The organism is Micromonospora yangpuensis (genome assembly GCF_900091615.1).
In the GTDB taxonomy this organism is placed as follows: domain Bacteria; phylum Actinomycetota; class Actinomycetes; order Mycobacteriales; family Micromonosporaceae; genus Micromonospora; species Micromonospora yangpuensis.
Genome location: NZ_FMIA01000002.1, coordinates 3,882,783 through 4,344,155 on the forward strand (window position 1 = coordinate 3,882,783; position 461,373 = coordinate 4,344,155).

At 71.8% G+C, this 461,373-nt stretch carries 398 protein-coding genes, 1 tRNA gene and 10 pseudogenes (2 of these 409 running past the window's edge); 196 read left to right on the forward strand and 213 right to left on the reverse strand.

Annotated features, from left to right (window positions below):
* Window positions 1–1,298: the 5' portion of an AfsR/SARP family transcriptional regulator gene (locus GA0070617_RS17580; protein WP_175440571.1), read on the reverse strand. Its footprint begins 199 nt before the window's first position; only the first 1,298 of its 1,497 coding nucleotides appear in the window; it begins with the start codon at window positions 1,296–1,298; its stop codon lies beyond the left edge, outside the window.
* Window positions 1,299–1,544: 246 nt separating this feature from the next.
* Here GA0070617_RS17580 and GA0070617_RS17585 point away from each other — a divergent pair, with 246 nt between their 5' ends.
* Genes GA0070617_RS17585 through GA0070617_RS17605 form a run of 5 tightly spaced genes read left to right on the forward strand, consistent with a single transcriptional unit; the run spans window position 1,545 to window position 11,644 of the window.
* Window positions 1,545–2,534 carry a DUF1702 family protein gene (locus GA0070617_RS17585; protein ID WP_091439290.1) on the forward strand — a complete coding sequence of 330 codons (990 nt, stop codon included), beginning with the start codon at window positions 1,545–1,547 and terminating at the stop codon, window positions 2,532–2,534.
* A 19-nt stretch (window positions 2,535–2,553) separates the two neighbouring features.
* Window positions 2,554–4,443, forward strand: coding sequence for a CRTAC1 family protein (locus tag GA0070617_RS17590; protein ID WP_091439293.1), 1,890 nt, complete (start codon window positions 2,554–2,556; stop codon window positions 4,441–4,443).
* A gap of 26 nt (window positions 4,444–4,469) precedes the next feature.
* Window positions 4,470–5,477, forward strand: a complete 1,008-nt coding sequence (locus GA0070617_RS17595) for an enediyne biosynthesis protein UnbU (RefSeq protein ID WP_229688577.1) — start codon at window positions 4,470–4,472, stop codon at window positions 5,475–5,477.
* Between the two features lie 27 nt (window positions 5,478–5,504).
* Window positions 5,505–11,207 carry a type I polyketide synthase gene (locus GA0070617_RS17600; RefSeq protein WP_091439297.1) on the forward strand — a complete coding sequence of 1,901 codons (5,703 nt, stop codon included), beginning with the start codon at window positions 5,505–5,507 and terminating at the stop codon, window positions 11,205–11,207.
* 2 nt (window positions 11,208–11,209) lie between these two features.
* Window positions 11,210–11,644: an acyl-CoA thioesterase gene (locus GA0070617_RS17605; RefSeq protein WP_091439301.1), complete on the forward strand. Its 435-nt coding sequence runs from the start codon at window positions 11,210–11,212 to the stop codon at window positions 11,642–11,644.
* 32 nt (window positions 11,645–11,676) lie between these two features.
* Here GA0070617_RS17605 and GA0070617_RS17610 read toward each other — a convergent pair whose 3' ends face one another.
* Both GA0070617_RS17610 and GA0070617_RS17615 read right to left on the reverse strand, forming a co-directional pair.
* A complete protein-coding gene (locus tag GA0070617_RS17610; protein ID WP_091439304.1) occupies window positions 11,677–12,369 on the reverse strand; it encodes a winged helix-turn-helix transcriptional regulator in 693 nt (230 codons plus the stop codon).
* A gap of 105 nt (window positions 12,370–12,474) precedes the next feature.
* Window positions 12,475–14,367, reverse strand: coding sequence for an AfsR/SARP family transcriptional regulator (locus GA0070617_RS17615; RefSeq protein ID WP_091439309.1), 1,893 nt, complete (start codon window positions 14,365–14,367; stop codon window positions 12,475–12,477).
* 199 nt (window positions 14,368–14,566) lie between these two features.
* Here GA0070617_RS17615 and GA0070617_RS17620 point away from each other — a divergent pair, with 199 nt between their 5' ends.
* The 3 genes from GA0070617_RS17620 to GA0070617_RS17630 are packed head-to-tail and all read left to right on the forward strand — an operon-like array spanning window position 14,567 to window position 17,020.
* Complete coding sequence (locus GA0070617_RS17620; protein WP_091439312.1) at window positions 14,567–15,859, forward strand: ABC1 kinase family protein; 1,293 nt, start codon at window positions 14,567–14,569, stop codon at window positions 15,857–15,859.
* Between the two features lie 46 nt (window positions 15,860–15,905).
* Window positions 15,906–16,490, forward strand: a complete 585-nt coding sequence (locus tag GA0070617_RS17625; RefSeq protein ID WP_308472689.1) for a hypothetical protein — start codon at window positions 15,906–15,908, stop codon at window positions 16,488–16,490.
* On the forward strand, window positions 16,487–17,020 hold the full coding sequence (locus GA0070617_RS17630; protein WP_139135696.1) for a copper resistance CopC family protein: 534 nt from the start codon (window positions 16,487–16,489) through the stop codon (window positions 17,018–17,020). Before GA0070617_RS17625 ends, GA0070617_RS17630 begins: the two co-directional genes overlap by 4 nt.
* Before the next feature lie 59 nt (window positions 17,021–17,079).
* Here GA0070617_RS17630 and GA0070617_RS17635 read toward each other — a convergent pair whose 3' ends face one another.
* From GA0070617_RS17635 to GA0070617_RS17645, 3 genes are all read right to left on the reverse strand, one after another.
* Window positions 17,080–18,189: an SRPBCC family protein gene (locus GA0070617_RS17635; protein ID WP_091439322.1), complete on the reverse strand. Its 1,110-nt coding sequence runs from the start codon at window positions 18,187–18,189 to the stop codon at window positions 17,080–17,082.
* 120 nt (window positions 18,190–18,309) lie between these two features.
* Complete coding sequence (locus GA0070617_RS17640) at window positions 18,310–18,942, reverse strand: DUF6073 family protein (RefSeq protein ID WP_091439328.1); 633 nt, start codon at window positions 18,940–18,942, stop codon at window positions 18,310–18,312.
* An 18-nt stretch (window positions 18,943–18,960) separates the two neighbouring features.
* The gene (locus GA0070617_RS17645; protein WP_091439331.1) at window positions 18,961–20,286 is read right to left on the reverse strand and encodes a HEAT repeat domain-containing protein; all 1,326 of its coding nucleotides are present in this window, start codon (window positions 20,284–20,286) and stop codon (window positions 18,961–18,963) included.
* 146 nt (window positions 20,287–20,432) lie between these two features.
* Here GA0070617_RS17645 and GA0070617_RS17650 point away from each other — a divergent pair, with 146 nt between their 5' ends.
* The 3 genes from GA0070617_RS17650 to GA0070617_RS17660 are packed head-to-tail and all read left to right on the forward strand — an operon-like array spanning window position 20,433 to window position 23,667.
* Window positions 20,433–21,962 carry a KR domain-containing protein gene (locus GA0070617_RS17650; protein WP_139135697.1) on the forward strand — a complete coding sequence of 510 codons (1,530 nt, stop codon included), beginning with the start codon at window positions 20,433–20,435 and terminating at the stop codon, window positions 21,960–21,962.
* Window positions 21,962–22,813, forward strand: a complete 852-nt coding sequence (locus GA0070617_RS17655) for an SRPBCC family protein (protein WP_091439334.1) — start codon at window positions 21,962–21,964, stop codon at window positions 22,811–22,813. Before GA0070617_RS17650 ends, GA0070617_RS17655 begins: the two co-directional genes overlap by 1 nt.
* The gene (locus GA0070617_RS17660) at window positions 22,810–23,667 is read left to right on the forward strand and encodes a helix-turn-helix transcriptional regulator (RefSeq protein ID WP_139135698.1); all 858 of its coding nucleotides are present in this window, start codon (window positions 22,810–22,812) and stop codon (window positions 23,665–23,667) included. The genes GA0070617_RS17655 and GA0070617_RS17660 overlap by 4 nt, the downstream gene beginning before the upstream one ends.
* Before the next feature lie 85 nt (window positions 23,668–23,752).
* Here the strand turns inward: GA0070617_RS17660 and GA0070617_RS17665 are convergent, their stop codons facing one another.
* Both GA0070617_RS17665 and GA0070617_RS17670 read right to left on the reverse strand, forming a co-directional pair.
* On the reverse strand, window positions 23,753–24,961 hold the full coding sequence (locus GA0070617_RS17665) for an FAD-dependent monooxygenase (protein ID WP_175440572.1): 1,209 nt from the start codon (window positions 24,959–24,961) through the stop codon (window positions 23,753–23,755).
* Window positions 24,958–26,268 carry an ABC1 kinase family protein gene (locus GA0070617_RS17670; RefSeq protein ID WP_139135699.1) on the reverse strand — a complete coding sequence of 437 codons (1,311 nt, stop codon included), beginning with the start codon at window positions 26,266–26,268 and terminating at the stop codon, window positions 24,958–24,960. Before GA0070617_RS17670 ends, GA0070617_RS17665 begins: the two co-directional genes overlap by 4 nt.
* Before the next feature lie 227 nt (window positions 26,269–26,495).
* Between GA0070617_RS17670 and GA0070617_RS17675 the strand changes: the two genes are divergently transcribed.
* Genes GA0070617_RS17675 through GA0070617_RS17700 form a run of 6 tightly spaced genes read left to right on the forward strand, consistent with a single transcriptional unit; the run spans window position 26,496 to window position 32,254 of the window.
* Window positions 26,496–27,632 carry a class I SAM-dependent methyltransferase gene (locus GA0070617_RS17675; RefSeq protein WP_139135700.1) on the forward strand — a complete coding sequence of 379 codons (1,137 nt, stop codon included), beginning with the start codon at window positions 26,496–26,498 and terminating at the stop codon, window positions 27,630–27,632.
* A 14-nt stretch (window positions 27,633–27,646) separates the two neighbouring features.
* Window positions 27,647–28,081: an ester cyclase gene (locus GA0070617_RS17680; protein WP_091439346.1), complete on the forward strand. Its 435-nt coding sequence runs from the start codon at window positions 27,647–27,649 to the stop codon at window positions 28,079–28,081.
* Window positions 28,082–28,091: 10 nt separating this feature from the next.
* The gene (locus GA0070617_RS17685) at window positions 28,092–29,549 is read left to right on the forward strand and encodes an alpha/beta fold hydrolase (protein WP_139135701.1); all 1,458 of its coding nucleotides are present in this window, start codon (window positions 28,092–28,094) and stop codon (window positions 29,547–29,549) included.
* Window positions 29,546–30,979, forward strand: a complete 1,434-nt coding sequence (locus GA0070617_RS17690) for an alpha/beta fold hydrolase (protein ID WP_091439352.1) — start codon at window positions 29,546–29,548, stop codon at window positions 30,977–30,979. Before GA0070617_RS17685 ends, GA0070617_RS17690 begins: the two co-directional genes overlap by 4 nt.
* Window positions 30,976–31,749, forward strand: a complete 774-nt coding sequence (locus GA0070617_RS17695) for an SDR family oxidoreductase (protein ID WP_217628827.1) — start codon at window positions 30,976–30,978, stop codon at window positions 31,747–31,749. Before GA0070617_RS17690 ends, GA0070617_RS17695 begins: the two co-directional genes overlap by 4 nt.
* Before the next feature lie 13 nt (window positions 31,750–31,762).
* Window positions 31,763–32,254 carry an ester cyclase gene (locus GA0070617_RS17700; RefSeq protein ID WP_091439356.1) on the forward strand — a complete coding sequence of 164 codons (492 nt, stop codon included), beginning with the start codon at window positions 31,763–31,765 and terminating at the stop codon, window positions 32,252–32,254.
* Between the two features lie 53 nt (window positions 32,255–32,307).
* Here GA0070617_RS17700 and GA0070617_RS17705 read toward each other — a convergent pair whose 3' ends face one another.
* Window positions 32,308–33,405 (reverse strand): cytochrome P450, encoded by a 1,098-nt coding sequence (locus GA0070617_RS17705; protein ID WP_229688576.1) that lies wholly within the window; start codon window positions 33,403–33,405, stop codon window positions 32,308–32,310.
* A 324-nt stretch (window positions 33,406–33,729) separates the two neighbouring features.
* On the opposite strand from GA0070617_RS17705, the gene GA0070617_RS17710 reads away from it, so the two are divergent.
* The 3 genes from GA0070617_RS17710 (at window position 33,730) to GA0070617_RS17720 (ending at window position 36,458) form a co-directional block, all read left to right on the forward strand.
* On the forward strand, window positions 33,730–34,734 hold the full coding sequence (locus tag GA0070617_RS17710; RefSeq protein WP_175440573.1) for a Rieske 2Fe-2S domain-containing protein: 1,005 nt from the start codon (window positions 33,730–33,732) through the stop codon (window positions 34,732–34,734).
* Between the two features lie 85 nt (window positions 34,735–34,819).
* Window positions 34,820–35,293: an SRPBCC family protein gene (locus GA0070617_RS17715; RefSeq protein ID WP_091439372.1), complete on the forward strand. Its 474-nt coding sequence runs from the start codon at window positions 34,820–34,822 to the stop codon at window positions 35,291–35,293.
* 61 nt (window positions 35,294–35,354) lie between these two features.
* On the forward strand, window positions 35,355–36,458 hold the full coding sequence (locus tag GA0070617_RS17720) for a class I SAM-dependent methyltransferase (RefSeq protein WP_091439375.1): 1,104 nt from the start codon (window positions 35,355–35,357) through the stop codon (window positions 36,456–36,458).
* A gap of 14 nt (window positions 36,459–36,472) precedes the next feature.
* On the opposite strand, the gene GA0070617_RS17725 is transcribed toward GA0070617_RS17720, so the two are convergent.
* The 4 genes from GA0070617_RS17725 to GA0070617_RS17740 are packed head-to-tail and all read right to left on the reverse strand — an operon-like array spanning window position 36,473 to window position 38,969.
* Window positions 36,473–37,282: an ABC transporter permease gene (locus tag GA0070617_RS17725; RefSeq protein ID WP_091439379.1), complete on the reverse strand. Its 810-nt coding sequence runs from the start codon at window positions 37,280–37,282 to the stop codon at window positions 36,473–36,475.
* The gene (locus GA0070617_RS17730; RefSeq protein ID WP_091439382.1) at window positions 37,279–38,262 is read right to left on the reverse strand and encodes an ATP-binding cassette domain-containing protein; all 984 of its coding nucleotides are present in this window, start codon (window positions 38,260–38,262) and stop codon (window positions 37,279–37,281) included. The genes GA0070617_RS17725 and GA0070617_RS17730 overlap by 4 nt, the downstream gene beginning before the upstream one ends.
* Window positions 38,246–38,614 carry an ArsR/SmtB family transcription factor gene (locus GA0070617_RS17735; protein WP_091439384.1) on the reverse strand — a complete coding sequence of 123 codons (369 nt, stop codon included), beginning with the start codon at window positions 38,612–38,614 and terminating at the stop codon, window positions 38,246–38,248. Before GA0070617_RS17735 ends, GA0070617_RS17730 begins: the two co-directional genes overlap by 17 nt.
* 4 nt (window positions 38,615–38,618) lie before the next feature.
* Entirely contained in the window at window positions 38,619–38,969 is a 351-nt protein-coding gene (locus GA0070617_RS17740) for a VOC family protein (protein WP_217628828.1), read from the reverse strand.
* A gap of 153 nt (window positions 38,970–39,122) precedes the next feature.
* Between GA0070617_RS17740 and GA0070617_RS17745 the strand changes: the two genes are divergently transcribed.
* Complete coding sequence (locus tag GA0070617_RS17745; RefSeq protein WP_091439392.1) at window positions 39,123–39,545, forward strand: VOC family protein; 423 nt, start codon at window positions 39,123–39,125, stop codon at window positions 39,543–39,545.
* A gap of 108 nt (window positions 39,546–39,653) precedes the next feature.
* Here the strand turns inward: GA0070617_RS17745 and htpG are convergent, their stop codons facing one another.
* Window positions 39,654–41,570, reverse strand: coding sequence for a molecular chaperone HtpG (gene htpG, locus GA0070617_RS17750; RefSeq protein ID WP_091439396.1), 1,917 nt, complete (start codon window positions 41,568–41,570; stop codon window positions 39,654–39,656).
* Window positions 41,571–41,783: 213 nt separating this feature from the next.
* On the opposite strand from htpG, the gene GA0070617_RS17755 reads away from it, so the two are divergent.
* Both GA0070617_RS17755 and GA0070617_RS17760 read left to right on the forward strand, forming a co-directional pair.
* Window positions 41,784–42,461, forward strand: a complete 678-nt coding sequence (locus GA0070617_RS17755; protein ID WP_091439399.1) for a response regulator transcription factor — start codon at window positions 41,784–41,786, stop codon at window positions 42,459–42,461.
* A complete protein-coding gene (locus GA0070617_RS17760; protein ID WP_091439402.1) occupies window positions 42,458–43,903 on the forward strand; it encodes a sensor histidine kinase in 1,446 nt (481 codons plus the stop codon). The genes GA0070617_RS17755 and GA0070617_RS17760 overlap by 4 nt, the downstream gene beginning before the upstream one ends.
* A 55-nt stretch (window positions 43,904–43,958) precedes the next feature.
* Here the strand turns inward: GA0070617_RS17760 and GA0070617_RS17765 are convergent, their stop codons facing one another.
* Window positions 43,959–44,984: an NYN domain-containing protein gene (locus GA0070617_RS17765; protein ID WP_091439405.1), complete on the reverse strand. Its 1,026-nt coding sequence runs from the start codon at window positions 44,982–44,984 to the stop codon at window positions 43,959–43,961.
* Between the two features lie 208 nt (window positions 44,985–45,192).
* Between GA0070617_RS17765 and GA0070617_RS31580 the strand changes: the two genes are divergently transcribed.
* Window positions 45,193–46,221, forward strand: a complete 1,029-nt coding sequence (locus GA0070617_RS31580; RefSeq protein ID WP_091439409.1) for an endonuclease/exonuclease/phosphatase family protein — start codon at window positions 45,193–45,195, stop codon at window positions 46,219–46,221.
* Between the two features lie 92 nt (window positions 46,222–46,313).
* Window positions 46,314–46,826 carry an SRPBCC family protein gene (locus GA0070617_RS17775; RefSeq protein ID WP_217628830.1) on the forward strand — a complete coding sequence of 171 codons (513 nt, stop codon included), beginning with the start codon at window positions 46,314–46,316 and terminating at the stop codon, window positions 46,824–46,826.
* Here GA0070617_RS17775 and GA0070617_RS17780 read toward each other — a convergent pair.
* From GA0070617_RS17780 to GA0070617_RS17815, 8 genes are all read right to left on the reverse strand, one after another.
* Complete coding sequence (locus tag GA0070617_RS17780; protein ID WP_217628831.1) at window positions 46,790–47,794, reverse strand: carbon-nitrogen hydrolase family protein; 1,005 nt, start codon at window positions 47,792–47,794, stop codon at window positions 46,790–46,792. The genes GA0070617_RS17775 and GA0070617_RS17780 overlap by 37 nt on opposite strands.
* Complete coding sequence (locus tag GA0070617_RS17785) at window positions 47,791–48,612, reverse strand: flavin reductase family protein (RefSeq protein ID WP_091439416.1); 822 nt, start codon at window positions 48,610–48,612, stop codon at window positions 47,791–47,793. Before GA0070617_RS17785 ends, GA0070617_RS17780 begins: the two co-directional genes overlap by 4 nt.
* Window positions 48,609–49,583 (reverse strand): formylglycine-generating enzyme family protein, encoded by a 975-nt coding sequence (locus tag GA0070617_RS17790; RefSeq protein WP_091439419.1) that lies wholly within the window; start codon window positions 49,581–49,583, stop codon window positions 48,609–48,611. The genes GA0070617_RS17785 and GA0070617_RS17790 overlap by 4 nt, the downstream gene beginning before the upstream one ends.
* Complete coding sequence (locus GA0070617_RS17795) at window positions 49,580–51,541, reverse strand: WD40 repeat domain-containing protein (protein WP_091439423.1); 1,962 nt, start codon at window positions 51,539–51,541, stop codon at window positions 49,580–49,582. The genes GA0070617_RS17790 and GA0070617_RS17795 overlap by 4 nt, the downstream gene beginning before the upstream one ends.
* Window positions 51,532–53,439: an outer membrane protein assembly factor BamB family protein gene (locus GA0070617_RS17800; protein ID WP_091439426.1), complete on the reverse strand. Its 1,908-nt coding sequence runs from the start codon at window positions 53,437–53,439 to the stop codon at window positions 51,532–51,534. The genes GA0070617_RS17795 and GA0070617_RS17800 overlap by 10 nt, the downstream gene beginning before the upstream one ends.
* The gene (locus GA0070617_RS30650; protein ID WP_091439430.1) at window positions 53,436–53,900 is read right to left on the reverse strand and encodes a PepSY domain-containing protein; all 465 of its coding nucleotides are present in this window, start codon (window positions 53,898–53,900) and stop codon (window positions 53,436–53,438) included. Before GA0070617_RS30650 ends, GA0070617_RS17800 begins: the two co-directional genes overlap by 4 nt.
* Window positions 53,901–54,125: 225 nt before the next feature.
* The gene (locus tag GA0070617_RS32415) at window positions 54,126–55,424 is read right to left on the reverse strand and encodes a snapalysin family zinc-dependent metalloprotease (protein ID WP_425312204.1); all 1,299 of its coding nucleotides are present in this window, start codon (window positions 55,422–55,424) and stop codon (window positions 54,126–54,128) included.
* A gap of 41 nt (window positions 55,425–55,465) precedes the next feature.
* Window positions 55,466–56,665 carry an RtcB family protein gene (locus GA0070617_RS17815; protein WP_091439436.1) on the reverse strand — a complete coding sequence of 400 codons (1,200 nt, stop codon included), beginning with the start codon at window positions 56,663–56,665 and terminating at the stop codon, window positions 55,466–55,468.
* A 609-nt stretch (window positions 56,666–57,274) separates the two neighbouring features.
* Between GA0070617_RS17815 and GA0070617_RS31595 the strand changes: the two genes are divergently transcribed.
* Window positions 57,275–58,213 (forward strand): alpha/beta hydrolase, encoded by a 939-nt coding sequence (locus GA0070617_RS31595; protein WP_229688575.1) that lies wholly within the window; start codon window positions 57,275–57,277, stop codon window positions 58,211–58,213.
* 127 nt (window positions 58,214–58,340) lie between these two features.
* Here the strand turns inward: GA0070617_RS31595 and GA0070617_RS17830 are convergent, their stop codons facing one another.
* From GA0070617_RS17830 to GA0070617_RS17840, 3 genes are all read right to left on the reverse strand, one after another.
* Window positions 58,341–59,165, reverse strand: coding sequence for a M15 family metallopeptidase (locus GA0070617_RS17830; RefSeq protein ID WP_091446601.1), 825 nt, complete (start codon window positions 59,163–59,165; stop codon window positions 58,341–58,343).
* Between the two features lie 32 nt (window positions 59,166–59,197).
* The gene (locus GA0070617_RS17835) at window positions 59,198–60,442 is read right to left on the reverse strand and encodes a D-alanyl-D-alanine carboxypeptidase family protein (protein ID WP_373868409.1); all 1,245 of its coding nucleotides are present in this window, start codon (window positions 60,440–60,442) and stop codon (window positions 59,198–59,200) included.
* 239 nt (window positions 60,443–60,681) lie between these two features.
* Window positions 60,682–62,061, reverse strand: a complete 1,380-nt coding sequence (locus GA0070617_RS17840; protein ID WP_373868408.1) for a D-alanyl-D-alanine carboxypeptidase family protein — start codon at window positions 62,059–62,061, stop codon at window positions 60,682–60,684.
* Between the two features lie 371 nt (window positions 62,062–62,432).
* Between GA0070617_RS17840 and GA0070617_RS30655 the strand changes: the two genes are divergently transcribed.
* A complete protein-coding gene (locus GA0070617_RS30655; protein ID WP_175440574.1) occupies window positions 62,433–63,689 on the forward strand; it encodes a hypothetical protein in 1,257 nt (418 codons plus the stop codon).
* Between the two features lie 74 nt (window positions 63,690–63,763).
* On the opposite strand, the gene GA0070617_RS17850 is transcribed toward GA0070617_RS30655, so the two are convergent.
* Entirely contained in the window at window positions 63,764–64,495 is a 732-nt protein-coding gene (locus GA0070617_RS17850) for a MerR family transcriptional regulator (protein WP_091439445.1), read from the reverse strand.
* 178 nt (window positions 64,496–64,673) lie between these two features.
* On the opposite strand from GA0070617_RS17850, the gene GA0070617_RS17855 reads away from it, so the two are divergent.
* Entirely contained in the window at window positions 64,674–66,956 is a 2,283-nt protein-coding gene (locus GA0070617_RS17855) for an ATP-binding cassette domain-containing protein (protein WP_091439447.1), read from the forward strand.
* Between the two features lie 125 nt (window positions 66,957–67,081).
* Here the strand turns inward: GA0070617_RS17855 and GA0070617_RS17860 are convergent, their stop codons facing one another.
* The 7 genes and pseudogenes from GA0070617_RS17860 to GA0070617_RS17890 form a co-directional block, all read right to left on the reverse strand.
* Window positions 67,082–67,672 carry a hypothetical protein gene (locus GA0070617_RS17860; protein WP_091439449.1) on the reverse strand — a complete coding sequence of 197 codons (591 nt, stop codon included), beginning with the start codon at window positions 67,670–67,672 and terminating at the stop codon, window positions 67,082–67,084.
* Between the two features lie 363 nt (window positions 67,673–68,035).
* Window positions 68,036–68,170 (reverse strand): annotated as a pseudogene (locus GA0070617_RS17865) (TilS substrate-binding domain-containing protein); the annotation flags it as partial.
* Window positions 68,171–68,853: 683 nt separating this feature from the next.
* Window positions 68,854–70,203: a glycoside hydrolase family 10 protein gene (locus tag GA0070617_RS17870; RefSeq protein ID WP_091439453.1), complete on the reverse strand. Its 1,350-nt coding sequence runs from the start codon at window positions 70,201–70,203 to the stop codon at window positions 68,854–68,856.
* A 408-nt stretch (window positions 70,204–70,611) separates the two neighbouring features.
* A complete protein-coding gene (locus tag GA0070617_RS17875; RefSeq protein ID WP_229688574.1) occupies window positions 70,612–71,472 on the reverse strand; it encodes a DedA family protein in 861 nt (286 codons plus the stop codon).
* A 109-nt stretch (window positions 71,473–71,581) separates the two neighbouring features.
* A complete protein-coding gene (locus GA0070617_RS17880) occupies window positions 71,582–73,042 on the reverse strand; it encodes a serine/threonine-protein kinase (RefSeq protein ID WP_091439456.1) in 1,461 nt (486 codons plus the stop codon).
* A 50-nt stretch (window positions 73,043–73,092) separates the two neighbouring features.
* Complete coding sequence (locus GA0070617_RS17885) at window positions 73,093–73,971, reverse strand: helix-turn-helix domain-containing protein (RefSeq protein ID WP_373868413.1); 879 nt, start codon at window positions 73,969–73,971, stop codon at window positions 73,093–73,095.
* Window positions 73,972–74,103: 132 nt separating this feature from the next.
* On the reverse strand, window positions 74,104–74,343 hold the full coding sequence (locus GA0070617_RS17890) for a DUF397 domain-containing protein (protein WP_091439461.1): 240 nt from the start codon (window positions 74,341–74,343) through the stop codon (window positions 74,104–74,106).
* A gap of 263 nt (window positions 74,344–74,606) precedes the next feature.
* Here GA0070617_RS17890 and GA0070617_RS17895 point away from each other — a divergent pair, with 263 nt between their 5' ends.
* Window positions 74,607–75,239 carry a GGDEF domain-containing protein gene (locus GA0070617_RS17895; RefSeq protein WP_091439462.1) on the forward strand — a complete coding sequence of 211 codons (633 nt, stop codon included), beginning with the start codon at window positions 74,607–74,609 and terminating at the stop codon, window positions 75,237–75,239.
* 25 nt (window positions 75,240–75,264) lie between these two features.
* Here GA0070617_RS17895 and GA0070617_RS17900 read toward each other — a convergent pair whose 3' ends face one another.
* From GA0070617_RS17900 to GA0070617_RS17915, 4 genes are read right to left on the reverse strand one after another with little or no spacing between them, the layout of a single operon-like run.
* Complete coding sequence (locus GA0070617_RS17900) at window positions 75,265–75,756, reverse strand: type II toxin-antitoxin system PemK/MazF family toxin (RefSeq protein ID WP_091439465.1); 492 nt, start codon at window positions 75,754–75,756, stop codon at window positions 75,265–75,267.
* 11 nt (window positions 75,757–75,767) lie between these two features.
* Entirely contained in the window at window positions 75,768–77,105 is a 1,338-nt protein-coding gene (locus GA0070617_RS17905; RefSeq protein ID WP_091446603.1) for an MGH1-like glycoside hydrolase domain-containing protein, read from the reverse strand.
* Window positions 77,106–77,119: 14 nt separating this feature from the next.
* Window positions 77,120–77,938, reverse strand: a complete 819-nt coding sequence (locus GA0070617_RS17910; RefSeq protein ID WP_091439468.1) for a sugar phosphate isomerase/epimerase family protein — start codon at window positions 77,936–77,938, stop codon at window positions 77,120–77,122.
* Window positions 77,935–78,978 (reverse strand): zinc-dependent alcohol dehydrogenase, encoded by a 1,044-nt coding sequence (locus GA0070617_RS17915; RefSeq protein ID WP_091439478.1) that lies wholly within the window; start codon window positions 78,976–78,978, stop codon window positions 77,935–77,937. The genes GA0070617_RS17910 and GA0070617_RS17915 overlap by 4 nt, the downstream gene beginning before the upstream one ends.
* A 117-nt stretch (window positions 78,979–79,095) precedes the next feature.
* Here GA0070617_RS17915 and GA0070617_RS17920 point away from each other — a divergent pair, with 117 nt between their 5' ends.
* Genes GA0070617_RS17920 through GA0070617_RS17930 form a run of 3 tightly spaced genes read left to right on the forward strand, consistent with a single transcriptional unit; the run spans window position 79,096 to window position 82,297 of the window.
* Window positions 79,096–80,490 (forward strand): ABC transporter substrate-binding protein, encoded by a 1,395-nt coding sequence (locus GA0070617_RS17920; protein ID WP_091439481.1) that lies wholly within the window; start codon window positions 79,096–79,098, stop codon window positions 80,488–80,490.
* A complete protein-coding gene (locus GA0070617_RS17925) occupies window positions 80,487–81,431 on the forward strand; it encodes a carbohydrate ABC transporter permease (protein ID WP_091439484.1) in 945 nt (314 codons plus the stop codon). Before GA0070617_RS17920 ends, GA0070617_RS17925 begins: the two co-directional genes overlap by 4 nt.
* Window positions 81,431–82,297: a carbohydrate ABC transporter permease gene (locus GA0070617_RS17930; protein WP_091439488.1), complete on the forward strand. Its 867-nt coding sequence runs from the start codon at window positions 81,431–81,433 to the stop codon at window positions 82,295–82,297. The genes GA0070617_RS17925 and GA0070617_RS17930 overlap by 1 nt, the downstream gene beginning before the upstream one ends.
* 52 nt (window positions 82,298–82,349) lie before the next feature.
* Here GA0070617_RS17930 and rfbB read toward each other — a convergent pair whose 3' ends face one another.
* Window positions 82,350–83,306 (reverse strand): dTDP-glucose 4,6-dehydratase, encoded by a 957-nt coding sequence (rfbB, locus tag GA0070617_RS17935; RefSeq protein WP_091439491.1) that lies wholly within the window; start codon window positions 83,304–83,306, stop codon window positions 82,350–82,352.
* A 689-nt stretch (window positions 83,307–83,995) separates the two neighbouring features.
* On the opposite strand from rfbB, the gene GA0070617_RS17940 reads away from it, so the two are divergent.
* The gene (locus GA0070617_RS17940; protein ID WP_091439494.1) at window positions 83,996–84,601 is read left to right on the forward strand and encodes a class I SAM-dependent methyltransferase; all 606 of its coding nucleotides are present in this window, start codon (window positions 83,996–83,998) and stop codon (window positions 84,599–84,601) included.
* Window positions 84,602–84,805: 204 nt separating this feature from the next.
* On the opposite strand, the gene eccB is transcribed toward GA0070617_RS17940, so the two are convergent.
* Window positions 84,806–86,197 carry a type VII secretion protein EccB gene (gene eccB / locus GA0070617_RS17945; protein WP_091439496.1) on the reverse strand — a complete coding sequence of 464 codons (1,392 nt, stop codon included), beginning with the start codon at window positions 86,195–86,197 and terminating at the stop codon, window positions 84,806–84,808.
* A gap of 125 nt (window positions 86,198–86,322) precedes the next feature.
* Between eccB and GA0070617_RS17950 the strand changes: the two genes are divergently transcribed.
* Together GA0070617_RS17950 and GA0070617_RS29960 are read left to right on the forward strand one after the other, a co-directional pair.
* Window positions 86,323–87,036, forward strand: coding sequence for a polyamine aminopropyltransferase (locus tag GA0070617_RS17950; protein WP_091439498.1), 714 nt, complete (start codon window positions 86,323–86,325; stop codon window positions 87,034–87,036).
* Window positions 87,037–87,190: 154 nt separating this feature from the next.
* Window positions 87,191–87,343: a hypothetical protein gene (locus tag GA0070617_RS29960; RefSeq protein ID WP_175440381.1), complete on the forward strand. Its 153-nt coding sequence runs from the start codon at window positions 87,191–87,193 to the stop codon at window positions 87,341–87,343.
* A gap of 129 nt (window positions 87,344–87,472) precedes the next feature.
* Here the strand turns inward: GA0070617_RS29960 and GA0070617_RS17955 are convergent.
* Window positions 87,473–87,847 (reverse strand): annotated as a pseudogene (locus GA0070617_RS17955) (fatty acid desaturase family protein); the annotation flags it as partial.
* Window positions 87,848–87,892: 45 nt separating this feature from the next.
* Between GA0070617_RS17955 and GA0070617_RS17960 the strand changes: the two are divergent.
* The 5 genes from GA0070617_RS17960 (at window position 87,893) to GA0070617_RS30660 (ending at window position 92,206) form a co-directional block, all read left to right on the forward strand.
* A complete protein-coding gene (locus GA0070617_RS17960; protein ID WP_091446604.1) occupies window positions 87,893–88,189 on the forward strand; it encodes a transposase in 297 nt (98 codons plus the stop codon).
* Between the two features lie 163 nt (window positions 88,190–88,352).
* The gene (locus GA0070617_RS17965; protein ID WP_091439500.1) at window positions 88,353–89,564 is read left to right on the forward strand and encodes a hypothetical protein; all 1,212 of its coding nucleotides are present in this window, start codon (window positions 88,353–88,355) and stop codon (window positions 89,562–89,564) included.
* A gap of 55 nt (window positions 89,565–89,619) precedes the next feature.
* Complete coding sequence (locus GA0070617_RS17970; RefSeq protein ID WP_091439501.1) at window positions 89,620–90,831, forward strand: hypothetical protein; 1,212 nt, start codon at window positions 89,620–89,622, stop codon at window positions 90,829–90,831.
* A 55-nt stretch (window positions 90,832–90,886) separates the two neighbouring features.
* The gene (locus GA0070617_RS17975; RefSeq protein ID WP_091439502.1) at window positions 90,887–91,828 is read left to right on the forward strand and encodes a hypothetical protein; all 942 of its coding nucleotides are present in this window, start codon (window positions 90,887–90,889) and stop codon (window positions 91,826–91,828) included.
* A gap of 204 nt (window positions 91,829–92,032) precedes the next feature.
* Window positions 92,033–92,206, forward strand: a complete 174-nt coding sequence (locus GA0070617_RS30660; protein ID WP_175440575.1) for a hypothetical protein — start codon at window positions 92,033–92,035, stop codon at window positions 92,204–92,206.
* Between the two features lie 169 nt (window positions 92,207–92,375).
* Here GA0070617_RS30660 and GA0070617_RS17980 read toward each other — a convergent pair whose 3' ends face one another.
* Window positions 92,376–93,542 carry a fatty acid desaturase family protein gene (locus tag GA0070617_RS17980; protein ID WP_229688573.1) on the reverse strand — a complete coding sequence of 389 codons (1,167 nt, stop codon included), beginning with the start codon at window positions 93,540–93,542 and terminating at the stop codon, window positions 92,376–92,378.
* Window positions 93,543–93,557: 15 nt separating this feature from the next.
* Window positions 93,558–94,649: a ferredoxin reductase gene (locus GA0070617_RS17985; RefSeq protein ID WP_091439503.1), complete on the reverse strand. Its 1,092-nt coding sequence runs from the start codon at window positions 94,647–94,649 to the stop codon at window positions 93,558–93,560.
* Between the two features lie 99 nt (window positions 94,650–94,748).
* On the opposite strand from GA0070617_RS17985, the gene GA0070617_RS17990 reads away from it, so the two are divergent.
* A complete protein-coding gene (locus tag GA0070617_RS17990; RefSeq protein WP_091439505.1) occupies window positions 94,749–95,999 on the forward strand; it encodes a PucR family transcriptional regulator in 1,251 nt (416 codons plus the stop codon).
* Window positions 96,000–96,002: 3 nt separating this feature from the next.
* Here GA0070617_RS17990 and GA0070617_RS17995 read toward each other — a convergent pair whose 3' ends face one another.
* The 13 genes from GA0070617_RS17995 to GA0070617_RS18055 all read right to left on the reverse strand — a co-directional run bounded on the left by GA0070617_RS17995 (window position 96,003) and on the right by GA0070617_RS18055 (window position 108,724).
* On the reverse strand, window positions 96,003–96,851 hold the full coding sequence (locus GA0070617_RS17995; RefSeq protein WP_091439506.1) for a DMT family transporter: 849 nt from the start codon (window positions 96,849–96,851) through the stop codon (window positions 96,003–96,005).
* Window positions 96,852–96,860: 9 nt separating this feature from the next.
* Window positions 96,861–97,991, reverse strand: coding sequence for an MGDG synthase family glycosyltransferase (locus GA0070617_RS18000; RefSeq protein ID WP_091439508.1), 1,131 nt, complete (start codon window positions 97,989–97,991; stop codon window positions 96,861–96,863).
* Window positions 97,992–98,023: 32 nt separating this feature from the next.
* Window positions 98,024–98,794 carry a polysaccharide deacetylase family protein gene (locus tag GA0070617_RS18005; protein WP_229688572.1) on the reverse strand — a complete coding sequence of 257 codons (771 nt, stop codon included), beginning with the start codon at window positions 98,792–98,794 and terminating at the stop codon, window positions 98,024–98,026.
* 134 nt (window positions 98,795–98,928) lie between these two features.
* Window positions 98,929–99,882 (reverse strand): amidohydrolase family protein, encoded by a 954-nt coding sequence (locus tag GA0070617_RS18010; protein WP_217628832.1) that lies wholly within the window; start codon window positions 99,880–99,882, stop codon window positions 98,929–98,931.
* 68 nt (window positions 99,883–99,950) lie between these two features.
* Window positions 99,951–100,829 (reverse strand): fumarylacetoacetate hydrolase family protein, encoded by an 879-nt coding sequence (locus GA0070617_RS18015; RefSeq protein WP_217628833.1) that lies wholly within the window; start codon window positions 100,827–100,829, stop codon window positions 99,951–99,953.
* Window positions 100,826–101,233 carry a RidA family protein gene (locus GA0070617_RS18020; protein WP_091439521.1) on the reverse strand — a complete coding sequence of 136 codons (408 nt, stop codon included), beginning with the start codon at window positions 101,231–101,233 and terminating at the stop codon, window positions 100,826–100,828. The genes GA0070617_RS18015 and GA0070617_RS18020 overlap by 4 nt, the downstream gene beginning before the upstream one ends.
* 10 nt (window positions 101,234–101,243) lie before the next feature.
* Window positions 101,244–101,726, reverse strand: a complete 483-nt coding sequence (locus tag GA0070617_RS18025) for a cupin domain-containing protein (protein ID WP_217628834.1) — start codon at window positions 101,724–101,726, stop codon at window positions 101,244–101,246.
* Entirely contained in the window at window positions 101,726–102,838 is a 1,113-nt protein-coding gene (locus GA0070617_RS18030; protein ID WP_217628835.1) for an Ldh family oxidoreductase, read from the reverse strand. The genes GA0070617_RS18025 and GA0070617_RS18030 overlap by 1 nt, the downstream gene beginning before the upstream one ends.
* 308 nt (window positions 102,839–103,146) lie before the next feature.
* Window positions 103,147–103,743, reverse strand: a complete 597-nt coding sequence (locus GA0070617_RS18035) for a DM13 domain-containing protein (protein ID WP_091439583.1) — start codon at window positions 103,741–103,743, stop codon at window positions 103,147–103,149.
* 84 nt (window positions 103,744–103,827) lie between these two features.
* The gene (locus tag GA0070617_RS18040; RefSeq protein WP_091439586.1) at window positions 103,828–104,727 is read right to left on the reverse strand and encodes a siderophore-interacting protein; all 900 of its coding nucleotides are present in this window, start codon (window positions 104,725–104,727) and stop codon (window positions 103,828–103,830) included.
* 39 nt (window positions 104,728–104,766) lie between these two features.
* Window positions 104,767–106,866 (reverse strand): iron ABC transporter permease, encoded by a 2,100-nt coding sequence (locus tag GA0070617_RS18045; protein WP_091446607.1) that lies wholly within the window; start codon window positions 106,864–106,866, stop codon window positions 104,767–104,769.
* 5 nt (window positions 106,867–106,871) lie between these two features.
* Window positions 106,872–107,855: an ABC transporter substrate-binding protein gene (locus GA0070617_RS18050; RefSeq protein WP_091439589.1), complete on the reverse strand. Its 984-nt coding sequence runs from the start codon at window positions 107,853–107,855 to the stop codon at window positions 106,872–106,874.
* 35 nt (window positions 107,856–107,890) lie between these two features.
* On the reverse strand, window positions 107,891–108,724 hold the full coding sequence (locus GA0070617_RS18055) for an ABC transporter ATP-binding protein (protein ID WP_091439593.1): 834 nt from the start codon (window positions 108,722–108,724) through the stop codon (window positions 107,891–107,893).
* Window positions 108,725–108,871: 147 nt separating this feature from the next.
* Here GA0070617_RS18055 and sepF point away from each other — a divergent pair, with 147 nt between their 5' ends.
* The 5 genes from sepF (at window position 108,872) to GA0070617_RS18080 (ending at window position 112,722) form a co-directional block, all read left to right on the forward strand.
* Window positions 108,872–109,129 carry a cell division protein SepF gene (gene sepF, locus GA0070617_RS18060; protein WP_091439596.1) on the forward strand — a complete coding sequence of 86 codons (258 nt, stop codon included), beginning with the start codon at window positions 108,872–108,874 and terminating at the stop codon, window positions 109,127–109,129.
* 418 nt (window positions 109,130–109,547) lie between these two features.
* The gene (locus GA0070617_RS18065; protein ID WP_091439599.1) at window positions 109,548–110,054 is read left to right on the forward strand and encodes a hypothetical protein; all 507 of its coding nucleotides are present in this window, start codon (window positions 109,548–109,550) and stop codon (window positions 110,052–110,054) included.
* 12 nt (window positions 110,055–110,066) lie between these two features.
* The gene (locus GA0070617_RS31600; RefSeq protein ID WP_229688570.1) at window positions 110,067–110,639 is read left to right on the forward strand and encodes a hypothetical protein; all 573 of its coding nucleotides are present in this window, start codon (window positions 110,067–110,069) and stop codon (window positions 110,637–110,639) included.
* A 5-nt stretch (window positions 110,640–110,644) separates the two neighbouring features.
* On the forward strand, window positions 110,645–111,868 hold the full coding sequence (locus tag GA0070617_RS18075; RefSeq protein WP_091446611.1) for an MAB_1171c family putative transporter: 1,224 nt from the start codon (window positions 110,645–110,647) through the stop codon (window positions 111,866–111,868).
* Window positions 111,865–112,722 carry an oxygenase MpaB family protein gene (locus GA0070617_RS18080; protein WP_091439602.1) on the forward strand — a complete coding sequence of 286 codons (858 nt, stop codon included), beginning with the start codon at window positions 111,865–111,867 and terminating at the stop codon, window positions 112,720–112,722. Before GA0070617_RS18075 ends, GA0070617_RS18080 begins: the two co-directional genes overlap by 4 nt.
* A gap of 21 nt (window positions 112,723–112,743) precedes the next feature.
* Here the strand turns inward: GA0070617_RS18080 and abc-f are convergent, their stop codons facing one another.
* Window positions 112,744–114,381, reverse strand: coding sequence for a ribosomal protection-like ABC-F family protein (abc-f, locus tag GA0070617_RS18085; protein ID WP_091439604.1), 1,638 nt, complete (start codon window positions 114,379–114,381; stop codon window positions 112,744–112,746).
* A gap of 360 nt (window positions 114,382–114,741) precedes the next feature.
* Here abc-f and GA0070617_RS18090 point away from each other — a divergent pair, with 360 nt between their 5' ends.
* The gene (locus tag GA0070617_RS18090) at window positions 114,742–115,071 is read left to right on the forward strand and encodes a hypothetical protein (RefSeq protein ID WP_139135703.1); all 330 of its coding nucleotides are present in this window, start codon (window positions 114,742–114,744) and stop codon (window positions 115,069–115,071) included.
* 47 nt (window positions 115,072–115,118) lie between these two features.
* On the opposite strand, the gene GA0070617_RS18095 is transcribed toward GA0070617_RS18090, so the two are convergent.
* From GA0070617_RS18095 to GA0070617_RS18110, 4 genes are all read right to left on the reverse strand, one after another.
* Window positions 115,119–116,105, reverse strand: a complete 987-nt coding sequence (locus GA0070617_RS18095) for a LacI family DNA-binding transcriptional regulator (RefSeq protein WP_373868412.1) — start codon at window positions 116,103–116,105, stop codon at window positions 115,119–115,121.
* Window positions 116,106–116,203: 98 nt separating this feature from the next.
* Window positions 116,204–117,043 carry a carbohydrate ABC transporter permease gene (locus tag GA0070617_RS18100; protein WP_091439613.1) on the reverse strand — a complete coding sequence of 280 codons (840 nt, stop codon included), beginning with the start codon at window positions 117,041–117,043 and terminating at the stop codon, window positions 116,204–116,206.
* A complete protein-coding gene (locus GA0070617_RS18105) occupies window positions 117,040–118,029 on the reverse strand; it encodes a carbohydrate ABC transporter permease (protein WP_091439617.1) in 990 nt (329 codons plus the stop codon). The genes GA0070617_RS18100 and GA0070617_RS18105 overlap by 4 nt, the downstream gene beginning before the upstream one ends.
* 55 nt (window positions 118,030–118,084) lie before the next feature.
* On the reverse strand, window positions 118,085–119,380 hold the full coding sequence (locus GA0070617_RS18110; protein WP_091446613.1) for an extracellular solute-binding protein: 1,296 nt from the start codon (window positions 119,378–119,380) through the stop codon (window positions 118,085–118,087).
* A 256-nt stretch (window positions 119,381–119,636) separates the two neighbouring features.
* On the opposite strand from GA0070617_RS18110, the gene GA0070617_RS18115 reads away from it, so the two are divergent.
* A complete protein-coding gene (locus GA0070617_RS18115; protein ID WP_217628836.1) occupies window positions 119,637–121,262 on the forward strand; it encodes a glycoside hydrolase family 43 protein in 1,626 nt (541 codons plus the stop codon).
* A 200-nt stretch (window positions 121,263–121,462) separates the two neighbouring features.
* Window positions 121,463–122,116 carry a hypothetical protein gene (locus tag GA0070617_RS18120; protein WP_091439624.1) on the forward strand — a complete coding sequence of 218 codons (654 nt, stop codon included), beginning with the start codon at window positions 121,463–121,465 and terminating at the stop codon, window positions 122,114–122,116.
* A gap of 25 nt (window positions 122,117–122,141) precedes the next feature.
* On the opposite strand, the gene GA0070617_RS18125 is transcribed toward GA0070617_RS18120, so the two are convergent.
* The 7 genes from GA0070617_RS18125 to GA0070617_RS18150 form a co-directional block, all read right to left on the reverse strand.
* Window positions 122,142–122,381, reverse strand: coding sequence for a hypothetical protein (locus GA0070617_RS18125; RefSeq protein ID WP_091439627.1), 240 nt, complete (start codon window positions 122,379–122,381; stop codon window positions 122,142–122,144).
* Window positions 122,381–123,568, reverse strand: a complete 1,188-nt coding sequence (locus GA0070617_RS18130) for a helix-turn-helix domain-containing protein (RefSeq protein ID WP_229688569.1) — start codon at window positions 123,566–123,568, stop codon at window positions 122,381–122,383. The genes GA0070617_RS18125 and GA0070617_RS18130 overlap by 1 nt, the downstream gene beginning before the upstream one ends.
* Complete coding sequence (locus GA0070617_RS30665) at window positions 123,561–123,737, reverse strand: hypothetical protein (protein WP_175440382.1); 177 nt, start codon at window positions 123,735–123,737, stop codon at window positions 123,561–123,563. The genes GA0070617_RS18130 and GA0070617_RS30665 overlap by 8 nt, the downstream gene beginning before the upstream one ends.
* A 115-nt stretch (window positions 123,738–123,852) precedes the next feature.
* Complete coding sequence (locus GA0070617_RS18135) at window positions 123,853–125,043, reverse strand: helix-turn-helix domain-containing protein (protein ID WP_091439630.1); 1,191 nt, start codon at window positions 125,041–125,043, stop codon at window positions 123,853–123,855.
* Between the two features lie 239 nt (window positions 125,044–125,282).
* Window positions 125,283–126,053 (reverse strand): rRNA methyltransferase, encoded by a 771-nt coding sequence (locus GA0070617_RS18140; protein ID WP_091446617.1) that lies wholly within the window; start codon window positions 126,051–126,053, stop codon window positions 125,283–125,285.
* Window positions 126,054–126,199: 146 nt separating this feature from the next.
* Window positions 126,200–126,844: an alpha/beta fold hydrolase gene (locus tag GA0070617_RS18145; protein ID WP_091439634.1), complete on the reverse strand. Its 645-nt coding sequence runs from the start codon at window positions 126,842–126,844 to the stop codon at window positions 126,200–126,202.
* A 51-nt stretch (window positions 126,845–126,895) separates the two neighbouring features.
* Window positions 126,896–127,213, reverse strand: a complete 318-nt coding sequence (locus tag GA0070617_RS18150; RefSeq protein ID WP_091439638.1) for a MazG nucleotide pyrophosphohydrolase domain-containing protein — start codon at window positions 127,211–127,213, stop codon at window positions 126,896–126,898.
* 156 nt (window positions 127,214–127,369) lie between these two features.
* On the opposite strand from GA0070617_RS18150, the gene GA0070617_RS18155 reads away from it, so the two are divergent.
* The 9 genes from GA0070617_RS18155 (at window position 127,370) to mmsB (ending at window position 140,792) form a co-directional block, all read left to right on the forward strand.
* On the forward strand, window positions 127,370–128,185 hold the full coding sequence (locus GA0070617_RS18155) for a DUF72 domain-containing protein (RefSeq protein ID WP_217628837.1): 816 nt from the start codon (window positions 127,370–127,372) through the stop codon (window positions 128,183–128,185).
* Between the two features lie 48 nt (window positions 128,186–128,233).
* The gene (locus GA0070617_RS18160; protein WP_091439645.1) at window positions 128,234–129,829 is read left to right on the forward strand and encodes an LLM class flavin-dependent oxidoreductase; all 1,596 of its coding nucleotides are present in this window, start codon (window positions 128,234–128,236) and stop codon (window positions 129,827–129,829) included.
* Between the two features lie 184 nt (window positions 129,830–130,013).
* Window positions 130,014–131,237 carry a S8 family peptidase gene (locus GA0070617_RS18165; RefSeq protein WP_091439649.1) on the forward strand — a complete coding sequence of 408 codons (1,224 nt, stop codon included), beginning with the start codon at window positions 130,014–130,016 and terminating at the stop codon, window positions 131,235–131,237.
* Window positions 131,238–131,289: 52 nt separating this feature from the next.
* Window positions 131,290–132,612: a LacI family DNA-binding transcriptional regulator gene (locus GA0070617_RS18170; protein ID WP_229688568.1), complete on the forward strand. Its 1,323-nt coding sequence runs from the start codon at window positions 131,290–131,292 to the stop codon at window positions 132,610–132,612.
* 312 nt (window positions 132,613–132,924) lie between these two features.
* Window positions 132,925–134,910 carry a family 43 glycosylhydrolase gene (locus GA0070617_RS18175; RefSeq protein WP_091439653.1) on the forward strand — a complete coding sequence of 662 codons (1,986 nt, stop codon included), beginning with the start codon at window positions 132,925–132,927 and terminating at the stop codon, window positions 134,908–134,910.
* Window positions 134,911–135,571: 661 nt separating this feature from the next.
* Window positions 135,572–136,579 (forward strand): LacI family DNA-binding transcriptional regulator, encoded by a 1,008-nt coding sequence (locus GA0070617_RS18180; RefSeq protein ID WP_091439658.1) that lies wholly within the window; start codon window positions 135,572–135,574, stop codon window positions 136,577–136,579.
* A 187-nt stretch (window positions 136,580–136,766) separates the two neighbouring features.
* Entirely contained in the window at window positions 136,767–137,909 is a 1,143-nt protein-coding gene (gene chvE, locus GA0070617_RS18185; protein ID WP_091439661.1) for a multiple monosaccharide ABC transporter substrate-binding protein, read from the forward strand.
* A gap of 115 nt (window positions 137,910–138,024) precedes the next feature.
* Window positions 138,025–139,560, forward strand: coding sequence for a multiple monosaccharide ABC transporter ATP-binding protein (gene mmsA, locus GA0070617_RS18190; RefSeq protein WP_091439664.1), 1,536 nt, complete (start codon window positions 138,025–138,027; stop codon window positions 139,558–139,560).
* Entirely contained in the window at window positions 139,560–140,792 is a 1,233-nt protein-coding gene (gene mmsB / locus GA0070617_RS18195) for a multiple monosaccharide ABC transporter permease (RefSeq protein WP_091439668.1), read from the forward strand. The genes mmsA and mmsB overlap by 1 nt, the downstream gene beginning before the upstream one ends.
* A 66-nt stretch (window positions 140,793–140,858) precedes the next feature.
* On the opposite strand, the gene GA0070617_RS18200 is transcribed toward mmsB, so the two are convergent.
* The 5 genes from GA0070617_RS18200 to GA0070617_RS18220 all read right to left on the reverse strand — a co-directional run bounded on the left by GA0070617_RS18200 (window position 140,859) and on the right by GA0070617_RS18220 (window position 146,576).
* On the reverse strand, window positions 140,859–142,163 hold the full coding sequence (locus GA0070617_RS18200) for a hypothetical protein (protein ID WP_091439672.1): 1,305 nt from the start codon (window positions 142,161–142,163) through the stop codon (window positions 140,859–140,861).
* A gap of 119 nt (window positions 142,164–142,282) precedes the next feature.
* Window positions 142,283–143,437: a serine hydrolase domain-containing protein gene (locus GA0070617_RS18205; protein WP_091439676.1), complete on the reverse strand. Its 1,155-nt coding sequence runs from the start codon at window positions 143,435–143,437 to the stop codon at window positions 142,283–142,285.
* Window positions 143,438–143,440: 3 nt separating this feature from the next.
* Window positions 143,441–144,268, reverse strand: coding sequence for a carbohydrate ABC transporter permease (locus GA0070617_RS18210; RefSeq protein ID WP_091439680.1), 828 nt, complete (start codon window positions 144,266–144,268; stop codon window positions 143,441–143,443).
* Window positions 144,265–145,224 (reverse strand): carbohydrate ABC transporter permease, encoded by a 960-nt coding sequence (locus tag GA0070617_RS18215; RefSeq protein WP_229688605.1) that lies wholly within the window; start codon window positions 145,222–145,224, stop codon window positions 144,265–144,267. Before GA0070617_RS18215 ends, GA0070617_RS18210 begins: the two co-directional genes overlap by 4 nt.
* Entirely contained in the window at window positions 145,221–146,576 is a 1,356-nt protein-coding gene (locus GA0070617_RS18220; RefSeq protein WP_091439684.1) for an ABC transporter substrate-binding protein, read from the reverse strand. The genes GA0070617_RS18215 and GA0070617_RS18220 overlap by 4 nt, the downstream gene beginning before the upstream one ends.
* Window positions 146,577–146,843: 267 nt before the next feature.
* Here GA0070617_RS18220 and GA0070617_RS18225 point away from each other — a divergent pair, with 267 nt between their 5' ends.
* Window positions 146,844–147,998 carry a LacI family DNA-binding transcriptional regulator gene (locus tag GA0070617_RS18225; RefSeq protein ID WP_091439689.1) on the forward strand — a complete coding sequence of 385 codons (1,155 nt, stop codon included), beginning with the start codon at window positions 146,844–146,846 and terminating at the stop codon, window positions 147,996–147,998.
* 411 nt (window positions 147,999–148,409) lie between these two features.
* A complete protein-coding gene (locus GA0070617_RS18230; protein ID WP_091439692.1) occupies window positions 148,410–150,743 on the forward strand; it encodes a beta-L-arabinofuranosidase domain-containing protein in 2,334 nt (777 codons plus the stop codon).
* A gap of 126 nt (window positions 150,744–150,869) precedes the next feature.
* Here the strand turns inward: GA0070617_RS18230 and GA0070617_RS18235 are convergent, their stop codons facing one another.
* Complete coding sequence (locus GA0070617_RS18235; protein ID WP_091439697.1) at window positions 150,870–152,174, reverse strand: extracellular catalytic domain type 1 short-chain-length polyhydroxyalkanoate depolymerase; 1,305 nt, start codon at window positions 152,172–152,174, stop codon at window positions 150,870–150,872.
* Between the two features lie 83 nt (window positions 152,175–152,257).
* Complete coding sequence (locus tag GA0070617_RS18240) at window positions 152,258–153,646, reverse strand: endo-1,4-beta-xylanase (protein ID WP_091446624.1); 1,389 nt, start codon at window positions 153,644–153,646, stop codon at window positions 152,258–152,260.
* A 286-nt stretch (window positions 153,647–153,932) separates the two neighbouring features.
* Here GA0070617_RS18240 and GA0070617_RS18245 point away from each other — a divergent pair, with 286 nt between their 5' ends.
* From GA0070617_RS18245 to GA0070617_RS18260, 4 genes are all read left to right on the forward strand, one after another.
* Entirely contained in the window at window positions 153,933–154,547 is a 615-nt protein-coding gene (locus tag GA0070617_RS18245) for a phosphatase PAP2 family protein (RefSeq protein ID WP_091439701.1), read from the forward strand.
* Window positions 154,548–154,781: 234 nt separating this feature from the next.
* Window positions 154,782–155,678 carry a CDP-alcohol phosphatidyltransferase family protein gene (locus tag GA0070617_RS18250; RefSeq protein WP_373868419.1) on the forward strand — a complete coding sequence of 299 codons (897 nt, stop codon included), beginning with the start codon at window positions 154,782–154,784 and terminating at the stop codon, window positions 155,676–155,678.
* Between the two features lie 38 nt (window positions 155,679–155,716).
* Entirely contained in the window at window positions 155,717–157,453 is a 1,737-nt protein-coding gene (locus GA0070617_RS18255; protein WP_091439708.1) for an alkaline phosphatase family protein, read from the forward strand.
* Window positions 157,454–157,496: 43 nt separating this feature from the next.
* Window positions 157,497–158,291: an FkbM family methyltransferase gene (locus GA0070617_RS18260; protein WP_229688604.1), complete on the forward strand. Its 795-nt coding sequence runs from the start codon at window positions 157,497–157,499 to the stop codon at window positions 158,289–158,291.
* 50 nt (window positions 158,292–158,341) lie between these two features.
* Here GA0070617_RS18260 and GA0070617_RS18265 read toward each other — a convergent pair whose 3' ends face one another.
* Genes GA0070617_RS18265 through modA form a run of 3 tightly spaced genes read right to left on the reverse strand, consistent with a single transcriptional unit; the run spans window position 158,342 to window position 161,127 of the window.
* Window positions 158,342–159,463, reverse strand: a complete 1,122-nt coding sequence (locus GA0070617_RS18265) for an ABC transporter ATP-binding protein (protein WP_091439711.1) — start codon at window positions 159,461–159,463, stop codon at window positions 158,342–158,344.
* Window positions 159,460–160,305, reverse strand: a complete 846-nt coding sequence (locus GA0070617_RS18270; RefSeq protein WP_373868418.1) for an ABC transporter permease — start codon at window positions 160,303–160,305, stop codon at window positions 159,460–159,462. Before GA0070617_RS18270 ends, GA0070617_RS18265 begins: the two co-directional genes overlap by 4 nt.
* 18 nt (window positions 160,306–160,323) lie before the next feature.
* Window positions 160,324–161,127 (reverse strand): molybdate ABC transporter substrate-binding protein, encoded by an 804-nt coding sequence (modA, locus tag GA0070617_RS18275; protein WP_091439718.1) that lies wholly within the window; start codon window positions 161,125–161,127, stop codon window positions 160,324–160,326.
* 243 nt (window positions 161,128–161,370) lie between these two features.
* Here modA and GA0070617_RS18280 point away from each other — a divergent pair, with 243 nt between their 5' ends.
* Window positions 161,371–162,960, forward strand: coding sequence for a cellulase family glycosylhydrolase (locus GA0070617_RS18280; protein WP_229688603.1), 1,590 nt, complete (start codon window positions 161,371–161,373; stop codon window positions 162,958–162,960).
* A 96-nt stretch (window positions 162,961–163,056) separates the two neighbouring features.
* Here GA0070617_RS18280 and GA0070617_RS18285 read toward each other — a convergent pair whose 3' ends face one another.
* Window positions 163,057–164,646, reverse strand: a complete 1,590-nt coding sequence (locus GA0070617_RS18285; RefSeq protein WP_091439722.1) for a DUF1996 domain-containing protein — start codon at window positions 164,644–164,646, stop codon at window positions 163,057–163,059.
* A 373-nt stretch (window positions 164,647–165,019) separates the two neighbouring features.
* Here GA0070617_RS18285 and GA0070617_RS18290 point away from each other — a divergent pair, with 373 nt between their 5' ends.
* The 4 genes from GA0070617_RS18290 to GA0070617_RS18305 all read left to right on the forward strand — a co-directional run bounded on the left by GA0070617_RS18290 (window position 165,020) and on the right by GA0070617_RS18305 (window position 168,271).
* Window positions 165,020–165,778, forward strand: a complete 759-nt coding sequence (locus GA0070617_RS18290) for a carbohydrate-binding protein (protein WP_139135705.1) — start codon at window positions 165,020–165,022, stop codon at window positions 165,776–165,778.
* Window positions 165,779–165,788: 10 nt separating this feature from the next.
* Window positions 165,789–167,000: a sensor histidine kinase gene (locus tag GA0070617_RS18295; RefSeq protein WP_091439729.1), complete on the forward strand. Its 1,212-nt coding sequence runs from the start codon at window positions 165,789–165,791 to the stop codon at window positions 166,998–167,000.
* On the forward strand, window positions 166,997–167,656 hold the full coding sequence (locus GA0070617_RS18300; RefSeq protein WP_217628838.1) for a response regulator: 660 nt from the start codon (window positions 166,997–166,999) through the stop codon (window positions 167,654–167,656). The genes GA0070617_RS18295 and GA0070617_RS18300 overlap by 4 nt, the downstream gene beginning before the upstream one ends.
* Before the next feature lie 111 nt (window positions 167,657–167,767).
* On the forward strand, window positions 167,768–168,271 hold the full coding sequence (locus GA0070617_RS18305; protein ID WP_139135706.1) for a response regulator: 504 nt from the start codon (window positions 167,768–167,770) through the stop codon (window positions 168,269–168,271).
* 32 nt (window positions 168,272–168,303) lie between these two features.
* On the opposite strand, the gene GA0070617_RS18310 is transcribed toward GA0070617_RS18305, so the two are convergent.
* Entirely contained in the window at window positions 168,304–168,864 is a 561-nt protein-coding gene (locus GA0070617_RS18310) for a sigma-70 family RNA polymerase sigma factor (protein ID WP_139135707.1), read from the reverse strand.
* Window positions 168,865–169,025: 161 nt separating this feature from the next.
* On the opposite strand from GA0070617_RS18310, the gene GA0070617_RS18315 reads away from it, so the two are divergent.
* Entirely contained in the window at window positions 169,026–170,126 is a 1,101-nt protein-coding gene (locus GA0070617_RS18315) for a glycoside hydrolase family protein (protein WP_175440576.1), read from the forward strand.
* Window positions 170,127–170,204: 78 nt separating this feature from the next.
* Here the strand turns inward: GA0070617_RS18315 and GA0070617_RS18320 are convergent, their stop codons facing one another.
* From GA0070617_RS18320 to GA0070617_RS18330, 3 genes are all read right to left on the reverse strand, one after another.
* Window positions 170,205–172,982: a discoidin domain-containing protein gene (locus GA0070617_RS18320; protein WP_091439738.1), complete on the reverse strand. Its 2,778-nt coding sequence runs from the start codon at window positions 172,980–172,982 to the stop codon at window positions 170,205–170,207.
* Window positions 172,983–173,113: 131 nt separating this feature from the next.
* Window positions 173,114–180,415, reverse strand: a complete 7,302-nt coding sequence (locus GA0070617_RS18325) for a type I polyketide synthase (RefSeq protein WP_091439741.1) — start codon at window positions 180,413–180,415, stop codon at window positions 173,114–173,116.
* Between the two features lie 134 nt (window positions 180,416–180,549).
* A complete protein-coding gene (locus GA0070617_RS18330; RefSeq protein WP_091439746.1) occupies window positions 180,550–181,452 on the reverse strand; it encodes a hypothetical protein in 903 nt (300 codons plus the stop codon).
* Window positions 181,453–181,599: 147 nt separating this feature from the next.
* Here GA0070617_RS18330 and GA0070617_RS18335 point away from each other — a divergent pair, with 147 nt between their 5' ends.
* The 5 genes from GA0070617_RS18335 (at window position 181,600) to GA0070617_RS18355 (ending at window position 186,474) form a co-directional block, all read left to right on the forward strand.
* On the forward strand, window positions 181,600–182,454 hold the full coding sequence (locus GA0070617_RS18335; RefSeq protein WP_091439749.1) for a siderophore-interacting protein: 855 nt from the start codon (window positions 181,600–181,602) through the stop codon (window positions 182,452–182,454).
* 120 nt (window positions 182,455–182,574) lie between these two features.
* Window positions 182,575–183,453, forward strand: coding sequence for an ABC transporter substrate-binding protein (locus GA0070617_RS18340; protein WP_217628839.1), 879 nt, complete (start codon window positions 182,575–182,577; stop codon window positions 183,451–183,453).
* Window positions 183,450–184,499 (forward strand): FecCD family ABC transporter permease, encoded by a 1,050-nt coding sequence (locus GA0070617_RS18345; RefSeq protein WP_091439756.1) that lies wholly within the window; start codon window positions 183,450–183,452, stop codon window positions 184,497–184,499. Before GA0070617_RS18340 ends, GA0070617_RS18345 begins: the two co-directional genes overlap by 4 nt.
* Window positions 184,496–185,644: a FecCD family ABC transporter permease gene (locus GA0070617_RS18350; protein WP_217628840.1), complete on the forward strand. Its 1,149-nt coding sequence runs from the start codon at window positions 184,496–184,498 to the stop codon at window positions 185,642–185,644. The genes GA0070617_RS18345 and GA0070617_RS18350 overlap by 4 nt, the downstream gene beginning before the upstream one ends.
* Window positions 185,641–186,474 (forward strand): ABC transporter ATP-binding protein, encoded by an 834-nt coding sequence (locus GA0070617_RS18355; RefSeq protein WP_091439759.1) that lies wholly within the window; start codon window positions 185,641–185,643, stop codon window positions 186,472–186,474. The genes GA0070617_RS18350 and GA0070617_RS18355 overlap by 4 nt, the downstream gene beginning before the upstream one ends.
* Window positions 186,475–186,507: 33 nt before the next feature.
* Here GA0070617_RS18355 and GA0070617_RS18360 read toward each other — a convergent pair whose 3' ends face one another.
* A complete protein-coding gene (locus tag GA0070617_RS18360; protein ID WP_229688601.1) occupies window positions 186,508–187,461 on the reverse strand; it encodes a ketopantoate reductase family protein in 954 nt (317 codons plus the stop codon).
* Window positions 187,462–187,539: 78 nt separating this feature from the next.
* On the opposite strand from GA0070617_RS18360, the gene GA0070617_RS18365 reads away from it, so the two are divergent.
* Together GA0070617_RS18365 and GA0070617_RS18370 are read left to right on the forward strand one after the other, a co-directional pair.
* Window positions 187,540–188,214, forward strand: coding sequence for a TetR/AcrR family transcriptional regulator (locus tag GA0070617_RS18365; protein ID WP_091439766.1), 675 nt, complete (start codon window positions 187,540–187,542; stop codon window positions 188,212–188,214).
* Entirely contained in the window at window positions 188,211–189,443 is a 1,233-nt protein-coding gene (locus tag GA0070617_RS18370; protein WP_091446637.1) for a DUF2786 domain-containing protein, read from the forward strand. Before GA0070617_RS18365 ends, GA0070617_RS18370 begins: the two co-directional genes overlap by 4 nt.
* A gap of 26 nt (window positions 189,444–189,469) precedes the next feature.
* Here the strand turns inward: GA0070617_RS18370 and GA0070617_RS18375 are convergent, their stop codons facing one another.
* Together GA0070617_RS18375 and GA0070617_RS18380 are read right to left on the reverse strand one after the other, a co-directional pair.
* Window positions 189,470–190,303, reverse strand: coding sequence for an SAM-dependent methyltransferase (locus tag GA0070617_RS18375; protein WP_244891688.1), 834 nt, complete (start codon window positions 190,301–190,303; stop codon window positions 189,470–189,472).
* Window positions 190,304–190,535: 232 nt separating this feature from the next.
* Window positions 190,536–190,940: a YunG family protein gene (locus tag GA0070617_RS18380; protein WP_091439771.1), complete on the reverse strand. Its 405-nt coding sequence runs from the start codon at window positions 190,938–190,940 to the stop codon at window positions 190,536–190,538.
* Between the two features lie 248 nt (window positions 190,941–191,188).
* Between GA0070617_RS18380 and GA0070617_RS18385 the strand changes: the two genes are divergently transcribed.
* The 4 genes and pseudogenes from GA0070617_RS18385 (at window position 191,189) to GA0070617_RS18400 (ending at window position 194,897) form a co-directional block, all read left to right on the forward strand.
* Window positions 191,189–192,421 carry an RCC1 domain-containing protein gene (locus GA0070617_RS18385; RefSeq protein WP_091439774.1) on the forward strand — a complete coding sequence of 411 codons (1,233 nt, stop codon included), beginning with the start codon at window positions 191,189–191,191 and terminating at the stop codon, window positions 192,419–192,421.
* 165 nt (window positions 192,422–192,586) lie between these two features.
* Window positions 192,587–192,718 (forward strand): annotated as a pseudogene (locus tag GA0070617_RS32195) (formylglycine-generating enzyme family protein); the annotation flags it as partial.
* Between the two features lie 237 nt (window positions 192,719–192,955).
* Window positions 192,956–193,609: a DUF6357 family protein gene (locus GA0070617_RS18395; RefSeq protein WP_091439778.1), complete on the forward strand. Its 654-nt coding sequence runs from the start codon at window positions 192,956–192,958 to the stop codon at window positions 193,607–193,609.
* Between the two features lie 28 nt (window positions 193,610–193,637).
* Entirely contained in the window at window positions 193,638–194,897 is a 1,260-nt protein-coding gene (locus GA0070617_RS18400) for a DUF6357 family protein (protein ID WP_091439783.1), read from the forward strand.
* Between the two features lie 63 nt (window positions 194,898–194,960).
* Here the strand turns inward: GA0070617_RS18400 and GA0070617_RS18405 are convergent, their stop codons facing one another.
* The 7 genes from GA0070617_RS18405 to GA0070617_RS18435 form a co-directional block, all read right to left on the reverse strand.
* Complete coding sequence (locus GA0070617_RS18405) at window positions 194,961–197,714, reverse strand: ATP-binding protein (RefSeq protein ID WP_091439787.1); 2,754 nt, start codon at window positions 197,712–197,714, stop codon at window positions 194,961–194,963.
* Between the two features lie 223 nt (window positions 197,715–197,937).
* Entirely contained in the window at window positions 197,938–198,780 is an 843-nt protein-coding gene (locus GA0070617_RS18410; protein WP_091439791.1) for an alpha/beta fold hydrolase, read from the reverse strand.
* A gap of 14 nt (window positions 198,781–198,794) precedes the next feature.
* Window positions 198,795–199,184, reverse strand: coding sequence for a nuclear transport factor 2 family protein (locus GA0070617_RS18415; protein WP_217628841.1), 390 nt, complete (start codon window positions 199,182–199,184; stop codon window positions 198,795–198,797).
* Window positions 199,185–199,230: 46 nt separating this feature from the next.
* Entirely contained in the window at window positions 199,231–199,878 is a 648-nt protein-coding gene (locus GA0070617_RS18420) for a hydrolase (RefSeq protein WP_091439797.1), read from the reverse strand.
* Window positions 199,875–200,855: a DUF5996 family protein gene (locus GA0070617_RS18425; RefSeq protein WP_091439802.1), complete on the reverse strand. Its 981-nt coding sequence runs from the start codon at window positions 200,853–200,855 to the stop codon at window positions 199,875–199,877. Before GA0070617_RS18425 ends, GA0070617_RS18420 begins: the two co-directional genes overlap by 4 nt.
* Before the next feature lie 58 nt (window positions 200,856–200,913).
* Window positions 200,914–201,315: a RidA family protein gene (locus GA0070617_RS18430; protein ID WP_091439805.1), complete on the reverse strand. Its 402-nt coding sequence runs from the start codon at window positions 201,313–201,315 to the stop codon at window positions 200,914–200,916.
* Between the two features lie 57 nt (window positions 201,316–201,372).
* A complete protein-coding gene (locus tag GA0070617_RS18435; RefSeq protein WP_091439811.1) occupies window positions 201,373–202,098 on the reverse strand; it encodes a flavodoxin family protein in 726 nt (241 codons plus the stop codon).
* Between the two features lie 201 nt (window positions 202,099–202,299).
* Between GA0070617_RS18435 and GA0070617_RS18440 the strand changes: the two genes are divergently transcribed.
* Window positions 202,300–202,911 carry a DinB family protein gene (locus GA0070617_RS18440; RefSeq protein WP_091439815.1) on the forward strand — a complete coding sequence of 204 codons (612 nt, stop codon included), beginning with the start codon at window positions 202,300–202,302 and terminating at the stop codon, window positions 202,909–202,911.
* Here GA0070617_RS18440 and GA0070617_RS18445 read toward each other — a convergent pair.
* Window positions 202,891–203,316 (reverse strand): class I SAM-dependent methyltransferase, encoded by a 426-nt coding sequence (locus GA0070617_RS18445; RefSeq protein ID WP_091446642.1) that lies wholly within the window; start codon window positions 203,314–203,316, stop codon window positions 202,891–202,893. The two genes, GA0070617_RS18440 and GA0070617_RS18445, sit on opposite strands and share 21 nt — an antisense overlap.
* On the opposite strand from GA0070617_RS18445, the pseudogene GA0070617_RS32420 reads away from it, so the two are divergent.
* Window positions 203,278–203,460: pseudogene (locus GA0070617_RS32420) on the forward strand (MerR family transcriptional regulator); the annotation flags it as partial. The gene GA0070617_RS18445 and the pseudogene GA0070617_RS32420 overlap by 39 nt on opposite strands.
* A gap of 52 nt (window positions 203,461–203,512) precedes the next feature.
* On the opposite strand, the gene GA0070617_RS18450 reads toward GA0070617_RS32420, so the two are convergent.
* From GA0070617_RS18450 to GA0070617_RS18495, 10 genes are all read right to left on the reverse strand, one after another.
* Window positions 203,513–204,892, reverse strand: coding sequence for an NAD-dependent succinate-semialdehyde dehydrogenase (locus GA0070617_RS18450; RefSeq protein WP_091439818.1), 1,380 nt, complete (start codon window positions 204,890–204,892; stop codon window positions 203,513–203,515).
* 44 nt (window positions 204,893–204,936) lie between these two features.
* On the reverse strand, window positions 204,937–205,950 hold the full coding sequence (locus GA0070617_RS18455; protein ID WP_091439822.1) for a zinc-dependent alcohol dehydrogenase: 1,014 nt from the start codon (window positions 205,948–205,950) through the stop codon (window positions 204,937–204,939).
* Window positions 205,947–207,434, reverse strand: coding sequence for an aldehyde dehydrogenase family protein (locus tag GA0070617_RS18460; RefSeq protein WP_091439824.1), 1,488 nt, complete (start codon window positions 207,432–207,434; stop codon window positions 205,947–205,949). Before GA0070617_RS18460 ends, GA0070617_RS18455 begins: the two co-directional genes overlap by 4 nt.
* A 29-nt stretch (window positions 207,435–207,463) precedes the next feature.
* A complete protein-coding gene (locus tag GA0070617_RS18465) occupies window positions 207,464–208,252 on the reverse strand; it encodes an IclR family transcriptional regulator (RefSeq protein ID WP_091439828.1) in 789 nt (262 codons plus the stop codon).
* A gap of 71 nt (window positions 208,253–208,323) precedes the next feature.
* Complete coding sequence (locus GA0070617_RS18470; RefSeq protein WP_091439833.1) at window positions 208,324–209,067, reverse strand: maleate cis-trans isomerase family protein; 744 nt, start codon at window positions 209,065–209,067, stop codon at window positions 208,324–208,326.
* Window positions 209,064–210,752: an alpha/beta hydrolase gene (locus tag GA0070617_RS18475; RefSeq protein ID WP_091439836.1), complete on the reverse strand. Its 1,689-nt coding sequence runs from the start codon at window positions 210,750–210,752 to the stop codon at window positions 209,064–209,066. The genes GA0070617_RS18470 and GA0070617_RS18475 overlap by 4 nt, the downstream gene beginning before the upstream one ends.
* Window positions 210,749–212,230: an aldehyde dehydrogenase family protein gene (locus tag GA0070617_RS18480; RefSeq protein ID WP_091439840.1), complete on the reverse strand. Its 1,482-nt coding sequence runs from the start codon at window positions 212,228–212,230 to the stop codon at window positions 210,749–210,751. Before GA0070617_RS18480 ends, GA0070617_RS18475 begins: the two co-directional genes overlap by 4 nt.
* Before the next feature lie 35 nt (window positions 212,231–212,265).
* Complete coding sequence (locus tag GA0070617_RS18485; RefSeq protein WP_091439843.1) at window positions 212,266–213,777, reverse strand: sugar ABC transporter ATP-binding protein; 1,512 nt, start codon at window positions 213,775–213,777, stop codon at window positions 212,266–212,268.
* Window positions 213,774–214,817, reverse strand: a complete 1,044-nt coding sequence (locus GA0070617_RS18490) for an ABC transporter permease (protein ID WP_175440577.1) — start codon at window positions 214,815–214,817, stop codon at window positions 213,774–213,776. The genes GA0070617_RS18485 and GA0070617_RS18490 overlap by 4 nt, the downstream gene beginning before the upstream one ends.
* A gap of 59 nt (window positions 214,818–214,876) precedes the next feature.
* The gene (locus GA0070617_RS18495) at window positions 214,877–215,938 is read right to left on the reverse strand and encodes a sugar ABC transporter substrate-binding protein (RefSeq protein ID WP_091439849.1); all 1,062 of its coding nucleotides are present in this window, start codon (window positions 215,936–215,938) and stop codon (window positions 214,877–214,879) included.
* A 356-nt stretch (window positions 215,939–216,294) separates the two neighbouring features.
* Between GA0070617_RS18495 and GA0070617_RS18500 the strand changes: the two genes are divergently transcribed.
* The 6 genes from GA0070617_RS18500 to GA0070617_RS18525 are packed head-to-tail and all read left to right on the forward strand — an operon-like array spanning window position 216,295 to window position 222,024.
* The gene (locus tag GA0070617_RS18500; RefSeq protein WP_091439852.1) at window positions 216,295–217,551 is read left to right on the forward strand and encodes an FAD-dependent oxidoreductase; all 1,257 of its coding nucleotides are present in this window, start codon (window positions 216,295–216,297) and stop codon (window positions 217,549–217,551) included.
* A complete protein-coding gene (locus tag GA0070617_RS18505) occupies window positions 217,548–218,192 on the forward strand; it encodes an isochorismatase family protein (protein WP_091439855.1) in 645 nt (214 codons plus the stop codon). The genes GA0070617_RS18500 and GA0070617_RS18505 overlap by 4 nt, the downstream gene beginning before the upstream one ends.
* Before the next feature lie 16 nt (window positions 218,193–218,208).
* Window positions 218,209–219,369 (forward strand): zinc-binding dehydrogenase, encoded by a 1,161-nt coding sequence (locus GA0070617_RS18510; protein WP_091439858.1) that lies wholly within the window; start codon window positions 218,209–218,211, stop codon window positions 219,367–219,369.
* Window positions 219,366–220,247: an isocitrate lyase/PEP mutase family protein gene (locus GA0070617_RS18515; protein WP_091439861.1), complete on the forward strand. Its 882-nt coding sequence runs from the start codon at window positions 219,366–219,368 to the stop codon at window positions 220,245–220,247. The genes GA0070617_RS18510 and GA0070617_RS18515 overlap by 4 nt, the downstream gene beginning before the upstream one ends.
* Entirely contained in the window at window positions 220,244–221,533 is a 1,290-nt protein-coding gene (locus GA0070617_RS18520; protein ID WP_091439864.1) for a 3-isopropylmalate dehydratase large subunit, read from the forward strand. The genes GA0070617_RS18515 and GA0070617_RS18520 overlap by 4 nt, the downstream gene beginning before the upstream one ends.
* Window positions 221,530–222,024: a LeuD/DmdB family oxidoreductase small subunit gene (locus tag GA0070617_RS18525; protein WP_091439868.1), complete on the forward strand. Its 495-nt coding sequence runs from the start codon at window positions 221,530–221,532 to the stop codon at window positions 222,022–222,024. Before GA0070617_RS18520 ends, GA0070617_RS18525 begins: the two co-directional genes overlap by 4 nt.
* 57 nt (window positions 222,025–222,081) lie before the next feature.
* Here GA0070617_RS18525 and GA0070617_RS18530 read toward each other — a convergent pair whose 3' ends face one another.
* The 4 genes from GA0070617_RS18530 to GA0070617_RS18545 are packed head-to-tail and all read right to left on the reverse strand — an operon-like array spanning window position 222,082 to window position 225,999.
* The gene (locus tag GA0070617_RS18530) at window positions 222,082–222,894 is read right to left on the reverse strand and encodes an ABC transporter ATP-binding protein (protein WP_091439873.1); all 813 of its coding nucleotides are present in this window, start codon (window positions 222,892–222,894) and stop codon (window positions 222,082–222,084) included.
* On the reverse strand, window positions 222,891–223,925 hold the full coding sequence (locus GA0070617_RS18535; RefSeq protein ID WP_091439877.1) for a FecCD family ABC transporter permease: 1,035 nt from the start codon (window positions 223,923–223,925) through the stop codon (window positions 222,891–222,893). Before GA0070617_RS18535 ends, GA0070617_RS18530 begins: the two co-directional genes overlap by 4 nt.
* A complete protein-coding gene (locus GA0070617_RS18540) occupies window positions 223,922–224,962 on the reverse strand; it encodes a FecCD family ABC transporter permease (protein WP_091439879.1) in 1,041 nt (346 codons plus the stop codon). The genes GA0070617_RS18535 and GA0070617_RS18540 overlap by 4 nt, the downstream gene beginning before the upstream one ends.
* The gene (locus tag GA0070617_RS18545; protein WP_091439882.1) at window positions 224,962–225,999 is read right to left on the reverse strand and encodes an iron-siderophore ABC transporter substrate-binding protein; all 1,038 of its coding nucleotides are present in this window, start codon (window positions 225,997–225,999) and stop codon (window positions 224,962–224,964) included. The genes GA0070617_RS18540 and GA0070617_RS18545 overlap by 1 nt, the downstream gene beginning before the upstream one ends.
* A gap of 100 nt (window positions 226,000–226,099) precedes the next feature.
* On the opposite strand from GA0070617_RS18545, the gene GA0070617_RS18550 reads away from it, so the two are divergent.
* A complete protein-coding gene (locus GA0070617_RS18550) occupies window positions 226,100–227,794 on the forward strand; it encodes an ABC transporter ATP-binding protein (RefSeq protein ID WP_229688600.1) in 1,695 nt (564 codons plus the stop codon).
* The gene (locus GA0070617_RS18555) at window positions 227,791–229,650 is read left to right on the forward strand and encodes an ABC transporter ATP-binding protein (protein ID WP_091439886.1); all 1,860 of its coding nucleotides are present in this window, start codon (window positions 227,791–227,793) and stop codon (window positions 229,648–229,650) included. The genes GA0070617_RS18550 and GA0070617_RS18555 overlap by 4 nt, the downstream gene beginning before the upstream one ends.
* Here GA0070617_RS18555 and rpsD read toward each other — a convergent pair.
* The gene (rpsD, locus tag GA0070617_RS18560; protein ID WP_091439890.1) at window positions 229,638–230,246 is read right to left on the reverse strand and encodes a 30S ribosomal protein S4; all 609 of its coding nucleotides are present in this window, start codon (window positions 230,244–230,246) and stop codon (window positions 229,638–229,640) included. The genes GA0070617_RS18555 and rpsD overlap by 13 nt on opposite strands.
* 72 nt (window positions 230,247–230,318) lie before the next feature.
* On the opposite strand from rpsD, the gene GA0070617_RS18565 reads away from it, so the two are divergent.
* On the forward strand, window positions 230,319–231,077 hold the full coding sequence (locus tag GA0070617_RS18565) for a DUF2470 domain-containing protein (RefSeq protein WP_091439893.1): 759 nt from the start codon (window positions 230,319–230,321) through the stop codon (window positions 231,075–231,077).
* Window positions 231,078–231,153: 76 nt separating this feature from the next.
* On the opposite strand, the gene GA0070617_RS18570 is transcribed toward GA0070617_RS18565, so the two are convergent.
* The 3 genes from GA0070617_RS18570 to GA0070617_RS18580 all read right to left on the reverse strand — a co-directional run bounded on the left by GA0070617_RS18570 (window position 231,154) and on the right by GA0070617_RS18580 (window position 233,235).
* Entirely contained in the window at window positions 231,154–231,801 is a 648-nt protein-coding gene (locus GA0070617_RS18570; RefSeq protein ID WP_091439896.1) for a response regulator transcription factor, read from the reverse strand.
* Window positions 231,802–232,023: 222 nt separating this feature from the next.
* On the reverse strand, window positions 232,024–232,866 hold the full coding sequence (locus GA0070617_RS18575) for a class I SAM-dependent methyltransferase (RefSeq protein ID WP_091439899.1): 843 nt from the start codon (window positions 232,864–232,866) through the stop codon (window positions 232,024–232,026).
* A 30-nt stretch (window positions 232,867–232,896) separates the two neighbouring features.
* Window positions 232,897–233,235 carry an L-rhamnose mutarotase gene (locus GA0070617_RS18580; protein WP_091446644.1) on the reverse strand — a complete coding sequence of 113 codons (339 nt, stop codon included), beginning with the start codon at window positions 233,233–233,235 and terminating at the stop codon, window positions 232,897–232,899.
* 471 nt (window positions 233,236–233,706) lie between these two features.
* Between GA0070617_RS18580 and GA0070617_RS18585 the strand changes: the two genes are divergently transcribed.
* The 6 genes from GA0070617_RS18585 (at window position 233,707) to GA0070617_RS18610 (ending at window position 239,533) form a co-directional block, all read left to right on the forward strand.
* A complete protein-coding gene (locus tag GA0070617_RS18585) occupies window positions 233,707–234,930 on the forward strand; it encodes a PQQ-dependent sugar dehydrogenase (protein ID WP_175440578.1) in 1,224 nt (407 codons plus the stop codon).
* A 340-nt stretch (window positions 234,931–235,270) separates the two neighbouring features.
* Window positions 235,271–236,479: a pectate lyase gene (locus tag GA0070617_RS18590; RefSeq protein ID WP_091439906.1), complete on the forward strand. Its 1,209-nt coding sequence runs from the start codon at window positions 235,271–235,273 to the stop codon at window positions 236,477–236,479.
* Between the two features lie 54 nt (window positions 236,480–236,533).
* Window positions 236,534–236,749 (forward strand): hypothetical protein, encoded by a 216-nt coding sequence (locus GA0070617_RS18595; protein ID WP_217628842.1) that lies wholly within the window; start codon window positions 236,534–236,536, stop codon window positions 236,747–236,749.
* Between the two features lie 2 nt (window positions 236,750–236,751).
* A complete protein-coding gene (locus GA0070617_RS18600; RefSeq protein ID WP_091439909.1) occupies window positions 236,752–237,507 on the forward strand; it encodes a (Fe-S)-binding protein in 756 nt (251 codons plus the stop codon).
* Entirely contained in the window at window positions 237,504–238,934 is a 1,431-nt protein-coding gene (locus GA0070617_RS18605; protein WP_091439911.1) for a lactate utilization protein B, read from the forward strand. Before GA0070617_RS18600 ends, GA0070617_RS18605 begins: the two co-directional genes overlap by 4 nt.
* Window positions 238,931–239,533 (forward strand): LutC/YkgG family protein, encoded by a 603-nt coding sequence (locus GA0070617_RS18610; RefSeq protein WP_091446646.1) that lies wholly within the window; start codon window positions 238,931–238,933, stop codon window positions 239,531–239,533. Before GA0070617_RS18605 ends, GA0070617_RS18610 begins: the two co-directional genes overlap by 4 nt.
* A gap of 214 nt (window positions 239,534–239,747) precedes the next feature.
* Here the strand turns inward: GA0070617_RS18610 and GA0070617_RS18615 are convergent, their stop codons facing one another.
* From GA0070617_RS18615 to GA0070617_RS18625, 3 genes are all read right to left on the reverse strand, one after another.
* Window positions 239,748–240,545, reverse strand: a complete 798-nt coding sequence (locus tag GA0070617_RS18615) for an SDR family NAD(P)-dependent oxidoreductase (protein WP_091439914.1) — start codon at window positions 240,543–240,545, stop codon at window positions 239,748–239,750.
* A gap of 52 nt (window positions 240,546–240,597) precedes the next feature.
* Complete coding sequence (locus tag GA0070617_RS18620) at window positions 240,598–241,452, reverse strand: fumarylacetoacetate hydrolase family protein (protein WP_091439918.1); 855 nt, start codon at window positions 241,450–241,452, stop codon at window positions 240,598–240,600.
* Window positions 241,453–241,644: 192 nt separating this feature from the next.
* Window positions 241,645–242,328, reverse strand: a complete 684-nt coding sequence (locus tag GA0070617_RS18625) for a FadR/GntR family transcriptional regulator (protein ID WP_091439923.1) — start codon at window positions 242,326–242,328, stop codon at window positions 241,645–241,647.
* Between the two features lie 291 nt (window positions 242,329–242,619).
* Here GA0070617_RS18625 and GA0070617_RS18630 point away from each other — a divergent pair, with 291 nt between their 5' ends.
* Window positions 242,620–245,553, forward strand: coding sequence for a glycosyl hydrolase family 95 catalytic domain-containing protein (locus tag GA0070617_RS18630; RefSeq protein WP_229688599.1), 2,934 nt, complete (start codon window positions 242,620–242,622; stop codon window positions 245,551–245,553).
* Window positions 245,554–245,556: 3 nt separating this feature from the next.
* Here the strand turns inward: GA0070617_RS18630 and GA0070617_RS18635 are convergent, their stop codons facing one another.
* On the reverse strand, window positions 245,557–245,832 hold the full coding sequence (locus tag GA0070617_RS18635; RefSeq protein ID WP_091439931.1) for a hypothetical protein: 276 nt from the start codon (window positions 245,830–245,832) through the stop codon (window positions 245,557–245,559).
* A gap of 79 nt (window positions 245,833–245,911) precedes the next feature.
* On the opposite strand from GA0070617_RS18635, the gene GA0070617_RS18640 reads away from it, so the two are divergent.
* On the forward strand, window positions 245,912–246,361 hold the full coding sequence (locus GA0070617_RS18640; RefSeq protein WP_091439935.1) for a CGNR zinc finger domain-containing protein: 450 nt from the start codon (window positions 245,912–245,914) through the stop codon (window positions 246,359–246,361).
* A gap of 33 nt (window positions 246,362–246,394) precedes the next feature.
* On the opposite strand, the gene GA0070617_RS18645 is transcribed toward GA0070617_RS18640, so the two are convergent.
* The 5 genes from GA0070617_RS18645 to rpmB all read right to left on the reverse strand — a co-directional run bounded on the left by GA0070617_RS18645 (window position 246,395) and on the right by rpmB (window position 248,319).
* The gene (locus GA0070617_RS18645; RefSeq protein ID WP_229688598.1) at window positions 246,395–247,261 is read right to left on the reverse strand and encodes an alpha/beta fold hydrolase; all 867 of its coding nucleotides are present in this window, start codon (window positions 247,259–247,261) and stop codon (window positions 246,395–246,397) included.
* 122 nt (window positions 247,262–247,383) lie between these two features.
* Complete coding sequence (locus GA0070617_RS30675; RefSeq protein ID WP_175440383.1) at window positions 247,384–247,521, reverse strand: hypothetical protein; 138 nt, start codon at window positions 247,519–247,521, stop codon at window positions 247,384–247,386.
* An 89-nt stretch (window positions 247,522–247,610) separates the two neighbouring features.
* Window positions 247,611–247,916 (reverse strand): 30S ribosomal protein S14, encoded by a 306-nt coding sequence (gene rpsN, locus GA0070617_RS18650; RefSeq protein WP_091439943.1) that lies wholly within the window; start codon window positions 247,914–247,916, stop codon window positions 247,611–247,613.
* Window positions 247,916–248,083: a 50S ribosomal protein L33 gene (gene rpmG, locus GA0070617_RS18655; RefSeq protein ID WP_091439946.1), complete on the reverse strand. Its 168-nt coding sequence runs from the start codon at window positions 248,081–248,083 to the stop codon at window positions 247,916–247,918. The genes rpsN and rpmG overlap by 1 nt, the downstream gene beginning before the upstream one ends.
* On the reverse strand, window positions 248,083–248,319 hold the full coding sequence (gene rpmB / locus GA0070617_RS18660; protein WP_091439948.1) for a 50S ribosomal protein L28: 237 nt from the start codon (window positions 248,317–248,319) through the stop codon (window positions 248,083–248,085). Before rpmB ends, rpmG begins: the two co-directional genes overlap by 1 nt.
* 248 nt (window positions 248,320–248,567) lie before the next feature.
* Here rpmB and GA0070617_RS18665 point away from each other — a divergent pair, with 248 nt between their 5' ends.
* The 4 genes from GA0070617_RS18665 to GA0070617_RS18680 all read left to right on the forward strand — a co-directional run bounded on the left by GA0070617_RS18665 (window position 248,568) and on the right by GA0070617_RS18680 (window position 251,739).
* On the forward strand, window positions 248,568–249,872 hold the full coding sequence (locus GA0070617_RS18665; RefSeq protein ID WP_091439953.1) for a CobW family GTP-binding protein: 1,305 nt from the start codon (window positions 248,568–248,570) through the stop codon (window positions 249,870–249,872).
* The gene (locus GA0070617_RS18670; RefSeq protein WP_091439956.1) at window positions 249,869–250,162 is read left to right on the forward strand and encodes a type B 50S ribosomal protein L31; all 294 of its coding nucleotides are present in this window, start codon (window positions 249,869–249,871) and stop codon (window positions 250,160–250,162) included. The genes GA0070617_RS18665 and GA0070617_RS18670 overlap by 4 nt, the downstream gene beginning before the upstream one ends.
* A 318-nt stretch (window positions 250,163–250,480) precedes the next feature.
* The gene (locus GA0070617_RS18675; RefSeq protein ID WP_091439959.1) at window positions 250,481–250,777 is read left to right on the forward strand and encodes a DUF1540 domain-containing protein; all 297 of its coding nucleotides are present in this window, start codon (window positions 250,481–250,483) and stop codon (window positions 250,775–250,777) included.
* A gap of 104 nt (window positions 250,778–250,881) precedes the next feature.
* The gene (locus GA0070617_RS18680) at window positions 250,882–251,739 is read left to right on the forward strand and encodes a DUF2470 domain-containing protein (protein WP_229688597.1); all 858 of its coding nucleotides are present in this window, start codon (window positions 250,882–250,884) and stop codon (window positions 251,737–251,739) included.
* Between the two features lie 76 nt (window positions 251,740–251,815).
* Here the strand turns inward: GA0070617_RS18680 and GA0070617_RS18685 are convergent, their stop codons facing one another.
* The 5 genes from GA0070617_RS18685 to GA0070617_RS18705 form a co-directional block, all read right to left on the reverse strand.
* Window positions 251,816–252,820, reverse strand: a complete 1,005-nt coding sequence (locus GA0070617_RS18685; protein WP_091439962.1) for a hypothetical protein — start codon at window positions 252,818–252,820, stop codon at window positions 251,816–251,818.
* Between the two features lie 256 nt (window positions 252,821–253,076).
* Window positions 253,077–254,675 (reverse strand): alpha/beta hydrolase, encoded by a 1,599-nt coding sequence (locus tag GA0070617_RS18690; RefSeq protein ID WP_217628844.1) that lies wholly within the window; start codon window positions 254,673–254,675, stop codon window positions 253,077–253,079.
* 227 nt (window positions 254,676–254,902) lie between these two features.
* Window positions 254,903–255,661, reverse strand: a complete 759-nt coding sequence (locus GA0070617_RS18695) for a YqjF family protein (protein ID WP_091439968.1) — start codon at window positions 255,659–255,661, stop codon at window positions 254,903–254,905.
* Window positions 255,662–255,710: 49 nt separating this feature from the next.
* A complete protein-coding gene (locus tag GA0070617_RS18700; protein WP_217628845.1) occupies window positions 255,711–257,369 on the reverse strand; it encodes a CocE/NonD family hydrolase in 1,659 nt (552 codons plus the stop codon).
* 55 nt (window positions 257,370–257,424) lie between these two features.
* Entirely contained in the window at window positions 257,425–258,405 is a 981-nt protein-coding gene (locus GA0070617_RS18705) for a quinone oxidoreductase family protein (RefSeq protein WP_091439970.1), read from the reverse strand.
* Between the two features lie 98 nt (window positions 258,406–258,503).
* Between GA0070617_RS18705 and GA0070617_RS18710 the strand changes: the two genes are divergently transcribed.
* Both GA0070617_RS18710 and GA0070617_RS18715 read left to right on the forward strand, forming a co-directional pair.
* Complete coding sequence (locus tag GA0070617_RS18710; protein ID WP_175440579.1) at window positions 258,504–259,160, forward strand: TetR/AcrR family transcriptional regulator; 657 nt, start codon at window positions 258,504–258,506, stop codon at window positions 259,158–259,160.
* Window positions 259,161–259,191: 31 nt separating this feature from the next.
* Window positions 259,192–259,620: a MerR family transcriptional regulator gene (locus GA0070617_RS18715; RefSeq protein WP_229688596.1), complete on the forward strand. Its 429-nt coding sequence runs from the start codon at window positions 259,192–259,194 to the stop codon at window positions 259,618–259,620.
* Window position 259,621: 1 nt separating this feature from the next.
* Here GA0070617_RS18715 and GA0070617_RS18720 read toward each other — a convergent pair whose 3' ends face one another.
* The 8 genes from GA0070617_RS18720 to GA0070617_RS18755 all read right to left on the reverse strand — a co-directional run bounded on the left by GA0070617_RS18720 (window position 259,622) and on the right by GA0070617_RS18755 (window position 275,357).
* Window positions 259,622–260,626 (reverse strand): NAD-dependent epimerase/dehydratase family protein, encoded by a 1,005-nt coding sequence (locus tag GA0070617_RS18720; protein ID WP_091439979.1) that lies wholly within the window; start codon window positions 260,624–260,626, stop codon window positions 259,622–259,624.
* Between the two features lie 141 nt (window positions 260,627–260,767).
* On the reverse strand, window positions 260,768–262,606 hold the full coding sequence (locus GA0070617_RS18725; RefSeq protein ID WP_139135709.1) for a hypothetical protein: 1,839 nt from the start codon (window positions 262,604–262,606) through the stop codon (window positions 260,768–260,770).
* A complete protein-coding gene (locus GA0070617_RS18730) occupies window positions 262,599–267,089 on the reverse strand; it encodes a DUF6603 domain-containing protein (protein ID WP_091439987.1) in 4,491 nt (1,496 codons plus the stop codon). Before GA0070617_RS18730 ends, GA0070617_RS18725 begins: the two co-directional genes overlap by 8 nt.
* Window positions 267,086–268,294, reverse strand: coding sequence for a ComEC/Rec2 family competence protein (locus tag GA0070617_RS18735; protein WP_091439991.1), 1,209 nt, complete (start codon window positions 268,292–268,294; stop codon window positions 267,086–267,088). The genes GA0070617_RS18730 and GA0070617_RS18735 overlap by 4 nt, the downstream gene beginning before the upstream one ends.
* A gap of 22 nt (window positions 268,295–268,316) precedes the next feature.
* Window positions 268,317–270,896, reverse strand: coding sequence for a LamG domain-containing protein (locus GA0070617_RS18740; RefSeq protein ID WP_091439994.1), 2,580 nt, complete (start codon window positions 270,894–270,896; stop codon window positions 268,317–268,319).
* Window positions 270,897–270,963: 67 nt separating this feature from the next.
* Window positions 270,964–271,173: a hypothetical protein gene (locus GA0070617_RS18745; protein ID WP_091439997.1), complete on the reverse strand. Its 210-nt coding sequence runs from the start codon at window positions 271,171–271,173 to the stop codon at window positions 270,964–270,966.
* Between the two features lie 41 nt (window positions 271,174–271,214).
* Window positions 271,215–274,748: a hypothetical protein gene (locus GA0070617_RS18750; RefSeq protein ID WP_091440000.1), complete on the reverse strand. Its 3,534-nt coding sequence runs from the start codon at window positions 274,746–274,748 to the stop codon at window positions 271,215–271,217.
* A gap of 324 nt (window positions 274,749–275,072) precedes the next feature.
* A complete protein-coding gene (locus GA0070617_RS18755; protein WP_175440580.1) occupies window positions 275,073–275,357 on the reverse strand; it encodes a hypothetical protein in 285 nt (94 codons plus the stop codon).
* Window positions 275,358–275,595: 238 nt separating this feature from the next.
* Here GA0070617_RS18755 and GA0070617_RS18760 point away from each other — a divergent pair, with 238 nt between their 5' ends.
* The gene (locus tag GA0070617_RS18760) at window positions 275,596–276,237 is read left to right on the forward strand and encodes a phytanoyl-CoA dioxygenase family protein (protein ID WP_175440581.1); all 642 of its coding nucleotides are present in this window, start codon (window positions 275,596–275,598) and stop codon (window positions 276,235–276,237) included.
* Window positions 276,238–276,255: 18 nt separating this feature from the next.
* On the opposite strand, the gene GA0070617_RS18765 is transcribed toward GA0070617_RS18760, so the two are convergent.
* Window positions 276,256–277,164: a glycosyltransferase gene (locus tag GA0070617_RS18765; RefSeq protein ID WP_091440006.1), complete on the reverse strand. Its 909-nt coding sequence runs from the start codon at window positions 277,162–277,164 to the stop codon at window positions 276,256–276,258.
* 354 nt (window positions 277,165–277,518) lie between these two features.
* Here GA0070617_RS18765 and GA0070617_RS18770 point away from each other — a divergent pair, with 354 nt between their 5' ends.
* Window positions 277,519–278,835: an MFS transporter gene (locus GA0070617_RS18770; RefSeq protein WP_091440008.1), complete on the forward strand. Its 1,317-nt coding sequence runs from the start codon at window positions 277,519–277,521 to the stop codon at window positions 278,833–278,835.
* Here GA0070617_RS18770 and GA0070617_RS18775 read toward each other — a convergent pair.
* Window positions 278,807–280,159, reverse strand: coding sequence for a protein kinase family protein (locus tag GA0070617_RS18775; protein ID WP_091440010.1), 1,353 nt, complete (start codon window positions 280,157–280,159; stop codon window positions 278,807–278,809). The genes GA0070617_RS18770 and GA0070617_RS18775 overlap by 29 nt on opposite strands.
* Window positions 280,160–280,423: 264 nt before the next feature.
* Between GA0070617_RS18775 and GA0070617_RS18780 the strand changes: the two genes are divergently transcribed.
* The 3 genes from GA0070617_RS18780 to GA0070617_RS18790 are packed head-to-tail and all read left to right on the forward strand — an operon-like array spanning window position 280,424 to window position 282,267.
* Window positions 280,424–281,062 (forward strand): AAA family ATPase, encoded by a 639-nt coding sequence (locus tag GA0070617_RS18780; protein WP_091440014.1) that lies wholly within the window; start codon window positions 280,424–280,426, stop codon window positions 281,060–281,062.
* Window positions 281,063–281,065: 3 nt separating this feature from the next.
* A complete protein-coding gene (locus GA0070617_RS18785) occupies window positions 281,066–281,848 on the forward strand; it encodes a DddA-like double-stranded DNA deaminase toxin (protein WP_091440017.1) in 783 nt (260 codons plus the stop codon).
* Entirely contained in the window at window positions 281,845–282,267 is a 423-nt protein-coding gene (locus GA0070617_RS18790; RefSeq protein WP_091440019.1) for an Imm1 family immunity protein, read from the forward strand. The genes GA0070617_RS18785 and GA0070617_RS18790 overlap by 4 nt, the downstream gene beginning before the upstream one ends.
* A 20-nt stretch (window positions 282,268–282,287) precedes the next feature.
* Here the strand turns inward: GA0070617_RS18790 and GA0070617_RS18795 are convergent, their stop codons facing one another.
* Both GA0070617_RS18795 and GA0070617_RS18800 read right to left on the reverse strand, forming a co-directional pair.
* The gene (locus tag GA0070617_RS18795) at window positions 282,288–282,653 is read right to left on the reverse strand and encodes a hypothetical protein (RefSeq protein WP_229688595.1); all 366 of its coding nucleotides are present in this window, start codon (window positions 282,651–282,653) and stop codon (window positions 282,288–282,290) included.
* Between the two features lie 121 nt (window positions 282,654–282,774).
* Window positions 282,775–283,317, reverse strand: coding sequence for a DUF6545 domain-containing protein (locus GA0070617_RS18800; protein WP_091440022.1), 543 nt, complete (start codon window positions 283,315–283,317; stop codon window positions 282,775–282,777).
* 262 nt (window positions 283,318–283,579) lie between these two features.
* Between GA0070617_RS18800 and GA0070617_RS32425 the strand changes: the two are divergent.
* Window positions 283,580–283,942: pseudogene (locus tag GA0070617_RS32425) on the forward strand (P-loop NTPase family protein); the annotation flags it as partial.
* On the opposite strand, the gene GA0070617_RS31605 reads toward GA0070617_RS32425, so the two are convergent.
* Window positions 283,856–284,092, reverse strand: coding sequence for a hypothetical protein (locus GA0070617_RS31605; RefSeq protein WP_139135710.1), 237 nt, complete (start codon window positions 284,090–284,092; stop codon window positions 283,856–283,858). The pseudogene GA0070617_RS32425 and the gene GA0070617_RS31605 sit on opposite strands and share 87 nt — an antisense overlap.
* A 91-nt stretch (window positions 284,093–284,183) precedes the next feature.
* Here GA0070617_RS31605 and GA0070617_RS31095 point away from each other — a divergent pair.
* The 7 genes and pseudogenes from GA0070617_RS31095 to GA0070617_RS18840 all read left to right on the forward strand — a co-directional run.
* Window positions 284,184–284,876 (forward strand): annotated as a pseudogene (locus tag GA0070617_RS31095) (chorismate-binding protein); the annotation flags it as partial.
* Window positions 284,877–285,057: 181 nt separating this feature from the next.
* Complete coding sequence (gene kdpF, locus GA0070617_RS29980) at window positions 285,058–285,147, forward strand: K(+)-transporting ATPase subunit F (protein WP_139135711.1); 90 nt, start codon at window positions 285,058–285,060, stop codon at window positions 285,145–285,147.
* On the forward strand, window positions 285,147–286,802 hold the full coding sequence (kdpA, locus tag GA0070617_RS18820; RefSeq protein WP_091440034.1) for a potassium-transporting ATPase subunit KdpA: 1,656 nt from the start codon (window positions 285,147–285,149) through the stop codon (window positions 286,800–286,802). The genes kdpF and kdpA overlap by 1 nt, the downstream gene beginning before the upstream one ends.
* Before the next feature lie 14 nt (window positions 286,803–286,816).
* Window positions 286,817–289,012: a potassium-transporting ATPase subunit KdpB gene (gene kdpB, locus GA0070617_RS18825; RefSeq protein WP_373868416.1), complete on the forward strand. Its 2,196-nt coding sequence runs from the start codon at window positions 286,817–286,819 to the stop codon at window positions 289,010–289,012.
* Between the two features lies 1 nt (window position 289,013).
* Window positions 289,014–289,895, forward strand: a complete 882-nt coding sequence (locus tag GA0070617_RS18830; protein ID WP_091440037.1) for a potassium-transporting ATPase subunit C — start codon at window positions 289,014–289,016, stop codon at window positions 289,893–289,895.
* 120 nt (window positions 289,896–290,015) lie between these two features.
* Window positions 290,016–292,568, forward strand: a complete 2,553-nt coding sequence (locus tag GA0070617_RS18835; protein ID WP_091440040.1) for a sensor histidine kinase — start codon at window positions 290,016–290,018, stop codon at window positions 292,566–292,568.
* Window positions 292,565–293,263, forward strand: a complete 699-nt coding sequence (locus tag GA0070617_RS18840) for a response regulator (RefSeq protein WP_091440045.1) — start codon at window positions 292,565–292,567, stop codon at window positions 293,261–293,263. Before GA0070617_RS18835 ends, GA0070617_RS18840 begins: the two co-directional genes overlap by 4 nt.
* 264 nt (window positions 293,264–293,527) lie before the next feature.
* Here the strand turns inward: GA0070617_RS18840 and GA0070617_RS18845 are convergent, their stop codons facing one another.
* Complete coding sequence (locus tag GA0070617_RS18845; protein WP_091446657.1) at window positions 293,528–294,160, reverse strand: class I SAM-dependent methyltransferase; 633 nt, start codon at window positions 294,158–294,160, stop codon at window positions 293,528–293,530.
* Between the two features lie 601 nt (window positions 294,161–294,761).
* Here GA0070617_RS18845 and GA0070617_RS18850 point away from each other — a divergent pair.
* On the forward strand, window positions 294,762–295,142 hold the full coding sequence (locus tag GA0070617_RS18850) for a hypothetical protein (protein ID WP_139135712.1): 381 nt from the start codon (window positions 294,762–294,764) through the stop codon (window positions 295,140–295,142).
* On the opposite strand, the gene GA0070617_RS32430 is transcribed toward GA0070617_RS18850, so the two are convergent.
* Window positions 295,114–295,482, reverse strand: coding sequence for a zf-HC2 domain-containing protein (locus tag GA0070617_RS32430; RefSeq protein WP_091440053.1), 369 nt, complete (start codon window positions 295,480–295,482; stop codon window positions 295,114–295,116). The two genes, GA0070617_RS18850 and GA0070617_RS32430, sit on opposite strands and share 29 nt — an antisense overlap.
* Before the next feature lie 232 nt (window positions 295,483–295,714).
* Here GA0070617_RS32430 and GA0070617_RS18860 point away from each other — a divergent pair, with 232 nt between their 5' ends.
* The 3 genes from GA0070617_RS18860 (at window position 295,715) to GA0070617_RS18875 (ending at window position 297,985) form a co-directional block, all read left to right on the forward strand.
* On the forward strand, window positions 295,715–296,512 hold the full coding sequence (locus tag GA0070617_RS18860; protein WP_091440056.1) for a hypothetical protein: 798 nt from the start codon (window positions 295,715–295,717) through the stop codon (window positions 296,510–296,512).
* Window positions 296,513–296,696: 184 nt separating this feature from the next.
* Entirely contained in the window at window positions 296,697–297,347 is a 651-nt protein-coding gene (locus tag GA0070617_RS18870) for a DsbA family protein (protein WP_091440063.1), read from the forward strand.
* 29 nt (window positions 297,348–297,376) lie between these two features.
* A complete protein-coding gene (locus GA0070617_RS18875) occupies window positions 297,377–297,985 on the forward strand; it encodes a vitamin K epoxide reductase family protein (RefSeq protein ID WP_091440067.1) in 609 nt (202 codons plus the stop codon).
* Between the two features lie 84 nt (window positions 297,986–298,069).
* On the opposite strand, the gene GA0070617_RS18880 is transcribed toward GA0070617_RS18875, so the two are convergent.
* The 4 genes from GA0070617_RS18880 to GA0070617_RS18895 are packed head-to-tail and all read right to left on the reverse strand — an operon-like array spanning window position 298,070 to window position 300,724.
* A complete protein-coding gene (locus GA0070617_RS18880; protein WP_091440071.1) occupies window positions 298,070–298,585 on the reverse strand; it encodes an FcoT family thioesterase in 516 nt (171 codons plus the stop codon).
* On the reverse strand, window positions 298,582–299,442 hold the full coding sequence (gene scoE, locus GA0070617_RS18885; protein WP_091440074.1) for a (3R)-3-[(carboxymethyl)amino]fatty acid oxygenase/decarboxylase: 861 nt from the start codon (window positions 299,440–299,442) through the stop codon (window positions 298,582–298,584). Before scoE ends, GA0070617_RS18880 begins: the two co-directional genes overlap by 4 nt.
* A gap of 17 nt (window positions 299,443–299,459) precedes the next feature.
* Complete coding sequence (locus GA0070617_RS18890) at window positions 299,460–299,696, reverse strand: acyl carrier protein (protein WP_175440582.1); 237 nt, start codon at window positions 299,694–299,696, stop codon at window positions 299,460–299,462.
* Complete coding sequence (locus GA0070617_RS18895) at window positions 299,693–300,724, reverse strand: beta-ketoacyl-ACP synthase III (RefSeq protein WP_091440081.1); 1,032 nt, start codon at window positions 300,722–300,724, stop codon at window positions 299,693–299,695. Before GA0070617_RS18895 ends, GA0070617_RS18890 begins: the two co-directional genes overlap by 4 nt.
* A gap of 258 nt (window positions 300,725–300,982) precedes the next feature.
* On the opposite strand from GA0070617_RS18895, the gene GA0070617_RS18900 reads away from it, so the two are divergent.
* The 9 genes from GA0070617_RS18900 (at window position 300,983) to GA0070617_RS30680 (ending at window position 311,058) form a co-directional block, all read left to right on the forward strand.
* On the forward strand, window positions 300,983–301,990 hold the full coding sequence (locus tag GA0070617_RS18900; RefSeq protein WP_091440084.1) for an iron chelate uptake ABC transporter family permease subunit: 1,008 nt from the start codon (window positions 300,983–300,985) through the stop codon (window positions 301,988–301,990).
* Window positions 301,991–302,007: 17 nt separating this feature from the next.
* Complete coding sequence (locus GA0070617_RS18905; RefSeq protein WP_217628847.1) at window positions 302,008–302,751, forward strand: ABC transporter ATP-binding protein; 744 nt, start codon at window positions 302,008–302,010, stop codon at window positions 302,749–302,751.
* A 274-nt stretch (window positions 302,752–303,025) separates the two neighbouring features.
* On the forward strand, window positions 303,026–303,814 hold the full coding sequence (locus GA0070617_RS18910; protein WP_091440090.1) for a glycosyltransferase family 2 protein: 789 nt from the start codon (window positions 303,026–303,028) through the stop codon (window positions 303,812–303,814).
* On the forward strand, window positions 303,811–305,793 hold the full coding sequence (locus GA0070617_RS18915; RefSeq protein WP_091440093.1) for a glycosyltransferase: 1,983 nt from the start codon (window positions 303,811–303,813) through the stop codon (window positions 305,791–305,793). The genes GA0070617_RS18910 and GA0070617_RS18915 overlap by 4 nt, the downstream gene beginning before the upstream one ends.
* Window positions 305,790–307,937 (forward strand): hypothetical protein, encoded by a 2,148-nt coding sequence (locus GA0070617_RS18920; RefSeq protein ID WP_091440096.1) that lies wholly within the window; start codon window positions 305,790–305,792, stop codon window positions 307,935–307,937. Before GA0070617_RS18915 ends, GA0070617_RS18920 begins: the two co-directional genes overlap by 4 nt.
* The gene (locus tag GA0070617_RS18925) at window positions 307,934–308,152 is read left to right on the forward strand and encodes a hypothetical protein (RefSeq protein ID WP_139135713.1); all 219 of its coding nucleotides are present in this window, start codon (window positions 307,934–307,936) and stop codon (window positions 308,150–308,152) included. The genes GA0070617_RS18920 and GA0070617_RS18925 overlap by 4 nt, the downstream gene beginning before the upstream one ends.
* Complete coding sequence (locus GA0070617_RS18930) at window positions 308,149–309,213, forward strand: serine hydrolase domain-containing protein (RefSeq protein ID WP_091440102.1); 1,065 nt, start codon at window positions 308,149–308,151, stop codon at window positions 309,211–309,213. Before GA0070617_RS18925 ends, GA0070617_RS18930 begins: the two co-directional genes overlap by 4 nt.
* Window positions 309,203–310,189, forward strand: coding sequence for a glycosyltransferase family 2 protein (locus tag GA0070617_RS18935; RefSeq protein ID WP_091440105.1), 987 nt, complete (start codon window positions 309,203–309,205; stop codon window positions 310,187–310,189). The genes GA0070617_RS18930 and GA0070617_RS18935 overlap by 11 nt, the downstream gene beginning before the upstream one ends.
* Window positions 310,186–311,058, forward strand: coding sequence for a glycoside hydrolase family 16 protein (locus tag GA0070617_RS30680; protein ID WP_175440583.1), 873 nt, complete (start codon window positions 310,186–310,188; stop codon window positions 311,056–311,058). The genes GA0070617_RS18935 and GA0070617_RS30680 overlap by 4 nt, the downstream gene beginning before the upstream one ends.
* On the opposite strand, the gene GA0070617_RS18945 is transcribed toward GA0070617_RS30680, so the two are convergent.
* Window positions 311,016–312,149 carry a glycosyltransferase gene (locus GA0070617_RS18945; RefSeq protein WP_229688594.1) on the reverse strand — a complete coding sequence of 378 codons (1,134 nt, stop codon included), beginning with the start codon at window positions 312,147–312,149 and terminating at the stop codon, window positions 311,016–311,018. The two genes, GA0070617_RS30680 and GA0070617_RS18945, sit on opposite strands and share 43 nt — an antisense overlap.
* Window positions 312,146–313,417, reverse strand: a complete 1,272-nt coding sequence (locus GA0070617_RS18950) for a lipopolysaccharide biosynthesis protein (protein ID WP_139135715.1) — start codon at window positions 313,415–313,417, stop codon at window positions 312,146–312,148. Before GA0070617_RS18950 ends, GA0070617_RS18945 begins: the two co-directional genes overlap by 4 nt.
* A 154-nt stretch (window positions 313,418–313,571) precedes the next feature.
* Between GA0070617_RS18950 and GA0070617_RS18955 the strand changes: the two genes are divergently transcribed.
* The 8 genes from GA0070617_RS18955 to GA0070617_RS18990 all read left to right on the forward strand — a co-directional run bounded on the left by GA0070617_RS18955 (window position 313,572) and on the right by GA0070617_RS18990 (window position 320,911).
* Window positions 313,572–314,591 carry an alpha/beta fold hydrolase gene (locus GA0070617_RS18955; RefSeq protein ID WP_091440113.1) on the forward strand — a complete coding sequence of 340 codons (1,020 nt, stop codon included), beginning with the start codon at window positions 313,572–313,574 and terminating at the stop codon, window positions 314,589–314,591.
* The gene (locus GA0070617_RS18960; protein WP_244891689.1) at window positions 314,588–316,120 is read left to right on the forward strand and encodes a long-chain-fatty-acid--CoA ligase; all 1,533 of its coding nucleotides are present in this window, start codon (window positions 314,588–314,590) and stop codon (window positions 316,118–316,120) included. The genes GA0070617_RS18955 and GA0070617_RS18960 overlap by 4 nt, the downstream gene beginning before the upstream one ends.
* Window positions 316,117–317,127, forward strand: coding sequence for a COG1470 family protein (locus GA0070617_RS18965; protein WP_091440119.1), 1,011 nt, complete (start codon window positions 316,117–316,119; stop codon window positions 317,125–317,127). Before GA0070617_RS18960 ends, GA0070617_RS18965 begins: the two co-directional genes overlap by 4 nt.
* Window positions 317,124–317,771 (forward strand): copper resistance CopC family protein, encoded by a 648-nt coding sequence (locus GA0070617_RS18970; RefSeq protein WP_091440122.1) that lies wholly within the window; start codon window positions 317,124–317,126, stop codon window positions 317,769–317,771. Before GA0070617_RS18965 ends, GA0070617_RS18970 begins: the two co-directional genes overlap by 4 nt.
* 5 nt (window positions 317,772–317,776) lie before the next feature.
* Window positions 317,777–318,298, forward strand: coding sequence for a copper chaperone PCu(A)C (locus GA0070617_RS18975; RefSeq protein ID WP_217628848.1), 522 nt, complete (start codon window positions 317,777–317,779; stop codon window positions 318,296–318,298).
* Window positions 318,291–319,571, forward strand: a complete 1,281-nt coding sequence (locus GA0070617_RS18980; protein WP_091440129.1) for a Dyp-type peroxidase — start codon at window positions 318,291–318,293, stop codon at window positions 319,569–319,571. Before GA0070617_RS18975 ends, GA0070617_RS18980 begins: the two co-directional genes overlap by 8 nt.
* 164 nt (window positions 319,572–319,735) lie before the next feature.
* Window positions 319,736–320,113, forward strand: a complete 378-nt coding sequence (locus tag GA0070617_RS18985) for a BlaI/MecI/CopY family transcriptional regulator (RefSeq protein ID WP_091440133.1) — start codon at window positions 319,736–319,738, stop codon at window positions 320,111–320,113.
* Between the two features lie 3 nt (window positions 320,114–320,116).
* Entirely contained in the window at window positions 320,117–320,911 is a 795-nt protein-coding gene (locus tag GA0070617_RS18990; RefSeq protein ID WP_091440137.1) for a M56 family metallopeptidase, read from the forward strand.
* Between the two features lie 108 nt (window positions 320,912–321,019).
* Here the strand turns inward: GA0070617_RS18990 and GA0070617_RS18995 are convergent, their stop codons facing one another.
* The 4 genes from GA0070617_RS18995 to GA0070617_RS19010 all read right to left on the reverse strand — a co-directional run bounded on the left by GA0070617_RS18995 (window position 321,020) and on the right by GA0070617_RS19010 (window position 325,493).
* Window positions 321,020–321,691: a cupin domain-containing protein gene (locus GA0070617_RS18995; RefSeq protein ID WP_175440584.1), complete on the reverse strand. Its 672-nt coding sequence runs from the start codon at window positions 321,689–321,691 to the stop codon at window positions 321,020–321,022.
* A gap of 108 nt (window positions 321,692–321,799) precedes the next feature.
* The gene (alaS, locus tag GA0070617_RS19000) at window positions 321,800–324,445 is read right to left on the reverse strand and encodes an alanine--tRNA ligase (protein WP_091440140.1); all 2,646 of its coding nucleotides are present in this window, start codon (window positions 324,443–324,445) and stop codon (window positions 321,800–321,802) included.
* Between the two features lie 176 nt (window positions 324,446–324,621).
* The gene (locus GA0070617_RS19005) at window positions 324,622–324,873 is read right to left on the reverse strand and encodes a hypothetical protein (protein WP_091440143.1); all 252 of its coding nucleotides are present in this window, start codon (window positions 324,871–324,873) and stop codon (window positions 324,622–324,624) included.
* 5 nt (window positions 324,874–324,878) lie between these two features.
* The gene (locus tag GA0070617_RS19010; RefSeq protein ID WP_091440145.1) at window positions 324,879–325,493 is read right to left on the reverse strand and encodes a superoxide dismutase; all 615 of its coding nucleotides are present in this window, start codon (window positions 325,491–325,493) and stop codon (window positions 324,879–324,881) included.
* A gap of 84 nt (window positions 325,494–325,577) precedes the next feature.
* On the opposite strand from GA0070617_RS19010, the gene GA0070617_RS19015 reads away from it, so the two are divergent.
* The 5 genes from GA0070617_RS19015 (at window position 325,578) to GA0070617_RS30685 (ending at window position 329,495) form a co-directional block, all read left to right on the forward strand.
* Window positions 325,578–326,036 carry a Fur family transcriptional regulator gene (locus GA0070617_RS19015; RefSeq protein ID WP_139135717.1) on the forward strand — a complete coding sequence of 153 codons (459 nt, stop codon included), beginning with the start codon at window positions 325,578–325,580 and terminating at the stop codon, window positions 326,034–326,036.
* 148 nt (window positions 326,037–326,184) lie between these two features.
* A complete protein-coding gene (gene tsaD / locus GA0070617_RS19020) occupies window positions 326,185–327,222 on the forward strand; it encodes a tRNA (adenosine(37)-N6)-threonylcarbamoyltransferase complex transferase subunit TsaD (RefSeq protein ID WP_091440153.1) in 1,038 nt (345 codons plus the stop codon).
* 366 nt (window positions 327,223–327,588) lie between these two features.
* A complete protein-coding gene (locus GA0070617_RS19025; RefSeq protein WP_268239748.1) occupies window positions 327,589–328,467 on the forward strand; it encodes a cytochrome c oxidase assembly protein in 879 nt (292 codons plus the stop codon).
* A gap of 301 nt (window positions 328,468–328,768) precedes the next feature.
* Window positions 328,769–329,317: a peptide deformylase gene (gene def, locus GA0070617_RS19030; RefSeq protein ID WP_091440156.1), complete on the forward strand. Its 549-nt coding sequence runs from the start codon at window positions 328,769–328,771 to the stop codon at window positions 329,315–329,317.
* Window positions 329,318–329,321: 4 nt separating this feature from the next.
* Window positions 329,322–329,495, forward strand: a complete 174-nt coding sequence (locus tag GA0070617_RS30685) for a hypothetical protein (RefSeq protein ID WP_175440585.1) — start codon at window positions 329,322–329,324, stop codon at window positions 329,493–329,495.
* Between the two features lie 9 nt (window positions 329,496–329,504).
* Here GA0070617_RS30685 and GA0070617_RS19035 read toward each other — a convergent pair whose 3' ends face one another.
* The 7 genes from GA0070617_RS19035 to GA0070617_RS19065 form a co-directional block, all read right to left on the reverse strand.
* Window positions 329,505–330,767: an IS256 family transposase gene (locus GA0070617_RS19035; protein WP_091435527.1), complete on the reverse strand. Its 1,263-nt coding sequence runs from the start codon at window positions 330,765–330,767 to the stop codon at window positions 329,505–329,507.
* A gap of 170 nt (window positions 330,768–330,937) precedes the next feature.
* On the reverse strand, window positions 330,938–331,072 hold the full coding sequence (locus GA0070617_RS19040) for an NAD(P)-binding domain-containing protein (protein ID WP_217628849.1): 135 nt from the start codon (window positions 331,070–331,072) through the stop codon (window positions 330,938–330,940).
* Window positions 331,069–332,115, reverse strand: a complete 1,047-nt coding sequence (locus GA0070617_RS19045) for an enoyl-CoA hydratase/isomerase family protein (protein ID WP_091440159.1) — start codon at window positions 332,113–332,115, stop codon at window positions 331,069–331,071. The genes GA0070617_RS19040 and GA0070617_RS19045 overlap by 4 nt, the downstream gene beginning before the upstream one ends.
* Complete coding sequence (locus GA0070617_RS19050) at window positions 332,112–332,297, reverse strand: hypothetical protein (RefSeq protein ID WP_091440162.1); 186 nt, start codon at window positions 332,295–332,297, stop codon at window positions 332,112–332,114. Before GA0070617_RS19050 ends, GA0070617_RS19045 begins: the two co-directional genes overlap by 4 nt.
* Before the next feature lie 81 nt (window positions 332,298–332,378).
* The gene (locus tag GA0070617_RS19055; protein WP_091440165.1) at window positions 332,379–333,500 is read right to left on the reverse strand and encodes a bifunctional 2-methylcitrate synthase/citrate synthase; all 1,122 of its coding nucleotides are present in this window, start codon (window positions 333,498–333,500) and stop codon (window positions 332,379–332,381) included.
* 48 nt (window positions 333,501–333,548) lie between these two features.
* Window positions 333,549–334,460, reverse strand: a complete 912-nt coding sequence (gene prpB / locus GA0070617_RS19060; RefSeq protein ID WP_091440168.1) for a methylisocitrate lyase — start codon at window positions 334,458–334,460, stop codon at window positions 333,549–333,551.
* The gene (locus GA0070617_RS19065; protein ID WP_229688187.1) at window positions 334,457–336,016 is read right to left on the reverse strand and encodes an MmgE/PrpD family protein; all 1,560 of its coding nucleotides are present in this window, start codon (window positions 336,014–336,016) and stop codon (window positions 334,457–334,459) included. Before GA0070617_RS19065 ends, prpB begins: the two co-directional genes overlap by 4 nt.
* A gap of 143 nt (window positions 336,017–336,159) precedes the next feature.
* Between GA0070617_RS19065 and GA0070617_RS19070 the strand changes: the two genes are divergently transcribed.
* Window positions 336,160–337,563: a short-chain fatty acyl-CoA regulator family protein gene (locus GA0070617_RS19070; RefSeq protein ID WP_091440171.1), complete on the forward strand. Its 1,404-nt coding sequence runs from the start codon at window positions 336,160–336,162 to the stop codon at window positions 337,561–337,563.
* 34 nt (window positions 337,564–337,597) lie between these two features.
* Here the strand turns inward: GA0070617_RS19070 and GA0070617_RS30690 are convergent, their stop codons facing one another.
* The gene (locus GA0070617_RS30690) at window positions 337,598–337,852 is read right to left on the reverse strand and encodes a TetR-type transcription factor C-terminal domain-containing protein (RefSeq protein ID WP_091440174.1); all 255 of its coding nucleotides are present in this window, start codon (window positions 337,850–337,852) and stop codon (window positions 337,598–337,600) included.
* Here GA0070617_RS30690 and GA0070617_RS19080 point away from each other — a divergent pair.
* Complete coding sequence (locus tag GA0070617_RS19080; protein WP_091440179.1) at window positions 337,851–338,120, forward strand: AMP-binding enzyme; 270 nt, start codon at window positions 337,851–337,853, stop codon at window positions 338,118–338,120. The genes GA0070617_RS30690 and GA0070617_RS19080 overlap by 2 nt on opposite strands.
* Before the next feature lie 224 nt (window positions 338,121–338,344).
* Here GA0070617_RS19080 and GA0070617_RS19085 read toward each other — a convergent pair whose 3' ends face one another.
* A complete protein-coding gene (locus tag GA0070617_RS19085; protein WP_229688188.1) occupies window positions 338,345–338,971 on the reverse strand; it encodes a DUF4304 domain-containing protein in 627 nt (208 codons plus the stop codon).
* A 494-nt stretch (window positions 338,972–339,465) separates the two neighbouring features.
* Between GA0070617_RS19085 and GA0070617_RS31615 the strand changes: the two are divergent.
* Together GA0070617_RS31615 and GA0070617_RS31620 are read left to right on the forward strand one after the other, a co-directional pair.
* A pseudogene (locus GA0070617_RS31615) lies at window positions 339,466–339,864 on the forward strand (recombinase family protein); the annotation flags it as partial.
* Window positions 339,865–340,103: 239 nt separating this feature from the next.
* Window positions 340,104–341,141: a recombinase family protein gene (locus GA0070617_RS31620; RefSeq protein ID WP_229688234.1), complete on the forward strand. Its 1,038-nt coding sequence runs from the start codon at window positions 340,104–340,106 to the stop codon at window positions 341,139–341,141.
* Here the strand turns inward: GA0070617_RS31620 and GA0070617_RS19095 are convergent.
* Window positions 341,097–341,180, reverse strand: a tRNA-Leu gene (locus GA0070617_RS19095). The two genes, GA0070617_RS31620 and GA0070617_RS19095, sit on opposite strands and share 45 nt — an antisense overlap.
* 409 nt (window positions 341,181–341,589) lie before the next feature.
* Here GA0070617_RS19095 and GA0070617_RS19100 point away from each other — a divergent pair.
* The gene (locus GA0070617_RS19100; protein ID WP_091440186.1) at window positions 341,590–342,444 is read left to right on the forward strand and encodes an SDR family oxidoreductase; all 855 of its coding nucleotides are present in this window, start codon (window positions 341,590–341,592) and stop codon (window positions 342,442–342,444) included.
* 27 nt (window positions 342,445–342,471) lie between these two features.
* On the forward strand, window positions 342,472–343,095 hold the full coding sequence (locus tag GA0070617_RS19105) for a TetR/AcrR family transcriptional regulator (protein WP_091440189.1): 624 nt from the start codon (window positions 342,472–342,474) through the stop codon (window positions 343,093–343,095).
* A gap of 45 nt (window positions 343,096–343,140) precedes the next feature.
* On the opposite strand, the pseudogene GA0070617_RS19110 reads toward GA0070617_RS19105, so the two are convergent.
* Window positions 343,141–343,380 (reverse strand): annotated as a pseudogene (locus GA0070617_RS19110) (hypothetical protein); the annotation flags it as partial.
* A 309-nt stretch (window positions 343,381–343,689) separates the two neighbouring features.
* Here GA0070617_RS19110 and GA0070617_RS32060 point away from each other — a divergent pair.
* From GA0070617_RS32060 to GA0070617_RS19140, 6 genes are all read left to right on the forward strand, one after another.
* Window positions 343,690–345,696, forward strand: a complete 2,007-nt coding sequence (locus tag GA0070617_RS32060; protein ID WP_268239639.1) for a tetratricopeptide repeat protein — start codon at window positions 343,690–343,692, stop codon at window positions 345,694–345,696.
* 163 nt (window positions 345,697–345,859) lie between these two features.
* Entirely contained in the window at window positions 345,860–348,484 is a 2,625-nt protein-coding gene (locus tag GA0070617_RS19120; protein WP_229688189.1) for a fibronectin type III domain-containing protein, read from the forward strand.
* A gap of 25 nt (window positions 348,485–348,509) precedes the next feature.
* Window positions 348,510–349,505 (forward strand): AAA family ATPase, encoded by a 996-nt coding sequence (locus GA0070617_RS19125; RefSeq protein ID WP_091440194.1) that lies wholly within the window; start codon window positions 348,510–348,512, stop codon window positions 349,503–349,505.
* A gap of 8 nt (window positions 349,506–349,513) precedes the next feature.
* A complete protein-coding gene (locus GA0070617_RS19130; RefSeq protein WP_091440196.1) occupies window positions 349,514–350,695 on the forward strand; it encodes a DUF58 domain-containing protein in 1,182 nt (393 codons plus the stop codon).
* Complete coding sequence (locus GA0070617_RS19135; RefSeq protein WP_091446666.1) at window positions 350,689–352,932, forward strand: transglutaminase domain-containing protein; 2,244 nt, start codon at window positions 350,689–350,691, stop codon at window positions 352,930–352,932. Before GA0070617_RS19130 ends, GA0070617_RS19135 begins: the two co-directional genes overlap by 7 nt.
* Window positions 352,933–353,039: 107 nt before the next feature.
* Entirely contained in the window at window positions 353,040–354,251 is a 1,212-nt protein-coding gene (locus tag GA0070617_RS19140; RefSeq protein ID WP_091446669.1) for a low temperature requirement protein A, read from the forward strand.
* 23 nt (window positions 354,252–354,274) lie between these two features.
* Here GA0070617_RS19140 and GA0070617_RS19145 read toward each other — a convergent pair whose 3' ends face one another.
* Window positions 354,275–355,162 (reverse strand): phosphatase PAP2 family protein, encoded by an 888-nt coding sequence (locus tag GA0070617_RS19145; protein WP_175440587.1) that lies wholly within the window; start codon window positions 355,160–355,162, stop codon window positions 354,275–354,277.
* 87 nt (window positions 355,163–355,249) lie between these two features.
* Between GA0070617_RS19145 and GA0070617_RS19150 the strand changes: the two genes are divergently transcribed.
* Entirely contained in the window at window positions 355,250–356,011 is a 762-nt protein-coding gene (locus tag GA0070617_RS19150) for a DUF3159 domain-containing protein (RefSeq protein WP_091446670.1), read from the forward strand.
* A gap of 264 nt (window positions 356,012–356,275) precedes the next feature.
* Here the strand turns inward: GA0070617_RS19150 and GA0070617_RS19155 are convergent, their stop codons facing one another.
* Window positions 356,276–359,179 (reverse strand): glycoside hydrolase family 48 protein, encoded by a 2,904-nt coding sequence (locus GA0070617_RS19155; protein ID WP_091440199.1) that lies wholly within the window; start codon window positions 359,177–359,179, stop codon window positions 356,276–356,278.
* 908 nt (window positions 359,180–360,087) lie between these two features.
* Here GA0070617_RS19155 and GA0070617_RS19160 point away from each other — a divergent pair.
* Window positions 360,088–361,578: a GH1 family beta-glucosidase gene (locus GA0070617_RS19160; RefSeq protein WP_091440203.1), complete on the forward strand. Its 1,491-nt coding sequence runs from the start codon at window positions 360,088–360,090 to the stop codon at window positions 361,576–361,578.
* 57 nt (window positions 361,579–361,635) lie between these two features.
* On the opposite strand, the gene GA0070617_RS19165 is transcribed toward GA0070617_RS19160, so the two are convergent.
* The 3 genes from GA0070617_RS19165 to GA0070617_RS19175 form a co-directional block, all read right to left on the reverse strand.
* Complete coding sequence (locus GA0070617_RS19165; protein WP_091440206.1) at window positions 361,636–362,061, reverse strand: roadblock/LC7 domain-containing protein; 426 nt, start codon at window positions 362,059–362,061, stop codon at window positions 361,636–361,638.
* On the reverse strand, window positions 362,058–364,562 hold the full coding sequence (locus GA0070617_RS19170) for a sensor histidine kinase (RefSeq protein ID WP_091440208.1): 2,505 nt from the start codon (window positions 364,560–364,562) through the stop codon (window positions 362,058–362,060). Before GA0070617_RS19170 ends, GA0070617_RS19165 begins: the two co-directional genes overlap by 4 nt.
* Window positions 364,563–364,776: 214 nt before the next feature.
* Entirely contained in the window at window positions 364,777–366,189 is a 1,413-nt protein-coding gene (locus GA0070617_RS19175; protein ID WP_091440212.1) for an FGGY family carbohydrate kinase, read from the reverse strand.
* A gap of 251 nt (window positions 366,190–366,440) precedes the next feature.
* Here GA0070617_RS19175 and GA0070617_RS19180 point away from each other — a divergent pair, with 251 nt between their 5' ends.
* Complete coding sequence (locus tag GA0070617_RS19180; protein ID WP_091440216.1) at window positions 366,441–368,363, forward strand: anthranilate synthase family protein; 1,923 nt, start codon at window positions 366,441–366,443, stop codon at window positions 368,361–368,363.
* A 60-nt stretch (window positions 368,364–368,423) separates the two neighbouring features.
* Here GA0070617_RS19180 and wrbA read toward each other — a convergent pair whose 3' ends face one another.
* Window positions 368,424–369,044: an NAD(P)H:quinone oxidoreductase gene (wrbA, locus tag GA0070617_RS19185; protein WP_091440220.1), complete on the reverse strand. Its 621-nt coding sequence runs from the start codon at window positions 369,042–369,044 to the stop codon at window positions 368,424–368,426.
* Between the two features lie 117 nt (window positions 369,045–369,161).
* Here wrbA and GA0070617_RS19190 point away from each other — a divergent pair, with 117 nt between their 5' ends.
* The 3 genes from GA0070617_RS19190 to GA0070617_RS19200 all read left to right on the forward strand — a co-directional run bounded on the left by GA0070617_RS19190 (window position 369,162) and on the right by GA0070617_RS19200 (window position 371,720).
* On the forward strand, window positions 369,162–369,650 hold the full coding sequence (locus tag GA0070617_RS19190; protein ID WP_091440221.1) for a GNAT family N-acetyltransferase: 489 nt from the start codon (window positions 369,162–369,164) through the stop codon (window positions 369,648–369,650).
* 74 nt (window positions 369,651–369,724) lie between these two features.
* A complete protein-coding gene (locus GA0070617_RS19195) occupies window positions 369,725–370,312 on the forward strand; it encodes an HAD family hydrolase (protein WP_308472670.1) in 588 nt (195 codons plus the stop codon).
* Window positions 370,313–370,559: 247 nt separating this feature from the next.
* Window positions 370,560–371,720: a winged helix DNA-binding domain-containing protein gene (locus tag GA0070617_RS19200; protein ID WP_373868309.1), complete on the forward strand. Its 1,161-nt coding sequence runs from the start codon at window positions 370,560–370,562 to the stop codon at window positions 371,718–371,720.
* A gap of 401 nt (window positions 371,721–372,121) precedes the next feature.
* Here GA0070617_RS19200 and GA0070617_RS19205 read toward each other — a convergent pair whose 3' ends face one another.
* Genes GA0070617_RS19205 through GA0070617_RS19220 form a run of 4 tightly spaced genes read right to left on the reverse strand, consistent with a single transcriptional unit; the run spans window position 372,122 to window position 376,468 of the window.
* Complete coding sequence (locus GA0070617_RS19205) at window positions 372,122–373,324, reverse strand: ABC transporter ATP-binding protein (protein WP_091446672.1); 1,203 nt, start codon at window positions 373,322–373,324, stop codon at window positions 372,122–372,124.
* A gap of 9 nt (window positions 373,325–373,333) precedes the next feature.
* Window positions 373,334–374,167, reverse strand: a complete 834-nt coding sequence (locus GA0070617_RS19210) for a carbohydrate ABC transporter permease (RefSeq protein WP_091440227.1) — start codon at window positions 374,165–374,167, stop codon at window positions 373,334–373,336.
* A gap of 1 nt (window position 374,168) precedes the next feature.
* A complete protein-coding gene (locus GA0070617_RS19215; protein WP_091440229.1) occupies window positions 374,169–375,182 on the reverse strand; it encodes a carbohydrate ABC transporter permease in 1,014 nt (337 codons plus the stop codon).
* Window positions 375,179–376,468: an ABC transporter substrate-binding protein gene (locus GA0070617_RS19220; protein WP_091440232.1), complete on the reverse strand. Its 1,290-nt coding sequence runs from the start codon at window positions 376,466–376,468 to the stop codon at window positions 375,179–375,181. The genes GA0070617_RS19215 and GA0070617_RS19220 overlap by 4 nt, the downstream gene beginning before the upstream one ends.
* Before the next feature lie 241 nt (window positions 376,469–376,709).
* Between GA0070617_RS19220 and GA0070617_RS19225 the strand changes: the two genes are divergently transcribed.
* The 3 genes from GA0070617_RS19225 to GA0070617_RS19235 all read left to right on the forward strand — a co-directional run bounded on the left by GA0070617_RS19225 (window position 376,710) and on the right by GA0070617_RS19235 (window position 378,123).
* Window positions 376,710–377,288: a DsbA family protein gene (locus tag GA0070617_RS19225; RefSeq protein WP_091440236.1), complete on the forward strand. Its 579-nt coding sequence runs from the start codon at window positions 376,710–376,712 to the stop codon at window positions 377,286–377,288.
* A gap of 218 nt (window positions 377,289–377,506) precedes the next feature.
* Window positions 377,507–377,680: a hypothetical protein gene (locus tag GA0070617_RS30695; protein ID WP_175440588.1), complete on the forward strand. Its 174-nt coding sequence runs from the start codon at window positions 377,507–377,509 to the stop codon at window positions 377,678–377,680.
* Window positions 377,677–378,123 (forward strand): type II toxin-antitoxin system VapC family toxin, encoded by a 447-nt coding sequence (locus GA0070617_RS19235; RefSeq protein WP_091440245.1) that lies wholly within the window; start codon window positions 377,677–377,679, stop codon window positions 378,121–378,123. Before GA0070617_RS30695 ends, GA0070617_RS19235 begins: the two co-directional genes overlap by 4 nt.
* 16 nt (window positions 378,124–378,139) lie before the next feature.
* Here the strand turns inward: GA0070617_RS19235 and GA0070617_RS19240 are convergent, their stop codons facing one another.
* Window positions 378,140–378,958, reverse strand: coding sequence for a DUF5753 domain-containing protein (locus GA0070617_RS19240; RefSeq protein ID WP_139135718.1), 819 nt, complete (start codon window positions 378,956–378,958; stop codon window positions 378,140–378,142).
* Window positions 378,959–379,041: 83 nt separating this feature from the next.
* Here GA0070617_RS19240 and GA0070617_RS19245 point away from each other — a divergent pair, with 83 nt between their 5' ends.
* The 4 genes from GA0070617_RS19245 to GA0070617_RS19260 all read left to right on the forward strand — a co-directional run bounded on the left by GA0070617_RS19245 (window position 379,042) and on the right by GA0070617_RS19260 (window position 381,090).
* Window positions 379,042–379,278 (forward strand): GntR family transcriptional regulator, encoded by a 237-nt coding sequence (locus GA0070617_RS19245; protein ID WP_091440251.1) that lies wholly within the window; start codon window positions 379,042–379,044, stop codon window positions 379,276–379,278.
* A 98-nt stretch (window positions 379,279–379,376) separates the two neighbouring features.
* A complete protein-coding gene (locus GA0070617_RS19250) occupies window positions 379,377–380,081 on the forward strand; it encodes a VOC family protein (RefSeq protein WP_091440254.1) in 705 nt (234 codons plus the stop codon).
* 189 nt (window positions 380,082–380,270) lie between these two features.
* Window positions 380,271–380,702, forward strand: a complete 432-nt coding sequence (locus GA0070617_RS19255; protein WP_091440258.1) for a RusA family crossover junction endodeoxyribonuclease — start codon at window positions 380,271–380,273, stop codon at window positions 380,700–380,702.
* Window positions 380,703–380,808: 106 nt separating this feature from the next.
* Window positions 380,809–381,090 (forward strand): hypothetical protein, encoded by a 282-nt coding sequence (locus GA0070617_RS19260; protein ID WP_091440263.1) that lies wholly within the window; start codon window positions 380,809–380,811, stop codon window positions 381,088–381,090.
* A gap of 19 nt (window positions 381,091–381,109) precedes the next feature.
* Here GA0070617_RS19260 and GA0070617_RS19265 read toward each other — a convergent pair whose 3' ends face one another.
* The 4 genes and pseudogenes from GA0070617_RS19265 to GA0070617_RS19275 all read right to left on the reverse strand — a co-directional run bounded on the left by GA0070617_RS19265 (window position 381,110) and on the right by GA0070617_RS19275 (window position 386,276).
* Window positions 381,110–381,835, reverse strand: coding sequence for an HAD family hydrolase (locus GA0070617_RS19265; RefSeq protein WP_091440266.1), 726 nt, complete (start codon window positions 381,833–381,835; stop codon window positions 381,110–381,112).
* A complete protein-coding gene (locus tag GA0070617_RS19270) occupies window positions 381,832–382,410 on the reverse strand; it encodes a TetR-like C-terminal domain-containing protein (RefSeq protein ID WP_229688190.1) in 579 nt (192 codons plus the stop codon). Before GA0070617_RS19270 ends, GA0070617_RS19265 begins: the two co-directional genes overlap by 4 nt.
* Window positions 382,411–382,458: 48 nt before the next feature.
* Window positions 382,459–382,536: pseudogene (locus GA0070617_RS32200) on the reverse strand (TetR family transcriptional regulator); the annotation flags it as partial.
* Window positions 382,537–383,555: 1,019 nt separating this feature from the next.
* Window positions 383,556–386,276, reverse strand: a complete 2,721-nt coding sequence (locus GA0070617_RS19275; protein ID WP_229688191.1) for an MGH1-like glycoside hydrolase domain-containing protein — start codon at window positions 386,274–386,276, stop codon at window positions 383,556–383,558.
* Between the two features lie 87 nt (window positions 386,277–386,363).
* Here GA0070617_RS19275 and GA0070617_RS19280 point away from each other — a divergent pair, with 87 nt between their 5' ends.
* The 11 genes from GA0070617_RS19280 (at window position 386,364) to GA0070617_RS19330 (ending at window position 401,950) form a co-directional block, all read left to right on the forward strand.
* Window positions 386,364–388,310, forward strand: coding sequence for an amylo-alpha-1,6-glucosidase (locus tag GA0070617_RS19280; RefSeq protein ID WP_091446673.1), 1,947 nt, complete (start codon window positions 386,364–386,366; stop codon window positions 388,308–388,310).
* Between the two features lie 144 nt (window positions 388,311–388,454).
* Complete coding sequence (locus tag GA0070617_RS19285; RefSeq protein ID WP_091440277.1) at window positions 388,455–389,783, forward strand: glycosyltransferase family 4 protein; 1,329 nt, start codon at window positions 388,455–388,457, stop codon at window positions 389,781–389,783.
* 85 nt (window positions 389,784–389,868) lie between these two features.
* Window positions 389,869–390,447 carry a DUF1707 SHOCT-like domain-containing protein gene (locus GA0070617_RS19290; RefSeq protein WP_175440589.1) on the forward strand — a complete coding sequence of 193 codons (579 nt, stop codon included), beginning with the start codon at window positions 389,869–389,871 and terminating at the stop codon, window positions 390,445–390,447.
* 101 nt (window positions 390,448–390,548) lie between these two features.
* Entirely contained in the window at window positions 390,549–392,381 is a 1,833-nt protein-coding gene (locus tag GA0070617_RS31640) for a serine/threonine-protein kinase (RefSeq protein WP_425312212.1), read from the forward strand.
* A 504-nt stretch (window positions 392,382–392,885) separates the two neighbouring features.
* Window positions 392,886–393,695: a metal-dependent hydrolase gene (locus tag GA0070617_RS19300; protein WP_091440283.1), complete on the forward strand. Its 810-nt coding sequence runs from the start codon at window positions 392,886–392,888 to the stop codon at window positions 393,693–393,695.
* 233 nt (window positions 393,696–393,928) lie between these two features.
* A complete protein-coding gene (locus GA0070617_RS19305) occupies window positions 393,929–395,020 on the forward strand; it encodes a LacI family DNA-binding transcriptional regulator (protein WP_091440288.1) in 1,092 nt (363 codons plus the stop codon).
* Between the two features lie 82 nt (window positions 395,021–395,102).
* A complete protein-coding gene (locus tag GA0070617_RS19310) occupies window positions 395,103–396,401 on the forward strand; it encodes an ABC transporter substrate-binding protein (protein ID WP_091446674.1) in 1,299 nt (432 codons plus the stop codon).
* 55 nt (window positions 396,402–396,456) lie between these two features.
* The gene (locus GA0070617_RS19315; RefSeq protein ID WP_091440291.1) at window positions 396,457–397,413 is read left to right on the forward strand and encodes a carbohydrate ABC transporter permease; all 957 of its coding nucleotides are present in this window, start codon (window positions 396,457–396,459) and stop codon (window positions 397,411–397,413) included.
* A complete protein-coding gene (locus tag GA0070617_RS19320) occupies window positions 397,413–398,306 on the forward strand; it encodes a carbohydrate ABC transporter permease (protein WP_091440295.1) in 894 nt (297 codons plus the stop codon). Before GA0070617_RS19315 ends, GA0070617_RS19320 begins: the two co-directional genes overlap by 1 nt.
* The gene (yicI, locus tag GA0070617_RS19325; RefSeq protein ID WP_091440298.1) at window positions 398,303–400,537 is read left to right on the forward strand and encodes an alpha-xylosidase; all 2,235 of its coding nucleotides are present in this window, start codon (window positions 398,303–398,305) and stop codon (window positions 400,535–400,537) included. The genes GA0070617_RS19320 and yicI overlap by 4 nt, the downstream gene beginning before the upstream one ends.
* Window positions 400,538–401,950, forward strand: a complete 1,413-nt coding sequence (locus tag GA0070617_RS19330) for a GH1 family beta-glucosidase (protein ID WP_091440301.1) — start codon at window positions 400,538–400,540, stop codon at window positions 401,948–401,950.
* Window positions 401,951–402,066: 116 nt separating this feature from the next.
* Here the strand turns inward: GA0070617_RS19330 and GA0070617_RS19335 are convergent, their stop codons facing one another.
* The 6 genes from GA0070617_RS19335 to GA0070617_RS19360 all read right to left on the reverse strand — a co-directional run bounded on the left by GA0070617_RS19335 (window position 402,067) and on the right by GA0070617_RS19360 (window position 408,922).
* Window positions 402,067–402,660: a nucleotidyltransferase family protein gene (locus GA0070617_RS19335; RefSeq protein ID WP_091440304.1), complete on the reverse strand. Its 594-nt coding sequence runs from the start codon at window positions 402,658–402,660 to the stop codon at window positions 402,067–402,069.
* Between the two features lie 78 nt (window positions 402,661–402,738).
* On the reverse strand, window positions 402,739–404,448 hold the full coding sequence (locus GA0070617_RS19340; protein WP_175440590.1) for a bifunctional 3'-5' exonuclease/DNA polymerase: 1,710 nt from the start codon (window positions 404,446–404,448) through the stop codon (window positions 402,739–402,741).
* A gap of 125 nt (window positions 404,449–404,573) precedes the next feature.
* A complete protein-coding gene (locus GA0070617_RS19345) occupies window positions 404,574–405,524 on the reverse strand; it encodes a carbohydrate ABC transporter permease (protein ID WP_091440308.1) in 951 nt (316 codons plus the stop codon).
* 15 nt (window positions 405,525–405,539) lie between these two features.
* Complete coding sequence (locus tag GA0070617_RS19350) at window positions 405,540–406,481, reverse strand: carbohydrate ABC transporter permease (RefSeq protein WP_091440313.1); 942 nt, start codon at window positions 406,479–406,481, stop codon at window positions 405,540–405,542.
* A 40-nt stretch (window positions 406,482–406,521) separates the two neighbouring features.
* Window positions 406,522–407,934 carry an N-acetylglucosamine/diacetylchitobiose ABC transporter substrate-binding protein gene (gene ngcE / locus GA0070617_RS19355; RefSeq protein WP_091440317.1) on the reverse strand — a complete coding sequence of 471 codons (1,413 nt, stop codon included), beginning with the start codon at window positions 407,932–407,934 and terminating at the stop codon, window positions 406,522–406,524.
* A 25-nt stretch (window positions 407,935–407,959) separates the two neighbouring features.
* On the reverse strand, window positions 407,960–408,922 hold the full coding sequence (locus GA0070617_RS19360) for a MurR/RpiR family transcriptional regulator (RefSeq protein ID WP_091440319.1): 963 nt from the start codon (window positions 408,920–408,922) through the stop codon (window positions 407,960–407,962).
* A 229-nt stretch (window positions 408,923–409,151) separates the two neighbouring features.
* On the opposite strand from GA0070617_RS19360, the gene GA0070617_RS19365 reads away from it, so the two are divergent.
* Together GA0070617_RS19365 and GA0070617_RS29995 are read left to right on the forward strand one after the other, a co-directional pair.
* Window positions 409,152–410,543: an acyltransferase family protein gene (locus GA0070617_RS19365; protein ID WP_091440322.1), complete on the forward strand. Its 1,392-nt coding sequence runs from the start codon at window positions 409,152–409,154 to the stop codon at window positions 410,541–410,543.
* Window positions 410,544–411,920: 1,377 nt separating this feature from the next.
* Entirely contained in the window at window positions 411,921–412,181 is a 261-nt protein-coding gene (locus tag GA0070617_RS29995; protein ID WP_139135719.1) for a hypothetical protein, read from the forward strand.
* Between the two features lie 368 nt (window positions 412,182–412,549).
* Here GA0070617_RS29995 and murD read toward each other — a convergent pair whose 3' ends face one another.
* Complete coding sequence (gene murD / locus GA0070617_RS19370) at window positions 412,550–413,899, reverse strand: UDP-N-acetylmuramoyl-L-alanine--D-glutamate ligase (protein ID WP_091440326.1); 1,350 nt, start codon at window positions 413,897–413,899, stop codon at window positions 412,550–412,552.
* A gap of 77 nt (window positions 413,900–413,976) precedes the next feature.
* Here murD and GA0070617_RS19375 point away from each other — a divergent pair, with 77 nt between their 5' ends.
* From GA0070617_RS19375 to GA0070617_RS19385, 3 genes are all read left to right on the forward strand, one after another.
* The gene (locus GA0070617_RS19375; RefSeq protein WP_091440329.1) at window positions 413,977–415,320 is read left to right on the forward strand and encodes a MurL-like N-terminal domain-containing; all 1,344 of its coding nucleotides are present in this window, start codon (window positions 413,977–413,979) and stop codon (window positions 415,318–415,320) included.
* Between the two features lie 186 nt (window positions 415,321–415,506).
* Window positions 415,507–417,000 (forward strand): SulP family inorganic anion transporter, encoded by a 1,494-nt coding sequence (locus tag GA0070617_RS19380; RefSeq protein ID WP_091440333.1) that lies wholly within the window; start codon window positions 415,507–415,509, stop codon window positions 416,998–417,000.
* Between the two features lie 34 nt (window positions 417,001–417,034).
* The gene (locus tag GA0070617_RS19385; RefSeq protein WP_229688193.1) at window positions 417,035–417,433 is read left to right on the forward strand and encodes a MerR family transcriptional regulator; all 399 of its coding nucleotides are present in this window, start codon (window positions 417,035–417,037) and stop codon (window positions 417,431–417,433) included.
* Window positions 417,434–417,548: 115 nt separating this feature from the next.
* Here GA0070617_RS19385 and GA0070617_RS19390 read toward each other — a convergent pair whose 3' ends face one another.
* The 11 genes from GA0070617_RS19390 to GA0070617_RS32435 all read right to left on the reverse strand — a co-directional run bounded on the left by GA0070617_RS19390 (window position 417,549) and on the right by GA0070617_RS32435 (window position 430,616).
* On the reverse strand, window positions 417,549–418,277 hold the full coding sequence (locus tag GA0070617_RS19390; RefSeq protein WP_091440335.1) for a GntR family transcriptional regulator: 729 nt from the start codon (window positions 418,275–418,277) through the stop codon (window positions 417,549–417,551).
* Window positions 418,278–418,364: 87 nt separating this feature from the next.
* Entirely contained in the window at window positions 418,365–419,567 is a 1,203-nt protein-coding gene (locus GA0070617_RS19395; protein WP_217628850.1) for a dipeptidase, read from the reverse strand.
* A gap of 33 nt (window positions 419,568–419,600) precedes the next feature.
* On the reverse strand, window positions 419,601–420,590 hold the full coding sequence (locus GA0070617_RS19400) for an ABC transporter ATP-binding protein (protein ID WP_091440338.1): 990 nt from the start codon (window positions 420,588–420,590) through the stop codon (window positions 419,601–419,603).
* On the reverse strand, window positions 420,574–421,560 hold the full coding sequence (locus GA0070617_RS19405; RefSeq protein WP_091440340.1) for an ABC transporter ATP-binding protein: 987 nt from the start codon (window positions 421,558–421,560) through the stop codon (window positions 420,574–420,576). Before GA0070617_RS19405 ends, GA0070617_RS19400 begins: the two co-directional genes overlap by 17 nt.
* Window positions 421,560–422,393: an alpha/beta fold hydrolase gene (locus GA0070617_RS19410; RefSeq protein ID WP_091440343.1), complete on the reverse strand. Its 834-nt coding sequence runs from the start codon at window positions 422,391–422,393 to the stop codon at window positions 421,560–421,562. Before GA0070617_RS19410 ends, GA0070617_RS19405 begins: the two co-directional genes overlap by 1 nt.
* Complete coding sequence (locus tag GA0070617_RS19415; RefSeq protein WP_091440346.1) at window positions 422,390–423,565, reverse strand: M24 family metallopeptidase; 1,176 nt, start codon at window positions 423,563–423,565, stop codon at window positions 422,390–422,392. The genes GA0070617_RS19410 and GA0070617_RS19415 overlap by 4 nt, the downstream gene beginning before the upstream one ends.
* Before the next feature lie 3 nt (window positions 423,566–423,568).
* On the reverse strand, window positions 423,569–424,456 hold the full coding sequence (locus GA0070617_RS19420; protein WP_229688194.1) for an ABC transporter permease: 888 nt from the start codon (window positions 424,454–424,456) through the stop codon (window positions 423,569–423,571).
* 115 nt (window positions 424,457–424,571) lie between these two features.
* Entirely contained in the window at window positions 424,572–425,525 is a 954-nt protein-coding gene (locus GA0070617_RS19425; protein ID WP_091440350.1) for an ABC transporter permease, read from the reverse strand.
* A 33-nt stretch (window positions 425,526–425,558) separates the two neighbouring features.
* A complete protein-coding gene (locus tag GA0070617_RS19430) occupies window positions 425,559–427,190 on the reverse strand; it encodes an ABC transporter substrate-binding protein (protein WP_091440353.1) in 1,632 nt (543 codons plus the stop codon).
* A 2-nt stretch (window positions 427,191–427,192) separates the two neighbouring features.
* On the reverse strand, window positions 427,193–428,395 hold the full coding sequence (locus GA0070617_RS19435; protein WP_091446681.1) for a dipeptidase: 1,203 nt from the start codon (window positions 428,393–428,395) through the stop codon (window positions 427,193–427,195).
* Between the two features lie 160 nt (window positions 428,396–428,555).
* Window positions 428,556–430,616, reverse strand: coding sequence for a PucR family transcriptional regulator ligand-binding domain-containing protein (locus GA0070617_RS32435; RefSeq protein ID WP_229688195.1), 2,061 nt, complete (start codon window positions 430,614–430,616; stop codon window positions 428,556–428,558).
* 183 nt (window positions 430,617–430,799) lie between these two features.
* Between GA0070617_RS32435 and GA0070617_RS19450 the strand changes: the two genes are divergently transcribed.
* Window positions 430,800–431,693, forward strand: a complete 894-nt coding sequence (locus GA0070617_RS19450; RefSeq protein WP_229688236.1) for a M23 family metallopeptidase — start codon at window positions 430,800–430,802, stop codon at window positions 431,691–431,693.
* 177 nt (window positions 431,694–431,870) lie between these two features.
* On the opposite strand, the gene GA0070617_RS19455 is transcribed toward GA0070617_RS19450, so the two are convergent.
* Window positions 431,871–432,680, reverse strand: a complete 810-nt coding sequence (locus GA0070617_RS19455; protein WP_091440358.1) for a TrmH family RNA methyltransferase — start codon at window positions 432,678–432,680, stop codon at window positions 431,871–431,873.
* A gap of 191 nt (window positions 432,681–432,871) precedes the next feature.
* On the opposite strand from GA0070617_RS19455, the gene GA0070617_RS19460 reads away from it, so the two are divergent.
* Complete coding sequence (locus tag GA0070617_RS19460; protein WP_091440360.1) at window positions 432,872–434,743, forward strand: thiamine pyrophosphate-requiring protein; 1,872 nt, start codon at window positions 432,872–432,874, stop codon at window positions 434,741–434,743.
* 45 nt (window positions 434,744–434,788) lie between these two features.
* On the opposite strand, the gene GA0070617_RS19465 is transcribed toward GA0070617_RS19460, so the two are convergent.
* From GA0070617_RS19465 to GA0070617_RS19495, 7 genes and pseudogenes are all read right to left on the reverse strand, one after another.
* On the reverse strand, window positions 434,789–435,496 hold the full coding sequence (locus tag GA0070617_RS19465; protein ID WP_091440363.1) for a hypothetical protein: 708 nt from the start codon (window positions 435,494–435,496) through the stop codon (window positions 434,789–434,791).
* A 226-nt stretch (window positions 435,497–435,722) separates the two neighbouring features.
* On the reverse strand, window positions 435,723–436,637 hold the full coding sequence (locus GA0070617_RS19470; RefSeq protein ID WP_091440366.1) for a hypothetical protein: 915 nt from the start codon (window positions 436,635–436,637) through the stop codon (window positions 435,723–435,725).
* A gap of 78 nt (window positions 436,638–436,715) precedes the next feature.
* Window positions 436,716–438,917 (reverse strand): transglycosylase domain-containing protein, encoded by a 2,202-nt coding sequence (locus GA0070617_RS19475; RefSeq protein ID WP_091440369.1) that lies wholly within the window; start codon window positions 438,915–438,917, stop codon window positions 436,716–436,718.
* A 110-nt stretch (window positions 438,918–439,027) separates the two neighbouring features.
* Complete coding sequence (locus tag GA0070617_RS19480; protein WP_091440371.1) at window positions 439,028–439,801, reverse strand: hypothetical protein; 774 nt, start codon at window positions 439,799–439,801, stop codon at window positions 439,028–439,030.
* 172 nt (window positions 439,802–439,973) lie between these two features.
* On the reverse strand, window positions 439,974–441,083 hold the full coding sequence (locus GA0070617_RS19485; protein ID WP_091440374.1) for an SPFH domain-containing protein: 1,110 nt from the start codon (window positions 441,081–441,083) through the stop codon (window positions 439,974–439,976).
* 78 nt (window positions 441,084–441,161) lie between these two features.
* Window positions 441,162–441,623: pseudogene (locus GA0070617_RS19490) on the reverse strand (NfeD family protein); the annotation flags it as partial.
* Window positions 441,624–441,920: 297 nt separating this feature from the next.
* On the reverse strand, window positions 441,921–442,742 hold the full coding sequence (locus GA0070617_RS19495; RefSeq protein WP_091446682.1) for a DUF3097 domain-containing protein: 822 nt from the start codon (window positions 442,740–442,742) through the stop codon (window positions 441,921–441,923).
* A gap of 240 nt (window positions 442,743–442,982) precedes the next feature.
* Here GA0070617_RS19495 and GA0070617_RS19500 point away from each other — a divergent pair, with 240 nt between their 5' ends.
* The gene (locus GA0070617_RS19500) at window positions 442,983–443,777 is read left to right on the forward strand and encodes a hypothetical protein (protein ID WP_091440380.1); all 795 of its coding nucleotides are present in this window, start codon (window positions 442,983–442,985) and stop codon (window positions 443,775–443,777) included.
* Window positions 443,778–443,802: 25 nt separating this feature from the next.
* Here GA0070617_RS19500 and GA0070617_RS19505 read toward each other — a convergent pair whose 3' ends face one another.
* From GA0070617_RS19505 to GA0070617_RS19535, 7 genes are all read right to left on the reverse strand, one after another.
* Window positions 443,803–444,582: an HAD-IIA family hydrolase gene (locus GA0070617_RS19505; RefSeq protein WP_091440383.1), complete on the reverse strand. Its 780-nt coding sequence runs from the start codon at window positions 444,580–444,582 to the stop codon at window positions 443,803–443,805.
* Between the two features lie 28 nt (window positions 444,583–444,610).
* Complete coding sequence (locus GA0070617_RS19510) at window positions 444,611–445,639, reverse strand: ferrochelatase (RefSeq protein WP_091446684.1); 1,029 nt, start codon at window positions 445,637–445,639, stop codon at window positions 444,611–444,613.
* 191 nt (window positions 445,640–445,830) lie between these two features.
* Entirely contained in the window at window positions 445,831–446,601 is a 771-nt protein-coding gene (fabI, locus tag GA0070617_RS19515; protein ID WP_091440385.1) for an enoyl-ACP reductase FabI, read from the reverse strand.
* Window positions 446,602–446,622: 21 nt separating this feature from the next.
* The gene (gene fabG / locus GA0070617_RS19520) at window positions 446,623–447,327 is read right to left on the reverse strand and encodes a beta-ketoacyl-ACP reductase (RefSeq protein WP_091440600.1); all 705 of its coding nucleotides are present in this window, start codon (window positions 447,325–447,327) and stop codon (window positions 446,623–446,625) included.
* A gap of 96 nt (window positions 447,328–447,423) precedes the next feature.
* The gene (locus GA0070617_RS19525; protein WP_091440604.1) at window positions 447,424–448,374 is read right to left on the reverse strand and encodes a VWA domain-containing protein; all 951 of its coding nucleotides are present in this window, start codon (window positions 448,372–448,374) and stop codon (window positions 447,424–447,426) included.
* A complete protein-coding gene (locus GA0070617_RS19530) occupies window positions 448,371–449,444 on the reverse strand; it encodes a DUF58 domain-containing protein (protein ID WP_175440592.1) in 1,074 nt (357 codons plus the stop codon). Before GA0070617_RS19530 ends, GA0070617_RS19525 begins: the two co-directional genes overlap by 4 nt.
* Window positions 449,423–450,607 (reverse strand): AAA family ATPase, encoded by a 1,185-nt coding sequence (locus tag GA0070617_RS19535; RefSeq protein ID WP_091440612.1) that lies wholly within the window; start codon window positions 450,605–450,607, stop codon window positions 449,423–449,425. The genes GA0070617_RS19530 and GA0070617_RS19535 overlap by 22 nt, the downstream gene beginning before the upstream one ends.
* Window positions 450,608–451,139: 532 nt before the next feature.
* Between GA0070617_RS19535 and GA0070617_RS19545 the strand changes: the two genes are divergently transcribed.
* The 3 genes from GA0070617_RS19545 (at window position 451,140) to GA0070617_RS19555 (ending at window position 453,600) form a co-directional block, all read left to right on the forward strand.
* Window positions 451,140–451,364, forward strand: coding sequence for a hypothetical protein (locus GA0070617_RS19545; protein WP_091446686.1), 225 nt, complete (start codon window positions 451,140–451,142; stop codon window positions 451,362–451,364).
* Window positions 451,365–451,387: 23 nt separating this feature from the next.
* Window positions 451,388–451,939: a PH domain-containing protein gene (locus GA0070617_RS19550; protein ID WP_373868320.1), complete on the forward strand. Its 552-nt coding sequence runs from the start codon at window positions 451,388–451,390 to the stop codon at window positions 451,937–451,939.
* Window positions 451,940–452,286: 347 nt separating this feature from the next.
* Complete coding sequence (locus tag GA0070617_RS19555) at window positions 452,287–453,600, forward strand: PH domain-containing protein (protein WP_091440619.1); 1,314 nt, start codon at window positions 452,287–452,289, stop codon at window positions 453,598–453,600.
* Between the two features lie 101 nt (window positions 453,601–453,701).
* Here GA0070617_RS19555 and GA0070617_RS19560 read toward each other — a convergent pair whose 3' ends face one another.
* Window positions 453,702–454,865 carry a phosphatase PAP2 family protein gene (locus GA0070617_RS19560; RefSeq protein WP_229688196.1) on the reverse strand — a complete coding sequence of 388 codons (1,164 nt, stop codon included), beginning with the start codon at window positions 454,863–454,865 and terminating at the stop codon, window positions 453,702–453,704.
* Between the two features lie 115 nt (window positions 454,866–454,980).
* Here GA0070617_RS19560 and GA0070617_RS19565 point away from each other — a divergent pair, with 115 nt between their 5' ends.
* From GA0070617_RS19565 to GA0070617_RS19575, 3 genes are read left to right on the forward strand one after another with little or no spacing between them, the layout of a single operon-like run.
* Window positions 454,981–455,376 carry a thioesterase family protein gene (locus tag GA0070617_RS19565; protein ID WP_091446693.1) on the forward strand — a complete coding sequence of 132 codons (396 nt, stop codon included), beginning with the start codon at window positions 454,981–454,983 and terminating at the stop codon, window positions 455,374–455,376.
* Window positions 455,373–456,203 carry an MBL fold metallo-hydrolase gene (locus GA0070617_RS19570; RefSeq protein ID WP_091440622.1) on the forward strand — a complete coding sequence of 277 codons (831 nt, stop codon included), beginning with the start codon at window positions 455,373–455,375 and terminating at the stop codon, window positions 456,201–456,203. Before GA0070617_RS19565 ends, GA0070617_RS19570 begins: the two co-directional genes overlap by 4 nt.
* A gap of 3 nt (window positions 456,204–456,206) precedes the next feature.
* Window positions 456,207–457,535 (forward strand): threonine/serine exporter family protein, encoded by a 1,329-nt coding sequence (locus GA0070617_RS19575; protein WP_091440626.1) that lies wholly within the window; start codon window positions 456,207–456,209, stop codon window positions 457,533–457,535.
* A 109-nt stretch (window positions 457,536–457,644) separates the two neighbouring features.
* Here the strand turns inward: GA0070617_RS19575 and GA0070617_RS19580 are convergent, their stop codons facing one another.
* Window positions 457,645–458,577, reverse strand: a complete 933-nt coding sequence (locus GA0070617_RS19580) for a carbohydrate kinase family protein (RefSeq protein ID WP_091440628.1) — start codon at window positions 458,575–458,577, stop codon at window positions 457,645–457,647.
* Window positions 458,578–458,966: 389 nt separating this feature from the next.
* Between GA0070617_RS19580 and GA0070617_RS19585 the strand changes: the two genes are divergently transcribed.
* Complete coding sequence (locus GA0070617_RS19585; RefSeq protein ID WP_229688197.1) at window positions 458,967–460,085, forward strand: lytic polysaccharide monooxygenase; 1,119 nt, start codon at window positions 458,967–458,969, stop codon at window positions 460,083–460,085.
* 144 nt (window positions 460,086–460,229) lie between these two features.
* Here GA0070617_RS19585 and asnB read toward each other — a convergent pair whose 3' ends face one another.
* On the reverse strand, window positions 460,230–461,373 hold the 3' portion of the coding sequence (gene asnB, locus GA0070617_RS19590) for an asparagine synthase (glutamine-hydrolyzing) (protein WP_091446696.1). The gene runs 818 nt beyond the window's last position; only the last 1,144 of its 1,962 coding nucleotides appear in the window; its start codon lies beyond the right edge, outside the window — the gene reads right to left on this strand; the stop codon is at window positions 460,230–460,232.

Sequence of the window (461,373 nt, forward strand, 5' to 3'; positions counted from 1 at the left end):
GGGCACCGGAGTCGGCGGACCGCCTCGTACGACAGGCCGAGCGGCTGCCGTGCGGTGACGACGACCGAGACACCTCGGCAGTTGCGCACGATCAGGTCGACCAGGTCCGCGCAGTCGTCGGCCAGGTGGTCGACGTCGTCGAGGACCACGAGCAGCCGCCGGTGGGCCAGCACCCGCAGTAGGCACTGGTCGGTGGACGGCTCGGTGGTGCCGGGCGGGTCGAGCTGACGCAGGAGGAACCCGACCAGGTCGGCGCGGGTGGCGGTGGTGGTGACGTCGACGGTGGCCACCCGGTGGGCGGCGAGGATGGCGGATGCCCGGCGTGCGATCGAGCGGGCCGTCGCCGTCCGGCCGGAGTCGGCCGGGCCGACCAGGGTCACCAGTCGCTGGGTGGCCAGCGAGCGGACGACGGTGTCCAGGTCGACGGTCTCCCGGTCGCGCGTGTCCAGGTCGGTGGTGTCCGGGTCGGTGGCTTCGGGCGGTCGCGCGGTGCCGGGGGCCGACGGGGGGAAGCAGGGGTGGCCGGCCGGATGGCTCGCCGGTACGTCGTCGACCCCGGACCAGGCCCGCCAGAGGTGCCGGTAGGTGTCCACCAGTTCGGGCCCGGGGGCGATGCCGGGATCGGCGGCGAGGCGGGCGCGTAGTTCGGCGTACCGGTCGAGGGCGGCCGGCAACTGGCGGGTACCGGCCAGCACCGACAGGTACCGGGCCTGCACCGCCTCGTGCAGGGGTGCCACGGCGGCCAGCCGCTCGGCGGTGGCCAGTACGGCCTCGGCCCGGTCCAACCGCAGGCCCAGGGTCACGTACTCCAGGGCCGCGTCGACCCACTCCCGCTGCAGCGTGTCGATTATCGGATGGCCGGGAAGCAGGCTGCGCAGCTCGACCAGTTCCGGGTCCTCCCAGAGCAGGACCGCCAGGTGGAACAGGTGGAAGGCCCAGCGGGGGTGTCCCAGTGGGAGCAGCCGGCGGGCGGTCCGGACGAGTTGCCGGAAGCGGACCAGGTCGGCGTTGTCGTGGTGGGTGCTCAGCTGGTAGCCGCCGGGGCCGGAGCAGATCACGGCGGTGCGGGACCGGCGGGGTGCCTCCGGCTCGACCGATCGACGCAGTCGGGCGATGTAGGTGTGCAGCAGGTGGCCGGCGTTGGCCGGTTGGATGTCTCCCCACAGGAGCTGTGACAGGGTGGCGACCGGCAGGAACTCCCCCGGCTGCAGGGCCAGCGCGGCGAAGAGCGCACGTTGCTTGGCCGGACCGAGGTCGTAGGTCGTCGACCCGTTGCCGGCGCATACCACGCCGAGCACTTTCACCCACACTGAACCGCTCGCTTTTTTCATAGGCTCCCGCCTGACTCCAGAGCCAGGGTAGGACGGCCTGCGGTCACAATCCAGTGTTGCGCAAGGCACTCTGCGTGAGATAGGTGCGTGATTCGCCCCGCTCGCTGCGGACGGGAACTATATAGCTTTCAAGAAGTCTTCAACTCGATCGTGCCAGGATCCGTACCCGTCAGACCCCGCCGACGCGGGCCGCTGCGAGGAACCGGGGAGCGCATGACCGAGGCAGCCGCGATCCCGACCGTGTACCGACCGACGGGCTGGCGTCGGCCGCTGGCCCTCCACCCGCACCTGGTGGACTTCGACATCCGGGGCTTCCACCCCGGCCCGGTCGCCACCCGACAGGCACTCGTGACGGCCGCGGGGTCGTTCCTGGACGGTTTCAACCGGGAACTGGACGTCGGCCCCTCCCACGCCCCGGACCTGGCGGCTGTCCCGCAGGCCTACCGTGGCTTCGCCGTCGAGGGGGCGGCGATGGCCGCCACCCTGCTCGACCGGCTCAGCCCGCTGCCCGGCCGGCGCTTCCGCACCCTCCTGAAAGTCCATCGTGGACGCTACGGCTACCTCGCGTATGTCGGCGCCGGCTGGGCCCTGGCCCGGTTGGACGGCCTCTCGGCCGGGCTGCTCGGCCGACTCGGCCGACTCGGTGCCACCGATCCGCTGGTGCGCTGGCTGGTCTACGACGGTTACGGGTTCCACCAGGCGTTCTTCGACCCGGACCGGACACTGTCGTGGTGGCGGCGGCACCCCGACCGGTGCGACGAGCGGTGCGCCATCCGGTACCAGGGACTGGGGCGCAGCCTCTGGTTCCGCGACTGTGCGGACCCGACGGCACTGGCCGGGCGGATCTCCGGACTGCCCGCCGGGCACCGGGGCGATGTGTGGAGCGGGGTGGGACTGGCCGCCACCTACGCCGGTGGGGTCGGCGACGACACCTACCTCGAACTGCGTCGACTCAACCGTCACCACCCCGCTGAGCTGGCCCAGGGCGCGGCGTTCGGCGCCGAGGCGCGGCAGTCCGCCGGGGCGTCGCCGCCGCACGTGCCCCGGGCCACCGAGCTGTTGACCGGCGCGTCGCCCGACGTCGCGGCCGGGTGGACGTGGCAGGCCCGACGCGGGCTCGACCGCCCGGGTGCCGGCCCGGCCGACTTCCAGCGCTGGCGCGAACGGATCCAGCAGCTGGCCCTTCCGTTCCTTCGCCGTTGACCCGAGGGAGTTTCAGACGATGCAGGTACGCCGAACCCTCCGTACGTTGCTCACGCCGGTTGTCGCAGTGGTCGCCTGCCTGGCCACCGGTCTGGCCACCCAGCTACCGGCCGTCGGTGCCGACGAACGTCGGGCGCTGGCCGCCCGGTTCAGCTTCGCCGTCGCCGACCTCAACCAGGACCCGCCGCAGACCCGCGCCGTACGCGCCGTCCAGCCCGCCCTGCACCACCTGCGGTCCTGGATCTCCTCGGTCGGTGCCGGTGTCGCCGTGGCCGACCTGGACGGCGACGGACTGCCCAACGAGGCGTGCCTGGTCGACCCCCGCGACGACTCGGTGACCGTCCTGGCCACCCCGGACCGGCCGAACCGGTTCCCCGCCTTCGCACTGCCCCCACCCGGGACCGACCCGACGGTGGCCCCGACGGGCTGCCTGACCGCCGACCTCAACGAGGACGGCCGTCTCGACGTACTGGTCTACTACTGGGGCCGGCCGCCCCTGGCCTACCTGCGCCAGCCGGCAGCCCCCTTCGGACCGGCCGGTTACCGGCCCGTGGAGGTGGTGGCCCAGCCCGACGAGATCTGGAACAGCACCACCGCCAACGCCCTCGACATCGACGGGGACGGCCACCTGGACCTGGTGGTCGGCAACTACTTCCCCGACGGCGCGCGGGTGCTCGACCCGACGGCGCGTGACGACCCCCGGATGCAGATGCAGGACTCCATGTCCTGGGCCCGCAACGGCGGCCGGAACCGGATCCTCAGATTCACCGGGTCGACCTCGGTCGACGGGCTGGAGCACCCCGGTTACCAGGACGTCTCCGACGCGCTCACCGCCGATCAGAGCGGTTCCTGGACGCTCGCCATCGGTGGCCAGGACCTCGACGGGGACAACCTCCCCGAGCTGTACGTGGCCAACGACTTCGGCCGGGACTACCTGCTGCACAACCGCTCCCGCCCCGGTCAGGTGCGCTTCACCGAGCTGACCGGCACCCGGGGGGCGGACATGCCGAAGTCGAAGGTGGTCGGGCGGGACTCCTTCAAGGGGATGGGGGTGACGTTCAGCGACCTCAACCACGACGGGCGGCCGGACATCCTGGTCAGCAACATCACCACCCCGTACGCCCTGCAGGAGAGCAACTTCGCCTTCGTGAGCACCGGCACCGGCCCGATCCGGGACGGCCTGGCACCGTACCGCGACGACAGCCAGCCGCTCGGGCTGGCCCGGACCGGCTGGGCCTGGGACATCAAGGCCGCCGACTTCGACGGTGACGGTGAGGACGAGATCGTCCAGGCGCTCGGATTCATCAAGGGCACCGCCAACCGCTGGGCCGAACTCCAGGAACTCGCCATGGGCAACGACGAGTTGCTCAGGTTCCCGGCGGCCTGGCCGGCGTTCCGGCCCGGCGACGACCTCGCCGGCCACCAGCGCAACCCCTTCTTCGTACGGCGCTCCGACGGGCGCTACGTGAACGTGGCGGAGCAGATCGGGTTCGTCCAGCACGGGCCGACGCGCGGGCTCGCGGTCAGCGACGTCGACCACGACGGTCGGCCGGACCTGCTCGTCGCCAACCAGTGGTACCGGTCGCAGTTCCTGCACAACACCGGGGCCGCGCGCCCGTACCTCGGTCTGCAGCTGATGCTGCCGGCCGCCACGCCCGGCGGGCTGCCCCGACCGGCGGTCGGTGCCGTGGTGCAGCTGCGGCAGGCCGACGGATCGGTCCGCACCGGTCAACTCTATCCCTCCAACGGACACACCGGCGGCAACTCTCCCGAGCTGCTGTTCGGGCTGGACGACCCGAGCGCCACCGTCAGCGCCACCGTCACCTGGCGCGACGCGGCCGGGCAGCACACGGTGACCCGGACCCTGACGCCGGGATGGCACACCGTCGTCCTCACCCCCAACCCGTGACCCGCTCCGTCCCGAGGAGGTCGATCATGCCCGAGCAGAGCAACGCCACTGCCACCGCCGCAGGCCGGGGTGATCCCCGGGTGAAGGCGCTGCGCCGCTTCGCCCTGTCGATCACCGTGTTCAACGTTCTCGGTCACCTGCTGCTCGGCTTCGAGCAGGCGTACCTGACGCCGGTGGTCGGGGTGCTCACCGGGTACACGGTGGAGCTTGTGCTGGAGACCCTGGAGGCACGCGCCCAGGGCCGGCCGGCCCGGTATCTCGGCTCCCCGGTCGCGCTCGTCAACTTCCTCCTGCCGGCGCACATCGCCGGCCTGGCCTGCGCGATGCTGCTCTACGGCAACCAGAGCCTGTGGCCCACCATCTTCGCGGTGACGGTCGCCGTCAGCAGCAAGTACGTGGTGCGGCTGCGGGTGAACGGCACCCTGCGGCACGTGCTGAACCCCAGCAACTTCGGCATCAGCACGACCCTGGTGCTGTTCAGCTGGGTGGCCATCGCACCGCCGTACCACTTCACCGAGCACGTCTCCGGCGTACTGGACGTGGTGATCCCGGTCGCCATCCTCCTCGCCGGCGCCATGCTCAACGGCAAGCTGACCCGCCGGATGCCGCTGATCCTGGGCTGGTTGGGCGGGTTCGTCCTGCAGGCCGTGCTGCGTGCGGTGATCTTCGACGCGCAGCTCGCCGCCGCGCTGCTGCCGATGACCGGCGTCGCCTTCATCCTGTTCACCAACTACATGATCACCGACCCCGGCACCACCCCCACCGCACCCCGGCGGCAGGTGGTGTTCGGCATGACCGTCGCCTTCGTCTACGGCCTGCTGGTCGTCGCCCACATCACCTTCGGGCTCTTCTTCGCCCTGGTCATCGTCTGCGCCATGCGCGGCGGGCTGATTCTCGCCGCCAACCTGCGCCGCCGTCGTCGACCGTCCGGACCGCACGGGGCCGACCCGACCGGGCAGGTCGCGTCGTCCACGCCGCCGGCCACCGCGTCGGCACCGATGCCCGTCGCCGCCGTTCGCCGCTCGATGTCCTGATCACGTCGATCCGAGGGGGAGAAACCGATGGTCGACCACGTGGTGGTCCTCGGCATGGCCTGCCGGTACCCGGGCGCCGACACGCCCGGCGAGTTGTGGGAGAACGTACTCAGCCGCCGCCAGGCGTTCCGGCCCATCCCCGCCGAACGGCTGCCACTTGCCGAGTACGGCGGTGACGGCCCCGACCAGACGTACGTGCCCCGCGCGGCCGTCCTGGAGGGATGGACGTTCGACCGGCACCGGTTCCGCATCCCCGGGCAGACCTTCCGCTCCGTGGACCTGAGCCACTGGCTGGCCCTGGAGACAGCTGCCGCGGCACTGGCCGACGCCGGTCTGCCCGACGCCACCGGGATCGACCGGTCCCGGGTGGGGGTCGTCGTGGGCAACTCGCTCACCGGCGAGTTCTCCCGGGCCGCCGCGCTGCGGGTCAGGTGGCCCTACGTACGCCGGGTCGTCGACGCCGCGTTGGGCGACACCGACGTGGCAGGCGTGGACCGGGCCGCGCTGCTGGACCGGATCGAGCAGCTCTACAAGGCGCCCTTTCCCGCCCCGAACGACGAGACGTTGGCCGGCGCCCTCGCGAACACCATCGCCGGGCGGATCTGCAACCAGTTCGACCTGCACGGCACCGGGTACACCGTCGACGGCGCCTGTGCGTCCTCGCTGCTGGCCGTCATCACCGCCGCCGAGGCGCTCACCGCAGGTCAGCTCGACGTGGCGGTGACCGGTGGGGTGGACCTCAGCCTCGACCCGCTGGAGCTGGTCGGCTTCGCCCGGGTCAACGCGCTCGCCCGCGACGAGATGCGGGTGTACGACGCCGCACCGACCGGGTTCCTGCCCGGCGAGGGCTGCGGGATGGTGGTGCTCGCCCGCGAGTCGTACGCCCGGGAGCACGGGCTGCGTCCGTACGCCCGGCTCCTGGGGTGGGCCTCCTCCTCCGACGGCGGCGGAGGACTGACCCGGCCGGAGGCCGGTGGCCAGCGGCTGGCGTTGCTGCGGGCGTACCAGCGGGCCGGGATCTCGGCCGACCAGGTATCCCTGGTGGAGGGGCACGGTACCGGCACGGCGGTGGGTGACGAGGCGGAACTGCGGGCGTTGCTCGACGTGCGCGGTGCCGGCGCGCCACCGGCGGTGATCGGCAGCGTGAAGGCCAACATCGGCCACACCAAGGCGGCGGCCGGAGTGGCCGGGCTGATCAAGGCCACCCTGGCGGTCCAGCGGGAGGTGCTTCCGCCGACCACCGGCTGTGTCGACCCGCATCCCCTGCTCTCCGACGGAAGCAGCCTGCGGCCGGCGCGGCAGGCCGGCCCCTGGCCGACCGCCCAGCGGTACGCCGGAGTCAGCGCCATGGGGTTCGGTGGCATCAACACCCACGTGGTGGTGGGGGGCTGCACCCCGTCGGGGTCGTCGCGGCTCGGCGTCCACGTGCGGCGGCTCACCGCCGTGGCGCCCGACCACGAGGTGGTGGTCTGTGCGGCGGACAGCCCCGAGGAGCTCGCCGCCGAGCTGGTCCGGCTCCGGGAGACCGCGTACGCGATCAGTCGACCCGAGCTGACCGACCTGGCCGCCGCGCTCGCCGGCCGGCACCGGCCCACCGCGACCGCCCGGTTCGCGTGTGCCGTCGCCACGGCGACGGAACTGGTGGAGGCCCTCGACCGTGCGCTGGACCGGATCGCCGACGGCGACCTCCTCGACCCGGACCGACGGGTCTTCCTGCACAGCGGCACCCCGCTGCGGGTGGGGCTGCTCCTACCCGGCCAGGCCGCACCGGTGTACGCCGGCGGTGGGGCGCTCGGGCGGCTCCTCGACCCGGACGACGGGCGAAACGCCGACGTCGACGGCCCCCGGTCGGGCCGGGACGACGCGGAACCGGTCGACACCGCCGAGGCGCAACCGGCCATCGTGCGGTCCAGCCTGGCGGGTCTGCGCTGGCTGGACCGGCTCGGCACGCACGCGGTCGCCGCCGTCGGGCACAGTCTGGGTGAGCTGAGCGCACTGGTCTGGGCCGGCGCGCTCGGCCCCGCCGACGCGGAGTCGCTCGCGGCGGCCCGGGGCGCGGCCATGTCCGACGCCACCGCGGTGCCGTCGACCATGGTCGGGCTCGGGGCCGACCTGGTGACCGCACGCCGGCTGGTCGCCGACACCGGGGCGGTCGTCGCCGCCGACAACGCCGACCGGCAGGTGGTCGTCTCGGGGCCGCGCGACGCGGTCGAGGCGGTGGCGGCCACCGCTGCCCGGGAGGGCGTCGCGGTGACCCGACTCGCGGTGTCCCACGGTTTCCACTCCCCGCTGATGTCGGCGGCCGAGGCCGGGGTGCGCTCCGCCGCACGGCGGGTGTCCTGGCGTCCGCCGCGGCGTCCGGTGGCCTCCACCGTCACCGGGACGTGGTGGGCCGCCGAGGACCCGGTCGCGGTCCTGACCCGCCAGCTCACCGCGCCGGTCCGGTTCCGCGAGGCGCTGGCCCTGGTCGAGGCGGACCTTCTCGTCGAGGTCGGCCCGGGGCGGATGCTGAGTACCCTGGCCGAGACGGCGGGACGCCCGGCGGTCGCCCTGGACGCCGGTGCCGACAGCGCCCGGGCGGTGGCGACGGTGACCGCCGCGCTCTTCGCCGTCGGGGCGTCGCAGCGGGTCACGCCGTACTTCGACGGCCGCTTCACCCGGCCGTTCGACCTCGACCGGAAGCGGCAGTTCCTGACCAACCCCTGCGAGCGGGACCGGACCGTGGCGCCGGTCCGGCACGCCGACCGGCCCGAGCCGCCGCCGGCGGCAGGACCGCCCTGGCAGCCGGCGACGACACCCGCCGTGACGGCCCCGCACGACGGTGGCGCGCCCCTGGATCCCCTGTCCACGGTGGTCGCCCGGGTCGCCGCCGCAGCCGAACTGCCCGCCGACCAGATCGTTCCCGCCGCGCGGCTCCTGGCCGACCTGCACCTGAACTCGATCCGGGTGGGGCAGCTCGCCGCCGAGTTGGCCCGCGATCTGGGGCGGGCGCTGCCGGCCGCGCCGCTGACCCTGGCCACCGCGACGGTCGGGGAGCTGGCCGCCACCGTCGAGGCACTGCCGCCCGCCGACCGAACACCCGACCGGGTCGACGGCGTCGGGTCGTGGGTCCGGGTCTTCGACCACCACCTGGTGCCACGGCCCGCCGCCCAGACCGCCGGCACCGGCCGGTGGGAGCTCGTCGGGAACCTGGCCGGGCATCCGCTGGCCGACCGGATCCGCCAGGTCTTCGCCACCGACAGGCCCGAGCCGCTCGGCCGGTTGCTGGCGCTGCCGCCGGGGCTGACCGGCATCCCGGCCGAGGAGATCGTCGCCGCGTTGCGCGACAGTCACACCGATCGGCGACCGCTGGTGGTGCTGCACCACGGCGGGGTCGGCGCGGCGGTGGGCCGCAGCCTCGCCGTCGAGGCCCCGCAGGCGGCGGTGCTCGTCGTGGAGACCCCGGCCGACCTCGACGGGCTACGGCTGGCCGCGCTCGAGGCGGGTCAGGGCTTCACCGGATACCAGGAGGTGGTCTTCGGCGCCGACGGCGTCCGCACCACGCCGGTGACCCGGCTGTTGGACAGCATGCCGCACGACCACCGGGACATCCCGCTGGGCTCCGGCGACGTCTGCCTGGTCACCGGCGGGGCGAAGGGAATCGGCGCGTACTGTGCCGCGGAGCTCGCCGCGGCGGTGGGCGCGACCATGGTGCTGCTCGGCCGCAGCCCGCAGGACGATCCGGAGGTGCGGGCGACGGTGCGGCGCACCGGTGCGGCGTACCGGCAGGTCGACCTGACCGACCGCGCCGCCGTCGCCCGGACCGTGGCGGCGGTCCGCGCCGAGTTCGGCCCGGTACGCGGACTCCTGCACGCCGCCGGCCGCAACGAGCCCACCACGATCCCGGAGCTGACCCCCGCCGAGGTACGCGCGACACTGGCTCCGAAGGCGGACGGTTTCGAACACGTCGTCGACGCGCTGCCAGCGGAGGAACTCCGGTTCGCGGTCGCCTTCAGCTCGGTCATCGGACGGACCGGGCTGCCCGGGGAGACCGCGTACGCGGTGGCCAACGAGTATCTCAGTCGGCGGTGCACCGAACTGGCCGCCGCCGTACCCGAGGTGCGCTGGCTCAGCGTGGAGTGGTCGGTGTGGTCGGGCACCGGGATGGGGGTACGCCTCGACGCGCTCGACGGGCTCATCCGCCGAGGGGTCGCGCCCATCCCTCCGGACGAGGGCACCCGGCTGCTGCTGCGGTTGCTGGCCGCCCCCGCCCTGCCCCCGGTCGTCCTGGTCGCCGGGCGGCTCCCGGTCGGACCGACGCTGGCCTGGTCCGGCGACGAGGAACTCCCCGCCCGGTTCCTGGAGAACCGGCTGCTCCGTACCCCCGCTGTGGAGTTGGTGGCCGAGGCGAGCCTCTCCCTCGGCGCCGATCCCTACCTGGCCGACCACCGGGTCGACACCGTGCCGGTGTTGCCGGCGGTGCTGGGCCTGGAGGCGATGGCCCAGGCAACGGCCGCCCTGGGCAACAAGACCGTGCCGGGGGTGCTCTCCGAGGTCACCCTCGCCCGGCCGGTGACCGTCGGGGAACGGGATCCCCGACTGATCCGGACCGCCGCGCTCACCGACGAGGACGGGTCGGTACGCGTGGTGATCCGCAGCGACGAAACCGGTTTCGCCGTCGACCACCTGACGGGCCGCTACGGTGGGCTGCCGGGGGCCGGGCGGCCGGTGGGGACGCCGACGACCGAGGTGTCGATCGCCGGTGCGCCGCTCTACGGGCCGTTGTTCTTCCACGGGCCACGGTTCCAACGGGTGGACGGGTACCACGGTCTCAGTGCCGACCGCTGCACGGCCCGGTTGCGGGCGCTGCCGGCGCAGCAGTGGTTCGGCGGGTTCCACGGCCAGCACCTGGAACTCGGTGACCCGGGGGTACGCGACGCGGCCCTGCACGCCGTCCAGGGCTGCGTACCGGACCGTCGGGTCCTGCCGGTGGCGGTGGCCCGGGTGGAGATCCACGCCCGCGCAGAGGGGCAGCTCACCCTCGACGCCCGGCAACGCGCACAGGACGGCGACGAGTACGTCTTCGACCTGACCGTGACCGATTCCAGCGGGTTCCCCGTCGAACAGTGGTACGGGCTGGTGCTGCGGGCGGTCGGTCCACTGGCCATGCCGGCCTGGCCGCTGCCGCTGCTCGGGCCGCTGCTGGTGCGCGAGTTGCGCCGCCGCCACGACGTGACCGTGGACCTGCTGACCGCACCGGGCGACCGCACCGACCGGCGTCGTAGCCGCGACCTGGCCGCCTGGCTGGCCGACGCCCCGGTCCGGCACGACCCGCAGGGGCGGCTACGGGTCGACGGCCGGCCGGAGAGACGCCGGCTGAGCGCCAGCCACCTGGACGGCCACGTCGTGGTCGCCGCAGCGCGGCACCCGGTCGGTGTCGACTGGGCGCTGCTCGACGACGCCGCGCAGCTGCCGACGGCGGCCGAACCGGTGACGGCGGCGGTCGCCGAGGCCGCCGCCGAGCAGCCGCAGGAGGCGGCGGCGCGCATCTGGACCTGCCGGGAGGCGCTGGCGAAGGTGGGGGAACCCGCCACCGCACCCCTGACGGTACGCGGCCCGGTCGGCGACGGCTGGGTGCTGCTCGGCAGCGGCAGCCACGCCCTGTACAGCCGGATCGTCGACACGGAGGCCGGTCGGGTGGCGTTCGCCCTGTCCCTCGACAGCCGGCCGGCACCCGCGGAGGTGAGCTGACCATGGCGGTCGCGTACGTCCACAGTCACCGGGTCACCTTCGACGAGACGAACCTGGTGGGCAACGTCTACTTCGCCCACTACCTGCACTGGCAGGGGCACTGCCGGGAACACTTCCTGGCCGAACACGCCCCCGGCGTGCTGGCCGCCCTGGACGACGGGTTGGCCCTGGTGACCCTGGAGTGCTCGGCCCGGTTCTACGCCGAGGGCCGGGCGATGGACCAGGTGGAGATTCGGATGGAGTTGGACCACCTGAACGGTCACCGGGTGGCGATGTGCTTCGACTACGTCCGGGTCGCGCCCGGCCCGGCGCAGCTGATCGCCCAGGGCAACCAGTCCATCGCCTGCATGCGCCGGGGCCCGGCGGGGTTGGAGCCGGTGCGGGTGCCGCAGGAGTTGCAGGCGGCGTTGACCCGGTACCAGGCGGTGCCGCGATGACGGTGGACGCCGCCGGGTGGGGGCCGGCCGCATCACCTCGGCGCAGGCAGCGCCCCCGTCAGGCGGCCGGTCAGGTTGATCAACCGCAGGCAGCGCGGCACCGCCGCAGCCGGCCCGACGACCCGTACCGCCTGGCTGACCACCGCCTCCAGCGGGTCGAGCCGCCCCAGGCCGAGGGCGAAGAAGGTGGTGGAGTCGGTGCTCACCCGCAGCGCCGGGTCGACCGCCGCGGTGGGCACCACGCTGACCGACCCGCCGACCACCGCCACATGGAAGAGCTCACCGTCGACATCGAACTCGTAGGTCTCGTCGGGAACGTCGGCGGGCACCTCGTCGATCATCGCCTCGACGGCGAGCACGGCCCAGCTGGGCCGGGTCACCCCACCGGCCGGTGCGGGCCGGTGGGCGCTGTAGGACAGGCCGAAGCGGGCCAGGCTCAGGATCGGCTCCCGCAGCCGTTGCCCCAGCTCGGTGAGCTCGTAGCCGGAGGTACGCCGGTCCGGGTCCAGGGAACGCACCAGCCCCGCGTCGATGAGGAATCCGAGCCGGTCGGCCAGCAGATTCGTGCCGATCCCCGGCAACGCCTCCAACAGTTCTCCGTAACGCCGCTGACGCAGCAGCAGCTCCCGCACGATCAGCAGGGTCCATCGTTCACCGACCACGTCCAGCGCGTAGGCCAGACCGCACTGCTGATCGTAGGTCCGGCGCTCTCTGGTCTGCTTCATCTGCCCGCCCCCGACCGACGCTGCTCTCGTTCTTTACTATCGCATAGCAGTGGTAGCGGGAGCGACGGGTCCGCACCGCGACCGGACGGACACCGTCGGGTCCAGTCAGAGCTGGTGTCCGGTCCCGCCGGACAGGGGCCGCGCGCGCCGGTCTCCGGCGGCGTGCCGCTCGGCGGCCTGCGTCGCCGCCATCCGGTGCACCAGCCGCAGCATCTGGTACCGCACGCCGCGCGGGCCGGTACGCCGGGCCAGCAGCGACTGGCTGGTCAACCGGTCCAGCAGGCCGGGTACGGCGTCGGTGGAGTCGGTGGCGGTGGCAGCCCAGCGGCGGCGGACCTCGTCGAGCGTGAACTCCCGTGGTCCCGTGCCCAGCAGGAGCAGCAGCCGGCGCTCCCTCGGACCGAGACAGTCGACGCTGCGTCGCAGCGCGAGGTACAGGGACCGGTGGTGCACCGGGTAGCCACGCCGGTGCGGGTGCAGTCGGTGCAGCGGGTCGGCGACCCGCCGCAGCAGCTCGGTGAGGCTGTCGGTGTAGAGGCAGGCGGCGGCGAGTTCGAGGGCCAGGGGCAGTCCGTCGAGCTGGTGACAGATCCACGCCACGGCGGCGGCGTTGGTGGCCCGCAGCTGGAAACCCGGACAGACCTGGGCGGCCCGCTGGACGAAGAACCGTACCCCGGCGTTGTCCTCGACGACCGACAGACCGTCGGCGGCGGGCAGTGGCAACGGGCCGATGCGCCGCACCGCCTCGCCCGGCAGGGCGAGCGGTTGTCTGGAGGTCACCAGCACGGAGACGGCCCGGCAGCCTCTCACCACGTCGTGCACCACGGCCGCGACGGTGTCGGCGAGATGCTCGACGTTGTCGAGCACCAGCAACCGGGGCCCGTCGCCGAGCACCTGCACCGGATCGGCCGACGCCGGTCCGCCGACGGTCTCCGCCAGGCAGGCCGAGAGGGCCGCCCGATTTGTCGTCTCGGCGAGTTCCAACACCACCACCCCGGCGGGGAAGGCGCCCTGTACGCGTTCGGCCACCGCGAGCCCGACGGCGGACTTGCCACACCCGGGGGGACCGACGACGGTGAGCAACCGGTTGGTGGCGAGCGAGTCGGCGATGGTGCCCACCTCAAGGCGCCGGCCGACCAGCGGACCCACCGTCGGGCCCGGCCCGAACCAGGGGGATCGGGCCAGGCCCGCGGCACCGGGCACCGGCGGTGCGCTCGTCGCGGGCTGCTCGTGCAGGAACGAGTCGTAGACGGTAGCCAGCTCGGGGCCGGGTTCGACCCCGAGTTCGGTACGCAGCCGGGCGCGCACCTGGTCGTAGTGGTGCAGGGCAGCGGCCCGCTGGCCGGTGTGGACGAGTGCCGAGAAGTACGCGGCCTGGACCGCCTCCTCCAACGGCTCGGCCGCCGCCATCCGTTCGGCGTGCGGCAGGACCACCGCCGCCTGCCCCAGTCGCAGCCCGATGGTGGTGTAGGCCAGGCCGGCGACCAACCAGTCCCGGCGCAGCGACTCGACCTCCCGACTGTCCGGCCACAGGCCGACGCCCAACTCGGTGAGCAGCGGATCTCGCCACAATTGCATGGCCTGGCCGTAGCACTCGAAGGCCCGGGACTCGTCCTCGGCCTCGGCGAGGACCCGGGCCGTCGCGGTGAGCCGGCCGAAGCGGACGGCGTCCACCCGGTCCGCGTCGGCCTTGAGCCGGTAACCGCCGGAGACGGAGGCGATCACGTTCGTCCGGAACCGGGGCGGGGTGTCCGGCTCCAACGCACACCGCAGTCGGGCGATGTACGTACGGATCAGCTCCTCGACCCGGCGCGGTGGCCGACCGCCCCAGATCGCCGAGGACAACGCCTCCGAGCCGACCGGTTCCCCGGCGTGCAGGGCGAGGTAGGCGAAGACCGCACGTTGCCGGGGTGGGCCGAGGGCGATCTCCTGGTCGCCGTGGTAGGCGCGGACCGAACCGAGAACGGTGATGCGCAGCTTCCGGCTTGCATCTTCCATGCAACACCCCCAGTCCCGAGGCTAGACATCCGAAGAGTGAGCGTCCAGACACGCCCAGCCCACAGGACGGGCCACCGGCCCCGATCCCGCGCGGTACGCCACCGCTCTCCCGACGTCAGGAGGTCAAGCCGTGCGTCCACCACCCCGTGACCAGCCCGCTCCACCCCCCGTGACCAGCCTGGAAGGCACACCGGGGGCAGTGGCCCTGACCGTGCGCGCCGTCACCGTCGGGATCAGTTGCGCGGCGCGACTGCTGCCCGCGGTCGCCGCTGCCGGTGTCCTTCGGGTGGTACGCGGCCGAGCCGCCGCGCGACGGCACTTCTACCGCCGGCTCGTCGGTCAGGCACAGCGGCTGGGCCCGGCCACCGTGAAGGTCGGTCAGCTGATGGGGACCCGACGGGACATCCTCCCGGCCGTGCTCTGTGACGAACTCGGCCGGCTGCACGACCGGGTCCGGCCGATGACCGACCGACAGTTCCGGACCGCGTTGACCCAGGCGTACGGCGCGCAGACCGACCAGGTCTTCGCCCGGCTGGACTCGACCGCGGTGGCCAGCGGCAGCATCGCCGGGGTGTACCGGGCGACGTTGCCGGACGGGCGGGACGTCGCCGTCAAGCTGCGTCGCCCGGACATCCGCCGACGGATGCTGCTCGACCTGACCCTGTTGCACCGGTTCGCCGTGCTCGCCGGCCGGTTGCCCCGGCTGCGCGGAGTGCCGTTGGCCGAGCTGGTCGGGTTCGTCTGCTCGGCGATCCAGGGTCAGCTCGACCTCGCCGCCGAGCAGGAGAACCTGCTCCGGCTGCGAGCCAACTTCGCGGACAACGAGTACGTCCACGTCCCGGAACCGGTGCCCGAGGCGTCCCGCCCCGGCGCGCTGGTGATGGAGTTCATCCCGGAGCTGGTCACCGGTCAGCTCGCCTCGATCGTCCCGCAGCGGCGCTCGCAGTTGGCCGAACGCACCCTCGGGGCCGTCTACCAGATGCTGTTCCTCGACGGTCTGGTCCACTGCGACCTGCACCCGGGGAACGTCTACTTCCGCGGTCCCAGGGTGGTCGTGCTCGACGCCGGCTTCACCGTCCGCCTTCCCCCGACCGTACGCCGGCAGTTCGGTGAGTTCTTCCTGGGCCTGGCCCTCGGGCGCGGCCGGCGCTGCGGGGAGGTGGTGGTGGAGAGCGCGGTCGAGGTGGCACCCGACGCCGACGTGGACGGATTCGTCGACCGCATCGCCGACCTGGTCGCCCGCAACGCCGGCATGCCGGCACGGGAGTTCGACCTGGCCGCCTTCGGCACCGAACTGTTCACCCTGCAACGGGACTTCGGGCTCTACGCCGCCTCGGAGTTCGTCTTTCCGCTGCTGTCCCTGCTGGTCATCGAAGGGACCATCCGCGAGCTCGACCCGGACGTCGACTTCCAGGCCGTGGCCCGCCCGATGCTGCTGCGCGCCGCCGCGGCGAACGTCCACCCACCCGCAGCTGACCGCCGATCAGCCTGACCGCGACCACCCGTGCACCATCCCCCACACCCCGATGGAGGAGACCGTGACGATCTCGCACCGGAAGCCGACCGGGACCACCCTCACCGACCGGCTCAACGCGCAGTGGCACCGCCCCGCACTCTGGGGATTCACCGCCGTGGTCATCGCCCACTGGGCCGAACACCTGGTGCAGGCGGCTCAGATCTGGCTGCTGGGGTGGCCGGTACCGCAGGCCCGGGGCCTGCTCGGCCAGGCCTATCCCTGGCTCGTCCAACAGGAGTGGCTGCACTACGGGTACGCCCTGGTGATGCTGGTCGGCCTCTGGATGCTGCGGCGGGGGTTCACCGGCCGCGCCCGCACCTGGTGGCTCGTCGCGCTGGGCATCCAGTTCTTCCACCACATCGAACACCTGCTGCTGCTGGTGCAGTACCTCAGCGGTGCGCACCTGCTCGGCCGACCGGTGCAGACCAGCCTGCTCCAGCTGGTGATACCCCGGGTCGAGCTGCACCTTTTCTACAACGCGATCGTCTTCCTCCCGATGGTGGTGGCGATGTACCTGCACGTCCGTCCGACGGCCGCGGAGCAGGCCGCGAGCCGGTGCTACTGCGCGCCCCGGCACCGCGGCGAACCCGCCGGGGTCGCGGGGTGACGGCCCGCCGCGCCATCGCGCTGACCATGCTGGCGCTCTGCCTCGCCCTGCTGGTCCGACCGCTGTTCCGGGTGCCGCCGGGGGAACTCGCCGCGGCCAGCCCGGCCGACGGTGCGACGCTCACCGCACCGCCCGACGCCGTGGTCCTGACCTTCCGGTCGTCTCCCCGGGCCGGGACCACGCACGTCGCGGTGGTCGACGGGGACGGCCGGCCGGTGTCCGCCGGGCCGCCCCGCACGCAGACGACGCAGGTTCAGCTGCCGGTGTCGATCGATGCCCCGGGTTGGTACCGGGTCGCCTACCACACGGATCTCTCCGACGGTTCCCGTGCCACCGGGTCGGTGACCTTCGCCGTGGGTGCCCCGGAGGGCGATCTGCCGCCCCAGGCCGCGACGCCGGCTGAGGACGGTGGCCACGCTGGACACGGTGGCCCACCCGATCCGCTGACCATGGCGGCGCTGGCGGCGAACGTGGTGGTGCTGCTGGTCATCGCGGTCAAGCTGGTCCGCACCCGGCGGTCGGGGTGGTGAGCGGGCGGAGCCCCCGGGCCCGTTCGGCGGGCCCGGGGGACCCTCGCCTGAAAAGTTCGTCACCGGCTCCAGCCGTGCGGACCGGCATCGACCCGCTGGGCCCCGTTCGGGGCGCCGGCGGGTGCCGGGGCGTCGAGTGGGGGCTGCCCACCGGAGGGACGCGAGCCGAACGCCTCCCCACAGAGTTGGTGGGCGCGGCCCATCGCCCCCACCCAGAAACCGGTCAGGATCCGCCGTTCCGCCAACGGGGGCGTGCCGCTGCCGAAGATCTCCCAACCGGAGTGGAAGACCTGCAACAGGCTGCGTCCCAGACCGGCCGGCTCTATCCAGAGGTGCCCGGCGAGCTCGCCCGGCCAGCCCGCGCGACGCAGGTTGAACTCCAGCCGGGGCAGATACGACGGAAACTGCTGGTACGCCTCAAGATGCCGGTGCACCGCGAGGGTGGCGACCCCGCTGGCGTCACCGAGGATGATGCCCACCGTCTCCCCCTCGGCCAGCGAGCCGCTCGTCCGGCTGAGCCAGTACTGGCTGGCGGAGACGGCGGTCAGCATGCTCCACACCTCGAAAGTGCTGCCCGGCAGCTCGACCTGCACGTAGGGGCCCATCCGCCGCCAGGGCCACCGCCACGCGGTGCCGGTACGCAGGTAGTCGGCGAGCTGGTCGAGGATTCCGGGCCAGCCCATCCCGTTCCAGGACCGCCAGTCCGACGGCGGGTTGAAGGACTCCTCGATCACGGTCACCTCGGTCCCCCGGCCGTCGCCGACCGACGCGATCTCCCAGGTGACCTGGGTCGCCGGGCCGACACCCACCCAGCGCCAGAGGTAGGTGAGTCGGCCGGTGCCGCCGTCGGGCTCCCGTCGGCCGGTGGTGCGGCAGAGAAAGAACTCGCCGTCGCCGAAGTCGAGGATCGCCTCGCCGTCGGAGGTCGCCCAGGATCCGCGGCACACCGCCAACCAGCGGGCCACCTGCTCCGGGTCGGTCAGGGCGCTCCAGACCCGCTCGACCGGCGCCGGAATCCGGACCTGGCTGACCAGTCGCTCCCACCGGTCCTGTTGGACGGGAAAGGCACCGTTGCGGTGCAACACGGGGAAGTCGTCGGGCCCGACACCGGCGAACCGGGGTCGGTTCTCCTGCCAGCTGGCGGATCCGTTGCTCTCGGGTACGGACATGGCAACCTCCGGGAGTCCATCGAGGACCGGGCCCAGCACCCACGCCGCGGGCCCGGATGGCGGTCGGGACGGAACGAGGTGCCGGACCACCCGGGCCCGGCACCTCGGCTGGATCCGTGCTCAGAGCTCGTCGGGGGCCAGGTAGCCGCCCATGTTGAAGCGCAGGCTGGTCAGGTACGCCACCGGCTGACCGTCCGGGTCGTTGATGTCCAGCAGCGGCATCATCCGGTAGATCTGGCCCTTGCCGGGGGCCCCGGCCGGCGGGATGGAACGGACGTCGTCGATGGTGAGGATGATCGGCTCGCGGTTGATCAGCTTCAGCCCGAGCTTCGGCATGTCGAAGATCGCCCCGACGGCCATCCGGCAGGCCTTGGCGGCCGGCCCCTCACCGGCGTACGGGTCGAACGGGGTGCGGATCTGACCGGCCGAGAGGCAGTCCGGGTTCAGCGTGACGGTGATCTGGCCGAGCTCCTCGCACTCGCCGACCATCTTCATCTCGATCAGGTTGGTGTAGACCTCGGCGTTCGCCCACTCCTGGGAGGTGGAGGGCGAGCGCACCACTCGGACCCAGCCCTTGAAGGCCACCGTGTACTCGCCCACGCCGGGCACGGCGAAGGTGTCGATCGAGTCGATGCCGAGGTTGTCGATGCCCGGCTCCGGCGGGGTCCACGGTACGACCGGGGCACCGGCGTAGACGTTGGGGACGCCGTCGGTGGCGACCGGACGGCCGAAACGGATCGCTTTGGTGGTCATGATTGTTCGTCTCCTCGGCTACGGCAGCAGGGTGGTGTGGTCGCAGCAGGTCATACCGGGCCGGTCAGCCACGCCGTCCTGGTTCATGTCGATCTCACCGTCGACGGTGGAGTAGACGTTGCGGGAGTTCAGGTCGATGACACCGTCACCGTCCCAGTCGTTCAGCTTTCCCTTGAAGGTGCCAAGGATGAAGGCGTTGGTCATGTGCCCGATCTCCGGGTCGTGCAGGGTGGAGAGCACTCCGTTGCCCGGCGCGAGGATCTGCTCCATCGACTGGCCGGCGATGCGCGCCAGGTCGACGTAGCCCCAGCCCTGGAACCGGCCCCGGACGTACCGGATCGCCGCCTCCTCGCGGACCTGGAACTTCGGCTCCAGGTGCCAGGTGCCGTACCGGGCGAAGCCGATGTTGGCCTGCCGGGTCCCCTGGCTCGGGTCGTCGGCCCGGCCGGACTTGAAGAACGTCCGGGGCACCAGCGACTCGAAGAAGAAGTTGCCCCGGTCCCGACGCGTACGGTCGGTGAAGCCCCGGAACAGGTAGTTGTCGCAGTGCGGGGAGCCGTCGGCGTGCAGCCCGTCGATGGTCTTGGCGATCACCAGCTGACGCTCACGGGTGGACACGTTGGGGCAGGCGTGCGCCTGGCCGTAGATGCGGGCCAGCCCCTGCGGGGCGAGCGAGATCTTGCCCCAGTGCTGGTTGGAGTTGTCCAACCGCACGTAGAGATCGCAGTGGATGAGCAGGTAGATCGTCTCGTCGAAGGTCCGGCCCGGGGTGTAGAGACCGGGGCGGCCGTCGAACGCCGGGTCACCGGTCTGCAGTTCGCTCTTGAACAGCAGCGCCCACTCGGCGATCTCCGGGTCGGCGTCGGTGGTGAACCGGTGCAGGGTGGCCAGGGCCTGCGGACCGCCGAGCTTCTCGATCGCCCACAGGGCGTCCCAGCGGACCTCCCGGTTGCTGTCGTGCAGAACGGCCTGCTCAAGCAGTTCGATCGCGTCCGGCAGGTCGCGGTCGGCGTACTCGAACAGGGCCTGCTCGCGCAGCGCCGGGTCGGGGTGGTTCAGGGCCTGGTCGCGCAACTCCTGGTTGGAGCGGTTGTCCAGCCGGACGGCCACCCGGTTCAGCGCGTAGCCGAAGTCGCTGGCCCACGCCGCCGGGTCACCCGCGACGAAGCGCGGGTCCACGCTGGACAGGGTGGTGCGGTAGGAGAAGTTGAGCGCGTCTCGTTGGTCGACACTGAGGTCGTCGACCAGGATCGGGGCAGCCTCCGCTCCGACCGCGTCCGCCCACTTGCCGGGGTCGCGATCGGCGAACGATGCCGGGGACTTGTTGCACAGGTCGATTGCCATCTGGTGCCTCCTTCGGCGGGGTCTCGCCTGTATCCCGACGGTATGAGCCCACATGCTTTCTATGCTTCTCTCAAGTTGCGCAGCACAGAACCCGACCAAGACCCCTGTGTGGTATATCTTTTTCAAGTAACTGTTTCGGAGGCGGCATGTCAGTGCCCGTACCGCTCCCGCCCATCCGGCCCCGGATCCGACTCCGCGCGCTGGCCGCCGTCCGGGTTCCGCGCCACCCGCCACCGCGCGCCGCCCGATGGCGGCTGGTCGGCACCCGGACGAACCCGCTGGCCGAACGGCTGCTCACCACCGCCTACCCGGCCGCCGGCCCCACCGTCGACCTCCTGCTGCTCGGCACCGCCTGGACCTCGGACGCGTCGGCCCAGGTACGCGCCACGGCCCGGGCCCGGCACGCCACGCTGGTCCACACCGGAGCCGGCGGGGGCAGCCTGCTCCGAGGACTCACCGCCGAACGACCCGGCACGTCGGCCACCACCATCGAACTGGCGGGGCAGAGTCCGGCCGCACTGCGCAGCGCCGCCGGACTGCTCGCCGCACCCACCTGCGGCGAGGAACTCACCGTGCACCAGGACGGTTCGGTGAGCACCGTCGGATGGCAGGAGTTCGCCCTGCCGTCCGCACCTACGACCACCCTCACCGGCCGGGAGGTGCTGGTCACCGGCGGACTCGGCGGGCTGGGCGTACGCGTCGCCCTCGCCCTCGCCCGGATCGGGGCCCACCCGGTGCTGGTCGACGTCCGCCGACCCGACGACGCCCCGCCCGACGTCGTACGTTGCCTGGACACGCTGCGCCGGGCACAACCCGCCACCCGGACCGTCCACGTCGACCTGACCGACCCGGTGGCCACCACCGGGCAGCTGGCCCGATACCGCCCCCGGGCCGTGGTGCACTGCGCCGGCCGGATCGCCGGCGGCACCGGCCGGGAACTGACCGACCCCGTGATCGACGCACTGGTGGCAGCCAAGGTGACCACGCTGCACACCGCGCTGGCGGCGATCGACCCCACCGGACTGCGGGCCGTCCTCACCTTCGGTTCGGTCACCGCACACGGAAGCCATCCCGGCCTTGCCGGGTACGCCCTCGCCAACGAACTGCTCCGCCGGGAGACCCGCCGACTTTCCGAGACCCACCGCCAGGCCCGCTGGTGCACCGCCGAATGGTCCCTGTGGTCCGGAGCAGGCATGGCCAGGAACGTCGTACGCGCCGCCGCCCGGCAGTTGGGCATGGTGCCGGTGCCGGTCTCCACGGGAAGCGCCACGGCCGTGCGGATCCTGACCGCACTGGCCGCGACCGACCGACCACCGCCGCCGCAGTCGTTGGTGATCGCCGGAACCTGCCCGGGGGCCGAGGGCGACTGGGCGGGACGCCCCGAGGGACTACCAGGGATCGACGCCGAACTGCTGGCCCCGTCCGGCGCCGACCTGGACCACCTGATGGGCACCGTGGCCCGGGCCGCCGCCGCCCGCGACGCCGCCCCGGAACCAGGGGCGGATCCCGCGCCGGCCGCCACCGCGACCGGCCCGTTGTTCGTGCGCGCCACCGTCCGCGGTGACCTGGTGGAGTGCACCGCCGTGCCGGCGGCCGAGCGGGACGCGCCCCCGCAGGCCCGCCGCCGTTACCGAATCGATCCATCAGTCCGGACGACCGAGGAGGGTGAGCACTGATGCCGGAGGACTGTTCGAGACTTCCCGAGGACTGGGTACGGGTGAGCACGACCGTGCACCAACCGCCGGCGACCGTCTGGCGGGCACTGACCGAACCTCAGGGACTCGCAATGTGGCTGGGCCGCGTCGACCCGCCGATGGCCCCCGGGGTCGCCACCCGCATCGACTTCGGCGACGGCGACTTCTTCGACGTGGAGGTCGACCTGGTACGCGCGTACGACCGGCTCTCGTTCCGCTGGCGGTTCCTCGGCGTCGGGCCGGAGGCCCAGATCACCTGGACGGTGACCGGCGACGACCGGAGCAGCACGTTCACCGTCGACGACCGGTGTCCCGGTCGCCCCCCGTCCGAGGTGGCGCAGTTGAAGGAGGGCTGGCGCGACTTCACCGAGCGACTCACGGCGTACCTGACCACCGGCGCACAGTCGCGGTACCGCTGGCGTCAGGTGATCGACGGCGGCGCGCACCTACCCCCCACCCGGTGGCGACCGCTGCGCGAGGACGGGGTGTTCGAGTGGTTGCCGATCGGCACCGACGGTGACCGGCAGGGCTGGTTCTTCGTGGTCGACAACGACGGGCCCCGCCGCTTCGCCATCACCGACTGGTCGATGGTGCCCGACCGGACCCTGACCTTCTCCGTCGCCATACCCCAGGCTCGCGCCCTGACCACCTGTGAGGTGCGGCTCACCCCGCACGAGGGCGGCACCCACCTCCGGGTCCAACACGAGGGTTGGGGTCGGCTCGGGCTGACCGACCTGCACTCCCGGGGACTGCGGCACCGGTTCGCCGCGACCTGGGCGGCGGCGCTGTCCCTGGCCGAGCAGACCGCGCACACCCGGCAGGGGTCCCGGTGAGCGCGGCGGGCACGGACCAGCGTCGTCCCGGTACGCCGGCGGGCAGCCCACAGCAACGCGCGGCCGTCCAACGAGTGGTCACCGCACTGCGCGAGCACGTCGAGGAGCCGTGGACCCTGAACGGGATGTCGCGGATCGCCTATCTGAGTCCGTTCCACTTCAATCGGGTCTTCCGCCGGGTGACCGGCACCCCGCCCGGTCGGTTCCTCTCCGCGCTGAGGATGGCGCGGGCCCGCCATCTCCTGCTCTCCACCGGCATGACGATCACCGACATCTGCACCGCCGTGGGCTACAGCAGCCTCGGCACCTTCACCACCCAGTTCACCGAACAGGTGGGGATGACGCCCGGCCGGCTGCGGCTCGTGCACGCGGCCTACGGACAGCAGCAGATCGGCGATCTCCTGGCCGGGTCCGACCGGGCTCCGGTTCCCGCGGTCCCCGTTCCCGGGCCGGCAGGCCGACCTCGGCCGGCCGGCGGCACGGTGACCGGGACGGTGGAGGCCGGCCCCGGGCCGGACCGGCTGATCCTGGTGGGACTCTTCCCCGGTCCGGTCGCCCAGGGGGCACCGGTCGCCTGCACCAGCAGGACCGGGTCGGGGCGGTTCGTCCTGCCCGACGTGCCGGCGGGCACCTTCCACCTCCTGGCCACCGCCCTGCCGGCCCAGGCCACCGTGGGGCAGGTGATGACCGACTCCAGCCCCGCCGACTGCTGGGTAGGTGCCGGCCCACGGCCGGTGGACGTCCGCCCGGGCGAGCGTCCCGAGCAGGAACGGCTCGCACTGGCCCCGGCAGCCTCCATCGACCCGCCGATCCTGTCCGGACTCCCCCTGCTCCACCTCACCCGGGCGGCCTGACCGGGCCGACTCCGGCCCGGCCGGGCCGGGCCGGGGTCGGCCGGGCCGGGCGTGGACCGTTGCCGGTGCGGACCCGCCAGCCGGTTCAGTCCTGGCGGAAGGAGAACATCCGGGCCAACTGGCGCAGCCTCGGCCCCCGAGGCGACCGGCGGATCATCTGTTCCCGGGCCCAGCAGGCGGCCGGATGCCGCCACTGGCCCACCTGCCCGAGCATCCGGGCCTGCCGGGTCAACGCGTTGGCCCGGGTCCGCCGGGCCGCCTCGTAGTCGCGCAACGCCTCCGGCACCGACCGGCCCTGCCGCAGCCGGAGGCCGAGCACGGCCGCGTCCTCGAACGCCTGACAGGTGCCCTGCCCGAGGTGGGGTGTGCTGGGGTGGGCGGCGTCGCCGACCAGGGTGACCCGCCCCTGCCCCCACCGCCGTACCGGCCGACGCTCGTAGATGTCGGTGACCATGATCTGCCAGTCGGCGGTGGCCGCCAGGACCTGCGGAACCGGCCGGTGCCAGTCGGCGAACCGGTCGGACAGGAACTCCCGGGCCGGCAGGTGCGCGCCGCGACCCGCCGGCAGCGGAAGACTCGCGAACCAGTACGCCCGGCCGTGCGTCATCGGAAAGAGCCCGAACTGCGCCCCCCGCCCCATGCTCAGCAGACCGGGCGCGGACCCGAGGTCGAAGTCGGTGACCCCGCGCCACACCGGATAACCCGCGTAGCTGAGCTCGTCACGGCCGCCGCACAGCTGCGCCCGGACCACGGAACGCAACCCGTCCGCGCCGACCAGCAGGTCGCCCGACTCCTCGGTACCGTCGGCGAGCCGTACGGTCACCCGATCGGCGGTGGCCCGCCAGCCGACACAGCGGGCCCCCGTGCGGACGACATCCGCGCCGAGCCGCTCCTGCAACGCGCCGACCAGGTCGGCCCGCAGCAGTGCGATCCCGGTGCCGCCGAAGCGGGAGCGCATCGTCGGGGCGGGGACGTCGTCGAGCAGCCGACCGTCGGCCGCCCGGATCTGGTTGCCCTCCGCGGGTTGCCCCAACGCATGGACCACGGCGGCGATCCCACCGCCCGGGTCACCTCCGGCAGGATCCGATTCGATGGCCGCCAACGCCGCCAGGGCGTTCGGCCACAGGGTCAACGCCGTACCCACCGAGCCGGTGCCGGCCGCCTGCTCCAGGACCACCGGATCGAAGCCGGCCGCGCGCAGACCGATAGCGGTGGCCAGGCCGGCCGGACCCGCCCCGACCACCAGGGCACGAGGCCTGCCGGTGGCCGCGCCCCCGGGACCTGGCCCGCTCACGACGGTGCCACCTCGGCGTCGGCCGACTCCGGGCTGCCCTGTCCCACCCGCTGGAAGTCCATCTCCGGCCACATCCCACGCACGGTGCCCTCCAGTACGAGCAGCGACATCAGCGGGAAGGCGAAGTCCGAGGCGGCGAAGATGCCGTGCCGCTGTTGCAGGGCGAAGACCTCGTTACCGAAGGTCGACATGACGAAGTCCTTGCCCGGGCCGGCCGAGCGGACCACCAGCGCCGCCAGGTCCGCCACGAACGCCTCCCGGTCGGTGTGCGGTGCGACGACCACCGCGCTCTCCAGGACGATCTCGCCGCAGCGGCGGCCGTCACCGACGGCCAACCGGGCGAAGAACTCCCCCATCAGGTCCCGCACCCGGTCCGGCAACCGGACGCAGTACCCGGCGTCGAGAATCACCACCCGTTCGTCGCGGGTCAGGTAGATGTTGCCCGGGTGCAGGTCGCAGTGGACGACGCCGCGTACGAACATCATCCGGTGCGCCGCGGCGAGCACCGCGGCACCGAGCCGGGCCCTCGCCGCGGCGGACAGACCCGCCGGTGTCGCCGGATCCAGACCCTCGACGAACTCGAAGACCAGGCAGTCCGGACCGGACAGGTCGGGGTACAACACCGGAACCCGGATCTCCGGCAGCTCGGCGACGCTACTGCGCAGCAGCTCCAGATTGGTGGCCTCGCGGGCGAAGTCGAGCTGTCCCAGCACGGCCCGGCTGACGTAGCCCACCAGGTCCGCCATGGGCATGCCGCGCATCGAGGGCAACCGCTCACCGAGGCGTACGAAGCCGCGGATCAGGGACAGGTCGGTGCGGATCCGCCGGTCGACGTCCGGACGCTTGAGCTTGAGCGCGACGATGCGGCCGTCGGCGAGTCGGGCCCGATGGACACAGGCGATACTGCCGCTGCCCACCGGGGTCTCGTCGATCTCGGCGACGGCCAACTCGGGCCGGGCCGCGACCGCGCGGTCGAGCGCGGCCCGGGCCTGCGGCCACGTCATCGGCGTGACCCGATCGTGCAACTGAGCCATCCGGTCGCAGAGCTCCGGCGGCATCGTGTCCCGTCGGGTGCTCGCGATCTGACCCACCTTCACGAACGTCGGACCGAGGTGCTGCAGCAGTCGGACCACCGCACGGTAGAGCCGGGCACGCGCCGCCGGACGCCCCCGCGTCAGCCGCAGCACCCCCACCGACGGCCCGGTACGCACGACCTCCCACCCCACCGTGGCGACGATCACCACCAGCCGGAGCATCCTGCTCGGACCGGACACCTCAGCGTCCACGACGTGCGTCTCAGCCGGCACGACAACCTCCTCGATCAGCCGGTGGACGGATCCACCCGCGTACCTGGTCTGCACGGATGGTTTCCCACGTCCCGGACCGCACCCTTCTCCTGGCTTGCCGTCCCCGGTGCCGGCGGATCAAGACCGCAACCGGGAGGAATTTCCGGCCGATCCCGCCACCTAGCGTGGTACGGGCAGTGGCCGGACCCGCTGTCAGCTGTCCCGGCACCAGAGGAAGGCAGGCCGACATGACCGCACAGGAACCGGCGAGCCGTTCGGAGTCGACCGCCACCCTGGGCCGTCCGTCGGCGCCCGGGACGCCCCCGACAGCCGACTTCGCGGCCCTGCGCCGGTACGCGGACCGCATCACCGGTGACCTCGCCGCGGCGATGGTGAGTGTGGCGTGTGCGCTCGGTGACCGGCTCGGGCTGTTCGGCGCCCTCGTCCGGCACGGCCCGTGCGACAGCGCCGAACTGGCGGCCGCGACCGGTGTGGACGAACGCTACCTACGCGAGTGGCTGCTCTGTCTGGCCGGCGCCGACTACCTGGAGGTCGACCGGGAGACCGGTCGGTACGCCCTACCCGCGCCGATGGCGCCGCTGCTGACCGGCGGTTCCCCGATGGACCTCAGTGGCGGCCACGCGCTGCTGCTGGCGCTCGCGGCGGCGGTGGACCCGGTCGCCACGGCGTTCACCACCGGCTCCGGGGTTGCCGCGCAGGACTACCCGAAGGCCCTCTACGACGCCATGGAGCGGATGAGTGCGGGCTGGCTCGACGCCGCGCTCGTCGACCAGTGGATACCGGCCGTAGCCGGACTGCCCGAACGACTGCGACGCGGTGGCACAGTGGTCGACCTGGGTTCCGGGGGCGGGCACGCACTGATCAGGATCGCCACGGCCTTCCCCGCCAGCCGCCTGGTCGGGTTGGACCTGCACCCGGCCAACGTCGACCGGGCCACGGAGTCCGCCCGGCGAGCCGGGGTGGCCGACCGGGTACGGTTCGCCGCCCAGGACGCAGCCGACGGTCTGCCGGCCGACGGCGTCGACCTGGTCACCGCGTTCGACGTACTCCACGACACCGTCGACCCTCTGGCGGTGCTGACCGCGGCCCGGCGGGCACTGGCCGCCGACGGTGCCGTCCTGGTGCTGGAGAGCCGAAGCGCACCGGTCCCACTGGACAACCGGGGGCCGGTGGCCACCATCCTCTACGCGACCAGCGCGCTGTACTGCCTACCCGCCTCCCGGTCCGCACGTGGGGACGGCGCCGGCACCCTCGGGCTGCCGGCCGGCCGGATCCGGGAACTGGCCGAGGCGGCCGGTCTCCACCGGCTGCGCGAGATACCGGTGGCGAGCCCGTTCAACGCCCTGTACGAGCTACGGCCCTGACCGAAGGGAGACGCATGTCCACCACGGAGGAGAAGAACAAGGCCGTCGTCGCCAGACTCATCGACGCGTGGAACCGGGACGACCTGGCCGCGCTGATGACCCACTGGGCACCGGAGATGGTGCACCACGCCCGGGACGGGGTCCTCGACGCCGCGACCGTCGGCGCGGAGATGGGCCGTTTCATGCGGGCGTTCCGGAAGATCCGGATGGAGGTGCACAGCGTCGTCGCCGAGGGTGACCTGGTCGCGACGCGGTTCACCGTGCACGCCCGGCACGACGGCGACTACCTCGGCGTCCCCGCGACACACCGGCAGATCCGCTGCGCCCTGATGGGTCAGCTGCGCATCGTCGACGGCCTGGTGGTCGAGCACTGGGGCGTCGCCGACGGCCTGCACCTGTTGGAGCAGCTCGGGCTGCTGCCGGAGCAGTACCTGAGCGCCACCGCCTGAGGGGAGCACCGTGATCAGCGCAGCGAGCAGCAGCCGGGTGTCGGATCGGGACCGTCGGGACCAGGAGGTCCGATGGCACCCGTCGGAGGATCCCCGGCTGCCCGACCTGGAGGTGGCGACCGTCGCGGTGCCCCTCGACCACGACGACGTCGACGGCCGACAGATCGACATCGGCCTGGCCCGGCACCGGGCGACCGACCCCGCTGCCCGCCTCGGCGTGCTGCTGGTCTGCCCGGACGACCCCGGCAACCGGGGGACGGTACTGCTCCCCCGGCTGCGTCAGTCCCTTCCGGACGACGTTCTCACGCACTTCGACCTCGTCGGATTCGACCACCGGTTCAGCGGATCGAGCACCCCGTTGACCGCCGGGCTGAGCCAGGAGGACTGCTACTGGGCGTTCCACCATCCGGTCTCCTTCGAGCAGGAGGTGGAGTTCCAGCGGGACCTGGTCGCCAGGTGCTTCCGTGCGGTCGGCCCGATGCTGCCGTACATCACCACCCGCAACATCGCCCGCGACATCGACGTGCTCCGGTCGGCCCTCGGGGAGGAGCGGATCTCCCTGCTCGGTCACTCGTACGGCAGCTACATCGCCGCGGTCTACAGCCAGCTGTTCGGCCGGCACGCCGACCGGCTCGTACTGGACAGCGTGATCGATCCGGCCTGGGTGTGGCAGGGCCTGTTCACCAACGTCGCCGAGGGTGCTCAGCACGGGCTGGGCCGCTGGGCACGGTGGGTGGCCACCGAGGGCGCGGCCCTCGGCCTGGGCGGCACGAGCGCCGAGGTGATCGGCTACGTCGAACGGCTCCTGACCGAGGCTCGGGCCCGTCCCCCGCGCCTCGGGCCGATCACCCTCGACGAGGGCATGCTGCGGATGACCATCGTGATCATGCTCAGTGACGACGCGACGTACGGCCCGCTCGCCGTCCTGCTGCGGGCCGCTGCCGGTGACGCCCCGCTGGACGACGGCACCCAGGCGATGTTCGGGGCGATGTTCGGCCAGCCCAGGGAGGAGAGCGGCGCGATCGCCCAGTTGGCCATCCTCGGTGGTGAGGCGCGGTGGTCACGTGACCTGAACTCCTACCGGGCCGCGGTGAAGGCCGACGCCGAACGGTTGCCGCTGGTGGGAGCGACGATGGCGATGCCGAAGGCCGGCACCTTCTGGCCGGTCGACCCGACGGAGCCACCCACGGAGATCGGGCCGGGCAACGTCGCACCGGGACTGCTGCTGGTGCAGTCCGAACACGATCCGTTCACCCCCGCCTCGGGGGCCCGGCACCTGCGCGAACTGCTGCCGGACAACAGCCGGCTGGTGGTCGCCGCCGGGGTGGCAGCGCACCGGCTGTTCCCGTTCCACGGGCACCCCGCTGTCGACGGGGTGGTGCGCGACTACCTGCTCACCGGTGACCTGCCCCCCGCCGACAGCACCGTGGGCGCAGACCACACCGCACCGACCGAGGAGGACTCGTGACCCGATCCCCGGCCGAACTCGCCGGCTACCACGGGCAGCAGCTGCGCTGGCAGCCGTTCACCGAGCCACCGCTGACCGGGCTGGAGGGGGCGGAGCTGTCCGTACCGCTCGACCACGCCGAACCCGACGGCAGAACCATCACGCTGACCGTCGGCCGCCGCCGGGCGAACCGGCCGGACGCACGGCGCGGGGTGTTGCTCATCGGCCCCGGCGACGACCTCGGCAACCGTGGTCTCGTGCTGCTCGGCCAGCTTGCCACGATGCTGCCCGAACCGGTCCTCGACCACTTCGACCTGGTCGGCTTCGACCACCGGTTCATGGGGTTGAGCAGTCCCCGGCAGGCCGACCTGGAGGCCGAGGAACGGCTGTGGGTCTTCCACCACCCCCGCGACTTCGACCACGAGGTCCGCTTCCAGGCCAGGGTGGCGGCCAAGGTGGCGGAACACGCGCTGGACATCCTGCCCCACGCCACCTCACGCAACATCGCCCGGGACATGGACATCATCCGGGGTGCGCTCGGCGAGGAACGAATCTCCTACCTGGGCTACTCCTACGGGACGTACCTGGGCGCGGTCTACACCCAGATGTTCGGCGAGCATGCCGACCGGGTGGTGCTCGACTCGATGTGCAGCCCGGACTGGGTGTGGCGCGGCCTGTTCACCGACTTCAGCCCCAACGGCGAGCGGGCCCTGAACCGCTGGGCGTCCTGGGCGGCCGATCAGCACGATCGGTACGGACTGGGTGCCACCGGACCGCAGGTCCGCGCCACCTACGACGTGCTGCTCGACCGGGCCCAGGTGGAGCCGGTCGGGTTGGGCGGCTTCCCGCTGGACCGCACGTTGATCCGGCTGATCGCGGTCGGGATGCTCAACAGCGAGCTGGCGTACGAGCATCTGGGGGACATCGTGCGGGCCGCCGCGCACGGCGGGCCGCTGAGCCCGGAGACGATGGCCTACCTGGCACCGATGTTCGGCCAGCCCAAGGAGGAGACCGGCACCATCGCCCAGCTGGCGATCCTGGCCGGTGACTGGGCCTGGCCCCGGGACCCGGAGTACTACGAGCGGGACATGCGACTGCACGCGGAGAAGTGGCCGTTCGCCGGTGCCGCGATGGCCGGCGTCAAGGCACCCGCGTTCTGGCCGGTCCTGCCCCGGGAACCGGTCACGGCACTGGGTGCGGGCAACCGGGCGGAGAGCATGCTGCTGGTCGCCGCCGACCAGGACATGTCCACTCCCCTCGCGGCCGGCCGGCGGATGCGGGAGGTCTTCGCGCACAACTCCCGGCTGGTGACGGTCGCCGACACCGCGCACCACCGGGTCTTTCCCTTCTACGGCAACACGGAGCTGAACGAACTCGTCACCGCCTACCTGGTGGACGGCCACTACCCGGACACCGACCCGACAGTTGCGAACCCGAGGAGGCGGCTGTGACCGCGTCAGGACCGTTGACCGGACGGATCGCCCTGGTGACCGGGGCGTCCAGCGGAATCGGCGCCGCCACCGCGCGGGCGCTTGCCGCCCAGGGTGCCGTCGTGGTGGTGACCGCCCGGCGCGCCGACCGGCTGGAGGCACTGGCCAAGGAGATCGGCGCCACCGGTGGCGAGGCGTGGGCGTACGAGGCCGACGTGACCGACCAACACCGTTGCGAGACGATGGTGGCCGAGGTCGTCGACCGGTACGGCCACCTGGACGTGCTGGTCAACAACGCCGGGTTGCTGCTGCTCGGCCCGATCGAGCACGCCCCGATCTACGAGTGGCGGCAGATGGTGGAGGTGAACCTGTTCGCCGGCTGGCGGCTCACGCACCTGGCCCTGCCCCATCTGCTCGCCGCAGCCGAGCACGGGTCGCGTCAGGTGGCGGACGTGGTGTTCGTCGGCTCCGTCGGCCGCTACCTGGCCGGCCCCGTCTCCGGTGTCTACGACGCCACGAAGTCGGCGGTGGCGTCGTTCGCCGAGTCCCTGCGTAAGCAGGTCGCCCGCCGGCACGTGCGGGTCGCGGTGGTGGAACCGGGATTCGTCGCCCCGACGGAACTACCCACGCAGAGTCGGCCGGAGATCCTCTCGGCGCTGAGCGGGAACTTCGACCCGGGCACTCCGATCACCCCCGAGGACGCCGCGTCGGCGGTCGTGTTCGCCGTGGGGCAGCCCCGGCACGCCGCGGTCAGCAACCTCGTCCTACGCCCCACCGAGCAGCTGGACTGAAGCGGAGCCTGCCGTGACCACTGAACCGGACCTCCCCCGGGCCGCACCCAAGGCCCGCTACGAGGAGATCGTGCGCCGATTCCGCGGGGCGGTGATGTTCCACCGCGACTTCCACGTGATCCGGGAGACCCTCACCGAGGGCTTCGTCGACCACTTCGCGCCCCCCTGGGACCCGCCGGGAAGGGCCGGCGTCGAACACCGTTTCGGCCAGGCCGCCGACGCCCTGACTACCGAACGGGTCGAGGTTCTCACCTCGGTGTGTGAGGGCACCATCCTGGCCCAGGCCATCGCCCTGCACCTGAGGCACACGGGCTCGTTCATGGGCCTACCGCCGACCGGACGGCAGCTCGTGATCGGAGGGTCGAACACCTTCCGCTTCGAGGGCTGGCGCATCGCCGAGCACTGGGGTGTCTTCGACGTCGCCAAGATTCCCGATCTGCTCGCCGGCGAGCCCGGCAGTACGGGCGGCTGGTCGTCGATGTGGGATCGCAGCCCGGCCGAGTGAGCGTGCCGCCGGCGGCTTCCGGGTTCACCCGGTGCCGCCGGCGGTGCCCCCGGTCACCAGGTGACGGGCAGCCGAACCGGTCCCCGGACGAAGCCGTCGGTGCGCCACTGGACCTCGGCCGGGTCGACCGCCAGTCGCAACCGCGGCAGCCGGTCGAGCAGCCGGTCGAGGCTCACCTGAAGCTCGGTCCGGCCCAGGTACGAGCCGAGGCAGAGGTGGATGCCGTGGCCGAAGGCCAGATGGGGATTCCTGGCCCGGGTCAGGTCCAGTCGGTCGGGTTCGGCGAAGGTCCGGGGGTCCCGGTTGGCCACGGACAACCTGACGAACACGACGTCGCCGGCCTCGAGCCGAACCCCACCCAGCTCCAGCTCCTCGGTGACCACCCGGGAGAACGCACCGCCGGCTGTCTCCAGGGGCAGGTACCGCAGCAGCTCCTCGACGGCGGTGGGAAGCAGCCCAGGATCGGCGCGCAGGCGCTCGACCTGCTGCGGTCGCTGGAGCAGGACGAACATCGCGTCGGCGATCGCCTTCTCCGACGTCTCGTGTCCGGCGACCAGCAGCGTCACCCCGAGGAAGACCAGTTCCTCCTCGCTGAGCTGCTCGCCGTCGTCCCGGGCCGCCACGAGCTGGCCGAGCACGTCACCGGTGGGGTGCCGGCGGCGCGCGGCCACCAGCTCGGTGAGGTAGCCACTCAGGTTCGCCAACGCGGCCTCGAGCTCCGCCGGGGCGACCGTCTGCGCCGTCACGGCGGTGGTCGACCAGCCGCGGAAGCGCTCCTGGTCCCCCGGCGGTACGCCGAGCACGTCGCAGATCACCGCCATCGCGAGTGGCTTGCCGAACCCGGCGACAAGGTCCGCCGGAGGGCCGGCGGCGAGCATCCGATCGATGAGATCGTCGGCGTGCGCCTCGATCATCGGCCGCAGTGCCGCCACCTGCCGGGCACTGAATGCTCCGGCGACCAGCCGACGGATCCGGGTGTGGGCCGGGGGGTCCATGGTGAGGATCGCCGGGGCGTAGTCGGGGTCGGGCAACATCCGGGGAATGTCGGCACCGAGCGTGGCCGCCCTACTGAACCGCGGGTCGGCGAGCACGATCCGGGCGTCCGAATACCGGGTGACCAGCCAGGCGTCACCACCGTACGGCAGCCGCACCCGACTGACTGGTTCGTGTTCCCGCAGTTCACTGTATATCGGCTCGATGTCGAGCCCGTGGTCCGGGCTGAATGGATATCTCCGCGATTCACCCATGGTCAACCCACCGACCTTTCTCTGTTCAGATCCGGGGGACGGCCGGACGCAAGCTGGACGATAATGGAGCGACCACCGTCGGATCTTCTCACCGGTTGCTCCGAACTTTCTCATCCATTGCCCTCTTGAGCAGGGCGGACAGTTTTCATTGACCGACCCCGGTGAATGCTGCACGATTTCGGGGACGATCCCGTATTACCCGCGCCCACCAGTCGAAATGGAGACTCGATGAGCCGCACTGAGAATCCAACCGAGCCGCGCCGCAGTCTGCTCCCGCCACCGCCGGCTGAGGGCGCCGACGGGCTCTACAGCCAGACCTGGTTTCCGGTCTGCCTCTCCGCCGATCTCGCCGCCGGCCGGCCGCTCGGGTCTGATCTGCTCGGCGGCCGGGTGGTGGCGTTCCGCGGCGCGGGAGGCACGGCACGGGTGGTCAGCGCGTACTGCGTGCACGTCGGGGCCGACCTGTCGGTGGGTAGCGTCGTCGACGGCCAACTCCGCTGTCGGTTCCACCAGTGGACCTACGACGAGCAGGGTGTCTGCACCGCCACCGGGATCGGTGACCCGGTGCCCGCCGGCGCCCGGCTGTTCTCCTTCCCCACCGTCGAACGGTACGGCGTCGTGTGGGCCTTCAACGGAGTCGAGCCGCTCTTCGAACTCCCGGAGTTGCGCTGCGCCCAGGAGGATCTGGTGCTGCGCACGATGGCCTTCCCGCACGCGCTGGACTCGGACCCGTGGGTGATCACCGCGCAGACGATGGACCTGCAGCACTTCTCGCAGCAGCACGACTTCGAGTTGTTGCAGGAACCCGGGTCGACGTTGTCCGCGACGCCGTACTCGATCGGCTGGCAGTTGAAGGGCCGGACCCGCGACGGAGAGATCTACGACGCGCGGACCGAGATCGTGGGGAACAACATCTACTGGCAGAACGGCGAGATCGACGGCCGCTGGTTCTTCTGGGTGACCGGCATCAGCGTGGTACGACCGCAGCGGTGCACCTCGGTCTTCGCCTACGGCACCGATCGGCAGCCGGGGGAGGACGACCAGGCGGCTCAGCAGTTCCTGGACCGCGCGGCGGGAATGATGATGGCCCTGCTGGAGGACGACGCCCCGGTCCTGCAGAGCATCCATTTCCGCCCGGGCCTGCTCACCGAGAGCGACGGCGCCCTCGACCAGTTCATCGACTATCTGCGGAAGTTCCCACGCGCGAACCCTTCGGCGGACTTCATCGTCTGACGGGTGTCGGCAGGGGTACCCGGGCCCGACGCGGCTATACTGCGGTGGCGAATCTTGTCACGCACATGGCGCCGGGCGGAGAGGGATGCAGGACGAGCAGCTGACGACCATTCTCCTCGACCAGTTCATCGCCCACCCGCCCCGGCGGGTGTGGCAGGTGCTGACGGATTCGGAGAAGCTCGCCCGGTGGCTCATGCCCAACGACTTCGAGCTCGCGGTCGGCAGGAAGTTCACCTTTCGGGGGCTCTCCGTGCCGGTCGTACACTTCGGCGGGGTCGTGCACTGCGAGGTCCTCGACTTCCAGACCGAGCGCATGCTCAGGATCAGCTGGGACGACCACGGCCAGAACGGGCTCCGTTCCACCGTCACCTGGCGGCTGGAGCCCGAGGGCACCGGCACCCGGGTCTTTCTCGAACACGAGGGATTCGACGACGACGACGCCGTTCAGCAACTGTCCCGGAAGCTGCTGGGCGGCGGCTGGTTGGGGGTCCTGCGTCGACTCGGGGAAGTGGTCGCGACCACTGCTCCGCTGAAGGAACATCGGAGCAATATCCGATAAGCATTTCCCCGCCCGGTCGATAAAGAATGTTCCTGGCTATCGTCGACACCAGGGGGTTCCCGTGGCCAGGACCGAAACCACAATCGCCGCCCCGATCGATCCCGCACAGGCCGGTGCGTTCCTGCAGAGGTTCATGGGTGACATCAGCGGTTCGGCGGTCACCACGATGTGCGCGGTAGGCGACCGGCTGGGCCTCTTCGGCGCGCTCGCCGCGGCTGGACGGAGCAGTAGCGAGGAACTCGCCGCCCGACTCGGTCTCACCGAACGGTACGTCCGCGAGTGGCTGCTCACCCTGCACAGTGCCGGCTACCTGGACTCGGAGGTGGACCCGTCGACCGGCGCCACCACCTACACCCTGCCACCCGCACACGCGGCGGTGCTGGTCGACGGCTCTCCGCTCTACATGGGCGGCGTGGCGCGGCTGCTTCCCACCCTCGGCGTGCTGTTGGGCGAGGTCGTCGAAGGCTTCCGCTCCGGCAGCGGCATCGACGTCGACCGCTACCCACCGGAGTTCTTCCACACCATGTGGCGGATGAGCGAGCTCTGGCTGGACGCGATGCTGGTGGACCAGTGGATCCCGGCGGTGGACGGTCTTGCCGAACAGCTCCGTACGGGTGTCGACGTGGCGCACCTCAGCTCCGGCAGCGGTCGGGCTCTCATCCTCCTGGCGGAGGCGTTCCCGGAGTCGAGGTTCGTGGGTTTCGACCGAGTCCCGGCCAACGTGGCCCACGCCCGGGAGATGGCCCACCGGGCCGGGGTCGCCGACCGGGTCCGCTTCGAGGTCGGCGACGGCGTCGACGCTCTCACCACGGGGCGGTTCCCGTTGGTGCTGGCGCTGGATGTGCTGCACGACGCGCTGGACATCACCGCCACCCTGACCGCGGTCGCCGGGACGCTCGGCCCGGACGGGGTGTTCCTGCTCCTCGAGACCGACTGCGCCGAGCGTCCGGAGGAGAACCGGGGTGCCGCGGCCTCGCTCTTCTACAGCACGAGCACGCTCTACTCGGTGCCTATCGCGCTGGCCGCCGGCGGGGAGGCCCTCGGGATGATGGGCCTCCCGCCGGGTCGGCTCCGGTCGCTGTGCGCGGACGCCGGCCTGTCGACCATGCGTACGCTCATGCATCCGATTCCGACTTTCAACACGCTCTATGCGATCGGCGCGTGACCGGGCTACCGGCGTCAGCGACGGCTGATCCGAACCAACGCCATGGTGCCGAACACGAGGATGATCGCGGCGCTCCAGAGCAGCGCCGACCACACGTAGAAGGCGGCGCTTTCGTCGAGCAGAGCCTCGGCCGGCTGCCCCTGGGTCAGCACCCGCGCGGCATTGACCACCATGGTCACCGGTTGGTACTCGGCGACGGCCTGCAACCAGCCCGGCATGGTCTGCACCGGCACGAACGCGCTCGACGCGAAACTCAGCGGCAGAACGAGGAAGCCGAGCGCCTGAGCCGCCTGGGGATTGCCCACCGCGAACATCCCCAGGCCGGTGAAGACGCAGACGAAGGCTGCCCCGAACAGGACCACCAGGCCGAAGGCGAGGACACCGGACCACACATCGGTGTGCACTCGGAAGCCGACCGCGAAGGCGACCGCCACCATTGCCGTGGTCGCCCAGGCGACCAGGGCGGTGTCGGCGAGCACCCGACCGATCAGGATGCTGCTGTGCGGCATCGGCATCGACCGGAAGCGGTCGAAGAAGCCGCCACCGGCGTCCTCGGCCACGCCCACGGCAGAGAGCCCACCGCTGAACAGCACCCCGGCGGTGACCACCCCGGGCACCAGGTAGTCGATGTACTTGAGGCCACCGCTGTCGATCGCACCACCGAAGGCGTAGCGGAAGATCAGCATGAAGGCCACCCCCTGCACGGCACTCACGAAGAGCGTCTGCGGGTTGCGGAGGTAACGCAGCATGCTGCGTCGGGCGATGACCCGGGTGGCGGGGAGGAATCGCGACCCGGTCGCGGCGGTCAGGGCTGGCGCGGTCATACGGCCCCCTTCGGTGCGGATGCGGCGTCGACCCGCTCGTCGTCGGCGGAACTTCCGGTCAGGGCCAGAAAGACCTCGTCCAGGGTGGCGGGACGCAGTCCGATGTCCTCCACCGCGACACCGTGCCGGTTGAGGAGACCGACCGCGTCCACGAGCCCTTCCGAGCCGTTCTCCACAGGTACGGTGACCAGCCGGGTGGCCGGCTCCACGTACGGGTTGCCGGAGCCGACCCGGCGGAGCAGTTCGGTCGCGGTGGAGAGAGCGTCGTCGTCGGCGGTGTGCACCGCGACGATGTCCTGGCCGAACTTCCGCTTGAGCTCCCGCGGGCTGCCCTGGGCCGCCACCCGGCCCCGGTCGATCACGACGATCTGGTCGGCCAACTCGTCGGCCTCGTTGAGGTACTGGGTGGTGAGCAGGATGTCGGTACCCTGGCGCACCAGCTCTCGGATCGCCGTCCACAGCTCGATGCGGCTGCGGGGGTCCAGACCCGTCGTCGGCTCGTCCAGCAGCAGCAGTCGGGGCGACGCGACCAGGCTCGCGCCGAGGTCAAGCCGACGCCGCATGCCGCCCGAGTAGCCGCCGACCCGGCGGTCGGCGTGCTCGGTGAGCCCCAGTCGGTCGAGCACGGCGGCGCTGTTGGACTTCGCCACCCCGCGGCGCTGACCGAACAGCTGAGCCACCATCTCCAGGTTCTCCCGCCCGGTCATCACCTCCTCGACCGCGGCGTACTGACCGGCCAGGCCGATCACCTGGCGGACCTTGCGGGGTTGCCGGGCCACGTCGAACCCGGCGACCCGCAGCGTCCCCTCCTCCATCCGCAGGAGGGTCGCCACCAGCTTGACGAAGGTGGTCTTTCCTGCGCCGTTGGGCCCGAGCAGGGCCGTCACCTTTCCGGGCTCGGAGATCAGGTCCAGGCCATCCAACGCGGCGGCGTCGCCGTACCGCTTCCGTACGCCGGTGGCTTCAATCGTTGGTGTCATCGTCGTCCTCACACGACTCGGGACCGTCCTCGGTCTCGGCGTCCAGCAGCTCGGACATGCTCCGGAGCCGGTCCCGCCAGAACCGCTCGTAGGGTCTGAGCCACTCCTGTACGGGATAGAGAGCGTCGTGGTCGAGGCGGTAGAACCGCTGTCGGCCGACCTGCTCACAGGTGACCAGCCCTGCGTGTCGGAGCACCCGCAGGTGCTCCGACACGCTGGGACGGGTCATGCTGAAATGCGCCGCCAGCTGCTGCACCGGCTGGCCGTTCGTGGTCAGGAGCCGGCCGAGTAGTTCGCGACGGGTGGGATTCGCCAGGGCGGCGAAGACCACGTCAACCTGGTCCGGCGCCACGTCGTCAGCCCTGGCCGTCAGCCCGCTGAGCGAGGACGAAGCCGTTGCCGTCGGGGTCGCTGAACGTCGCCTGCCGGCCGAACGGCAGGTCGACAGGGCCCTCGACGGCGACCCCGGCGGCGCGGAGCGCCTCGACGTCGGTGTCGATGTCGGTGGACTCCAACATGAGGCCGACGACGCTGCCGGGCGTCATCTCCAGCCAGTTGGCGAGGATCAGGGTGGTGTCGGCGCCCTCGGGAGCGACCTCGATCCAGCGGGAGTTCTCCCCCATGGGCACCGGCATCTCGAGGAGCGTCCGGAACCCGAGGGCCTCGGTGTAGAAGGCCTTGGCCTTGTCCTGGTCGGTGACAGGCACTGAGACACGCTTCACGTGGGTGATGTTCATGCCACGATGATACGTAGGAAATTCCCTACGCGACAGCATCGACAGCGACACCGGCAGGCGTGTCGCCGAAAGACCAGCCGCTGACGCGTTGTCAGGCAGGCGCATCACCCGAGGTGACAACCCATGATCACGAGTGTCGGCAGTGTCATCATCTTCGTCACCGACCAGCAGAAGGCGCTCGACTTCTACACCGACACGCTGGGCTTCGAGGTTCGGCTCGACGTGACCGTACCGGCCGACCAGGCACCGGAGGTGGACTCCGCGGTCCGCTGGATCGAGGTCGCAGCGCCGAGCACACCGACCACCCTGTCGCTGATCTCCAGACAGTTCGCACAGCTGCGGCCGGGGAAGGGCTGCGGAGAGTTCACCGACGTGAACCTCCTGGTCGACGACATGAAGGCGACCTACGAAGAGCTCAACCGAAAGGGGGTACGGTTTCGGGTCGAGCCCCAGCACGACCCGTTCGGCTGGCGAGCGGAGTTCGTCGACCCCGACGGCAACGGCTTCAACCTGATCGAGACCGCCGCCGGCTATCGGGCGATGTGAGGCCGGGCCCACCGTCGGGTGCCTGCGGTCCGCGAGGTGGCGTCCTCACCCCCGCCCCGACCGGCGGGCGGGGGGTGAGGACTCACTGCCACCTCGTGGACGGTCGGATCAGAGGGTGCGGGCCAGCCGGTCGGCCAGTAGCCGGGTGAAGCGGGCCGGGTCGGTCAGCTCGCCGCCCTCGGCCAGCAGCGCCATGCCGTAGAGCAGCTCGGCGGTCTCGGTGAGCGCGGGCTCGTCGCCGCCCTGCTCGTGGGCCTTACGCAGCCCGGTGACCAGCGGGTGCGTCGGGTTGAGCTCCAGGATCCGCTTGACCGTCGGCACCTCCTGCCCCATCGCCCGGTACATCTTCTCCAGGGTGGGGGTCATGTCGAAGGCGTCGCCGACCACGCACGCCGGCGAGGTGGTCAGCCGCGACGACAGCCGGACCTCCTTGACCTGCTCCTTGAGGTGCTCGGTCAGCCAGGTCAGCAGGGCGGCGTACTCCTTGCCCCGCTGCTCCCGCTCGGCCTCGGCCTCCTTCTTCTCCTCCTCGGAGTCCAGGTCGACCTGGCCCTTGGCGATCGAACGCAGCGCCTTGCCGTCGACCTGGCCGACCTGCTCGACCCAGACCTCGTCGACCGGGTCGGTGAGGATCAGCACCTCGTAGCCCTTGGCCCGGAAGGCCTCCATGTGCGGCGAGTTCTCGATCATCGTGCGGGACTCGCCGGTGGCGTAGTAGATGTCGCTCTGGCCGTCCTTCATCCGCTCGACGTACCCGGCCAGGGTGGTCAGCTCGGCCGGGTCGTGGGTGGAGGCGAGCGAGACCACCTCCAGCAGGGTCTCCCGGTTGTCGGTGTCGGAGATCAGGCCCTCCTTGAGGGCCCGGCCGAACTCGGTCCAGAAGGTGCGGTACTTCTCGGCGTTGTTGGCCTGCAGGTCCTTGATCGTGGCGAGCACCTTGCGGACCAGCCGGCGGCGGACCACCTGGATCTGGCGGTCCTGCTGCAGGATCTCCCGGGAGATGTTCAGCGACAGGTCGTGGGCGTCGACCACACCCTTGACGAAGCGCAGGTACTCCGGCATCAGCGCCTCGCAGTCCTCCATGATGAAGACGCGCTTGACGTAGAGCTGGACGCCGCGCCGGCCCTCCCGCTGGAACAGGTCGAAGGGGGCGTGCGAGGGAATGAAGAGCAGGGCCTCGTACTCGAAGGTCCCCTCCCCGCGCATGTGGATGGTCTCCAGCGGGTCGGACCAGTCGTGGCTGACGTGCCGGTAGAAGTCCCGGTACTCCTCCTCCGCGACCTCGTCGCGGGGCCGGGCCCAGAGCGCCTTCATCGAGTTGATGGTCTGCACCTCGGTGGTGCTGGAGCCCTCCTCCTCACCCGGGCGCTGCACGGCCATCCGGATCGGCCAGGAGATGAAGTCGGAGTACCGCTTGACGATCTCCCGGATCTTGGCCTCGGCGGTGTAGTCGAAGAGGTTGTCCTCGCTGTCCTCCGGCTTGAGGTGCACGGTGACCGAGGTGCCCTGCGGCGCGTCGTCGACGGTGCCGATCTCGTACGTGCCGGCGCCGGTGGACTCCCACCGGGTGCCCTCGGTCTGCCCGGCCCGCCGGGTCAGCAGGGTGACCTTCTCGGCGACCATGAAGGTGGCGTAGAAACCCACCCCGAACTGGCCGATCAGCTCCTGGGAGGCCGCCGCGTCGCGGGACTCCCGCATCTTCTGCAACAGCTCGGCGGTGCCGGAGCGGGCGATGGTGCCGATCAGGGCGACCACGTCGTCCCGGGACATCCCGATGCCGTTGTCACGCACCGTCAACGTCCGGGCCTCGGGATCGGCCACCAACTCGATGTGCAGGTCGCCGGTGTCGACCTGCAGATCCTTGTCGATCATCGACTCCAGACGCAGCTTGTCCAGCGCGTCGGAGGCGTTCGAGATGAGTTCCCGCAGGAAGACGTCCTTGTTCGAATAGATCGAATGGACCATCAGCTGCAGCAACTGGCGGGTCTCGGCCTGGAACTCCAACGTCTCGGTCTGGTTGCTCACGTCATCCCTCCCACGACACACACTGTTCCGCAGAAAGGATACGAGGCGTCCCCGACCGGTCGCGCTCCGGTCAGCCGCCCGGTTCGCCTGGTTGCCTGGTTGCCTGGTTGCCGCAGCGAACTCTTCGCGCGTCGTACCCGTACTACTGTGCGCAGCCCAACCGCGGGCCGGTGCCGAGCGCCCGGCCCGACGGTGGTGAAACGGAGGCGTCAGGTGAAGGTGTTACTGGTCGAGGACGACGACTCGATCGCCGAGCCACTGGTCGACGGCCTGGCCCGGTACGGGATGACGGTCCGACGGGTGGCCACCGGTGCCGCCGCGCTCGCCGCCGGGCCGACCGAGATGATCCTGCTCGACCTGGGGCTACCCGACATGGACGGGATCGAGGTGTGCCGGGCGGTACGCCGTACCTCCGCCGTACCGCTGATCATGTTGACCGCGCGCGGCGACGAGGCGGACCGGGTGCTGGGGCTGGGCCTCGGCGCGGACGACTACATGGCCAAGCCGTTCAGCGTCCGCGAGCTGGTGGCCCGGATGCACGCGGTGGGCCGCCGGACCCGGCCGCCGGCCGACGGGCCACCGCCGGCGCGCGACGACCGGGTGCGCACCCTCGGCCCGCTCCAGCTCGACCTGCGGGCCCGTGAGGTCCGGGTACGCGGCGAACTGGTCGCCCTCGCCCCCAAGGAGTACGACCTGCTGGTGCACCTGGCCGCCGACCCGGGAGCCATCGTGGCCCGGCGGGACATCCTGGAGACGGTGTGGGAGCCGAACTTCTTCGGCCGCGGTAAGACGCTGGACTTCCACGTGGCCAGCCTGCGGCGCAAGCTGGGCGACCCGGCCTGGATCGAGACCCGGCGCGGCGTCGGGTTCCGGCTGGTGGTGCCGGCGTGACCCGCCGGCTGCTGCTGACGTACCTGACCCTGGCGTTGTTGATCCTGGTGGCCCTGGAGGTCCCGCTCGGCTACGTCTACCACCGCAGCGAGCAGCAGCACGCGTTCGGGCAGCTGGAACACGACGCCGAGGTCCTGGCGGCGTTCATCGACACCGCGTTGCGCGACGGTGACCTGCCCCGGGCCGACCTGCTCGCCCGGGAGTCGGCCCAGCGCCTGGGCGGTCACGTCGACATCGTCGACGCCCGGGGCGAGCTGCTCACCAGCACCCACTCCTGGAAGCATCCGCCGGGCAGCCTGGCGGCGGCACCGGATCTGCGTACCGTGCTCGACGGCAGTGGCCTGATCAGCACCCGCACCGCCGAGTACGGCGGTGAGCGGATCATGTCGGTGGCCGTACCGGTGCACCCGGGGGACGCCGGACAGGGCGCGATCCGGGTGAGCGTGCCGATCGCCCCGATGGAGAACCGGATCCACCAGTTCTGGATCATCCTGGCCGCGGCCGGGGTCGCGGTGCTCGCCATGGTCGCCCTGGTGGCGTTCGCGCTGGCCCGGTGGATCAGCCGCCCGGTACGGGAGCTGGAACGGGCGACCCGGCGGCTGGCCGACGGGACGCTGCCGCTGGTCTCCACCGACACCGGTCCACCGGAGCTGCGCCGGCTGGCCGCGACGTTCCACACCACCGCGAGCCGGCTGCAGAACCTCATCGCCACCCAACGCTCGTTCGTCGGCGACGCCTCGCACCAGCTCAAGACGCCGCTGGCCGCATTAAGGCTGCGGCTGGAGAACCTGGAACCCGACGTCGCGCCCTCGGGCACCCGCAACCTGCGGGCCGCGCTTGCCGAGACCGACCGGTTGGCCCGGTTGGTGGGCACGCTGCTGGCCATCGCCCGCTCCGAACAGACCTGCCCGGTACGGGAGACCGTCGACCTGCCCACCGCGGTCGCCGACCGGATCTTCCTCTGGACGCCGCTCGCCGCCGAACAGGACGTGCAACTGGTGGCCACCGGCCCCGACCGGACACCGGTACGGGCGGTCGCCGGCGCGGTGGACCAGATCCTCGACAACCTGCTCTCCAACGCCCTGCGGGTGGCCCCGCCGGGCAGCGCGGTACGGATCAGCTGGCTGGTGCCCCCGGCCGACCGACCGGGACCGGGGCTGGTCGAACTGCACGTGGTCGACGCCGGTCCGGGGCTGACCGCTGAACAACGCAGCCGGGCGCTGGACCCGTTCTGGCGCGCGCCGGACGCCGCCAAGGGCGGCACCGGACTGGGACTGTCGCTGGTACGCCGGCTGGCCGAGGCCAGCGACGGTACCGCCCGGCTGGCGCAGGCCCCGGGGCGGGGCATCGACGCCGTGATCACCCTCCCGGTCGCGCGGCCGGCCCCCGCCGACGACCCGGCCCCCGCCCGGGGCCTGCCGGTGGCCTCCGGCACCCGCTGACAGCAGCCGGCGGGTCAGGGGCGACCGGCGGGTCAGGGGCGGCCGGCGCCGCCGGTCAGGGGTGGGCGGTGAGCAGGTAGTCGTCGGCGTCGGCGCTCCACTCAAGGTCGACCGCGCCACTGGTGGCGGCGGCCTTGCAGAACTGGAGGAAACTGCGGTAGCCGAGCTTCTTCTCGCTGAAGTCCGGTCGGGCCCGGCGCAGCTGGTTCTTCAACCCCGACAGGGCCACCGCACCGTCGCCGCCGGCCACCTCGACCACCACCGTACGCAGCAGCCCGAAGGCGACCTCCCGGTCACCGGTCTCCGGCAGCGACACCGACGGGTCACCCTTGGCCGGGCCCTCCCCCAGCTCCACGACCCGCTGCCCGGCGAGGTGGCTCAGCAGCTCGCCGAAGGTACGGAAACCGTGGTCGGACTCGCTGAACGTGGGGTCCTTGCGCAGCAGGGTGCGCTTGAGCCGGGAGGCGGTCACCTCGTCGCTCAGGCTGCCCTGCAACCCCGCCACCGTCTGGGCGACCAGCACCGCCAGGCTGTCCGCGTCGCGTACCGGCCCGGCGTCCTGCAACTGCTCGGCGTCGTTCAGCTGCTCGGTCTCGGTCAGCTGCTCGGCGGTGGACCCCGGCCCGGTCCGGGGCGGCTGCTCCGGCTCGGCGGGCCGCTCGGCCGGGGGAAGCTGCTCGGCCCCGGCGGCCGGTCGGGCCGCCGGTCGACCCGCCCGGCTCCGGCCCCGCGCCGACGCCGGCACCTCGACACCCTCCAGCCGGTCGTAGTAGATGTAGTCCCGCTCGAAGGCCAACTCCACGGCGTCGACCGCCATCTTGATGTCGGCGGCGTTCTTGCGGGAGGCCCCCATCCGCTGCGGAATCTCGATCAGCTCGACGTGGTTGCGGGTGAGCATCCGGCGGTCCTCGTCGAAGTACGACCAGTCCGCGTACGCCCGGCGCACCACGACCCGTCCCCGCTCGGCCAGCGCCTCGGCGACCGGACGGAAGTCGAAACTCATCCCACCATGGTGGTCGCGCGCACCGAGGGCAAGGTTCTCGTAGTCGAGCAGCAACGCGATCCGCTCTTCGTGATCCACACCCGCCACCCTACGCCCCGAAGGAAGGGCCCCCTGTTAACGCTTACGGTAGAGCGGGGTACCCCTCTCACCTGCTCGGACACGCCGGGACGCGCCGGACGGCAGCACGCGCCGAGAATCGGCGGACGGCGGGACGCGGCGGGACACACCGGGACGCGGCGGGACGCGCCGATACACTGCCCATCCCAGCAGAGCCGGAGGGCGCCGCATGGCCGATCGCGCGTACCGGACCCCGCGGTGGAGGCTGGCCGGCTACCTGCTCTCGGTCACCGCGCTGCTGGCCGCCTGCTCGGCGAACGACCCCACCGGCCAGGCAGCCCCGACCGGCCAGCCCGGCCCGACCAGCCAGGCAGCCCCGACCGGCCAGCCCGGCCCGACCGACCAGCCAGCGCCGACCGGCCAGGCAGCCCCGACCGGGCCGGCAGCCCCGGACCGGCCGGCCGGCGTCACCCAGCTGCGGGTCCTGCAGGCGAACCTGTGCAACAGCGGCCAGGCCGGCTGCTACACCGGCCGGTCCGTGGCCCGTACCGCCGAGGTGATCCGGGCCGAGACCCCCGACGTGGTCACCCTCAACGAGGCCTGCCGGGATGACCTGGACGCGCTGCGGCCGGCGATGGAGCAGGCACCCGGCACCGTCATCCCGGCCTTCCGGGCCGCCCGCAACGCCCGCACCGGCGACGCCTACCGCTGCGTCAACGGCCAGCAGTACGGCGTCGGACTGCTGGTACGCCTGCCAACCGCGAACCCAGAACACACCGCGAACCCAGGAGACACCGCGGACCCAGAACACACCGCGAACCCAGGAGACACCGCGGACCCAGGACACACCGTGCACAGCGGCATCTACCCGGCGCAGGACCCCGCCGACCCGGAGCAGCGCGCCTGGCTCTGCCTCGACGCCCCCACCGTCGTGTACGCCTGCACGACGCACCTGGCGTACACCAGTTTCAGCCTGGCGCTCGCGCAGTGCGGCCACCTGCTCGGCGTGGAGATCCCGCAGCGTCGGGCGGACGCCCGCGAGCAACCCACCGTGGTCAGCGGCGACCTGAACCTCCGACACGGTGGCACCCCCGACGTCCGGTCCTGCGTGCCCACGGACTACCTGCACGTACACGACGGTGCCGTGCAGCAGCTGATGGCGAGCGGTCGGGTGACCATCGACTCCAGCCGGTCGGTCGACATGGCCGGTACCACCGATCACGCGGGCTTCCTGGTCACCCTCACGGTCACCCGGTGACGGTGGCGATTACCATGGCCGTCGATGCAGTTGACCCGGATGTCCGGGTCGGACAGAGGGCGGCGACGTTGCGTTATGCCGACGGACCTTCGGTGACCTGCGAGATTCACGTCGAGACGGATCCGTCGAAGGTCTGGGAGCTGGTGACCGACATCCACCTGCAGCCCCGGCTCAGTGCCGAGCTGCAACACGTGGAGTGGCTCGACGGGGCGGACCGGCCGGTGGTGGGGGCGGCCTTCCTCGGCCACAACACCCACCCGCTGCTCGGCCGGTGGCGGACCGCCTCCCACGTCACCGAGTGTCAGCCGCCCCGCGTCTTCGGCTGGGTGGTGACCGACGTGGACGGCAGGTTCGCCGGTTCCGACGACGCGGCGGACCGGTCGTCCCCGGCGGCCACCTGGCGGTTCGAGCTGGCGCCCGAGGCGGCCGGCACCCGGGTACGACAGTCGGTGCGGATCGGTCCCGGCCGCTCCGGGCTCAGCCTCGTCATCGATCGGAGCCCGGAGCGTGAGGAGGAGATCGTGGCGGCCCGCCTCGACCAGCTCCGCGCCGGCATGGAACGCACCCTTCAGGGCATCAGGGCCCTCGCCAAGTATCCCGCCTGACCGTCCCGCACGCCCCACCGCCCACCGGGGCCTGGCTCTGGCGGTAGTTCGGCGAGCATGCGCAGGAAGGCGCGGACCCGGACCAGGTCGGCGGGGTCCAGGTCGCAGCGCAGCAGCGCCGCACCGGTGCCGGGGACGGCGGCGACCCGGCGGCCGTCCGGTGCCCAGAGGGCGGTGCCGCCCCGGCAGGGCCGGTCGGGTGGTCCGCCGACCGGGTTGACGAACGCGGTGTAGCAGGTGTTCTCCAGGGCCCGGGCGGCCAGGTAGATGGCGGCCCGGTGCTCGGCACCGGCGGCGAAGGCACTGGCACAGAGGTACGCGTGGGCACCCGCGAGCGCGGCGGCGCGGGCGTGCTCCGGGAAGGACATGTCGTAGCAGATCGCCGGGGCGACCTGCCAGCCGTCGACAGCCACCAGCGCGCCGCCGGCCCGCCCGGGGGCAGGCCCACCGGCCCGCCCCGGAACGGGACCACCCGTCCGCCCGGGGGTGAACAGGGCCCGCTCGTCGTGCCAGAGGTGCTGCTTGTCGTAGCCGACCCGCACCCCGGTGGCGGCCACGACCAGCAGTGAGTTGGTGAGCCGCCCGTCGGGGTGCCGTACCGCCGCGCCGACCAGCACGGTCACGTCCCGGTCGACGGCGACCTCGACCACGGGGGCCAGCCGGTCGTCGACGACCCACCCGCTCTCGTCGGCCGCGACGGCGGCGGCGGTCACCCCGGGCAGGTCGTACCCGCACAGGTGCAGCTCGGGCAGGACGACCAGCCGGGCGTCCCGCCGGGCGGCGCGGAGGGCACCGGCCGCCGCCCGGCGGGAGTTCTCGGCGACCTGCCCCGGCACCGCCCGGGCCTGCACGACCGCCAGCCGCAACGGCTCCACCGGCAACCGCGACAGCTCCACCGGCAACCGCGACGGCCCTGCCGGCAGGGGCACGGGCGAGGGCACCGGCGGGGACGAGGGCAGGTCGGTCACGGCCCGACCGTCGCTTCCCCGGCCTGCGCGCCGTCGCGTTCCACCCGGACCCGCAGGCCGACCGGGCCGGTTGCGGGCAGCGCCGTGTCCGGCAGGGCGACCTCGACGAGCAGGTCACCGTGGCGGTCCGCCGGATACCGGCCGAGTCGGGTCAGCGCGCCGTCCGGGGCGAGCAACGAGATCCGCCACTGCGGCGTCGACCCGGCCGGGACGGCGGGACCGGTGGCGGCGACGCGCAGGGTGCCGTCGGGCAGCAGTCGGGTCGCGGTGAGGATCCGGGTACGCCGTACCGGGTCGCCGAGGGCGTACATGGCACCGTGTTTGACCAACGGACGTACCGGCTGCTCCGGCAGGTGGGCGGCGACCACCTCGCCGACGTACATGGTGTGCACCGGCATGGGCACCACCTGGCGCAGTTCGCACTCCACGGCGAGGACTCCGCCGCGTACCCAGGGGGTGTGGGTCCCGGGGGCGAGATCGACCGCGACGCTGGTGGTCTTGTCGACGTCGGTGACCGAGCAGCTGCCCGCGAAGTCGGCCAGGGCGGCCTGGTCCTCGGCGCAGAAGGTCACCGCCCACCGGCCGGCCGCGTCGATCAGGTCCCGGCTGGCGGTTCGCGGCCCGAGCACCACGGCGACGTAGAGCGGGTCCTTGTTGACGAAGTACGACCACTCGGCGCTCATCACGTTGGTGCCCCGGGGTCCGGGCACCGCGACCAGCCCGACCGTGCTGGTCAGCTTCTTCCACAACGTCGGCGGCAGCAACGTCGGCGGCAGCGGTGCCGGAGACACCGGCGTGGGCTGCGGGTCGGGGCTCATCGGGGCGGCTCGCCGGTGGCGAGGCGGAACCCGACCGGGTACAGCGGGCCGGGGTGGGCGCCGTGGCGGCGGCGGGTACGGGCCAGGTCGCCGTAGCGGGCGAAGCTGCCGCCCCGGGCCACCCGGTACCGCCCGACCCGGGTGACCAGGTCGTCGTGGACCGCCCGGCCGCCCGGGTACGGACGGTAGTCGTCGGCGACGTACTCCTCGACGTTGCCGGCCAGGTCCAGCGCGCCGCACCAGCTCCGGCCGGCCGGGAACGCCCCGACCGGGCTGGTGGTGTGCAGGCCGGTCTCCCGGGTGTTGGCCGCCGTCGGGTCGAACCCGTCGCCCCAGGGAAAGTCGGTCCGCCGTGGTCCGGCCGCGGCGTGCTCCCACTCGGCCTCGGTGGGCAGCCGCCACGGATGCCCGGTGCGCCGGGACAACCAGGCGGCGTACCGGTCGGCGTCGTCGGCGTCCACGCCGGCCACCGGGTGGTTGGCCCGCTCCCACGGGTACGCCCCGAGGTACCAGGTACGGGGTCGGCCGGCGGTGGGCGTGTCGGCGAGGTAGCGGCGGTACTCGGCGTTGGTGACCGGGTACCGGGCGATCCAGTAGTCGGCCAGCTCCACCCGGTGCACCGGGGTCTCCTTGTCGATCCACTCGGCGGTCACCCCGACGTGGGCCCAGGCGGCGGCGACCGGGGCGACCCGCCGCGGGTCGAGTCCGATCTCGACCTCGCCGCCGGGCACCGGGCAGAGCGCCGGCCGGTCGCCGATCCGGGGGTCGCCGAGCAGGGCCAGCAGCCCACCGGCGGTGAGCCGGTCGGCCAGCGGCGCGGTCACCTCCTCGACCAGGGCCGCCAGGCCGGCCGGCCCGTGCGTCGACAGCCGGGTGACCACCGCCGCCGACGCGACGGGCCCCTCGGCCAGGTCGGCCTCCTCGGTGAAGTGGGCGGCCCCGGCCGGTTGCGGGGCCCGCAGGTCGGTCATGGTCTCTCCTCCGGATGCTCGACCGACGGGTACGCCGGGGTGGTGCGCGACGGATCGTCGCGCCGGTGGGCGGAGGACTGTCGCAGCAGGCCCGCCACGGTGAACGCCCGCTGGACGTACGGTTCACCGCTGCCGTCGAGGGCCACCACGAGGATCGTCCCGTCCCAGCCGGCGACGGCCACCCGGTGGGAGTCCAGCGCCGCGATGCAGGACAGCCCCTGCCGGAACTCGGCCAACAGCCGACCGGACCGCAGGCTCGCCGAGGTGTCGGCCCAGTCGACCGTCCAGGCGTACAGGCCGAAGTCGTAGGAACCGGCGAGGACGGTGGGCCGGTCGGGGTCGCCGAGCAGGCCGACGCACTTGACCGACTCGTCCGGCCCGAGCAGGGTCTGCCGCTCGACCACCCGCCAGCCGGACCCGTCGCGTACCAGCCGGCCGACCTTCACCGTGTGGTCCCGCGAGGCGCTGGCCACCACCGTCGGGCCGAGGGCGGCCACGGCGTTCACCAGGTTGCCGTGTTCCCACAGCACCCGTCGGTCGGTGCGGGTGCCCACCGCCACCGTCCGGTCGGTCGAGGCGGAGAGGAACCCGCCGGGCAGGGCCACCAGGGACTTCACCGATCCGCCGTGCGGCAAGCCCACGCCCGCACCGACCGGGTCGCCCCCACCGCCGACACGCCTCCCGTCGCCGTCACCGGCGACCGAACCGTCATCGCCGTCGGTGACGGCGACCAGGTCCCCCTGGTAGGTGCCGGCGACCACGCCGTCGGCCGTGGCGCAGAGCGCGGGCACCGGGGCCCGCAGGTCGACCCGGCCGACCGGTCCGCCGTCCGGGGTGTCGCGCCAGCTCAGCACCGTACCGGCGTACGTGCCGGCGTAGGTGACGCCCCGGTGGGTGGCCAGGGACAGGATCGGGCCGTCGGTGACCTGCCGGCCACGGGTCGCCGAGGTCTGCGGGTCGACCGCCAGGACCAGCCCCGAGTCGCAACCGACCAGCAACTCGCTGCCGGTCCAGGCCAACGCGTTGGGCCCGTGGGTCACCCCGACCGGGCCGGCCAGTTCGGCCCCGGTGCTCAGGTCGAACAGGTGCGGTCCGGTGGCGAAGCTGCCCGCCGCGATCAGGCCCCGGCCGACCGCGACCGACCGTGGCCACACCCGGGCGTCGTCGATGCGCCGCAGCCGTTGCCCGCAGACGTCGAAGACGTGCACCGACCCGTCGTAGGCGCCGACGACGAGACACGAGTCGTCGTCGGACCAGTCGACAGTCCGGGCCGCCGAGGTGGAGACCGCCATACTGAGCAACAGGTCCAGCTGGGTGGTCAGCAGGTCGACCCGCCCGTCGTCGCGGGCCACCGCGAGGATCTTGCCGGACCGCGACCAGGCGCAGCCCTCCACCGAGACGTCGTACGTGCGTCGCGCCGGCGCATCGGAGCCGACCAGGTCGTACACGCTCACCAGGCCGTCCTCACCGACGGTGGCGACCAGGCCGTGCCGGCTGGCCGCCACCGCCATGCAGTGTGCGGCGTGCGCGCCGACCTCACCGAGGAACGTTCCGTCGACGGCGTGCCACAGGGTGGCCCGGCCGTCCTCGGAGACGCAGACCAGCCGCTCGCCGTCGGGCAGCCAGGCCACCGAGTTGACGTCGTCGGTGTGCCGGGCCAGCGTGTTGAGCAGCGACGGCGGCTCGTCGTCGGCAAGCCGCCACACCGCGACCGTCTTGTCCGCCGAGGCGGTGGCGAGCACACCGGCGTCGGTGGGGTGCCAGGCGGCGGCGTTGACCAGCCGGCGGTGCCGCAGTCGGTGCCGGGCCACCGGAGCCGTCGGGTCGGCGGTGTCCCAGACCAGCACGGTCCCGTCGTACGAGCAGGTGGCGAGCCGGTCCCCGGCGGGCCGCAACGCCACGTGGGTGACGGGCGCGGCGTGTCCGCCGGGGTGTTCGTCGAGGTCGATCACGCGCACGCGGTCACCTCCGGCCGGTCGTGGGCGGTCAGCGTGTAGCGGGCCGGGTGGCGGGGCAGCCACCGGTCGCGCAGTTTGGCCAGCGGCGCGCCGCTTGCGGTCTTGTCCAGCTGGTACGTGGAGAGCAGCCCGCCCCGCGCCCCCACCACCAGGTACGGGGTGCCGGTGGCGTCCCGGGCCACGGCGAGCGCCTTCGGGTAGTCCGGCAGGTCCTCCAACAGCCCGACGAAGGTCGCCGTGGCGTGCTCGTAGGCGGCCACCTGCATGCCGTACGAGCTGGCGTAGACCATGCCGTCGGCGATGACCGCGTTCTCCACCGTGTTCGAGAGCAGCTTGGACCAACGGCAGGTCACCCCCAGCCCGACCACGATCTCCTTGAGCCCGCCGTCGCCGACGACGTACACCCGGCCGTCCTGCACCCACATCCGCTTGGGGTACTCCCCCTGGTCGAAACGCCAGGTGACGCTCCGGTCGTCAGCGGAGAGCACGACGATCACCCCGTTGCGGGTGACCAGCATCAGCTCCCCGTCGGGCAGGTGGACCCCGGCCCAGACCGGCAACCCGTCGACGCCGTGCCAGGCCAGCGTGGCCCCGTCGGCGGCGTTCAGCTCGACCGCGCCGGCGTTGGTGGTGACCAGCACCCGCTCGCCGCGTTCGTCGACGGCGACGGTGTGCGGCAGCGCCGGCAGCGGCGTACTCCATCGTCGGTGGCCCTCGCGGTCGAGCCGGAACGCCCGGTGGTCCCGGGTGATGCCGACGACGCCACCGGGCAACGCGGCGACCCGGCGGGTGAAGCCGAAGCCGGTGACGTGCTCGGCGGTCACGGTCAGGGTCGGTCCGGCCCGGTCCTCGCCGACGGCGACCAGGGCGACCCCGGTGTCGGTGGCACACCACACCACCGCCGGGTCCTCCACGGCGGGCTGCAGGTCCCAGACCGCCTGCCGGCGGAAACCCATCCCGGCGACCAGGTCACCGGCGGCGTCGAGGTGGACCACCTCGCCGTCCTGACAGAGCAGGTACACGTCCCCAGCCGGGGCCACGGTGCAGTCGACGAGCTGGTGGGGGAAACCCGTGACGGTACGTTCGACGCGCAGCTGCCGCTCGGTGTTGTCGAAGATGTGCAGCTCGCCGTCGAACCCGCCGCTGTAGGCGCGGCGGTGGTCCGGGGAGAAGACCACGAACTCCACGTCGTCGCGGGCGAAAAGCAGCTCGGCCTCCTGCTGGCCGGTCGGCGAGACCACCACCACGCCGTTGGCCACGTCGGCGGTGACCCCGGCGCCGAAGTCCTGGGTGGCCCAGAACCGGTCGTGCCGCCGGTCGTAGCGGACCCGGTGGATGTTGCCGTCGTCGAGCTTCACCACCTCGTCGAAGGTCAGCGTGTCGAAGGACCCGAACCGCAGGTTGCCCTTCTTGTCGCTGATCGCGTGCCGGGTGGGATGCTCGGTGCAGGCCCACTCCATCGGGCTGGGTCCACACAGGTTGGGCCGGATGTCGAGCACCTCGAAGGTGGCCAGGTCGATCACCAGCAGCTGATGGTGGTAGCCGCTGGTGACGTGGACCCGACCGGCCCAGATGCCGATGCCCCGCGAGCTGACCGGGGAGGGCTCCTCCCCGGTCAGCAGCGCCGAACGGTCACAGACCGTCGCCGGGTCCAGCCGGTCGACCAGCTCCAACGTGGCCAACCGCCAGCGCAACACCGCGCCCATCCGGTCCTTGCCGACGACCCAGCCGTCGGCCACGGCCAGCCCGTAGACGGGCCGGCCGTGGCGGACGAACGGCGACGAGCGCACCAGCCGCAGGTCGTCGTCGAACAGGTGGATCCGGCCGTGGATGTCGGAGGCGAGCAGGCCGTGCCCCTCGACGTACAGGATCCGGATGAGCCGGTCGGTGACCGTCACTTGTTGGCCTCGACGCCCTGCCGGACCGGGCCGTCGTCGTCATCGTCGTCATCGTCGTCGTCATCGTCGTCATCGTCGTCGTCGTCATCGTCGCGGTCGCGCTCGCTGCCGTTGGCGCTACCCGTCGAGCCGCCGCCGGTGGAGCCGCCGTTGCTGACCGAGATGACCTGCCCGGTGAAGGCGTCGATCACGGCCGTCCGCAGTTGGTTGCCCCGGACGAACTGCACCCGGTAGAGGGCCTGCCCCTCCTGCTCGGCCAACTGGACCCCGGCCAGCCGGCCGCCGCCCACCCCACGCAGGGCCGCGTCGCCGGCCTGGGCCGAGGTGAGCATCCGGGGTGCGGCGGGGGTGGCGCAGGACGCGGCCTCCCCGGTGGCGGAACCCTGCTCGGTGGCGACCGCGATTCCCGTGCCGCCGATCAACAGACCCGCCGTTACCGTCGCCAGTACTGCCTTGCGCATCGAAGCCTCCAGTTCGTTTGGGCCTTACGAACCGGACTTACGAAGGCTGCGGCGCGGCGGTCGAACGGTTGGCCGAAGCTTGCCCGAGTCCTCGCCATCTCCTGGTTTTCCTGGCTATCTCCTGGTTTTCCTGGCCGTCCCCTGGCATTGGCCGTCACCCGGCACGACGGAGCCGACGGGGAGGCCGGTGGTGGCGTCCCCGTCGGCTCGGCGGCGGTCGGTGGCTCAGGCGGCGGGCAGGCCACCCACCTGGGTGTTGATCCAGGTGCGGATCGACGGCAGGTCACCGTAGATGGACGGGGCGGTGGCGCAGGTCGAGTCGTTGTTGCCGGACCGGCTGGTGGCACCGATCAGGTTCCACACCCCGTTGACCCGGCGCACCTGCGGCCCACCCGAGTCGCCGTAGCAGGCACCGGAGTTGCCGTTGGTGTTGTTGGTACAGATCTCGTACGTCGCGTTGATGCCGCCGCACCGGTTGTCGGCCACGATCGAGGTGTCCAGCTCGTTGGCGACGCTCGGTGCCGAGCCACAACCACGCGGGGCGCAGGTCTGCCCCCAACCGATGATCCGGGTGGCCGTGCCGACCGCACCCGAGGTGGTCGGGATCGGCGCCGGTGCGTAGCTGACCGAGCTGGCCAGCTGCAGCAGCTTGACGTCGATGCTCGGGTGGTTGACCGCCCGGGTCACCCTGACCACGGTGCCGCCGCTGGTGCGGTTGACGCTGCCCACCCGAACCGAGGCCGGGGTGCCGCAGTGCTTGGCGGTGACCGCCCAGTTGGCCTTGATCAGCGTGCCGGTGCAGCCGGAGACGTACACCATGAAGGGGTAGTTCTCGGTGGCCGGCCGGCCACCGACCACCAGCGGGGTGACCTCGCCGTCGGCGGTACCCGCGCCGGTCCAGGTGAAGCTGCCCGTGGCGGCGACGGCGCTGCCGGCGAAGTTCCGCTGCACCTGGGCCGCCTCGGCGGCGCTGGGGTTGGCGTTGCGGCAGGACACCGGGGCACTGCTGCCGGACATCAGGTCGGAACAGAGCCCGGTACGCCGGTCGGGCAGCCCGAGGATGTGCCCGATCTCGTGGGTGGCGATCCGGGTCCGGTCGTACCCCTGGTTGACAGCCTCCCAGCCCATCCAGACCCGGCCGTTGCCGAGCGAGGTGGTCTGGGCCCGGGGCCAGCCGTTGTCCACGTAGATGGTGATGTTGCCCGGGGTACGGGGAGCGAGCTGGACGTTGCTCACCGAGCTGTTCCAGATCCGGGCCGCCGCGTCGAAGTTGGTCCGGAACTCGCCGGTACGGCTGGCGTCGTAGTAGACGGTCCGTACCGCGGCAGCGGCCGGCGCCGCGGCCACGGCCGTCAGCCCGGTCGCCGCCAGCGCGGCCGCGACCAGGGCTGTCGCCGCCCGCAGCAGGTGTCGTCGCACCATCGCACACTCCCTCGGTCCCGCGACGGCACAGCACCGCCGCGTATCGATGCGTGCTGATGCTAGGTGTGTCAGTGTCCGGCTGTCGTATACCGTTTGCGTCATACCTGGACGCCCCGACGCGGCGCGTGGGGGTCGGCGTACGGTCAGCCCTTCACACAGACCACCTGCTTGAGGTGCGCCACCACCTCGACCAGGTCCTGCTGCTGCGCCATCACCTCGGTGATGTCCTTGTACGCGCCGGGGATCTCGTCGACCACCCCGGCATCCTTGCGGCACTCCACCCCGGCGGTCTGCGCGGCCAGGTCGGCGGTGCTGAACGTCCGCTTGGCCTGCCCCCGCGACATCCGCCGACCCGCGCCGTGCGACGCCGAGCAGTACGCGTCCGGGTTGCCCTTACCCCGCACGACGTACGACCCGGTGCCCATCGAGCCGGGGATGATGCCCAGGTCCCCCTTGCCGGCCCGGATCGCACCCTTCCGCGTCACCAGCACCTGCTCGCCACCGTAGGTCTCCTCGGCCACGTAGTTGTGGTGGGCCGAGATCGGCTCGTCGAAGCCGACCGTCGGGAAGCGCTCCCGCACCACGCCACAGAGCAGCGCCACCATCATCGCCCGGTTACGCCGCGCGTACTCCTGCGCCCACCACAGGTCCCGCCGGTAGGCGTCCATCTCCGGCGTACCGGTCAGGAACACCGCCAGGTCCCGGTCGGGCAGGTCGGCGTTGTGCGGCAGCCGCCGGGCGACCGCCATGTGCCGCTCGGCCAGCTCCTTGCCGATGTTGCGGGAGCCGGAGTGCAGCATCAGCCAGACCCGGCCGTCGTCGGCACCCCCGGACTCCAGGCAGACCTCGATGAAGTGGTTGCCGCCGCCGAGGGTCCCCAGCTGCTGCCGAGCCCGGGTCTCCAGCTTCGCCACCCGGGAGTCCAGGGTGGCGAACCGCTGCCAGAAGTCGCCCCAGCCGCCCTGCTCCAGCCCACGTACCCGCCGGGGATCGACGGCGTCGGCGTGCTTGGCGAACCCGACCGGGATCGCCGCCTCGATCGCGCCACGCAGCGCGGCCAGGTCGTCCGGCAGGTCGGCGGCGGTCAGCGAGGTACGCACCGCCGACATGCCACAGCCGATGTCCACGCCAACCGCGGCCGGCGAGACCGCCTGCCGCATGGCAATCACCGAACCGACCGTGGCCCCCTTGCCGAAGTGCACGTCGGGCATCACCGCGACACCCTGCACCCACGGCAGTGCACCGATGTTACGCAGCTGCCGGGCCGCCTGCGCCTCGATCGTGTACGGGTCGGTCCAGACCCGGACCGGCGCCCGGGTACCCGGCAGCGGGGTGAAACTCACGATTGCTCCTCACGTCGTGCCGTCGACGTCGACGGCGGTGGACCAGCCGGTGCCGGCGGAATCGGCAAAGGCTGGACGGATCAGCCGACGACCGGCCCGATCAGGACCGGTCGTACGGGTCGGACGATGGCGAATGGGCGACCCGACCCGCGTACCGGAGTCGTTCCGGCTACCCAGGACGGACCGGATCGGGTCAGGCTGACCTCGCCCGGTCACCGGGCGGCCCGGCCGCTAACCGCGTCGGGGCGCGGCTGGCCGCTAACCGCGTCACGGTGCGGCCCGGCCGTTATCCGCGTCAGGGTGCGGCCCGGCCGTTATCCGCGTCGTGGTGCCGAACCGGCGGGCCCGGGGCGCGGATGTTGCCGCTCCGGGCCGCGCCCAGGTCGCAGCGGGGCACCGGGGCACGGCGTGACACGCCTGATGCGGGTGCTGAGCAGCTGCGGCACGGTGGGACTCCCCGGTCGGCTCGATCGGACGGTACCCGTCGACGGTAGGCAGATCCGGGGCACCCCGCAACGGGATTCCCGGCAGGATGGGTCTGCTGAGCCCGCCGACCATGCCGGCTCGGCGGCCGGTGCCCCGTCCACCCATTCGTTAGCCTCGACGGTCATGGCGCGGATCCGTTGTGACTTCTTCTCCGAGACGCTCGGCCTCAGCACGTCGATGACGGTGCTGCTACCGGAGCGGGCCGCGACGCAGATCGGCATGTCCGGCAGCACCCGTACCGGTGATCCGCCGGTGCTCTACCTGCTGCACGGCCTCAGCGACGACGACACGACCTGGCTGCGCCGTACCTCGGTCGAGCGGTACGTCGCGCCCCTGGGTCTGGCGGTGGTGATGCCGCAGGTCGCGCGGAGCCTCTACGCCGACCAGGAGTACGGCAGCCAGTACTGGACGTTCCTCAGCCAGGAGCTACCGAAGGTCTGCCACTCGTTCTTCCGGCTCTCCCGCCGCCGCGCCGACACCTTCGTGGCCGGGCTCTCCATGGGCGGGTACGGCGCCCTCAAGTGGGCGTTGCAGCAACCGGGACGGTTCGCCGCGGCGGCCAGCCTCTCCGGCGCCCTGGACCTGGCCTCCCGTCACCGGCACCCGCAACGCCCTCTCGATCCGGCCACCTGGCACGCCGCCTTCGGCGACCGGACCGTCCGGGGCACCGACGACGACCTGCTGACCCTGCTCGACCGGGCCACCTCCGTGCCCACCCGTAGCCGTCCCGACACCGGCAACACTGACGGAGCCGGCCACGGTGCCGGTGCCGCCAGTGGTGCCGGAGCCGAAGCCGGCCGCGGTGCCGGTGCCGGTAGTGTTGCCGGTGCCGGCAGCGATGGTGACCGCGCTGATGGAGACGGCGGGCTGCCGGCGCTCTGGATCGGCTGCGGTACCGGCGACTTCCTCTACGACGACAACGTCCGCTTCGCCGACGCGCTCCAGCGGGCCGGCGTACCGGCCACGGTGGACTTCTCCTCCGGCGGGCACGACTGGGAGTACTGGGACCGCGCGATCCGCGACGTGCTCGCCTGGCTGCCGCTGGCCCCCACCACCGACTGACCCGACCGACGCCTGTCCCCACCACCGACGGCCGTCCCCACCGCGCCGAAGCCCATCGCGTCACGCCCGAATCCAACTGTGAGAGGGGTACCCCGCTCTACCGAATGCGTTAACAGGGGGCCCTTCCTTACCTGCGGAGGGAGGTGCGGGTGATCGGGAAGTCGAAGTACGTCCCGGGGTACGGCTCGTCGGTGAAGCGGTAGTGCCACCACTCACGGGGGTAGTTGACGAATCCGCCCTCGGTCATCAGCCGCCGCAGCAGCAGCCGGTTCTCCCGGGCGGCACGCGGGACACCGGTCGCGGCGGTGGCCGCGAGCGGGTCGAAGCAGTCGAAACCGGTGCCCATGTCCACACTGTCGTCGGGGTACCGCAGTGCCTGCGCGGCGGTGCAGGCCACCGGGGGCGTACCCGGCGCGGCTGGTGGTGAGGTGACGGCTGGCAGGGCGACCAGGGTCAGGTCCACCGTGCTGCCCCGGCTGTGCGCGGTCGGCGCACCCAGGTACCCGGCGTCGAACAGTTCGGACTTCGCCACCCGGGGATGGAACTCCGGACCGGTGTCCGGCCCACCCGGTTGGCGGGCCCAGGCCACGATGTCGTCCACGGCGCGTTGCGGGCGGTAGCAGTCGTACACCTTGAGGGTGTGACCCTGCTCGACGGCGGTGGCCTGCACCCGGCGGAGCGCGTCGGCGGCCGCCCTGGTGAGCAGGCAGAGCGGCTCGCGGTAGCCGTCCAGCGGCCGGCCGACGAAGTTGTGCGCGGTGGCGTACCGCAGGTCGGTGCGGATGGTCGGGTCGACGTCGGCGAGGGCCACCACGTCCGCCGGCGCGCGCGGCTCGGCGGAGGCGGTGGGTGTCGGCGGTGGCTGTGGCGGGTGCCGCTGGCAGGCGGCCAGCAGCACCGCGGCGACCAGGCCCAGGACAACGACCAGGCCCAGGACAACGCCCCGGCGCATGGCCGGACCACCCACGCACGCTGTCGCCAAGGTCAGCCGGGGTCGGCGTCGCCACCGGTGGCGCGCAGGGGTCGACGGCGGCGGCTGAACAGGGAGGTCAGCAGGCCGGTGCCGACCAGGCCGACCGCGACCACCAGCAGGGTCCACCAGCGGCCGACGCGGGCCAGCCCGTCACTGTGGGTGGCCGCCCGGCCGGTGTCGACCACCGGCAGGGTCGCCCCGGTGGTGGGGCTCGGAGTGAGCGTCTCGCCGGGAGCGACCAGCCGCCCCACCGAGGCGTCGCGGGGCAGCGCGAACCCCCAGTCGAGCAGGGTCGCACCCTGCTGCCAGCCGCGTTGCCGGTCGACCTCCGCGCCGAGCAGGGTGACCACCAGCCGACGGCCGCCCCGCTCGGCCGCGCCGACGTAGGTGTGCCGGGCCAGGTCGGTGAAGCCGGTCTTGCCACCCAACGCTCCCGGGTACCGCTGGATGAGCTGGTTGTCGTTCTGGATCTCGTAGCCCTTGCGGCGCAGCGCCGGCTGGGCCGGCACCCGGGCCCGCTCGGTCAGCTCGTACCGGCGGAACCGCGCGTCGGCGAAGCAGGCCCGGGCGATCAGCGCCAGGTCGTAGGCGCTGGTGAACTGCCCCGGGCCGTCCAGCCCGGACGGGGTGACCGCGTGGGTCTGCAACGCGCCCAACCGTCGGGCCTGCTCGTTCATCGCCCGTACCCCGCCGGGCAGCCCGTCGGGGCCACCGCCGAGGCGGGCCAGCAGGTTGGCCGCGTCGTTGCCGGAGGTGAGCAGCAGCCCGAGCCAGACGCTCTCCAGCGGGTAGTGGCCGCCCTCGACCAGCCCCATCGCGGAACTGCCCGGCTCGATGTCCACGTCACCGTGGGTCGCCGTCACCAGTTGGCCCGGGTCCAGTCGCGGCAGCATCGTGGCGGCCAGCAGGAGCTTCTGCACGCTCGCCGGGGTGGCGTACTCGTGCGGGCCGCAGCCACCCAGCACCGCACCGGTGTCCAGGTCGGCGACCAGCCACGAGGTCGCGCTGACCGCCGGTGGCCGGGTCGCCCCCGCCGGGGCCACCAACCCGGGCGTGGCCAGGCCGGTCCCACCGACGGTGCGCGACACCGGGTCGACCCGGGGCGGGGTCGGTCGCGGTGGTCGCGTGGCGGGCACGCTCGGACAGGGTACGGTCGCCGACCCCGGGTCCGGGGCCGCGACGCCGGTGGCGGGTACGCCGAACGACGCCAGGAGCAGCGCGACGGTCAGCACGGCGGCCCGACGGCAACCTCTCACGCCCTCACGCTAACCGCGCGGCGGTGCTCCGGTGGCCGGTCGGCGGATTCGGCCGTTGCCGCTGGTTCCGACGAATCGGTGGACCACCCCCAGAAGGATCTTGGAAGAAGACGGCCCCTCCAGGAGGCACTTCCTTTCCAAGATCTTTCCCGCCGCCGCACAACGACGGGAAGTCACCGCTCCGGCAACACCGCGCCACCGGCCACCACGGGTCATCGTGCGCCACCGGCCACCACGGGTCACCGTGTCCGGGGCCGGTCGGTGCGGCGTCGGCGGCGTACCAGCACCAGCCCCAGCACCAGTGCGGCCAGGGTGGCCGTGCCGGCGGCGTACCCGATGGTCAGCGGGCGTCGGTCGGCGGCGCTGTCGTCACGGGCCGGACGGGCGGCGGCCGGGCGGACGGTGCCCGCCGGCAGCGGCTCCGGCTCGGCCGTTACCCCGGTCGGGGCCGGGGTCGCACCGTCCAGCTCCCCCGGCTCGACGAGGCGCCCGACGGTGGCCTCCCGGGGCAGCGAGAAACCCCAGTCGAGCAGGGCGGCACCCTGCTCCCAGCCGCGCATCGGCCGGGGTTCCGCGCCGAGCAGGGTGGCCACCAGCCGGCGGCCGTCGCGTTCGGCCGCGCCGACGTAGGTGTGCCGGGCGTAGTCGGTGAAGCCGGTCTTGCCGCCCAACGCACCCGGGTACCGGTAGATGAGCGGGTTCTCGTTCTGGATCTGGAAGCCCTTCTGCTTCAACGCGGGCTGGGCGGGGATCCGGGTGCGCTCGGCTCGGGCGTACCGGCGGAAGGTGGGATCGGCGAAGCAGGCCCGGGCGATCAGCGCCAGGTCGTAGGCGCTGGTGAACTGACCGGGACCGTCCAGCCCGGACGGGGTGACCGCGTGGGTCTGCAACGCACCGAGCCGCCGGGCCTGCTCGTTCATCGCCCGCACCCCGCCAGCGGCACCGTCGGCCCCACCGCCGAGGCGGGCCAGCAGGTTGGCTGCCTCGTTGCCGGAGTTGAACAGCAGTCCCAGCCAGACCGTCTCCACGCTGTAGCGGCCTCCCGCCACCAGGCCGACGGCCGAGGAGTTCGGGGCGATGTCCAGGTCGGCGGGGGTCGCGGTGACGATCTGTTTCGGGTCCAGCCTCGGCATCATGGTGGCGGCCAGCAGGAGCTTCTGCACACTCGCCGGGGTGGCGTACTCGTGCGGGCCGCAGCCACCCAGCACCGCACCGGTGTCCAGGTCGGCGACCAGCCACGAGGTGGCGGTGATGGCCGGTGGCGCCGGCGTGCCGGGCGGGACCACCAGCCCGGCGGTGTCGAGTGCGGCCCCACCGACGACCCGGGCCGGCGGTACCGCCGGCGGCGGGGTCGGTCGGGGCGACCGGGTGACCTTGGGTGCGGCCACCCGTGGGCAGGGCACCGCCCCTCCGGCGGCGGCCGCCGTATCGTCCGGGGTGACCGCCCCGGACGGCGGCGACACCGGAGCCGGCGTCCCGGGACCCGGCGCGGCAGCGAACGGCACGGCAGCGAACGGCCCAGCAGCGACTGGAGTCGCGGCTGTCGGCGCGGCAACGGCCGGAACGGGAGCCGTCAGCAGGACGGCGGCCAGCATGGCGGCCGGGAGCCGAACTCTCATGGGGTGACCCTAACGCCCGGTGATGTCGTGGCTGACTCAGCTCGACAGGCGCTGCCGAAGGTCACCTGGGGCTCCTCTGTGCACAGCCGAGGGCGGCCGACAAAAACAATCCGCGCGTCGTTGAACTCCTCCCGCGCCGGTTCCGTATCCATCGCCGGAAGGACGGAACAGCGGGGTCCGCCATTGCCGGAGCGGACCCGGGGCAATTCCGGGCAACGGATCGCAGGCGTCGTACGCCTCGATCCACTGCCATGGTGGTCACCATAGCCAGTGGTGCCCGAATACCGTTCCCGCGCCACATCGCATCGCCGTTTCCGCAGGCAGTCACGCCCATGTTGACTGCATCGGCGGGTCAGTCAGAGGAGAGGTACATGGCCAGGCGTACGCAGAAGAACGCCGTCCTGAAAATCGCCGGTGTCGGTGCCTTCGCGGCGCTGCTGCTCGGCGCGGGACTGCAACTGGCATCTGCCGACGACAATTCGGCGACCGCCGTGTCGGTGACCTGCCCGACCGTCGCCGACAAGCTCGGAGCGGTGCCGGCGGCCGCGCAGGCCGGTGTGGACCAGGAGCTGCGGAACCTGGAGAACCAGATCGCCAACGTCAACGCCCGCCTCGCCCGGGAGCCCGGGGCCGCCCAGCAGCAGCTCGGTGACATCGCCGGCAAGCGCAACGCGGTGCTCGAACGGATCACCCTGAACATCACCCGGGTCGGCGGCACCGCTCCGGCCGGCCTGCAGGGCCTGGCCGCCTGTGCGCTGTCCAACGGTGCCGCCAGCGGCAACCCGAACGCGGGCAGCAACAACGCGGGCAACGGGAACAACAACGCGGGCAACAACAACGCTGCGGCACCGGCCGGCGCACAGACGGTGAACTGCCCCGACGTGTCCGGTCGCATCGGCGCGGTGCCGGCGGCGGCGCAGGCCAACATCGACCGGGAGCTGGCCGCCCTGCAGCAGCAGATCAACGAGGCCAATGCCCGGCTGGCCCAGCTCGCCGTCCGCCCCGAAGGCGGCCCCAACTTCGTGCAGCTGGCCATCCTCGGCCCGCTGGAGGACAAGCGGATCGCCGTACTGGACCGGATCCGGCAGAGCTTCACCCGGCTCGGTGCCGCCGCCCCGGCCGGCCTGGACGCCCTCGCGACCTGTGGGGTGAACGCACCGGCCAACGCCGGCAACGCGGGCAACGCGGGCAACAACGCCGGCAACGGCAACGCCGGAAACAACAACGCCGGCAACGCGGGCAACAACGCCGGTAACGGCAACGCGGGTAACGGCAACGCGGGCAACGGGAACGGCAACGCGGGTAACGGCAACGCCGCACCGGCCGGCGCCCAGACGGTGAACTGCCCCGACGTGACCGGCCGCATCGGCGCGGTCCCCGCCGCCGCGCAGGCCGGCGTCAACCAGGAGCTGGCCAACCTGCAGCAGCAGATCAACGAGGCCAACACCCGGCTGGCCCAGCTCGCCGTCCGCCCCGAAGGCGGCCCCAACTTCGTCCAGCTGGCCATCCTCGGCCCGCTGGAGGACAAGCGGATCGCGGTGATCAACCGGATCGCCACCAACATCGGCCGGGTCACCGGCGAGCGCCCCGTCCCGCCGCTGGAGCTTGCCACCTGCGGCCTGAACTGATCACAGACGTCCCGGGCGGGGACGGTGACGGGCGGTACCCGATCCGGGTGCCGCCCGTCGCGCCGTCCCGGCCCTCAGTCGGTCAGGCCGAGTTCCACCAGGTAGTCGTGCAGAGCGGACGACCCGCGCAGTCGCCGTAGGCTGCGCCGGTTCAGCTCCTGCTCCCGCCGGGCGAGTTCGGCCCGGACCCGCTGCGGGCTGCCGGTGGAGCGGATCTCGTCCAGCACCGCGTGCACGATGTCGAACGGGTAGTCACCCCGGCGCAGTAGCGTGACTACCTGCGCGGCCCGCAGCTCGGCCTCGTCGTACACCCGGTAGCCGGTGCCCGGTTGGCGGGTCGGGCGCAGCAGGCCACGGGCCTCCCAGACCCGCAGCTGGGAGGTGCGCACGCCGACCAGCGCGGCCACCTCGCCGATGCGGCTCCCCCGACGGCGTACCGGTGCGGGAGCCGGGCCGGCCACCACGGTCTCGAAGGCGGCCAGCACCCGACGGATGTCGGCCCGTTCCCGGTCCAGCTCCGCGTGGCCGCCGTCGAGCGACGCCAGCGCCGCCGCCGGGTCACCCCGGTGGACCGCCGCCATGATCTCCCGGGTACGCGTCCAGCCGTGCCCCTCGGCCACCTGCCGGGCCACGGTCAGCGCCCGGGCGTGCGCGGTGGTGAAGACGCGGTAACCACTCGGGGTACGCGACACCGGTGGCAGCACCCCGAGGTCGACGTAGTTGCGCACCTGCTGCACGGAGATCCCGACCGTCGCCGCGAGGTCCACGCCCCGGATCCGACCCCGCTCGTCCGCCCGACCCGTCACCGGCCAAGCCTAGCGACTCCACGTGCGGTTGAGACTTTCACCGTCATATCGGCGGCGGACGAGCGTTGACGATCTTCCAAACCCTCTACGTGAAGTTGAGTGAGACAATTGAATGCGGCCAGGCCGGTACCGGGTACCGGCGGGATCCTCCCTGCCCAGAATCTCGCGAAGGGTTCGCATGCAGCAGCCAGCACGGTCCGCCGCCGACAGTCACGACGTGATCGAGGTACGCGGCGCGCGCGGGAACAACCTCGCCGACGTCTCGGTCGACATCCCCAAGCGTCGCCTCACCGTTTTCACCGGGGTCTCCGGCTCCGGCAAGTCGTCCCTGGTCTTCGGCACCATCGCCGCCGAGTCCCAGCGCCTGATCAACGAGACGTACAGTGCGTTCCTCCAGTCGTTCATGCCCAACCTGAGCCGACCCGACGTGGATTCGTTGCGTAACCTCAGCGCAGCGATCGTCGTCGACCAGGAGCGGATGGGTGCCAACTCCCGGTCCACCGTGGGCACCGCCACCGACGCGTACGCGATGCTGCGGATCGTCTTCAGCCGGCTGGGCGAGCCGTACGCCGGATCGGCCGGCGCCTTCAGCTTCAACCTGGCCGAGGGGATGTGCCTGACCTGTGAGGGCCTCGGCCGGGTGTCTGACCTCGACGTGGACGAGCTGGTCGACCGGGAACGCTCCCTCAACGACGGGGCGATCATGGTGCCGAACTTCGCCGTCGACTCCTGGTACTGGCAGCAGTTCGCCCACTCCGGGCTCTTCGACCCGGACGTCAAGCTGCAGGACTACACCCCGCAGCAGTGGCAGGACCTGCTGCACAAGCCGGCCACGAAGCTCAAGGTCGGCAGCAGCACCATCACGTACGAGGGCCTGGTGGTCAAGGTCCGCCGGTTGTACCTGGTCAAGGACCGGGACTCGATGCAGGCCCACATCCGCGCCTTCGTCGACCGGGCGGTCACCTTCGCCACCTGCGCCGACTGCGGCGGCACCCGCCTCAACCAGGCTGCGCTGGCCAGCCGGATCGCCGGACGCAACATCGCCGAGTGCGCGGCGATGCAGATCAGCGACCTGGCCGAGTTCCTGCGGGAGGTGGCCGATCCCGAGGTGGCACCGCTGGTCGGCACCCTGCGGGAGACCCTGGACTCGCTTGTGGAGATCGGCCTGGGTTACCTCAGCCTGGACCGCGAGTCGGCCACCCTCTCCGGCGGTGAGGCGCAGCGGGTCAAGATGGTCCGCCACCTCGGGTCCAGCCTCAGCGACGTCACGTACGTCTTCGACGAACCCACCGTCGGGCTGCACCCGCACGACATCGCCCGGATGAACGACCTGCTGCTGCGGTTGCGGGACAAGGGCAACACCGTGCTGGTCGTGGAGCACAAACCGGAGACGATCGCGATCGCCGACCACGTGGTCGACCTCGGGCCGGGCGCCGGGCCGGACGGCGGGCGGATCTGCTACACCGGTGACGTCGCCGGGTTGCGGCGCTCCGGCACCCGTACCGGCCGACACCTGGACCATCGGGTCACCCTGCGGGAGACGGTTCGCCGGCCCACCGGTCAGCTGCCGATCCGCGGCGCGGACCTGCACAACCTGCGGGGCGTGGACGTCGACATTCCGCTCGGGGTGCTGACCGTGGTCACCGGCGTGGCCGGGTCCGGCAAGAGTTCCCTGATCCACGGCTCGTTGCCGCGCCGCCGCGGGGTGGTGGTGGTAGACCAGTCCGCGATCCGCGGCTCCCGGCGCAGCAACCCGGCCACCTACACCGGTCTGCTGGACCCGATCCGGACCGCCTTCGCCCGGGCCAACGGCGTCAAGGCGGCGTTGTTCAGCGCCAACTCCGAAGGGGCCTGCCCGACGTGCAAGGGCATCGGGCTGGTCTACACCGACCTGGCCATGATGGCGGCGGTGGCCTCGGTCTGTGAGCAGTGTGAGGGGCGACGGTTCACCGCCAAGGTGCTCACCTACCGGCTGCGGGGCAAAAACATCAGCGAGGTGCTCGCCATGTCGGTGGTCGAGGCCCGCGACTTCTTCCCCAGCGGTCCGGCCCGGGTCATCCTCGACCGGCTCACCGACGTCGGTCTGGGCTACCTCAGCCTGGGCCAGCCGCTCACCACCCTCTCCGGTGGCGAACGGCAGCGGCTGAAGCTCGCCATCCACATGGCCGAGCGGGGCAGCACGTACGTGTTGGACGAGCCGACCACCGGGCTGCACCTGGCCGACGTGGACCAGCTCCTCGCCCTGCTGGACCGGCTGGTCGACGCCGGCAACACCGTCGTGGTCATCGAGCACCACCAGGCGGTGATGGCGCACGCCGACTGGATGATCGACCTCGGGCCGGGCGCCGGGCACGACGGGGGCCGGGTGGTCTTCACCGGTACGCCGGCCGGACTGGTCGCCGACAGCGACACCCTGACCGCCCGTCACCTGCGCGAGTACGTCGGCCACAGCCGGCAGTGAGGCGGAGCGCCACGGCTGGTCCGGCCCGCCGGTCCCGGGCCGCTGCCGGGTGTGGGGACGCCGTTGGCCGGTACCCCCCGGGTGGGGGGTACCGGCCAGTCGGCCTTGAGCCTGTATCGCGGGGGTCAGCTGTTCCAGTGCTCGGCGACCAGGTCAGCGGCCTGCTTCTCCCACTGCGCGTAGTGGTCCGGGAACGCCGACACCTGCACCGTCTGCGCGGCCCTGGTCAACGACATGTCCTCCCAGCCATCGACCTGCTTCAGACCCTTCAGGAACGCCGTGGTCGCATACTGCGGATCGGTGATCTGCTCCACCGTCCCCCAACCACTGGACGGACGCTGCTGGAACAAGCCCTGCGAGTCATGGTCGTTACGGTCACCCAGATGACCCAGGTTCTCCAACTTCGACTCCTGCAAACTGGTAGCGATCGCCACCACCGCGGCCCGCTCGTCCATCCCGGCCTTCTTCGTCGCCGCGATGATCTCCTTCGTGTTGGCCACCTGCTCGTCGTTCAACTCGATACGCGACTGACCCGACGGCTCACCATGCGGCAGCAGAGCCGCCGTGTCCGGCTTCGACTCCTGCACCGCAGCCACCGGAGCCAGACCCGACGTCACCGGGGTGGCGTCCTGATGATTCAGCGGACCCGCCGCCAGACCACCGGCAACCGCCAGACCCGCAATACCCAACACACTCCTACGAATGATCGTCGTCATGAGAAAGCTCCAACCTGGGGGTCGACACCCACACCACAAGGGGAAAAACACCGGTGCGGATGCGAGCACCACGAGGCGCCCACCAACAAGACAAGGGGGAAAGATCCCGCCGACCGGGAGCAGAGAAGAACACCGCTCACCGCGCCGGGTCCAGATGCAACGACCGACCACCCACCGTCATTCCCCGGCGGGCCCACCCGGCCCGGCCCGCAGGCCGAACCGCCGAGCTACTCGGTCGTACGCAGGGTGTAACGACCCCCGGCCCGCACCCATTCCGGCCCCACGAACCCGACATTCGGCCCTGAATCACCCGAAGACTCCCCGGAAAACCGGACGTCGAGGTCGCCGACCGACGACCCGGAATCACCGGTCTTCGACGACGAGCCGCCCGTCACGTCGGACCACCCGCAGACCACCCGGCAGATGGACCGCCCCCTGGCCCCGCCAGGCGGTCACCAACGCGTCGAGCGCGGCGACATGCCGGTGCGACAGAGCGGCGGCGAAGTCAGCCTGGCGCTCGGCCGCCTACGGGTGCGCCACGCCGTCCGACCCCGCGCCCGACCGGCAGACGGCGACGTCCTTGTCGTAGTGGTCTCGGACGGGTTCGCGGACGACATCCGACACTTGCCGACATGCGTGACGACCGTTTTGTCCTTGATTTGGCCGGGTGTCACGACCACCGAAAGAGAGCGGGGCCCCGGACAGGTGCCGACGCGGAGCTCGTCCAGCCGCCGCCGACGTCCCGGTGGCAACGCGCCCCCACCACGCGGTCGCAACCCGCCCCGCCCGTACCGAAGCGGTAGATCTTGGACACTTACCGTCCTATTTGAACGGTAAGTGTCCAAGATCTACGAACTGCCCACCCGCTGCGAAGCGCGGCTCCGGGGGCGAGGTCGCCTGGATCACCGTTGCGCCGACGGTCCGGATCGGCCCACCGACCGGCAGGACGGACGACAGCTCAGCAACCGGCGGAATCGGGACATCGGCCCGCCGGCCGGCGGGGCAGACGACGGCCCACCGACCGGCGGGACTGAGGTCGGCCCGCCAGCCTGCGGCACGGGCGCCGCCCACCGACCGGCGAAACGGACTCGGTTGCCACGCACGGGAACGTGCCGGGCAGCCGGGGCTGCTCGGCACGGTCCGACGGTGCGGTGTCTCAGGGCGGATCGTGGGCGACCCGGTCAGCCGGCGGTGCAGGACCTGATCGTCGGGCGGGCGCTGGAGTTGCCGTTCATCATCGTGGTGAACCCGAACGTGTCGCCGCTGCCGTTGGAGCGCATCGTCATCACGTTGCCGCTGCCGTCCCAGCTGGGGCTGCCGCTCCAGGTGGAGGAGATCCTCTGCGGTGAGGTGATGGCCACGACCACCGACCAGCTACTGGCGCCGCTGACCGTCACCGACGTGTTGTACCGGTCGCCCCAGACCTGGCCGGGGGTGATCGAGGCGGTGCAGCCACCTCCGCCCGGCGGGTTGGTCGGCGGGGTGGTCGGGTTGCCGGTGCCACTGTTCAGCGCGGTGAGCACCGCGTTGTAGGCGGCCTTCTTGTTGCCGGAACCGTCGAAGAGCAGCGGGCTCTCGTTGGAGCGCCACGAGTCGGAGTCACGGATGCCCCAGACGGTGATGCCCTTGCAGCGGGCGACCGCGAGGCAGTCGTTCACCACGTTGCGGTACGCCTCGGACGGGGCGTTGCGGATGTCCAGCTCGGTGATGTGCACGTCGACGCCGAGGGCGGCGAAGCTGGACAGCGTGGTGCGGTAGTTGCTCGGGTAGTTCGAGCCGCCGGTGAAGTGCGACTGCAGGCCGACGCAGTCGATCGGCACGCCCCGGCTCTTGAAGTCCTGAACCATCCGGTAGACGGCCTGCGTCTTGGCGTCGTTCCAGTTGTCGATGTTGTAGTCGTTGTAACAGAGCGAGGCGTTCGGGTCGGCCTGGCGGGCGGCCCGGAAGGCGGCCTCGATCCAGTCGTTGCCGGTGCGCTGCAGGTTGGAGTCGCGCCGGGCGCCGCTACCACCGTCGGCGAACGCCTCGTTGACCACGTCCCACCAGGCGATCTGGCCGCGGAAGCGGGTGGCGACCGTGGTCACGTGGTTGAGCATCGCGTTGCGCAGGGTGCTGCCGGACATGTTCTGCATCCAGCCGGGCTGCTGCGAGTGCCAGGCCAGGGTGTGTCCCCGTACCTGCATGCCCCGGCTGCGGGCGTGCTGGACGATCCGGTCGGCGTTGCCATACGAGAACTGGCCCTGCTGCGGTTGCAGCGCGTCGATCTTCATTTCGTTCTCGGCGGTGACCTGGTTGAACTCGCGATTCAGGATGGTCGTGTACGTCGAGTCGTTCAGCCGGCTCGCGGCGACGGCGGTGCCGAAGTACCGGCCGCCCTGCTCGGCGGCGGACGCGCCGAGGGTGCTCGCGGCGCTGGCGGTGCCACCGGGCAGGACCACGGCACCCACCGCGGTCAGCAGGCCGACGGCCGAGACGACGAGCGCGTTACGCAGCCGGTGGGGCTGGCGGGATTCGGCAGACTTCTTGCTCATCTGATGCCCCTTCTGCCAGGTCCGGAGGACGCCCCGAGCGGATCGACGAAGCCGGTCTGGCGGGTGGTGGTGGGCAGGATCGCGTCATGTCCGACAAGGCGGATAACATCGACCTGAATGATTGGAAGTATTACAGCGGTGTTTCCACAGCGTCAACGACTTCCGGAAACTATCGACCGCTGCCCGGCAGCGTCCCAGCCCTGCCGTGCACGTGCGGCGTCACCGTCGCCGATGAACCCACCGCCGTCGGCGACACCGCCGACGGCCGGCCGGCAACAGCTACCGGAACTCTCCGGAAGTCCCACCGGCCCACGCAGCGACCGACCCGCGCATCCACCGGCCCACGCATCCACCGGCCCACGCACCCACCGACCCGCGCACCGACCGGCGGACCGAACTGCGGACGGGTCAGTGGCCGGGCCAGCCGCCGGGTGCGTCATCGCCGGAGGCCGCCCACTGGCTGCGGTACACCGTGCCGGCGGGTGGCTGACCAGAACCGCCCCGGCGGTCCTCGGCACCGGTGCCGAACACCGGTTCGACATCCGATCCGAGGTCCGGGCCGAGGTCGTACCCGGTGGCGGGTTGGACCCCGGCGTCGACGGCGGCGTCGTCGCCCCGGCGGGCACGGCGGATCCGGGAGACCACGAACCACCCGGCGGCACCCACGCAGGTGACGATGACAATCTTCTGGAAGACACCGGCGTACGTCTCCACAAGGTGCCAGTTCTCACCGAGGAAGTAGCCGGCGAGCACGAAGAGGGTGTTCCAGATCAGGCTGCCGGCCGTGGTGTAGAGCAGGAAGGTGCCCACCGGCATCCGTTCCACCCCGGCCGGGATGGAGATGAGGCTACGGAAGATGGGGATCATCCGGCCGAAGAAGACGGCCTTCTTTCCGTGCTTGATGAACCACGCCTCGGTTCGGTCCACATCGGATAGTTTGATCAGGGGCAGCTTCTCGGCGATGGCCCGCATCCGGTCCCGGCCGAGCAGCGCGCCGATGTAGTACAGCGCGAGCGCGCCCACCACCGCGCCCAGCGTCGTCCAGGCGATCGCCCCGAAGAGGCTCATCCTGCCCTGGCTTGCGGTGAACCCGGCCAGCGGCAGGATGATCTCGCTCGGGATCGGCGGGAAGAGGTTCTCCAGCGCCACGGCCAGGCCGGCGCCCGGCCCGCCCAGGGTCTCCATCAGACCGACGACGTACCCGGTGATCCCACCCGACGGCGGTGCACTGCCACCGTCGGCCGCCCACGACTGCCACCCACTGATCATGAGACAACCGTATGGCTTCGAGACCCAGCACAGAAATCCACCCGGCTACCGTACGGCCCCGCGCCGCCGCGTGCCGAGGGCGGAGCGGGCCGTCGTCGGCGGCGGGGCGCTAGTCGTCGTCCTCGTCGTCGCGCAGGTCACCGTAGGCGTCCGCCAGGTCACGCAACCGTTCGGCCGTGGCCGCACCGATCTGCTGACGCTCGGCGGCCCGATCGATGCGTTCGGTGAGGTCCTCGACGCGCTTCTCCACGTCCTTGGGCCGGCTGCCGATCAGCCGGCCGGCGCGGTCCCGCAACTCGTCGGCGGTGCGGCGGTCGATGTCGCCACTGAGCTGCGCGCGCAGCAGCACCGCGACGAACTCGGCGGCCACCCCGGCGGCGGTGCGCGGAATGCCGAACGCGTCGGCGGAGGGTGCCGACCTGGACGGTGCCGGAGCCGAGGTCGCCGGGCCTGCCGGGGTCGACGGACGGGACGCCGGAGCCGGCGCCGACGGGGCGGTGCTGGGGGTCCCGGCGACCGAACGGTCCCGCTCCCCGCCCAGCCCGAACGCCCCCACGAAACCGGCCAGCACCAGCAGGGCCACCGCCGCGAGCACACCTACCAGCCGTAGCCCCGACCGGGGACGACCCGGGACACCGGCCGGGGCGGGCCGGGCGGACGGACGGGCGACCCGCTCGACCAGGGTCGGCGGTTGGCTGGCCGCCGTCGCCGGAACGACCGCGGTGGGCGCGTCGGTCGGGCCGGCGGCACCGAGCCGGGCGGCCACCCGCGCGGCACTCGGCCGGCGGGCCGGCTCCTCGGCCAGGCAGGCCATCACCAGCGCCGCCAGCTCGGTGGGCAGACCGGGGACCGCCGGCGGTGGCACCGGCGTACGCCGGGCGTGCGCCTCGATCGCGTCGGTGAAGCTGCGCACCGGCAGCGGGGTGCGGCCGGTGAGGGTGCGGTAGAGCAGCGCGCCGAGGGCGTACACGTCGCTGGCCGGGTCGGCCGGCCCCGGGGTCAGCCGCTCCGGCGCGGTGTACGCGGGGGTGCCCATGAACAGCTCACCGGAGGCGCTGGCGAGCGGGTGCGGCCCGGCGAGGGCGGCGATGCCGAAGTCGAGGACCTTCGCCCCGGTCTCGGTGAGCATCACGTTGCCGGGTTTGATGTCGCGGTGCACCACCCCGACCCGGTGCGCGACGGCCAGGGCGGCGGCCACCTGACCGGCCAGCCGGGCCGCCTGCGGCCAGGGCAGTGGCCCGGTGGCGAGCCGGTCGGCGAGGTTGACCCCCTCGACGAGCTCCATCACCAGGTACGGCACGACGACGCCGCCGGCCAGCGTCGCCTCGCCGTAGTCGTACACCTGGGTGATGTGGGGGTGGGTGAGCCGGGCGGCGGTGCGGGCCTCGCGCCCGATGGTGGCCCGCAGCTGGGGGTCGACGGCGAACTGCGCCACCAGGGCCTTGACCGCGACGGGCCGGTGCAGCACCTCGTCGTCGGCCCGCCACACCTCGGACATCCCGCCCAGGCCGATACGTTCGGCCAGGACGTACCGGCCGTGCAGGCGCAGCGCGGGGGTGAACGGCGACATGATGTTCCAGTCTGCCTGGTCCGGCCCATCGCCCACCAGTGACCGACAGGTCAGCGGTAGAGCTCGTCCCGGATCCGGGTGAGGATCTCCGGCGTACGCTCCGGCGGCTCGGCCTCGACGCAGAGCCGTTCCATGGCCACCGCGTAGTAGTCCAGGTCCTCGCGCTTGTCCAGGTAGAGCGCGCTGGTCAACTGCTCGATGTAGACGATGTCCGGCAGGTCCTGGTCGCCGAAGCGCAGGATGGTGAACGCCCCGCCGGCGGCGGCGTGTCCACCGGCGTCGAAGGGGATGACCTGCAGTCGGATGTGCGCCGCCCGGGTGGCCTCGATCAGCGCGGTCAGCTGACCCCGCATCACCTCCGGCCCGCCGATGGGCCGGCGCAGCACCGCCTCGTCCACCACCGCCCACAGCTGCGGCGGCCGGGGGCGGCGGAGCAGCTGCTGGCGTTCCATCCGCAGGTCGACCCGGCGGTCCAGCTCGTCGGTGGCGGCCCGGCGGTGGCCGAGCAGCACCACCGCGCGGGCGTACTCCCGGGTCTGCAGCAGGCCGGGGACGAACTGCACCTCGTAGCTGCGAATCAGCGCGGCGGCTGCCTCCAGCCCGAGGTAGGACTGGAACCAGGTGGGCAGCACGTCGCCGTAGCGGTGCCACCAGCCAGGGTTGTTGGCGTCGCGGGCGAGCTTCAGCAGCGCCTCACGCTCCTGCTGGTCGGTGACGCCGTAGAGGGTGAGCAGGTCGGCCACGTCGCGTTCCTTGAAGCCGACCCGCCCCAGCTCCATCCGACTGATTTTGGACTCCGACGCGCGGATCTCCCAGCCGGCACCCTCCCGGGTGACCCCCCGTCCCTCGCGCAGCCGACGCAACTGGGCGCCGAGCAGCATGCGTAGCACGGTGGGGCCGGTCGCCGGACCGCCCTCGACTGGAACCATCGTCACGTGCCGCCCCTCCGCCTGCCACCGCCGGTCGGGCCTGGGCCCGACCGACGTGTAAGCATGCCATGGACCGACGGTGAGGAGAACTCCCTGGGTGCCCGTGTTCTGCACGCCGGGTGAGCCGGGCGCTCAGCCGATCAGGTGGTCGAAATCCCCGTCTCGGGCGCCCAACACGAACGCGGTGATCTCGTCCACGGTGTAGATCAACGCGGGTCCCTCGGGGTGTCGGGAGTTACGCAGCGCGATGCCGGTACCGCCGGGCAGCTCGGCGAGTTCGACACAGTTGCCGCTCGGGTTGCTGCGCCGGCTCTTCTGCCAGCTCAACGGTGGGAGCTGACTGGTGGGAACGCCGTTCGGTGGTGGCTGCATGAGGCGTCTTTCTTTCCAGAGCCTGCCGGTGCCGTGGGGAGGAGCGGAGTCGGCGAGGAAGCGTTTGAACCCGGACTCAAATGCACGTGCATCTGCTATTGCATCTGCATTGGACAGGGAGCATGATAGCCGAACGTGGGTGTAGGTGTCCGTTCACTCAGAGTGACCCCTGGACCGGTATTGACCAGGGAAAACAAGGCCCGGCCCGGTGCGTCGACCGCCGCCCGCCGAGGCCTGAGGGAGCTGCGGCGAAGGGAGGTCCCGTGCCGGATCCGTTGACCGTCGCGTCCGGCGTTTCCGCCGCCGGGGCCCTGCTCTCGGCCTGGCAACTGCGTCGCCGTGCGGTCCGCGCCGAGTCGGAGATCGCCCTCCTGCAGGCCGAACTTGCCGCCGAACGCCACGCGGCCAGCCACGACCCGCTCACCGGGCTGCCCAACCGGCGGGCGTTCTACCGGCTGGCCGCGACGCTGCTCACCGACGCCGCCGGCACACCGCTGATCGCGGTGGTCCTCGACCTCGACGACTTCAAGCAGGTGAACGACCGGTACGGACACGCCGCCGGTGACCACGTGCTGATCAACGTCGCGCAACGGCTGGCCGCCTTCGCCGGGGAGAACCTGGTGGCCCGGCTCGGTGGTGACGAGTTCGCCGGGCTGCTGGTCGGCCCCACGGTGGACCGGCGGTGGCTCGACCACGCCAGCCGACGGCTCTGCGAGGCGATGGCCGCGCCGATCCAGCTCGGCACGCTGAGCCTACGGGTCACCGCGTCGGTCGGCCTGGCCCCGGTGACCGGGGCGGCGCAGCTCTCCGAGGCGCTCTGTCGCGCCGACGCCGAGATGTACCGGGCCAAGAGCCTCAGCGGCACCCGGTCGGCCCGGCAGCTCGCCGACTACTGACCGGTCCCGGCCACCACGGCGGTGGTCACTGCCAGCCGTACCCGGCGCGCAGCGCCTGACCCACCCGGTCGAACCGGGCCCGGTCGAGCACCGCGCCCTCCCGCCGGATGCCGTCCTCGCGCATGGTCAGGACCCGGTCGAGGCGTACCCAGCTCGGGCGGTTGTCGCGGTCCCACTCCCCCGGGCCCAGCGCGAGCCAGTGCCGCTGGCCGTCGCGGTCCTGGCTGGAGAGCATCAACCCGAAGAGGGTACGGCTCTGCCGGCCCACCACCAGCACCGGACGGTCCTTGCCCTGCCGGGGGTCGTCCTCGTACGCCACCCAGGTCCACACCACCTCGCCGGGGTCGGCGTGCCCGTCCAACTCCGGTGCGTAGGTGAGCTGCCGGCGTTGCAGGGCCGACACCTGCCGGGGCCGGGCCACCCGGGCCGGAGTCGGCACACCCCGCTGCGCCGGCACGGCCCCACCTCGGGCCACCCGGCTGATCGTCGCCGCCACGTTCCTCAACAGACCTGCCACGACCCGGCAGCCTAGCCGGTGGCCAGGACGTCCAGCAGGAGGGCCGCGGTCCAGCCGAACCGCGGCGAGCCGAGACCGGCCCCGGTGTCCGGGTGGAAGTACTCGTGGCAGCCGGCGGTGGCCACCAGAGCGGTCATCGACGCGGCCAGCCCGGCGGCCAGCTCGGGCCGGCCGTGGGTGCGCAGCCCCTGCCAGAGCAGCCACCCGAGGTTGAGCCAGCTCGGCCCGCGCCAGTACCGCAGCGGTTCGAAGTCCGGCGCGGTCCGGTCGTGGCTGGGCAACGGCCGGTCCATCCGGGCGGCCAGCCCGAAGCGTGGTGAGCGGGCCTCGGTCAGGACCGCCTCGACCTGACCGGCGGGCAGGTCCGGCAGGAGCAGCGGGACCAGGCCGAGCGCGGTGCGCGCCGGGACCAGCCGGCCGGTGCGCAGGTCACGCGGGTGGAAGGTGCCGGTGACCGGGTCGTAGAGCCGCTCGACCAGGGCGGCGGTGATCCGCCCGGCCCGCTCGCGGTGCCCACCCGGGTCGACGCCGACCACGGTGGCGATCTCGGCCAGCGCGTGCTCGGCGGCCCCCAGCGCCGTGTTGACCAGGGGACACTCGACCAGGAAGGGATGCCGTCCGACGAGGCCCTCGTCGCGGTAACGCCCGGCACGGTAGGACTCCACCAGGGCCACGTACCGCGCGTAGTCGAGGTCCGTCGGGCGGTGCGCGGCGTCGGCGTGCGTGGTGTCGTGCCGCCGGTACGCCCGCAGCACTGCGGCGTCGGCCGGTACCGCCGCCAGCGGCTCGTCCCAGGCCGGGCTGTTGTCCAGCCCGGACTCCCACGGGTGCACGATGGCGGCCAGCCCGGCACCGCCGACGTCCCGTGCCCCGGTCAGGTAGCGCTGCTGGGCCACCAGACGCGGGTAGAGCCACCGCAACGCCGACCGGGCGGTTGCCGACGGCGCCCGCCGGTAGGCCAGCCACGCGGCCAGCGCGTGCACCGGCGGCTGGACCAGGCCGGAGGTGGCCACCGCCGGAGCCCCGTCGGCCACCGCCGAGTCCCAGAAGTCCGGCCCGGGAAAGTACGACCCGACCCGGGCGGCGGGGTTGAACACGATGTGCGGCACCCGCCCGTCGGCCCACTGCGCGGCGAAGAGGGTACGCAGCTCCCGCCAGGCGCGGTCGGGACGCAGGTGGGCCCAGCCCAGGGCGATGAACGCCGAGTCCCAGCTCCACTGGTGCGGGTAGAGGGTGCGCGAGGGCACGGTGTGGTCGTGTTCCCAGTTGCCCTCCAGGGTGGCCACGGCCAGCGCCCGCAGCTCGGCGGCACCCGTCGGCGGCGTACCGCCCGGATCGATCCCCGCCATGGTGGACGGCCCGGTCACGCGGCGGCCCGCCGGGGCTCGGCGTTGTGCAGCACGGTGGCCGCCTGGTGCAGGGCCCGGACCGGGTCGCCGCGCAGCCGGCACTCCAGCGCCAGCCAACCCGGGTAGCCGAGCTCGTCGAGGGTACGCAGCAGCGCCCGCCAGTCCAGGTGACCGGCGCCGGGCTGGTACCGGTTGGAGTCGCTCACCTGCACGTGGCCCAGGTACGGCGCGGCGGCCCGCAGCGCCGCCGGGACGTCGTCCTCCTCGATGTTCATGTGGAAGGTGTCCGCCACGACCCGTACCGAGGGCAACCCGACGGCCGCGCAGAGCGCCACCGCGTCCGCCAACCGGTTGACCATGTGGTCCTCGTACCGGTTGAGGGGTTCGAGGAAGAGGGTGACCCCCTCGGCGCGGGCGTGCTCGCCGAGCGCGCCCAGGGCGTCGACGAGCACCTGCCGGTCGCCGGCGGGTGAGCGGGGCGGCTCGAACGGCGGCAGCCGGCGGGAGAACATCCCCCAGGCCGCCGGGGTGCACACCCCGGCCCCGCCCAGCTCGGCGAGCACCGACAGCTGGGACCGGAGGTTGACCAGCGCGTCGTGGGAGCGCGCGGGGTCGAAGTCACCGATGAAGTGGTCCATCTCGACGCAGACGGTCGGCATGACCACCCCGTTGGCGGCGGCCCGGCGTAGCTCGGGTCGGCGGCGGGCGAAGTGCAGGTCACCCCGCCCGCGTAGCTCGATGCCCTGGTAGCCCAGGGCGGTGGCGAGGGCGAACTTGTGCTCCAGGGTGTCGCCGGGCAGCAGCTGCTCCTGGCAGGCGAGAGAGAGTGTCATCGGAACTCCAGCACGACTTGGCGGACGTCACCGGCACCGTGGTCGAGCAACGCCAGCGCGTCGGCCACGGCGCGGGCGTCGACGACGTGGCTCACCAGGGGCAGCGGGTCGACGCTGCCGGCGGCCACCAGGTCCATGAAGGTGTGTGCGATGCGGGCGCCGGTCCAGCGGCCGGCCAGCGCGGGCACCGGGGTCGGCCCGGAGACCTGGGCGGCCACCAGGTGGATCCGGTTGTGGTGGAACTCCTCACCGAGGCCGAGGCCGACGGCCTGACCCTGGTAGAAACCGGCCGCCACCACCCGGCCCCCTTGGGTGGTGGACCGGATCGCCTCGTGCAACGCCGGGTACGCCCCGGACAGCTCCAGGCAGACGTCGGCGCCCCGGCCGTCGGTCACCCGGTGCAGCACGGTGGCGGCGGACTCGCTGTCGGCGGCCACGACCAGACCGGCGCCGTAGCCGGTGGCGACGTCGAGCCGACTGGCGAACCGGTCGACGGCCACCACCCGGGCCCCGGAGAGCACCGCGAGCCGGGTGGCCAACAGCCCGATGACGCCCTGGCCGAACACCCCCACCCAGTCCCCCAGGTGCAGGTCACCGGAGAGCACCGCGGTCAGCGCGATGGCGCCGGGGCGGGCGAAGACCCCGGCCAGCGGGTCGAGCCCGGCGGCCAGCGGGGTGACCGCCTCGGCCGGCAGCACCGCCTCGGCGCGGTGCCCCCAGATGCCCCAGACGATCTGCCCCGGATGCCGGTCGGTGACCTCCGGAGCCACCTCGACCAGCTCGCCGACCTCCTCGTAGCCGAACCCGACCAGCGGGTACGGCACGACGTCACGGGGCCGGGGCACGAACATCCGGCTGACGTCGTCCCAGTCCTTGCTCAGCCGGGGGTTGCTGCCCCGGTAGAGGGTGAGTTCGGTGCCGGCGGAGATCCCGGAGTAGCGGGTGCGGACCCGGACCTGCCCGGGGCCGAGCGGTTCCGTCGGACAGGGCTCGAGGCTGACGCGTCGGGGCCCGGCCAGTGAAACGACGTAATTGCCCATGAGTCACATCCCGGAAGTACCGGACTCCATCGTAGAACAAAAAATCGCCATATGTCTTGTCATTGATCAATGCGGAGCGTTGAATCCGACATGTGCCCCTTGAGAGGAGTGCCGCCGATGTCATCCCCTCCGAAGCGGACGCTCACCGCCGCCCTGATCATGGCAGTGACCGCCGGCACTCTGCTGGCCTGCGGTGACGATGCGCCGAAAAGCGACAGTCACCAGATCACCGTCTGGAGCCTGGAGGACGTGGCCGACCGGGTCACCGCCACCAGGGCGATCATCGCCGACTTCACCGCCCGCACCGGGATCAAGGTCAACCTGGTGACCGTCAACGAGGACCGGTTCCCCGCCCTGATCGCCACCAGCGCCGCCGCCGGTGACCTGCCCGACGTGGTCGGCTCGGTCTCCCTCGCCGGGGTACGCACCCTGGCCAGCAACGAGCTGCTGCACCCCGAGGCCAACGGTCGGATAGTCGACACCCTGGGCCGGGCCACCTTCTCCCCCCGCGCGTTGGAGCTGACCAGCGACGACGGCCGGCAGCTCGCGGTGCCCAGCGACGGCTGGGGGCAGCTGCTGGTCTACCGCAAGGACCTCTTCGACGCCGCCGGACTGCCGGCCCCCGACACGTACGAGCGGATCGCCGCCGCCGCGGCCCGGCTGAACACCGGCGGCGTCGCCGGCATCACCGCGGCCACCGCACCCGGCGACACGTTCACCCAGCAGACCTTCGAGCACCTGGCACTTGCCAACAACTGCCAGCTCACCGACGACTCCGGGGCGGTCCGGCTGGACTCCCCCGAGTGCGTCGAGGCGTTCGGCTTCTACGGCCAGCTGATGCGCACCGCGTCGGTGCCCGGCGCCCAGGACGTCGACACCACCCGGGCCACCTACTTCGCCGGCCGGGCAGCCATGCTGCTCTGGTCACCGTTCGTCCTGGACGAGCTGGCCGGGTTGCGCGCCGACGCCCGGCCGACCTGCCCGCAGTGCCAGGCCGACCCGACCTGGCTGGCCCGCAACAGCGGCTTCGTCACCGCGATCAAGGGCCCCGCCGGCACCGCGCCGGCCCAGTACGGCGAGATCAGCTCCTGGGCGGTGCTCGACGGCGCGGTCACCGAACCGGCCCGGTCCTTCGTGGAGCACCTGCTCGGCGAGGCGTACCCGCGCTGGATCGGGATGTCGCCGGAGGGACGGGTGCCGGTGCGCACCGGCACCGCACAGGAACCACAGAAGTTCCTCGACGCCTGGAACACCAGCCCCGCCGGGGTGGACACCCGCCGGCCGCTGGTCGACGTCTACGGCGAGCAGGTGCTGGCCGAGCTGCGCCGCAGCCCGGACACGTTCAGCCGGTGGGGACTGACCCAGGGCCAGGGCGACCTGGTCGGGGCGATCCTCGGTGAGCTGCCGGTGCCGAAGGCGCTCGCCGAGGTGATCGGCGGACGCACCGATCCGGCGGCGGCGGCCCGCCGGGCCACCCGGGACGTCGAGGCGATCACGGCGGGCGTCAAGTGACCACCACCGCGCCGCCGGAGCCACGACAGCGGCCCCACGCCGGCCGCCGACCGCTGACCCTGCGTCGCCGGGAGTCGCGGGCCGGGCTGGCGCTGGTCGCGCCCACCCTGCTCGTCGTGGTCGCGGTGGTCGGCATCCCGATCGGCTGGACCGTGGTCCTGGCCTTCCAACGGGTACGCCTGGCCACGCTGCGCAGGACCGGGCTCTTCGGCGAGTTCACCCTGGACAACTTCACCCGGGTGCTGAACACTCCGGGCTTCGCCGACACCCTCTGGACCACCCTGCTCTACAGCCTCGGCGCCACCGGCGGTTCGATCCTGATCGGGCTGGTGGCGGCGCTGGTGGTCCGTCGGCCGTTCCGGGGCCGTACCCTGGTCCGGGCCTCGATGCTGCTGCCGTACGTGGCCCCGGTGGTGGCGGTGGCCTTCGTCTGGCAGGTGCTGCTGGACCCGCAGCTCGGCCTGGTCAACGACTGGGGGCAGCGGTTCCTCGGCTGGGACGCCGCGATCCCGTTCCTCACCCAGGACTCCACCGCGCTGGCCACCGTGATCGCCTTCGAGGCCTGGCGCTACTTCCCGTTCGCGTTCCTGTTCCTGCTGGCCCGGCTCCAGGCGGTCCCCGGTGAGTTGGAGGAGGCGGCCCGGGTCGACGGGGCCACCCCCACCCAGCGCTTCCGGCACATCCTGCTGCCCCAACTGCTGCCGGTGATCGCCCTGCTCGGCGTCCTGCGGTTCATCATGACCTTCAACAAGTTCGACGACGTCTACCTGCTCACCGGCGGGGCCGCCGGCACCGAGGTGGTCAGCATCCGGGTCTACGAATTCCTCACCGCGCGTACCGACGTCGGCGCGGCGGCGGCCCAGGCGGTCGTCCTGGCCGTGGTGCTCTTCGTCTTCGTCGGGATCCACCTGCGGTTCTTCGCCGGACGGAGGGAGTCGTGATGGACCGCGACCGGATCGAGACGGTCAGCCTGCGGTGGCTGCGCCGGCTGGTGATCGCCGGGTTCCTGCTGATCACCGTGCTGCCGTTCTGGTACATGCTGGTGCTCTCGGTACGCCCCATCGAGCGGCTGCTGCTGGCGCCGGGCACCCTGCTGGTGCCGCTGCGGGAGCTGACCTTCGACACGTACACCGAGGTGTTGCGGTCGGTGGCCGACGGCGGCCAGGGCTTCCTGACCTTCATGGGCAACAGCGCGGTGGTCGCGCTGGCCGCCACCGCGCTGACCCTGCTGGTGGCCATCCCCGGCGCGTACGCGGTCTCCCGGCTGCGGTTCTTCGGCCGGCGGCAGATCGACGTGCTGTTCCTGGCGGTCTACCTGTTCCCGTCGATCGTCATCGCCATCCCGCTCTTCGTGGTCTTCACCCGGGCCGGGCTGCGCGGCTCCCTGCTCGGCCTGGTGCTTGTCTACATCTCGCAGACCCTGCCGGTGTCGGTGTACATGCTGAAGAACTACTTCGAGACGATCCCGGTCAGCCTGGAGGAGTCGGCGGCGATCGACGGCGCGAGCCGGCTGGGCATCATCCGCCGGGTCAGCCTCCCACTGGCCGCCCCCTCGATCATGGCGGTCGCCCTCTACGACTTCATGATCGCCTGGAACGAGTACCTCTTCGCCCTGCTCTTCCTGGTGGACCGCCCGGACCGGTGGACGGTCTCGCTCGGGCTGTCGCTGCTCTCCGACGGCGTGGAGGTGCCCAAGACGGTGCTGATGGCCGGCTCGGTGGTGCTCACCCTGCCCATCGTGATCCTCTTCTTCGCCAGTGAACGGCTGCTCACCGAGGGCCTGACCAGCGGCGCGGAGAAGGGCTGACGGCCGGCACCGGCGCGTGGGCGGCCCCGACCAGCTTCCGGCACCGCGCCGGTCACCGCAGCGGCTCCCACCAGGTGCGGTTGTCCCGGTACCAGCGCACCGTCTCGGCCAGCCCGGCGGTGAAGTCGACCCGGGGCCGCCAACCCAACTCGGTGCCGATCTTCGTGCTGTCCAGCGCGTACCGGCGGTCGTGGCCCTTGCGGTCGGGCACCGCCTCGACCCGGTCCCACCCGGCGTCGCAGGCGGCCAGCAGCAGCCCGGTCAGCTCCCGGTTGGTCAGCTCGGTACCGCCGCCGACGTGGTAGACCTCGCCGGGCCGACCGCCGGCCAGCACCGCCGCGACACCGGCACAGTGGTCGTCGACGTGCAACCACTCCCGGACGTTACCGCCGTCGCCGTAGAGCGGCACCGGTAGACCGTCGAGCAGGTTCGTCACGAACCGTGGGATCAACTTCTCCGGATGCTGGTACGGCCCGTAGTTGTTCGAACAGCGGGTCACCAGCACCGGCAGGTCGTGGGTACGGTGGTAGGCCAACGCCAGCAGGTCCGAGCCGGCCTTCGACGCCGAGTACGGCGACCGGGGATCGACCGGGGACCGCTCGTCCCAGGACCCGACGGCGATCGAGCCGTACACCTCGTCGGTGGAGACGTGCAGGAACCGGGTCACCTGGTGCCGGTACGCCGCGTCGAGCAGCACCTGGGTGCCGAGCACGTTGGTCCGGGTCACCACCGCGCTCTCCCGGATCGACCGGTCGACGTGGCTCTCCGCCGCGAAGTGCACCACCGCGTCGTGGCCCGCCAGCACCTGCTCCACCCGTGCCACGTCGGCGACGTCGCCGGTGACGAAGCGGACGTCCAGCCCGGCGAGGTTGGCCCGGTTGCCGGCGTAGGTGAGCTTGTCCAGCACCGTGACGTCGGAGACGGTCAGGCCCGGGTAGCCCCGGGTCAGCAGGGTACGCACGAAGTGCGACCCGATGAACCCGGCTCCCCCGGTGACCAGAACCCGCACCTTGCGGACTCTAGACGAGTCGCCCCGCCCCCGCGTCCACGCCAGCCGGACCGCGCTGGACCGGTCAGGCCGGGCCGGTCAGGCCGGGCCGGTCAGGCCGGGCCGGTCAGGCCGGGCCGGAGGGGCCCCTTCTTCCACATCACCCGAGTCTGGTGCAGACGCCTCACAGGCACGGAACCAGAACAAGTCACCTCAATCCTCTTATTTCCCCCACCCAGCCCACCACCTCACGCCCCCATCGCCGCCCAAAGCGGGCTCCGTAGTGAATCTTGGACACTTACCGTCCAAATAGGACGGTAAGTGTCCAAGATTCACCCGCCGATCGGATACGGAGAGAGCGAGGCGAGCCGCGGAGGAGAGCGGGAGCGTGGTGAACGGGAAACCGAACCGCCCTGCACCCACCTGTCCCGTCGGGCCTGCCGGGCGCCACCAACAGGCCGGCTGGACGGCGGCCCGGTCCAGCCGGTCCAGGTCCTCGTGTCTGCGGGGCGTCACCAGCAGGCCGGTTGGTGGGAGAACAGACCCTGGCATTTGATGCAAGATCTCTCTGTCGACTACACATGCCGCTCAGGCCTGGAAAGAGGGCAAGTCGGGTGCGAGGTGGTTCGGTTCTCCGGCCAGTTCATTCCTGCCCCGCCAGGTCGGCGGGGGCTGGCAGCGATCGGCGGGGGTCGGGCTAACGTGGCGGCATGGGTAACCCGACGCGTTGGAGCACCGACACCGGTCCGGAACACTCCCGGTGGTACGTCGACCGGTTCCGGCAGCTGGCCGCCGAGGGTGCCGACCTGGCTGGCGAGGCACGCCTGGTGGACGCGCTGGTCGCGCCGGGCGCGCGGATCCTCGACGCCGGCTGTGGCACCGGCCGGGTGGGTGCCGCGCTGGCCGCCCGGGGCCACACCGTCGTCGGCGTGGACGCCGACCCGGTGCTGGTCGACGCCGCCCGCGCCGACCATCCCGGGCCCCGTTGGCTGGTCGCCGACCTGGCCGAGTTGGACCTTGCCGCAGCCGGCGAGCCGGAGCCGTTCGACGCCGCCGTGGTCGCCGGCAACGTGCTGACCTTCGTCGCCCCCGGCACCGAAGCCGCCGTGCTGACTCGGATCGCCGCCCACCTGCGCCCCGACGCGCCGGTGGTGGTCGGCTTCGGCACCGACCGGGGGTACCCGCTGACGGCCTTCGACGTCGACATGGTCACCGCCGGCCTGCGCCGGGAACATCGCTTCGCCACCTGGGACCTGCGTCCCTGGCACGACGACGCCGACTTCGCCGTCACCGTCCTGCGCCGCCCGACCCCCTGACCCTCCGGCCGACCACCTGACCGACCGCCGGGCCGACCGCCTGACCGACCGCCTGACCGACCGACGGGCCGAACGACGGGCCGACCGCCTGACCGACCGACGGGCCGAACGACGGACCGACCGCCTGACCGACCGGCGGGACGAACGACGGACCGACCGGCCGACTGCCCGACGGACCGGCGGACCGACCGACCGGCGGTGTTCCTACCGGTCGGTCGAGGGTGCGGCGACCGCGCGGGCCGCCGCCGGTTCGAGCGGGCTGCCGGCGGGGACCAGGCTGACCAGGCCGGCGGGCAACCGGAGCGGGCGTACGCCGCGGTAACCGAGCATGCCGAGCACCTCGCCGTCGGCGAGCACGTACCGTCGGCCCAGGTCGGTGATGACGGAGACCGCGCCGCCGGTGGCACCCGGGGCGGCCGAGGACTCCACGACGGCACCACGCCCCGGCTCGACCACCACGTGGTCGGCGCGTACGCCGCGACGGTCGTCGGTCCGCGGTGCGGTGCCGAGATCCGGCACGGTGACCCCGTGCCGCAGGTCGCGTACGCCGCTGTCGTCGGCCACCCGGGCACAGAGCCCGCCGCCGTCGGGGGTGACCAGCCGAGGTGGTGCCGGCGGCGGGGCGGACGGACCGGTCGGGGTCAGGTCGGGCAGCTTCGGCAGGTCGGCGAAGCGCCCGAGGGTCATCGACTCCGGCTCGCCCTGACCGGTGCGGGCCAGCAGGAGGCTGGCCTGCAGTTCGGTGATCCCGGCCAGGCCGTCGGTGTCGACGACCGCGTACTGCCGGCCGCCGCCGGAGTTGCGGACCAGGTAGACGTCGCCGACCGTCGCCCCGGAGACCCGGGCGGAGGCCCGGCCCAGCTCGGGTAACGCGGGCGGGACGAGGTCGGCACCGGCCGGGATGCTGTTGAGCAGGGCCGGTGCGACCGGCACCGCGCGGGCCCGGGTGGCGGCCAGCGCGGCCAGGACACGGTCGGGATCCCGGACCAGGTACCGCCGGTGCCGCCAGAGCAGGTGCAGGCTGCCGTCGGGATGGCGCAACAGCAGCCCGTCGTCGCCGAGCTGCCGCCCGTCCGGAGGGTCCACCCCGATCAGCAGCGCCGAGCGCGGCCCGGACCGGTCGTCGCCGGCCGGGTCGACCGAACAGACCGTCCAGGCGGCGGTGGAGAGCCGGTCGGGAGCGGGCAGCGAGTCCGGCGCGTCGGCGATGCCCAGCGGCAGCCCGCGGGGCACCCCGTCGATCGACCGGCGGGCGACCAGGATCGTCCTGGGCTGCTCCGCGCCGATGATCAGCAGTGCGGAGGCGTAGTTGAGCACCGGGTGGAGCTTCTGCTCGCGGTAGACGAACCGCGCCCCGGACTCCTTCTCCACGATCACCGCGCCCTCGTCCCGCCACTTCGTGCTGCCACCGGCGAAGAGCCCGTACAGCGCGAAGCCGCCCAGCCCGATCGCCGCGACCAGGACGCTGGCCAGGGCCGCGCCGGCCAGCCGCCGAAACGGCGACTGGGCTGGGTCGGTGTCCCGCATGACCAGGGCCGCGACCGCCCGCTGGATGGTGAACTGGTACGAGTGGAGCTGGTCCTGCCGCGACGGCATCGGATCCCTTCCGGCGAGTCGGTCGGGGCACAGGATAAGCGCTGCGTCGATATCCCACCGACCCTGCGTGCACCCGCTCCGGCGGGTCGGTACAGTCCCGGGCACGGTCTAGAGCGGGGGACGACGTGGGCGTACGGTTTCAGGAACTGGCCTGGCGGCAGACCCCGATCGGCGAGATCAGCCTGCGCCGCCGTCGGGACCCGGCGCTGGACACCGAGGTGTACGAGGTCAAGCTCGACGACGAGTACCTGATGTCCAGCCTCTTCCCGGTCGCCGAGATCGAGCTGGCCCGACTGGGGCTGGCCGAGCTGACCGGCGACGACCTCAACGTGGTGGTGGGCGGGTTGGGCCTCGGCTACACCGCCCGCACCGCGTTGGCCGATCCCCGGGTCGGCTCGCTGGTGGTGGTGGAGGCGATCGAGGACGTCATCGACTGGCACCGGCAGGGGTTGCTCCCCTTCGCCGCCGGGCTGGCCGACGACCGGCGTACCCGGTTCGTGCGGGCGGACTTCTTCGCCGCCGCGGAGGCCGAGGCCGGTTTCGATCCGGACGAGCCGGGCCGGCGCTTCGACGCGGTGCTGCTGGACGTCGATCACTCCCCCCGCAACGTGCTGCACCCGGACCACGCCCGCTGCTACACCCCGGCGGGGCTGCGGCGGCTCGCCGCCCACCTGCGCGACGAGGGGGTCTTCGCCCTCTGGTCCGACGACCCGCCGGACGAGGAGTTCGGCGCGGCCCTGGCCGAGGTGTTCGCGACCTGGCAGGCACACGTCGTCAGCTTTCCCAACCCGCTCACCGGCGGCGAGTCGGCCAACACGGTCTACGTGGCCCGGCGCTGAGCCAGGGCCGCAGGCCCCGCCCGGCGCTGAAACCCCCCACCCCGGATTTTTCCGCAGCTACCAGGCATGACGGGCCGCGAGGCGGGAACCATGATCGGAAGCCGCCGGTCGGTACGCGGCGCGACTACGACCCCGGGAGGGGACCATGCGGGCCATGCTGTTGATCATCGGTGTCGTCGCCGTGGCGTTCATCGTGCTCGGGGTGCTCCTCGAAGCCGCCCGCTGGCTGGTCATCATCGGCGCGATCGCGTTCCTGGTGATGATCGTGCTGGCCTTCGTCAAGGGCCGCCAGGCAACCCGCCGCTGACCGGCGGGCCGCCCGCCGCGCCGTTGCGCCGCTGACCAGCGGGCCGATGCGGGCCGCCGGCCGGGGGCGCCCGCCGGGGCCGCCCGCCGCGCCGCTGACCACCTGGCCGGCCGGCCCGCCGCCGGGTGGTCAGGCGGGCAGTGCCGTCGCCGGGCGGCTCAGGCCGCTGACCCGGGGCCGGCGGTTGGGCAGGGAGAGCCGGATGACCTTCCACCAGGCGGAGGCGACCTGCTTGGGCAGTGGCCCGGTGGTGTAGGTCAGGCCGTACCTGTCGAACAGGGCGCGCACCTCGGGGGCGATCTCCTGGTAGCGCTTGCTCGGCAGGTCGGGGAAGAGGTGGTGCTCGATCTGGAACGACAGGTTCCCGGTCATCAGGTGCATCAGCCGGCTGCCGCTGATGTTGGCCGAGCCGAGCATCTGCCGCAGGTACCACTCGCCCCGGGTCTCGCCCTCGATCGAGGTCTTCTCGAAGGTCTGCACCCCGCTCGGGAAGTGGCCACTGAGGTTCCCCCGATAGCGTGGAGGCCGGACCTAAGGGGATAGATGGTCATGGCTGAGACGAGGAGACGGTTCGACCGGGAGTTCCGTGAGGGCGCGGTGCGGATCGTGCGGGAGACGGGTAAGCCGATCGCGCAGGTCGCTCGGGATTTGGGGATCAACAGCGGCACTCTGGCGAACTGGGTGGCGCAGGATCGGCGGGATCGGGGTGAGGCCGCCGCCGGCGGGCTCGGTGAGGACGAACGTGCCGAGTTGGCCAGGCTGCGTAAGGAGAACGCCGAGCTGGCGATGGAGCGTGATGTCCTCAAGCGATCCGTGGTCCTGTGGGTCAAGGAGGCGACGAAGTGACCGTGGCCGGGTTCGTCGCCGCCCAGAGGACCGAGCACGCCGTGCCGCACCGGCCTTGACAAGTTCCGCCAGGCGCACGCGGTCGGTTGATTCCGTGAACCGACGGCGGTGCGACACGTCAACGTGATGGCGATAGAACCCCACTGTCAAGGAAGGGCACGACGTGGACACCGAACGGCGACGTACCAACTGGACCGACGAGCACTACGCCCAGGCCCTCAACACCCGCGAACCTGGCGACCTCCCCAAGCAAAGGGACACCGACCGGATCACCATCAACGGCCACGACGCCGACGTCCCCACCGGCAGACTCCTGAACGCCCTCCGGGCCGTTGGCCGGAGTGACAGGGGCACCGAGCAGGTGCTCCTCGACGCCCTCGCCCGACACGGACTCACCCCCATCCCACACCCCACCAAACCCGACCACTGGCGGCTGCCCCCCACCGGCGACCTGGTCATGTGGACCGACCGCATCTACGCCCAAGCCCTCGACACCCGCGAACCCGGCAACCTACCCAAGCGAGAGGAGACCGACCGCGTCACGATCAACGGCCACGACGCCGACGTCCCCACCGGCAGACTCCTGAACAAACTCCGGGCCGTTGGCCGGAGTGACAGGGGCACCGAGCAGGTGCTCCTCGACGCCCTCGCCCGACACGGACTCACCCCCATCCCACACCCCACCAAACCCGACCACTGGCGGCTGCCCCCCACCGGCGACCTGGTCATGTGGACCGACCGCATCTACGCCCAAGCCCTCGACACCCGCGAACCCGGCAACCTACCCAAGTCCAGAGACACCGACCGGATCACCATCAACGGCCACGACGCCGACATCCCCACCGGCGCCCTCCTGAACAACCTCCGAAGCAAAGGCCGGAGTACCGCGGGCACCGAGCAGGTGCTCCTCGATGCCCTCGCCCGACACGGACTCACCCCCATTTCGCACCCCACGAAACCCGGCCACTGGCGACTGCCCCCCACCGGCGACAAGGTCATGTGGACCGACCGCATCTACGCCCAAGCCCTCAACTCCCGCGAACCCGGCAACCTCCCCAAGTACAGAGACACCGACCGGATCACCATCAACGGCCACGAGACCGACGTCCCCACCGGCAGACTCCTGAACACCCTCCAGAACGGTGGCCGGAGTGACGGGGGCACCGAACAGGTACTCCTCGATGCCCTGGCCCGCCACGGCCTCACCCCCACCCCACACCCCGACAAGCCCGGCCACTGGCGGCTGCCACCCCCGGTCAGCAGCATCGCCGCCCTCACCAGCCCACACACCACCAACCCCAACCGGCCTGCCACCGAGACGACCCGACCCACCACCGACCCCACCACACCACCAACCAAACGCCCCAAACGCTGACGACACAATCACCACCCCAACCCGTCCGACCAGCTCCAACAGAAAAGAACACAACATGGACACCCAACCCCGACGCACCACCTGGACCGACAAGCACTACGCCCAAGCCCTCGACACCCGCGAACCCGGCAACCTCCCCAAGCAAAAAGACACCGACCGCGTCACCATCAACGGCCACGACACCGACATCCCCACCGGCAAACTCCTGGACAACCTCCGGGCCCAAGGCCGGCGTGACGGGGGCACCGAACAGGTACTCCTCGACGCCCTGACCCGCCACGGACTCACCCCCATCCCCCACCCCGCAAAGCCTGACCACTGGCGACTGCCCCCCAGCGGCGACCTGGTCATGTGGACCGACCGCATCTACGCCCAAGCCCTCAACTCCCGCGAACCCGGCAACCTCCCCAAGTCCAGAGACACCGACCGGATCACCATCAACGGCCACGACGCCGACATCCCCACCGGCGCCCTCCTGAACAAACTCCGGGCCGCTGGCCGGATCACCGGGGGCACCGAGCAGGTGCTCCTCGACGCCCTGGCCCGCCACGGACTCACCCCCATCCCCCACCCCACCAAACCCGACCACTGGCGACTACCACCCACCGGCAACCGGATCACGTGGACCGACCGCATCTACGCCCAAGCCCTCAACACCCGCACACCCGGCAACCTCCCCAAGCGAGAGGACACCGACCGCGTCACGATCAACGGCCACGACGCCGACGTCCCCACCGGCAAACTCCTGGACAACCTCCGGGCCCAAGGCCGGCGTGACGGGGGCACCGAACAGGTACTCCTCGACGCCCTCGCCCGACACGGACTCACCCCCATCCCACACCCCACCAAACCCGACCACTGGCGACTACCACCCACCGGCGACAAGGTCATGCGGACCGACCGCATCTACGCCCAAGCCCTCAACACCCGCGAACCCGGCAACCTCCCCAAGTCCAGAGACACCGACCGGATCACCATCAACGGCCACGACACCGACATCCCCACCGGCAAACTCCTGAACACCCTCCGAACCGCTGGCCGGCGTGACGGGGGCACCGAACAGGTACTCCTCGACGCCCTCGCCCGACACGGACTCACCCCCATCCCCCACCCCACCAAACCCGACCACTGGCGGCTACCACCTGCCGTCAGCAGCATCGCCGCCCTCACCAGCCCACACACCACCAACCCCAACCGGCCTGCCACCGAGACGACCCGACCCACCACCGACCCCACCACACCACCAACCAAACGCCCCAAACGCTGACGACACAATCACCACCCCAACCCGTCCGACCAGCTCCAACAGAAAAGAACACAACATGGACACCCAACCCCGACGCACCACCTGGACCGACAAGCACTACGCCCAAGCCCTCAACACCCGCCCACCCGGCAACCTCCCCAAGTCCAGAGACACCGACCGCGTCACCATCAACGGCCACGACGCCGACATCCCCACCGGCAGACTCCTGCACCACCTCCGAACCGCTGGCCGGATCACCGGGGGCACCGAGCAGGTACTCCTCGACGCCCTGACCCGCCACGGACTCACCCCCATCCCCCACCCCGAGAAACCCGACCACTGGCGACTACCACCCACCGGCAACCGGATCACGTGGACCGACCGCATCTACGCCCAAGCCCTCAACACCCGCCCACCCGGCAACCTCCCCAAGTCCAGAGACACCGACCGCGTCACCATCAACGGCCACGACGCCGACATCCCCACCGGCAAACTCCTGAACACCCTCCGAACCGCTGGCCGGCGTGACGGGGGCACCGAACAGGTACTCCTCGACGCCCTGACCCGCCACGGACTCACCCCCATCCCCCACCCCACCAAACCCGACCACTGGCGACTACCACCCACCGGCAACCGGATCACGTGGACCGACCGCATCTACGCCCAAGCCCTCAACACCCGCCCACCCGGCAACCTCCCCAAGTCCAGAGACACCGACCGCGTCACCATCAACGGCCACGACGCCGACGTCCCCACCGGCAGACTCCTGAGCAACCTCCGGACCCATGGTCGGAGTACCAGGGGCACCGAACAGGTACTCCTCGACGCCCTGACCCGCCACGGACTCACCCCCATCCCCCACCCCACCAAACCCGACCACTGGCGGCTACCACCTGCCGTCAGCAGCATCGCCGCCCTCACCAGCCCACACACCACCAACCCCAACCGGCCTGCCACCGAGACGACCCGACCCACCACCGACCCCACCACACCACCAACCAAACGCCCCAAACGCTGACGACACAATCACCATGGTGTACGAGGTCAAGCTCGGCGACGAGTACCTGGCGGCCCACGTGGTGACCTTCGCCAACCCCCTGACCGGCGGGGAGTCCGCCAACACCGTCTACCTGGCCCGCCCCTGAGCCTCCCTGAGCTGCCCTCGGCCCGGGCACGCCGGACCCACCGCTGACCGTCTCGGCGGGCATGACCGGGCGGGTACATGCGGGCCATGCTGCTGGTCATCGGCGTCGTCGCGGTGGCGCTCGTGCTGCTCGGACTGCTTCTGGAGGCGGCCCGGTGGCTCATCGTCATCGGGGCGATCGCCTTCGTGGTCCTCTTCGTGCTGGCCTTCGTGCGGGGCCGCCAGAGCACCCGACCGTCACACCGTCGCTGAGCGGACCGGTTGTCCGGGGTCGGCCCGCCGTCGAGTCGTACCCGGGAAAAGACCGGGCCCCGGCGGGTGACGCCGGGGCCGGGCGGGGTCGGCCGTGGGGCGGTGGCCCCCGGCCGGGGTTACCGGCCCAGGTCGGGCCGGGGTCTCGTACCGGTGCGGAAGCGACCGGTCAGGCGGCCGTGAGGGCCGGGGTGGGTGCCTCCGCGCCGACCTCGGTGGTGGCCCTCGGGGGCGCGGTGGGGGTGGCCGGGCGACGGTTGGGCAGGGAGAGCCGGATGACCTTCCACCAGGCGGAGGCGACCTGCTTGGGCAGTGGCCCGGTGGTGTAGGTCAGGCCGTACCTGTCGAACAGGGCGCGCACCTCGGGGGCGATCTCCTGGTAGCGCTTGCTCGGCAGGTCGGGGAAGAGGTGGTGCTCGATCTGGAACGACAGGTTCCCGGTCATCAGGTGCATCAGCCGGCTGCCGCTGATGTTGGCCGAGCCGAGCATCTGCCGCAGGTACCACTCGCCCCGGGTCTCGCCCTCGATCGAGGTCTTCTCGAAGGTCTGCACCCCGCTCGGGAAGTGGCCACACATGATCACCGAGTGGCTCCACAGGTTGCGGATCAGGTTGGCGGTGAAGGTGGCGGCGAGGGTGGTCAGGAAGGACGGGCCGGACAGCAGCGGGTGGATGACGTAGTCCTTGAGCACCTGCCGGCGGATCTTGCGGCCGACGGCGCGTACCCGGGCCCGGAACTCGGGGGCCTTGTGCCGGCCCTTGCGCAGGTTGCGCCCCAGCTCCAGGTCGTACGCGGCGATGCCGTACTCGAAGAAGCAGGCGTTGAGGAAGTTCCACAGCGGCTGGCCGAGGTGCAGCGGGTACCACTTCTGGTCCTCGTCGACGCGCATGATGCCGTACCCGAGGTCGTTGTCCTTGCCGAGCACGTTGGTGTAGGTGTGGTGCAGCTCGTTGTGCGAGTGCTTCCACTGGTCGGCCGGGGAGACGTGGTCCCACTCCCAGGTGGTCGAGTGGATCTTCGGGTCGCGCATGAAGTCGTACTGGCCGTGCAGGATGTTGTGGCCGATCTCCATGTTCTCCAGGATCTTCGCCACCGCCAGGCCGGCGGTGCCGACCAGCCAGGCCGGCGGGAAGAGCGAGAAGAGCAGGACCGCCCGGCTGCCCAGCTCCAGCTTGCGCTGGGTGGCGATGACCTTGCGGATGTACGCCGCGTCGGCCTCGCCCCGCTCGGCGATGACGCGGTCGCGGATGGCGTCGAGTTCCTTACCGAGGACCTCGATGTCCGCCGCGCTGAGGTGGGCGATCGGGTTCTGGGACTTGTTCTGGATCGCGGTCACGTCCGCCAACTCCTGTCACAGGTCGATGTCGCAGGCGCCGGCCGCAGCCGACACACAGGTCTGGATGAGTACGCCGTCGCCGGGCACCGCCGTGGTGACGGTGCCGTTGCGCAGGTCCCGGACCGCGCCCTGCCGCAGCGGCAGCACGCAGCCGTAGCAGATGCCCATCCGGCAGCCGGAGGGCATCAGCACGCCGGCGGACTCCCCGGCGTCGAGGATCGGGGTGGCGCCGTCGGCCCGCAGGGTCACCGCCGCCCGGGTGAAGGTGACCTCGCCGCCGGCACCGGGGGTGACGACGGTGGGTCGGAAGCGTTCGGTGTGCAGCCGCTCGGCGCGCTGCCGGGCCGTCCAGTGCGCCTCGACGGCGTCCAGCAGGCCGACCGGGCCACACGCCCAGGTCTGCCGGTCCAGGTGGTCTCCGACCAGCTCGTCGAGCTGGTCGACGGTCAGCGGACCGGCGGTGTCGGTGTGCCGTTCGTGCAGCCGGATGGCTCCCCGCGCCGCGAGGTCCCGCAGCTCGGCGGCGAAGATCACGTCGTCGGGGGTGGGTGCGGAGTGGATCAGCACCACGTCGGCGGCCCGGTGGACCCCGGCACGCAGCATCGCCATCACCGGGGTGATGCCGCTGCCCGCGGTGACGAAGAGGACCCGCTCCGGGACGGGCCGGGGCAGCACGAAGTCACCCTGGGCCTGGTCGAGCTGGACGATCGTGCCCGGCTGGATCCGGCGTACCAGGTGGTTGCTGACCACGCCGTCGGGAATGGCCTTGACGGTGACCGAGATGGGCGCGCCCGGCCGTCCGGGCACCGAGGTGACCGAGTACGCCCGCCACTGGCGCACCCCGTCGACGTCGACACCGAGGCGGACGTACTGGCCGGGGGTGTGGCCCCGCCAGCCCCGGCCGGGCTGGATGGTCAGGGTGGCGGCGTCGCGGGTCTGGGGTTGCACGGCGAGGATCCGGCCGCGCAGCGCCGCGCCGGAGCGCAGCGGGTCGATCAGGTCGAGGTAGTCCTCCGGCAGCAGCGGCGTCGTCACCGTCTCGGCGAGCCGCATCAGCCGGTCCCGCAGCGAGGCCTTCCGGGGCGGGCGCGTCGCGATCGAGGTCATATCCCCAGAGTGACTACCCCGGCGGATAAAATCTTGACCTGACGGTGTGAATGACTCCTGCGTTATTGTTCACTGGGAACAAAGCAGGGAGGCTCCCCCATGTCAGACGACTTCCCGGCCGGCCCGCTGCCCGCCCGGTTCGGCCTCGACGAACAGGCCAGCCGGGCCCTGCGTGACCAACTGCCCGCGCTCGCCGAACGCACGGTCACCCGGATCACCGCCGAGGTGCCGAGCTACTCGGGCACCCTCACCGGGCAGATGCGGGAGAAGATCGAGAACGCGGTGCAGATCGCCCTCGGCACCTTCCTCAACCTGATGGAACGGTCCCAGGGTATCGACCCGAGCACCCCGCTGACCCACGCCCTGGCAGCGGCGTACGCGCTGGGCAGTGGGGAGGCCCGCGCCGGTCGGAGCATGGACGCGCTGCTGGCGGCGTACCGGGTGGGCGCCCGGGTGGCCTGGCGGGAGATGTCCACCACCACCGTGCGGGGCGGGCTGCCCGCCGCCACCGTCGCCGAGTTCGCCGAGCTGATGTTCGCCTACATCGACGAGCTCTCCGCCGCCAGCGTGGCCGGGCACGCCGACGAGCTGGCCAGTGCCGGCCAGGCCCGCCGGCGCAACCTGGAACGCCTGACCCACCTGCTGCTGGCCGGCGAGGCCGAGGAGGCCCTGCGCGGCCGGGCCGACCGGGCCGACTGGCCGGTGCCACAGACCCTGACCGCGGTGCTGCTGCCCCGCAGCACCGTCCGGGGCGCCCTGGCCCGGCTGGACCCGCACACCCTGGACAGCGCCGAGGACCTGCCGGGCGTGGAGGCCACCGAGGAGCTGTCCGTGCTGCTCGTGCCGGACATGCACGCCGCCCGCCGGGCGCACCTGCTGCGGACCCTGCACGGCCTGCGGGCGGTGGTCGGCCCGGCCCGGCCCTGGCACCGGGCCGCCTTCTCCTACCGGCGGGCGCTGCGGGCGCGCCAGGTCGGCCTCGGCGAGGGAGGCGACGATCCGGTCGACACCGAACGGCACCTCGCCGAGCTGCTCCTCGGCGCGGACCCGGAGAGCCTGGCCGACCTGCGCGCCCAGGCGTTGGCTCCGCTGTCGGACCTGCCGCCGGCCACCGCGCACCGGCTCGCCGAGACGTTACGTTCCTGGCTGCTGCACCAGGGCCGCCGCGACCAGGTGGCCGCCGACCTGTTCGTGCACCCGCAGACCGTGCGGTACCGGATGGGCCGGCTGCGGGAGCGCTACGCCGACCGCCTCGACGACCCGGCCGCCGTCCTGGACCTGACCGTGGCGTTGGCCTTCCTCCCGCCGCCGCCCGGCCCGGACCGGCCCGACCCCGCCCCGCAGGACTGACCGTCACCGCCGGTCCTGCCGGCTGCCCGTACCGGCCAGCCAGATGCCGGCCAGGATCGCCACCGCGGACACCCCGAGCCCGACGAGCCGGATCCCACCCAGCGACACGGTCTCCTGGAAGGCGGTCACCCCGACCACGACGCTGACCACCGGATCGGTGAGGGTCAGCGCGGTCAGCGGCGCGGCGAGCCGGCCGCTCTGGAAGGCGTTCTGGTTGAGCAGCAGACCGAGCAGGGCCACCAGCGCCAGGGCCGCGAACCGCCAGTCCAGCAGCACCGGCACCAGATCGCCCTGGTACCGGCCGACGACCGCCTTGGCCAGGGCGGCCGCCACGCTGTAGGCGATCCCGCAGGCCACCCCGAGCACCGCGCCCCGCACCGCCCCCCGCAGCCGGACCGAGAGCAGCACACAACCCGCCACGGCCACGCCGGCACCCACCCCGACCCAGACCCAACTCGACAGGGACGGGTCGGTGACGCCGGCCCGCGCGTCGGAGACCACCAGGAAGGCGGCCAGTCCGGTCGCGCCGACCCCGATGGCCATCGCGTCCCGGCGCAGCACCCGCCGCCGGTCGAGCACCGCCTCGATCAGGATCGCCATGAACAGCCCGCTGGCCAGCACGGGTTGGACCAGCACCAGGGGGCCGAAGCGCAGCGCGGTGGCGTGCAGGGCCGCCCCGGCGGTGTCCGGCAGCCAACCGGAGAGCCACAACCGGTTGCGGAACAGCCGTACCAGCAGTCGGGGGTCCAACGCGGCATGCGGGCGTTCCCGCTTCGCCGCCCGCTGGTGCACGGCGGCGGAGAGCCCGTAGCAGAAGGCGGTGGCGAAGGAGAGCAGGACGGCGAGCAGCATGGGCGGCCGTCAGGCCCACCGCGGCAGCGGCCGGGGGGCGGCCACCGGCGTCGTCGGTGCCAGCCCCTCGACCACGGCGGCCACGTCCACCCCGGCCGGCGGGACGGCGGCGGGTTCACCCGCCCCGGTGAGCAGGTCGGTCAGGGCCGGCCCCAACCGCGCGGTGGAGTCGACGTACGTGGTCAACCCGCAGCGGGTGAGGATCTCGGCGTTGGCCCGGCCGTGCCCCGGCAGCGGCCGGTAGGTGACCGTGGGCAGGCCGGAGGCGAGGGACTCCTGGCAGGTCAGCCCGCCGGCGTTCTCCACGATCACGTCGACCGCGCGCATCAGGGCGGGCATGTCCGCCACCCAACCGAGGACGTGCCCGGGAAAGTCCCGCAGCCGGCGGCGCAGCCGCTCGTTGTGACCGCAGACCACCACCGGCTGGACCCCGTCGGTGGCGAGCACCTCGCGGGCGGTCCGGACCACGTCCCCGGCGCCCCAGGCGCCCGCCACGATCAGGGCCAGCCGGGCCCGCTGCGGCAACCCGAACCGGTCCCGGGCGGCGGCCCGACTCAACCCGGCCGCGTCGGTGAACCGCCGGGAGATCAGCGGCCCCACCACCCGGACCGCCCGCGCCCCGTTGGCGTCCGCGGTGTCCCGGGCCGCGTCGTGGACCACGCAGTACAGGTCGACCCCCGGGCTGATCCAGGAGGGATGGACCGCGAAGTCCGTCACGTACGCGACGACCGGGACGGTGATCCGCCGGTCCTCGCGCAACGGTCCGAGCAGCTGGTTGGCGAACGGGAAGGTGGTGACCACGGCCCGGGTGTCCGGGGGCAGGTGCGCAAGCATCCGCCGGTACGCCGGACGCAGCGCGGCCCGGATCAGCGCCAGCGCCACGGGTGACCGGCTGGTGACCGTGAACAACGCCTGGTAGCTCCAGGGCAGCCAGCGCAGCATGCCCCAGTAGGTCTGGCGGACCAGCCGGTCCAGCGGGCCGGGCAGGGTGGCCAGGAAGTTCACCCGGTCGACGGTGAACCCCCGCGCCCGCAGCCGGCGCGCCAACTCCCCGGCGGCGGCGTCATGGCCGGCACCGATGTCGGCCGACACCACCACGATCCGGTGGTCGACGTGCTCGTTCCCACCGCGCCCCCTCACCCGGCGCGCTTACCCCGCCGGATGGAGAACAGTCACCGGTTGTTCCGGGTTGGCCCGCGCCAGCCGTCCGGATCGTCCCCGCGGGGGGTGCCGAGTCCGTGTTCGGCCAACGGCCCGAGGGTGATCCCCCGTCGCCCGGCCCAGCGCACCAGCAGGGGCAGCGTGCCCAACGCGCCCTGCCAGGCCCGGGGCGACGAGGCGCAGTCGGAGTCGTGCAGCAGGACGGTGCCGCCGTCGGCCAGGGTCCGGGTGAGATTGCGCTGGATCCACTCCGGCTCGGCCCCGGACACCCAGTCCCGGCCCCACGCCGTCCACAGCACCGGGGTCAGCTCCAGCCGTCGGCAGGCCAGCACGGCGGCGGTGGTCAGCACCCCGTACGGCGGCCGGTACCAGCGGGGTGTCGTCCCGGTCGCCGCCGCGATCCGGTCCCGGGCCCGGCCGATGTCGGCGTACGTCACCCGGGGCGGGCACCGCAGCAGGTTGCGGTGCCGCCAGCCGTGCACGGCGACCTCGTGCCCGGCGGCCACGATCTCCCGCCCCAGCCCGGGGTCCCGGTCCACCATCACGCCGAGCAGGAAGAAGGTGGCCCGGACCCGGGTGTCGGCCAGGGTCCGCAGGAACCAGGGGGTGGAGTCGCGGTCCGGCCCGTCGTCGAGGGTCAACGCCACGTGCCCGGGTCGGCCGACCCCCGCGAGACCCGGCAGGAAGCGGCGACGCAGCGGCAGGATGGCGCTGAGCGCCGGCCCGGCGTGCACCGCGAGCGCCCCGGCCAGCGCGGCGGCGCCGAGCCCGGCCCGGTTCACCACGCTCCCGCCCGACTCCGCCGTCCGTCCCGCACGGACCCGCCGATACCCGGCCCGACCGGGCACAAACCCGGCCGGCGGGCCACCGCGACGCCGGCGCCGGCTGGGACCGGCGGTCGGTCACCGGTCTTCGGTCACCGGTCGCCGGGCAGGCCGGGTCTGCTGCCGAAGGCGGCGGCGGCGTTGGCGGTGGCGGCCTGCCGGGCCAGTGGGTCGTCCCGGCCGCCGAGGAACGCCGCCGGGTCGTCGGTGCCCATCGGGAACGGCCAGTCGCTGCCGAGCAGCAACCGGTCCGTACCGAACACCTCGGCGACCACGGCGGTCATCGACGGCTGGTGGGTCAGGCAGTCGGTCCAGATCCGGCGCAGCGCCCGCGCCGGGGGAAGCGACAGCGGGCCGACGCCGGGACGGTCGGTGGCCACCCCCCGGTCCCAGCGGCCCACCAGCGCCGGCACGGCACCGCCGCCGTGCACCAGCACCAGCCGCATCCCCGGGTACCGGCCGACGACGTCACCGAAGACCAACTGCCCCACCGCGACGGCCGTCTCCACCGGATTGCCGAGCAGGTTGCCGAGATAGAACTCGTCCAGCCGACGATCCGGTGACGCCGACGGGTGCAGCAGCAGCCCCCGCCGGTCTGCGTCCAGCGCCGCGAAGAGCGGCCCGAACGCGGCACCGGCCAGCGACGGAATCCGCCCACCCGCCCCGGCGGTCACCCCCCACCAGCGGTCGTCGGCGCGGATCCGCTGGTACTCGGCCAGCGCCACGGCGGGCTCGTGCAGCGGCAGGAACGCCAGCGGGCGCAGCCGGGGCTGCCCGGCGGTCCGGGCCAGCAGTCCGTCGTTGACCGCCGCCGCCCACCGCGCACTGTCCGCCGGCCCGAGATGCTGACCGTGGTACGGCGGCGGAACGGTCACCACCGCGGCGTCCAGCCCGGCCGCGTCCAGGTACGCCAGCAGCGCCTGCGGCCGGTGCAGGGCGGCCGGCCCGACCGGGTGTCCGGCCACCACGTGCCGCCCGTCGTCGGCGGTGGTGACCAGGTCGTCGATGCCCGCGTCGACAAGCGACGGCGCGAGATGGGTGTGCACGTCCACCCCACGCTGAGCAGGCTCGTTCGCGACTGCGGTACTCGCAACACCGGCGAGTTCCTCGCGCTTCACAGCTGGACCACGCGGTTGTGGAGGGTGCCGAGCCTGTCCACCTCGGTGGTGACCACGTCGCCGGGGGCCAGGAAGACCTGCGGGTCGCGGGCGTTGCCGATGCCGGCGGGGGTGCCGGTCAGCAGCACGTCGCCGGGGCGCAGTGTCATACCCCAGCTCAGCTCGGCGATGAGCTGCGCGACCGAGAAGGCCATCTGCCCGGTTACCGCGTCCTGGCGTACCTCGTCGTTGACCAGGCAGCGGATCCGCAGCGCCGCCGGGTCGCCGATCTCGTCGGCGGTGGTGACCCACGGGCCCAGCGGCATGGTGTCGTCGATGCTCTTGCCCTTGAGCCACTGGCCGCCGTGGGCGCGTTGCAGGTCCCGCTGGGAGACGTCGTTGGCCACCAGGTAGCCGAAGACGTGCTCCAGCGCCCGCTCCGCCGGGATCGACCGGCCCGCCCGGCCGATCACCAGGGCCACCTCGGCCTCGTAGTCCCAGCGGTCAGAGACCCGCGCGTCGTAGCGGATGTCGTCGTACGGGCCGACGACGGTGTCCGGGCCCTTGGTGAAGAAGGTGGGGTGGCGGGGCCGCTCGGCCGGGTCCTGCCCCTCCCGACGTCCGGCGGACTCCTCGTAGTGGGCCCAGTAGTTCCAGCCGGTACAGAGGATGTCCCGGTTGAACCGGGTAAGCGGCGCGCCCAGCAGTGCCGGATCGAGCCGCCGCACGGGTGCCGTGGACTGGGCCGCCTGCGCCGCGGCGAGCGCCTGCGGGCCGCCCCGGACCAGGTCGTCGACGCTGCCCAGGTCGCCCGGGAGGACCACGACCTCCTGCTCGTCGGGGCGGACCGAGACGGTACGCCACTGACCGTCGAGGAGCATCCGCCCCAGCCTCACGCCGACTCCCCCGCGTCGAGCACCGCGATCGCGTTGATCTCGATCAGGTAGTCCGGGTGGACGAAGCGGGACACCTCCACCATGGTGGACGCCGGTGGCGGGCCGGTGAAGTACTGCCGGCGTACCCGGTGGATGGTGTCGAAGTGGCCGATGTCGCGGACGTAGACGTCGACCCGCGCGACGTCGTCGAGGGTGCCGCCGGCGGCCCGCACGGCGGCGTCCAGGTTCCGGCAGACCTGGTGGGTCTGCTCCTCGACGTCGCCGATGCCGGCGATGCCGCCGTCGGCGGTGCGGGCGGTCATCCCCGAGACGAAGACCAGCCGGCCGGGGCCGGCGACGGTGGCCTGGGCGAAGTGCCCGTTCGGCGGGGCCAGGTCGGGCGAGACAAGCAGTTCCTTCGGCATGGCGGTGTCCTCAGCGGGCGTCGTCGGTGCTGGTGTACCAGTCGGGTTGGGTCGGATAGTGCGGGCCGTCGTAGACCTCCAGCAGCACCGACTCCTGCTCGGCCACCGTCGGGCCGTGCACGCTGCCCTTGGGGTTCCAGTAGAACGAGCCGGGCACCAGGGTGATCCCGGTCGGCTGGTAGGTGTAGCGGCCGGCCAGGCAGTACATGAACTGGTTCGAGGCGTGCGCGTGCGCCGACGGGATGCCGGACCCGGCCTGGAACCGGACCAGGGCGATCGACGCGCCGGTCTCGTCGTCGCGCCAGAGCATCTTGTGCGACAGCCCGGCCAGCGTCTTGTCCACCCACGCCAGGTCGCCGACGTTGACCATGATCTCCCGGAACCGGCGCAGCGCCGGATCGCCGTCCACCGGCACGGCCGACCGGTCGGGCAACTCCCCCGAGTACGCCGCCGCGGCGGAGAGGTTGTCGACGGGCGGGATCTCAGCGGACATCAGTGAACTCCTTCGGGTGCCGGTGCCACGGTGCTCGGGGGTTGGTCGGGCAGGCCCAACTCCCCCGCCAGTTGGTGCAGTCGGTCCAGCAGCGCCCGGTCCAGGGGCGTCCCCCGGTACGCCGACTCGCGCAGCCGCCGCGCGGACCGCTCGCCGGGCAGGGTGACCCGGTCCACCCCGGGCGCGTACGGCGGCGCGGTCACCTGCCGGCCCAGGGCGGCCAGCCGGGCGGTGAACTCCGCCGGATCGCCGAAGGCCGCCGGATCCAACGCCAGGAAGAAGTGCGCACAGTCGTTGGGTACGGCGGTGTCGGCGTACAGGCCGCGCACCTGCTGGCCGAAGCCGCCCCCGGAGAGCACCCCGGTCAGCGCGTCGACCATCAGGGCCAGCCCGAAGCCCTTGTGCCCGGCGGCGGGCAGCAGCATGCCGGCGAGCGCCGCGGCGGGGTCGGTGGTGTCCCGGCCGAGGCTGTCGGTGGCCCAGCCGGTGGGGATCTGCCCGCCGGCGGACTCGGCCAGCCGGATCCGGCCCAACGCCACCTCGGACAGGGCGATGTCCAGCACCACCGGCTCACCGTCGACCCCGGCCGGCAGGCCGAGCGCGACCGGGTTGTTGCCGACCACCGGGTGCCCGCCACCGGGTGCCGGCATCAGCGGTCGGGTGTTCGACATGGCCACCCCGATCAGGCCGGCCTGGGCGGCCGCGCGGGCGTACCGGCCGGCGGCGCCGAAGTGGAAGGCCCGCCGTACGCTCACCGCCCCGATTCCGAACTCGCGTGCCTTGCCGACCGCCAGGGCCATGGCCTGGTCGGCGGTGAGCACGCCGAGGGCGTGGCCGGCGTCGAGGACGGCGATCGCGCCGAGGTCGACCACCGGCTCGGCCCGGGTGGCGGTGCTGACCGAGCCGCTGCGCAGCCGGTCGAGGTACATCGGGACCAGCATCACGCCGTGCGACGGCACCCCACGACGGTCGGCGTCGACAAGCGACTCGGCGACCGTGGCGGCGGCGGGACGGGGTAGGCCGGTGGCCGCGAGCAGCCCACCGACCAGGGTGGTCAGCCAGTCGCTGTCGACCCGTACCCGGCCGGTCGGCGCGGCCGGGTCGGCGCGCACCGCTGTCGGACTCCCGGACCCTCGTTGCATGGCGGCCGTTCCCCTGCCCCTGGTGCGGATCCCACCGGCCGCAGTGGATGGTCGGCGGCGCGGGTGGACCACGTCCGGTTCGGACGTTGGCCGAAGGGTAACCGCCCGACCGGTGTCCCCAGCAGGAAGGATGCAGATCCGTTCGCCCTGGCGGGCCGCCGTCAGCGCACCGTGACCGGGCTCTCGCGCAGCGGGGTCGGTCGGGCCCGACCACGGTCGGCCCCAGGCCGGGCGGTGACGGGTCCCCGGCGGCGGGCCGGACGGCGGCGGGTGCCCGCTCAGGCGGCGAGTCCGGCGGCGCCGAAGGAGACCGAGAAGCGCTTGCACCAGATGGAGACGCTGGTCAGCGCGGTCAGGTCGACGCTCGCGGGAATGTCGTAGGCCTGGGTGCCCCGGTTGCCCTTGAGTCGGCCCAGCTCCACCCACTCGCCGTCGTCGAAGACCCGCCAGCCGGCGACGCCGGGCAGCACCGGCTGGTCGGTCAGCCAGACCCGCAGATCCGGACCGTTGCTGGTGGCGAGGTCACGCAGGACGAGCTGACGGCGACCGTCGGGCAGCTCGACCACCTGGGCGACGCCACTGGTGTCGTGCTCGTGGGTGACGAACTCCCCGGCGGCCAGCAACCGGTTGCCCGTCCGGGTCGGCGAGGGCTCGACGGGGGTGGGCACGGCGGTCGGGGACGCGGCGGTCGCCGGTTCGGCGGGACCGGACGGCAGGGACGCGGGCGGGCCGTCGACCACCGGGACCGCCTCGTCGACCACCGTCTCGGTGACCAGTTTCCACGGTTGGAACCAGTAGAGCCCGAAGACCGCGCCGAGCACGACGGCGAGGGTGACGGTCCAGATCAACGGCTTGCTGCGCGGCGATTTCGACACGCCGGTCAGCGTACGGCCCCTTGGTGCCGTCCCTTGCGGACGTTCACCGTCGGTGCCCCCTGCGGGTACGGTCCGGCACCGGAGTCAGGCGGCCCGGCCGTGCCGCCAGTAGCCCATGAAGGCCACCGCGCTGCGGTCCATCCCGCAGTCGACCACCAGGTGCCGACGCAGGGTACGGATCACGCCGGCCTCCCCGGCCAGCCACGCGTACAGCGGCACCGCCGTCGGCGGGGTCGGGCACTCCCAGAGGATCTCGGTGTCCACGTCCACCTCGGCGATCAGCGACGCACCGACGGGCTGCCGGTCGGCCAGCAACCGGCCGGCGGCCTCCCGGACCGCCGGGACCAGGCGGCTGCCGTGCTCGGCGTCGCCCCGGGTCAGCCAGGTGACCTCGACCCCCGGTGGCGTCAGCAGCGGCAGGGCGTCGGTCGACTCGGGCACCTCCAGCAGCACCCGGCCCCGGGCGTCCAGCGGCAGCCGTTCCAGGATGGCGCTGATCGCCGGCACCGCCGTCTCGTCCCCGGCCAGCAGCAGCTCTCCGCTGGTCGGGGGCCGGAACTCGATGCCGCCGTGGTCGCCGTCGTAGCCGGCGTCCGGGCCGACGATGGCGACCTCGTCGCCGGGGCGTACCCGACGGGCCCAGCGGGTGGCCGGGCCGCCGTCGCCGTGCAGGACCAGGTCGACGTCGAGCTCACCGAGTTGCGCCCGGACCGCGCGCGCGGTGTACGTGCGGATCGGGTTGCGGCGGTGCTCGGGCAGGGCCCGCCACTGCGCGTACCAGTCGGGGCCCTGCGGCAGGTACACCCCACGCTGTCCGGGCAGCGGCAGGGCCAGCTTGATCCGCTGGTCGTAGCCGTTGTCGGCGAAGCGGTCCAGGTCGGCACCGGTGAAGGTGACCCGGACGAAGGAGGGGCTGAGCCGACGCACCGCGCGAACTTCCACGGTGAACAGGCGCCACGGCGTGATGGGCAGGGTCTGGGTCATGGGTTCTTCCTGTGCGGGATCCGGCGCACGGGCGCGCGCCTATCGGGGACCGGTCGCCACGGCGCGTGAACGCCACAGCAACCAGACGAAGTAGGGGGTGCCGATCATGGCGGTGACCAGGCCGGCGGGGATCTGGGCGGGGGCGATGACGGTCCGGCCGACGGTGTCGGCGAGGCTGACCAGGACGGCACCGAGCAGGGCGGCGACCGGCAGTACCCGGGTGTGCCGGGCACCGACCAGGGCGCGGGCGGCGTGCGGCGCGACCAGGCCGACGAAACCGATCACCCCGACGGCGGAGACCGCGGTGGAGGTCAGCAGGGCCGCGGCGGCCAACGCGACCAGCCGGGTGCGTTCCAGCCGGACGCCCAGCACCCGTGGGGTGTCGTCGTCGAGGGCGAGCAGGTCCAGCTCCCGGCGGGCCGCCAGCACCGCCGGGGTGAGCACCACCAGGGCGATCGCCACCGGCAGCACCTGGCCGGCGGTACGGCCGTAGGTGGAGCCGGAGAGCCAGGTCAACGCCTTGCCGGTGTTGTACGGGTCGAACGCGACGATCAGGAAGGTGATCACCGCCATGCCGCCCTGCCAGGCGCCGAAGCCGATCAGCACGAGCCGGTCGGAGCTGAGGCCGCCCCGCCAGGCGGTGGCGTAGACCAGGGTGAACGCCAGCATCGCGCCGATGCCGGCGACCCCGGAGACGGCCCACACCCCGGCGGCCGGCAGGAAGGTCAGCAACGCCACCGCGCCCACTCCGGCGCCGGCGGTGATGCCGAGGATGCCGGGTTCGGCCAGCGGGTTGCGGCAGACCGCCTGAACGGTGGTGCCGGCGACCGCCAGGGCCACCCCGGCCAGGGCCGCCGCCGCGACGCGTGGCCAGCGCTGGTCCAGTACGAAGGTGTAGCCGGTCCCGGTGCGGCCCTGCACCCAGTTGACGATGTCACCGAGCAGTACCCAGGTGTCGCCGAGCAGCATCCCGACGGCCAGCGCCGTGACGACGAGCGCGACGCCGCAGCCCACCACCAGGCGGTGGAACCGGGCGGACCGCACGGCGGCGTGGCCACCGGGGGGACGGCGGGTCGGGCCGGCGTCGCGGTGCCGGCGGGCCAGCCAGATCAGGATGGCCGCGCCGAGCAGCGTGGTGACCACGCCGGTGGGGATGTCCACCCCGGCCTGCCCGCCCATCACCGCGCGCAGCAGCACGTCCGAGCCGAGCACGATGATGACGCCGGCGATGCCGGAGAGCGGCAGCAGGATGCGGTGCCGGTGCACCCCGGGGAAGACGGGGGCGAGCAGCCGGACGATCACCGGGGCGCAGAGGCCGACGAAACCCACCGGCCCGGTCAGGGTCACCGCGACGGCGGAGAGCAGCACGGCCAGCAGGGTCACCAGCAGTCGGGTACGCCGCACGTCCAGCCCGAGCACGGTGGCGGTGTCGTCGCCGAGGGCGAGGATGTCCAGGCGGTGCCCGAGCAACAGCAACGCGCCGACCGCGACGGCGATCACCGGGGCGAGCTGGGTCAGGGCGTGCAGGTCACTCTGCACGAGCGAGCCGTTGCCCCAGGCGAACAGGCCGATGGTGCCCTGTTCGAACAGGAGCAGCAGAAGCATGGTCAGGCTGTTGAGCGCCAACGCGATGGCCGAGCCGGCCAGGATGAGGCGGGTGGTGCTGGCCTGGCCGCCGGCGGCGAGCGCCATCACCAGGGCGGCGGCCACCAGCCCACCGCCGAGGGCGAGGCCACCGGCGGGCAGCACCGGCAGGGTGATGCCGAAGGCCGCCACGCCCACGATGGCCAGGTGCGCTCCGGCGTTCACCGCGAGGGTGTCCGGGGAGGCCAGCGGGTTGCGGGCGATGGACTGCAGGGCGGCACCGGCGAAGCCCAGGGCGATGCCGATGGCCAGTCCGGTGAGCAGCCGGGGCAGCCGGGAGGCGACCAGGACCCGGGCCGTCTCGTCGTCGCCGCCGGTGGCGAGCCGGAGCAGGTCCAGCGCGCCGACCGAGGAGGTCCCCTGGGTGAGGTGGACCGCGGCGACCACGATCAGGACGGCGGTGGCCAGCACGAAGGCGGCCACGATCCGGGTGGCGGGGGGCCTGCCGACCGGGGCCGGCCGGGTGGCCGGCTCCGGTGCGGCGGGTTTGAGCAGCTGGTTCACACCGTGTAGACCTTGACGAGCTCGTCAAGGTACTGCTTGCCGGAGAGCGGGCCACCGAAGGTCCAGATCCCGTCGGGCATCCGGTGCAGGTTGCCCTGCTTGACGAAGGCGAAGGAGGTCCAGATGGCGTTGCTGTTCAGGCCGTCGGCGAAGACGTCCCCGCCGTCGGAGGCGTTGTAGAAGAAGTGCAGGTCCTGGTCCTTGAGGTTGGTCAGCCCCTCGACGTCGGTCTGCCCGAGCCCCCACGCCTTGTCGACCTCACCGGTCCAGGCGTTCTTCAGGCCGAGCTGCAGCCCGATCTGGGAGACCAGCGCACCCTGACCGAACATCCGGATGGAGATGGTGCTGCCTTCCTTCCAGCCGTCGGCGATGGCGAAGGACTTTCCGGCGGCGCCGGCGTCGGCGATCTTCTTCTTGCCGTCGGCGATCGCCGCGTCGAAGTCGGTGAGCAGCTTCTCCGCCTCCGCCGTCTTGCCGACGGCGGTGGCGATCATGTTCAGGTCGGAGCGCATCCGGCCCAGGTTGTCGGTGGCGTCGCTGCCCTTGGTGACCACCACCGGCACGTACTTCTCCAGCTGGTCGATGAGGGTGGCGCCCCGGTCGGAGCCCAGCACCACCAGGTCGGGCTCCAGGGCGACGATCGAGTCGACGCTCGGCTCGGCCCGGGTGCCGACGTCCTTGACGCTGGCGTCGAGCTTGGCGGCGGTCACCCAGGTGGCGTACCCCTTGGGGTCGGCGACACCGACGGGCATCACGCCCAGGCTGACCAGCATCTCGGCCTCGCCCCACTCCAGGCCGACGACCTTGGTCGCCGGGGCGTCCAGGGTGACGGCCTTGCCCCGGCTGTCGGTGACGGTGACCGGACCGCCGGCGGCGGCGCTGGTCGGCGTCTCGGCCGGGGCGTTCTCGGTGGTGCCGCAGGCGCTGACCAGCAGTGCGGTCAGAGCGGCGACCAGGACGGTGGCACGGGTACGGTTCATCACTGTCTTTCTGCTTCTGCGTGGGATGGGGGTGTTCAGGCGGGGAGACGGACGCTGTGCCGCCCCACCGGTCGGGTCGACAGCAGTCCGGTCGACGGGTCGATGCTCACCTCGATGCGGATGCCGTACGTCTCGGTGAGGGCGGCCTCGGTGAAGACCTCGGCGGGGGTGCCGGTGGCCCGGACCCGCCCGCCGTGCAGCAGCACCACCTCGTCAGCCACGGCGGCGGCCTGGTTGAGGTCGTGCAGGACGACCCCGACGGCGACGGCGTGCTCGTCGGCCAGGTCACGCATCAGGTCGAGGATCTCCACCTGGTAGCGCAGGTCCAGGAAGGTGGTGGGCTCGTCGAGCAGCAGTACCGGGGTGTCCTGGGCCAGGCAGGTCGCCAGCCACACCCGCTGCAGCTCGCCGCCGGAGAGTTCGTCGACCGGCCGGTCGGCCATCGCGGTCACGCCGGTGACCGTCATCGCCCGGGCGACCATGGCGGGGCCGTCGGGGTCGGCGGCCCGCCACCGGCCCCGGTACGGATGCCGGCCGTAGCCGACCACGTCCCGGACGGTGATCCCGCTGGGCACGGGGCGGCTCTGCGCCAGCAGGGTGACCCGGCGGGCGAACTCCCGGGCCGGCAGCTCGCCGGCGGCGGTGCCGTCGCCGAGCAGCACCTCACCACCGGCCACCGGGTGCAGCCGGGCCAGCGCCCGCAGCAGGGTCGACTTGCCGCTGCCGTTCGGGCCGACCAGGGCCGTCACCGCGCTGGGGCGTAGCCTGATCGCGGCATCGTGGACCACGACGGTGCCGTGGTACCCCAGCCGCAGATCCACCCCGCGCAGGCCCACGGCAGGGTCGATCGGCTCTTCACCGTTGGACATGCGGTTAGGCTAGCCTAACCTTGCCGCCGGGTGTCAAGAAGGGGGTCGACACCCCGGACGAACCCGCTCACGAGGCCCTCGGCCGGATCTCTGTGGGAAGCTGGAGCCGGCCTGCAGGCTGGCGCGACGCGGAGGGAGACGGGCCGGATGATCAAGACGCTGCGTCCCAGGGACTACGACGAGGCGATCTACATCGGCCACTACTTCTGCGAGGGCTTCACGGTGGTCATGGACCTGACCGGGTTGACCAGCGAGCAGGCCCGCTCCTTCGTCGACTTCGCCTCCGGCCTGGTGATCGGCCGCGACGGCGGGATGGAGCGGGTGGCACCCCGGGTCTTCGTGCTGCGACAGCCAGCCGGCCGGCCGGTGTCCGTCGTCAACCCACCCGCGACCACTCCGGCCTGACCCCCGCCACGCAGCGCCTGCGCGCCCCGGTCAGCGGACACCCAGCCTGGCCGGACGGCCGGACGGCCACGATGGACGGTCCCGTGACCCATCGTGGCCGCGCCGCAGCCGCCCCCGCCGACGTGCGGCGCGGGTCGACCGAGGGCGGGCACAGCTTCGCCGGACCTGCCGGAATGGATCCACCCCCGCTCCGACAGAACCGGCGACGCCGCCCGACCCGTCCCCCCGGGCGGGCCGGTCGTCGAACTGTTCGACTCCCCCCACTCGCGCAACAGGCGTTGAGCAAAAACCCGAACCGCTCAACGCTTGTTGCTCAAGTACGGCGAGCATACGCTCACGTTCGGTAGAGATGTCAACACCTGTTTATCCGGCAGCGATACCTGCGACACTGTTGTTCACGCCGGGGAGGGACACAGTCATGGCCGAAGAACCACCCGAGGAACCACGCCTGCCCTCACTCGACACCCTCGCGGCCCGCCTGGAGTACCTCTTCACCACGATCCGGCCCACCGCCGAGGAGATCGGCGAATCCGAGGACCCGCTGCGCAGCTACACCAACCGGGAGATCGCCGACAAGATCAACCTTGCCGCCACCGACACCGGCGTCACGATCAGCGCGGCGTACGTCGGCGAGTTGCGCCGCGGCGTTGCCCAGGATCCCCGGATGTCCCACATCCGGGCGCTGGCCCGGGCCTTCGGGGTCAGCTCGGGATACTTCGTCGACGACGCGGCGGCCCGGCGGGTCGAGGAACAGATCACCCTGCTGGCCGAGCTACGCCGGATGGACGTCAAGCAGGTAGCCCTCCGCCAGGTGCTCACCGACGCGGGCCTCTCCCCCACCGACACCCAACTGGTGGAGCAGATGGTCGCCCGGTTGCGGGCGGTGGCCGCCGAGGTTGACCCCGACGAGCACCATCGGCTGTGACAGCGGGGCGTGGTGTTGGTCCTCCGATGGCACCGTGCCGACGAGCGGGAGTGGGCAGAGGTGAAGCTGCACCGGCTACGAAAGCACTGTGAGCGGGTCCTGGCCGACCTCGGGGTGCCCGAACCGTTCGACATCCACCAACTCTGTCGCCTACTGGGCGAACGCCGGGGTCGCCCGCTGCGGCTGGTGCCGATCAGCCTGCCGGTGCACACCGTCTGCGGCATGTGGGTGCCCACCGGCGGCTTCGACGCCATCTTCTACGAGCAGGACACCTCACCGCTGCACCAGTTGCTGATCATCGGCCACGAACTGGGGCACCTGCTCGCCGGGCACCGCGCCTCGGCGGTGCTCGACCCGGCCGCGTCCCGACTGCTCCTGCCCGACCTCGACCCGCAACTGGTACGCCGGTTCCTCGGCCGCAGCAACTACGACGCCGACGAGGAACGGGAGGCCGAGATGATCGGCTCGCTCCTGCTGCGCCGGGCCCGCGACGACCGCGGCGTACGCCCCGACGCACCGTTGGACGCCGACCAGAGCGAACTCTACGGCCGGCTCCGGCACTCCCTGGAACATCCGGACCGGTGACGGCGGTGGCCGTCGTCCTCTACACCCTCTGCGCCGCCACCGGCTGGCTCGCGTTCGGGTACCTGCTGCGGCTGCAACGACGCCGCCCCAGTCAGGCCCGCCGGGCGATCTGCGTCGCCTTCGGCGCCTTCGCCGCCGGCATCACCCTCGCCGTCCCTCCGGTGGCCACCCTGCTCGACCAGGGCTCGGGCCTACCCAACCTGGCCAAGGTGATCTCGCACGGCTGCGCGCTGACCATCGCGGCCAGCGCCGAGACCATGCTGCTGCACCTCGCCCTGCCCCCGGCCACGGCCGCCACCCGCAGCCGGTGGTGGATCCGGATCACCGGCGTCACCTTCGCCGTGATGGTCGCCCTCTTCGCCTGGACGCTGCGCTACCCCACCCCGGTACGGTTGACCGTGGAGTACGCCACCGACCCGGTGGTCACCGCCTATCTGCTGATCTTCATGGCGATGGGCTTCCTCGCGTACTGCTTCGACATCACCCGGCTCTGCTGGCGCTTCGCCCGGATCTGCGGACGTCCCTGGCTGCGACGAGGGTTGCGGGTCACCGCCGTCGGCGCGGTCTTCGCCCTGCTCTACAGCATCAACAAGATCTGCTACCTGGTCGCCTACCGCTCCGGTGCCCGCCCCGGCGGCGAGGAGGAGATCGCGGCGGTACTGGTCACCGCCGCCGCCCTGCTCATGATCACCGGCCTGACCATGCCCGCCTGGGGTCCCCTGCTCACGCTCACCCGCCGCTGTGCCGACCTGCGCGCGTACCGTCGGCTCGGTCCACTCTGGCACGACCTGGTCCGCGCCCTGCCCGGCATCGAACTCGACGACAGCCTGCGGCGACCGTTCACCGCGCTGCGCGACATCGACTACGCGCTCACCCGTCGGGTGGCCGAGATCCGCGACGGCCGGCTGGCACTGCGCCCGTACCTGGCGGTCGCCGTCGGCCGGACCGCCGAACGCCTCGCCGACGCCGCGGGCCTGACCGGCGCGGACCGGCGGGCCGCCGTCGAGGCCGCCCAGCTGGCCTGCGCGCTGCACGCCCACCGGGCCGGAACCCTGGCCGCCGAGCCGCAACCCGCCGACGACCTGCACCGGCCGGCCGGTGGATACGCTGGCGAGGTCGCGTGGCTGGGACAGGTCACCGACGCGTACGCCCGATCGTCGGTGGTGGCCCGGACGCTCGACGCGGTCCGCGGCGCCCCGCAGCATCCGGTGGGAGACAGCAGGCGTTGAGAGACCGTTACGCGAACCTGGCCCGCATCCGCACCCTCGATCCCGAACGCGACCATCTGGAGATCTACCAGACCATGCTGCGGCGGGAGTTCTGCTGGGACCTCAAGCTCGGGCTGAACCTCGCCTTCAACCGTTCCTTCTCCATCCCCCGGATCGCCGCCGTACACACCGGCACCGGCGAGCTGACCGAACGCACCCAGCAGCGCATCGACGACACCGGCCTGCTGATGTACGAGATGGTGCTCAACGGCTTCGACCAGCCGCGTGGCCGCGAGGCGTTGCGCCGGATCAACCAGATCCACCGCCGGTACGACATCGACGCCGACGACTACCGGTACGTGCTGGCCTGCCTGGTGGTCGTCCCGATCCGCTGGCTGGAGCGCTACGGTTGGCGCCGCCCCTGCTGTCACGAGCGCCAGGCCACCCACGCCTTCTACCGGGAGCTGGGCCGGCGGATGGGCGTCACCGACGTCCCCGCCAGCTACGCGGAGTTCGCCGCCTGGTTCGACGCCTACGACGCCGCGCACCTGCACCCCAACGACGACGCGGCGACCATCGAACGGGCCACCCGGATGCTGATGCTGACCCGGCTCCCCAGGCTCCTCACGCCACTGGGAAATTCCCTGGTCAGCGCCATGTACGACGCACCGCTGCGACGGGCCACCCTCCTCGCGCCGCCCGGCTGGCCGATCCGGGCCGGAGTGCACCTGACCCTGCGCGGCCGGGCCCGACTGCAACGCTGGTTCGGCCGGCCCCGCCGCACACCGCTGTTCGCCGACGGCATCCGCACCCGCACCTACCCCGACGGGTACGACATCAGCCGCCTCGGACCGCCCCCGCCCCCGGCCGGCTGACCGGGAGCGGGGTCTGGTCGATCAGCGTGGTTCCGGAGCGGGAACCTCCCGAAGGTCACCGGCGTCCAGCCGAAGCCAGCGCTGCACGCCGATGTCGGCCAGGAACCGTTCGTCGTGGCTGACCACGACGAACGCGCCCCGGTACGCCGCCAGCGCCCCCTCCAGCTGGGCCACACTGGTCAGGTCCAGGTTGTTGGTGGGCTCGTCCAACAGAAGCAGGTGCGGTGCCGGCTGGGCGTAGAGCACACAGGCCAGGGTCGCCCGCAACCGTTCACCGCCGGAGAGCACCCCCACCGGCAGTTGGGCACGGGCGCCCCGGAACAGGAACCGGGCGAGCAGGTTCATCCGCTCGGCCGGCGGCCGGTCGGGGGCGTAGTCGGCCAGGTTCTGCGCGACCGTCCGCTCAGGATCGAGCAGGTCCAGCCGCTGCGACAGGTACGCGACCCGACCGTCCCCGCGCCGCACCGACCCGCCCTCGCTGGCCAGGTCGCCGTGCAGCAGACGCAGCAGGGTGGACTTGCCCACCCCGTTGGGTCCGGTCAGCGCGATCCGTTCCGGGCCCCGAACCATCAGGTCGACGCCGTCGTCGGCGAACAGGGCCCGCCCGTTGTGGCGTACCTGCAGGTGTTCGGCGGCGACCACGGTCCGGCCGGCGGGTACCTGGGTGTCCGGCAGGTCCAGGGTCAGCGTCTGGTCCTCCCGCAACGCCCGGCTGGCCTCGTCCAGGCGGGCCTGCGCGCCGGTGACCCGGCTGGCGTGTGCCTGCTGGGCCCGCCCGGCGGACTCCTGCGCGCTGCGCTTGAGGCCACCGGCGACGATGCGGGGCAGGCCGGCGTTGCCGAGGTTGCGGGCGGCGGTCCCGGCCCGCCGGTCGGCTCGTTCGCGGGCCTGTTGCAGCTCCCGCTTCTCCCGCTTGACCTCCTGCTCGGCGCTGCGCACCGTCCGCTCGGCCGCCTCCCGGGCCAGCTGCGTGGCCTCCTGGTACGCGGTGAAGTTGCCGCCGAACAGCCGCAGCTCGCCCCGGTCCAGCTCGGCGACGCGGTCCATCCGGTCCAGCAGCGCCCGGTCGTGGCTGACCAGCAGCAGACACCCGGACCAGTCCGCCAACACCGCGTACAGGCGCTGCCGGGCGTCGATGTCGAGGTTGTTGGTGGGCTCGTCCAGCAACAGCACGTCCGGGTGTGCCAGCAGTTGCGCCGCCAGCCCGAGGGAGACCACCTGACCACCGCTGAGGGTGTGCAGGCGCCGGTCCAGGTCCACCGCGCCGAGGCCGAGCCGGTCGAGGGCGGCGTGGCTGCGTTCGGCCACGTTCCAGTCGTCGCCGATCGCCGTGAAGTGCTCCTCCGCCGCGTCGCCCGCCTCGATGGCGCGCAGGGCCGCGAGGGTGGCGTCGACGCCGAGCACCCGGGCGACCGTCAACTCGCCGGCCAGCGGCAGGTCCTGCGGCAGATAGCCCAGGTGGCCCTCGACCGTCACGGAGCCGGTGGTCGGGGTGAGTTCACCGGCGATCAGCCGCAGCAGGGTCGTCTTCCCGGCACCATTCGGCGCGACCAGGGCGGTCCGGCCGGGTGGCACGGTGAAGGAGAGTTCCTGGAACACCGGAGTGTCATCCGGCCAGGAGAAGGAGAGGTTGGTGACGACGACACAGGATTCAGGCATCGGGGAACACCCTCGGGACGAGAGCCGGGGATGCGACCGGCATCCCCGGTCGGGCAGACAGGTCGACGGCAGGAACCGGCCGTACCGGCACTGGCCGGTACGGCTGCGGTGGGGTCACTCACCCGCCGATGTCGTCGTCCCCCGTCACCATGCTCTGTCTCCTCGCTGGGCGTCCGGTCCGCTCGCGCGGACCGGATCACGGTCGGTGCGCCGGGTCGGTCACGGGCACCGCACGGCGACCAGCTTAGTACGGCGAAGGCGGCCCGGCGACCGCATTGTCGGCCGGGTCGGAGGCTGTATCAGGCCGGCCGGTGTTCGCACGCCCCGACCGCGGGCTCCGATGCGATAGCGTGTGGCCGCATGGGAGCCGTGGAAGTGACCCTGGCCGTGATGGTGGCCGTGGGCAACCTCGCCATCGCCGCCGTGCTGCTCGTCAGGAGCCGCGGTGGCGCGGTGCCCCGGCTGTTCGGTCGCCCGCAACCCCTGCCGCGCCTGCGGGCCGTGATGCACGTCTGCCTCGGTCTGGGGTTGGGCGTCGGCTGGCTCGTGCAGGACGTCTTCCCGGCCCACTCCACCGGCGACACGGTGCTGTCCAGCCTGACGAGGTTCCTGCTGGTGGCCGGCATGATGACCGCCCTGCTGGTCGCCTTGCGGCATCCGCGCCCCGTCCCCGACGAGGCCACCCGCTAGCCACCCGGCACGACCCTCGGACCGGGAGGTGACCGTGGACGGCGACGTCAGGGCTGCTTGGGTGGGGCGGCGCTGTCGCGGATGACGAGTTCGGTGGCGAGTTCCACCCGTGGGCTCTCGATCTTCTCGCCGTTGGCCAGGCGCAGCACGGTGCGGGCGGCCAGCATGCCCATCTCGGCAAGTGGCTGGCGGATCGTGGTCAGCGGCGGCGAGCACCACCGTACCTCCGGCAGGTCGTCGAAGCCGACCACGCTGATGTCGTCGGGCACCCGCAGGCCGCGCTTGCGCACCGCCTCGTAGACGCCGAGCGCCATCTGGTCGCTGGCGGCGAAGATCGCGGTGGGCGGGTCGGCCAGCCCCAGCAGTTGGGTGCCGGCGGCGTACCCGGACTCGTGGTAGAAGTTGCCGGGGCGGATCAGGGCGTCGTCGACGGCGATGCCGGCGGCGTTGAGGGCGGCCCGGTAACCGTCCATCCGGGCCCGGCTGCACATCAGTTGCGGTGGGCCGGCGATGAAGCCGATCCGGCGGTGGCCGAGGCCGAGCAGGTACTGGCTGGCGCCCAGGCTGCCGGCCCAGTTGGTGGCGCCGATGGTCGGGTTCTCCTGCAGGCTCACCCCGGCGGGGTCGACCATCACCACGGGCAGGTTGAGCCGGTGCAGTTCGGCCTGCAGCGGGGGTGCCACCATCGAGGTCACGAAGATGACCCCCTCGGTGGACCGGTTGCGCATGTTGTCCAGCCACTGCTTGGCCGATGAGGTACGCCGGTGGATGGCCGAGACGACGGTGCCGGTGCCGCTGGCGTGCGCGACGTCCTCCACCCCCCGGATGATCTCCACCGCCCACGGGCTGTCCAGGTCGTTGAAGACCAGGTCGATCAGGGCCGAGCTGGGCCGTCGGCCCGGCGAGCGGCGGCGGTACCCGTGCGTGGTCAGCAGGTCCTCGACGCGCTCCCGGGTCCCGGGAGCGACGTCGGAGCGACCGTTGATCACCCGGGAGACCGTGGGCACGGAAACGCCGGCCAGGCGCGCGATCATCGCGATGGTGACGTTTCGGTTGTGGTCGGAACCCACGGTCCACCCTTTCTTTCTGGCTTGGGCCTACGGTCGCGCAAGGCTACCGGACCGGCGGTACGTCACCCCTTGACGCTGCCGGCCAGACCGCCGATGAGCTGGCGTTCCGCGACAGCGTAGAAGGCCAGCGCGGGCACCATGGACAGCACGACGTAGGCGAGCACCCGGGCGGTGTCGTCGGCGTACTGACCCTGGAAGGCCTGGACCCCCAGCGGCAGCGTCCACCAGCTCTGGTCGGTGAAGACGACCAGCGGAAGCATGAAGTTGTTCCAGCTGGCCACGATGGCCAGCACCGAGACGGTGGCCAGCGCGGGACGGGCCATCGGCAGCAGGATCCGCCAGAAGAAGCCGAACGGTCCACAGCCGTCGAGGGTGGCCGCCTCCTCGACCTCGCCGGGGATGGTCCGGAAGAACTGGCGCAGGATGATGATGGTGATCGGCAGCCCGAAGGCCGCCTGGGGCAGGATCACCCCGAGCGGGTTGTCCAGCAGTCCGGCGCTGCGCAGCAGGACGAACAGCGGCAGGATGGCCACCGCGAACGGGAACATCAGCCCGATGGCGAAGAGCGTGACCAGAAGTTCCCTGCCCCGGAAGGCGTAGCGGGCGAAGACGAAGGCCGCCATCGCCGCGGTGGCGACCACGATGAAGGTGCTGCTGACCGCGACCAGCAGGCTGTTGAAGAGGTTGCGGTAGAACACCTGCGAGCTGAGGATGTCGGTGTAGTTGCCGGGCGTCCAGGGGTCGGGCAGCCCGAGCGGGTTGGTGGAGAGCTGCCCGTTGTCCTTGAACCCGCCGATCACCCCGAACCAGACCGGTACGACGATGAGCGCGCCGACGGCGATGCAGACCAGGTGCAGCACCAGGCGGCGGGAACGCGCCGAAGAGTTCGTCGTGCCGGTCATCGTTGGCCTCCCTGGGTGGTGAGCGCGCCCTCGGTGTCCCGGCGCAGCACGAGGCGCTGGTAGAAGAGGGCGAAGACGAGGCTCAGCAGGAACATGATGATGCTGATCGCGCTGGCGTAACCGACCTCGAAGCGGCGGAAGCCGTACTGGAACATGGTGACCGCCATGGTCTCGGAGGCGTGGATCGGTCCGCCGCCGGTGAGCACCCACACCATGTCGAAGAGTTGGATGGCGCCGATCACCGACAGGAACACCGCGATCCGGATGGTCGGGCCGAGCAGCGGCAGGGTGACGTGCCGGAAGGCCTGCCAGGCGCCGGCGCCGTCGGTGCGGGCGGCCTCGTTGAGTTCCCTGGGGATGCCCTGCCGGGCGGCCAGGAAGAGAATCATGTAGAGGCCGAAGTACTTCCAGCTCACCACCAGGAAGACCCCGAACAGGACGGTGTCCGGGTCGGCGAAGATCGCCCCGGCCTCGGCGCCCAGCAACCGGGAGATCGCGTCCCCCATGCCCCGGTTCGGGCTGAACACCAGGTTGAACAGGACCGCGGTGGTCACCTCGGAGAGCACGTACGGGGCGAAGAAGATCACCCGGTAGATCGCCCGGCCGCGCAGCGGCTGGTTGAGCAGCATGGCCAGGGCCATCGCGAAGGGCAGCTGGACCACCAGGGAGAGCACGATCAGGATGGCGCCGTGGACCAGGTCGCCGCGGAAGACCGGGTCGGCGAAGGCTCGGGTGTAGTTGTCCAGCCCGACGAAGTTCTCCGGCAGGCCGAAGCCGTTCCACTTGAACAGGCTGGCGTAGCTGGCCACCACGATCGGGGCGACGACCAGCAGCAGGAACAGCAGCAGGGCCGGGGTGAGGAACACCGCGAGGGTGAGGCGACGGCCCGCCCGGGGCCGGCCGCCGCGCGTGGCCGGGCCCGACGCCGCGGGTGCGGCTTCCGGGCCGCCGGGCCGCGGACCCGACATGGTCGAGGATGTGGTCATTCCTGCTCCACTCGGGTCGCGCGGCCGGCTGGGGGTCGGTGGTGGCTGGGCATCGCTACTGGCTCTTCGCCACCTGGGTGATGTCCTTGACGATCTGCGCGGGCGTCTTGGAGCCGGCGACCAGTTCGGCGACGCTGTCGTTGACCTGCTGGCCGACGGCCGGCGGGTACGCCTGGTCGAGGTAGAGCTGGAAGCCGGTGGCGCTGGCCAGGGTCTCCGCGACGGTCTTGTTGTTGGCGTCGGTGACGGCGTCGACGGCCTCCTTCACCGTCGGCAGCACCGCCCCGGTCTTGGCGGACGTGCGCTGGTTGTCCGCGGTGAGCAGGAACTTGAGGAAGTCGATGGTGGCGGCGGGGGCGTCCTTGCCGACGGCGAAGCCGTTGCCGCCGCCGAAGGCGTCGGTGGCGTTGCCCTTGCCGCCCTCGACGGTGGGGAAGGTGAAGAAGCCGAGCTTGTCGCCGATCCCCTTCTTGCTGGTGGAGCTGGACGCCTGCATCGACGGGGCCCACTGGCCCATGAGTTCCATGGCCGCGCCGCCGTTGCCCATGATGGCGGCCTGGCCGTCCGGTGAGCCGTACTCGGCACCGAGGAAGCCCGGCTGGAAGGGCTGCAGGTCGGCCAGCTCCTTGAGGCGTTCACCGGCGGCGACGAAGTCGGGGGTGTCGAAGTTGCCGTCCTTGGCGGCCTGCTGCAGCGCGCCCAGCCCACCGATGCGCATGGCCAGGTACGCCCAGTAGTTGTGCACCGGCCACTTGTCCTTGCCGGCCAGGGCGATCGGCACGGTCCCGGCCGCCTTGAGCTTGCGGACGGTGTCCAGGACGCCGGCCCAGGTGGTGGGCGTCTCGGTGATCCCGGCCTGCGAGAAAAGATCCTTGTTGTACCAGAAACCGACCATTCCGACGTCGAACGGGATGCCGTAGATCCTGCCGTCGATGGTGTACGGCTGCAGGGAGGCCGGCAGGAGACCGTCGACCCAGGGCTTCACGTCGTCGGTGAGGTCCTTGACCAGGCCCGCGTCCAGCTGCTGCTTGAGCACTCCCCCGCCCCAGGACTGGAAGAGGTCGGGCGGGGAGCCGGCCTGGGTGGCGGTGGTCAGCTTGGCCTTGAAGGCCTCGTTCTCCAGCGGCTGGATCTCGATGGTGACGTTGGAGTGGGCGCCCCTGTACTCCTCGGCCATGGCCGCCCACACCGGCAGCATCGGCTCGGTGTTCTGGATGTGCCACCAGTTGATGGTCTGCGGGGCGTCCGGGTCGTCGCTGGAGTCGTCACCGCTACAACCGCCGAGCAGGTACGCGCCAGCACCGGCGCCGACGAGGCCGAGCAAGGATCTACGGGAGAGAGGGGCGGTCATGATCATCCCTTCGGGAACTGACGGGTACGGGCACGCCGACGGGTCGACGGTTATTCGAAGTTCTGGCTCCGGAACTTTCGGTGTCTGTGCGGAATTACCGATCGATGGCCGGCACGCTACGACGTCGTTTCAGTCCGGGTCAAGGGGTCTGTCCTATGCCGACACAACCGGCTAACGTGGTCGGTACTTCCGAATCTGCCGGCCCATGAGGCCGGAAGTTTGCCGAGAGCCGAGAGCCTTCCGCAGAGGAGCCGACGTGTCGACCGAGACCGCTGACGTGGCGACCACTACCCGGTCGATCCGCAACCCCGTCCTCGCCGGGTTCCATCCGGACCCGTCGATCCTGCGGGTCGACGACGACTACTACCTGGCCACCTCCACCTTCGAGTGGTATCCGGGCGTCCGGGTGCACCACTCCCGCGACCTGGTGCACTGGCGTGCCCTGGGCGGGATCATCACCGAACGCCGCCTGCTCGACCTGCGCGGCTGCGGTGACTCCAACGGCGTCTGGGCCCCGGACCTGACCTGGCACGACGGGGAGTTCTTCCTCGTCTACAGCGACGTGGCCAGCTTCGCCAGCGGCTACTGGGACCCGCAGAACTTCCTGGTCACCGCCCGGGACATCGCCGGGCCCTGGTCGGATCCGGTACGGCTGCACGGGCGTGGTTTCGACGCCTCGTTCTTCCACGACGACGACGGCACCACCTGGGTGCTGAGCATGAGCGCCGACTGGCGGCCCGGCCGCGACCGCTTCGGCGGCATCGAGATCCAGCAGTACGACCGGGCCTCGCGCCGGCTGGTCGGCCGGCCCCGGCTGCTGTTCACCGGCACCCCGGTCGGGCTCACCGAGGGCCCCCACCTGTACCGCCACGAGGGGTGGTACTGGCTGGTCACCGCCGAGGGGGGCACCAGCTGGGAGCACCAGGTGACGGTGGCGCGTTCCCGCGAGCTGTTCGGGCCGTACGAGGTGGACCCGGACGGGCCGCTGTTGACCTCGGCGGGGCGCCCGGAACTGCGGTTGCAGAAGGCCGGACACGGCAGCCTGGTCCAGACCCCGCGCGGCGAGTGGTACCTCGCGCACCTGGTCGGACGCCCCTACACGCCGCTGGGCAACTGCGTGCTGGGCCGGGAGACCGCGATCCAGCGGGTCGAGTGGCCGGCCGGTGACTGGCCCCGCATCCCCGGTGGCGTGCCGGCCGACGAGGTCACCGCACCGGACCTGCCGGCACACCCGTGGCCGGCCGAGCCCGCCACCGACCACTTCGACGACCCGCGGTTGGCACCGAGCTGGTCGACGCTGCGCCGGCCGGCCAGCGAGGACTGGCTCGACCTGCGCAGCCGCCCGTCGTACCTGCGGATCCACGGTGGGCAGTCACCGGTGGGTCGGCGGACCCCCAGCCTGGTCGCCCGGCGGGTCGGCGCGACGCACTGCTCACTGGAGACCGTTGTCGAGTTCGACCCGGTCGACCACCGCCAGCTGGCCGGGATCACCGCCTACTACAACACCCTGAACTGGCATCACCTCTACCTGACCCGGGACGACGACGGCCGGGTGGTGCTCAACCTGCTCAGCTGCGACAGCGGGCGGCGCACCGCGTACCCGGAGATGTCCGTGGACACCGACCGGGCCGACCGGGTCGGTCTGCGGGCGACCTTCGACGGCCCGGTGGTGCGCTTCGACTACGACCTCGGTGCCGGCTGGCGGCAGGTGCCGGTGGAGTTGGACGCCACCATCCTCTCCGACGAGCACGCCGCGCTGGTCATCGACGGCGAGCCGGCGGCGTGGGGGTTCACCGGGGCGTTCCTCGGCCTGTGGGTGCAGGACCTCGGCGGCGACGGCGGCTACGCCGACTTCGACCTGGCCACCTACCAAGAGCACTGACCCCCCGCCCCCGCCCACCCCCGCCCACCCCGTTGATCATGAAGTTATTGCCGCGACACGCCGGTGTGCACGGTCATAACTTCATGATCAACGCGGGCCGATGAGAGGGGGCGTCTGTTCGGTAGTCGACAGTGCGGTGCCCGCAGCGGCTGTGGTGCCACATCCTGAGGGCCGGCATCACCAGTCGACAGGAGACGCGCGTGCTCTGGATCATCGAGACCAGCGAGCAGATCAGCCCCGAGTTCCAGGCTGACCTCGATCACTTCAAGGTCAACAAGGCGGTCGCCGACAAACTCGGTGACCAGGTGCTCAACTCGTCGATCAAGCAGATGCAGACCCCGCTCGCCGCGCCGCTGGCCGCCAGCGAGCCGGTGTTCGTGCTGGCCCACTCCGGCTACGACACCGACCCGCGCAACAACCAGCGCGCGCCCTGGATCGGCGGGCGCTGGCTGGACGAGCTGGTGAGCGACATGATCGCCAAGTTCACCCCCGCCGGGCTGAGCGGCCGGGTGCTGTGGTTCCTCGTCTGCCACACCGGACACGACGTCGCCAACCTGGCCGGCCGGCTGGCTACCGCCGGCGTCGACAACGTGACCCTGTACATGCCGAAGGACTTCATGTACATCAGCACCAAGGGCATCCCGCACATCCTGCCCAACCAGCAGAACGTCAAGAGCGCCAACCGGACCGTCGCCCAGGCCGGCTGTGACTACTACCGGCTGCCCTCCTCACTGCTCACCGGCCGGGGCTGGGCCGGCAGCTCCATCAGCGGCCAGGTGGTCACCCCGGTGTCGGCAAAGGCCGTCGAGGACGCCGTCATCGAACTCTTCGACCCGGACGAGGACGAGGCCTGACCTGGTCAGGACACGCGGCCAGGTCTCACTCCTGCTGCTGCCGGTTGTCCGGGTCGCCTGTGGTCGGCGCGGTGCCGACGCGCCAGAGGCGGACCTGGCTGACCGTCCGGATGACGTCGCGGGCGGCGTCGGCGATCCGGCAACCGGTGCTACGGCAGGTGGGGCAGCGTCCGTCCGGCTCCGGCTCGTGTTGTCGGAGGATCTGGCGGGCGGTGAGGATCAGTCGGTTGTGGATCTGGGCCAGAGACAGGTTCGGGCCGGTCATCAGCCGATGCCGAGGCGGGTCGCGAGGTGGGTGATGGTGGCCGGCACGTCGGGTTCGTGGGCGATGCGGGCGAGCAGGTCGCGGCCGGCGGGTCGGTGGCGCACCTCGGCGGGTGCGGTCCGGTCCGCCTCGGCGAGGATGCGGCCGGCGGCATGTGGGTCGTTGGTGTGCAGATGGGCGCGGGCGGTGTCGATCAGGTGCGCGGCGCGGTGTTCGGTGGGCAGCCACCGCCAGCCGTCGCGGCGGATACCGCTGTCGTGCCAGGCGATGGCCTGCCCGGCGTCGCCGAGGTCCACGGCTGCGGTGGTGCGGGCCAGCGCGACGGCGGTCGGCCCGAACCCGGTCCGGTGATGGTCGAGGCCGTCACCCACCTGCGCGGCCAGGGCGGCGGCCTCGTCCAGGAGGTCCGCTGTCGTGCTGTCGTCGCCGTCGGAGGCGGCGGCCAGGGCCGCCTGCACCAACAGGGTTCCGCAGAGCGACAGGTGCGGGCCGTCACCGTGCTCCGGCGGAGCAACCCGGTACGCGGCGGCCAGCATCGCCGACTTCGCCACCCGCACCCGCCCGGCAGCGCGTAACACCTGCCCGAGCTGCACCGCGGCAGCCGCGACGAGGGTCCGGTCGCCGGTGGCGACCGTCATCGCCCGGTCGGCGGCCAACCAGGCCAGATCCGGCTCACCGAGCTTGACCAGAACAGCGGCGGTGACCCGGTAGACCTGCACCAACGGGACCCGCCCACCAGCGGAATCGGCGGCGTGACAGTGATGGACATCGGTCAACAGGCCGGGCAGCAGACCGAGCAGATGCCGGTACCGGGCGTACTGGAACGTCGTCCAGGCGTGCGCGACCTGCCGGGCCATCCGATCGGCCGGCAGCACCGGCCGAGCCCCCGGCGGCCGACCGAGGGGGATCTCGTACCGGGACAGGGCCGACCGGACACCTTCCAACTCCTCGGCCCGAGTGGTCACCTCAACAGGGCGGGCATCGCAGCCGAGCAGCACTGCGGTGTCGATGCGCAACACGGCGGCGACGTCCTGGAGCGTGGAGACCCTGTCCAGGGCCCGGACCCCACGCTCGACCTTGTCCACCCAACTCTTCGACTTCCCGAGCCGATCGGCGAACACCTGCTGCGACAACCTGCGCCGAGCCCGCCAGTACGCCACCCGACGCCCCACCGGCAACTCACTCACGACCACGCCGCCTGCGCCGGTCCGGGACCACCCGGGTGGTCTCCTCGACCGGAATCCGCTCCGCCTCCGCCAGATCCAGAATCCGCTGGCGGGCCGCCTCGTGCTCAGCCGCCTGCATCGCGGCCCCGGACATGGGCCGATCCGGTTCCCTACGCGCCTGTCTGAACATGGCTGTCTCCTGCTCGTTCGCAAGGGTGGTGGAACAGCTCCCACACCGCTGTGATCGGCAGATTACGAACAGTCATGGCGGGTGATGGGGATGGTCTATACCCCAGACAGCACGCCTACCCGGTCAACCCCAGCGCGAGCGACAGTTCACGTGCGTCCTCCCCGATCGTTCCCGGTCGCCTCGACAACTCCATCGCCACCGTCCGGGCGAACGGGTGATGACGGACCGTGTCCGTGCTCTCCCGCAACGCCCGACCCAGCAGGTGCACCGCCGCGACCTCACCACGGGCCAGCAGGTGTGCCCTAGCGGCCTCGATCAGGTAACCCGCTCGACGGGTCTGTGAGGGCAGCGCCCGGTAGTCGGTGCTGTCCGCCCGCTGCACCGCCTCCCCGGACCGGCACAGGTCGGTCGCGATGGTCACCGAGTACGCCTCGCACGCCGCCGACCCGAACATCAACCACGGATGCGTCCCGCCGAGCCGGCCAGCCGCCTCGGCGGCAGTGTCCCACGCCCGCCATGCCCGCCCCGCCCGTCCCGCCTTGCTGTGTCCCAACGCGATTCCCAACTGCACCTGTCCCCACCGCGCCAACTGCTCCTCGCCGGCAGCAGGGTCGACCAACCCACCAGCATCGACCAGGACCTGTTCGGCGGCGTCGACCTGGTTCGAACTCCGGTACACGTGCGCGTAGTACCAGGCGGCAGCGGCGATCGCGGCCGGATCGTCGGCGTCCTGCGCGGCCAGCATCGCCCGGTCGGCTGCCAACCACACCAACTCCGGATACGGCTGGTGAGCGATGTACAGCTGCGCCAGGTGATAGACCCGCGCCAGTTCCACCGACGCCGAACGCCGCTCCAGCCCGGTCAGCCGACGAGCACTGCGACGCGCCTCATCCAGCAGCCCCGGTAGTACGGCAGCAACGGCCGTCCGTTCCGTCGTGGACCGGTGCCACAACCGCCAGGCCTGATCGACCAGCCCGCGCAACACCGCAGCCGAAGTCGGATCACCTGCCGGCACGACGGTCCGCTGCATCGCCGCAGCGACCCGGCCCACGTCGGGATGCCCGGCCCGGGTCACCGACGCTACCGGCAGGGATTGATCACCTGTCAACGCCGCCAGATCGGCGATGTCGAGTACCTCGGCCAGCCGCAACAGCATCGGCAGCCGAGGCGGCAGAAGCTTGCCGTTCTCCAGGGCCTTCACCCACTCGGCGCTCCGACCAACCAGGCCACCCAGCACCGGGCGGGTCTTCCCCGACCGCTCACGAAAAGCCCGAAGTCGCGCGCCGAACGTCACGGGATCAGCCATGATCGTCTCCCAGGTATCGGGTGCCGATGGTGCCCCACCGACCTCAGGCCGGACAGTCCGCCATATCGGACCGTACTCCTGGGGAACACAGGGCGCTACCAGGATGCGGGGCCGGTGTGCCGACCACGGAACCTACGACGTCCCACCACCATCAGGGGTGACTACGGAGCGGTGGGACTCATGCTTTTGCAGCCACTGCGGACGGTACACCCGAAGCTCACGCACAGCACACACTGACGCTACGGTACGGAGGCGCCGGCCACCGCTGGTTGCAGGGCCCTGGCCCGGACCAGCACCGTCGCCCGCGTTCCGATCTTGAATCGTGCCGTGGCACGAACGCCCGCGGGGAGACCGACGCGGCGTCCGCGTGTCGTCAACGCGACCATGGCGTCGGCGGGGAGCACCGACCCGAGCGTCCCCAGCAGGCCGGAAAGGCCCGCCTCCTGAGGTGCGCCCCGCCACGAGGTCTGCTCGCCGTACGGCAGGTCGGTCAACACGAGCCCCGGCGGTGGTGACGCGGTCAACAGAGCGGACACCTGCTGTTGGTCGAGGGCGTCGGCCGCTCCGACCACATAGGGAAGGTCGCCGCCCCCCTGGGCGAGCAGTGCCTGCAGGCGTCGAGAAGCCTCGGCGGATTCCCGGTAGGAGGGCCGGCCGAACCGGCGAGCCAGGTCCTCCAGCTCGGCGGTCCGCCTCCGCATTCCCTCGGCGGACAGGAGAGCCAGGTTCGCTCGGGCGAGCCGGAGCGGGCCATCGGCGATGTCCGAGGCGACAACTGCCGCGATCTTGTCCCGATGCAGCAGGCCCAGCACGGTGAGCAGATAGCCGCCACCACAGCAGGGATCCCACACGGTCAGCGGCCGGGACTGCCCCAGGGCGTGCCACGCGCGGAGGAACACCTCCGAGGCGAGGCGGACAGGAAAGGCCGGATGGCCCGGTGCCGAACGCAGCACCGCCCCGCTGGCCAGGTCGGAGTAGTCATGTCGCTCCGCCACGAACCGATAGGTCATCACACCTCCGAACAGCCACCACTGCCCACGCCACATATCTCAGGCATCGATGTACGTCTACTGTGCCACGCGACCCCGGTTTCGTGGTCAGCACGACCCAACCGTCAACCGGCGCGGCATCGCACGAGATCGAGCAGCCGGCGTCGTCAGCAGGATAGATAGGCGATCAGCCGGTCGGCGAGTTGTTTCGGGTGGCTGAGCGCCACCGCGTGGCAACCGTCCATGTCGTCCGGGACGATGCCGAGCCGATCGGCGCCCACTCGGCGCTGGAAGTCCACCGGGAAGAACCGGTCCTCGCGGGCGATCAGCACTCTGGTCGGCACGGCCGGCCAGGCCTCCAGCGGCCACGGCTCGTCCCACTCGGCACTGACCTGCTCCCGGTTGTGCGCCGCAGCCGCCGCGACGGTCTCGGCCGGCACGCCCTGGTAGAACTGCTGCTCCTCGCTCAGTCCCTCCGGGCCACGGTGTCCGGTGTCGTCCCACCACTGGCCGGGACGCTCACCGGGCTTCGGGATCATCGGTGTCAGCAGGACGATCAGCCGCACCGGCAACCTCTCGGCGACCAGCGGCGCGGTGAGGGCACCGTACGAATGGCCCACCACCACGAGGTCTCTCCGGTCACCGACCGCGTCCACGACGGTCTGGCGGAACTCGGTGAAGCCGGCCGACCTGTCCCCGATCGGCAGCTCCGGCACCACCACGTCGTGACCTCGACCGGACAACTCCGGAACCACCAGATGCCAGTCCCAGGCGCTGCCCCCGCCGCCATGGATCAGAACGAACGTCGCCACACCCGCAGCCTCACACCCCGGTACGACAATTCCGTGCCACCGACGACGCCCCTACCGCCAGGTGCGTTGCTCGTTGTGCTCTTCCTTGCGGCACAGGGCATCACCAAGATCAATACCGTACCGGTTGGCGACGGCGCAGAGAAAGATCAGGATGTCGGCCAGTTCCTCGTCGACGCTGCCGACGATCGAGGTCGTGCCGATCGGAAGCTGCTGGTTCTTACGTACCGCCTTGAACAGCTCCCCAACCTCCTCGCCGAGCATCAGACACTGGTCGAGCACCGTACGGTCGGTGAAGCCGCGCTGTTTTTCCATGTCGGCGACGTAACGCTGAAGATCGGGCAGCGTGGCGGTGCGGGCGAGTGGTTGCATCGGCCAGCCTCGTGAGGACGATCAGGGTGTCGGGGACGCTACCAGGCGTACCGGTCAGTCTCGCCCCGTTCGGTCGTACGTCGTGGCTCTGTCGTACCGTGACGGCCAACCGGTAGTGAGGGGTGGCGGCGGATGCGGCTTCGGGTGGGGTGCGCGATGTGGACGCACAAGGCCTGGCCGGGGCACGCGTTGCCGGCGCAGGAACGCCTGCGGGACTACGCCGGCTGGTGCACCGCCGTCGAGGGCAACACCACCTTCTACGCCACCCCGACCCGACAGACGGTCGAGTCGTGGGTGCACCAGACCGGGCCCGACTTCCGGTTCGTGCTCAAGCTGCCGAAGGTGGTCACGCACGAGCGTCGCCTCGGTGCCGTCGACGAGGAGTTGCGGATCTTCCTGGCCGCGATCGAGCCGCTCGGTGAGCGCACCGGGGCGCTCTGGATCCAGGTGCCGGGCTCGTTCGGCCCCGACGACGTGCCGGTGCTGGCCCGGTTCCTACGGCGGGCTCCCCGCGACTACCGGTACGCCGTGGAGGTGCGCCATCCGGCCTTCTTCACCGACCCCGACGCGGCGCGGTTGCTGGAGGAGGCGCTCGCGGTCGCCGGCGCCGAGTGGGTTCCGTTCGACACCACCGCCTTCTTCGTCTCCCCGCCGACCAGCGACGCCGAACGTGACGCCTGGACGAAGAAGCCCCGGATGCCACGCCGGTCGGTGGCGTTGACCGACCGGCCGATCGTGCGGTACCTGGGGCGCGACGACACCGCGCGGACGGTCGAGGGCTGGCAGCACTGGGTCGGGGTGACGGCCGGGTGGCTGCGCGAGGGCCGCAGCCCCACCGTGTTCGTGCACACCCCGGACAACGCGGACGCGCCGGTACTGGCCCGCCGCTTCCACGACGAGGTACGCGCCCGGGTGCCCGAGCTGGCCGCCCTGCCCGACCCGGTGCCGGTCGAGCCGCCGACCCTCTTCTGACCGACCGGCTATGGTTGATTCGTCAACCAAGTCTCGGAGGTACCCCCCGTGACCGACTACGGGCATGAGCTGCAGTTCGGAACGTTCCTCACCCCGCGCGCCGACCGCGCCGACGAGGTCGTCGCCCTCGCCCAGCTCACCGAGCAGGTCGGGCTGGACCTGGTCACCGTACAGGACCACCCCTACCAGCCGGCGTTCCTGGACGCCTGGACGCTGCTGTCGGTGGTCGCGACGAGCACCGAGCGGGTCCGGGTCTCGCCCAACGTGGCCAACCTGCCGCTGCGCCCGCCGGCCGTGCTCGCCCGCGCGGCGGCCAGCCTCGACCTGCTCAGCGGGGGTCGGGTCGAGCTGGGTCTGGGCGCCGGGGCCTTCTGGGAGGCGATCGTGGCCAACGGCGGCCCGCAGCGCACCCCCGCCGAGGCGGTGCAGGCGCTGGAGGAGGCGATCCGGGTCATCCACGGGATCTGGGGGCGCTCCGGGCGCAGCGTGAAGGTCGAGGGCAGCCACTACCGGGTCACCGGGGCCAAGGTCGGCCCGGCCGCCGCCCACGACATCGGCCTCTGGGTCGGGGCGTACAAGCCGAGGATGCTCCGGCTGGTCGGCCGGCTCGCCGACGGTTGGCTGCCCAGCCTCGGCTACCTCAGGGTCGAGCAGCTGCCCGAGCTGAACGGGATCATCGACGAGTCGGCCGAGCGCGCCGGCCGCCGCCCCGCCGACGTGCGTCGCCTGCTCAACATCAACGGCAGCTTCGGCCACGACGGGAACGGCAACGGCGGTCAGGCCATCACCGGCAGCCCCGGGGACTGGGCCGAGCAGCTGGCCGAGCTGACCCTGACCCACGGGATCGGCACCTTCATCCTGGGCAGCGACGACCCGACCGACATCCAACGGTTCGGGCTGGAGGTCGTACCCCAGGTCCGGGAACTGGTCGACGCGGGCCGGACCGGGACCATCGCGGCCGGGCCCGGGACGGACGGGCCGGGCGAGCAGGACCGCGGCACGGCCGTGACCGCAGGTCAGCCGGCGGCGGTGGCGCGGGAGATCCCCGGCCTCGGGGTGACGCCGACGCCCGACGACGGCCGGCGGCACAGCGACACGACCGTCTGGGACGAGAGCACCCGCCCGAGCGGGCCGCCGCCACCGGCGGGTCACGTGTACTCCGCCCGCGAGCAGGCCCAGGGCCAGCACCTGGTCGACGTGCACGACCACCTCCGGCGGGAGCTCGACCAGGTGCGCGACCTCGTCGACCAGGTCGAGGCGGGCACCGTCGGGGTGGCGGCGGCCCGCTCGCACATCAACCAGATGACGATGCGGCAGAACAACTGGACCCTCGGCACCTACTGCGAGTCGTACTGCCGGGTCGTCACCACCCACCACACCCTCGAAGACGCCACCATGCTGCCGCACCTGCGTCGCGCCGATCCGCGGCTGGAGCCGGTCACCCGACGGCTGGAGGAGGAGCACCACGCCATCCACGGCGTCATCGAGGGCCTCGACCGGGCCCTGGTGGCGCTGGTCAGCGGCGACGGCGACCTGAAGGGCCTGCGCGCGGCGGTCGACCTGTTGACCGACACCCTGCTCTCCCACCTGTCGTACGAGGAACGCGAACTGGTCGAACCCCTGGCCCGACTGAGCTTCCAGTAAAACGGACATCTATCTGGGTCACTGCCGTTGAGTACACTGTGGGCGGTCGGCACGGCCACAACCGGGCCGACCGCCAGCCGGAACGGCCCCGCCACGCCCGCTGGCCCCTCCTGGAGATCGGCACCGTCGTCCCACCGACCCCGAGGCGGTCCCGCCCGGGGCCACCCCCCGGTGAGGAGAAACGATGACCAGTTCACCTCTGCGGGTCCGGCTGCTCGCGCTCGCCCTGGCCGGCACGCTCGGCGGCGCACTGCTGCCGGCCGCCGCCGCGAGCGCCGCCGAGGGCACCATCGGCCACGCCGACACCGCCGACGCCGTCGCCGGCAGCTACCTCGTCCGGCTGCGCGACACCCCGGCGAGCGCGTCGGCCGGTGCGGCCGACACCGAGGTCACCCGGGTCGCCGACCGGCTGCGGGCCCGCTACGGGGGCACCGTCGGCCACGTCTGGCGCAACGCCCTGAAAGGCTTCGAGGTACGCCTGCCGGAGCGGGCCGCCCGTCGGCTGGCCGCCGACCCGGCGGTGGCCGCGGTCGAGCAGAACCAGCGTACGGCCCTGCTCGCCCCGGGCGTGCAGCCCAACCCGCCGTCCTGGGGGCTGGACCGCATCGACCAGCGGTACCTGCCCCTGGACGGCCAGTACGCGTACCCGAACACCGCGCCCAACGTGCACGTGTACCTCGTCGACACCGGGGTCCGGGCCACCCACGTCGACTTCGGCGGCAACCAGGTGAGCGGCGGCATCGACCTGGTCGACGGGGCGCTGCCGGCGGCCGACTGCAACGGTCACGGCACCCACCTCGCCGGCACCATCGGCGGCACCGCCCACGGGGTGGCCAAGGACGTGCGGATCCATCCGGTACGGGTGTTCAACTGCGCCGGCAGCGGCACCACCGCCACGGTGATCGCCGGCATCGACTGGATCACCGCCAACGCCGTCCGACCCGCCGTGGTGGAGTTGGCCATCGGCGGACCGGCCAGTACGGCGCTGGACGCGGCGGTGACCAACTCGCTCAACCGGGGGATCACCTACGTCACCACCGGCGGCAGTTCCGGCGGCAACGCCTGCAACTTCTCACCGGGGCGGGTGCCCGGCGCGCTGACCGTGGTGGGCACCTCGGCCACCGACGCCCGGCTGTCCAGTGGCAACTACGGCAGCTGCATCGACCTGTTCGCCCCCGGCGCGAACATCGTCTCCACCTGGCACACCGGCGACACCGCGGTCGCCACGATCAGCGGCGGCTCGACGGCCTCGGCCCACGTGGCGGGCTGTGCCGCGCTGGCCCTGTCGGACAATCCGACCTGGACCCCGGCGCAGGTGGCCAGCTACCTGACCGGCCGGGCGACCACCAATGTGGTCTCCGGCGTGCCCGGCGGCACCCCGAACAGGTTGCTCTACTGCGGCCCGTGAGGCCGGGCGCCACCCGGCGCAAAGAAACTGCGATTGTCGATACGATGGCTCCATGCCAACTGGCTCCAGGCCCGGCCGGCGGGCCCGTGGCGAGATCGAAGAGCTGCCCAGCGGTTCGCTGCGGGTGCGGGTGTACGCCGGGATCGACCCGTCGAGCAGGCGGCGGCGCTACCTGACCGAGACGGTGCCGGCGGGTCCACACGCGCGCGAACGGGCCGAGACGGTGCGCGCCCGACTGCTCGACGCGGCGAGCCGGCAGCCACGGACCCGGGTCCGGACGCAGCCCGATCGGGTGCCGACGCCCAGGGTGGGGCCCGAACCGTTCGTCCGGCCGGCGCCGGAGGCGCAGCCGCGCGGGTGGCGGCGGGGAGAGATGACGCTGACCATGATCGGCCGGCTGGCGGACGTCTCCCCGCCGACGGTGTCGAAGGTGCTCAACGGGCGCTCCGGGGTGGCCGCACAGACCCGCGCCCGGGTCGAGGCGGTGCTGCGGGAACACGGGTACCGCCGGCCCGGCACGGTCACGCCGAGTGCCACCGTGGAGGTGGTCTTCTACGGCATGCAGAGCAACCTCGCGGTGGCGATCATGCACGGGGTGGAGCGGGTCGTGGGTGGGCACCGGCTCACCGTCGGCTTCACCGACGCCCGCCGGCAGGTCTCCGAGGGCAGGTACTGGGCACACGACCTGTTGGTCCGACGCCCGACCGGGGTGATCGTGGTCCACCTCGGCTTCACCACCGAGCAGCACGCCCTGCTCGCCGCGAGCGGGATCCCGCTGGTGGCGTTGGATCCGACGGGTGAACCGCCGCTGCACACCGTGCCCTCGGTGGCAGCGACCAACTGGAGCGGCGCCTTCGACGCCGCCCGGCACGTGCACGCACTCGGGCACCGACGGGTCGCCGTACTCACCGGGCCGACGGAGCGGTTGTGTGCCAAGGCCCGCCTGGACGGTGCCCGGGCCGCCCTGGACGCCGCCGGCTGCGGGCTGGATCCACGGCTGGTGCGTACCGGGCCGTACTTCTCCTTCGACGACGGGCTGCACCTCGGCCGGGAGTTGCTCCGCCTGCCCGAGCCACCGACGGCGATCCTGTGCGGCAACGACCTGCAGGCGCTCGGTGTCTACGAGACGGCCCGGCAGGCCGGTATCCGGATCCCGCAGGACCTCAGCGTGGTCGGCTTCGACGACATCCCGGCCACGAGCTGGTGCGGACCGCCGATGACGACCGTACGGCAGCCGTTGCGGGAGATGGGGGAAACCGCTGCCACCATGGTCCTGGCCCTGGCTGCCGACGAGCGGCTCGCCACCACCCGCATCGAGTTGTCCACCACCCTCATCGCCCGGGACAGCACCGCCGCCGCCCCGCCCGCCCGTTGACCGAAAAACGCCTGGCCAAGACGCCGACACGAGATGATCACACTTGACGATTGTCTATGTTAACGATAACAGATATGCTCGGCGCCAAGGAGCCCCGGGCAGGCTCCGGTCCGCAGGCGCCGCTATCCCTCGGGTTTCGGCCGTCCTGACTCAGACGGCATCGACCACGGTGAGAACGTCCGGGTTCACCCGTCGACGCCGCCGAGCACCCCCTCGGCAACGCGGTCACCGGTCACCAGCTGACGGCCCAGCCTCCCGGCACGCCGTCACGACCGGGCACCGGGCCGGCTTTCCGCTAGTGGAAGGAATCCGATGAAAAGACGTTCGCGACTGCGGCTCTGGCTCGCGTCGAGCCTGGCGCTCGCCGTCAGTGCCGCCGGCGCCGTCACCGCTGTCTCCGCCCAGGCGGCGGTCGCCTGCCGGGTCACCTACACCGTCACCAACCAGTGGCAGGGTGGCTTCGGCGCCAACGTCATCGTGGACAATCTCGGCGACCCGGTCAACGGTTGGCGACTGACCTGGTCCTTCGCGGCCGGGCAGACGGTCGGTCAACTGTGGAACGGCACCGCGACACAGTCCGGGACCCAGGTCACCGTCACCGGTGCCGACTGGAACCGCGACCTGGCCAGCGGAGGCAGCGCCAACTTCGGCTTCAACGGCACCTGGACCTCGTCGAACCCGGTACCCACCAGCTTCGCCCTCAACGGCGTCACCTGCACCGGCACGACCAACCCGACGACTCCCCCGCCCAACCCCACCACCCCGCCACCGACCACCCCACCGCCCACGACCCCGCCGCCGTCGGGGAGTTTCACGAATCCGGTGGTGTGGCAGGACTTCGCGGATGTGGACATCATCCGGGTCGGGGACGTGTACTACATGTCGGCCTCCACCATGCACTACTCCCCGGGTGCGCCCGTCCTGCGTTCCTACGATCTGGTGAACTGGGAGTTCGCCGGGCACTCGGTGCCCCGGCTGGACTTCGGCACCAAATACGACCTACCCGGCAACGCGCATGCCTACGTCGACGGGATCTGGGCCTCGACCCTGAACTACCGGCCGTCGAATCGGACGTTCTACTGGGCCGGGTGTATCGACTTCGCCCAGACCCACATCTACACCGCCACCGCCGTGGACGGCACCTGGAACAAACACACCACCATCCCGAACTGCTACTACGACGCCGGGATGCTCATCGACGACGACGACACCATGTACGTCGCCTACGGCAACGGCCGCATCAGCGTCGCCCAACTCTCCGCCGACGGCCGCACCCAGGTCCGCAACCAGCAGGTCTACCAAACCCCCACGAACATCGGCACCCTGGAAGGCGCCCGCTTCTACAAACGAAACGGCGCCTACTACATCTGGCTCACCCGACCCGCCAACGGCCAGTACGTCCTCAAATCCACCAACGGACCCTTCGGCCCCTACGAACAACGCCAGGTCCTACTCGACCTACCCGGCCCCATCACCGGCGGCGGCGTCCCCCACCAAGGCGGCCTCGTCCAAACCCAGACCGGCGCCTGGTACTACATGGCCTTCACCGACGCCTACCCCGGCGGACGCATGCCCACCCTCGCCCCCATCACCTGGACCGCAGACGGCTGGCCCCAAGTCCAAACCGTCAACGGACGCTGGGCCACCACCTACCCCAACCCCCTACCACTACGCCCCGTCAAACCCCTCACCGGCACCGACACCTTCACCGGCACCACCCTCGGCCCCCAATACGAATGGAACCACAACCCCGACAACACCCGCTGGAGGGTCAACAACGGCCTCCACCTCACCACCGCCACCGTCACCAGCGACCTCTACAAAGCCCGCAACACCCTCACCCACCGCATCCAAGGCCCCACCTCCACCGCCACCATCGAACTCGACCACACCGGCATGCGCGACGGCGACCGCACCGGCCTCGCCGTCCTACGCGACACCTCCGCCCACATCGGCCTCAAACGCGACAACGGCACCACCAGAATCGTCATGACCAACGGCCTCACCATGAACACCAACTGGGACACCACCAACACCGGCACCGAACAAGCCAGCGCCCCCATCACCGGCACCCGCATCTGGCTACGCGCCACCGCCGACATCCGACCCGGCACCGGCCGACAAGCCCGCTTCTCCTACAGCACCAACGGCACCACCTACACCCCCCTCGGCAACGCCCTCACCCTCAACAACAACTGGCAATTCTTCATGGGCTACCGCTACGCCATCTACCACCACACCACCGGCCAACTCGGCGGCCAAGTCACCATCCGACAATTCACCCAAACCACCCCCTGATCAGCGGAGGCGTCACAGCCGAGGCTCCCGGTGGTGCCACGTCGCGACGAACGGCGCGACACCACCGGGAGATCACGGCGATGGAGCCATTCCTGGAGCAATTCCGGGCTGTTGGCTCCACGAACCTTGGGTTCCCCACGCCTGGTCGACGCGTGCGGAGCCGCGCCCGCAGCGGGCCACCTGCCTCGGTCGAGCGCCTTCACCGGGCCCGGAAACCAGCCCTTGTCGCTTCCGACATATTTCGGTAACATCCGGCTCGATCGATAGCTCGGCCACTCCGCCCCACTCCCCGACCACTCCGGCTCCGCCCGGAATCCGGCAGGCCGCCCGGAATCCGGCAGGCCGCCCGCCGAAAAGGAGGCCAGGGGGCGTACCCGACCGGTCGCGCCGGTCCGTCGAGAAAGGAAGGTGCCGCCCACCACCACCCGCGTCGCCCCACCCGAGCCGCACCGCCCACCGATGATGACGAACGTCACGGGACGCGAGCGGCAATCGGTCGTGCCGTGCGGTCCCCGGACAGCGCTACGCCGCGTACACTTTCGCTGATCTAGCGTTGTCCACGGTGGTGTGCCCGGACCCGCCGTCGGCTTGCCGTCACGGCGGCCGGACCAGGCACCTCCGTCGTCGACAGCTCGCGGCGGCGGACGGAGAGTGGGCTGCGATGACCGTACGCGTTCCCGCGATGCGGGACGTCGCCCGCCTGGCTGGTGTCTCCCACCAGACCGTGTCGCGCGTGCTCAACGGGCATCCCCACGTCCGCGAGCAGACCCGGGTACGGGTGCAGGCCGCCATCGCCGAGTTGCACTACCGCCCGAACCGCGCCGCCCGCGCGCTGGTCACCGGCCGGTCGCAGGTCATGGGCGTGGTCGCGCAGAACACCACCCTCTACGGCCCGGCGTCCCTGCTCTCCGCCTTCGAGCTCGTCGCCGCCGAGGCGGGTTTCGCCGTCAGCGTGGGCAGCGTCCGCAACCTGGACCGGACCTCCATCGCCCAGGTCGTCGAGCGGCACCTGGCCCACCGGGTGGCCGGCATCGTGGTGATCGCGCCGGTGGAGTCCGCCGGTGAGGCGCTCGAGGTGCTGCCCACCGGCATCCCGCTGGTCACCGTGGACGGTGATCCCCGACGGCCGGTGCCGCTGGTCACCGTCGACCAGGTGGAGGGTGCCCGGCTGGCCACCCAGCACCTACTCGACGCCGGTCACCAGACCGTCTGGCACGTGTCGGGCCCGGCGGACTGGTTCGACAGCGCCGGCCGGATCGCCGGCTGGCGGCAGGCACTCCGGGCGGCCGGGGCCGAGGTGCCGCCGCTGATCCAGGCGGACTGGTCGGCGGAGTCGGGCTACCGCTGCGGTCAGTTGCTGGCCAGGATGCCTGCGGTGACCGCGATCTTCACCGCCAACGACCATCTCGCGCTGGGTGTGCTGCGCGCGCTGCACGAGCACGGCCGGCGGGTGCCGGACGACGTCAGCGTGGTCGGCTTCGACGACGTCCCCGAGGCGGCGTACTTCATTCCGCCGCTGACCACCGTGCGGCCGGACTTCGACGCGGTGGCGGCGGCCAGTCTGGACCTGCTGATGGAGCAGATCGAGTCCGGCAGCAACCGGGCGCTGCGGCACACCATCGCCCCGACGCTGATCACCAGGGACAGCGTCGCCGCACCACCGAGCTGAGGCGAACGGGCCGCCGTTCAGACTGCCCGGCCGCACGGTGGATAAATCCACAAACCTCGACCTTTGTTACGGGAATGTGACCCACAGATTGCAAGGGCACTATTGACCTTCAATTATGTGAGCGCTAACACTGGCCCAGATACGGCGTCGGTGCGGCCGGCGGCGAAGTCCTGGGGAGGAGAAGCCCGTGCGCAGAAAGTTCTTGGCAGCTCTCGGCGGCGTCGTCCTGGCGTTCAGCATGGCGGCCTGCAGTGGTGACGGTGCCGGCAGCGGAGGTGACACCGGCGACAAGGCCCCCGGGGACCTGACCATCGGCGTCTCGATGCCGACGCAGACCTCGGAGCGATGGATCGCCGACGGCAACTCGGTCAAGGAGAAGCTGACCGCCAAGGGATACAAGGTCGATCTCCAGTACGCCGGGGACGACATCCCCACCCAGTCACAACAGATCGACCAGATGATCACACAGGGTGCGGACGTGCTGATCGTCGCGGCGATCGACGGCACCGCGCTCAGCGGCCAGCTCCAGGCGGCGGCGGAGGCGAAGATCCCGATCATCTCCTACGACCGGCTGATCCTGCAGAGCCCCAACGTCGACTTCTACGTCAGCTTCGACAACTACAAGGTCGGCGTCGCCCAGGCCACCGCGCTCCTGGCCGGACTCGGCCTGCAGAACAAGGACGGCTCGAAGGGCACCGCCACCGGGCCGTTCAACATCGAGATCTTCGCCGGCTCCCTCGACGACAACAACGCGCAGTACTTCTTCAACGGCGCGATGGAGACGCTCAAGCCCTTCCTCGACAACAAGTCACTGGTGGTCAAGTCGGGCCAGACCAGGATCGAGCAGGCGGCGATCCTGCGCTGGCAGCAGGAGACCGCGCAGCAGCGGATGGAGAACCTGCTGACCTCGACCTACAACGACGGCACGACGGTCGACGGGGTGCTGTCGCCGTACGACGGGATCTCCCGGGGCATCATCACCGCCCTGCAGAACGCCGGCTACGGCGCCTCGGGCAAGAAGATCCCGGTCATCACCGGCCAGGACGCCGAGATCGCCTCGGTCAAGCTGATCAACGACGGCGTGCAGAACTCGACCATCTTCAAGGACACCCGGCTCCTGGCCGAGCAGGCAGTCGTCGCGGCGGAGGCGTTCCTGCAGGAAAAGCAGCCGGAGGCCAACGACACCACGACCTACAACAACAAGGTCAAGGTCGTGCCGTCGTACCTGCTGCCGGTGGTGACCGTCTACAAGGAGGACATCACGAAGGCGCTTGTCGACTCCGGTTACTGGACGGCCGAAGAGGTCGCCTCCGGTCAGGCCAAGGGCTGACGGCGCTGCCGGGTGCGACGCCGGCGGGAGCGACAACACCCGCCCGGCGTCGCACCCGGCACCACCCGACCGTGCCAGCGACCCCGATCCGACCAGCAACGACCAGGAGGATGACGTGGCAGACCACATCCTCGAGATGCGGCGCATCACCAAGACCTTTCCCGGAGTGGCGGCACTCCAGGACGTCTCCCTCGCCGTCCGGCGGGGCGAGATCCACGCCATCTGCGGGGAGAACGGCGCGGGCAAGTCCACCCTGATGAAGGTGCTCTCCGGCGTCCATCCGGCCGGCAGCTACGACGGCGAGATCGTCTTCGCCGGCGAGCCGGTGCGGTTCCAGGGCATCCGCGACAGCGAGGCCCACGGCATCGTCATCATCCACCAGGAGTTGGCCCTGGTGCCGCACCTGTCGATCGCGGAGAACATCTTCCTCGGCAACGAGCGGCGGGGCCCCGGCGGCCTCATCGACTGGAACCGGGCCAACGCCGACGCCGCGAAGCTGCTGGCCTCCGTCGGCCTGCAGGAGAACCCGGTCACCCCGATCATCTCGCTCGGTGTCGGCAAGCAGCAGCTCGTGGAGATCGCCAAGGCACTGTCCAAGAAGGTGCGGCTGCTCATCCTCGACGAGCCCACCGCCGCCCTCAACGACGTCGACTCGGCGCACCTGCTCGATCTGCTGCGTCGGCTCCGCGACGAGGGCATCACCTGCATCATGATCTCGCACAAGCTCAACGAGATCACCGCCGTCGCCGACTCGATCACGGTGATCCGCGACGGCCAGACCGTCGAACGGCTCGACGTGACCGCCGGCGAGGTGACCCAGGAACAGATCATCCGCGGCATGGTGGGTCGCGACCTGCACAGCTTCTACCCCGAGCGGGTGTCCTCGCCGGGTGAGGAGGTGCTACGCGTCGAGGACTGGACGGTGCACCACCCCACCCAGGACCGCCGGGTGGTCGACGGGGCCAACCTGACCGTGCGGGCCGGCGAGATCGTCGGCATCGCCGGGCTGATGGGCGCCGGGCGTACCGAGCTGGCGATGAGCATCTTCGGCCGCTCGTACGGGCGTGACATCTCCGGTCGGCTCTTCCTGCGCGGCAGACCGATCAGGGCCCGCAGCGTCGCGGAGGCGATCCGCAACGGCATCGCCTACGCCACCGAGGACCGCAAACGGTACGGGCTCAACCTGATCGAGGACATCCGCCGCAACGTCTCGGCGGCGGCCCTGGGCAAGCTCGCCCGCCTCGGTTGGGTCAACGACAACGAGGAGATCCGGGTAGCCGAGTCCAGTCGCCGTGACCTGAACATCAAGGCACCCAGTGTGATGGCCGTAGTCGGCAAGCTCTCCGGCGGCAACCAGCAGAAGGTCGTCCTGTCGAAGTGGCTGTTCACCGACCCGGAGGTGCTGATCCTGGACGAGCCGACCCGGGGCATCGACGTCGGGGCGAAGTTCGAGATCTACACGATCATCAACCGGCTCGTCGCCGACGGCAGAGCGGTCATCATGATCTCCTCCGAACTGCCCGAGCTGCTCGGCATGTGCGACCGGATCTACACCCTGGCGGCCGGTCGGATCAACGGTGAGCTGCCGGTGGGCGAGGCCACCCAGGAGAAACTCATGCAGCTCATGGCAAAGGACAGGGACCTGGTCTGATGAAGCGCACCAACAACGAGGCGGCCGAGAGTTCCCCCTCCATCGCCCTGCACACCGGCATCGCCGATCCGCGTACGCTGATCATGCGCAACCTGCGGCAGAGCGGCATCTACGTCGCCCTGGCCGTCATCGTCGCCCTCTTCGCGGTGCTGACCGGGGGCACGCTGCTGAGCCCCGGCAACATCACCAACATCGTCCTGCAGTACTCCTACATCCTCGTGCTCGCGATCGGCATGGTCATCGTGATCATCGGCGGGCACATCGACCTGTCGGTGGGCTCGGTGGTGGCGCTGACCGGCGCGGTCTCGGCCGTCCTGGTCATCCGGCAGGGGCAACCCTGGTGGGTCGGGGTGTTGGCCGCCCTGGCCGTCGGCCTGGCGGTCGGCGCCTGGCACGGCTTCTGGGTGGCCTATGCCGGCATCCCGGCCTTCATCGTGACCCTGGCCGGCATGCTGCTGTTCCGGGGTCTCACCCTGCAGGTGCTGGACAACATCTCGCTGTCGCCGTTCCCGGCCGAGTACCAGCGCATCGCGGCGGGTTTCCTCAACGGACTGATCGGTGGCGACGGCTACGACGCCTTCACCCTGCTCATCGGCGCCCTGGCGGTGGCCGGGTACGCGGTCAGCGGATTCCGTACCCGGGTGGCCCGGATCCGGTACCAGCAGCCGGTGGAGTCGTTCCCGCTCTTCGTCGCCCGGGTGCTGCTGGTCGGCGCGGTCATCATGTACTTCGCCTGGCAGCTGGCCCACGCCCGGGGCCTGCCGATCGTCCTGATCATTCTCGCCTTCCTGGTGCTGGTCTACGGGCTGCTCACCCGGCGGACCATCTTCGGCCGCCAGGTCTACGCGATCGGCGGCAACCTGTCGGCGGCGATGTTGTCCGGCGTGAAGGTGCGTACGGTCAACTTCTGGATCTTCGTCAACATGGGGTTCCTGTCGGCGGTGGCCGGGGTGATCTACTCCTCCCGGTCCAACGGCGCGCAGCCTGCCGCCGGCAACATGTTCGAGCTGGACGCGATCGCCGCCGCGTTCATCGGCGGGGCGGCCGTCACCGGCGGGGTCGGCACCGTCGTCGGGGCCATGGTCGGTGGTCTGATCATGGCGGTGATGAGCAACGGCATGCAGCTGATGGGCGTGGACCAGTCCATCCAGTCCGCGGTCAAGGGGCTGGTGCTGCTGGTCGCGGTGGCCTTCGACGTCTACAACAAGCGTCGGGCCGGCACGTCGCGCTGACCTGCCCCCACGAACGACGAACCGCCGCCGGCCAGGACAGCCGGCGGCGGTTCGTCGTGCTCCGTACTATCCGCGCTGGGCCAGCAGCCACCGCAGGATGCCGCGGTCGGCGTACGTCGGCCCGTAGGCGGCGTGGTAGTCCGGCAGGGTGAACGCCTCGTTGCCATACTCGGTGTAGCGCAGCAGCGTGTCGATCTGCGCCGGCGTCCGGCCCTCGGCCGCGTGTGCCTCGCGCAGGGCCGTACGGGAGTTGCGGGCCAGCGAGATGTTCAGCAGGTGGTCGTTGACGCCGTGGGTGATCCAGATCGGGATGCCGGCGGCGGCGATGGCCGTGGCCTGCGTGGGGCTGACCTGGAATCCACCGGTGACCAGGCCGCCGGCGAAGAGGTCCGGGCGCTTGGCGAACGCCTCCCAGAGCAGCTGCGAGCCGTAGGAGACGGTGGTCGCGTAGACGCGCCTGGTGTCGACCCGGTGCTCGGTGACGAACTGGTCGATCAGCTTGACCAGCAGGTCGGCCTCGGCGGGCGCGCCGACCCGCTGGTGCTGCGGGGCCAGCACGATGACGTCCTCGTCGCTGCCGGTCCAGCTGCGCTGCAGCCACGCGGTGGCGGGGATGTCCGCCGCGAGCTGCACGCCGGTGTTCTCACCGTCGAAGCCCATGCCGTGTCCGGGCAGGACGACCATGAGCGGGTACGTCCGACCGGGCTGGTAGTTCTTCGGCAGGTGGTAGTGGTAGGGCAGCACCATCCCGCCGCTGAGGAACGAGGCGTACCGGAAGTCGTCGACCAGCCGGTCGACCGGCTCCTCGGTCATCGCCCGGACCCGGTTGGGCGTCCCGGGCGCCAGCACCGGCCGGTTGCCGCCGTCGGTGGCGAGCCCGTGCACCGGCTTGCGCTGCACCAGGGTGGTCGGCTGGTCCGGGTTGACCTTGACGGTGCAGAGGAAGGTCGGGCACTTGGAGACCTGTACGGTCCAGCCGCCGGTGTCGGCCGGGTCGAGCTCGACGATGACGTACCGGCCGGTGACCGACCGCTGGTCGGCCCGGGGGTGCGGCCGGTTGTTGGTGTAGACGTGGGTGATGGTCCGGTCGGCCATCTTGGACAGGTCCTCGACGGGATCGAACCGGAAGTTGTAGGTGGTGTCGGCGACGGTGAACGTGCGCGCGTCCAGGCCGGCGGGGTCGACGGTGCCGGCGTACTCGACGGCCACCGCGGACACCTTCTGCCCGTAGGTGTAGACGGTGGTGATGGGGGTGATGCTCTGGATCCCGGTGGCGGTGCCGCTGCCACCGTTGTTGGCGTACGCGGCACCGGCGGTGGTGAGCACCACCGCCGCGGCGAGCAGCGCGACCAACTTCTTCCGAAGAGCCATGCGCCCTTCCTTCCTGGCTGGCAAGTAGACGCTAAATTGATTTAGCCGAGATTCACTAGGCCGGAGCATGCGGGCCACGGTCACGGAAGTCAAGAAACCTGCCGGAAACACCGGCCGGGTCAGCGGTCCAGGCAGGAGCGCAGGGCCGCGGTGAGCCGGTTGGCCCGGTCGTCGGCGGCCCCACCCATCTGGTTCAGCACGTACCCGAACCCGACCTGGTACGTGTCGTCGCCGAAGGCCAGGTGTCCCCCGGCGCCGTCGTGGCCGAAACTGCGGTCACCCAGCAACGGGCGCGCCGGCGGGGAGTCCAGCAGGAACCCGGTCCCCCAGCGCTGCCCGGTGTCGGGCGGGCCGTACCGCTGCTGTCCCCGGACCCGCACCACGGTGGCGTCGGTGACGGAGGCGGGGTCGAGCAGCCGGGGACCGGCCACCTCGGAGACACAGCCGGCGTAGAGCCGGGCCAGCCCGTCGGCCGTACTGAGCGCACCGGCGCCCGGGATGCCGGCCGCCTGGATCGTCGGGTCGTTGAAGCTGACCAGGCCGGCGTCGTCGGCGGGGAAGGCGAAGGCGCCACCCATGGTCAGCGCCCGTCGGGCCACCGGGTCGGGGTCGGCGGCCGGTTCCGCCGGCGGCGGCAGCGTCCAGGCGACCGGATCGGCCCGCGCCCCGGCCGACCCGAGCCAGGTACGCAGGCCGAGCGGGCCGGCGACGGCGTCGCGGAAGAACTCCCCCGGCAGCTGACCGGTGACCCGGTGGACGACCTCACCGACCAACCACCCGTACGTCATCGGGTGGTAGCTGTGCGCGGTACCCGGTGGCCACAGCGGTGCCTGCTCCTCGATCGCCCGTACCACCGTCGGGAAGTCGAGCACCTCGTCGAGGCTCAGGTCCCGGTCGAGGGCGGGCAGCCCCACCTGGTGGGTGAGCAGCCACCGCACCGGGACGCCGTCCTTGCCGCGCTGGCCGAACTCGGGCCAGTAGCGGGTCACCGGCGCGTCGAGGTCCAGCTGTCCCCGCTGCACCAGCAGGTAGGCGCAGACCGCGAGGATGCCCTTGGTGCAGGAGAAGACCACCGCCGGGGTGTGCGCGGTCCAGGGGCGCCGCGACCGGGGGTCGGCCAGCCCGCCGTACAAGTCGACGACCTTGCGACCCCGCAGGTAGACGCAGACCGCGGCACCGACCTCCCCCCGGCTGGCGAAGTTGTCGCGGAACACGTCGGCGACCGGGCCGAACCGTTCGTCGGCGACCCCGTGGATCGCTGGCTGGGTGGGCACGCACTATCCCTTCACTGACCCCTGGATCAGGGCCTTGATGAACTGACGCTGGAAGATCAGGAAGACGATGAGGGTGGGGGTGAGGATGAGCAGCGAGCCGGCGCAGAGCAGCACCAGGTCGGTGCCCCACTGCCCCTGGAACGCACCGAGCGCGCCGGCCATGGTGCGCTTGGTCGGGTCGTCGACCAGCACGATGGCGATCAGGAACTGGTTCCAGGTCCAGAGGAACAGCAGGATGGTCAGCGAGGCGATGGCCGGCCGGGCCAGCGGCACCTGGACGCGCCAGAACACCTGCCAGGTGTTGCCGCCGTCGACCCGGGCCGCCTCGGACAGCTCCTTGGGCACGTTGATGAAGTGGGCCCGCATCCAGTAGACGGCGAACGGCATGTAGAGGCCGATCAGCGGCAGGATGATCGCCCACCGGGTGTTGAGCAGGCCGAGGTCGCGCATCTGGTAGTACAGCGGGGTGACCACCGCCTCGAAGGGCAGGGTCAGGCCGAGCAGCAGCAACGCGAAGGCGATCCGGCCGCCGGGCACCCCGAGCTGACCGAGGCCGAAGCCGGCCATCGTGGCGATGAGCACCCCGACCGGCACCACCCCGGCCACGATCAGCAGGCTGGAACGGAGCAGGGCGCCCATGTTGGCGGCGGTGAACGCGTCGACGAAGTTGCCCCACTGCGGGTCGGACGGCCAGGCGAGTCCGGTGGGGACGGTGCCCCGGGGTTGCAGCGCGGCCGAGAGCATGCTGAGGAACGGCAGCAGCGTGACGACGACCAGCGCGATCAGGAAGATCCGACCGGTCAGCCGTTCACCACGGGTGGTGAGGTTCATGCCTTGTCCTCCCGGGTCAGCCGCTGGATCGGCAGCACGCAGAGCAGCACCAACGCCATCAGGACCACGGCGAGGGCCGAGGCGAGCCCGACCTGACGCTGGGAGAAGGCGAGCCGGTAGATCTCCAGGCCGGGCACGGTGGTCTGCAGGCCGGGGCCACCGCTGGTGGCGATGTAGACGATGTCGAAGCTGGCCAGGGCGGCGATGATGGTGACGGTGAGGCAGACCCCGATCTCCTGGCGCAGGCTGGGCAGGGTCACCGCGAAGAACTCGCGGACCGGTCCGGCGCCGTCGATGCGAGCCGCCTCGTACAGCGAGGGGTCGATCTTGCTCATGCCGGTCACCAGCAGGATCGTGCAGAGGCCGAGGCTGACCCAGGCGCCGATCACGCCCACCGCCGGCAACGCCGTACCGAACTCGCCGAGCCAGGCCCGGGTGACCGAGTCCAGGCCGACCGCCCGCAGCACCTGGTTGACCAGACCGTTCGTGGAGAACAGCCAGCTCCACGCGATGCCGGCGGCGACCAGCGGGATCACCTGCGGCAGGAAGAGCACGGTCCGTACCCCGGTGCCGAACGCGCCGGTGGTGATCCGGCGGACCAGGCTGGCCACCAGCAGGCCGAGCGTGACCGGGATCAGGCTGAAGAAGATGATCAGGATGAACGCGTTCGAAATGATCTTCAGCAGGTCGCGGTCGGTGAAGACGGTGAGGTAGTTGTCCAGGCCGGCCCAGCGGGCCGCGCCGATGCCGTTCCAGTGGTACAGCGAGTACTGCATGGTCAGCAGCAACGGGCGCAGGACGAACAACCCGTACATGAACAGGGCGGGCAGCACCCACAGCCAGCCGGCCCACCGCATCGGGCGACGCCGTCGGGCCGGGGTGACCCGCCGGGCGCCCCCGGCGGACCGGGGCGGGGTGCCCGGTCCGGCGGGGGCGCTGCCGACGGCAGAGGTCACCGGGACAGTTCCTTCTCGTACTCGGCCTGGACCGCCTTGACGTACCCCTCGGGGTTCTGCTGGCCGGCGATCAGCTTCTGCATCTCCGGGGTGATGGCCGCGGCGAAGATCCCACCGGTGGCGTTGGCGGTGAAGTCCACCGCGCCGTTCTCGGCGCCGAGCTGCTGCGAGGCCTTGAGGGTCTCGGCCAGCACGGTGCCCTCCTCGACGGCGGGCAGGGGCAGGTCGCTGGGGCCGCCCGGGTGCGAGCCGCCGACCTTGACCGAGATCTCCCGGGCCTTGTCGTTGGTGTGCAGCCAGTTGAGGAAGAACGCGGCGGCGTCCGGGTTCTTGGCCTTGGCGCCGATGCCGAAGGTGTTCGGCGCGGACATCGCCACGTGCTTACCGCCGGCGCTCTCGGCGGGGAAGAGGAAGAAGCCCACGTTGCCGGTCATGCTCTGGTCGAGGTTGCCCGACTCCCAGTCGCCGTTGAACATGAACAGCCCGTTGCCCTTCTGGAACTCGCCGACCATGGTGGCGTAGTCCAGGGCGTTGGCGTCCTTGGTGAAGTACCCGGCCTGCGCCCACTTCTGGATGCTCTGGGTCGCCTTCAGCGCGGCGGGGGTGTCGAAGGTGGCACCCGGCTTCTGGAAGATCCAGTCCGCCACCTGCGCCGGGTCGCCGAACTGGTTCTGCAGCGCCTGGTGCGGGAAGTTGATGCCGGCGGTGTTCTTGTTGAACTGCACGATCGGCTGGACCCCCGCCGACTTGGCCTTGGCCAGCAGGTCCTCGAACTCGGCGATGGTGGCCGGCGGCTGGGTCATGCCTACCTGCTCGGCCAGTTTCCTGTTGTAGAAGACGCCGGTCACGCTGTAGCCCAGGCCCATCCCGTACAGCGAACCGGAGCCGCGCAGCGCACCGCCGTCGGCCAGCCGCGACTGCACCAGCTGCGAGGCCGGGAAACGGTCCCAGTCGTACGCCTCGAAGTACGGGTCGAGGTTCTTCAGCAGCCCGTCCTTGACCAGGTCGACCATGGTGGGCAGCCGGATGATGTCGGGCGAGTTGTCCGAGGCGAGCACCCGTGGCGCGTTCTCGGTGATCACCGTGAACTGGTCCTCGCGGATGTTGAACGTGACGTTCGGATGCTGCTTGGTGAACTCGTCGGCCAGCGCCTTGGCCAGCGGGAACCCGGTCTCGGCGTACAGCTCGAGGGTGATCGGGTCGCTGCCCAGCTCGGTGCTGACCGGCTGGTTGGTGTCGGTCGTCGGCTGCTCCTCGCCGGGTGCGCCGCAGCCCGCCGCGACCAGGCCGACCGTCAGCAACGGGACGAGCAGCGCGCTGCGCCGGGAGAACTTCCGCGATGTTTCGGACACTTCGACCACTCCTTGACTCCTGCACGCGTCCACCGGGTGTTCTGGCGCGGGCCACCGCGTGGCGCAGAACCTCGTGGCTAAATTGATTTAGCAGAGCATGCTCAGTGACCTCCGGCACTGTCAAGGGCGACGTTGGCAACGAGTTCGCAACGACCGCTTAACACCGGGCGCACCAACCCCCGCCGGTACGCCCGCCCCGCGGGGCCGCATGATGATGGGCAGGCAGCATCCTGGTGTCGGGCAGACCGGCCACCGATCGGAGGAGTGATGGGCCGCAGCAGAGTGACCCTGGCCGACGTGGCCCGGCGGGCCGGCCTGTCCAAGACCGCCGCGTCGATGGTGCTCAACGGCCGGGAGGGCACCCGACTCTCCGCCGAGGCCCACCAACGCGTCTTCGCCGCCGCCGAGGAGCTCGGCTACCGGCCCAACATCGCCGCCCGCAGCCTGCGTACCCGCAAGACCGCCACCATCGCCTTCGTCTCCGACATCGTCGCCACCACCCGGTTCGCCGGTGAGCTGATCCGGGGCGCGGTGGACGCCGCCCGGGAACGGGACCACGTCCTGCTCATCACCGAGACCCAGGGTGACGCCACGTTCGAGCGGTACGCGATCGAGGCGATGCTCGACCGCCAGGTCGACGGGGTCATCTACGCCGCCATGGCCACCCGCCGGCTGAGCGTGCCACCGGCCATCCTGAACGGACCGGTGGTGCTGCTCAACGCCACCAGCACCGACGACCTGCCCCGTGTCCTGCCCGACGACGAGCAGGCCGGCCGGACCGCCGCCGGCACCCTGCTCGCCCACGGTCACCACGACCGGATCGCCATCATCGGGCGCCACCAGCTCAAGGAGGAGGACCCGGAGGTCTCGCTGGCCGCGACCGCCCGGCTCACCGGCATCCGGGACGCGCTCGGCGCCGCCGGGGTCCGACCCCTGACCGAGGTGGCCAGCGCCGAGTGGCAGCCCGAGCACGGTTACGCCGCCATGCGCACCCTGTTGCGCCGCTCCGTCCGACCGAGTGCGGTGATCTGCATGAACGACCGGCTCGCGTTCGGCGTCTACCAGGCGCTCGGCGAGGCGGGCCTGACGGTCCCCCACGACATCTCGGTCATCTCGTTCGACGACGACCCGATCGCCGCCTGGCTGCGCCCCGGGCTGTCCACGGTGGCCCTCCCGCACGAGCAGATGGGGCGTCGGGCGGTGGAACTCCTGCTCGACGGCGCCGACAACAGGCCGGTCATGGTGCCCATGCGGTTGCGGCGGCGGATGTCGGTCGCCCGCCTGGCACCCGGTCCCGAGGCGCCCCGGCCGAGACCCGGTGCCGAGCCCGCCGGACCACCGGCCACCGCGGACGACCCGACGGCGGTGGTCACGCCCGATCCACCGGGACCCGCTGGCCGTACCGCGGATCCGGTGGCCTGAGGCGGACCGGCCGCGACACCGCGGTCGGTCTGGTGCCGGACCTCCACGGCTCTCGGCATCGCGGTCGGTTTCGGGCGGTCGGTTTCGGCGTGACCCGGACAGCGCCCGGGTCACGCCGAAACGCGCGCCCCCGCGGATCGCACAGTCGTGACCCCGGACCTCACGACTCGACGGCATCCAGCCCCAAGTATGTTACCGATAACACGAACAGTGTCAATGCCCCGATCGGAACGATGCGGCCACCCGTCGGCCGAAAAGATCATTCGGTGGCACACCGTCCAAGTTTGATCTCCTCCCGCCCACCGCGGCCATTGCGGAATATTTGCATCCTTGGATTCAATGACATGCTGCCGTAACGTGACCGACACGATTGTTATCGCTCACAGTTGTGCCTTTCTCGTCGGAGGTGCCATGTCATCCCTACCTCTCAGCCGACGTCGCGTGCTGCAGGCCACCGGTGCGACCGTGCTGTTCTCGGCGACCGGGGCCACCCTGGTCGACCCGCGGTCGGCCAGCGCGGCGGTGCTGCCGCCGGCCCGGCCGGACCTGGGCGTCTCGGCGTACCCGTTCGACCTCGGGCAGGTACGGCTGACCGCCGGCCGCTGGCTGGACAACCAGAACCGGACCCTCAACTACCTGCGGTTCGTCGACGTCAACCGGCTGCTCTACGTCTTCCGCACCAACCACCGCCTCAGCACCAACGGCGCCCAGGCCACCGGCGGCTGGGAAGCACCCGGGCACTTCCTGCGCGGGCAGAGCCAGGGACACTTCCTCACCGCCTGGGCCCAGGCCTACGCCGTGCTCGGCGACACCACCTGCCGGGACAAGGCCAACCAGATGGTCACCGAACTGGCCAGGTGCCAGGCGAACAACGCCGCCGCCGGCTTCAACACCGGGTACCTGTCGGCCGCCCCCGAGTCCGACATCACCACCATCGAGAACGGCGGCAGCGCGGGCGTGCCGTACTACTGCCTGCACAAGACCCTGGCCGGGCTCCTGGACGTCTGGCGGTACATCGGCAACACCGAGGCCCGTGACGTGCTGCTGCGCTTCGCCGGCTGGGTCGACTGGCGTACCGGCCGGCTCAGCGCCAGCCAGATGCAGACCGTCCTGCGTACCGAGTTCGGCGGCATGAACGCGGTGCTGACCGACCTGTACCAGCAGACCGGTGACGCCCGCTGGCTGACCGTGGCCCAACGCTTCGACCACGCCGCCGTCTTCGACCCGCTGGCGGCCAACCGGGACCAGCTCAACGGGTTGCACGCCAACACCCAGGTCCCCAAGTGGGTGGGCGCGGCCCGCGAGTACAAGGCCACCGGGACCACCCGCTACCGGGACATCGCCACCAACGCCTGGAACATCACCACCGGCGCGCACACGTACGTCATCGGCGGCAACAGCCAGGCCGAGCACTTCCGCCCACCGAACGCCATCGCCGGGTACCTGGTGGCGGACACCTGCGAGTTCTGCAACACCTACAACATGCTCAAGCTGACCCGGGAGCTGTGGCTGATCGACCCGAGCCGGGCCGCCTACTTCGACTTCTACGAGCGCGCCCTGACCAACCACCTGATCGGGGCGCAGAACCCGGCCGACAACCACGGGCACATCTGCTACTTCACGCCGATGCGCCCCGGCGGCCGACGCGGCGAGGTCGGTCCGCTGGCCGGCGGCGGCAGCTTCAGCACCGACTACAACTCGTTCTGGTGCTGCCAGGGCACCGGCCTGGAGACCAACACGAAGCTGATGGACTCCATCTACTTCCACAACGGCACCACCCTGACGGTGAACCTCTTCGTGCCGTCGGTGCTGACCTGGGCCAGCCGTGGGATCACGGTCACCCAGACCACCAGCTACCCGGTCGGCGACACCACCACGCTCACCCTGGCCGGGACGATGAGCGGCTCGTGGAGCATCCGGGTCCGGATTCCGGGCTGGACCAGCGGCGCGAGCATCGCGGTCAACGGCACCACCCAGAACGTCGCCATCACCCCGGGCAGCTACGCCACCGTCACCCGCACCTGGGCGGCGGGTGACACCGTCACCGTACGCCTGCCGATGCGGGTCGTCATGCAGGCCGCGAACGACAACCCCGGCGTCGCCGCGGTCACCTACGGCCCGACGGTACTCAGCGGCAACTACGGCAACACCGCCCTGAACGCCCTGCCGGCGCTCTCGGTCGCCTCGATCACCCGGTCCAGCACCAACTCGTTGGCGTTCACCGCGACCGCGAACGGCGCCCAGGTCAACCTCGGCCCGTTCTCCGACGCCCACGGCCACAACTACACCGTCTACTGGAACACCGGCGGCAGCGACCCCGGTGGCACCACCCACCGGCTGGTCAACGCGGGCACCGGGCTGGTCCTCGGGATCCAGGACATGTCCACCGCCGACGGTGGCCTCGCCGTGCAGTGGGGCGACACCGGCACCGCCGACCACAACTGGGTGGTGGTGACCGACGGCAACGCGGTCCGGTTCCGCAACGTCAACAGCGGCAAGGTCCTGGGGGTGGAGAACATGTCCACCGCCGACAACGCCCGGGTGCTGCAGTGGGCGGACAACGGCACCGCCGACCACCGGTGGACCCTGCTGGACAACGGCGACGGCACCTACCGGATCCGCAACGTCAACAGCGGCAAGCTGCTCGGCATCCTCAACGGCTCCACCGCCTGGGGCGCGCAGGCCGTGCAGGACGCGGACAACGGCAGCGCGGACAACCGCTGGCGGCTGGTCCGCAACGGCTGACCGCAGCGGCCGGGCACCGCCCTCGGGTGGCGGTGCCCGACCGCGACGGGTACCACGCGCCGCGCTCCGGCGCCCGGGGCCGACAGTGGTCGGCCGGGTGCCGGAGCGCGGTCGTCGCGGTCCCGGTCAGCTGGCGGTGCAGGTCGGGGTCACCCCGGTGACGCTGCCGTTGCCCTGGAAACCGAACTCCGTCGACTGGCCGGCCCCGAGCCGACCGTTGTAGTCGACGTTGGTGAACCGCACCGTGCCCGAACTGCCACCGGCCACGGCGCTCCAGGTGTTGGTCACGCTGGTCCCGGCGGGCAGTGCGACGGTCACCGTCCAGCCGGTGGTGCCGGCCGCGCCGGCCGTCACCCGCACCGTGGCCACGAACCCACCGGTCCACGAGTTGACCGACATCGATGCCGAACAACCACCCGTACCGGGCGGCGGCGTGGTGGTCGGGCTCGGCGGTGGGGTGGTCGGGTTCGTCGGCGGTGGGGTGGTCGGGCTCGGTGGCGGGGTGGGGCTCGTGGTGTCCAGGCCGACGAACCGGATGGCCTGGGCGGCGTCGAAGGGGATGGAGTGGCCGTACCCCTGGAAGCTGATTGCCTCGACCGGCGCGGTGCCGCCGGTACCGCCGTATCGGGTCCGGGTGGCGCTGGCCTGCGGGTAGTCGGTGTAGCTGGGGGTCTGGGACAGGCCGTGGACGTTGGTCCACTGCTTGATCTGCTCACCGAAGTTCACATAGCTCAGCGTGGTGTCCGTGGTGCCGTGCCAGATCTGGATCCGCGGGCGCCGGCCGGTGTAGCCCGGGTAGGCGTTGCGCACCAGGTCACCCCATTGCTGGGGGGTCTTCACGATCCGTCCACCGGAGCACTCGCTGTTCCACTCCGAGCCGTTGGTGGTGGCGAAGCAGCCCAGCGGCACACCGGAGGAGCTCACCCCGGCGGTGAAGACGTCCGGGTAGAGGCCGAGCATCACGTTGGCCATCATGGCCCCGGAGGAGAAGCCCGCGAGGGTGATCCGTTCCGTGTCGACGGGGTAACGCTGCCGGACGTGGTCGACCATCGACTTCAGACCGACGGGGTCGCTGCCGCCACCCCGCCGCAGCGCCTGTGCCGAGGAGACGTCCCAGCACTTGCTGCTCCGGGTCACCGACGGGTAGACCACGATGAAGCCGTACCGGTCGGCCAGGGCGCTGAGGCCGAAGCCGGTGTGCACCGCCGGGCCGCTGCCGGTGCAGTAGTGCAGGGCGAGCAGCAGTCCCGGTCGGGCGGCGAGCCGGTCCGGCACGTAGAGGTGCATCTGCAGATTGGTGGGGTTGGTACCGAAGTTCGTCACCTGGGTCAGCGTCGCGGCCGAGGCCGGAGCGGGTGCGGTGACCACGGCCGTCGTCGTCGCCAGGACGGTCGCCAGGGCGACGGCCAGCAGGGTGATCCTCGTCCTCATCGTGCGGTTCCTCTCCTCAGCGGTACGGCCGACAGCGGTCCGGTCCCGGCCACTCGACAGTCCGGGGCCGGACCGCTGACCGGTCAGCTGGCGGTGCAGGTCGGGGTCACCCCGGTGGCGCTGCCGTTGCCCTGGAAACCGAACTCCGTCGACTGGCCGGCCCCGAGCTGGCCGTTGTACTCGACGTTGGTGAACCGCACCGTGCCCGAACTGCCACTGGCCGAGGCGCTCCAGGTGTTGGTGACGCTGGCGCCACCCGGCAGGGTGAGGCTCACCGTCCAGCCCCGGGTACCGCCCGAGCCGGCCGTCACCCGTACCGTCGCCACGAACCCACCGGTCCACGAGTTCAGCGACACCGTGGCCGAGCAACCACCGGTGCCGGGCGGCGGGGTCGTCGGGTTCGGTGGTGGGGTGGTCGGGTTCGGCGGGGTCGTCGTCGGGTTCGGCGGCGGCGTGGTCGGGTTACCCTGGCCGGCGTTGAGCGCGTTCAGCACGGCGTCGTACGCGGGCTTCTTGTTGCCGTTGCAGTCGAACAACAGGGCGTTGTCGCTGCCGCGCCAGGAGTCGCAGTCCCGCACGCCCCACACGGTGATGCCGGTGCAGCGGGTGACCGCCATGCAGGCCCGGGTGACGGCGCCGAAGATGTTGGCCTGGTTGCCGCCCTGCATCACGTCCAGCTCGGTGATCTGCACGTCCACGCCGAGGTCGGCGAAGCGCTGCAGGTTGGCCTGGTAGTCGCTGGCCAGGCCCGTGCCCAGGTGGGACTGGAAGCCGACGCAGTCGATCGGCACGCCCCGGGCCTTGAAGTCACGCACCATGTTGTAGATGCCGGTGGACTTCGCGTTGATCCCGTCGGTGTTGTAGTCGTTGTAGCAGAGCTTCGCGCCCGGGTCGGCGGCCCGCGCGGCGCGGAACGCCGCCTCGATCCAGTCGTTGCCGGTGCGCTGCAGGTTCGAGTCACGCCGGCCACCGCTGCCGCCGTCGGCGAACGCCTCGTTCACCACGTCCCAGGAGTGGATCTGGCCCCGGAAGTGGGTGGCGACCTGGGTGACGTGGTTGATCGCGGCGTTGCGCAGGGCGCTGCCGGACATGCCCTGTGCCCAGCCGGGCTGCTGGGCGTGCCAGAGCAGGGCGTGGCCGCGGACGGTCATGCCGTTGGCGCGGGCGTGACTGACGATCCGGTCACCGCCGGTGTAGTTGAAGCGCCCCTGCTGGGGCTCGGTGGCGTCCCACTTCATCTCGTTCTCGGCCACCAGGCTGTTGAACTCGCGGTTGAGCACGTTCATGTAGGTGGTGTTGGAGAACTTGCCCGTCCCGACCGCGGCGCCGAAGTACCGACCCTTCTCGGCCGCCGCCGCTCGCAGGGTCGTCCCGGCGCTGGCGGACGGGGCCAGGGTCAGCGTCATGCCGACAGCCAGGACGCCGGCGGCGGCGAGGGTCACCGCCGTTCTCAGGCTTCTCGTTCGTGTCATGGTGGGTCCTTCTCGGTGTGGGGTGCCCAGCACGGAGCGGCCGGGTGACGCGGTGGTGGGGGTGCTGCCCGTGCGGAGTGGCAAGGTGCGGGTACGGGTGGAGCCGGGACCGGAAACGAGGCCGGACGCGTCGTCCCGCATGCCCTGGGGGGACGTCGTGATCCGAGGTGCGACCTGCAGGGCTCGCCCGGTGAGCCGTAGGCACTGTCGCCTCGTCCATCGACTGTGAACGATAACATCGTGTTCGTCAAGTCGTAACGAAGTCGTGCCGGTAAGATCCCAACGCATGCCCTCCGCGCCTGGTCACAGCGTCACGCCCCCTGCTCAGCGGCTCGCCCGGGCGGTCACCGAGGTCTTCGCCCCGGCGGTCCTCGCCGCGATCGTGCCGCTGGTCATCGCGGTGCACAGCGCGCCGACGTTCGCCGGTGGCGTCGGCTGGGGTCTGCTGGCCATGCTCTTCTGCTCCCTCGTCCCGTACGGCGTGATCTGGCTCGGGGTCCGACGCGGGCACCTCACCGACCACCACATCGGCCGGCGTGAGCAACGCCGCCGCCCGCTGGCGTACGGCCTCACCTCGGTGCTCGTCGGACTCGCCGTCCTGGTCCTGCTCGGCGCGCCCCGACCACTGGTCGCGATGGTGGTGGTGATGCTCGCCGTACTCCTGGTGGTCACCGCGATCAACCTGGTCTGGAAACTCAGCGCCCACGCGGCGGTGAGTGCCGCGTCGGCGACCGTCCTGGTCGTCGTGTTCGGCTGGGTGCTGCTGCCGGCCCTGGCCCCGGTGGTGGCCCTGGTCGGCTGGTCCCGGGTCAGGCTGCGCGACCACACGACCGGCCAGGTCGTGGCGGGCACGGTGGCGGGCGTGCTGGTCGCCGTACCCACGTTTCTCGCGCTCGCCTGAGTGCATCAAAGGCGCACCGCCCGGGTAGGGCACCCCCCTACGGAGCTGAGAAGACTCCCCTGTCCAGGGGTGCTGGTGGTCGGTCCCGGCGGAGTTTGCCGGGATTTTCCCGTTGACCCGCATCCAGAACGAACCGATCGGCCGTATTTCCCGTGTTGAGGGTGAGGGGTCGCAACGAAGAGTCACGGAGGCACGATGCACACGGTTCGTCAAGGTCCCGCGATCGGACTGGTCGTGCAGATTGCCCTGTTGGCACTGCTCACCGTGACCGTCGGCCTGAGCACCTGGGGATGGCTGGCGGGGCTGGCCTACGGGGTCGTCCTCTGTGCCCTGCTCAACCGGGGTATGGCCGGTGCGCGCGTGCGGGTGCTCAGTCCCGCCGACCGGGTGACGTTGGGCCGGGCGATCCTGGTCGGCGGAGTGACCGCCCTGGCGGTGCACTCCCTCGACCGGCCGGCACCGATCGTGCCGATGGTCGCCCTGACCGCCGTGGCGCTGGCGCTCGACGCGGTGGACGGGTACACCGCCCGACGGACCGGGACCAGCAGCGCGCTGGGTGCCCGGTTCGACATGGAGGTCGACTCCTTCCTGGTACTGGTGCTCTGCCTCGTGGTCGCGCCGTCGGCGGGTCCCTGGGTTCTCGTGATCGGCGCGATGCGCTACCTCTTCGTCGCGGCGAGCTGGGTACTGCCCTGGATGCGGGGTTCGTTGCCGCCGCGCTACTGGCGTAAGGTCGTCGCGGCGGCCCAGGGGGTGCTGTTGACGGTGGCCATGGCGCAGGTGCTGGGTTCGGTGTTGACGCTCGTGGTGCTGCTGGTGTCGCTGGGGCTGCTCGTCGAGTCGTTCGGCCGGGACGTCCGGTGGTTGTGGACGACCCGCCGGGTCCACCCCGCCGCCATCGGGGTCCAATCCGGGCCTGCCGAGCGCGCGGTGCGTCCGGGGCTGCCCGAGCGTGCGGAACTTCCCGCACACACCGCACGGCCCGAGCGCACCGGACGGCTCGAGCGGCCCGGGTACACCGGGCGTCCTGCCGCGGGGCGGGGCACCCTGGTGGCCGGCCCCAGGGGCGCGCGGGCAGCGCACGAACGTCCGGCCGGGGCCGCGGCCCGGGACCGGGTCGTGCGGGTCTGACGCGGCGCCACCACGATTCTCCGAAAGGGCGGGGCAGGTTGTCACTCTCGACGCGGGTACGTCGGCTGCCGGGCGACGGCGGGCGGGCGGCACCCGACGACGCGCGCCTGGACGAGGCAGCCGAGCCGACGGCGGCCCCGGCCGACGAGCACGACGCCGGGACCGCGGGCCGGCGCTCCCTGCCGGCGGCGGTGCTGACCGCCCTGGCCGGGTTGCTGGTGGTGCTCGTGCTCACCGCGCCGCACGACTACAGCCGGCTCACCCCGGCGGCCTTCGTCCGGCTGCCCCTGGAGGCGCTGCTGGTCGTCGCCGTGCTGCTCGCCCTGCCGCCGCGCCCGCGCCGGCTGGTCGCCGTGCTCGTCGGGGTGGCCCTGGGGCTGCTGGGCATCCTGAAGCTGCTCGACCTGGGCTTCTCCGCGTCATGGAGCCGCGCGTTCAACCTGGCGTTGGACTGGACGCTCTTCGGCCCGGCCTTCGGTTACCTCACCGAGTCCTACGGCCGCCCCGCCGCGATCGGCATCGCGGTCGCGTTGGCGCTGCTGGCGATCGCGCTGCCGGTCCTGCTCGCGCTGGCGATGCTGCGGTTGACCCGCCTGGTGGTCCGGCACCACACCGGCACCACCCGGACCGTCGCGACGCTGGTGGTGGTCTGGGTGGCGTGCGCCGCGTTCGGCGTGCAGGTGGCCCCGGGCGTGCCGGTCGCGGACACCTCCGCGACCACCCTGGCCAACGGCCACGCCTTCCAGATCCGGCAGAGCGCCGACGACCGGGAGAGCTTCTCCGCCGCACTGGATGCCGACCCGTTCCGGGACACCCCCGGCGACCAGCTCCTGACCGCGTTGCGCGGCAAGGACGTGGTCTTCGCCTTCGTGGAGAGCTACGGCCGGGACGCGGTCGAGGACCCCGAGTTCGCCCCGCAGGTCGGCGCGCTCCTGGACACCGGCACCCGGGAGCTGGGCGCGGCCGGTTTCACCGCACGCAGCGGCTTCCTCACCTCGCCGACGATCGGCGGCGGCAGCTGGCTGGCCCACGCCACCCTGCTCTCCGGGCTCTGGATCGACAACCAGCAGCGGCACAGCACCCTGTTGACCACCGACCGGATGACCCTCGGGGACGCCTTCCGGCGGTCCGGCTGGCAGACCGTGGGGGTGATGCCCGCGGTCACCAAGGCGTGGCCGGAGGGGGCCTTCTACGGCTACGAGCGGTTCTACGACGCCAACAAGCTGGCCTACCGGGGCCCGAAGTTCAGCTTCGGCACGATGCCCGACCAGTACACGCTTGCCAGTTGGCGGCGGCTGGAGCAGGCCCGACCGGCTGGGCCGCCGGTGATGACGGAGCTGTCGCTGGTGTCCAGCCACTCCCCCTGGACGCCGGTGCCGCCGCTTGTCGACTGGGCCGACATCGACGCCGGCGGCGCGGTGTTCAAGGGCACCGCCGGGGACGGCAAGGGCGACGAGCGGCGTGGACTGGCCCGGATCCGGGCGGACTACCGGGAGTCCGTCGAGTACACGCTTGGCGCGCTCATCTCCTACGTCAAGACCTACGGCGACGACGACCTCGTCCTGGTCATCCTCGGTGACCACCAGCCCGCCCCGGTGGTCACCGGCGACAACCCCAGTCACGACGTACCGATCACGATCGTCGCCCGGGACCGGGCCGTCATGGACCGGATCTCCGGGTGGGATTGGCAGGATGGACTCAAGCCCGGCCCGCAGGCCCCGGTCTGGCGGATGGACGCCTTCCGGGACCGCTTCCTGACCGCCTTCGGCCCGTAGCCCGACCACCGACCACCCACCGCACGGATCGGAACACAGCAAGTTGACCGACACCTTCGCCGGCAGGATCGCGGCACTGAAGAACGATCCCGCCACGGCGCTGCTGAGCCGGTCGCTGGAGGTCTACTACGGCGACCGCGCGCGGGACGCCCGGATGGACGCCTTCTACTCCCGGTTCGTCGCCGCCGGTGATCTCGTCTTCGACATCGGCTCACACGTGGGCGACCACATCGCCTGCTTCCGTCGCCTCGGTGCCCGGGTCGTGGCCCTGGAACCGCAGCCGTCCTGCCTGCGGGTGCTACGGACGCTCTACGCCGACGACGACCAGGTGACGCTTGTCGACGCCGCGTGCGGGGCGGCACCCGGCACCGCGCGGTTGCACGTCAACTCCGCCAACCCCACCGTGTCGACCGTCTCGGCCGGTTTCGTCCGGGCCGCCGAGGGCGCGGGCGGGTGGGCCGACGAGGTGTGGGACACCGAGATCGAGGTACCGGTCGTCACCGTCGACACCCTGATCGACCGGTACGGTGTGCCGACCTTCGCCAAGATCGACGTGGAGGGTTTCGAGGACCAGGTACTGGCCGGCCTGAGCCGTACGCTGCCCGCCCTCTCCTTCGAGTTCACCACGATCGCCCGCCCGGTCGCCCACCGGTGTCTGGACCGGTTGACGGAGCTGGGTGTGGACGGTTTCGACGTCGCGACGGGTGACGACAAGTCGTTGGTCCTCCAGCGCTGGGCGACGGCGCGGGAGATGGCCGCGTACCTGGACGCGTTGCCGCACGAGGCCAACTCCGGCGACGTGTACTGCGTGTCCCAGGGCGCGTCCGGCCCCGCCTGACCCGGCCCCGGCGGCCGGTCGTAGCGGTCGGACGGTGGTGGCGGTCCCGGTCAGGTGCCCGGTGGCGCGGTGGCCGGATAGGCGTACGTGTCGGTCGCCTTGACCGCCGCCCACACCTGCTGGCCCGGGGCCAGGCGTAGGTGCGCGGCGGCTGCCGGGGTCAGGTCGGCGACGGCGGCGATCGGTCCGTCGAGCTGGACCCGCAGGTTGTCGCCGTGACGTTGGATCCCGACGACCGTGGCCGACCAGGTGTTACGCGGGCTGCCGTCGGGCCGGTGCGGGTGCAACGCGACCGCGGCGGGTCGGAACACCACGAACGCGTCGCCGTCGAGCCGGTCGACCGCGCTGAGCGCGAACGTCTCCCGCCCGGCGTCGCCGAGCTGGACGGTGTGGCCGTGGGCGTGGCCCCGGTAGAGGTTGAGTCCGACCAGGCGGGCGACGTAGTCGGTGCGGGGCCGGGCGGTGACGGTGGCGGCGTCGCCGGTCTGCACCACCTGGCCGTCTTCGACGATGACCAGCCGGTCGGCCAGCACGAGCGCGTCGAGCGGATCGTGGGTGACCAGCAGGGTGGCACCGGTGTGCGCGTGGAGATGCCTGTGCAGTTCGGCCCGGGTGTCGAGCCGGGTGCGGGCGTCGAGGGCGGCCAGCGGCTCGTCGAGCAGCAGCAACGTCGGTCGTACGGCCAGGGCGCGGGCCAACGCGACCCGCTGCGCCTGACCACCGGAGAGCTGGCGGGGTCGACGGTGGGCCTGCTCGGCCAGCCCGACCCGGGCGAGCCAACCGGCCGCCTGCTCGCGGGCGGTACGCCGGTCGGCACCGTGCCGGCGGGGACCGAAGGCGACGTTGTCCAGCGCGCTCAGGTGCGGAAAGAGCAGGTAGTCCTGGAACACCACGCCGATCGGGCGACGCTCCGGTGGGACGAACCGGCGCCGGTCGGGCCGGTCGAGGTCGACCCCGCCGAGGGTGACGTGTCCGCCGGCCAGCGGTTGCAGACCGGCCAGGGCCCGCAGTGCGGTGGTCTTGCCGGCGCCGTTGGGGCCGAGCAGCGCGACCACCTGCCCCGCGGCGATGCGCAGTCGTACGTCCAGGCGGAAGGTGCCCCGGTCCACCACGAGGTGCCCGTCCAGCAGGGCCGGCCCGGTGCCGGTGCGGTCGGTGTCGAGGCCGGTCATCGGGTGGTGATCCAGCGGTCGCGCAGGCCGGCGAGGATGACGACGGAGACGGTCAACAGGATCAGGCTCAGCACGATCGCGGCGTCCAGGTCGGTCTCCAGCGCGAGGTACACCGCCAGGGGCATGGTCTGGGTGGTGCCGGGATAGTTGCCGGCGAAGGTGATCGTGGCGCCGAACTCGCCCAGGGCACGGGCCCAGCAGAGCAGCGCCCCGGCGGCGACACCCGGCGCCACCAACGGCAGGGTCACGTGGGTGAAGGTGGTCCAGCGGCCCGCGCCCAGGGTGGCGGCGGCCTCCTCGTAGCGGCTGTCGGCACCGCGCAGGGCACCCTCCACGGCGATGATCAGGAACGGCATCGCCACGAACGCCTCGGCGACGACCACACCGGCGGTGGTGAACGGCAGGGTGATCCCGAACGTGCTGTCCAGCCAGCCGCCGACCAGCCCCTGCCGGCCGAAGACGAGCAGCAACGCCACCCCGCCGACCACCGGCGGCAGCACGAGCGGGACGGTGACCAGGGCCCGGACCAGTCGCCGACCGCGAAACTCGACCCGGGCCAGCAACCAGGCAAGCGGGACCCCGAGGACCAGGCAGACCACCGTGGCGAGGGTGGCCGACTGCAACGACAGCCGCAACGCGGCCAGCACCTCCGGCTCGGCCAGCCGGCGCGGCAGCGTCGTCCACGGGGTCCGCAGCAGCAACCCCAGCAGCGGCAGCGTCAGGAACAGCAACCCCAGGCAGGCGGGGAGCAGCAACGCGACCGGCACCCGCTGGCGGCTGGCACGACGGCGCGACCTGGCACCCCCAGCGGGGACCGTCCCGGTGCCGTTCCCCATCGACATCACTGGCGGTACGACTGCCTACGGGGCCTGGAAACCGGCGTCGGTGAGCACCCTCAGCGCCTCGTCCGACCGCACGTGTTCGACGAACGCCCGCGCGCCGGCGGGGTTCGGGGCGTGCCGGAGCACGACGATCGGGTAGTCGTTGACGGCTTCGGCGGACTCGGGGAACTCCACCGCCTCGACCTTGGCCGCCGCCGACCTGGCGTCGGTGCGGTACACCAGCGCCGCGTCCACCTCACCGAGCGTCACCTTCGCCAGCGCGCCCTTGACGTCCCGCTCCAGGGTCACCGGGGTCAGCGCCACCCGTGCCACGTCCAGGGCTGTCCTCGCGGCGGCGCCACAGGGCACCTGCTCGGCGCAGAGCGCCACCTTCACCCCCGTCCGGGCCAGGTCGGCCAGGCCCCGCACGCCGGCCGGGTTGCCCTTCGGCACCGCGATCACCAGCTGGTTGCGCACGAAGACCGTCGCGGCGCCCGCAGCGTTGCCGGCCTCGGTCACCGTACGCATGTTGGCCGGCGCCGCGGAGGCGAACACGTCGGCCGGCGCACCCTGGTTGATCTGGGTGGCCAGGGCGGCACTGCCGGCGAAGTTGAGCACGACCCGGGTGCCGGGGTGGGCGGCCTCGAAGTCCCGGCCGAGCCTGGTGAACGTCTCGGTCAGCGAGGCGGCGGCGAGGACCGTCACCGTGCCGGTGACCGCCGCCCCGCCGCCGTCACCGGTCACCGGCGGCGTGCTGCCGGTGACCGACCGGTCACCACAACCGGTGAGCACCACGGCGACCAGGGCGGTGAGCGCGGCCAGGGCGATCCGCCGGACCGTCACGAGCAGCCCCTCCCCCGGGCGTCCGCGCTCGTGCCCCGCGATTCGACCGGCACATACCTCACCCGGTCAGCCTAGCCGCTCGGCCGCACCGGCCGGTGCTGCCCCCTGCCGGCAACCTTGCCCCGTCGATACATGTCCATCTATCCTTTGGCTGCCCATCGACTGTCCGTACGGGCAATCGAACATCGTTGAATCGCTTCGACAACCCAGCGTGACGGTTTGGCTCGAAGACGGGAGATACCGGTGAAATCCACCCTCAGAAAGATCCAGCTCGGCTTACTTTCCGGCGTGCTGGCGCTGGCCGGATCCGCCGTCGTGATGACGAGCTCCGCGTCGGCCGACAGCATGACCCAGGTGAACGCCACCCAACTCGTCGCCGACATGGGGGCGGGCTGGAATCTGGGGAACACCCTGGAGGCCAACATCAACGGGATCCCCAGCGAAACGGCATGGGGTAACCCGGTCGTGACGCAGGCCTTCATCGACCGGGTGCGGGCGGCGGGGTTCAAGACGATCCGCATCCCGGTCTCCTACCTGGGACACATCGGGTCCGCCCCGAACTACACGATCAACTCCGCCTGGCTGAACCGGATCCAGCAAGTCGTCGACTACGCCCACGGTCGCGGCCTGTATGTGCTGATCAACATGCACGGTGACGGCTTCAAGACCGTCACCGGCTCGTGGTTGATCTGCGACTCGTCGAACCAGACGACGATCCGGGACAAGTACCAGAAGGTCTGGCAGCAGATCGCGACCAGGTTCCAGAACTACAGCGAGCGCCTCATCTTCGAGGCCATGAACGAGGAGTTCGACGGACAGTACGGCAACCCCACCCAGCCGTGCTACTCGAACATCAACGCCTACAACCAGATCTTCGTGGACACGGTCCGCCGGTCCGGCGGGAACAACGCCTCGCGCTGGCTGCTCATCGCCGGCTGGAACACCAACATCGACTACACCGCGGGCAACTACGGCTTCGTGCTGCCGACCGACCAGTACCGGTCGCCGTCCATTCCCGCCAACGAGCAGCGGCTCATGATCTCCGTGCACTACTACGACCCCTGGGACTTCGCCGGCGAGGAGAACGGCACCATCACGCAGTGGGGACCGGCCGCCACCAATCCGGCCCGGAAGTCGACCTGGGGACAGCAGGACCACATGGACGCACAACTGAAGAAGATGCGCGACACCTTCGTCTCGCGTGGATACCCGGTGTTCGTCGGTGAGTACGGTTCGGTCGACAAGACCTCGGCCGACTCGACGAACAACAGGTACCGCGCCGACTACGCACGCACCCTGGTGTCCACCGCCAAGAAGTACGGCGCGGCCACCGCCTACTGGGACAACGGCTGGAACGGGGCGTACGGGTTCGGGCTGTTCAACCGCAGCAGCGTCACGGTCACCCAGCAGGGCATCATCGACGCCATCATCAGCGCCGTCGGCGGTACCACCCCGACCACCCCGCCGACCACCACGCCACCGACCACCACCCCGCCGACCACCCGGCCGCCGACGACCCCGCCGCCGAACGGGCGGTCCTGTTCGGCGTCCTACACGGCTACCGGCCAGTGGCAGGGCGGCTTCCAGGCCGAGGTGCGGGTGACCGCCGGCAACTCGGCGATCAGCGGTTGGACGGTGACCTGGACGCTCGCGAACGGACAGCAGGTGACGCAGGCGTGGAACGCCACGGTGACCACCAGCGGATCGACGGTCACCGCCCGCAACGTCGGTTACAACGGTTCGATAGGTGCCGGCGGTAGCACGACCTTCGGCCTCCTGGGATCGTCGAGCGGCGCCACCGGCGTACCGTCGTTGTCCTGCACGGCGAGCTGAGCAGGCGGATACCGGAGCCGGCGGGGACGGCCGCCCGGCACCGGTCCGTCGCAAGCGACGAGACCGGTGCCGGGCGTCCGCCCTGGTCGGGCGTGGTCAGCGGGTGAAGGCGACGAACTCGGCGACCGACCACCAGTTGCTGGCCGATCCGGTCTGGACCACCCGGATGTAACGGGCGTTGCGTGGCGCGAAGTCCGCGGCGATCGTCTCCGCGCCCGGCCCACTGGCCACCGGCGATCCCCAGTTGGAGCCGTCGTTGGACAGGTACACCTGGTAGCGGCGGGCGTAGTCGGAGCCGTTGGACAGCAGTGAGATGCCGCTGACCGACCGGGCGGAACGCATGTCCACGGTGACGGACTGGCCGTCGACCATCGGGGTGCCGCTGGTGAAGCGGGAACGCGGGTCGCCGTCGAGCATCTTCGCCGGCTCGCTGCCCCGGCTCACGCCGGAGGCGGTGGCGGTCCACCCGCCGCGGTCCAGCACCTTACGGCTGCCCGGGACCTGGTAGTGCTCGTCCAGGGCGGCCCCGGCCTCGGGCTCGAACTGCGAGTAGCCCCGGGCGTCACACTGCCGGCCGGCGTTGATGCAGTGGGTGACCAACGCGTTCAGGGTCGGCGCGTCCCAGGCGTTGTAGAAGTCGTAGTGGAAGGTGAAGCCCCGCCCGCTGGCCAGTCTGACCTTCGACATGTCGCCGCTGACCGGGAAGGCCATCTTGAACTCGAGCATCGGCACCGCGACCGGGTGCGTCTTCGGGCACACGCCGTCGACCGGGTACACGATGTGGCTGATGTGGTCGGGGGTGTCCAGGTGCTTGCCGTCCCAGCAGCTCGGCGCCTGCATCCGGATGTTCAGCTGGCTGCCGGAGCGGCAGGTGGCGGGGAAGTCGACGTTGTCGTAGCTGTCGCCGCACTCCCAGCCCTTCTGGTAACCGGGGGCCTTGGCGAACTGCTCGGCGGTGGTCGTCGGGCTGCCCACCAGGTAGCGCAGGCCCACCGGGAACGGCCGTACGCTTGTGTAGTCGCGTACCCCGCTCTTGTAGTAGATGACCTGCGGGCCGGTCGGCTCGATGGCCCGGTCGCCGTCGAACACCGTGGGCATCCAGTAACCGGAGCGGTCACCGGGGACCCGGCACAGCGTCGAGCCGGCCAGCAGCGACTCGGTGGTGCTGTTCGCCTTCGTCGTGGTGTTGCCCATGAAGGTGTGGTTGTGCGAGGCGCCCGGCTTGTTGAAGAAGACGATCGGGTCGTCGTCCCGGCGGTGGCTGACCGAGCAGTTCGCCTGGAACTCGCGGTGCGCCTTGCGCGGCGGGGTCTTGGTGGAGGGGGTCACCCCGGTGACCGGGTTCTCGGCCAGCACGTAGTCGCCGGGCACGGGCTTCGGGTGGTTGCCCTGGTGGGAGCTGCTGCTCGGGCTGGCCGACCGGGTCGGCGACTTCTTCGCGGCGGACTGCGTCGGCTCGGGTCCGGCCGGGGCGGCGGGCGCCGAGGAGTGCTCGTGTGCCGGTTCGGTCACGGCTGCCGGCGCGTCCTGCGACGACGCGGCCTGCTGACTGCCGGTGAGCCGCAACGGGCCGACCGCGGTCCAGGAGGCCACTCCCACGGTCACGGCGAGAGCGGCCCCCACCAGGGCGTATCGCAGGCGTACGCGGCGCGGCGGGCCGGACGATGGTGAGATCCGGGTTCCCATGGAGCCTCCGAGAGAGCGGTTGTCGGTTCTGGACGCCGGCGTACGCTAACCACGCCCGACCGCGCGGCGAATGAGGCGAAGGGCCCAGGGCGACGCGGTCGACGGCCCAGGTCCACCGCGGCGGAACCGGGCGCGAACCGGGCAGGTTCCGGTCATCCGGGCAACGTTCGACGCCCACTTCGACACGCTCTGCGTGTGCCGCGTTGCAGCACGTCAGAGCCCTGGGTGGAGGTCGGTGACAGCGGTGATTCGGTGTACCGTGAGATGAATCGTCCTACCGGTTCGTCGCGCTAGACCCACGGGAAATCGAGTGGCTCATACCACGGGGAGTCGAGTGGTGCCCAGCAGAACGGTGTTCGATACCGCCGACCCCGTGCCACGCATGCTCGCCGGTCCGCCGGATCCCATCCGGTCGCTCCGGCTACCGCACTGGGTGGGCATCAGCGCCCTGGCCGGTGGGATCGTGCTGGCTGCCATCGTGATCCCGCCGCAGCTCTCCCCGGCCGTCGAGCAACCGCCGGAGCGACCGCTGGGTCAGACCGCGCCCGCCGGGACGGAGTCTCCGACGACCGGGTACGTCCCCGACGGCGCCCCGGGTGTCGTCCCGGAAACCGGGGCACCGGCACCGGAGTCCACCGGCTCGGCCCGCCCGGACCCGCGCCCGACCGCGCCGACGGCCACGCCAGGCCGGCCGGCGGCGCCGGATGAGGGTCGGTCCGAGGCTCCCCGTCCCACGCCGACCCGCACGTCCGGGCCGACCCCGTCGTCGCGGTCGATCACCGTGCAGGCCGAGGACCCCGGCAACGTGCTCGGCGGCGGCGCCAAGGTGGCCAGCTGCCCCAGCTGCGACGGCGGGGCCCGGGTCCGCTACCTCGGCACGCTGACGGTGAACTTCACCAACCCCACCGCCGGGGGGCGGACCATCGCCGTCACCTACCAGACCGACGGTGACCGCCAGCTGAAGATCTCCGTGAACGACGCCGCGCCCACCACCCACGCCGTCTCCGGTGCCGGTTGGGACGTCCCCCGCACCTTCCGGTACGATGCCGAGCTGCCGGCCGGACGGACCAGCCTGACCTTCTTCAACGACACCGGGCCACCGCCCGACATCGACAAGATCACCATCAGCTGACCTGGCCCCGATGAGTCGATTCGTCGCCTACGCCGCGCTGTGCCGGGCCATGTTGCTCGGCCGACTCGTGCTCACCTACGCCGCCGTCGGCATCGGCTTCCGGCTGGTCGACGATCCCTGGTGGACCGTGGTCACCCTCGCGGTGGTCACCGTCATCACGGTCGCCCAGGTCACCGTGCTGGGGCGATGGCCGGCCGTGATCCGCTGGCGGCTGTGCGTGCTGGCCGTCGACGCCGTCCTGATGATCGGTGTCCTGGTGCTCACCGACGGCGGCCTCGCGTACTTCTGCTACGCCGCCGGCTACGCCGCACTCAGTGGGGCGTTGCTGGGCAACCACGGGTTACTGCTGTGGATCGTCAACGCGGGGCTCGGCCTGGCCGTGGCGACGAGGTTGCTGCAGGCCGCCGGCACCGGAGCGGCCACCTCCACCGTCGCGCCGTTCGTGCTGGCCTTCCCGATGATCTTCGTGGTCTGCGGCATCGGGGCCGCCGTCGTGACCGCCACCCTGGCCCGTTACATCGACGTGTCCGTGGCGGTGGTGACCAGCGCCCAGCAGTCGGCGGCGGCCTCCGAACGGGCCCGGCTGGCCCGGGAGCTGCACGACTCGGTGGCCAAGACGTTGCGCGGGGTGTCGTTCGCCGCGGTGGCCCTGCCCAGCCTGCTGCGCCGCCAGCCCGACCTGGCCGAACAGCTCGCCAGCACGGTCTCCGTGGGCGCCGACACCGCGATCCGGGAGGCCCGCGACCTGCTGGCCGGGCTGCGCCGGGACGCCTTGGACCGGCCGTTCGCCGAGCACGTCCGGCAGATGTGCCGGGACTGGTCGCAACGGACCCGGGTGCCGGTCCGGGCCGAGGTCGCGCCCGTCGAGCCACCGGTGGCCGTCCGGTACGAGCTGGCGCAGATCCTGCACGAGGCGCTGGAGAACGTGGCCCGGCACGCCCACGCCCGCGAGGTGTGGGTCCGCCTGGAACGGCGCGACGGGCACGCGGTGCTGACCGTACGCGACGACGGCCGCGGTTTCGTGGTGCCCGACGAGCTGACCACACTTTCCACGGCAGGCAGTTTCGGCGTGGTCGGCATGACCGAACGGGCCCACGCGGTCGGCGGTACGCTGCGCGTCGAATCCAGCCCCGGTCGGGGCAGTGCGGTGGTGGCGCGGGTTCGGCTGCCCGACCCCGCGCAGGTCGGAGACGTTTCGTCCGGGATGGTGGTGCACCGGTGATCGACGTCATGATCGTCGACGACAACCCGATCGTCCGGATGGCCCTGCAGGGCTATCTGGCCAGTGCCGAGGACGTCCGGGTCGTCGGGGAGGCAGCCGACGGCCGGACGGCGGTGACCACCGCCCAACGGTTGCAGCCGGACGTGATCCTGCTGGACTACCGGATGCCCATCGCCGACGGGCTCAGCGTCGTCGGTACGCTCGCCGAACGCGCCGCCGTACTGGTGCTGACCAGCGACTCCGCCGACGAGGTGATCGCCGCCATGCTGCGCGGCGGGGCCCGTGGCTACCTGGTGCACGGCGAGTTCGACCCGGCGGAACTGCTGCGCGCGATCCGGTCGGTCGCCGCCGGCCAGGGCTGGTTGTCGCCACGCAGCGCCTCGGTCACCATCGCGCTGCTGCGCGAGCAGGCCGACCGGGACCGGGCCGGGGTCCACCGCCAGGAGCAGCAACGCCGTACCCAGCAGGGTTTCGGTCTGACCCCGCGCGAGCAGGACGTCATGACGCTGCTCTGCGCCGGGCACTCCAATGCCGCGATCGCCCGTCGGCTGCTGCTGACCGAGAAGACGGTCAAGAACCACCTCAACCACATCTTCACCAAACTCCAGGCCAGTAACCGCACCGAGGCGGTCGTCCGGTGGACCGGTCGGCAGTAGGCCGGGCAGTCGGCAGAGAAATCGGGCCGCCGGTTGAACGCGGTGGCGCTCGGCATCGTTGTATGGGCGGCGGGCACCGCCCGCCCGAGACGCCGAGTGGATGGCACCTGGATGAGCGACACAGCGACGGCCGCAGCGACGGGAGACATCGACGGCCGCACCACCGGCCGGCCCCGCACGATCAGCGCGCTGATCGTGCACCCCGGCGGGTCCGAGCAGACCGCCCTGCGCACCGTGCTCGACGCCGGTGAGCGGGTACGGGTCCTCGGCCTGGCCCGCGACGGCCGGGAGGCGGTACGGCTGGCACACCGGCTGCGCCCCACGGTGACCCTGCTCGACGACCGGGTGACCACCCCGGAGGGCACCGACCTGGTGCGGGCCCTGGCCCGGCGGTCCCGGGTGATCGTGCTGACCGGGTCGACCGACCGGCCCACCATCACGGCGATGCTGTGCCGGCCCATCCGCGGCTGTCTGGTGTACGGCCAGTTCGAGCCCGCCGACGTACTGGGCGCGGTCCGCGCGGTGGCCAGCGGGCTGGGCTGGCTCTCGCCGGTGGCGGTGGCCGCCGCGAGCTGGTCGCTGCGTAACCCGTCCAACGCCGGTGCCGCGCGGTGAACCACCCGGCCGACCTCGGGTCGGGGCTCGGGTCAGCAGGCCAGGGCCTCGACGTCGCCCAGGATGTTGCGGGCGGCCCGCAGGGCGTAGAACGAGCGCGAGCGTACGGTGCCGGCCGGAATGCCGATCCGGGCGGCCGCCTCGGCCGTCGAGGCGTCACCGTAGTACAGCTCGACCAGGACGGTGCGGTGTTCGGGGCTGAGCTTGCGCAGCGCGTCGGCCAGGGTGAACCGGTCGAGCAGCTCGTCGAACTCGCCGGCGGGGGCGGGGGCGCACCTGACGTCCATCCCGTACACCTCCGCCGGCCGCACGGAACGGGCCCGGGCCACGTCGATGGCCACGTAGCGGGCCGCGACGAACAACCACCGGCGGATCAGCTCCGGATCCTCGGGCAGCTCCGGCAGCCGACGCCAGGCCCGCAGCATCGTCTCCTGCACCAGGTCCTCGGCCAGTTCACGCTGGCCGTGGGTCAACTTCAGAAGGAAGTAGTACAGCGGCCGGGCGTTGGCCGAGAAGACCGCCCGCATCCGGCGTTCCCGCTGCGCGTCGGTGTCGCTTGCCGCCCGGACATCCGGGCATCCCTCGCTGTCCACCGCAGCCGTCCTCTCCTGGATGATCCACCTGCGTTCGGGACGGACGCTAGCCAACCGGTGTCCGGGCGGGCGTGAGTCCAACGGCCCAGGGGGGCCCAGGCCCGGACCCGGCCGGCGGGAAAGACCTTGAACGGTTCCCCCGTCCCGTCCGTCATGCAGGCATGGAGAACAGCCTCATCAACCGACCCTGGGCTCGACTGGCCCTGACCGCCGCGGCGGTCACGTCGGTCCTGCTGGGCGGTGGCCTGCTGGGCGGCGGCCTGCTGGCCGCCGCCCGGCCCACCGAACCGGCCCCGGCCGCCACGACGCTCGGCGCGGCCCCGCCGTTCGAGGTCCGGGAGGTCCCGGGTCCGGTGTCGACCACCGACCCGACCGACGCCCCGGCCGAAACCCCGGTCGCCACCGCCTCGCCCACCACCTCGGCCAGTCCGTCCCGACTGCCCACCACCGCCGCACCGGTACCGCGTACCGTCGCGCCACCACCGTCGGTACGCCGCTCCGACCCGCCGCCCGCGCCCCGGTTCACCAGCGCCAAGAAGGGGGTGGCCGCCTGGCGTTTCGACGGGGCCGAGAAGGCCCTCGCGGCGTCGGGGGCGAAGTGGTACTACACCTGGAGCAGCGGTCACGAGGGCATCGCCCCACCCGCCGGTGTCGAGTTCGTGCCGATGATCTGGGGGCCCGGCAGCGTGACCGACAAGGCGCTGGCCGAGGCCCGCCGGTCCGGGCCGTACCTGCTCGGTTTCAACGAACCGGACCTGGCCGAACAGTCCAACATGAGCGTGGAACAGGCGCTGGACCTGTGGCCCCGGCTGATGGCCACCGGTAGTCGGCTGGGCAGCCCGGCCGTCGCCTGGGGTGGGGCCGACCCGGGCGGCTGGCTGGACCGCTTCATGTCCGGCGCGAAGGCGCGCGGCCACCGGGTCGACTTCATCGCCCTGCACTGGTACGGCGGCGACTTCGTCACCGAGCGGGCGGTCGGACAGCTGCAGCGGTACCTGGCCGACGTGTACGCCCGGTACCGACTGCCGATCTGGCTGACCGAGTTCGCGCTCATCGACTTCGCCGGCGGGCAGGCCCGGTTCCCCACCCAGGCACAGCAGGCCGCGTTCCTCACCGGTGCGACCAAGATGCTGGGCGACACCTCCTATGTGCACCGGTACGCCTGGTTCGGGCTGCCGGCCACCGACCGGGACCGCACCGGGCTGTTCCGCAGCGCCACCGACCCGACCGTGGTGGGCCGCGCCTTCCAGGCCGCCGGCTGACCGGCGACACCCGTCGACACGCCCGGCCGTCGTCGTCCGGAGCGGGGCCCGTGCCCCGCTCCGGGCGACGACCACCGGTCAGCGGACCTCGAACTCGTGCAGTGAGTACCCGTAGCCCTGCATGACCCGGGCGGTGCCGACCATCCGCACGTAGCGGGCCGGGGTGCGGGGCACGTCGATCCGGACCGTGCCGCCGGAGCCGCTGCCGGTCTGGTAGACGACCTGCCAGTTGCGTCCGTCGGTGGAGACCTCGACCCGGTACGCCGTGGCGTACGCCCGCTCCCACAGCAGCCGGACCTCGGTCACCTGCCAGAGCTCGCCGAGGTCGACGGCGAGCCACTGCGGGTCCGACCCGAAGGAGCTGCTCCACCGGCTGTCGGTGTTGCCGTCGATGGCGTAGCGGGCGTCCCAGACGGCGTTGACCTCGACGCTGGAGGCGCTGGCGCTGCCGCTCAGGGCCAGGTTACGGCCGGCGGAGTTGACCCGTCCGGGCATCGTGGACGGCTGGGCCGGTGCCGGCTTCGGACTGGCCTTGCCGGTGGGGGCGGTGGGGGCGGTGGGTGCGCCGGGGGGTAGGACCCCGCCGCCGGCTGCGGGGGGCCGTTCGCCCCCGTCCGGGGCCGGTGCCGGGGCCGGGGCGGACCCGGCCGCGCTGGTGCTGGGCTCCGGGCTGGCGCCGGCCCCGGGGGTGGCGCCGGCACTGAGGGTGGCGGCGGCCGGGACGGGTGCCCCGCTGCTCGGCACGACACCGTCGGGCCCGGGTACGCCCGGCAGCGCCGGCGGCAGCATCGGGTCGACCGGCGCATCCTGGGAGGCCCCGACCCCGACCGACGGGGCGTCCCCGCCCGGGCCCGGCGAGGTCAGGTTCAGCGCGTACCCGCTGGCGGTGGCGACCGCCAGCACGGCGGTGGCCGCCAGGACCGGGGTGACCCGGCGGCGGGACCGCCGCCGGTGTCCGATGATCGGTCGGCCCGGGGTCTCGTCGGAGCCCATGGTGATCGACCCGATCGGGGTCCCGGTGGGCACCACCTGCGCGCCCGTCGTGGGCTTGTCCGGCGTGGACGACGCCGCCGTGGTGCGGACCAGCGCGGTCTCGGCCTGCGGGTCGGTGCCGGTCCCCGACTGCGCGTCCGGGCGGGGGTCCGCGCTGGTGACCGGCCGTGACGGGCTCGTCGGGCCTGGAGCAGCGGGCCGCACGAGCGGGTCGTCTTCCACCGGAGAGCCGGCAGCCCGGTGCGGCTCGACGGCCGCGGGCGCCGGTCTGCCCGTCGCGACCGGGGTGGGTGGTTGCCGGCGGGCCGGCGGGCCGGCGGGCGTGCCGGTGCCCCCGGAGGCCGGGGTCGGGTTCGCCGCCGGCCCGGTGGGCCCGGCCACCGGCACCGGCGGGCGGGCCGGCCCGGCCGGCATACCGGTCCGGGCGGCCGGCGGCGTCGACCCGGCGGCGGGCAGCGTCGCGGGTCGCTGCGGCGCGGACCCGGTGCCGGCGGGCGTCTGGTGCAGCACCGTCGCGCCCTGGACCGCCGGTGCCTCGGCGGTGGTCGGGTCCGACGACAGGTCGTCACCGGCACCGGCGGCGACGGCGAACTGGGCGGGCAGCAGTTCGACCCGGCGACGGGTCGGGGTCGGCATCCGGGCCAGCAGCGCCCCGAGCACCGGCAACACCTCGTGCCCGGGAGGCTGGCCGGGCGCCCCGACGAAGATCCGCAGCCGGCCGAACATCCAGCGGTGTGCCCGGACCACCTGTGCCCCGGTCTCGTCCCCCGGCGGCCGCACCCAGAGGCCGGACTGCGTCACCTCGGCCACCCAGTGCTCGGTGAGCCGGAACACGTGCTCGGCGACCATCGGGTACCCGTCGAGGCCGCGCACCGCTCCGGTGGGCCGGGCCGGGCCGGTCGGTGCGAGCGTGAGGGCGGTGCCCAGGGACGCCCAGACGGCACCCGAGTGGTCGATGACCAGGCTGCTCTGCAGCCCGTCGGGGGTGAGCGCGGGCAGGCCGGTGCGGATCTGCACCGGGTGCCCGGCCTCGCGGGCCAGGGCCGTGCCCGCGACGAGGGTGGCGGTGGCCGACCCGTACGGCGCCAGCACCAGGTGCGGGCGCAGTCCCGGCGGGAGCCGGCGCAGCAGCGCGCCGATCGCCTGCACCGTCGGCTCCGGGTGACCGGGTCGGCCGATCACCAGCACCGGCCGTGTGAGGTCCATCGGGATGCTGTACGCCGGGTCGTCGTGCTGCGGGGTCGGCGCGCCGGCCCGGTGCGGGAAGGCCCACAGCCCCGCCGGTACGGGCAGCAGCACCAGTTCGTCCGCTCCGGCGCCCTCGACGCAGAGCCCGTCCAGATCGCTCTCCCAGTCCGGTTGCGGCGAGCGGCGGCCGGCCTCGCTGGTCACCCCGTCCGGGGTGTGCCGCAGCCAGCCGTCGGGGGCGAACAGCGAGCCCCCGGGCACCAGTACCAGGTCCGCCCGGGGGGCGTCGATGGTGGCGGTCAGCTCGCGGGCGAGCCGGGCGATCAGGTCCTTCTCGGCCGCGCCCGCTACCGCGACCCGGGCCCGGCTGCCCGGCGGGACCGCGATCGGCAGCACCGTCTCCACCACCGACCAGTCGTCGTGGTCGACGAGTCGACTGAGCACCGTCACGACCCCGGGCTCGGCCGGGAGGCCGGCCGCCACGGCGGCGACCACGCCTGCCGGGTCCGCGCCGACCACAGCGATGCGGTCCCCCACCCAGTTGAGGGCGGAGCCGAGCCGGCGGTACCGGCCGGTGTCGGCGTGCCAGGCCGGGGAGGCGGGCGCCCCCGACGGTACCGGCTCGCTCGCCTGGGCCTCGTCGTCACGGGCCGGGCGTCGGTGCTCACGAGTCATACCCCGTACAACGGGCCGGTTCCGATCGCTGTTCACCGTTAGCTACCCCAACAATAGTTGACTTTGGAACGTAACATATCGGATTTCCCCTGGTGACCGGCCCGGCACGCACCGCCACCCTGATCCGTCGGTCAGCTCACGGTTCCACCGTCGGCGATGTCGTCGTCGACCGTGAGGTAGGCCCCCGACCGGTCGTCGGCGGCCCCCTCGACCAGGCGACGGAACACCGTCGCCGCCCGCTGCACCGAGGTCATCTGCCCGTCGGCCAACTGCTGCTCCCCCCACTGCGCGGTGAGCCGCTCCCAGCGGTCCCCACCGCCGCGGCGCACCCGGTCCAGGCCCGCCCGGGTGATCCCGAGGTCGACCAGCCCCGGGTGGTAGCTGAGCACCACGACGCCGCTGGTGCGCAGCTCGTCGGCGAGGTTCTCGGTCAACTTGATGACCGCGGCCTTGGACACCGAGTAGGCACTCAGGTACGGCCACCGGAACCGACCGGCGTGGCTGACCACATTGATGACCCGCCCGACGCCGCGTGGGACCATCACGGCCAACGCGGCCCGACACCCCAGCATGGTGCCCCGCAGGTTCACCTCGATGGTGTCGGACCACTCGTCCTCGTCGACCTCCCACATCGGACCGATCGGGCCGGACACCCCGGCGTTGTTCACCATCACGTCGAGCCCACCGTGGGTCTCGACCACGGACCGCACCACCCCGGCGGTGGCACCGCGCTGGGCGACGTCGGCCACGAACGCGTCGACGGTGGACCCCTCGGCCCGCATCTGGTCCCGCGCGCGGTCGAGCGCGTCGGCGTCCCGACCGGTGATCACCACATGGGCACCGGCCCGGCCCACCTCCTCGGCGAACGCCCGGCCCAGTCCCCGGGACCCGCCGGTGATCAGGACCGTCCGGCCCGCCAGGGTCTGCCCGGTGGCCCCGGTCAGGGAGCCGGCGAGCGGCCGATCCGCCACCGCCGTGGTCGTACGGGCGACGGGTCCGGTGGTCCGGACCGCAGTGGACACCTCCGCCGACCGGATGCCGGACGGCGGCCCGGGGTCGCCGGAGACCGCAGGCCCGGCCGCGGAGGCGTCGGCGGGACGCCCGGTCGGCGCGGGTGAGGGGTCGGCGGGCCGGCCGACCGCCGCCGGGACGGCGTCGGCGGGACGCCCGGTCGGCGGCGGGACATCCGCCCACTCGCCGGCGAGCAGACCGACCAGACCCGCCACCGTGAGGTTGCGCTGCAACCGCACCGCCGGCACCGACACGCCGAGCGAGTTCTGCAGCAGGACCCGCAGCTCCACACCGGCCAGCGAGTCGATGTCGACGGCGTGCTCGTCGCCGAGCTGCTCCTCGGACAGGCCGGTGATCCGGCCCAGCAGCGGCGCGACGAGGGCTGGCAACATCGCCCGGCGCTCCTCGTCGGTGGCCGCGCGCAGCCGCTCGGGCACCGACAGTTGGCCCGGGTCGTCGGCGACGTCGACGGGCACCAGCGCGGCGTACCGGGGCAACCCGGCCAGCTGCGGGTTGGCCCGCGCCCAACCGGCCCAGTCCACACCGGCCACGCAGGCCTCGGCCGGCCGGGTCCGCAACAGGACGCCCAACGCCTCGACGAGCTGCCCGGGGGTCATGCCGAGCTGACCGTTGCGCCGCAGCACCCGGCCCACCGCGCCGTCGTTGTCGACCGCCACACCTACCTGGTCGACCATTCCCCACCCGACGCTCAGCGCCGGCAGGCCCCGGGCCCGCCGGTAGCGGGCCAGTCCGTTGAGGAACTCGTTGGCGCTCACGTAGGCGCCCCCGGCCGCCGGCCCGATCTGCGCCGCGAACGAGGAGAACAGCACGAAGAAGTCGAGCTGGTCGGTCTCGGTCGCCAGGTGCAGGTTCCAGGCCCCGTCGGCCTTGGGCCGGGTCGCCGCCACCAGCCGCGCCGCGTCCGTCTCGGCCAGCACCGCGTCGTCGAAGCCCGCCGCGGCGTGCACGACACCGCGCACCGGGGACAGCTGCGTACGGACCCGGTCCAGCAGGTCCCGCACCGCCGTCCGGTCGGCCACGTCCACCTGCTCCACCCGGACCTGCACGCCCGCGCCGGTCAACCGGTCCACCACCCCGGCGGCCTCGGCCGTGGCGATGCCGCGCCTACCGACCAGGACCAGGTGCCGGGCGCCCTGGTCGGCGAGCCACCGCGCCACGGTGAGGCCCAGCCCGCCCAGGCCACCGGTGACCAGGTAGCTGGCGTCCGGCCGTACCGGTGCGTCGGTGATCGACGCGGCCGGCACGGTCACCGGCTCGTCGGCCATCCGCACCACGATCTTGCCGAGGTGTTCCCGGCGGGTCATCGCCCGGAACGCCGCCCCCACCTGTCCGGCCGGCATCTCGGTGACCGGCAGGCGGACGACCTCGGCCTTGTCGTACAGGGCGGCCACCTCGGCCATGGCGGCACGGACCACCTCCGGGGCCAGCCGCATCATCTGGTCGTAGTCGAAGGCGTGGAAGGACAACGCACGGTGGAACGGCGCGAGCCGCAACGAATGGTTGGCGGCGATGTCGGCCTTGCCCACCTCGACGAACCGGCCGAAGGGACGCAACAGGCCGAGACTCTGGTGCAGGATCTCGCCGGGCAGCGAGTTGACCACGACGTCGACGCCCTCACCGCCGGTGGCGGAGCGGATGTCGTCGACGAAGGCGATGCTGCGGGAGTCGGAGATCCCCGCCACGCCCTCACCGCGCAGGAACTCCCGACGCTGCTCACTTCCGGCGGTGGCGTAGACCTGCGCGCCGAGCCACCGGGCCAGCCGCACCGCGGCCAGACCGACGCCACCGGCGGCGGAGTGCACGAGCACCCGTTCCGTCGGCTGCACCCGGGCCAGCCGGACCAGCGCCTGGTGCGCGGTGACCACCGGCAGCAGCGAGGCGGCCTCGGCCAGCGACAACCCCGCCGGTTTGCGTACCACCCGGACCTGGTCCAGCGTCACGTGGGAGGTGAACAGGTCCCGGCCGTGCGCGAGCACCTCGTCGCCGGGGCGCAGGTCGGTCACGGCCCGGCCGACCCGCACGATCGTGCCCGAGCACTCCAGTCCGAGCGTCGACTCCGAGTAGCTGCCCGTCATCGCCTCGGCGGAGAGCAGGCCGGTGGCCTTGAGGACGTCCTTGAAGTTCAACCCGACGTAGGCGACCTCGATCTCGACCTCGGTCGGCCCCGGTTCCGGACGGTCGACCGCGACGAAACGCAGCCGGTCCAGATCCCGGTCGGCGGTACGCAGCGTCACCGGTGTCCGGTCCGTGGCGGTACGCAGATGGTGCAGCGGCGACCGGTCGTCGGCGGGTTCGAGCCGCCGCACGTACCGCCGGCCGGCCCGCAGCACCACCTCGTCCAGGCTTTCCCGGGCGAGTTCGTCGAGCAGCGCCGCCATGCCCTGCTCGGTGTGGTCGGTGTCGACCAGCCGGCACCGCAGCTCTGGCCGCTCGGCGTTGACGACCCGGCCGAGCCCCCACACCGACGCGGCGAACGGATCGGTCGTGGGGTCGTCCTCGTCGACGCTCTGCGCGCCGACGGTGACCAGCACCAGCGGTACGGTGTCGGCCGGCAGGGCCTGCACCAGCCGCAGCGGCACGGCGACCGGTTCGCAGGCCGGCGCGTCGGCCGCCGGGGTGCCGTCGAGGTGCACGACGCCCCGGCAGGCCGGCTCGTCGGCGAGCACCGCCCGGACCTCGTCGGGCCAGTCGGGTCGGCCGGTTGCCACCTGCCGCACCGTCGCGCCCCGGCCGGTCAGGCCCCGTACCAGGGCCTGGGTTTCGGCTCCGCCGACGACGAGCCAGGTGCCCGCCAGGGTCCCGACGCCCTCGGCCGGCTCAAGATGCCAGACGGGCCGGTAGTAGCGGCTCTCCGGCGGGTCCGGCCGGTCGGACTCCGGTCGCGCGGTGCGCTGGGCGCGCAGGCCGACCACCTCCGCGACCACGTCACCGTCGTCGGTGAGGATGGTCAGGTCACACTCCAGCCAACCGTCGACGGCGCTGCGGCGGTCCCGTCCGTGCACCCAGAGCCCGCCGGTGCCCGGGGTGCGGTAGAGCCGAAGCTCGGCGATGCGGGCCGGCACGTAGCCGCCCTCGTCGGTGTGCCACACGGCACCGCCGATGGTGGCGTGCAGCGCCGCGTCGAGCAGGGCCGGATGCAGCCGGTAGCCGTCGGTGTCGACCGGTCCCGGTTCCAGGGCGGCGAAGATCTCCCCCGTCTCCTCGCGGTGCCACACCCGTCGGACCGCGCGGAACGCCGGACCGTAGTGCAGGTTGCGGTCGGCGAGCCGGGCGTACAGGTCGTCACGGGTGAGTTCCGGCAGGTCGCGGGTAAGCTCCGCCAGGGTCTCGCCACGTGGCGGCGGGGATCCCGGCGGTACCAGGTCGGGCCGGCGCAGCTCGGCGTGCAGGGTCCAGACGTTGTCGTCACCCGGCTCCCGGCTGTGCATGGTCACGGTCCGCTGGACCGGGTCGTGGTTCGTGCGCAGCGTCGCGACCGTCGCCGGGCGCACCGGCAGCGGCCGGTGGAACACCACGTCGGCCAGGAAACACGGCGTGTCGTCCGGGAACATGGCCAGCGCCGCCTCCAGGTAGCCGGCACCGGGGAAGACGGCGTCGTCACCGATGCGGTGGTCGACCAGGTACGGGAACTCCGCCGCGGAGAGTTCCACGTCGCGGGTCGGCGTCGCCGCCGGCACCTCCCGACCGGCCAGTCGCAGCCCGCCACCGCCCAACCGGGCCGACCGGGAGACCGCCGACTCGATCCAGTGCGCGTCGCGCTGCCACGGGTAGCGGGGCAGGTCGAGGTGTTCCCGGGGACCCGGGTGGACCCCCTTCCAGTCGACCTCGACACCGGCGGCGTAGAGCGTGCCGAGTGCCTGGCGCAGGTGCTCACGCTGGGGCCGGTCCCGGCGCAACGAGGCCACCTGCACCGGGTCGCCGTCCTGTTCGGCCAGCGCCTCGTTGATGGCCGAGGCGAGGACCGGGTGGGGGCCGACCTCCAGCACCGCGCCGGGGCCGGCGGCGAGCAGCTCGCGCACCGCGTCGGCGAAGCGCACCGGCTGGCGTACGTTGCGCCACCAGTAACCGGCGTCGAACCCGGTGCCGTCGACCCGGCCGCCGGTCACCGTCGAGTACAGCGGGATCCCGGCCGCCGCCGGCCGGATGTCGGCAAGCGCCGCCAGCAACGGTTGGTGGATCTCGTCCATCTGGGCACTGTGGTAGGCCACCTCGACCCGTAGCGCCTTGACGGCCACGCCGGCGGCGCGCAGCCGTTCGCTCACCGTCTCCAGTGCCTCGGCGTCACCGGCCAGGGTGGTCGCGGTGGCGCTGTTGATCGCGGCCACGTCCACCCCGTCGACCAGGTACGGACCCACCGCACCGGCGGGCAGGTCAACCGCCGCCATCGCGCCCCGGCCGGCGAGCCGGGACTGCAGGTTCGCCCGGTGGAAGCTGACCGTGAGCGCGTCGGGCAGCGAGTAGACCCCGGCGGCGTACGCCGCGGCCACCTCCCCCACACTGTGCCCCACGATCATCGCCGGCTCGACGCCCCAGCTGCGCCAGAGGGCGGTCAGCCCGGCCTGCACCACGAAGTTGCCGACCTGCGCGTACAACGTGCTGGTGAGTCGGGACTCGGCCTCGTCGCGCAGCAGCTCGTCGGCGATCGACAGGCCGAAGCGGGCCAGGAACCGGTCGCACTCGGCGACCGTCTCGGCGAACAGCGGTTCGTGCCGCAGCAGTTCCCGACCCATCCCCCACCACTGCGGGCCCATGCCGGTGTAGACGAAGGCCACCGGTCGGGGCGTGGCCCGGCGCGGGGCGACCGTCAGCTGCCGGAGCTGCCGCGCCGCCCCGGCCGGGTCGCCGGCCACGACGAAGGCCCGCAGCGGATGGTGCTCGCGCTGGCGGGACACCGCCCGGCAGACCCGCCGCAACGTCGGGGCGTCCGGCTTGTCGAGCAGGTCGGCGTACGCGTCGACGAGTGCCCGCAGCGCCTGCGGGCTGCGCGCCGACAACGGCAGCAGCTGGGGTTGACCGTCGGCGTCGGCCGTCGGGTCCCGTCGTGGCAGCGGGGGTGCCTGCTCCAGCAGGGCGTGTGCGTTGGTGCCGCCGAAGCCGAAGGAGTTGACCCCGGCCCGACGTGGGCCGCCGTACTCGCCGAACGGGGTCATCTCGACAGGTACCCGGATCGGCAACCTGTCGAAGGGGATCGCCGGGTTCGGGCGCTCGAAGTGGATGTTCGGCGGGATCAGGCCCCGGTCCAGGCAGAGGATGGCCTTGATCACCCCGGCCATTCCGGCGGCGGCCTCGGTGTGGCCGAGGTTGGACTTGACCGAGCCGATCCAGTGTGTCGCGGCCGACCCGGCGAGCATCTCGCCGATGGAGCTGGCCTCGATCGGGTCGCCGACCGCCGTGCCGGTGCCGTGCGCCTCGAAGTAGCCGATCGAGCGCGGGTCCACCCCGGCGGCCCGGCAGGTCTGCCCGATCACCGCCCGTTGGGCCGCCGCGCTGGGCACGGTGATGCCGGGGGTCCGGCCGTCCTGGTTGACCGCCGAGCCCCGGATCACGGCGTGGATCCGGTCGCCGTCGCGTTCGGCGGCGGCCAGCGGCTTCAGGACCACGATCCCCGCACCCTCGGCCCGGGCGTAGCCGTTGGCCCGGTGGTCGAAGGACCGGCACCGGGCGTCCGGGGAGAGGAACCCGCCCTTGGACAGCATGATCGTCATGGCCGGGCCGACCATCACGTTCGCCCCACCGGCCACCGCCACGTCGCAGTCGCCGGAGGCCAGGGCCGCACACGCGTGGTGCAGCGCCACCAGCGAGGACGAGCACGCGGTGTCGATGGTCAGGCACGGGCCGCGCCAGTCGAAGGCGTGCGACAACCGGGCCGACAGCATGGTCATCGCCATTCCGGTCGGGGTGGCGGTGCTGACCAGGTGCCGGTTGGCCTCCGACAGCTGCACCAGCGCGGCGTCGAAGGTGAACGCTCCGATGTAGGTACCCACCCGCGCACCGGCCGTCGAGACCGGCGGGATGCCGGCGTCCTCGAAGGCCTCCCAGGTGACCTCCAGCAGCAGCCGTTGCTGCGGGTCGAGAGCGGCGGCGTCGCGGGGGGTCATCCCGAAGAAGCCGGCGTCGAAGCGGTCGACCGGCGAGCGCAGGAAGCCACCCTGGCGCACGTGTGTCCGTCCCGGTGTCGCCGGATCGGGATCGAAGTACGCCTCGTTGCGCCAGCGGTCGGCGGGGATGTCACCGATCGCGTCCGTGCCGGTGGCGAGCACGTCCCAGAAGCTGTCGCGGTCCTCGATGCCGCCGGGGAACCGGCAGCCGATGCCGACGACCGCGACCGGACCGTACCCACCCTGGACGGAGTCGCCCGGTGCGGGCACCACGCCGGGGTACGGATCTGTGTGCACTCTCACCGGAAACCTCCATGTTCGGATCAGCGATCTTGCCGATCCAATCAGGAGAATCGGACGGTGCGGGTAACAGGTTCACTACGGCTTTGAACAGGCGTTTCAGTAAAGGTTACTGACTGGTCACACAGGTGACGGGGTCAGCTTCCGGTGCTGGCCCGGTACACCGCCTCCTCCAACGCACCAATCGCGGCCCGCAGGTCCCGCACCGCCGCCAGCACGGTCGCCCGCTCGACCTCGGCGGCCTCGCCAAGCTCGCCGCACCGCTGTCGGCACGCTCGCCACCGGTCGACCTGCGCCGCCACGGGCAGCAGCTCCGTGAGGTGCCGCAGCTGCGTTCCGGTGTCCTCGGGCGCCGGCGACGAGCAGACGAAGGCGTACCAGGCTCCGAGGTGGCGGTCGCTGGCCTCGCCGACCGCCACCAGCGCCGCGCGCCGCTGCCGGCCGGTGAGGCGAAGCTCGACGGCGGGCAGGTCCACCGGCGGCGGAACGGCCCGGTAGTGGGTAGCCACCAGGTCCGTGATGGCCCGGGCGGCGTGCCTGAGTTCCTCGGTGACCGCCACGGCCGCCGGCTGGTGGACCCGGTCACCCAGCCGGTCCATCCGGTCGCGCGCCTGACCCATCCGGCGCACCGGGTCGGCGAAGTCCGCGCTCACGGCGATCAGGCCCGCCTCGACGTCCGGGTCCCACCGGCCGCGGTCGAGGCAGTAGCGGGCCACCTCGTCCAGGAACCGCCCGGCGGCGACCCTCGGCCGGCTGATGCTCCACCGCGGGCCCTGCTGCTGGCGGGCCCGTTCCCGCCGTCGACCGCCGATCAGCCGACCGGCCTGCTTCGCCATGACGACGGCGGGGTGCAGTCCGCCGCGCAGGTCGGCCTGGAACTCCCGCTGGGCGGTCAGCGCGTCGCCGGCCGCCGAGCCCGGTGGGCGGGTGTCGACCGGCGAGAAGTCGTACGACCGGTGGTCAGGTGCCCGTCGGCGGCGGGCCCGCCAGCCGCCCCAGGTGCCGCTCGCGACCTGCCTGCCGTGGGGTACCGGCGTCATCGGAACTCCTTCCCGTCGGATGCGTCCACAGTGGTCCGTCGGGCATCGCCGTGACATCAGCCAGCCGACAGGTACGGGTCAACCGAACGGTCCGTCCGGGGCCAGCGGCGTCGTCGGCCCGAACACGCTCCGCTAACCTCTGTCGGCGTGTCTGCCTTCCGCAACTCGCCAAACGTGCTGTTCGAGACCACCGTGACGGCGACCCGGCAACTGTCGCCCGGGTTCGTCCGCGTCACGCTCGGCGACGAACGGTTGCGGGAACTGGCGCCGTACCAGCTCGACCAACGCATCAAGATCATGTTGCCGGTCGCCGGCGACTACCCGGCCGGGTTGCGGGCGGGGCTCGTCGAACAGGACTGGCGACGCGCCTGGCGGTCCGTGCCCGACCGGGAGCGTCCGCAGTTGCGCAGCTACACCGCCCACCGGACCCGACCGGCGGCGGGCGAGCTGGACCTGGACTTCTACCTGCACCAGCCGCACGGCCCGGCCAGCGGCTGGGCGGCGGCGGCCCAGCCCGGGGAACGGCTGCTCCTGTCGGGTCCGCACGTCGGGGCCGGCCAACCCCGCTACGGCGTGCAGTGGGAGCCGGGACCGGCGGTGCGGGTGCTGGTCGCGGCCGACGAGACGGCGTACCCGGCGGTGCGGGGCATCCTGTCCGGCCTCGGCCCGCAGGTGCGGGCGACGGTCCTGCTGGAGGCCGGCACCGCGGCGGACGCGGCCAGCCTCGACGACGTGACCGCCGGCCACGAGGTCGAGGTCCGGTTGCGGGGCGGGGCCCGGGGCGGGACGGTCCTGACCGCGGCGGTGGGTGACTGGCTGGCCGAGCACGGTCGGTCGGCGGCCGGAGCGGGGAACGGTTTCTACGCCTGGACAGCTACGGAAAGTAGCAGAATCGCGCGGGTACGCGGACTCTTCGCCGAGGCGGGCGTCGATTCCACCCGGGTCCACACGCAGGGCTACTGGCACGACCGACCCACCCGCGACGAGGTCCAGTTTAGGTAATGCTAACCTAACCCGCACCACGTGATCGTCACTGTATGTCGCCAGACGGGAAGCTGCCCCATGCGCTCGCCAAGCCCTCGAACATCCCGCCGCCAGTTCCTCGCCCGCACCGCCGCCGTCATGACGACCGCGCTCGTCCTGGCCGGCTGCGGCGCCGCCGAGACCGACCCGGTGAGCAGCGGCGACACCAGAAGCGTCGAGCACGCCCGGGGCACGACCGAGGTACCGACCGCGCCGACCCGGGTCGTCGTGCTCGAACCGGTGCAGCTCGACACCGCCATCGCCCTGGAGGTCACCCCGGTCGGCGCGGCCGTGCTCAACGAGACCGCCGGGGTGCCCGCGTACCTCGGTGAGAAGGCCGCCGGCATCAGCACCGTCGGCACCGTGCAGGAACCCAACGTGCAGAAGATCGCGGCGCTGCGGCCCGACCTGATCATCGGTACCGAGTCCCGGCACTCCGCCCTCTACGACCAGCTCACCGACGTCGCCCCGACCGTGTTCATGGCCTCGCAGGCCGATCCGTGGCAGGACAACGTCCGCTTCACCGCGACCGCGCTCGGCGGTGCCGACTCCGCCACCCGGCTCCTCACCGGCTACCAGCAGCGGTGCGCCGAGATCGCCGGGAAGTTCGGCACCGCCGGTAAGACCGCCCAGCTGATCCGCCCCCGCGACGGCGTGCTCACCCTGTACGGCCCCACCTCCTTCGCCGGCAGCGCACTGGAGTGCGTCGGTTTCACCACCCCGCCCCGCGACTGGGAGAACTCCATCTCGGTGGACGTCTCCCCCGAACGGGTGCTGGAGGCCAAGGCCGACCACGTCTTCGTCACGACCGTCGACGTCAACGACCGCGGCACCATCCCCGCCTCGGTCAGCGCCAACGCCCCCGCCTTCCCCCGCCTGCACCTGGTCGACCAGTCCTTCTGGATCACCGGGGTCGGCACGGTCGGCGGGCAGCGGGTCCTCGACGACCTCGAACGCATCCTCACCGCGTCGAGTTGACCACCACCACACCCCCGCGCGCGGCACCGTCGACCACCGGCCGTGCCGCGCGCCGCCGTACCATCCGGCGCTGGTGGGGCGGGGCGGTCGCCGTACTCCTGGGGTCGCTGGTGTTGTCGGTCTTCGTGGGCGCGAACCCGGTGCCACCGTCGGACGTCTGGGCGGCGCTGCGGGGCGCCGGCAGCGAGACCGCGCAGTACGTGGTCTGGGGACAACGACTGCCCCGCACCCTGGCCGGGCTGCTGGTCGGCGCCGGGCTCGGGGTCGCGGGCGCCCTGATGCAGGCGTTCACCCGCAACGCGCTCGCCGAGCCGGGCATCCTCGGCGTCAACGCCGGAGCCGCCGCGTTCGTCGCCGCCGGCATCGCCTTCCTCGGGGTCACCTCGCCGGCCGCCTACATGTGGCTCGCCCTGCTCGGCGCGCTCCTGGTCGCCCTCCTCGTGTACGCCGTCGGCGGCGCCGCCGACCTGCGGGCCGCACCGACCCGGCTGCTGGTGACCGGGGTGGCCACCGGTGCCGTGCTGGCCGGGCTGACCACCGGGATCACCCTCACCCACCCCGACACCTTCGACCGGATGCGCGGCTGGAACGCCGGCAGCCTGCTGGAACGTGACGCCAGCGTGCTGCTGCCGGTACTGCCGCTGGTCGGTGCCGGGCTGGTCGCGGCGTTGGTCGCGGCGCGCGGCCTGAACGCGCTCGCGCTCGGGCCGGACCTGGCCGCCGCGCAGGGCGTCAGTCTCGGGCGGACCCGGCTGCTCGTGCTGGGCGCGGTGACTTTGCTCGCGGGCGGGGCGAGCGCGGTGGCCGGTCCCATCTCGTTCGTCGGGCTCGTGGTGCCGCACCTGGTGCGCTGGGGGGTCGGCACCGACCAGCGCCGAATCCTGGCCGGATCCCTGCTGGCCGGCGGGACCCTGGTGCTGCTGGCCGACGTCCTCGGCCGGGTCGCCGTCCTGCCGAGCGAGATGCCGGTCGGCATCGTCACCGCCTTCGTGGGTGCACCGGTCCTGATCGCGTTGGCCCGCCGCCGACGGGCGACGGCACTGTGAGCGCCCGGACACCGGCGGACGCCACCCCGGCACCGGCGGACCAGTCGACCGCGAACGCCCCCGCGCCGACGGGCGGGGACGTGGTGGGCCTCGGCCGCCGGTCACCGCGCCGCGCCGGCCGCCGCCGGCTGGTGATCGGCACCGACCGGACGCACGTGGTCGTCGGCGTCCGTGAGGCCGCCGTCTGCGCCACCGCGCTGCTGGCCGTCGCGGCGCTGGCGGTGGTCGGACTCGGGGTGGGTGACTTCCCGCTGCGCGTCGACGAGGTCCTCGGCGTGCTCGGTGGCCGGATCGGTGGGCTGCCCCGCACCGTCGTGTGGGAGTGGCGGCTGCCCCGCATCGCCGCCGCGATCGGCTTCGGCGCGGCGCTCGGCGTCGCCGGTGCGGTCTTCCAGACCATCACCCGCAACCCGTTGGCCAGCCCGGACATCATCGGCCTGGCCAACGGCTCGTTCACCGGCATGCTGGTCGCCCTGCTGCTGCTGGGCGGCGGCTGGCCGTTGCTGATGGCCGGCTCGCTCACCGGTGGCCTGCTCGCCGCCCTGGCGATCTACCTGCTCGCCTACCGGGACGGGCTCTCCGGGTTCCGCTTCATCGTGGTGGGCATCGGGGTCTCCGCCATGCTCGCCGCCACCAACACCTGGCTGCTGCTGCGCGCCGAGTTGGAGACGGCACTCTTCGCCGCCGCCTGGGGCGCCGGCTCCCTCAACACCGCCACCGCCGAGGTGGTCTGGCCCGCCGTCGGGGTCGTCCTGGCGGTGCTGCTGATCACCCCGCTGTGGTCGGCGGCCCTGGCCCAGCTGGAACTCGGTGACGACGTCGCCGCCGCCAGCGGAGTCGCGGTCGAGCGGGACCGGGCGGTCCTGGTGCTCATCGCGGTGATCCTGGTCAGCGCGGTCACCACGGTGGCCGGGCCGATCTCGTTCGTGGCCCTGGCCGCCCCGCAGATCGCCCGCCGGCTGGTCCGGGCGCCGGGCCTGCCGCTGGTCGCCACCGCCGTGGTGGGGGCGCTGCTGTTGCTCGGTGCCGACCTGGTCGCCCAGCACGTGATCCCGCTGACCGTGCCGGTGGGGGTCGTGACGGTGACCCTCGGCGGCGGGTACCTGCTCTGGCTGCTCGTCCACGAGGTCAGGAGGACCAGTTGACCACCCGGTTGCGCGCCGAAGGCGTCACCCTGCGCTACGACCAACGGATCGTGAGCGAGGGCCTGTCCGTCGCGGTGCCGGACGGCTCGTTCACCGTGCTGATCGGGCCCAACGCGTGCGGCAAGTCGACGCTGCTGCGGGCCCTGTCCGGGCTGCTGCGCCCCACCGTGGGACGGGTCCTGCTCGACGGGACGGACCTCGTGGCCCTGCCGGTGAAGGAACGCGCCCGGCGGCTCGCCCTGCTCCCACAGACCATGACCGCGCCCGAGGGGATCACCGTCCGGGAGCTGGTCGGCCGGGGTCGCTACGCCCACCAGCGGGTGCTGCGTCGGTTCTCCCGGGCCGACGAGGAGGCCGTCGAGGCGGCCCTGGCCGCGACCGGCACCACCGACCTGGCCGACCGGCGCACCGACGAACTCTCCGGTGGGCAACGGCAGCGGGCCTGGATCGCCATGGTGCTCGCCCAGGAGACCCCCCTCGTCCTGCTCGACGAACCCACCACCTACCTGGACGTGGCACACCAGATCGACGTGCTCAACGTGCTGCACCGGCTGGTCGTCCAGGGACGCACCGTCGTGGCGGTGCTGCACGACCTCAACCACGCCGCCCGGTACGCCACCCACCTCGTGGCGATGCGCGACGGGCGGATCGTGGCCGAGGGCGATCCCCGCTCGACGGTGGACGCCGGTCTCGTCACCGAGGTCTTCGGGATGCCGAACCAGGTGGTGGCCGACCCGGTCACCGGTGCGCCACTGGTCGTGCCGGCCGACACCCGCCAGCCGGCCGCCGACCGGGCCGGCACCGGCGGCCCGGCGGCGGCCGGTGGGTAGAGGTAGAGCACCGTCGGCGGGCCGGAGCTCACCTCAGCGCGTCGTCTCGCCGACGAAGTAGGGCTCGGCTGCCTCCAGCCGGGGCACCGGTACGCCGAGCCGGCGGGCTTCGGCCAGGGTGTCGCGACAGACCGCGCGCAACTCCTCGGGGTTGGCGTGGGCCCGCAGCACCCGGCGCACTGGCGGGAAACGTCGCATCAGCAGGGCGAGCACCGGGGCCACCAGCCAGTGCGGTGCGGTGAGGGGCAGCAGCTCACCGCGGTGTCGCCGCAGGTCGACGCCGCGGGCCTCGGCCAGCGGTAGCAGTTCGCGGGTGGCCAGGATCGCCTCGCGTACCTCTGCGGTCCTCAGCCCGGACAACGAACTCCGTCTCAGGTTCTGGGTGTGCAGGCCCGCGTTCTGGATGAAGTGGATCGACAGCCAGCCACGGAAGTCGGAGCTCTCCCGGATCCTGAGCCCGGCCGCGCGGAAGACCTGGCGCACCACCCGCTCGCGTTCGGTCGGCGGCCGGTCGAACGTGCCGAAGAAGACCACCGGCAGCAGCGCCGCCCGCAGCACACCGTCGTCGCCGAAGCCGCCGCCGGCGCCGGGAAAGCCCCAGGCCACCTGCGCGGCGGGCAGTTGCTCCGTCGCGGTCGGCGGGTCGACCCACAGGTTGTTGAACACCAGCACCGTCGCCCCGCCCACGCGTGGGCCCAGGAACGCCACCGCCTCCGCGAAGGAGTAGTGCTGCACGCTCACCACGATCAGGTCGAAGTCGTGGTCCGGCTCCAGGGACTCCCGGTAACGCACCGGCCACGCCTCGGTGACGCGCTCACCCCAGGGCTGCCGCCGCGCGTCGAGCAGGTCGAGGTCGATCGTGTCTCCGTACTGCGCCGCCCGCCCCGGCCGGACGTAGAACTCGACGTGGTGCCCGGCCCGCTCCAGGGCCCACCCGTAGACCGCACCGATCACGCCCCGACCGAACATCAGGATCTTCACGCGCACCTCGTATCCTCTAACTGGAGAACATCTCCGGTTCAGAAAATATGGAGACAGTCTCCACTTGTCAAACCGGGAGGTCACGTGACCGACGCCAAGCCGCTACGCGCCGACGCCCGTCGTAACCGCGACGCGCTGATCGCCAAGGCCCGCGAACTCTTCGCCGGGGGCTGCTTCAACCTGCGCTTCGACGACTTCGCCAAACTGGCCGGCGTCGGCACCGGCACGCTCTACCGCCACTTCCCCACCCGGGAGGCCCTGGCCGAGGCGGTCTACCGCGAAGAACTGGCCGCCCTCTGCGACCGCGCCCGACACCTGCAGGCCACGCTTCCCGCCGCCGAGGCGCTGGCGGCGTTCCTGCACGGCTTCGTCGATCACCTGCACACCCACGAGGGCCTCGCCCGCACCCTCGCGACACTCATGGCCACCCGCCCGGACACGCAGGCCGAGGGTGCCCAGGCCCTGGGCCAGGCCATCGCCGACCTGCTGACCGCCGGAGTCCGGGCCGGAACCATCCGCGACGACGTGGGCGCCGGCACCGTCACGATGGCCCTGCACGGCATCTGCGCGGCCTACGACCAGCCCGCTCACCGCACCGACGCGCGCGGCGTGGTCACCCTCCTGCTCGCCGGCCTCCGCCTCCCGCCGGGCGGCGAGGACCGCCCGGCGGACCCGGCCGGCCGGACCAACAGATCCGACGCCGCCGACCAGGCACCGGCGGCAAGCGCCGGCCGGGACTGCGTAGCCTGGTGCGGGTGACATCGGTACGGGAACGGATCAGGGCGGTGCTCGCCGGGACGGTCGACTACGAAGCGGGGTTGGACGCGCTGACCGTCACGCCGTCGGTCGAGGTCGACCCGGAGCTGGTGGCCGCGAAGGACGAGGCGTGCGCGCGGCTGTGGCGCAGCGGGTGGCAGCCGGCCGAGCTGCACCGGGTGGTCGCCCGGCGGGGCCGGCCGCACCAGGCCGACCTGGTGACCGACGCGGTCGCCGGGTACCTGCGCCAGTTTCCCGGTGCCACGGTCGACCACCGGTGGCGGGCGCAGGCGGACACCCTCGGCGCGCGGGTCTGGTGGACCGGCGACGCGACGTACGTCGACGAACTCGCGGCCCGCTGGCGGCTCGACCGGGTGGTCGTACTCGATCTGATGTTGGGCCTGCTCGCCATCCTGGCCACGCTCCCCCCGATCGAGAAGCTCGTCCCCGCGCCCGGCTCCGCCACCGCGCCGGCTGACGCGTCGGGCACCGTCGGGTCGTCCCGGACCGACCCCCGGCTGCTGGACCGGGTACGCGCCCTGCTGGCCAAGGCGGAGTCCACGACCTTCCCGGCCGAGGCGGAGACCTACACCGCCAAGGCCCAGGAACTGGTCACCCGGCACAGCCTGGACGAGGCGCTGCTGGCCGCGCGCGGCGGTGACCCGGCGACACCGGTGGTGCCGTACGCGCGGCGGATCGGCGTGGACCACCCGCACGAGAAGGCGAAGGCCGCCCTGCTGGACGCCGTCGCCCGGGCCAACCACTGCCACACGGTCTCGTCACCGGAGCTGGCGTTCAGCACCGTCTTCGGCTTCGACACCGACATCGACGCGGTCGACCTGCTCTACACCTCCCTGCTGGTGCAGGCCCACCAGGCGATGGCCCGGGCCGAGCCGCCGGGCGGGAAGGCCGGCCGGAACCGCCTGAAGGCGTTCCGCCAGTCGTTCCTGGTGGCGTTCGCGGCCCGGATCGACGAACGACTGGCCGGCGCGGCACAGCTCGCGTTGGCGCAGGCCACCGGCCGGGGCGCCGGCGACGGGGGAACCGACCCGGCCGACCTGCTGCCGGTGCTCGCCCGCCGGGACGAACAGATCCGCGAGACCATGCGGCGGGTCTTTCCCCACACGGTCCGGGCCCGGGCCAGCCGGGTGGACAGCCACGAGGGCTGGGAGTCCGGCCGGCGGGCCGCCGACCACGCGGCCCTGCCGACCGGCACCGCACCAGGCCGGTAGTCCCGCTGCGGTGCCGGCGGGACCGCTCAGGACTTGCGCGCCACCCCACCGACGATGGTGTGGTAGGTGGCGGTCTGCGGGGAGATCTTCTCACTGTCCGGCCGCCACTCCGCCAACGGGACCAGCCCGGGCGGCAGCAGCTCCAGACCGCCGAAGAAGCCCATGATCTCCTCGCGGGTGCGCCACCGACCGGTGCCGAGGGTCTCGTTGAAGACCTTCTCCACCTCCCGGGCCCGCTGCGAGACCTCCGGTTGGGCGTCGCCCGGATCGTGGAAGTGCGAGATGGCAAGGTAGCTGCCGGCCGGCAGGGCGGCGACGAGCCGCCGGGCGACACCGGCGGGATCGTCGTCGTCGTGCAGGTGGTGCAGGATCGCCAGGAGCAGCAACCCGACCGGCCGGTCGAAGTCGATCAGATTCCGGTCGTGCAGCTGCGCCAGCAGTTCCTCCGGCTGCCGGGCGTCGGCCCCGACCACAGTGGTGGTCCGGGCGTCGGCGAGCAGGGCACGACCGTGCGTCAGCGCCATGGGATCGTTGTCCACGTAGACCACCCGGGCATCGGGGTCGACCTCGTGGGCGATCTCGTGCACGTTGCCCTGGGTGGGCAGACCGGAACCGAGGTCGAGGAACTGGCGGATGCCGGCCTCCGCGGCCAGGTACCGCACCGATCGGCGGAGGAAGGCCCGACAGGCCCGCCCCGCCTCGGGACCGTCCGGCGTGACCCGCAGCGCCATCTGGGCGGCCTGCCGGTCGACCTCGAAGTTGTCCTTGCCGCCCAGATAGTAGTCGTAGACCCGGGCGATGCTGGGTCGGGTGATGTCGACACCCGGGGGCGCCGCCTGCTCACTCGTCAACGTTTCCATCCCTCCGAACATGGCCACGCTGGTCACCCACCGGCGGGAAGACCACGACACCCAGAGCCGCCGACGCGACGCCGGCGCACACAGAGCGGGGCCAACTGTGTCACGAGCGTAAATGAACGGGTTCCGCAGGTCGATTCCGCGTGGCCACCTGCGGTAACACCGCTGGTCACCGTACTATGTGCACGGTCCGCAGGGGGTGCCGCGTCGCGGGCGGAGGCTGCCTGACCAGACCCTAGGACCGTCGCTGGCCGGCATCGGTCCCGGTGCCCAGTTCGGTGAGCACCCGCTGCCTCAGGAGTTCGTACTGCCGCCGGCAGCGTCGCGGGGCACCCGGTGGCCGGTGTTGCACCCGACCGCCGACGATCACCTCCTCCGGCCGGAACTGCTCGGCGGTGAGGTCCACGTCCCGACCGTCGGGCAGCCGGTTCCAGTAGTGGTAACCGGTCCGGGCGCCCCCGACGAGGACCTCGCCGAGGATCAGGTCCCCGCCGAGCAGATCCTGGACGACGAGCGCGGTGACCCCGCACTGGCCCCGGGCGGGGTTGTCCGGCCGCCAGTCCGGCACGTCGTGCGGGTCGCAGGTCTCCACCGTCCAACTGGCCCGCAGAATCGGCGACAGTACTTCCAGGTCGGGCATTCGCGGATCTCCTCGTTCGGCTAAGCCGGGTAGGACGCTTCCCCGAAGGGGTGCGCCCTCGACCGGATCGAGGGTCAAGCTCGCGGGCGTCCGTGCGGCCGGCCCACGAGACCCGAAAATTCCGGAACCACAAAATTCGACAGACGTCGATGTAGAGTCTGGTCGCGACCACGTGACGGGTCGCTGGCGATCCACCGGGGCAGCGCCGCCTCCACTCTGCAGAACCAACGACGTCTGGGGACGAGCACATGAACGAAGATCAGGAGGGTCGGCTGCGGACCCGATGGCGGCGGGCGGCCCGAACCGCCGCCGCGACGGCGGTCTCCCTCGGGGTGGCCATCCTCGCCATCGGTGTCACCGCCGGTGCGGCCGTGGCGGGTGGCAGCCCGGCCGAGCGGAGCACCTCGAACATCTCGCTCGCCGCCGCACCGGTGTCCCGGGTCGCCGCCGGTGACCTGCACACCTGTGTGATCCGCACCGACGGGACGCTCTGGTGCTGGGGCAACAACTTCAACGGTCAGCTCGGCGACGGCACCACCACGAACCGGACCGGCCCCGTCCGGGTCGGCACCGCCACCACCTGGGCGCGCATCGACGCCGGCAAGACCAACACCTGCGCGGTACGCACCGACGGCACGCTGTGGTGCTGGGGTGGCAACAGCAACGGACAGCTCGGCGACGGCACCACCACACCCCGGACCAGCCCGGTGCAGATCGGCACCGCCACCACCTGGGCCAGCGTCAGCACCAGCAGCAACCACACCTGCGCGGTCCGGACCACCGGCACCCTGTGGTGCTGGGGCCTGAACAGTCACACGCAGCTCGGCACCGGCACCACTCCCCTGCTGACAACCACCCCGCTGCAGGTCGGCACGGCGACCACCTGGGCCAGCGTCACGACCGGGTACGCGCACAGCTGCGCCCTGCGCACCGACGGCACCCTGTGGTGCTGGGGCAGCAGCTCCGACGGACAGCTCGGCCTCGGCATCTTCAGCTTCCGGTCGACCCCGACGCAGGTGGGCACCGCGACCACCTGGACCGGCGTGACCGCCGGATACGTACACACCTGCGCGGTCCAGGCCAACGGGACCCTGTGGTGCTGGGGCGAGAACGGGTACGGCCAGGTGGGCGCGGGCAGCGGACCCCAGACCACACCCCTGCAGGTCGGCACCGCCACCACCTGGGCACAGGTCGCCACCAGCGTCGACACGTCGTGCGCGACGCGTACCGACGGCAGCCTGTGGTGCTGGGGCAGGAACACCGACGGGCAGGTAGGCGACGGGACCACCACCCACCGGCCGGCACCGACCCGGGTAGGCACCGCCACGGCCTGGACGGGCGGGCTGGCCGTGTCCCACCACGCCTGTGCCACGCGCACCGACGGCAACCTGTGGTGCTGGGGCGACAACTTCCTCGGGCAGCTCGGTGACGGCACCACCACCGCCCGGTCGACCCCGGCGCTGGTGGTCCTGCCGGACTGACCCGCACCGTCGGCCGGGGTCGCCGCCAGCACGGCGACGACCCCGGCCACCGGCGACGGTGCCACCGCATCGGCGGTCATGTTCGCGGCACCTGTCCCACGTTCCCGGCCGACGACGGGGCCTCGGGTAGGGTCGCCTCCCGTGGATGCGGCCCCGGAGAGTCTGATGATCGCTGTCGCACCGGGGCAGGTGAAGCTGTCGGACCGGCGGACGCAGCGCCGGTGGTCGGTCGCACTCGAACCGTACGAGATCGGCGCCTACCCGGTAACCCAGGCCCGGTACGCCCTGGTCACCGGCGAACAGTCAGATTTCCGTCACGACACCGTCGCGCGGGACCACCCACGACAACCTCCACCGGCTGACGCCGCCGCACCATGTTGGACACCTGGATCGCGTGGTAGTCGTCGGTGATCCGCCGGACCGGCAGGCTGTCGGGGCGGCGGACGTGCGCGCAGAGCACGCCCCTGGCCAGGGGCGATGGCAGCGTTGATCCACTACACTGGCGGAGCTGTGACCCGCGACCGAAGGACGTACATGGCCCGCCCCTACGATCCCGGACCGAAGCAGTTCGTCTTCGCTGTCGGTGACGGCAACGATCAACACGTCTCGGTGGGCGACCCCCAGGAGGCCTACACGGCGTTCTCGGCGTTCTTCCAGGGTCGGGAGGCTGACACCTACCGCATCGAAGATGAAGCGGCGAGGCAGAGTCTGGTGCTCATGCCCGGTCTGGGGGTGATCTCCCGGATCAGGGAGGCGGATCAACCTCGGTCGGAACACCTCCGGATCGACCGGGTCAACCGTTGCCTTACGGGCGCGATGCTGTTCTTCGAGAACGGGTACGCCGGCCTCGACTCCTTCGGCCAGTGGTTCTCCGACCTCGCCGACCTCGACGCGGCACCGGAGGCCCGCGGTGCCGCCCGCGCCGCCACGTTCACGACGGAGGCAGCGGCGATCGTCGAGGTCGCCCGGATCTGGGCGGCTTCGGGCTTCGTCGACCCCAGCGACCGGTACTTCGTCTTCTTCGGCTCGCGCAACGTCGACGAGGACCGAGCCGAACGAGCCGAGCTGCTCCAGTTGATCGAGTTCCTCGGTCTCGAACGGGTCGACGCCCCGGCCGAGGCCGCCGGGGGCGAGGTCTGGGTACGCACCGACCCACGTCTCGACACCGAATTCGCCCGGTGGTCGTGAACAGCCGGCGCGGGGGAAGGCCTGAGCGGTGAGAGACATCGTTTTCACGCGGAGCGGCTGGCTGCCGAGCGCGATCCGCGAGGACGGCGAGCTGAAGCTGATGCTCGCCGCCGGGGCCGACGCCAACCACGATCCCCGCACGTTCACGTTCCCGATCTCCGAAGCGCATCTCGCGGTGATCCGGGAGGACCTGGGTCGGCACCTGCTGCTGTGGAGTGCGGTCCTGCCGCTCTGTGACGCCGCCGGCACCCGGGGTCGACTCGACGAGGACGCTGCCGTCGCGCTCCTGGACCCGATTCTGCTCTCCTCGCCCGGGGACGTCGACGCGTTCTTCCGGCGCGTCCGGTGGGACAGGAGCCGGCTGGTCGCCCATGGTGCCGACATCGGTCTGCTTGAGCGCGGTCAGCTCTGCGCGGCGATGCGCGCGGCGACGGAGGGTGCGGACGACAAGCGTGCGCAGCAGTATCACGCGGATCGCCGGCGCGCCGAGCGCGGAGTGGTCCTCGGGCCACTCGACACCGGGATACTGAGGTACACGGGCCAGTATCTGCACGGCGCGACGATTCCCAGGCGGCTGCCCGATGCCGTCGAACCGGCGCTGCTGCCCCAGGTCATGCAGGTGATCGACACCGCGGAGCGGGCGTGCGTCGGGATGCGGATCGGCCTCGATCCGCGGCGGGGAAACCGGGCCACGGACCGGCACGACTGGGATCGGATGGCGGCCACGGTCGACGCGGCCCTGCGCCGGGCGTACCCCGAACTCGTCGAGGACGCGGTGCGGACGGTGAGTTTCCTGATGTGCTCGGAGGCGGCGGACCGCGCCAGGAGCACCCCGGTGGAGGACGACGACGAGGTTACCGACGGCCACGGCGACCTCGGTGAGGGTGCGAGAAAGACCGTCCTGTCGTTCACCGATGACCAGGGCACCGAGAAGAAGTGGTTCCGGGACGGCCCGCGCACCGCCTCCGCCGAGTTCTGGGAGTTCGTCGCCGAACGCTCCACCGGCGACAACGAGGTGTTCACCATCGAGGACGAGGAGCGGGGCGAGGGGATCCAGCTGCACTTCTACGCGGACTCCGTCGCCCGGATCACGACGGTGCGACCCGGCGATGCCGGGTCGCACCCGCAGTACCGGGTCGAGTACTGCCTGGTCGACGGGCTCGGCGGGTACCGGAAGCTGGTGAGCGCCTTCGTCCGTGGCGGCTGCGCCGCACTCGACCAGTTCGGTCCCTGGATGTCGGAGGTCGCCGAGTTCGAGCGTGCGCGTCGTCGGCGCGACGTCCGGTAGCCCCCAGCGGGAACCCACCCCCGCGCCGGTGGCGGCAGCGGCTCCGGATCGGGGCGGGGGTCGTCAGGTCGAGTCGAGTCGCAGGTCCCCGTCGACGTCGATCCTGGCCAGCTCGGCACGGTTGGTGATGCCCAGTTTGAGGTAGACGTTGGTCAGGTGGTGGCCGACCGTGCGGGGGCTGATCAACAGCTGGGCCGCGATCTCCCGGTTGGTCAGCCGGTCCGCGGCCAACCGGGCGACCCGTAGCTCCTGCGCGGTCAGTCCGGCCGCGGTCGACGGACCGGTGTCGTGGGGAGCGGACCGCCGGTCGGTCAGGGCCTGTTCACGCAGGGCCCGCGCCCGCAGTGGCTCGGCGCCCAGCCGGTTGAAGGTATCGGCTGCCGCAGCGAGCTGCGACCGGGCGTCGGCCCGGCGGCGGGCCCGCCGCAGCCACTCCCCGTACAGCAGTCGGGTCCGGGCGTACTCGAACGGATGCGCCCCCGCCCCCGTGACGGCCAGGGCGGCTCGGAACGACTCCTCGGCCGCCGGTCCGCGCTCAACGATGGCCCGGAGACGGTGGCCCGCCGTACGGGCCCAGGTCGCGCCGGTACGTCGTGCCCACTCCTCCACCATGGCGACCTGGGCCTCGACGACGTCGCCGCTGCCGACCTGCGCCGCCGCCTCGACGGTGTCCACGGCGGCGAGCAGCGCGAACGTGCGGTGCGCGGCCTCGTGGCCGGGCTCGGCGAGACACCGCAGATCGCTCAGCGCCTCCTGCGGGCGGCCGTCGAACAACGCCGCCCGCCCGCGCAGCCAGTACGCCGAGGCGGTGAACGCCCGCACCCCACGCGGCACCGAGACCTGAAGTACCCGGCCGGTGTGCTCGTCGACGCCGCGGTACTCGCCGCGGGCGGCAGCCAACATGCCGAGGGCGCTGCGGCTCTGCACGGCGAGGTGTTCCGCCCCGACCTCCTCGGCCAGCCGCAGGCCCTCGGCCGCCCCGAGCGCGGCAGCGTCCCACCTCCCCGCAGCGGTGTCGAGAACGGAGATCTGCGCCAGCACCAGCGCCAGCGCGGTGAGCTCGTGCCGACGCCGCAGCTGCGCCGCCTGCAGGCTCAACACGTCGATCAGTCCACCGTCGACGCCCCAGACCTGAACCAACGGCACGGGCGGGAGCAACTCCCAGGCGGCCGTACCGAGCCGACCGACCGTGTCGCTGGTCAGGTCCGCGCTGGTCGGGGTGACGTCACCGGTTTCGTCGTAGCAGGACCACCAGTTCCGCAGCACGGGCATCAGCCCCGACACGGCGGAGTCATCGTCGGTGTCCACGGCCCGTACCCGCCGCAGTGCCTCCCGCTGGAGGTCGGACCGGCCGGCCGACCACGCGGCGCGGACCGCGACCGTGCCCAACTCCACCGCGCGGCGGGTCCGGGGCACCACAGCCATGTCGCACAGCAGGTAGCGGTGGGCACGCTCGGGCATGCCGTGGGTGAACTCGAGGATCCCGCGCAGCCCGCCGCTCAGCCGAACGACGGGAAGCACCCCGCCCAGCCGCTCCGCGTCCTGGAGCAGCTGCCGCGCCGCCCCGGCGTGGCCGGCGTCCCACGCGGCGCGGGCGGCGGCGGCCAGGCGGCGCGCGGCGTCCGCCGGCTCCGGCGACAGCTCCGCGGCTCGACACAGCGTCCGGGCCGCAATCGGGGCCGCGCTGCGGCGCAGGCACTGCTCGGCGGCATGCTCCAACAGGGTGGCGACGTGCTCGTCCGGTCCGTCGGCGGCGGCCGCCAGGTGCCAGGCCCGTTCCGTGGTGGCGTCGGGCGGCAGGGCCGCGGCCAGCGCCCGGTGCGCGGCCTGCCGCTCCGGCAGGGGGGCACCGTCGTAGATGGCCGCCGGGACCAGCGGGTGCCGGAAATCCAGGCGGACGCCCGAGGCGTGCAACAGACCGGAGCGCAGGGCCTCGTCCCAGCTGGACGTGTCGACGCCCCAGCCGGCACCGGCGCGGTGCACCACGTGCCGGTCGCCCCGGCCCTCGGCGGCGGCCAACAGCAGTAACGCGCGGGTCGACGGTTTCAGACCCTCGGCCCGTACGTAGAACGCCCGTCGCAGCCGTGGCCCGACCGGCGCCAGCGCTCCGGGCGGCGGGTGGGCGGCCTCGCCGCCGGTTTCGCGGTCGAGGGTGGGTAGCTCGTGCAGTGCCAGCGGGTTGCCTCCGGCCGCCCGCACCGTGCGATCGACACGCCCCGGGTCGGCCTCGGGCAGGACGGCGGCCACCAGCCGGCGTGCGTCGTCGTCGGCCAGGCCGCCGACCTCCAGCGCCGGCACACTCTCCCACGGCCCCGAGGCGGGATCCTCATGCCCGGTCAGCAGCACCGCGACCGGCTCCGTCGCCACCCGCCGGGCCACGAACACCAGACACTGTACGGTCGCCTCGTCGATCCACTGGGCGTCGTCCACCACGACGAGCACCGGTCGTTCCCGGGCCAGACCGGAGACCAACGACAGCACGGCCGCGCCGATGAGGAAGCGGTTGGCCGGGTCCCGGCTCATTCCCAACGCGCCTCGTAACGCCGCGGCCTGCGGGGCGGCGAGGGTCTCCAGCCGATCCAACACCGGCCACAGCAGCTCGTGCAGCGCCGCGAACGCGAGCCCCGTCTCCATCCGGGTGCCCCGACACCGCAGCACCGTCGCATCGGACGCCGCCTCGACGGCGTGCTCGAGCAGGGCGGTCTTGCCGATACCCGGCTCACCCCAGAGCATGAGCCCGGCCCCCGCCCCGTCCGCCGCCCGGTTCAGAAGTCGGTCCAGCGCCGCGATCTCGGCGTGCCGCCCGAACAGTTCCATGCCTCATTCCGAAGTGTCGCGTCCGGCCGCGGACGTACGGCCGTCGCCCAGGCTATCCCGCGGTCTGCCGTTCGGCGGATGCCCGATCGACCGGTCGATCCGCTGACGGTGGCGCGGCCCGACGCTCGATGCGGTGAGGGAGAAACCCGTGAGCAGCGACATCACCTCGTCGGCACCGGTCGGCGGGGGCAGCCAGCGCTGGCTGCCCCCGCCGACCGGTGCACTACTTGGACAGGAAACCCTTCAGCGCGGCGTTGACCTCGTCGGCGTGGGTCCACAGCAGGCCGTGGGGCGCGCCGTCGATCTCGACGTAGTCGGCCTCGGGGAACGCCTTGTGGAACCGGCGGCCGGTGGCGTCGATCGGGAGGATGTTGTCCTTCGTGCCGTGCAGGATGAGGGTCGGCTTGCCGGCGGCGCGGACCGCCTCGACGTCACCACGGAAGTCCTCGATCCACGCGGGGACCACCGCGTACGCGGCCACCGGGGCGCTGCCGATCGCGACGTTCCAACTGCCGGTGACCGCCTCCTGGCTGATGCGGGTGCCGAGGTTCTCGTCCAGGTTGTAGAAGTCCTGGTAGAACTGCGTGAACCACGCATACCTGTCGCCCTTCGCCGCCGCCGCGATCCCGTCGAAGACCTCCTGCGGTACGCCCTCGGGATTGTCGTCGCGCCGTACGAGGAATGGTTCGAGCGACGCGAGGAAAGCGAGCTTCGCGACCCGCTCGTGCCCGTGGCGGGCCACGTAGCGGGCAAGCTCCCCGGTGCCCATGGAGAAGCCCACGAGCACGACATCGCTCAGGTCGAGCGTCTCCAGCACGGCGTTCAGATCCGCGGCGAACGTGTCGTAGTCGTAACCGGCGTGGACCTTCGACGACTGGCCGAAGCCTCGGCGGTCGTACGTGATCACCCGGTAGCCCTGGTCCAGCAGCTCGCGCGTCTGCTTCTCCCAGCTGCGCCCGTCGAGCGGATAACCGTGGATCAGCACGACCGGCTGGCCGGCGCCCTGGTCCTCGTAGTACAGCTCGATCGGGCTGCTGTTCTCGTGTCCGACGGTGAGGTAGCCCATTGTCCTGTTCCCTTTCAGACCATCGGGTTGCCGTCGACGGTCGCCTCGGGTGCGGTGAGGTCCTGGATGACGTCCCAGTGCTCGACGATGCGGTCATTGTGGAGCCGGAAGATGTCGACGATGACGACCGGGTTCGGCGCCCAGCCGTGCACGATGCTGTGGGTGAATACTAGGTCACCCTGTGCCGCGATCCGCTGCGGCTCCCAGGAGAAGCCCTCCAACCCGGGCACCGCCGCGCGGAGTGTGTCCAGGCCGCTTGCCAACTGCGGACTGTGCTGCACGTAGGGCTCCGCCCAGTACCGGTCGAGCGCGGTGAGGTCCTTCTCGGCGAAGAGCTCCCGCATGGCGGTCAGGACGATGTCGGTGTTGCGTTGCGCCCGGTCCGTCGCCGTACTCTCGGTCATGCTCATGCCTCCTCGATGAAGCCGACAAAGTTGCGCAAAGCGCCGCCTAGACCTGGGCGGTGGCGAGGAGCTGCATCTCCCAGGCGAAGGCCACACCGCTGGCGCCGCCGTGCTGTGCCTGGACCTCGGCGACTCCCGGCACGGTCTGCTCACGGGCCCAGTCGCGCTGCCACTCCCCCAGCACGGCCATCCAGGTGATCGGAACGACGCCCGCCTGCACCAGGCGCCGCACCGCCATGTCGTGGGCCTCCTTGGAGACACCACCCGAGGCATCGGTGACCGCGAAGACCTCGAAGCCCTCACCCGCCGCCTGCAGAGCCGGCATCGCCACACAGATCTCCGTCCAGAGACCAGCGATGATCAGCTTCTTGCGTCCGGTCGCCTTGACGGCAGCCACGACGCGTGCGTCCTGCCACGTGTTGATGAAGGTGCGGTTGATCGGCTTCTGCTCCGGGAACACGTCCCGCACACCCTGCACCAGAAGGCCGCCGCGTTCCTCCAGCACGGTGGTCAGAATGGTCGGGACCTTGAAGACCTTGGCAGCCTTGGCGAGGCCGACGACGTTGTTCAGGACCATCGTCGGCTCGTGGCTGTTCAGGTTGGCGAACTGGAACGGCTGATGGTCGATCAGCACGAGGACACTCTCCTCGGGCGTCAACAGCGCGTCGAGACCGACCTTGCTTCCCGTACTCATGGACGTCCCTTCTGGATCTTGACGTTGGCGGACCTGACTGGCGCCGGGGTTCGGTGCCACCGCAACGGGTCGTCCTCCAGGGCCGGGCGGTCCCAGCCCCCCAGGTCCGCGGCGGCTTCGTAGGTGGTGCGGAGGAACTCGGCGACCGCGCGGTCGGGGTCCGGTGCGGCGCGTACGGCCTCGTAGGGCAGCAGGAACTGCTGGAACTGGGTGCTGAAGTACGCACCGTCGGGGCCGACCTGCTGCTCGGCGAACCCGTCGGGTGCCGGGTAGGCGTAGGAGTAGAAGGCACCCTCCTCGCCGCCACCGGGCCAGAAGCCGCAGCTGGACAGTTCTCGGGAGTAACCCTCGACCATCACCCAGTCCCCACAGTTGGGCACTCCGCCGGGGTGCGGCGGGGCCGACCGGCCGGAGAAGCGGGTGCAGGCGAGGTCCATCCCGCCCCAGAAGAAGTGCACCGGGCTGACCTTGCCCACGAAGTGCGAGCGAAACTCGCCGATCACCCGGTTCGCCTGCAGCAGCTGGCGCCAGAACAGGGTGGCCACCGCCGCGTCGTAGGAGGCGTGGTCATGGTCCTCGGCGAACGGGATCGCCGGGTCGACCTCGTTGGGCCGCGGCCGGATCGGTGCCTCGATCCCCAGTTCGTGGAGCATGTCCAGGACCCGCGCGTAGAACTCGGCGACCGACATCGGTCGCAGCGGGAGACTCCGCGCCCCGCCGTCGCTGGTGCGGACGTCGAGCCGGTGGCCGAGGAGGTCGAACTCGATCTCGAAGGCCCCCGTGCGGTACGGGATGGTCGACGTCGTCAGTCCGCGCGGACTGACGTACAGGGTCACCTGCCACCAGTGGTTGAGTAGCGGGGCGTGGGCCATGCGGATCTTGCCCACGACCTGGGTCCACATGTGCAGGGTGTCGCGGGTGGGCGTCCAGTCCGAGACCCGCAGGCTCGGCCAGCTCGTCGTTGCCGGGTTGGTCATCGCTGTTCACATCCTTGGCGCTGGCACGAAAGGTGCCGGTCGTCGTGGTCGGGTCCGGCTAGCGCGGCAGGTCGAGCAGCACGACCGCGCCGATCTCGACGACCTGGCCGGGAAGCGCCAGTTCCACGGCACCGAAGGTCGTGCTCGTCGGCCGGTGGTCGCCGAAGTAGGCGCTGTGCGCGGCAGCGGCCGGGCCGAAGTTCTCCCGCAGGTTGGTCAGGATCACGGTGGTCTCGATGATCTGACGGCGAGTCGCGCCGAAGTGCGCCAGCACGCGGTCGAGGTGGGCGAACGTCACCTCGCACTGCCTGTGGATGTCGTTCTCACCCACGATGCCCTGGTCGTCGTGGGAGAGCTGGCCGGAGACGTAGACCGTGTCGCCGACCCGGATCGCCTGGCTGTAGCCGTAGGCGGCCTCCCACCCGACGCCGTGGTTGAAGGTGTCACTGATCCTGGCCATCGTCGTTCCTCCTGCTGGTCGCGGCGTGTGACGCAAGCCGGGTGGCCGGCCGTCGGGTCAGCGGTACTCGGGATTGGCGGCGTCCGGATGAACGCCCGCGTCCCACGCGGTGCGTTGATTGCCGTAGGCCGGGAACCCGCCGGCACGACGGATCATCGACGCGAGGTGGAGCAGGTTGTAGGTCATGAACGCGGTGTTGCGGTTGGTGAAGTCGTTGTCCGGGCCGCCGGAGCCGTCGTCGAGGTAGGAGGGGCCGGGGCCGATCTCACCGAGCCAGCCCGCGTCGGCCTGGGGCGGGACGGTGAAGCCGATGTGCTGCAGGCTGTAGAGGATGCTCATCGCGCAGTGTTTGAGGCCGTCCTCGTTGCCGGTGAGCAGGCAGCCACCGACCTTGCCGTAGTAGGCGTACTGGCCGTGCGCGTTGAGCACACCGGAGTAGCCGTAGAGCCGTTCGATCAGCCGGCGGGTGACCGAACTGTTGTCACCGAGCCAGATCGGTCCGCCGATGACCAGGATGTCGGCCGCCAGCACCCGGGTGAGCAGCGCGGGCCATTCGTCGGTGTCCGCCCCGTACTCGGTCATGTCCGGTCGGACCCCGGTGGCGATGTCGTGGTCGACCGCGCGGATCTGGTCCACGCTGACCCCACTCGCCTCCATGATCGCCACACTGCGATCGATCACGCCCTGGGTGTGACTACGGCCGGGTGAACGGTTCAGGGTGCAGTTGATGTACATCGCGCGCAGCCCGGTGAAGTCGGGCCGGTCGGTCACCGCCGCGGTCATGGGGGTCCTTCCCTGGAAATCGGTCGTGCTGTCGGCCCGCCGGTCGCGTCCGGTGGTCCCACGTGACGAGTGTGGGAGGTCGCGGCCGGCACCGAATCGGTAGGTCAATCGGTCGGTCGGCCGCGGCGGTGCGGGATGCCGCCCCGGTCACTCGGGGGACGACACCCCACGACAACCCCGGGGTACGGAAGACTGGCGGGCATGGGTGACCCGGACGATCTGAAGACGGAACTGCACCAGTCCCTGCGGACGATTCGTGAGAACCTGATCTGGAAGCTCGACGGGGTGAGCGAACGCGCTGCCCGGCTGCCCCGCACCGCCACCGGAAACAACCTGCTGGGAATCGTGAAACACTGCCTGAACGTCGAGGCTTCCTACTTCGGGCCGACCTTCGGACGCGACTTCCCCACCCCTGACGAACTGGTCGCCCTGCAGGCCTTCGACGAGGATCCGCAGGCCGACTGGTACGCCCGCCACGACGAGACCAGGGACGGGCTGATCGACCTGTACCGGCGGGTCGGAGTGTTCGCGGACCAGACGATCGACCAACTGCCCCTGGACGCGCCGGGACGGGTGTCGTGGTGGCCGCCGGGCAGCCAGACCGTGACGCTCCGGAAGATCATCCTGCACGTGACGTGGGACCTCACCCGGCACGCCGGTCACGCCGACATCCTGCGCGAACAACACGACGCGACGATCGGCCTGGGACGGACCGACTCCAACATCCCCGACGACTACGACTGGCAGGCGTACGTCACCAAGCTGACGGCACTGGCCGACCAGGTCGGAGACTCACCGGCCGGCCGTGGGTGAGTCACCTTCCTTTGTGGCGGCAATGGCCGCGTACGCGCGGTCGGGGCGCTCCGGAGACTGCTGCCGGGAGCGCTCACGTTCGGTGAACCCGGCTCTGGTCAGGCGGGCGGAAAATTCGTCCACGGGCCAGCGGTATGCCGTACAGACCTTGTGGTCAAAGGCAGCCACCTCGTCGTCGCTGTCGAAGAAACCGATCACCAGCCTCCCGGATGGCACGAGCAGCCGGCGAAACTCGGCAAGTACCCCGTCCAGCTCCGGTGGCGGTAGGTGGATGGTCGAAAACCACGAGAGGATGCCCGCCACCGAATGGTCGGGCAGGCCCAGGTCGGTCATCGACCCGAGCCGGAACCGCGGGTGCGCCGCTGAGTGGACGCGGGCCGACTGCCTGCCAGCCGGGACGAGCATGGCCACCGGGCGATCGACGGCGTCGAGCTGGCCGGATTCGTCCGCGCGCAGGGGGGCCAACCGGACGGCCGGTCGGAGGAGTCCTCGGCGCGCAACCGGCTGCGAGGGATCGTCACCGCGGTCGCCAAGGACAAGGTGATGGCCCCGCCGGCTTCCAGGCACCCTGACCGGCTGGCCTCGACCGGGCGTGGCACGTTCAGTGGGCCGCCCAGTAGGTCCGGACGTTGACGAACTCGCGCAGGCCGACGGCGGCCAACTCCCGGCCGTACCCGCTGCGTCTGGTGCCACCGAACGGCAGCCGCGGGTCCGAGACCACCATCGCGTTGACGAACGCCGCCCCGGTGGTGACCCGCCGGGCCAGCGCCGCGCCCCGCTTCCGGTCCCCGGTCCAGACGCTGAGCCCCAGACCGTACGGCGAGGCGTTGGCCAGTCGTACCGCGTGCTCCTCGTCGGCGGCGACGGTGAGCGTGGCGACCGGGCCGAAGGTCTCCTCGTCGAACGCGGCCACCCCCGGACCGGCGTCGGCGAGCACGGTGGGCCGGTAGAAGAACCCGGCCCCGGGCAGCGGGCCGCCGCCGGTCAGTACCCGGGCCCCGGCCGCCACCGACTCGGCGACCTGCCGGTCCAGCCCGTCGCGCAGGTCGGCGCGGGCCATCGGGCCGACGTCGGTACGCGAGTCGGTCGGATCACCCACGACCAGCGCACGGACGCCGGCGACGAACGCGGCGGTGAACCGGTCGGCGACCGGCTCCTCGACGACGAAACGCTTCGCGCAGACGCAGCTCTGGCCGGCGTTGAGGAACCGGGCCCGCACGGCGGTGGCCGCGGCGGCCTCCACGTCGGCGTCGGCGAGCACCACGAAGGCGTCGGAGCCGCCCAGTTCCAGTACCGACTTCTTGACCGCCCGCCCGGCGGCGGCGGCCACCGCCGCGCCCGCGCCGGTGCTGCCGGTCAGGGTCACCGCGGCGATCCGGTCGTCGGCGATCAACCGGGCGGTCACCTCGGGCACCCGGGGCTCGGCGAGCAGCACGGTGGTCAGAACACCCTCGGGTAGTCCGGCGGCCCGGAACAGGCGTTCGATCTCCAGCGCGCAGCCGGTCACGTTCGGCGAGTGCTTGAGGAAGACCCCGTTGCCGGCGACGACGGAGGGCACCGCGAACCGCATCACCTGCCAGAACGGGAAGTTCCACGGCATCACCGCGAGCACCAGCCCCATCGGCTCGTACGCCACCCAGGCGTCCGCCTCCGGCACGTCGACCGGTTCGTCGCCGAGCATCCCGGCCGCCCGCTCGGCGTAGAAGTCGCAGGTCGCGGCCGACTTCTCCAGTTCGGCACGGGCCTCGGCGAGGGGTTTGCCCATCTCCTCCGTGATCAGCCGGGCAAGCCGGTCCCGGTCGGCCCGCAGCCGGCCGGCGACCGTGTGCAGCACCGCCACCCGCCTCTCCAACGGGGTCCTCCCCCACGCCCGGGTGGCCACGTGAGCGCGGGCCAGCAGGTGCTCCACCCGGTCGTCGTCGTGGGTGTCGTAGCGGGCCAGGGGTGCCCCGGTGGCCGGGTTGACGGTGGTGATGGGCATGCGGGTCCTCTCGTACCGGTGGGTCTGGTGGCGTCGCCGGCCGGTCAGCAGGTGAGCAGGGCCCGGGTCACGGCGGCGCCCGGGGTGCCGGCCAGCCGCATCGCCTCGTCGACATGTGCCAGGTCGAAACGGTGCGACACCACGGCCGCCGGCCGTACCCGGCCGGTGCGGACCAGTTCGACCGCCTCCGGGTAGGTGCCCACCCCACCCCGGGAGCCGAGCACGGTCAGTTCCCGGCCGAGGATGTCGGCGGTGGCGAAGTCGGCAGGCGCCCGGCCGACCACGACGAGGTACGAGCCGGGGGTGGCCAGCCGGGCGGCCAGCGCGACGCCGCCGCCGCTGGCGGAGGTCTCCACCACCAGCAGCGGACCGTCGTCGGGGTCGGCCGGCGGCACGTCCGCGCTGTCGCGCACGTCGAGGCCGAGTCGCTCGCCGACGCTCCGCCGGTGTGCCTGCGGTTCGTGCACGACGGTGCGCCATCCGTGGGCGATCAGGGTCTGCGCCAGGACGAGGCCCAGCGGTCCGCCGCCGACCACCCGGGCCCGCGCCGGGATCGGGGCGAGACCGCCGACGCGGCGCAGCGCGTGCAGGGCGACCGCGATCGGCTCCAGCACGGTGGCGTCGGTGTCGGAGACCTCGTCGGGCAGCGGCACCAGGTTGCCCGCCGGCAGGCAGAGGTACTCGGCCATGGTGCCGTCGCAGGTCATGCCGAGGTAGCCGCCCCGCCGGCAGAGCTGCGGCCGGTCGTGGCGGCAGTAGACGCAGGATCCGCACCACAGGGTGGGGTCGAGGGTCACCCGGTGTCCCACCGGGGCCGGGCTGTCGGTGTCCGGGCCGACGGCGGCCACCACCCCCACCGCGTCGTGGCCCAACGTCACCGGCAGGGTGTCCGGCCTGCCGTGGTACGCGTGCAGGTCGGTGCCGCACACCCCGCACGCGGTGAGCCGGACCAGTGCCTGCCCCGGCCCCGGCTCGGGTACCGGCAGCTCGACCAGTTCCACCCGGGCGGTGTCGACGAGCCGGACGACCCGGCCGCCGACGGTGGTCGACGGGCTCATCCCCGTGCCGCCGGCACCGGGTACGCGTTGCCCAGCGCCCGGTTGTCGCGGATGGCCGCCGGGTGGTTGATGGAGTGGGTCTGCAGGTACTCGGCGACCCCGGCGACGCCGAACTCGCGTCCGTGGCCGCTGCTGCGGCGGCCGCCGAACGAGGCGCGCAGCGAGGTGCCGGCCCGGTTGTGGCAGTTGATGAAGGTGAATCCGGCGTCCAGCCGGCGGGCGACGGCGACCGCGCGGTCGGTGTCGGCCGACCACACCGAGGAGGCCAGCGCCTGCTCGACGCCGTTGGCGCGGGCCACCGCCTCGTCGACGCTGTCGTAGGTGAGCAGGGGCACCGTCGGGCCGAACTGTTCGTCGACGACGAGCGGGTGGGCGTCGGGCAGGTCGAGCACCAGCGTCGGGCGTACCCAGTAGCCGTCCTCGCTGCTCGGCGCGTACCGGCCGACGTCCAGGACGGTGCCGCCGGCCGCGCGGGCCGAGTCGACCAGGGCCGTCAGCCGGTGCTGGTGCTCGCGGGAGACGACCGGTCCCATCGTCGAGGTGGCATCGAGCGGGTCGCCCACCCGTAGCACCCGTTCGGCCGCCTCCCGGTACGCCTCGACGAACTCGTCGCGGCGGGCCGCGGGCACCAGCAGCCGCTTGATGGCCATGCAGACCTGGCCGCTGGTGAGGAAGGTGCCGAAGACCGCGCGCTGCATGGTGGGCAGGTCGAACGGGGCGTCGGGTAGGAAGATCGCGGCGTCGTTGCCGCCCAGTTCCATCACGGTCGGGCGGACGTGGTGCGCGGCGCTGGCGGCGATGTGCCGGGCGGTGGCCAGCCCGCCGGTGAAGCTGACCTTGGCGACGCGGGGGTCGGCGACCAGGGCCTGCCCGACGTCGGCGCCGCCGTTGACCACGTTGAGCACCCCGTCGGGCAGCCGCCGGGCCACCTCGGTGAGGAAGTCGGTGACCGCCAGCGGGGCCAGCGGTGACGGCTTGACGACCATGGTGTTGCCGGTCATCAGGCCGGGCACCACCTTCAGCGCGGCGAGGATGACCGGCGCGTTCCACGGGGTGATGGCGGCGATCACCCCGTACGGGTCGGTGGTGGTGACCAGGGTGCCCTCGTCGTCGTGCAGGACGGTGTCCGCGCCGAGGCGCTCGGCGACCGGTCCGTCGTAGCGGGCCAGGGCGTGGGCGAAGTCGAGTTCGCCCCGTACGTCGGCGATGACCTTGCCGAGTTCCCGGCTGAGCAGCGGACCCCGGACGTCGTTGGCGGCGGAGGTCTCGACGATGGCCGAGGTGACCCTGGCCACCCGTTCGGCCACCGGGACCGCCGCCCAGGGCGCGAAGGCGGCCGCGGCGGCGGCGACGGCGGTGCCGGTCAGCGCGGGGTCGGCGACGCGCACCGCGCCGACCCGCTCGTCGGGGCGGGCCGGGTTCTCCCGGGCGATCTCACCGACGCCCGGGTGCGGGGCACCGTCGATCCACAGTGCGGTGTTCATGGGTGTGTCTCCGGCTTCTGGTCGGCGGGTCAACGGGCCGACCGGCCCGACAGGTCGTCGTTGATCTCGGTGGCGACGCGGCGGACCGCGCCGATGATGTCCTGCCGCCGGGTGTCGTAGAGCCGGTACAACGGCCCGGCGACGGCGAGTGCGGCGACCACGTCGCCGCCGTCGCGGATCGCCGCCGCGCAGCCCCAGATGCCCTCCTCCACCTGGCCGAAGCTCTCGGTCCAGTCGCCGGCGGCGATGCTGCCCAGCTCGTCCTCGGTGGGCAGGTCGGTCTCCCCGGTGGTCTTCGCGATGGTGCGGTAGTAGGACTGCCGCTGGGCCGGCGGCATCGCCGCCAGCAGCAGTCGGGCCGCCGCGCCCTGGTGCAGCGACATCAGCGCGCCGCGCTCGAAGCGCAACCGGACCGCCTGCGGGGATTCGCCGATGTCCACGGCGACCACCGAGTTGCCGATCCGCTTGACCACCAGCGCGGTCTCGCCGGTCTCGCGGGCCAGCTGGTCGAGGTAGGGGCGGGCGATGACGGCCAGTCCCCCGGCCGCCGCGCGGGCCGCCCGGGCCAGCCCGGTGACCCGCATGGAAACCTGGTAGCGGCCCCGGTCGGCCTCCTCCAGCAGGCCGTACTCCCGCAGCAGACCGACGTACCGGTAGACGGTGCTGGTCGGGGCGCCGAGGTAGGCGGCGAGGTCGTTCACCGACTGGGTGTGGTTCTCCTCGGTGAACGACAGCAGCAGGGTGAGCATCTTGCGGGAGCTCTCGTTGCCGGAGCCGTTCCGGGTGTCGGCGGGGCGTGGGTCGTCCGTGGTCCGCATCGCGTCATCCTCTCCCCTGTGGGCTGACCGGCGCGCCGCCGGTACGCCCGGCCGGTCGGCCGCCGGGGCGTTCACAGCTGCTCCAGCAGCCGACCGAAGCCGGTGATCCGGTCGGTGAAGCCGGCCTGGCGCAACGCGTACCAGAAGGTGGCCGCGTTGATCGCCAGCACCGGCTTGCCGAGCCGGGTCTCCAGGTCGGCGGCGACGGCCACGGCGGGCAGGTTCGTGCCCGCCTGCACCAGCGCGTCGACGCGCGGACCGTCCACGGCGAGGAAGGCGCGTTCGACCTCGGCCAGCGGTACCTCGGCAATCGACGTCGCGGTCGGACACTTCAGGCCGAGCACCTGGTCGACCTCGAAGCCGAGGCCCTCGAAGAACTCGCGGACCTGTACGTCGCCGACCGGCTGGTACGGGGTGATCACTCCGATCCGGCGTACCCCGAGGGCGGTCAGCGCGGCGGCGCAGGCGGCCGCGCCGGTGGCCGGGGTGAGTCCGCAGCGCTCCCGAACCCAGGCGGTGAACTTCTCGCTGCCCTCGACGCCGCCCCAGAACGTCTCGGCCGACATCCCCATGATCATTCCGTCGGGTTTCGCCGTCATCACCCGGTCGATCGCCGCGCCGAGTTCGGTGCGCAGCTCCGCCAGGAACTCCTCGAACCGGTCGTCGCCGGCGAGGCTCTCGTTGCGCATGTGGATGCGTCCGGTGTGCACCGAGATGCCGGGCGGACGCATCAGGTTGTACTCGTCCTCCACCACGGTGTTGGTGGAGGGCACGATCACGCCGAAGACGGCGCGTCGGGCCAGGCTGGTGGTCACGGAAGGCTCCCGAGGGTCGGCTCCCCGGCGCCGGGGCCGGGGAGGAGGGTGGCGGGCGGGCGGACCGCCCGCGCGGGGTCGTCGACCCGGTCCAGGAACCGGGTCACCGCGTCGGCGGTGGTCGCGGCGGCGGTGGGGTCGGCGTGGCCGGCGCCGTCGGCGACCGTGGCGTGCGGCAACAGCGCGCGGACCCGGGCCAGGTCGTGGCTGAGCGGGTCACCGGGGGTACGCAGCAGCAGGGTGGGCGTCACCGGGCCGGGAGGTTCGGCTTCCACGGCGTGCCGCAGCACCGCCCGGTACAGGTGCCGGTAGCTGGCCGCGCCGCGCAGCAGGTCGACCGTCCAGGCCCACTGCCGGTGCGGGTCGGCCGGGCGCGGGACGTGGGCCGCGGCGGTGCGCGCGTACCAGGGCGACCACAGGGTACGGTCCTCGGCCATCGCCCAGGCCCGCAGCAGGTGGTGGCCGTCGACGTCCGGTTCCAGGGTCGGCAGGTACCGGTCGAGGTCGAGATGGGCGAAGTCGGCGCCCAGGGGCAGCCCGTCGAGGACCAGACCCCGGACTCGCCGCGGATGCCGGCGTTGCCAGAGCAGGGCCAGCAGCGCACCGGAGTGGCAGCCGAAGACGTCCACCTCGTCGAGGCCGAGCCCGGCCACCAGTGCGTCGAGCCGCGTCAGGTACTCCGGCAGGGTCGGCGCCGCCGCGCGGGCGTCCGGCAGGGTCGGCGATGCCGCCGGCCGGGGGTCGGCGCAGGTCAGCGGCGCGGAGCGGCCGTGTCCCGGGTAGTCCACGCCGAACGCGGGCCGGTGGCGGCCGAACGCCTCGACGAGGTGCGCCACCGAGGTGCTGGAACCGGGGGCCGGGGGCAGCACCACGACCGGCCGACCGGGCCGGTCCCCGCCGGCGGCCCGGATGTGCAGGGGCGCGTCCAGGACGGTGCGGTAGGCCACCGGACCGAGGGTGTCGGCCAGTGCCGTGGCCCCCGCCCGCCGGTGCCGCCCCGGTACCCGGTGGGCGGTCAGGGCGGCCCGGATGGCCTGCGCCGACCAGCTGGGCAGCGGCAGCCCCGCGGCGCGGTCGAGGTCCTCGGCGGCCACCCGGGCCGGTCCGGTCGTCGCCGGCTGGCCGAGCACGTCCACGACGGCCTCGTGCAGGTCGGCGGCGTCGGGTAGGTCGCCGCCGCTGGTCGGCCAGCCGCCGGTGACCGCGGCGCGGCGGATCCGCCACCAGGTGTCGAGCAGGGGTCCGACGCCGTGCGGTGCCGGGTCCGGCAGCCGGGCCGGCCGGCCGGCCGTGGCAGCCAGCAGCACCAACGACGCCGGGCGGCGCAGCCGGGCCGCCACGTGCGCGCCGTAGCCGACCCCGGCCACCGGGGCGGCATCCAGGTCGAGGGCCTGCCGGACGGCGTCCACCGCGTCGGCTGCCTGACCGACCGGGTCGTGGTCGTCGACGGTGCCGGTGCTGCCGCCGTGGCCGGGCAGGTCGATAGTGACCACCCGGTACGCCCCGGCGAGCGCCACGGCCAGTGGGGCGAGCGCCGCGCCGGAGCCGGGTGTGTCGTGCAGCAGCACCAGCGGTGTGGCGTCGACCGGCCCGTAGTCGCGCACGTGCACCGCACCGGTGCCGACCGTCAGGTAGCCGGGCTGGCCGGCGTGGACGGTCGGCACCGGATGCGGTCGGTGGTTCACCCCTGTGCCTCGCGGACCCGGATGCCGGCCTCGAGGCCACCGGTGTCGTCGCCGGCCAGCTGCACCGACTTGATCTCCAGGTACGACTCGAAGCCGTAGATGCCCAGTTCGCGGCCGAACCCGGACTGCTTGTACCCGCCGAAGGGCGAGACCAGGTTGGTCTTGGCGCCGTTGACGTCGATGCGTCCGGTGCGCAGCTGCCGCACGTACGGCATGGCGGCCTGCTCGTCGCCGGCCCAGACCGCGCCGTGCAGGCCGAAGATCGAGTCGTTGGCGATCGCCACGCCCTCCTGCGGGTCGCGGTAGCCGATGATCGACATGACCGGACCGAAGACCTCCTCCTGGGCGATCCGGTCACCGGGGCGTACGTCCGCGAAGACGGTGGGTCGGACGAACCAGCCCCGGTCGATGCCGTCGGGGCGGCCCGGTCCACCGGCGACCAGGGTGGCGTCGGAGGCCATCGCCTCGCCGATGTACTCCTGTACGCGGTCGAAGCAGGCCTTGTTCTGCTGCGGGCCGAGGTCGGTCTCCGACGAGGTGGGGTCGCCGCTGCGGTACAGCGCCGCCTGGCTGGCCGCGATCTCGGCGGCCTCGGCCATCCGCTCCTGCGGCACCAACATCCGGCTCCATGCCAGACACGCCTGGCCGGAGTTGAAGAACGCCTGGTCGATGGTGGTGCGTACGGCCTTGTCGAAGTCGGCGTCGGGCAGGACGAGGCTGGCGCTCTTGCCGCCGAGTTCGAGGTGCATCCGCTTGACCGTGGTGCTGGCGGCGGCGAAGACCTGCCGACCGGCCCGGGTGGAGCCGGTCATCGAGACCATGTTCACCAGCGGGTGGCGGGAGATGGCCTCGCCGACGACGGGGCCGGTGCCGCAGACGATGTTGAACACCCCGTCGGGCAGGCCGGCCTCCTGGAAGATCTCGGCGAGCAGGTACGCGGTCAGCGGGGTGTACTCGCTGGGCTTGAGCACCACCGTGCAGCCGGCCGCCAGGGCCGGTGCGAGCTTGGCCATCACCAGCTGGATCGGGAAGTTCCACGGGCTGATCGCGCCGACCACGCCGACGGGTTCCTTGAGCACCAGCGAGTTGGCGATGGTCTCGCTCCACGCGAAGTCGCGCAGGATGTCCACGTGCGAGCGGAGCACGTTGAGGGGGAAGCCGACCTGGGCGCTGAGCGAGATCTTCGCCGGGGCGCCCACCTCGGCGGTGATCACCTCGGCCAGTTCCTTGCCCTGCCGCTGCATCCCCTCGGCAGCCCGGGCCAGGATCTCGGCGCGCTGCTGCGGGCTGGTCGTGGACCAGTCGGCGAACGCACCGACCGCGACGGCCACCGCCCGGTCGACGTCGGCGGCGGTGCCGGCGGGCACCTGGCCGAGCAGCTGCTCGGTGCTGGGGTTGATCAGGTCGATGGTCTCACCCCCGGACGGGGTGTACGGCTTGCCGTCGATCCAGTGGTAGCGGCGGGAGTGATTGGTCATGGTCGCCCTCCTGGGCATACGGCGGGTTCAGATGGTCAACGGGCGGATACGGGGGTGGAGACCATGGCGGTGAGGACCGCCTGCTCGGTAAGGCCGGCACCGGGCAGGTCGGCCACCAGGGCACCCCGGTCGAGCACGAGCACCCGGTCGCTGAGTTCGACGAGTTCGGGTACGTCGGTGGTGACGACGACGACGCCCAGGCCGGTGGCGGCGAGTTCCCGGACCCGCTGGTGGATCTCGGCGCGGGCCCGCACGTCCACGCCGGCGGTGGGGTCGTGCAGCAGCAACACCGTGCAGTCGCGGGCCATCCAGCGGGCGAAGACCGCCTTCTGCTGGTTGCCGCCGGACAGCGAGGAGATCGTCTGCCCCGGTGCCGCGGTCAGCCGCACCGCGTCCATCAGTCGACGCACGACGGTGGTCTCCCGTCCACCGGTGGGGACCCCCCACCTGCTGAACGACCGCAGGTTGCTGATGCTGACGTTGGTACGGATGTCGTGGTTCGGCAGCACCGCCAGGGTGCGGTTGCCCGGCACGTACGCGACGCCGGCCCGCACCGCCCGGACCCGGTCGCCGGAGGGCAGCGCGCCGCCGGCGACCCGTACCGTGCCGCCGGCGCGGACGGTGATGCCGGCGACCATGCTCATCAGCTCGTCGGCGCCGGAGCCGGAGAGACCGGCGACGCCGACGATCTCCCCCGGCCCGACGGCGAGGCTGACGCCCTGCAACGGCCCGCCCCGCAGGTCGTCGACGCGCAGGACGGGTTCCGCGGTGGCGGCCGCGCGGGCGGCCCGGGCGGTGGGTGGCACCGGGTGGGACAGTTCGTCGACCGGGCTGACCAGGGCGACCAGGGCCGCCCGGCGGATCTGGTCGCGGGGCAGGTCGGCCACCACCCGGGCGTCGCGCACACCGGTGACCGTGTCGGCGATCTGTTCGATGTCGTCGAAGCGGTGCGAGACGTAGAGGAACGACACCCCGGTGGCGGCGATGGACCGTACCGCGGTCAGGATCGCACCCGCCTCGTGTGGTGCCAGTGCGGCGGTCGGCTCGTCGAGGATGACCAGCCGGGCGTCGCGGGCCAGCGCCCGGGCGACCATGACCAGCCGGCGGTCGACCGGGCTGAGGCTGGTCACCGCGGCGTCGGGGTCGAGGTGCGCGCCGAGCCGCCGCAGCGCGGTCTCGGCCAGTTGCCGGGACCGCCGGGCGCTGACGAAGCCCAGGCGGCGAGGTTCGTTGCCGAGCACGACGTTGTCCGCGACGCTGAGGTTGGGCCCCAGCCGCATCTCCTGCGGCACCAGGGAGATACCGGCGGCGATGGCGTCGCCGGGACGGCGGAAGGTCACCGGCGTCCCGTCGATCCGGATCTCGCCGTGTTCGGGGGTGAGGTTGCCGGCGAGGATCTGCATCAGGGTGGACTTGCCCGCGCCGTTGGGGCCCACCACGCCCCGGATCTCGCCGGGGCGCAGGGTCAGGTCGGCGCCGCTGATGGCGACGGTGGGGCCGAACTGCTTGTGCAGACCGACCGCCGAAAGCCACGGCTGGCCGGTCATCGGGCGACCTGCCGGCGGGTCAGCAGGAACACGGCGGTGAGCAGGACGAGGCCCTGCAGCAGCTGGCTGAGCCAGCTCGGGTAGTTCAGCATGGTCACCCCGGTGGTGACGCAGGCCAGGAAGATCGCGCCGAGCAGTGCCCCGCCGACGTTGAACCGCCAGCCGCGGCCGAGGGAGAGGCTGAGGAACGCGGCCGCGTACGCCGACAGCAGCAGGGCCGCGCCGGGGTCGGGGTAGTACTGCCCGGCCTGGGAGGTGAGCAGCACCCCGGCGATGCCGGCGCAGGTCCCGCTGAGGGCGAACCCGATCAGCCGGGCCCGACGGACGTCGACCCCGGCGATCCGGGCGGCGTCGGGGTTGTCGCCGATCGCGGTGGCCTGCCGGCCGAAGACCGAGTGCCGCAGCACCGTCCCGAGCACCAGCAGGACCAGGCCGATCGCGATGAGGTTGACCGGCACCCCGAGGAAACGCAGCAGGGTGAGTTCGAGGTAGCTGTCGGGGATGCCCTCGAAGACCGTCTGGTAGGCGATGGCCTGCATGACGCCCTGGATGATCGATCCGGTGGCCAGGGTGCCGATGAACGAGGGCACCCGCAGGTAGCCGACGAGGAAGCCGTTGGCCGCGCCGAGCACGAGACCCAGCAGGATCGCCTGCAGCACCGCCCACCAGACGGTGGCCTGCCAGAGCACCATGGACTGGACCGCGAGCGCCCCGCTGGCCCCGGCGATGGAGGCGAACGACAGGTCGAACTCCCGCATCGCCAGGACCACGCAGAGTCCACCGAGGACGATCAGCAGTGGAGCGCTCTGTTGCACAAGTGACCTGGCGTTGGTGACGGTGAGGAAGGCGTCCGGTCGGGCGATCGAGAAGAACCCGACGGTCAGGACGAACACACCCGGCAGGATCCACCGTTCCAGGGACTGCCCCGACCATCGTGACGCACCCGGCGCGGCGGCACCGCGCGGCGGGGCGGCGTCGGCGGGCCCGGTTGCCGTACTGGCCCCGCCCTTCCCGTCACGCGTCTCGCTGTCCACTGCCATCGCTGTCTCTCCTCGTACCCGGTGGGTCGTCGATTGGTCCGTGCCGTGGGTCATGACGGTCAGCCGGCGGTGCCGTACTCGCTGGCCCACCGGTCGGTGAACTCCTTGGTCACGTCGGCCAGCGGGTAGACCGCCGAGCCTTTGGCCGGCGCGTTGTCAGCGTCGACGATCTTGTATTCCAGGGCGTCCTCGGCCGGGATGTCGGTCGGGATCGGGGTGTCGTTGGTCCAGAGGGCCAGCAGGGCGTCGATGGCGAGGAAGCCCGCCTTGATCGTGCCGTCGCTGGTGGCCACGATCGCCTGGCCGGAGCGGACCGCCTCCAGGGCGGAGCTGATCGCGCCGAAGCTGTAGACGGGCACCTTGCGGTCGGTCTGCTTGAGGGCGGGCACGATGGCCTGTGGGCCGATGTCCAGCGCGGCGTAGAAGGCGCCGAGATCCGGGTTGGCGTTGAGGAAGCTCAGCGCCGCCTTGGTCTGACCGTTGAAGACGTCGGCGACCGGGGCGTTCGCCGTCTGCAGGACGTTGAAGCCGTGCTGTGACTTCTGCTGGTCCAGGGTGGCCAGGACCTGGTCGATGCCGTAGTAGCCCTGGACGGCGATCGGGGCGATCTTGGCTCCCTGGTCGAGGTCCTGGCCCATCCGCTCGATCAGGAGCTTGGCCTCCTCGGCCTGGTCCGGGGCGTACTCGGCGGTGATGTTGGGGTTGGGGGTGCCCTGGTAGCCGACGCTGATCACCGGGATGCCGGCGGCCTTGGCCTGGGCGAGCTGGCCGGAGATCAGGCCGCTGGCGACGAAGACGGTCAGGATGGCGTCGACCTTCTGCGAGATCAGCGACTGCATGGTGCTCTGCATCGCCTGCTGGTCGCCGTTGGAGTCGGTGACGATCACCTTCCAGCCGAGGGCCTCCGCACCGGCCTTGATGCCGGAGAGCGTCTCCACCTGGCCCTCGCCGTCACCCTGTGACTGCCAGACGCCGAGGGTCTTCTCCGGTGCCTTGATCTTGGTGGTCACCAGCGGTTCTTCCGCGCTGGCGGTGGAGGTGTCCTCCGCGGTGCAGGCGGCCAGTCCGAGGGACATGACCAGCGCTGCGGCGACGACGCGCAGTGTTCGCGTGCGGCTCATGGTGTCTCCGAGAGTGAGGCGGGATCCAGCGGTGGGGGGACCGGCGGGAGCCGGGAGTCAGAAGCTGGGCGGAGCCTGTGGAGGACCGCCCCGAAGAGCTGCTCTCAATATGCGAGGACTTGGTTTCGCTATACGAGAAGTAGACGTGGCAGGACCATACGTCTGGCCCGTGAGCAGGGTCAAGAGCCTGGGGTTTCTCGTTCATCGCCAGCAAGTAACAACTGTGTATCGCCATGATCGAGTAAGTTTTCCCAGCTCAAGCCGCATCTTGTCCCGTTGACTACTGGGAGGACACCGCCTTATCCTTTCTCGCATATTCGTACTCAATTTCTCATCTCACGAGAATTTGGTGAGGCATGACCTCCGCAACCGATCACCCCTCCGTTCTCCAGCGCCCGCTCTCCCCCGACACCGTGGTGGTGCTCGGGTTGGGGCCCGTCGGGTCGGTCGCCGCGCTGGCGCTCGCCCAACGCGGCATCCCGGTCCTCGCCCTGGAGGCCGCGCACGAGCAGTACGCCGACCCGCTGGAGTCGCGCGCCTCGACGTTCCACCCACCGACCCTGGAGATGCTCGACGAGTTGGGGGTCACCGAGGAACTCCTCGACACCGGCCTGCGGGCCCCGCGCTACCAGTACCGTGACCGGCGGGCCGGCGTGGTCGCCGACTTCGACCTCGCGGTGCTGGCCGAGGAGACCCGCTACCCGTTCCGGCTGCAGAGCGAGCAGAGCAACCTGGTCCGGATCATCCGCGAGCGGTTGCTCCAGATCCCGCACGTGCAGGTGGTGGTGGGCGCCGACGTCGTCGGGGTACGACCACTGCCCGACGGGATCGGACTGAGTGTGCGCACCGGCGAGGACGTCCACCTCGTCGACGCCCCCTGGGTGCTGGCCGCCGACGGGGCCAACAGCGTCGCCCGCCGTGACCTGGACATCGGCTTCGACGGCACCACCTACGAGGAGCGCTTCCTGGTCGCCTCGACCACCACCGAACTGGCCGACCTGCTGCCGGACCTGGCCTACGTCAACTACGTCTCCGATCCGCAGGAGTGGCTGGTCCTGCTGCGCACCCCCCGGCACTGGCGGGTGCTCTTCCCCATCCCCGACGGCACCGACCTGGACCAGGCCCGCGACCCCGCCGACGTGGCCCGCCGGCTCCAGGACGTCGCCGCCCACCCACCCGGCTATGACGTCACCCACACCACGCTCTACAACGTGCACCAGCGGGTCGCCGCGACCTTCCGGGCCGGGCACCTGCTGCTGGCCGGCGACGCCGCGCACATCAACAACCCGCTCGGCGGCATGGGCATGAACAGCGGCATCCACGACGCGATCGCCGCGGTCCGGGCCCTGCACGACACCATCGGCGGTGCCGCCGACAGCCTCGACGAGTACGCCACCACCCGCCGGCACGTGGCGATGACGTACATCCAGCAGGCCACCCACCGCAACTGGCAGCTCATGCAGGAACGCGACCCGGCGGTCCGGCAACAGCACCACGACAAGCTGCGGCGCACCGCCGCCGACCCGGTCGCCGCCCGCGAGTACCTGCGCGACGCCGCCATGCTCACCTCGTTCCGGGCCACCCTGCCGACCGGCTCCCCGGGACCCCGATGAGCACCCCGCAGACCGCCGAGGAGGCGTACCGGCGCGGCGCGTTCGGCGGCGCACAGCGCACCGGCCGCCGGCCGTGCCTGGTCGTCGTCGACCTCAACCTGGGCTTCACCGACCCCGCCTCGCCGCTGTCCTGCGCCACCGACCCGGCGGTCGAGGCGGTCCGCGACCTGCTGGCCGCCGCCCGCTCCGCCGGCAACCCGGTGGTCTACACCACCATCGAGTACGACGACGCGGCGGAACGCACCGCCCACGCCTTCGTCGCCAAGTCACCGAACCTGCTGCTGCTGCGCCCCGGCTCCCGGTGGACCCGGATCGACTCCCGGATCGCGCCGCGGCCCGGTGAACCCGTGCTGACCAAGCTGTTCGCCTCGGCGTTCTTCGGCACCCACCTGAACGCGCTGCTCACCGCCGAGCGCTGCGACAGCGTGGTCGTCGTCGGCGCGTCCACCTCCGGCTGCGTCCGGGCCACCGCCGTGGACGCCCTCCAACACGGCTACAGCGTCGTGGTTCCCCGCGACGGTGTCGCCGACCGGGCCACCGACGCCCACCAGGGGTCCCTGCGGGACCTGCAGGCCAAGTACGCCGACGTGGTGGACCTGCCGACCGCCCTGGCCCTGCTCGGCCGATCCCCCACCACCTGAGGCAGAGGAGACCCGGATGGTGCACGCCGCCGTACTGCACGACAGCGGGCGTACCCCGCCGTACGCCACCAGTCGACCGCTGGTGCTGGAGGACCTGACGCTGGCCCCACCCGGGCGGGGTGAGGTGCTGCTCGACCTCGCCTACGCCGGGCTCTGCCACTCCGACCTGTCCGTGGTCGACGGGGCCCGTCCCCGCCCGGTACCGATGGTGCTGGGCCACGAGGCCTCCGGTGTGGTCGCCGAGGTCGGGCCGGGCGTCACCGACCTCGCCTGCGGCGACCACGTGGTCTGCACGTTCGTACCCGCCTGCGGGGCCTGCCCGCCCTGCGTCGACGGCCGCCCCGCGCTGTGCCGGCCCGGCGCGGCGGCCAACACCGCCGGCACCCTGCTGCGCGGCGGCCGGCCGTTCCGCCGCGCCGACGGTCAGCCGCTGCACCAGCACCTGGGGATCTCCGGCTTCGCCCGGCAGACCGTGGTCTCCCGCGAGTCCCTGGTCCGGGTCGACGCCGACCTGCCGCTGGACGTCGCGGTGCTGTTCGGCTGCGGCGTGCTCACCGGCGCGGGCGCGGTGCAGAACGCCGCCCGGGTCCGCGCGGGCACCTCGGTGGCCGTCTTCGGACTGGGCGGGGTGGGCCTGAGCGCGTTGCTCGCCGCCCTCGCCGCCGGCGCCTACCCGGTGATCGCGGTGGACGTGCTGCCGGAGAAGCTGGCCCTGGCCGCCGCGCTCGGCGCGCACCACACCGTGCGGGCCGGCACGGACGACACCCGGGCCCAGATCCGCGAGTTGACCGGCGGTGGCGCCGAGACGGTGGTGGAGAGCGTCGGCAACGAGCGGGTCCTCGCCGAGGCGTACGCGGTGACCGCCCGGGGCGGCACCACCGTCACCGTCGGGCTGCCCCATCCGCAGCGGGACCTGAGCATCCCCGCGGTCTCGCTGGTCGCCGAGGAACGCACGCTGCGCGGCTCCTACCTCGGCTCGGCGGTCCCCGCCCGCGACATCCCCCGGCTGATCCGGATGTACCGGGCCGGGCTGCTGCCGGTGGACCGGCTCGTCTCCCGCCACTACCCGCTCGACGAGGTAAACGAGGCGCTCGACGCGCTGCGCGCGGGTGAGGTCGCCCGTGCCCTGCTGGACCTGCGTACCACACCGCACACACCCGACCCGGAGGACCGATGAGCACCGCCCCGACCGCCCGTGACCTGCTGAGCCGCCCCCGCATCGACGTCGTCGCCGGGGCCGGCAGCCCACTGGAGGCACGGCTGGTCGAGGCCGCCGGCTTCGAGGCCGTCTACGTCAGCGGGTACGCCATGGCCGCCGCCATGCACGGCCGTCCCGACATCGGCATCCTGGACGCCGCCGAGAACGTGGCCGGAGTCCTCGCCATCCGCGCGGTCACCGACCTGCCGCTGCTTGTCGACGCCGACACCGGCTACGGCGACGTGGTCAACGTCCGGGACACCGTGCGCCGGCTGGAGCAGGCCGGCGCGAACGCCATCCAGTTGGAGGACCAGGTCTGGCCCAAGCGCTGCGGACACATGGCCGGCAAGCGGGTGGTCGACGTCGAGGAGATGCTGCGCAAGATCGACGCGGCGGTCAACGGTCGCCGCGACCCGGCCACCGCCATCGTCGCCCGCACCGACTCCCGCGCCCCGCTCGGTCTGGCCGAGGCACTGCGCCGGGTGGAACGCTTCCGCGCGGCCGGCGCGGACGCCGTCTTCGTCGACGCGCCGCAGAGCGCCGACGAGCTGCGTGCGGTCGGCGCGCTGGCCGGGGGCGGGCCGCTGGTGGTGAACATGTCCGAGACGGGACTGACCCCGATGCTGCCGGCCGCCGAGCTGGAGGCGATGGGGTTCAGCGTCGCCATCTACCCCACCGCCGCGCTGCGGGTCGGCGCGTACGCCACCCTGGAGCTGCTGCGGGGGCTGCGCCGCACCGGCGACACCCGGTCCGGCGCACCGGCGATGATGTCGCTGGACCAGCTCAACGAACTGGTCGGGCTCGGCGAGCTGACCGCCTTCGAGGACACCGTCGCGGCCCGGACGGCCACCCGGTGAGCGGGCTGACCCTCACCGCCAAGGTGCTGCGCGCCCACGGCGTCACCGATACGGTGCCCGGCGGCTACGGGCTGCTCGACGTCGACCTGCTGATGCTCAACGACGTCTCCGGTGCGGTGGCGCTGCGGGAGTTCGCCCGGATGGGCGCCGCCCGGGTGTTCGACCCGACCCGGGTGGCCTGCGTCGCCGACCACTTCTGGCCGGCCAAGGACATCCGCAGCGCCCACCAGGTACGACTGCTGCGGGAGTTCGCCGACGCGCAGGGCATCACCGACTACTGGGAGACCGGCGCCACCGCCGAGGCCGGCATCGAGCACGCGCTCCTGGCCGAACAGGGCCGGATCCGCCCCGGCCAGGTGGTGGTGGGCGGCGACTCGCACACCTGCACCGCCGGGGCGCTCGGCGCGTTCGGCACCGGGGTCGGCTCGACCGACGTGGCCGCGGTGCTCGCCCTGGGCCAACTCTGGATCCGGGTGCCCGAGGTGCACCGGGTCACCTTCACCGGCCAACCCGCCCGCCACGTCACCGGCAAGGACCTGGCGCTGGCGTTGCTGCGCCAGGCCGGGGTCAGCGGCGCCACCTACGCCGCCGTCGAGTACGCCGGGCAGGCGCTGGCCCGGACCACCGTCGACGACCGGATGGCACTGTGCAACATGGCGGTCGAGGCCGGTGCGAAGACCGGCATCGTCCCGCCCGACGAGGTCACCCTGGACTGGCTGGAACCCCGGCTCGGGTACCGCCCCGAGGCGTTGACCCCCGACCCGGACGCGCGCTACGACCGGGAGGTCACCATCGACGTGTCCGGCATGCCGCCGCTGGTCGCCGCACCGTGGAGCCCCGGCAACGTACGCCCGGTCGACGAGTTCGGCACCGGCATCCGGGTGCACCAGGTGTACGTCGGCAACTGCGCCAACGGCACCATCAGTGACCTGCGGGCGGTGGCCGAGATGATGCGCGGCCGGAAGGTCGCCAGGGGCACCCGTCTGGTGGTGGTCCCGGCCACCCAGCGCACCTACCGGCAGGCGCTCGCCGAGGGGCTGGTGGCGTCCCTCGTCGAGGCCGGCGCGATGATCTCCCCGCCGACCTGCGGGGCATGCTTCGGCGGCCACACCGGCATCCTCGACGACGGGGAGGTCGCGGTGGCCACCACCAACCGCAACTTCGTCGGCCGGATGGGCCACCCCGGATCCCGGGTGTACCTGGCCAACGCCTGGGTGGCCGGGGCGAGCGCGGTCACCGGCGAGCTGACCGACCCGGCCGTGCTGCTGGCGGAGCGGGCCCGATGAGCACGCTACGCGGGCCGGTGGTCCGCATCGGCGACGACATCGACACCGACATGATGGTGCCCGGGGCGTACCTCAACGTCACCGACCCGGTCGAGCTGGCACCACACCTGCTCGAAGCGTACGACCCGGCGGTCACCGCCCGGATCGTGCCGGGCTGTGTGCTGGTCGCGGGCCGCAACCTCGGGATGGGTTCGTCGCGCGAGCACGCGCAGCTCGCCCTGCGCGGACGGGGGGTGCAGGCGGTGGTGGCGGAGAGCTTCGCCCGGATCTTCTTCCGCAACTGCGTCAACCTCGGCCTGCCGGTGGTGGAGCACCGGGAGGCCGCCCGGGCGCTGCGCGACGGTGGCGAGGTCACGGTGGATCTGGCCGCCGGGCTGATCAGCGCGGACGGGCAGCGGTGGCAGATCCCGCCCACCCCGCCGTTCGTGGCCGATCTGGTGGCGGCCGGTGGCCTGGTGCCCTGGGTACGCAGGCGGCTCGGCGCGAGCTGAACCCGCAGGTGCCCGGCCGTGGTCAGGCCGCGCAGGGGCAGCTCCCACCTGGTGGGGCTATACCCGGGCGGCCGAGACGTGGTGTCGGCCGATCGGCAACATCAGCGGCCGACCGGAGACCGGATCGGCGATGACCCGGCTGTCCAGGCCGAAGACGGCCCGTACACAGTCCTCGGTCAGCACCTCGGTCGGCGGCCCGGCGGCGTGCAGTCCACCGTCGGCCAGCGCGATGAGGTGGCCCGCGTAGCGGGCCGCCAGGTTCAGGTCGTGCAGCACCATCACGATCGTGGTGCCGCGGGTGGCGTTCAGGTCGGTGAGCAGGTCCAGCACCTCGACCTGGTGGCTGACGTCGAGGAAGGTGGTCGGCTCGTCGAGCAGCAGCAGCTCGGTCTGCTGGGCCAGCGCCATCGCGATCCACACCCGTTGACGCTGCCCACCGGAGAGTTCGTCGACCGACCGGTCGGCCAGGTCGGCGGTCTGGGTGGCGTCGAGGGCGGCGGCCACCGCACGGTCGTCGTCCCTGCTCCATCGCGACAGCAGGCGCTGGTGCGGGTGGCGACCCCGGCCGACCAGGTCGGCCACGGTGATGCCCTCCGGCGCGATCGGCGACTGGGGCAGCAGGCCGAGGGTGCGGGCCAGTTCCTTGGCCGGCATCCGGTGCACCTGCCGGCCGTCCAGCATGACGTGACCGGTTCGCGGGGCGAGCAGCCGCGACATCGACCGCAGCAACGTCGACTTCCCGCAGGCGTTGGCGCCGACGATCGCGGTGATCCGGCCGGGCGGGACGAGCAGGTCGAGCGATTCGATGACGACGCGGTCGCCGTAGCCGACGGTCAGTTTCTCGGTCGTCAGTGCGTGGTCGGTGGTCACAACGAGCCTCCGGCGCGGTTCGAGCGGACGAGCAGGTAGATGAGGTACGGGGCACCGAGGACCCCGGTGATCACACCCACCGGGAAGCGGATGTCGAAGGCGAACTGGCCGAGGAAGTCGGCGACCAGCACCAGCAGTGCGCCGACCAGGGCGGACGGCACCAGCGGTGAGCCGCCGGCCCCCACCAGCCGGGCGGCGATCGGTCCGGACAGGAAGGCCACGAACGCGATCGGCCCGGTGGCCGAGGTGGCGAACGCGATGAGGCCGACGGCCGCGACGATCGAGATCAGCCGGGTACGCTCCAGCCGGGTGCCGAGCGCCGCGGCGGTGTCGTCGCCGAGCTGCAGCATGGTCAGGCTGCGGGCCTGGGTCAGCAGCAGCGGGCCGAACACGGCCAGGGCGGCCAGCACCGGAACGGCCTCGTCCCAGGTGGAGCCGTTGAGGCTGCCGTTGAGCCAGCGGGTCGCCGCCTGCAGGTCCCACTGGCCGGCCTGGTTGAGGACGTACGAGGTGGCGCTGTTGAGCATGGCGGCGATGCCGATGCCGATCAGCACGAGCCGGGTGCCGGCCACCCCGTCCTTGAACGACAGCAGGTAGATGAGAACGGCGACGCCGAGCGCGGCGACGATGGCGAAGACCGAGACGCCCGTCTCGCCGAGGCCGAGCACGATGATGCCGAAGGCCGCGGCGGCGCTGGCCGCCGAGCTGATGCCGATGATGTCGGGGCTGGCGAGCGGGTTGCGCAGCATGGTCTGGAAGGTGACACCGCCCATGCCGAAGCAGAGCCCGGCCGCCAGGGCCAGGACGGTCCGGGGCAGCCGGAGTTCACCCACCGTGAACGAGGCGCCGGGGACGGTGTCGCCGAGGACGACCCGCAGCACGTCGCCGGGTGGGTAGACGGTCTGCCCGACCATCAGCGAGACGACGACCATGGCGGCCACCGCCGCCCCGAGGGCGGTCAGCACGGCGCGTCGTCGTCGGCTGCGCCGCACCCGGCCGCGGGTGACGGCGTGGAGGGTCGGGGTGCTCACAGTTCGCGTACCTTCTGCCGGCGGACGACGTAGATGAAGAAGGGTGCGCCGATCAGGGCGGTGATGATGCCGGCCTCGATCTCGTCGGGGCGGTTCACCACCCGACCGGCGACGTCCGCGGCGGTCAGCAGCACCGCGCCGGCCAGGGTCGCGAACGGCAGCAGCCAACGGTGGTCGAGTCCGACGAGCAGCCGGCACAGGTGCGGGACGATCAGGCCGACGAAGGCGATCGGGCCGGCGACCGCGGTGGCCGCGCCGCAGAGCACCACCGCGCCGGCGGCGGCGATCCCGCGTACCAGGGCGACGCGTTCGCCGAGGCCGGCGGCGAGTTCATCGCCGAGCGCGAGGGAGTTCAGGGCCCGGGCGCACAGCAGGCAGACGGCCAGGCCGGCGAGCAGGAACGGCAGGACCTGGCCGATGCTGTCCCAGGTGGCTCCGCCGACGCCGCCGATCTGCCAGGACTGGAAGTTCTCCGCGATGTCGCCGCGGGGCAGCACGACCGCGACCACCAGCGACGCGAGGGCGGCGGAGGTGGCCGCCCCGGCCAGGGCGATCTTGAGCGGGGTGGCACCGCCGCGACCGAGCGAGCCGACCGCGTAGACGAACAGTGCGGACACCGCCGCTCCGGCGATGGCGACCCAGATGTACATGGTGGCGGTGTGCATCCCGACGGTGGCCATGGCGACGGCGATCGCCAGCATCGCGCCCATGTTCACGCCGAGGATGCCCGGGTCGGCGAGCGGGTTACGGGTGACGCCCTGCATCACGGCCCCGGACAGGGCCAGCGCCGCGCCGACCAGGGCCGCGAGCACCGTACGGGGCAGGCGTTTGACCACGGCCGCCTGGTCGAGCGTGTCGTGGATGCCGCCGAGAGCGGCGGTGATGTCGGCCCAGCCGACGATCCGGGAGCCGAAGGCGACCGACGCGGTCATAGCCAGCAGCAGCGCGGTGAGGACGACCAGGAGCCAGGTCAGGCGGGTCCGGGCCGGGCGTCGCCGCAGGGCGACGTCCGGCCCGGATGTCGTGTCGCAGGTCATCAGAGCTGGTCGGCGGCTTTGCCGAGCAGGTCGACGTAGTCCTTGAGCACGAACGAGACGCCCAGCGGCGTCGGGTTGGCGGCGGTGGCCACCGGGGTGCTGCCGGGCAGTGAGACGAAGGAGCCCCGCTTGATCGCCGGGATCTTGGAGAGCAGCGGGTCCTTCTGCAGGGTGGCCAGGGTGGCACCGTCGGCGTCACCGTAGGTCACGATGATGTCCACGTCGCTGAGGTTCTGCACCTGCTCGGCGCTCTGGGTGAGGCTGAACTCCTTGGTCGCCGCGGAGGCTTTCGCGATGCTCTCCGGGTGGGTCATACCGAGGTCGGTGAAGAACTGGGCCCGGGTGTCGTGCGTGGTGTAGAAGCTGATCTTGCTGAGGTCCGTCGGGTCGAGGTGGGTAAGGAACATCGCCGACCTGCCCGCCAGCTTCGGGTAGCGCGCGGCCTCGTCCTTCATCTGCTTCTCGATCTTGGTGATCAGCGCGTCGCCCTCGGCGGCCAGGCCCAGGGCCCGGCTCTCCAGCTTGATGCTGTCGCGCCACGACGTGGCCCAGGGCGCCTGCGGGTACGCGACGACCGGCGCGATCTTCGTCAGGGTGTCGTAGTCCTGCTTCGTCAGGCCGGAGTAGGCGGCGAGGATGATGTCCGGTCTGGTGTTCGCCACCGCCTCGAAGTCGATGCCGTCGGTCTCGTCGAACAGCACCGGTGTCGAAGCGCCGAGTTCCTTGAGCCGGGCGGCGTCCCAGGGCAGCAGTCCGTCACCGTCCTCGTCGCCGAAGTTGGCCTTGGCGTAGCCGACCGGGACGACCCCCAGGGCGAGGGGGACCTCGTGGTTGGCCCAGTTGACGGTGGCGACCCGCTCGGGTTTCTTCTCGATCGTGATGGTGCCCAGGGCGTGGGTGACGGTCAGCGGGAACGTCGCCGTGTCGGATCCGGACGCGGCGGGCGTGTCGTCGGTGCCGGCGGAACCGCCGCAGGCAGCGAGGACGAGCGTGGTGGTGACCGCGACGATTCCGGCGAGCAACCGGGAGGGGCGCATAAGGAGTACTCCAACTCACATAGTAAGGGAAGGCTTACCTAAGACGTGATCGGTAAAGTACTCCACGTTCCCGATGCCGTCTACCAGGGGGTACAAGGCAGTGAGCAAGGCCAGTGCCGGCACCGCCATCCTGCGTAGGGCGGTCACCCGCAACGGGCGACGCCTCTGGACCGGAACGGCCCTGGCCGGCGTCTACCAGCTCTGCGCGGCCCTGGTGCCGATCCTCGTCGGCGTCATCGTCGACCGGGGCGTGGCCACCGGAGACCTCTCCGCACTGCTCAGCTGGATCACGGTCCTGGCGTCGGTCTACCTCGTCCTGGTGGTGACGTACCGCTTCGGCGCGCGACACCTGCAACGGGCCATCGCCGAGGAGGGCCACCAGCTACGGGTCGAGCTGGCGGCGAGGATCCTGGACCCGCGCGTGCTACGGACCGAGCGGCACACCGGCGACCTGCTCGCGGTCACCACCACCGATGCCGAGTACACCTCCTACCTGCTCGACCACATTCCGCGGATCACCAGCGCGCTGGTGGCGGTCGCGGTCAGCGCCGTCGCGCTGCTGCTGATCTCGACGCCGCTCGGGCTGACCGTGCTGATCGCCATCCCGCTCGTGCTGGCGGTCCTCAACCGCACCGCACCGCTGATCGCCCGACGCGTCAGGGAACAGCAGGACCAGGCAGGTAGGGCCAGCGCGCTCGCCACGGACCTGGTGACCGGGCTGCGTCCGTTGCGCGGCATCGGCGCCCAGGACGCCGGCGTCGAGCGGTACCGCCGGGTGAACCGCCACGCCCTGGCGGCCACGTTGCGCGCCTCCCGGACCCAGAACACCTACCTGGGCGCGTCCACGATGCTGAGCACCCTGCTGGCCGGGGGCATCGCGCTCATGGCGGGCTGGTTCGCGCTCACCGGCCGCATCACGGTCGGCCAGTTCATCACGGTGATCGGTTCGGCGCAGTTTCTCATCGAACCGTTCGGCGTGCTCGCGGTCGTACCCAGTTGGACCGCCGCCGCCCGCGCGGCCGCCGACCGGGTCGCCTCCGTCGTCCGGGCCGGGGTGGTCCTGCCCGAAGGTGCCGCCGCACCCGGCGGCAGCGAGTGCGAGCTGCGCCTGGCCGACGTGACGTACGGTCCTCTGGCCGGTCTGCACCTGGACGTCCACAGCGGAGAGTTCGTCGGTGTGGTGGCTCGCCGGCCGGCGGACGCCGAGGCGCTGGCGCGGCTGCTGGCGGTACCCGACGCCTACACCGGTGACATCCTGCTCGGCGGCGAACGGCTGGAGGCCGTGGACCGCGGCCGGGCGCGTCGCGTGCTGCACAGCGAACCGCACCGCTGCGACCTGTTCACCGGCACCCTCGCCTCGAACATCGCCCTCCACGAAGACGACGGTGAACGACTCACCGAGGCCCTGCGCGCCGCGGCCGCCGACGAGGTGGCACACCAGCATCCGGAGGGCCTGCGCATGCCGGTCACCGAGCGCGGCGCGAACCTCTCCGGCGGCCAACGCCAACGCGTCGCGCTCGCCCGCGCGCTGCTCGCCAGGCCGCCGCTGCTGGTCCTGCACGAACCGACCACCGCCGTCGACGCGGTCACCGAACGGGCCATCGCCGACGGCATCCGCGCGCTGCGGCACGGGCCGGGTGCCGGCTACGGCACCCTCGTCATCACCAGCAGCCCGACACTGCTGGCCGCCACCGACCGGGTCGTGTTCATCGGGGACGGCACCGTCGCCGCCGAGGGCGCCCACGCCGAACTCGTCACGCACCACGACAGCTACCGCCGGGCGGTGCTGCGATGACCCACCCGGTCCTGCCCGTGGCCAGCCCGCGCGAGAGCAGAGCGTGGCTCGGCGCACAACTGCGGGCCCGCCCGGGCGCCACCGGCCTCACCCTGGTCGTCGGGCTGCTCGCCGCGGCCACCGCGATCGTTCCCGCCTACGCCCTCGGCCTGCTTGTCGACCGGGTCCGGGCCGGTGGCGGCACCGACGCACTCGTGCCGGTCGCCGTGGTCATCGTGGCCGCCGCGGTCGTGGGCGGCCTGGCCACCGGCCTCAGCGCCCAACTGATCCGCCGGTTGGGCGCGCGGATTCTCGCCGACCTGCGCGAACGTGTCCTGGACACCGCGCTGCGCCTGCCCGTGGCCGTGCTCGACCGGGCGGGCCGGGGCGACCTGGTCTCGCGGGTCGGCGCGGACGTCAGCGCCATCGACAGGGCCGTCTCCGAGGTCCTACCCACCATGATCTCGGCAGTGCTGCTGGCGGCGATCAGCCTCGGCACGATCATCGGCATCGACTGGCGGCTCGGGCTGGCCGGCGCGGTCGCCGTCCCGCTCTACCTGCTCGGGTTACGGTGGTACCTCCCCCAGGCCGCACCGGCATACGCGGCCGAGCGGGTCGCCATCGCGCAGCGGTCGCAGCAGTTCGTCGAGAGCACGCAGGGCATCCGCACGGTGCACGCCTACCGGTTGGAGGATCGGCACCTCGCCGGCATCACCGCTGCCTCCGCACGCGCCCGGGACATCTCGACGAGCGTGTTCGCCCTCTACACCCGGTTCGTGGGACGCATCAACGGGGCGGATCTGACCGGGCTCGGCGCGGTGCTGGTGGTGGGGTTCCTGCTCGTCCGCCAGGGCACCGTCACCCTCGGCGAGGTCTCGGCGGCCGCGCTGCTGCTGCACCGCCTGTTCGGCCCGATCCTCATGCTGATGGTCACCTTCGACAAGGCCCAGGACGCGGGAGCGAGCCTGGCCCGCCTCGTCGGTGTGCTCCGCACGGATCCCGAACGCCGTACGGGCGGCACCGCGACGTCAGCGCACGACCTCGTCCTGGCCGGTGTCAGCTTCAGCTACGACGGGGCCACGCCGGTGCTGCGCGACGTCTCCCTGCGGGTCGGGCCGGGCCAGGTGGTCGCGTTGGTCGGCTCCACCGGCGCCGGGAAGACCACCGTCGCGTCGATCGCCGCCGGGGTCCTGCGCCCCGGGCACGGCGAGGCCACCCTGGGCGGCGTCCCCGTCACCGAGCTGCCCGCCCGCACGATCGCCCTGGTCAGTCAGGAGACCCACGTGTTCGCCGGCCCGCTCGGCGAGGACCTGCGGCTGGCCCGCCCGCACGCCACGCCGGAGGAACTCACCGCGGCCCTGGCCCGCGTCGGCGCCCTGGCCTGGGCGCTCAACCTCCCCGACGGCCTGGACACCGTGGTCGGCGACGGCGGCCACCGGCTGACCGCGGCGCAGGCCCAGCAGCTGGCGCTCGCCCGGGTGGTGCTGCTGGACCCGGCGGTCGTGGTGCTCGACGAGGCGACCGCCGAAGCCGGCAGCGCGGGTGCGCGCGACCTCGAACAGGCGGCCGCCTCGGCGCTGGAGGGGCGCACCGCCCTGGTCGTCGCCCACCGCCTCACCCAGGCCGTGGCCGCGGACCACATCATCGTCATGGACCATGGTGAGATAGTCGAGAGTGGCCCGCACGCCGATCTGGTCGGCGCGGACGGAAGCTACGCCCGCCTGTGGGCGGCGTGGACCGCCCGGGCCACCACCGGCACGCAGCCGATCCGCACCGACGCCACCGCGGGGCCCGCGGTGGGCAGCGGCGACCCGCCGGTGCCGCACCGGCGGCACGTACGGTGGACCGGGTCGCCGCTGACCGCTCAGCGGGAGTAGAACTCCACCACGAGCTGCTCGTCACAGATCACCGGCACCTCGTGCCGGGCGGGCTCGCGCAGCAGCGTGGCGCGCAGCCCGGTCAGCTCCACCGACAGGTACGGCCGGGGCCGGTCGTCGGCGTGCGCGCCGGTGGCGGCGAGCTGGAACGGTGGCAGGGCGCGGCTGCGTTCGCGTACCGCGACCACCTGTCCGGGCCGCAGCCGGTACGAGGGCCGGTCGACCTTGCGCCCGTCGACGGTGAAGTGGCCGTGCCCGACGAGCTGGCGCGCCTGGTAGATGCTGCGGGCCAGCCCGGCCCGGAGCACCACCGCGTCGAGTCGCCGTTCCAGGAGCGCGACCAGCGACTCGCCGGTCTTCCCGGCGCCCCGGACGGCCTCGTCGAACGTGCGGCGCAGCTGGGCCTCGCTGACGTTGTACTGGTGACGCAGCCGCTGCTTCTCCAGCAGTCGCACCTGGTAGTCGGAGGTCTTGCGCCGGTTGCGGCCGTGCACGCCCGGCGGGTAGGGACGTCGCTCGAAGTACCGCACGCACTTGCGGGTCAGTGGGATGCCAAGGGCTCGGGAGAGCCGGACCTTGGGGCGGGGGTGGTTCACGTCGACGTCTCCGATCGAATGGTCTAGCCTGCAACTTAGGTAAGGCTAACCTACGTTGAGGAGTTCGGGATCATGCGACCCAGCCCGGCGGAAATCGTGCGTACGCTCGTCACGGGCCGACTGCCCGCCCTCGCCCACCTGGCCCGCAGCGCCGGCCCGCACCAGGTCCGGCACGCCACCGACCCCGACGGCCGGGTGCTGCTGCTGGTGCCGACCCCCGGTGACCTGGCCACGGCGCTCACGCCGCCCCCCGGGGACACCGACGTCGCCACCGTCCTCGACGTGCGCGACCTACCGCCCACCACCAGCGCTCCCGCACTCGGCCGGGCCTGGCTCTCCGGCTGGGCCGAACGCCTCGACGGCGACGAGGCACGTCAGGCCGCAATGGACTTCGCCGCCACCCAACCGGCCGGCGACCTGCTCGACGTCGGTAACCGGTTCCAGCTACACCGCTTCGAGGTGGCCGAGGCCCGCTGGGAGCACGCCGGCGCAACCCGCCGGATCGACCCGCAGGCGTACGCGCGGGCCGAGCCCGACCCGCTGCACGCCGTCGAGGCGGAGTTGCTGGCCGACCTCACCGACCACCACGCCGAGCAGGTGGCGGGCTACCTGCGCCGGCGGCTGAAGCTCTCCGGCACCGAGTCGCCGCAGGTGCTCCGGATCGACCGGTACGGCCTACTCGTCGCGTACGGTCGACCCGGGGCGACCCGACAGACCCGGGTGCGCTTCGCGCGACCCGCCGCCGACGTCGCCGACCTGTCCCGGTTGCTGCACCCGATGCTCTGCTCCCAGCAGCCGGCGGCTCCGACGGTGTCGACGACGATCCCGTGATCCAGCGGCACTCGCTCCTCGGTACGGATCGGGCGATGCCGAATCAGGTGGATCGGGCGATGCCGGACCAGGCGGATCAGCCGCGCAGGTAGGCGAGGACGGCGAGCACGCGGCGGTGCCCATCGGTGACGACCGGTAGGTCAAGTTTGTTGAAGATGCCGCCGACGTGTTTGTTGACCGCGGCATCGCTGATGTGGAGCGCCGCTCCGATGTGGGCGTTCGATCGTCCCTGCGCCATGAGGGCCAGGACTTCCTGCTCGCGCGGGCTGAGCCGGGTGAGCGGACTCTGCCGGCGGCGGATGAGCTGGCGGACCACGTCCGGGTCGACGACCGTCTCGCCGGCCGCCACCTGGTCGACGGCGGTCATGAAGTCGGCGACCGCGCCGATCCGGTCCTTGAGCAGGTATCCCACGCCGGCGCCGTCGTCGGAGTCGAGGAGTTTGACGGCATAGGACTGTTCCACGTACTGGCTGAGCACGAGCACCGACAGACCGGGGAGCGCCTCGCGCAGCGCCACCGCGGCGCGCAGTCCGTCGTCGGCATGCTTGGGCGGCATCCGGACGTCGGTGATCAACAGGTCCGGCGGGTCCTCGTGCACCACTTCCACGACGGCGTCGGCGTCGGCGACCGCGGCGATGGTCTCGTGGCCGAATCGGCTCAGGATGCCGACGAGGCACTCCCGGAGCAGCGGCGAGTCCTCGGCGACGACTACACGAAGGGGCACGGGATCTCCACGCGCGGTGGCGCGAGCTGAGAGCACACAAACGCGCCATCCGCGCCCTGGCCGATCGGATCGACCAGGAGATGCCGGGGCTACGTAAGGCGCTGTTCTACTCCATCGCGGTGCGTCGCGGCGGATGACCCGACGGACAACGGCTCGGCGTCGAGCTCTTCGACATCACCGCCGACGCGGCCCCCGTCCCCGGGGCCCGGATGGCGGGTCACCTCAGGATGGCAGGGGCTTCCGCCCGTACCGGATCTCGGTGTCCGGCAGTTGCTCGGCGAAGACGCCGTCGGCAGAGACCTCCCGCAGCAGCTCGCGCAGGTCCCGCTCGAAGTCCTCCCGCCGCTCGCCGAACAGGTGCGGTGCCATGTCCGACCGTGAGAACACCCAGGCGACGACATCGTCCGCGCTGCGTTCGACCACCGCACCGGACGCGATGACGAGACGACTCAGATCCGCGAAGCCGGCCCGAGCCAGGATCGCCCGCTCGCCGCCGGGCGTCCCGTTCACCAGGACGCCCTGCCCGGCACGACGCACCTCACCCAGGTACGCCCTGGTCAGCGCGACGATCCGGTCGTACGGCGGGGCCGGACGCGGCAGCGGAGCCGGATCGGCGCGGGGCGTCTTCAGGTCACTGAGGTGCACGACCCAACCGCCCGGCTGCAGCATCTCCAGGACGGTCGCCGCGACGCGGTCCCGGTCGGTCCAGTGGAACGACTGCGCGAAGACCACCACCTGAAAGGCTCCCAGCCCGCAGGGAAGATCCTCCGCACGGGCCTGCACCCAGGTCACGTTCCGCACACCGAGGGAATCGGCCCGCCGCCCCGCCTCGACAAGCATCCCCGGATCCGGGTCCACGCCCACCGCCTCGTCGAAGTACCGCGCGAACGGCAGGATCACCGTGCCCGGACCACAGCCCACATCCAGCAGCCGACCGCGACCGTCCAGCCCGAACGTCTCAGCGAGCCGGTCGGTGTAGCCCGGCGCGTACGGCAACCGCCCCCGGTCGTAGTAGGCGGCACTACCTCGGAACAGACTCTCATCCCACCGCCAGCCGTCCGGCATGCTCGGCTCCCGAGACCAATCAACTCTGCGTCATGCCGTCCCGCCTTCGCTGAGATGCCAGACCTCCTGCATCGGCGCCCACCAGTGCCCGGAGTCCGGTTCGGCCAGGGACTGCTGGCACGGATCGGTGAGCTGCCACCACTGGCGCGTCTGCGGGTCGGCCGCGATCCGGGCCTGGTCGGCGGCGTGGTCGGTGCCGACGTACTCGTAGTAACCGAAGAGCAGGTCGTCGTGCAGGAAGATCGTGTAGTTGCGGATGTTGGCCGCCCGGAGCGTCTGCTCCACACTCGGCCAGACCTCGGCGTGCAGCCGCAGGTATTCCGCACGCCGTTCCGGGCGTAGCCGGATCACCGCGCCGTAGCGTTGCATCTTGCTCACTCCGTCCTGTCACACCGCGAGCCGCGGCACGGCGTCGGATCCGTCGCGGTGCCGCGGGGTCGGGAATCGCACGTCGAAGATCACTACCGAAGAGATCAGCGCAGTCGCCGTCTGCACCCGGAGGTTCGATCGGTGCCGACCGGCGGCCCGTTGAGGCGTGGTCTGATGTGCGGCCGGAGCAACGACACCCAGGGCGAACATCAGATGTATTTCTACCCGCACAGCTACGGATAGTCCATAGCTCGTCAAGCAGGACCGCCCCGGGACCTCCGGCACCGCGCGTCCCAGCACGTACGTCACATGTATGCGCCCCTGCCGGTCGCCCACCCCACCCCGGACGACGTCGGCACCCCACCGACCTTGGCATGCTTCTCCTTCACTTTGGCATTGATAGTTGTGGATGTATGGTGGAGCCGTTTCCGCATCCCGTTTCCACCGCACCCGCTTCGAGGAGCTGAGAACATGTCGCGCTGGCGTCGTCATCCAGCCCCCGCACTGGCAGGACTGCTCGTCCTGGTCCTGTCCGCGCTCCTGTTGCCACCGACTTCGGCGGCCGGCACCTCCCCCACCAGGGCAGCGGTGCCCCTCACCGAGCTGACCGTGGTGTCCGAACAGGTGGCTACCGGTCTCCGGCGTCCCATCGCGCTCACCGGACTGCCGGACGGCCGGATGCTGATCGCGGAGAAGAACGGCACCGTCCGCGCCTACCATCCCGACACCGGCCTGGCGACCCAGCCGGTGCTCGACCTGACCGCCCGGATCGACACGTCGGGCAACGAACGTGGCCTCCTCGGCATCACGCCCGCGCCGAACTTCGCGCGGACCGGGATGCTCTACGTCGCCTACACGAGCCTGCCGGCCGGCGCGCTGACCCTGGCGCGACTGCCGATCGGCGCTCCCGAGCGGCTCCAGGTGCTGCTCACTCAGGAGCACGCCGAGTACAACAACCACAACGGCGGACAGGTGGCGTTCGGCCGCGACGGCTACCTCTACTGGTCCCTCGGCGACGGCGGCCACACGAACGACCCGTACAAGGCCGGTCAGGACCTCAGTACCCTGCTCGGCAAGATCGTGCGGATCGACGTCAACCGCAACTGCGGGGCGAAGCCCTACTGCGTACCCGCCAGCAACCCGTTCGTGCAGAAGCGCGGCGCGCGGCCGGAGATCTGGCTCTACGGGCTGCGCAATCCGTGGCGGTTCTCCGTCGACCCGGTCGACGGCTCACTGTGGATCGGTGACGTCGGCCAGGGCCTGGTCGAGGAGATCAACCACATCCGCCCGTCGCAGGGTGGGGCGAACCTCGGCTGGTCCTGCCGGGAGGGCACGCCGGTGTTCGACCCGGCGCAGTGCCGCCCGGGCGTGGTGTACACCGACCCGGTCTTCGAGTACGAACACTTCATGACCGAGAGCTGCTCGGTGACCGGCGGCGTGGTGTACCGCGGGTCCGCCACCCCGGAGGCGCGGGGGACCTACATCGCGAGCGACTACTGCTCGACCCTCGCGTTCGCCGTACGCCCCAAACCCACGGGCGGCTACGAGACCGCCACGATCGGCCGCTTCCCCACCCAACCGACCGCGATCGACGCCGACGCGCGCGGCGAACTGTACGTGCTCAGCGACCTGCCGGGATGGCTGAGCCGGGTACGGTTCGAGCGCGTCGCTGGCGACGGGGCCGCGAATCGCTGAACGGGCCCATCCGCAGTACCCGTCGGGGGACGGCCACGTCCGAGTGGCCGCCCCCCAGCCCAGGTGCCCTCCGTCGGGGTACCGGTTGGGCAGCGACGCCCCGGCCCGCCCAGGAGGCCGGACTCCCGACCGCGAGGCGGCCGGCGGCTGTGCTGTGGTCGGCGCCGGCCAGAGTGGCGTGCCCACCGATCCGGCAACGCCGCAGCACCCGCGCTTTGTCGGCTCTTACCGAACAAACCAGGCTAATAAGGTGTGATGCTTGCCTCACCATCGATCGACCTCTATCGTTTATGGAAAGCGCTTTCCCGTACACGGTACTCATGCTCGAAAGGTGAATCGGATGAGACGCAAAGTCGTCACACGGTGGTTGGCCGGCGGTGCCACTGTGGTCGCAGGTGCCGTCGTCGCGCTGGCGTTGCACGTTCCCAGCGCCTCGGCCGCCACGAACCTGAGCCTCGGCGCCGGCGCCGACGGCTCCAGCAAGGCCAGTGGCACCAGCTACGGCAACGTCACGGACGGCAACGCCGGCACCTACTGGTCGCCGAGCGGCTCGACCGGCACGATCTCGGTCAAGTGGGGCAGCGCCACCACGGTGTCCTCGGCCGTCATCGTGCAGTCCTCGGGCGGCGGCTCGATCAGCGGCTGGCAGCTCAAGAACCACGACACGGGCTCCGTCCTGGCCAGCGGCAGCAGCGCCCCGAGCACCATCAACTTCTCCTCGACGTCGCTGAAGAAGGTCTCCTTCGTCATCACCAGCGCGTCCGGCACGCCGCGGATCGCCGAGTTCGAGACGTACTCCAGCGGCGGGTCGAACCCGACCACTCCCCCGACCAGTGGGCCGACGAACCCACCCACCAACCCGCCCACCAACCCGGGCACGCCGACCGGCGCGTGGCCGTCGTCGGCCGGCTCGGTGAGCATCTCGGGCACGGTCAACGTCTCCGGCACCTTCGACGGCGGGATGAAGACCTACTGCTGCATCGGTGACGGTGGGCAGGGCGAGTCGCAGGACCCGATGTTCAAGATCGCCAACGGCGGTACGCTGCAGAACGTCATCCTCGGCTCGCCCGCCGGTGACGGCGTGCACTGCGAGGGCACCTGCACGATCCGCAACGTGTGGTGGAACGACATCGGTGAGGACGCCGCCACCTTCAAGCAGACCAACGGCGGCACCTCGTACGTCATCGGTGGCGGCGCGCGTAGCGGCAGCGACAAGACCTTCCAGCACAACGGCAACGGCACGGTCAACATCTCCGGCTTCTACCTCAGGGGATCCGGCAAGCTGTACCGCGGCTGCGGCAACTGCTCCACCTCACACACCCGCCACGTGCGTATCGACAACGTCCTCGTCGACGACATCGACATGCTCGCCGGCATCAACAGCAACTGGAACGACACCGCGACGATCACCCGCGTGGTCGTCATCGGCTCGGCCACCATCTGCGGCAAGTACAAGGGCGTGGCCAAGGGCAGCGAACCCAGCTACCTCGGTGAGGGCTGGAACGACGCCAACTGCAAGGTCAACAGAAGTGACGTCACCTTCCGGTAGTCACTGGACGCTCTGCTCGCGAAGGGGCACCCGCCTGGCGGCGGGTGCCCTCTCGTGCCGGTCGACGCCTGCGGACTGCCGATGATCGCCGGGCCGGTCGAGGCCACCGCGTTGGGTAACATCCTGGTGCAGGCCCGTGCCGCCGGCGCCATCGGTGGCGGCCTGCCGGCGCTGCGGGCCCTGTTGCGCCAGACCCACCGTTTCGTCCACTACGGACCGGGTGGTGACCAGGCGGCCTGGGCCGCCGCCGAGGAACGGATGGTCGGTTGACGATGCGCGTCGCACTGTTCGTGACCTGTCTGGCCGACACCCTGTTCCCCCAGGCGGCGGTGGCGACCGTCCGGCTGCTCGAACGCCTGGGGCACGAGGTCGTCTTTCCCGAGGGGCAGACCTGCTGCGGTCAGATGCACGTCAACACCGGTTACCCGGACGACGCGCTGCGGCTGGTCCGCCGGCACGTACGCACCTTCGCCCCGTACGACACGGTGGTGGCGCCCTCCGGCTCGTGCGTCGGCTCCGTCCGCCACCAGCACACCATGGTGGCCCGGCGCGCCGGTGACGAGCGGTTGGCCAGCCGGGCCGAGGAGGTCGCCGGCCGCACGTACGAGTTGTCGGAGTTCCTCGTCGACGTGCTCGGGGTGACCGACGTGGGCGCCTACTACCCGCACCGGGTGACGTACCACCCGACCTGCCACTCGCTGCGGATGTTGCGGGTCGGCGACAAGCCGCTCCGCCTGCTGCGCGCGGTACGCGGCCTGGATCTGGTGGAGCTGGGGCAGGCGGAGCAGTGCTGCGGTTTCGGCGGCACGTTCGCGGTGAAGAACGCGGACACCTCGACGGCGATGCTCGCCGACAAGATGCGCCACGTGCTGGCCACCGGGGCGGAGGTGTGCACCGCCGGCGACGCGTCCTGCATGATGCACCTCGGCGGCGGCCTGTCCCGGCTCCGCGCCGGGGTGCGGACCGTGCACCTGGCCGAGATCCTCGCCAGCACCGAAGCCGACCCGGCCACCGGAGGTACCCGATGAGCGAGACCTTCCTCGGCATGCCCGCCACCGCCCCGCCCGGCGTGGGCCACCTGCGTGGCACCGAGCCGTTCCCGGTCGCCGCCCGGCAGGCGTTGGGCGACGCCCAGCTACGCCGCAACCTCGGCCACGCCACCGCCACGATCCGGAACAAGTCGGCGGCCGTGATCGGCGAGGTGCCGGACTGGCCGCGGTTGCGGGAGGCCGGGCGGGCGATCAAGACCGACACCATGGCCCGGCTACCCGAGCTGCTGGAGAAACTGGAAACGGCGGTCACCGGTGCCGGCGGAACGGTCCACTGGGCCACCGACGCGGTGGCGGCCAACCGGATCGTCACCGACCTGGTCCGGGCCGCCGGCGCCGACCGGGTGATGAAGGTCAAGTCGATGGCCACCCAGGAGATCGGACTCAACGAAGCCCTGACGGACGCCGGGATCGAACCGGTGGAGACCGACCTGGCCGAGCTGATCGTGCAGCTCGGCGAGGACCGGCCCAGCCACATCCTGGTACCGGCGATCCACCGCAACCGGGCAGAGATCCGGGAGATCTTCCTACGGGCTATGCCCGGCGTCGACCCGGGGCTCACCGACGAGCCGGCCGCCCTGGCCGCCGCCGCGCGCCGACACCTGCGGGAGACGTTCCTGAGCACCCGGGTGGCGGTGTCCGGGGCCAACTTCGCCGTCGCCGACACCGGCACGCTGGCCGTGGTCGAGTCCGAGGGCAACGGGCGGATGTGCCTGACCCTGCCGGAGACCCTGATCACCGTCATGGGCATCGAGAAGGTCGTGCCGACCTGGCGCGACCTGGAGGTCTTCCTGCAGCTGCTGCCCCGGGCCTCGACCGGGGAACGGATGAACCCGTACACCTCGATGTGGACCGGGGTCACTCCCGGCGACGGCCCGCAGTCGTTCCACCTGGTGCTGCTGGACAACGGGCGCAGCGCCGTGCTCGCCGACCCGGTCGGCCGCCAGGCGCTGCACTGCATCCGCTGCTCGGCCTGCCTCAACGTCTGCCCGGTGTACGAACGCACCGGCGGGCACGCCTACGGCTCGGTCTATCCGGGGCCGATCGGCGCGGTGCTCTCCCCGCAGTTGACCGGTGTGGCGGACAACGCCTCCCTGCCGTACGCGTCGTCGCTCTGCGGGGCCTGCTACGACGCCTGCCCGGTCATGATCGACATTCCGTCCATCCTGGTCCACCTGCGCGCCCAGGCACCCCACTCCCGCACGGAGGCGACGGCGATGGCCGCTGCCGCGTACACCATGGACCATCCCGCGCGGTACGCGGCCGCGCAGCGCGCCGCGAAGCTGAGCCGGCTCGCCGGCCGCCGCGGCCGCGGCCTGCCGCCACCGTTGTCCGGCTGGTCGGACAGCCGCGACCTGCCCGACCCGCCCGCGCGGACCTTCCGGCAGTGGTGGGCCGGACGGTGACCGGACGGGAGACGATCCTCGGCCGGCTCCGGGCCGCCCTCGGCGAGCCCCGGCCCACCCCCGACGAGATCCCCCGCGACTACCGGACCGCCGGTGCCGTCGCCGCCGACCTGGACGTCTTCGTGGACCGGCTCACCGACTACCGGGCCACCGTGCACCGCTGCGCCGACGCCGACGTCGCCGGACTGGTCGGCCAGCTGCTCGGCGGGCGACAGGTCGTGGTGCCGCCCGGGCTGCCCCGGCACTGGCTGCCCGAGACCGTCCACGCCGTACCCGACGACGGCCTCGCCGCGGCGCGGATCGCCGCCGCCGACGGGGTCGTCACCGCGGCGGCGGTGGCCGTCGCCGAGACCGGCACCATCGTGCTCGACGGCAGCCCCGACCAGGGCCGCCGCATCATCACCCTGCTACCCGACGTACACGTGTGCGTGCTGCGCACCGACCAGGTCGTCGCCACCGTCCCGGACGCCCTGACCCGCCTCGACCCGCACCGGCCACTGACCTGGATCAGCGGGCCCTCGGCCACCAGCGACATCGAGCTCGACCGGGTCGAGGGCGTCCACGGCCCCCGGAACCTGCACGTGATCGTGACGGGCTGAGGGCGACGCTCTCCCCACGCCGACCGTGCGGATCTGGTCCACCACGGTCTCGCCGACAGCCCCAGAAGACCGTAGTGCGGGGCGGTGTCGTGGTACCGCTCGACGTCAGTCCTGGGCCTTGCCGCTGGTGAGCCGCGCTGCAGGCCGCCGTGGACGCGACGAGCGCCGCAGCCATGGCGACGCCGGCGGTTACGCCAATCGTGATGGGTTTCCTCTATTCGCTGGCCGGGACGGATCTTTCGCCACCGGAGGTCGCCGTGGCGTCCGGCCGAAGGCGGAGCCCGTGTATGCCGCCGTCGACGGCGAGCACGGTCCCGGTGGTGGCGGCGGCCAGCGGGCTGGCCAGGTAGGCGATCGCGGCGGCGACCTCGTCGGCGGCGACCAGCCGCCCCATCGGCTGGCGGGCCCGCAGGGCGGCGAGTTCGGCGGCCGGGTCGGCGGCGGAGTCGAGCAGTCCGCGTACCCAGGGGGTGTCGGTGGTGCCCGGGTTGACGCAGTTGAACCGGATTCCCTGGGCGACGTGGTCGGCGGCCATGGCCAGGGTCAACGACTGCACGGCGCCCTTCGTCGCGCTGTACAGCGCGCGGTTGGGCAGGCCCACGGTCGCCGCGATGGAGCAGATGTTGACGACGGCGGCGTTGGCGGAGGCCCGCAGGTGGGACAGGGCCGCCCGGGTGACCCGGACGACGCCCACCACGTTGACGTCGAAGACCCGATGCCACTCGTCAGCCGGGTTCGCCTCGACGGTCCCCTGCGCGCCGATGCCGGCGTTGTTGACCAGGATGTCGATGCCGCCGAGGCGGTGGGCGGCGGCGGTGACCGCCTCGGCCACCGAGGTGTCGTCGGTGACGTCGCACCGCAGGCCGTGCAGCGGGGCCGGCACCCCGGACGGGTCCAGGTCGAGGCAGGCGACGGCCGCGCCCCGCTCGGCGAGCAGGCGGGCCGTGGCCAGGCCGATGCCGGAGCCGCCGCCGGTCACCACGGCGGACAGTCCGGTGAACTCGCCCGTCATGCCCCCTTCGCCTCCGCCCAGACGGGGCCGCCCGGGTAGGCGTAGTCGGTCATCAGGCGGCGCCCACGGTCTGGCGCTGCCTGCCGAGGCCGTCGATCTCGACCTCGATGACGTCTCCGGCCCGCAGGTAGGGCTTCGGCTCGGGCATGCCCAGGGCCACGCCGGCCGGGGTGCCGGTGTTGATGACGTCTCCCGGCTCCAGGACCATGAACTGGCTGACGTACCGGACGACCTCGGCGACACCGAAGACCATGTTCCTGGTGTGCCCGTCCTGGCGGCGGTGTCCGTTGACGGTGAGCCGCAGACCCAGTTGCTGCGGATCGGGCACCTCGTCGGCGGTGACCAGCCACGGGCCCAGCGGGTTGAACGTCTCGCAGGACTTGCCCTTGTCCCACTGGCCGCCGCGTTCGAGCTGGAACTCCCGCTCGGAGAGGTCGTTGGAGACCGCGTACCCGGCGACGCAGGCCATGGCCTGCGCGGGGCTGTCCACGTAGCGGGCGGTGCGGCCGATGACGACCGCGAGTTCGACCTCCCAGTCGGTCTTGACGCTGCCCCGGGGGATCAGCACCTGGTCGTTCGGGCCGACCACCGTGTTCGGTGCCTTCATGAACAGGATCGGCTCGGCCGGCAGCTGCGCGCCGGTCTCTGCCGCGTGGTCGGAGTAGTTCAGGCCGACGCACACGATCTTGCCGGGACGGGCGATCGGGGCGCCGATCCGCAGCGAGGTGTCCGCGACCAGGGGCAGCTCACCGCCCGCGACCGCGGCACGCGCGGCCTGGATGCCCGCTCCGGCGAGGAAGCCTCCGTCGATCTCGGCCACCAGGCCGGAGAGGTCCACGAGGCGTCCCCGCGCGTCCAGTGCCGCGGGACGCTCCTGACCGGCCTCCCCCACTCGAAGCAGCTTCACTCCACACCCTCCGGCAAAACATCGGATCTGTCACCGAGTTGTATAGTGGAGTGACGCACATCTTGCAATAGGCAGTCCTCGATAGGATGCACAAAGGTCGGATGACATCGGCCCAACGGGATGGTCGGTAGTTAGTCGCCGGATAGACGACGCCCCGACCCTGCCGGGGCTCTCCCCCAGTCGAGGAAGGGCCTACTCCGGCTCGCCGAGGGCGTTGCGGAGCCACTGCTCGACGCCGGCGACGTGCACCGTGGCCCAGGCCCGTGCCGCTTCGGGTTGACGCGCCTCGATCGCCTCGCAGATCGCCTCGTGCTGCTCCCGCGTACGGCGTACCGCACCCTCCTGGGTCAGGCCGCGCCAGACCCGCGCCCTGGTCGTCGGCCCGGACAGGCTGTCGATCAGGGAACACAGGACCTTGTTCCCCGAGCCGGCCGCGATGTGGTGGTGGAACCGGAGATCGTTGGCCACCAGCGCCTCCACGCTCGGCGACTCACCCAACTCGACGAGGATCGCCCGCAGCCCGGCGATGTCCGCGTCCGTCATCCTGGTCGCGGCCAACTCCGTTGCCGCAGGCTCCAGGACCCGACGCACCTCGAGGAACTGCAACACCGTGTCGTCCTGGTGGAAGTCGACCACGAACCCGATCGCGTCCAGCAACAGGGCCGGCTCCAGGCTGGTCACGTAGGTGCCGTCACCCTGGCGTACGTCCAGCACCCGGATCAGTGACAGCGCCTTGACCGCCTCCCGCAACGAGTTGCGGGACAACCCGAGCCGCTCGGCCAGGTCGACCTCGCGAGGAAGGCGCGATCCCGGCATGAGCTCGCCCTGGACGATCATCGCCTTGATCTTCTCGATCGCCTCGTCGGTGACGGGCACCCTTGCCTCCCTCACGAACATCCGATCTTTCGGATCCTACCTCGGTCCATCATGATGTCCGGGCGGAAGGTGCGACCGGGACTGCGGATCGCTGTCCTGACCTCGCAGCGAACGGCGTTCCCCCCGCAAAATCCCCGAGATCACGGCCGACCGGACATTGGAGTTTGTCAGTGCGAAACCTTGCCCTGGGGCGAAACCGGCGGTAACGTCCGCGAAACACATCCGATGAATGGACGACCAAGGGGTTGCCATGCCGATCTTCGCAGGGAGAACGCCTCCCGCCCCACGGGCGTGCCCCCGGCACCCGGGCGGCCCGCCGCAGCGACCGCACCGGACCGTCGCCGCAGCACGGCGCTGGCCACCGCAGTGACCGTCGCGGCCCTCGGGCTGCCCGGTCCCCTCGCCGGACCCGCGACGGCGGCGGCGCAGCAGCCCGCACCGCCCCCGAACGGTACGACCCTCTGGTACGACAGGCCCGCCACCGACTGGGAGTCACAGTCCCTGCCCATCGGCAACGGAGCCCTCGGGGCCTCGGTCTTCGGCGGGGTCGAGACCGAACAGCTCCAGTTCAACGAGAAGTCACTGTGGACCGGTGGCCCCGGTTCGCCCGGCTACAACTTCGGGGACTGGACCACTGCCCGGCCGGGGGCGCTCGACGAGGTCCAACAACGGATCGCGACCGACAAACGCGTGGACCCCTCCTGGGTGGCAGGCAAGCTCGGCCAGCCCAAGAGCGGGTTCGGCGCCTACCAGACCTTCGGCGACGTACGCCTGTCGTTCCTGCGTCCGCCGGCCAACTACACCGACTACCGCCGGCAGCTCGACATCTCCGACGCCACCGCCGGCGTCTCGTACACCGCCGACGGGGTCCGGTACACCCGCGAGTACTTCACCTCCGCCCCCGACAATGTCCTGGTCGCCCGGCTCACGGCGGACCGGCCCGGCAGGATCGGGTTCACGGCGTCGATCACCACGGCGTCCAACCGGTCACGGAACCTCACCGCCGCCAACGGGCGGATCACGCTCAGCGGCCGGCTCAACGACAACGGCATGCGTTTCGAGTCGCAGCTGCAGGTGATCAACACCGGTGGCACCCGGGTGGACAACAGCGACGGCACCGTCACCGTCGAGGGAGCGGACTCCGTCACGCTGCTCCTCGCCGCCGGCACCGACTACGCCGACGACTACCCGACCTACCGGGGCGACGACCCGCACGCGGCCGTGACCCGGCGGGTCGACACGGCGGCGGCCAAGCCGCACCAGGCGTTGCGGGCCGCACACGTGCGCGACTACCAGCGGCTGTTCCAGCGTCTCAGGCTGGACGTCGGCCAGCGGATGCCGGCCATTCCCACCGACGAGCTACTGACCAGCTACCGCAGGGGACAGACGGACCCGGCGGCCAGCAGGGCCCTCGAAGTGCTCTTCTTCCAGTACGGCCGATACCTGCTCGTCTCGTCCTCACGGACCGGCTCGCTGCCGGCGAACCTGCAGGGGGTCTGGAACAACTCGACCAGCCCGCCGTGGTCCGCGGACTACCACGTGAACATCAACTTCCAGATGAACTACTGGCCCGCCGAGACGACGAACCTCTCCGAGACGGCCCTGCCGCTCTTCGACTACGTCGACGGCATGGTCGAGCCCGGCCGGGTCACCGCGAAGAAGATCCACGACAACCGCGGCTGGGTGGTGCACAACGAGACGAACCCGTTCGGTTTCACCGGTGTGCACAACTACCCCTCCGCCTTCTGGATGCCGGAGGCGGGAGCGTGGCTGGCACAGCACTACTACGAGCACTACCGGTTCACCCGCGACGACAGGTTCCTGCGCGAGCGGGCGTACCCGCTGATGAAGGAGCTGACGCAGTTCTGGCTCGACGAGCTGGTCGTCGACCCACGCGACGGCAAGCTCGTGGTGACCCCCAGCTACTCGCCCGAGCACGGGGACTTCTCCGCCGGCGCGGCGATGTCCCAGCAGGTCGTGTGGGACCTGTTGACCAACGTGTCGGAGGCGGCCGGGGAGGTCGGTGACGGCGACGCCGAGTTCCGCGCGCAGGTCGCGGCCACGCTGGCCACGCTCGACCCGGGGACCCGGATCGGCTCGTGGGGGCAGTTGCAGGAGTGGAAGGAGGACTGGGACAGCAGAGACGACACGCACCGGCACGTGTCGCACCTGTTCGGCCTCTTCCCCGGCCGGCAGATCTCCCCGCTGACCACGCCCGGGTACGCGGAGGCGGCGAAGGTCTCGTTGACCGCGCGCGGTGACGGCGGCACCGGCTGGAGCAAGGCGTGGAAGATCAACTTCTGGGCCCGGCTGCTCGACGGCAACCACTCCCACAAGATGCTCTCCGAGCTACTCAAGACCAGCACCCTCGACAACCTCTGGGACAACCACCCGCCGTTCCAGATCGACGGCAACTTCGGGGCCACCGCCGGCGTGGCGGAGATGCTGCTGCAGAGCCAGACGGGCGTCATCGACGTGCTGCCCGCGCTCCCCGACGTCTGGGCCGACGGCTCGGTCAGCGGCCTGCGGGCCCGCGGCGACGTCACGGTCGGCACCGAGTGGAGCGGTCGCACCGCGACCCGGATCACCCTGGATCCCGGCCGCACCGGACCGCTCCGGGTGCGCAGCGCCCTGTTCGGCGGCCGCTTCCAGGTCACCGACGCCACCACCGGCCGCCGGGTCGACGTCGCCCGCGACGGGCAGGAGATCCGCTTCACCGGGGTCGCCGGCCACCGGTACGTGGCGGAGTCACTCGCCCAGGTGGCGATGCGGATGCCGGCCACCGCAGCGCCGGGCAAGCCGTTCCCGCTCGAGGTGACCGTCTCGGCCAAGGCCACGACGCTGCCGGCCGGCACGCTGACGCCGCACCTGCCCGGTGGCTGGACCTACGAACCCACCGCCACCGACGTGCGACCGATCCGACCCGGACGGTCCCGGACCTACACGTTCCAGGTCACGCCCGTCCTCGGTGCCGAGAAGCTCCAGGCGGTACGGGTCGCGCTGACCGGGGACGACTGGCGGGTGGAGTCCTTCGGCCGGCTGACGGTGGAGACAGCCGCGCCGTGTGCGGTACCCGCTCCCGCAGCTCCCGTCCTCGCCTGGGATCCCCGGTCCGGCTCCACCGTCGAGGACTCGTCCCCCCACGACCGGGACGCGACGATCGTCGGCACCCCCCACGTACGACAAGAGCGCGCCGACCTGGGACGGGCTCACCCTCGACGGTGAGACCTACCTGCGTACCGCCCCCACCTCGCTGGGCTTCCTCCGGGAGGCCAGCTTCGCCGCCGACCAGGACGGCGGACAGCGGTTGACCGGAGGGGTCGACCGGGTGGCGGTCTTCGCCCGCGCCCTGACCCCGACCGAGGTCACCACCTGGCAGTCCCGGGCGGCCAGAGTTTCGGGTTCGCCGCTGTCGGCCCGGGCGTAGGGCTGCAGGCAGCCGCAGGAACCACATGCACCGTCGCACCCGACGTGGTCGAGGTGCAGCATCATCGTCTGGCCCATCTCGGCCTCGTTGTCCTCATCATGGGCCAGAGCCGTGGCACCCGGTCGGATAACCTGTCTAGCGAGGTTCGGAGGTTACATGGACGAGGAACTACTTCTTACCCTGCTCAACAGCACGCCCGTGATCGATGGCACCCGCACCGACATCCTCGACCTCGACGTCGACGACCCGGCAGTCCTGCGGGCCGGTCGCGACCTCCTGCAAGCCGTCGTCCGCGGGAACGAGCCACCCACGGCTCTGGCGCCGCTGCTGCACGGCGTGACGTCACACCCGTCCATCGACGAGGACGGCCACCTGCTCTGGACGACCGACGCCCACGGCGCTCAGAGCATCCTGCTGCGGGCCATCACCGCCTGGGACGAGTTACAGCGCACCCGCCCCGATCGGCTCCGCCCGTGCGCCAACCACGAGTGCGCGCTGTTCCTGCTGGACCGCAGCAAGTCCAACAGCGCCCGATGGTGTTCCATGGCCACCTGCGGCAACAAGCTGAAAGCCCGCCGCCATTACCAACGAACCCGACGAGGCTGACCGCCTCCCCGTGTTCGTCCGGCCTCGACCGGGTCAGCGTCGAGGCAGCCCGGCCAGGAACTCCCGGATCAGCCGGGACACCTCGTCGAGGTTGGTCTCGAGCAGGAAGTGCCCGCCGCCCGGCACCAGGTGGATCTTCGCGTCCGGGAGGTCGTCGGCGAACGCGCGGGCGCCGGCCGGGCCGAAGATCTCGTCGCCCTCACCCCAGACGGCCAGCAGCGGCGGCTGGTGGGCGCGGAAGTACTCGTGCAGCTTGGGATAGAGCGGCAGGTTGCTCGCATAGTCGTAGAACAGGTCGAGCTGCACGGCGTCGTTGCCCGGCCGTGACACCAGGGCGAAGTCGTGCCACCACACGGTCGGGTCGACCAGCGTCGGGTCGGCCACACCGTGCACGTACTGCCAGCGGATCGCCTCGAGCGACATCGCATGGCTCATCCCGGCCTCGGTCTTCTCGTTGCGGTCGCGGTGGAACTCCCAGACGCCGTCCCAGAACGACGGCACGAACCCGGCCTCGTAGCCGTTGCCGTTCTGGGTGACGATTCCGGTGATGGCCGAGGGGTTGTTCAGGGCCAGCCGCCAGCCGATCGGGGCACCGTAGTCCTGCACGTAGATCGCGTACCGCTCCACCCTCAGCTGGGCCAGCAGCCTGTTTGTGAGGTCGGCGAGCGCGTCGAAGGTGTAGGTGAACTGCTCCACCGAGGGGGCGTCGGAGAGCCCGAAGCCGAGGTGGTCGGGCGCGATCACGTGGAAGTCCCCGGCCAGCCGTGGGATCAGCTCGCGGAACATGAACGAACTGGTCGGGTAGCCGTGCAGGAGCACGATCGTGGGCTTGGACGCCTCGCCGGCCTCACGGTAGAAGAGCCGGTGCCCGTCGACTGTCGCGAACCGATGGTGGACCATCGCCATAACCCCCTTGATTGTTTTTGGTAGTTAGAGCATGTCACCGTCTCCTGCAACCCGTCAACTCGGTTTCGGGGGTTAGATGAACAGAGAGCAACGTCGCACGTCGCTGACCGCCGCCGCTACCACCGGCACCAATCAGCCTCGTAGTGCACGTCGACCGCGTCGGGGTGTCCCTTGGAGAACACCACCTTCGCAGCCGCCGGCGCGGCGGTCGGCGCCTGCACCGTGCCGGCGACCACCACCGCCCCGGCGGCCATCAGGCCCGCGAGACCGCGAACCCCTCCCTGCCGCTCTCAATCTCCCCTTTCGCCCCGCGCGCCCACGGGCGTTGGCGCCTGCGGTGCGATCACCAGGACGCCTTGCGCACTCCGGGCATGTCGCCGCGCAGGGCCAGTTCGCGGAACCGCACCCGGGACAGCCCGAAGCGGGTCAGCATCCCGCGTGGGCGGCCGTCGGTCTGGTCGCGTGAGCGCAGCCGCACCGGGCTGGAGTCGCGCGGTAGCCGGCTGAGCCGGCGGACCGCCTCGGCGCGTACGTCCGGGTCGGTGTCGGGGTGGGCGACCACCCGCTTCAGCTCCACCCGCGCCCCGGCGTGCCGGGCCACCAGTTCCTCGCGGCGCGCCTGCCGGTTGACCAGACTCTTCTTGGCCATCAGCGGGCCTCCTTGAACTCGACGTGCCGACGCACGATCGGGTCGTACTTGCGCAGCACCAGCCGGTCCGGGTCGTTGCGGCGGTTCTTGCGGGTCACGTACGTGTAGCCGGTGCCGGCGGTGCTGCGCAGCCGCACGATCGGCCGCACATCGGTCTGGCGGGCCATCAGATCTTCACCCCCCGGTTACGCAGTTCGGCGACGACCTTCTCAATGCCCTTGCGGTCCACGGTCTTCAGCGCCTTGGCGGTCAGGGTGAGACTCACCCACCGTCGTTCCGACGGCAGCCAGTAGCGGTGGTTCTGCAGGTTCGGGTTCCACCGGCGGCGGGTGCGCCGATGGGAGTGGGACACGGCGTTGCCGAAGCTCGGCTCCGCCCCGGTGACGTCACAACGTCTGGACATGGTGATCGCTCCTTACCCAGGTGCCACGATAACGACAATCGTTTTCAGTTTTACATCAACCGTTCGACCGGATCCACCCAGGGGCCCAGCAGGGACACCTGCGCGGGGGTCGGCGGCCAGCCGGGCCGCGACCCCCGTCGCGCGTCGGCGGTGGCAGCGCCGGCCGATCCGGTGGCACCCCTGCCCGCTTCGACCGCTCGCACGTGCCTATAATGACAATCGTTTTCAAGTAGCCCGGGAGGAATCCGATGTCGTCGTCACCTCAGGCCCCGCCCCATGCCGTGACCGTCGATGCCGACACCCGACCGTCACTGACCGTGCTGTCCGGGTTCTGGCCGGCGGCCACCCTCGCCGTCGCCCGCACGTTGCTCGCCGCCGATCCGTCGCTGCTGCTGGTGCGGCACGACCTCAGCGGGATCCGGCAGGGTGTGGTCCGGCGGGTGGTCCGTTGCGGCGTCGGCATCATCGAGGACGAGCAGGTCGAGCTGCGGCACGGCTGCGCCTCCTGCACCCTGCGCGAGGACGTGCTGCCCACCCTCGTCCGGTTCACCCGCAGTCATCCCGGCCAGGACCTGGTGTTGATGCTGCCCGAGGTGGTGGAGCCGGAGGCGGTCGCCGCCGCCTGCGCCCACTGCCTCGTCGACGGCGCCCCGATCACCGATCTCATCCGGATCGACTCGTACGTGACCGTCCTCGACGCCGAACACCTGCTCGACGGCCTGGCCAGCACCGACGACCTCACCACCCTGGGCATCCACGCCGCCGACGACGACCACCGCGCGCTCGCCGACGTCGTCGTCCGGCAGATCGAGTACGCCGACACCCTGGTGCTCTGGGGACAGTCCCGCGACGGCGCCTTCGACACCAGCAGGATGGCGGTCCTGTTGCAGCGGATGGCACCGTGGGCGACACACCTGCGCGTCGACGATCCGGTCGATGCCGGCACGTTGACCCGACAGCTGCGCCACACCCACCGGCACCGGTCGGGGACCCCCGGAACGCTCGCCCGCGGCCTGCAGGGCTACACCCTCGGGGCGCACGAACCGGAGCCCGACTGCGGCGTCGTCTCCGCCGTCCTCCGCGCCCGCCGGCCGTTCCACCCGCAGCGTCTGCACGACGTCCTCGAAGAGGTCAACGCCGAGGTCATCCGCTCCCGGGGGCACCTCTGGCTGGCCAGCCAGCCCGACACGGTGGTGGCCTGGGAGTTCGCCGGCGGTGGTCTGACGATGGGATCCCTGGGGCACTGGCTGGTGAGCCTGCCCGCCGACCGCTGGGAACACGTCGAGGACCAGCGCCGCCTCGCCGCCGCCCTGGAGTGGGATCCGTACTACGGCGACCGCCACCAGCACCTGGTCTTCATCGGCCTCGACCTCGACCCCGTCGAGCTGCACCGCGCCCTCGCCGGCTGCCTGCTCACCGACGCCGAACTCGCCGACGGCGAAGACACCTGGCGCAGCTACCCCGACCCGTTCGCCGGCTGCTTCCCCCTCGGGGCGGAGGAGCTGACCGACACCGACACCGACACCGACACCGAAGGAGCGCAGCGCGCATGAAGCCCGGCATCCATCCCGAGTACCGCCCTGTCGTCTACCGCGACAAGGGCGCCGACTTCGCCTTCCTCACCCGCTCCACCGCCACCAGCGACCAGACCATCGACTGGACCGACGGCAACACCTACCCCGTCATCGACGTCCAGATCTCCTCCGCCAGCCACCCCTTCTGGACCGGCAGACAACGCCTGCTCGACACCGCCGGCCGCGTCGAGAAGTTCCGCGCCAAGTACGCCCGCCGCGAACCCCAGGGCGAACGAGCGCCGACGCGCCGGTCGACGGGACCGAACTGACGCCGCCGCCGGCCACCACTATCGAAACCAGGCCGCGAAGCCTCGAATTCCGCAATTTCGCGATTTCAGTCGCCACCCGGTCACGCGTTGCGGAAGATAGGCAACACTAACAAAGGTTAGGCTTACTTGTTCGGATTCCCCGAAAGAGTAACCGCTGCGCATCGTGCCGGCTCTTTCGCCACTTTTTGCTATCGTCACGTCGTTGGCAATGTATTGTTTGACGCCGTGGGCACAGGGGTTCACCTCCCCTCGCCCAGGCAAGAAAGGAACGACCGACCCGCACGGCGGATCTACCCGCCGCGACAGCATGGAGGCGCCATGAAGACCTTGTTGCAGTCACCGCCTGTCCGCGAGTGCACCGCGACCGCATGCAGTTTCAACGACAACGGCTGCCACGCCCCGGCGATCACAGTAGCCGCGGCGGGCTCGGCCGCCTCCTGTGCGACCTTCGTCGAGTCGTCGGTGCAGGGCGGCATCGCCGAGGTGACCGGATCCGTAGGCGCGTGCGCGCGATCCGAGTGCGTCCACAACACCAACCTCGCCTGCACCGCCGAGTCCATCACCGTCGGCCCGAGCGCCACGGCCAGCGACTGCCTCACCTACCAGCCCGCCTGACCTGGCCGGCCGGACCGTCGACGATTTGGCAAGGTAAGGCTTACCTACTACTGTCAGACCCCTGGGCCGAACTGGCCCGTACCTCCATGGCCGAGGGGACTGACATGGCGCTCCACCCCGCCGGGCGGCCGACAGACCTGGCACACCCGCCTCACGGCACCGACCCGTTGGCGGCGGACGGGCATGACGCCGCCGTCGTGGCGCGCTCTGCCCTGTCCGCCGCCACTTCCCTGCGCCTCGCCGTCGCTGATGCCGCTGTCGACCTGACCGGGTCACACGCCGTCCTGCCCGAGGGCACGGTGGTCCTCGCCGTCGACGCGATGAGCAGGACCGGAGGTTTCCTGGTCGCTGCCCGTGGGCGAACGGGAGCGGCACAGATCGACGTCACACACCTCGTCCCCGTCGCGGCGCGGTCACGGGTACGGGCCAGACTGCGGATTCTGGGTACGGCACGACCGTTCGACCCGGCGAGTCTGGACCTGTGTGACGGCGACACCGTCATGTCACTGCTCGCGCTACCTCCGGTAGCGCTCTGGACCGTCGAGCCGACCCGCATCCGCCTCACGCGCGACCACGACGAGCGGACCGTGGACACCGGCGCCTACCGCGCCGCGCGGGCCGACCCCGTCGCCGGCGACGAAGCCGCACACCTGCATCACCTCACCGGACGACACCGGGACCTCGTCGACCAGCTCGCGATGCTGCTCGACCCGACGTTGCGGGCCAGTTCGGCGCGCGTCCTACCGATCGCCCTCGACGCCGACGGTGTCGTCCTCCGCGCCGAAGCGCCGCACTGGCACACCGACGTACGGCTGGCGTTCCCCCGCCGCGTCGCCGGGGCCGCCGGCCTCACCGAAGGACTGCGCGCGCTGCTGGCGGAGGCGGCCCGAGCCGCCCGCTCCCCCGATCGGACATCGCGACCTGCGGGCTCCACCTGCGACTGCGACCTACTCTCCGGGTGATCGTGTTGGTGGCGCCGGCCGGTGTGCAGTCGCATGCTCGGGGGTGCCGCGACTCTGTTCGTTGTTGTCCGTGCTGTCACCTGCTGGTGGAGGGTGAGGTCGCGGCAGATGCGGCCGGTGACTGGTTGGCACCGATCGGCAGGAGGAAGGTCGCCGTGGTCAGTGCCGAGGCACCGAACCGGAAGTACGCGAAGAGGACCGCGTGCAGCCAGGCGGCTGGCCCGGTCAGGCGCAGCGGCTCGGTGTCGGCGAAGAGGAGCACCACGCCGTGCGGGTCGAGGTGGTATTCCAGGACGCCGGTGTGGTGGAACGCCAGCCAGCGTCCGTAGGAGTAGCACCAGGTCCGGGTGGGAGTGACCACGACCCGGGTGAGTTCGTGGTCGCGCCACTGCGGGCTCGCGAGGCGTGCCGCCCGGGAGCGGGCGTTGCTGTTACCGATGGCGTTGGCGAGCAGGGCGCCGGTGACGAAGGCCGCTGATCCGAAGGCCAGCGCGGAGGTCTGCTGGTAGGTGACCGTCGTGCCGTAGTGCCGCGCGTACTGCAGCCGGGCGTCCAGGTGAACCGGTTCGTCGATGAGGAATCCCGGGGTGGGCACCGTGCCGGGCTGTCCGCCCCGGGCGAGGAATTCGAGGGTACGACGCGCGGCGTCACGACCCTCCGTCCATGAGGTGTCGGCGGCCGGGGGTCGTAGTAGCCGACCGATGCCGTAGCCGGCGGCGTAGCTGGCAAGTGCCCATGGGGCGGTGACGCCGACGACGGTCACCGTGAACCAGCGACGGTGGCCGAAGCCGCGCCGGCGACGTCCCTCCGCCACCCCCACACACAACCCGGTGACCGCCGTCGCCGCGACGTAGGCACCAGCGATCAGTACCAGCAGGCCCAGGAGCGCGCTGATGTCCGAGCACGCGTCCGGAACTTCGACGTCGGGATCGTCGATCGACAATCCGTTGGCCCGCAGGCACCGATCCGTGGCACGGTACGACCGGTCGACGCCCCACACCAACGCCGGTGTGACGACCACGGTGGTGACGGCGGTGAAGGTCCAGTGCCGACTCTTCGGCAGTGGGGGCACGAAGGACATGACGGATCGTGGCTCCCTATGTCACCGCATCAGTACGCTCCGACGCGCGATGCTACCGCTCGGTCGATACGCTGTGGGGCCCATAGTGCACGAACGTAAGGTCTTTTCTGGTCACTGCGGCCACCGCAGCCACCGCGGCGCCCTCCACGTACTCCGCAGCATCCCCCTTGATCACGTACCCAGGACCTCACCTCACGGGGGAGTCGGTGGCGGACACACCACCGGCTCCCCCGTCCTGCCCGTCCACGACCGACGATCAGAGTGCGCGATGCAGTCGGTCGAGGGTCTCGGTCCGCTGCCGCGCGGCCTCGGCGTCGAGCGTCCGCGTCCCGGGGCCGCAGAACCTGTCCTCCGGCATCGTGCCGTCGACCAGGTAGGCCGTGGTGACGTTGAGCGCGCACGCGTTGTCACCGAAGACGTAGACGCCGTGCCCGCTACCGTCGACGGTCACCAGCCGGGACCGGTCGTCGAACTTCTCCCGGAGCAGCTTCCCCCCACGCAGCGGGGTGGCCGGGTCCCGCCGGTTCTGCAGGATCAGCACGTTGCGCGGGCCGTCGTCGTTGATCGCCACCGGCGGCTCGGACGGCTCGTGCGCCCAGTAGGCACAGGGGACGATGTTCGCCCCGGCGGCGCCGAACATGGGGAACTTCTCGCGGTCCGTGGCCACCGAGGCCTGGTACCGCGCCACGTTCTCCGGCCAGTCGGAGTCGTTGCAGGTCACGGCGAGGAACGCCGACCAGTTGTTGTCCCACGGCAGCAGCTCCACCGGATCGTCGGCCCGGTTCGTGCGCTGCGGGACCGACCGGCTGTCGGCCCTGGCCACGAGCCGGGTGACCGCGGCCTCGTCGGAGTTCAGCAGCGACTGCCAGGTCTGCGCCAACAGTCCGTACTGCGCCTCGCTGTAGAGCGCCGTGAAGGTGAGGAACCGGAAGGTAGCGCCGTCGACGCCGGCGACCGGGGTCCGGTCGAGCCGTTCGGCGAGGGTGAACCAGTTCCTGGTCACCTGCGCCGGGTTGCGGCCCAGGCCGTACGCGCCATGCCGCGCCGCCGCAAACGCCGCGAAGTCGGGGAACGTCTGCTCCATACCCAGCGCGAACCGGCGCAGGGCCGCGCGGCTGAGGTGGGTGTCGCCGACGTTGCTGTCGAGCACGACCCGGTCGGTGGTCTCCGGGAACATCGACGCGTACGCGGCACCCAACGCCGACCCGTACGACGCCCCGTAGAAGCTGGCCTTCTCCTCGCCGAGCGCGACTCGGATCGAGTCCAGGTCGCGCGCCGTGTTCGCCGTGGTCAGGTGCCGCAGTCGGCCCTCGGTGTCGTTGGCCGCACACCGCTCGGCGACCGTCTTCGCGATCGTCGCCTGCTCCGCGACCGCCGCGTCGTCCACCGCGTACGGCGGAACGTTGCCACGGTAGTCCAGGTCGCCGGTGAAGGCACAGCTCACCGGGGCCGACTGCCCGACCCCACGGGGGTCCACGCCGATCAGGTCGTAGCTGTTCGACACGGTGGACGGCAGGCCGAGGCTGACCATGTCCGCCGGCATCGTCAGCCCGGAGGCACCCGGCCCGCCCGGGTTGAGCAGCAGGATGCCCCGGCGCTCGGACGGATTCTGGCTGGCGATCCGCGACACCATGATCTCGATCTCGGCACCGGCCGGGTCGCCGTAGTCCAGCGGAACCGGCACCGTCGCGCACTGCAACGACGGCGATACGGCCGCGACCTGCTCGGGGCAGGCTCCCCACTGGACCTGCACCCCCGGCTCGTCCGCCCCGGCGGGCACCGCGGTCAGGGTCGCGACGAGCCCGACGGCGACCGTGACAGCCATCCCCCGGCCCACGATTCGGCGTTGTTTCACGTTCTACCTCCGACTGGTGGTCTCACGGCGCTTCCTCTCCCCTGCATCACTTGTCTTCATGCCACCAGCCGGCACATCGTGCCGACAGTGGTGCCGTGTCACCCCCAACGTGTGACGCGGTGGCACTGGCGCCACATCGGAGCCGACGGTACGGGGACAGGAGCCGGCGTCAGAGCGCGCGGAGGTGGTCGTGCGGGGTGGCTCGACGTCGAGGGGCTGCACCTCGCCTACGGCGGCGTGCAGGTCGCTACCCCGCCCGCGACGGTGGGCAGGCCGAACACGACCGGCACGCCGGGGGCGTACAGCACACTCACCGGCGCTGCGGCGGGCGCGGGCAGCCCGGCGGCGGCGACCAGTCCGTCATCCAGGTGCAGCAACTCGGCCCGGTGCAGCGGCCAACGGGGGTGCCAGTTCGGCAGGTGCAGCGTGCGTCCGTACGCCCGGGTGTGCAACCCCCAGCGGGCGGTGAGAAAGTGTTCCAGCGGGGTCGGGTCGGCGATCGGGTCGCCGACCCGGACCACCATGCGGCTCGCCGCGCCGGCCGGGCCGGGCCAGCGACGCCGGCAACGGTACGTGCAGATGTCGCCGTCACGGTCGATCCCCATCTTCGACCACAGGTACGGCAACCGCAGGCTCGCCCGGGCGACGAGCACGGGTACCAGCCGGGACGCGTCGAGCGACCGGAACACCACGGCGCGTCGCCCGGCGTCGTCGACGGAGTAGAGCCGGACGTTGGTCTCCCAGAAGGTGCCGAAGTACGGCACCCGCGGCCCCCGGCCGAGGCCCAGCCCGACCATCTGGAAGCCGACGAGACCGACATGGGTCAATCCGTCGAGGGTGTCCGGACGGGTGCCGGAGGGCAGCAGCGGTGCGACGAGTTCCGGCGCGACCGCCCAGTGCACGAACGTGAGGTCTTTCCAGTACTGCCGCAGGCTCGCCCGGGAGAACGCCCGGCTCGGGGCGGGGTCGACCGGCTCGATGTCCACTGCCCCATCCTCCTCCCTCGCCGCTTCGGGCCGCGACCGAGGAGCGGGTTCAGGCCTTCGCCGGCAACAGGATCGCGGAGGGGTGGTCGCCATCGTGCAGGATCTCGAGGTGGGTGACGTGGGTGGTCGTGGCGGTCGCGACCGGCTCGTCCCCGCCGAGGTTGCGGGCGAACCGGGGAAACGCCCCGGCGGACACCTGAACGCGCAGGCGGTGCCCGCGCCGGAAGACGTACGCGGTGGGTGACAGCTCCACGGTCACCTCGGTCGTGCCGTCGGGCCGAACGGTGACCAGGTCGTCGCACACGTTGATCGACTTGCCGCGCTCGTCGACGTCGCACAGCCGGACGAACAGGTCATGGCTGGGCCGGTCGGCGCGCAGCCACACCTGCGCCGTGACCTGCCCGACAACCTCCAGGTCGGACTCGAGCACCGGTGAGGTGAAGGTCAGCACGTCCGCCCGCTTCTCCAGCGACCGGTTGTCCTTGGGGCCGGGACCGTTACCGTCCAGTTTCGGCCCGCCCACCGACGGGGTCGGGTCGTTCGGGTCGTAGCTGAAGGTGCTCGGCGGCGAGGCCGGGTTCACCCCCCGCTCCAGCGCGCCGCCGGAGCGCAGGTGCCAGCGCTGCTGCGGGTACCCCGCCGGTGGCCACTGGTCGAAGTCACGCCACTGCCCGGCACCCATCACGAACAACCGTACCGGCGCCCGGTCGGCCGGTTGCTCGCCCCGTGCGAGCGCGGCCCCCCAGTCGACCACCTGCTCGATCGCGGCGCCCATGCCCACCGGGGCGGCGTGCCACCACGGGCCGACGGTCAGCCGGGGGTTGCGGCCGGCGGCGGCCAGGGCCTGGAAGTCGCGCAGCTGGTCGGTCAGGAAGATGTCGTACCACCCGGTGATCGAGCTGACCGGCACGGTCACGTCGCCGACGGCGCCGCTGTGGTCCTCGTCCTTCCAGTACGGGTGGTTCTGGTCGTACCGCAGCGTCTCCTGAAAGAACGGTGACTCGTGACCGAGCAGTGCCGTGTCCACACCGGTCAACGGGAGCGTGTTCATCGCCGCGGCGACACGCTTACGGTCCAGGCCCAGCATGGACCGCAGCAATGCCCGCGGGCGCTCCTGCGTCTCGGTGTTCCACACCCAGTTGGCAAGCGTGTCGAGCTCGAACCGACCGGGACGCAGCAGGGTCAGCGCCAGCCGCGACGACGTGATGTGCGGAACCATCGCCTTGACCTGGACCGGTGCCTCAGCGGCGACCGCCCACTGGGTGTAGCCGAAGTAGCTGGAGCCGGCCAGCACCACGCCGCCCTTGGCCCACGTCTGGTCCGCCAACCAGCGCAGGGTGGCCAGCCCGTCCTCCCGCTCGTGCCGCATGGCCAGGAACGTGCCACCGGAACCGAACGTGCCCCGGCTGCGCACCATCAGCACGTGCATGCCGCGCTCGGCGATGGCTCGGCCGTACATCCACCCCAGCGGGCCACCCGGCCCGTACGCGGTCCGCACCACCACGGTGGGCAGCTGCTCCAGCGGGATGCCGGCGGAGGCTGCGGGCGCCCAGTGGTCGGCGAGCAGGGTGACCCCGTCCTCGACCGTGATCGGGATGTTCCGTTCCACGGTGACCTCGCGGGTGACGGCCGGCGGAAGTGTCAGCATCCGCTGTCCGAGCCGACCGGCCAGTTTGGTGGCGACATTGTTCTTGGGGCGGGTGCTCACGATGGTCTCCTGTCGATTCGGACGAGGCGGTGCGGGGCCGAGGGGTGCCGCGGTGTTACGGGACGAGGACGACGCGGCCCCGGGTCGTGTGCTCCTGCAGCCGCTGGTGGGCGGTCGCCGCCTCCGCCAGCGGCAGCAACTCGATCTCGGTGTCGGCGAGTCCGGAGGACGCGGCGGTCAGGGCGGCGGCCGCAGCGGCGGGGACGGCTTCCGGGTGCGCCGGCAGGTAGCCACCGGCGTTGAAGCCGGCCACGATGACGTTGCCCTGCCAGATCGCGTTGCCGTTGACGCCGTGCTCCCACTCGTCGCTGGCGTTGCCGACCAGCAGCAGCCGGCCACCCGGGGCGAGCAGTTGCAGGCTCTCGGTGCGTACCTGCCCGCCGACCGGGTCGACGATCACGTCGAACCTCTCGTCGCCGAGGACGCTCAGCATGGTGGCCGAGTCGACGATCTTGTCGTACGGCAGCCTGCTGGTGGCCGCCGTGGCCACCCGATCACCGCGGACAGTGCCCACCACCCGGGACGCCCCGAGCTGCCTGGCGACACCGGGGAAGGCCGCCGCGAGCGCGCCGAACGCCCCGTGCACCAGGACCCGCTCCCCCGGGTTCAGCCGGATCGGGCCGGTGAGGGCGACATGGGCCATCAGCGCGTTGGGCACGACGGCCACCGCCAGCGCGGGGGCGAGGTGGTAGGCCTGGGTCGACAGCACCCTGGCCCGGTCGCTGACGTACACCGATGCGTAGCCGCCGGTGGCCGACGCCGACAGGGTCACCACCTTCTCGCCGACCTGCAGATCGGTGACGCCCTCGCCGAGGGCCCGGACCGTGCCGGCGACCTCGAGGCCGGGGACGTACGGGGGCTGCGGCAGACCGGGCACGCCTTCGTACCGCCCCTGCCGGAGGTAGACGTCGATCAGCCCGACCGCGGCGTGGGTCACGTCGATCGCCACCTCGCCGGGCCCGGGCGCGGGGTCCGGCAGCTCCGTGAGCGCCAGGACCTTCGCCTCGCCGAACTCGGTGACCTGTACAGCCTTCATGGCAATCCCCTCCCCACTTAACGCACGCTGTGTAGCGTTAAGTGGTGTCAGCTTATGCGGAAGACGTAGCGCAGCGCAAGGTGCGTTATGGTGGGGTCATGCGTCAGCGAGCCCGCTCGATCGATGACAAACAGCGCCGTTCCGAGGATCTGCTGGTGGCCGCCGAAGCGGTGGCCCTCGAGCGGGGTGGCGTCCGGTTCGTGACGCTGGCCCCGGTCACCGAACGAGCCGGCCTGCACCGCACGGGGGTGCGGCGCTACTACGCCAGCAAGGAGGAGTTGCTTCTCGAGCTGGCCGAACGCGGCTGGCAGCAGTGGAGCGCCGCGATCACCGACAGGCTGCGCGACAGCGACGGCCTCGGGCCGCGCGAGGTGGCTCTGGTGCTGGCCGACACCATCGCGTCCCTGCCGGTCTTCTGCGACCTGCTGACCCACGTGACGCTGAGCCTGGAAGGCGACGTCGACATCGAGCGCGCCCGGCAGTACAAGACCAGGGCCTTCGCCGCCTACGACGAGATCGTGGCCGCCCTGGACCGGGCGAGCAGCATGACCGTCGACCAGATCCAGGCGCTGCTGGCGGCCGCCCTCGCCTTCGCCGCCAACTTCTGGCAGGTGTCGCACCCCACTCCCACCCTCGCGGCGCTGTACGAGCAGGTGCCGGAATGGGGCCACGTCGCCTTCGACTTCCGACCCCGGCTCCAACTGCTGCTGCAGTCGACCGCTGTCGGACTGGCCGAGACGCTCACTGCCACCTGATCAGGACGGCCGCGCGGTTAGATTTGCCCGGGTGAGCAGACCCTTGACCATTCAGGAGATGTCCCGCCGCTCCGGTTTCACCGAGCCGACGCTGCGCTACTACGAGCGAGTCGGCCTGCTCGGCGTCGTGGACCGCGACCCGGCCAGCGGTCATCGCCGCTACGAGGAGGGCACCGTCGGCCGGGTCATGGCGCTGGCCTGTCTACGGTCCTCGGGCATGACCGTGGACGGCATGCGCGAGTACGTCGAACTCCTCGGCCGCGGTGACGAGGCAGCCGAGGAACTGCAGGAGTTGTTCACCGAGCGCGCCGGGCAGTTGGCGGCCGAGATCGCCCGGCTACGGCTGCGCCACGAGTACCTCGACCTGAAGGCCCGCAGGTGGCAGGCCCGCCTCGACGGCGACCACGCCGCCGAGACCGCGGCCGTCGAGCGAATCAAGAAGATCCTGCGGGAGCTGTGACTCAGGCCGGGACCAGACCCAGCGCGAGCAGGCTGTCCGCGGTGTCGGTGATCGCGGTCTCGACCGGTCGCGGTTGCCAGCCGAGCACCCGGCGGGCCTTGGCGTTGCTGATCACCGGGACCTGCCCGCCCAGCACGGCCGCGTCACGCAGCGCCGGGTCGGAGCGGGCGCCCTCGCGCACCTGCTCGTCGGTCAACTCGGTGGCCGGCACCCGGTCCGCGAACCGCGGCAGGTGCCGGGCGAGCACGCGGCCCATCTCGTAGAGGCTGGTCGCCGCGCCGCTCACGGCGATGAAACGCTCGCCCGCCGCGGCCGGATGCAGCATGGCCCGCAGGTGCAGGTCGACCACGTCACGCACGTCCACCACGCCGAAGTACATCCGCGGCACCACCGGCATGCCGCCGGTGAGCAACGCCCTGACCAGGCCGGTCGAGGCCGACACCCGGGGGCCCAGCTGCGGCCCGAAGATGCCGGTGGGGTTGATCACGGTCAGCTCCGGACCACCGTGTTCGCGCACGTCCTCCCAGGCCGCGCGTTCCGCAACAACCTTCGACCGGTGGTACGCCGGGATGTCGCCCACCGCATCGGTCCAGTCCGACTCGTCGTAGTGGCCGTCCGGCTTGACCGTGTAGCCCACCGCCGCGTACGACGAGGGCAGCACCACCCGCTCGACTCCTGCGGTACGGGCGGCGGCGAGCACACGCAGCGCCCCGTCGCGGGCCGGGACGATCAGCTCGTCCTCGTTCGCCGGTGGGGTGAGCGGGAACGGAGACGCGTGATGCCACACGTACCGGACCCCGTCCACCGCCTTGTCCCAGTTGTCGTCCGAGCTCAGATCGGCGGTGACCACCTCGACCCGGTCATCGACGCCCGCCTGCCCGGCAATGCCCTGCTCGGGTCGCCGGGCGGCCACCCGGACCCGGTAGCCCTCATCGAGCAACCGGGCCACCGCGTGGCCCCCCACCTGTCCGGTCGCCCCCGTCACCAGCACCATGTCATCAGTCATGCCTCGACTCTGCGCGCCCTGCAGCGCTTCAAGTCCAGTGTGATCCGCGTTACCACGACGGGCGTCGATCAACGCCCGACGCGTATCGGGTAACCGACGCGCCTCGTCACCGTCCGATCGGCCGACCGGGCCGGCACCCCGTCACGCCGACCCGACCCGCAGGAAGGTGACCCGCTCGGCGGTCTCGGTCAGTTGCAGGGCCAGATCACCCGCGTCGACCTCGGCCGCGGGCCGCCCCAGCGCCTGCGCCACCGCCCCGGCCAACTCCCGCATCGGCACCGTCCCCCGGGGCCCGAACGGCAGCGGGCCGAGGTGTCCCGGCGGGTCGTCGGTGCCCCCGGGGGCACGCAGCATCCGCCCGAAGGAGGTGCCGGAGGCGTCCGGCTCGACCGCCAGGTGCTGCGCCTCCGGCGGCTGATGCAGGTCCAGCCGGGCGAGCTGGTCGCCGGTGAAGAGGCAGAGCAGGATGTCCGGGGCGAGCCGGCGGCTCCCCCAGGACACCAACGGCTGCCTGCCCGCCAGGTCGGCGTAACCGTCGACGAGCAGCGCCGGATAACCGGAGACCACGTCGGAACGGATGAGCGCGCCGGTGACGGTGGGGAAATCCACCGGCACCGGGGCCACCGCGTCGCGTTGCTCGTCGGCCGGCCCGAGCCGGCCGATGCTGGTCGCCCCGTCGAGCAGGTGCCGAACCCAGGTCTGGTCCACGCCGAGGAACCTGATCGTCTCGGCCGGCAGCAGCCGCTCGTCGGGCACCAGGTAGGTGAGCGGGATCCCGTCGAGGCGGGTCAGACCGGTCAGCCAGTCGAGCACGCCGGCCGGCAGCGTGTCGTCGATCGGCGCCACGGCGAGCGGGTACCCGGGATCCACCTGCTGCTTGGCCCGCTGGTCCCGGCGGCGGCGCCACCCGTACAGGCCGGTGGCGACGTCGCCGCTGCTCAGCGCCAGCAGTCGGCCGAGCTGCCAGGCTGCGGCGTACCCGAGGTCGAACATGCCCAGCTCGGTGTCGAAGCGCAACAGCGCGTCCCCGGTCCGGGTCGGTGCGACCGGGCCGCCGTCGGTCGGGCCGGGCACCAGCGGACCCCGGTACCAGCCGATGCTGCGCCCGCCCTGACGCAACTGATGCCGCAGGGGCACGAACCCCGCTGCGAGGTAGCGGTCGACGGCAGCGCCTCCGGCCGGCGGCAGCCGGAGCGTGCCGCCGTCGTCGGCCAGGTCCCGTACCAGCGTGGCGAAGGTGTGGTCGGCACTCACCGAGGCGAACCGCCAACTGGTCAGACTGACCAGACGGACGGTGTGCGTCCGGCCGCCGCCCGGGGCCGGTCCGGGGTCGAAGACCGCCGGCCCGTCGCCCGTGGTCCGGAACCGGTGTTCCAGGGAGACCAGGTGCACCGTGCTGGTGCCCCCGGGTGTCGGCAGCCGGTTGCCGACCACCACGGCCGCTTCGGCCGCGTCGCCGTCGCCGGCGCGTACGTGCGCGAGCAGCGGCAGCTCGGCGTAGTCGGGCAGCAGCTCCGTCAACAGGTCGAGTGGGACGTCGATGACGGTGACCGGATCCTGGCCCGACTCGTGTCGCTCCGGGGTGGACGCCGCCGCCGGCAGCCAGCTGTCCGTCCCGAGCTGGCCGAGCGGTACGGTGTGCGGCTCGGGCCGTTCGTCCTCGCTGAAGAGCAACAGCGCCAGCCAGGGTGCGGCCGCCGGGTCGTCGCCGACCGGGCTGCGTTCCCAGGGCAGGGTGGCCCGCTCCAACACCACGTGCGGCAGTACGTTGCCGTGGTCGCCCACGCTGCCGTGTGGCGGGAACACCGCCCGGATCAGCGACGGGGCGAGACCGAACCGGTCACCGGCGACGGTGAACCGCCGGGTCACGGTGAAGTCCTCCGGCTCCAGGCTCACCTGCTGCGAGACGGTGACCTGGTAGTCGCCGGCGGGCAGCACCGGACGGTGGTGGGCGCGGAACTCCAGACGGGACTCAGACATGGGCGGCCACCTGGGGGATCGCGTGGAACTGACTGGTGTCGAAGCCGGCGAGGTCGACCCGCGCCGAGGGCAGCAACGCGGCGAGCACACCGGCCCGGGCGGCGGCGACGGTGGGCGCGGTGATCGTCTGCTCGATGGTGGCCGCGCGGGCGGCCGGTTCGTCGGGTGCCACCTGCCAGCGCGGCGGCGGATCGAGGGCGATCGCCTCCCGGGTGTACAGCGGGGTGCCCGCGCGCAGGTGCGCCCGGTCGACCCAGGCCGGGTCGGCGGGGGTGACCGCCGGTCGGGGCCGGATCTCGTACCCGGTGACCAGGTCGGTCAGCAGCGCCGGGTCGGTGACCTCGGCCCGGAGCCGCCCGCCCCACAGCGCGTACGGCAGATCGGCGCGGACCGGGGTGTAGTCGAACCGGTCCTCGACCGGGGTGCCCTCGTGGGTGATGGCGATCCGGTGCACGGCGGTGACGGCGCCTACCGCGACGTCGACCGGTCCGACGCCGAACAGGGTCCGTCCGGACCCGGTGGGCAGGGCGGTCTGCCCGGTGCCGCGCACCGCGCTGCTGGCCGGCACGGCGCTGCTGCTGGTCAGCACCAGCCCGGTCGGGTCGGCGATGCCCAGGTCGTCGGCGGCGGCGTCCGGGGTGCTGCGGTGCGAGTCGGCGCGCAGGGACAGACCGACCACCTGTTCCCGGGGCGGCAGCAGGGTGTCCCGGAAGCGGGACCACGTCAACGGGGTGGGGGTGGACGTGGCGGCGGCCCCGAACGTGATGTCGATGCTGGTGACGTCCAGGTCGATACGCGCGGTGCCGCCGAAGTCCGGGCCCCAGAGCTGGACGTCGGTGCCGACGTGCACGCTTATCGTGTGCGCGCCGAAGGCCTGGAACGTGTACGACGCGGTGACGCCGACGTGCAGGGCCGCCTCGTAGTGGTACGGCTGCCAGGAGAGCAGGAAGTCCATCGAGGCGTCGAAGGCGGCGCGCAGCGAGTCGTCCTGCCACACCGCGCTGACCCGACCGCCGGCCATCAGCATGCTCGGGGTCAACGCGAAGTAGCCGCCGCCGGAGATGCTGAGCTGCTCGCAGACCTGCCAGCTGAAGCCGAGCCGGGGCACGTTCGGGTAGTGCGCCGGCACCGGGAAGTGCGGGTGGTAGCCGCCGGCGGTGAGGGCGAAGTCACCTGCGTGGTCTCCGGCGAACCAGGTGGAGAAGGCGAGGCCGCCGGTGAGGTGACAGTCGGGGGACAGCAGGTACGACGCCCGGGTGAGCTGGGCGACCACCGTCAGGTAGCCGTCCTCCGGCACGATGCTGGCCCGCAGCGCGAGTTGGACCTGCGCGATCGCCGGGACCGGGGAGGCGGCCGGTTCCGGGGCCGGCAGCACCACCGTGGACAGTCCGAGCACGTCCAGCTCGAACCGGTGCCCGAGGGAGGCGGCGACCAGCACGAACGAGTCCACCATCTCGAACGAGTTGAGCCGCAGGCCGAGGGCGAGAAAGTAGTCCCCGACCGACGGCGGCAGGTAGTCGTCGAGGATCCGCAGCTCGTCGGCGAGGGTGGTGCCCGGCGGTGGCCCACTGATCGCGTCGATGACCAGCGGGAACGTCGCCACCGCGGCGATCTCGGGGGCGATGAACCGGCGGTTGTAGCCGAACCCGGCGGCGAGTCCGCGTACCGACAGGAACGGTGGGCCGCCCTGGATGCCGTTGAGGAAGGCGTAGGCGAACAGCGACGGCCCGGCGGGCAGCTGGGCGTACGCGCCGAGCGCGCCGAGGGAGAACGACAGGGTACGAAGCTGCAGTCCACCGCTGTACGCGGGGTAGCTGTGTCCCTCGTAGGTGATCGTGCTCTTGCGGAACGCCCCGTCCACCCGCAGCGGGCCGCTGGCGTACGACAGGCCGATGCCGCCGAGGTCGAAGGTCGGCAGGCTGAGCGGGGCGGAGGCGGACACCTCGACGGTGAGGCCGGTCAGCGACAGGGTCAGGCCGGCCACCGTCACCGACGCGTCGAGCAGCAGCGCGATCCGGGCACCGCCGGCCGGTGGCCTACGGAACGCCAGGCCGACCCGGGCGATGTGCAGCGGGCCGAACGACCGTTGCACGGTGATCCACGACGCGTCGTCGCCGGTGCGTACCGGCGGGTTGGTAGGTGCCGGCCCGGGGCTGCCGGAGGTCGGTGCCGCGACCCCCGGCCGGCCGCCGACCGGCACGGCGAGCGCCTGGGTCAGCGGCCCGAGCATGACGGTGGCGTCGACGGTGAAGCCGGCGGCGAGGTCGCCGGTGGGCAGCCGGGGGGCGGTGTCGGGCAGCAGCGCGTTGAGCGCGGCGGCCTCGGCCGCGACGAGCGCCGCGGTGCTGGCGATCACCCGTAGCGGGTCGACGCCCATGGTGGTCGCTCCGGTGAGGTGGTCACCGACGACCGGCAGCTTCGCCAGGTCGAGCGTGGCGGCGACCTCCACCCCGAAGACGTACGACTTCGTGGCGCTGCCGGTGCTCGGGGCGGCCAGCGCGAACAGCGCCCGGCGCAGGTCGAGCCGCACCCCCTCGGGTACGTGGCCGGCGGCCGACGCCGACAGCGCCCCCACCAGGGCGCGCAGTTCCGGCACCGGATCGGTGGTGGCGTGCGAGTACGACGCGGCCAGCCGGCGGGCCGTCGGGTCCTGAGCGAAGTGCACGTCGAGCCGGGGGTGGAAGGTTCCCCCGTCGACCGGTACGGCCAGCGCCAACGCGCCGGCGACGGACCGGGCGGCGGTGTCCACGGCGACGGTGAGCGCCACCTCGGTGTCGTCGACCGGGAACCGGGCCTGCCCGGTGACCGCCAGCCGTTTCGCTCCGGTGGAGACCGCCATCGCGAGGTTCTCCACGGTCGCCCCGGCCAGCGGGGCCGGCAGTGCGGGCCCGCCGAGGCGGCTCGCCAGGTCGTCGAAGAGCCCACCGATCGGGATCCGCTGGCCCGGCCCGGTCTCCCCGGCGAACTCCCACCCGCGCTGCGGCGACGGATCGTAGCCGGCCCGCACCCGGAGGCTTACCTGGTGCAGGTCGAACAGGGCCTCGGCCAGGAAGGTGGTCGAGGCCGACGTGTGGTCCAGGGCGAAGCTGACGGCCCGCAGCTCGACTCCGTCGGTGATCGCCCAGACGCCGTCGATCTCGATCATGCCGGTGAAGCTGGTGCCCTCGGTGCCGCTGCCCGGGAGGGCCACCTCGGCCATGAACGCGTCCACGGCGAGGTCGGGCAGGTGGGTCGGGTCACCTCCGGTGAAGTGTTCGTACACCTCCCGGATGCGCAGCGGTGGGTCGCCCTCGCGCAGGTGCCCGCCGAGCTGCCGGGTGCCCGGATCGGCGAAGAGCTCCAGCGTGCCCTCCTCGCCGATGCCGACCAGGCCGTTCACGGTGACGCCGAGGGCAGGGCTGCCGAACGGGTCGTTTACCCGGACGTTGACGTCGATCTGTTCCAGGGTCAGCAGGTCGGTGACGATCACCCAGTCGGCCTGCGTGTAGACGGTCGCGGTCACCCGGTCGACCGGGCGGGCCGTCCCGGGCGTCACGGTCAGGGCGACCTCGCCGAGGGTGATGCCGGCACCGGGATCGATGCCGAACGGGACGGTGAGACTGGACTGCCCGAGCAGGCCGGCGATGTCGGCCATGGTGACCGGGCCGAGCGGCCCGAAGTCCGCCGCGAGCCGGATCGACTGCCGCCACCCGCCGACCATGGCGCTGACCAGGACCGACCTGGTCCGGGTCGCACCGGCAGGACCGTCGGCCGTGCTGACGGGCAGCGCGCCGCCGACCCGGACGTACGCAACCACCTCCTGGTCGATGGTGGAGACGTTGAGTTGCGGCCGGCCGACCAGCTCGTACCGCAGGTCGGTGAGGGTGACCGGACCGAGGTCGAGTTGGTGTCCCCGATAGCCGGCCAGCTCCACCTCGGGCACCAGCGGGGTCGGCACGGGCAGGTCGGTGGGGGCGACCCGGCGCATGGTGAGCGTTCCGGTCACCGGGTGGGCGGTGCCGGGGAAGAGCAGGGTCAGCAGGCTCATCGCGGGGGTGATCCGCAGGTCACCGCTGAAGGCCATCGGCACGTCGGCCACGGCGGGCGCGGGGTCGGTCCCGTCGAGCAGGGTCGAGTCCAGGGTCAGGGTGGGGCCGTCGAAGCGCAGGTCGGCGAGGAGCCCGCCGCGCAGCGCCGGGAAGGCGTCGGCGAGGGACCAGCCCGGCCCGGCGGTGGCCGTGACGACGATTCCGGTGACCTCCTCGGCGACCAGCGTGAACCGGATCGTCACGGACATCGCGGCGAACGGTGCGGTGTCCCCGGTGCCGCTGACGACGGTGTCATCGCCCGGGACCGGCCGGGTGGCGGCGGTGAGCGTGATCCGGTGGGTGGGCAGGAAACGGCCGAGGTACCCGGCGACCCGTGCGGGGAGCGTGTCCACCGCAAGGTCGAACGTGCCGGCGTCGACGGCGGCCGTCAGTACGGCGAGGTCCCGGCGGTTCATCCTGGTGCCACCCAGGTGATGTCCAACGGCGACAGGGTGAGCGGCTGGGGCACGACCGATCCGGTGGAGTAGACCGGGGTCGTGATGTTCTCTGCCGACGACGGCGTGACGATTCCGTTGGGGTACGACCAGACGTCGTGTGCGGACGCTGCTTTGCCGTCTGTCACGAACTGGTTGTGGTACCGCTGCACCACGGCGCGGGACGGAAGCCCGTACCCCGGGTCACCGACCTTGCCGGAGCTGATCAGCGCGCGTTCGGTGGGCGCGACGAGCTGCACGAACTCCGGCGAGGAGGAGGTGTTGACGCTGCCGTGGTGGGCGACGTGGACGATGTTCACGTTCTTGAGCCGCTTCTTGTACTTCTTCGCCCAGATGCTCTTCGTCATGAGGTACTCCTCGGTCGACCAGGTGGCGTCCCCGCAGAGCAGCAGCTTCCTGCCGAAGACCTCGACCAGGGTGACCACACTGGCCCGGTTGTTGCCGTCGTTGGTGTCGTCGTCGGCGACGTACTTCTCCTCGACGCCACTGGCCAGGATGGTGATCGTGCAGTTGGGCTCGGTCAGGATCCGTAGCCCGCCCTCCGGATCGAGGCTGGGTGGACCGGCTCCGAGCGGGTGGGGCTGGTATTTGGTGTCGCTCGGGCCGCGGCGCTGCAGGGTGGTCGAGCCGTTGTCGTCGGTGTCCTTGTTGCAGGTCACCCACCACTCCGTGCCGGTCTGGCTCTGCTGGATCCATTTGCTGAGGGTGCTGCTGTACTTACTCAGCTCCCTGCTGTGATAGATCTCGCCGACGGTGACGTAGCCGTCGTGCAGCTTCATAACCTCCTTGAGCTTGTTGAAGTGGTCCTTGTCGCAGTGGGTGAGGATCAGGATGTCGATCTGCGGATAGTCGGCGCTGAGGAACCGGTCGCAGAAGAGGTTGTGGTAGGCGAAGAGCTTCAGGTAGGCGTCGGAGAGTCCGTCGTCGGTCCGGGAGGAGCCGCAGTCCACCAGGACGACCTTCCCGCCGGGGGTCTTGAGCACGATGCAGTCGCCCTGGCCCATGTTGACGAAGCGGGCGTAGAAGTTCCCGTCGTCGCGGGTGCCGGTCAGGCTGCCGTCGCCGCCCAGCGTCAGGCGCTGCTTCAGGTCCGTGACGTCCGCCGGCTCAACCTTGACCTTCTTGCTGGCGGTCGTTTCCTCGACGATCTTGCGCTTGCGTGCCATCGGAACGCGTCCTCCTCGTCGTTCAGCCCGGGAAGGCGATCCGCCAGCGGCCCTGGCTGACCCGCTCGCCCTTGCGTCGCCAGGTGAAGACGTGCCGCCGGTCGTTGTCGAAGGGACTGAAGTCGGCGGCGTAGGCGAACTCGTTCTGCAGCACGTTGAAGAGGTCGAACTCCAACTGCCCGGCGGCGAGCCGCACCAGCGCGCGCAGTTCGTGCGCGCCGATGGAGACCCCGTCCACGGTCAACGCCTGGAAGGTGCCCCGCGCGGCGCTCACGTCGATCAGCCCTTCGGAGCCCCCGTCCTTGAACGTGATGCCCTCGGGGCGGCCCTCGATGCGGTGCCAGAACTTGTGGGAGTGGTGGAACCTGATGCTGGGATAGACGTCGACACCGTTCGGCGTCTGCGCCTGGAACAGCTCCAGGAACAGCGCCCCACCGCCGGACTGCTCGTCGCGACGCAGCTGAAGGTGGTCGGAGCCGGCGGTGACCACCACCTGACCGGACCGGACCCGGTTGGCCCGCACCTCGGCGGCGTGCGCCACCGCGGCGTGCACGTCGATCAGCCCCTCCGATCCCCCGTGCTTGAACGTGATGCCGTCGGGGTTGGCCTCGATGCGGTGCCAGAACGCGTCCGCGTGGTGGAACCGGATGCTGGGGTAGACCTGCACACCCTTCGGGGTCGCCGCCTGGTACAGCTCCAGGAACACCGGGCTGCCGCCGGTCTGCTCCTCCCGGCGGAGCTGGAGGTGGTCGGTGACGGCCTGGACGGTCAGCCGCGCCACCGGTGCGGTGGTGCCGACCCCGACGTTGTTGCCCACCGGGTTGATCGCCAACGGCGCGCCACCGTGCGACTGCACCCACGAGTAGCCGCGGTCGTAGCCCAGCCGCAGGTTGGGCTGGTTCGTCGGTCCGACGATCACACTGCCCGCGTGACCGTTGGTGCTCTGGTCCACGACGTGCAGCCGCGCCTCGGGAGCGACCGTACCCAACCCCGCCGCACTGCCCGCGAAGACCAGCGGCGCACGCTCCACCTCGACGGCGAGCACCCCGTCCCGGAAACCGGGAATGTTGCGGTACGCGAGCAGCACCGGTGCCCGCCCCGGGCTGGCCAGACCGTGCACCTCGCTGAGGGTCAGGTCCCACCAGCCGTCCGGCGGTACCGCGGTGTCCTCGTCGGGAATCAGCGTCCACTGCGCGCGCTGGCCCAACTGCTCCCGCCGGACCTGCCACCCACCGCCGGCCGGCCCACCGATGGCGAGATCGACCACCCCGGCCGTGCCGGCGTCGGTCAACGCCCAGTCCCGGGACTCCTCGGCCAACTGCACCTCGAAGGAGAGCACCAGCTCCGACGGGGCCACACCGTCGGCCCCGGTCAGCGGCACCGCGACGTCGCGGGACAGGTTCGCCACCCGCAGGCGCAGGGTGCTGGCGGTCACGCCGTCGCTGAGTACCCGATCACCGCCGACCAGCCCCAGGTGCAGCGGAGGATCGGAGCGGCCCCGGTCGTTGACGATCTCCAGGATCTGGTGCCGGGCGCCGGTCAGCTCGGTCGGCTCGCCGACGTACCCGACACGTCGGTAGCCCAGCTCCACCCGGCTGCCTCGGGTGCCACCGGCCGCGTCGGCGCGTACTCCGGCGATCGGCAGCTCGACGCTCTGGCCGGCCGGGATCGTCATGGCGTCCGGCCCGCGCAGGTAACAGGTGGTGGGGCCGGCGTCGGTGGTCAGGGTCCAGCCCGGGACCGACAGGGTGGGCACGGAGCCGGCGGCCAGCACCCCGCCCCGGAACCGCAACGCGAAATGGTGCTCCTGCGCCGAGACCGGCCCGAGCCCCGGCCACAGGGTCAGGTCGTGCCGCGACGAGTTGGTCAGCCGCAGGGTGAGGCGTTGACCGGTCGGCGTGTCGTCGATCCGGAGCACCGGCTGTTCGTCGGCATCGACCAGCTCGAAGCCGATCGGATGGGTACGCACGAACGACGGCCGGACGGCCTGCCCCGCGCCCATGTCCTGACGCAGCTCCTCGACCGACCGGGTGTCGCTGTGCACCCGCACCTGGGCCGCCGAGAAGGCGAGGTACGAACCGGCGGCGTCGGGGTCCCGCCCGAGCGTGAACGGTGCCGTCGTGGCACGCACCGGCGCGGGCAGCGCGGTCTCGGCGACGACCACCCCGTCGAGCAGGACCCGGGCCGTCCGGTCTTCGCTGGTCACCGCCACGTGGTGCCATTCGCCGAAGGTCAGCGTCCCGGTGGGGGTGTCGTGCTTGACGATGCCGTCGGTGGTGACGAGCTGGTGCACGAGGCGACCGTCACCGAGCAGCCACAGCGTGAAGCCCTCCGCCTGCCCGAACAGGACGCCCGCCGCGTCGGCCGACATCGGCGGAACCCGCACCCAGGCCTGCGCCGTGACCGGTGCCGGCAGAGCCGAGACGCTGGTCACCGCGGCGGCACCGCCACTGAGCTCAAGGCAGCTGCCGAACCGCTCGTCGGGGCGGACCACCGCAGCGCCCTCCACCGTGCCCGTCGTCCGGGCGACCGGGGTGCCGACCACCAGCGGGCCGGATACCAGGTCGTCGAGCTGCCAGTGCAGCAACAACCGCTCGCTCATGCCGCCACCTCGCTCCGCGCGGCGTCGACACGACAACCGACCACCACGATTCGCTCGCGCCGCTCGCTCATGCCGCCACCTCGCTGGACGTGGTCGGGACGCCCACGGTGACCGGGCTGGTCGCGGTGGCCGGGGCGGTGGCCGGCTGGAGCTGGGCGCCGGCCTGCTCGCCGATCGCCTCGATCAGCGCGTAGACGCGCACGTAGGGCAGTTGCCCGAGCGCTTCCAGGACGGTGTTTGTCTGGTCCAGCGAGAGCTGGAGGGTGATCTGCGGCATCGGTGCGGTCCTCGATCCGACGGTGGGGTTCGGCTGGTGGCTCATCGGGTGGGGGCGGGTGGGCTGCTGCGCAGGGCGAGCCACCCCTCGCGTGCGGTCAGGTCGGTCGGGAACCCGGCCTGCGGGCCGGGCGGGTCGTCGGTCTCGGTCCAGCCCGTGGCGTCGCGCTCGCGCCAGGTCCAGCTCCGGCCCGGCTCGGCGGCCAGGGCGAGGCCGACCTCGTCCGCGCCGGTCAGCACCGGGGCCACCAGGAAGCCGGTCTCCAGGCGGGCCAGCGCGTCGTGGTGGTGGGCGGTGTCCAGACGCACCGAGACGGTGGGCAGGATGCCGGTGGTGGCGTGGATCGCTCCCGCGGGTTCCAGCAGCACCGTCAGCGTCTCGTCGGGCAGACCGAAGGCCAGCCGTAGCGGAGGATCGACGCCGGCTGCGGCCATCGCGGCGACGTCGTGGTAGTCCGGGTCGAGAGCGCCGTCGGGCTGGTGCCGCCAGAAGCCCAACACGCCGTCGCCGAGCCGGCCGTGCTCACCGATCCGGACCGGGAAACGTACCAGCGGAAAGCCGTTGGTCTCCCGGCCGGCCCGGCCGAGATCCTCACGGAACACGTTCCAGTCCTGGTGGATCGGGGGCGGACCGAGCAACTCCAGCCCGACCGTGAGCCGGACCACCGCGACGGGTCGGCCGGTCAGCCGGGCCCGGAGCAGGTGAGCGCCGGCCTCCGCCGGCTCCACCGCGTCCAACGCGTCGTCCAGTCCGCCGAGGAAGTCACCGACCCGGCCGGGGCCGTGCGCCCGCAGCCGGGAGACGACGGCCCGCAGCCCCGGATTGTCGATCTGTTCGACGGCGGGCACGCCGCTGAGCGGGGCGGCCCGCCAGAGCGCCCACTCAGGTCGGTCCACGTCGGAGGTGGGATGGAGCGTGCCGAGCCACTCCCCCGTCTCGGCGTGGACCCGCAACCCGTCGTCGAGAAAATCGGGCAGCAGCCAGCCACAGACCGGTGTGGACTCGACCAGACCGCTGCACGGCTGATCGGTGCGGTCGGCGTCGAGCAGGCGCAGCCGCAGGCGGGCCGGTTGGGCCAGCCGGGGCGGCAACTCCACCCAGCCCGGTCGGGCGGAGACCCGCAACCGGTCAGTGGTGGCGAGCCGGTCCACCGGTACGTCGTGGCCGATGCCGAAGTTGTCCACCATGCGGATCCGGGCGACGCGCAACAGGCCGGCCCGGATCGGGTTGAAGTCGGCCAGCGGTACGGGCGCCTGCCGGTTCTGGTCGGCGACCCGGTCCCGCACCTCGGCGGCGAGCTGCTGGTCGCCGGGGAACCCGAGCGGGTCGGCGACCGGCAGCTGCCGGGTCAGCCGGTGCATGACCAGGGCGTCGTTGAAGCCGCCGAGGCTCTGCGCGAGGTTGCTGCTCTCGTGTTCGGCCAGATGGGCGTAGGCGGCGGCGAGCAGCGGCAACCGGGGTTCGTCGCTCTGGTCGGCGCACCAGCGCAGCAGCCGCTCCGGCTCCTGCCGGGCCTGTTCAGGGGTGATCGGCTCGGCCCCGGCGACCCGGTGCTCGTCGTTGCGGCGCAGCAACGGGGCGCCGGTGAGATACCGCAGGATCCGGGTGGAGAGCACCGTCCGGGCGGCGGAGGACAGCACGGTCACGCCGGTGTAGCTGGTGGCCACCGCGTCGGCCACCGCCCGGCCCGGCCGGGGGGTCAACTCCACACCGTCGTGGGGTAGCCGGTAGCTGGCCTCGACGAAGCCCGGGTCGTAGTCCCGCCCGTCCGGTCCGAGGTTCGTGCCGGTGCGGGTCGGGAAGAACTCGACCTCCCAGTGCAGCAGCACCGGATGCCACGGCTGTCCGGTCCAGCGGCGCAGCGCCGGATGCGGCTCGTCGAGTGAGCTCAGGTAGGCGTCGATCCGGTCGCCGAGCTGGGCGAGGGTCTCCGCGTCGCTCGGCGCGGGCACCTCCAGCACCGCGCCGGGCAGCACTCCACCGGGATGCTCGTCGTCCCGGCCGTACCGGTCCGACGGAGTCGCGGAGGCACCGGTGAGCAGCACCACCGGCTCGTTCGGCACGAAGTACGGGTCGTCGGGCAGCTGCTGCAACCGGTAGCCGAGCCCGTCGGGAACTGCGGCGTTCACCGAGTCCACCACCTGCTCCACCGCCCGCAGCGCGGTCAGCAGCCGGTGGGCCAGCGTGTCGCCCGTCCCGTCGGGCGGGAACTCGCCGGTCTCGGCCAGCAGCGCGTCCAGATCGGTCATCTCCTGCCGCAGGTACTGCGCGACCAGATCCGGATCGGGATAGTCGTGCGACTCCCCCGGCGGCGGGTAGGCGCAGACCAGGTAGCGGTGCCAGTCCGCGAAGAGGCGGCGGCGGGCCCCGTCGACGTCCGCCCCCGCCCTGTCGTACGCGGTCTGGGCGGCGTTCAACGCGACCAGCAGGTCACCCAGCTCGGTGGGGAGGTCCGCGCGTTCCCGGGCCGGCGCGGCGGCCCGGTCGCCGGCGGCGGCGACCAGCATCCCGGCATCGGTCTGGGCGGGCGCGTCGGCGGGCCGGACCGTCCACCGCAGGCCGGCGGCGACCGGGGTGAACGCGCCGGTGTGCCGGGCCTCGGCGAGCCGGATCGGCAGGTCCAGTGCGGCGGCTTCCAGTTCGTCCGCGCTGACCAGCGCCGCCAGCAGCCGATCCATACTCTCGGCGGTGACACCGGGCAACGCGTCCCCGAGGTGGCCGGCGAGCGCCTCGGCGGCGGTGTCGGCGATCCGGACACCACTGTCGTCGACGCCGGGCGGAACGGTGGTGACCCCCTCCTCGTCGAAGATCAGCCGACCGACGCAGACCATCCGCTCGGGCGCGGCACCATCGACCCGGGTGGTGGACCAGCCGAGCCGGTCGGCGATCTGGTCGGCCCACCCGTCGACCTCACCGACCGCCAGGGCGCGGGCCAGCTCGTCGAAATCCCCCCGGGAATAGAATCCGAGCAGGTCGTAGCGGGTTCCGGCCGGCGGACGCTCGCGGTGGTCCGGGTCGAAGAACCCGAAGACGCTGTACGAGTTCGGGTAGCTGGCGGCGAAGCTCGGCTCCCCGTAGCCGAGAGCAGTCAGCCGGGCCACCCGGTCGACATCGGTGCCGGGCCAGTCGGCCAGCGGCAACGTCCGGCCCAGCCGACGGTAGGGGCGGCCGGTCGTACCGGGCGGGTCGTCGGGCGTCAGGGGGTAGCCGACCGCGTCCCCCTCGTCGCGTAGGGCGTCGCTCTCCACCACCCACCGCGCCCGACCACCGTCCCGGTCGGTCCGGGTGACCAGCCACCGGTCAGGCACCCGGGGCGGCTCGTCGCCGTGGGTCAGCCGGGTGAGCGTGTCCGGCAGCGACCAGTGCAGGTGGACACCGGGGGGAAGGGTGAACTCCTGCTCGAACGCAGCGCAGAGCACCGCGTCGCTGAGGAACGGCTGGTCCTGGTTGACGTCGCGTCCGCTGCGCAGGTCCAGGTAGGGCAGGCGACTGAAGTCGGCCACCGGGCCGGTGACGTTCCGCTCGGCGGCGAGCCACAACGCATCGATGCGGACCGGCACGGCGAGCACACGCATGGCGGCATCCCTTGAGGCAGATGGCAGGTGGTGGCCCGCCATCAAACCCGCGGGCGAAACCGCGGTTACGGCTGCGGATCCACATTAGACTGTTACCAGCATCGAGAACAGTGCCGGGGATGCCCACCGTCCACAGGACGATCCCGCTCGGCGCGAAGATCCGGAATGGCGGACCCGGGAGTCGAACCCCTATGCCTGCCCTCGGCGCGCCAGGCGTCCGGAGCTTCTTCGCCGCAGCCGCCCGTCAACCCACGTCGTGGTGAGTCGTCGATCCGACAACTCACCCACGACCATGACGAGCCGTTCGAACTACCGCTGCCGCTACTAGTCCTGCCAGACGTTCAGTGCCCAGGCCAGGACGTACCAGACGCAGACGTACTCCCGCCCGGAAGCGACTCCGGCGATGTGGCAGGTGATCGGGTCGGGAAAGACACCCTGAAGCCCCCACCCACCCGCCGCCATCGTGACGGGAACCACACTCGAAGCCGCGTTGACGGCGGGCACCGGGGCGGCTTGGGCAGCCCCGACCGTCATGCCCAGGCAACTGGCCACCAAGGTGACCACCACCATGGTCTGGGCCAGTCGCTGCCGCAGGGATCTTTTGCGCATCAGGCTCCTCCCACGCCCCAGGCCCAACGTTCGACCGTGGGCGTCCGTCGATGAATCGTTGCGGCACATGCTAAGCCGGGGAGGAGCACTGTTCGTCGGTCCACAATCCGACTACCGGTGGTGGGCGAGTGCGGGAACAGCCGCGAGGCGGTCGACCTCACCGGCCGGCTGCGCCCGGACGGGACCTCCCGGCGGTGCTGCCGAAGGTGCCGACGGCCTGCGGCACCCGCTGCTCCGGGTGCCGCACCTCACGTGCCGAGGTCTGTACGACCTCATTCACACGCCGGCGATCCTGGAGTATGTGGAGGATCTCCTCGGCCCGAACATCGTTGCCTGGGGTACGACCGTCTTCTGCAAACTACCCGGCGACCCGAAGGAGGTCGTCCTTCACCAGGATGCCGCCTACTGGCCGTTCACGCCGACGAAGACAGTGACCGCCTGGCTCGCAGTCGACGACAGCAACGAGGACAACGCCGCGATGCGGTTCGTTCCCGGAAGTCACCTGTACGGTGCGCTCGCCCACGAGGATCTGCCGCTCGACGGTACGCGTGTCGCCAAACGCCAGGTGATCGATGCGCACCGCTGCACCGATCGATATGTGAACACGCTTGCGGCCGGTCAGGTGTCGCTCCACTCCGACCTGCTGTTGCATGGCTCTCCGGCGAACCTATCCGGCCGCCGTCGTACCGGTCTGACCATCCGGTACGCGGCAGCCGAGGTACGCGCCCTGGCGGGCTGGGAGTGGTGCTATGGCGGTGGAGTCCACTGTCGGGGGACAGTGCCGCAGCACTGGCCCAACAGACGGCGACCGAGCGGGGAGCGACCTGATCTCATGGCCAGCATCACGAATAGCGGCATCCGCCTGCCGTCGGCCGATTGATGGCAACCGACCGTATGGTCAGCCTGGCGCCCGTCCCCGCACCGGCATCCGCTCCATACCCAGCCGCTCGACCAGCCCCACCATCTCCCGCAACGGGGGCTGCCCTGCTATCGACGCCGCGACCCTGGCCGCAGCCTGCCGGTAACGTGACTCCGTGAGCACCACGTTCAGCGCCTCACGGAGGCTTCCTGCGGAGCGTTCGCCCTCGTTCAGGACGACACCGGCACCGAGTGCCGCGACCCGCGCCGCGTTCGGGGTGTCGTCCGCCGCGCCGAGGGGCATGGTGACCACGGGAATCCCGCGACGCAACGGTCCCATCAGTGACCCGTAGCCACTGTGGCAGATCACCACATCGGTGTGCGCGAGCACGGCGGCCTGAGGAACGAACCGTTCGATGCGGATGTGGCCGGGCATTCGGCCGAAGGAGGCGGGGTCGATGTCGCGTCCCACGGTGGCCAAGGCGTGAACGGGCTCGTCCCGGAGTACGTCGAATATCATCTCGAACAGCCCTGGAGTCGTGTTGTAGAAGGTCCCGAGCGTGACGTAGATGAAGGGCCGGCCATCATCGGCCCCGCGCAACCACTCGGGGGCGGTATGCGAATTTGCAGGCTCTGGAAACGGCTGGAACAGGTGAGTGGTGGGGCCCATCACCCGGGGTGAGAACCATCCGACGGGCGCGGAGAGAAAATGCAGCCACCGGTTAAGGCTGACGAGTTTCGGGTCCGGTGCCAACCCGACAGCCGCTCGGGCGCTGCCGGACAGATCACCGGCCGTGGCTGCCAACAACTTACCCGGGGTAGGCGCGAAGTCGAAAACAGCCACCGGAAGATCCGTCAACTCCCCCGCCAGCCAGGCAGCAAACGCGGTGGTCTCCCGCATCAGGATCTGCGGCTGCCAGTTGGCTATCGCATCGAGCAGCGCTGGCACCTGACGTACCCCATGGTCGAGATAGCGGCCGAGGGCTACTCGCCCTCGCTCCACCGGCAGCCGGGCGTCCTGCAACGCCTTGTACTCCGCAGAGGGCTCTGTCGCGGCCGTCGGCGCACAGCGCGATGGTTTCGATCCCCGTTTCGCGAGCGGGCGCGACGAAGTGGTCCGGGACGGCCAGCGCCACGTCGTGACCCGATGCGGCGAGCGCCTGGGCCAGAGAGACGATGGGATAGAGGTGCCCAAAAGCGCCGACGGAATTGCAGGGGATGCGCATTTCAACCACTTCCGTCATGCTGTGACAATCGACCGGGTGGGATGCTCACTCTACCCGCCGGACAGAGATGGCAACCGATGGGTATCGTAGCTTCCTCGTTGTGGAGGGACCGCGACTTCATGTCGCTGTGGCTTGGGCAGGCGATCAGTGATCTCGGTGCGGGGATCACCGCGCTCGCCCTACCGCTGGCTGTCGTGACGCTGCTGGACGCCAGCGCCTTCGAGGTCGGCCTGCTCACTGCCCTCGCCTCAGTCGGATGGCTGATCGTCGCGCTACCGGCCGGCGCGGTGATCGACCGGACCCGCAAACGCCGACTGATGATCATTTGTGACGTCGTACGGGGCGTCGGGCTCGCCTCGGTGCCGCTCACCGCCGCCCTCTGGCACCTCACCATCTGGCACCTCTACCTGGTCAGTCTGCTGCTCGGCATCTTCGCGGTCTTCTTCGAGGTAGCGTGTCAGAGCTACCTCGCCTCGCTGCTGACTCGCGAGCGACTCGTGGAGGGCATCGGTCGAGTCGGAACAACCAACGCCCTTGCCGCCGTCCTCGGTCCCACCCTGGCCGGCGTCCTGACCTCCCTGCTCGGCAGCGCCGCCCGTGTCCTCGCCGTCGACTGCCTGTCATTCCTGGCCAGCATCGTCTCGTTGCTGCTGATCCGTCGACCCGAGCCTTCGCCCCGACCGCGAACTCCCGGCCCATGGCTTCCCGACCTTCGTCGCGACATCGCAGCTGGCCTACGCTTCGTGCTGAACCACTGGGTGATGCGCAGGGTTCTCGTGGCCAGCACGGCCGCGAATGCTTTCGACGCCATGGTCGCGGCACTGATCGTGGTCTTCCTCGCCAGGGACCTCTACGCCGATCCGAAAACGATCGGCGTGACGCTGGCGATCGGCGGCGTGGGCGGCGTGGTCGGCGGAATGGTCGCCAATCCGATGGCGAGATGGCTCGGCCCGGCCCGGGCACTCTGGGCCGGCAAGCTCTACCTGGGCGCGTCGACTCTGTGCCTGCCGCTCGCGGAACCCGGGTGGGGCATCTACCTCGTCTCGGCGGCGCTCTTTGTGACCGGGGTGGTGACCGTCTCGTACAACGTGCTCCAAATCGCCTACCGGCAGTCGATCTGCCCACCAGAACTCAGGGGCCGGATGAACGCCAGTGTCCGTTGGATAATCCGCAGCCTCGTGCCCATGGGCGCCTTGATCGCCGGTGCCCTCGCCATACCACTCGGGGTACGTACGACCCTCGCGATCGCGGTCGTCGGATCGTGGCTGGCCGTCATGCCCATCGTCCTGTCACCGTTGCGGCTCGCCCGGGATCTGCCGGACGCGCTCGAACCGTCGGACCCGGGCACCGAGCCGGCCGCAATGATCACTCCGGCGTCGCCGCCGTCACGATGATCTGCTGGAGACGCAGGAGAAAGTCCCGCAGCGGTTCGTAATCCGGCGCGGATCCCACCCGGAGGGTGCAGACGACCGGCCGCCCACCATCGATCACCAGGTAGAAAGGGAAGCCGTTGTCCCGCCCATGGTCACGAGTCGTGATCGTCCAGGCGTCGGGATCCTCGGAACCCACCACCGTTGAAGAGACGGCCTCCGCCGGCGGGATGAAGTTGAAGAAGCTCTGGAACCCGCGCCCTGCGCCGTTGTAGCCCGTCCTCGCCTCGATCGGGGCCAGGGCGTCAACGTCGTAGCAGCCGTACCGGTAGGCGACAATACTCTCCGCATACAGCCGAGACGTGAAGGATGCGAAGTCCTCGTCAGGCCGCGTCCGCACCAGGACCGGCACCAGCTGATTCATCGAGCTGACCAGATTTCGCCAACGGGCCGTGACCCGGTTACTTGCCAGCAGTCCAATCAAGAATCGGCCCTGCTGCAGGCTGTCGGCCAAGATACGGCAGTACGCGGCGTAGAGAACACTCTGGGCAGAGATGGAAAGGCGGGCGGCGAGGCGGTCGACGCCGGTCGTGACCGGCATGGAGCGTAGCGTCGCCCATCGGGCTGTGGAGGTGGTGGGCGCTGCCGCCGCTGGCGGCGGCGCCGCGTCCGTCACCCGCTTCCAGTAATCGAGGCTGGCGTCACGGCGCATCGCCCAGGCGGACGAGTGCTGCTCGTCGGTGACATCGCGGCACCGCGGGGTATGGCCGCCGCCGATCAGCCACGGCACGAGCAGCGCCAGTTCCACCCACGACGCCGCCCTGGTCGTGTACGCCCAGTCCATGATCCGCAGACCACCGGCGGTGACGATCAGGTTGGTGGGATTCAGATCGGAGTGGACGAGCATCCTCCCGGCCATCGCCGGCAACTCGAACCCGCACCGGGCTGCCGGGTCGTACCAGGTGCCTTCCGGCGCGGGGGTCTCCTGCAACGCCGTCAACCCGACCGCCAGCAACTCCAGATCCGGACTGCCGGGCGACAACACGGGGTGGGGACCCTCGAGATACTCGGTCCCCACCACCAGCCAACCGGCAGACTCGAAATCCCACAGCACCGTAGGCGCACATCCGCCGACAGCCCTCGTCGCCGCCACCTCGTAGCGCAACGACCGGACGCCCATGTCGCGAGAAGCCGCCTTCACGAAGACCCGACCACCCCGCCCCACCACGGCCGCGGCGACCTCCGCGTGATCACCGTGGCAGGCCGGCACCACGTCGAGCACATCACCGAGACGCTCGGCGATCGCTGTCGTCACGTCCTCCGGCAGAACGTTCCAGCCACGGCGCACCGAACACTCCCCCGTCAGATCATGCTCAGGCCGAGGCGGGTTCGGCGGACACCACGACTCAACCGACCCGACCAGAATTCCATGTCGAGCTGGTGGCCGGTGACCCCGCAACGCAGCCAGCGGGTGGACAATGTCGGCACCGTCGCGGACGGCCTTGCGGATGCAGGCACTGACTAACGCCACTATTTGTAGAGTCCCGAGCCCGCGGCCACGTTCCGGACGAGCCGTCGCGCTCAGCTGCGCCAATATCGCATAAGGATCGACATGGAACCACCCGACTCCACCGCACCGACGTTGGTGATCATCCGGGGTAACTCAGGAAGCGGGAAGACCACCACCGCACGCGAGGTACGCCGCCGCTACGGCCGGGGCGCCGCCCTCCTCGAACAGGACTACCTCCGCCGGATCATCCTGCGGGAACACGACAGCACCCACATCGACCCGGTCGCCCCCACCTTCATCACCACGACCGCCCGCACCGCCCTCGACCTCGGCTACCACGTCATCCTCGAAGGCATCCTGCACACCGAACGCTACGCACCAGCCCTCCACCACCTCATCGACCACCACCCGGGCCCCACCGCCGTCTACTACCTCGACGTCCCGTACGACGAAACCCTCCGCCGACACGCCACCCGCACCGAACCCATCCCCGTCACCCCCGACCAGATGCGCCACTGGTACACCCACCTCGACCTCCTCGGCACCCCCGACGAGATCACCATCCCCGAACACCACACCCTCGACCAGACCGTCACCACGATCCTGCACACCAGCGGCCTCACCACCACCCCCGCCCACACACCCTGCCCACGACGCTGCCGACACTGCACCGCATCCGAGAAGCCCGATCCTGGTGAGGCGCAACGCCGCGACGACGGCCTACAGTGCGACCGGGGGTAGGGATTGAGCGTCTCGGAGATCGCCGCGGTTCTGCAGGCGGTGATCGAAGGTGTCGCAGACCAACGCCGTCGGCTCGCCGCCGTCACCGACGACCTCCAGCGGGATCGCGACCGGTTCCACGCCGTCACCGCCGCCTCCGGGCATCGTCTCGTCGGTGAGACGCTGCGCCAGCAGACCGAGGCGACCCAGCGGTTACGCCACGCCGACCACCTGCTGAGCGTTATACCGCAGGCCCTGGCCGAGTTCGCGGCGGCGATCGGCGCAACCGTCCAGCCCTCATCCACCACCGGAGAACCGCAGCAACCGACTAAACCCCGATCTCAGCCCACCGAACCGGCGACCCCCACCACGGTCGGCGACCCGGCGGGCATCCCCGCAGCCGTCACCCGCCTGGCCCGACGGCTCAGACCATGGCAGGACGGCGAGAACGCCAAGGCGTACGCCTACGACAGCAACCACCAACACCTGACCGACGAACCCTTCACCAGCGGCCGAATCGCCTCCGCCGCCCACGGCCTACGTCCGGTACGAGGCGGCGGCCACCCCGTCACCGTCACCGACCACGTCGAGGGACACGTCGCTGCCCGGATGCGCACGCCCAACGGCCCACGCGAGGTCACCCTCGTGATCAACAAGACACCCTGCGACGACCGGCCCTTCGGCTGCGACCGACTCCTGCCCCACCTCATCCCCACAGGATCACGCCTTACGGTGTACGTGGTCGAAGCAGACGGACCCCGATTCCACCGCACCTACCAGGGCACCGGAAAGGCGATCACCACGTGAACTACCAGATGATCTGGACCGGCCACACCCGCACCGTGGCCACCACCGCCGACCTGGCTGCCACACTCGAAGAGATCACCATACAGACCTCGACCGGCCTGCCGATGGCAGTCACCGTTCTGCCCGCCGGCCACGAACACCTGACCCCGTACGACGACGACTTCCCCGACTGCCTAGAAGTAGGGCTCGGCCACCCGGAACGGGCGTTCGTCCGCTGGATGGGCCACGACGGCGGATACGGCTACCAACCCGATCTCCCACCCGGGCCAGCCGGACTCCGCTTCGACTACGGCGGACAACCCATCCACCCCGAACCCCACGAACTACGCGTCAGCCCCCCAGCCGCCCGACACGCCGTGGAAGAGTTCATCACCACCGGCCAACGCCCCACCCACTTGCTCTGGCAACCCGCCCAGTAACACCAGGTCGACAGCGGAACTCACGACAGACGGTCCCCGACCACGCCGGTCACGACGAGCAGGACCACGGCGACCAACAACGCCAGACCCATAACCCGGCCACGCCGCCGCGCCTCACCGACGCTGACCGCCCGGTACACGCCAAGGCCGGCCACCGCCGCTACCCCCAGGGGTACCGACACCGAGAGAAAGCGCAGAAGCGACCAAGTGCCGAACGTGCCGTCGTCACCCGCCGAGGCCAGCATGTAGACCAGGAAGCCCAGGCCAACCAGGCAAAAGAAGAAGAGCACCAGCGACAACAGGGCCATCCCACGCCGGAAGTCACGCCACTGATCGCGCTCTGCCGGCCCCGTCGCGATCGGATCGACCCGCTCTGCCTGATCCACGGTGACACCATGCCATAGCGCCACTACCGAAGGCGACTCTCCTCCGGCCGACACCCGATCCGCCTGGCCAGTGGCGCGGCCGGCCATGCCCTGTCCAGCCGAGCCGTTGACGTCAACGGTGCTACGCACTACGGAGCGCCGCCCCCTGTCGCACGACGTCCGTGTCGAGTGCCGCAGAGATCATGCCGAGTCGTCGGGCGTCCGCGTCGAGGTCGGCGTGCGTGCCGAGATCCGTGGGCTTCTCCAGCTGCGGAGAACGACCGGACTCGGCGCTGCCACCCTGTCGGCGGCGTTCGATGGCACCGAGCACAGCAGCGGCCTCCCCCGCCGCCCGGGCCCGTTCGGGCTCCCACCCCTCCGCCTCCGCACGACGTCGCACCTGGTCGATCAGCTGCTCGTCCAGGTCGCCCAGCATCAGCAGTCCGTCGCCGATCTCCACGAACCGCCGGTACAGCCGGGAATCCGCGCCGAACCACGCGCGCCTCGGCCGTTCCGGACGCCGCGGCGGAGCCAGAGCAATCGAGGGTACGACCTGGTAGATGGCGTACCACAGGGGATGCAGATCCCGGTACGCCCCGCTGCGGCGGGGCCAGGCCCGCAGGCTCTCGACGGCTTTCCACGTCGACGACAGCACCAGGCTCGAACAGATGAGGGACTTGGACACCGATCTGAAGCACTCATGCTTACATGAGTGTTCATGGGCCTAGTGTATCGCTTCCGCGGATTGCAGCTTCGACATGAGTGACCCGTTTCTATCGGCATCACGGGCGCGCTGACGCGGGCGCGAGAGCTGATCGGGTACGCCCGATTCCGGCCGGAGCAACCTCCGGTCCCGGAAAGGTCGCTTCCGAGGCCGGCACTCCTACAACCTTCACAGCCATTTTCATCCTGCGTAGTGGTTGTCTTCGACGTGGTGTAGGACGAGGATGCCCCTCCCCCGGGGAGGTCGTCGGCCTCCTGGGCGTCTCCGGCTCGGGCAAGACACCCTGGCGCTCGCCCTGCTCGGTCACCAGCGCCCCGGACTGCACCTACGGTCGGGGCGGCTACGGGTCTTCGGCACCGACCCCTTCCGTCCCGAGGGCCGGGCCCTGCGCGGCCAGGTCGTCTCCTTCCTCGGCCAGGACCCGGCCGCCGCCCTGAACCCCGCCCGCCGCCTCGGTGCCCAACTCGCGGAGGCCGCCGGGCCGGGCCGGGTCACGGAACTACTGGCGACGATGGACCTGCCCACCGACCACGCCTTCACCCGACGACGGCCCCACCAGATCTCCGGCGGGCAGGCCCAGCGCGTCGCCCTGGCCATCGCCATCGCCGGCAACCCCCGCCTGCTGATCCTCGACGAACCCACCAGCGGCCTCGACGAACCCCTCGCCCGGGACCTGCGCGAACGGCTCACCACCTACCTGCGGGACCGGGACTGCGCCGCCCTGGTCATCACCCACACCCCGCCCTGGCCTCGACCATGGCCTACCGGATCCTCCACCTCGACTCCGGACGCCTGGCACCCGCCCCCGTCCACCCCGACCCGCCGCCGTTTCCTTGCTGCTGCGGCTCGGGGACTGGGAGGTGGCGGGTTTCAGCCCGGAGATCGCCCGGGTCACCCCCGACGGCACGGTCGTGACGCAGCCCCTCGCCGGCACCCGCGCCCTCGACGGCAGCCCGCTGTTCGACGCCGCCCGCTGCGACGAGCTGTACCGGGACGCCACGGAGGTGTTCGAACACGCCCTCTCGGTCCACCTCGCCGCCACCGAGATGTCCACCGTGTGCGCTCGCGCGAACCGACCGCCGCCGACGCCGGTGCGGGGCCTTCCCTCGTACCGCTGCCGGTGGCCTGCTCGCCAACGGCTGTCTGCCGGTCGCCGCCCACGGCCGGAGCGGGTGGAGCCGGTAGCACACGCCAGCCTGGTTGGCCCGATGCGCCTTGTTCGCGGTCGCGGCCGCTGCTCGTGCGCCGGCCCCGCCCGCCACCGCCGTGTCGAAGCCCACGGCGATCGCCTCCGCGGGAGCCACAGTCGACTGCTCCGCCGCTGGCACGGTGGAAAACGTCCGGGGTACGAGGCGCAGCCACGCAGACGATCCGACCAGTACGGGTTCCGCGGCGCCGCCACTCCCTCCTGCGGTGCCCGACCCCCGACCCCGCCGTGTGATCCTGCCCGACTGGTGACCCGTACCACCCGCTGCGGAGGTGGCGTGAAAAGGGCGTCAAAAAGCAGCTCACCGCCGTGATAGTTGCGTTAACACCCCTGTTCGGCCGGCGGCCCGAGGCGTTTGCTTGCCCGGCACGACCGGCCCGGTCGTGCCGAAGTCGTCCCGGTGGGAGATCAGTCGTGTCCGACGTGCCGTTCGTGGTGTTGACGGTGGTGCTGTTCGCAGCGCTCGCTCTCGTGGTGAGGGGGGTGGAGAAGCTGTGAGTGCTGTCAACGCCGTCGGCTTGGTGCTGGCGATGGGCTTGGCCGTGTTCCTGGTGATCGCCCTGCTCTTTCCGGAGCGCTTCTGATGACCACGACGACAGCTGGTGTGCTCTTCATCCTGTCCCTTCTCGCCGCTTTGGTCGCGGTCTACCGGCCCTTCGGTGACTACATGTACCGGGTGGTGTCCGGCACCCGGCAGTCCCGCGTCGAGCGGGGGGTCTACCGCCTCGTCGGTGTCGACCCGGCCGCCGAGCAGACCTGGGGGGTGTACGCCCGTAGTGTGCTCGCCTTCTCCGCGATCTCGATCCTGTTCCTGTACGCGTTCCAGCGCCTCCAGCACCACCTCTGGCTGTCGCTGGGGCTCGACCCGGTGGTGCCGCACGGCGCCTGGAACACCGCGGTGTCGTTCGTGACCAACACGAACTGGCAGTGGTACTCGGGTGAGTCGACGATGGGGCACCTGGTGCAGATGGCCGGACTGGCGGTGCAGAACTTCGCCTCGGCGGCGGTGGGCATCGCGGTGGCAGTGGCCCTGGTACGGGGGTTCGCCCGTCGTCACACCGGGGAGTTGGGCAACTTCTGGGTGGACATGACCCGTATCGTCCTGCGAATTCTGCTACCGATCGCGCTGCTCGGCGCACTGGCGCTGATGATCGGCGGGACGGTGCAGAACCTATCCGGCGGCACCGAGGTGACCACCCTCACCGGCGGCACCCAGACGATCACCGGCGGGCCCGTCGCCAGCCAGGAGGTGATCAAGGAACTGGGCACCAACGGCGGTGGCTTCTACAACGTCAACAGCGCCCATCCCTTCGAGAACCCGTCGGCGTGGACGAACTGGCTGGAGATATTCCTGCTCCTGCTGATCCCGTTCAGCCTGCCGAGGGTCTTCGGCCGCATCGTCGGGCAGCACCGGCAGGGCTACGCGATTGCCGCCGTCATGGGAGTCCTGGCACTCGCCAGCGTCACCCTGACCAACGTCTTCGAGCTGACCGGGCACGGCACCGTCCCGGAGGCGGTCGGCGCGGCGCTGGAGGGTAAGGAGGTCCGGTTCGACGTGTCGAACTCGGCCACCTTCGCCGCTGCCACCACGCTGACCTCGACCGGCGCGGTGAACTCGTTCCACGACTCCTTCACCGCGCTGGGTGGAGGCATGCTGCTGGGCAACATGATGCTCGGTGAGGTCGCGCCCGGCGGGGTCGGTGCCGGCCTGTACGGGATCCTGATCCTGGCGGTGATCACCGTCTTCGTGGCGGGCCTGATGGTCGGCCGGACCCCGGAGTACGTGGGTAAGAAGATCGGCTCCAGGGAGATCAAGTTCGCCTCGGTGTACTTCCTGGTCACGCCGACGCTGGTCCTGGTCGGCACGGCTGCGGCGTTCGCCACCGGGAACAACTCGACCGCGTTGAACGTCGGCCCACACGGGCTGTCCGAGGTGCTGTACGCGTTCACCTCGGCGAGCAACAACAACGGTTCCGCGTTCGCGGGCATCACCGTGAACACCCCGTGGTGGAACACGGCCCTGGGGCTGTGCATGCTGCTCGGTCGTTTCCTGCCGATCATCCTCGTGCTCGCCCTCGCCGGCTCGCTGGCCCGACAGCCCCCCACTCCCGCCTCCGACGGGACCCTGCCCACGCACCGGCCACTGTTCGTCGGCATGGTCGTCGGGGTCACGGTGATCCTCAGCGCGCTCACCTTCCTGCCCGCGCTCGCCCTCGGCCCTCTGGCAGAAGGGCTGTGAACAGCATGAGAGAGATGGACATGACCACCTCCACGCCGGCGCCGCACGGCACCGCCGACACGGGAACCGCCGGTACCCCGGGCGCCCACGGCAGCCGGACCGGTGGTGGCCTGCTTGACCCGAGGCAACTGCTCCGCTCGCTACCGGAGGCCGTGCGCAAGCTCGACCCACGGACGCTCTGGCGCAACCCGGTGATGCTGATCGTCGAGATCGGCGCGGCCTTCACCACCGTGCTCGCCGTCGCCGCCCCCTCGATGTTCGCGATCGCGATCACGGTCTGGCTGTGGCTCACCGTGATCTTCGCCAACGTCGCCGAAGCGGTCGCCGAGGGCCGGGGCAAGGCCCAGGCGGCCACCCTGCGCCAGGCCAAGACGAACACGATCGCCACCCGGCTGATCGACTGGACCCCCGGCACCCGCGCCGACGCCCTGCGGGACGAGGCGGTACCCGCCACCGACCTGCGACAGGGCGATGTCGTCCTGGTCGTGGCCGGTGAGATCATCCCGGGTGACGGTGACGTGGTCGAGGGCATCGCCAGCGTGGACGAGTCGGCCATCACCGGCGAGTCGGCTCCGGTGATCCGGGAGTCCGGCGGTGACCGCAGCGCCGTCACCGGCGGCACGAAGGTACTCTCCGACCAGATCGTCGTGCGGATCACGCAGCGCCCTGGCGAGAGCTTCATCGATCGGATGATCGCCCTGGTCGAGGGTGCCAACCGACAGAAGACCCCGAACGAGATCGCGCTGAACATCCTGCTCGCGGCGCTCTCCGTCGTCTTTCTGCTGGCCGTGGTGACCCTGCAGCCACTGGCGATCTTCTCCAAGGGCTACCAGGCCGCGGCCCCGGACACCCAGGCGATCACCGACACCGGCGTCACCGGCGTGGTCCTGGTCTCCCTGCTGGTCTGCCTGATTCCGACCACCATCGGGGCGCTGCTGTCCGCCATCGGTATCGCCGGCATGGACCGCCTCGTCCAACGCAACGTCCTGGCGATGAGCGGTCGGGCCGTGGAGGCCGCGGGTGACGTCAACACCCTGCTGCTCGACAAGACCGGCACCATCACCCTCGGTAATCGGCAGGCGGCGGACTTCCTCCCCGTCGGGGGCGTCACCGCTGCCGAGGTGGCAGACGCCGCCCAGTTGTCCAGCCTCGCCGACGAGACGCCCGAGGGTCGGTCGGTGGTCGTGCTGGCGAAGAACGAGTACGGCCTGCGCGAGCGGGAGCCCGGACTGATGCCGCACGCCACGTTCGTGCCGTTCACCGCCCAGACCCGAATGAGCGGCGTCGATCTGGCCGCCGCCGGTGAGGGATCGGACCGGCGGGTGCGCAAGGGAGCCTCGACGGCGGTGCTCAGATGGGTCCGCGACAACGGCGGAGACCCCACCGCTGACGTCGCCGGGATCGTCGACGCCATCAGCGGCAGCGGTGGTACTCCGCTGGTGGTCGCCGAGCACGTCGACGGCGAGCCGGCCCGCGTCCTCGGGGTGGTCCATCTCAAGGACGTGGTCAAGCCCGGGATGCGGGAGCGGTTCGACGAGATGCGTCGGATGGGCATCCGGACTGTGATGATCACTGGGGACAATCCCCGTACCGCGAAGGCGATCGCCGACGAGGCGGGGGTGGACGACTTCCTCGCCGAAGCCACCCCGGAGGACAAGCTCGCCCTGATCCGCAAGGAGCAGGAAGGTGGTCGACTGGTCGCGATGACCGGCGACGGCACCAACGACGCGCCCGCCCTGGCCCAGGCCGACGTGGGCGTGGCGATGAACACCGGGACCTCGGCCGCCAAGGAGGCCGGCAACATGGTCGACCTCGACTCCGATCCGACCAAGCTGATCGAGATCGTGGAGATCGGAAAGCAACTGCTGATCACCCGGGGTGCGCTGACCACCTTCAGTATCGCCAACGACATCGCCAAGTACTTCGCGATCATCCCGGCCATGTTCGTCGGCATCTATCCGAGCCTGGACACGCTGAACGTCATGCGTCTGTCCAGCCCCGAGTCGGCCATCCTCGCCGCGGTCGTCTTCAACGCACTGGTCATCGTGGCGCTCATCCCGCTCGCCCTGCGGGGTGTCCGGTACCGACCAGCCGCGGCCTCGAAGCTGCTCACCCGCAACCTGTGGATCTACGGTCTCGGCGGGATCGTCGTCCCGTTCGTCGGCATCAAGCTCATCGACCTGCTCATCCAGTTCGTACCGGGGATCTGACATGCGACTTCCCACCTGGCTCAACCAACACGTCGCCGCGCTGCGCGCACTGCTCGTCCTCACCGCGCTGCTCGGGTTGGCCTACCCGCTCACCCTGGTCGCCGTCGGGCAACTGCCCGGTCTGTCCGGCAGGGCAGACGGTTCCCTGCTCACCGCAGACGGCAGGGTCGTCGGCAGCGCGCTGATCGGCCAGTCCTTCACCGACATGGACGGCAACCCCGTTCCGCGCTACTTCCAGCCTCGTCCGTCGGCCGCCGGTAACGGGTACGAGCCCACCGCCACGGCCGCCAGCAACCTGGGCCCGGAGAGTGTCGTCGACACCCTCTCCGCCGAACCGGACGGAGCCGCCGAGAGCCTGCTCACCCAGGTCTGCTCACGCAGCAAGGCGGTGGGTGACCTGGAGGACGTCGACGGGCGCCGACCGTACTGCACCCTGGACGGGGTCGGCGCGGTCCTCGCCGTGTTCCGCTCCGACGGGCTCACCGGCCCGATCATCCGCGTCGTGAGCGTGAACCAGACCGCCCCGGCAACGCCGTTCGTCGGCACCTACGAGGGCGTACCGGTGGAGCTCGCCCAGCCGGGGGAGGACTACCTCGCCCAGGGCGGACTGATCATCCCGGTCCGAGGAGACGCCCCCGCCGACCCGGTCGTGCCCGCCGACGCGGTCACCGCCAGCGGCAGCGGCCTCGACCCGCACATCTCCCCCGAGTACGCCCGCATCCAGGTCACCCGCGTGGCACGTGAACGCGGCGCGGACCCGGCGGCCGTCCGACGACTGGTCGCGACGCACACCACGGGCCGGGCGCTCGGCTTCATGGGCGCACCCGGCGTCAACGTCCTGGCCCTCAACCTCGCCCTGGACAGGGAGCTCCCGACCCGCTGAGGCACGATCCCGGGCAGGGTCCATCCCTGCCCGGGATCGTTCACCCATCGACGGCCCCAGCGGGCCCGAGGCCCACCCGACGAGCCACGAGCAGATCCACATCCAGAGAGGACCTTCCAGGTGTCACGAGGAGAACTCCGAATCTACCTGGGTGCGGCCCCTGGGGTCGGCAAGACCTACGCGATGTTGGAAGAGGCACGACGACGTGCCGAACGCGGCACGGACGTGGTGATCGGCTTCGTCGAGACCCACGGTCGGCGGCACACCGCCGCCATGGTCGGCGACCTGGAACAGGTCGACCGCCGCACGATCACCTACCGGGGGACCGGGTTCACCGAGATGGACCTCGACGGTGTCCTCGCCCGTCGGCCCGAGGTGGTGGTGGTCGACGAACTGGCTCACACCAACGTGCCCGGCTCCCGCAACGAGAAACGGTGGCAGGACGTCCAGGAACTCCTCGACGCCGGCATCTCGGTACTGACCACGGTCAACGTCCAACACCTCGAATCGGTCAACGACGTGGTCACCCAAATCACCGGGACCAACCAGCGTGAGACCGTGCCCGACGAGATCGTGCGGGCCGCAGGACAGGTCGAGTTGGTCGACATGACGCCGGAGGCGCTCCGCCGACGGATGGCACACGGCAACATCTACCGACCAGACAAGATCGACGCGGCGCTCGGCAACTACTTCCGGGTCGGCAACCTCACGGCGCTTCGTGAACTCGCCCTGCTCTGGCTGGCCGACAAGGTCGACGACCAACTCGACCGTTACCGGAACCAGCAGGGCATCTCCGACACGTGGGAGGCCCGTGAGCGGGTCGTCGTCGCCCTCACCGGCGGCCCGGAGGGTGAGACGTTGATCCGACGGGCCGCCCGGATCGCGGCCCGGAGCAAAGGCGCCGACCTGCTCGCCGTGCACGTGGCTCGCAGCGACGGCCTCGCCGGGTTCGACCCCGCCCAGCTCGCCCGGCAACGGGTGCTGGTGGAGAGCCTCGGTGGCACCTACCACCACGTGCTCGGCACCGACATCCCGACGTCGTTACTCGACTTCGCCCGAGGGGTCAACGCCACCCAGCTCGTCCTCGGCGCCAGCCGCCGGGGCCGCCTCGCCCAGGTGTTCTCCCGGGGGGTCGGGGTCACGACGACAGCCCTCTCCGGCGCCATCGACGTCCATCTGGTCACCCATCCCGAAGCCGGGCGAGGTCGTCCGGGCAGCGGGGTCCCGGCGGCGCTGTCACGGCGACGCCGGCTGCTGGGGTACGCACTGGCCGGGGTGGGCATGCCGTTGCTGACTCTGCTGCTGCGGGCCCTGCCGGACCTCAACCTCAGCAACGACATCCTGCTCTTCCTCGCCGGCGTCGTCGGCGTCGCGCTGGTCGGCGGCCTCTGGCCGGCTCTGGTGGCCGCCCTCGCCGGGTCGCTGCTGCTGAACTGGTTCTTCACCCCGCCGTACCGCACGCTGACCATCGCCGAGGCGGACAATCTCCTCGCCCTCGGGGTGTTCGTCGGCGTCGCCCTCGCGGTGAGCTGGGTGGTCGACGTGGCTGCCCGCCGTACCCGGGAGGCGGCGCGCGCGTCCGCCGACGCACAGACCCTGGCCACCGTGGCCGGCAGCGTACTGCGTGGGCAGCGTCCCCTGCCGGCGCTGCTGGACCGGCTCCGGGAGACCTTCGGGCTGCGCGCGGTCAGCGTCCTGGAGTTGACCGCCGAGGCCGAAGGACGCCCCGGTCGGGCCCGCGAGGTGAACGCCTGGCGGGTCGTGGCAAGCGTCGGGGAGGCACCGGCGGGCAGCCCCGAGGAGGGCGAGACAACGGTACCCGTCGACGACCGGCTCACCGTCGTGCTCTGCGGCCGCCGACTGGACGCGGCCGACCGGCGGGTCGTCGAGGCGTTCGCCGCGCAGGCCGCCGTCGCGCTCCGTCAGGAACGGCTCGCCGAGGAGGCGGCCGCGGCCAAGCCGCTCGCCGCAGCCGACCGGATGCGCACCGCCCTGCTCGCCGCCGTCAGCCACGACCTGCGTACCCCGTTGGCCTCGGCGAAGGCGGCGGTGAGCAGCCTGCGCAGCCTCGACGTCGAGTTCGACGCCGACGACCGCGACGAGCTGCTGGCCACCGCCGACGAATCCCTCGACTGGCTCGGCCGGCTGGTGGAGAACCTCCTCGACATGAGCCGGCTCCAAGCCGGGGTGCTGGGCGTCACCGCCACCGCCATCGGGTTGGAGGACGCGGTACCGAGGGCTCTGGACGAGCTGGGGCCGGCAGCGGCCGACGTCACGACGGACATCCCCGCCGACCTGCCGGCGGCCGTCGCCGACCCGGGACTCCTGGAACGGGTCCTGGTCAACATCATCGCCAACGCCCTCCGGTACAGCCCAACCGGACAGCCACCCACCATCACCGCGAGCGCCCACGCCGGTCATGTGGAGCTACGCGTCATCGACACCGGCCCCGGCATCCCGGAGGACCAGTGGGAACACGTCTTCCTGCCGTTCCAGCGCCTCGGCGACCGGGACAACACCACCGGCGTCGGCCTGGGTCTCGCCCTGTCCCGGGGCCTCGTGGAGGCGATGGGTGGCAGCATCACCCCCGAGACCACTCCCGGCGGCGGGTTGACCATGGCGCTACGACTTCCCGCGGCCGCCCAGACCGTCACGCAGGAGTCAAACCGATGACCCGGATCCTCGTCGTGGACGACGAACCGCAGATCCTGCGGGCCCTACGGATCAACCTGCGCGCACGGGGCTACGATGTCGTGGTGGCCGAGAACGGCACGACGGCCCTCAAGGCTGCGGCCACCCACCCACCCGACCTCGTGGTTCTCGACCTCGGCCTGCCCGACATCGACGGAGTCGACGTCATCCGGGGGCTTCGGGGGTGGACCGCCGTACCGATCATCGTCCTCTCCGGTCGCACCGGCAGCGAGGACAAGGTGATCGCCCTCGACGCGGGTGCCGACGACTACGTCACCAAACCCTTCGGCGTGGACGAACTCCTGGCCCGCATCCGAGCGGTCACCCGTCGCCTCGCCGCGACGCCGACGGACTCCGCCGCGCTGCCCGTGACGGCCGCTGCCCGGGTGGGACGGCACGTCGTCAACCTCGCCGACCGCACCGTCACCCGCGACGACGGTGCCGAGGTACGGCTCACCCCCACCCAGTGGGCCATGCTCGAGCAACTGCTGCGCCATCCGGGCAAATTCATCAGCCAGCGTCAACTACTGCGGGAGGTGTGGGGCCCGGAGTACCAGCACGAGACGAACTACCTGCGGCAGTACATGGCCCAGCTACGGCGCAAGCTCGAAGACGACCCGGCCCGCCCCCGACACCTGATTACCGAACCAGGAATGGGGTACCGATTCCGCCCCTGACCATACCAACGGCCCGAAGAGTCATCGAAGCAGCGGCCCGGGGCGTCAGGTGTCACGTCGAGACCGGTGGCGCGACTCTCACCGACCGGTAAAGCGATTGGACTCGCGCCTGCCACCTAAGGTGTCCATCTGGTCGGCAGCATCCGAGGTGGACGTACCCCCGCCGACTCACCAGAAGCTGACGCCTTCGCCATATGTTGGTCACTTCACTCCTTCAGGCTGGCGGGAAACGACAGGCCCGGAGAAAAGCCGGCCAGGATCCCATCAGGCGGTCCGGCGCAAGGCAATCACATTGTCGGTCACCTCGGCCGTCTGGCCACCTGGGCCGGTGGCCGTCCGATCGCGGGCTTCGCAGTAGAGCACCTGCCAGGACGCGAGATCGAGATCCAGCCCGGCCAGGGTCTCGTCCGGGGTGGGAATCGTGGCCCCCTTGTTCCACGACCACGGGGCTACCGAACCATGGTCGACGATCAGCAGCATGCCACCGGGGTTCACCTGCCCGCCGAGATCACGCAAGATTCGGGCCCTGGGAAACTCGAAGAGGCTCTGCAGGTAATGAGCGCTGACCAGGTCCCAACTTCCCGAGGGCAGGGAATCCGCCAGGTCATGCCGTTCGGTGCGGATCCTGTCGCTCAACCGCTCGTCGGCGGCGCGCTCGCGCAGCCGCTGCAAAGCGGCCTCGGCGATGTCGACCGCGGTGACCTGCCAGCCGCGTTGTGCGAGCCACAAGCTGTCCGCACCCTGACCACATCCCAGGTCGAGGGCGGCACCCGGCGGTAGGTCGCCGACCGCAGCGGCCAGGACCGCGTTGACGCTCAACTCCCAGGGGGAAGCGGCGATCTGTTGGTGCAGGCTCTCCCAGAACTCGGCCGGTGTGGCCGCGTCCGGTGGTTCCATGTATGTCATACGCTCACGTCCTCGCGATCGATCGGGCTCCACGGGCACAGTGCCCCTCGATCCACCCCGCAGGCGAGAAAAATTGCGGGATCGGCAACAACTGACCGACCGCGCCCCCAGAACGACCGCCCGTCGCGTCCATCCGGCACCACCGCTCCATCTCATCCGGCCGCCCAAGATCAAGAATGTGTGGTGCTGGGTCAGCTACGAATGGGACTGGGCAGGGAGAACCCGCCCGAGCCGGTCGGCGACGCGGTTCAGGCAGTCGGCCACGGCCAGAGGAGGGCGGCGGTGCTGCTGACCATACCGATCAACATCAGAAGATGGCATCCGGACGCACCGGCTAGACCGAACACCTGACGGGTGGTCGCGCCCGACATGGCGATGAACAACCGTAGGAACGCTCCTCTTGGACAGCGCGGACCTTCCGCCCGTCTCGCCCGGATACCCCGCCGGTCCTGGCTGCTGCTGACCGGGGCGGGACTCATCGTGGCGGCGATCGGGCTCGGGATCCAGCTCGCCCTGAACGGTCAGCCGTACGCGGTCCTCCGGGTCGGCAGCGGGCGCAGTGGTGCGGTCCGCGATTCCCATCGTCCGGCTGGTGGCAAACGCCGGCGCCACCGTCTGCGTGGGCACCCTCGTTCAGCGCCCAGACGGCACCGCGCTCGATCTGACCTGGGCAACCGACTTCGGTGCCGACCAACGCCTCGGCGGTTGCCTGGCCCTGGCGATCGGCGAGGCCTGCATGCTGGTACTGCTGGCCTTGTTGCTGCTCAGGTGGGGATTGACGGGAGGCAACCCCCACGACCTCGCCCATCCAGCCGCGGCAGGCACGATGCAATCGCCCGCCACGGTGGCCCTGGTGCACCGGTCGATCATGCCAGCCGGGGAAGAAAAGTCGGTCACCAGCGGCGCCCCGGACGACGATGAGGTCGGGCGCTTCGATCGCGACGTCACCTCCGGCGGTCGTGGGAACAACTGACGCCGGCCTGCGGGGCACCACCGTCGCACGGCACGGGTCCGAGCCGGGTAGACCCCGTCGTGATCCACCCGAGCTCGCCCAGATTCGGGTCAGAGCCAGGGCCTCTGCGGGGTCGACACCCCCGGGGTCGTCTGACCCCCTGGCGACGTCTACGCATGATGTCGGCCCGGGCGAGCGCGGCGTGCACGCGAGCCCTGCGGGTGATCTCGGTGGCCTGATCCAGCCACCGCTGACAGTCGGGACACAGCGCTAGGTGAGCTGTGGCCGACGTGCGCTCGACCGGTGTCGCCTCGCCATCCATCTGAGCGGACAGTACTTCGCGCCACCCCTCACATCTCACGTCAGGAGTAGTCGGGCACGGAACCTGTGAGGTTCCGGCACCACCGCCACCTACTACTTCTGGTAGTAACAGATGTCGACCCGCCCCTGAACGTCGGATCTCGAGGAACAGACGAGGAACCGGAAGCGCCGCCCTGCCGACCTATGCAGAGCGACGCCCTCCCGAGTCGGCTCACCGGCCACCGGTGGTCGGCTCCGGGACACGTCGTCGAGTACCGAAAGGTGGAGAAGCGGTGACCGACCCGGTCTGGTGGCTGATCATGGCGGCGGCCGCCGTTGTTCTCGGTAGCCGCCGGGGGCGGCTCCAGTCCTCGCCCGGGTCCGACGGGGAGCACAGCCTCGTCAACCAGGAGGACCTGGCGCACGACGAATCCGACGACCAGGTCAGCCGTCCCTGCCGGCCCACCCCGCGACCGGCGAGAGCGCCCGGGACGTCCAGAGGGACCACGGTCGGCACGAACGCCACCCGGTATGCGGCGCGTCGCAGCGGTTCCCCGGGGCTCAGGCTCCTACACCACGGCTCGTCGGAGAGGACCACGGTGGGTCACCTCGTCGTCGTGGCGACCCGATCGGATCCCAACACGCCGGCGGCTCCCGCCCCCCGCCCGTACGGTCGTCATCGCCTGCCCCTGCTGGCCGCACTCACGGTTGTCACCCTGACGGCGGTGTGCGTGGTCCTCGTTCCGTTCGGCCAGACTTCCCGCTCCGGGCGCCCCTTCTGCCCCAAGCGCGAGTCGAGGGTGATCAGCGCGGAGGGGCAGACCCTGTGGGTGTGGCTGCGCCGGGAAAATTCGAGTACCTTCGTGAACCTCTGCTGGGTGGGCAGCCCGACGCAGAAGGTCACCGGTTGGTCCGGAGCCGCCGTGGACACCTCGCACGCAGACGCTCAGGTGACCTTCAGCGTGCTGGCCCTCACCGCGCACACCGCCCTCGGTCATGCGGAACTGCAGCCGGGGCGAATCTGGCGTGTCACGTTCCGGTTCGACTCCGCCGGGAAACGGCCCTCGCTGTCGACCACGGTTCGGACCTGAACAGACCACCAAGATTCAGGCCCAGTAAAGCGGACAACCAGTGTGATGAGCGACGATCCGACAGGAGATGACCGCGATGTCCAGGAAGACGACGGGTAGCCCCGGTCGCAAGACGGGAACGGCCCCCACCGCGAGGGCCGGGGCGAACAGCTCTCGCAAGCAAGCGTCCAAGGCCGCCAAGGCGATGGCCCAGCCCCGGTTCAGCACGAACCTCAAGGTCACCGTCGGGCTGCTGGCGGTGGTGCTGGTCGGCCTGACCGCCCTCCTGGTCTACGTCCAGCGGGGCACCACCGGGGACGCCGAGCGCATCCTGCGGGCCGACAGCCACCGGCTCTCCACCGCCGCCGACGGCCGGGTCACCCTCGTGGAGTTCCTGGACTACGAGTGCCCCGCCTGCGCCCAGGCCTTCCCCGGGGTGGAGCAGCTCCGCGCCGAGTACGACGGACAGATCACCTACGTGGTCCGCAACTTCCCCCTGCCCAACCACCGCAACGCCGAGAACGCCGCCCGCGCCGCCGAGGCCGCCGCCCGCCAGGACAAGTTCGAGGAGATGTACGTCGCCCTCTTCGAGAACCAGGCCGCGTGGGGCGGCCAGCAGCAGGACCAGAGCGCACTCTTCGAGGGCTACGCCCAGGAGATCGGCCTGGACCTGGCCAGGTACCGCACCGACCTCACCGACCCGGCCCTCACCGACCGGATCAACCGGGACAAGAGTGACGGCAGCGCCGCCGGGGTCGGCGGTACCCCGACCTTCTTCCTCAACGGGGAGCGCTTCGACGGGGAGCCCACCTACGCCGGGCTGAAGGCGGCCGTGGACGCGGCCCTGGCCGGATGAGTCAGCCTCTGACCGCGGTACCAGCCCGGATGGTTGCCCCGGAGGTGCCCTTCGCCGCTCGGGTCCTCGGCTGGGTCCTCACCCTCGGCGGGGGGATCGGCGCCCTGGCCGCCCTGACCCTGATCATCGAACGTTTCAACCTGCTCGTCGACCCCACCTACCGGCCCACGTGCAGCATCAACCCGATCCTGTCCTGCGGTTCGGTGATGACCACCTCCCAGGCCGCCGTGTTCGGGTTCCCCAACCCCCTGATCGGGGTGGTCGGGTTCAGCGTGGTGACCACCATCGGGGTGGCGGCCCTCACCGGGGCACGCCTGCCCCGCTGGTTCTGGCTGGGTCTCCAGGCCGGGGCCACCCTCGGGGTGGTCTTCGTGCACTGGCTGATCTACCAGAGCCTCTACCGGATCGGGGCCCTCTGCCCGTACTGCATGGTCGTGTGGGTCGTCACCATCGTCATCTTCTGGTACCTCACCCTGCACAACCTGCACCACCGCCACCTGCCCACCCCGGCGGTCCTGCGAGGGGCCGTGACCGGGCTCGTCCGGTACCACACCGTCGGGCTGCTGCTCTGGTTCCTGGTCATCGCAGCCCTGGTCGGTGAGCAGTTCTGGTTCTACTGGCGGACCCTGCTCACCTGAGCCCGGACCTCGGGCCGCGAGGATGCGGCCCGAGGTCCCCGATGTGCGTCGATGCCCCGGCGGAGACAGGGGTCGGCGCCGGGATCACCCGGCCTGGTCGGCCTCAGCCTCCGAGCTGATGGCCACCCGGACGCTTCCGGTGGCCAGTCCGCCCCGGTCGTCGGCGAACCGGAAGGTGGTGTCGATCGAGACCAGGGGTGGCCGGTCGGCCCAGAGCCGGCGGGCGGTGACCCGTTCGAGGGTCAGTTCCCCGACGAAGGACCGGGGGTCGATCGGTCTGCGGAAGTCGTGGGCGCTTCGGACGACGAGGATGTCGGGAAGTCGGCGCCGCCAGTAGTCGTCCATGCTCCAGTCGGCCAGCGCCGGTTCGGTGCCGTCCCGGACCGCCATGGCCAGCGTGGTGTAGAGCATCTGGTTGTAGCAGATGGAAACCTCGACGGCGTTCAGGTGCCCGGTGTCGTCGATGTAGCACGAGCTGGGGATCGCGAACCGGCCGGTGAGGTGTCGTTCCCCGACGGTGGCGCCGAGCAGGTACCGGCAGTGCGGCTTGTAGCAGGACAACACCTCGGTGAGCAGGTCGGTGGCGACGAGCGCGCTCACTGCGCGGACTGGGGCTCGTCGTACACCGTTACCCGGTAGGAGACAGTCGGCTCGGGGGTGGTGGTGTGCAGGGCCCGGTGCACCATGCTCCAGTTGTCCCAGACCAGGATGTCGCCCTTCTCGAAGGACTGCAGGTGGATCGCCGGATGGGTGCAGCTCTCGTCGAGTTGACCGGTGTGCTCCAGCAGGGCCTGCAGCAGGTCCGGACGGGAGACGCCCTCGGCGTCGGTGACGGACTGGGTGAAGCCCGCGCTGATGTAGAGGATGGTCTCGTCGGTGTGCCGGTGCGGGTACGCCGTGGGGAAGTCGACCGGTGGGGTCTTGGCGTCGACCTCGTCGATGATCTCGGACAGAGGCCGGTACACGTCACTGGGGCGGATCTTGAAGTAGCGGCGGACACTGTGGGTGGCCATGGTGCCCTTGACCGCCAGTTTCAGCTCCTCCGGCAGGGTCTCGTACGCCTTGCAGAGGTCGATGAAGTAGGTGCCCCGGTTCCTGGTCGGTACCACCTGCGGGTAGATGAAGGTGATGTCGAAGGGTCGGGGCATGAACTGGTAGTCGGAGTGCCAGAACTTGCCGGTCTTCGGGACCCCGATCTGCTTCTCCCCGTCGGAGACGTTGGAGGAGACGAACACCTCGGGCACCTCGGGGTGGTGGTAGATCGGCTCGTAGTAGGTGGCGGGTTCGCCGAACCGGCTGCCCAGGGCGAGGAATTCGCGGGGGTCGAGGTGCTGCCCCTTGAGGACCACGATCTTGTCGCGGTAGACCGCGCTCCGGATCTGCCGGACGTCCTCGTCGGAGGTGGGGTCGAAGCCCTCGACGATGACGCCGAGGCCCTCCTGCTGGCTCATCTTCATGGTGGTTCCTTGTCGGTTCAGCGAGCGGTGACGTGGGCGACGAGGTCGCCGACGGTCGTGATCTCGGGTAGGTCGTCGTCCGGAATCTCGATCCCGTGTTCCCGTTCGAGCAGGAACAGGAGATCGACGAAGCTCATCGAGTCCACGCCGATCTCATCGAAGGTGTACTCTGGCTTGAGCGGGGTGATCGGTTCACCGGGGTTGAGGTTCTCGGCGAAGTCACGCACCAGAGCGCGGATCTGTTCCTCGGTCACGGCAGGTCTCCTTTCGTTCGGGCAGCGACAGCCAACTCGGGCCAGGTGAACGCCGCCGCTCCCCACGTCGTCCCGCCACCGAAAGCGCTGACGAGCACCCGGTCACCCCGGCGCAGGACGCCGGCTGCGGCCGCGTCGGCCAACGCGAGGGGAACCGACGCCGCGACAGTGTTACCTACGTTCGTGATGTTGGAATAGACCCTGTCCGGCGGAATCTCCAGTTCGGCACCGACCGTGGTCAGAATGCGGGCGTTGGCCTGGTGGGCGACCAGCCGGTCGACCTCGTTGGGTTGCCAGCCGGCCACCGCCATGGCCGCCCGGGCGGTCTCCGTCATCCGGAGTACTGCGTGCCGGTAGACCGCCTGACCGCGCATGGCGAACCAGCGGTCGGCCTCGTCGGCTTCCCTAGGATCGGGTCGGGCAGAGCCGCCCGCCGCCACGGTGATCAGGTCTGCCTGGTTTCCGTCGGCGCCGAGGTCGAAGCCGAGCAGCGCGCCGGGCTCCCCGGCCTCGCCCGCCCGCAGCACCATGGCGCCCGCTCCGTCGCCGAAGACGGTCGCGGTGGCCCGGTCGCCCGGGTTCAGGATCGTGGTGAAGGCGTCGGCGCCGATGACGAGCACCCGGCGGGCGGTGCCGGCCGCGATCATCCCGTCGGCTACGGAGAGTGCATAGACGAACCCGGAGCATACGGCGGAGAGGTCGAAGGCCGGGATCGTGTCCAGTCCCAACCGGGCGGCGACGAGCGGGGCGGTCGCCGGGCACGGCCGATCCGGGGTCGTGGTGGCCAGGATCACCAGGTCCACCGCCGGTCCGCCCAGGTCAACGGCGGATTCGAGCGCGGCCTGCGCTGCGGCGACCGCGAGGTCCGAGGTCGACTGCCCGGGGGCCACCCGGTGCCGCGTCGAGATGCCGGTACGGCTGACGATCCACTCCTGCGTGGTGTCGAAGCGGCGGCACAGGTCGGCATTGGTGATCACCTGGTCGGGTGTGTACCCACCGATGCCCGCGATGACAGAGGATCTACGCACGGTCCAATGGTCGGCCTCTGAGCAGGGTGAGTTCCCACCTGTGGTGGAACTTTCAACGACTCCTCACCGACTTCCCGATCATGAGGTTGTCTCACCGTCACCCGTGCGCCGGGTGTCATCCCGGCTCTGGACGCTGTACGTCCGGCGGCTCGACCCCAGGACAGCCTCGCCTCACACTCCGTGACGACGTCGGGTGTGTTCCGGCACGGAGCCCCCGGCACCGTCCGGACGAACCGGTGGGGGCACCGGGGGTGATCGATGTCCTACCCGGATAGCCGCCCGCGACCGCCGTACCCGTTGGTCCTCGTCGGCGCGGTGGGGTCGCTGCTGGCCGCGCTCGGGGTGGTGATCGGCCTAGATGGGGTGTCGGCGGGTGCGGCCGTTGCCGCCTTCGCCGGTCTGTTCACGGGCGAGCAGGCGCCGCACGGGGCGGTGGCAGCCACGGGTGGGGGCGTGGTCAGGGTCGTCACGGCGGCGGTGGCCGGTGCCGGGCTCGGGCTGGCGGGGATGTGTCTCCGCTCGCTGTTGCGTGATGCCCTCGCCGACGCGCAGGTGGTGGGGGTGTCCGCCGGGGCGGCCGTCGGGGCGGTGCTGGCCCTGGCCATGGGCGCGACGAGTGCCGTCGTGGTCTCCGGCTCGGCGTTCACCGGGGCGCTGGTGAGCCTGCTCGTCGTCCTGGCCCTCGCTCACGCCCGGCCGGCGACCGGGGTGCTGTTGGCCGGGCTGGGGGTCACGTACGCGGGGTTGGCCCTGGTGGCCGTCGCGCATCCGGCCGTGGCGCCGTCGCGTTCGCCGGGTCTGGTGTTCTGGCTGTGGGGTTCGGGGGCCGGCGGACCGTGGGGAGCCCCGGTGGTGCCTCTGTCGGCGGTCGTGCTGTGCGCGGTGGTGCTGACGACCCAGACGCGGGCGATGAACGCGGTGGCCTCGGAGCCCGGCAGCGGGGCGTTTCGGGTCTCGGCGACCCGGGTGCGTGTGCTGCTCCTGGTGGCGGCGGCGGTGCTCACCGCCGCCGCGGTCAGCAGCGTCGGTGGGGTCGGTTTCGTCGGCCTGCTGGCGGCACACGCCGCCGGGTGGCTGGTCGGGGCGGACCACGGCAGGACGATCCCGGTCGCGCTGCTGGTGGGCGCGGTGGTGCTGGTGGTGGCCGACCAGGTGAGCCGGTGGGTGGGTCCCGTGGCGGATGTGCCGGTGGGGGCCGTGACCGCGCTGCTGGGGGCACCCCTGTTCTGCGCGGTGCTGCGGCGCCGGACCCGGGGGGCGCGGTGAGGGTGGAGGTCCGGTCGGTGACCGTCACGGTCGACGGGGCCCGGCTGGTCGGCGACGCGGGTTTCGTCGCGGAACCGGGGACGGTGACGGGCCTGGTCGGTCCGAACGGCTCCGGCAAGAGCACCCTGTTGCGCTGTGTCTCGCGCGCGGTGCGGCCGACCTCGGGAAGCGTGTTCGTGGGGGCCGAGGACGTGTGGCGCGTGGGCGCGCGGACGGTGGAACGTCGGGTCGCGGTGGCCGCACAGCACGCCGGTGAGTGCGACGGGTTGTCCGCGGCGGAGTGCGTCGAGATGGGCCGGTACCCGTACCGGGGCTTCCTGACCCGGGGGGTGGCGGACCCGGGCATCGTCCGCTCGGCTCTGTCGGCGGTAGGCATGCTCTGGGCGGCGGACCGGCTCGTCGGCGGGTTGTCCGGGGGTGAACGTCAGCGGGTGGTGCTGGCCCGGGCCCTGGCCCAACGGGCGCCGGTGCTGCTGCTCGACGAGCCGGGCAGTCATCTGGACGTGCGCGCCCGGCTGGAGTTGTTCGACCTGCTCCGCTCGGCGGGGGTGACCACCGTGCTCGCGGTGGGTGACCTGGACGAGGCGGTCGCGCACTGCGACCGGGTGGTCCTGCTTCACCAGGGTGCGGTGATCGCCTCGGGGTCTCCCGGGGAGGTGCTCACCGCCGACCGGGTGGACGAGGTGTTCGGGGTGCGTAGCGCGATCGTCCCGCATCCGTTGACCGGCCGCCCGCACCTGGTCACGGCGGCCCGGCAGTGAAGGCGTCTGCTCCGGCCGGGCTGTGGCGGCGGGTGGCGGCGGTGCGTCCCGGTCACGGCGGGCACCGGTCGGATGCAGCCGTTCGGCGTCGAGCACACTCGATGCCCTTATTTCTACATCATGTAGTGTTCGGTACGCCGAACGGGAACGTGGGGAGGCGATCGGCCGTGGTGTCTTGCGTGGTGGTCGAGAGTGAGACGGACGGATCCGTCGCCGTGAGCGGGCCGAGCCCGTGCGCGACGGTCCAAGAGACCCGCGTCGGCCAGGTGCGGACATGACCCCGGCGACACCCGGCACCCCCCGGGTCTCCGTGATCGTTCCCTCCCTCGACGAGGCCGACAACCTGGAGGAGGTCATCCCCGGGGTGCCCCCCGAGTACGAGCTCGTCGTGGTCGAGGGCGTCCGGTACCGGCGCACCAGCGAGCTGCTCCACCGCATCCGGCCGGACGCGACCGTCGTCGAACAGAACCGCTACGGCAAGGGCAACGCCCTGGCCTGCGGCTTCGCCGCCGCCACCGGCGACATCATCGTCATGTTCGACGCCGACGGCTCCGCCGACAGCGCCGAGATCCCCGCCTTCGTCGACGCGATCGTCCGGGGTGCGGACTTCGCCAAGGGCACCCGCTCCCGGGGCGGCGGCAGTGACGACATCACCGTCCTGCGTTCCCTGGGCAACTGGGGGCTGACCAGACTCACCAACCTGCTGTTCGGCACCCGCTACTCCGACCTGTGCTACGGCTTCAACGCCTTCCGCCGCGAGGTCCTGCCGGTGCTCGACCTCCCGTCACCCGGGTCGAGCCGTGGTCCGATGCGGTGGGGCGAGGGCTTCGAGGTCGAGACCCTGATCAACTGCCGGGTCGCGCGGGCGGGGATCGTCGTGGCCGAGATTCCCAGCCACGAGCGCCGCCGGGTCCACGGGGTCAGCAACCTCAACGCGTGGCGCGACGGCAAACGCGTCCTGCGTACCCTCCTACGGGAACGGCGACGGCCGCCCACCGGCCTTCCGCTCCGCACCCCCCAGCCGGAGCCCGAACCAGCCCTTCAGGAGCGACCCACCGGATGAACGTCCGCAATCCCGTCTCCCTCGGCGTCGTCGTCTGCACCTACACCCAGCGCAGGGAGACAGGGCTACGCCGGCTCGTCGACGCGGTCCGCGCCGAACTCGGCCCGGCCGACCGGCTGCACATCGTGGTCGACCACAACCCCACACTCGCCGCCCGGCTGAGCACGTGGGGCCGACCGGCACCCGGGGCCGTCACCGTCCTGGGCAACACCCACGCCCCCGGACTCTCCGGGGCCCGCAACACCGGCGTCGAGGCGGGCACCGAGGAGGTCCTGGTCTTCTTCGACGACGACGCCGTCCCCCGGCCGGGCTGGGCCACGGCCGTCCGGGAACGCTTCTCCCAGCCCGACACCGACATGGTGGGCGGGGCCGTGGACGCCGACTGGGCCGACCGCACCACGACGCCCCCGTGGTTCCCCCCCGAGTACGGCTGGGTCGTCGGATGCGACTACCCCGGTCTGCCCGACGACGGCGCCCGGATCCGCAACCCCATCGGGGCCTGCATGGCCGTCCGACGCCGAGTGTTCGACCAGGTCGGGCTCTTCACCGAGGGGATCGGCCGCCGCGGCGAGCACCCGGTCGGCTGCGAGGAGACCGAACTCGCCATCCGGTTCGCCGCCGCACGGCCAGAGGCCCGGATCGTGCGGGACACCCGACTGCGGGTGGACCACCTCGTGCCACCAGCACGGCAACGTCCGACGTACCTGGTGCGACGCTGCTTCCACGAGGGGCGGTCCAAGGCCCAACTGGTCCGGCTGGTCGGTCGCTCCGCCCTCTCGGCGGAGCGCGCCCACGTGGCCGGCAGCCTCACCCGGGGTTGGCGCCGCGACGCCCTCCGGTTCCTGCGCGGCGAGCGCGCAGCCGGCGCCCGGTTGGGCCTCAGCATGGCGGGCCTGGCCTGCGCCGGGCTGGGCTACCTGACGGGCTTCACCCCTCGCCGGGGCGGATCGGCACCCCAGGTTCGCCCCGAAACTGGCGGCACCCCCGGCGGGCTACCCGCCGTCAGCATCGTGCTGTGCACCCTGGGCACCAGCCCGCACCTGCGCGACAGCGTCGAGGCCCTGACCGCCCAGGATCTTCCCGACATCGAGATCCTGGTCGTCGACAACGATCCCCGCTCCGGTGCGACCCGCCGGGTGCTCGCCGGGCTGCACGACGAGCGGCTCCGTATCGTCGAAGAACCCCGGCGTGGCCTGTCGCAGGCACGCAACCGGGGCGTGCGGGCCGCCCGCGCGCAGGTGGTCGCCTTCACCGACGACGACGCCATCGCCGCCCCCACCTGGGCACGGGTCCTGACCGGCGGCTTCGCACCGCCGGACGACGACGTCGTCTGTGTCACCGGCCGGGTGCTGGCCGCCGCGACCGACACCGACCCGCAACGCTGGTTCGAAGCCGGCGCGGGCTTCGACAAGGGGGCACAGCCCCTGGTGTGGCGGCCCGGACACGAACCGGACCCGGGCGCGGACGCCGGCCCGCGCGGCCCGCTCTACCCCTACGCGGCCGGCGAGTTCGGATCGGGGAACAACATGGCGTTCCTGCGGTCGTTCCTGCTGCGCACCGGCGGGTTCGCCGCCACCCTCGGAGCGGGGGCACCGACCCGGGGCGGCGAGGACCTGGACATGTTCCGGCGGGTCGTGCTCGCCGGGCACGGCCTGCGGTACGAACCGACGGCCGTCGTCCATCACCACCACCGGCCCACCCTCACCGCGCTGCGCACCCAGATGTACGGGTACGGCACCGGGATGGCCGCGAGCGTCACCCGGTACGCGCTGTCCAGCCCGGCCGCGTTCACGCGGATCGTCCGCCGGCTGCCCACGGCCGCAGCGATGCTGCTCAGCCCGACCTCCAGGAAGAACAGCCGCAAGGACCCCGGCTACCCCCGGGCGCTCGACCGCGCCGAACGCCTGGGTTACCTCACCGGCCCGGTGCTGTTCGTCGCCGCGGCGGCACGCGACGCCCTGGTGGGAGGGGGTCGGTGACCACGCAGACCCTGCACCCGACGCCCACCACCATCGTCGACGAGACCCCGGACGGACGGGTCGAGCGCGGGGCGCTCGTGGCGACGGCGGCGCTGGCCCTGATCGTGCCGATCCTGGTCTGGTGGCGGATCCCGCTGCCCGGCCGGGAGGTCCTCGCGGTGCTGTTCGCGCTGACCAGCCCGGGTGTTCCCGTGGCGATCCTGCTGTTCGGCAGGAGTCGACCGATGTGGGTGGCGGCCGCGCCCGCGCTGTCGGTCGCCGCGATCGTACTGCTCACCCTCACCCAGACCCTGACCGTCACCTGGAGTCCATCGGTCGCGGCCTCGCTGCTGGCGGTGGCGACCGCCGCGACGACGGTGCCCGCCTGGGGCGCCTGCCCGACCCGGCCACGACCGTCGCGTACTCCCGTCGACCGGGCGGCGGTGGTGTTCGCGCTCCTGCGATGCTCGGCCCTGGCCGGCGCCACCGTGATGTGGATCTGGGCGGTGCGGGTCGTCGACCTCGACGCGGCGGGCGCCCTCGGCCTGATCCAGGCCCTGCCCTGGCAGTACGTCGTCGCCGTCCTGGTGGTCCTGGCCGTAGCCGCCGGCGCCCTGCACCGCGGAGGGACGGCCACGCTGGCCGTCTGCGCGGTCCTCACGATCACCATGACCACCACCTTCGTCTCCTTCGCCGACGGCGGAGCCGTCGTGGGCACCGGGTACGTCCACGTGGGGTTCGCCGACGCCATCGCCCGCTCGGGGGTGCTACTCACCGCGACGGACGCCCGGTTCAGCTGGCCGGGCTTCTTCACGGCGGCCGCCGCGCTCACCGGCTGGGCCGGGCTCGACGACGCCGCCCCGCTACTGCTGGCCTACCCCGCCGTGCTCGGCAGCCTCTACATCGCCCCGGTGTACGTCATCGGGCTGGCCGTCACCCGCGACCGCAGGCTGGCCTGGACCGGTGTGCTGCTCTTCGCCTGCGGCAACTGGGTCCAGCAGGACTACTTCTCCCCGCAGTCGGTGGCGCTGCTGTTCTTCCTGGTCGTCCTCGCCGTGCTCTTCTGGCAGACCTCCCACGCCCCGGTGCCCCGGGTGACCGGCGGTCCCCTGGCCCGGATGTGGGCGACGGTACGACGGACCCCCGGCCGACCCGTGGGGATGTCCGCGGGCAGGGTGGTGGCCATCGAGGTCACGCTGCTGGTGCTCACGACCGCCCTGGTGGTCACCCACCAACTCACCCCGGTCGCGCTGATCGTCGCACTGGCGCTGTTGGCGCTGACCGGCACGATCCGCTCGCGCACCCTGTGGTTCGCCGTCGGTGTGCTCTTCGCCGCCTGGTTCGCCTTCGGTGCCACCGACTGGTGGACGGGGCACCTGTCGGTCCTGATCAACGGGTTCGGGCAGGTCGAACAGGCGGTGAGCAGCGGAGTGACCGAGCGGGTCCGCGGTGACGGCTCCTACCAGGCCATGCAGCGGCTGAGAATCGGCTGGTCCGCGCTGTTCACGCTGGCCGGATTCGTCGGCTGGCTGGCCAGCAGACGGCTGTTCCCGATGTCCGCCACCGCCGCCGTCGTCGCCGCGCCCGGGGTCCTCGTCGTCGCCCAGCCCTACGGCGGTGAGGTGGTGCTACGGGTGTTCCTCTACGCGCTGCCCCTGCTCGCCGTACTCGCCGCGGTCGCCCTCGGCGTACTGGTGCGGTCGAGGCGGTGGTGGGCCACCGCCGGGCTCGCCGTCGGACTCGGACTGGCGGGCCTGGGCCTGACCGCCGTACGCGGCGCGAACACCGCCTTCGAACGCAATCCCGCCGACGTGGTGGCGACCGCCTCCCGGGTCCTGGACTCGGCGCCGACCGGCAGCACCATCTGGCCGCTGTTCACCGACGGGACGCTGCGCGCGACACGGGTCGGTGAGGTCTGGCCGGTGGACATCACCGCCGGGGAGGGCACGGCATTCCAGCGGCTGCTACGTGCCGAACCGGACTACGTGGTCCTCACCCAGCCCCGGCAACGCTACGAGCACATCGTCAACGGGGCGCTGCCCACCTGGTTCGACACGGTCGCCAGGCAACTGGTCACCACCGGGCGCTACCGCGTGATCGAACGGTCCGACCACGTGACCGTGCTCGCGCGCACCGACCCGCCCACCGAGCGGAGGCCCCGATGAGCCCACTACAGATGGTGATCGGCCCGGTGGCCGGTGCAGCCGTCGCCACGGCGCTCGCCGTGTACGCCGGGTCGGTCCTGCTCCGGGAACGGCGCGGCGCCCCGGCCCGGACGACCGACCTGGCGACCTCACGCCCGTACCTGACGGCGCTGTTCGTCGTCGTCGGGTTGGCCGGGCTGGTCCTGCTCACGCTGCGACTGGGGGTGATGTCGTGAGGCGCGCCCTGGTCACCGTCGTGGCGGTGCTGGTGACGATCGCGGTGGCCGCGGGTGGGGCCCTCGCCGGACGGTGGAAGCCGACCCTGTCGGAGCGACGCACCGGCGACGAGGCGTTGCTGGACCGGTCGGCCCGGCTGTTGACCGGCGTACGCCACTCGGCCTCGGTCTGCTACGTCACCGACGACCAGGTGCGCTACGCCCACTTCGGGTCCGACGAACGTCGCCGCTACGAGATCGCCTCCCTGACCAAGACCTTCACCGGGGAACTGCTGGCCGACTCGGTCGCCCGCGAGGAGGTACGCCTCGACACCCCCGTCGGTGACCTGCTGGACCTCGGCGAGGGACCCGTCGCCGACGTCACCCTGCAGGATCTGGCCACCCACCGCTCCGGGCTGGGCGAGTGGGGCGACGAGGACCGGGACGACACCCTGCGCCGGTGGTGGGTGGAGGAGGTGCGCGGCGACACCGTGCACGACGTCGACCTCGCCGAGGTGCTCGACCGTGCCCGGCGGGATCCGCTGGCCACCCGGGGCCGGTTCGCCTACTCCAACATCGGGATCGCCCTGCTCGGCCACGCCCTCGCGGCGGCGGCGGAGACCGACTACCCCACCCTGCTCCGGCAACGGCTGATCGAACCGCTCGGGCTGCGGGACACCGGGTTGGGATCCGCCGCGAACCACAACCGGCCACGCGGCTACACCGACCAGGGCAGACGCAGCCCACCGTGGAACCTCGGGGCCTACGCCCCCTCGGGATCCGGGATCTCCACGATCGCCGACATGTGCCGCTACGCCCAGCGACTGGTCACCACGGACACCCAGGCGGCGGTGAAGGACGGCAGGCCGGTCGCCCGGCTGGAGGCCGACGACGCCGACGGCAACGGACTCGGCTGGTACATCCGGGCCGGCGAGGACGGGCCGATCGCCTGGAAGACCGGCCGCACCGGCGGCTTCTCCAGCATGATCGCCGTCGCCGGGGACCGGGCCGTGGTCGTGCTGACCGACACCGCGAGCCCCGTCGACGACCTCGTCTGGGACCTGGTCAACCGTGCCCCCTGAACCGTCGGTGACCGTCGTGGTGCCGGTCCGCGACGCCCGGGCCTACCTGCCCGCCGCGCTGCCCCGGCTGGCCGCGCTCCAGGGGGCACCGGAGATCGTCGTCGTCGACGACGGTTCGACCGACGGCGGCACGGAGCTGCTCGCCGAGTTCTGCCGGGACCGGCCCGACCGGCGGCTGGTCCGCATCGCCGAGCCGGTCGGGGCGGCGGCGGCCCGGGACAAAGGCGTCGAGTACGCCAGGGGACGCTACGTCTGGTTCTGCGACGTCGACGACGAGTGGGCACCCGATCTGGTGACCCGGCTGCTGGGCGTCGCCGAGGAGACCGGCGCGGACATCGTGTGCTGCCGCGCCGAACGGGTCGAGGCCGACGGGCGCACCTGGTTGATGGAGGGGTTTCCCACCCCCCGGGTCGTCGACCGGGAGGGCTTCGCCCCGCTGGTGCTGACCGGGACGCTGCGCGGGTACCTGTGGAACAAGCTGTTCCGCGCGACCGTGCTGCGGCCGACCACCCGCAGACGCCTCACCTCCCAGGACGACTTCCTCGTCGTCCTCGACGCACTGGAGCACGCCGAGCGGGTCGCGTTCGTCCCCGAGGCCCTGTACCGCTACCGGGAGCGCCCCGGGTCGGTCAGCACCGGCGACGCCCTACGGCTGGAGAACACGGCGTACTGCTGCGAGGTGGCGTTGTCCCGGTTCGGCCCCCGGCTTCCCGGACGGGAGCGGGCGTCGGCGGAGTCCTACTTCCGGCTCTGGTTCCACGCGGTTCCGTGCGTCACGACGCCCGTGCACCAGGGCTGGGATCCCCGGGTTGCCGCCGAGGTCCGCCGCCGGTTGCGTCGTCACCTCCGGTGGCGTGCCGTGGTCACCGCGGTGCGCCGTGGCCGCCCGGGACTGGCCGCGCACGCACTGCTGATCAAGATCACCGGGCCGCTGTTCCCGCCGCTGTACCGCCTCGCCAGACGGGTCGTGTCGTGACCGCCGGCGGGTCCGACCGGATCGGCGCGGCGGCGACGGCCGCCGTGGTCGGCCTGACCCTGCTGTACGGTCCCGACCCGTCGCGGGCCGCGCTGCCGGCCGACTGCGGACGGGTCGGCGGGGACTGGCCGGTGGTGTTCGCCGACGACTTCGACGGCCCCGCGTTGGGTCCGAACTGGTCCGTGTACACCGGTCAGCCAAGCTCCGACCCGCGCACCCGCTGGCACCGTGACCAGGTCGCGGTACGCGACGGGGCGCTGGTGCTGTCCGGGCGGCCCCGGCTGGACGAGCCGGGGCGCTGGCACACCGGCGGGGTGTCGAACTGGCGGCAGGCACGCACCTACGGCCGCTGGGACATCCGGTTCCGCGCCCCGGCCAGTCCCGTGCTCAGCTACCACTTCCTGCTGTGGCCCTCGTCGGAACGCTGGCCGCCGGAGATCGACATCGCCGAGGGGTTCACCGCGACCCGGCAGCGCGCCGAGGCGTTCGTGCACTGGCGGGACCCGCAGGACGGCGGGCGGCGCAAGACCCAGTTCACCGCCGTGGCCGACTACACCCGGTGGCACACCGTGTCCGTGCTGTGGACCCCCGAGGTGGTGTGCTGGAGCCTCGACGGCACCCCCTTCGGTGCGGTGACCGGCGACGCGGTTCCGCACGAGCCGATGTGGCTGGCCCTGCAGACCGAGACCCAGGTGGGCGGCACGGCCACCGAGGGCGACCACCGGGTCGAGATCGACCAGGTACGGATCAGCGCCCCCTCCCCCACGGATCCGCCGCCACCGACGACCCCCGGGCCGGAACCGGCTCCGGCCGCCCGGCGCCCCGGTCAGCCCTCCCCCGCCGCCGACCCGCCGACCAACCGGTCGTAGAGACCCTCGAGGGCGGCGGTGCGCTCGCGGATGTCGAAAGCCGTGCCGGCCCGCGCGCGGCCCGCCGCGCCGAGGCGCTCCGCGAGGGCCGGATCGGACAGCAGCCGCCGCAGCGCCTCGGTCAGCGCGGGCAGCTCCCCCTCGGGGGCGAGCAGGCCGGTCACCCCGTCGACGACGGCTTCCGGAACACCCCCGTGCCGGTAGGACACCACGGGCAGCCCGGCGGCGGCGGCCTCGAGGAAGACCATGCCGAAGCCCTCGGCGTCGCCGTCGGGGGCGGTGCGGGAGGGCCCGAGGAACACCCGGGCGCGGCCCAGGTACCGGCGGACCTCCGCCGGGGGAAGCGCGCCGGGGAATACGGCGTCCAGGCCACGGGCTGCCGCCACGGCCACGGCGGCGGCGCGCAGCGGGCCGTCGCCGATGAAGACGCAGCGGGGTGCCACCCCCGCCGGAAGGGCGGCGAGGGCGGCGATCGCGTCCGCGACGCCCTTCTTGGCCACGAACCGGCCGACGAAGACCACGTCCCACTCGGTCGGGGCCGGTTCCGGCGGCTCGGGCAGCCGGATGCCGATCGGCAGCACGACCGTGCGGGCCGGATCGGCGCCCTGCGCCAGGACCCGGTCCCGGATGAACTCCGAGACCGCTACCACCGCGTCCGCCCGGCCCAGGACCGCCCGCAGACGGCGGCGGGCCCGTCTGCCGCGCCGGCCGGGGGCGGCGGGCAGGGCGGTCACGTCGTAGCCGTGGACGGTGACGACCAGCGGTACCCCGAGCCGACGTACCGCCCGCAGCACCAGCCACGCGTCCTTGCCGAAGTGGGCGTGCACCAGGTCGGGGCGGGTCCTGGCCAGCTCGGTGGTAATCCGCCCCGACCGGCCGGTCAGGTCAGCCAGCGCCAGCCGGACCCGGTCGCCGAACCCCCGTCCGAACACCGCCGTGTCGTCGGCGCGTGACAGCGGCGAGGGGACCCGGAGGCTGCCCAGCAGGGTGGGGGTCCACCGGCGCAGGGCGTCGGCCTGGTCGCGGACGAAGGTTTCCGATCCGGGCAGCAGCTCCAGCCGCCACACGGTCACCCGCCGTCGGGTACTCACCGCCGCTCCCGCAGGGTCACCCGCAGCAGCGCGACCAGCGGGGGTATGGCGGCGGCCAGGACCAGCAGGTCGTGCACGAGGTAGGCCCAGGCCACTGCCATGATCCCCATCGGTTCCAACCAGCGGGCGACGAGAACCACCAGGACGACCGACCCCACCGCCTGCACCACCATCGGGTAGCCGATCCGACGGTGCACCCGCGCCAGGGCCCCGTAGAGGTGGCCGGGCCCCGACAGCAGGTGCACCACCCCCATCACGACCAGCAGGGGTGTCCCCGCCTGGGCGTACTCGGTGCCGTAGAGCATCAACGCGACCGGGCCGGCCACCGCGACGCCGAGACCGCGCAGGAGGCAGACCAGGGCCAGGACCCGGATGAACGAGCGGGTCAACCCCGGCAGGTCGGCTCCCGGGCGGGCGGCCGCACTGACGTACGGGCCGGCGATCAGGGAGGTGACCAGCAGGGAGGCGGTGACGACCGTCCAGGCGATGTTGTAGTAGGCGGCCTGGTCGACCCCGGCGATGGAGAGCACGAGCACCGGCACCACCAGACCGGGTACGGCCTGGGCGATCATCCACCCGAAGGAGACCCCGGCGTAGCCCGCCAACTCCCGCGCGGCTGGCAGGGTGTGCGGTTCCTGCCGGCCGCCTCGCCGCAGCACCGTCAGCAGCAGCACCTCGATGACCACGACGGCGACGGCGGCGGGCACGATCCACCCGAGCACGATGGTGAATCCGGTGCCCGCGCAGGAGACCAGCACGATCGCGACGAGTTTGGCCACCGCGTGCGCGGTGTTCTTCAGCGCGGCCCACCGCGCCCGGTGGGCGCCGATGAGGACGGCGTCCAGCAGGGCGAAGGCGGCCAGGACCACGACGGCCGCGACGAACGCCAGCGCCTGCGCCCTGCTGGTGACCAGTCCGTCGGCCGAGGTGACGGCGAGGAAGACGGTGCCGAGCACGACCGAGAGGACGGCGGAGAGCACCAGGCCGGCCCCGACCAGCCGCGCCCGCAGGGCACCCGCGGCGGGCAGGAAGCGTTCGTAGAGCGGGCCGAGGCTGAGATTGGCCACGCCGGCCAGGACGGTGGCGGCGTTGACCGCCGTGGTGGCCTGCCCGACCGCCTCCACCGGGTACAGCCGGGTCGCCGCGACCCAGAACACCAGCCCGAGTGCGGAGGTCGCCGCGCTGGACAGGACCAGGCTGGTGGAGTCGCCACGCAGCCGCGCGCCCGCCTGGCGGCGGTCGGCGGTCGAGGCCAACCTCAATTTCATCTACATACTGTAGAGTTCCGCCCGTGGACGCCCTCTCACCACTCCCCTGGGCAGCGCCTGCGACCGATCTCCCGGCACGCTACGGGAACCGCGACGGCACCCCGGCCCCGCCCCGACAGGAACCCCCCGGCCCCGCGCACCAGGAGGCCCCGGCGTGAACCCGGACGAGGTCACCCCACCCCGCACCGCCATGGAACAGGAGGTCGCCCAGGTCTGGTCCGAGGTCCTCGGCCTCGAACCGATCGGCCGCGACGACCGCTTCGCCGACCTCGGCGGGACCTCCCTGGCGGCCGAGAAGGTACTCGCCCACCTCCACGCCCGGCTCGCCGTCCCGACCGACGCCGAGCTGCTGGCCGGCGGCCCCACCCTCGCCGACCTCGCCGGACGCATCGACGAACGGCGCAGGGCCCACTTCCGCTCCGGCGCCGCGACCTGCGTGCGCCTCTCCGACCCCACCGACCCGGTCGCCCCGCCGGTCTTCTGCTTCGCCGGGGCGGGTGCCACCGGGGTCGCCTTCCTCGACCTCGCCTCGGCCCTGGGCCCCCGACGGCCGGTCTACGCCCTGCAGGCCCACGGCTACACCGCCCGTGCCCTGCCCTCCTTCACGGTCCGCGGCCACGCCCGCCGCCACCTGCGCGACGTGCTGCGCCACCAGCCCGAAGGCCCGTACTACCTGGTCGGTCACTCCTTCGGCGGACACATCGCCCTGGCCGTGGCGGACCTGCTGGCCGGAAAGGGCCACCAGGTGGCCGCCGTGGTCCTGCTGGACACCGTGCTGAAGGAGACCCCCCACAGCTCCGTGGCCGACTTCCGCACCGGCGGTGCCGCCGCCCCACCGCCGCTACCGGAACGGCTCCGTACCCACCTGCGGGTACTCACCGCTGGCGTCGTCCAGTACGACGCCCCCACCCAGCAGGCGGCCTTCTGGGAACGCGACGTCCGCGCCCAGAACCGCCACCGGGTCGGTGCCGTCCCCGCCAACGCCGTGGTGCTCGTCACCGACCAGAACAAGGACCAGGAAACCCTCTGGAACCAGGTGCCCGGAGTGCGGATCCGGCGGGTCGCCGGGGACCACTACGCCGTACTCAGCGCTCCCGACCCACTTCGCGCGATCGTCCAGGAACTCACCCCGGGGGTCCGACCGACCAATTCTGAGCCATGGGAAAAACAGTGATCCACCATCCGCACCTGACCACCATGACCGAGACCATCGCCTTTCACAGCGAGCGGCACCCCGACCACACTGCGGTGCTGACCAGCTCCGGTCAACGATCCACCTACCGGGATCTGCACCAGGCCAGCGACGCCGTCGCCGCCGGCCTCGCCGCGCTGGGGGTCACCGCCGGTGACCGGGTGGCGTACCTGGGCCGGGAGGGCCCCGCCTACTGGGAGGTGCTCTTCGCCGCCGCCAGGACCGGCGCCGTCCTCGTCCCGGTGAACTGGAAGCTCACCGCCACCGAGGTGGGACACATCCTGGCCGACTGCGACGCCCGGGTCGTCTTCCTCGACGGTGACCACCCCCTGCGGGGTACGACCAGCCGGCACGAGGTGGTCACCGACGGCGACTACCCGCGCTGGCGGGACACGCCCCGCCCGCCGGCACCCCGGCACGAGGCCACCCCGCAGACCCCCCTGGCCCAGCTCTACACCAGCGGCACGACCGGACTGCCCAAGGGCGTCGTCCTGCCGCACCACAGCTTCTTCGCCATCCGCGACGCCCTGGCCGCCGCCGAACTCGACTGGATCGACTGGCGCGACGGGGACGTGGCCCTCATCGGCATCCCCGGCTTCCACATCGGCGGACTCTGGTACGCGACCCAGGCCTTCCACGCCGGCGCCACCGTCTACAGCATGCCGACCTTCGACCCGGCGACCGTCCGCCGCGCGGTCTCCCAGGACGGCGTCACCGTCGCCATCTTCGTACCCGCGATGATGCGCTCCATCCTCGCCAGCGGCGCCGACGCCGCCGAGTTCGCCGGCCTCCGCAAGGTCGTCTACGGCGGCGCGCCGATCTCCGAGGCGCTGCTGGAGGAGTCCGCCCGGGTCTTCGACTGCGACTTCGCCCAGATCTACGGGCTCACCGAGACCGGCAACACCGCGATCTGCCTGCCCCCGGAGCAACACGTCCCGGGCTCCGTCCGGCTGCGGGCGGCGGGCCGACCGTACCCGGGGGTGCAGGTCCGCATCGTCGAGGACGGCGTGGAGGTACCCCAGGGCGGGACCGGCGAGGTCCACCTGCGGACCCCGGCGGCCATGCTGGAGTACTGGAACCTGCCGGAGGCGACCGCCGCCACCCTGGTCGACGGCTGGGTTCGCACCGGCGACGCCGGCTACCTCGACGACGAGGGCTACCTGTACATCCAGGACCGGGTGAAGGACATGATCCTGGTCGGCGGGGAGAACGTCTTCCCCGCCGAGATCGAGAACGCCCTCGCGGCCCACCCGGCGGTCGCCGATGTCGCCGTCGTCGGTGTCCCCGACGACCACACCGGCGAGGCCGTCCTCGCCCACGTCGTCTTCCGGCCCGACCAGCAGGCCAGCACCCGGCAGTTGATGCTGTTCCTGCGCGGCCGGATCGCCGACTTCAAACTGCCCAGCCGGTACCAGGTCCTCGACGCCGTACCCCGTAACCCCAGCGGCAAGATCCTCCGCCGGGAACTGCGCGAACCCCACTGGCGCGGGCACCAGAGGCGGGTCAATTGACCCCGCACCGCCGCATCTGCGCCGTCACCGGTACGGTCGTCGCCCTCGCGGCCTGCCTGGTCGCGCCGGCCGCCGCCGCGCCGGCCCCGCCCGACACCTCCGACCCGACCTGGTCACTGCGGGCTCAGGAGGACGCCTCCCGCCTCGGCGACCTCGTGCTGGTCGCCAACGACCCGGGCGGGCGCACCACGGTCCGGTTGACCCTCGACAACGAGGGACGCCGGTCGGTCACGGTCGCGGTGGCGGCGGCAGCGGTCACCAGCGACGGAGGAACCCTGGAGTTCATCCGACCCGACAGCGTCCGCGATCCCGCGACCTGGATCGGGGTGCCCACGAACCGACGCACCGTCACCGTCGCCGCCGGCAAGTCCCGCACCTTCACCGTGACCATCCGCACCCCCACGGCGACCACCGCAGGCGACTACGCCGCCGCGGTGACCGCCGTCGCCCGGGACACCGAGGAACACCGGGCGGTCCCGCTGCTGGTACGGGTGCCAGGCAGCCGACCCTCCGGCCTGACCCTGCAGGACACCGAACGACCCCGCACCGCCAACGCCGCGACCTGGCCGCTGACCGGTGCGGACCAACCCGTCCGGTACCGGGTGGTCAACACCGGGAAGACCGTCGTGGCGGGTCAGCTCAGCGTGGGACTGGCCACCGTCTTCGACCGGTTCGCCGTCCTCGACGACCTCGGCGAGGTCGTCCTCCTGCCCGGCGACAGCGTCACCGGTGCGACGACCGGACGGGTTCCCGCCTCCGGGCCGGTCACCGTCGAGGCACGGGTCCGGGTCGCCTACACCGTCCCCGACGGCAGCGAGCGGACCTACCTGGTGCGGGCCGCCGGCCCGAGCGTGTTCGCCTTCCCGTGGGGCCTTCTCGCCGGGGCCCTGACCCTCGTCGCGGCGTCGACCGTGGCCTGGGCGGTGGCGCGACGACGCCGGATCCGGACCACGACCGGAGCGCCCCAGCTGCCGACCCACCGACACCGAGCGGAGCAGAACCGATGACACCACCACACCCCGCACGCCGGCCGGTCGCGGCGCTGGCCGCCCTCGGCGTGGCGCTGTCGACCATCCTCCTGGTCACCGGCTCACCCGCGCACGCCCACGCCCAGGTGATCGCGCAGAGCCCCAAAGCCAACGCCAACCTCGCGGAGGCACCGGAGAAGGTCTCCCTGACCTTCTCCGCGAAGCCGCTGGGCCTCGGCGCCGTCGTGACTGTCGTCGACCCGACCGGACGGAGCTGGGCGGCGGGCGAGCCCACGATGACCGGGGCCACCGTCGAACAACCCCTGGCGGGGCCCCTGACCGACGGCAACTACCAGGTGCGCTGGCGGATCGTCTCCGGCGACGGGCACCCGATCAGCCAGAGCTTCCTGTTCTCCGTCGGCGACGTGTCCAACGCACCCGCCTTCCCCAAGCCCTCGCCCGGCGCGGCGGGGGCCACCACCGGACCGGACAACGACAACCAGGGCGAGTTCGCGCTCACCGGTGCCGCCGACACCCCGACATCCGCCCAGGCGGCGGTGCCCCGGGTGGCGCTGTTCGCCGTCGCGGGCGCCGTGGTGGGCCTGCTCCTGTTCACCGTCGGCAGTTTCACCGCGAACCGCCCCCGGCGGCTGCGGCCCCAATCGGAAGGGACGACACCATGATCCGGATGCGCGCCAGGATGGCCGCCGCAGTACTTGCTCTGGGACTACTCGGTGCCGCCGGCTGCTCCCAGGAGGCGGGCACCACCACGCCGACCAGCAGCGAGGGCTCCCGAGCCGCCACCGAACAGGCGGCCGCAGTCAAGATCAACGACGGTTGGGTGAAGGCCGCCGACAAGGGCATGACCGCAGCCTTCGGTGTCCTGGTCAACAGCAGCGGGAAGGAGGTCCGGATCGTCTCGTCCACCTCGAACGCCTCGCCGGTCATGGAACTGCACGAGACCATCGAGAACGCTGACGGCGAGATGGTCATGCAGGAGAAGGAGAGCGGCTTCGTCATCCCGGCCAACTCCCAGTACGTGCTCCAGCCCGGTGCCAACCACCTGATGCTCATGGATGTCGTCCAGCCCATCAAGGCCGGCGACACGGTCAAGCTCGCCCTGGAGTTCGAGGACGGCTCCGCCTACGAGTTCGACGCACCGGTCAAGGACTACACGGGCGCCAACGAAAGGTACGTCGACGATGAGTGAGACCCCCGCCGCCGACCCCACCCCCGAGTCGCCTCCGCAGAAGGTCGAGGAGCGCAGCCGTCGGGCGGTACTCCTCGGCGGGGTGGCCGCCGCCGGAATCGGCGCGGCGAGCGCAGTCGGCCTGGAGTCGTTCGTCAGCGGACGGGAGGCCCAGGCCCGCGACGCCGCCCGGGGCGAGGCCGACACCGCCAACGGCCTGCGGAAGGTGCCCTTCCACGGCGAACACCAGGCCGGGGTGGAGATGCTGCCCCAGGCCCACCAGAGCCTGGTCTCCCTGGCCCTGCGTCCGGAGGCGGACCGCGACACCATCCGCCGGCTGCTCGTCACCCTCACCGACGACGCCGCACGCCTCACGGCCGGTAACTACGCCCTCGCCGACTCCGAACCGGAACTGGCTCTCGTGCCCGCCCGACTGACGATCACCTTCGGGTTCGGGCGGGGCCTGGTCGACCGGGTCGCCCCCGGCGCGGCACCCACCTGGCTCACCGACCTGCCCCCCTTCGGAGTGGATCGGTTGCAGGACCGCTGGAACGGCGGCGACCTGGTACTCCAGATCGCCGCCGACGACCCCCTCACCGTCGCCCACGCCCAACGCATGCTGCTCAAGGACAGCCGCACCGCCACCACCGTGAAGTGGATCCAGACCGGGTTCCTGCGCGCCTATGGGTCCGAGCGGGCCGGCCGCACCCCCCGCAACCTGCTCGGGCAGGTGGACGGCACCAAGAACGTGACCCCCGGTACCCCGGACTACACGAACGTGGTGTGGCAGGGCTCCACCACCAACCCCGACTGGCTCGCCGGCGGTACCGGCTTCGTCGTGCGGCGCATCGAGATGCTGCTGGACAAGTGGGACCGGCTCGACCGCAGCGGACGGGAACTGTCGGTGGGCAGGCGGATGGACTCCGGGGCACCGCTGACCGGGAAGCGCGAGGACGACGAACCGGACTTCTCGGCCACCACCCCGCTCGGCTTCCCCGTCATCGCCGAGTTCGCCCACATCCGGCGGGCCCGCACCGACGACCCCCGCCAGCGCATCTTCCGCCGGGCCTACAACTACGACCTGACTCCCGAGGGGGACCAGGTCTCCAACTCCGGGATGATCTTCACCAGTTTCCAGCACGACGTGACCGCCCAGTTCCTGCCGATCCAGCGGCGCATCGACGAGGTCGACCTGCTCAACGAGTGGGTGGTGCCGATCGGCTCCGCGGTGTTCGCGATCCCGCCCGGGTGCGCGGAGGGCGGATTCATCGGCGAGACCCTGTTCGCGGGATGACCCGGTCCCACCCGCTCTCCCCCGCCGCACCGCCGGTGCCCCTCGTGAGGGGCACCGGCGCACCGCTGGTGACTGCCTTCGACCGGTTCCTCGGAACACCCCTTCGACGGACACTCCACTCAGACCAATCGACGAGGCGAACCCACCCGGGGTATGTTGGACCCGTGCGGGGTATTCGGACGCGTGCTCCTGGCCAACTCGAAGCCGAGGTGCTGCGCGTCCTGAGAGAGCACGCCGAGGCGATGAACGCCAAGGAGATCCAGGAAGTCGTCACCGGCCGTACCCCCGCCTACACCACCCTGTTGACCGCCCTGGACCGGCTGCACAAGAAGGGTCAGGTCGAACGGGTCGGCGAATCCCCGCGCAAGATGCGGTTCCGCCCGGTGCTCTCCGGTGAGGAGCACGCCAGCACCACCATGCTGTCGGCGCTGGACGACGCTACCGACCGGCACGCCGCGCTACTGAGATTCGCCGGCAACCTCAACCCCGACGACCTGGCCATGCTCCGCCGCGCGATCAGCCCCGACACCGCCACCAGGTAGGTCGTGTTCGCCGCCGCTGTCTGCCTGCTCGTCGCGGTGACCTCGGCGGCGGCCGCCCCCGTCGTCCTGCGGACGGGAACCTGGCAGGTCAGGTCCCCAAAAACCGCACTCACGGTGTGGCTGACGATGCTCCTCGTCGGTGCCGGGTCGGCCGCCTTCGCGCTGGCCGACCTCGTCCGGATCACCGCCTCCCCCCACCCGGTCCTGGGCACCGGTCTCGCGGCACACCTGGTGGCCTGGACCGCCCTGGCCCTGCTGGCCACAACCGCGCTGCTCGTCGGAGTCCATGCCACCACCCTCGCCGCACGCCATCAGGACGAGGTCGCGGACAACGCACCGGACGTGATCCGCCGAGAGAAGCGCGGGAAAATCACCATCGTCGAATTCCGATCCGACACCCTCACCGCCTACGCGGCACCCGGCCGTGACCCGAGGATCCTGTACTCCTGCGCCCTGGAGGCGGTGCTGACGGCCGACCAGATGCAGGCCGTCCTGGCCCACGAGTACGCACACCTGCGGTATCGCCACGACTGGCTGGTACGCATCGCGGACCTCAACGCCCTGCTCCTGCCGCGCTCGTGGGCAGCGGGGATGTCGATGCGCCGCGCCGTGGGCCTGCTCGTGGAGTTGGTCGCCGACGACACCGCAGCCAAACAGGCGGGTGCCGCGCACCTCGCCGATGCCCTCGTCCGCATCGGCGAACCCGGGATGCAGTTACGGGCAGAACGCCTCGGCCTACGCCCGTGGCCGCCGAGCCGACCCCACCGGCTGCCAGCAGCCATCCGTCTTCCTGGTTGATCCGAGCGCCCCGAGCCGGTGCAGACCGGGGCACCGAACCCCGAGCCAGGGCACACTCCCACAGCTGCTGCCTCCCCGAGAGGTTGCAGGTGTACCTGGAGGACAGGATCAACCGGCGGCGTGTTCGGTGCCGAGGTGGCGCAACTCCACGACCTGGGCGTCGAATGGGATGTCCCCGGTGTTGCGGATGGTGTGGGTCTCGCCGGGGCACAGGTAGTGCACACCATCCCGGGAGTCGGTGTCGGTACCCCCGGCCAGGTTCACCAGGACCACGGGGACCGCCCCGGCCCGCCAGACCTGCGCGCTGGCCGGTGGGACGGTGAACCGGCGTACGCGTACCTCCTCGGTGTCCAGCGCGGTGATCAGGGCGGGCACCTCGGGGGTCGTTCCGGGCAGGGGGGTGGGGTCACCGGGGGTGAACGGCTCCCCCGAGGCCTCCTCCCCGAGGTCGAGGAGTTCGATAATTCGGTTGCGGTACGGGCTGTCGCCCTGGTTGGTGAGCATGTGTACCGGGGAGACCGGCCGGTAGATCGCCCCGCCGACCTCTTCCTGCAGGTGTCGGGAGGGGCTGCCGTCGAGCCAGTCCATCCGGCAGGCCGAGGTGTCGAGGCAGAGCACGACGTACGGGTTGTGGTGCAGGTGCCAGGGTTGGCTCTCACCCGGTGCGAGGGCCACCTCCCAGACCCGTACCCGGGTGTTGACCAGGAGGACCCGCTGGCCGATCTCGCCGAGGACGACCTCGGTGTGGTCGGGGGTGTGGACGACGGTGCCTGCGGTCATGGGGTTCCTGTCCGGGTCGGTGGCGGGTGGACCCGCCCGCACGGGTGGTGGGGCTGTCAATCGGCGGTGGTGAGGGCGGCGATGCGCAGGGAGAGGCCGATTCGGGGGTCATGTCGGGCGGATCAGGTTCCGGAGCCGGTCGAGCAGGTCGGTGGGGTTCCCGCCGGCCTTGCCCTGGGCGGAGGCGGTGTTCCCGCCGCCCTTGCCGGCGAGCAGTTCCTTGATCAGGGTGTTCGCGGCCAGTCCGCGTTCGGTGCCGGCGGGGGTGAGGGTGACCACGATGCTCGTGCCTGCGACGACGGCGACGACGCCGGGGCGGCGGCCGAGGCGGTCGCGGATCCTCTCGGCGAGGCGGCGGGCGTCGACGGTGGTGGTGACCCCGACGTAGGCGACGCCGTGGATGTCGACGGCGTTGCTCGCGTGGGTGTCGGCGTCGAGGTCGACGAGTCGACCCCGGAGGTCGTCGCCGTCGCGTTCGAGCTGCTTCATCCGGGCGAGCAGGGCGCTGACCCGGTCGGGTAGTTCCTCGGGGCGGGCCTTGAGTTGTGCGGCGAGCTGCTGCACGAGGTCCCGTTCGCGGGCCAGGTACCGGAAGGCCTCGATCCCGGTGACCGCTTCGACGCGGCGTTGCCCGGCGCCGACCGAGGACTCCCCGGTGAGGGCGAGGGAGCCGATCTGCGCGGCGTGCGCGACGTGGGTGCCGCCGCACAGCTCGCGGGACCACTCCCCGCCGATCTCGACCACCCGGACGGTCTCGTCGTAGGTCTCGCCGAACAGGGCGAGGGCGCCTTCGGCGCGGGCCTGTTCCAGCGACACGTACCGGACCCCGACCGGGAGGTCCCGGCGGATGGCGAGGTTGGCGACCTCCTCGATCTCGCTGCGGGTCGCCTCGGTCAGCCCCCCGCGCCAGGCGAAGTCCAGCCGCAGGTACCCGGGCCGGTTGTAGGAGCCGGACTGCAACGCGGTCGGCCCGAGGACCTGCCGGAGGGCGGCGTGGACGACGTGGGTACCGGAGTGGGCCTGCCGGGCTCCGGTCCGCCACTCGGGGTCGACGGCGGCGTGCAGGTCGTCGCCGACCGTGAGGCCGCCGTCGAGGACCCGGACGGTGTGCGCGACCAGCCCCCGTACCGGCCGTTGCACGTCGACGACCTCGGCCCGCAGGTTCGGGCCGGTGAGGGTGCCGGCGTCGGCGTGCTGGCCGCCGCTCTCGGCGTAGAAGGGGGTCCGGTCCAGGGCGACGGTGACGATGTCGCCCGTCGTGGCGGTGTCGACGGGGCGGCCGGCGACCCAGATCGCGAGGACCCGGGAGCGGGTGTCGAGGGTCTCGTAGGCCAGCCAGTCGGTGGGGCCGTGGGCGTCGAGCACCGTGCGGTACGCCGTCAGGTCGGCGTGGCCGGTCTTGCGGGCCTTCGCGTCGGCCTTGGCCCGGGCGCGTTGCTCGGACATCAACGCCCGGAACCCGTCGGCGTCGACCTGGAGGCCCTGCTCGTCGGCGATCTCCAGGGTGAGGTCGATGGGGAAGCCGTAGGTGTCGTGCAGTTGGAACGCCTTGTCGGCCGGCAGCGCGGAGCGTCCGGCCCGCTTGGTCTCCGCGATGGCCGTGTCCAGGATGGTGGTCCCGGCGCGCAGGGTGCCGAGGAAGGTCTCCTCCTCGGCGTAGGCGACGGTGGCGATCCGGTCGAACCCGTCGGTGAGTTCCGGGTAGGAGGGGGCCATGCAGTCCCGGGCGACGGGCAGCAGTTCGGGCAGCGCCCGGTCCTGCCAGCCGAGCAGGCGCATGGCGCGGACGGCCCGCCGCATGATTCGGCGCAGGACGTATCCTCGGCCCTCGTTGCCGGGGGTGACCCCGTCGCCGATCAGCATCAATGCGGTGCGGACGTGGTCGGCGACGACCCGTAGGCGTACGTCGTCGGGGTGGGACTGGCTGGCGGCCGGCCCCGAGTGGGTCCCGTACCGGCGGCCGGTCAGCTCGGCGGCCCGGGTCAGGATGGGTCGTACCTCGTCGATCTCGTACAGGTTGTCGACCCCCTGCAGGATCGAGGCCATCCGTTCCAGCCCCATGCCGGTGTCGATGTTCTTGCGGGGCAGCTCGCCGACGATGCGGAAGTCCTCCTTCGAGGCCACGTCGGCGATCTCGTACTGCATGAACACGAGGTTCCAGAACTCCAGGTACCGGTCCTCGTCGACCTCCGGGCCGCCCTCGGCGCCGTAGGCGGGGCCCCGGTCGTAGTACAGCTCGGAGCAGGGGCCGGCGGGGCCGGGGATGCCCATGGACCAGAAGTTGTCCTTCTTCCCCCGCCGCATGATCCGCTCCGCCGGCACCCCGGTGGCGATCCACAGGTCGTACGCCTCGTCGTCGTCGAGGTAGACCGTCGCCCAGATCCGCTGCGGGTCCAGCCCGAAGCCGCCCCGCTCGACCGGGGTGGTCGACAGCTCCCAGGCCAGGGGAATCGCGCCGGCCTTGAAGTAGTCGCCGAAGGAGAAGTTGCCGTTCATCTGGAAGAAGGTGCCGTGCCGGGAGGTCTTGCCGACCTCGTCGATGTCCGGGGTACGGATGCACTTCTGCACCGAGGTGGCCCGCGGGTAGGGCGCCGCCCGCTGGCCGAGGAAGTACGGCACGAACTGCACCATGCCGGCGTTGATGAAGAGCAGGTTCGGGTCCGAGATCGCCGGGAGGGGCGCCGAGGGCACCGCCGTGTGCCCGTTCGCCTCGAAGTGCGCCAGGAACCGCCGTTTGATCTCCGCCGTCCGCACCCACGCCCCCCTTGTTGCCACAACTTCGCAACTACATCCTATGGGCAGCAGGGTGTGGTTGTTTTGGGGCCCCGAAGCCGAATTGCCCCGCTCAGCGGCCTGGTCCGCCATGACAGTGATGCCGGTCGGTGTCGTCGGCGCGTGCCGACGACACCGACCGGCATCGGCGCTGCGGGTCAGCCCTCGGTGGTCGCCGCCACCAGCAGGGACAGCTCCCGCACCAGCTCGTCGAGGGACTGACCGCTCTGACCGCGCAGCAGCCCGAGGGCCAGGTCCGCCAGGAGGTAGAACCCGAGGGTCCGGGCCTGCTCGGAGCCGAACGCGGCGAGCAGTTCCTCGGCACCGGCCAGGTCACCGCGGTGCTTGGCCGCGATCACCCCGGCCGCCCGCTGGACCAGCTCCGCCACGGCGGGAGGGGGTCCGGTCACGCCGCTCAGATCTTCGGGGTCGCGGCGCGGGCGGCCTCGAACCGGGCGGTCACGTCGGCCCAGTCGACCAGGTTCCACAGCCGGTCCACGTAGTCCGGCCGGACGTTCTTGTACTGCAGGTAGTAGGCGTGCTCCCAGGCGTCAAAGACCAGCAGCGGGGTGGAGCCCTGCCCCACGTTGCCGTGGTGGTCGTAGACCTGCTCGATGATCAACCGCTGCCCCAGCGGCTCCCACGCGAGCACCCCCCACCCGGAGCCCTGCACCCCCTTGGTGGCCGCCGACAACTGCCCCACGAAGGACTCGAAGGACCCGAGGTGCTCGTCGATCGCGGCCGCCAGCTCGCCCTCGGGGCGGTCACCGCCGTCCGGGGACAGGTTGCCCCAGAAGATCGAGTGCAGCACGTGCCCGGACAGGTTGAACGCGTAGGTCTTCTCCAAGCCGACGAGCGTCGAGAAGTCGCCCTTTTCGCGGGCCTCGGCGAGCTGCTCCAGACCGTCGTTGGCGCCCTTGACGTACGCCGCGTGGTGCTTGTCGTGGTGTAGCTCCAGGATCTGCCCCGACATGGCCGGCTCCAGCGCGCCGTAGTCGTAGGGCAGGTCGGGCAGGTTGTAGACCGCCATCTGAACTCCTCCGCATTGCCGCCAACAAGATGTTGTTGCCATTATTTTGCAACAGGACCGTGGGTGTGTGCTGAGGAGTGCTGGTTGATTACGTCGGAGCCCGACCGAGTGAACGCCGCGGTGGCGCGGATGCGCCAAGCCGGCCTGCGCACCACCACGGCCCGCCGAGCGGTACTCGACCTGCTCGCCCAGGCGGTGGTCAGCCGAGGTCACCTCACCCCCGCACAGCTGCACCACGCCCTGCTAGCCCGGGGTCTGACCGTGGAGCTGTCGACGGTGCACCGGGTGCTGCGGCAGTTGGTCGATCTGGGCATCGCCCACACGGTCCCGGTCGGCAGGACCGTCACCTTCGGACTCGCCGACGACCCACACCACCACGCCGTCTGCCGGCAGTGCGGCGACATGCGGCAGCTGCCCGCCGACGCCGTCGCCGCGAGTCTCACCGCAGCCCGAGCCCTCGGCATCGACCCGGACACCCCCGGACAACCGACCGGAGTCGTCGTATACGGCGACTGCGCCACCTGCCGACAGGTCGGCCACTAGCACCCGACCCACACCACTCCTGCACATCATGTGCAACTGCATAGGATGAGTGACCGTGCAGACCCGACCCGACCCACCACAGTCCCTAACCCGACCTGCCACGCCGACGGCACATCACGACGCCGCCGCCACGCGGAAGGGCTGAACCATGCCGGTCGTCCTCGGTATCGAAACCTCCTGCGACGAGACCGGCGTGGGCATCGTCTCCGACGGGGTCCTACTCGGCGACGCCCTCGCCACCAGCATGGACGAGCACGCCCGATTCGGCGGGGTGGTCCCCGAGATCGCCGCCCGCGCCCACCTGCACGCCATCACCCCCATGGTCCGGCACGCCCTCGACCGCGCCGGCCTACGCTTCGGCGACATCGACGCCGTCGCCGCCACCGCCGGCCCCGGACTCGCCACCGCCGTACAGGTCGGACTCGCCGCCGGCAAGGCCTACTCCCTCAGCCTCGGCGTCCCCCTCTACGGCGTGCACCACCTCGCCGGACACGCCGCCGTCGACATTCTCGACCACGGACCGCTGCCCGCCCGCTGCGTCGCACTGATCGTCTCCGGCGGCCACACCAGCCTGCTCCTCCTCGGCGACCTCGCCCGCGACCCCGTTACCCACCTCGGCGACACCGCCGACGACGCCGCCGGAGAGGCCTTCGACAAGATCGCCCGGCTCCTCGGCCTGCCCTACCCCGGCGGCCCTGCCATCGACCGGATCGCCCGCGACGGCGACCCCACCGCGATCACCTTTCCCCGGCCGATGACCGGCCCCACCGACCCGCCCTACCGATTCTCCTTCTCCGGCCTGAAGACCGCAGTGGCCCGCTGGGTCGAACGACACCGCGACCGCCCCCTCCCCGTCGCCGACATCGCCGCCTCCTTCCAGGAAGCCGTCGCCGACACCCTCACCCGCAAAGCCCTCGCCGCCTGCCACGACCACCAGGCCGACACCCTCCTGCTCGTCGGAGGCGTCGCCGCCAACAGCCGGGTCCGAGCACTCGCCGAAGAACGCTGCCGCGCGTCGAACATCCGACTACGCGTCCCCTCCCCCCGCCTCTGCACCGACAACGGCGCCATGATCGCCACTCTCGGCGACCTCCTCGCCGCCGCCGACATCAGCCCCGACCCCCTCCACCTCAGCGCCGACCCCTCCGCCGTCCTGCACGGCGCCCTCCTGCACGGCCCACACTGAGCACGCCGTGACCGGAAACGATGACGGAAGCTCCTCGGCTCCGGATCACCCGCCGCCGACGACTACCCGGCGAGGCCCTACCGCCGCCGTCCCGGGATCGACCCGCCATCCAAAGGACACGACGACCTGACCTGCTGGTTCACGTCGTGACATGAGTTATCTCGGCGACGGAAACCAACTACGGCGCGGAAGCGACCATCCGTACGACAACAACGTCGGGGGAATTCGTCATGCCCAGTTCCATCACCGGCCCGTTGCTGCGGCCGGGGGCCATGCTCAGCGCCGTCGTACCGCCCGTGTCACTCGCCGCCTTCGGGTCGTCTGGTCCTGGTCGGCGGCGGAGACGTCGTCTGCCAGGACCCGCCGATGTTCTACCGGTCCGCCGCACCCGGGCGAGCCAGGCCATCGCCAACCCCAGCCAGGCCGTCCACTACTGATACAGGTCGTCAACGTGCCAGACAATACGCGTACGTACTGTTCAGTGCCCACATGGTGCAGCACATGGTGCTGTCGATGCTGGTACCGATCCTGCTCGTCGGCGGCGCCCCCATCACCCTGGCACTGCGGGCGCTACGCCGCCCGACAGATCCACAGGTACGGGGTGTCCGGGAGTGGCTGTTGCTGGCGCTGCACAGCCGACCCACGAGGCTCCTCACCCATCCGGTTGTCGCCCTGGGCATCTACACCGGCAGCCTGTTCGGCCTGTACTTCAGCGACCTGCTCGGCACCCTCATGCGTTCGCACCTGGGCCACCTGGCCATGCTCGCCCACTTTGTGATCGCCGGGTACCTGCTGTTCTGGGTGCTGATCGGCGTCGACCCCGGCCGTCCTCGCGTGCCCCATGCGATTCTGGTGCTCATCCACCTCGCGGCGATGATGGCACATGGATTCTTCGGTCTGGTGCTGATGCAGACCACCACCGTCATCGCCCCCGACTGGTACCCCGCCGTCCACCCCGCCTGGGCATCGTCCCTACTCGAGGACCAGCAGCTGGGCGCCGGGATCGCCTGGGCGTTCGGGGAGATCCCCGCCGTCGTCGTCATGGTCCTGCTGGTCCGTCAGTGGGCCCGCGCCGACCGACGCGAGGCGGCCCGCCTCGACCGGGCCGCCGACCGCGCCGAGGCAACCGGCGAGACCGACGACCTCGCCCGCTACAACGTCTTCCTCGCCGCCGCACACGCCGACAACGCCACACCTCAGCCGAACAGACCACCTGTACAGTCCGAGAAGCCGGAAACATCCTGACTAGACGCTTGTTTCGCGTTCGCGTCAGTAGCAATGGATTCACGTTCCGGCATCGGCGGCCGGAATGTCCGCCCCAGCCCGAAACAGGTGAAACCCGTCCCGCTTGATCCCAGACCGGAATCAGAGCATCTCACCCCGGGATCGCGTCTGATTCACTTTCATCCCGCATCACGTCCGCCGAGCCCGCCCCGGACACCGTAGGTTGCTGCATGACCGAACCCGTCCGACCTGTCCGACGCCCTGACCACCGCCTCGCCATCACTTACTGCAAAAGATAGGCAACTGCATAAGATTGGTTACTATGCAGACCTCGACCGGCACCCCACGCCCCATCACCCGCTACGGCACACCCGTGCTGCACCGCCGCTGCGCCGAGGTGACCGACTTCGACGACGCCCTCGCCCAGCTCGTCGCCGACATGTTCGCCAGCATGTACGCCGCCCACGGCGTCGGCCTGGCCGCCAACCAGATCGGCGTCGACGCCCGGATCTTCGTCGTCGACTGCACCGACGCCACCGGCGCCCACACCGTCGCCACCGTCGTCAACCCGGTCCTGCACCTACCCGAACACCGCGACCTGGTGACCGACACCGAAGGCTGCCTTTCCGTCCCCGGCCAGCACGCCGAACTGGCCCGCTGCGCCACCGCCACCGTCACCGGCTACGACGTCCACGGCCACGAGATCCGGCTGGACGGCACCGGCACCCTCGCCCGCTGCTTCCAACACGAGGTCGACCACCTCGACGGCCTCGCCTACGTCGACCGGCTCCCCACCAAACTCCGCAAACGCATCCTGGCCGCCAGCGCCGAACACCCCGGCGTCGGCGTGGGCACCGACCAGGACGACTGATTCGATGCCGATCGTCCTGAGCATCGAAACCTCCTGCGATAAGACCGGCGTTGCCATCGTCGCCGACGGCGTCCTGCTCGGCGACGTCGACAGCCCGCGCCGCCCTTCGGTCGTCGCACATGGTGCCGCACCGACCGAGGGGAGTGTGGCGATTTCCGTGTTTGGGCCTGTGGTGTGATCGAGGTTGTTAGATGGTGATCCGGTCGCTGTAGGCCAGGATCAGGGCGTTGAGGGCCTTGGCCCAACCGTAGACCCGGCCGGTGATACTCCCGCCGCCCCGGCGTTTCTGCTGGACGACGAGGTAGAGGACCTTCATCGCGGCCTGCTCGGTCGGGAAATGCCCGCGGCGGCGGGCGGCCTGCCGGAACCGGGCGTTCAGGGACTCGATGATGTTGGTGGTGTAGAGGACTTTGCGGACCTCGTGGTTGTAGTCCAGGAACGGCACGAACTGGGGCCAGGACTGGCGCCACAGCTTGATGACGGCCGGGTAGCGGTCGCCGAACTCGGCGGCGAACGCCTCGAACCGGGTCTCGGCGGCGGCCACCGTGGGCGCGGTGTAGATCTCCCGCAACGCGGGGGTGATCTTCTGCCAGTCCTTGCGGTTGGTGTAGCGCAGGCTGGCTCTGACGAGGTGGACGACGCACTGCTGATGCACCGCGAGCGGCCACACCTGTTCGATCGCGTCGGTCATGCCCTTGAGTCCGTCGGAGCAGACCATGAACACGTCCTCGACGCCCCGGTTACGCAGTTCGGTGAGGTAGGCGGCCCACTGCTTGGCGCCCTCACCGCCGGTGCCGGCCCACATGCCGAGCACGTCGCGTTCCCCGTCGAGGCTGATCCCCACGACGACGTAGACGGGTCGGTTCGCGACCTGCCCCTGGCGGATCTTCATCACCAGGGCGTCGATGAACACCACCGGATAGATCCGGTCCAGGGGGCGTTGCCGCCACGCTTCCATGTCGGCCAGGACACTGTCGGTGACCCGGCTGATCAACTCCCGGGACACCTCGGCGTCATACACATCGGCGAGATGCGCGGAGATCTCCCCGGTCGTCAACCCTTTCGCGTACAACGACAGGATCGCCTCGTTGAAGCCGTCAAGGCGGCGGGCGTGTTTCGGCACGATCCGCGGGGTGAACGACCCGGCCCGGTCCCGAGGGACCTGGATCCGCACCGGCCCGACCTCGGTCTGCACCGTCTTCACCCCGTGACCGTTACGGATGTTGACCCGCCGACCGGTCTCCTCGTCAACACCGGCGTCGTCGAGGTGGGCGTCCAACTCGGCGTCGAGCGCTGATTCCAGGACGGTGCGGGTAATCCCGGCGAGGAGCCCACCCGATCCGACCAACGAGACTCCGTCGGCCTTGGCCCGCTCGACCAACTGCTGGGCGAACTCCCGCTCCGCCACCGACGGCCCCGGAAGCTGAACCGGATTCTTCTTGTCTGCCATGACGTGGTCCTTCCTGGACAGGATCGACGTCCTGTCCAACGGACCACACCCAGGTCAAACACGGAAATCTACGCAGTCCCCGACCGAGCACCGCGTCTTAGCAGTCGGCGAGGTGTTGTCCCGTCGGCAGCATGGTGATCACCGCGTCGGCGCTGCGGAGACGCTGTCGGTCACGGTGACGCCCGGGCGGTCGCCTGGTCGGCGGCGGGTGCGGGGTCGTATCCGATCACGTGGTGGCCTGCGGCGACGAGGTTGGCTGCCATCGGGGCGCCCATGTTGCCCAGTCCCAGAAACGCGATGGTCACAGTGCCTCCACGGTCAGGTCCGGCGGGTTGTCCAGTGGACGGAAACAGGCGTCCACGAGATGTGGTGGCACGTCGGCGAGCGTCGACGGCTGCCAGCGGGGGCAGCGGTCCTTGTCGATGATCTGGGCGCGGATGCCTTCGGCCAGGTCGGGCAGCCGCAGCATCGCGGCGGACAGCCGATACTCCTGTGCCAGGGCCGCCGGCAGGTCGGGCAGGGTTACGGCGCTGCGCAGCGAGCGGAGCGTGACGGACAGCGCGGTGGGTGACCGGCTGTCGAGCATCGTGGCGGCGGCACGTGCGTCGGGTGCGTGGTGACGGGTGAGTCGTTCGATGATCTTCTCGACCGATCCACCGGCGTAGCAGTCGTCGATCCAGTCTTGGGCGGCGGCGAGGGTGGCCGGGGGCGGGGTGGTGACGAACGAGGCGACGGCGCCGGCGGCGTCGCGGCGGGCCAGCGCGGACCTCAGGTACGGAAGCCTCGCGGTGGGGATGTAGTGATCGGCCAGGCCGACGGCGATGGCGTCGGCGGCACCGATGGGCGTGCCGGTCAGGGCGAGGTGGGTGCCGAGTTGGCCTGGGGCGTGGGAGAGCAGCCACGATCCGCCGACGTCGGGGTGGAAACCGATGCCCACCTCCGGCATCGCCAGCCGGGAACGTTCGGTCACCACCCGCAGCGACGCGTGGCCGGAGATGCCGATCCCACCTCCCATGACCAGCCCGTCCATCCAGGCGACGATGGGTTTGGGATAGGCGGCGATGGTGGCGTTGAGTCGGTACTCGTCGGCCCAGAAGTCCAGTGAGGCGGTTCCTCCGGACACCGCGTCGGCGTGGATGGCTCGGATGTCGCCGCCGGCGCACAGGCCACGGTCACCGGCGCCGGTGATCAGGACGGTGCGGACCCGATCGGAGGCGGCCCACAGGGCCAGGGTGCGGCGGATGATGGTCACCATCTGAGCGGTCAGGGCGTTGATGGCGGCCGGCCGATTCAGGGTCAGGTGCCCGAGATGGCCGGTCAGCCGGGCGATGACCGGTGGCGCGCTCACGCGGCGCTCCGTTCGTCGAGCATGCTGCGGGCGATGATCAGCCCCATGATCTCGTTGGTCCCTTCAAAGATCTGGAATTCGACCACCTCCGCCCCCCGCTGGTTGTCGCCGTGTGCGTCGCCGAATCGGCCGGTGCTGCCGGCGACGCGTCTGCCGGCGATGAAGTGGGTGAGCTGGTCCATGGCGTCTCCTGATGGGAAACGGACGGCCTGGTCCTGGTGGGACGGCGGGCGTCGGGGCTTCTGGGTGGTTGGCGGTGCAGGTCAGGCCGGCACGGGGCGCTGTTGCGGGCCGGTGTAGGCGCTCAGCGGGCGGATGAGCACGTTGGCGGTGAGCTGCTCGACGATGTGCGCGGTCCAGCCGGTGATGCGGCTCATCACGAAGATCGGTGTGAAGGTGGGGGTGTCGAAACCCATCACGTGGTACGCCAGCGCGGAGGGGTAGTCGAGGTTGGGGTGGATCCCCTTGCGCTGGAGCATGGCGGTCTGGAGCCTGGTGTACACCTCGGCGAGCCGGCGGATGCGGTCCTCGGCGTGGGAGGCGATCAGGTTGTCCAGGGCGTCCTGCATGATCGGTACGCGGGAGTCGCCGTTCTTGTAGACCCGGTGCCCGAATCCCATGATCTTCTGCTTGGTGGCGAGAGCGTCGTCCAGCCAGGACTCCACCCGGTCCGGGTCGTCGATGGCGACGAGCATGTGCATGACCGCTTCGTTGGCGCCTCCGTGCAGCGGGCCCTTGAGCGCGCCGATCGCGCCGGTGATGGCGCTGTACAGGTCGGACAGCGTTGAGGTGATCACCCGGGCGGCGAAGGTGGAGGCGTTGAAGCTGTGCTCGGCGTACAGGATCATCGTGGTCTCGAAGGCGCGGACCATGTCGGTGGACGGTACCTCGCCGAAGCACATGTGGAAGAAGTTCTCGGCGTAGCCGAGCGTCGGGTCCGGTGGGATGGGGTCCTGTCCCCGACGGCGGCGCAGGTCCAGGGCGACGACGGTGGGCAGCTTCGCGAACAGTGACAGGGCCTTGGCCTGGTTGGCCGCGCGGTCGGCGAGGTCCTCGGTCGGGTCCTGGGCACCGAGGTAGGACACTGCGGTGCGCAGCACGTCCATCGGATGGCAGGTCTCGGGGAGCTTGCGCAGCAGTTCCTGCCCGGTGCGGTCCAGGGACCGCTGGGCGGCTTCGGCGGCGCGGAAGTCGGCGAGTTGGGTCGCGTGGGGTAGGTCGCCGTGCCACAGCAGGTGGGCGACCTCTTCCCAACTGCGGGAGGCGGCGAGGTCCTGCACGGCGTAGCCGCCGTAGGTAAGCGAGTTGGTCTCGCTGATCACGGTGGAGATGGCGGTGGTGTCGACCACCACGCCGGTCAGGCCACGGCGGATGTCGGTGCTCATCGGTGTCGTTCCTCCGGGATGTCGGGACGCGCCGCGCCCGCGTGGTGGTCAGGCGTCGGGTGGCAGGGTGAAACCGGCGACATCGGCGTCGAAGCGGCTGTACTGGTCGTATTCGATGACCTCGTAGAGCCGGGAACGGGTCATCATCGTGTCGAGCAGCCCGGTGGCGGTGCCGTCGGCGGCGAGTCGACGCAGACCGGACTCGACCGCGCCCATCGCCAGTCGCAGCGTGGTGACCGGATAGATGACGAGGTTGTAGCCGAGGTCGCGGAGTTGGTCGACGGTGAGGCTCGGGCCCTTGCCGAACTCGGTCATGTTCGCCAGCAGCGGCACGTCGACGGCGGCCCGGAACGCGGCGAACTCCGCCTCGTCGGCCAGCGCCTCCGGGAAGATCGCGTCCGCTCCGGCGTCGACGTACGCCTGTGCCCGGGCGATCGCACCGTCCAGGCCCTCGACCGCACGCGCATCGGTGCGAGCCATGATCAGGAAACCGGGGTCCCGGCGCGCGGCCACGGCAGCCCGCAGGCGACGCACCATGTCCTGCGGCGTGATCAGTGTCTTGCCGTCCAGGTGTCCGCAGCGTTTCGGGTTTACCTGGTCTTCCAGGTGGCAGCCGGCCAGTCCGGCGTCCTCCAACCGTTGCACGGTGCGGGCCGCGTTCAGCGGTTCACCGAAGCCGGTGTCGGCGTCGACGAGCGCCGGCAGGTCGGTGCTGGCGGCGATGTCCGCGGCCCAGCCGGCGACCTCGGTCAGTGTGGTCAGGCCGATGTCGGGCAGCCCGGCTGCGGCCGACAACGCACCGCCGGAGACGTACACCCCGTCGAAGCCGGTCTGCTGCACGATCCGGGCGGTCAACGGGTTGAAGGCGCCCGGTAGCCGCAGCAGTTCGCCGCTGGCCAGGCCGGTGCGCAGCGCCGCGCGTTTGGCGGCGGCGCTGGTGCGCGCGTACAGGTAGGTCATCGGAAGATTCCTCCTGGCAGGGCGGCGTCGGCGTGCGTGATCGCCGCGTGGTCGACCGTGGGGAACAACGCCGGAAGTTCCTCACCGGTGAGGTCGGCGAGCCGGGCGGCGGCGTCGAGGAACTCCCGCTGGGCGTCGGCGGGGACCACGCCCTCGGCGAGGGTGGTGAACTTGCGGACATAGGCGGGGCGGTCGAAGGGACGCGCGCCGTCCGGGTGGGCGTCGGCCAGGGCGAGGGAGTCCGCCAGGACGGTGCCGTCGGTGAGGGTGATCTCCAGGCGTCCACCGAACGCCTTCTGCGTCGGGTCCGGGCTGTGGTAGCGGCGGGTCCACTCCGGATCCTCGACCGTGGTGATCTTGTGCCAGAGGGCGACGGTGTCGGGGCGACCGGCCCGGTGCGGGTCGTACGAGTCGACGTGGTGCCAGGCCCCGTCCTGCAGCGCCACGGCCAGGATGTAGGGGATGGAGTGGTCAAGGGTCTCCCGGCTCGCGGTCGGGTCGTACTTCTGTGGGTCGTTGGCCCCCGAGCCGATCACGTGGTGGGTGTGGTGGCTGGTGTGCAGAACGATCGAGTCGATCCGGTCCACCCCTGCGGCGGTGTCGATGCCGGGCAGCTTGTCGCGCATCGCGCGGGCGAGGTCGACGAGCGCCTGAGCCTGGTACTCGGCGGAGTGTTCCTTGGTGTAGGTGCGCAGGATGCCGCGCAGCGGATCCCCGGGAGCCGGTAGCGGCACGGTGTAGGTGGCGTCCGGGCCGCCGAGCAGCCAGGCGATGAATCCGTCCTCCCCCTCGTAGATGGGTGCCGGGGCACCCTCGCCGCGCATCGCACGGTCGACCGCCTCGATCGCGGCCTTGCCGGCGAACGCGGGGGCGAACGCCTTCCACGAAGAAATCTCGCCTTTGCGGGACTGGCGGGTGGCGGTGGTGGTGTGCACCGCCTGACCGATTGCCTGGTAGACCACCTCGGTGGGCAGGCGCAGCAGCGCGCCCAGGCCGCAGGCCGTCGCCGCGCTCAGATGCGCCACGTGGTCGATCTTGTGCTTGTGCAGACAGATCCCGGTCACCAGGGCCACGTGCACCTCGTAGGCGACCAGCAGACCGCGCAGCAGGTCCGCACCGCCGGCACCGACGTGCTGGGCGACGGCGAGCAACGGCGGGATGTTGTCCCCCGGATGGGAGTAGTCCGCCGCCAGGTAGGTGTCATGGAAGTCCAACTCCCGCACCGCGGTGCCGTTGGCCCAGGCCGCCCACTCCGGCGACACCCGCAGCGCCGGATCGGCGCCGAAGACCGACGCCCCCGGGCCCGTCTTGTGCGGTCGGGCCTGTGTCCGGGCCACCGCGACCGGACGCCGGGACAGCGAGGCCATCGCCACCGCAGCGTTGTCGATCACCCGGTTGGCGACCATCGCCGCCGCGTCGGCATCCAGCGGAGCGGGCGCGGTGGCCACCTCGGCCAGCGCCCAGGCCAGTTGCCGGTCGCGGGGCAGCCGTTCCGCACTGGGCGATACGCGTACGACATGCTCGATCAACGGGATCTCCTCAGGCTCGGCGGTCACCCTGTCAGGCTCACCGACCGACAGGGCCGGCGTCGAGGCCCGGAAGATGCGTACTTTCCACCCCGGGAGCAGCAAAACTGCAATGTTTGCAAACTTTGCAAGTGTTATATTCGCAGCTCCGGGGCACCGCGAGGAGGTGACGAGTGACGGCGGACAAGAAGCTCTACGCGTACGCCAAACTGCGCCGGCTCCGCCGCGAGCAGGGCCTCACCCAGGCCGAACTCGCCCGCCGCCTGGACATCTCCACCAGCTACCTCAACCAGATCGAGAACAGCCAACGCACGCTCACCGCGCCCATCCTGTTGCGCCTCGCCAAGGTCCTCGGCGTCGATCCGGAACACTTCGCCGACACCGATGCCGAGCGACTCGGCGCCGACGTGCGCACCGCGCTGGCCGACGAGGCGAGCGGCGTGAACATCGACCCGGTCGAGGTCGTCGAACTCGTCCGCGACTATCCGGCTGCCGCGCGCGCCCTGGTCGCCCTGCACCAGCGCTACCAGGACGCCGCCGGACGGGTCGCCGCCCTCGCCGGACCCACCGGCAACCCGCCACTGCTCGGTGAGCCGCACGACGCGGTACGCGACTTCTTCTACGAGCACTACAACCACTTCGACCCGCTGGACACCGCCGCCGAGCAGCTCGCCGGCCGACTACGACTGACGCCCGCCCGGGCAACCGAGACGCTCGGCCGACACCTGCGCGACCAACACGGCGTCGGAGTGCTCGTCACGGCTCCCACCGCCGAGTCACGCCGGTATGACCCCGACAGTCGCGTGCTCCACCTGGCCGCCGACCACACCGACGGCCAACGCGCCTTCCAGATGGCCACGCAGCTGGCATTCCTCGAACACGGCGACCGGATCGGCGAGCTGGCGGCCGGCCTCACCTCGCCGCCGGCAAACGCGCTGGCCCGCATCGGCCTCGGCAACTACTACGCGGGCGCACTGCTGATGCCCTACACCGACATCCACCGCCAGGCCGAACAGCTGCGCTACGACGTCGAGCTGCTAGCCGGCCAGTACGGCGTCAGCTTCGAAACCGTCTGCCACCGGCTCAGCACCCTGCAACGACCGACCCGCCGTGGAGTGCCGTTCTCCTTCCTGCGCGTCGACCGCGCCGGGAACATCTCGAAACGACAGTCCGCGACCGACTTCCACTTCTCCCGCTTCGGCGGCACCTGCCCCCTGTGGATCATCTACGAGGCGTTCGCCGCCCCCGGACGGATCCTCACCCAGGTCGCCGAGATGCCCGACGGTAAACGCTACTTCTGGATCGCCCGCACCGTCACCCACGGCGGGCGCGGACACCACAGCCCGCGCAGCACCTTCGCCGTCGCCCTCGGCTGCGAACTACGCCACGCCCACCGGCTCGTCTACAGCGACGGCATCACCCTCGACGACCCCCGCACCGCCACCCCGATCGGCCTCGGCTGCCGCATCTGCGAACGCCGCGACTGCGCCCAACGCGCGCGACCGCCCGCCGCCGGCGGCCTACTCATCGACGAGAACCGACGCACCGTCATCCCCTACGCGGTGGATCGCAGATAGCAGGCTTCCGCCGTCTCCCCGAAGTGACCGTCCGCTACCCGGTGCGCTCCGGCCACAACTCGGCGACCAGGCGGTGCGCGTCGCGGGCGATGGCGGTGCCGAGGTCGGGCACTGACCCGGACACACCGAGCACGTTGAGCGCCAACTCGGTGTAGCGGGCGGCCATCTGCTCCACCGACAGCGGCCCGTCCGGGCGATACCACCGCGCCACGCCACTACACATCTCCAGCAGCACCCGGCGCGCCACGTCCGGCGCCCGGAGGTACCACCTCGGCCGGATCAAGAACATGATCCGCCGTAGTGGTAAGAACATCGCCGCCGCCGAGGTGGAGCATGTGCTGATGGAGCATCCTCGGGTGCGCCTCGCAGCGGTGGTGGGTGTGCCCGACGACCTGCGCGGCGAGGAGATCAGGGCCTACGTCGTGAGGGCCAGGGACTGCACCCGTTGCTCTTTGTATCGCCGATGGGCTACCCCAGATGCCACGGCGGATGCCTGCGCTACCTACAGCGCCCCCGTTTACCCCCCGAAAACCCAGCCGATCATTGACAATAAGTGACAAGCCAAGACTAGCGCCCGACACCCTTTCTGCACGTCAGAGCACATTCTTGGCAAGCAACGACAAGCCCGAGAATACTACTTTTCGCAACAAGTGGGTCAGAGCCCGACCAGCCGGGCCTCCAGGCCGGCGTACTCATCCCCAACGCCGCAGGCTCTTCTACCTGCGGCGCCTTGATGACCTGATCATCCGCTCTTCCGGCGCCTTCGGTTTCTCTGCAGGCCTCATTGCCATTCGGCTGGCTGAGCGCGGCTGTTGGCGTATCCCCACACCGCTTTGGTGGGAATGGAGTGGTAAGTGCTCTGTGGTCTTTCGACGAACAGCAGGTGCCGCAGTTCCTCGATCGGACCCCATTCCGCCAGCAACCACGCCCGCAGCAGCCAGTCGCCGGGCCCGAGGACCTCTACGGTCTGGTCGAGAACGACCGCACGGTTCAGCAGGGGAAGAATCCGGGGCATCGTCTCGTCCAGACGCTGCCGCACCAGTGTGGACGCCTCGTACGCAGTGTCGTCGTCGGCGATCCGCCACTGGCCGCCAGCCGGCGATAGGCGGGTGAAGCCGAGCCGACGCCGCCAAATGCCGTTTTCGTGCCAGGGCAGCGCCGATTCGGAGCGTCCGTTCCGCTGCCGGTCCCACCCCCACTTGGGTGCCAGGACGAGGGCGACGTTGAGGTAGAAGACCTTCTCGTGCCTGCTCGAGTGCTCCGAGATCTGCACCTCGACGATCAACGCGTCACCATCAGGGGAGAACCGGCGGAAGACGAGCCCTCCCTCACCCTGCTCGAAGCCGTACCCGGCGAGCTGAGCCGCCAGATCCTCGACGAAGCCGTCAAACGACGTCTGCACGGACATCCGCAACTCCCTCCACGCTCGCCGCGACGGCGACGCGTAGATGACCATCCTGCGGCGGCCAAGGCATCGCCGATGGCGCCGACGTCAATGACGATTCCATACTCGTCCGCAGTAGTGACCGAACGGTAAGCATCCCATGGTTTCTCGAACTGGCTGCGGCCACTCCACGAAAGGAGGCACTCATGACCCTCCCACTCGACTTCACGATTGCGGATTATCCCGCATCCCGGAGCGCCCATGAATCAGTACCAAACAGATTTCCCCGATGACCCGGACAACGAATACAATCACGTCGGCAACCGACAGAAGAGAATCGGAAAATATGCACCACCCACCGTGATCACCCCATCTGATCCACCCACAATGAATCCGGCTGCCGCCCGTGTCCTTCTGCGGATAGTCCTCTCCGCATATCGGCGGCTGCCGCACCCCGACAGTGAGGAACGACCACCATGAACTGGAACACCCATCGCTCCGGCGAACCGCCGGCCCGGATGCGTTTCGCCTTCTACGGGCGGGTCTCGACAGAGGACCAGCAGGACCCGGAAGCGTCACGGGCCTGGCAACTGTCCCGGTCACGAGCCCTGATCGAACCGGCCGGCGGACACGTGGTCGAGGAGTTCTTCGACGTCGGCCTGTCCCGCTCACTACCCTGGAAACGGCGCCCTCAGGCAACCCGGCTCCTCGCGGCGCTGCGAGATCCCCGGCGAGGCTTCGAGGCGGTGGTGATCGGCGAGCCACAGCGCGCCTTCTACGGCAACCAGTTCGGGTTGACGTTTCCCCTGTTCGAGCACTATGCCGTCGGGCTGTGGGTGCCGGAGGTCGGTGGAGCCGTCGACCCGGGCAGCGACGCCCACGACCTCGTCATGGCCCTCTACGGCGGCATGAGCAAAGGCGAACGCAACCGCATCAAGGTCCGCGTCCGTAGCGCCATGGCCGCCCAAGCCGCAACCGAAGGCCGGTTCCTGGGCGGAAGCCCTACGGCTACCGCCTCGCCGACGCCGGCCCACACCCCAACCCCGCAAAAGCAGCCGACGGCCGACGGCTGCACCGCCTCGAACCCGACCCACTCACCGCAGACGTCGTCCGACGCATCTACACCGAGTACCTCGCCGGACACGGCTTCTTCGCCATCGCCGAAGGACTCACCCGCGACGGCATCCTCTCCCCCTCGGCCTACGACCCGCGCCGCAACCCACACCGCACCACCACCGCGTGGAGCAAAAGCGCCGTCCGGGTCATCCTCACCAACCCCCGCTACACCGGCAGGCAGGTCTGGAACAAGCAACGCAAGACCGAGATCCTCATCGACGTCGACGACGTCGCCCTCGGACACGAAACCAAACAACGCTGGAACCCCAGCGACGAATGGATCCACTCCGCAGCCCTGGCCCACGAACCCCTCGTCAACGACGACACTTTCAACCGCGCCCAGACCCTGATCGCCGCCGCCGGCAGACGCCCCGACGGAATCAGGAAACCCCGGGCCAGCAGCCGCAACTACGTCCTGTCCGGCCTCCTGCACTGCGGCATCTGCAAACGCCGCATGATCGGCAGCTTCAACAACGACCGCAACAACTACCGCTGCACCTACGCCGCCGAGTACGCCGACGCCAACCGCGTCGCCCACCCCCGCAGCGTCTACGTCCGCGAAGACCACATCCTCGAACAACTCGACCCGTGGCTCGCCAAGGTCCTCTCACCCGACCGACTCACCGACACCGTCCAGGCCATGACCGACGCCCAACACGACGACACCGACCACCAGGCCATCGCCGCAGCCCGGGAAACCCTCGCCACCTGCACCACCCGACTCGACCGCTACCGCGCCGCCCTCGACACCGGCGCAGACCCCGCAGTCGTCACCCGATGGATCGCCGACGTCCAAGCCGAACAGGTAACCGCCGAAGCCGACCTACGCCGCCTCACCGGACGCCGCACCATGAACCCCGACGAGATCCGCCACATCGTCAAGAGCCTGGGAAACATCACCAACGTGCTCCGCGACGCAGACCCCAAAGACAAGGCACGGATCTACCGCGAACTAGGGCTAACCCTGACCTACCGGCCAACCACCCGGATCGTGTCCGCTCAGGCAACCCCAAGTGGATCATGTACTAGTTTGTGTCCGAGGGGGGACTTGAACCCCCACGCCCTATACGGGCACTAGCACCTCAAGCTAGCGCGTCTGCCATTCCGCCACCCGGACCTACTCGCGCAGCCTACCCTGTCGGCGACAGGTGATTTCACCGCCTGTCGCCGGCCCCGGAAAGCCGCACGGGGCATTACTGTACACGTCCCGGTGTGGCCGCGCACATCGCCTTCAGGCCTTCCGGACGGTGTCGGATCCGTCGTGCGCCCACGGCGCACCGGCACCGGTTCCGGCGCCCAATCGGGGTGCGTTCGTGGCCGAAGGCCTACCCGCCCGGACGCTGCGAGCGGGTCTACCCCCGCCCGTTCACCGCCGACGAACAGGACGTCGTTGGCGACGTGGACGGCCATCGCCGGTAGCACGGGTGGGTTCCCCCGCCTCGTCAGATCACAGCCACCGCGAGGCAGGTTCGCGACACAGTGTCGCAACCTTGACGACAGGTTGTCGCATAAGGCAGGGTGCGGGCATGCAGAAGCTGATCGTGGTCACCGGTGCTTCCACCGGCCTGGGTGCCGCCACCGCCCGTGACCTGGCCCGCCGAGGTTTTCACGTACTGGCCGGTGTGCGACGCGATCGCGACGCCGACGCCATCCGCGCGGCCGGCGTCGAGCCGGTCATCCTCGACATCACCAACTCCGAGCAGGTGGCGGCGCTCGCCGCCCGGATCGGCAATGACCCGCGTACGTTGCATGCCCTGGTCAACAACGCGGGGATCCAGGTGAACGCGCCGGTCGAGGCACTGCCGATGGCGCAGTGGCGGTGGGTGTTCGAGGTCAACCTGTTCGGCCACGTCGCCGTCACCCAGGCACTCCTACCCCAGCTGCTGCACGGCAGGGGCCGCGTGATCAACATCAGCTCGATCGGTGGCAAGGCCGCCATGCCGACGTACGGGGCGTACGCCGGTGCGAAGTTCGCCCTGGAGGCGGTGAGCGACGCGCTACGGCGGGAGGTCGCGCCGCTGGGCGTACCGGTGGTCGTGATCGAGCCCGGCGGCGTCCGCACGAAGATGGCCGCCCGGGGGATCGCCACGGCCAACCAGCTGGCCGCCGAGATGACGCCGGAACACCACGCCCGGTACGGCAGCCTGGTCCAGGCGATCAACACGATGATGGACACGGGTACCTCCTCGGGCGTGACCGCCGACGCCGCCGCCCGGGTTATCGCGAAGGCCGTGACGGCCCACAGACCGCGTACCCGGTACACCATCGGCCGCGATGCCGCCCTGGTCATCGGCCTGACCCGGCTGCTCTCCGACCGGATGCTCGACCGCGTCATCGCCACCACCGTGCGCCGCCACTACCCGAAGGCAGCCACCGGATGACCCGCTGCCGTAGGGGAGGATGACCGGATGCCGCGCATCCGGGGAGCCAGCATCGGCCAACACCACGAGCTGGTCTGGGCCGACCTCGCCGAGGCGATGCGGCAACTCCTGCTCGAACGCGACTACGACTCGATCACCATGGGCCACCTCGCGACCCGGGCCGGACTCGCCCGCAACACGCTCTACAACTACGCCCCCGACCAGACAGCGCTGACCCTGGCCCTGACCCAGCGGGTGGGCCAACCCACCGTCGAGCGGGTGGCCACCATCGCCGCACGGACCACCGACCCGGCCGCCCAGCGGCTGCGGGAGATCATCGAAACGGTCCTGACCGCCTTCCAGGACCAGGTCCTACAGCTGATGTTCCGCCCCGGCGTCGGTCCGTCCGACGACGCACCGAAGGGACCGGACAGCCCGTTCCACGCGATAGTCGTCGAAGTCGAAACCGTGGTACGCGACGGCATCGCACGCGGCGAGTTCCACGACGTCGGCGACGTGCACCTGACGGTGGAACTGCTCTCCGGCATCATGCGCGCGGGCGCGGAACGCATCGGCCGAGACTCGACCACCTACCCACCCACGCTCCACGCCGCGCGGGAACTCATCCTCGCCTCCCTCGGCTCCCGTCCGGACCAGCCCTGCGGGTCATAGCCCGTACCCGCTGCGGAAACGGCGGTCCACTGCCCCGGCCGGGCGTCACGGGATCTCCCTGGCCGTCCGTGCCGGTACCGGCGTGACTCCGGCTGGTGGCGCGGCTCGACACCGGCCGGTCGTCGGGAGCAGTGGTTCCGCCAGGAGCAGGAGCAGCGCCAGGGCGGTCAGGGCCGCGCCGAGGAGGAAGCCGGCCCGGGCGTCGAAGGGTGCCAGCAGCAGCCCGCCGAGCAGCGCGCCCAGCGCCACCCCGACGTTGAACGCCGCGGAGTTCGCACCCGATGGGCAGGTTCTCCGTGGTGTTGAAGACGAACGCCGACAGGGCCAGTGCCACCAGGGCGGTTACCCGGCGCCAGAGGTCGGACCGCATACCCGAGAGACCCCTCTCGAAGGAAGGACTCACCCGACGTCCACCCAGTGGCCGCCGTCGAGCCCACGTCACACCAGACCAGCAGAGCGTCACCTGCCGACCCCGTACCCGGCCCATCCGCCCTGATCGGGCCGGTCGACCCCGGTTCCGGCAGGATCACCGGTGGCTCGCGGCTGCGGAGGACGGGTAGCGGGCGGAGGCGTTTCACCGGCAGCATGGGTCGGGTGTCCCACCCCTCTCCCCTGACCGCCGCCCAACGTCGAGCGCTCGCCCTGCGTACCTCCGGTGACCTTGCCCAGGCGCGCGCCCTGTTGACCGACGTCATCGAGTCGGTTCGGCCCCGGTACGGAGGGGACCACGCCGAGGTGCTGAGCACCGCCCGGCTGCTGGCCCAACTGCACCGGGAGGCGGACGATCCGGCGGCGGCCCGGCGGGTCCTGGAGGAGGCGTTCGCCGACGGCGAGCGGATCCGGGACCTGGCGGACCCGCTGATGGTGGCCATCGCCTTCGATCTTGCCTCGGTCGCCGGGGAGCTGGGCAACCGGCACGAGGCCCGCCGCAACTACACCCGGGTGGCCACCCACGGGCCTGCCGCCTTCGGGACGGACCATCCACTGGTCCGGGCCGCCCGCGACTACCTCGGCGACGCCGCACCGACCGTCCCGGTGAGCGACCCCGGTCCCCCACCGCCGGCGCTGCCCGAGCCGCCTCGGACCGCGCCCGGGTCCACTGTCGACTCCGGCGTCACGGCCGGTTCCGGGTCGCCGCAGGTCTCGTCGTCCTGGGCACCGCAACCCGGCACCGGGGCGTGGGCCGACGACCGGCTCAGCCCCGGCACGCCACCCCATCCGGCCACCGGACCTCAGGAGTCCTCCGGACCTCAGCCGCCCACCGAATCGCCGCCGCCCGCCGGACCGCTACCGCCTGCGGTACCGCCTCGGCCCTATCCGGTGCCGTCGCCCCCGACCGGCGCGACACCGGTACACGGCGCGGCGCTACCGATCTCCCGCCCGCCGACGATGCCGGCCGGGCCGGGCCGGACCGTCTCCGCACCACCCGTCCCCGCACCCCCTGTTCCCGCACCGCCCGTCAACGCACCGCCCGTCAACGCACCGCCCGTCAACGCACCGCCGGTCCTCGCACCGCCCACCGGCACACCGTGGGTCAGCACGGACGCCGTCGCCGCGCCGCCCGTCAAGGCAGACGCCGTGGCCGCTCCACCCGTCGGCCCGGACGCCGTCGTCGCACCGCCACCGCGTCCCGGCCCCGCACCGGGACCGGGCCAACCGCCGGTGGTCCGGCAGCCGGACTGGGACGATCCGACGGTCCAGGTGACACAGATCGGGCCGTTGCTGGCCGAGGAGCAGGGCCGGCCCGATGCCGCGTTCCCGGCTGCGGAGCAGACCGTCGCTCCGGTCAGTGGGATACCAGTTTCCGGGGAGCGGGTACCACCCCGGGAGGCGACCGGGCCGCCGTGGCACCGCTCCGCGCCCCGGCCGCCGATCGATCCGCCCGCTGCGACGACGCAGGCAGCACCGCCGGGCCCGGTACCGCACGGGCCAGCGGCACCACACGGGCCAGCGGCAGGGCACGATCCCGAACCCCGGGCGGGAGCCGGTGCGGCACCGGAGTCGCACCAGACGAAGATCGGCCCGGCATCAGACCGGGCGGCCGAGACACCGATGGTGGCCCCGCCGAGCCGGCAGGCCCCGGTGCCGTACCCGGGTGTGGCGCCGGTGGAGTCGTACCCGGGTTATTCGGCGGAGCCGGTGGCGGCGCAGGTGCCGGGGGGTCGCAGCCGGGCGATGGTGGTGCTGGCCGTGGCCGGGACGGTGCTCGCGGTGGCGGCGGTGGTCGGGGTGGGGGTGCTGGTCGTCGGTGGCGGGCCGGCGGCGGGTCCGCAGCCGGGCGCGGGGGCGTCGGTGGGCGCGCCGGTGACCAGCGGGCCGCCACCGGAGGATCTCCGGTTACGTGACGATTCGACCACGATCACGATCACCTGGTCGGATCCGACCGACGGTACGGTGCCGTTCATGGTGGCCGGTGGCCGGTCCGGCAAGCCGCTCGGGGTGATGGCCACCGTGGACCCGGGTGAGACGACGTACACGGTGAACGGGCTGAACTCCAGGATGGACTACTGCTTCACGGTGCTCGCGGTGTACTCCACCGAGGCGTTCGCCACCTCGGGTCAGGTGTGCACCGAACGGCGCAGGACCAGCCCGCCGGGTTGACCGATCGCCGCGTCCGGGGTGTACACGCAGGGTGTCCGGCGGCGGACGGTGCGGGTTTCCCCACTGTGGAGTGGGCCATATGATGGCACCCGGCTCCGGGCGGGTCGGACCGCCACCGGAGGCGTCATCCGCCACGACGCACGACACGGGAAGGCAGTCGGCTGTGGCCACGATCGACGAGAGCGAGAAGGCCGGGGCCGGCGGCTCACGGCCTGGCCGGCGACTGCGCGGTGGCCTGGTGACCATCGGTACGGTGGGCGCTTTGCTCGCCGCGATGGGGCTGACCGTGTTGGGTCTGGGTGCCGCCGACAACGCGGTGGCCAGCTTCGACGCTTCCTCCTGGTTGTGGAGTTCGTCGCGCAGCGAACTGGCCCGGGTCAACGGGGTCACCGCCCGGGTGGACACCCGGATGGAGGTGCCCGACGCCCGGCGGCATCCGGTGCAGGTCACCCAGACCGACCGGCAGCTGATCCTGCGGGACCTGCACACCGGCCAGGTCAGTTCGCTGGACCTGGCGACGTTGCAGATCACCGCGACCACGCCGACGACGCCGGGGCTGGGGGTCAGTGTCGCCCTGCACGAGGAGGCCGCGTTCGTGGTCGACGCCGTGCAGGGGGTGGTGCGGCAGCTCGACCCCCGATCGTTGACCCCGGTCGGGGAGCCGGTGCGGTTCCCGCCGGGGATCACCGGTGGCTCCTTCGACGGTGAGGGCCGGCTCTGGATCGCGGTGCCGAGCGAGGGCACGGTGTCGGCGATCACCGCCGCGGAGTTACCCGCGACGCCGGGTGAGGCCGGTTCGGGGTTGAGCCCGAAGCAGGTGGCCAGCTACGACGTCGCCGAGGGCAGCCACGAGCTGGTGCTGTCCACCCTGGACGAGGGGGTCGCGGTGCTGGACCGGACCCGGGGTGAGCTGGTGACGGTGCGGGGTGGCAGGACCGAACGGGTCAGGTTGGAGTTGACCGGGGCGGGCACCCTGCCGGCGCGGACCAGCGGGCCGGTGGTGCCGGTCACCGTCGTGGGCGAGCGGCGGGTGCACGTGGTCGACGGGGCGCGGGTGCGGCAGTTCACGGTGCCGGGTCGGGGTGACCGGCTCAGTCCGGTGGTCGCCTGGTCCGGCCGGTTCTACGCCGCCGACGAGGCCACCGGGACGGTCTACTCCTTCGACGCCGACGGGCAGCTGGTGCAGACGGTGCGCACCCGGGGCATGTCCGGGCCGCTGGAGCTGGAGGTCCGGGAGAACCACCTGTTCATCAACGCACCGGAGTCGGCGCGGGCCCGGGTGGTCAACGACCGGCACGAGGTGCGTGAGGTCGACAAGTACGCCAACGACGTGCTCGGTGGGGATCCGCCGGAGGAGCCGCCGCCGCCCCCTCCGCCGCCGCCGAAGCCGAAGGTGGGCAAGCCGGGTGCGCCCCGGGACGTGACCGCCGCCGCCGGGAACGCCCAGGCCCGGGTGAGCTGGCGGCCGGCCGCGGCCAACGGCGCCGAGATCGTCCGGTACGTGGTGCGGGGTGGCGGCCAGCGGCTGGAGGTGGGTGCCAACCAGCGGGCGGTGGAGATCACCGGGTTGACCAACGGTGAGACGTACCGGTTCTCCGTGCACGCGGTCAACGCCAAGGGCGACGGTCCGGACCGGGAGAGCAACCCGGTCACCCCGACCGCCGAGGTGCCCGATCCGCCGGCGGGTGTCAGCGCCCGGGAGCGGCCCGACGGTACGGTGCTGGTGACCTGGCCGGCGGCGGACGGGCAGGGCAACGTGATCGGGTCGTACACGGTGACCGCGACCTCGGCCGGGGCGAACGCCCCGGTGGGTACGGCGAAGAAGACGGAGCTGGTGGTGCCGGCCGGGGAGCTGGAGTACGGCACCCAGTACGCGTTCACGGTGGTGGCGGTGACCGAGCGGGGTGCCGGTTCGAAGGCGTCGCCGGTGAGCAACACGGTGGTGCCGTTCACCGCGCCGGGGCAGCCGGGTGAGCTGACCGCGTCGACGGTGCCGGACCGGCCGGGCACCGTCACGGCCCGCTGGTCGCCGGCGCCGGCCAACGGCCGGCCGGTGACCGGGTACCGGGTGGACGTGGCGGGTCGGCAGAGCGTGGTCACCGACCCGCAGGTCACCGTGGACTCCCTCGGTGACGGCCAGAACGTGACGGTGACCGTGGCGGCGGTCAACGAGGCCGGCGAGGGACCGACGGCGACCACCACGGCCCGGACGGTGGCCGAGCCCCGGGTCACGGTGACGGGTACGTCGGCCACCGCCACCTCGGCCACGGTCAGCTTCACCGTGGACGCCGGCGGCGGGCAGGCCACCTGTTCGGTCAGCGCCCCGGGCACGGCGACGACGTCGGGGTCCTGCACGAAGCTGACAGTGCCGGAGCTGAAGCCGGGCACGGCGTACACGTTCACCGTCACGGCGTCGAACGCCGCGGGCAAGGGTACGGCCACCCGCAAGCAGAGCACTCCGGCCCTGTACGGCATCGCCACCTGCAAGAACGGCTCCGAGCCGGAGCAACGCGACTACTGCGACAAGGATCGTGACGGGCGCAACGGCAACGAGGTCTTCGAGGTGCCCCGGCAGGACGACGACCGGCAGGCCGGCTGGGCCAAGCCTGGCACCCGGCTGAAGGCGTACTGCCGGAAGCAGGGCGAAGAGGTGTACGCCTACGTCTACAACAACGACAAACGCAGCACCTGGTGGGTGCAGGTCGAGTACCGGGGGAAGAACTACATCCCGTGGGCCTGGCTCAACCTGGAGGGCGGCGACAAGATCAACGTGCTGCCCACCTGCTGACGACCGAGGAGCCCTGACCCCAGACGTGAACACGCACGAGCCGCTCGGTCAGCCGGAGGTGCAGGGCTTCGCCGCCCTGGCCGCCCGGCTGGCCGAGAACGTCAACTCGGTGGTGCTGGGCAAACCACAGGTGGTCCGGCTGGCGTTGACCGCCCTGTTCGCCCAGGGTCACGTGCTGCTGGAGGACGTACCCGGGGTGGGCAAGACGACCCTGGCCCGGGCGGTCGCCGCGACCGTGCGCGGCGAGTGGCGGCGCATCCAGTTCACCCCGGACCTGCTCCCCTCCGACGTGGTCGGGGTGACCATCTTCAACCAGGCCACCCGGGGTTTCGAGTTCCACCCCGGCCCGGTCTTCGCCAACATCGTCATCGCCGACGAGATCAACCGGGCGTCGCCGAAGACCCAGTCGGCGCTGCTGGAGGTGATGGAGGAACGCACCGTGACCGTCGACGGGGTGCGGCACCCGGTGCCGCAACCGTTCCTGGTGGTGGCCACCCAGAACCCGGTGGAGATGGACGGCACGTACCGGCTGCCCGAGGCGCAACTGGACCGGTTCCTGGTGAAGCTGTCGGTGGGCTACCCGGACGAGGCCGTCGAGGTGGAGGTGCTGCGGGGGGCCACCGTCCGCTCCCCCGAGGCGCTGACGGCGGTGACCGACACGGCCACCGTCGGGGAGATGGTCCGGATGGCCCGCCGGGTGCACATCGCCGAACCCCTCTACGCGTACGCGGTCCGGCTGGCCGCCGCGACCCGAACCCACCCGCACGTGCGGGTCGGGGTCAGCCCCCGGGGGGTGATCGCGTTGACCCGGGCCGCCTGCGCGTACGCCCTGATCGACGGCCGGGGCTGGATCATGCCGGAGGACCTGAAGGCGCTCGTCGAACCGGTCTTCGCCCACCGGCTGCTGCTCACCCCCGAGGCGCAGGTGCGGGGCGTCAGCGCCGCAGAGGTGCTGCGGGAGGCGGTCGCCTCGGTGCCGGTGCCGCTGCCGTCGGGGCAGCCGGCCCCGTCGCGGAGCTGACCGGCGGCGTGGGGATCACCGCCCGGGGTGCCGGGTTGCTCGTCGCTGCCGTCGCGCTGCTGGGCGTCGGCTTCCGGTTCGCGTACCCGGAGTTGACGGTGCTCGGCGCGGCGGCCGGCGCGGCCCTCGGGCACGCCCTGCTCACTGCGGCCTGGCGGCCCCGGCTGGTGGTACGCCGGCACGCCGACCCGGACCGGGTGGCCCGGGGCGAACCGGCCCGCATGGCGGTGACCGTGGCCAACACCGGGCGGCTGCGGGCGGCGAACCTGGTGGCCGAGGACCGGTGCGGTGACCGGGTGGTGCCGGTGCCGCTGCTGCGGTTGCGCCCCGGCCGGGACACCCGGGTGGGCTACGACGTGCCGACCGGCCGGCGGGGGGTGGTGCCGGTGGGGCCGCTGCGGGTGACCCGACGCGACCCGCTCGGGCTGGTCTCGCTTACCCGCCCGTACGGCGACACCGTGCCGGTCTGGGTGTACCCGCGGGTGCATCCGCTGACCGCCGCGCCCACCGGTGCCGGGCGCAGCCTGGACGGCCGGGTCGACGCGGTACCGCAGGGTTCGATCACCTTCGACTCACTGCGGGAGTACGTGATCGGCGACGAGTTGCGGCGGGTGCACTGGCGCACCAGCGCCCGGGTCGGTGAGCTGATGGTCCGGGAGAACGTCGACACCAGCCTGCCCCGCATCGTGGTGGTGCTGGACAACCGGGCACCGGCCCATCCCGACCTGGTCGACGGGGTGGCCGAGTCGTTCGAGGCCGCCTGTGAGGCCGCCGCCTCGGTGGTCACCGCGGCGGTGCGGGCCGACCTGCCGGTGGTCCTGCTGCTGGTGGCCCCGGACGCGACCGTACTGCCGACGCCGGCCGACGATCGCGGACCCACCGGCGGCGGACCGCTGGACCTGCTGGCCGCCGCCGACCTCGACCGGGGCGACGGCGCGGCGGGGCTGCGGACCGCCACCGCCCGGCTGCGCCAGGAACGTCTCGGCGACACCCTGGTCTTCCTCACCGGCCCCGGCGGCCGGGCCGACCTGGGGTTGGTCGGGGCGTTGCGCGGCGGCTACCGGTCGGTGGTGGTGGGGGTGCTCGGTGTCGGGCAGCCGACGGCGGCCTCGGCGACCGGCCCGCTGCTGATCGAGGCCGCCGACGCCGCCCGGTTCGCCGCCGAGTGGGACCGGATCCGCCGATGGTGACCGGCACCGCGCTGGCCCGTGGCCTGCGGGCGACGGTGTTGCCGCTGGTCCTGGTCGCCATGGTCGGCCTCGCCGGGGTGGTGCTCGGCCGGGTCTACGCCGGGCCGCTGCTGACCCGGCTGATCCTCGGCGCGGGCATCGGGGCGGTGCTGGTCAGCCTCGCCGCCCGCCGGCTGCGGTCCTGGCTGGTCGCCCCGCTGTCGGTGCTGGCCCTGGCCGTCTTCACCGCCTGGTCGTTGCGCCTGGCCGCCGGGCACGCCGAGGTGCCCGGTGGGCTGGCCGAGGTGAGCCTCGACGCGGCCCGCAACGGCATCCCCCGGCTGTTGACCGCGATGATCCCGGTGGAACCGGCCCCGGACACCGTGCTGGTGCCCCTGGTCGCCGCCTGGCTGGCCGGGTTGACCGGCGCGGAGGTGGCGCTACGTGCCGGCCGGGTGCTGCTCGGCTACCTGCCGCCGGCGCTGCTCTTCGCCGGGGCGGTGTACGTGGTGGGCCCCAACGCCGACGCGGCGGTCTGGCCGACCGTGGCGTTCACCGCCGTCGCCGCCGTCGGCCTGGCCGTACCCGGTGGCCGGGCCACGCCGACCACCGGGGTGGCCGCCACCGGATCGGACGACGGGATCCGCGCGGCGGTGCGGGCCCGGCTCGCGGTCACCTCGGCCGCCGGGGTGGCGGCGGTGGTCGCGGCCACCGCGCTGCTCGGCCCGGCGGTCGCCGCCCTGGTCGACCGGCGGCCGGTGGACCCCCGCCGGTACGTGGAACCGCCCCGGGTGGAGTCGCTCGACGAGAACCCGCTGATCCGGATCTCCGGATGGGCGTTGAACCCGCAGCAGCGGCTGCTGGAGGTCCGCACGACTACTCCGACGACCCGGGAGGTCCGGGTCCGGTTGGCCGTGCTCAGCGACTACGACGGGGTGACCTGGCGGGTCGGCGCGACCTACCGCAACGCCGGGCGGATCCTGCCGGTCACCGACCCGGCCGTGCACAGCATCGTCGAACCGGTCCGGCAGGAGATCACCGTGGTGGACCTCACCGGCCGGTTGCTGCCGGCCGTGGCCACCCCGCGAGAGGTCACCGGGGCGCGGGTGGCCTACGACCCGGCGACCGGCACGCTGATCCGACCGGAGGGCCTCAGCGCCGGGCTGCGGTACACGGTGGAATCGGCCCGGGAACGTCCGGACGCGAACCTGCTCGGCCCGGCGCAGGTGCCCGCGGGCGACGAGGTGGCCCGGGTGCTGCGGGTCGCCGACGGGGCACCGGAGCCGTTGACCCGGCTGGCCGGCCAGTTGGCCGAGGAGAACAGCGCACCGTACGCCCGCGCGGCGGCCATCGAACGGTTCCTGGCCGAGCACTACCGGGTGGTGGCGGACGCCCCGAGCGGGCACGCGTACCCGAATCTGGCCTTCTTCCTGTTCGGGCCCCGCGACGGCGGCGGGCAGCGCGGTACCTCCGAGCAGTTCGCCGCCGCGTTCGCGGTGCTGGGCCGGCTGACCGGGCTGCCGACCCGGGTGGTGGTGGGTTTCCGGTCCACCGGCGACGGTCCGGTCCGGGCCGCCGACGCGATCGCCTGGCCGGAGGTGCTCTTCGACGGCCTCGGCTGGGTGCCGTTCGACCCGATGCCCCGCCCCGACGACGAGCCGCGTCCGGTGGAGCCCGACGTCCGCCCGCAGCCGGAGGAGACCCCGCCGCCGGACGTGCCGGAGCCGTCCCTGGCGCCGACCCCGACCCCACCGCCGGTGGCCGCACCGGGAGCCGACGACACCACCGGTGGCGTACCGGTGCCGGTGCTGGTCGCCGGCGGCGTGGGTGCCCTGTCGGCGGTGCTGGCGGGCCTGCTGCTGGTGCTGCTCGTGCTGCGGCGGGCCCAGCGGCGGACCCGGCTGGGCCATGGCGACCCGGCGCAGCGGATCACCGGGGCGTTCCGGGAGGTCACCGACGCGCTGCGGTTGGCCGGCCAGCCGGCCGGCGGCGACCTGGCCGCCACCGAGGTCGCCGCGCACGCCCGCCGGGTCGCCGCGCGGGTCCCGGTCGCAGCCGGCACGTCACCGCCGTCCGTGGACGAGCTGGCCGAACTGCTCAACCGGACGGCCTTCGCCCCCGGCACCGCGACCGAGGCGCAGGCCGACCGGGCGGCGACGGTGGCCGGCGGGTACGTCGACGCGCTGCGCGCGGCCCGCCCGTGGTGGCGGCGCCTGCTCTGGTCGGTGCACCCCGGCCCGCTGCGCTGGCATCGGTAGCCGACCCGCCGGCCGCCGCGCCCGGTTACCGGCGAACCGGTCCCGACCGCCCCGCGCGGGTGCTAGGACGGACGGGTGGCATCCGGTCGGTGGTGGGGACCGCCGCCGTGACGACCGGATCGGGCGGTCCCGTCGCGGCGGCCGGTGCGACGACCCGGGCGACCTTCCTGGAGCTCTTCTTCGATCTGGTCTTCGTCTTCGCGCTCACCCGGATCTCCGCCCGCGCCTTCTCCGACCTGGCCCTGGAGACCGGCGGCAACGTGGGCTGGGCCCCGGTCACCGGTGGCGGGAAGACGCTGCTGCTCCTGCTCGCCCTCTGGTCGGTCTGGCAGGGCACCGCCTGGACCACCAGCCGCTACGACCCGTACCACAGCTGGCTGCAGACCATGGTGATCGTCGCGTTGGTCTGCAGCATGGTGATGGGGGTGGCCATCCCGCACGCCTTCAGCGCCACCGGGTTGGCTTTCGCCGTCGCCTACGTGGCCGCCCAGCTGTCCCGGCCGTTGATCCTGCTGCTGGCGGTGCGGGTACGCCGGTACCGGGGCCTGAAGCTGCGGATGCTGATCGGCTACGGGTGCTGCGCGGTGCCGTGGATCGTCGGCGCGCTGCTGCCGGTGCCGTGGCGGGTGATCCTCTGGGCGGCGGCCCTGGCGGCCGAGTACCTGTGGTCCCGGCTGGGCTGGCCGGTGCCGGGCCTGGGCCGGTCGACGACCAACCGGTGGCAGGTCGTCGGGGAGCATCTGGCCGAGCGGTACCAACAGTTCTTCCTCATCGCCCTCGGCGAGACGGTGCTGGTCACCGGCCTGGCCTACAGCGGCGGCAATTACGACCTGCCGCGGACCGCCGCCTTCGCGGCGGCGCTGGTGACCTCGGTGCTGCTGTGGCGGATCTACTTCCAGCGGGCCGGTCAGATCCTGGCCGAGGCGGTGTCGAAGGCCGCCCACCCGGCCACCATCGGCCGGTCGGCGGCCGACACCCACCTGCTGATGGTGATCGGGGTGGTGGCCACCGCGATCGGCTACGAGTTGAGCATCGAGCATCCGTTGGAACGCGCCGAGACGGCCTGGGTGGTGCTGATCGTCGGCGGGCCGGTGCTGTTCCTGCTCGCCCGGGCCCGCTTCGAGTACGAGGTCTTCGGCCGGGTGTCGCCGGCCCGGTGGGTCGCCGCCCTGGCCCTGGTGGCGCTACTGCCCCTGCTGCTGCGTGCCCGGCCGCTGCTGTCCAGCGCGGTGACCGCCGCCGTACTGCTCGCGGTGGCCCTCGCCGACGCCCGCCGAGCCCGGGGCGCGCCACCGGAGCGGGCGGCCCCACCGTTCTGAGCCGGCCCCGGGTGGGTCGCCGGTCAGCCCTTGTGTCGGGGAACCAGCCGGTGCACGACGACCAGCACCAGCGCCGTCACCACGGCCATCGTGCCGACGATCCCGGCGGCGCTGCCGGCGTAGCCGACGAACAGCGGCCGGCGGGTCAACTCGCCGACGGCGACCCGGGGCAGGTCCACCAGCCAGGCCAGGGCGAGCGCCGACACGCCGATCGCCACCAGACCGATCACGCCGAGCACCGCCGTGGCGACCCGGTGCGCGTCCTCGGCGCTGATCTGGGCCTGTTCCCGTTGGGTGATCAGCAGCAGCAGACCGGCCAGCGCCGCCCAGACCCCCACGACCAGGTAGGCCGCCACGGCGTCGCTGGGACGGTGCCAACCGGCGGAGAGGGTGGCCACCCCGGCGGTCGCCGCGTACCCGGCGGCGAGGAACGCCCCGAGGACCCGGACCTTGGGCGGCAGGACCAGCATCAGCGCCATCGCCACCGACGCCGCCACGGTGGTGTGACCACTGGGCAGGCTGTTGCCGACGAAGGCACGTTCCGGGTCGACGCCGAAGTCCGGGCGGGGCAGTCCGTACTTGAGCAGTTGCGTGGTGACGTTGGCACCGGCGATGAGCAGGGTGGCGGTGATGGCCAACGCGACCCGGCCACGGATCAACGCGATGAACCCGATGACCGCGGTGGCCGCCAGCAGGGACACCACCGACATGGCGTTGAGGATCCGGTCCACCGGCCCCTCGATGCGGTCCTGGCCGATCCGGTTGCCGGTCAACGCCACCGTGTCTATCCACTGACCGAGCTGGGTGTGCACGGCCAGCCGCCAGACCACGACGAAGGCCACCGCCTGCGCTAGGGCCAACACGACCAACCAGACCGCGGTCCAACCCCTAGCCGTCTCTCGCACCCGCACACCGTAACGGCACGACACCGCCGGCCGTTCGTTGGCCCGCCGGCACGTTCGGTGTTTAGGTGGGTGCGACCACCGAGGAGGGTGACGGTGACCGGTACACCGCAGCGGGATCGACCCGAATCCCTGGCGGATCTGCTCGGCGGCCGCCGGGGCGCGCTCGACGCGACCCTGCCCGCGGTGGCGTTCGCGCTCGGCTGGGTGCTCAGTGGCCGGTCACTCGGTGGTGCGGTGGCCGCCGCCGTGCTGACCGGCACGGCGGTGGCCGGGTGGCGGCTGCGCCGCGGCGACCGGCCCCGCTCGGTGCTGATCGGCCTGCTCGCCGTCTGCGTGGCCGCGCTGATCGCGGTACGCACCGGCCGGGCCACCGACTTCTTCCTCGTCCAACTGCTGTCCAACGCCGCCAGCGCGCTGGTCTGGGTGGTCAGCATCGTGGTGCGCTGGCCGCTGCTCGGGGTGATCGTCGGCGTGCTGTTGGGCCAGCGGGGCAGCTGGCGTCGGGATCCGGCGCTGCTGCGCGCGTACGGCCGGGGCAGTGCGGTGTGGGCGGCGACCTACCTGCTGCGGTTGCTGGTCCTCGTGCCGTTGTGGCTCAGCGGCCAGGTGCTCGCCCTGGTCGTGGCCCGGGTCGCGTTGACCTGGCCGGTGGTGGCCGCGGCGTTGGCGGTGAGCTGGCTGGTGATCCGCCGATCGCTGCCGGCCGGACATCCGGGGCTGCGCCACCCGGTGACGCCGGACGGGACCGGGCTGGACGCCGACGACGGCCGGGGCTCGGCGGCCTCCGGCGGACACTCGACGGCCTCCGGCGGACATAGGGAGAGGCCGCCACGGGGGGAGCGGCCTCTCCGGTGATGTACGTTACTCCGTCGCGGGCTGTCCCGCCGTCCCGCAGCGCCCGGTTTTCTCCGGTCGTCGCGGAATTTTCTCTGGTTCTCGCGGATTGCTGCGCTGGTGTGCTGTGTGGTGGGCCGACCGAACCGCTGCGTTGGCCGGACGGCCGGCCCACCACGGCCTGACCGTGGGAATCAGGCCGCTCGCCGACCGGATGTCGTCCATCCCCGGACCCGGTCGGCGCCTCCGGGTGGACGGACGCCGCCGTCCACCCGGAGAGCTGGATCACCCGTTCGGGAACAGGTTTCCGTAGTCGGCGTAGGCCATGGCCACGTCGGCCTGGGCCCAGAACCGGTGGTAGTTGAACGTCGGTTCCGGCCCACCGTCGAGGTACGCCTGCACCTTCGGCCAGTCCGGGTCGGACTTGTAGAAGGACCGGATGTCGAGGAAGCTCTTGCCGGCGGTGATCGGGTCACCGTTGGGCATGGTGCCCGTCCAGCCCGGCGGGACGTAGAGGCCCTGACCGGTCGAGGCGTTGTAGGTGTCGTCGAAGCGCTGGTAGTCGCCACGCTTCTCCGGCCTCGACACGCCCTTGGCGTCGCTGGCCGCGTGCAGCGCGTCCAGCAGCCCCTTGGCGGTGGTCTTGGCCGCCGTGTTGCCCGACTTGGCCGCGTACGCGATCAGGGTCCGGGCGTAGGCCGCGGCGACGCCGACGTCCTGGCCCTTCACCGTGACCTCGACGTGCAGGTTGGTGTTCGGCTGCGGGTTGGTCGGGTTCCAGTTGTTGGGCTGGCCGGTCCACTTCATGTCCGACGGGATGGACCAGTTGGTGCCCAGCGTGGTGTTGGCGATGGCCCACGGCGCCCACTTGTCCAGCAGCGCCTTGGCCTTGGCGTTGCCGGTCTGCAGGTACAGCTCCGCGATCCGCTGCATCGACCAGACCTGCATGCCGAACCACTGGTTCGACGGCGGGTCCTCGTACACCGGGTCGACGTCGTAGAACATGCCGTAGAAGGTGGCGGTGCCGGCCGGGGGCTGGCCGTAGTTGCCGCCCCAGCTGTTGGTCGCGCCACCGGCGATGCCGCCCTCGGCCGACTGCAGCCAGGTGTAGAACTCCAGCTGCCGCTCGAAGCTCTTGGTCCAGTCCGCCGCCGCGGTCGGCGACTTCGGGGCCAGCTCCGGGGTGTTGGTGAGCGCCCAGGCCGCGAACGGGTTCTGGTAGCCGAAGTGGCTGTGACTGGAGCCGATCCGCCACGACCAGTTCTGGTTGGCCTCGTACGCGCCACCCCAGGCGTAGTACCAGGACATCAGGTAGTGCGCGGAGTCCTTGCCGTTGGCGGCCGGGCAGGCGGTGGCCCCGACACAGTTGCCGATCTTCTTGAAGTACTTGTCGAACATGGCGTACCGCAGGTAGTCGCCCATCTTGGCGGCCTTGGCCACGGTGGCGGCCACGTCGGCCTGCTTGTTCTGCGCCTTGGCCCAGGTCAGCGCCCAGTACGCGGCCTGCACGGCGCGGGCGTCGGCGTCCGGGGCGTTGGTGTACTTCCACTGCTTGGCCGGGGCGTTGGCCTCCTTGACGAACAGGTCCAGGTAGCCGTTGCGCCCGCCGTGGGCGAAGGTGTCGCAGGAGGGCTGCGGGATGGTCTCCCACACCGACTCCTGGGCGCCGCGCTGGAAGGTGTTGATGTACGCCGGGCGGGTGGTGCCGTCGCCGCACCGGCCGAAGCCGTAGACGTTGTCCACGTCCAGCAGCCAGTGCATGCCGTAGATGTCACCGGTGCCGTAGGTGGACTGCAGCTCGCTGCGCAGCGGGTCCTTGCCGACCGGGACGTTGGCCTCCAGGGCCGACGGGTACCGGTTGGGCAGCGGGTGCTCGGCGGCGTACTGGGCGTCCCCGGCCGAGCCGGCGGTGGCCTGGTCGGCGTGCGACGGGATGATGTACTTCTCCATCACCGTCCAGGCGTTGTTGAACGGCGCCCAGTTCTGGGTGACCCGGCCGTAGTGGGCCTCCAGCCACAGCCAGAAGCTGAACGCCTCGGAGGTGGTCTCGTGGCCGTGGTCGGGGGCCTCCACGATGAGCGTCTCGATCGAGTGGTACGGCACGCCCTCGGGGCTGAAGTACCCCGAGTTCTTGATCTTGCCGTACTGCTCCAGGAACCGCTCGGTGTAGACGTTGTCCCCGCCACCGGGTACGTCGTTGTCGATCTCGGTGGCGGTGATGGCCAGCGGGGCGTACCCGGTGGCCGAGGCGGTGATCGTGGCGGTGCCACCCACGGTGTCGGCGTCCTCGGCGGCGGCGACCGTGACGTTGGCCCCGGTGCTCCAGTTCGCCGTGGTCAGCGTCACCGACGTCGGGGAGACGGTGATGTCGCTGTCACCGGTACGGGTCAGGGTGACCGGCACGTTGCCCGCCGGCGCGCCACTGAGCTTGAGGTTGACCGAGGCGGTGCCGCCCTCGTTGACGCTCACCGAGGAGGGGGTGGCCACCAGCCGCGGCCCGGAGGCGGGGCTGACGGTGAACGCCTTCTCCGACACCGCGCTCAGGTTGGCGTTGTCGTAGGCCTTGGCCTGGACGGTGTACGCCCCGGCCGGCAGGTCCTCCAGGGTGTAGGCGTACGGCGCGGTGGTGTCGGTGTTGACCAGCAGGCCGTTGCGGTAGAACTCGACCTTGCTGATCGTGCCGTCCTCGTCGGCGGCGGTGGCCGTCAGCGGCACGTCCGCCGGGGCCACGAACGGCCCGGCCGGCACGGTGAGGTTGACCGTCGGCGGCTTCTGCGCGGCGCCGCCGCAGGTGACCCCGTTGACCGAGAAGGAGGTCGGCTTCGGGTTGCTGCCGGTGTGGGAGCCGTTGAAGCCGATGCTGGTCGAGGCGCCGGTGGCCAGGTTGCCGTTGTAGGACTCGTTGGTCGCGGTCACCTCGTTGCCGGACTGGCTGAACCTGGCCGACCAGCCCTGGACGACCCGCTGGCCGCCGGGGAAGGCGAACTTCAGGGTCCACCCGTTGATCGGGTCGCCGAGGTTCTTGATGGTGACGTTGGCGGTGAAGCCGTTGCTCCAGTCGCTGGTGGCGTAGACCACGTCGCAGGCGGGGGCGGCCTGCGCGGCGCCGGCGGGCAGGGTCACCCCGCCGACGACCAGCGCGGCGGCGGCGAGCATCGCCAGGGGGCGACGTCTTGCCTTGAGTCTCATGTGCGCGGTGTCTCCTCGGGCCGAGCCGGGGCGAATCCCGGCGGAGCGCCTCCACGCGTGGTGTCGTACGCGGGGGGACGGAGGCGCCCGGAATGGTGGTCACCCGGCGGCTGGGCCGGGCTCGGGGATCGGGGGATCCCCGCTCGGGTGCCGTACCGGTCGGCAGACCGGGTGCCCTCGGCGACCCACGTTCGCGCGTACTGGCTCCGCGACGCGGTAGTTCGACAGTCTCGCATGGAAGCGCTCCCACCGACAAGAGAAACACCCATAGATGTTTCGATCTCGTGTAGGGGGTTTCACAAACCCGTGACGGGCGTTACAGTCGCTGCATCGCCGATGGGAGCGCTTCCATCGACGGAGATGGTAAGTAACGTTTGCTGGGGACCGTCCTCGGACGATCCCCGACATCAGCCCGAGGGCTGACGGCGGGCCAGCCCGGACGCCGCCGCCAGCCGATGCCCACCGGCATGGAGGGAGGTGGAAACAGAGCCACTCGCGTGGCCCGGCTCCCGCGCAAACGCACGCAGATCCCACAGTCATCCGTGCGTGTGCTGTACCACCGCTGGGGACGGGGGTTGCCCTCCCCCGTCCCCACACTAACCCCCCGTATCCGACGGGAAAAGAGGCCGACGGGACAGGCATCCGCCACCCGGCCGGCCTCGCTCGCTGTACCGGCGCACCCGACCGACCTCGGCCGCCTCCGGCAGTACCCCGCGCCGGACGCCTCGACCTCGGCAGACGCCGTCGACTGGCTCCACCCCTTCCCCGCCCGGCCGCCGACTGCGGGTCGATCCGCCGCCACCTGAGCGGCCGACCGCACGCGGTGCCGCGGGCCGGCCGCGCCTACCCTATTCTGGGAGCGCTCCCGGTCGTCGGTGGCAGGCAACCTGCTGTGAGGAGAACGCAGAATGTCGAGACTCACCCGGCGGCGCCTGCTCCAACGCGCCGCTTCGTCCCCCGCACCCACCGGTGCGACCGGCACCCCGCTGGGTGCCGCGGCCGCCATGACGGCCGGCGCCACCGTGGCCAGTGCGGTCGCCGCACCCGAGGGCGGGAGCGACCCGGCCGCCGAGCCGCGGACGGCGCTGCGCTTCCCGACCGGCTTCGGCTGGGGCGCGGCCACCTCCGCGTACCAGATCGAGGGGGCGGCGAAGGAGGACGGCCGGGGCGAGTCGATCTGGGACACCTTCAGCCGTACCCCGGGACGGACCAGCAACGGTGACACCGGTGAGATCGCCGCCGACCACTACCACCGCTGGGCCGAAGACCTGGACCTGATGCGCGACCTCGGGTTGGACAGCTACCGGTTCTCCATCTCCTGGCCCCGGATCCAGCCCGACGGCACCGGCCAGCCCAACCAGCGTGGCCTGGACTTCTACCGCCGGCTCGCCGACGGACTGCGGGAGCGGGGCATCGCCCCGATGGCCACCCTGTTCCACTGGGACCTGCCGCAGGCGCTGCAGAACAACGGCGGTTGGGAGTCCCGCGACACCGTCGAACGCTTCGCCGACTACGCCGACATCGTCTTCCGGGCCCTCGGCGAGCGGATCCCGGTCTGGCTCACCGTCAACGAACCCAAGACCGTGGTGCAGAACGGCTACCTGCGCGGCCACCACGCGCCCGGCCGACAGGACCCGGACGCGGCCTACCTGGTCGCCCACCACCTGCAGCTGGCGCACGGTCGGGCCGTGCAGGCGTTCCGGGCCACCGGCCAGCCGGGCCGCATCGGCCCCGCGCTCAACCTGCACCCCTGCTACCCCGCCGACGACTCCCCCGCCGCCGCCGCGGCGACCCGGCTCTACGACGGATACGAGAACCGCCTCTACCTCGACTCGGTGCTCACCGGCAGCTACCCCGCCGACGTGCTGGCCGACCTTGGCCCGCAGAGCCGGCTGGCCAGGGGCATCGTCGACGGTGACCTGGCGGTGATCTCCGCAGCGGTCGACCTGCTCGCGGTGCAGTACTACACCCCGATCTACGTCACCGCCGACGGCGGCACCGAGCAGCGCTGGCCCACCTCGGTCGCGGCCTGGCAGCAGATCTACCCCGACGGCATGTTCGACATGCTGACCCGGGTGACCCGCGACTACGGGCCGATCCCGCTCACCATCACCGAGAACGGGCTGCCCACCGCCGACATCCTGGCCGCCGACGGCACCGTCGAGGACACCGGACGGGTGGAGTTCCTGCGCGACCACCTGACCGCCGTGCACCGGGCCCTCGCCGCCGGAGTGCCGCTGGAGAGCTACCACGTCTGGTCGCTGATGGACAACTTCGAGTGGGAGGTCGGCTACGACCAGCGCTTCGGCCTGGTCTACGTGGACTACGCCACCCAGCGCCGGATCCTCAAGCGCAGCGCCCACTGGTACCGGCAGGTCATCCGGGACAACGGCTTCTGACCGCCGGCCGGCCGTGCGGTGGCCCCGGTCCGCACCGGGGCCACCCAGCCCGCCCGATCAGCGCGGCAGGGCCTGCTGGAGCTCGGCGCGCAGCGCCGGGGTCAACATCTCCCCGGTCTGCTTGACCAGCCGGGCCATCTCGTAGCCGACCACCCCGATGTCGGCGTCACCGGCGGCGAGGGTGGCCAGGATCGAGCCGTCCCGGATCTGCATGACCAGGAAGTAACCCCGGCCCATCTCGACCACCGTCTGCTTGACGATGTCACCGTCGAACATCTGCGCCGCACCGGCGGTGATGCTCATCAGACCGGAGGTCACCGCGGCGAGCTTGTCGGCGTGGTCACGGGGCAGGTGGTCGGAGATCGCGACCAGCAGGCCGTCGGAGGAGACCACCACGGCGTGCGCCACGCCCGGCACACGCTCGGCAAACGCGCTGACCAGCCAACTCAGGTCCCGAGCCTCCTGGCTCAACGTGGTTGTCACTGTGCTCCCCCTTCACTGCGCACACCCGCCGGCGGCATGATCATTTCAGTGGTCTCCTCGTTCTCGGCCTGTCGTACGCCACTGTAGAAGCGCGACAGCATCCCGCCCACGGCCTCCGGGTCCGGCTCGTGCCGCGGCGCGGCCTCCACCGGCCGGGCCGGTTGGGTGACCGCGGAGAGCTGCGCCATCGGTACCCGCACCGGCAGACCGCGCGCGTTGGTGCCGCCGGTCACCGGCCGCTCCGGTGGCGCGGCCGCCGGCCCGGTCCCCGGAGTCGGACCCTGCCGCGACCACCAGCCGCTGTCGGGGGTCCGCCGGGCCTGCGGGGCGAGCACGTCCTCGGCGCGCACCGACCGGGCCGGCATGGCCCGCTCCGCCGCCGGACGGGCCGGTCGCGGCACCGTCGTCGGGCGGGGCCGTCGCCCCGCCACCGGCAACTCCGCCGTGCCACCGGCCACACCGTTGCCCGCCTGCGGCAGGCCGACCGCACCGTTACCGGCCTGGGGTAGGCCGGCCACACCGTTACCGACGGCCGCCGGCACGCCGACCGCGCCGTTGCCGGCCGCCTGGCGGGGCAGCATCCGCGGCACCGTCGGCGGGTCCAGCTCCATCGCCTCGACCGGGGCGAGCAGGGCCCCCGGCAGCCGCATCCGGGCCACCAGACCGGACGACTCCCCGAGGTGCAGTCGCACCTCGACGCCGTGCCGGGCCGCCAGGTGGCTGACCACGAACAGACCCATCCGCTCGGAGGCGGCCACGTCGGCCGCCGGCGGGCTGGCCAGGATCGCGTTCGCCTCGGCCAACGCGGTCGGGCTCATCCCGAGACCCCGGTCCACGATGTCGATCAGCGCGCCGTCGCCGTCGTTCCACGCGGTGACCACCACCATGGTGTCCGGCCGGGAGAACGCCGTGGCGTTCTCCAGCAACTCGGCCAGCAGGTGCACCAGGTCCCCGATCACGTGCCCGACCAGCTGCAGGTCCGCCACGGAGTCGTGCCGGATCCGCTGATACTGCTCGATCTCGGCGCTCGCGGCCAGCAGGACCGCGCCGAGCCCGACCGGCCGGTTCCACCGCCGGGTCGACTCGGTACCGGCCAACACCAGCAGGCTCTCGTCGTTACGGCGCATCCGGGCGGCGAGGTGGTCCAGCTTGAACAGGTTCTCCAGCTGGTCCGGGTCGGCCTCCTCCCGCTCCAGGTCGTCCAGGAGCTTCAGCTGCCGTTCCACCAGCACCTGGCTCCGACGGGCCAGGTTGACGAACATCGCGTTGACGTTACGCCGCATGGTGGCCTGCTCGACGGCGACGCTGACCGCGCTGCGGTGCACCGCGACGAACGCCTCGGCCAGCTCACCGATCTCGTCCAGGGAACGCACCACCGCCGGGGCGACCTCGATCTCGGGCACCCCGCCGCTGACCGTCCGGAGCCGGTCCAGCGCGTCCGGCAGCTCGACCTGGGCGATCCGCAGGGCCTGTCCGCGCAGCTGGCGCATGGACCGGGCGATGGAGCGGCCGATCAGCACCGAGGTCAGGACCGCCGCGCCGAGCACGATGGCGATCGCGCCGGCGACCAGCAGGGTACGACGCAGCTGGCCGCTGCTGGCCCCGTCGGCCTGGACCACCGCGTCCTCGAGCACCTCGGCCAGCACCTGACCGAGCAGCTCCTGCCGCTGTTCGCTGGCCGTCCACCACTGCAGGGCGGGCAGGACGATCGGCTCCGCACCGCCGGTCGGCAGACCCTGCTCCTCCAGCACGGTGGCCGCGGCGAAGGCGGGGTTCACCGAGGCCTGGTCGTAGCGGGCGATCTGGGCGTTGTTCGCGGCGACCCGGAAGGCACCCAGGGCGGTGAGCTGCTGCGCCCGCAGGTCGGTCAGGATGACCTGGTCCTCCAGCCCGTACTCGCCGGCCCGGGCCGCCTCGAAGAGCTGGGAGCTGACCCGGGAGGACAGCTCCTTGACCCGGGCCAGCTGCACGTAGCGCAGCACGGCGTCGGTGAGCACCGACTCCCCCTCACCGGGCGAGGGCTCGGCGAGCAGGTTGAGCAGCGAGTCGATGGCGCGGTGGTAGTTGCTGAGGATGGTGTCGCTGCTCAGCACGGCCGCCGGCACCGCAGCCCGGATGAAGACCACCTGGTCGGTGGCCTCCTGCACCTGCGAGTACGTCACCTGCCAGGACGCGTCGGCGTCGAGCAGGGGCTCCGCCGCCCGCCGCAGGTCGGCCAGGGCCCGGTCGGTGTTCTCCTGCAACGGCCGCAACGCGGCACTGGCCTGCTCACCGCTGTAGCGGCGCTCCGCGGCCCGCAGCTCGGCCAGCTCACCGGAGGTCCGGTCGCGTTCCTGCTGCAGCGCGTGCACCGCGGCGTTGATCTCGCGGCCGATGCCTACCTGCGCCGCGAAATCACTCAGCGTGGTGGTCTGTCCGATCAGATTGGCGGTCTGCACGCTGGCCAGCACCAGGAACGCCAACGAGGGGATGATCAGCACCGCGGCGAGCTTGGTGCCCATCCGCCAGTCCTTCAACCGCAGCGCAGACCGCCGTCGGTGGGGTACGACCCGCACGTCGAACCTGCGCCGGCGATGGCTCGACACCCCGCCGGGATTCGAGTCGGGACGTGTGCCCACTCTGCCTCCTTGATCCCCGCGCACGCCGATCCCCGGCGGGCGGGGTCCATCCAACCAGGCCTGTGAGCTGTGTCAACGCCCTGGGTTAAGGAAGACTTCAGGAAGCAGCCCCCGAGGGTGCGGAAGCTGGCACGGTCGGTGGATCCGACTCGTCCGTCCGGCCGATGTCGACCGGTTGCGCAGCGTCACCAAAGCGTCCCGACGCCGCCAACGCGGCACCACTGGCGCCGATCTCCGGATCGGGTTGGTGGCGTACCGTCCGGGGCGCGAGCGTCGCGGCGAAAGCCCGCCGCCACCAGGGCGAAGCCGCCACCGCACCGCCACCCAGCACCACCTCGACCCGGCTGTCCACCGTGGACTCCAGCACCGCCAGGTCCTCGGCGACCAGGTCACAGAGGCCCCGCATCAGCCCGGCCAGCAGCTCGACGCCGGTGGTGCCGAAGCTGATCCCGCTCAACTGCCCGGAACCGGCCGGTGCCAGACCCGGCGGCCGGTCGCCGCCGAGGCGCGGGTCCGCCGCCGGTCCACCGTCGAACGGCACCCGGTCCAACGCGGCCGCCAACTCCGCGCCGCGAGGCAGCCGCAGCTCCCGATCGGCCCAGGCGAAGAGGTTGCCGCCACAGGAGTACGCCGCGCCGGTCACCACGTGCCCGTGGTCCACCCGGTACCGCCACAGCTGCTCGGGCAGCGGAGGCAGCGGCGCACCGGCCGGCACCGGCTGGATCAACCGGACCGCGGCCGAGGTGCCGACGGTCACCGCCGCCCGGCTCTCGTCGACGCAACCGGACCCGACGTTGGACGCCGCGCCGTCGCCCACCGGCGCGTGCCACGAGACGTCGGCCAGGTCCGGCCAGCGGCGGGCGTGCTCCGGACGCAGCCGGCCCCGCCAGTCCATGTCGGCCAGGTGAGGCAGCTCACCCGGGCGGACCCCGGCCAGCTCGCACGCCTCGGCGTCCCAGTCCAGGGTGCGCAGATCGAGCAGCCCGGTGCCGGAGGCCTGCGAGATCGACATCGGCATCTCGTCGAGCAGCGCACCGAGGACGTACTCGACGAGCCCGGCGAAGCGGGTCACCGGGGTGTCGGTCCGCGCCCGCAGCCAGGGCAGCCGCATCGACCAGTAACAGCGGTGCCACCAGGTGCCGGTGCGCTGGTGGAAGGCGTCGGCATCGGCCGGGCCCGGCGCACCCGGCGCCGGCACGGCCCGGGTGTCCAGCCAGGTCAGCACCGGCCCGAGCGGCTCACCCCGGGCGTCCAGCGGCACCACCGAATGCCACTGGGCGCAGGTGGCCACCATGGTCACCCCGCGCAGGTGCCCGCCGGCTGCCAACTCGTCGAGGCACTCGACCAGGCCGGTCAGGTACTGCCGACCGTCCAGGGTGCCGGTGCCGTCGTCGTGGGTGCTCAGCCGCATCCTGCGGCGGGCCAGGGCACCGGAGACGAGGTCGCCGTCGGCGTCCAGCACCAGGCCCCGCACCGACGAGGTGCCCAGATCGAGAGCGAGAATCTTCATCGCGGCTCACGGTACCCAACGGGGCCGGTGTCGTACCCCGATCGGCCACCGGTACCGACGACCGCTTCCGGTGCCTGGGTGCGGCGGCGTAGGGTGTCGGCATGCTCGCGCCGTTGTCCTTCTGGTGGCCCGCCGACCCGGCGGCCAGCACCCGCGCGTAGCTTCCCGACGCGGCCGCCGACGAGGCGGCCGCCGGTCCTCCCCGGCTCCCGGGCCGCCCCGGAAGCGGCAGCCGAGCCCGAGGAGAACCGATGTCCTGCCTGTCCGACCTGCTCGACGCCGTCGCCGACGGCCGCGACCCCGGACCCTTCGCGCTGCTGCACCGGGCCGGCACCGAGCACCTGGAACTGTTCACCGGCACGCTGCGCACGGTCGACCGGCTCGCCGACATCCCGCTGCCCGACGACGCCGCCGGCCCCCGCACGTTGGCCCTGGTGCCGTACCGGCAGATCACCGAACGCGGGTTCGCCTGCGTCGACGACGAGCTGCCGCTGGAGTGCCTGGTCATCGAGGAGGAGCAGCGGATCCCGGCGGCGCTGGCCCGCGGCGTGCTGCCGGCGGGTCCGGTGGTCACCGGCGGCGCCGCGTTCGACAGCACCGACGAGGAGTACGCCGCCGCGGTGGACCGGGTACTGGCCGACGAGATCGGCCGGGGCGAGGGGGCGAACTTCGTCATCCACCGGACCCTGCGGGCCCGGGTGGAGGGGTCGGTGCTGGTGGCGGCGCTGGCCGCGCTGCGCCGGCTGCTGCTGGCCGAACGCGGCGCGTACTGGACCTTCGTGGTGCACACCGGCACCCGCACGCTGGTCGGGGCGAGCCCGGAGCGGCACGTGAGCGTCGACGACGGCCTGGTGATGATGAACCCGATCAGCGGCACGTTCCGGCACACCGGGGCCGACGCCGACCGGGACGCGCTGCTGCGGTTCCTGCACGACCCCAAGGAGGTCGAGGAGCTGTACATGGTCCTCGACGAGGAGCTGAAGATGATGGCCCGGGTCGCCGAACGCGGCGGGCAGGTCGTCGGCCCGTACCTCAAGGAGATGGCCCACCTGGCGCACACCGAGTACCTGCTGGCCGGGCGGGGTTCCCTGGACGTGCGCGAGGTGCTGCGCGAGACGATGTTCGCCCCCACCGTCACCGGCAGCCCGATGGAGAACGCCTGCCGGGTGATCGCCCGCCACGAACGCACCGGCCGCCGCTACTACGCCGGCGTGCTGGCCCTGCTCGGTCGCGACGACGCCGGCCGGCAGACCCTCGACGCGCCGATCCTGATCCGTACCGCCGAACTCTCCGCCGACGGTGACCTGCGGGTGAAGGTCGGCGCGACCCTGGTGCGGCACTCCACCGCCGACGGCGAGGTGGCCGAGACCCACGCCAAGGCCGCCGGGGTGCTGGCCGCGTTGGGCCTCGGGCCGCAGGCCCCCGACCACGGCCCCCGACCGCCGGTCCGGCTCGCCGACGACCCCGAGGTACGCGCCGCGCTCGCCGCCCGCAACGCGCCACTGGCCCGGTTCTGGCTGGACCAGCGTCCCCCGGGCAGCACGGTGCTGCCCGGCCTGGTCGGCCGGCGGGCGCTGATCGTGGACGCCGAGGACACCTTCACCGGCATGCTCGCCCACCAGCTCGCCGCCCTCGGACTCGCCGTCGAGACCCGACCGTGGCACCGGCCCGGCCCCCTCGACGAGCACGACCTGGTGATCGTGGGTCCCGGACCGGGCGACCCCGCCGGCGACGAGCCGAAGATGGTGGCGCTGCGCCGGTTGCTGACCGGGCTGCTGGCCACCGGCCGGCCCACCCTGGCGGTCTGCCTGGGCCACCAGGTGCTGGCCGGGCTGCTCGGCCTGCCGCTGCACCGGCGACGGACGCCGTACCAGGGGTTGCAGCGGCGGGTACGGCTCTTCGGCGTGCCACGCCGGGTGGGTTTCTACTCGACGTTCACCGCCCTGGCCGACGTCGACCGGCTGCCCACCGGGTACGGCCCGGTGGAGCTGGCCCGCGACGACGCCGACGGCGCGGTGCACGCGCTGCGCGGGCCGGGCTTCGCGGGGGTGCAGTTCCACCCGGAGTCGGTGCTCAGCCCGGACGGCTTGGCGGTCCTGGCCGATCTGCTCGGGCACCTACTGGACCGGCCGGACCGGACGTTGGCCGGGCATGGTTTCCCGGAGCGGGGGTAGGAACCGTGACGCCCGGGGCCGGGCGGATTCGAGAGCCTCCGCCCGGTCCCGGGTCCACGCTCAGCCGGCGGCCAGGCCGGCGCGCAGCGCGGTGCCGATCCGCACCGCCCGCTTCGCGGTCAACGCGGTGGCCGCGAGCGCCACGTGGTCCGGCGGCACCTCCCCGTTGTTGCTGGTGTGCGAGGCGCCGTACGGGTTGCCGGCGACGAACTGGCTGGGGTCGGTGTAGCCGGGGGTGACCACCACACCGCCCCAGTGGTAGAAGACGTTGAAGAGCGCCAGCAGGGTGGACTCCTGCCCGCCGTGCGAGGTCGCCGTGGAGGTGAACCCGGAGTAGACCTTGTCAGCCAGCGCGCCCCGGGCCCAGAGCGGGCCGGTGGTGTCGATGAACTGCTTGAGCTGCGCGGCGATCATCCCGTACCGGGTCGGCGACCCCATGATCACCACGTCGGCCCAGTCCAGGTCGTCGGGCTCGGCCTCCATCACGTCCTGGGTCTCCAGGCGGTGCGCCTGCCAGCCGGAGTTGGCCCGGATCGCCTCGTCGGGGGCGAGCTCGCGGACCTTGCGCAGGCGAACCTCGGCCCCGGCCTCACCGGCGGCCTCGCAGGCAGCCTGGGCCATCTGGTACGTGATCCCGGTGGCGCTGTAGTAGATCACCGCGACTTTGGTCTGGCCGTCCATCAGGTAGTCCTCCCTGTTTTGTGGATCAACTCCGGCGACTACCCGTTACTTGCGTCGTCAAACACCGCGGGGAAATCCCTGGACAGCGCCCCACCCCCGGCTGGCATCCTCGGCGACATGCAGATCCGGGACGCGACCCCCGACGACTGGCCCTCGATCTGGCCCTTCCTGCGCGAGATCGTGGCCGCCGGCGAGACGTACACCTACCCGCGCGACATCACCGAGCAGCGGGCGCGACAGATCTGGCTGCCCGCCCCACCGGGACGCACCGTGGCCGCCGTCGGGGCCGACGGCACCGTGGTCGGCTCGGCCAAGCTGGGCCCCAACCAGCTCGGCCCCGGCTCCCACGTCGCCAACGCCAGCTTCATGGTCGCCCCCCACGCCGCCGGGCGGGGCGTCGGCCGGGCCCTGGGCCGGCACGTGCTCGACCTGGCCCGCGCCGAGGGCTACCGGGCGATGCAGTTCAACGCGGTGGTGGCGAGCAACCACCGGGCGGTGGCGCTGTGGCGCTCGCTCGGCTTCGCCGTCGTCGGCCGGGTACCGGAGGCCTTCCGGCACCCCACCGAGGGCTACGTCGACCTGCTGGTCATGCACCAGCGGCTCTGAACCGACCGGCCCGTTGGCCGGGCGTGTCGGGGCGCGCCGGGCCGGTCGGGGGTGCGCGGTAGCCTGGCCCGGTGATGCTGCCCCTGCCCGCCGGCGAGTTCCAGGCGTACCTGTTCGACTGCGACGGCACCATCGTCGACTCGATGCCCCAGCACTACGCCGCCTGGCAGCAGACGCTCGACGAGTGGGGCTACGCCCTGTCGGAGGAGCTGTTCTACGCCTGGGCCGGCCGCCCCAACGCCGACATCATCGCCGAGCTGAACCAACGCCACGGCCTGACCATGCCCCTGGCGGAGGTGGTCGCCCGGCGGGAGGCCCTCTTCCACGAGCTGCTGCCCACCGCCACCGGCATCCCCGGCGTGCTGGCGCACATCGACGACGCGCACGGGCGGATCCCGTTCGCGGTGGTCTCCGGCAGTACCCGGCCGGCCGTCACCGCCTCCCTCGACGCGCTCGGCATCCTCGACCGCTTCGACGTGCTGGTCTGCGCCGGCGACTACACCCGGGCCAAGCCCGACCCGGAGCCCTTCCTGCGCGCCGCCGAGCTGCTCGGCGTACCCCCGCAGGACTGTCTGGTCTTCGAGGACGCCGACCTGGGCATCGCCGCCGCCGAGGCGGCCGGGATGGCCGTGGTGCGGGTGCCGCAGCCCCGCCGGGGCTGACCCCCGCACGCCGCGCGCTTGCTCAAGATATCCGCAAGGTGTCCGGAGTACGGTTCCCGGTCGGCCCGGAAAGCGCCATCCTGATGGGTGCCGGTGCTCGCCACCGCGTTGCTGGACCTGACCGGGGGATCGCGCTGGGCCGCCAACGACGCTGGCACAGCGCGATCAGGGGGTGCGGCGGCTTCCGGCCGGGTGTCGGTGCCCGTGCCTATGCTGCGGTCGACCACCGGCGGAAGGCGGCATCCTCGTGGCACCCGTTTCGACTGCGCTGACCCGCGCCGAGGCGCTCGCGCTGCGGATGGCCGCGCTCCGGCTGCGCCCGCACCCCACCGCCGCCCCGTTGGCCACGGTGGCCGAGGTGGTGGAGTGGTTCGGTGCCATGCAGGCGCAGGACCTGGCCAGCGGCATGTGGTCGCTGGGCGTACGACTGCCGGGGTCGACCCACGCGGACGTGCACGCCGCGCTCGAGCGCCGGGAGGCGCTGCGGACCTGGCCGATGCGCGGCACCATCCACCTGGTGCCGGCCCGCGACGCCCGCTGGCTGCTGGAGCTGACCGGGGTACGGGCCCTGGCCGGCGCGGCCCGCCGGCGCGCGTTCCTCGGGCTGTCGGAGGCCGAGGCGGACCGGGCCGCCGACGTGCTGGGCGGCGTCCTGGCCGGCGGCGGCCGACTGACCCGCACCGAGTGCGTGGCCGCGCTGGTCGCCGCCGGCATCGACGGCGCGGGCCAACGCGGCTACCACCTCCTCTGGTACGCGGCCCAGCGCGGCGTCACCTGCATCGCCCCCAACGTCGGCAGCGAGCAGACGTTCGCGCTGCTCGACGAGTGGGCGCCGGGCCAACGTCAGCTCGACCGGGACGAGGCGCTGGCCACCCTGGCGCTGCGTTACTTCCGGGGCCACGGCCCCACCACGCGGCAGGACTTCGCCGGCTGGACCGGGCTGACCGCCGCCGACGCCAAGCGGGCCATCGCCGCCGCCGGCGACGAGCTGACCACGGTCGACCTCGACGGCGTGCCTGCGGTGCTGTCCGCGCCGCTGACCGACACGCCCCACACACCGGCCGACGCGCCCGGCACCCCGGTTGACACGCCCCACCTACCGGCCGACGACGTGCTGGCCCTGCCCGGCTTCGACGAGTACCTGCTCGGCTTCAAGGACCGGGCACTCATGCTCGACCCGGAGCACCGGCAGGCCATCGTTCCCGGCGGCAACGGCGTCTTCCAGGCCACCGTCGTCGTCGGCGGCCGGGTGGTCGGCACCTGGAAGCGCAGCCTGACCAAGACCCGGGTCACCCTGACCGTGCACCCTCTCGTCGATCTCACGGCGGCCCGCCGCGAGCAGGTGGAACGGGCCCTCAGCCGGTACGCCGACTTCCTCGCCCTGCCACCCCGGGTGACCTGGGCCTGACCCCGCCGACGCGGACGGCCCGACCCCACCCGACGGGCTGACCCCGCCAACGCGGACAGCCCGACCCCGCCCGACGGGCTGACCCCGCCGACGCGGACAGCCCGACCCCGCCCGACGGGCTGACCCCGCCGACGCGGACAGCCCGACCCCACCCGACGGGCTGACCCCGCCAACGCGGACAGCCCGACCCCACCCGACGGGCTGACCCCGCCAACGCGGACAGCCCGACCCCACCCGACGGGCTGACCCCGCCAACGCGAACAGCCCGACCCCACCCGACGGGCTGACCCCGCCGACGCGGATGGGTGGGGCAGGCTGGACAGCCCGCCCCACCCGTCAGCGGTTCGTGGGTGTGAGAAGGGGACCCTTCTCTACCGAAAGCGTTAACAAGGGGCCCTTCCTTACAGGGCGCCGGCGGCTCGGCCCTCGTGCAGGGTGAGGTTGCGCCCGTCGGCCGGGTTGAACAGGTGGATCTTCTCCAGGTTGAACCAGACCCGGTGGTCCTGCCCCTCGGCCACCGTCGACTCCGCCGACAGCCGGGTGACCAGGTTCGAGCCGCCACCGGCGAAGTCGGCGGCACCGGCGTCGGCGGCCAGCTCCTCCAGTTCGGCGGCGGTGGCCTTCTCCCCCTCGACGGTGAAGTAGACGTACTTGTCCGAGCCCATGGATTCGACGATGTCGACAGGCGCGGTGAACTCCACCCCCCGGCGGCGGGTCTCGTCGTCGATCAGGCCGGCGTCCTCGAAGTGCTCCGGGCGGATGCCGAGGATCAGCTCGCGCGGCGCGTCGGCGCCCTCCAGCTCGCGGCGGATCCGGTCGCCGATCGGCACGTCACCCAGGGCGGTCCGTAGCGTGCCGTCGTCGACCGCGGCGTGCAGGAAGTTCATCGACGGTGAGCCGATGAACCCGGCGACGAAGAGGTTGCGCGGGTTGTCGTACAACTCCTGCGGGGGGCCGACCTGCTGGATCGCGCCGCCGCGCATGATCACCACGCGGTCGCCGAGGGTCATCGCCTCGGTCTGGTCGTGGGTGACGTAGACGGTGGTGGTGCCGAGCTGCTTCTGCAGCCGGGACACCACGGTACGCATCTGCACCCGCAGCTTGGCGTCCAGGTTGGACAGCGGCTCGTCCATCAGGAACGCCTTGGGTTTGCGGACGATCGCCCGGCCCATCGCCACCCGCTGCCGCTGGCCGCCGGAGAGGTTGGCCGGTTTGCGGTCCAGCAGCGCGGTCAGCTCCAGGACCTTCGCCGCCTCCTCGACCTTGGCGTCGATCTCCTGCTTGTCGAGCTTGGCCAGCCGCAGCGGGAAGGCCATGTTCTCCCGCACGGTCATGTTCGGGTACAGCGCGTACGACTGGAACACCATGGCGATGTCCCGATCCCGGGGGGCCTTGTCGTTTACCCGTTGCCCGGCGATGCGCAGCTCACCGGAGCTGATGTCCTCCAACCCGGCGATCATGTTCAGGGTGGTGGACTTGCCGCAGCCGGAGGGGCCGACCAGGATGACGAACTCACCGTCGGCGATCTCGAGGTCCACGTCGGACACCGCCGTGGTCCCGTCCGGGAACTTCTTGCTCACCTTGTCCAGCACGATGTCAGCCATGAGTACCACCTATCCCTTGACAGCGCCGGAGGTCAGGCCGGAGACGATGCGGCGCTGGAAGAAGAGCACGAACAGGATGATCGGAACGGTGATCACCACGGCGGCCGCGCAGATCGCCCCGGTGGGGTCCTCGAACTGCGACTCGCCGGTGAAGAACGACAGCGCCACCGGCACCGTGCGGGCCCGCTCGGTGGAGGTAAGCGTGATGGCGAAGAGGAAGTCGTTCCAGCAGAAGATGAAGACCAGGATCGCCGTGGTGAACAGCCCCGGCGCGGCCAGCGGGGCGATGACCCGCCGGAACGCCTGCGCCTGGGTGGCGCCGTCCATCTTCGCCGCCTTCTCCAGGTCCCACGGGATCTGCTTGAAGAACGCCGACAGCGTGTAGATCGCCAGCGGCAGGGCGAAGGTGATGTACGGCAGGATCAGCCCCGGCCAGGTGTCGAAGAGGCCGAGCTGCCGCTCGATCTCGAACAGCGGCGACACCAGCGACACCTGCGGGAACATCGCGATCAGCAGGGAGACGCCGACGAGCAGTTTCTTGCCGGGGAAGTCCAGCCGGCTGATCGCGTACGCGGCCATCGCGCCGAGCACCACCGCGATCGCGGTGGCGATCAGGGCGATGCCAATCGAGTTGATCAGGGCCCGGACGAACTGGTCGGTGGCGAAGATCGACCGGTAGTTCTCCAGCGTCCATTCCCGGGGGATGAAGTTGCCGTCGGTGAGCGTCGCCGGTGTCTTGAACGACAGCGAGGCGATCCAGAGCACCGGGACCAGGGCGAAGACCACGACGATGGCGTCCATCAGACCCCAGCGCAGCTTGGCCCGCGTGGTGGTGTCGGCCATGTCAGCGCCTCTCCCCGTCGTCGCTGCCGGGGGCAGCGGTACCGAACAGCTTCACGAAGACGAACGCGATGATCGCCACGGTGATGAAGATCAGCACCGACATCGTCGACCCGATGCCGAGGTTCAGGCCCCGGATCAGGTTGTTGTAGGCCAGCATCGACACCGACGAGGTGTCGTTGCTGCCGGCGGTCAGCACGAAGATGTTGTCGAAGACCCGGAACGCGTCCAGGGTGCGGAACAGCAGGGCGACCAGGATCGCCGGCTTCATCACCGGCAGCATCACCTTGGTGAACCGCTGCCAGGCGGTGGCCCCGTCGGTGGAGGCCGCCTTGAGCAGGTCCTCGGGCACCAGGGCCAGACCCGCCATCAGCAGCAGCGCCATGAACGGGGTGGTCTTCCAGATCTCTGCCAGCATGATGATCGCCAGCGCGCTGCCCCGCTCGGTGAGCGGCGCGCTGCCGTCGAAGAGGTTGGCCAGGTATCCGGTGCCCGGCGTCCAGGCGTACCGCCAGGAGAAGGCCGCCACCACCGTGACGATCCCGTACGGGATCAGCGCCGCGGTCCGGACGATGCCCCGGCCGACCAGCGTCCGGTGCATGATCAACGCCAGCCCCATGCCGAGCACCAGCTCGACGGCGACGGTGACCACGGTGATCAGCATGGTCACCCCGAACGCCGTCCACCAGAACTCGTTGGTCAGCACGGTGACGTAGTTCTCCAGCCCGATGAACTCCCGCTCGTCGGGGAAGCGCAGGTCGAAACGCTGCAGCGACAGCCACACCGAGTACAGGATCGGGTAGGCGGTCACCAGCACCATGACCAGCGCGGCCGGGGCGCAGAGCAACCAACCGAGCCGGCGTTCGGCCCGCTTGTTCTCGCTCAGCGGGGCCCGGTCGCGTCGGCGTTTGCGCGGCGGTGGGGCGAAGGGGTGCCGCCCGGTGGGCGTACCCCCGGTGGTGTCGCTCTCGGCGGTGGCGGCGGCCTGCGCGCCGGCCGGCGTGGCGGGCACGCTCATGGCAGCACCCCTCTCGACACCAGGGCGTCGGCGATGGCCTCACGCAGTTCCTTGGCGGTCTGCTCGGGCCGGATCCCCGACGGCGGCGACAGGTAGGCCGACATGACCGTGGAGATGTTCTGGTAGGCCGGGGTCAGCGGCCGGGTCGCCGGCTCCTGCAGCTCCTCCAGGATGGTCTCCTTCATCGGGTACGCCTCGTCCATCTCCGGGTCGTCGTAGATCGCCTCGATGGTCGGCGGCACGCCGTCGTTGATCGCGGAGAACTTCTGGTTCTCCTCGTTGCGCAGGCACTTGGCGGCCTCGAACGACTCCTGCGGGTACCGCGAGTACGCGCTGACGGCGAGGTTGTACCCGCCGACGGTGACCTTGCTGGGGGTGCCCGGGTCGACACCGGGGAAGCGGGCCCAGCCGACCTGCTCGGCCAACTGCGGGTTCGCCTCCTGCAACGCCGGATACACGAACGGCCAGTTGAGCTGGAACGCACCGTTTCCGGACTGGAACTCCAACCGGACCGGGTCCTCGGTGGCGTTGCTGAACGACGGGGAGGTCACCCCGGAGGTGGCGAAGCGCTGCAGGGTCTCCAGGGCCCGGACGGCACCGGCGTCCATCACCGCCTCGGTGCCGTCCTCGCTGAGGATGCGGCCACCGGCGCTCTCGGCCAGGGTGTTGTAGAGCACGACCAGCCCCTCGTACTGGGCGCCCATGGTGAGCACCTGGTACGGCTGGCCCTGGCTCTTGAGCTCCTGGGCCATCTTGATCATCTCGTCGAAGGTGGTCGGCGGCTGCTGCACCAGGTCCTTGCGGTACCACAGCAGCTGCACGTTGGTGTTCTTCGGCGCGCCGTACAGTCGGTCCTCGTAGCTGGCGGTCGCCAGCGGCCCGGCGAGGGTGCCCTGCTCCACCTCGGTACGGTCCGACCCGGTCCACTCCCGGATCCAGTTCGCGCTGGCGAACTCCTGGGTCCAGGTCACGTCGAGCCCGAGCACGTCCATGCCGGTGTCCTCGGCGGCGAGCCGGCGGACCATCTGCACCCGCTGGTCGTCGGCCTCGCGTGGCAACGTCCGGTAGACGATCCGGTACCGTCCCTGCGCTTCGGCGTTGCAGTTGTCGACGACCTGTTGCAGGTTCTGTTCGGGCCCGTAGTACAGGTTGATCGTGGGAACTCCACCGGTGTCGTCCGAGCCGCACGCGGCCAGCGGTCCCAGCAGTGCCAACGCCGCCGTCGCGGCAACCACCCGTACCCGTGGCCGACGCCGATGTCGCGCCTGGTCAGCGTGTGTCGTCATCCGCCCCTCCCCTCATGTGCTACGGCGAGAGCCGGGGAGGGGGTCCGTGCCCCGGCGCACGGCGAGACGGACGGCGGCCGTACCGATCCGATCCGGCCCGGCCCCGGGCGTTTCGTGGCGCTAACACTGCCCGACCTGCGAAGCAGCGAAACCTGATATCTGGTCCGGTCCGAAAAATACTGACATTTACCCTAAGGTTATCGCCGCTGTGGACCGGCCGGGGTCACCGTAGGCTCAGGGGATGGACGCGACCTTCTTCTTCGACCCGGCCTGCCCCTGGACCTGGCGGGCCTCCCGCTGGCTGGTCCGGGTCGCCGACGCCCGGGACCTGACCATCCAGTGGCGTGCCTTCAGCCTCGCCATCCTCAACGATGGTCAGGTTCCGCCGGCCTTCGCCGAGATGATGGCCGCCTCCAGCCGGGCCCTGCGGCTGGTCGAGGCGCTGCGGGCGGCCGACCGCAACAACGACATCGGCCGCTTCTACACCGAGCTCGGCACCCGCACCCACGACGCCGAGGAGCCGCTGTCGGACAAGACCGTGACGGCGGCGGTGGAGGCGGCCGGGGTCCAGGACGCGGCGGCGGCCCTCGACGACGAGCGGTGGGACCGGGCGGTCCGGGAGTCGCACGACCTGGCGTACGCCTCGGCCGGCCCGGACATCGGCGCGCCGGTGCTGATGGTCGCGGGTGTGGAGCGGGGCATCCACGGTCCGATCCTCACCGAGGTTCCGGAGACCGCAGACGCCCTGACGATCTGGGACTCGATGCTGCCCCTGCTGCGGATCCCGGCCTTCCACGAGATCAAACGCGGCCGCCGCTGACCGCCCCGGTGGCGGACGGCGATGCGACCGTCCGCCACCTACAGGGCTGACGTGGGAGTGCCTGCCACCGCCCATTCGGACCTGCACTGTGGCGGGGCACCTGCGTCCCCCGAGTCACGGGCAGCAGATCAACGGAACCCGCCTGCGGTTGGTGGAGATGCTGGCCACGACGGTCGTGCCGCACCCTGCCGCAGCGCGAGGTGGTCTACCGTAAGAACGTGGACAACGTGTTTTCGATCGACTACGAACCGGTCCGACAGCGGTTCCCGTGGGTCGGGCTGGTCAACACCGGTGAACATGATCTCTCGGGACGCTACCGAGACATCATGGCCGAGGCACAGCGCGACCGCGCGATCGTCGAAGCGATCGATTCGATCCGACGTAGCGCATGAGGCAGCTGCTCTGCGACTCGGGGCCGCTGATCGCCACCTTCGACCGGGGCGACCGCCATCACGCCGCCGCCACCCGGCTGCTCGCCGAGTGGCCAGGACAGCTCCTCATCCCGGAGCCGGTGCTCGGCGAGACCTGCAACTTTCTGCGTAATCATGTCCGTGGCGGACCGGCGCTGGAGTTGCAGTTCCTGGAGGCTGTCACCCGCAGCGGTCCGGACTACACAGTGATCGTGCCCACCGAGGACGACCGACGTCGAGCAGCCGAGCTGGTTCGCCAGCTCGTCACGGCACCCCTCGGCTACGTCGACGCGACGGTCATCGCGTTGGCCGAGCGGCTCAGTGTGCCAGACATCGCCACGGTCGACTTCAAGTTCGTCGGCATGGCCAGTCGGGTCAGCACCGTCAAGTCCCTGCGCTGGGTGCTTCAGGAAGGTTGGTCGTAACGGAGGTCGGCCAGGCTCAGGGGTTTGGCGCTGTCGAGTCGACGCGGCTCGGTAGGGCGTGGGATGGGATCCTCGTGCCGGTCGGCTCCGGCTCGCCCTCACCTGCGCCGTGGTGGACGTCTTCCAGGATCGTCGTGATGAGTCGGGCGGACTGGGCCTCGTCCAGCGCCAGGGCGTCGAGGCTGGCCCAGATCCGTTCGTACGCCGCCACCTCGCCCGGCCGGTCGAGGTAGAGCGCGCCGGTGAGGGCCTCGCGGTAGATGACGGGTGGTGCCGGTTCCACCCGGTTGCCGGGCGGGAAGCCCAGCAGCACGAACCCGCCCGCGACGGTACCGGCGTGCGGGCCGGCGGCCAGCGGCAGCACCCGGATCGACACGGTCGGCTGCCGGCTCACGGCCAGCAGATGCCGAAGCTGGCCGGCCATCGCCGCCGGGCCACCGACGGGACGCAACAGCACCTCCTCGGCGAGCACCGCCTCGAAGCGGGGCGGCGCGGGCAACCGCCGCCGCAGCAGCCCCTGCCGACCCAGCCGCGCCTCGACCAGCCGATCCCGCTCACCGTCCGGACGATGCTGGCAGGCGACCGCCGCGTACTCCCGGGTCTGCAGCAGCGCGGGAACCAACGCCGGCTGGTACTCGCGCAGCCGGCCGGCGGTGGCCTCCAGGGCCGCGTACAGGTCGAACCAGTCGGGGACCGCCCCGCCGTAGGCGTGCCACCAGCCCTTGGCACTCGTCTCCCCGGCCAGGCACCAGGCCCGACACCGCCTTCGCCACCTGTGAGACCCACTTCCACCGCCTGGCCACGTGCCCTCCCCGGTTAGCTGATCGCAACGCAAGAACCTTACCGCACCTATAAAGCCTGTAAAGACATACGGGGGATGCTTTACGACTCCTTTGAACCGGGTGTTTCGCTGGCGGCATGCCGTACGCCCAGCCGCTGTGGCGCCAGATCAGGGACGATCTCCGCGCAAAGATCAAGGCTGGCATCTACCCGCCCGGCAGCAAGCTTCCCTCCACTCGACTTCTGGCCGAGGAGTACGAGACGAGTCACATGACCGTCCGCCGCGCACTCGACTCGATGATCGAACACGACGAACTCATCGGGCGGATGGGCCTCGGTGTCTTCGTGACCGAGGCCCGCGACCAAGACCCATAGGAGCAGCCGGCCGTACGGCAACCCCGGCGGCACGGCTGTGCTGGGCCGGCGACGATGCCGGGCCAGCGCGGCGCCGGTCCGGCCGGCATGATGGTGCGATGATCGCCCGTTTCAAGGACCTCTGCCTGGACGCCACCGACCCGTACGCGCTGGGTGCCTTCTGGGCCCGGGTGCTCGACGGCGAACTGGCGGACCTCGGTGACGGGGACGTCCGGGTCGACCCGGGTACGGCCGGCGCGGGCGCGGAGTCCATCTGGGTCAACGCGGTGCCGGAGCCGCGTACCGGCAAGACCCGGGTCCACCTCGACCTGCGGCTGGCCGGGGCCGGCCCGGACGTCCTGCTGGCCGCCGGTGCCCGGCTGGTACGCGAGCCGGACTCGGAGATCGACTGGTGGGTGCTGGCCGACCCGGACGGCAACCTGTTCTGTGCCTTCGCCGCCCGCGAGGGTCAGCCGCCCGGCCCGTTCGAGCTGGTCGTGGACGCGGCCGACGCGGCCGGACAGGCCGCCTGGTGGGCCGGGGTGCTCGGCGGTCGGATCGAGGCCAGCGAGAAGGGCCCCGCCTCGGTGGTCGGCGGGGCCGGCTTCCCGTGGGACTTCCTGGTCTTCGACCCGGTGCCGGAGCGCAAGACCGTCAAGAACCGGATGCACTGGGACGTCGATCTGCTGGAGCCCACGCCCGCCGCCCTGATCCGGGCCGGCGCGACGCTGCTGCGCGAGCCGGACACCGAGATCGGATGGTGGATCCTGGCCGACCCGGAGGGCAACGAGTTCTGTGCCTTCGGACCTGATTCCAATCAGTGACCACGCGGAGGTTCCGAGTCACCGCCGGGTGCACTAGCGTCTCTTGCCAAGCGCCGCAGCGGGCGCATCGCCGTCGACGTCGATCCGCCTCCGGCCGTCCCCAGCTCCGCCCGATCGGCTGGTAATCCCGGGATCCCCCTCCTACCGCCTCACCGGTTGGGCAGGATCGTTCCACGAGGAGGTGCCGTCGTGCAGGACACCCGCGCTCTCGCCCTGACATTCGAGGTGAGCGGCCTGCCCCCGGTCAAGACCGAAGCCCTGTCCATCTTCGCCGCCGGCCACCGCCAGGCGACGAGGGTCCGGACCCTCCTCCAGGCGGCCCTGGTGGCGGCCCAGCGTACCGGCTGGACGTCGCTGCCCGGGCCGGTCGAGGTGGACCTGACCCTGCGCTGTCCACCCGGGCACCGCACCTCCGACGCCAGCGGACTGCTGGGCGGGGTCTGCGCGGTGCTCCAGGACAAGAAGCGGGTGTCCAGCATCGGCCTGACCCATCTCGGGGTCCTGGTCGACGTCGCCCTCTACGACGACGACCGGCAGATCCGCCGGCTGTCGTACACCGAGGAGCCGGCCGAGGACTTCTCGTACCAGGTCCGGGTAGCCGCCGTACCCACGGCGGTGTGAGGCATCGCCGCCGTACCCACGGCGGTGTGAGCATCGCCGCCGTATCCACGGTGGTTTGACCGACGGTCGCGGTGGGGTACCGCGGACGCCGACGAAGGGAGCGCCGATGTCGGAGCCACATGTCACGCTCGATCCGAGCGGGCTCGACCCCGTGCAGCGCAAGCTGCGCGGCCCGCTGGAGGATCAGCTGACCTCGGCCCTGCAGGCGGCGACCGGTCGCGTCCGCGCCAGCTACGCCGGCGAGCCGGTCGAGCAGGTGTGCCAACGGCTGCTCGACGAGACCCGCTCCGGCCTGCACCCCGACATCGCGGCCGGCTTCACCCCGGACATGGACGAGTTCTGCCGCGTCGCGGTGGCGATCGTCCGGGGTGAGGTCGGCCAGCCCTGACCGGCGTGCCGGTGACCGCTCAGAAGTGCCGGGTCAGGTCGGTGAAGGCGCCCAGGTGCAGCACTCCGGCGTCGGCCGGGTCCAGCACGTCGTGCTCCAACACCCAGGTGTAGGTGTTGGGGATGAACACCGCGTTCAGCCCGGCGGCCCGCGCGGGCAGGATGTCGGACCTCGGGGAGTTGCCGATCATCCAGGCCCGCACCGGGTCGAAGCCGTGCTCCCGGGTCAGCCACCGGTAGGTCGCCGCGTCCTTCTCGGCGACCACGTGGGTGGCGCGGAAGTGGTGCGCCAGGCCGGACGCCTCGATCTTGCGGCGCTGCTCGGTGTCGTCGCCCTTGGTGAGCAGCAGCAGGTCGTGCCGGCCGGCCAGGTCGGTAAGCGTGTCGGCGACCCCCGGGATCAGCTCGACCTGCCGCTGTTCGAGCGCCCACGCCAGGCCCTCGATCTCCTGCCGTTCCCGGTCGCTGGCCGGCCGGGCACGCAACCGCTCCATGCACTCCCGCAGACTGTTCAGGAACACCCGGCTGCCGTAGCCGTGGGTGACGACGTTTGCCCGTTCGATGTCGTCGAGGATGTGCCGGATCTCGACCCGGTCCAGCGTCGGGTGGTCCAGCCAGTCGAGGAAGTCGTCGATCACCCGCTCGAAGAGGACGTTGTTCTCCCAGAGGGTGTCGTCGGCGTCGAAGACCAGCACCTGCCCGACCGTCCGCTCACCGCCCCCACCGCCGCTGTCGTGGCCCGTCATGCGTCCTCCCCCGTCGTCGGTTCCGGCTGACGAGGGTACGGAACCGACGGCGGAGACGGCACACCGGTTTCTGGTCGGGCCGGCGGTGGCGTGCCGAACAACCCGGCCATGATCAGGGTCTCCCGCTGGTCCTGCCGGTCCGGCCGGAGCCGGCCACCCCGGGTGAGCATCACCATGCCGTGCAGGACGCTCCAGCCGACCTCGGCCAGCGCCTCCGGGTCCCGCCCGGCGGCCAGCGGGGTGAGCGCCGAGCGGAGTTCGGCGAAGACCGCGTGCAGCGCGGGTGGCCCCTCCGGCACGCCGAACGGCAGCTCCGCGGTGAGCAGGAACATCGCGTCGTAGACCTGCGGGTGGGCGTAGGCGAAGTCGAGGTACCGCTGCACCACCCGCGACCAGGCCACCACCGGCCCGTCCCGCTCCACCGCCGGCGGCGGCTCAGCGGACGGCTCGGGCCCGGCCGGCGGGCAGGACGGGGCCGGCGGCGGCTCGGACCCGGCCGGCGGCTCAGCCGGGGTTCGGGCCTCGGTCAGACTCCGGGCCAGTTCGGCGAAGCCGTCGACGGCGACCGCTGCCACGATCGCCTCCCGGCCGCTGAAGTGCTGGTAGATCGTCACCTGGGAGCAGCCCAGCCGGTCGGCCAGCCGCCGGGTGGTGACCCCCTCCCAGCCTTCGGACTCGGCCAGTTCCCGGGCGGCGTCGATGGTGCAGGAAGATGCCGCTGCCGGCGTTCGGCACCGGCTTCGCGACGTTCGGCGGCATGTTGTAGGTGATCACCGCGAAGTGGGTGTACGCCGGCACCTCCTTCCACAGCGCCTCGCTGTAGCCACCCGGGTTCGTGGCGGTGTGCTGGAAGGTGTTGTACGCCGGCGACTTCGGGTTCTCGTTCCACCAGTCGTTGGTGACCAACCGGTGGTACGGGTACCGCACGCCCGGGTCGGCCGAGATGCCGTACATCGTCGGACCGACCGAGTAGACCCCGGTCGGGGTGGTCGCCACCCCCTCGACGTGGTTGTCGCTGAAGCCCTTGGACCCGATCCGGGCCGGCAACGCTGCGGTGACGGGGGTCCAGCGGCCCCGGATCCGCTCGAAGGTCTCCAGGGTGGCGTGGGTGGTCGCGTACCCGTTGCCCGCCACGACCACGACCTGCCGGGTCTGGCTCGGCAGGGTGGTCAGCCGGTCGGCCCGGTTGGCCGGCGTCGGGTCGCCGCGCTTGTCCGACGGGGCGACGGCCGCCCCACCGGCGGACCGGGTCGCGCCGGCGGTGGTCGCGGCACCGGCGGGTACGACCGCTCCGACGGCCGCGCCGAGGATCAACGTCCTTCGTTTCATTCCGGAGATCCTGGCACCCGCCGGGCCCCGACGGAAGCCACCACCCGGCAACGGGTCAGGACCGGGGCCGCAACTCCCCGGTCCTGACCCGCGACGCTCCGGCGCGGCGGCGGATCCCGCCGCCGACACGGCCCGGCGGGGCGTGGCACGCCGCCCACGCCGGGTCCCGACGCCGGGTCGGACCGCTCGCACTCAGCTCCACGGTGCCCGCGCCGGAGGTCGACACGCCCTCGGCCGGCCCCCCGTAGGCCGGCCGTGACGCGGGCATCACGCTAGATCCACCGCGGCCCGCCGGACAAGGTGACCGGTGCCGCCGACGGTGCCGATTCGCGGTATGGGGCGAAACCGGCGTACGGGCGTAACGGGACCGCCACCGGCAGCGCTGTTCGGGTCAGCGCCGCAGGGTGAGGATGAGGTCGAGGACCAGGGCGGTCCAGCCGGTCTGGTGCCAGGCGCCCAGCCCCGCCCCGTTGTCACCGTGGAAGTACTCGGGGAAGGCGATCAGGTCCCGCCAGTCCGGGTGGGTCTGGAAGAGCTGACAGGCGCCGTAGATCGGCCGGCGTCCCCAGCCGTCGCGGGTGAACAGCGAGATCAGCCGGGCCGACAGGTCGTCGGCGATCTCGTCCAGCGACCGTTGCGTCCCGGACCGGGTCGGGTACTCCACCCGCAGGTCGTCACCGAAGAACGCCGCGTAGTCCCGCAGGGCGCTTACCAGCAGGAAGTTGGTGGGCATCCAGATCGGCCCGCGCCAGTTGGAGTTGCCGCCGAAGAGTCCGCTGGTGGACTCGGCCGGCTCGTAGCCGACGCTGAACTCCAACCCGCCGAGGGTCACCGAGAACGGCTTGTCCAGGTGGGCCCGGGAGAGCGTGCGCAGGCCGTACTCGCTGAGGAACTCGTCGGGGTCCAGCATCCGGGCGAGCAGCCGGACGACCTGGTCGGGGCCGACCATGGAGAGCAGCCGCTGCTGACGGCCGTCCGGACCGATCCGCCGGGCGTCCATCACGTGGGCGTACTCCGGACGGTTGGTGAGGAACCACCGGATCCGGGCCCCCAGCTCCGGCAACCTGTCCAGGGTGCCGGCGGTGAGCCGGGTGGTGGCGGCCAACGGCAGCAGCCCGACCACCGAGCGGACCCGCAGCGGGACCTGGCTGCCGTCGGCCAGCCGCAGCACGTCGTAGAAGAACTCGTCCTCGGCGTCCCAGAGCCCCTGGGAGTACGCGGCGGCGGCGATGTAGACGAAGTGCTCGAAGAACTTGCAGGCGGTGTCCACCCAGGTCCGGTCCTGCTCGGCCAGGACGATGGCGATGTCCAGCAGGTTGAGGGCGTACATCGCCATCCAGCCGGTGCCGTCGGACTGCTCCAGCACCCCGGCCACCGGCAGCGCCGCCGAACGGTCGAACGGGCCGACGTTGTCCAGTCCGAGGAAGCCACCCTCGAAGACGTTGTTGCCGCCGGTGTCCTTGCGGTTGACCCACCAGGTGAAGTTGAGCAGCAACTTGTGCATCACCCGGGCCAGGAACGCGTGGTCGGTGGAGCCGTCGATCTCGAAGACCTTCAGCGCCGCCCAGGCGTGCACCGGCGGGTTCACGTCGCCGAACGCCCACTCGTACGCCGGGATCTGCCCGTTGGGGTGCAGGTACCACTCGCGCAGCAGGAGCAGGATCTGCTCCTTGGCGAAGCCCGGGTCGACCCGGGCGATGCTGACACAGTGGAACGCCAGGTCCCAGGCGGCGTACCAGGGGTACTCCCAGGGGTCGGGCATGGAGATGACGTCGAAGCTGGTCATGTGCCACCAGGCGCTGTTGCGCCCGTGCCGGCGGCCCGCCGGGGGCGGCGCGGCCCCCGGATCGCCGGAGAGCCAGCGGGTGACGTCGAAGTGGTAGAACTGCTTGCCCCACATCAGCCCGGCGATGGCCTGCCGGGCGACCAGCGCCTCGTCGGGGGTGGCCGTGGCCGGGACGACCCCGGCGAAGTAGTGGTTCGCCTCGGCCCGGCGGGCCCACACCGTGGCGTCGAACCCGTCGCCCAGGTCGAGCGCCGGCGCCGCGCCGGTGGCCGGAGGCGGGGCGGTACGGGTGAGCCGCAACCTGATCTGCCGCCGCTCGCCGGCGGGCACCTGCAGGACGTAGTGCAGGGCGCCCTTGGTGCCCTCCCGGGCCGGGTTGACCGTGGCCGCGCCGTTGACCACGTGGTCGTTGATGCCGTCCTTGGGGTACTTCGAGCGGCCGGGCAGCCCCCAGAGCCGCTCGGTGTTGGAGTCGTTGTCGCAGAGCAGCGGGACCGGCTCGCCGTCGCCGGCCAGCACCAGCTGACCGAGGACGTGGTGCTGGCCGACCAGGCGGGCCGGGGTGGCCGGGCCGGCCGGGCCCCGGGAACTGGCCCGTTTGCGGCCCCGGAAGGCCGGCTCGCCGACCAGTCGGGGCACCCGGTCGCTGCCGGGCAGTCCCCACGCCCAGGTGTTGCGGAACCAGAGGCTGGGCAGCACGTGCAGGGTCGCCGCCCGGTCACCCTGGTTGGCCACGGTGACCGTCATGCACAGGTCGGTCGGGGAGGCCTTGGCGTAGTCGACGGTCACCGCCCAGTACCGGTCGTCGTCGAAGATGCCGGTGTCGACCAGCTCGTACTCGGTGTCGTCGCGGCCCCGCGTCGCGTTCACCGAGACCAGCTCGTCGTAGGGGAAGGCGGCCTGCGGGTAGTGGTAGCGCCAGCGCATCCAGGAGTGGGTGGGGGTGGAGTCCTCGTACCACCAGTAGTCCTTGGCGTCCTCGCCGTGGTTGCCGCCGTCACCGCCGAGGCCGAACATCCGCTCCTTGAGGATCGGATCCTCGCCGTTCCACAACGCCAGGCCGAAGCAGAACGTCTGCCGGTCGTCGCAGACGCCTGCCATGCCGTCCTCGTTCCACCGGTAGGCTCGGGAACGCGCGTGGTCGTGGGGGAAGTAGTCCCAGGCCGTGCCGTGTTCGCTGTAGTCCTCCCGTACCGTCCCCCACGCACGTTCGGACAGATAGGGACCCCATGCGCGCCAGGCCTGTTCACCCGAGTCGGCCTGGGCGAGCCGGAGCCGTTCGGCATCGGGGGGCGTCTCACGGGAAGCCGACACGTCAGTGAACATCTGCCTATCTTCGGTGCCGTTGGTGTCCTTGACCACAGCGGCCATTCTCGTCGTGGCGTGTTACACCTCGCCGCCGGTGGAGGAAAGTTGATCGACATCAGTTTCGGGCCCCAGGTCTGTGGTGACGTGACGACCGGCGGCGCGAGCCGCGAGTGGTTGGTCACCGACGGGGTCGGCGGGTACGCCATGGGCACCGTCAGCGGGTTGCGGACCCGCCGCTACCACGGCCTGCTGGTGGTGGCCGGTGACACCCCGGCGACCCGCAACGTCGGTCTGGTGAGCCTGGACCCGGCGGTGCTGCTGCCCTCCGGTGCGCAGGTCCGCCTCGGCGCGCACGAGTGGTCCTCGGGTGAGGTCGACCCGCGCGGCTTCGAGCTGCTGGAGCACTTCGCGCTGATCGACGGCGTGCCCCGGTGGCGCTGGCGGATCGGCGCGACGGTGATCGAGCGGGAGGTGGCGATGCTGCCCGGCCGCTCCTGCGTGGCCGTGGTGCACCGGTTGGTCGCCGGCGGCCCGGTCCAGCTGGACCTGGCCGCCGTCTGCACCTGGCGCGACGCCCACGGCGAACGCCGGTCCGACGGCCCGGACCTGCGGGTGGAGCCGGTCGGGCAGGGCGCGGTGGTCGAGGGGGCGTTCCGGCTCGCCGGTCCGGGCTGGAGCCCGCAGGGGCAGTGGTGGCTCGGGGTGCACCACCGCGAGGAAGCCACCCGGGGCCTGCACCCGGACGAGGACCTCTGGTACGCGGGGCGGTTCTCCGGCGCGCTGGAGCGTCCCGGCGACACCGTCTCGGTGCTGGCCTGGGCCGACCAGCTCGACGTCGAGCCGATGCCGGCCACCGACGTGGTGGCCGCCGCCCGGCGGCGCAACCGGCAGGTGGTGGCGGCCGCGAAGCCGGTCGACGACACCACCGCGACGCTGGCCCTGGCCGCCGACGCGTTCGTGGTCCGCACCGCCGCCGCGCCGGTCGAGGTGGTCGCCGGGTACCCGTGGTTCGGTGCCTGGTCGCGGGACACGATGATCTCCTACGAGGGGCTGTTCCTCTGCACCGGCCGGGCCGACGAGGGGCGCGAGCTGTTGCGTTCGTACGCGGCGACGCTGTCGGAGGGGATGCTCGCCAACACCGCCGACACCGGCCGGGTGGAGTACAACACGGTCGACGCCACGCTGTGGTTCCTGCACGCGGTCAGCCGGCACGTCACCGTCACCGGGGACACCGACCTCGGCGACGAGCTGCTGCCGGCGCTGCACTCGGTGGTCGGGGCCCACCTCGCCGGCACCCGGTACGGCATCGTCGTCGACCCGGCCGACGCGCTGCTCACCGCAGGTGCCCCGGGTGCCGCGCTGACCTGGATGGACGCCCGGGTGTACGGGGTGCCGGTGACCCCGCGGATCGGCAAGCCCGTCGAGGTCAACGCCCTGTGGGTCAACGGTTTGGCCGGGTTGGCGGAGCTGACCGAGCTGGCCGGGCAGGACGCGACCGAGCTGTGGCGGCTGCACGGGCGGGCGCTGGCCTCGTTCCGGCAGCGCTTCCCGGCACCGGAGCTGGGCTGGCTGCACGACGTGGTGGACGCGCCCGCGCCCGCGTACCCGTTGGGAGGTGCCGCGCACCACGACGACGACCTGCTCCGGCCCAACCAGCTGCTGGCCTGGTCGCTGCCGTACGCGCCGCTGGAGCCGGACCCGCAGACGCTGCGGCGGGTGGCCGACGGCCTGCTCACCCCGCTGGGGCCGCGCAGCCTCTCGCCGGACTCCCCCGGCTTCGCCGGCCGGCACCGGGGCGGGCCGGCCGACCGGGACGGCGCGTACCACCAGGGCACCGTCTGGCCGTGGCTTACCGGTCCGTACGCCGACGCCTGCCGGCGGGCCGGGATCGACGTCGACGACCTGTTCACCGGCATCGACGGGCACCTGCGCGAGTACGGGCTGGGTTCGGTGAGCGAGACCGCCGACGGGCTGGCCCCGCACCGGGGCACCGGCTGCCCGTTCCAGGCCTGGTCGGTGGCGGAAACGCTGCGAGTCCGACGGATCGGATAGGGGCGCTTTACACGACCGCAACGGCGGCGTCGCCAGCGGTTATCCGGGCCGCGAAAGGATGGGGGCATTCCACCCGGCCGAGTTGGCCGGCACCCGGTACGGGGTGCCGGCCCGGCCGCCACGGGACAACTCCAAGGGGGCCGCATGTCACCGGACGCCGACGTGATCGACATCCACCCCAACCGCCGGCAGCGCATCCTGATGCTCTCCTGGGAGTACCCTCCGCTGCTGGTCGGCGGCCTCGGCCGGCACGTGCACGCCCTCTCCGTGGCGCTGGTCGCCGCCGGGCACGACGTCACCGTGGTCACCCGGCACACCGAGGGCGCACCCATCGAGGAGTACGCCGACGGGGTACGCATCGTGCGCGCCGCCGAGGACCCGGTCACCTTCCCACTGGCCACCAGCAGCCTGCTGGCCTGGACGATGGCCTTCAACCACACCCTGACCCGGGCCGCCCTGCGCGCCACCGAAGCCGACAGCTACGACGTCGTGCACGCCCACGACTGGCTGGTCGCGCACACCGCGATCACCCTGGCCGAACACCTGGACCTGCCGCTGGTCACCACGATCCACGCCACCGAGGCCGGCCGGCACCAGGGCTGGCTGCCCGAGGAGATGAACCGCACCATCCACGGCGTCGAGCACTGGCTCAGCACCGCCTCCGGCCGGGTGATCGCCTGCTCCGGGTACATGCGCGAGCAGGTGACGACCCTGTTCGGGGTGCCGGCCGAACGGATCGACGTGGTGGCCAACGGGGTGGACGACCGGGCCTGGCGGGCCCGCCCCCGCGCCGTCGCCTCGGCCCGGGCCCGGTTCGCCGGCGAGGGGCCACTGATCGGGTACGCCGGCCGCCTGGTCTACGAGAAGGGCGTGCAGCACCTCGTGGACGCCGTGGCGCAGTTGCGCGGCCGGCACCCGGGACTGCGGCTGCTGATCGCCGGCGACGGGCCCTACCGGGGCGAGTTGGAGGAGCGGACGCAGCGGCTCGGCCTGGGCGGCAACGTGCACTTCGCCGGGTTCCTCGACAACACCCAGCTACCGGCGGTCCTCGGCGCCACCGACGCGACCGTCGTACCCAGCCTCTACGAGCCGTTCGGCATGGTGGCCCTGGAGGCTGCGGCGGCCGGCGCGCCGCTGGCGGTGGCCCGCACCGGTGGGCTGGCCGAGATCGTCGAGCCCGGCGTCACCGGCGTCACCTTCCCGCACAGCGACCCGTCGGCCCTGGCCGGCGCGGTCGACCAGCTCCTCGGCGACGAGGTCTTCGCCCGCCGGGTCGCCCGCCAGGCCCGCCGCATGGTGGGCCAGCGCTACGGCTGGGCCACCATCGCCGCGAACACCGCGCAGACGTACGCCGTCGCCCGCCGCGAGCACGGCACCACCCAGGCCCGGCGGGTCGCCGAGCTGCCCTCGCCCCGCCGGGCACCGGTCATCCCGACCGGCAACCTGCTCGCCGTCGGTGGCGCCGCCTGCTGAACTCCGCACGCCGGCCGGCCGCTGCCGGCACGATGGCCCAGCGGCTGCGGCCTGGCCTGCGGGTCGCGGCAGCTACCCTCGACGGGTGGAACCGGAACGGTACGACGACACCGACCGACTGCGCGTCTCCGACCGGGAGCGGGAGGAGGTCGTGCAGCTGCTCGGTCAGGCGGCCGCCGAGGGCCGGCTCACCCTCGACGAGTACGCCGACCGGGTGGGCGAGGCGCACGCCTCGCTGACCAGGGGCGAGTTGACCCGGGTGACCCGGAACCTGCCCGACGCCCCGGGCCGGGCCGTCGCCCGCCCGGCCGACGTGGCCACGGAACGGCTGCTGGCGGTCTTCGGCAGCGAGGTACGCAAGGGCGCCTGGGCGTTGCCGGAGCATATCGAGGCCCGCGCGATCTTCGGCGACTGCCGCATCGAGCTGCACGAGACCGAGCTGCACCGGCGGGTCATTACGATCAACGCCGAGGCGATCTTCGGCAGCGTCACCGTCGTGGTGCCGGAGGGCACCGACGTCCGGCTGACCGGCTCGGCCGTCTTCGGCTCCAAGCAGTCCAAGCTGTCCGGGCCAATCATCCCCGGCGGCCCGGTGATCGAGGTACGCGCCCGGGTGATCTTCGGCGACGTGACCATCCGCCCACCGCGTCGACGCTGGTGGTGACCCTGGTTATGGTGTACGACACGTAGCCGAGGGAGTTCGTGGTGCAGCAGGAGCTGATCGCCGGTCGGTACCGGCTGTTGGACCTGGTCGGCTCCGGCGGCATGGGACGGGTGTGGCGGGCCCGTGACGAGATGCTGCACCGCGACGTGGCGCTGAAGGAGATCATCCCGCCGGTCTGGCTGGCCGAGGCCGAACGCGACGAGATCCGCCTGCGTACGCTGCGGGAGGCCCGCACCGCGGCCCGCCTCGACCACCCCAACGTGGTCCGGATCTACGACGCGCTTGTCGACCGGGACAGCCAGTGGCTGGTCATGGAGTACGTTCCGTCCCGCTCGGTGCAGCAGATCATCGCCGCCGACGGGCCGCTCAGTCCGCCGCACGCCGCGCGGATCGGCCTGGCGGTGCTGACCGCGCTGCGGGTCGCCCACGCCGCCGGGGTGCTACACCGCGACGTCAAGCCGCACAACGTGCTGGTCACCGAGGGCGGCCGAGTGGTGTTGACCGATTTCGGCCTGGCCACCTTCGTCGGCGGGGACGCCGCGATGACCGGCCCCGGCATGGTGCTCGGCTCCCCGCAGTACGTCGCCCCGGAGCGGGCCCGCACCGGCGCGTCCGACCCGCGCAGCGACCTGTGGTCGCTGGGCGCGACGCTCTACGCGGCGGTCGAGGGCCGATCGCCGTACGCCCGCGCCAGCGCGATGGCCACGTTGAGCGCGCTGGCGGTCGAGCCACCCGACCCGCCCCACCGGGCCGGCCCACTGGAACCGGTACTGGCCGGGCTGCTGCGGCGTGATCCGGCCCGGCGACTCAACGCCGCCGAGGTGGAACCGATGCTGCGCGCCGTGGCCGACGGCGAACCGGCCTCGCCCGGCCCGCCGCCCTCCGGGCCGCCCGCGCCGACCTCCGAGCCGGCATGGGCGGCGCGATCCGGCACGCCCGTCGAGCCGCGGTGGGCCGCCGATGACCGGACGGCCGGGACCACGGTCAGCAACCCGACGCCCGCGCGGCGGCGGGCGACGGTCGCGGTGGTGGCGGCCGTCGTGTTGCTGGCCGGGGCCGGTGGCGCGGTGGCGTTGAGCCGAGCCGGGAACGGGCCGGCCGGGCCGGATCCGGTGGCCGGCCCGCCGCCGACGGCCACGGCTCCGGCCGCACCGACGGCGTTCGCCTGTGCCGGCCCCCCACCGGCCGGTGCGACGCCGGTCCGGCCGATCCCCCCACCGGACGGGGAACTCGCCCTGATCGCCGGCTGGACCTGGCACCTCGACCCGACCGGTTTCCGGATCGCCGTACCGGTCGGCTGGCTGCGCTGGACCGAGGAACCCGACCGACCGGCCACCACGAGCGCCCCGACCCAGCCCGCCGACACCGAGGGTCCCGCACGGACACCGTCCGCGGTGGCCTCCGCGCGACCGGTAGCCGCCACCGCCGCCGGACAACCGGCAAACCCCACCGCCCTCGGCCGACCGGCCGCCGCCACCGCGGAAGAACCGGCAACCACCACCGCCCTCGGCCGACCGGCCGCCGCCGGGTCCGCGCGATCGGTTGCCGCAGTGGATCCGGCCCGGGCCGGCACGACGCCGGTGACCTGTTTCCGGGAGCCGGGTGGGTCGCGGCTGCTCAGCATCACCCCGGGGGCGGCACCGGCCGACCCGGTGCGATACTGGCGGGCCGAGGAACGCCGGTTGACCCAGGCCGGCCTGCTGCGTGACTACGAACAGATCGACATCTCCGGGCTGGACCTGTTCGCCGGTGGCGCACTGTGGGAGTGCCGCTGGCGCGACGCGCGCGGCGAGCAGGTGCACTCGTCGCGGCTGTTGGTCACCGTCTCCACCGGGCGGGCCTACACGGTCGCCTGGCAGACCAATGAATTCGACTGGCAGGTGAACACGCCGTACCTCCTGATGATCCGGCAGAGCTTCCGCCCCACCCCCTAGCAACGCGGCACCCCACCCCACCCCACCCACCCCCGCCTCCCTCCCCCACCCCCGCCAAGGCGGGTGTCGAAGTGAATCTTGGACACTTACCGTTCTATTTGGACGGTAAGTGTCCAAGATCTGAACCCCGACCGGGTACGAAGGGAGAGCAAGGCGTATCAGTCGCGGGAGGGGGCGGGAGCGGGGGCGTTCAACGGGTCGGAGTTGGTGCTGGTGACCGGGAACCCGTCGAGCCGGCGAGGCGTCGAGAGCAGGCAGGTGATTGGACGAAAGTGGCCCCTGAGGGCGCGACACCCTGCCTATCGCAGATGCCTCACAAGCCCGCAAAAAGCGCAGTTTGGTGCAAGATGGTTCGGTCAGATCCTTCAGCCCGGCCGGAGCCTGAGCGGACCCGACCGAGGCTTACCGGAGTCGTCCATCCTGGACCCGAGCGATCCCCCTCGACGTCGACCCGACACTGTGGCGTAGGTTGTGGATCAAGCTTTTTGGGGAGGGTGACGCGAGATGATGGGACCGTCCCACGCGCTGTCCGGCGCGGCGGTGTGGCTGGCCGGCTCGTGGGGGCTGTACCAGTTCGCCGACTACGAGCAGTCGCCGCTCGCGCTCGCCGTCGGGACCGCGGTCTGCGCCGGTGGCGCGCTCTTTCCCGACCTGGACCTCTCCGGCAAGGTCACCCGCAACCAGGGCGGCGCGACCGTCGCCCGGACCTTCGGCGTGGTCAGCCTCTTCGCCGCCGAGGTGATGGAGAAGATCTCGCTGGGCGTCTACTACGCCACCAAGTTGAGCAAGGATCCCAAGCGCAACAACGGCCACCGTACGCTTACCCACACCATCCCGTTCACCGTCCTGGTCGGCTGGGGCACCACCTGGCTCTGCGCCACGTACGGCAAGTGGGCCGTGATCGGGATCCTGTTCTTCATGATCGGTCTGGCCCTGCGCGGGTTGTTCGACAAGTGGGCCGAACGGGCCGGCTGGGTGATCGTGACCCTGGTGTCGGCCGCCGCCGCCTGGTTCACCTTCGCCAACCTCCCCGGTGACCGGGGGTATCCGCTGCTCGGGCTGGCGATGGGGGTGGGCTGTTTCGTGCACATCCTCGGCGACATGATCACCCGGGCCGGGGTGCCGATCCTCTGGCCGATCCCGATCAAGCGTCGGATGTGGACGCCGATCCGGCTGCCGAGCAAATTCGCCCTGCGTACCGGCAGCAAGACCGAGACGGTCGTGCTGCGTTCGATCATGACTGTCGTCGTGGTGCTCTCCGCGATCGGCCTGGTCGCCCCCTCGGTGCTGGAGCGGTTCACCACCGAGCTGTGACCCCCGCCCGGCCCGCGCCGGGACGCACCGGGACACGCCGCCCCTGGTCGGGAGGTGTCCTACCGGTCGACGGAGCCGGCTCCGTCGACCGGTTGCGAACATCCGTCATCCGCTATTGACGTCCCGGTAACACGTGGCCTAGTTTCTGTCGAAACGCTTCGACGAACCGCTTCGACAGGTGGTCCGGGGCCGGCCCGACCGGGCCGGTGGCGGGGCGGACCGGGAGGTGCGCGATGGCGAACATGCAGGATGTCGCCCGTCTCGCCCAGGTCTCGGTCAGCACCGTGTCGTACGTGCTCACCGGCGCCCGCCCGATCTCCGCGGCCACCCGGGAGAAGGTCCGCGCCGCCATGGCCGAGCTGGGTTACCAGCCGCACGCGATGGCTCGGGGGCTGGCCAGCCGGCGCAGCCGGATCCTCGGGCTGCTGCTGCCGATCGACGAGCGCGGCCTCGGGGCGACCGAGACGGCCTTCGTCACCGGCGCCGCGACCGCGGCCAGCGCGGCCGGCTACCACCTGGTGCTCTCCCCCGTCGACGCCGGTGACCTCGACGGGCTGCGCCAGCTGGCCAGTCAGCGGATGCTCGACGGGGTGCTGCTGATGGAGGTGCAGCTCGACGACCCACGGGTCGGGGTCCTGCGCTCAGCCGGCGTCCCGGTGGTGCTGATCGGGCGTACCGCCGACACCACCGGCCTGTCGTACGTCGACATCGACTTCGACCGTACGGTGCACGACGCCGTCGGGTACCTGGCCGACCTCGGGCACCGGCGCATCGTCTACGTCAACCACTCGGCCACCGCGATCGCCGAGGGCTACGGTCCGGCACTGCGCTCCCGGGACGCCTTCGCCACCGCGACGGCCGGTCGCCGCATCGAGCCGGTGATGATCCCGGCCGAGGACAGCCCGGGCGGTGGCCGGGCGGCGCTGGCCAGCGCCTTCGACCGGGCCCCCGACCTCACCGCCGTGCTGGCCATGAACGAGAGCGCGGTCTTCGGCATCCTCGGTGGGCTCGCCGCGCACGGCCGTACGGTCCCCGACGACGTCTCGGTGGTCTCGATGGTCACCTCGCCGCAGGTGGCCGAGTTGGCCACCCCCGCACTGACCACGATGACCTCACCGGGCACGGCGGTGGGGCGGATCGCCGTCGAGCAGCTGCTGCGCCACCTCGGTGCCGGGAGCACCGACAGCGCCGGGAGCACCGGGAGCACCGACAGCGCCGAGATCCACCAGCAGTTGCTGCCCTGCACCTTGGAGGTCCGCGGCTCCACCGGACCACCACCGACCCTGACACCCGCACCGACCGGCCGGCGCAGCGCGCACCCATGACGACCGGGCCCGCGCCGCGACGCGACGACGGGCCAGCGCCGCACCGACCCGACCCGACCCGACACCCACGAGGAGAATGCTGATGCGACGACTGCGTACCCTCGCCGCGATGGTGGCGCTGGCCACCCTGACGGCCGGCACCCTCACCGCCTGCGGTGGTGACGACGACGCCGGCGACGCCAACGTGCTCAAGCTCTGGCACTACGAGGGCGAGAACAGCGCGATGAGCATCGCCTGGGACCGGGCGATCGAGGTGTTCAAGGACGAACACCCCGGCGTCGAGGTCCGCTTCGAGCGCAAGGCGTTCGAACAGATCCAGCAGAACGCGGCGATGATCATCAACTCGTCCGAGGGCCCGGACGTGATGGAGTACAACAAGGGCAACGCCACCTCGGGACTGCTGTCCAAGCAGGGCCTGCTCACCGACCTGACGGCCGAGGCGACCGAACGGGGTTGGGACAAGGCCCTCAGCCCCAGTCTGCAGACCACCGCCCGGTACGACGACAAGGGCGTGATGGGCTCCGGCAACTGGTACGGGGTGCCGAACTACGGCGAGTACGTGATGGTCTACTACAACAAGGACCTCTTCGCCGAACACCAGGTGGCGGTGCCGACCACCCTCGCCGAGCTGACCGCGGCGATGGACACCTTCGTCGCCAAGGGCATCGTGCCGCTGGGCACCGCCGGCGCCGAGTACCCGGCCGGGCAGCTGTTCTACCAGCTCGCGCTCGCCGGAGCCGACCGTTCCTTCGTCGACGACTACCAGCTCTACCGCAACCCGGTCGACTTCGGCAGCGGCCCGCTGCGCGACGGTGCGCAGACCTTCGCCGACTGGGTCCGCAAGGGTTACGTCGCCAAGGACTCGGCCAGCGCCAAGGCCGAGGACATGGGCACCGCGTTCATCGCCGGGAAGACCCCGATGATCGTCTCCGGCAGTTGGTGGTTCGGCCGGTTCGCCACCGAGATGAAGGCCGACTGGGACACCTTCCTGTTCCCCGGCAACACCCTGCACGCCGGTTCGTCGGGCAACCTGTGGGTGGTGCCGGCCACCAGTAAGGCCAAGGACCTGGCGTACGACTTCATCGACATCACCATGCGACCGGAGATCCAGGCGCTGATCGGCAACAACGGCGGCGTCCCGGTTGCCGGCGACCCGGCGACCATCACCGACGCCAGGGGCCGCAAGCTGGTGGAGAGCTTCAACGCCGTCAGCGCCGCCGACGGGCTGGCCTTCTATCCGGACTGGCCGGTGCCCGGCTACTACGACGTGCTGGTCTCCGGCTTCCAGAGCCTGATCAACCAGTCGAAGTCCCCGGCCGAGGTGCTCGACGCCATCGCGAAGCCGTACGCCGAGGGCGTGGCGGAGATCCGACGCGGCTGACCGACCACGGGCGGGCGGGCCGACGGCTCGCCCGCCCGGCACCGGAGGGACCCTGATGGCCGTACCCCGATCCCCCGTCGCGCCGGAGAGGCGCCCGCCACGTCGCGGCACCGCCCGCCGGGGCCGCGACGGCACGTACTGGCTCTACCTGATCCCCGGCGCGGTGTTGTTCGCGCTGGTCATCGGTGGCCCGTTGCTGTTCACCGGTTACCTGTCGCTCACCCGCTGGTCGGGCATCGGCGACCCGAGTTTCGTGGGCCTGGAGAACTACCGGCGGCTCCTCGACGACCAGGTGTTCTGGTTGTCGTTCCGCAACACCCTGTCGATGATCGTGGCGATGGTGCTGGTCCCCACCGCACTCGGGCTGCTGCTGGCCACCGTCCTGTTCGACACCATCGGCCGACGGTTCCGGCCGCGTACCGCCGCCGCCCTGCGGGCCGCGTTCTACCTGCCCCAGGTCCTGCCGGTGGTGGTCGCCGGCATCGTGTGGGGGTGGATCCTGCGCCCCGACGGGGCGCTCAACGGGCTGCTCACCGCGGTCGGCCTGGACGGGCTGCGCCACGACTGGCTGGGTGACCCGGACACCGCCCTGCCGGCGGTGCTGGGGGTGATGATCTGGGTGCAGATCGGCTACCCGGTGGTGGTCTTCATGGCCGCGTTGCAGCGGGTCGACCCCGAGCTGTACGAGGCGGCGGAGCTGGACGGGGCCGGCTGGTGGCACCGGTTCCGGGCGATCACCCTGCCGCAGATCCGGCCGGAGACCTTCGTGGTGGCACTCACCTGCACGATCGCCGCGATGAAGGTGTTCGGCCCGATCTACGCGCTGACCCGGGGCGGGCCGGAGAACGCCACGATCGTGCCGTCGTACTTCGCGTACCACACCTTCTTCAACAAGCTCCAGGTCGGCTACGGCTCGGCGATCTCGACAGTCCTCACCGCGATCATCGTGCTGGTGGCGTTGGTCGTCCTGGCCGCCCAACGCCGCGCCGAGCGTGCCGACGGAGGCAGCTGATGTCCCTCACCACCGCACCGGGCGGCACCCCGGTCGACACCGCGCCGCGGGCCCGTACCCGGGACCCCCGCCGGCACGGCTCCGGCGGCTGGCTGGCGCTCGGCCTGGTCAGCGCCGCCGCGCTGCTGATGCTGGTGCCGTTGGCCATCATGCTGCTCAACGCGTTCAAACCGCCGGGGCAGTACTCCACCGAGGGGCCGCTGAGCTGGCCGACGGAGTTCTACACCGACGGCCTGCGGGCGTACTGGACGCGGGTGGACTTCCCACTGAAGCTGTGGAACTCGACGCTGATCGCCGGCTCGGTGGCGGTCTTCGCGGTGGCGGTGTCGCTGCTCAACGCGTACGCGCTGGGTATCGGTCGGGTCCGCGGCCGGCTGACGATCGTGGGCCTGTTCCTGCTGGCGAACATGCTGCCGCAGGAGTCGCTCGTCTACCCGCTGTACTACCTGGCCAAGGAGGTCGGCCTCTACAACACCCGACTCGCCGTGATCATCATCTTCACCGTCATCCAGAGCGCGTTCGGCACGTACCTGCTCGCCTCGGTGCTGGGCACGTTCCCGCGTAGCCTGCTGGAGGCGGCGGCGTTGGACGGGGCCGGCTCCTGGACGATCCTGCGCCGGGTCGTGCTGCCCAACGTCCGCCCGACCCTCGCGGTGCTGCTGGTCTTCTTCTTCGTCTGGACCTGGAACGAGTTCCTGATCCCGCTGGTGATGCTGATCGACAACCAGACCCAGACGATCCCGGTGGCCCTGGCGTCGTTGCAGGGTGACCGGCTGATGGACGCTCCCACGACGAACGCCGGGGCGCTGGTCAGCCTCGTCCCGGCGATCGTCTTCTTCCTCATCTTCCAACGCACGCTGAGCCGCGGCATCACCGTAGGAGCCGAGAAGTGAAGTTCACCGACGGGTACTGGCAGCTGCGTCCCGGGGTCAGCGTGCTGCGCCCCCGGGTCGTCGAATCGGTGGAGGTCGAGGAGCGCGGCTTCACCGTGTACGCCCCCACCGGGGCCATCAACGGACGCGGTGACACCCTCAACCGGCCGGTCGTGACGGTACGGTTCTTCTCCCCCGCCGCCGGCGTGGTGGGGGTGACCATCGGGCACCACGCCGGCGGGCTGCCCCGCGAGCCGCGGTTCGGGCTGCACACCGGCACCGACCACCCGGTCACCGTCGACGTCACCGGGTTGACCGCCTCGTTGACCACCGGTGGGCTGACCGTCCGGGTCCGGCTGGTCGACGCCTGGCAGGTGGACTTCCTGCGCGGCGACGAGGTGGTCACCTCGTCCACCGAGCGCAGCGTCGGGGTGGTCACCGACGGCCAGGGTCGCGCGTTCGTGCACGACCGGTTGGCCCTCGGCGTCGGCGAGACCATCTACGGCCTGGGCGAGCGGTTCGGCACGTACGTCAAGAACGGTCAGGTGGTCGACGTCTGGAACGCCGACGGCGGCACCGCCAGCGAGCAGGCGTACAAGAACGTGCCGTTCTATCTCAGCAGCGCCGGCTACGGTCTCTTCGTCGACCACCCGGAGCACGTCTCCTTCGAGGTCGGCTCCGAGGTGGTGTCGCAGACCCAGTTCAGTGTGGCCGGACAGTCGCTCACCTACCACGTGATCGACGGGCCGACCGGCAAGGACGTGCTGCGCCGGTACACCGCGCTGACCGGCCGGCCGGCCCGGGTACCTGCCTGGTCGTACGGGCTCTGGCTGTCCACCTCCTTCACCACCTCGTACGACGAGAAGACGGTCACCGAGTTCATCGACGGGATGGCCGAACGGGACCTGCCGCTGTCGGTGTTCCACTTCGACTGTTTCTGGATGCGCCAGTTCCACTGGGTCGACTTCATCTGGGACCCGCAGACCTTCCCCGACCCGGCGGGAATGCTGCGCCGGCTGCACGAGCGGGGTCTGAAGGTCTGCGTCTGGATCAACCCGTACATCGCCCAGCGGTCGTACCTGTTCGAGGAGGGCCGGCAGGCCGGCTACCTGGTACGCAACCCGGACGGCTCGGTCTGGCAGTGGGACAAGTGGCAGGCCGGGATGGCGCTTGTCGACTTCACCAACCCCGACGCGGTCGACTGGTACGCCGGCAAGCTGAAGGCCCTGCTGGACATGGGGGTGGACTGCTTCAAGACCGACTTCGGCGAGCGGATCCCCACCGACGTGGTGTGGCACGACGGCGCGGACCCGCAGCGGATGCACAACTACTACTCGTACCTCTACAACCGGGCCGTCTTCGAGCTGCTGGAGCGCGAACGGGGCGAGGGTGAGGCGGTGCTCTTCGCCCGCTCGGCCACCGCTGGCGGGCAGCAGTTCCCGGTGCACTGGGGCGGCGACTGCGAGTCGACCTTCGTGGCGATGGCCGAGTCGCTGCGCGGCGGGCTCTCCCTGGCCGCCTCCGGTTTCGGCTACTGGAGCCACGACATCGGCGGCTTCGAGGGCACCCCCGATCCGGCGGTGTTCAAGCGCTGGATCGCCTTCGGGCTGCTCTCCTCGCACTCCCGGCTGCACGGCTCCGGCTCGTACCGGGTGCCGTGGGCCTACGACGCCGAGGCGGTGGACGTGCTGCGCCACTTCACCCGGCTCAAGCTCGCCCTGATGCCGTACCTGGCGGCGGTCGCCGAGCAGGCGCACACCGAGGGGCTGCCGATGATGCGGCCGATGATCCTGGAGTTCCCGGACGACCCGGCGGTGGCGCACCTGGACCGGCAGTACCTGCTCGGCCCGGACGTGCTGGTCGCGCCGGTGATGCGCGCCGACGGCCGGGTCACGTACTACCTGCCGGCCGGCACCTGGACCAACCTGCTCAGCGGTCAGCGGCTGACCGGACCGGGGTGGGTGACCGAGGAGCACGACTTCTTCGGCGTGCCGGTGCTGGCCCGCCCCGGCGCGGTGCTCCCGTTCGGTACGGTCTCGGACCGACCGGACTACCCGTGGGCCGACGGCGTACGGCTGCGGCTCTACGCTCCCACCGAGGGACAACGCACCCGGGTACGCGTACCCGCGCCGGACGGCGGGCCGGGAGCGGAGTTCGAGGTGACCTACGACGGTCAGGTGGCGGGCGTCTCGTTGATCTCCGGGGAGTCATCGGGGTACACCTGTGAGGTTGTGAAGGCGGAAGGACAGTAGATGACAGCGCGCAGTTTTCCCGAGGGTTTCCTGTGGGGTTCGGCCACGGCGTCGTACCAGATCGAGGGAGCGGCCACCGAGGACGGGCGGGGGCCGTCGATCTGGGACACCTACAGCCACACCCCCGGCCGGACCCTGAACGGTGACACCGGTGACGTGGCGGCCGACCACTACCACCGGTGGGCCGAGGACCTGGACCACCTCAAGGAGTTGGGGCTCGGCGCGTACCGGTTCTCGATCGCCTGGCCCCGAGTGCAGCCCGGCGGTTCGGGGGCGTTCAACCAGGCAGGCATCGACTTCTACTCCCGGCTGACCGACCGGCTGCTGGAGCTGGGCATCCAGCCGGTGGCCACCATGTACCACTGGGACCTGCCGCAGGAGTTGGAGGACGCCGGCGGCTGGCCGGCCCGGGACACCGCGCTGCGTTTCCAGGAGTACGCCGCCGGCATCGTCGGCGCGCTCGGCGACCGGGTGCACACCTGGACCACCCTGAACGAGCCGTGGTGCTCGGCGTACCTCGGTTACGCCTCCGGGGTGCACGCGCCGGGGCGCACCGAGCCGGCGGCGGCGCTGGCCGCCGTACACCATCTCAACCTGGCGCACGGTCTGGCCGGTCGGGTGGTGCGCGAGCTGGCACCGGCCGCGCAGCTGTCGGTGACGCTGAACCTGCACGTGATCCGGCCGGCGTCGGACTCGGCCGCCGACGCCGACGCGGTCCGGCGCATCGACGCGCTGGCCAACCGGGCGTTCCTCGGGCCGATGCTCGACGGCGCCTACCCGGCGGACCTGCTCGCCGACACCGCCGAGGTCACCGACTGGTCGTTCGTGCGCGACGGCGACGAGCAGACCGCCGCGGTGCCGCTGGACGTGCTCGGGGTGAACTACTACTCCACCACCCTGGTCCGCGCCTGGGACGGCGTCGCGGCCCGCTCGGACAACGACGGGCACGGCCGCTCGGCGCACACCCCGTGGGTGGGCGCCGGTGACGTGGACTTCCTGCCGCAGCCCGGCCCGTACACCGCGATGGGTTGGAATATCGACCCGAGCGGGATGACCGAGCTGCTGCTACGGCTCAGCCGGGAGTACCCGAACCAGCCGATGATGATCACCGAGAACGGGGCGGCCTTCGCCGACGAGGTCTCGGCCGACGGGCGGATCCACGACGAGCCCCGGGTCGACTACCTGTACCGGCACATCGACGCGGTGGGCGAGGCCGTCGACGGCGGCGCGGACGTGCGCGGCTACTTCGTCTGGTCGCTGCTTGACAACTTCGAGTGGGGCTACGGCTACGACCGCCGCTTCGGCATCATCCGGGTCGACTACGACACCCAGGTACGCACCTGGAAGGACAGCGCCCACTGGTACCGCCGCCTGGCCACCACCGGAGTCCTCCCGGATCGGAAACTCGACTAACCCCGCCGCCTTCCGCCCCCGGCTCCGGGCCCCCGCCTTCCGCGTTGATCATGAAGTTGTTGCCGACAGACCTGGCATTTCGCGGCAGCAACCTCATGGTCAACCGGGCGGGGGGCTCAGGCGCCGATGCGTTGGGGTGGGATGGTGAGGCCGTAGAGGGCCATCAGCTCGGGGGTGTCCACTCGGCTGCCGTCGGCCACCGTGTCGCAGGCGATGTCGACGATCTGGTCCTTGTGCGCCAGCAGGTACGGCCGGGCCCCGACGTCGGCGCTGGCCAGCGTGGCGATCCCCGGCCAGTGCCGGCGTCCGAACAGCATCGGGTAGCCGCGCAACCCGTCGTAGGTCGCGCAGACCAGCACATCCGGGTACGGCAGCGCGGCGACCCGGCGGACCGCGGCGACGGTGAGCCCCGGCATGTCCACCGGCACCACCACGACCGCCTCGATACCGTCGTCGGCCAGCGTGGCCAGGCCGGCCCGGATGGACGAGCCGACGCCGGTGCCCCAGGCCCGGTTGACCACGACGGTGGCCCCGGTCAGGTCCGCCGTCTCGCGCACCTGGTCGGCCGAGGCCCCGAGCACCACCACGACCTGCGCGCAACCCGCTTCGGCCAAGGTGTCGATCATTCGGCGCACCAGTGGCTTCTCCCCCTGGTGCAGAAGAGCCTCGGGGCCGCCGATGCGACGACCGCCACCGGCGGCGATGATCATTCCTGCGATCCGCACACCGGGTGCAACGAACACCGCCACCCCGGAGTGTCGGGGCGAAACGGATATTCTGCGCATAACTCAGCTGGCGTCGGCGTAGCAGTCCACGATGCTCAGATCCAGCGGAAAGCGGACCGGGGTGTCGCCGAAGAGCAGTGCGGTGGCCCGTTCCCCGCTGCCGGTGACCGCCTCGGCCACCCGATCGGCCAGCCCGGCCGGACAGTGCACCACCACCTCGTCGTGCTGGAAGAAGACCAGCTCCGCGTCGGTGCCGGCCAGTGCGGCGCGCAGCGTGGCCAGCAGGGTCGAGGCCCACTCCGCGGCGGTGGCCTGGACGACGAAGTTGCGGGTGAAGCGGCCCCGGGACCGGGCCGCGCGGGCCCGGTCCGACCGCGGGTCGACCGGCTCCGGGTCGGCCTGGCCCACCCCGTCCAACCCGGCGAACCCGGCCGACCCCGGCGGGCAGGTCCGGCCCAGCCAGGACCGGACCAGACCACCGGCCTCACCGGTCCGGGCCGCCGTCTCCAGGTGGGCGAACGCGGTCGGGTAGTGCCGGCGCAGCACCGCCAACGCCGGTGCCGCCTCGCCACCGGTCTGCCCGTACATCGCGCCGAGCAGGGCGACCTTGGCGCGGCCCCGGTCACCGGCGAAGGACTCCCGGGCCAGTGCCGCGTACAGGTCGCCCGCCCCGCCGGCTGCGGCCAGCCGGGCGTCACCGGAGACCGCCGCGAGCACCCTCGGCTCCACCTGACCCGCGTCGGCGACCACCAGCCGCCACCCGGGGTCGGCGACCACCGCCCGCCGGATCACCTTGGGAATCTGCAGCGCGCCACCGCCCCGGGTGGCCCACCGTCCGGAGACCACCCCGGCGGGTACGTACTCCGGGCGGAACCGGCCACCGGAGACCCAGGCCTGCCGCCACGCCCACCCGTGGGCCGTCCAGATCCGGTACAGCTCCTTGTAGGTAAGCACCAGCGGCACCGCCGGATGGTCCACCGCGCGCAACACCCAGGCCCTGGTGCTGGGCAGCTCGAAACCGGCCCGGGCGAAGGCGCGCAGCAACTCGGCCGGTGATTCGACGTGCAGCTGCCGCAGGCCGAACGCGGCGGCGATCCGGGCCTGCAGCTCGGCCAGCCGGCGGGGCTGCCCACCGGTCGCCGACGGCTCACCGAGCAGCTCGGCCAGGATCTCGTCGTGCGTCTCCACCCGCCAGGGCAGCCCGGTGGCCCCCATCTCCACCGCGACCAGCGCGCCGGCCGACTCGGCGGCCACCAGCAACCGGAACCGGTGCGGGTGCCCGGTGCGCCCGATCCGGGTCAGCTGGTCGGCGTACACCCTGCTCAGATCGGTGAGGTCGGCCGGCGGCGGGCCGGGCCGGGCGTCGAAGAGCGTGCCCTGGGCCTGGCCCGGCGGCTCGACCGGGCGCGGCGGCGGGTCGGGCGGGACCGGCCCGCCGGTCTGCCGGGCCAGCGCCGCCGCGACCGACCGGGGCTCGCCCCACCGGCCGGCGTGGCCGAGCAGCAGCGCCTCGGTCAGCTCCAGGTCGTGGCACCGCTCGACCCGCGCCCCGCCACGCAACAACGCCGGGTACGCCGACGCGGTCGACGTCCACAGCCACCGGGGTCGATCGGTGGTCTCCCGGGCGGCCACGGCGGCCACCAGGTCGGTGACCTGCTCGACCGGCCCGGTGGGGTGGCCGCCCGGATCGAGCGGTTGCAGCATCCCGCCGCCCCGCCCGTCGGCCACCACCGCCACCAGCACGAACCTGATTCTGCCCGCCCGGTACGACACCCCGCGCCGGCGCCTCCCCGCTCCCGCCCCGCCGCCCGCTCCCGGCGGCGCACCACCGCCGGCCGAGCCGGTGAGAGGGGAACCCCGCTATACCGCATGCGTTTGGAGGGGGCCCTTCCTTACCGCTACTTGCCGACGCCGGCGGTGAGGCCGGACTGGACCTGGCGCTGGAAGACCAGGTAGACCACGAGCACCGGGAGCATCGCCATGGTCACCCCGGCGAAGAGCCCGCTCCAGTCCGACCGGTAGCCCTGGTTGACCGAGAGTTCGATCAGCCCCTGGGCGATCACCTGGTTCTTCGGCTCCCCGGCGACCGACTGCATCAGCAGGGTCGGCAGGTACCACTGGTTCCACTGGCCGAGCACGTTGAAGATGCCGATGCTGATCAGGCCGGGTCGGGCCATCGGGAGCATCACGCTGAAGAAGAGCCGGCTGTGCGAGGCCCCGTCCACCAGTGCCGCCTCGGCGACCGCGGTCGGCAGGGTCCGGAAGAACGAGTGCATGAAGAAGACGGTGAACGACAGCGACCAGGCGACGTAGACCAGGATCAGCATCAGGTGGCTGTTCGGGCCGAGCAGCGGGAAGACGATCCCCATGTTGTAGACGCCCTTGAACAGCGGCACCGCCGCCAGGTAGATCGGCAGGGTCAGCCCGGACAGGAACAGGTAGTAGATCGCCCGGTTGCCGGGGAACTCGTAGCGGGCCAGCACGTAGGCGGCCATCGAGCCGAGCAGCATGGTCAGTCCGACGCTGCCGACCAGCACCAGCAGGGTGTTACCGAAGAACGAGCCGAGGTGTCCGTCGAACCAGGCCCGGGAGAAGTTGTCCCAGTTGAGCTTCTCCGGGATCAGCGACAGCGGCTTGCGGATCACCTCGGCGTCGGACTTGAACGCCGACATCACCACCCACAGCAGTGGGTAGATCACCATCACCGCCCAGACCACCAGGAAGACGTGCGAGAAGCCGTTGAAGACCCGCCCGCCGAGGGTGTCGCCGGTCGGTTTCCCCGCCGCCGGGCGCGCCGGGGAACCCCCGTCGGGGTGGGCCGGCTCGGCCGCCCGGGTGATCGTGCTCATCAGACCGTTCTCCTTCTAGTACTCGATCCGCTCACGGCGGGTGATCCGGAGCTGGAGCGCGGCCAGCAGGATGGTGAACAGCGCCAGCGCCACACCCATCGCGCAGGCGTAGCCGAACTGGCCCTTCTGGAACGCGGTGAAGTTGAGCACCGAGGCGAAGATCTCGCTGGCGTGGTCCGGCCCGCCCTGGCTGGGTGTCATCACGAAGACCAGGGCGTACATGTCCAACGCGATGAAACCCAGGTACACCCAGGCGACCGAGACGGTGTCGCGCAGCAGGGGCAGGGTGATCCGGAAGAAGGTGTGCAGCCGGCCGGCGCCGTCGAGCAGGGCCGCCTCGTAGATGTCCTTCGGGATCGACTGCATCGCCGCCGAGAAGAGCACCATGTAGAACCCGGCCCCGCTCCAGACCGCGATCAGCAGCAACCACCAGAGCACCGCCGGTACGCCGAGGAAGGGCACCGGGTCGGCGGTGAAGGCGATCGGGTCGGCCTCGTCGACCAGCCCGATCTTCATCAGCAGGCCGTTGATCAGGCCCTGCCCGTCGCCCCGGTAGATCTGCTGCCACATCACCGCGATCACCACGAGCGACAGCACCTGCGGAAAGAAGAACACCACCCGGTAGAAACCGGAGCCGAACACCCCCCGTACGCCGGCCCTGTCCTCCCGCCCGCCCACGTTGAGCAGGAAGGCGAGGAACAGGGCCAGCGCGATGGTGAACAGCGGCACGGTGACCAGGAAGAAGACGTTGTGCCAGAACGCCTTGCGGATCAGCTCGTCGGAGAACAGCCGGACGTAGTTGTCCAGCCCGACGAAGTCCTGCCGGTCGGAGTACCCGCCCCAGTTGGTGAGCGAGTAGCCGGCCGCCTGCGCGAACGGCCACACCACGTACAGCAGGTAGAGCGCGACGGGCAGGAAGAGAAAGCCCGTCACGAACCGCCCGACACCGTGCCGCATGGAACCTACTCTCTCGAACTGTTCGCCGGGTACGCCGTGCTCAGGACCGGGTCTGCTTGGTGATCGACGCGTCCTTGGCGACCTTGTCGGCCGCCTTCTGCATCCGGTCGACGAACCCGGCGGCGGTGAGCCGCCCGGCCATCAGCTCGGCGGAGAGGTTCTGGCTCTCCTTGTCCAGGTCGGCGTAGAAGTCCCAGAACTTGGTCTTGATCAGGTCGGCCGGGGCCTTGCTCATCAGCTCGTTGGCGCTGGCCAGCGCGGTGTCCTGGACCGCGTCACCGGAGCCCTTGGTGGAGGCCAGCGACTTGGTCAGCTCGGCGAACTTCGCCGAACCGGACTTGGACAGAACCGCCCGCAGGAACTCCTTGGCCGCCGCCTTGTTCGGGGCCTTGCTCGGCACCACCAGGCCCTCGCCGGCACCGGCGAAGACGTCCTTCGGGGCCTTGTCGGAGGCACCCAGTCCCCAGTAGTCCGACAGCTTCATCTCGAAGCCCGGCGGGATGGTGGCGGCCATCTCGTTCTTCAGCCAGGTGCCTACCTGGATGAAGGCGGCCTTGCCGTCCAGCCAGGCCTGCTGGGACTGGGTGTGGTTGAGGTTGCCCGGCAGCAGCAACTTGTCCTTGACCAGCTTCTCCCAGGCCTCAAGGGCGGGCAGGATCCCCTCGGCCCGCCAGGCGTTCTCCTTCAGGTTGTCGATGTCGTACACGGCCTGCTTGCCGGCGGACTTCCAGATGGTGGCCATCAGCGCCCAGCGCGGGTAGTAGCCGTGCACCGCGTCGTGGACGTACGGGGCGATGCCCTTGGCCTTGATCTTCGGGGCGAGGGTGAAGAACTCGTCGAAGGTGGTCGGCGGGGTCCAGCCCTCCCGCTCGAACAGGGCGCTGTTGTACCAGTTTCCCCAGACCGTGAAGGCCACGTTGACCACGTAGAACTTGCCCTGGAAGGTGCCGTCCTCGCGGGTGCCCGGCAGCAGCGAGTCGCCGACGGTGCCCTCGCCGTCCCAGGCCGGGGCGTCGAGCAGGTCGTCGAGCGGCTCGATGGCGCCCTCGTTGACCAGGGTGCTGACGTCCATGATGTCGGCACCCGAGTTCATCACCAGGTCACTGGGCTGGGTGGCCATCTTCGGCTGCTCTTCGGTCTTGATCTTCTGGGTGGAGCTGAGGTTGACCGTCACGCCGGCGTGCTTGGCGGCGAAGATCGCCTGGTCCTCCTTGGCCCACTGGTCACCGAGGCCACCGTTGAAGATGACCACCTTGACCGCGCTGCCGTCGGCGACCCCGAACGGGTTGTCCTTGTTCTTCGCGCCCTCGTTCTCGGCGGGGCGGTCGGGCTCGCTGCCCGCGCAGGCGCTGAGCAACCCGGCCGCCGGGGTCACCAGCAGGCCCACGGCGGCGGCCCGGCGCAGCAGCGTACGACGGTTGAGGTCGGCCACGTTCTCGGGGAATTCCGGCATCGTCTTCTCTCCTTGTGTGGTGGGATCAGGCGCTGGTTGCGGTGGTGGCCTTGTGTCCGCCGACGGCCTGGGCGGTCCGCCGGAAGGCCGCGTGGGCCCGGTCGTGGGTGCGCTGGGCCACGGCGATGTAGAGCAGGTCCAGGACGACCAGTTGGGGATGCCGGGCCGACAACGCGTCGGGGCGGAAGCTGGTGGACTGGCTGGCGGTGAGCAGCACCACGTCGGCCAGCTCAGCCAGGGCGGAGCGGGGAAACCCGGTGAGCGCCACGGTGGTGGCGCCCCGGCTGCCCGCCTCGGCGAGCATCTCGACGGTCTCCCGGGTCTGCCCGGTGTAGGAGATGCCGAGCGCCACGTCGCCCTCACCGAGCAGGGCCGCGCTGGCCAGCCCGTCGTGCACGTCGTTCCACGCCCACGCGGCCACCCCGATGCGGTGCAGGCTGAGCTGCATCTCCTGGCCGACCAGGGCGCTGCCGCCGGCCCCGACGATGGTGACCCGGCCCGCGCCGGCCAGCGCCACCGCCGCGCGCTCCACCTCGGCCAGGTCGAGCAGGGCGGCGGTGTCGTGCATGGCCCGGGTGTCGGCGGCCATCAGCTGACCGAGCACCCGGTCCAGCGGATCGCCGGGCAGGATCTCCCGGCCGATGTCGACGGTCCAGCCCGCCGACCGGGCCCGGCCGGTCTCGGCGGCGATGCCCAACCGCAGGTCGGCGTAGCCGTCGAAGCCCATCGCCCGGCAGAACCGGGTGATGGTGGCCGGGGAGGTGCCGCTGCGCTCGGCCAGCTCCACGATCGTCGACCGGGCGGCGGCCTCGGGATCGCTGAGCACGTGGTCGGCGACCCGCCGCAGCGCCCCGGTCAGTTCGTCCACTCCGGAGCGGACCCGGGCCAGCACGCTGTCGTTAATGATGGCGGGGGCGAGTCGTCGGTCGGTCGACGCGGCCTCGACCACCGCGGTCGCCGCGGGGGTGTCCACCTCGGGGTCGGCCATCGATCGCCCTTCTTCGGGAAAGAGTGTTAACTGTTAGTGGTAAAAGTTCTTACTAACCGACCCTTCCTGTCAAGACCATGGATGAAGTTTTCAAACTGTTACCTGGACGGCCCTCCGGCCGCTGACCCGGGAAACACCCTCCTACCTGCACGGACCCCGGTCGAGCAGCCGCCCCGCCGATCCGCCGCGTCCGGCCCCGACCCGGCCCCGCTGGCCTAGCCTGAGGGGCATGGGTCGCCTGCGACAGCTCGCCGACCGTACGCCGCCGGAGCGCGAGCGCTACCTGGACCTGCTGCGGGCGCTGGCCATCGTCATGGTGGTCCTGGGCCACTGGACGGTCACCGTCATCGGCTACGACGCCACCGGCGCACCGGACGGGCACTCCGCGCTGGCCGAGCTGCCCTGGGCGTACCCGCTCACCTGGCTGGCCCAGGTCATGCCGGTCTTCTTCCTGGTCGGCGGGTACGCCAACGCCGCCAGCCTGCACTCGTTCCGGGCGCGGGGCGGCGACGGGGCCGGCTGGCTGCTGGACCGCAGCGTCCGGCTGGTCCGCCCGACCACCGTGCTGCTGGTGGTGCTGGCCGTCGGCGCGGCCGGATCGGCGCTGGTCGGCGCGGAGGCGACCCGGGTCCGGACGGTGGTCTGGTTCGCCACCATTCCGCTGTGGTTCCTCGCCGCCTACCTGGCCGTCGTCCCGCTCACCCCACCGATGTACGCGCTGCACCGCCGCCTCGGGCTCGCCGTTCCCCTGCTCCTGGTGCTGCTGGTCGCCGCCGGTGACCTGGCCCGGCTCGCCGGGCACGAACGGCTCGGCCTCGGCGGCTACGCGTTCGGCTGGCTGGCCGTACACCAGCTCGGTTTCGCCTGGTACGACGCCCGCCAACGGGCCGACGCCGCCCGCCGACCGGGCGAGGACCGCGCCGGCGACGCCGGCGCCCGATGCCGACGGCTGCCCACCGGCCGCCCGGCCGCCCTGGGACTGCTCGTCGGTGGGCTGGCCGCGACGGTCCTGCTCACCGGCCCCGGGCCGTACCCGGTGAGCATGCTCAACGTGCCCGGTCAACGGCTGGACAACGCCTCCCCGCCCAGCCTGGCCCTGCTCACCCTCTTCGCCGCCCAACTCGGCCTGATCCTGCTGCTGCGGGACCCGGTGGAACGGTGGTTGCACCGGCGTCGCCCCTGGCAGGCGGTGATCGCGGTGAACTCGGTGGTGCTGACGGTATTCCTCTGGCACCTGACCGCCGTACTCCTGCTGGTCGGCGCGCTGGACGCGGTGGGCCTGTTGCCCACCCCGCAGGCCGGGTCGGCGGCCTGGTACGCCTGGCGGGTGCCGTGGCTGCTGATGCTCGCCGCCGTGCTGGCCGTCCTGGTGGCGGCCTTCGGCCGGGTCGAGGCCCGCACCGTACGCCGGGACCGCACCACCGCCGAGCCCACCTCCCCGGTACGCGGCGTGCTGATCGTCGCCGGCTACGCCGCTGTCGTGGCCGCCCTGGTGGTCAACAGCCAGACCCCGAAGGCCGCCCCCGAGCCGCTGGGGCTGCCCGTCGCCGCCCTGGTGACGTACCTGGCCGGGGCCGGCCTGCTCCGCCTCCTCACCTGGATTCGTCCGTCACCGAGGTGAACCGGACGCCCTCGGCGAACGCGTACCAGTGAAACCCGAACTGGGATTCGACTCCACCCGACGCCGCGGTCCGTGATCAGGGCCCGGGTCGGGGCGACGGTGCGGGCTGCCGCTGCCCCAGGTGGGGTGCCGAATAAGTCAGCGACGAGTGCGCCGAAGAACCAGACGACACATGCTGACCTCCCGGTGACGACAGCGAGGCCAAGAAAGCAACGGCAGGAGAAGCAACAGAGGAACCACCGACACGACCCCCCAGACCCTCGTCGAAAATCGCCCGGTTCATCCCGCCCGGCGGAAGGAACCGCTCCAACCAGGCACCACGGGACCTGAAGAACACCACCTCCTCGGGCGTCACCCGAACCCCACCCGCCCAGAGGTTCCGGAGACGATGGTCGCTAGCGAGGTCATCGGCGCTCTGCTGCGGCCGGACTGATGGCACCTCGCCCGCACACCGCCGGAAGTACGCCTCGTGCAACACCACCCACTCGGCCCCCGAACGCAGCATTCTGCGGCTGGTGACTCCCTCGAAACCCTTGTCGAAAATCGCCCGGTTCACCCCACCCGGCGGAAGGAACCGCTCCAACCAGGCACCACGGGACCTGAAGAACACCACCTCCTCGGGCGTCACCCGAGCCACGGCCGCCCGGAGGTTCCGGAGACGACGGTCACTAGCGAGGTCATCGGCGCTCTGCTGCGGCCGGACTGATGGCACCTCGCCCCCACACCGTCGGAAGTACGCCTCGTGCAACACGGCCCAATCGGCACCGGAACGCCGGGTCCTCTTTCGTGGTTTATCGACTGCCGGAGCGTGGCTGGCGGATCCCTGCTCCTGGGTCAGCACCATCACATCAGCATCGGCTGACTGCGACGACCCGGGCACGACCACACCGTCAGGCCCATCAAAAAGGTCAGCATCGGCACTCCCGTCGAACTCGGCCAACGGCCCAAACATCGCCTCCCAGTAGGAATTTTCGTCGCCACCGAAAGACGATCCACCGACACCAGCAGCATGATCCCAACCACCAGCCCCGTCGCCGTACTCCTGAAGAGCAGAGCCCCCCAAACCATCGGTCAAGCTGCAATCAATCTCGTCACACACGATCCCCGATCGCCCGGCGGGATCCTTGGACGGGTCCGTCACGGCTCCTCCTTCACGTCGACCTCCCCACCATGACGACCACGAACCACCCACGGTTCACCCGCAGGGCTTCGGCGAGGTGCCTCGGACGACGAGGACGGCCTGGCGAACTCCCGTCAACCAACGCACCCTGGCCGGGGCCGGACTGCTCCGGCTCCTCACCTTGCGTCGTCCGTCACTCAGGTGAACCGGACGCCCTCGGCGCCCGTGGGGACGACGACGTCCACCGTGGAGGCAAGATGACGAACCCGTGGGAATTCACCCCCGAACAAGTTGACGACATCAACTCAAGTTATGTGGAGGTGATGGGGAATCCGACGCTGAACGCCCGGCCGGCCACGCCGGAACGCGAACTCAACCCACGGCAGCAGCCGGCGTCGACAAAGCCCGAACGGGGCGACAACTCGCAGTGGGTGCCCGAATACCACCGACTCCGAGCAAACGGAGAGATCGACAACAACGGAAAATCCCATCTCTACCAAGACCATTATGTCAAATAAGACGTTTACAGATGACTTCGGAAGGGAATCCCGATGCGAGTTCAGAACGACGACAAAGAGATCGTCGAGGCCCTACTCGCCGACCGTCACCTAGGACGCCTGTTCCCGGTCAACGAAAGGTCCCGGAACACCCGGACTGGAGAGGAGCACTTCCTGCCCCCGGGATGTGAAAACCGCAGGTTCTACGACCAGGTACTGGTGCCCCGACGGGGCGGGGAACTGCCGGCGCCCGGTCCTGCCACGGCGACAGCGGGGCAACCCGCCCCGTCTCCGATGCCTGCCGGACAGGCATCCTGGGACCCCACCCGGTCCGTCGCCGGCGCTGCCGCAAGACCGCTGCCAGGCACTACCCAACCTGCGGCGTCAGCTCAGCCCCGGGTGTCGGCGACCGCCTGGGCGAACACCTCGGAGCGGTGCTCGAAGTTGCGGAACCGGCCGTAGCTGGGCGCGGCCGGCGACAACAGCACCACCCCGCCGGTCGGGGTCACCTCCCGGGCCAGCCGGACCGCATCCACCAGGTCCTCGACCACCTCGGTACGCACCTTCGGCAACCCGGCCAGCGCCTCGACGATCCGCCGACCGCTGTCCGGCACCCCGATCACGGTGATCTCCCGCTCGGCCAGGTGGTCCCGGAACACGGTGTAGTCCAGCCCCCGGTCGGTGCCGCCGACGATCACCGTCAACGGCCGCCCGTCGTACGCGTCGATGGCGTGCATGGCCGCGTACGGGCTGGTGGCGAGGGTGTCGTCGACAAAGGTCAGCCCGGCCTCGGCGTCGACGATCTCGGTGAGCCGGTGGGCCAGCCCCTGGAACTCCGCGACCGCCACGGCCAGGGTGTCCCGGGCGGCGACGACGTCCACGCCGAGCGCGTCGAGCACGGCCAGTGCGACGCAGAGGTTGCCCTCGTTGTGCCGGCCGACCAGCGGCAGCACCGCCCGGGGAAAGAGCGGCCGGTCGCCGAGGTGGAACCAGGGCGTCCCGTCGGCACCGCCGGCCACGTTGGTGCTGCCCGGGGTGCCGGCCCGGATCGCCGCCCGGTCCCCCAACTCCACGGCGAGCCGGGGGTCGTTGCCGTTGACCACGACCGTGCGGGGGCCGTGCGCGATCAGGTTCAGCTTGTCCCGGTAGTACTCCCGCTCCCCGCCGTGCGCGTCGAGGTGCTCGGGGAAGAGCGAGGTGACCACCGCGACCCGGGGCGAGTCGGTCAGGTCGCTGCACTGGTAGCTGGAGAGTTCCAGCACGTACCGCTCGGCCTCGGGCAGGTCCAGTAGCGGCACCCCGATGTTGCCACCGAAGGCGTTCGGCCGGTCCACCGCGGTGAGCAGGTGGCTGATCAGGCTGGCGGTGGTGCTCTTGCCCTTGCTGCCGGTGACCCCGATGGTCCGGTCGGCGTGCTCGGCCATCCAGAGCGCGGTGCCGCTGGTCACGGTGGCACCCTCCTGGCGCAGCCGGAGCAGCCACGGGTGGGTCTGCGGCACCCCCGGGGAGCGGACCACCACGTCGGCGGCGGCCAGCCGGGCGTACCCCTGCTCGCCGGTGACCACCGGCGCGGCCTCGGCCAGCTCGCCCTCCCAGGGCAGCGCGAGGAAGTTGGCGCTGTCGTCGACGGCGACCAGGTCGGCCGGGGCGTGGGCGGCGACCGCGGTCACCGCGGCCCGGCCCTCCCGGCCGGTCCCCCAGACGGCGACGGTACGTCCGCGCAGGTCAGACAGGCGCACAGGTGATCTCCTCCACGGTGGGCGGCGGTTGGCCCGCACCCGGCACGGTGGGCCGGACCAGGGGCCTAGTATGGCGTGTGCCCAACGATCAGCTCCGGCGGATGGACGCCTTCACCTTCCCGTCCTACTCGATCGATCTCGCCACCGGTGAGGCGTTGTTCGACTACGCTCTGACCGGCCCGGCGGGCGAGCAGCGGTTCACCGAGGTGATCACGCTCCCGCTGCCGGACGCGCCGCCGTCGGACGCCACGGTCGCCACCCTGGACCGGGTGCTGGCCCTGCTGCACCTGGTCGCCGGGGTGAGCTACTACAAGACCGCCGCGCCGGCCCGGCTGGTGCTGCCGGCGCCGCTGGGGTCCGACGCGGTGGCGCTGGTCACCGCCGTCTACACCAAGGGCCTGGCCGAGTACGCCTACCGCAACCAACTGCCGCACGTGCTGGAGCTGACCCCCGAGGTACCCCCGGGTGAGGTGCCGGCGGCCCGGGTCTACGACAACTCCGAGCTGCGGCCACTGAGTGCGGTCGGCGGCGGCAAGGACTCCATCGTCAGCCTGGAGGCGCTGCGCCGGGCCGGCTTCGACCCGGTGCCCTTCTCGGTCAACCCGAACCACGTGATCGTGGCGGTCAACGAGGCCTCCGGGCTCACCCCGCTGGCCGCCCGGCGGCGGATCGACCCGGTGCTGTTCGAGCTGAACGCGGCCGGGGCCCGCAACGGCCACATCCCGGTCACCGCGATCAACTCGCTGATCGCGGTGGCCACCGCCGTGCTGCACGGGCTCGGCCCGGTGGTGATGTCCAACGAGCGCTCCGCGTCGGACCCGAACCTGGTCTGGAACGGCCACGAGATCAACCACCAGTGGTCCAAGGGTGTCGAGGCCGAGGGGCTGCTGCGGGCGGCGCTGGCCGGGCACGCCGGGCTGACCGAGCCGTACTTCTCGCTGCTGCGCTCGCTGTCGGAGCTGCACATCGCCCGGCTCTTCGCCGCCATCGACCGGTACGACGCGGTGGTGACCAGCTGCAACGCCGCGTTCAAGCTGCGCGACGCCAGCGAACGCTGGTGCCGGAACTGCCCGAAGTGCCGGTTCGTCTTCCTGGCCATGGCACCGTTCATGCCCCGCGAGCGGGTGGTCGGCATCTTCGGCGGTGACCTGCTGGCCGACGAGAGCCAACTGCCCGGCTACCGGGAGCTGCTCGGCGTGGACGGCCACAAGCCGTTCGAGTGTGTGGGCGAGGTGGAGGAGTCGGTGGTGGCCCTGGGGCTGCTCGCCGAGCAGGACCAGTGGCGCGACGCCCCGGTCGTCCAGGCGCTGGTCGCCGCGGTCCCGGAGACCGCCTGGGCCACCGCCGCCCGCTCCGACGTCTTCACCCCCGGCGGCCCCAACTTCGTCCCCGCCCCCTACGCCAAAACCCTCCAGGCGTAAGGAAGGGCCCCTTCTTAACGCTTTCGGTAGAGCGGGGTACCCCTTCCACATCGCCGGTGATGCATCCCACGCCGACGGGGAAGAACTCTACTCTCACGAAAGGGTAGGTTCAGGATGCTCCAAGCCGTGGGGCCACCCCAGCGCGTACGCCCGTGACGGTGTCCGCCTCGAACGGAAATGAGCTGCATGTCCGCGCTGCTGTCGGCCGCCCGCCGCCCCTCCCGCCCGTCCTGGCTGTCACCACGGGTGCTGCGTGTCGAGGTGCTCGCCGGCCTCGTCGTGGCACTGGCGTTGATCCCGGAGGCGATCTCGTTCTCGATCCTGGCGGGGGTCGACCCGCGGGTGGGGCTGTTCGCGTCGTTCACCATGGCGGTCACGATCGCCTTCTGCGGCGGTCGGCCCGCGATGATCAGTGCGGCCACCGGAGCGATCGCGCTGGTCGTCGCGCCGCTGGCCAAGGAGCACGGCCTGGGCTACCTGGTCGCCGCGGTCATTCTCGGCGGGCTGATCCAGGTGCTGCTCGCCGTCCTGGGGGTCGCCAGGCTGATGCGGTTCATCCCGCGCAGCGTGATGGTCGGTTTCGTCAACGCCCTGGCCATCCTGATCTTCACCGCGCAGGTACCGCATCTGGTCGGGGTGCCGTGGTTGGTCTACCCGATGGTCGCCGTCGCGGTGGCCATCATGGTGTTCCTGCCGAGGGTCACCACCGCCGTCCCGGCACCGCTGGTGGCGATCGTCGCGCTCACGGTGTTCACGGTCGTCGCGCACCTCGCCGTGCCGAACGTCGGTGACGAGGGAACCCTGCCGGACAGCCTTCCGGTGTTCGGGCTGCCCGACGTGCCGTTCACCCTGGCCACCCTCCAGCTGGTCGCCCCGTACGCGCTGGGTATCGCCCTGGTGGGGCTGCTTGAGTCGCTGATGACCGCCAAGCTCGTCGACGACATCACCGACACCCACTCCAACAAGACCCGCGAGTCCTGGGGCCAGGGTGTCGCGAACATCGTGACCGGCTTCTTCGGTGGCATGGGCGGCTGCGCGATGATCGGCCAGACGATGATCAACGTGAAGGCGTCAGGTGCCCGGACCCGCCTGTCGACGTTCCTCGCTGGCGTGTTCCTGCTCGTCCTCGTCGTGGCGCTGGGCGACGTGGTGGCGCTGATCCCGATGGCCGCCCTGGTCGCCGTGATGATCATCGTATCGGTGGCGACGTTCGACTGGCACAGCGTCGCGCCGGCCACGCTGAAGCGGATGCCGTGGGGCGAGACCATCGTCATGGTGACCACCGTCGCGGGGACCCTGGCCAGCCACAACCTCGCCATCGGCGTCGTGCTCGGGGTGCTGGTCGCGATGGTCGTATTCGCCCGTCGGGTCGCGCACCTGGCCGAGGTCACCAGCGTGCTGGACCCCGACGGCGCCACCCGCGTCTACTCGGTGCACGGCGAGTTGTTCTTCGCCTCCAGCAACGACCTCGTCTACCAGTTCGACTACGCGAACGACCCCGACGACGTCGTCATCGACCTGTCGCGGGCGCACATCTGGGACGCGTCCTCCGTCGCGGCCCTGGACGCCATCACCACCAAGTACGCCGCCAAGGGCAAGGCCGTCACCATCGTCGGTCTCAACGAGCCCAGCGCCGCCATGCACGGCACCCTCGCCGGCACCCTGAGGGTCGGGCACTGATGGTCGCGGCATCCCGGTCGGGCAGACTGGTCGAATGACCGGACGGCACATGCAGATCGGCGAGGTCGCCGAACGCGTCGGGTTGAGCATCCGCACCATCCGGCACTACGAGGAGGTCGGCCTCGTCCCGCCCTCGTCCCGCAGCGACGGCGGGTTCCGCCTCTACACCGAACCCGATCTCGCCCGCCTCGCCGTCGTCAAACGCATGAAGCCGCTCGGGTTCACCCTCGACGAGATGCGTGACCTGCTCACCGTCCTCGACGGCCTCGCCGACGGCAGGACGCCGGACACCGAGCGGGCCGCGCTGCGCGAGCGGCTCGCGACGTTCCAGACCGCCGCCCAGACCAGGGTGCGCGCGCTACGCGAACAACTGGCCACCGCCGAGGGCTTCGCCCGGCAGATGCAGGACCAGATCGACAGGCACAGCACCTGACCCCCGCCGTCGCGCGGCCACGGGTCACGCCCGGCACCGCTCGCACAGCCGCGCCGCACCGGGCCGGACCCGCGACCGGTCGCCCCGGCCCAAGGGCGTCACCCGGGTACGCCGGTCAGCCGCCCCGACTGATTCGCAGGGTCAGGATGTCGGTGCGTACCGTGATGTGACCGTGGAACAGGGCCAGGTCGCCGCTGCCGTACCCGATCTGGGTGGCGTTTATCAGCGGGTGACCGGCGGGGACGCCGAGCCGGGCGACCAGCTCGTCGTCGGCGAGCACCGCGGCGAACTCGATCTCGGCGCGGCGCACCGGCATCCCGGTCGCGCCGGCCAGGAACTCGAACATGTCCAGGTCGATGCTGACCAGCCCGGACGGGTCGAGTTCCCGGTCGGCGACGCGCAACGGCAGGTGGTCGCGGATCCACACCGCCGGGACCTCGTCGACGGCGAAGAGCCGGTCGACCCGCCAGCACGGGTCGCCGGGGGCCAACCCGAGCACCTCCGCGCAGTCCCCCGGGCAGCTCACCCGGCTCACCGCGGCGTCCTGCAGGGCGGGGCGGTGGCCGGAGGCGGTGATCCGGTCCCGCAGGGCGGTGACGTCGCCGATCGCCACCGGTACCCGGCCGGTCGGCTCGTGGACGAAGGTGCCGATGCCCCAGGTGCGTTTGACCACGCCCTCGGCGGCGAGCTGCCCGAGAACCTCGCGCACGGTGGCCCGGCTGACCTCCAGCAGGTCGGCCAGCTCACGCTCGTTGGGCAGCTTGTCGCCGGCCTGGAACTCGCTGCCGATGAGTTCCATCAACCGACCCTGTGCCGCCTGGAGCGCGGTCTCCCGCCGAGCCATCGACCCTCACCTCTCGCTCCCCGCCGCCGGTTCGGCGTACGGAGTGTAGTAGTTACCGGCGGCCGGCCGGCATGCTCGGTCGGGTGCTCACCACACCTGCTCCAGTACCCGGACCGTGTTGCCGCCGATCACCTTGGCGATCTCGTCGTCGGAGTAGTCGTGTGCGACCAGCCAGCCGACGATGCTGTTGAACGCCTCGGCGGGGTTCTCCACTCCGGACACGTACTCCACCCGGGGGTGCTCCGGCCGGTTGCCGGCGTCGTGGGCGTAGTTCGCGGCGTACGTGTCGTGCACCCCGACGTGGTCGCCGAACATGGTGTCCGGGCCGAAGGTGACGTGGTCGATGCCGACCAGGTCGACGCAGTACGTGAAGTGGTCCATCACCGACTCGATCGAGTGGTGCGGGTGCTTCTCCGACAGCGTGGTGTGCGGTGCGGCCTCGATGCCGATCACCCCACCCCGCTCGGCACAGGCCCGGATCACCTCGTCCGGCTTCATCCGGGCGGTGTCCCAGACCGAGCGGGCTCCGGCGTGGGTGATGAAGACCGGCACCCGGGACGCCTCGATGGTGTCCAGGCAGGTGCGGTCGCCGGAGTGGGAGATGTCGATGGCGATGCCGAGCTTGTTCATCCGGTCCACCGCGCGGCGACCGAAGTGGGTCAGCCCACCGTCGTTGCGCTCGGACAGGCCGCCGCCGAGCATGTTGGCCTGGCTGTAGGCGATGCCGAGCTGCCGGATGCCGAAGCCGTAGAGGATGTCGATGCGGTCCAGTTCGTTCTCGATCGGGCTGCTGCACTCCAGGCCGGCGACCAGGGCCAGCCGGCCGTCCCGCTTGGCGGCGTGGATGTCGGCCAGACTGGTGGCCAGGGTGACGTAGTCCTGCTGGTAGACGTCGGAGAGCCGCATCCCGACGGCGTAGACCAGGTCGTTCCACTTCCAGCCGTTCTCGCTGGTGACGCAGGACGCCCCGGCCATGAAGTTGTCGAACACGGCGGTCAGCCCGGAGCGGGACAACCCCTCGTACCCGGTGCGCTGGCGGGCGGTGCGGTTGTACGCCCGCAGCTCCCGGACGTCCTCCGGCAGGATCACCGGATGCTCGTGCAGTGAGATCGCGACGTGCTCGGTGAGCAGCCGGGTCACCCGCTGCCGTTGGGCGTCGGTCAGGCCGAGGTCGTGTTCGGGCACCCGACCGAGCTCCGGCGCCAGGGCGAACACCCGGTAGTCCGAGTGCGGCTCCAGGTACTCGTAGGACTTGTGGCCCTGGTACCGCGGCGCGGGTTCTTGCAGCACGATGGTCTCTCCTTCGTCGACGGTGCCGGCGCGTCAGGCGGCCAGCGGGTAGTGGCAGGCGACCGGATGGTCCGGCCCCGCCAGGGGTGGCTCCTCGGTGGCGCAGGTGTCGGTGGCCTGCCAGCAGCGGGTGCGGAACCGGCAGCCCGAGGGCGGGTCGACCGGGCTGGGCGGGTCACCGGCGAGCAGGATCCGCTGCCGCTGGGCCCGCCGGCCCGGCTCGGGCACCGGCACCGCCGACAGCAGCGCCTTGGTGTACGGGTGCCGGGGCGTGTCGTACAGCCCGGCCCCGGGACCGCTCTCGACCAGCTTGCCCAGGTACATCACGGCGACCCGGTCGGAGATGTGCCGGATCACCGACAGGTCGTGGGCGATGAAGACGTACGCCACGCCCAGTTCCTTCTGCAGCCGCTCCAGCAGGTTGACCACCTGGGCCTGGACCGAGACGTCCAGCGCGGAGACCGGCTCGTCGCAGACCACCACGTCGGGTTGCAGGGCCAGTGCGCGGGCGATGCCGATGCGCTGGCGCTGGCCGCCGGAGAACTGGTGCGGGTAGCGGTCCAGGTGCAGGCTGGCGTCCAGGCCGACCAGGTCGAGCAGCTCCCTGATCCGGTCCAGCCGGCGGGCCTTGGGCAGCACGTCCGGGTGGATCTCGAAGGGCTGGAGCAGGATCTCCCGGACCGAGCGGCGCGGGTTGAGCGAGGTGTACGGGTCCTGCAGCACGATCTGGATCCGGCGGCGCAGCTCCCGCAGCTCCCGGCCCCGGGCGGTGTGCACCGTCGAGTCGCCGAAGCGCACCGCGCCGGAGGTCGGCTTCTCCAGCCCGACCAGGGTCCGGGCCAGGGTGCTCTTGCCGCAGCCGGACTCGCCGACCACTCCGAGGGTCTCGCCGCGGCGCAGCGTGAAGCTGACCCCGTCGACGGCCTTGACCACCCCGCCGGCGCGCAGCGAGCCGCGTCGCTTCAACGGGAAGTGCTTGACCAGGTCCTCGACCCGCAGCACGACGTCATCGCTGGGTGGCATGCAGCACCTCCGTGCGGTGGTGGCAGGCGCTGGCCCGGCCGGCGGGCAGCGCCTCCAGGGCGGGCAGCGTCGTCCGGCACTCGTCGGTGACCCGGTGACAGCGCAGGTGGAACGGGCAGCCGGACGGCAGCCGGGCCGGGTTCGGCGGTGCGCCCGGGATGGCGTACAACTGCTCGTCGGTGCGGTCCACCCGGGGCATCGAGGCGAGCAGCCCCTCGGTGTACGGGTGCGCCGGCCCGTCGAAGATCTGCTCGACGGTGCCCCGTTCGACGATCCGGCCGGCGTACATCACCGCCACGTCGTCGGCGACCTCGGCGACCACCCCGAGGTCGTGGGTGATCAGCAGCAGGGCCATCCCGCTGTCCCGCTGGATCTCCGCGATCAGCTCCATCACCTGCGCCTGCACGGTGACGTCCAGCGCGGTGGTGGGCTCGTCGGCGATCAGCACCGCCGGTTCCAGGGCGATGGCCAGGGCGATCATCACCCGCTGGCGCATCCCGCCGGAGAACTGGTGCGGGTAGTCCTTGACCCGGTCGGTGGCGGCCGGGATGCGTACCCGGTCGAGCAGTTCCACCGCGCGGCGGCGGGCGTCGGCGCGGGACAGCCCACGGCGGACCCGCAGCAGCTCGGTGAGCTGGTCACCGACGGTGAAGACCGGGTTGAGCGCGGCCATCGCGTCCTGGAAGACCATCCCGATCTCCTCGCCGCTCACCCGGTCCCGGTCCCGTGGGGACAGGGTGAGCAGCTCCCGTCCGCGCAGGGTGACCGAGCCGGCCACCCTGGCCGGCGGTACGTCGAGGATGCCCATCACCGCCTGGGCGGTGACGCTCTTGCCGGAGCCGGACTCGCCGAGCACGGCCAGGGTCCGGCCGGCGGTCAGGGTCAGCGACACCCCGTTGACCGCGTGCACCGGCCCGCTCCCGCCGGGGAAGGACACCCGCAGGTCGGTGACCTGAAGCAGCGGGTCCATCAGCGGATCCCGGCCTCGTCGAGGAAGTCCCGCACCACCTGCTGGAACCGCTCGGGCTCCTCCAGCTGCGGGCTGTGCCCGGAGTGCTCGAAGACCACCAGCCGGGCGTCCGGCACCAGGTCGGCGATGACCTGGGAGGCCTCCACCGGGGTACGCCAGTCGTGGCGGCCCACGGTGACCAGGGTCGGGCAGGCGATGCCGGGCAGCTTCGGCTTCAGGTCATAGCCCGGCATGTTCTGCCCGAAGGCCGCGTTGTGGGTCCGGTAGTGGAACCGGGTGGCGGCCAGCCGGGCGGCGTCCTTGGCCGGGTCGTGGTGGTGGTCGTAGAGCGGCAGGATCGCCTGCCAGTAGTCGCGCAGCTGGTCGTTGCTCTCGAACCGGCCGGTGCCGATCCGGTCGACGGCCCACTGCGGGATCACCGTCCGGTCGGTGCTGCGGGCCCGTTCCACGGCGAGGTGGTCGTGGGCGGTGTCGGCGGCGGTGTCCCGCAGGATCAGCGCGCAGACCCGGTCGGGGTGGGCGATCGCGTACTCCAGGGCGATGAACCCGCCGTACGAGCCGCCGGCCATGACGATCTTCTCGTAGCCGAAGTGCTCCCGGATGGCGTCGACGTCGGCGACCCACTGCTCGTGGGTGAAGGGCTCGTCGTCGCTGGACTCCCCGGAGCCCCGGGCGTCGAAGACGATGACCCGCATCCGGTCGGCGAACGGCCCGAAGGAGCGCTTCGGCTCGCTGCGGGAGCCGAGGCCGGGCGCGCCGTGGTGGACGATCATGGCCGGGGCGTCCTCGGGGCCGAACGCCTCGACCACCAGCTCGGCACCGTTGATCTTCATCGGACTCCCTCGATGATGTTGGCTTCCAGGTCGCGGGGGTAGCTGGTCAGCCGGCGCGGGCCGGCGTCGGTGACCAGGACGGTGTCGGAGATCCGGTAGCCGGCGTGGCCGGGCACGTAGACGCCGGGCTCGCTGGAGAGCAGCATCCCGTCGGCCAGCACCGTGTCGTCGCCGTCGGACACCCAGGGCGGCTCGTGGTTCTGCAACCCGATGCCGTGGCCCTGCCGGTGCCGGATGTACTCACCCAGGCCGTGCCCGCGCAGCACGTCCAGGCAGGTCCGGTTCACCTCGGCGCAGGTCCGGCCGACCAGCATCGCCTCGGTGCCTACCTGCTGGGCCTCCCGGTCGGCCTCGTAGTAGCGGCGCTGCTCGGCGGTGGGCTCACCGATGACGAAGGTCCGCTCGCTCTCCACGAACCGGCTGGCCACCGCCGCGCCGAGGGAGAGAATCAGGGTGTCGCCGGGCTGGACCCGACGCCGGGTGGGCAGCCCGTGCGGCAGCGCCGAGTTGGGACCGGCGTAGACCAGGCCACCGGCCAGCTTGGTGGTGTAGACGACCAGGTCGTAGTCGGCGTACATCCGGTCGGTGCCGTACCCGATGACGTGCCGGGCGATCTCGTCCTCGCGCGGCAGCTCCCGGCCGGCGCGCAGCGCCTCGGTGATCAGCTCCCGGCCGGCGGCGAGCATCTCGTCGCAGATCCGGGCCGCCGCCTCGTGCAGCGGGATCTCCTCGGGAAACTTGCGCAGCCGCAGCTGGGCCACCGCGTCGGTGACCACCAGCTCGGTGTTGGGCAGGGCGGCGTCGAGCTTGGCCAGGGTGCCGACGGTGAGCCCGGCACCGAACCCGACCCGCCGGGTACGGCGACCGGAGAGCGCAGCGGCCAGGGTCTGCTCGGCGGTGACCACCCCGGGGAACTCGGGATAGCTGACCGTGTCGATCGTGACGCCCTGCTGGGCGGCGTACTCGACGTCCAGGTGCGGCAGGACCAACAGCGGGTCGCCCTCGGCCGGCATCCAGAGGTAGACCGGCCGTTCGGTGGCGATGTAGAAGAACCCGCTGAGGAAGGCGACGTCCGCCGGGGAGCTGGCCAGGAAACCGTCCAGCTCACGGTGGTGCAGCGCCTCGGTCAGCCGGGCACGCACGGTCGAGTAGAAACTGTCGGGCAGCCGCACGGGTCAGCCTCCGTTGCGTCGGGGGTCACGGGTGTCGTTGAAGCGCATGCCGGCCACCGTGGCGGAGAGCACCAGGAACAGGATCGCCAGCGACGGGAAGAGCGTCTGCCACCAGGCGATGGCGACCACGCCGCTGCGCTGGGCGTTGAGCAGGATCCGCCCCCAGGACCAGGCGTCCGGGTCGCCGAGGCCGAGGAAGCTCAGCCCGGCCTCGGAGATCACCGCCCGGGAGGCGGTCAGCAGCACGCTGACCACCATCAGCGGGATCACCGCCGGCAGGATCTCCCGGGTCACGATCCGCCAGCCGCTGGCCCCGAGCACCCGGGCCCCGTCGATGTAGGGCATCGCGGTCACCACCAGGCCCTGCGACCTGATCAGCCGGGCCACCTCGGGCCAGGCGAAGACCCCGATGATGATCGTCAGGGTCACCACGCTCGGGCTCACCACCGCCGCCAGCATGATCATCAGCGGCAGGGTGGGCAGCGCCAGCATCACGTCGGTGACCACCGTGCCCACCGCGTCGACCCCCCGCACGTACGCCGAGGCCAGCCCGATCGCGGTACCGAGCAGCAGGGCGATCAGCGAGGCGGCCACCCCGATCACCAGACTGGTCCGGGTGCCCCAGACCACCTGGGCGAAGATGTCCTGCCCGAGGTCGTCGGTGCCGAACCAGTGCCCGCCCGAGGGCGGTTGCAACACCTCGGCGCTGGTCCCGCTGGGCTCGTCGGCGATCAGCGGCGCGAAGACGGCCAGTAGCACCATCACCGCCAGCACCAGCATCGACAGCAGCGCCGACGGCTGGCGCAGCCAGTTCCGCCAGGCCGCCCGGGTGGCCCCGACCTGGGGCTCGGTGGGCGGCACCGTCTGCTCGGTCAGCACCGGAGCGCTCACCGGACTCTCCTTCCGTCGACGACGGCCGTCAGGGCTGGACGGCCGGGGCCCGGTGCGCCGGCCGGCCGGTGCCGGGCCGGGTCCGGCCGCCGGGCCCCGGCCGGGAATCGGGGGATCACAACCGGATCCGGGGGTTGAGTACGGCGTAGAGCAGGTCGGTCAGGGTGTTGGCGACCACCACGGTGACCGCGAGCATGATGAACGCGCCCTGCAGCACCGGATAGTCGCGCTGACCGACCGCCTCGAAGATCAGCCGCCCGACACCGGGGTAGGCGAAGACCGTCTCGGTGAGCACCGCGCCGCCGACCAGGGTGCCCAGTTGCAGGCCCATCAGGGTCAGCGCGGGCAGGATCGCGTTGCGCAGCCCGTGTTTCCACACCCGACGCCGGGTGGAGAGCCCCCGGGCGCGGGCGGCCCGGATGTAGTCCTCGCCGAGGACCTCGATCATGTTGGTCCGCAGGGTCAACGCGTACGGACCGAGCTGCACCAGCACCAGCGAGGCCACCGGCAGCACCAGGTGGTGCGCCAGGCTCAGGTAGGCGCCCAGGCCCCGGGTGTCGGGGTCGATCGCCCCGCCGATCGGGAACCAGCCCGCCTGCGCGCCGAGGTAGACCAGCAGCAGCATCGCCACGCTCGGCACGAACAGGGCGTGCCCGCCGATCCCGGCGGCCTGCAGGATCTTGTCCGGCCAGCGGCCCCGGTGCACCGCCGCGTACACCCCGATCGGGATGCCCACGGCGATGGTCACCAGGAACGCCGTACCGGCCAGCAGCAGGGTCCACGGCAGCCGTTCGACCAGGATGTCGGTGACCGGTTGGATCTGCCGGAACGAGATGCCGAAGTTGCCCTGGGTCAACTCCCGCAGGTACGACACGTACTGCTCCCACAGTGGCCGGTCCAGGCCGTAGGTGCGCAGCAGCGCCTCCTGCATCTCGGGGGTCATGTCCCCCTCGACCATCAGGGTCGTGGGGTCCCCGGGCAGCAGCCGGAGCAGGAAGAACGTCGCGGTGATCGCGATCCAGACGGTCAGGACGGCCTTGACCGCCCGGCTGAGCACGAAGCGTGCCACGGGAACCCCCTCCCTTCTCTACGGTGGGTCGGCTCAGCCGACCGGCTTGACCTGGGCCAGCGAGTACGCGGTGACCATGCCGAGCAGGTCCGACGGCGACGCGACGAAGCCGGTGAACTTGCTGGCGTTGTAGGCGAACTGGAAGTTCTCCACGTACAGCGGGGTCAGGTACGCCTGCTCGTGGACCACCTTGTCGATGTTCTTGATCTTCTCGGCGAAGGCCGCCTGGTCGGTGGTGGCCGCCGCGTCGTTGATCAGCCGATCCATCTCGTCGGACTTGAGCAGGTTGTAGTTGATGCCACCCGGGTTGCTGGACAGGTAGGTGCTGCGCAGCTGGTCCATCGGGTTGTCGAAGACCCCCCACTGGGAGGCGTCGATGTCGTACTCACCGCTCTTGGTGCGGGCCAGGAAGGTGTTGCGCTCGACGCACTCGTTCTCCAGCTTGATGCCGGCCTTGGCGGCGCTCTCCCGGAACAGCTGCACCACCCGGGTGATGTTGGCGTTGGACTGGTCGCAGGCCACCCCGAAGGAGAGCGCGTCGAAGAACCCGTCGCCGTTGCCGTCGGTGTAGCCGGCCGCGCTGAGCTTGGCCTTCGCGCCCTCCGGGTCGAACGGGTACGGCTGCAGCTCGGTGTTGTCGTAGTCGCCGAAGATCGGCGAGATCGGGCCGGCCATCTGCTGGGCGTCGCCCTGCAGCACCGAGTCGATGATGGCCTTGGTGTCCACCGACATCGACAGCGCCTGCCGGACCTCCTGCTTGGCCAACTCCTTGTTGGTCATGTTGTAGGTCAGGTGGGCGAAGCCCAGCGCGCCGACCTTCTCCAGCTTGATCTTGTCGTCGTTCTCGAAGGTCTTCGCCGCCGACGCCGGCACCGGGTTGCCCATCAGGTCGATGTCACCGTTGCGCAGGGCCAGCATCATCGTGTTGACGTCCGGGTAGACCCGGTACTCGACCTGGCTGATCGCGGGCTTGCCGCCGGGGGCCAGCGGGTAGTTGTCGTTGCGCTTCATCACGTACCGCTGGCCCTTGGTGGAGCTGTCCAGCACGAACGGTCCGGCGCCGACCCAGTCCGAGTCGTTGGCGAACTTCGACAGGTCACCGGCGTTCTCGAAGACGTGCTTCGGGACGATGGACATCCAGAAGCCGACACCCTCGGCGAACGGCGCGTACGGCTGGGAGAGCTTGAACTTCACCGTGGTGGCGTCCGGGGCCTCGATCGACTCGACCCAGGTCAGCTTGGCGGCCACGTTGCCGAGCTTGTATTCCATGATCTTCTCGGCGCTGAACTTGACGTCCTCGGCGGTCACCGGCTTGCCGTCGGTCCACTGGAAGTCGTCCCGCAGGTTGAACACGGCGGTCTTGCCGTCGTCCTCGTACCCGTAGTCCTTGGCCAGCTCCGGTGCCTTCTGCGCGTTCTCGTCGATGCGCAGCAGGTGCGGGTACATCGCGTTGAGGATCCAGGAGTCGGTCTTGCTCAGCGACTGCAGCGGGTTGAAGTTGGACACGTCGGTGGTGGTGCCGATGCGCAGCACCGTGTCACCGCCCGAGGTGTTCCCACCGGAGTCGTTGCCCTCGTTGAGACCGCAGCCGGACAGCGCCAGCGCGGCGGCCGCGCCGACCGCGACGGCGACCCGCCAACGGCCGGGCCGACGGATGTTGGACATGGTCACCAGACCTCCCGAAGTACGCGAATGATGTTGCCGCCGATGACCTTGGCGATCTCGTCATCGGAGTAGTCGTGCGCTACCAGCCAGCCGACGATGTTGCTGAAGCACTCCGCCGGGTTCTCCATGCCGGAGACGTACGGCACCCGGGGGTGGTCCACCGCGCCGTGGGCCTGCCCGATCGCCAGGTGCTGGGTGAAGCTGTCGTGCAGTCCGACGTGGTCACCGAAGTTGGTGTCCGGGCCGAACGCGACGTGGTCGATGCCGACCAGGTCGACGCAGTAGGTGAAGTGGTCCATCACCGACTCGATCGAGTGGTGCGGGTGCTCGGCCGACAGGGTGGTGTGCGGAGCGGCCTCGATGCCGATCACCCCTCCCCGCTCGGCACAGGCCCGGATCGTCTCGTCGGACTTCATCCGGGGGGTGTTCCAGACGCTGCGGGCCCCGGCGTGGGTGATGAAGACCGGTACCCGGGACGCCTCGATCACGTCCAGGGACGTCTGGTCCCCGGAGTGCGAGACGTCGATGGCGATGCCCAGCTTGTTCATCCGGGTCACCGCCCGGCGGCCGAAGTGGGTGAGCCCACCGTCGGTGACCTCGGAGAGCCCGGAGCCGAGCATGTTGGCCTGGCTGTAGGCGATGCCCATCTGCCGGACGCCGAAGCCGTACAGGATGTCGATCCGGTCCAGCTCGTTCTCGATCATCGTGGCCGCCTCCAGCCCGGCCACCAGGGCGAGCTGGCCGTTGCGCTTGGCGGTGAAGATCTCCTCCAGGGTGGTGGCCACCACCACGTAGTCCTGCTTGGCCACGTCGGCGAAGCGCAGGCCGATGTCGTAGATGACGTCGTCCCACTTCCAGGCGTGCTCGCTGGTGACGCAGCCGGTGCCGTTCATGAAGTTGTCGAAGACCGCGGTCATCCCCGAGCGGGCCAGGCCCTCGAAGCCGAAGGAGTTGCGGCCGGTGCGGTTGTAGTCACGCAGCTGGGTGACGTCGGCCGGCAGGATCTTCGGGTGCTCGTGCAGCGAGATCGCGAACTGCTCGGTGAGCAGCCGGCTGACCCGCTGCCGCTGCGCCTCGGTCAGACCCAGGTCGTGCGCCGGCACCCGGCCCAGCTGCGGGGCCAGGTCGAAGACCTTGTAGTCGACCCGCGGCTCCAGGTAGTCGAACGACCGGTATCCGTCGTATCGGGGGGCTACGTCCTGCACCAACCAGCTCACCTCGGTCCACTCGGAGGCATGAGGATGGAGGTCTGACCTCCTGCCTTCGAGGGGCACGCTATGCGAACGTGAAACCTCTTGGGAAGATCCCGTTATCCGACCGTTACCTCGCCGGGCGAAATTAATCCGCCAGCAACAAACGCCCTGCTCAGCTGCGGCGGACCGCGTCCAACGCGAGCAGCGCCACGTGCAACGACAGGCACACCTGGACCGAGTCGAGGTCCACGTCGAGAATGCGGCTGATCCGGGCCAGCCGCTCGTAGAACGCCGGCCGGGACAGATGCGCCGCGGCGGCCGCCGCCGACTTGTTGCGGCCCTGCTCCAGGTACGCCCGCAGGGTGTCCACCAACTGGTCCCGGGGGTGCCGGGCGTCATGGGCCAGCAGCGCGGCGAGTTCCCGCTCGACGAAGGTCTGCACCCGGGGTTCCTCCCGCAGCAGGTGCAGCAGCCCGGCCAGCCCGATGTGCGGCAACCGGAAGATCGGCAGGTCCCGGCGGTCCCGGCGGGCGGCGTCGGCGACCTGCCGGGCCTCCACCAGCGAGTGCCGCGCCTGCCGCAGACTCGCCACCCCCGCCCCGACGGCCACGATCAGGGCGGCGGAACCGGCCGGCACCGCCACCCGGTCGGCCCTGGGAGCCGCCGGACCAGGCCGCTCGGGGCCGGGAGCCGGCGGGCCCGACCGCTCGGGACCGGGAGCCGCCGGACCAGGCCGCTCGGGACCGGGAGCCGGCGGGGCCGACCGCTCCGACCCCGCAGCCAGCGGGGCACGTTGGCGGGGCAGCGGACCGGCCGGGGGCGGCGGCGCGGGGTCGGGTCGGAGGCGGCGCAGCGCGGCAGCGAACGCGGTGAGCGCCCGCTCCTCGGCCGCCGGGTCGGGCAGCGCCAGCAGCACCCCGACCGCCTGCTCGTCCACCGCGCTGTACAGCCCGACCAGCCTGGTCTCGCGCAACGCCTGCCCGACCGCCTCGGCCAGATCCCGTAACCGGGCCGCCCCGGCATCCGGCCGGGGCCCACCGGTGACGTCAGTGCCGGGCCCGCCCACGACGCCGACGCCGACCGGCCCACCCACGACGCCGGTGCCGCCCGGCCCGCCCACGGCGCCGGTGCCCGGCCAACCGCCGACGCCCGGCCAGCCGATCGCGCCGGCCTCCCGGGGGGCGACACCGTTGCCGGCCCAGGACGCGGCGTCGCCGGTGCCCGCCGGTCCGTCGCCCCGGGGACGGACCACCACGCCCACCAGGTGCCGACGCTCCAGCACCACACCGAGCGCCCGGGCGCGCAGCGCCACCTCGTCCACCGGCAGGGAGTGCTCCAGCAACGCGGTGAGCAGCGTACGGTGGATCTGTCGTTCCAGGCCCTCGGCGTCCCGCTGGATCAGCCGGCCCAACGCCAGGGTGGAGGCGGCCCGCTCGACCAGGATGGTCAACCGGTTCGGCGGCAGCTGGTCGACTCGGCCACCCGCACCACCGGCGGCGATGGTGGTGCCCGCGGCCGGCCAGCGCAGCAGCAGCCGACCCCAGTCCTGCCCCCGAGCGCCGACAATGGTCACCAACCAGCCGTTGTCCGGGTCGTACGCCGTCCGCCCGGCCGGCCGGATCCGCCGCGAGTGCTGCTCCCAACCGGCCAGCAACGGCTCCGCGTCCTCCCCCGCCGGGTCGTACCCGAGCACCTGGCGGGAAAGGTTCTCCAGCACCACCGGGCAGCCGGAGAGCTCGGCGGCCTGCCGGAGCACCTCCCCCGGCCCGGCCCCCTCCACACTCAGCTCGGTGAACCGCTGGTGGATCTCCTCGGTGGCCCGCAGCTCGGTGAGCTGGGCGTCCACGATCAGCGCGTGCACCGCCTCGGTGATCCGCACGAACGGCGTGGCCCGGCGCAACTCGACCAGGGGCAGCCCACGCCGCTGCGCCGCCGCCACCATCGCCCGCGGCGTCCCCTCGACGTACCGCCGGCCGAGCTCCACCACGAGACCGGAGACACCGACGTCGACCAGCGCGTCGACGAAGGCGCGCAGGCCGGCGTCGGCACCGGGCAGCCCGATGCCGGTGGTCAGCACCAGTTCGCCACCGCCGAGCTCGGGGGCGATGTCCGGTACCTCGGTCACGTGCACCCACCGCACCGGGCGGTCCAGCCCGGCCTCCCCGGCGACCAGCCGAGGGGCACCGTGCCGCACCGACGACAGCGCGAGCACCTCACGGACGGTAGGAAACACGGGCGACACGCTACCCTCCGTGATCTGACGTCGGATACCCCCGGCGCTCGCCGTACGCCGCGAGCCCTTGAACACACACTCATGTACGCCGCGAGCTGTAAACCCCGCGCCCGCATACGCCGCGGGCCGGCACCCGGCTCGCCCTGGTTGCCCCGTCTTCGTAGATTGGTCCCCGTGTCCACGATGATCGAGTCACTGCAACGCGCCGCCCGTCGCCTGCTCGTCGGCGGGCTGGGGCTGGCCGTAGTGGCGATGGTGATCATCTGGAGCTGGCCGGGTGCGGGAACGGTCTTCGAGATCGCCCTGTTCACCGGCACCGGCGTCGGGCTGCTCGGTGCCGCCGGGATCTTCCTGCCCGTCGGCGACTCGACCGCATCGGTACGGGACGTCCATCCCCCGGTCGCCGGTCGGTGGCTGGCCCTGAACAGCCCGGCCAGCCGGGTACCCAGCCACGGCACCCGCAGCTACGGCCAGGCGTACGCGATCGACCTGATCCACGACCCCCTACCCGGCGCACCCTCCACCCGGCCGGTGCCGGGTGAGGGGCCGGGGATGCGGCCGGCCAGCGACTATCCCGGCTTCGGCCAGCCGGTGCTGGCCATGGTGACCGGCACCGTCGTGCGGGTCACCGACGGTGCTCGCGACCACCGCAGCCGTACCCGGGTCTGGTCGTTGCTCTACCTGTACGTCGAGGGTGCGCTGCGCGACATCGCCGGCACCCGTCAGGTGCTCGGCAACCACATCGTCGTCGACGCCGGGGACGGCTGCTTCGCCCTCGTCGCCCACCTGGCCCGGGGCTCCGCGCTGGTGCGCGTCGGCGACCGCGTCGAGGCCGGGCAGCCGGTCGGGCGGTGCGGCAACTCCGGCAACAGCAGCGAACCCCACGTACACGCCCAACTGATGGACCGCGCTGAGGCGACGAGCGCCCGAGGCCTGCCGCTGCGGTTCACCGGCATCCGCATCGACCACACCCTGCCCACCGACGACACCCCACCGACCGGCAACGCCCCGCTGACCGATGACGCCCCGCTGACCGACGGGCTTCCCGCGACCGGCCAGCACCTCACCACCAGTTGAGGCCCCGCCACCTCGCTCGCTTGCGCCACTCGGCACCCGCCACTCGGCCACCCGCCACGAGCCACTCGCTCCTCGGCACCCGCCACCCGCCGCCTGCCACTCGTCGCGCGCCACGAGCCCGCCGGTGGGTGAGAGGGGTGCCCCGCTATACCGAAAGCGTTAAGAAGGGGCCCTTCCTTACAGGGGGTCGGCGCGGGTTAGCTCCCAGCAGGCGACCGCCGTCGCGGCGGCCACGTTGAGCGAGTCGACGCCGCGGCGCATCGGGATCACCGTCCGGACGTCACTGGCGGCCATCGCCGCCCCGGTCAGTCCGGCCCCCTCCGCCCCGAACAGCAGCGCCGTCCGCTCCCGCTGGTCGGCGGTGAGCCGCTGGATCGGCACCGCGTCGTCGGCCGGGGTCATCGCCAGCACGGTGAAGCCGGCCGCGCGTACCTCGGCCAGCGCCTCCGGCCAGGGCGCCAACCGGGCGTACGGCACCGCGAAGACCTCCCCCATGCTGACCCGTACGCTGCGCCGGTACAGCGGATCGGCGCAGGACGGGGAGAGCAGTACCGCGTCCACGCCCAGCGCCGCCACCGCCCGGAAGATCGCGCCGAGGTTGGTGTGGTTGTTCACGTCTTCGAGGATCACCACCCGGCGGGCGTCGGTGAGCACCTGCGCGACGTCCGGCAGCGGCCGGCGGTGGAACGAGGCCAGCACCCCCCGGTGTACGTGGAAGCCGGTCGCCTGCTGCAGCACGTCCGGGGTGGCCGCGTAGACCGGCGCGTCCCCGGTGTCGAGGTCGGCGAGCTGGTCGGCCCGTTTGGCGTCGACCAGGAACGACCGGGGCGGGTAGCCGGCCCGCAGCGCCCGCCGCAGCACCAGCTCCCCCTCGGCGATGAACAACCCGTGCGGCGGTTCCCACCGGGTACGCAGCTCGACGTCGGTCAGGGCGCGGTAGTCGGCGATCCGGTCGTCGTCGGGGTCGGTGATCTCGTGGACGGGCACGGCGACGATTCTGCCGGACCCGGCTGCCCTGTCCACGGGGCGGTGGCGGTCGGGGCGGCGATGCGACCGGGGTGGCGATGCGACCGGGGGCGGCCGATGTGCCCGGCGGGTCAGGGGCCGGAATCGGGGTTTCTCCGGCCGTGGGCGGGGAAGGTGCCGGCGACAGGCAGCCGAGGCGGAGGGCGGACACCGTGGGCGCAGCGGACGACGGCGCGGCCGGTGCCGGCCAACCATCCGACGGCGCGGCCGGTGCCGGCCGGCTACCCGACGGTGCGACGGTCGCCGACCACATCGTGGCCCGGCTGGCGCAGTGGGGCGTGCACCGGTACTTCGGCTATCCCGGGGACGGCATCAACGGCATGACCTCGGCGTTGCAGCGGGCCGGCGACCGGGTGGAGTTCGTCCAGGTACGCCACGAGGAGACCGCCGGCTTCGCCGCCAGCGCCCACGTCAAGTACGGCGGCGGCCCGCTCGGCTGCGCCCTGGCCACCAGCGGACCGGGCGCGATCCACCTGCTCAACGGCCTGTACGACGCCAAACTCGACCACCAGCCGGTGGTGGCGTTGGTCGGCAACACCGCGTTGACCGCCGAGGGCGGCGGCTACTACCAGGAGGTCGACCTGCTCGCCCTCTACAAGGACGTGGCCGCGGACTTCCTGGCCCAGCTCGACCACCCCTCACAGGTACGGCACCTGGTGGACCGGGCCTGCCGCACGGCGCTGGCCCGGCGTACCGTGACCGCCCTGGTGCTGCCGTTGGACGTGCAGGACGAACCGGCGGTGCCGGACCCGCCGCACGCGCACGGCTACTACCACACCAGCGCCGTGCCGAGCAGCGCCAGCACCGTGCCACCGGCGGCCGACCTGCGGCGGGCGGCCGAGGTGCTGCGCGGCGGCGAGAAGGTGGCGATGCTGGTCGGCCAGGGTGCCCTCGGCGCCGAGGAGGAGGTACGCGCGATCGCCGACCGGTTCGGCGCCGGGGTGGCCGTGGCGTTGCTCGGCTACGCCGCCGTCGACCACCGCGAGCCCTGGGTGACCGGCGCGATCGGGCTGCTCGGCACCCGCCCGAGCTGGCAGCTGATGAAGGAGTGCGACCGGCTGCTGATCGTCGGCAGCAACATGCCGTACTCGGAGTTCTATCCGCCGCAGGGGCAGGCCCGCGCGGTGCAGATCGACGTGGACGGCACCCGGATGGGGCTGCGCTACCCGACCGAGGTGAACCTGACCGGTGACGCCGGCCCGACGCTGCGGGCGCTCCTCGACCAGCTCGGCGACCAGCCGGGGCCGACCCGGTGGCGGGAGACCATCGCCCGCTCCACCTCGGCGTGGCGGGCCGCCCAGCGGGACCTGGCCGGGCAGGCCGCCGACCCGGTCAACCCGCAACTGCTCTTCAGCACCCTGAACGACGTACTGCCCGACGACGTGATGCTCGCGGTCGACTGCGGCACCGCCACCGCCTGGTACGCCCGGCACCTCCAGGTCCGCCCGCCGATGCTGGCCAGCCTGTCGGGGACCCTGCTGTCGATGGGCGGCGGGATGCCGTACGCGATCTCGGCGAAGTTCGCCCACCCGGACCGCCCGGTCGTCGCGCTGCTCGGCGACGGCGCGATGCAGATGAACGGGGTCAACGAGCTGATCACGGTGGCGAAGTACTGGCGTCGGTGGTCCGACCCCCGGTTCGTGGTGCTGGTGCTGAACAACCGCGACCTGGCCTTCGTCAGCTGGGAGCAGCGCTCCACCGAGGGCACCCCGAAGTACCCGGCCAGTCAGGACCTGCCCGACGTGGCGTACCACCGGTGGGCGGAGGTGCTGGGGCTGCACGGCGAACTCGTCGACTCCCCCGACCAGGTGGCCGGCCTGTGGCACCGGGTCCTCACCGCCGACCGCCCGGTCGTCATCAACGCCATGGTGGACCCCGCCGAACTGATGCTCCCCCCACACTTCACCCTCGACCAGGCCCGCAAGACCGCGTCGGCGGTGCTGCGCGGCGACGCCGACCGCGCCGGCATCATCCGCCGCGGCATCCCCGCCACCCTCACCACCTACCGCCCCCGCCGGACGTAAGGAAGGGCCCCCTGTTAACGCTTTCGGTATAGAAGGCTTCCCCTCTCACAGCCGCCCCTCCCGCACCGCCCCCGCAAGCTCCGGCGTTGGGGGCATCGGGCCGGTGGGGGTGGACGGCAGGTCCGGATCGGCAGGCCAGGTGGGGGCGGGCAGCGGCCGGTGTGGGGAGGTCGGCAGGGCCTGCCGTACCGCCGACCCGAGGTGGGCGAGGCAGTCCGTAGCAGCCGCCTCCAGGCTGGGCCACCAGGGCTGACGTAGGTCGACCTCGGCCGCAGGGCCGGTGACGTCGACGCGCCAGCGTACGCCGTGGAGTCGGGTCGGGTCGGCGGCGTCGTGCCGGTGGTCGCAGGCGACGACGGTGACGGCGAGGTCGAGCCCGACGGCGAGGCGGATCAGCTCCACCACCGGGGGTGCCGCCGGTGGCTGGGCCAGCACGAACAGCCGGGCACCGGGGGTGGAGCGGGCGGCCCGGGCCACGTACCGCTGGGCCGGCCCGTCGCCGAACGAACCACCACCCGAACCACCGAACGAACCACCGAACGAAGAACCACCCGAACCACCACCCGAAGCGTCGCCTGCGTCGGTGACCGTGCCGTCGAGCAGGTGCTGGTCGAGGGGGTATCCGCCAGGTTGGTCGAGGCGGGTCAGGTGCTCGGGGCGTACGCCGAGAAGGTCGGCGAGGCCGGCGACGCGGTAGTGCGGAGGGAGTTGGACGATCGGCGTACCGTCGGGGTTGCTGCCGACCTTCGACATCTACGGCCTCTGGTCGTTCTCGTGGCGTGACCCCGACCTGTGGCAGTCATGCGGTCCGGTACCCGCGTCGGCACCCGTCCCGAGCCTCACACAGCTGCCAGTTGTGACGCCTCCCTAGCACCAGGGGGACACCTCTGTCACAGATTTTCCACAGAATCCAGGATGTTGTCCCCACCCACCCGCCCGAGCTCACTACAACCAGGAATGTGCAGCCTGGATGCCGGCCTCAGGGGCCTCCCCGGCCCTGCGGTCGGCCGCCCGGGAACTGCGGGCCGAAAGCCCCCTGGCCGCCGTACGGCAGGGTCGCCGAAGCTGCCAAGCTCTGCGTCCCGCTCGGTCCCGGTGCCGTCCGGGCCAACTCACGCTCGTAGGCCTGGCTGAAGGCAGCGAATCTCACCTTGTTCATCCCGGAGGCAAGATACTTCTGCTGCTCCGGGTTCTCATAGAAAACCTGGAACTGCGCGTCACCCAGCGCAGCGGTACCGCCATGACGGATTCTTTTGCGCGCGCCACGAGAGGTATGTGGATGTTCTTGAATGTCTTTCCTGAGGACCTCAGCCGCTTTCCGGTCCTGGTAAACCCACGTCCGGCTGGGGAAGTAGGAGCCAGCAGACTTCTCGTTCAGCGCACGATACAACTCGGGGCATACTTCGATCACGCGGGCCGGGACGCCGTCCTTCGCCCACCTCAACACGCTCTCCCGAGCACCTTGCGGCACCGCGTGCGAGTTAAGAATCGATCGGGCATCGGTAATCTGTGCGGCCACAAACTTGATCTCATCGTCTCTGAGCAATTTCAGGATCTCAAGAAACGGACCCCGGTCAACCCATCCCTTTTCATCGAGCGCGGCGACGAAGGCTGGATCGTCGACGCCCCGTGCCAGTGACAACAGATCGCCGGTGGTCGAGCCGCCCGGATGTGTTCCGGATAAGCCCGGTCTGAGCTGCGCCGAGGTCGCGACGGAGAGGTCGCCGTAGCCGGCCGGGGTGGCGGGCCAACTGGGCCGCACATCCGGGAGAGCACTCCCAAACAACACCTCGCGCTGCTGCGGGGTCAACGCGGCCAGGCTCGCTTCGAGGTAGTCGTCGGGGAGTGGCACGTCCGACAGCGACAGATCGCCGGTGTTCCAGGAATTGCTCACGCCGTCCTCCGGGAGGGTTGATTGCGCCCTCTCTGACGATCGGCGGCCCGGTTCGGTTCACTCCGTCCCAGGATTCGGTCAGCCCCGACGGCCCTGGAGCCAGCGCAGGATGTCGGCGGGCTCGGGGCGCTGCGGTTCGACGGTGGGGGCCGGCGGCGGTGGCGGGGCCGGGCGGGTCGGGTTGCCGACCAGGTCCCGGCTCGGGGCGGTGAACTGCCGGACCTCCCGGCCGTCCACGGCGGTGGAGATGACCTCGGCGACACCGGTGATCACCCGGGCCTGCACGGCCGCGCCTACGTAGTCGCCCGGGTCGTCCGGGTTGGCGGCGATGCCGGCCACGGCGACCTGCGGGGTGAAGCCGACGAAGCTCTCCGTGGCGGCCTGCTCGGAGCTGCCGGTCTTGCCGGCGACCGGGCGGCCGTCGAGGATCCGGTTCACCGCGGTGGCCGTACCGCCGTTGCACTGGCCGAAGGCGGACTGCTGGCCGACCGGGCAGCGGGCCGCGTCGGTGGCGGCGCGGGCCACGTCGGCGTCGAGCACCCGCCGGCAGGACGGGTCGCCGACCGGCACCCGGGTGCCGTCGGGCGCGGTCACCGACTCCACCGGCGTGGGCGCGCAGTACGTCCCCTCGGCGGCCACGGTGGCGTACGCGTTGGCCAGGTCCAGCGGGGTGGTCGCGGCCACGCCGAGGGTGAAGGAGCCCCAGTCCGCGGCGTTGTTCTCGGCGAAGTTCGCGTCGGCGGCGGAGCGGAAGGTGATGCCGAGGCGCTGGGCCATCTCCACCACCTTGTCCTGGCCCACCTGCTCGGCCAGCCAGACGAAGTAGGTGTTGACCGAGCGGCCGAAGCCGTCCCACATCATCCGGTACCCGTCCATCCAGGACGGATTGGAGTTCGCCGGACACCAGCGGCCGTCGCAGACGGCGTCACCGGAGTCGGCCGGGTAGCGGGTCGGCAGCCGGCTGGGCGCGTCGAAGCCGGTGGACAGGGTACGGCCGTTCTCCAACGCGGCGAGCATGGTGAAGAGCTTGAACGTCGAGCCGGCCTGGTAGCCCTCGACCCCACCGCCCCCGGCGACGAGCTGGTTGACCGTGTTCGGGTGGTTGTCCTGCCCGTCGGGGTTGGCGGCGACGCTGTAGTGCCGGTTCACCGCCATGGCGAGCACCTTGCCGGTGCCCGGCTCGACCGCCGCGATCGGCAGCGCCCGCTTGTTGTCGTAGTCGTACACGTCGGTGGCCTGACGTTGCGCGGTGGCCTGGATCTCCGGGTCGAGGGTGGTGACGACCCGGTACCCGCCGCGGCGCAGGGCCTGCTCACGCTCCTCGACGGTGTCGCCGAAGGCCGGCTGGGTCAGCCACCAGCCGCGCAGGTAGTCGCAGAAGAAGCCGTACCCGGTGTCGCTGCCGTCGGGGGCGGCGGTGCAGCCGTTGGCCTGGGCGGTCGGCTTCAGCGTCAACTCCTCGGCCTTGGCCTGCTCGGCCTGGGCCGGGGTGAGGTCACCGGTGGCGACCATCGAGTCCAGCACGTAGGCGCGCCGGGTGAGCGCCGCCTCGGTGTCGCCGTCGATCGGGCTGTACTCGTCCGGGGACTGCACCAGACCGGCCAGCAACGCCGACTCGGCAAGCGTCAGCTCCGCCGGGGACTTGGCGAAGTAGCGCTGGCTGGCCGCCGCGATGCCGTACGCGCCGGAGCCGAAGTACGCGATGTTCAGGTACCCGTTCAGGATCTCGTCCTTGCCGAGGCGCTGCTCCAGCGCGGAGGCGTACCGGATCTCCTGGAGCTTGCGCCCGACGGTCTGGTCGGTGGCCGCCTGGCGCTCCTCGGCGGTGAGGTTGGGGTCGTTCTTGAGCACGTTGCGGACGTACTGCATGGTCAGCGTGGAGCCGCCCTGGGTGCCGCCGTCGGTGACGTTGGCGACCAGGGCGCGGGCCAGGCCGCGCAGGTCGACGCCGCCGTGGTCGTAGAAGCGCCGGTCCTCGGCCGCCACGATCGCCTGCCGCATCACCGGCGCGATCTCGGCAAGCGGCACGTCGCTGCGGTTGACGTCGTAGAACGTGGTGATCAGGGTCTCGCCGTCGTTGGCGTACAGGTACGAGCGCTGCGGCGTGGCCGGGGTGCGCAGCGAGTCGGGCAGGTCCGCGTACGCCCCGACCGCCGACTTGGCGGCGATCCCGAGCAGCAGGTTGCCCGGCAGCGCGGCGACGGCGACGACCAGGCCGACGAGCACACCGGTGAGCAGCACGGTGACCAGCCGCGACAGCGTGGTCCGGGATGACGGCATGTCAGCAAGCATCGCCGCGAAAGCCGCGATCCGACCACCCTCGGCGGGCACCTGTCGCCCACCTCACCCTCGGACCGGAGATTCGGGTCACATCCGGACAGGTTCTCCGCTCAACGGGTAGGTGGGCTGGTGGGCAGACTGGCCGCGGCGGCGTCGCGGGCGATGGCGGCCGGGACCAGCCGGCCGGAACGGTAGCCGATGCCGATCCCGGCGATCAGCACGAAGATCGCGCCGAAGGTCTGCAACGAGCCGATCAGCGCGCCACCGAGGCCGAGCAGTGGGGCGGCGATCATCAGCATCCCGCCGTCGCCGTAGCTGAAGGTGCCGGAGCGGGCCACCGCCCAGCCGGTGAGGAACCAGCCCACGCTGTAGCAGGTGGCGCCGACCAGGACCAGCGCCCGCGCGGTGGTGCCGAAGACCGGGGTCTGCTCGGCGAGCCCGGCGAACGGCAGCATGAGCACCGTGCCGGCGATGCTGACCAGCAGCCCGGCGGCGGCGGTGCGGCGGCTGCGGGTGGCGGCCAGCAGGCCGGTCAGCGCCAGCAGGGCGAGCAGTCCCAGCCAGATCGCGGCCACCCAGCCGACCAGGTACACCGCCCGGCCGTCGGCGGGGTACGGGTCGTTGCCCACCCCGCCGTCGCTGGCCATCGCCACGATGCCGTAGAGGACGGCGTACGCCGGCAGCAGCCAGACCGCCGCGCGGGCGAAGCGCCGCACCGACCAGGCCCAGGTGGCGTTGGTCGCCGGTCCGGCCGGCGTCGGGTCGACGAGGAAGGGCAACACCCCGAACCCCCCGCCGGTACGCCGGGTGCCCAGCGGCCCGGCGGGATCGTGCGCGCCGGGCACCGCGGCCGAGGAGCGCACCCTGTTCGCCGGATCCTTCATGCGTCACCTCGCTCCACCAGGAGCGGTACGCCGAAACGCATCCGGCGCCCCGGCTCCCGCTCACGACCCGTCCTCGGACCGATCGTGGCAGGCGCCGGAACGCCGCATGAGTGTTTCTCGCATTTCTCCCGGGGTCGGCCGGGACGTGCCCGACCCCGGTGTCACCCAGGAGTCAGCCCAGGGTGCGGTGTCTCGCGGGGTCGTCGACGAGGCTGTCCGGGGCGACCGGCTCCGGCGCGGGCAGCCCCTTCGGGGCGTTGTTGCCGGTGGCCTGCGCCTCGGCGACGCGTACCTCGTCGTGGATCTCCTGGGCCGCCGCGGCGGCGGCCTGGGCGGCCTCGGCGGCCTCCCGCTCGACCTCGCTCGCGGTCTGCGAGGCCTCCTGGGTCGGGACGTCGCCGACCATCTGGCTGAGCCCGCCCAGCGCGCCGCCCATGCCCTCCAGGGCCCGGGTCAGCTCGGTCGGGATGATCCACACCTTGTTGGCGGTGCCGTTGGCGATCTGCGGCAGGGCCTGGAGGTACTGGTAGGCAAGCACCTTCTGGCTCGGGTTGGCCTTGTGGATCGCGTCGAAGACGGTACGCACCGCCTTGGCCTGCCCCTCGGCCTGCAGGATGCGGGCCTGCCGGTCACCGTCGGCGCGCAGCACCGCGGCCTGCTTCTCACCCTCGGCGGAGAGGATCTGCGACTGCTTGTGCCCCTCGGCGTTCAGGATCGCCGCCCGGCGGTCCCGCTCGGCGCGCATCTGCTTCTCCATCGAGTCGCGGATGCTCGGCGGCGGCTCGATCGCCTTGATCTCGACCCGGGTCACCTTGATGCCCCAGCGGCCGGTGGTCTCGTCCAGCACCCCGGAGAGGTGCCGGTTGATCTCCTCGCGGCTGGTGAGCGCGCGCTCCAGGTCCAGCGAGCCGATCACGTTACGCAGCGTGGTGACGGTGAGCTGCTCGATCGCCTGGAGGAAGTTGGAGATCTCGTAGGTGGCCCGAACCGAGTCGACCACCTTGAAGTAGAGGACGGTGTCGATCGACACGACCAGGTTGTCGGAGGTGATCACCGGCTGCGGCGGGAAGCTGACCACCTGCTCGCGCATGTCGACCTTGGTCCGCACCGCGTCGACGAACGGGACCAGCACGTTGAGACCCGGGTTCAGGGTGCGCTTGTAGCGGCCCAGCCGCTCGACCACGTCCTGACGTTGCTGCGGCACGATCCGCACCGACTTGGCAAGGGTGATCACCCCGATCAGGGCGAAGGCGATCAGCAACATCGGCAGAATAAATTCCATCTATTCACCTTTCTTCTCAGGTAGCTCATCGGTCTTTCCAGGCAGCTCACCGGTCTTGTCACGTAACTCGCCGGTCTTGTCAGGCAGCTCACCGGGCGACAGGATGTCGTCCCGCCAGACCAGGGCGGTCGCGCCCCGGACCTGGATCACCTGCACCCGCTCACCGGGTGCGAAGACCTGGCTGGCGTCGTAGGAACGGGCGCTCCACAACTCGCCGTCAATTTTGATCATGCCGTGGTCGACGTCGACCTGCTCCAGTACCAGGGCGGGCGAGCCCTCGATGGCCTCGATGCCGAACGGCTGCTCGCCGCTCTCCCGCGCGGAGAGCCGGTGACGTTGGATCGTCGGACGGGCCAGCAGAGTGGTCAGCGCGGAGACCACCGCGAAGACCACCGCCTGCACCTCCACCGGGGCGCCGAGCGCCGCCGCTCCCGCGGCGGCGAACGCGCCGACCGCGAACATGATCAGGAACAGCGTCGCCGTGAAGATCTCGGCGACCGCCAGCACCACTCCCAGTACGATCCACAGCACGGCGTCCACCCCTCGATCGTGACACGTCCGCGCACCTGCTGCCGACTTCCATGATCATTTCGATGAATTTGTCATGATCAGCCTGTGCCGGTCCCGCCGGAATGCCGGTCGGCACGCCCGGTCCGCCGCCGGCCAGGGCCGGCCGAGACGCCCGGTCCGCCGCCGGCCAAGGGCGGGCGGTCTCGTCCGGTCCGCCGCCGGCCAAGGGCGGGCATCCTCGTCCGGTCCGCCGCCGGTCAAGGGCGGGCCGTCTTGTCCGGTCCGCCGTCGGCCAAGGGCGGGCATCCTCGTCCGGTCCGCCGCCGGCTAGGGACCGGTGGTGGGCTCGGTCACGAAGTCGATGAGGCGTTCCATCGCGTTGATCAGCGGGGTCTCCACGTCGGCGAAGCTGTCCACCCGGGACAGGATGCGCCGCCACATGTCGGCCGACTCAGCCACCCCGAGGGCCGCACAGACACCCTCCTTCCACGGCCGCCCCGGTGGCACCACCGGCCACGCCCGGATGCCCAGCGCCGCGGGCTTCACCGCCTGCCACACGTCGACGTACGGATGGCCGGTGACCAGCACGTACGGCGAGTTCACCCGGGCCACGATCCGGCTCTCCTTGCTGCCGGGGACCAGGTGGTCGACCAGCACCCCCAGCCGCCGGCCCGCGCCCGGGGCGAAGTCGCGCACCAGCGCGTCGAGGTCGTCGATGCCGTCCAGGGGCTCCACCACCACCCCCTCGACCCGCAGATCGTCACCCCAGATCCGCTCCACCAGGGCGGCGTCGTGGATGCCCTCCACCCAGATCCGGCTGGCCTTGGCCACCTGGGCCCGGACGTCGTCGACCGCGACCGAACCGGAAGCGGTCCGGCGGCGGGCCGCCGGCACCGGCGCGCGCACCGGCCGGCGCAGCGTCACCGGCTGGCCGTCGAGCAGGAACGCCGCCGGCAGCAACGGGAAGTTGCGCCGCCGGCCGTGCCGATCCTCCAGCACCACCGCCCCGGACTCGAAACCGACCACCGCACCGCAGAAGCCGGAGTCGGCGTCCTCGACCACGAGATCGTTCTCGGCGGCCACCTCGGGGATGCTGCGCCGCCGTCGCCAGTCCCCGGACAGCACGTCCTCGCCGTATCGCCCCGCCATGTCGATCACGGTATCCCGGCCGCCAGCGGCGTCAGCCCCGACGCGCCGCCCAGCCCACCCGAGGGGTGAAAGGAAGGGCCCCTTCCTATCGCTTTCTGGATAGGAAGGGGCCCTTCCTTTCACTCGGGCAGAGCCCTACAAAGGGTGCAGGAGAGGGCATCACACGCATCGACGACCGAGCGTGGACGGGCGGGTCGGCAGTCGAGACACGGGCGGCGCTCACCACGTACTCTTCTCTGCATGTCCTCCCCAGCAACGGGCGCAGACACCCTTGCTCCGCGCCGGTCGAGCCGGTTCGTTGCCTGGGTCCGCGCGTGGCGGGCCGGTCTGGTGCCCTACGACGACGTCGCCGAGGAGATCGCCGGAGGTGAGGAGCACCTGGTCGCCGACGCCCCCGGCACCTGGACCGACGTCCCGCTCTCCGCCGCCCTGCCCACCCTGGCCAAGCTCTCCCCGGACGAGATCCGGCTGGTGCTGCCGGCCCCCGGCGACCCGCGCGGGCTGCCCGGCCCGGGTGACTTCACCGGTGCCGCCCTGCTCGCCGGTGAGGCCGTCGTCGCCGGTGAGCTGGGACTGATCCCCCAGGTCCGCACGCACACGTCCGGGTCGGGGATGACCTTCGAGACCGTACTGTGGCGGGTCTGGCCGTTGCCGGCCACCGCGTCCGCCGCCGCGCTGAGCGCACCCTGCGCGGCCGAGGCGGAGGCCGAACTGGCCGCCGCGCTGGCCGAGACGACCGCCGCGCTGACCCGGCTCGACGTCGCCCAGTGGCGGCCCGAACTGGCCGGGGCGCTGGCCGCGCTGCGCCGCCCCGACGGCACCACCGACCTGCCGCCGGGCTTCGACCCCCGCGCCCGCCGCCTCTTCGCCCGCGCCGCCGTGCTGGACCGGGTACTGGCCCTGGCCGGGCACGCCGCCCCCGGCGGCGCGGTCAACAACTACGAGGCCCAGCAACGCGACGCCGCCCTACGGCCGTTGACCGCCGCCTGCCGGCAGGCCCTGGTCGCCGCCTGCAACGCCCCCCTGCGCCTCTGACCGGCAGCGTCGCGCGGCGGGGCGGTCAGATCTCGTCGATCAGGTCGGCCACCGAGTTGACGATCCGCGACGGCCGGTACGGGTAGCGCTCCGCCTCCGCCCGGGTGCTGATCCCGGTCAGCACCAGGATCGTCTCCAACCCGGCCTCCAGACCACAGAGGACGTCGGTGTCCATCCGGTCGCCGATCATCGCCGTCGTCTCCGAGTGCGCGTCGATGGTGTTCAACGCCGAACGCATCATCATCGGGTTGGGCTTGCCCACGAAGTACGGCTCCACCCCGGTCGCCTTGGAGATCATCGCGGCCACCGAGCCGGCGGCCGGCAACGCCCCCTCCACCGACGGACCGGTCACGTCCGGGTTGGTGCAGATGAACCGGGCCCCGTCGTTAATCAGACGGATCGCCTTGGTGATCGCCTCGAAGCTGTAGGTGCGGGTCTCCCCCAGCACCACGTAGTCGGGAGCGAAGTCGGTCAACACGTAGCCGACCGCGTGCAGGGCCGTGGTCAGCCCGGCCTCCCCGATCACGTACGCGGTGCCGCCGGGCCGCTGGTCACCGAGGAACTGGGCGGTGGCCAACGCCGAGGACCAGATCGCCTGCTCCGGCACCTCGAACCCCATCCGGGTCAACCGGGCCCGCAGGTCCCGCGGGGTGTAGATGGAGTTGTTGGTAAGCACCAGGAACGGCTTGCCCGACGCGCGTAGCCGGTTGACGAACTCCGGGGCACCGGGCACCGGCTGCCCCTCGTGCACCAGCACCCCGTCCATGTCGGTCAGCCAGCTCTGCACCGGCTTGCGCTCGTTCATCGTCTCGTCCCAGGGCAGTCGGAGTGGCTCACGGGCGGCCGGCCGACACGCAACACACTGTCGGGCAGGTGTCCCACATCGGCAGCTCACCGAGGCGGCGGCGCAGCCCCACGCCGTCCGGGTCGGTCCGCTCGGCGACCAGCTCACGCACCATGGTCACGAAGCGGGGGTCGACCCCCGGGGTGCCCGCCCGGACCAGGTCCAGCCCGAGCTGCTTGGCCGTCTCCCGCGCCTCGGTGTCCAGGTCCCACACCACCTCCAGGTGGTCGGAGACGAAGCCGATCGGGCTGACCACCACCGAGGTGGTGCCCGCCTCGGCCAGCGTACCGAGGTGGTCGTTGACGTCCGGCTCCAGCCACGGTACGTGCGGCGGGCCGGAGCGGCTCTGCCACACCAGGTCGTACGGCAGGTCCGGGGCGGCAGTGGCGGCCACCAGCCGGGCGGTCTCGGCCAACTGTGCCTCGTACCGGCCGCCGTGCGGGCCGGCGTTGGCCGCCATCGAGCTGGGGATCGAGTGGGCGGTGAAGACCAGCCGGGTGGTGTCCCGGCGGGCCGGGTCGAGCTGGGCCAACGCCGACCGGACCGCGTCGGCGTGCGGCTCGACGAACCCGGGATGGTCCCAGAACTGGCGCAACTTGGAGATCACCGGGGCGTCCGGGCCGACCGCCGAGCGGGCCGCCACGATGTCCTCCTGGTACTGCCGGCAGGAGGAGTACCCACCGTAGGCGCTGGTGACGAAGGCGAGCGCCTGGCGCACCCCGTCGTCACGCATCTGCGCCACCGTGTCGGCCAGCATCGGGTGCCAGTTCCGGTTGCCCCAGTAGACCGGCAGGTCGACGCCGTGCGCGGCGAAATCGGCCCGGACCGCGGCGAGCAGGTCCCGGCACTGCTGGTTGATCGGGGACACCCCACCGAAGTGCTGGTAGTGCTCGGCCACCTCGGCGAGCCGCTCCGGGGGGACCCCGCGCCCCCGGGTGACGTTCTGCAGGAACGGCAGCACGTCCTCGGGCCGCTCCGGACCACCGAAGGACAGCAGCACCACCGCGTCGTATCCCATGGTGACCATTCTTCCCCGCCCCCCACACCACCCCACCCCCGGGGTGAAGGAAGGGCCCCTTGTTAACGCCTGCGGTAGAGAAGGGCACCCCTCTCACCGCCGGGCCGGGAAGCTGCGCCGGACCAACGCGGAGTGTGAGAGGGGTGCCCCGCTATACGGAATGCGTTAACAAGGGGCCCTTCCTTACACCCTCAGGCGGCGCCTAGGGCGTGGTAGCCGCCGTCGACGTGGACGATCTCGCCGGTGGTGGCCGGGAACCAGTCGGAGAGCAGGGCCAGGCAGGCGCGGGCGGCCGGCTCCTGGTCGGTGAGGTCCCAGGGCAACGGCGCCCGCTCGGCCCAGGTCTGCTCGAACTTCTCGAACCCGGGGATCGACTTCGCCGCCATGGTGCGCAGCGGGCCGGCGGCGACCAGGTTGCTGCGGATGCCCTTCGGGCCCAGGTGCATCGCCAGGTAGCGGGAGGCGGACTCCAGCCCGGCCTTGGCCACGCCCATCCAGTCGTAGACCGGCCAGGCCTTGGTGGCGTCGAAGGTCAGCCCGACCACGGCGCCGCCCGGCTGCATCAGCGGGAGCGCCGCCATGGCCAGCGACTTGTACGAGTACGTCGAGACGTGCAGCGCGGTCGCCACGTCGTCCCAGCCGGCGTCGAGGAAGCCGCCACCGAGGCAGCTCTGCGGGGCGAAGCCGATCGAGTGCACCACCCCGTCGAGGCCGTCCACGTGCTGGCGGACGGAGTCGGCGAGACCGGCCAGGTGCTCGGTGTTGGTGACGTCGAGTTCGATCACCGGGGCCGGCTCGGGCAGCCGCTTGGCGATCCGCTCGACCAGGGAGAGCCGGCCGAAACCGGTGAGTACGACCTGCGCACCGTTCTCCTGGGCGAGTTTCGCCACCGAGAAGGCGATCGAGGCGTCGGTGATGACGCCGGTGACCAGCAGTCGCTTACCGGCGAGCAGTCCGGACATGTAGTGGTTCCTCCGTTTTTCTCAGTGACCCATACCCAGGCCGCCGTCGACCGGGATGACGGCGCCGCTGATGTAGCTCGACGCGTCGCCGGCCAGCCAGGTGACCACGCCGGCGACCTCCTCCGCGCTGGCCAGCCGGCCCGCCGGGATGGCCTTGACGTACTCGGCGCGACGCTCCTCGGGCAGCGCGGCGGTCATGTCGGTGTCGATGAAACCGGGCGCGACGACGTTCGCGGTGATGTTGCGGCTGCCCAGCTCCCGGGTGATCGAGCGGGCCACGCCGACCAGGCCGGCCTTGCTCGCCGCGTAGTTGACCTGGCCGGGGCCGCCGTACAGGCCGATCACCGAGGAGATGAAGATCATCCGGCCCCACTTCGCCCGGAGCATCTTCGCCGAGGCCCGCTTGGCGCACCGGAACGAGCCGGTCAGGTTGGTGTCCAGGACCGAGGTGAACTGTTCCTCGGTCATCCGCAGCAGCAGCGTGTCGGCGGTGATCCCGGCGTTGGCGACGAGCACCTCGACCGGCCCCAGCTCCGCCTCGACGGCGGTGAACGCCGCGTCGACCGAGGCCGCGTCGGTGACGTCGCACCGCACCCCGAACAGCCCCTCCGGCGCGTCCCCGGAGCGGTGGGTGACCGCAACCCGGTCGCCCTGCTTGGCGAAGGCCTGCGCGATGGCCAGGCCGATCCCCCGGTTGCCGCCGGTCACCAGCACGGTACGGGCCACGGGTCCCCCTCTGAGTTCAGCTGATCCACGTCGGTGGGAGCCTAGGCGTTACCGACAGGTAAGCGCTAACGCAGCGCGCCGTGCCCCCGCCCGCCCTCAGACGATCCGGGAGGTCCAGAGCAGACTGGTCGCCCCGGCGCAGAGCGCCAGCAGCAGTGCGATCCCGGCGTACCACTGGGTGATCTCCCGGGCCTCGGTACGGAACCCGATGGAGCTACCCATGTCCTGGTACACCTGCTTCAGCTCGCTGACCGAGGCCGCCTCGTAGAAGTAGCCCTCGGTGGACTCGGCCAGGTCGGCCAGGGCCATCCGGTCCACCGGCACCCGCTGCGACTGGCCGCCGATGTCCACCCGGCCGGTGTCGGTGCCGAAGGCGATGGTGGAGACCGGCACGTTGGCCGCCTGCGCCGCGGCGGCGGCCTCCTCGACCGACCGGCCGGAGGTGCGGAAACCGTCGGAGAGCAGCACGATCCGGGCCGGCGGGATACCGGCCGCGCCGTCGGCGGGCACCGACCGGATCGCCTCCAGGCAGGTGAAGACCGCCTCACCGGTCGCGGTCGCCTCGGCCAGCACCAGCCCGTCGATCGCGCCGGTCACCGCCGCCCGGTCCTTGCCCGGCGGCACCAGCACGTTCGCCGCCTTGGCGAACGAGACCAACCCCAGGTTGTAGCTCGGGGGCAGCTCGCCGACGAACTGCTTGGCCGCCTCCTGGGCGGCCTCCAACCGGTTCGGCGCGACGTCGTCGGCCTGCATGGAGAGCGAGACGTCGATGGCCAGCATGATGGTGGCCCGCTCCAGCGGCTCGCGGGTGTCCAGCGCCGGCCGGGCCAGCGCGGTGGCGAGCACCAGCAGGCAGAGCAGGAACGCGGTGGCCGGCACGTGCCGGCGCCACCCCAACCCCTTCGGGGCGAGGGTACGCAGCAGGTCGACGTTGCTGAACCGCACCGCGTACGCCCGGCGGTGCAGTTGCCGCCAGAGGTACGCCCCGGCGAGGGCGAACACCGGCAGCACGGCCAGCAGCCACCACGGTTGCAGAAAACGGATCATCGTGTCGTCCCCCTGGTGCGGGCGTGCCGCTGCGCGGCCACGAAACGCACCATGTCGAGCAGCCAGTCGGTGTCGGTACGCAGCCGCAGGTGGGCGGCTCCGGCGGTACGCAGCTCGCGGGCGATCGCCGACCGTTGGGCGGCGGCCGCCTCGGCATACCGCTGGCGCAGTCGTGGGTCCGCGGTCTGCACCTCGTGCAGCTCACCGGTCTCCGGGTCGACGACCGGGAGCACCCCGACGTCGGGCAGCTCCAGCTCCCGCGGATCGACCACCTCGATGGCCAGGACGTCGTGCCGGACCCGCAGCTTCCGGACCGGCCGCCCCCACTGCTGCGGCGGGGCGAGGAAGTCGGAGATGACCACGGCCACCCCCCGCCGACGCGGCGGCCGGTTCAACATGTCCACCAGCACACCCAGGTCACTGCGGCCGGGCCGGACCGGGGTGGCGGCCACGGCCCGCAGCAGCCCCTGCGCCTCCTTGCGTCCGGAGCGGGCCGGTAGTCGCTGGATCGTCCCCGGCCCGGTCGACGTGCGGCCGGCTGGCATGGCACCGGCTGGCATGGCACCGGCTGGCGTGGTGCCGGCTGGCGTGGAGTCTGCCGAGGCGGGGCGGCGCCACCACCGGCGGGCCGGCGCGGCAGGCTGGCCGCCGCTGCCGATCACCGCGCCGATCCGGTTTCCGCCCCGCACCGTCAGGTGTGACATCGCCGCCACGGCGGCCACCGCCAGGTCACGCTTGAGCCACCGGCCGGTGCCGAAGTCCAGACTCGCCGACAGGTCCACCGCGAGCCAGGTCTCCAGCTCCCGGTCGGCCACGGTCCGCCGGACGTGCGGGGTCGTCGTGCGCGCGGTCACCGGCCAGTCCATCCGGCGTACGTCGTCACCGGGCCGGTACTCGCGGGACTCCCCCGCCTCGCTGCCCGGACCGGGCAGCAGGCCCGCGTAGTCACCCTGGAGCAGGCCGTCGAGCTTGCGGGAGACCATCAACTGCAGACGGGCCAACACCGCCTCGGTACGCGGCTCGGCGGCCACCGGTCGGGTGGGACCGGTCACGGCAGCTGCCCGGGCCAACCGGCACTACCCGGCGCGCCGGTCGGTGCCGGCGTGGCCTGTTGCCGGGGGGCCACCGACGGCAGCGGGATGGTCGACATCACCCGGTGCACCACGTGGTCGGCGGGTACGTCGTCGGCGAGCGCGTCGTAGCTGAGCACCAGCCGGTGGCGCAGAATGTCGGGGGCGATGTCCTGCACGTCCTGCGGCAGGGCGTAGTCGCGGCCCCGCAGCAACGCCAACGCGCGGGTGGCCCGGACCAGACCGAGCGAGGCGCGCGGACTGGCACCGTACTGGATCAGTTGCGCGACGTCGGGCATGCCGTGCTCCGCCGGGGTACGGGTGGCCAGCACCAGCCGGACCGCGTAGTCGACGAGTGCGTTGTGGACGAATACCTGATCCGCCTTGCGCTGCAGGGTCAGCAGGTCGGTGGTGGTGAAGACCGGCGCCGGCACGGGCGGGGCCACTCCCATCCGGTAGACGATCTCCCGCTCCTCGGCATCGGTCGGATACCCCACCACGATCTTCATCAGGAACCGGTCCCGTTGCGCCTCCGGCAGCGGGTACACGCCCTCCTGCTCGATCGGGTTCTGGGTGGCCATCACCAGGAACGGGTCCGGCACCCGGTGGGACTCGCCGCCGATGGAGACCTGACGCTCGCTCATCACCTCCAGCAGGGCCGACTGCACCTTGGCCGGGGCCCGGTTGATCTCGTCGGCGAGCAGGAAGTTGACGAACACCGGCCCCAGCTCGACGTCGAACTTCTCGCTTGACTGCCGGTAGATCCGGGTGCCCATGATGTCGGCGGGGACCAGGTCCGGCGTGAACTGCACCCGGGCGAAGGAGCCACCGACCACCCGGGCCATGGTCTCCACGGCGAGGGTCTTGGCCACCCCGGGCACCCCCTCCAGGAGGCAGTGCCCCCGGGCGAGCAGCGCGACGAACATCCGCTCGACCATCCGGTCCTGTCCGACGATCACCCGCTTGATCTCGAAGAGCGCCCGCTCCACCAGGGTGGCGTCCTGCGCCGGCGTCGTCTGCGGTACGGCTCCACCCGGGTACGGCCGCGGGCCGGACGCCCCCGGCTGCGGCCCGGACGCGTCCGGCGTCGGCTGCGGGGCGGACCCGTCCGGCGTGGCCCCGTCGGCCGGGGTCGGGGCGTCGGGTGTGGTCGGCTGGGCCACCGGTCCTCCACAGCGTGATCGGTTGTCGCGGCGTCGTGCCCCACAAGACTCGCATGCCCGGCTGAGAGCCGAGACGCCGGAGAAGCCTTTTCCGCCACGCCGTCCCGACCTGTCCGAAACGCCGACGCGGGTGGACACGAAGGGGTTCGGCGTGTGTACGATTCACCCCGTCGCCGGGCGGCTCCCCCCGTGGTCGCCCGGCGCTCAACCTTCTCCCGAGCGCATCGAGCCGAGTCCTCACGGCCGAGTGCTCACAGCTGAGTGCTCACCGCCAGGGCGCTTCGATCTGAGTGCAGCGATTTGAGCGCGCCGGCCCGCCGAAGCACGCCGATGGTTCCGGGTCCTCGGGCCTGGCCCACCAGAAAAGATCTTGAGGAAAATGCCCCTCCGGGGGTCGTTTTCTTCCAAGATCTTTTGCGTCGACGAGTCCACATCCCGGCAGGTGTCGTGCCACCCGGCAGGGTGTCGTGCCACCCGGACACCTGATCTCCGCGCAGTGCCGGCGACGCGTGGCGCGGATAGAGTGGTCGTGATGACCAGCCCCGCCGAAGAGATCCCGATCTGCTCTGCCCGTGGCTGTCGGGCCCCGGCCGACTGGGCCCTGCGGTGGAACAATCCGCGTCTGCACGACGCCCAGCGGCGCAAGACCTGGATGGCCTGTCCCGAGCACCGACCCACCCTCGCCGACTTCCTCGACGCCCGGGGCTTTCTCCGGGAGGTCGCGCCGGTGGCCGGATCGCCTACCCTCGACACGTGAGCACACCCGACAGATCACCGAAGGTGAGCGACGACGACCTGGCCGGGGTGGCTCCCGCCCCGATCGGTCCCCCGGAGCACGCCCCGATCAGTCCCCTGGAGCCCTGGCCTGCCACCGTACGCTGGCAGTCCATCTCCCGAGACCTGGTCTGGGTGGAGTTGATCCGGCTGGCGATGACCATGGCCTTCCTCGTGGTCGGCCTCGCCGTCGGGTGGGCCCTCACCGGCCACTGGCTCTTCGGTGCCGCGCTCGGCGCCCTCGGCGTGCTCGTCGTCCTGCGGGTGGTGACGATCGTGCGGGCCGTCCGCGCCTGGGGGTACGCCGAACGCGACGACGACCTGCTGGTCCGGCACGGCCTGCTGGTCCGACGGCTCTCCATCGTGCCCTACGCCCGGATGCAGTTCGTCGACGTCAGCGCCGGCCCGCTGGAACGCGCCTTCGACCTGGCCACCGTGCAGCTGCACACCGCCGCCGCGGCCACCGACGCCCGGGTGCCCGGTCTGCGTCCGGCGGAAGCCTCCCGGTTGCGCGACCGGCTCACCGCCCTCGGTGAAGATCGCGCGGAGGGCCTGTGACCGCCCCGCACGGACCTGACGGGCCGACGGGTGATCGTGATCCCGCCGGGGCGGCCTGGCCGGTGCACGGCACCACCGACGCCGACCGCCCCACCACCGACGCAGGCTGGCCCACCGAGGGGAGCACCGACACAGGCCGGCCCACCGACACAGGCTGGTCCGCCCACGGCAGCACCGACACCGACCGCCCCGCCGCTGGCGTCACCGACGCAGGCTGGCCGGCGGGTCCGCCGGAACAGCCCGGGCCGCCCGGACCGCAGGCGCCACAAGAACAGGGACCACACGGACAGCCTGGACCACACGGACCGCAGGCGCCACAAGGACAACCGGGACCACACGGGCAGCCGGTGGTCGAGCCCCGGCAGCGGTTGCATCCGCTGAGCCCGGCCCTGCACGGGGCCAAGTCGCTGGTCGTGGTGATCGCGGGGCTGTCCTGGTCGACGCTGTCCCGGGTGGGCTTCGGCTGGTTCGCGGCGATGGTCGCCGTGCTGGCCCTGGGGGCCACCGTGCTCGCCGTGGTCAGCTGGTTCAACACCGGATACCACGTGGTCGGGCGCGAGCTACGGGTCTACGAGGGCCTGCTGTGGCGTCGTACCCGGGCCATCCCGCTGGAACGGCTCCAGGCCGTCGAGGTGGTCCGGCCGTTGCTCGCCCAGCTCACCGGGTTGGCCGAGCTGCGCCTGGAGGTGGTCGGTGGCGGCAAGACCGAGGCCCCGCTGGCCTACCTGAGTGTGGCCGACGCCGCCGCGTTGCGCGGTCGGCTGCTCGCCCTGGCCGGTACCGTCCACCCGGTGTCGCCGGCCAGCACACCGGACGAGACGCCGGGTGCCGCGCCCGTCCCGCCGGTCGGGCGGCCTCTGCACGCGGTACGCAACCAGGATCTGCTGGTCAGCCAGCTGCTCACCCCGCAGGCGTTCCTGTTGCCCTTCGGCGTGGCCTTCGTCGTGGCGCAGTTCCTCTCCGAGGGGTCCTGGTCGTTCATCGCGGTGGCCAGCACGCTCACCGCGATGGCCGGGGTGCTGCTGCAACCGGTCCGCCGGGTGCTCGACGACTGGTCGTTCCGGATCGGGCACGACGGTGAGGTGCTGCGGATCCGCAACGGCCTGGTGGAGACCCGCGCCCAGACCGTGCCGCTCAACCGGGTGCAGGCTCTCGGGGTCACCTGGCCGTTGCTCTGGCGGATGAAGGGCTGGCTGCGGCTGCGGCTGGAGGTCGCCGGCTACTCCGCGGGCGAGGCCGACGACCGTAACCGGCCGGACCGGCTGCTGCCGGTCGGCGACGTGGCCACCGGCGAGATGATCGTGGCCGAGGTGCTGCCGGGGGTGCGCCTGGGCGGGTTGCCGTTGACCCCGCCGCCGCCCCGGGCGCGGTGGCTGAACCCGCTGAGCCGGTCCCGGCTCGGTGCCGGCCTCACCGACGAGGTGTTCGCCAGTCGATCCGGCCTGCTCACCCGGCAGCTCGCGCTGGTGCCGTACGCCCGGATCCAGAGCGTGCGGGTGGTGCAGGGCCCGGTTCAGCGCCGGCTCGGCCTGGCCACGGTGCACGCGGACACCGCCGGTGGGGCGGGCGCGGCAGCCCAGGACCGGGACCTGGCCGAGGCCTGGGCGTTGGCGGCGGAGCTGACCGCACGCTCGCACGCCTCCCGGCGCATCGTCCGCTGATCCCGGCGCATCGTCCGCTGATCCCGCCGCAGCCGCACCCGGTCGTCCACGGCAGCGGCCGTACCGGTGTCGTTCGCCTGAGCCGCGCCGGCGGGCGCGGACTACTTCGCCGGGCTGGACGCCGGCTCGCCGGCGTCGCCGGTTGCCGTCGTGGCCGAAGTCGGCGTCGAGGTCGGTGCAGTCGGTGCAGTCGGTGCAGTCGGTGCAGTCGGTGCCGACAACGCAGGAGCCGGCTCCGACGCCGGTGGTGGCTCCGACGCCGGTGGTGACTGCGGGTCGTGGTCGGGGCCCGGGGGGCCGTCGGCCGGCCTCCGCCGACCGCGTCGGGCCGCCCACCAGCGTTCGGCCAGCCCGACCACCAGGAAGGTCAGCCCCACGTACGCCCAGCCCACCAGGACGTCGATCACGTAGTGCTCACCGGAGTAGACCAGGGTCAGGGTCATCGCCAGCGGGTACGCGAACAGCAGTGGCCACCAGCGCCGGCGTACCGACGGCAGGAAGAAGACCACGACGAAGAGCGCCCAGGCGGTGTGCAGCGACGGCATGGCGGCCACCGGGTTCGAGGCGATCTGCCCGGCGTTGAGCAGGTTGCCCGCGCCGCCCATGCCGAAGGCCCGCCAGCCTCGGGTGGAGATCCGGGCGACCTCTTCCAGCAGGCCGTACTGGGCCGCCCACCACGGCGGCGCGGCCGGGTAGAGGAAGTAGGTGGCCAGGCCCGAGGCGCAGAGGAACCCGAACCGGCTCATGTACGCGATCCAGCGTTCCCGGTTGCGCATCCAGAGCACCGCGGCGGCGGCGAGGGCCACCACGAAGTGCGAGAAGTAGACCCAGCTGGCCGCGATGTCCCACCACTGCAGCTCCGGCCGGTAGAAGCGCTCCTGCAGCCAGATGGTGGGCACCTCGCCACCGGTGGCCCAGCCGAACATCACCAGGTCGGCGACGATCAGCTCGTACGAGTGCGGGGTCGCGCCGTTGTCGGCGAAGCCACGGGACAGGTTGTAGAGCGCGAGAAGAATGACCACCGGCGCCCAGTCCCGGCCGAAGCGGAGATGGTCACGCCACGGGCGGGCCGAGTTCCAGGCGATGGTCCCCGCCCAGATCCAGACGAAGGCGTACACCGGGTCGGTGGGCAGACCGATGGTCAGCCAGCAGACGACGAAGGCGACGCTCCAGATCGCCATGGCGATCACGCGGCGTCGGCCTCCGTCGGGCGACGCCGACGGGTCCGTGCGGGCGGGGGGCTGGGGGTCAGTCACGACGGCCATCGCGGTCAAGGTTAACGGCGTGGGTCGCATCGATGGACGCCGACCACCGGGTTGGCGGATGACGGCAGGTCCCACGGCTACCCCGGGCCCGGTCGGCCGGCCTAGGCTGGTGGCCATGCCGGAGCATTCCCTCACCCCCGGACTGGACGCCCGCGTCGAGCTGACCGTGACCGAGGCCGACACCGCGCAGTCGGTCGGTTCCGGCGACGTGCCGGTGCTGGGTACGCCCCGGGTCCTGGCGTTGGCGGAGGCGGCGACCGTGGCGGCGACCGTGACCGGGCTGCCGTCCGGCCTGACCAGCGTCGGGGTCCGCGTCGAGCTGACCCACCGGCTGGCCACCCCGGTGGGTCGCACGGTGGTGGCACAGGCCCGGCTGGCCGAGGTCGACGGGCGGCGGCTGCTGTTCGAGGTGACGGTCAGCGACGGCGACCAGGTGGCGGCACAGGTACGGATCGAACGGACGGTGGTGGACCGGCAGCGCTTCGTCGCCCGGGCCACCGGCTCGTCGTGACGCTGCGGTTCACCGAGGCCGCCGACCGGGTGTACGTGCTGCGCGAGCCGATGCTGGAGGTCAACGTCACGCTGGTCGTCGGCGACGGCGCGGCGCTGCTGGTGGACACCCTCTCCACCGCCGGGCAGGCCGCCGAGCTGGCCGCCGCCGTCCGGACGGTCACCACGGGGGCGTTGACGGTGGTCAACACCCACCACCACTTCGACCACTGCTTCGGCAACCGCACCCTCGCCGCCGACCCGCCCCGCCCGGTGTACGCGCACACCTCGGTCGTCGCGGCGCTGCGGGACCGTCCGGACCGGGTACGCCGGGCCGCGGTCGAGGAGATGCGCGCCAGCCAGCCGGCTCTCGCCGTCGAGCTGGCCCGCACGGCGCTGCTGGCCCCGACCGAGCCGGTCGAGGTCCAGACGGTGCTCGACGTGGGCGGCCGGCGGGTGCTGCTGCGCCATCCCGGCCCCGGGCACACCGCCGGTGACCTGGTGGTGCAGCTGCCCGACGTCGACGTGCTGGTGGCCGGGGACCTGGTCGAGTCGGCCGGCCCGCCGGACTTCGCCGACGCGTACCCCCTGCGGTGGCCGGACGCGGTCGCGGACCTGCTGCGGCTGACGGGCCCGGGGACGGTCGTGGTGCCGGGGCACGGCCCGCTGGTCGACGTCGGGTTCGTCCGCACCCAGCACGCCCGGCTCACCGAGCTGGCCGGGCTGATCCGGGCCGCGCACGCCGCCGGCGACCCACCGGAGCGGGTGGCCGAGGTGGCCCCGTTCGGCGCCAGGGCCGGCCTCGACGCGGCCCGGCGGGGCTTCGCCCAGCTCGACGGGGTCGACTGAGCCGTGGCCAGGCAGACCGGCCGGTCGGGCCCGAGAGCCACGCGGGGCACCCTGGAGCTGGCCCTGCGGGTCGGTGAGGCGCTGCTGACCAGCGGTGCCGGATCGGCCGACGTGGTGGCGGCGATGCTGCGGATCGCCGCCTCCTACGGCGTCTCCTCCTGCACCGTCGACGTCACCTTCACCTCGATCACCGTCGCCGCCGCGCAACCCGGTGACGAGCCGCCGTTGAGCCTGCTGAAGGTGGTGCAGGTCCGCGCCACCGACTACACCCGACTGGACCGGCTGCACGAGTTCGCCCACCGCCTGGGCGCGGCCCGGCAACCATTGGATGACGCCCACCGTGAGCTCGACGGCATTCTCGCCCCGCCGCCGGCGTACCGGAGCTGGTTGGCCACCGCGGCGGCGGCCGGCCTGGCCGCCTCGGTGGCCGTGCTGCTCGGCGGCGGGGCCCTCACCGCGGTCGTCGCCGCCGTGGCCAGTGCCCTGGCCGACCGGACGCTGCGCCTGCTGACCCGGTTCGGCCTGCCCTCGTTCTTCCAGCACGCCGCCGGAGCGGCCATCGTGTCGCTGGCCCCGATCGTCCTGCTCCTGTTCACCCGGCACACCGGCGTCGCCCTGGACGCGCCGCCGTCGCTGGTGGTCGCCGCCGGCCTGGTCGTGTTGCTGGCCGGATTGTCCCTGGTCGGGGTGGCGCAGGACGCGATCAACGGATACCTGGTGACCGCCTCGGCGCGGGTGCTCGACGTCCTCATCCCCACCGCCGGCATCGTCGCCGGCATCGGCACGGTGCTGGACCTGGCCCAGGCCGCCGACGTGCCGCTGCGGCTGGCCGCCGTGCCGGGACGGGCGGTGCCGTTGTGGGGACAGGCCCTGGCCGCAGCCGCCGCAGCGGCCTGTTGGGCGCTGTCCGGGCACGCCCGTCGGCGGGCGGTGCTGCTGGCCGCGGTGGGCGGGGCGGGGGCCCAACTGACCTACGTCGCCGCTTTCCGGGCCGGTCTCGGCGCGGCGACCGCGAGCTTCGTCGCGGCGCTCGTGGTGGGCATGCTGGTCACGGTGGTCACCCGCCGCCTGTCGATGGCTCCGGTCGTCGGGTACGCCTGCTCGATCGTGCCGTTGCTGCCCGGCGTGGCGCTCTACCGGGGCATGTTCGAGGTGGTGCACGGCACCCCGCTGGGCGGCACCCAACTCGTGCAGGTGGCCATGGTCGGGCTCGCCCTCGGCGCGGGGGTGACGCTCAGCGAGTTCCTGATCACGCCGCTGCTGGGCCGGCAGGACCGGTGGGACCGGTGGGACCGCCGGGTCCGGCGTCGGGCCAGGGGCTCCCGGTACTGACCCGCCGGACCACCGGCGGAGGGCTCACCCGCCCGGCCAGCCTGTTCGGTCCAAGACCGGCGTCCCCGCTCAGCCAGGAAGCCTGTGCGGTACGGGACCGGCGTCCCGCTCAGCCCGGGAAGCGGGCCTGCACCTGGGCCCGGGTGGGCATGGCGGTGGCCCCGCCCGGGGACTCGCAGACCGTGGCGGCGACCCGCAGCGCGAACGCCACCCGGTCGACCCACCCGTCCGGTCCGGCCGGCTCACCGTCGGCCAGCAGGTCGGCCATCAGGGCTGCCATCACCGAGTCGCCGGCGCCGGTGGCGTCCACCGCCTCGATCTTCGGTGCCGGCACCCGGACCAGCTCCGGACCGGAGGCGACCAGCGCGCCGTCCGCGCCGAGGGTGACCACGACGGTTTCCGCGCCCAGCTCCCGCAGGTACGCCGCGACCGACTCCACCGGCTGGTCGGGATAGAGCAGCTCGGCGTCGGCGGTGCTCAGCTTCACCAGGTGGGCGCTGGCGGCGAACTCGGCCACCACCGCGCGCAGGTCCGCCAGCGCGGTCGGGCCGGTCAACAGCCGGGGCCGGACGTTCGGGTCGAAGACCCGCCGACCGGTGTGCAGCGACCAGGCCCGCCGGGCGGCGGCGAGGGTGGCCGGGCAGAGCAGCACGATCGACCCGCAGTACAGCACCTCGGCGCCGGAGACCAGCTCCGCGTCCAGCTGGTCGGCGTCGAGCAGGCCGTACGACGGCGGCTCGCCGTAGAAGCGGAAGTCCGGCTCCGGACCGGAGAAGGTGGCCACCGCCAGGGCGGTCGGCGCGGCGACGGTCACCGCTCCGGCCAGGCCGACGCCCGCCCCGGTCAGGAAGGCGCGGATCCGCCCGGCGAGCACGTCGTCGCCGAGCGAGCCGACGAACTGCACCGTACCGCCGAGGCGGGCCACGCCGACGGCCACGTTGAGCGGGCCACCACCGATCGCCTGCCGGTAGACGGGCGCTCCGTCGTACTCGGTGTCGAGCAGGTCGACCAACGCCTCGCCGAGCACCACCGCGTGTCCCATCCCGGTCCCTTCCTCGCCCTGGCGTCCCGGATGCCCTCGTCCGTTCCCCGCCGAGGTCACCGTACCGGGGCGGGGGCGGGCACCCGGCGGACGGGTTGACTGTCGCCCCGGCCGGCGATCCGCAGCATCCGTGGCATCGAAGGCGGACTATTGCGGGTGACGTGCTCGGCGTGGTGAGATGGGGTCAGTCGGATGGTGCGGGGGGCTGCCGCGCCATCGATCCGGGTTGAGTCACACGCGAGGGCATCCGGTCCGTGATGCGGGCCGCACGCGACACGTGCTCGTCCGGCCCCCTCATCGGGCCGCAGCGCGTCACCGCGAACATCACCACCGTTCGTCACAGCGGGGCTGGTCCACCACGGCCGCCCCCGCGAGTCAGGAGAACCCCTGTGACCCGTTCCCGCACGGCCGCCCTGCTCACCGCGGCCGCCACCCTCGCCGTCGGCGCTCTCACCGTGGTGATCAGCCCGTCGCCGGCCGCCGCACACGGCGCCGCCATGACCCCCGGCAGCCGCACCTACCTGTGCTGGCAGGACGGTCTCAGCAGCACCGGTGAGATCCGGCCGCAGAACCCGGCCTGCACCGGCGCGGTCAACGAAAACGGCGCCAACTCCCTCTACAACTGGTTCAGCGTGCTGCGCTCGGACGCCGGTGGCCGGACGACCGGCTTCATCCCGGACGGCAAGCTGTGCAGCGGCGGCAACCCGGGCTTCAGCGGCTACGACGCGGCACGCAACGACTGGCCGCTGACCCACCTCACCGCCGGCCGGCAGATGGAGTTCAAGTACTCCAACTGGGCGCACCACCCGGGCACCTTCTACTTCTACGTCACCAAGAACAGCTGGAGCCCGACCCGCCCGCTGGCCTGGAGTGATCTGGAGGAGCAGCCGTTCCTGCAGGTGACCAACCCGCCGCAGCGCGGCGCGGTGGGCAGCAACGACGGCCACTACTACTTCAGCGGCAACCTGCCGGCCAACAAGAGCGGCCGGCACATCATCTACTCCCGCTGGGTCCGCTCGGACAGCCAGGAGAACTTCTTCGGCTGCTCGGACGTGACCTTCGACGGCGGCAACGGCGAGGTCACCGGGATCCGGGGCGGCAGCAACCCGCCCACCACGCCCCCGACGACCCCGCCGACCACTCCCCCCACGACCCCGCCGACCACTCCCCCCACCACGCCGCCGACGACCCCGCCGGGGCACAGCGGTGACTGCATGGCGGTCTACAAGGTCACCGGCAGCTGGTCCGGTGGTCTCCAGGGCGAGGTGGAGATCATGAACCACACCGCCTCCACCTGGTCGGGCTGGACGGCGAGCTGGACCCTGCCGCCGGGCCAGACGATCCAGAGCGTGTGGAACGGCACGTCGAGCGTCTCCGGGTCGACCGTCACCGTGACCAACGCCGGCCACAACGGCAGGATCGCGCCGGAGGGCAAGACCTCCTTCGGCTTCGTCGCCGGCAACACCGGCCAGGGCGGCCTGCCGACCGTCACCTGCAGCGGCAGGTGAGCTGACAGACCCGTCACCTGCAGCGGCAGGCGAGCTGACCGGTCATCACCCGCCGCAGCGGGTGGGCTGAGCAGCAGTAAGGCACGACGTGGGGGCCGCTCCGGCAACGGAGCGGCCCCCACTGTCAAACAACAACTCGTCGGCTCAGCGCACCATCGAGCCGACCACCGGCTTGGTCAGCAGCGCGGACTGGTTGCGTTGGATCCCCGGGTCGAGGGTCTTCGCCACGAAGATCGCGTGCCAGACGCAGAAGATCAGCACCGTCCACACCTTGCGGGAGTGGTCGGCCTCCTCCCGCTTGTGCTCGTCCAGCAGCCGCATCGCGTACTGCAGGTCGATCAGGTCACCGGCGCCGGAGTTGGACAGCACCCAGCGGGCCCACTCGTACATCTCGCCGCGCAGCCAGACCCGGGTCGGGGTCGGGAAGCCGAGCTTCTTGCGGTTGACGATGGCCGGCGGGACCACCCCCTGCAGGGCCTGGCGCATGGCGTACTTGGTGGCCTCGGAGCGCGGCGGCAGCTTCAGGTCCACCGGGATGGTGGCCGCCACGTCGAAGACCTCCTTGTCCAGGAACGGCACCCGCACCTCCAGCGAGTGCGCCATGGAGATCCGGTCGGCCTTGACCAGGATGTCGCCGCGCAGCCAGGTGTAGAGGTCGACGTACTGCATCTTGGTGACGTCGTCCAGCTCGGTGCACTCGGCGTAGATCGGGGCGGTGACGTCGGTGTAGCGCACCGAGGGGTCGTAGCGACGCAGCAGGTGCTGCTTCTCCTCCTCGGTGAACATCCGGGCGTTGCCGTAGTACCGCTGCTCGATCGGGGTGGTGCCGCGCTCCAGGAAGCTCTTGCCCTTGACCCCCTGCGGGATCGCCTTGGAGACCGCCCGCAGGCCCTTCTGCACCCCGCCCGGCAGGCCGTTGACGGAGCCCAGCGAGAGCGGCTCCCGGTAGATCGTGTACCCGCCGAAGAACTCGTCCGCGCCCTCACCGGAGAGGACCACGGTGACGTGCTCGGCGGCCTTCTTGGCCACGAAGTAGAGCGGCACCAGGGCCGGGTCGGCCACCGGGTCGTCGAGGTGCCAGATGATCTTCGGCAGGGCGTCGATCATGTCCTGCGGCCCGATCTTGGTCGGGATGGTGGTGACGTCGAGGTGCCGGGCGGAGTCCTGGGCGACGTCGATCTCGGAGTACCCGGGCACGTCGTAGCCGACGGTGAAGGTGAGGATGTTCGGGTTGAACTCCCGGGCCAGGGCCACCACGGCGGTCGAGTCGATCCCGCTGGACAGGAAG

What these genes read in the sequence shown, in the direction of transcription:
- def (WP_091440156.1), top strand. Translation starts at nt 328,769, where the DNA reads ATGCAGACCTCGACCGGCACCCCACGCCCCATCACCCGCTACGGCACA.
- GA0070617_RS18555 (WP_091439886.1), top strand. Translation starts at nt 227,791, where the DNA reads ATGACCCACCCGGTCCTGCCCGTGGCCAGCCCGCGCGAGAGCAGAGCG.
- GA0070617_RS18385 (WP_091439774.1), top strand. Translation starts at nt 191,189, where the DNA reads ATGAACGAAGATCAGGAGGGTCGGCTGCGGACCCGATGGCGGCGGGCG.
- GA0070617_RS18225 (WP_091439689.1), top strand. Translation starts at nt 146,844, where the DNA reads ATGGGCCGCAGCAGAGTGACCCTGGCCGACGTGGCCCGGCGGGCCGGC.
- GA0070617_RS18670 (WP_091439956.1), top strand. Translation starts at nt 249,869, where the DNA reads ATGAAGCCCGGCATCCATCCCGAGTACCGCCCTGTCGTCTACCGCGAC.
- GA0070617_RS18450 (WP_091439818.1), bottom strand. Translation starts at nt 204,892, where the DNA reads ATGCCCATCACCACCGTCAACCCGGCCACCGGGGCACCCCTGGCCCGC.
- GA0070617_RS18180 (WP_091439658.1), top strand. Translation starts at nt 135,572, where the DNA reads ATGACCGTACGCGTTCCCGCGATGCGGGACGTCGCCCGCCTGGCTGGT.
- GA0070617_RS17910 (WP_091439468.1), bottom strand. Translation starts at nt 77,938, where the DNA reads ATGACACTCTCTCTCGCCTGCCAGGAGCAGCTGCTGCCCGGCGACACC.
- GA0070617_RS18495 (WP_091439849.1), bottom strand. Translation starts at nt 215,938, where the DNA reads ATGAGCCGCACGCGAACACTGCGCGTCGTCGCCGCAGCGCTGGTCATG.
- GA0070617_RS18510 (WP_091439858.1), top strand. Translation starts at nt 218,209, where the DNA reads ATGGTGCACGCCGCCGTACTGCACGACAGCGGGCGTACCCCGCCGTAC.
- GA0070617_RS31640 (WP_425312212.1), top strand. Translation starts at nt 390,549, where the DNA reads ATGGGACGGGTGTGGCGGGCCCGTGACGAGATGCTGCACCGCGACGTG.
- GA0070617_RS18105 (WP_091439617.1), bottom strand. Translation starts at nt 118,029, where the DNA reads ATGACCACATCCTCGACCATGTCGGGTCCGCGGCCCGGCGGCCCGGAA.
- GA0070617_RS18330 (WP_091439746.1), bottom strand. Translation starts at nt 181,452, where the DNA reads ATGACGCCGGTACCCCACGGCAGGCAGGTCGCGAGCGGCACCTGGGGC.
- GA0070617_RS18020 (WP_091439521.1), bottom strand. Translation starts at nt 101,233, where the DNA reads ATGCCGAAGGAACTGCTTGTCTCGCCCGACCTGGCCCCGCCGAACGGG.
- GA0070617_RS18065 (WP_091439599.1), top strand. Translation starts at nt 109,548, where the DNA reads ATGGCCGAAGAACCACCCGAGGAACCACGCCTGCCCTCACTCGACACC.
- GA0070617_RS17650 (WP_139135697.1), top strand. Translation starts at nt 20,433, where the DNA reads ATGTCAGTGCCCGTACCGCTCCCGCCCATCCGGCCCCGGATCCGACTC.
- GA0070617_RS19100 (WP_091440186.1), top strand. Translation starts at nt 341,590, where the DNA reads ATGCAGAAGCTGATCGTGGTCACCGGTGCTTCCACCGGCCTGGGTGCC.
- rpsN (WP_091439943.1), bottom strand. Translation starts at nt 247,916, where the DNA reads ATGGCCAAGAAGAGTCTGGTCAACCGGCAGGCGCGCCGCGAGGAACTG.
- GA0070617_RS18090 (WP_139135703.1), top strand. Translation starts at nt 114,742, where the DNA reads ATGGGAGCCGTGGAAGTGACCCTGGCCGTGATGGTGGCCGTGGGCAAC.
- GA0070617_RS17680 (WP_091439346.1), top strand. Translation starts at nt 27,647, where the DNA reads ATGTCCACCACGGAGGAGAAGAACAAGGCCGTCGTCGCCAGACTCATC.
- GA0070617_RS19485 (WP_091440374.1), bottom strand. Translation starts at nt 441,083, where the DNA reads ATGGAATTTATTCTGCCGATGTTGCTGATCGCCTTCGCCCTGATCGGG.
- GA0070617_RS17915 (WP_091439478.1), bottom strand. Translation starts at nt 78,978, where the DNA reads ATGGGCAATTACGTCGTTTCACTGGCCGGGCCCCGACGCGTCAGCCTC.
- GA0070617_RS19360 (WP_091440319.1), bottom strand. Translation starts at nt 408,922, where the DNA reads ATGGCCGACCCCGAGGTGGACACCCCCGCGGCGACCGCGGTGGTCGAG.
- GA0070617_RS30665 (WP_175440382.1), bottom strand. Translation starts at nt 123,737, where the DNA reads ATGTTCAGACAGGCGCGTAGGGAACCGGATCGGCCCATGTCCGGGGCC.
- GA0070617_RS19510 (WP_091446684.1), bottom strand. Translation starts at nt 445,639, where the DNA reads ATGGGATACGACGCGGTGGTGCTGCTGTCCTTCGGTGGTCCGGAGCGG.
- GA0070617_RS19495 (WP_091446682.1), bottom strand. Translation starts at nt 442,742, where the DNA reads ATGGCGGGGCGATACGGCGAGGACGTGCTGTCCGGGGACTGGCGACGG.
- GA0070617_RS18490 (WP_175440577.1), bottom strand. Translation starts at nt 214,817, where the DNA reads ATGGCAGTGGACAGCGAGACGCGTGACGGGAAGGGCGGGGCCAGTACG.
- GA0070617_RS17715 (WP_091439372.1), top strand. Translation starts at nt 34,820, where the DNA reads ATGCAGGACGAGCAGCTGACGACCATTCTCCTCGACCAGTTCATCGCC.
- GA0070617_RS18915 (WP_091440093.1), top strand. Translation starts at nt 303,811, where the DNA reads ATGAACGTCCGCAATCCCGTCTCCCTCGGCGTCGTCGTCTGCACCTAC.
- GA0070617_RS18845 (WP_091446657.1), bottom strand. Translation starts at nt 294,160, where the DNA reads ATGGAACCACCGGACGCGGCCACACCGGCCGAGTTCTGGGAGAGCCTG.
- GA0070617_RS17960 (WP_091446604.1), top strand. Translation starts at nt 87,893, where the DNA reads ATGGCTGAGACGAGGAGACGGTTCGACCGGGAGTTCCGTGAGGGCGCG.
- GA0070617_RS17595 (WP_229688577.1), top strand. Translation starts at nt 4,470, where the DNA reads ATGCCCGAGCAGAGCAACGCCACTGCCACCGCCGCAGGCCGGGGTGAT.
- GA0070617_RS18645 (WP_229688598.1), bottom strand. Translation starts at nt 247,261, where the DNA reads ATGGTCCACCATCGGTTCGCGACAGTCGACGGGCACCGGCTCTTCTAC.
- GA0070617_RS17610 (WP_091439304.1), bottom strand. Translation starts at nt 12,369, where the DNA reads ATGAAGCAGACCAGAGAGCGCCGGACCTACGATCAGCAGTGCGGTCTG.
- GA0070617_RS18725 (WP_139135709.1), bottom strand. Translation starts at nt 262,606, where the DNA reads ATGTCTGAGTCCCGTCTGGAGTTCCGCGCCCACCACCGTCCGGTGCTG.
- GA0070617_RS19350 (WP_091440313.1), bottom strand. Translation starts at nt 406,481, where the DNA reads ATGCGGCACGGTGTCGGGCGGTTCGTGACGGGCTTTCTCTTCCTGCCC.
- prpB (WP_091440168.1), bottom strand. Translation starts at nt 334,460, where the DNA reads ATGACCTACCTGTACGCGCGCACCAGCGCCGCCGCCAAACGCGCGGCG.
- GA0070617_RS18175 (WP_091439653.1), top strand. Translation starts at nt 132,925, where the DNA reads ATGAAAAGACGTTCGCGACTGCGGCTCTGGCTCGCGTCGAGCCTGGCG.
- GA0070617_RS31595 (WP_229688575.1), top strand. Translation starts at nt 57,275, where the DNA reads ATGGCGCGGATCCGTTGTGACTTCTTCTCCGAGACGCTCGGCCTCAGC.
- GA0070617_RS18435 (WP_091439811.1), bottom strand. Translation starts at nt 202,098, where the DNA reads ATGACCGCGGCGGTGACCGACCGGCCCGACTTCACCGGGCTGCGCGCG.
- GA0070617_RS17605 (WP_091439301.1), top strand. Translation starts at nt 11,210, where the DNA reads ATGGCGGTCGCGTACGTCCACAGTCACCGGGTCACCTTCGACGAGACG.
- GA0070617_RS18685 (WP_091439962.1), bottom strand. Translation starts at nt 252,820, where the DNA reads ATGTCCTTCGTGCCCCCACTGCCGAAGAGTCGGCACTGGACCTTCACC.
- GA0070617_RS17940 (WP_091439494.1), top strand. Translation starts at nt 83,996, where the DNA reads ATGGGTAACCCGACGCGTTGGAGCACCGACACCGGTCCGGAACACTCC.
- GA0070617_RS17725 (WP_091439379.1), bottom strand. Translation starts at nt 37,282, where the DNA reads ATGACCGCGCCAGCCCTGACCGCCGCGACCGGGTCGCGATTCCTCCCC.
- GA0070617_RS19320 (WP_091440295.1), top strand. Translation starts at nt 397,413, where the DNA reads ATGTCCCTCACCACCGCACCGGGCGGCACCCCGGTCGACACCGCGCCG.
- GA0070617_RS19190 (WP_091440221.1), top strand. Translation starts at nt 369,162, where the DNA reads ATGCAGATCCGGGACGCGACCCCCGACGACTGGCCCTCGATCTGGCCC.
- GA0070617_RS32415 (WP_425312204.1), bottom strand. Translation starts at nt 55,424, where the DNA reads ATGACGCAAACGGTATACGACAGCCGGACACTGACACACCTAGCATCA.
- GA0070617_RS19580 (WP_091440628.1), bottom strand. Translation starts at nt 458,577, where the DNA reads ATGGGACACGCGGTGGTGCTCGGCGAGGCGTTGGTCGACCTGCTCGAC.
- GA0070617_RS18410 (WP_091439791.1), bottom strand. Translation starts at nt 198,780, where the DNA reads ATGGGCTACCTCACCGTCGGACACGAGAACAGCAGCCCGATCGAGCTG.
- GA0070617_RS18240 (WP_091446624.1), bottom strand. Translation starts at nt 153,646, where the DNA reads ATGACACGAACGAGAAGCCTGAGAACGGCGGTGACCCTCGCCGCCGCC.
- GA0070617_RS19050 (WP_091440162.1), bottom strand. Translation starts at nt 332,297, where the DNA reads ATGGACCAGCTCACCCACTTCATCGCCGGCAGACGCGTCGCCGGCAGC.
- GA0070617_RS17655 (WP_091439334.1), top strand. Translation starts at nt 21,962, where the DNA reads ATGCCGGAGGACTGTTCGAGACTTCCCGAGGACTGGGTACGGGTGAGC.
- GA0070617_RS30660 (WP_175440575.1), top strand. Translation starts at nt 92,033, where the DNA reads ATGCGGGCCATGCTGCTGGTCATCGGCGTCGTCGCGGTGGCGCTCGTG.
- GA0070617_RS18405 (WP_091439787.1), bottom strand. Translation starts at nt 197,714, where the DNA reads ATGGAACTGTTCGGGCGGCACGCCGAGATCGCGGCGCTGGACCGACTT.
- GA0070617_RS18585 (WP_175440578.1), top strand. Translation starts at nt 233,707, where the DNA reads ATGTCGCGCTGGCGTCGTCATCCAGCCCCCGCACTGGCAGGACTGCTC.
- GA0070617_RS17860 (WP_091439449.1), bottom strand. Translation starts at nt 67,672, where the DNA reads ATGACGACGATCATTCGTAGGAGTGTGTTGGGTATTGCGGGTCTGGCG.
- GA0070617_RS19105 (WP_091440189.1), top strand. Translation starts at nt 342,472, where the DNA reads ATGCCGCGCATCCGGGGAGCCAGCATCGGCCAACACCACGAGCTGGTC.
- GA0070617_RS18615 (WP_091439914.1), bottom strand. Translation starts at nt 240,545, where the DNA reads ATGACGGGCGAGTTCACCGGACTGTCCGCCGTGGTGACCGGCGGCGGC.
- GA0070617_RS17875 (WP_229688574.1), bottom strand. Translation starts at nt 71,472, where the DNA reads ATGATCAGTGGGTGGCAGTCGTGGGCGGCCGACGGTGGCAGTGCACCG.
- GA0070617_RS18740 (WP_091439994.1), bottom strand. Translation starts at nt 270,896, where the DNA reads ATGAGCGAGCGGTTGTTGCTGCACTGGCAGCTCGACGACCTGGTATCC.
- GA0070617_RS18590 (WP_091439906.1), top strand. Translation starts at nt 235,271, where the DNA reads ATGAGACGCAAAGTCGTCACACGGTGGTTGGCCGGCGGTGCCACTGTG.
- scoE (WP_091440074.1), bottom strand. Translation starts at nt 299,442, where the DNA reads ATGAAGATGAGCCAGCAGGAGGGCCTCGGCGTCATCGTCGAGGGCTTC.
- kdpA (WP_091440034.1), top strand. Translation starts at nt 285,147, where the DNA reads ATGACCACGACGACAGCTGGTGTGCTCTTCATCCTGTCCCTTCTCGCC.
- GA0070617_RS19225 (WP_091440236.1), top strand. Translation starts at nt 376,710, where the DNA reads ATGGACGCGACCTTCTTCTTCGACCCGGCCTGCCCCTGGACCTGGCGG.
- GA0070617_RS29995 (WP_139135719.1), top strand. Translation starts at nt 411,921, where the DNA reads ATGACGAACCCGTGGGAATTCACCCCCGAACAAGTTGACGACATCAAC.
- GA0070617_RS31580 (WP_091439409.1), top strand. Translation starts at nt 45,193, where the DNA reads ATGGCCGATCGCGCGTACCGGACCCCGCGGTGGAGGCTGGCCGGCTAC.
- GA0070617_RS18750 (WP_091440000.1), bottom strand. Translation starts at nt 274,748, where the DNA reads ATGCGTGTGCTCGCCGTGCCGGTCCGCATCGATGCGTTGTGGCTCGCC.
- tsaD (WP_091440153.1), top strand. Translation starts at nt 326,185, where the DNA reads ATGCCGGTCGTCCTCGGTATCGAAACCTCCTGCGACGAGACCGGCGTG.
- GA0070617_RS18430 (WP_091439805.1), bottom strand. Translation starts at nt 201,315, where the DNA reads ATGGCCAGGATCAGTGACACCTTCAACCACGGCGTCGGGTGGGAGGCC.
- GA0070617_RS17635 (WP_091439322.1), bottom strand. Translation starts at nt 18,189, where the DNA reads ATGTCCGTACCCGAGAGCAACGGATCCGCCAGCTGGCAGGAGAACCGA.
- GA0070617_RS19305 (WP_091440288.1), top strand. Translation starts at nt 393,929, where the DNA reads ATGGCGAACATGCAGGATGTCGCCCGTCTCGCCCAGGTCTCGGTCAGC.
- GA0070617_RS19390 (WP_091440335.1), bottom strand. Translation starts at nt 418,277, where the DNA reads ATGGCTCGGCGGGAGACCGCGCTCCAGGCGGCACAGGGTCGGTTGATG.
- rpmG (WP_091439946.1), bottom strand. Translation starts at nt 248,083, where the DNA reads ATGGCCCGCCAGACCGATGTGCGGCCGATCGTGCGGCTGCGCAGCACC.
- GA0070617_RS18745 (WP_091439997.1), bottom strand. Translation starts at nt 271,173, where the DNA reads ATGCCGCAGATCACCCTCCAGCTCTCGCTGGACCAGACAAACACCGTC.
- GA0070617_RS19210 (WP_091440227.1), bottom strand. Translation starts at nt 374,167, where the DNA reads ATGGCCGACACCACCACGCGGGCCAAGCTGCGCTGGGGTCTGATGGAC.
- GA0070617_RS17855 (WP_091439447.1), top strand. Translation starts at nt 64,674, where the DNA reads ATGCAGCAGCCAGCACGGTCCGCCGCCGACAGTCACGACGTGATCGAG.
- GA0070617_RS18975 (WP_217628848.1), top strand. Translation starts at nt 317,777, where the DNA reads ATGCGCGCCAGGATGGCCGCCGCAGTACTTGCTCTGGGACTACTCGGT.
- GA0070617_RS19475 (WP_091440369.1), bottom strand. Translation starts at nt 438,917, where the DNA reads ATGCCGTCATCCCGGACCACGCTGTCGCGGCTGGTCACCGTGCTGCTC.
- GA0070617_RS18995 (WP_175440584.1), bottom strand. Translation starts at nt 321,691, where the DNA reads ATGACCGCAGGCACCGTCGTCCACACCCCCGACCACACCGAGGTCGTC.
- GA0070617_RS17675 (WP_139135700.1), top strand. Translation starts at nt 26,496, where the DNA reads ATGACCGCACAGGAACCGGCGAGCCGTTCGGAGTCGACCGCCACCCTG.
- GA0070617_RS19220 (WP_091440232.1), bottom strand. Translation starts at nt 376,468, where the DNA reads ATGACGACACACGCTGACCAGGCGCGACATCGGCGTCGGCCACGGGTA.
- GA0070617_RS18730 (WP_091439987.1), bottom strand. Translation starts at nt 267,089, where the DNA reads ATGAACCGCCGGGACCTCGCCGTACTGACGGCCGCCGTCGACGCCGGC.
- GA0070617_RS19560 (WP_229688196.1), bottom strand. Translation starts at nt 454,865, where the DNA reads ATGGCCGTCGTGACTGACCCCCAGCCCCCCGCCCGCACGGACCCGTCG.
- GA0070617_RS18125 (WP_091439627.1), bottom strand. Translation starts at nt 122,381, where the DNA reads ATGACCGGCCCGAACCTGTCTCTGGCCCAGATCCACAACCGACTGATC.
- eccB (WP_091439496.1), bottom strand. Translation starts at nt 86,197, where the DNA reads ATGCCGTCGCGGCAGGACCAGCTCCACTCGTACCAGTTCACCATCCAG.
- GA0070617_RS17590 (WP_091439293.1), top strand. Translation starts at nt 2,554, where the DNA reads ATGCAGGTACGCCGAACCCTCCGTACGTTGCTCACGCCGGTTGTCGCA.
- GA0070617_RS18095 (WP_373868412.1), bottom strand. Translation starts at nt 116,105, where the DNA reads ATGATCGCGCGCCTGGCCGGCGTTTCCGTGCCCACGGTCTCCCGGGTG.
- GA0070617_RS19275 (WP_229688191.1), bottom strand. Translation starts at nt 386,276, where the DNA reads ATGTTCACTGACGTGTCGGCTTCCCGTGAGACGCCCCCCGATGCCGAA.
- GA0070617_RS18705 (WP_091439970.1), bottom strand. Translation starts at nt 258,405, where the DNA reads ATGAAGGCTGTACAGGTCACCGAGTTCGGCGAGGCGAAGGTCCTGGCG.
- GA0070617_RS18605 (WP_091439911.1), top strand. Translation starts at nt 237,504, where the DNA reads ATGAGCGAGACCTTCCTCGGCATGCCCGCCACCGCCCCGCCCGGCGTG.
- GA0070617_RS17640 (WP_091439328.1), bottom strand. Translation starts at nt 18,942, where the DNA reads ATGACCACCAAAGCGATCCGTTTCGGCCGTCCGGTCGCCACCGACGGC.
- GA0070617_RS19260 (WP_091440263.1), top strand. Translation starts at nt 380,809, where the DNA reads ATGTCGGAGCCACATGTCACGCTCGATCCGAGCGGGCTCGACCCCGTG.
- GA0070617_RS19235 (WP_091440245.1), top strand. Translation starts at nt 377,677, where the DNA reads ATGAGGCAGCTGCTCTGCGACTCGGGGCCGCTGATCGCCACCTTCGAC.
- GA0070617_RS19205 (WP_091446672.1), bottom strand. Translation starts at nt 373,324, where the DNA reads ATGGCTGACATCGTGCTGGACAAGGTGAGCAAGAAGTTCCCGGACGGG.
- GA0070617_RS18150 (WP_091439638.1), bottom strand. Translation starts at nt 127,213, where the DNA reads ATGCAACCACTCGCCCGCACCGCCACGCTGCCCGATCTTCAGCGTTAC.
- GA0070617_RS18910 (WP_091440090.1), top strand. Translation starts at nt 303,026, where the DNA reads ATGACCCCGGCGACACCCGGCACCCCCCGGGTCTCCGTGATCGTTCCC.
- GA0070617_RS30650 (WP_091439430.1), bottom strand. Translation starts at nt 53,900, where the DNA reads ATGCGCAAGGCAGTACTGGCGACGGTAACGGCGGGTCTGTTGATCGGC.
- GA0070617_RS17790 (WP_091439419.1), bottom strand. Translation starts at nt 49,583, where the DNA reads ATGACCGACCTGCGGGCCCCGCAACCGGCCGGGGCCGCCCACTTCACC.
- GA0070617_RS19430 (WP_091440353.1), bottom strand. Translation starts at nt 427,190, where the DNA reads ATGTCCAACATCCGTCGGCCCGGCCGTTGGCGGGTCGCCGTCGCGGTC.
- GA0070617_RS19410 (WP_091440343.1), bottom strand. Translation starts at nt 422,393, where the DNA reads ATGAAGATCAACGGTGCCGAGCTGGTGGTCGAGGCGTTCGGCCCCGAG.
- GA0070617_RS18575 (WP_091439899.1), bottom strand. Translation starts at nt 232,866, where the DNA reads ATGCCGGACGGCTGGCGGTGGGATGAGAGTCTGTTCCGAGGTAGTGCC.
- GA0070617_RS17990 (WP_091439505.1), top strand. Translation starts at nt 94,749, where the DNA reads ATGTCAGACGACTTCCCGGCCGGCCCGCTGCCCGCCCGGTTCGGCCTC.
- GA0070617_RS19170 (WP_091440208.1), bottom strand. Translation starts at nt 364,562, where the DNA reads ATGGGCACCAAGCTCGCCGCGGTGCTGATCATCCCCTCGTTGGCGTTC.
- GA0070617_RS19405 (WP_091440340.1), bottom strand. Translation starts at nt 421,560, where the DNA reads ATGGACCCGCTGCTTCAGGTCACCGACCTGCGGGTGTCCTTCCCCGGC.
- GA0070617_RS18055 (WP_091439593.1), bottom strand. Translation starts at nt 108,724, where the DNA reads ATGTCCAACGGTGAAGAGCCGATCGACCCTGCCGTGGGCCTGCGCGGG.
- GA0070617_RS19500 (WP_091440380.1), top strand. Translation starts at nt 442,983, where the DNA reads ATGTCCTCCCCAGCAACGGGCGCAGACACCCTTGCTCCGCGCCGGTCG.
- GA0070617_RS18155 (WP_217628837.1), top strand. Translation starts at nt 127,370, where the DNA reads ATGTGGACGCACAAGGCCTGGCCGGGGCACGCGTTGCCGGCGCAGGAA.
- GA0070617_RS19365 (WP_091440322.1), top strand. Translation starts at nt 409,152, where the DNA reads ATGGGTCGCCTGCGACAGCTCGCCGACCGTACGCCGCCGGAGCGCGAG.
- GA0070617_RS18425 (WP_091439802.1), bottom strand. Translation starts at nt 200,855, where the DNA reads ATGACCAACCCGGCAACGACGAGCTGGCCGAGCCTGCGGGTCTCGGAC.
- GA0070617_RS18485 (WP_091439843.1), bottom strand. Translation starts at nt 213,777, where the DNA reads ATGACCGGCCAGCCGTGGCTTTCGGCGGTCGGTCTGCACAAGCAGTTC.
- GA0070617_RS18170 (WP_229688568.1), top strand. Translation starts at nt 131,290, where the DNA reads ATGCCAACTGGCTCCAGGCCCGGCCGGCGGGCCCGTGGCGAGATCGAA.
- GA0070617_RS18870 (WP_091440063.1), top strand. Translation starts at nt 296,697, where the DNA reads ATGGCCCAGCCCCGGTTCAGCACGAACCTCAAGGTCACCGTCGGGCTG.
- GA0070617_RS18315 (WP_175440576.1), top strand. Translation starts at nt 169,026, where the DNA reads ATGGAGAACAGCCTCATCAACCGACCCTGGGCTCGACTGGCCCTGACC.
- GA0070617_RS18600 (WP_091439909.1), top strand. Translation starts at nt 236,752, where the DNA reads ATGCGCGTCGCACTGTTCGTGACCTGTCTGGCCGACACCCTGTTCCCC.
- GA0070617_RS18515 (WP_091439861.1), top strand. Translation starts at nt 219,366, where the DNA reads ATGAGCACCGCCCCGACCGCCCGTGACCTGCTGAGCCGCCCCCGCATC.
- GA0070617_RS18295 (WP_091439729.1), top strand. Translation starts at nt 165,789, where the DNA reads ATGAGTCGATTCGTCGCCTACGCCGCGCTGTGCCGGGCCATGTTGCTC.
- GA0070617_RS18950 (WP_139135715.1), bottom strand. Translation starts at nt 313,417, where the DNA reads ATGAAATTGAGGTTGGCCTCGACCGCCGACCGCCGCCAGGCGGGCGCG.
- GA0070617_RS19160 (WP_091440203.1), top strand. Translation starts at nt 360,088, where the DNA reads ATGTCGAGACTCACCCGGCGGCGCCTGCTCCAACGCGCCGCTTCGTCC.
- GA0070617_RS18505 (WP_091439855.1), top strand. Translation starts at nt 217,548, where the DNA reads ATGAGCACCCCGCAGACCGCCGAGGAGGCGTACCGGCGCGGCGCGTTC.
- GA0070617_RS18710 (WP_175440579.1), top strand. Translation starts at nt 258,504, where the DNA reads ATGCGTCAGCGAGCCCGCTCGATCGATGACAAACAGCGCCGTTCCGAG.
- GA0070617_RS18500 (WP_091439852.1), top strand. Translation starts at nt 216,295, where the DNA reads ATGACCTCCGCAACCGATCACCCCTCCGTTCTCCAGCGCCCGCTCTCC.
- GA0070617_RS19025 (WP_268239748.1), top strand. Translation starts at nt 327,589, where the DNA reads ATGTTCTACCGGTCCGCCGCACCCGGGCGAGCCAGGCCATCGCCAACC.
- GA0070617_RS19310 (WP_091446674.1), top strand. Translation starts at nt 395,103, where the DNA reads ATGCGACGACTGCGTACCCTCGCCGCGATGGTGGCGCTGGCCACCCTG.
- GA0070617_RS18840 (WP_091440045.1), top strand. Translation starts at nt 292,565, where the DNA reads ATGACCCGGATCCTCGTCGTGGACGACGAACCGCAGATCCTGCGGGCC.
- GA0070617_RS19010 (WP_091440145.1), bottom strand. Translation starts at nt 325,493, where the DNA reads ATGGCGGTCTACAACCTGCCCGACCTGCCCTACGACTACGGCGCGCTG.
- GA0070617_RS17585 (WP_091439290.1), top strand. Translation starts at nt 1,545, where the DNA reads ATGACCGAGGCAGCCGCGATCCCGACCGTGTACCGACCGACGGGCTGG.
- fabI (WP_091440385.1), bottom strand. Translation starts at nt 446,601, where the DNA reads ATGTCCGGACTGCTCGCCGGTAAGCGACTGCTGGTCACCGGCGTCATC.
- GA0070617_RS17880 (WP_091439456.1), bottom strand. Translation starts at nt 73,042, where the DNA reads ATGTCGCCGTTCACCCCCGCGCTGCGCCTGCACGGCCGGTACGTCCTG.
- GA0070617_RS19465 (WP_091440363.1), bottom strand. Translation starts at nt 435,496, where the DNA reads ATGTCGAAGGTCGGCAGCAACCCCGACGGTACGCCGATCGTCCAACTC.
- GA0070617_RS18165 (WP_091439649.1), top strand. Translation starts at nt 130,014, where the DNA reads ATGACCAGTTCACCTCTGCGGGTCCGGCTGCTCGCGCTCGCCCTGGCC.
- GA0070617_RS19385 (WP_229688193.1), top strand. Translation starts at nt 417,035, where the DNA reads ATGACCGGACGGCACATGCAGATCGGCGAGGTCGCCGAACGCGTCGGG.
- GA0070617_RS19195 (WP_308472670.1), top strand. Translation starts at nt 369,725, where the DNA reads ATGCTGCCCCTGCCCGCCGGCGAGTTCCAGGCGTACCTGTTCGACTGC.
- GA0070617_RS17785 (WP_091439416.1), bottom strand. Translation starts at nt 48,612, where the DNA reads ATGAGCCCCGACCCGCAGCCCACGCCGGTGTCTCCGGCACCGCTGCCG.
- GA0070617_RS18375 (WP_244891688.1), bottom strand. Translation starts at nt 190,303, where the DNA reads ATGGAAACGTTGACGAGTGAGCAGGCGGCGCCCCCGGGTGTCGACATC.
- GA0070617_RS19155 (WP_091440199.1), bottom strand. Translation starts at nt 359,179, where the DNA reads ATGAGACTCAAGGCAAGACGTCGCCCCCTGGCGATGCTCGCCGCCGCC.
- GA0070617_RS19525 (WP_091440604.1), bottom strand. Translation starts at nt 448,374, where the DNA reads ATGATCCGTTTTCTGCAACCGTGGTGGCTGCTGGCCGTGCTGCCGGTG.
- GA0070617_RS17840 (WP_373868408.1), bottom strand. Translation starts at nt 62,061, where the DNA reads ATGAGAGTTCGGCTCCCGGCCGCCATGCTGGCCGCCGTCCTGCTGACG.
- GA0070617_RS30690 (WP_091440174.1), bottom strand. Translation starts at nt 337,852, where the DNA reads ATGTTCTTGATCCGGCCGAGGTGGTACCTCCGGGCGCCGGACGTGGCG.
- GA0070617_RS18480 (WP_091439840.1), bottom strand. Translation starts at nt 212,230, where the DNA reads ATGACCAATCACTCCCGCCGCTACCACTGGATCGACGGCAAGCCGTAC.
- GA0070617_RS18380 (WP_091439771.1), bottom strand. Translation starts at nt 190,940, where the DNA reads ATGCCCGACCTGGAAGTACTGTCGCCGATTCTGCGGGCCAGTTGGACG.
- GA0070617_RS17730 (WP_091439382.1), bottom strand. Translation starts at nt 38,262, where the DNA reads ATGACACCAACGATTGAAGCCACCGGCGTACGGAAGCGGTACGGCGAC.
- GA0070617_RS18735 (WP_091439991.1), bottom strand. Translation starts at nt 268,294, where the DNA reads ATGGCACGCAAGCGCAAGATCGTCGAGGAAACGACCGCCAGCAAGAAG.
- GA0070617_RS18770 (WP_091440008.1), top strand. Translation starts at nt 277,519, where the DNA reads ATGGGTATCGTAGCTTCCTCGTTGTGGAGGGACCGCGACTTCATGTCG.
- GA0070617_RS19400 (WP_091440338.1), bottom strand. Translation starts at nt 420,590, where the DNA reads ATGCCACCCAGCGATGACGTCGTGCTGCGGGTCGAGGACCTGGTCAAG.
- GA0070617_RS18420 (WP_091439797.1), bottom strand. Translation starts at nt 199,878, where the DNA reads ATGAGTACGGGAAGCAAGGTCGGTCTCGACGCGCTGTTGACGCCCGAG.
- GA0070617_RS18135 (WP_091439630.1), bottom strand. Translation starts at nt 125,043, where the DNA reads ATGGCTGATCCCGTGACGTTCGGCGCGCGACTTCGGGCTTTTCGTGAG.
- GA0070617_RS19300 (WP_091440283.1), top strand. Translation starts at nt 392,886, where the DNA reads ATGATGGGACCGTCCCACGCGCTGTCCGGCGCGGCGGTGTGGCTGGCC.
- GA0070617_RS18230 (WP_091439692.1), top strand. Translation starts at nt 148,410, where the DNA reads ATGTCATCCCTACCTCTCAGCCGACGTCGCGTGCTGCAGGCCACCGGT.
- GA0070617_RS19055 (WP_091440165.1), bottom strand. Translation starts at nt 333,500, where the DNA reads ATGAGCACCGACATCCGCCGTGGCCTGACCGGCGTGGTGGTCGACACC.
- GA0070617_RS18970 (WP_091440122.1), top strand. Translation starts at nt 317,124, where the DNA reads ATGACACCACCACACCCCGCACGCCGGCCGGTCGCGGCGCTGGCCGCC.
- abc-f (WP_091439604.1), bottom strand. Translation starts at nt 114,381, where the DNA reads ATGCCTGAATCCTGTGTCGTCGTCACCAACCTCTCCTTCTCCTGGCCG.
- GA0070617_RS18265 (WP_091439711.1), bottom strand. Translation starts at nt 159,463, where the DNA reads ATGACCGGCCTCGACACCGACCGCACCGGCACCGGGCCGGCCCTGCTG.
- GA0070617_RS18100 (WP_091439613.1), bottom strand. Translation starts at nt 117,043, where the DNA reads ATGACCGGCACGACGAACTCTTCGGCGCGTTCCCGCCGCCTGGTGCTG.
- GA0070617_RS18415 (WP_217628841.1), bottom strand. Translation starts at nt 199,184, where the DNA reads ATGACCGAGAGTACGGCGACGGACCGGGCGCAACGCAACACCGACATC.
- GA0070617_RS19335 (WP_091440304.1), bottom strand. Translation starts at nt 402,660, where the DNA reads ATGATCATCGCCGCCGGTGGCGGTCGTCGCATCGGCGGCCCCGAGGCT.
- GA0070617_RS19215 (WP_091440229.1), bottom strand. Translation starts at nt 375,182, where the DNA reads ATGAGCGTGCCCGCCACGCCGGCCGGCGCGCAGGCCGCCGCCACCGCC.
- GA0070617_RS17645 (WP_091439331.1), bottom strand. Translation starts at nt 20,286, where the DNA reads ATGGCAATCGACCTGTGCAACAAGTCCCCGGCATCGTTCGCCGATCGC.
- GA0070617_RS17870 (WP_091439453.1), bottom strand. Translation starts at nt 70,203, where the DNA reads ATGAGCAAGAAGTCTGCCGAATCCCGCCAGCCCCACCGGCTGCGTAAC.
- GA0070617_RS18675 (WP_091439959.1), top strand. Translation starts at nt 250,481, where the DNA reads ATGAAGACCTTGTTGCAGTCACCGCCTGTCCGCGAGTGCACCGCGACC.
- GA0070617_RS17905 (WP_091446603.1), bottom strand. Translation starts at nt 77,105, where the DNA reads ATGGCGGGGATCGATCCGGGCGGTACGCCGCCGACGGGTGCCGCCGAG.
- GA0070617_RS18200 (WP_091439672.1), bottom strand. Translation starts at nt 142,163, where the DNA reads ATGGCTCTTCGGAAGAAGTTGGTCGCGCTGCTCGCCGCGGCGGTGGTG.
- GA0070617_RS17890 (WP_091439461.1), bottom strand. Translation starts at nt 74,343, where the DNA reads ATGCAGCCACCACCGAACGGCGTTCCCACCAGTCAGCTCCCACCGTTG.
- GA0070617_RS18665 (WP_091439953.1), top strand. Translation starts at nt 248,568, where the DNA reads ATGTCGTCGTCACCTCAGGCCCCGCCCCATGCCGTGACCGTCGATGCC.
- GA0070617_RS19330 (WP_091440301.1), top strand. Translation starts at nt 400,538, where the DNA reads ATGACAGCGCGCAGTTTTCCCGAGGGTTTCCTGTGGGGTTCGGCCACG.
- GA0070617_RS30685 (WP_175440585.1), top strand. Translation starts at nt 329,322, where the DNA reads ATGCCGATCGTCCTGAGCATCGAAACCTCCTGCGATAAGACCGGCGTT.
- GA0070617_RS18110 (WP_091446613.1), bottom strand. Translation starts at nt 119,380, where the DNA reads ATGACCGCCCCTCTCTCCCGTAGATCCTTGCTCGGCCTCGTCGGCGCC.
- GA0070617_RS18830 (WP_091440037.1), top strand. Translation starts at nt 289,014, where the DNA reads ATGCGACTTCCCACCTGGCTCAACCAACACGTCGCCGCGCTGCGCGCA.
- GA0070617_RS19565 (WP_091446693.1), top strand. Translation starts at nt 454,981, where the DNA reads ATGCCGGAGCATTCCCTCACCCCCGGACTGGACGCCCGCGTCGAGCTG.
- GA0070617_RS17930 (WP_091439488.1), top strand. Translation starts at nt 81,431, where the DNA reads ATGGACCGCGACCGGATCGAGACGGTCAGCCTGCGGTGGCTGCGCCGG.
- GA0070617_RS17995 (WP_091439506.1), bottom strand. Translation starts at nt 96,851, where the DNA reads ATGCTGCTCGCCGTCCTGCTCTCCTTCGCCACCGCCTTCTGCTACGGG.
- GA0070617_RS18635 (WP_091439931.1), bottom strand. Translation starts at nt 245,832, where the DNA reads ATGGGCCAGACGATGATGCTGCACCTCGACCACGTCGGGTGCGACGGT.
- GA0070617_RS18545 (WP_091439882.1), bottom strand. Translation starts at nt 225,999, where the DNA reads ATGCGCCCCTCCCGGTTGCTCGCCGGAATCGTCGCGGTCACCACCACG.
- GA0070617_RS19245 (WP_091440251.1), top strand. Translation starts at nt 379,042, where the DNA reads ATGCCGTACGCCCAGCCGCTGTGGCGCCAGATCAGGGACGATCTCCGC.
- GA0070617_RS18395 (WP_091439778.1), top strand. Translation starts at nt 192,956, where the DNA reads ATGGCCCGCCCCTACGATCCCGGACCGAAGCAGTTCGTCTTCGCTGTC.
- GA0070617_RS19450 (WP_229688236.1), top strand. Translation starts at nt 430,800, where the DNA reads ATGATCGAGTCACTGCAACGCGCCGCCCGTCGCCTGCTCGTCGGCGGG.
- GA0070617_RS18440 (WP_091439815.1), top strand. Translation starts at nt 202,300, where the DNA reads ATGGGTGACCCGGACGATCTGAAGACGGAACTGCACCAGTCCCTGCGG.
- GA0070617_RS17975 (WP_091439502.1), top strand. Translation starts at nt 90,887, where the DNA reads ATGGACACCCAACCCCGACGCACCACCTGGACCGACAAGCACTACGCC.
- GA0070617_RS18040 (WP_091439586.1), bottom strand. Translation starts at nt 104,727, where the DNA reads ATGACCCAGACCCTGCCCATCACGCCGTGGCGCCTGTTCACCGTGGAA.
- GA0070617_RS19545 (WP_091446686.1), top strand. Translation starts at nt 451,140, where the DNA reads ATGACCAGCCCCGCCGAAGAGATCCCGATCTGCTCTGCCCGTGGCTGT.
- GA0070617_RS18235 (WP_091439697.1), bottom strand. Translation starts at nt 152,174, where the DNA reads ATGAGGACGAGGATCACCCTGCTGGCCGTCGCCCTGGCGACCGTCCTG.
- GA0070617_RS18270 (WP_373868418.1), bottom strand. Translation starts at nt 160,305, where the DNA reads ATGTCGATGGGGAACGGCACCGGGACGGTCCCCGCTGGGGGTGCCAGG.
- GA0070617_RS18640 (WP_091439935.1), top strand. Translation starts at nt 245,912, where the DNA reads ATGGACGAGGAACTACTTCTTACCCTGCTCAACAGCACGCCCGTGATC.
- GA0070617_RS19345 (WP_091440308.1), bottom strand. Translation starts at nt 405,524, where the DNA reads ATGAGCACGATCACCCGGGCGGCCGAGCCGGCCCACCCCGACGGGGGT.
- GA0070617_RS17745 (WP_091439392.1), top strand. Translation starts at nt 39,123, where the DNA reads ATGATCACGAGTGTCGGCAGTGTCATCATCTTCGTCACCGACCAGCAG.
- GA0070617_RS18245 (WP_091439701.1), top strand. Translation starts at nt 153,933, where the DNA reads ATGCCCTCCGCGCCTGGTCACAGCGTCACGCCCCCTGCTCAGCGGCTC.
- GA0070617_RS19085 (WP_229688188.1), bottom strand. Translation starts at nt 338,971, where the DNA reads ATGTCCGTGCAGACGTCGTTTGACGGCTTCGTCGAGGATCTGGCGGCT.
- GA0070617_RS19265 (WP_091440266.1), bottom strand. Translation starts at nt 381,835, where the DNA reads ATGACGGGCCACGACAGCGGCGGTGGGGGCGGTGAGCGGACGGTCGGG.
- GA0070617_RS19380 (WP_091440333.1), top strand. Translation starts at nt 415,507, where the DNA reads ATGTCCGCGCTGCTGTCGGCCGCCCGCCGCCCCTCCCGCCCGTCCTGG.
- GA0070617_RS18465 (WP_091439828.1), bottom strand. Translation starts at nt 208,252, where the DNA reads ATGCGGACCACGGACGACCCACGCCCCGCCGACACCCGGAACGGCTCC.
- GA0070617_RS18980 (WP_091440129.1), top strand. Translation starts at nt 318,291, where the DNA reads ATGAGTGAGACCCCCGCCGCCGACCCCACCCCCGAGTCGCCTCCGCAG.
- GA0070617_RS19180 (WP_091440216.1), top strand. Translation starts at nt 366,441, where the DNA reads ATGTCCTGCCTGTCCGACCTGCTCGACGCCGTCGCCGACGGCCGCGAC.
- GA0070617_RS18210 (WP_091439680.1), bottom strand. Translation starts at nt 144,268, where the DNA reads ATGAACCTCACCACCCGTGGTGAACGGCTGACCGGTCGGATCTTCCTG.
- kdpB (WP_373868416.1), top strand. Translation starts at nt 286,817, where the DNA reads ATGGACATGACCACCTCCACGCCGGCGCCGCACGGCACCGCCGACACG.
- GA0070617_RS18580 (WP_091446644.1), bottom strand. Translation starts at nt 233,235, where the DNA reads ATGCAACGCTACGGCGCGGTGATCCGGCTACGCCCGGAACGGCGTGCG.
- GA0070617_RS19505 (WP_091440383.1), bottom strand. Translation starts at nt 444,582, where the DNA reads ATGAACGAGCGCAAGCCGGTGCAGAGCTGGCTGACCGACATGGACGGG.
- GA0070617_RS18540 (WP_091439879.1), bottom strand. Translation starts at nt 224,962, where the DNA reads ATGACCTGCGACACGACATCCGGGCCGGACGTCGCCCTGCGGCGACGC.
- GA0070617_RS30675 (WP_175440383.1), bottom strand. Translation starts at nt 247,521, where the DNA reads ATGGCCGCCGGGGCGGTGGTGGTCGCCGGCACGGTGCAGGCGCCGACC.
- GA0070617_RS18925 (WP_139135713.1), top strand. Translation starts at nt 307,934, where the DNA reads ATGAGCCCACTACAGATGGTGATCGGCCCGGTGGCCGGTGCAGCCGTC.
- GA0070617_RS17600 (WP_091439297.1), top strand. Translation starts at nt 5,505, where the DNA reads ATGGTCGACCACGTGGTGGTCCTCGGCATGGCCTGCCGGTACCCGGGC.
- GA0070617_RS17710 (WP_175440573.1), top strand. Translation starts at nt 33,730, where the DNA reads ATGAGCCGCACTGAGAATCCAACCGAGCCGCGCCGCAGTCTGCTCCCG.
- GA0070617_RS29960 (WP_175440381.1), top strand. Translation starts at nt 87,191, where the DNA reads ATGCTGTTGATCATCGGTGTCGTCGCCGTGGCGTTCATCGTGCTCGGG.
- GA0070617_RS19080 (WP_091440179.1), top strand. Translation starts at nt 337,851, where the DNA reads ATGATCCGCCGTAGTGGTAAGAACATCGCCGCCGCCGAGGTGGAGCAT.
- GA0070617_RS17920 (WP_091439481.1), top strand. Translation starts at nt 79,096, where the DNA reads ATGTCATCCCCTCCGAAGCGGACGCTCACCGCCGCCCTGATCATGGCA.
- GA0070617_RS18445 (WP_091446642.1), bottom strand. Translation starts at nt 203,316, where the DNA reads ATGCTCGTCCCGGCTGGCAGGCAGTCGGCCCGCGTCCACTCAGCGGCG.
- GA0070617_RS18755 (WP_175440580.1), bottom strand. Translation starts at nt 275,357, where the DNA reads ATGCGCAAAAGATCCCTGCGGCAGCGACTGGCCCAGACCATGGTGGTG.
- GA0070617_RS18455 (WP_091439822.1), bottom strand. Translation starts at nt 205,950, where the DNA reads ATGAGCCCGTCGACCACCGTCGGCGGCCGGGTCGTCCGGCTCGTCGAC.
- GA0070617_RS19315 (WP_091440291.1), top strand. Translation starts at nt 396,457, where the DNA reads ATGGCCGTACCCCGATCCCCCGTCGCGCCGGAGAGGCGCCCGCCACGT.
- GA0070617_RS18780 (WP_091440014.1), top strand. Translation starts at nt 280,424, where the DNA reads ATGGAACCACCCGACTCCACCGCACCGACGTTGGTGATCATCCGGGGT.
- GA0070617_RS19285 (WP_091440277.1), top strand. Translation starts at nt 388,455, where the DNA reads ATGTCACCGGACGCCGACGTGATCGACATCCACCCCAACCGCCGGCAG.
- GA0070617_RS18460 (WP_091439824.1), bottom strand. Translation starts at nt 207,434, where the DNA reads ATGAACACCGCACTGTGGATCGACGGTGCCCCGCACCCGGGCGTCGGT.
- rpmB (WP_091439948.1), bottom strand. Translation starts at nt 248,319, where the DNA reads ATGTCCAGACGTTGTGACGTCACCGGGGCGGAGCCGAGCTTCGGCAAC.
- GA0070617_RS18305 (WP_139135706.1), top strand. Translation starts at nt 167,768, where the DNA reads ATGAGCGACACAGCGACGGCCGCAGCGACGGGAGACATCGACGGCCGC.
- GA0070617_RS18720 (WP_091439979.1), bottom strand. Translation starts at nt 260,626, where the DNA reads ATGACTGATGACATGGTGCTGGTGACGGGGGCGACCGGACAGGTGGGG.
- GA0070617_RS19175 (WP_091440212.1), bottom strand. Translation starts at nt 366,189, where the DNA reads ATGAAGATTCTCGCTCTCGATCTGGGCACCTCGTCGGTGCGGGGCCTG.
- wrbA (WP_091440220.1), bottom strand. Translation starts at nt 369,044, where the DNA reads ATGGACGGCCAGACCAAAGTCGCGGTGATCTACTACAGCGCCACCGGG.
- GA0070617_RS18565 (WP_091439893.1), top strand. Translation starts at nt 230,319, where the DNA reads ATGCGACCCAGCCCGGCGGAAATCGTGCGTACGCTCGTCACGGGCCGA.
- GA0070617_RS19135 (WP_091446666.1), top strand. Translation starts at nt 350,689, where the DNA reads ATGGTGACCGGCACCGCGCTGGCCCGTGGCCTGCGGGCGACGGTGTTG.
- GA0070617_RS18340 (WP_217628839.1), top strand. Translation starts at nt 182,575, where the DNA reads ATGACGACCGCGCTCGTCCTGGCCGGCTGCGGCGCCGCCGAGACCGAC.
- sepF (WP_091439596.1), top strand. Translation starts at nt 108,872, where the DNA reads ATGATCAAGACGCTGCGTCCCAGGGACTACGACGAGGCGATCTACATC.
- GA0070617_RS17970 (WP_091439501.1), top strand. Translation starts at nt 89,620, where the DNA reads ATGGACACCCAACCCCGACGCACCACCTGGACCGACAAGCACTACGCC.
- ngcE (WP_091440317.1), bottom strand. Translation starts at nt 407,934, where the DNA reads ATGCCGGAATTCCCCGAGAACGTGGCCGACCTCAACCGTCGTACGCTG.
- GA0070617_RS19035 (WP_091435527.1), bottom strand. Translation starts at nt 330,767, where the DNA reads ATGGCAGACAAGAAGAATCCGGTTCAGCTTCCGGGGCCGTCGGTGGCG.
- GA0070617_RS17985 (WP_091439503.1), bottom strand. Translation starts at nt 94,649, where the DNA reads ATGACCTCGATCGCGACGCGCCCGCCCCGGAAGGCCTCGCTGCGGGAC.
- GA0070617_RS17885 (WP_373868413.1), bottom strand. Translation starts at nt 73,971, where the DNA reads ATGGTTCCAGTCGAGGGCGGTCCGGCGACCGGCCCCACCGTGCTACGC.
- GA0070617_RS18285 (WP_091439722.1), bottom strand. Translation starts at nt 164,646, where the DNA reads ATGGGAACCCGGATCTCACCATCGTCCGGCCCGCCGCGCCGCGTACGC.
- GA0070617_RS18050 (WP_091439589.1), bottom strand. Translation starts at nt 107,855, where the DNA reads ATGAACCGTACCCGTGCCACCGTCCTGGTCGCCGCTCTGACCGCACTG.
- GA0070617_RS18320 (WP_091439738.1), bottom strand. Translation starts at nt 172,982, where the DNA reads ATGACTCGTGAGCACCGACGCCCGGCCCGTGACGACGAGGCCCAGGCG.
- GA0070617_RS17830 (WP_091446601.1), bottom strand. Translation starts at nt 59,165, where the DNA reads ATGCGCCGGGGCGTTGTCCTGGGCCTGGTCGTTGTCCTGGGCCTGGTC.
- GA0070617_RS18680 (WP_229688597.1), top strand. Translation starts at nt 250,882, where the DNA reads ATGGCGCTCCACCCCGCCGGGCGGCCGACAGACCTGGCACACCCGCCT.
- GA0070617_RS18900 (WP_091440084.1), top strand. Translation starts at nt 300,983, where the DNA reads ATGTCCTACCCGGATAGCCGCCCGCGACCGCCGTACCCGTTGGTCCTC.
- GA0070617_RS19480 (WP_091440371.1), bottom strand. Translation starts at nt 439,801, where the DNA reads ATGAAGGATCCGGCGAACAGGGTGCGCTCCTCGGCCGCGGTGCCCGGC.
- GA0070617_RS18875 (WP_091440067.1), top strand. Translation starts at nt 297,377, where the DNA reads ATGGTTGCCCCGGAGGTGCCCTTCGCCGCTCGGGTCCTCGGCTGGGTC.
- mmsB (WP_091439668.1), top strand. Translation starts at nt 139,560, where the DNA reads ATGAAGCGCACCAACAACGAGGCGGCCGAGAGTTCCCCCTCCATCGCC.
- GA0070617_RS17615 (WP_091439309.1), bottom strand. Translation starts at nt 14,367, where the DNA reads ATGGAAGATGCAAGCCGGAAGCTGCGCATCACCGTTCTCGGTTCGGTC.
- GA0070617_RS18525 (WP_091439868.1), top strand. Translation starts at nt 221,530, where the DNA reads ATGAGCACGCTACGCGGGCCGGTGGTCCGCATCGGCGACGACATCGAC.
- GA0070617_RS30655 (WP_175440574.1), top strand. Translation starts at nt 62,433, where the DNA reads ATGGCCAGGCGTACGCAGAAGAACGCCGTCCTGAAAATCGCCGGTGTC.
- GA0070617_RS18140 (WP_091446617.1), bottom strand. Translation starts at nt 126,053, where the DNA reads ATGACCTATCGGTTCGTGGCGGAGCGACATGACTACTCCGACCTGGCC.
- GA0070617_RS18025 (WP_217628834.1), bottom strand. Translation starts at nt 101,726, where the DNA reads ATGTCCGCTGAGATCCCGCCCGTCGACAACCTCTCCGCCGCGGCGGCG.
- GA0070617_RS19250 (WP_091440254.1), top strand. Translation starts at nt 379,377, where the DNA reads ATGATCGCCCGTTTCAAGGACCTCTGCCTGGACGCCACCGACCCGTAC.